Origin of the sequence: Lentilitoribacter sp. EG35, assembly GCF_040784015.1 — a bacterium.
Lineage (GTDB): Bacteria > Pseudomonadota > Alphaproteobacteria > Rhizobiales > Rhizobiaceae > Lentilitoribacter.
Map to the genome: position 1 here is coordinate 113,390 of NZ_JBFNGQ010000003.1, position 337,319 is coordinate 450,708.

Consider the following 337,319-nt stretch of genomic DNA (forward strand, 5'->3'; position numbering starts at 1 on the left):
TTAGCAAGCCCATTCTATCGCTGCCTCCATTATAGGGACCGTTATACCGATGTAGATTGATGATTGAGATAAATGAGAGCGCAAGACAGGTCCAAGGTATCCACCAGCTCGCAATTGGTGCAAAAATTAGCATCGCACTAAGGGCAATTCTGCAAATAAGAAGTTCGGTCTCCTCTTTACTGCGAAGATGTTCAACGCTTTGCAAGATAAAGGCAAATCCCAATAACATCTGAGTATAGCGCATGGCCTCCGCAAAAGTCAGAACAATCATGGCGCAGTACCTTGAAATAGATCGGATATGTAAAGCTGGTGCCGCACGACTTTGTTTTCATGTCTATTCATGAAGATCAGCCGAAATTTAAAACTCTTACCCATTTTATCATCGGACAGGTGGTTTCTGATACGCTTTGCAATCTGCTCTACACTGTGCTTTTGCGTACCCTCATCTTGCAGCTTAATTAATCGCTCTGCACATGCCACAACATAGAGACTGTCGTTCCAGCAAGGATTCCAGAAAATGCGGCGAAGCATCCTCACTATGCCGACGCGCGCTGGCCGTGGCCAAAATTCTTGCCAATCCTGGCAAGTGTTGCCCGCCGCATCGAACACAGTAAATTCAATTCTGGGTGATGGTGCAATCGAATCAAAAAATCGCCATGAGGGAATGAGAACAGGCAAGATCAATTGAAACGTTTTTACGATAGATCTGATCACACTTGTGCCTTTAGCGATTCCGTTGTCATTACTATTCTTAAACTTGGCTGATATATCAATGGTGTAGGCATATTCATGCACGTTTTAAAACCTGCACTACGCTTTAACCTCACAAAAGTTTGACTGGAGAGAAACAGTATTTCAGGTTACTTTAAACCATGCGCAGGTTGGGGATATTATTTTTGCTGTTCTTTTTCGGACTGACTCACGTCTTGTCCGCAAGCAATTCCTATTTGGATATGGCTGAACCTGCCAATTATATATCAGACGCGCAATATTTGCAGATCATCACCACGGCATCTCAATCTTCGGATAAATGCTGTATTAAAAACGTTCTTGATGATACGCAGCAGAGCTCTACATGCCAAAATGACGCGAAATTTTTCAACCCTTCTGGCCTGCTCTTTATAGGACCAAAGGCGGAATGTATTCGCGCTATTCTAGCTGTTAAAACTCCAGATGCGCTTACAAGAGAGTTTCTCCGTCCTCCTATTGTTTGAATGTAAGTTCGGTCGGTAAGTGCCGGCATTTTGTACATTCAATTTAATTCATGGAGAATATTATGATCAAAAGACGATCGTTTGTTGCAGGAGCAATTGCCACAGCAGCTATCCCTGCCCTGCCAGCATCGGCACATCACACAAAATTTAAGGTTGCGGACAAATTCAAGCCGCAAGAGGTCACATTTCGTGGCTATAGACGGGGGACGATTGTTGTCGATCCGAAAAACCATTTTCTTTATCTCGTAGAGCCATGGGGCAAGGCGCGCCGTTATGGTGTTGGCGTGGGTAAAGCTGGTTTGGAATTTCAGGGTGCGGCTGTCATTAAGCGCAAGGCAGAGTGGCCAAGCTGGACGCCAACAAAAAACATGATCAAGCGCGAACCGCATAAATATGCCAGATATGCTGGCGGTGTTCCGGGCGGGCCGAAGAACCCCTTAGGTGCGCGTGCACTTTATCTTTATCAAGGCAATGTGGACACGTATTATCGCATTCACGGTACAACCTCACCAAGATCAATCGGCCGCTCCGTCTCCAACGGCTGCATTCGCATGATCAATGAACATGTGATCGACCTATATGACCGCGTACCGCTGAACACCAAGGTTATTGTGCTTTAGCATCACTGTAGAACTGTAGCAACATAGCCAACTATCTTTATATAAAAGCAAGCCCCGAAAACTCGGGGCTTATTCTGAGACCACACGTTGCAAGGCTTATCGGTTAGTTTGAAGTGAGCCGGATCATCCAACCATTAAACTGTTCGCAACAGTCAACGATATGGAGAACATCCAATTTTCTTCGCTGCAATATTGGGTACATCTTGCTGAATGTTTACGAAACCGGAAATGGTCAATTCCTTCCCATCGGCAACACATGACATTACCAGCCAATTTTTGTCACCCTCAACCTGAATATTGAATCCCTTGTCCACATTATTATCGATGTCATACGATATATAACTAAAGAGAGATTTTGAAATGAGGAAGGTATCAAGTGTCACACATTTTCCTGCAAAATCACGAGGGTTTTCTAACAAGTTTCTCCTAGAGATCTTTTTACAATTATTATTTTCCTCGAAGTTAAAATATTCAACTTCTTCAGGAGTAAAATAGTCCTCCACATTTGCATCTTCCCCCCAATCTAAGTCCTCCTCCAATGATGGAAATATGGAGTCATTCCTTGCAAAATCCGCTCCAAACACGGTGTTTTGAGCAGCAAAAATAGTGATTGCTGATCCGATAATCATTGGCAACAATTTATGTAAATTTCTCTTAAACAAAACTATCACCTTGTTACTGGTATTGGCTTGCTCGCATGTTCACCTATTGGAAAATAAGAATAGCCAAAGACCTTATTTCTTGCTCGATCATAAGTTATCCCGCCATCAGCCGCTAAAACGAAATCTCCATACTTCTTTTTTCCACTCCCGTTTAAGAGCGCAACAGACAACTCTGGTAGACCGGTTATTTTTGAATAAATTTTGTCCGCCGTTGCTACTTCATATACGAAAATCGGCAATCCATATTTCTTATAAGAACTTAAACTATTAATGCCCTTTTTACACACTGGCCCAACAGAGCGCATAACATAATCACCATCAAAGGTTTCACCTGTTTCATCAACCGAAGGATTGTAGCCCGACACTGAGTATTTTTCGACGACACGTCTTGAAGTTGGTATACCTTTAAATTTAACCCCGGCCCTTATCTTCAGATTTTCGAACTTCTTTTCCTTGGTAATTGGGTTAAAACTAAGCACGAATGAGTCAGCAGGCTTCTCATCAGTTATTGTATCGCTTGATTTGGTAGATGCGATTCCTACTTTTCCAAAACCTGGATTTTTTAAAGTTGATGAGCAGAAGAACTTAGCCTTAATTTTGCCATTCCTATCTTTCTGCAACCTGTAGATACCTTTTTTCACGACGACCAATCGCCCTTGAACAGGCTGACTAACCGCACCTCCATTGTTTAATGCTTGTTCAGCTACAGTTTGGCATCCTGCTGGAATTAATAGCGCCATAAAGAAAACTATCTTTTTCATTCTCACCCCCCTTTGATTCGCAATTTACAATAGAAATTTAAAACACCTCAATCAACTTATTTATGTGTACCATGCATCACTTGTGGATAAGCAGAACAACATGGGAGTAGCACTAAGTTCCGTGTCGCTACGTCGCCTCCCCTTATGGTTGAGTAGCAATTCGATAGGAATTTCATATTGAAAGAGGTGGAAAAAACATTGCCGCCAGAAATAGGCATAGTAGCAAAATGAAGTAAATTTTAAACACCGGCAGCATGGTAGCTTCGCTCCGATCAAACACACACCTATAAAGAATAAAGATGAAATGTGTCCCACTTCTTCGCGCCCTACCAGAAAGCGGGACACAAAATCATTGCAACATACTGAGAAATAAGGGGAAGAATTTTTAGCTGGTGCCCCCACACGGACTCGAACCGCGGACCTACTGATTACAAATCAGTTGCTCTACCAACTGAGCTATAGGGGCAACGATGTGGGAATTAGCATATTGATCGCGCATGTAAAGTAAAATTTCAATTTTTTTTCAAACAACTGTCGAAAAACTTGACCAGCGAGCTATATCGCGCAATTTTGGTGCTTCTAAATCTTAAGATTCTCCGTTGGAGATCAGGAGTATTCATTGAAAATAGCATTTCTTGCTTCATCGGCAAATCACGCGCAGGAGGCAATCAAACATCTTTCTGCGCTATATGGTAATGCAACTGTTGAGGATGCAGATGTTATTGTTGCGCTTGGTGGCGACGGTTTTATGCTGCAAACGCTGCATGACCAAATAAATACCGGACGCCTTGTCTATGGTATGAATCGTGGAACCATTGGCTTTTTGATGAATGATTACGATGACAAAAGCCTACCCGACAGAATTGAGGCGGCCGTGGCCAACACGATTCGTCCACTTATCATGCAAGCCACCAATGCTAATGGCGATTCGTTTACTGCACGTGCTATCAATGAAGTATCGCTTTTTCGTCAATCTTACCAAGCTGCAAAGATTAAAGTCGATGTGGATGGCAAAACGAGGCTGGAAAGCCTCATCTGCGATGGTTTGATGGTTGCAACACCTGCGGGCTCAACGGCCTATAATCTATCAGCGCATGGCCCCATCCTGCCGCTCGATGCCAAACTACTTGCGCTGACCCCTGTAAGTGCATTCCGCCCTCGCCGCTGGCGCGGTGCACTTTTGCCGGATAGTGCTGAAGTGACACTTGAGATTTTGGAACCATACAAACGTCCGGTAAATGCTGTTGCCGATCATCTGGAAGTTAAATCGGTCACGCAAGTGAAAGTTTGCCAATCAGTTGATCACACGGTGCAAATTCTTACCGATTCCAGCCATTCCTGGAATGATCGAATTTTAGCCGAGCAATTTTCGTACTAAGGTTTGAATCCACGCATTATTCGACCATAAGTCGCTTGGCGGTATGCTGCGTAATAAGCCTGTGAAAAGGCATAATGATCGCAAGGTAAGCTTTGCCGAAAACATTATGTGTCCGCACCCAAGTCGATAAAATACAGCCATTGTCGGATTTCAAAATCGATGTTCTGAAATCCAGGTGTTTATCATTATCTCCCAGAATGACTTCATCTTCTGAAATATAGCAAACTCGGAATACACCGATCTTATCGTCAATTTTCAAACTGTCTGGCATTTGATCCGGCGACACGCCAACATCACCTGTTTTGAGACCAAAGAGGCCGACGATTGCATTGCGCAACTGCATAAGCCGCGTAATCCATGATGGCATTTGCCCGAAAGCTTGTTTTGCTAACTGCTCTGCGGACATATGAGCACCAACAGAAGGCGCAAATACACAATCAATAAAATCCCCCTCGCCAACATACTCATTCAAACGGCTTGAAGCAGGTAACTGGACATAAGACACGCGCGGCTTGGGCATAAATTTCTCCTATATTTCATATCTAAGCCATATTCCTCAAATGTTAACTCGGCCAATTGCCGCATGGACTAAATCGATAAAAATTTAATAAAATCATACTATTAACCATTGATTTAGTACTTGCTTGTAGCCCGTATAATTTCGTCTAATAGTTTAGAAAATTTTAACCATGGAAGATCGCGAGTTAGTTAAGCGCAGTCTTCAATTGTATTGTGCAATATTGTCCGAGGAATTGTTAGTAATGGCAAAACTTAAACTCAACAGCAAAAATTTAAATGCAACCGATCTAAACGCATTAAGTGGGCTGGAAGGAGGGCCTTTGGGAACCTCACCTTATAAGGGCAGTGCAAGTTTGACCATTGCCGTATCTCCAGAGTCTTTCTCTTACGTGGTAAGCGCTCCGCGCGGGGGGACCCGAATTGAGGGTACTGGAGAGAATTTGATATTTGATGCACAAAACCGTCCGATTGGCGGCACGATTTTCACCATCAGTGGCTCAGATTATGATATCGGTGCGGGAACCTCCACAAATCGCAGCTACGAGATTACTGACATTTCTATTGATGCTTCCGAGGTACTCAGCGGAACCTTTGGCACCGCAGTATTTCAAGGGAATGATGAAGTCGAAATCATTCTAGATGGGAAAAGTGGTACAGTTGGCAGTGGTCTGCCAAGCAGCAGCAGTTCCGTAAGCGCCTCTGGTGGCGATGACTACATTAAACTGGACAGCATACCAAACTATAGGGAAATAGAGTTTGGAAGTATAAATATAGACAGCGGCGCGGGATCAGACACAATAGAATTGGCAACTAACCTTCCCAGACAGAAAGTAGTCAATGTCACTACAGGTGAAGGTAAGGATTCCATCATTATCAATTTCGATCCTGTAAATGCATCGCCAAGAGCTATAACAGAAATAGACAACGTCGCGGTGCAATTCATTAAAGACTTTGATATCAATAACGACAGCATCACTTTACCTCCACTCTCCCCCAATGATAGCTGGAAATGGCAAGTAATAGACGTAGATGGTTCAGCCGAAATTCGTGCACAAAAACTGGACATAAATGGACTAGCTAGTGGAGAAATTGGCACACGAATTATCGTTGAAGGTGTGACTGCAAATCAACTTGATTTGATCGATACACCACCACCCACCCCAACGGGCCCAGTGTTTGGCACCGATGATCCTGACGCGCTCACAGGCGATGCAACAGATAACATCTTTGTAGGCCTTGGTGGTGATGACGCGATTATCGGGCTTGCAGGCAATGATGTCCTCATCGGTGGGGATGGCAATGATAGCTTGGATGCTGGTGATGGTAACGACCAGTTATTTGGCGAATTTGGCGATGACACGTTATTTGGCGGTGCGGGCGATGATGCTTTGTTTGGTGGCCTTGGCAATGACTTCCTTGTTGGCGATGCTGATGGGACAAGTGGTGTAGACGGTATCTTTGGCGGCGAAGGAAATGATGTGGCATTTGGTGGCCTAGGTGCTGATTATATTGAAGGTGGCGCAGATGATGATAGCCTCTTCGGTGAAACTGGTGCTGATGTAATACTTGGCGGTACCGGCAACGACTTCATTGATGGCGGCACCGAGAACGACGTTATTAGCGGCGGCGAAGGAAATGACATCTTGCTGGGCGGCCTTGGCGATGATGAAATTCGTGGCGACGATGGTGATGATAGTATCCTGGGCCAAGAAGGAAATGATACCATTTTCGGAGGCTTTGGCGTTGATACTATTGATGGCGGAGACGGCAACGACAACATCTTCGGTGAGACCGGTGCCGACACGGTCTTCGGCGGGCTAGGCAATGATACGATCTATGGCAATAGCGGTGATGATAATATCTTTGGTGGAGAAGGTGATGACAGTCTCTTCGGAAACACTGAAAACGACACGATATTTGCAGGCGCTGGTAATGATTCACTGGCTGGCGGCACAGGAAATGATGTGCTGTTCGGTGAAGATGGGAATGACACATTTACTGCCGGTTCTGGCATTGATGTCATCAATGGTGGCGCTGGTATCGATACACTAACTATCGGGCCGGAAGACGGGCAAATCTTCTGGCAAGATTTTGAGAACGGAACGGACAGGATCTCATTTGGATTGGGTGTGAACAAAGATAACTTTTCAAGCAAAGTTACGATTGCATCCACAACAGACGGTAATTCAACGCTGATCACGTATGATAACACTCAGTTATTCCTAGAGAATGTGGATGCGAGCTTGATTGACGAGGAAGATTTTAATCTTAGAGATATGCCCGAGCCAGATGTCTTTGTCTGATTGGCAACCACAATAAAAATGCCCTGCTCTAATGGGCGCTTTTGCCATTTGCATGTAAACGCTATCAGTACTTGCAAACTTATATTCATCGCAAACGAAACAGCGATAAACACGGTGAACGGCAAGGGTGAATTGCAATCATCCTGATTTAAATAACGTGCATCTGCAATTTGCCATAATTTGCAGATGCATTTCATTTAAAACACTTATATAAAAGGCCTATGAATAAAAATGTGGCCTATATTTTTCAGGTGATTCTGGCTGTTATTTGCTTTAGCCTGCCCAGTATGGCTCAGGAGCAAAAGCTGCTACGCGTTGGCATTGTTGCACCTGATGATGGTACCCTGTCACTTCTGGGCACTCAGTTACGTGCTGGGTTTTATATACATGAGCAACAGTTCATTGATAATCCGCCGACATTTGAATTCGTCGAAGAAGCCGAGATTTGTGAGCCGGAAGCAGGCGCAGATATTGCCTATTCACTGGAGGAGGCGCGAGTTGACATTGTTGTTGGGTTCTTTTGTGTTGAAAGCCTATCCGCCGCCCTACCCGTTTTACAACAAATTAATGTCCCCGTGATCAATATCAATATTCGCTCTGACATTGTACGTGATGAAGCTGCTCGCCTTGATTTACCACTATTTAGCCTTGCACCGCGCGCGAGTGATCAAGCCAAATTTGCATCCCGCTACATTATCGATAATTGGGGTGATAAATCTGTCGCGCTGATTGAGGATGGCACGATTAGCAATCGTGAACTCGCAGATGCTATTCGCTTGCAACTCGATGATGGCGGCTTTCAGCCCATTGTGCTGGATAATTTTCGCCCAGGTCAAGAAAAGCAATTTGGCCTTGTCCGACGTTTGGGCCAATCCAAAATCACACACGTCTTTGTTGGTGGCTCACGTCTTGATACGTCCATCATGGCTCGTGATGCTGCATCCATAGGCCTTGAATTTACGTTTGCAGGCGGAGATGCTTTGCGTGCTGCCGATGAAGGTCTTAAATTACCAAATGGTACAATTGCTATATTGCCAGACATCAAAATGTCTGGCGACAATGCCATTGCCGCGCGCGCAGCGTTCGATTCAGCTGGTATTTTTCCAGACCGCTTCCCCATCCTTGGTTATGCCACCGCAGAAATTATGAACCAGCTTGCACAGGTAAACGATGATGATCTATCTGAAAGCCTCAAATCCACCGAATTTAAAACAATCATTGGACCCGTGACCTTCAATCAATTTGGCGAACGCCAGGAAAGCGTTTTCAATGCTATGATATGGCAGGACGGGCGTTTTGTCGAAGAGGTTAGCAATTAATGACATTTAAAGCAGGTGTAAAAAACCTCATTACCGATGTCGGTGGACTGCGTGTTGGCAATGCTGGCGATAACAAGTTGAAATCTGGTACAACCGTCATCTTATGTGATGAACCAGCCGTTGCAGCCGTGCAGGTATTAGGTGGCGCGCCTGGCACTCGTGAAACGGACCTTTTAGAACCACATAACACCGTGGAAACCGTTCATGCGATCACATTATCCGGCGGGTCGGCTTTTGGTTTAGATGCGGCTAGTGGTGTACAAGCTTATTTGCGTGAAAAATCCATTGGCTTTGAGGTCGGCGAGCATAAAATCCCCATCGTGCCGAGCGCAATTCTTTTTGACCTGATAAATGGTGGCGATAAAGACTGGGGCACATACCCACCCTATCGCGAACTTGGTTTTAAAGCAGCAGAAAATGCATATATCGATTTTGATATTGGGTCCGTCGGTGCAGGGTTAGGAGCACTCACAGCAAACATGCGCGGTGGCCTTGGCTCCACCTCATCTGTCACAGAAAGCGGACTAACAATAGGCGCACTATCAGCGGTCAATCCTATGGGTGCAGTGACAATTGGAGATACGAGACATTTTTGGGCCGCTCCATTTGAGATCGACAATGAATTTGGTGGATTGGGCTATCCTCAACCAATACCGGACAATGCAACTGACTTGCAAATAAAGTTTCGAGAAACGCAACGCGGTGGCGCCAACACAACAATTGCTGTTATTGCCACCGACGCGATCTTAACAAAAGCACAGGCAAAACGACTAGCAATTTCTGCCCATGATGGTTTTGCACGTGCTATTTGGCCAAGTCATAATATTTATGATGGAGATCTTGTTTTCACCCTTGCAACAGGAACATCTGGCAGGAAACCAAATCCAGATGAATTTATCGATCTGTGTGCCGCAGCAACAAGTACAATGGCACGCGCCGTAGCACGAGGTGTATATGCAGCCGATGCAAAACCCGATGATATTCTACCAAGTTGGATCGAATTTAAGTGATCGCCTTACTCCTACAAAGCATCTTATGGGGCATTGCTATGGCAATGTCTGCTACAGTCTCACTTTGGTTCTCGAATGATTTACTGACGAGCCACTTGACCATAATTCTCTTGATGTTTTTCACGACAAGCATTGTCGGTTATATGCTGGCAATGCTGGCGGTCAGACTATTTGTAAATACAACGAGATTTGAAACCCGTTTTGCAGGTTACTTCTTGTTCCTCATCATCATGACAATTGGCTGCAATGCGCTTTTTTATTGCCTCAGCTATTGGTCTTTTTATAGCCAATGGCACGCTCCAATCTTAAGTCGCACATGGGTTTGGCAATTCTTCTTCACAAATATTGGGGCACTTTATCAGTTTGCTGTTCTCGGCCTGTTACTTTACCTCCCGTTAGGTTTGATTTTTCTCACGATCACATCATACCTCAAAGCAAAGCCCATTCACTTGCAGAACCCATAAAAAAGGCGCCACATTTGATTGTGGCGCCGATGATATTGTTTTCAATTATGAGATTAGCTGAGGCCTAGAACTCATCCCAGTCGTCTGCATCATCTGCGGGAGCGGTTTTTGCAGAAAACGCTGCGGCCACTTTGCTCACCATTGATTTTGCTGGTGATTGTTTTGGCGCATGGGATGCAGAGGCTGCCTGTGGGGCTGAACTATTGGCAGGGGTTGATCTCGCAGGAGCTGATTTTACAGGGGCTGATTTTACAGGCGCAGCACTTTGTGTCACCGAACCAGAAACAGCAGATTTCGTTGTGGCAAATGATCCAGACTTTTCGCCCAATGTAAAGGTTCCGACAAGGCCAGCCAGATTTTGAACATCTCCAGCCATCTCCTGCGTAACCGCCGTATTTTCCTCAACCATCGCCGCATTTTGCTGTGTAACCTGATCCATGGAATTCACAGCACTGTTAACTTCCTGAATGCCCGAAAGCTGCTCTGCTGCACCTTGTGAAATGGTTTCAATCTGTGCGTCAATCTCAGTGACATGTTCAGAAATCTTGGCAAGTGCTTCGCCCGTTTGTTGAACCAGCTGCACACCATTTGCCACTTCATCACCAGATTTGGTAATAAGCTCTTTGATCTCTTTAGCAGCATTGGCCGAACGCTGAGCAAGTTCGCGCACTTCCTGAGCAACAACTGCAAAGCCTTTACCCGCCTCACCCGCACGGGCAGCCTCTACACCCGCATTCAATGCAAGTAAGTTTGTCTGGAAAGCAATTTCATCAATCACATTGATGATATTTGAAATATCACCAGATGCTTTTTCAATGCCTTCCATTGCCGTAACGGCATCAGAGACAACAGCACTGGATTTTTCAGTATCGCCGCGTGCATCCTTGGCTTTGGTTGCAGCCTCGTTTGCACGTTCTGATGTCTCTTTAACGGTCGCTGTGATCTCATCAAGAGCAGCAGATGTTTCTTCCAATGATGCGGCTTGTGTTTCCGTACGCTGAGATAGATCATTTGTCGCTTTACTGATCTCGGTAGAATTATCACGAAGGCCAGTTGTCACATTGCTAATTTGACCAAGCGTTGCACTCAATTTGCCAACAGAGGCATTAAAATCAGTCCGCAAGCGATCAAGATCACCATCAAATGGGGTATTAAGCGTTACGGTCAGATCACCTTCTGAAAGGCGTGTCAGACCACCTGCCAACGCTTCAACAGCTTGTTGGATCTTCGCAGCATCTTGCGCTTTAGCTTCCTCGCTTTGCTTGCGCTGCTGTTCAGTCATAGCGCGATTTTCTTCGCCCTCTTCCTCTAAACGTTCCTTTTCAATGGCAGCATCACGAAAAACCGATACAGCTTCAAACATCTCACCAATTTCGTCATTGCGATTAGCGCCGTCTAGTTCGATGCTTGTATTCCCGCTCACAAGCTCCTTCATATTGTCAATCACGTTTGCAATAGGTTTAGTAATTGAGCGGGAGAACATAAACGCGGCCACAAGCGCTGCGCCCAATAGGACAAGTGCCATAACAGCGATAAGATTACGTAGATCTGTAATGCCCTGTAACATTTCATCTTCTTGAATAAGAGCGGCAACAATCCAGTTCTGCTGCAAAAAATCAACTCTGGCTGCAGAAACTTGGTAGACTTCACCTCGGAACTCCGGAATTTGACCTACCGGTTGATTAGCAAAACTTTCTTCCAAAACTCGTTTTGAAAGTGGAAGTTTAACTTTCAGGGATTCGTTCTCTTCTGTCTTCTGAGAGTCAGAAATCAATGTACCATCTGATTTTAACAGAAGCGTTTCGCCCGTCTCGCCCAAACCGGTCACATTGCGCATAATCTGACCAATAATGTCATTTGGCATTTGAAATACCAAGACACCCACCAATTGATCACCTTTTACGATTGACTTACCGATAAAGGCTGCTGAAGCACCATAGGATGGGGCATAAGGATTGTAATCATCAGCAACAATATCTGTAGCAGAATTGTTTTCAATTACTTTCTTATAAACATTTGCCAGACCTGAATCTTTCCATTCACCAGTGTTCAGGTTGGTCGCAAAATCAGCTTCTTTAAAAACTGAATAAATTACGTCACCTTCATTATTGATGAGAAAAATATCGTAATATCCCCTCTTCTCAAGCAACTCACGATAATATGGATGTGTTTGTTTGTGTGAAGCATCATAACCATCGATTCCGGCCGTATCGAGCTTGTGTTTTTCTCCGGTTGGATTCGGGTTGTCCTTTATATAACGCTTTTGAAGTTCTGCCACCTTGTTATCTCCAGGAAGGAAATTCCAGCCAAAACTTAGTGCACCGATAGAAGCTGAAGCTTTCTCATCTTGCGCGGTATTAATGAGATCATTTTCTATGGATTTTAAATAGGTCTCAACCTGATTCCGCCGACCATCAGCAACAGCCTGGAGCGTTTCAGACGATTTTTCTTGTATTATATTTGAACTAACAACCAGGCCAGCCATGCTAGCGGCGCCAACGGTTACGATAGTTAAGATTGCAGCAGCAATGGGTAACTTGCGCGAGATTTTCATGACGTGTTCTCCCCAACGACATTTTTATATGAAATCATGAACAATAACGTTCTTAGGTGCGCATCATGCTAATCACGGTGAAGAGATCCCATTGATAAAAGTCTCATTAATTAAAAAACAAAGCGTTAATTACAAGTTCTCTCTCACGGCTTGCGCTCACGATTAAACAACCCACAATTGCTTCCCAAACACACTTTCTCTACAAAGTTAATAATCAGCATGAATTATCGTCTTGAATAACATAAGCAAATTCCAAAATATGGCCTTTCCAGAGCATAACAAAATAAAATGTAATTTAGATTATCTTTCTTCAATAAAAATGTAGAAAGGCGGATTTTGGAGGTGCGAGTGATTGATTTGCGCAGTCTGAGCAGCTAAACGAGGCGATATATTTACATATTAAAGTTCCAAACATGAGAAACATCGTATGATCGAGCGCTATTCCCGCAAGGAAATGACTGATATCTGGTCGCCACAAAGTAAATTCCGCATTTGGTTTGAAATTGAGGCTCATGCATGTGATGCGCTTGCGGACTTGGGTGTCATCCCGAAATCCGCAGCAGAGACCATTTGGGCAAAAGCTGGTGAAGTTGAATTCGATGTCGCGCGTATTGATGAAATTGAAGCGGTCACCAAACATGATGTGATTGCGTTTCTAACGCATCTGGCAGAAATTGTGGGTGATGATGCGCGCTTCGTGCACCAAGGCATGACATCATCTGATGTTTTGGATACGTGCTTCAATGTTCAGCTTGTCAAAGCGACAGATCTTCTTCTTGCTGATATGGATCGCTTGCTTGCAGCGCTGAAAAAACGAGCGTTTGAACATAAAGACACAATCACCATTGGCCGTAGTCATGGTATTCATGCTGAGCCTACTACATTTGGCGTCAAGCTTGCTCAAGCCTATGCTGAATTTGAGCGCAACAAGAAACGCCTTGAAGCTGCGCGTGAAGATATCGCCACTTGTGCAATTTCCGGTGCAGTTGGGACATTTGCAAATATTGACCCAAGTGTTGAAGAACATGTCGCCAAGTCTCTGGGACTTGCCTCTGAACCGGTCTCAACACAAGTTATCCCGCGTGATCGTCATGCCATGTATTTTGCGACACTGGGTGTGATCGCGTCATCTATTGAACGCCTTTCGACCGAAATTCGCCATTTGCAACGCACTGAAGTTCTGGAAGCAGAAGAGTTTTTCTCACCGGGTCAAAAAGGCTCGTCAGCGATGCCGCATAAACGCAACCCGGTTTTGACCGAAAACCTGACGGGTCTTGCACGTATGGTTCGTTCCTACGCCCTGCCCGCGATGGAAAATGTTGCCCTATGGCATGAGCGCGATATTTCCCACTCGTCTGTCGAGCGCATGATTGGCCCTGATGCCACCGTTACGCTCGATTTTGCGCTAAACCGCCTTGCTGGTGTTATGGAAAAACTACTTGTCTACCCTGACAATATGATGGCTAACATGAACAAATTCCGCGGTCTTGTGCATTCGCAGCGCGTTCTTTTGGCTTTGACACAGGCCGGTCAATCTCGCGAAGATTCTTATCGCCTTGTTCAACGCAACGCGATGAAGGTTTGGGAAGAAGGAAAAGACTTCCTCACAGAGTTGCTGGCCGATGAAGAAGTAACAGCTGCACTTGATGAAGAAACAATTCGCGAGAAATTTGACCTTGGTTATCATACCAAGCATGTTGATACGATCTTCACTCGTGTATTCGGCGAAAGCTAAAAGTTAGAGCCCTGCGTCTAGAAGTCGCTTCATTCTCTGGAGCGTCTTCCCGCAAAGTTTTTCGCACGGAATGCCGTCTCTATCTCTATCGCGTGCAACATCGCCACATTGTTTGAGATGAAAATAGGCCTCTGTGCAACTTTGCATTCTGCCACATGTTTTTCGTTGTCCGCAGGAATACTCTTGCGCAAATCCTAGTGATGAGGATAGAAGAACAATAACGGTGACGATTACTTTATTCATCTTCAAAGTGTAATAAATTTTTAAATTCGCGCAAGAGTATATTTAATGAAAGCAGCTGAGGCAGATATCTTAATTGTACCGGGGTATAAAAACTCTGGCCCCGACCATTGGCAAAGTCGGTGGGAAGAACGCATTAAAACTGCGCGGCGCGTAGAACAGGATGAATGGTCAAAGCCCGTTGTTGAAGACTGGACGGCTCGTATGGCCGAAGAGGTTAATAAATCCACCCGCCCCGTCGTCATTGTTGCTCACTCTTTAGGTGTAGCGGTTGCTATCCAAGCCATACCACAATTTGAAAAGCAGGTTGTTGGTGCCCTACTCGTAGCCCCGCCCGACGTGGCAAACCCGAAGATACGACCTAAACACCTGATGACATTTGGACCATACCCGCGTGATCCGCTACCCTTTCCTTCCATCGTAATAGCAAGCCGGAACGATAGTTTTTCAAGCTTTGAAGCGGCAGAGGATATTGCAGGCGCATGGGGCTCTATGTTTATTGATGCCGGTGAGCGCGGACATATTGATGATGCAGCAGGTCACGGGCCTTGGCCGGAAGGCTCTCTAACCTTTGCGAAGTTTATGCAAGGTCTTTAACGAGTTAATCGCACGCAAATTCATTTCAAAAAACGCATGCAGTAACGCTTTGATAACCATATCATAGCTCTTTTTTTACTTTTACCCGATACGTTCCAAGTCAATATTGAGTATGTGTAAAGTGTAATATGTATGCGTAAAGAACGTAGAAGTTTCGTGGAGATTTTGGGTGCAACTGCGCCAAAGCGACAACCGCCCCTTTTCCGGTCAAATGCACGTGGCTTTGGCACCACAGATACTTTGCCTCAAGCCACGCGTCCATTTGCGCAAGCCGAAGATGCGCATATGAATGCGACCGTTTACCGCCAAAGTAAGCCCATCTCACATTCATCTGATTTCTATCTGTTGGAAGATACCAAGAGCCGTGCGGGTAGTTCTTATAAACAGACCGATTATGTTGTCGTCACGCGTGAAAAATCTAGCGATACATCACATATCGGCATGGTGGCGCGGCGCTTACGATAGCTTGAACCGTACTATGATTACTTTTATCTGTCGCTCAAACCCAACTAGTGATCAGATTTCGAGAGCATAAAATATCCGAAAGAAAACGCTATTTCAGTCAAGATTGCCAACCAAATACCCAACCCGACAGCGCCACGAATATACTCAAATATGCCCATCATTGCTAAGCCAGCCATCATAATGGCCAAGCCAAGACAAAGTGTTTTCCGTAGGTTCGAAGCAGCGGTATTGCGAGATTGAAAGGTTATAAACGCAAGGCCTAAAAACAGCATGCCAGCGCGCCTAGACATAAGATCGGCATTATCATTTCCGATAATGCCAAACACCCAGTAAATAAAATCTGGAACAAGTAATAAACTTAGAAAAAGAATGAAACACAGCCCTGCGGCAAGAATACTTACCAGAGAATAAGACAACTTCATCGCTTACACCTAATTATCTACAAATCGTTAGGCATAGTTGGGCCAACAATCATATTTATGCAATGTGACATAAACGCATGGTTTTTTAATTACTAGCGCTCCGAAAGAGCAAGTTTTACACTCAAATAGCCAAATGTTGCTGCAAAAGATGCTTTCAACCACTTCATGACACGTGGTTTGGAAATAACAAAATCTCGCATATAGGCTGAAAACGCGCCATAAAGTACAAAGACGGCAAATGTCATAAGCATAAAGACCAGAGCAAGTTGCATCATAGCTTCAGTGGCTGTTGCACTTCCTGCATCAATAAATTGAGGTAAAAATGCCAAGAAAAATAACGAGAGCTTTGGGTTCAGTGCGTTAATCATGGCACCGTGCATAGCTGTTTTGAAATGTGAACGTTGCTTCTCATCGGAATTTATATCCATCGCCCCTCCCTCGCGCAAAATACTCCACGCCATATAGAGCAAATATGCAGCGCCCAAATATTTGATCACTTGAAATGCAACCGCGCTGGTGTGGAAAATTGCAGCGAGACCGATGATGCTGGCAATTGCGGCAGGCAATATGCCCAACGTGCAGCCAAACGCCGCGGCGACGCTGGCACGAAATCCACGTGCTAAGCCTATGGTCATTGTATAAAGGACACCAGTCCCTGGCAATAAAACAACAACCAATGATGTAATTAGAAATTCAAAGCTCATTAAGCTGCACCCTGTCTATTTTGTTACCTGCTACTAGATACAAAAAAACCACCGCATGCAATTTAATACATACGGTGGGTTCTGAATTTTGATTTTAACCTAATCGTTTGTGATCTGCTCAGCGGCAACATCCAAAAGCCAGATCATTTTATCGCGAATATCTTCATCGCTAACTTCGGCGCTGGAGGCATCGATATCAGCTCGGATTTTACGAAAAACATCTTCATCGCCAGCTTCTTCAAAATCAGACGCGATCACTTCCTTTGCATAGGCATCGCCATCTTTACCCATAAGCTCTGCTGCCCAGTGGCCCAGCAATTTGTTACGGCGTGCTTCAATTTTAAATTTAGTGTCCTGATCATGTGCAAATTTATTCTCAAATGCATTTTTACGATCATCAAAAGTACTCATGCAATGCTCCTTCGCGCTTACAACTTATTCGGCATTCTTCAATTCTGTTGCCCTATATGTGGGCTTATTGCACGACAATTGGAAGACTTACACAAAGATTTTTACATCAATTCACATCAATTGTGGCTAAAGACGAAAAAGCAAGGGCAAAACGTTGTATATATATATGTTATCCGTTAGACAGCGATTAAACAAACCCTGAAATACCACACCATTTTGCCAGCTGGTTCTGGCGCACCTATAGAGATATCCATGAAAAATAGACGTCGTATTTACGAAGGCAAGGCCAAAATATTATATGAAGGTCCTGAACCTGGAACACTCATCCAGTTTTTCAAAGATGATGCCACTGCTTTTAATAAGAAAAAGCATGATATTATTGATGGTAAAGGTGTGTTGAACAATCGTATTTCTGAATATATTTTCAATCACTTGAACCGTATTGGCATTCCAACACACTTTATCAAGCGCATGAACATGCGTGAGCAATTGATCAAACAGGTTGAGATTGTTCCGTTGGAAGTGATTGTGCGCAACGTAGCGGCTGGCACCATGTCAAAGCGACTTGGTCTTGAAGAAGGTACTGTTCTGCCACGTTCAATCATCGAATTTTGCTATAAAGAAGACTCGCTTGATGATCCGCTGGTTTCTGAAGAGCACATCACAGCTCTTGGCTGGGCAAGTCCGCAAGAGATCGATGATATCATGGCGATGTCTATTCGTATCAATGACTTCCTATCTGGCCTTTTCGCAGGCGTTGGCATCCGGTTGATTGATTTTAAGATCGAGTTCGGTCGTCTCGTAGAAGATGGTCAAATGCGCATTGTCCTAGCTGATGAAATCTCACCTGATTCTTGCCGCTTGTGGGATGCTGCAACAGACGAAAAATTGGATAAAGATGTTTTCCGCAGAGATCTTGGTGGTCTTGTTGAAGCTTATCAGGAAGTTGCAAAGCGCCTTGGAATTTTGAATGAAAACGAAGCACCTCGCCCGACGGGTCCGGTGCTTGTTAAATCAGACAATGATGATTGATCGGGAATAGAGACACATGATCAAAGCACGAGTAACCGTTACACTTAAAAACGGCGTTTTGGACCCACAGGGAAAAGCCATAGAAGGCGCATGTTCTGCCCTTGGATTTGAGGGTCTGGACAGTGTTCGCCAAGGTAAAGTTTTTGACCTTGAACTTGAGGGCGATGACAAGACGAAAGCCAATTCCGAAATTGAAGCGATGTGTGAAAAGCTTCTTGCCAATACAGTGATTGAAGATTACGCAATCGAGTTCAAATAACACATCAAAAGGGCTGTTTTTCGGCCCTTTTTCTATTGAACGACTGGTTCAATCAGCCATTTGTTTTACTTGTTAAATTAGTTTCTAAATTTCAGGAATTTTTGATGAAAACAGCAGTTCTCCAGCTTCCCGGATTAAATCGTGATCGCGATATGATCGCAGCTCTGACAAAGATTTCAGGCAATGCACCGCAAACTGTATGGCAAACAGAAACATCGATTGATGATGATATTGATCTGATCGTCATTCCCGGCGGGTTTTCCTATGGTGATTATCTGCGCTCCGGTGCTATCGCGGCGCGTATGCCCGTTATGAATGCAGTGATTGCGCAAGCCAAAAAAGGCAAACGCGTAATCGGCGTTTGCAACGGCTTCCAAATCCTTGTTGAAACTGGCCTCCTGCCCGGCGCATTAATGCGCAACGCCTCGCTAAAATTCGTTTGCAAAACGGTAAAACTTGAAGTTTCAACCACCAACAGCGTGTTCACATCAGGCTATGATAAAGGCCAGATAATTGACTGCCCTGTGGCGCACCATGATGGCAACTACTTCGCAGATAGTGCAACATTAAAAACACTACAAGGTGATGATCGCATCGCGTTTCGCTATGCCGATGGCACAAACCCGAATGGATCAATTGACGATATTGCAGGCATATTAAACCAGGATCGCAATGTACTTGGCATGATGCCGCATCCTGAAAATCTGGTAGAAAAAGCTCATATCAATATAAAAGACGGCAGTGAGGATGGCCGCGCCCTGTTTGAAAGCGCGCTAAACCTCATATCTGCTTAAACTGGACCTCGACACTTCCATGACCGTAAATAATACACACCCTATTACCGAAGAATTGATCGCCTCTCATGGCCTAGCGCCAGATGAATATGAGCGCATTCTCGAGCTTATTGGCCGTGAGCCCACTTATACCGAGCTTGGTATTTTCTCTGCCATGTGGAACGAGCACTGCTCCTATAAATCATCCAAAAAATGGCTTCGTACGCTTCCCACAACGGGCGATCGTGTGATCCACGGTCCGGGTGAAAATGCTGGTGTCGTCGATATTGGTGATGGCGAATGTGTGATTTTTAAAATGGAAAGTCATAATCATCCGTCTTACATCGAACCTTATCAAGGCGCGGCCACGGGCGTTGGTGGTATTTTGCGTGATGTATTTACCATGGGTGCCCGTCCGATTGCTGCCATGAATGCCCTCAGGTTTGGTGAGCCTGATCATGAACGTACTAAGCACATTGTTTCTGGTGTTGTGTCTGGTGTTGGTGGATACGGCAACTCATTCGGCGTGCCAACAGTTGGAGGCGAAGTCGAATTTGACGCGCGTTACAATGGCAATTGCCTTGTAAACGCATTTGCTGCGGGTATTGCAAAAACAGATGCGATTTTCCTTTGCAAAGCAGAGGGTGTGGGCCTTCCAGTTGTCTATCTCGGTGCAAAAACAGGTCGTGATGGTGTTGGCGGCGCAACGATGGCGTCTGCGGAATTTGACGAAACGATTGAGGAAAAACGCCCTACTGTGCAAGTCGGCGATCCTTTCACTGAAAAATGCCTACTCGAAGCCTGTCTTGAACTTATGCAAACTGGTGCCGTGATTGCCATTCAGGATATGGGTGCTGCGGGTCTAACTTGTTCTGCCGTTGAAATGGGTGCGCAAGGCGACCTTGGTGTTGAACTTTATCTTGATCAGGTCCCTGTTCGCGAAGAACAGATGTCTGCCTATGAAATGATGCTGTCAGAAAGCCAGGAGCGCATGCTCATGGTGCTTGATCCATCTAAAGAAGATGTTGCAAAGGCGATTTTCGTTAAATGGGGTCTGGATTTTGCCATCGTTGGTAAGACAACTGATGACCTTCGTTTTCGCGTTTTCCACCAAGATGAAGAAGTTGCAGACCTTCCGATTAAAGACCTTGGCGATGAAGCACCTGAATATGATCGCCCATGGCGTGAACCGGGCCTTTACTCACCGCTGGAAGCGGACCAAGTTGCCCAGCCGGATGATTATGGCATGGCATTAATGTCTATGATTGGCTCGCCGAACCAGTCTTCACGCCGTTGGGTTTGGGAGCAATATGACACACTTATTCAAGGCAATTCGGTGCAAATTCCGGGCGGAGACGCTGGTGTTGTGCGTGTGGACGGTCATGAAGACAAGGCGCTTGCCTTCTCATCTGACGTTACACCACATTATTGCGAAGCGGATGCCTATGAAGGCGGTAAGCAAGCTGTGGCCGAATGCTGGCGCAATATCACCGCCACGGGTGCCGAGCCGCTTGCATCAACGGATAATCTGAACTTTGGCAATCCCGAACGACCTGAAATTATGGGGCAATTTGTCAAAGCTATTGAGGGTATTGGCGATGCATGCCGCGCACTCAATTTCCCGATCGTATCTGGCAATGTTTCGCTTTATAATGAGACTTTTGGGGAGGCAATCTTGCCAACACCAACCATTGCCGGCGTTGGACTTTTGGCGGACTGGCAACAGATGGCAAAGATTGCCGGCGCAAATGACGGCGATGCGGTGATTTTACTGGGTGCTGATGGCACACATTTGGGTCAGTCAGCCTATATGCGCGATATCTTGGGCGAAACAGCTGGTCCCCCACCATCGGTTGATCTGGCTGAAGAAAAGCGCAACGGCGATTTTGTTCGTTCTGCCATCAATAATGAACAAGTCACATCATGCCACGATATTTCACAGGGCGGACTTGCGCTTGCATTGGCCGAAATGTGTATGGCTGGTGATTATGGGATGGATATCGACATCTCCAATATTGAAACGCCAACACACGGAATATTATTTGGCGAAGACCAAGCCCGTTATGTGATCACGGTTTCACAAGAACTCGCGCAATTTTTGATAAATAATGCTTGTGAGATGGGCGTTCCAGTTCGAAACCTTGGTACAGTCTCAGGTGATGAGCTTATTATCAAGAACGTCTTGTCACTTAGCGTATCAGAAATGAAAAAAGCGCATGAAACCTGGTTTCCTGAATATATGTCGTAATTTCAATAAATTAGACATAAATTTGAACAAGTTTGGTATTCCTTTTTTCAATTTGAAAGATAATTTGTCTTGCTTTTGACATATTTTCAGCATATCAGACTGTCATCGACTTCTGACGGACTACTTGACTTTTCGCCCATGAATATGACGCGCACTTTTCAGGCATTTCTAATAATTCGACCACCGGGAATATGATCTGAATTCTTCAAATCATCCCAAAGTGCAATTCATTGGTGAAAGGTAAATACCATGAACACAGGAACAGTAAAATTCTACAACAGTCAAAAAGGTTTTGGCTTCATTCAACCTGAAGATGGTCAGCAAGACGTTTTCGTTCATGCAACAGCTCTAGAACGTGCTGGCATTAGCGGTCTAACAGACGGTCAAAAAGTTTCTTTTGACACTGCAGTTGATCAACGCAGTGGCAAAACTGCAGTAGACAACATCTCTCTATTGTAGTCTGCAGTTGGTGCTTTAGAGCATCATGTAGGTATTTTAAACGGCGATGCTTTTGCATCGCCGTTTTTCGTTTAGGGTTGTGTTTTTGATGAATAGTTTGAAATCGAACCTAAGCGCATTGCTACAGCACTTAAGCAGCGGTTCGCTTTCCGCGTTTTGCCAAGTGATAAAATTTTCTAAGCGAAATCAATGCAATTGCGATTGCCAGATAGGCAAGTGGCTCTGCCGCCCATGTCTTTTTAATCATGACATAATGCAATGCTGCCAAAATAACCGCCGGATATACAATAAGGTGCAGCTTTTTCCACCCTGCGGCCCCTAACCGCCGGATTGAAAATCCGTTAGATGTCACAGCCAAAACAAACAATAATAGAAATGAAGCGATACCAATCGTGATGTAGGGCCGTTTAATGATGTCGGTTACAATCTCACCCCAGCGCAACTGCTGATCAAGCAACAGATAGGTCGTAAAGTGTGCAACAACATAGCCAAAGGCGACAAGCCCGATGGTGCGACGATATTTAATCAGATTGAGTTTGAAAAAGCGCATTAACGGGGTGATACAAAGACCCAAGATCAGAAACTTTAGTGCCCATTCACCCAAGCCATTTTCAAGCGCCTTAAGAGGGTCCGCACCAAGCTGATTGTTCACCGCTTGATAAAACAACCATATACCAGGCGCAAAGCCCAATGGGTAAAGGAGCCAACTCGGCATTTTTGTCCAGATTTTATGCTGCGCCATAATAGATTAGAAATTCTTGGCCAGATCCATACCCGTATATAAAGACGCGACTTGCTCTTCATATCCGTTGAACATCTCCGTATCACGTTTTTTGGCGAACAATCCCGAACCGATAATGCGTTCGGACTTTTGGCTCCAGCGCGGATGATCAACATTTGGGTTCACGTTGGAATAGAACCCGTATTCGCTCGGCCCTTGAATATTCCAAGTTGTTGGCGGCTGCTCTTCGGTAAACGACATACGAACGATGGATTTGATGCTTTTAAAGCCATATTTCCACGGCACAACCAAGCGCACCGGCGCACCATTTTGATTTGGCATTAAGTCGCCATAAACCCCAACAGCCAGTATAGTGAGCGGATGCATGGCCTCATCCATACGCAAACCTTCAACATATGGCCAATCCAACCCGCCAAAGAGTGAGTTTTGGCCATTCATTTCCTCAGGGCGAACGAGTGTTTCGAATGAAACATATTTTGCACTGCCCTGCGGCTCATATGCCTTAATCACATCAGCAAGCGGAATACCTACCCACGGGATAACCATTGACCAAGCTTCAACACAGCGAAGACGATAGATACGCTCCTCCAAATCAAATTTGGTCATGAGATCTTCAATATCAAGCTCAGATGGCTTGTTAGTCAAACCATCAATCTTAATGCTCCAAGGCCGTGTTGTCAGCGCACCGGCGTTTTTGGCCGGATCATCTTTACCAGTTCCGAATTCATAGAAATTATTGTAGGATTTGATATCTTCCAGCGGGTTAGGCTCGTCGGAAATTGAAAAAGGACTGCCTTTACTAAACTTAAGAGTATCTTGCGCTTGAACAGATGGTGACAATAAACTGCCGCCCGCCGTTGCTATAGACGCAGCACCTGCCATTTTCATAAATTCGCGACGATTGAGAAAGTTTGATTTTGACGTAATTTCAGATGGTGCGGGTTGCGGAAAAATATAGCGTTTCATCATAGATATCCTTGATTTTCACTATTGATACGTCTCTTACTTTTTTAGTTCAATACACGATGGTTGCACCTGCTATCAAATTATAGTGAGCTTATTCCCTCCCGCAAAACTTTGAATATCTTGGATGATTCCATCTGGCTTACATTAAAACGCATAAAACTGGCCATGGATTGGGACGTGCTGAATACATTTCCCGGTGCCAGCACGATGTTCTGCCCCATTGCAAATCGTGCCAATTTTGCCGAATCCACGCCCTCTGGCAACTGACACCAGAGGTAGAAGCCACCCCTTGGCATTAGCCACGGCTCGATGCCAATCGCGCTAAGCTTATCCGCAATTTCATGTCGTTTTTTATCAAGGCGGGTGCGTAGACCATCCAGATGTTTTCGGTAGCTGCCGTCACTTAATGTTGCATATATTAACTCGCTGGCAACGGGACTTGAACCACCAAAATTTATCGCTATTTGCAGATCGATTAAACCGTCCACCCAGTCGGGACGGGCTACAATATATCCACAGCGCAATGAGGCTGAAAGCGTTTTTGAAAAGCTGCCAATCCGAATGACGCGTTCCAAACCATCCAAGCTTGCCATTCGCGTTGAAGGCTCCGGCTCAAGGCTCGCAAAAATATCATCCTCGACAATGATAAGATCGTGAGCATCGGCAAGACTGAGAATCTTATGCGCAGTTTTTGGCGACAGGGTCAGACCCGTTGGGTTTTGTAATGCTGAATTGGTTAGATAAAGACGAGGTTTGTGCGCGATCAAAGCTTGTTCGAAGGCAGGCAGGTCTGGTCCATTTTTTGTAAGCGGAACAGCGATGATATTGACCTGATGGGCACGCAGTAGAGCTTGAAAATTGAAATAGCACGGATCATCAACCAAAACGGTATCCCCTGCTCTCAGCAAAAATCTACAAATAAGATCAATCGCTTGCGTTCCAGATGGGGTGAGCAATATTTTCTCGGGATCGACAGATAGACCCTCGTCTGAAAATTGCCGAGACAGCCAACGTCTTATGTTTTGTGATCCGTGAGTTTGGCCATAATTGCTCAATATCTTGTCATCTGCACGCGAGAGTTTTCGCATGGCCTTACGTATGGAGCTGTTCGGCATCCAATCAGCAGGCAACCAGCCGCAACCTGGCTTCAAGGCGTGCCTATCAGACCCCAGTGACTGGCGAGAAACCCAAAATGGATCAATTGCTCGATCAACCTGTGGGCTCACCTCGGTAATATCAAAAGGCTGCACCAGATCAGCAACATAAAAGCCAGCCCCACGGCGAGCATATATCACACCGTCTGCGACCAACTGATCATACGCATCGACGACCGTTGACGGTGATACTTTTAATGTTTGGGCAAGGTTTCTAATCGAGGGAAGCCGTTCTCCGACACCCAGAGATCTGCTGGCTATCTGGCTGCGAATTATCTCACAAACCTTAGCTGCTCTTGTGAGCGTGCGCGTTGATGTGTGCGTTTGTATATTCATTAGGTCCCAAATGTGTATTACACAGTTTAACAGTACAATTTTCAATTATTGTACTGCTTTGTATCTGTTTTGCCTAGTCCAAACCATTTATGTTCTCACTGTTATTGGAGGAGCGGCATATGAAATTAGCGGGATGGGGAAGCGGTTTTCTCGGGATGATTATTTTTAGCGGCTCACTGCCTGCAACACGCGTTGCTGTTGGTGGTTTCGAACCATTATTCCTAACCTCAGCAAGAGCAGTTATTGCTGCGCTACTTGCCGCCGGTCTTTTACTGGTGCTCAAGCAGCCAATTCCACAACGCAAGGATATTGTATCTCTAACCATTGTCGCAATTGGCGTTGTAATAGGCTTTCCCCTTCTTACAGCGCTTGCGCTTCAGTCCGTTACCTCTGCACATTCAACTGTTTTCATCGGATTACTTCCCTTTGCAACGGCACTTTTTGCTGTTGTTCGCGGCGGCGAGCGGCCAAAGGCAATATTCTGGCTCTTTTCCGTTGCGGGCAGCGCTCTGGTTGCAGGCTTCGCATGGACCCAAGGTGCAAATGGCTCAGTTGAAGGAAACCTATATATGGTAGCTGCAATAATCGTCTGCGGTTTAGGCTATGCAGAAGGGGCTGCCCTATCGCGCCGTCTTGGCGGATGGCAGGTGATATCGTGGGCGCTCCTTTTGGCATCTCCCTTTATGGTTATCTTAGCCTTAGCAAATCTGCCAACCACTTTTAATGGCATTAACACGCCTGTTTGGCTCGGTTTGGCGTATGTATCCGTGTTTTCAATGTTGATAGGATTTGTTTTCTGGTATCGTGGCTTAGCCATTGGCGGCATTGCTGGCGTAAGTCAATTGCAGCTTCTACAACCATTTTTTGCGCTGGCATTGGCAGGGTTTATTTTGGGCGAAACCGTGGCCCTATCGATGATTGGTGTAACAATACTCGTTGTCAGCTGTGTTGTCGGCGCCAAACGCTTTACATAATGCTCCGACAATTACGCTTGAACAAAATACCTATTTCATTTTCTGTCTCATTTGATCTTCCAAATGGATGACCAGATCATCAGGCAATTGAAGCATCATGGTTAAGTCCGTCAAATATTTGTGCTCCTCAGCATTATCAGGATCGATTGCCAAGCGAGAGGCAAGATAGACTTCACTTGCTTGTTCTAGCCCGTTTGACATTGCAGCAATTTGCGAGACGCTCGGCGGATTTTGCAATGTATCGAATACCAACACTTTATCCGCTGGCTCCAGTTCCAACCGATTAACAGCCTCAAAAATATTTGCTTGCTCATCCTTATCAATATGACCATCGGCGTTAGATGCTGCAATCATTGCTTTGATAAGTGCTATTTGAAAAGGCTGGCCATCCGCACCAACATTTTGCACCGGGTCAAAGCTTGCTTGCTCAATGGACGGCGGATTGCTTGGAGGGATAATTTTTGTGGAGGCATCGCCACCCGTGGGGCTAACTGATTGGGGCGCATCTCCTGATTTCCAGTTTTTATACGCATTAAAGGCGACAGCACCTAACACAGCAGCGCCACCCAGCCCCACCGCACCACCGGCCATTTTGCCAACAGTTTTGCGCATTTTCTTATTACCGACAAGAACACCAAGTAGTCCGCCCGCAGCCAAGCCACCCAAAGCACCACCAGGTATTTTGTTCCCCAGATCGCCTAATGTATCAGTGATGTTTTTCCGGTCTGTGCTTTTTTCATTTTGTCCGCCACCCAAAAATTGATTAAAAAGCTGATTGAGGCTCATTACGTTCTCTCCATATTAAATTTATATATGCCTGATCTGGGTATATAGACGCTAAAATCCAAGATGTTGGAACGGCGATTTTCATTAAACTTTCGTAAGGTTACACTCGATTTTACACTCAAGTTCGCCTATATGCCTTTACACTTGAAATATTGGTTTCCAACTGTTTGGGATGATATGATTTAAGAATCATAGCGGGAGTAAATTGGTATGCTAAAAGTTTGGGGCAGACGAAATTCGTCTAATGTTCAAGTGGTTTTATGGTGCATTGCCGAACTAGGTTTAGAATGCGAGCAATATGATATTGGCCACAAATTTGGTGGCAATGACACGCCCGAATATCTGGCGATGAACCCAAATGGCACCGTTCCCACTTTTCAAGATGGTGATAACCAACCTTTGTGGGAATCCGCTGCCATTGTTCGCTATCTTGGAAATGCCTATGGAAATGAGAAAATTTGGCCCTCAGATCACGCAAAGCGGGCGCATATTGACCGCTGGGCAGAATGGGCGCGCATTAATGTAACATTGAATTTCTCACAACCGGTCTTCTGGGCAGCTGTACGAACGCCAGAAAAAGATCGTGATCCGGATGCAATCAAACAGGCTGTCACAAATTTTGAAAACCAGCTTAGAATTGCCGAAGAACAGCTGAAACGACATGACTATCTTGCAGGTGATGATTTTACCGTTGCTGACATTCAGCTGGGGAACCTGCTCTATCGTTACTACAATATCGATGTTGAACGAGCTGATCTTCCGGCCTTGGCCGCATATTACAAGTGTTTGAGCGAACGACCAGCTTATGCGGAGCATGTGATGGTTTCATTTGACGATTTACGCGTAACTTAGATGATGCAATACGATTCAATAACTTGATTTAAACATGATTGCGACTTATCTGGAGGGTTCACTCTCTAACCTATTGAATCAAAGCAGATGATCGACGTAACCAACGCCAGAACTCCACTACAAAATTTTACCGAACATCCAATATTTGGTCGCACTATTTTAACACTTATTGTGATCAACGCCATTATTTTGGGCATGGAAACAAGTGATGCGATTATGGCATCCATGCTCGGTCCCATTTTGCTGATACTCGACAAGATTATTCTCGGCATTTTTGTTGTCGAAGTCGTTTTGCGTCTGATTGCTGATTTCAAAGGGTTTTGGCGAAATCCATGGCGCATTTTTGATCTTACAATTGTCACGATTTCACTTATTCCGGCAACGGGTGCGCTCTCTGCCATGCGTGCGTTCCGCATCTTGCGGGTTCTGCGTCTTATCAGCCAAGTGCGATCCATGCGGCGAGTGGTCACCGGTCTTTTGTCCGCCCTTCCCGGCATGGGATCGATCGTGCTGCTGCTCAGCATCATATTCTATGTGTTTGCCGTGATCTCGACCAAACTGTTCAAAGATGCATTTCCAGAGTGGTTCGGCTCCATCGGTGAAAGCTCCTACACGCTTTTCCAGATTATGACATTGGAGAGCTGGTCAATGGGCGTTGTGCGCCCCGTGATGGAGCAATTTCCCTATGCGTGGTTGCTGTTTGTACCATTCATCATCATGACGGCCTTCACCGTACTTAACCTCTTTATCGGTGTCATCGTCGATGCCATGCAGCACGAACATGAGCAGGAAGCCCGCGAGGAACGCGAGAACCTGATTAGCGACAATGAACTCATTCTATCCGAACTCCGCGCCCTACGTGCTGAGGTGAAAGAGCTGAAAACGGGTTAAGTCACGACATGAGCAGCGTCAGAGCAAGGATGCCAATGAACTGGGAATTCAAAGTTCTGATGAATAGTGGATGCAATACTATAATCATGCTGCTTGTGATTTCCTACGATGATTTGCATCTGACTTAGAATTATGTGAATGACCGAGTTGCGGACAAAGCTATTATCTCATTTAATACGTAAATGGCTCTTTTCAATAATTATCGACAATTCTAGCCATTTTAGTTAGCTTGTAGAAATGTGGAATTGATGCGCAAAAAATTGAGGGCATCTAATAATATTGTCTTGAAGACTGTAAAGGAATTGTAGTTAGTCGATGGTGTTTGAGAACTTGTTCAGGACTTTGAGAACGAAAGTTGGTGAACTTGGCAAAGCTTCCAGCCAGGGATTGATTGGCTATCTATGTGTCGTAGAAAATAATAGAGGCAACATACCAAATCTTGCTCCGGGGCTAGTGCTGGATAATAAGACCGATGCACCACCATGGATCATAGTCGATCACGACTTACGAACCATGACGATTCCGAATTGGCCTATAAGTCTTTGGAAAGTCCGGGCGCTAAAGCCGATTAAGCCACAGGGCCATCAGGGCAACTATACTCGATGCCGAGCTATAAAGGTGCTTGAACGTTTGCCCGCATACAAGGTGTTTGGCGAAGTGGATACCGGTTTATGTAATGTTCTTGAATTTGCTCAGAGAATGACACTTGATCAGGCTATAGTCTTGTCAAAGTTCCGGGCAAAAAATGCACACGAGTTTTACAACCTCGCTTGGCACAGGTGGCTACACCACAACCCCACTCAGTCGAACGGATATACGAAGGATTACGAGGGTATATTAGACATCGGGGGCTTAAAGGCTGGTTCGCCTGTGGGAACAGCCCTTACACTAATTCACAACGTCTTGTTTGATCAAGCCGGAAGAGTGGACCCTGAAAACGCATATGTACATGAAGATGACGGTACACCGCACCTTGGTTCTCCATGGAACAAGGCGAATAGCGCATTGAATGGTGCGGCACTGTCATTTGGCGCAAGCGAGTTTTTCGATCCAGAAGGTCTTGAAGAAATGCGTAGGCCGATGCGGGAGGTGTCGCAAAGTTTAGTCGATCAGATCGAGCAAAAACTGAGGCAATCAGAGCACTGATCAGAGATAACGTATATGACAAGCACCTTACTTAAAAGCAGTCGTCTAGAACTTCCCCAACATTGGTAGTTTTGGGCTCAAAGCGGAATTCGCCTATCTTTTTTCGATGGCCAGCCGGTTGAAATGGCAGGGAACAAAATATCGTTGCAAAAACCTTCCTTTTTATATCAATTGCACAGCCCTACTCCATCAATCGCGCAGCACCAGACACACGGATGGAGGCGCCTTTTTCATTGGTTAGATCAACGTCTATGATTGATCTCATGCCCATATCTTCGCCTTGTATAATTTGAAAATTATTCTCGTGGGGCCATTTGATATCGCGTAGATAACCAGCGAAGGCAGCGCTCGCGGCGCCTGTAGCGGGATCTTCGAACACGCCACCGGATGCGAAAGCATTTCGTGTATGAAATTTGCGGTCATGTTCTTTATAAACCAGCATCACCGTGATGAGACCGCGCCTGTTCATAAATGTGCGCCCCTCTTCCAGATCATAATTCATCGCAGATAAATCATCGCGAGATTTCAATGCTAGAACATAATGATCAGCCCCGCCATGAATTTCTGCCGGAGGGATCGACATATCGAGTTGATCTCGCTCCAAACCAAACAGTGAAAGAAGTAAATTCAACTCAACATCGTTTAACGGCATGCTTTTAGTCGGCGGCGATTGAAGAGCTGCGGAAAATCCGTTTTCAGACGTATTTCCTTCCACACTGATGGCCGCATTGTTGAGTTTTAAAGCATAATCACCATCCCCTTCACGGCGGGCCAAAGCTGCACCAAGGGCGATTGTTGCATGACCGCAAAACGGAACTTCTGATTCAGGTGAGAAATACCTTACGCGCCAATTGTTTTTACCCTCCATGGGGGACGCAAACGCTGTTTCTGAAAACCCCACATCGAAGGCGAGTTTCTGCATTGTTTCAGCAGATGGCAACTCGTCATAGAAGGCTACTCCCGCAGGATTCCCCCCATTTTCACCATCACTAAATGACGCAATTCTTAAAACATCCATATCATTTCTCCAATAAATTTAAACACAAGATAACTCATTGGAATTACGAATTTAACATACTATATATGGAGATTTTTATAATTCTCCTTATAATTTGTAAATAAAATCGCGAAGGAGTTTATATTCATGGACAGGACTGATAGAAAAATTCTTGACCATCTGGTCTTAAATAGTCGCATCGCTATGAGCAGCCTTGCAAAACTTGTGGGCATGAGCGCACCAAGCGTTGCTGAACGTGTAAGACACATGGAAGACAGCGGCATTATAAAGGGTTTTACGGTTGATTTAGATTACAGCAAATTGGGGTTTAGCATCGAGGCGCTTGTGCGTATCCGCCCCCTTCCGGGACAACTTCATATCGTTGAGAAAATGATCATTGAAGAAAGTCGCTTTACATCTTGCGACAAGGTTACAGGTGAAGATTGTTTTGTTGTTAGAATAAGTGCCAAAAACATTCAGGAACTGGATATTATTATGGACCCATTCCATGAAAGAGCCGCAACGAACACGTCAATCGTAAAATCCTCCCCAATACGAAACAGGCAACCTAAATAAACAACATAAATGATGGGTATAAATAGTGATATCTGTAGATTGCTTTCCATGGTAGTAACCGCTCACTACAGATGTGAGACTCAATCCTTTGAACAGTTTTAAATTTTACAAACAAAACTTCCGATGGTTGTTTGCAGGTGCCCTGCTTACTTATTCATCATCATTTGGACAGACTTATTTTATCTCCATTTTTGCAGGTGAAATCAGAGCAGAGTTTGACCTCTCCCACGGTGGGTGGGGCACTGTTTATATGGTAGGGACACTGTGTTCCGCTTTGGCAATGGTTTTTGCTGGCTCGTTGATGGATAATTTCCGGGCGCGCACCCTTGGCACTGTCCTACTGGTTGCCATTGCCGTGACCGCTGTTTTGATGTCAGTTAATATATATCTCATTGGCCTTGTGGGGATTATCTTTCTCTTGCGGTTTCTTGGGCAAGGCATGCTTGCCCATGTTCCAAAGGTAGCCATGTCGCGATGGTTTCAAGCCACACGCGGTCGAGCGCTTGCCGTCTCGTCTATGGGATTTGTAATCGGCGAAGCAACCTTGCCTCTGCTTTTTGTCACCATATCCAGCCTGTTAGGGTGGCGTGATACGTGGCTCGTCATTGCAGCGCTTGCCCTCTTGTTCATCCCGGTTATTTTCCAATTGCTTAAAACCGAGCGAACACCCAAATCCGAAGTGCAGGAAAACACCAGTGTCGGGATGTTGGGTAAACAATGGACGAGAATGGATGCCATCAAACATCCACTTTTCTGGTTGGTCTTGCCAACATGGCTGGCCATTCCCGCGTTCGCCACCGCATTCTTTTTCCATCAGGTTCACTTTACTGAAGTAAAAGGCTGGGAACTGATCAACTTTGTTGCACTTTTCCCGATCTATGCAAGCGTTTCCCTCTTCAGTCTCGTCATGTCCGGCTTTATTATTGATCGATTTAAATCTGACTTTCTGGTGCCACTCCTAACCCTGCCGTTTGCGGCGAGTTTTTTCATATTCTCATACGCAGATACTTTATTTGTAGCCGCCATCGCTTTCGTGTTTTTTGCTCTCATGGCGGGGTTTTCTTCCACGGTGTCGTCTACATTTTGGGCAGAGTTTTATGGAACAGAGCATCTTGGCTCGATTAAATCTTTTGCCGCATCGATCATGGTCTTTGCTTCCGCAATCGGACCATGGTTGACCGGGGTTTTAATCGACCAAGGCATTACGCTCGACAGGCAACTGCCGCTTATTGCGATCTACTTTCTGATTTGCAGCCTTTTATCAACCATCGGGATCATCAAGGCACGAAGAAGAGCGACCGGATAAGAATTTTCACCACGCCATTGCGATCAAGCCTTTGGATGCTTATCTTAAAAGAGAATATAGATTCGTTGCAACGGAGACTGAAAATATGGCCATGGATGCTGCCGAAATTGAAAAAATGATCAAAGACGCACTTCCTGATGCAACTGTTGTTATCCGAGACCTTGCTGGCGATGGCGATCACTACGCCGCCGAAGTGGTATCGGAAAGTTTTCGTGGCAAAACACGTGTTGCTCAACACAAAATGATATATGATGCCTTACAGGGTAATATGGGCGGAGCTCTGCATGCGCTGGCCTTACAAACAAGTGTGCCGGACTAAATCTCTCGACCTATTCTATTGATATTGTTCTCTATTTTATGTTTTATGGAACATTTGATCGAAATCAAGCAGACATAGTTATTTTGGGCTAAAATCTCCATATCGATGAAAATGATAGGAGGTTATGATGCCTGAAGCAACTTTGACAAAACCATCACTTACTCTTCGAATTGGCTTGGGAAAGTTATTTGGTCTTGCAATTGGCCTAGCAGTTTTCCTGATTTTGCCACTGGTCTCACCAGAAACAAGTATGATGTTTCGCTGGGGTATATTATTCTGGTACACAACACTCGGCGCGATCATTGGTGTTTTCGGTGTCTATACAGAGCACCCAATTCTTGGCCTGCCGCTTCCTTGGTGGGTGCGTGCTACAGGAATAGGCGCGTGGATGAACCTTATTTTGACAATGCTTGCCTATGATGAGTTGAACTCCATCATGTCTAAACTGGCAAATATTGGAATGAGCGCAGGACTGTCACCTTTCTGGTTCGTTGCAGAAGGTGCGATCGTCGGCTTTATCTTAGGTTGGCTGTTAACAAAGCTTGCAGGTGAAGGCCCCAAAACGCTTAGATAGCTCAAACGCATAGATTGTTAACGCAAAATGAAAAGGCCACTCCCTTGGGAGCGGCCTCGCATTTAAAAATCCGGAAGGGTCTCAAACGTCATAGCTTAAAAGCTGTAGAGAATCCGGTTTTATGATTTATCTATGAAGATTGCTCCATAAACATACCACTAAACAAAGACCCAACCTGACCAGTTAAAATGCTCGACATTGGACCACCTCCTTTCAATACGTTAATCTTGCTTTGAAGTTTGCCAGAGGATTTCGATTCTGGCAATGAAAAAAAATACCAGTGATTTTTTATAGATTTGATCGAATAAATAACGGATGTAATGCTTGGACATTACAGATATTCAATATTTGTTTGCTCAATCAAAATTGGTGCTTGAAAAGATTACGCATTGCTATCATATAGTTTTCAAATACAGCCTTAAAAGGAATTCCAGAATGTCAGCTATTACAGATTTTATCGACAACGAAGTTAAAAGTAACGATGTTGTCGTGTTCATGAAGGGTACACCTGATTTTCCTCAATGCGGTTTTTCAGGGCAAGTTGTTCAGATCATGAACTATCTTGGTGTTCCATATAAGGGCATCAATGTGCTCGCAGATGATGATCTTCGCGAAGGTATTAAAACATATTCAAACTGGCCAACTATTCCTCAGCTTTATATTAAAGGTGAGTTTCTTGGTGGATGCGATATCGTGCGAGAAATGTTCCAAAGCGAAGAGCTTCAACAACATATGGCCGATAATGGCCTTGAAGTGAATATTGCGGCGAATTAAACTTCGCCGCATAGCTGGTTCTTAGACAGTTGCCAGCTTCATAATCTGAATCATATAGTTTTGTTTTTGATTCCAAAGAGGCTCGCAAGTGCCTCTTTTTGTTTTGGAATCACGAAATGTGAAAGCAAAAAATGACCGAAATTCGAACTGCTAGTCGTCAAGATAAAGATACAAATCCAACTGAACTCACTGGTGCTGCGCGCGCTGGTTTTAGAGAGCGCAATTTTATTGTTTTTATGGCCGCTGTTACATCTATAGTCGCGTTTTCGGTCGATATGATGCTGCCTGCCCTCGCGGACATTGGAAGCGAATACCGTCTAAGTGATGCTAATGATACACAACTGGTTATTATTGCCTTTATCTTTTCGTTTGGCGTGTCACAATTGTTTTTTGGTCCATTAACGGATGCCTTTGGGCGCCGTAAAATTCTGGTTGGATCATTATTTTCTTTCGCACTCATCTCGGTCGCAGCACTCTTTTCACCAAACTTCGAGACATTATTGCTAGCGCGCGCGCTGGCGGGAGTTGCTGCCGGTGCAGCAAGAACCGCGTCTCAAGCTGTGGTGCGGGACTGTTTTGTAAGTAGTGATATGGCTCGTATCATGAGCCTTGTTATGGCCGTCTTTATGGTTGCACCTCTTGCTGCACCTGTGATCGGGCAATTCATCATATACTTATCAAATTGGCATTGGATATTTCTATTCCTCGGCATCGGTGGTGCAATTACAGCAACAATCGGTGCGCTTTACCTGAAGGAAACACAAGATCCGGAAAACATAAGACCCCTATCTGCAAAGCGGGTTTCACAAGCTTTTCTAGAGAGCCTTACCTATCGCAGATCAACTGGATATACGCTTGTGAGCGTGGCCTTTACAGGTGCGCTTTTCACCTATGTTGTTATGGCGCCGCAAGTGTTTGGCGAACTTTATGGATTAGGTGGCAACTTTGTGTACGCTTTCATGGCTGCGGCAGGTGCGCTTACCGTTAGTAGTATTGTAAACGGAAAATTGGTCAAAACTGTCGTGTTGCGCAAAATCGTGCACCTGGCGTTGATCGCCTTTTTCATTATGGCCATTATATTTGTTGTACTTGCCTATCTCGATAGTATCCCATTCGAGGTCATGCTTCTCATAACGATGTCGACAATGTTTCTTTTTGGCTTTGTTGCAACCAATACATCCGCAATTGCGCTTGAACCAATGGGACATATTGCTGGAACAGCATCATCGGTTATTAATACGGTATCTGTCAGTGGTGGCGCGCTGATTGGTGGTATCATTGGTCAACTTTATGATGGAACTGTTGTTCCCATGGCGACTGGATATCTCATACTGGCAATTATTGCCATTATTGCTGCATTTTGGGGAGAACGTGGAAGCCTAACACTACGTTAGGCTTCGCGCTAAATCTAATCTTTGCTAGTCTTTCCAAAGCTCATGTCTGATCTCTTCCCACATATCTTTGTTGGAAGTGAGAAGAAGCCCGCCATCTGTAGTAAACGGTGTGTATTTACTTGTATCTAAACGAGCGGAATACCCGCCTGCCTCGGTATGGATGAGGGTACCCGCCAAGTGATCCCACGGCATCATACGACTATAGAGCAAGTAGTGCGCCATGCCAGTTGCCAAGATGCGATAATCATGTGCAGCACAGCGGTAACCAAAGAAATTTAGATTACGTGTTTGGTTAGCAACAATCTTAGCCTGGAGCCTTTCCTCAAAGCCCGTCCATGAAACCGAACCCGTCATCTGACCAAACGATACAGGTTCAGAAACTTTAAGCTTCACTTCCTTGCCATCGGCTTGTTTGTAAAATCCACCCTCGCCTTGGCGAGCATAAATTGTATCCTTCATCACTGGATCATGAATAATACCGCCAATAGTCTCACCATCTTTAACAATGGCCAGCATGGTGCCAAAAATTGGTGCGCCTGATGCAAAATTGAATGTGCCGTCAATCGGATCAACCGAAAATGTTAATCCTTCCCAATCATGCTTTTCCAACACGTTGGCATCTTCGCTCACGGCCTCCTCGCCAATGATGGCTGCATGAGGGAATCTGGCATTTAACTCGCGTGTGATAAACTTCTCCGCTGCAACATCTGCAATTGTTACAAGATCCGCAGCATTAGATTTGGCAGTAATTTCACCACACTCAAGGCGCCTAAAATGCGGCATAATCTCCTGACTACCCGCTTGCGTCAGCAGCCCAATCAACCAATCAAATTCGTTATCACTTATTGTCATGACTTTTCGTCTTTCTCATTATTGTCGGCGGTTTCAATGCCAATATTTCCAAAATCAAAAAGAGATGTATCAAGCATATGTGACGGGCGTATGTTACCTAAGGCTTTGATCATACGATCTTTCCTGCCGGGCATTTTCGTTTCGATGTCGTTGATCATCTGTTTCATGACATTGCGTTGCAATCCGTCTTGTGAACCGCAAAGGTCACACGGAATAATCGGAAATTTGAGTGCTTGTGCAAACTTTTCAAGATCATCTTCTGCGCAATAAACCAATGGGCGCATGACCATCACATCGCCTTCATCATTGATGAGCTTTGGTGACATTGATGCCATGCGCGCACCATGGAAGAAATTGAGAAAAAACGTCTCGAGCAAGTCTTCGCGATGATGCCCCAGGATCAACGCGTCACAGCCCTCTTCCCGCGCTACACGATATAAATGTCCGCGACGAAGGCGTGAACATAGTGCACAATAGGTCGAATTTGCTGAAATCTTATCGGTAACGACCGAATAAGTATCCTGATACTCAATCCGGTGTTTAATGCCATGCTTGTTGAGAAACTCAGGTAATATGTGCTTCGGGAAATTCGGTTGCCCTTGATCGAGATTGCAAGCAATCAGATCAACAGGCAGCAGTCCGCGCCATTGCAGTTCCATCAATATCGCCAGTAGTCCGTATGAATCCTTACCGCCAGACAAGCCAACAAGCCAACGAGGGCGCTTTCCTGCGGCCTGCTCTTCTGCGCTTGGCAACATTGAGAACTCTTCCAGCGCCTGGCGCGTGTTTCGTACAAGCCGTTTGCGAAGTTTCTTAAAGCTAAGACCTTGCGGTGCATCTGCAAATAACGACAAATCAGATGATCGCTCTTCCGTTGAACTTACATTTTGTGTCTCAAGATCATCATCATTTGCAATGTCAGGTGTAATATCCATGAAAATATGCGCTTATCGTTGAGTGTAATTGATCCTCGCGTTCTATCCTTGATCATGGAAAATGACAATTGCGAATTGGTTCGCGGCGGTATACTTATGTACAAAGAGTTTAATCATGAGCAGAACAATTGAATATTTCCATCATCATTCCCGTCTATAACGAAGCGCAAGGTATTGAGGCTTTTATCCGGGAGCTTCTAGCAACAGCCGTTCAAATTCAAACGCGATGGAGTGCGAAAATTGAGTTCGTTTTCATCGATGATGGTAGTCGCGATGGCTCTGCCGATGTCATCCGCAAGTTAGATTTCGGGCCATTCTCATCTCGCCTTTTCGTGATGTCTCGAAATTTTGGCAAGGAGGCTGCACTCACGGCTGCCATGCACAAGGTTGAGAATTGTGATGCTGCCATCATGATTGATGCTGACCTTGAGCACCCACCGGAGCTGATGGAAAAACTGATTGAAACTTGGCAGACAAGTGATGCAGACAGCGTTTATTATTATAAATCTGACCGTCGTTCTCGCGAAGGGCTTGTTAAGTCTTCAGTCTCTAAAATGTTCTATCGCCTTATGAATTTTGGTACCAATGTTGAGATCATTCCAGATGCTGGTGATTATCGCCTTATCAATGCAAAATTTTTGGATGCGCTGAAAAACCTAGCTGAGAACCAGCGCTTCATGAAGGGGCTCTATAGCTGGGTTGGGTTCGAACAAGTCGGCCTGCCCTTTGCCCCCGGTGAACGCACTGCCGGAACATCAAACTTTTCAGCGATCAAACTCATTCTTTTAGCACTTGACGGGCTCACCAGTTTTACCACCGCACCTCTGCGCCTGATGATGCTTGGTGGACTCGCGATTAGTGCGATAAGCATTCTCTATGGGCTTTATATTGTCGTTGAGGCGCTTTTCTTCCCGGGGGTTCCACCAGGGATAGCGTCTATTCTCACTCTGATTTCGTTGTTCGGTGGTCTTCAACTCCTATGCCTTGGCATATTAGGTGAATATGTGGGACGAGCATTGCATGAAGCCAAGGGACGCCCTGCATATATCATTCGTGAAGAAATTGAGATCGTCACCCGAAAGCCTTCTCGGTCTACTCGCTCTCGGGCGAAAGCTAAACCCAAATCAACCAAATGATTATAGCAGATGATTTTGGCCTCGATCCGGCTCATGATAAAGTAATTATTGACCTACTTCGCAATGGAAAAATCAATGGTACTTCTGTGATGGTCAGCGATAGGCTTGACGCTAAAGGTGTTGAAGAACTCAAAGCCATACGATTATCAAATAATATCCAAATTGGCCTTCATCTAAACCTGACTGAAGAGATGGAAGGCATACGCCGGTTTGGTAGTATTATCTCACTTTGGCTCGATCTGATGTTTGGGCGCATCGCTGCTGCATCTACCGCAGACAGTTTTAATCAACAGCTCATGAGGTTTAAAGAAGCATTTAGCTTTTTGCCCGACTTTATCGACGGCCATCAGCATTGCCATGCTATCTCGCAAAACAGGTCAACACTTTTGAAAATCGCCAAGGAACTCACAGCTGAAAACGACGAATTTTGGGTGCGCAGTCCGGCAGCAGGCAAACTGGCACATGCGATAAGTGAATGCAGGCGGGGTGGAATAAAAACGCTTTTGATTATGTGGTGGGGCGAAGGTCTTCGTAGCGACCTTCAAAAAAACCATATCAAAACCAACTCTGATTTCTCCGGTTTCATTCCATATAAATCAGCCACCGCTTTCACCAAAACATATAAAGATATTTTTGAAAATAGACGCGATGATTGCCTCATCATGGTACATCCTGGATCTGCGAATGCAAATCACGAAGTTGAAGATCATGCCAATGAATTGCGTGCGCTTGAAGCTAAGATGCTAGCTGATTTGAAGTCATAAGATAACATTCCAAACAAAAAACCCCTCGCCGTTAAGCAAGGGGTTTTTAAAATCAGAACATCTGAAATCTTAGCGTGAGTAAAACTCGACCACTAGATTTGGTTCCATCATAACTGGGTATGGAACATCAGAAAGCTGAGGAACACGAACATATGTTGCAACCATTTTATTGTGGTCTACTTCAACATATTCAGGAACATCGCGTTCAGCCAAATCTTTTGCTTCAAGAACAAAAGCGAGTTGCTTTGACTTTTCGCGAACTTCAATAACATCACCAGGCTTACAGCGGTATGAAGGGATGTTTGTTTTAACACCATTCACTGTAACGTGGCCGTGGTTTACGAACTGACGTGCAGCAAAGATTGTTGCAACAAATTTAGCGCGGTAAACAACTGCGTCCAAACGAGATTCCAAAAGACCGATTAGGTTATCTGGAGTATCGCCCTTGCGACGAACAGCTTCATCATAAGTTGCGCGGAATTGTTTTTCGCGGATTTCGCCGTAATAGCCTTTAAGCTTCTGCTTTGCACGAAGCTGAACACCGAAATCAGACAGTTTTTGCTTGCGGCGCTGACCGTGTTGACCTGGGCCATATTCACGACGGTTAACTGGTGACTTCGGACGTCCCCAGATATTTTCGCCCATACGGCGATCTAGTTTATATTTGGATGCTTGGCGCTTGCTCATCGCATTTCCCTTTTCTAATTGATCAAGTTTCGGGTGGAAAACCGGTTCCCACTTTTCCTAAACTTGTTCGAACAAATCACTCAGTCCCACCATTAGGAATGAGTTAGGAAACGCGCCCTCCTCTGACCTCTATTGAGATCTGACAGAACTCTATCTCTACTTGCGCTCGGAGAGAATTCACGGGACACGTAAAACAGCACCGAAACCTAAATTTCAGTGCATGCATGGCTTCTATGCAGATATGCGAGCCATGTCAATGTTTGATCTTCATTGAAGTGATTTTTGTTTGCTATAATCAGGCAAATATCTGACAAAATACACACAAATATCGTCGTTTACGAACGAGGCTGCAAAAAATCATTTCTCTCGCCTTACAAGATATGCCCAAATGCATGCCGCAATAATAATTAGAGAAAAACCGATGCTCAAGGTTAAATCCGGCGATACGTTTTGCACCAAATCTAGGATACCATGAAAATTGTCTACAGGACTTACTTCTGCATACCAAAATAGATTCAGGGCTAAGCTGACAAGCTGCAAACCACCAAATGCTATAAGAACGAAGTTGATAAATACGACCTGTCTTCGGTGTTTTATTTGTGAAATTCGTTCAATTCTTGCTTTTAGCATAGCAGAGCGAGCCTCATATCAATTTTGGTGCTCGAAATGAATTCCATATCCCATCAAAAATAGTTTCGCTCGAATCAAGCAAACTGTTGTAATAATCGGAAGATTCATTAATTAGCTCAGATATAGCATTCTCAAGCCTGTCAAACTTTGTCGAGACCGCATTCAAGCAGGCCACAGCATTGTTTCTTTTGCATTGCCTATGTCTGGGTGTTGTTGTTCAGCAAGATCATCAAAGATGACGTATTCGCTTGCGGCCCGCAATATAGAAAATTTATGTGGCCACGTCTTCTTTGATCGCGCTGCTTTCATTAAATTTTTTAACAGTGGCGACACAATTAAAAGCTGGACATGTTCTATAATATGGGTGGTGTGATCTGACAAAAACTGACTGACCAATTCTTGAACAATTAACACCATTGATTTTGATAGACTGATCCTAATCAAGGGCTCAGAGAACCATGTCAGCAAATTATCTTCAAGATTGGCATACCTAGCTAGTGATAAACGTGCTAACTCATCTGCACTTTTTCTGGTTTTGAAACTAATATCAATTGATTCCGCTGATGTTTGTTTCAAAGCTCTGTATTCATTGGATTATATTATCGACTTAGCTGTTCTAATTCACATAACGAAGCGTAGCTCTAAACTGGGTCTCCGTATGGTGACCTAGTCGACAGGCTACCGCTTGTTGAGCATGATTGATCTAGCGACCAGAAAACTTACCGGAATGGCCACTAAAGCGCCTAATCCGGCGGCTGCAAGTATCGGCATCACCGTATCGTAGCCAGTCGTCAAGGCAGCTATGATAAAGGTACCTGCTAACGTCGTAGCAATTATTGCGTATAGAATTGTTGCAAGGCGAAACATCACATGGTCTCCGGTTGGTTATGTTTGGCCAAAATTTAGCAACGATCCGCTCCCTTCTCTTTGATACAAATCAAACATTAAACATTGAAAATAGATGAACCCTATATACAGCAATTAACGTAACAATAGTCAGGGGCATTGATTTCAGGTTAGGGGCATTGATTTCAGGTTAATGCAATTTATCGGCAAAATCTTGCCTCTTGTTTTCAAGAAAATGACGTGAGGGGCTGTCTGTTGCGAGCAATATAGCCCTATCATAAGCATCGCGCGCAAGGTCGACATGACCCGCCTGTACTGCCATTTCCGCCTTTGCTGCCCAAAAGGGTTGAAAATTCTTATCTACATCAACAGCATTAAGACGCCTAAGCCCCTCTTCTGCGCCATGCAGCTTGCCATTTACCACCGCATGAGCAATCATTGAACCCGCTGATGGAGCGAATTTTAATAGCGCAAAATGGAGCTTATTCAGTGCATCCCAGTTTGTTTTTCCTATTTGTTGGCGAGCTAAATGTACAGATTGAATTGCCGCCTCAATTTGGAAGCGGTCCGGTTGGTTTAGCTTTTGCGCCTGGTTAAGTCTGCGATGCCCATAGGCTAGTAATTCGGCGTCCCAAAGTGACATATCCTGTTCATGTATTGGCACCATCACACCGCCGATGACCTGTGCTGGCGCTCGCGCATATGTGAAAGCAATATGAGCCGCCAAGCCCAGAGTTTCAGCGTGATCAGGCATTCGTTTTGCCAAAAGGTCAGCCAAGTACAACGCCTCTCGCCCCATGTCATCCGTTGGTTCAATCCAATCCAACGCATAAGCACCATAAATTGCCTCTAGCACCGGCAGGAAGCGTTCGGGCAGCAAGTCACCTTCAGGAACTTGAAACGGGATTTTAACATCACGAATCTTTCGCTTTGCCCGAACCAGCCTTTGAGCCATTGTTGTTGGCGACAGCGCAAATATTCGGGCAATATCTTTGGCCTCTACTCCCAGCACAGTTTGCAACATCAAAGGCGTATGCAAATCTTGCGAAATACCCACCGAGCGTTTCCTTCGTTTCCGCAAACGGCCCATCCTGAACTATTTTTGTACCGCCCTTTAATGATACAGTCGTGACTGTATCAACTGGCAGTAGCCAATCTGTCTCAATGAAAACGCCTGCTTCGTTCAACGCTCCAATATAAGCTTCGTAAGCCTGCTTCTCACTCGCCCAATCATCGGGTGTCATGTGAGCAAGGTCTTTTGGGTCTTTTTCTGGCGGTGATCAAATAAACGCCTATGACAGCGAGGGTACAGCCAAATAGTGCAGTTAAACCAAGTTGTTCATCAAATAGAAAGTATGCCTGTAAAACAGTGGCAGGCGGCACCAAATAGAAATAGCTGGCAACCTTGGATACCTCGCCTTCGCGGATCATATACATCAAGAGCAACACAGCACCTATAGAAAGTGCGAAGACTGACCAAACCAACGCCGCAACCATCTCAAAGTTGACATTTACCTCGTGGGTTTCCAGCGCTAAACTCAACGGCAGCACAACAATCACGCCGCCTGCATATTGACAAAGAGTGCCAGAAACTAACGGTACTTTTTCCGCCAATTGCTTTTGCAATATTCCCCCGTATGAGATCCCAACAAGTGCAATAATGCATGAAATTATACCGAATATAGCGAGTTTACCGCCGCTTGTGCCACCGGGTGAATAGATCACTAGGGAGATACCCAAAAATCCTAAAACAAGACCGATGATCTGAATAAGCCTTAGGCGCTGCTTTAACAAAACCCAACCAAGAAACGCTGTTAGCGCAGGATGAAGCCCCACAAAGATTGAGGAAATTCCTGCTGGCACGCCGTGATCAATAGCAAAGAACACGCCACCCAAATAGGCGCCATGTATTAAAGCGCCAATCAGCATTTGATAGGCAATATCAATACGCATAGGCCATCGTTTCTTCATCAACCAAATTAGAAAAAGGAACGCGATAATGGTGAACAAAAAACGTAATGTTAGAAAGTAAAACGGCTCAATGTTTGGTATCGCATATTTGGCATTGATAAAACCGGTACTCCATATCCAAACGAATAGGACCGGTATCAGCTGAGTTAGGCGTGCGTTCATGAAAGTGCTTTCAAAGATTTCACACTGATACCTAAATCATCGAAAGATAAAGTCCAAGCTTATTCATGAAACACTTTATATGTAAGCGCTATCATTATTAACGGTCTAATTTATTCATTCGTCCGATAACCTTTACCGGACTACCTTTAACGTCAGAAAACTCGGTTCTTAGAATAGATTTTGCGCCCATATCCTCGCCCTGGATGATTTTGAGGGCATTCTCATGCGGCCAACCGATATCACGTAAGTAACCTGAAAGCGCCGCAGCTGCAGAGGCTGTTGCGGGATCTTCCATTGCTCCCCAGGCGGCATAAGTGTTTCGCGCATGGAATATGTGATTGTTTTCTGCAAATACGAGCATAATGGAAAAGATGTTTTTATCGCGCATGAACTGACACCCCTCTTCCATTTCATAAAACATGTTTGCCAGATCTTCTCTATTTTTAAGAGCCAGAACAAAATGGGTTGAGCCAGCATAGATTATCGCTGGTGGTATATCTGGATCTAATTGATCACGGCGATAGCCAAACACATCCAAAAGCTCGCTTGTCGCCATTGCATTCAATTGCTTACTATGGGTGCTTGGTGAATGAGTTGTCGCAGCTAAACCGTTGCTATTTTTTTGACCGTCTACACAATATTGAATGTCTTTATGGCAAATTTCATATCTTGCTGTGCCGTATTTTTCTGCCAACACTGCACCTAATGTCGTCGTACCATGTCCACAAGAAGGCAGCTCTACCTCGGGTGAGAAATATCGTGCAAACCACCGCCCATCATCCTGTCGAGATGCAAAGGCCGTTTCTGTATACCCCAAATTAGAAGCAAGATATTGCATTTCATCAGATTGGATTTCTTCATCTAAAAGAAGCACTCCGGTCGGGTTCCCCCCTCTGCCATCTTCTGAAAAAGCTGCTATTTTCTCAATCTTCATATCACCTTTTGACATAGATGAACGTTATTGTTCTACCTACTCTTCCTCAATATTTACGACATCAATTGACGATAATAAGTAAATCCAATTGATCTAAAGAATTTTATCTCTGTGATTGCTCGAAACGCAAATAATTAAAGTGAAATAAATTTCTAAAAATCAAAACGAACTTAGCTTATTAATTTTTTAGTAGAAAATTTCATATAAAAATCAACGAATTAAACCCGCTGGCAAAATTCTTCATATATGCCCGTTATCCACATCTTCATTTCAATATCGATTTGCGGTTGCCACAATTAAAAATATCCGAATGCAAATAGTTGAAGAATAATTCTTAATTTATTTAATCAATTTGCGTTGTTTTGACTGTATCTTAAAGTCGGACACGGCATCAGAAAATTGACTCAAATCCCAATCTAGCAAACGGCCTACGTCATGGCGATCAGTGAAATCAGATATAAGTTTTGAGCTTTGTTCATGAGGCTCTGCCATCGCAGTTATGAATATTTCAGCTTCGTCTCCTTCAAAAACACATTCACCGAAATTCAAACACATATTTGGGTCAAATGACCAAAGTTCCTTCTCGTCATTGATGACTTTTAGTCCCTTGCCTTTGAACAAGGTTCCCTTTTCAATGCCGAGTTCTACTTTTAGGCCTTCTTTCTCTGGCGTGATGAATAGGAATTGTGCCGCAAATTTTGGCGCAGGGCTAAAAACCTCAACATAACGAAGATAACATCGTTTCATTATCGATCCATCCCGCTTGGCCTGATCACAAACGCTGTCCCATAATCCAAATGGCTTATAATGCGTGACAACCCAATCACCGGGCGTATCGTTGCCTTGTGCATCCTGAGCAAGAACAGAATTTAGCGAAAGGAGAAGTGCCAATGCTGCGAATAGGGATTTCATGCTTGATCCTCTTTGATGGAATTTTCGGCAAGCTATCGCAATTTCTGGTCACATGATCCTCATTTAAGATCACATTTTTGACATCAACCGCCTTACAACGGAATACTTCAACTATTTTTATGGATGCATCAAAAAAATATATTCGTTCTTACCGCCATTGAATGTTAAAGCGATTCCGGTAAGGAGCCTTCCATGGCAATCAAAGATATTCTCATCATCATAGCAGTTACTGCAATTTGGGGGCTGAACTTTTCAGTCACGAAATTTGGTATGGAATATGTGCCGCCGCTTTTTCTCAACGCGTTGCGTTTTACGGTTGTAGCACTCATGGCGTTTGTAATCCCTCGCCCCAGCGTTGATTGGCGTATATTTGCCGGAATTGGTGTATTTATCGGCGTGATAAAATTCTCGCTTGTGTTTGTTGGCATTAAACTCGGGCTTGGTGCAGGTCTGTCTTCTGTTGTTATTCAAGGGCAAGTATTTTTTACGATAATTCTTGCTTTTCTCCTCTATCAAGAACGCGTGCAAATCTATCAGGTTATCGGCTTACTCATTGGATTTGCGGGCCTTTTTGTCATGAGTTTCGACGATGGTGGGGACTTCAATCTCCTTGGTTTTGCCCTGACCGTGCTTGGCTCGTTAATGTGGGGCATAGCCAATATGTTTTTCCGCCGCACAGGCAGCACAGAAGCTGTTGCGGTCATCGTGTGGGCAAGTGTGGTCGCACTTATCCCGCTTTGGCTGCTCTCTGCATTTTTTGATGGCCCAGACGTGATCATGCAATCTTTCCAGAATTTCAATTTGCAAGTCATATTCGTAGTCTTGTTTGCATCAATATTCTCGACGGTTTTTGCCTATTCTATGTGGGGTAAAATGCTATCCAAATACCCCGCAGCAGATGTCACACCATTCGCTCTTTTGATCCCCGTTTCAGGGTTATTAGGTGGTGTATTTATTGTGAACGAAACCATTAGCGTAATAGCCATGATCGGCATCATTATTATCATGGTTGGCTTGGCCGTCTCCATTCTCGGTGGACGCGTGCGCAGGTATCTAGGATCATAAATTATCCAACCTGCCGTCAAACAACACTTGACCAATTGCGCGCCGCGCCTTACCTCGCACATTATCACGCATAACTCTTGGAGCTCTCATGAGCGATAGTGCAACAAATTACGACCAAAATTCCAAACGACAAGGCACTTATCTTGCGCTTGGCATAAGCCTCATCTTAATGATGCTGTATATGATCTTGATGCCTGCGACGGAACTTTGGGATCGTGATGAGCCGCTTTATGCCCGTACTGCAATTGAGATGCTGCTATCAGGTGATTGGTTCCTCCCAACATACAATGGCAACCTATTTGCGCACAAACCACCTATGACATACTGGCTGATGGCAACCAGTTTTTGGATGTTTGGTGAAAACGAGTTTGCAGCACGTTTTGCATCAGCTCCTACAATGGCTGGCACTGCATTTTTCACCTATCTGATTGCACGCCGTATGTTCGACCATACGATTGGCATTTGGTCGATGATCATGTTTGGCACGGCATTCCTGACCATATATCTTGGCTCGATTGCCCAGCACGATGCGCCCATGATGTTCTTCATCATTCTGGCAATTTACGCCTATACCAAGTTTCTCTACGAGCCACAGAGTTTGTGGCCGATGCTTGTCTTGTTCACGCTTGGCATGGTCGCAACGCTTTATATCAAAGGTCCGGTTGGGCCTGCTGTGATTTGCACAACCTTGTTTTTCTCATGGGTTTTCACACCATCAGACCAGCGACCAAAATTCATGGCGATGGTTGTGTTTGCAGGCGGATTTATATTGGCTTGTATTTTGTTTGCCATATGGCTCATTCCGGCCAATACAGCAACTGATGGCGCGCTGTGGCAAATGGGCGTTGGCAAACATATTATTCAACGTTTTCAAGAACCGCTAGAAAATTATGGCGGCACAGCGTCTCTTGGGTATTACTGGATGTTACCTGCCTATATTCCTGTCATTCTTATCACGCTCATGCCATGGACTATTCATCTTCCGGCGGGGCTGATGGCGCTGTTTTCCGGTAAATTGGGGACTCGGCGCGAACGTGCGCTCCTTTGGGGTTGGATAGCGCCAACATTTGTAATGTTTACTTTGGCGGGCTCAAAGCTACCGCACTATATTTTCCCGATTTTTCCGGCCTTGGCAATGATATGCGCAGCGATCATGATCAAGCAGGTGCGAGACGCTGAAACGCAAAGCTACTCGAAGTTTGGTGCATACCTTTATCTGATGCTGTCCCCGGCAATCGCTATAGCTTTGATCGCTGTGCCGTTTTTCCGATCAGACATCATCCCATTTTGGATTGGTATTCCGGCAGGTTTAATCATCGGTACAATTGTTCATTTTGTATTCCATCGCCAGAGAGTAGGTAATGTGATTGGCGCAAGCCGCCTGCTGACCATAACAACGCCGTTTGTCGTCATCTTCGCCTATTGGTTCATGATCTCGCCAGCGGAACCATTGATCAAAATCTCAAAATCCATTGGCGAAATTATCAATAAAGCTGACGTTCCCAAAGAGCGCGTCTTTATGGATGGTTTTTTAGAGCCAAGCATGGTGTTTTATATCAATTCACCATTGGGTTCACCTGTGAAGTCCATGCCGGATGATGAAGACGCATTCTTTGCGGAAATGAAAGATCCGCGCCCAATGGTTCTCGTGGTCACTAAGGAACTCTTTCCGGAATATGAAGTCTATGAAGGTGACCGCGAGTTTGAGATCATCGGCGAAGTTCAGGCGATCAATACAAATGACCATTTGAAGGATCAAACCGTCGTTGTGGCTGTGCGGAAGTGAGCAATACCTATCCTTCCGCAACTTAACTATAGAACAGCTAAAATACTTTGTTCCAAGAATTCGCCAAATCGTTATTGGCAACCAGTACATTATACCAAGCGCCATCTTTAGCTTCAATGACGAGTAACCGATCGTTGTTGCTTACAAGACTGAGGATTCTGTCTCTGAGTTGCTCCGCAGTACCATGATATTTGACCCACCAAACGGTCTCAAGAACGCGCTTGGCATCAGCGGTTATATTCCCTATATATTTATCCATTTCTGCGTGTGATGGTGAGGACCCGTTTAGATCCCAGCTAACAATCATATTCGACATAATCATAGCCCTTCCGCAGCTGGGACATCGACAAATTTCCGCCCATTTACTACTTCACAAACGCGTCCTTGGTTTAATGCGCCCAATCTCGCAGCGATTTGTGCTTGGTTCATATTTGTAGTGTTCCAAAGAAACTTTATTTTAGCTGCTACAGTGGGAGTGACTTTTGGGCTGGGTGCCCGTCTTTGACTCTTCATGTCAATACCTTTCAATTAAGTCAGAGATACCTCATTGATATCAAGCCTCATTCACGGTATAATATGGTGCAAACCGTTTAGGTGTGAATGAGCACTTGAACAAAAAGGGGCTTTGGATTCATTTCCAAAGTCCCTTTTATTTTATCAATCACATAAAAGCGAGTCAATCGAAGATATTTTCATACTGATGATTGAAAATCGTCTTCGATTGTATCATGATTTTCATTTTTTTCAAGTCCATTTTCTGCTTTTATTGGGTATATTTCTCGATATGTGCGAATCAGACCTAGCAAACAACACAAAAACACTTTGCCAAAGTACAGACAAAGCTTGACGCCCACCCGACTCTCCCTTATACACCGCCTCAGATGTGGCTCTTTTGGGCCGCATTGTTTTTTGTGCGCCGTTTAGTACCAATTGAGTATGCGTGCAGAATATAAGCAACAAGAAATGTCCACATGGAGTTAGGCCACCTTAAGAAGCCTTTCCCGGGATTGGATCAAACATAGAGAGACTAATATGAAAACCTTTACGCAGAAACCTGCTGAGGTGGAGAAGAAGTGGATCATCATCGACGCCGAAGGCCTCGTTGTTGGACGTCTAGCTTCTTTGGTTGCCTTGCGTTTGCGCGGCAAGCACAAGCCCACTTACACACCACATGTTGACGATGGCGACAATGTTATCATCATCAATGCCGAAAAAGCTGTTTTGACCGGCAAAAAATACACAGACAAGAAATATTACTGGCACACAGGCTATCCTGGCGGCATCAAAGAGCGTACAGCTCGTGCGATCATCGAAGGTCGTTTCCCTGAGCGCGTTATGGAAAAAGCTGTTGAGCGTATGATCCCACGTGGTCCGCTTGGCCGTGTTCAGATGAAAAATCTACGCGTTTATGCAGGTAACGAACATCCTCATGAAGCACAGAAACCAGAAGTTCTTGATGTTGCATCAATGAACAAGAAAAACACAAGGAGCGCATAAGTATGGCTGATCTTGAATCCCTAGCGGAACTTGGCGAAGCAACTGCTGCTGTTGAAGCGGTAGAGGCAGCTCCTGTATATGTTCAAAAACTAGACGCCCAAGGCCGCGCCTATGCAACAGGTAAACGTAAAGACGCGATTGCGCGTGTTTGGCTTTCACCTGGTACTGGCAAAATCATTGTTAACGGTCGTGACTACACTTCGTACTTTGCACGTCCTGTGTCACAAATGCTCTTGCTTCAGCCTGTTGTTGCTGCTGCACGTGAAGGCCAGTTTGATGTGAATGCAACGGTTAAAGGCGGAGGCCTTTCCGGCCAGGCTGGTGCAGTTCGTCACGGTATCTCAAAAGCTTTGACATATTACGAGCCAGGCCTACGTGCTGTCTTGAAAAAAGGTGGCTTCCTTACTCGCGATTCACGTGTTGTTGAGCGTAAGAAATACGGTAGAGCAAAAGCCCGTCGTTCTTTCCAGTTCTCAAAACGTTAAGTTTTGGGCCAGTTCTCAAAACATTACGTTTAGGGACAGCTCTCAGAACACTAAGTTCTATTTACATATATTTGAAAGAGGCCGGACATTGTTCCGGCCTTTTTTGTTTTTTGTGGATCTGTCCAAAATTAACCATTTGATTAACTTATGAAAAAACAGACTATCTCATAACTCTGCTAACTGTTAACTATTGCTTAACAAATTAATTCCGATAAGCCGGATAATTCCGATAAGTAAAGTATGACAATGCGCGCAAATCTAAAAAAACAAATATTCAATTACGAAGATGGCAAAGGTTTTGCCTATGAATTTCGAAAAAGACGATCGAAATTCTTCATGCAATTCATTGATAATAACTTCGATGGCGCTAGAGAAATTACGATAGTCGACTTCGGTGGAACCGAAGTTTTTTGGAAATCCATTGGCTTTGACTATCTGCGCGAAAAAAACATGAAGATCACATTGGTCAATTTGGAAGCAATCTCAATTGTGGATGATGATATCTTTACTTCTGTTGTTGGTGATGCGCGCAATTATTCACCTGAACAAATGTACGACATATGTTTTTCCAACTCCTGCATTGAGCATGTTGGTCAGATGGCTGATTTTATCGACTTTCGCAATTCAGCCCAAAGCATTGCAAAGACTTACTTTATTCAAACACCGAGCTTTCACTTTCCAATAGAGCCGCATTTCGTTTCCATTGCTTGGCATTGGCTGCCGAAAGCGCTGCGCGTTTTAATAGTGAACAATATGTCAGTTGGTCATTTTGACAAGGGTAAGGACCTTCTTGATAGCTATGTGATCGTCGAAAGTTGCTACCTGCTAAGTCATAAAATTTTTAAAAAGCTATTCTATGATGGCAAAATTCATAAAGAAAAATTTGGATTTTTCACAAAGTCATTTATTGCAGTTAAAGGCTTGGAACAGATATAATTTTGTTATCGCTTCCGGTCAAAATTTGCCACGGCTATGATATTTTTCAAAAAGGCTATTTTTAACACTGGCGAACATCTCATTGTAAGTTTAGTTTCATTGCGATGGGTATTATTTTAAGAAGCACATCTCTTCTGATATTCATTTCCATTTAGTGAGCATCAGGGATAAAAATGACCGACAGCAACAATCCGATAAAAGCTGCCATATGGATGCTTGGAGCAATCGCCTCCTTCAGCACCATGGCGATTGCCGGGCGGTCGCTTGATAGTGACATTGATACATTTGAGATCATGCTCTTTCGATCCATCGTTGGTGTCATCATTGTTGTGACTATTGCAAGAAGTATTGGCACACTGCACGAGATCAAATTTGATAAATTACGTCTCCATTTGCTACGAAACCTATGTCATTTCACAGGCCAGAACCTATGGTTTTTTGCGCTTACGGCAATTCCCCTCTCCCAGCTGTTTGCGTTTGAATTTTCCACGCCTATCTGGGTAGCAATCCTTGCCCCAATTTTCTTGAAAGAAAAACTTACGCGCGCGCGCACTATTGCTGCCATTATGGGTTTTATTGGCATCTTGCTTGTTGCCCGCCCGGATACGGCAACATATTCACCTTATATCATTGCAGCTTTTTTATGTGCTATTGGCTTTGCCGGAGCGAATATCGGAACAAAACTCCTCACACGCACACAGTCAATTACCTGCATTATGTTTTGGCTAACGGTCATTCAAACAGGTTTAGGCTTGATCGCAGCGGGTCATGATGGAGATATTTACATCCCTCCTGCTCATAATTTTATCTGGCTATTTATCATTGGCGTTTGTGGATTAACGGCTCACTTCAGTCTAACCAGAGCGCTGTCGCTGGCGCCAGCAATCGTGGTTTCACCATTCGATTTTTTACGATTACCGCTGATCTCTATTGTCGCATTTTTCCTCTATGGAGAAGTTCTGGAATGGCCTGTTTTCCTTGGTGCTGTAATTGTGTTTTCAGCCAATATCTTCAATATCCTCAGCGAATTGAAACAACGAAAAAAATTGGCGCTTCAGACTTAAATTGCCTTTTCACGCATTGTACAGGCGATATTAGCAGGGTATAAGCACCCGTCTCGATGTCGGATAATTATTGTTGCCAGCGAGTTGGTTTACGTAATTTAATTTTTGATTCAACGATTTACAAAACTGAGTCCAAAAATAGTCGTAAGTTATTGTTTTATATAAGTAATGGATTGATCACATGAAAGCAAAAGTCTTCATAGATGGCGAACATGGCACAACTGGCCTGCAAATCATCACGCGCCTTACACAGCGTAACGATATTGATCTATTGTCAATCGCGCATGAAGACAGACGCAATCCGGATATTCGTAAGGAAAAATTGCGCGAGGCCGATATTGCGATCTTGTGCCTACCCGATGATGCTGCACGTGAGGCCGTTGCACTAGCCTCAGATGCCGGTACCCGGTTCATTGACGCATCAACCGCGCACCGAACACATCCTGATTGGGCATACGGTTTTGGCGAACTAAATGCAGATCAAAAAGGTAATATCAGGAAAGCACAATTCGTATCCAACCCTGGTTGTTACTCGACAGGTGCAATCGCACTAACGGCACCGCTCGTACAAGCTGGTATTTTGCCAGGCGATTATCCGCTGACAGTCAACGCGGTCTCTGGCTATTCGGGCGGGGGTAAGCAAATGATTGCGCAAATGGAAGATACAGACGTAGACGGTGCGATTTCATCGGCACACTTTACCTATGCGCTTACGCTCGCTCATAAACATGTACCAGAGATTGTGACACGCTCGGGCCTTACTCGAACACCAATATTTACACCGAGTGTTGGTCGCTTTGCACAAGGTATGTTAGTGCATGTTCCACTGCATCTTGATCTATTGAGGGATACACCCAGCCTTTCCGATATTCATCGGACACTTACTGCTCATTATAATGGGCAAAAGTTTGTTGGCGTTGCCACGTTAGAGGAAAGCAGCAGCACCGCTCGCCTTGATCCAGAAGGTTTAAATGGCCAGGACAATATGCGTCTATATGTGTTTGGCACAGAAGGTGCGGGAACGGTTAACCTAACAGCGCAACTCGATAATTTGGGCAAAGGTGCATCAGGAGCTGCAGTCCAAAACCTTGATCTCATGATTGAGCAATATCGGAGTTAAAAAACAATCGATTGATAATGCACTCGGGGAGCGATTAGCTCCCCTTTTTTATTTCTACCGGCAGTGCATATTCGCCGACAAAACCGCGCCAGTGAGCAATGGCAAAACCAAGAACAACGAGCGCCATACCTTGGTGGACAAGCGCCCAAGAAACAGGAACCTGCATAACAAGCGTCATGATGCCCACAAGCGCCTGTAATGTAACAAGTACAAACAAGATGACTGAACGGCGTGAATGCGTTGTGTCCCCATCACCCTTAATGCAAGTCACCATGTGAATGAACGCAAGCGCCCAAAGAATATAAGCGCTCATTCGGTGAATAAATTGAACTGTCTTAGGACTTTCAAATGCATTTTTCCAAACTGGCTCGATAGTCCAAAGGTTTTCAGGGATAAATGTGCCATCCATCAAAGGCCATGTATTATAGGCAAGTCCTGCATCAAGACCTGCAACCAAACCACCAAGAAATATTTGCAAAATTACGAACAGTGCCAGCAAAATTGCCATCGGGTGCGCCGATGTTGTTGGCGCGTGATCTGCCGTATGTGGCGATAATCCGCGCATCACCCAAACAATGCCGGCAAAAATAATACAGGCAAGCGTTAGATGCGTTGCTAGCCGATATTGACTAACATCAACCCGATCAACAAGGCCGGACGAGACCATCCACCACCCGATGAAACCTTGCAGTCCTCCTAAAAACAAGAGACCTACCAGTGGCTTACGGATCGGTTTTTCAACCCGCCCAGATAACCAAAAAATGAGAAGCGGGACGCCAAACAATACACCTACACCGCGGGCGAGCAATCTATGTGCCCATTCCCACCAATATATGTATTTAAACTCATCAAGAGACATTCCCTTATTAATCAACTGATATTCAGGAATTTGGCGATAGAGTTCGAGTTCTTCCTCCCACTCCTGAGCGCTAAGTGGTGGAATCACTCCATGAATTGGCTTCCACTGTGTGATTGAAAGGCCAGAGTCCGTTAGGCGGGTTGCACCACCAACAATAACAAGTGCAAAAATAGCCAGTAGAACGACAGCCAGCCAAATTCTGAGCAGACCACGCTGTTTTTGTGCATTATCTCGCTTGGCAAGCAATTCACTGTGTTCTATCGCATTTTCAGTCATTTAGTTTTCCTCGAAGGCATGTCTTGTACCTATCACGTGCATCATTGGCACAACTTTTATAACCAATGCAAGAGACGAAAACTTGCGGCAAGCAGTCGCGGGGGTCTTCACTTACTGGTAAAGTCAAGTTATTGATTGCCAGCAAGTTTAAAGGAAATTAAATGCCAACCCGCGTTAGAAAATTTATCGGTGTATTCTTAATGCTTATTTTGGTGGGGCTTTATGCCATTCTTGCCGTTACAGTGGCCACCTACCAACTCGCTGAATCTGCCTGGTATGTTCACCTTCTCTACTTTTTCTTCACCGGAATATTGTGGGTATTGCCCGCCATGTGGCTTATCAAATGGATGGAAGGGGCACCTAAGCCCAAAAACGCCAAATAGTTCAATTTGTAAATTTGCCGTTTAGATCTCATTATTCATAGCTTCAATCTGTTCTTCCTCATTGCACTAAAATCATTTTTTGTTGACTTTTAGGAGCCATTATCGACCGAAATCACGTATTTAACGGAAATTTTGGTAAAAATGACAAGTCACGCGACAAATTCCTTAGCAACTTCATTGGCAAGCAATGAGCGTATTGAGATAAGCCAATCACCTTATCATCCAAGCAATTTGATGCGTACGAAACTACTAAAGGCTCAAATTTTAAACATTGAGACAACGCAAGATAAGAAGATCAAAATTGTTACAAATATTTATGATCTTGAACATGACTGGCGCTTTATAGAAACCGAGGATCACATTTCCGTGCACCAGAGTTTTAATTGGTGTCGGGCTTGGTGCAACAACCACAAAGTAAAACCAATTTTTGTGACGGTGTCTATTAACTCACGCATCGAATTTATTCTACCACTTGAGGTTCAATCCCAATTCGGTATTAAGCGTGCGCGGCTTATTGGTTCTGATCATAGCAATGTAAATTTTTTGCTCGCATCAAAGGCGTTTCTATATCAGATGAAGCCTGACTTTATTGAAGAGCTTAAGATCGAGTTACGAAAACTATCCCTTCCCTTTGATGCCATTCATCTTGAAAAAATGCGCTTAAGTTTTGTGGGTGTGCCAAACCCGTTTGGCTCTGTTACCAAAGTGCTTAATCAAAATGCATCTTTTCAACTGCCTTTACAAAGCACCGTCGAAAAAACTTTTGCTCAAATAAACGCAAAACGTAAACGCAAAATGGTTCGCAGCACGGCCAAAAAGCTTGGTGCGATTGGCGAGCAGAGTTACATTATTTCCAATAGCATTGCTGAAAATGAGAAAATTATTTCGGCATTTTTCTTACAAAAAGCCAAACGTTTTGAAAATAAGGGCCTGCCAGATGCATTTGGCACACAAGATATTCAGGACTTCTTCGCTGACCTTTGCGCACTCGATCAGGGTGACATTGGAAAGCTGGAACTTCACGCGATTACATTGCAACAAAAAGATCAAGCCTCCGAGGTCGTCGCGATAGCAGCTGTTACAGTAAAAAATGGCCATGCAATTTGCCAATTCAGTTCATTTAACGAGGACATCGCAGCGCAAACACAAACAAGCCCGGGCGAGTTTTTATTCTATCATGTCATCGAAAACATGGTTCAGCGCGGGATGCGTTTGTTCGATTTCGGTATTGGCGATCAGCCTTACAAGCACTCTTGGTGTACAATTCGTACTGAACATTATGATGGATTTATTGCATTAAATACCAGTGGTTATATTGCGGCATGGTTGGAAACACTAAAAATTGCCATTAAACGCAAAATAAAGTCGTCACCACAATTTCTCAAACTGGTGAACAGATTTCGCCGGTAATCATATAATCAAAATATCGAACGCTCAGTGCAATTAAGCGACTGAACTAAAGGCATCATGCGATGTGGATTTGACGGTGTCGCTGCGCGGGTCGATATCCATAACGAGTGCATCATGATACCCCTCATCGGCAAATGCCTCTTTATATTCCATGATTTGTTGATCAGGGAGATCTTTCACAGAAACTACAAATTCTGTTGTAAGATGACTTGCAAGACGTATTACATTTGATACATCTGTCGGTCCGCATTCAACGATTACAGTGTCATAACTATCCAGCAACGCATTAATAATAAGCGGTATCCGTTCAGCAGATTGCATCGCACGCTGCATATTGCCATTCCCACGGGCCATAACATGCACGTCCGACATTGCATCTGCATGAATTGTTTCTGCAATCGTAGTCTCTCCACATAACAGATTTGTTAAACCCTTGATCCGACTAGTGCCGATGGTCGAACTGCTTGGCATACCATCTATGGTTAAATCAACCAAGATTGATCTGCACTGTTCATCGCTTAAATTTCGCGCCAGAAGAACCGAACCCATTGTGGCATTTCCACCCTCAGGTGAAAGGCACATAACCAACCGCGTTGATGCGACCATAAATTCTTGCGAAACATCAAAAATCGAGTGACGAGAACCTACCAAGTTTTCTTCTGTAAACGCTGGATCACCGTCTGGGTATTCAGGAGCCATCTCAGCTCTGGCTGTTAAAAGCCCGAGATCTGCATGATGACCATATTGGCTTTTTGAACCAGCACGTGTTTGGCCAATATTGTGTTGACCATGTCCGGGCGCATATCGAGCTTCGGAAACAGGGCGAAGCGCTCTACCGCTAAACAGTTCGGTCAACATTACCCAAATAGAACCGATAATAAAAGTTGCGACCATCGCTGCGATGATGATCGGTAGTTTCTTTGGAAAAAAGGCCTCAGTCGGCATAATAGCGCGAGAAATTATACGTGCGTCCGGCGGAATAGCACTTACTTGCGAACGCGACGCTGTTTGGCGGAAACGACCAAGATATGTTTCCAGCAATTCACGTTGAGATGCGGCTTCACGCTCAAGCGCACGCAATTGTACTTCTTCGCCGCCAGCTTGAGCAGAATTTGCTTTCAAATTATTGAAATTACCAAGAAGCTCACGTTCGCGCAAACGCGCAACGGACGCTTCATTCTCAAGGCTTGCCAAGACTTTTCTCGCTTCGGTGCGAAGCTGGCGTTGAACGTCTATTAATTGCGACTGTAATGCCTGCATGCGCGGGTGCCCATCCAGAAGTGTTGTTGACAAATCCGCAATATTTCCACGAATATCCGCTTCATTTTCACGCAATCTTTGTACAGTTGCCGAATCTAAAACATTTGCGATGGAGTCAATATTCTCGCCTTTTTCCAAAACCCGACGTACCGTCGTTGCACGCGCTTCCGCGTCGACTTTTTCAGAACGCACACGTGTTAACTCCGCTGAAATGTCAGAAAGTTGCTGACCTTCAAACGTGTCAGTATCCCCTATAGTAAAGAGACCTTTTTCCGCACGATATTCCGCAACGCGCGCCTCGGCAACTTGAACACTTTCTCTCAGACGTTCAATTTCTGGTTCGAGCCAAGCGCTGGCTTGGGTATTATCTTTGAGTTTTTCCCCTGACTGCACACGTAAGAATGCATCAACCATGGCATTTGGTACAGATTCTGCAAGTTCCGGGTTCTCAGATGTAAATTCAACAGCGATGACCCGTGATACACCGACCTGATAAACATCGAGGCGTTCATAAAACTCCTTTAAGACGCGCTCTTCTGCCGGAATAGAATATGGATCAGAGATTAAACCAAGACCAATAAAAATCTTTGCAATGAAAGATGGTGATTTTGGTGCATTGAACTCGTCATAAGACGCAAGGTCTAATTCTCGAGCAACTGAGGTGACCAAATTATTTGATTTTAGAATTTCAACCTGGCTTGTTACGCCGCGTTCATCCAGGGTAACAGAAGGCTGTCCGCCGTTCAGCTGCTGCTGATCTGTAAATACAGGCTCACGATTATCGATCAAAACGCGCGCTTCAGAGCGATATTGCTCATCAACAATATTGACAATCACAAATGCAACAACACCAACAATGAGTGCTGATATTGCAATTTTTGCGATGTTTTTCTTGACCGCAAAAAACAAACTGCCGAGGTCAATATCGACATTTGTATCGTCATTGTGGATTTGCGACATTCTAATACTCCAGGTCGTAATGGAGCTGATTGTAAACACACATGGTAACTCATCAGTTAACATAAGAACCCAATTAGCGGTGAAATTGCGAATAATTCGGTACAATCAGCAAATTAATTGGTGTGCTCTTTACCAAGCATTAACCATAAATCGTCAATAAATTGGTATAAGTTCAAACCTTTTTGGAGCGCACCGCACGTGAAAATCAATCTACCTGCTGCGATTATTTTAGCTGCTGCCAGCATCATTGCCGGTTGCGCGAGCTATCAGCCCGCTCCTCGTGCATTCCATGAAGCAACCATTCAGCCTTACCGGCTTGATGCTGGCGATCGTCTGCGTATCACTGTTTTCGAGCAAGATGGCTTAACCGGCACCTATGGTGTTGATCAGGCTGGTTACATCTCCTTCCCTCTTGTAGGAGCCGTTGCTGCTCGCGGTTATACAGCACAAGAACTTGAAGGCGTTATCGCAGGCGAATTACAAAAAGGTTACTTGCGCGATCCTGATGTCAGCATCGAGATTGACCAATACCGTTCCTTCTTTGTTTTAGGAGAAGTGGGGCAACCTGGCCAATATACTTATGTTCCGGGGATGACGGTACAAAATGCAATTGCCATTGCTGGTGGTTTTTCAACCAGAGCGCAACAAAACAGCACAGATATTACTCGCAAGATAAATGGAAAAATCATGACAGGTCGCGTCTCAATTTCTAGCCCTATTCTCGCGGGCGATACGATCTATATCCGTGAACGCTTATTTTAATAAAGACCATATTGGGGCATACGCTAAATTGAACGAACACTGGATTGCTGAATGATGTCCAATGAAGCATTGTCACAAGAACCTTTGCGGATAATCCACTGTTTCAGATCTCCCGTCGGTGGTATTTTTAGACACGTACGTGACCTTGTGAACACTCATCACGCGCAGGGACATAAAATCGGCATCCTATGCGATAGTAGCACAGGCGGTGAATTTGAAGAAAAATTGTTTGAAAGCATTATCGATAAGTTAGAGCTTGGTCTTATACGAATGCCAATCAGGCGCGCAATTACGCCAGGCGATTTAATTGCAATACACAAAGTTTATAAACAAATCAAAAGTTTGCAGCCAGATATACTACACGGTCATGGTGCCAAAGGTGGCGCGTATGTTCGAGTAATTGGCTCATTTATGCGGGGATCCAGGTCTCGCGTTACCCGCACCTATTCGCCCCATGGCGGCTCGCTGCACTATGATAGCAGCAATATCAAAGGGAAAGCTATTTTTGCCCTAGAACGCCTTCTCGCACGCATGACGGATGCAATAATTTTTGTCAGCGATCACGAACGGCTTGCATATATAGATAAAGTAGGTCTCCCAATATCCAATTCGCATTTGGTCTATAATGGACTGAATGAGGAGGAATTTCAGCCGATTGCCACGAATGAAAATGCAAGTGATTTCTTATATATTGGTATGATGCGAGACCTCAAAGGCCCTGACGTTTTTATTGATGCTTTTCGTAAAGCAGAGCAACATGTTGGTCGTCCTTTGCACGCCACTATGGTTGGGGATGGCCCTAACAAACAAGCCTATCAGGAAAAAATTGCGCAGATGGGTTTGAGCAAGCGCATAGTTTTGCATCCAGCTATGAATGCACGCGAAGCATTTGCACTCGCTCAAAGCGTGGTTATCCCATCTCGAGCGGAGGCAATGCCGTATATCGTATTAGAAACCGTTGCCGCGAACAAACCTATTATCTCGACAAATGTCGGTGGTATACCTGAGATACTGGGAGCTGATAGCGATGTCATGGTGCCGCCTGGTAATGTCGAAAAACTCGCAGAAAAAATGACACAGTCAATCCAGGATAAGAGCTGGCTCGCATCTGCTCAACCTGATCGAAATACATTTAAGAAGCGCTTCTCGGTGCAAGCCATGGCGGAAGATGTTTTGGAGATTTATCACAGCTCCTCCAACAAGGTTTCCGAAGACAGAACCTGAGCTCGACTAGGCTAAAACAGCTTCAACAATTCTCAAAAATTTTGATCTCTTGTAATAAAACGTTATCCGTCAAGTTTTTATTAGTTGATTTGCCTTATTCTCATACGCACAACAGCTAATTAAAGCACTGTTTTGCGGATAATTCGATGATTAAGATACAAAAAGATAAAATGGTCGATGCTTCGATAGCGCCATCAGAAACTGTGGCGCATGGTCTGGAAGAAGATAATTTAAACCGTCTTGCGCAACAAATTGCTCAGCAACTCGCTGATGAAAATCATTCACCAGCGCTTATATTAGGCGCCTACCGTCTATTTGAATGTGCATGTATTTTCGCAATTGGAATACTCGCTTATTTCTATCATGATTATCCAGATAACAGATTACCTGTTCATGCATTTATTATCTTTGGAACATCATGCCTAACACTCACATCACTGCAAGCAAGTAGTCTATACACAACGCAAAGCCTTAAAACAGGCATGCGAACTTTGCCACAGGTATTGGCAATCCTATCTACAATTTTTGTTGTCATGGCCGTTGCTGGCTATTTTATTGATTTTCATGACTACTTCTCAAAAAAGTGGTTCGCTGATTGGTTCATGGGAACTGCAACCGTTTTAACAGTTGCACGACTGACATTTGCATTTTCCATTAGCCGTTGGAAACGAAATGGTTTCATGGAGCGCCGTGCTGTCATCGTAGGTGGCGGCGCAAAAACCAAACAGCTTATTCGTGATATCGAGGCAGAACAAGGCAATGACATACGCATTTGTGGTATCTTTGATGATCGGGGCGATGATCGCGCCGCACCTGTTATTGCTGGTTATCCAAAATTAGGTAATGTTAAAGATGTGGTCGCATTTGCACGACGCACACGAATAGATTTAATAATCATAACGCTACCACTGAGTGCGGAAAGTCGCTGGACAGGTATGCTCAAACACTTGTGGGTTTTACCAGTAGACATTCGCCTAGCAGCACATGCCAATTCAATGAAATTCCGCCCACGCTTTTGCAGCTATATGGACAACAGCAAAATCCCTATGCTGGATTTATTTGATAAGCCGATTTCCGATTGGGATTCTGTCAGCAAACGTGGTTTTGATATTGTATTTTCGCTCCTTGCACTGGCACTTCTTTGGCCTATCATGCTGGGTACAGCGATTGCCATTAAACTAACTTCAAAAGGTCCGATAATCTTCAAACAAATGCGCCACGGTATTAATAATGAAGAGATACCGGTCTATAAATTTCGCTCAATGTACACGGATATGTCCGATGAGAAAGCTGCAAAACTCGTCACAAAAAATGATCCACGCGTGACGCCTGTTGGACGCTTTATCCGCAAAACTTCGATTGATGAATTACCGCAATTATTCAATGTCTTATTGGGCAGTGTTTCACTCGTTGGCCCACGCCCACATGCGGTAATTGCACAAGCTCAGAACAAATATTTTGCTGATGTTGTGGATGGGTACTTTGCCCGCCACCGCGTCAAACCCGGCATTACCGGCTGGGCGCAGATCAATGGTTTGCGCGGAGAAATCACATCCGATGCAAAAATTAAAGAGCGAACGGAATATGACCTCTATTACATTGAAAACTGGTCATTGGCTTTCGACTTGAAAATCCTTCTCAAGACACCGTTTAGCCTATTTAATACGGAAAATGCCTATTGAGTGATGTTCCTTATCAGTATCAGGGTCAACCATTAACCTTTAGCAGCTCGCGACAAGCGGATGCCGGTTCTCGCCTTTTAGGAACCTGGATGCTGGCTTTTGGTGTTTTTACGTCCGGCTTTGTTATTCAGGAGCCGGCACCATATGAGCTGATGATGGCAGGGCTTGTCGGCATCTGGTTTTTATGTGGATTAAAAATTTCGCGAACCGTTGCGCCGGTCCTAGCATTGTTCACACTATTTAACATTGGTGGTCTACTATCGATGTTCACCATGGATACCTATGGCGGCATTCCTCTTTATTTGGCGGTTAGCTACTTCTTGGCGCTAACAACGGTGTTCTTCGCCGCTATTATTGAGGCTGATCATCGCAGACTTAAAATCATATTCAGAGCCTATGCAGTTGCAGCTGTTGTCACGGCGATGCTGGGCATTTTAGGTTATTTTAATCTTATTCCTGGTGGTGAATACTTCACTCTCTATAATCGCGCTCGTGGCGCCTTTGCTGATCCAAATGTGTTTGGACCTTTCTTGGTGCTGCCTGCCCTTTATCTGCTCCATGGCTTGATAGTGGGCAAAATCAAGGACGTGCCATTGCGCACCATTGGTTTTTTTATCATTACCTTCGGTGTTTTCCTATCATTCTCGCGCGCAGCATGGGGGCTATACGCAATCTCGGGTGTGCTGCTTATCATATTATTGCTTGCACGCCAGCGCACAAGCAAGTTCCAGCTCCGCATTATTATGCTTTCCGCAGCTGGCTTTATTGCGTTGATCGTCGCGCTCGTCATTGCATTGCAAATTGATCAGATCGCTGAACTTTTTTCTGATCGAGCGCAGCTTGTGCAAGAATATGACGGTGCCAGATATGGTCGTTTTGCGCGGCACGCTATTGGCTTTGGTATGGCGCTTGAAAATCCACTCGGCATTGGTCCTCTAGAGTTTGGCCTGATATATGGTGAAGATACGCATAATATCTACCTTAAATCTCTCATGGCTTATGGTTGGCTTGGCTTTACAACCTATCTCATTCTCAGTGGCATGACATTTTACTTCGGGTTTAAATATATGCTTCGAGATCGCCCCTGGCAGGTTTACTTCATGCTGGCAATGATCTTGCTTTTTGGTCATGCGCTTGTTGGCATGGTAATTGATACAGATCACTGGCGCCATTTCTATTTGATCTTAGGTATCGCGTGGGGCTGTATTGCGCTCGAACACCGATATGGTATAAATTACAACTAGCTCGGAACATGTTGAAATAATCATATATCGATCTCCGATCATTGTATATCTGTCACATTATTGATCTATGCCTTGTCATTACAATTGCAATCGGACGAATCCTATGACCATTCCTACCCCCTGGCCCGAAGCCGTAATTTTCGACATGGATGGCTTGATGCTCGACACAGAAACTATCTCGATGAACTCCATGCATCGCACATTACGTTTGCATAAGATTGATTTCGAAGATCAGTGGTTGTTTGATATAATCGGCATGAACAGCAAGGGCGCAAAGAACTACTTCAATGAAAAGCTCGGGTATCCCCTGCCAGAAGAGGTGGATACGACCTTCATGAAAACCTATGAAGACCATGTAACAACAAATGGTATTGAGCTTAAGACCGGTCTCGTAGAACTGCTTAAATTTCTGGATGATGCTGGTATTCGACGCGGCGTTGCGACCTCAACACGCTCTCGAATGGCCCATAAAAAGCTTGGTATGACGGGGATTAAGCACTGGTTTGAGACAATCGTTTGTGGCGACGAGGTCGCAAATGGTAAGCCTGCGCCGGACATCTATCTTAAAGCCGCTGAAAACCTTGGCATAGACCCTACAAACTGTCTGGCATTGGAAGACAGCGATAATGGCGCTAAGGCTGCCCATGCTGCTTCAATTGATGTCATCGTTGTGCCAGATCTGAAACAACCAAAAGATCATACCCGCGATATTGCCCACCGGGTTGTGACAAGTCTTCATGATGTTAAGTTGCATCTACAGATGCGTTAATCCCATCTCACCTCAAATCTGATTTTCGATGTTGTGAGTTTCTCTTTCACCCTCAAGCATTTTCCACACATGAAGAATATCTGATCTGCTAATCTACACATGATCAATTGGTACTACTCAGCGCAATGCATGCACACTAGATTTACGAAAATGTGAGGTATAAAGTGTGCAATTCCAAAGGCTCAGCAACAGCGACAGTTAGAATTAACAATGATCGCGTTCGTGTGACCGAATGGCGCTTCAATAAACGAGGTGCCAATACGGGATGGCATCGTCATGCCTATGATTATGTTGTCATCCCGCTTTTTGATGGGGTCTTGGAAATTGACCTTGGAGATGGTGAACGCATCACTGCACAAATGGAAAACGGAGTTCCATATTATCGTGAAATTGGTGTCGAGCATGATGTCATCAACGGGAATGACTTTGAATGCGCTTTTGTTGAAGTGGAACTGCTGCAAGAACGGACATAATAACCAACAAGAATAAGAAACACTCTACTGTACCATACGACTCTTTTGCACAGCCAGATGCCCTGATTAGCGCTTCCGAATTTCTCGCATTTCCTCCATAAGGATTTCAGTACGCGGGCCGGTTACCTCACGAACGCGATCGATATAGGTTTGGTTTTCCATGGTTGGAATATCCGGATCATAAGCATCTGCAACATCCAGCATTCCCTGCCGATCCATTTCATTAAACGCCTGCAACATATCTTGAGCATTTTCCGAGCTTACACCCAATGCTTCAAAGGCAGATTTCCCCATGCGTAGCGATGCGTCATAAGTCTCGCGAATTATATCGCGACACCCTGCAAACCAAAGATCATAAACATGATTCCGATCTATAGCCCGTGCCAAAACATGAACATGGGGATGGGTGTTGGTTATATAGCGCACCATCTCGGTGATCTTTTCTTTATCATCAATCGCGATAACCAGTAATTTTGCCTCATCAATGCCGGCTGCATGTAGCATATCGGGGCGAGTAGCATCACCATAATATGTTTTAATGCCAAAGACCTTAAGCATATCAATTTGCTTTGCGCTAAAATCGATCACCGTTGTTTCCTCGCCAGCAGCGCGTAACATACGACCCACAAGTCCGCCCACACGACCACAACCGGCTATAATAATATGATTTTTCTCATCAATTGTATCGTGCTCACGATCTAAGCTCTGCACATAACGTGGTGAAATGACTTTATCATAAAGAATGAAAAGTAGTGGTGTAAGAAGCATGGAAAGCGCAACAACCAACAGCAATTGATCAGCGATGGCTTTTGGAATAACGGCACTTGCTACTGTGAAAGACAGGAGAACGAAACCAAATTCACCAGCCTGAGCAAGCCCCAGCCCAAAGAGCCACTTATCTGCACCTTGTAGTTTAAAAATATATGCCAGCACCAAAAGCACGATGACTTTTAACGCAATCAAGCCAAGAGTGAGTGCGATGATCATTGTGAGGTTTTCTGACAAGAGTGCAAAGTTAATCCCTGCCCCAACAGTCATAAAAAACAAGCCCAAAAGCAGACCTTTGAACGGATCAATGTCGGATTCAAGTTCATGGCGATATTCACTATTGGCAAGCACAACGCCTGCTAGGAACGTGCCTAAAGCGGGTGACAGGCCAACAAGTGACATCAAAAGCGCAATACCAACAACCATCATCAATGCTGTCGCAACAAAAAGTTCGCGAAGTTTTGCATGTGCTACGAAACGAAAAATCGGACGTGTTAGAAAACTACCACCCAAAATCACAGCAAGTATTGCCCCCAACGTCACGAGCGTTGTTTGCCAACCATTGAGACCATCAACAAGGCTCATTGAACTACCGTGACCCTCATCAGCTCCATGGTCAGCGGCACCCTCTACACCGTGCGTTGCGGTATCCGCAGCCATATTCAACGCGTCCATTAACTCAGGCAAAGCCAAAAGCGGGATGAATGCAAGCATAGGGATAACGGCAATATCCTGAAACAACAGTACCGAGAAACTTGACTGCCCTCCATCGCTTTTCATCAGACCTTTCTCATTCAGCGTTTGCAATACGATAGCCGTTGAGGACAGCGCCAAGACCATGCCAATTGCCAATGCAACAGTCCAAGACTGGCCAAGCAGCATTGCAATTCCCATGACGGACAATGTAGTGAGAGCCACCTGTCCTCCACCAAGGCCAAGCAATTTTCCGCGCATTTCCCACAGTAATTTTGGCTCTAATTCAAGCCCAACGAGAAATAGCATCATCACAACACCAAACTCGGCAAAATGTTGAATGGAAATCACATCTACATGCAAAAATGCCAATACAGGACTAATCAAAATACCAGCAATCAAAAAACCGAGAACCGACCCCAACCCGAGCCGAGACGCTATCGGCACAGAAATCACACCAGCGATAAGAAAGATAAAGGCAAGAAGAAGGAAATCAGTCATGAAGGCTGGCCTATGGTAAATTTGTTTCTATATTCAAACAAATAGCAAGCTCTGGCCATCTGCGCAAACCCTGGCTGTTGAAACAATCAAAGATAACAATAAGCTGAGTGTATAATGGATGTAAAAGCAATCATAAAATTGATAATATTCATGTGGATCGATAGCTTGGAAATCGTAGAAGATGTATCTTCATGAACAAAACCCCAGAGACAAATCTCCGGGGTTCCAACCGTTTTCATTTATCCTATCAATTACATCTTTGCTGGCGTCGCAACGCGAATGCGGTGGCCATCTGCATCTACTGCCACAAAGGTTCGGCCAAATGGCATGTCCATTGGTGCTTGAAGAATTGTTACACCATGAGCCAGCCACTCTTTATGGGTGTTTTCCAATGTTGCGTCATCATCGACATTTAGTGAAATTTCGCTCGAGCCACCTTTTTCTGAACCGTCATTCAAAGTCGGCGGTACAACTGTTGTCAGCTCCCAGAGACCCAGCATGACATTTTCTATAAGAGGCAACATTGCAAACCCTTCCGACTGATCTACAATTGGTTTGCCAAGCAACTTGGCATAAAATTCGGCGCTTTTAATCGGGTCTTTCACGTATAAAACTACAAAGTTGAATTCTGGCATTCTTCTATCTCCATTTAGTATCAAATTAAATTCTGGAGATGATTTACCGCTATGTACTGTCAATTTATGTCAGCATTAGACAAAACATGATAACTATTCTTCTAACCCTTCCTGCACGCGCCATTGTTTCACCAAAACAGGCTTGCGCGGGTAATATCGTTTGCCCGTATCCTCAAGTGAACTGACCCTATCAGTGCGAAAATGCCGGTAAGCCTTGCGCGCCTCGCACCAAGCGACAATAACGCGCGAATGCTCGAAATAAGTTAGCATAATGGGCCAAATGACACGCGATGATACATTGTCATAAGCATCGGTATAGTTGATCTGCATGATGTGCTCATTACGAATAGCTTTGCGGATAACTTCCATATGCTCAGAATTTTCAACCCGCATCGCATCGGCAAAACTAGGACCAATAACCAAATCATTCGTTTCAGCGCGTTCTTTCAGATCATCAGGCAGAACTGCTGTTACTTTAGCCAACGCATTGCGCGCCGCTTTTGCAAGCGGCATATCCGCTCGATCGGACACCCATCGGGAGCCGAGAACCAGGGCTGAAATTTCATCTTCTGAAAACATGAGGGGTGGCAACATAAAACCTGGTGCCAATATATAGCCTATGCCCGCCTCCCCCTCAATATTAGCTCCATGGGAACGAAGCGTGGCAATATCGCGGTAAAGCGTACGTAAGGAGATATTCATCTCTTCAGCAAGCGTTGATCCGCTCACCGGGAGGCGATGCTGGCGCAAAACCTGCAAAAGATCCAATAATCGTTGTGATCGCGACATGGCAGCTACTCAAAGTAAAATCTACCAGACCTTACCATAACCAGCCCAAATTATTCCAGCGCCTATCATTCAGCTTAAACTAAACTTTCGTAATTCCGTATGGAATCTTGAGCCAAATCCGCTCATGGAAAAAATAGAGAAATAACTTGGTGATCACTTCAAAACCACCAATTGAGATAGCTGTAAGAATATTTCCGGTAAAGAACCAAGCCAGTAACATTGTATCAAGCGATGCTAGTATGCGCCACGTTGCGGTTTTAACCGTAGATCTGGCAAAGCTCTCCGGTTTGGCACCGGCGGCAACTGATAAGCCCCAATTTACGCGCGTCCAGAGTTGCTCATGCACCGTGTAAATCACCAGTTTGGTAAACACTTCTGCAACAGCAATGTAGCCCGCAGTTTGTGCAATGTTTCCACCATCTTCACTGAAGTTAAGTCCAAATAATGGGCCTAAAAATGCTATGATGACAAAGGATAGTAAAAATGTGTCCAGCGTGCCAACCACGCGCCAAGATACAGCCTTTATCATAGAACGCCTTACACTTTCACGTCCTCCTCCAGAGCCAGTTCCAGATGCAGAAGATGTGTCAGCGTCATTTATAACTTCGGACATTTGTATCTTTCGTTAGTTTGCAGAAGCAGCAGTTTGCATACTCGTGGTTTTACCACGCGTTAAATGCAATGGCACATTCTTATTCTCTTTATCTAATGCTAAGATGTCCAGTGGATAATTAACCGGTATTTCATGCTCCAAAATTGCGCCGATTATTTGTTCACTACTCCAATCAGCAAGAGGATTAAAAATAAACTGTTCATTTTTGTGATCCCACTTCACAAACTCAGCACCATCATCTAGATGACCGGAATAAGCAATAACAGCGTCAAAAGCTGGTAATACACCGTCCAAATTCGGTGGTGTCTTTATCTTCACTCCATAACGATCGAGTGTAACATCCATCAGAGATTCTTGCTCCTGAGTTACATTACCTTCCAAACCGAAAGCAATCTCCGCAATTTTTTCGCGCTTGGTCAGAACCCAGGTCAAAAGCTGATCTGGAACCTGCAAACCCGAAACAAGTATGACACGGTTAAACCGTTCTTTTATATAAATAATTCTATCTTCAAACTCCAAATTCTGAAGTGTTTTTGAAAAAACTTTAGCACTTTGGTGACCGTTCATTTTAGTCTCCTTAATTTAATTTACCCTATAATTGTTAAATATTGAGACTTTTAAAAGAAACAATTTTCTAAGTTATATCGATTGTTTAGATAATATGTTCCGCTCGATATGGAGGCGAAAGAAACAGGGCGAAAAATTTCATTTGACATATAGTTCGACATCAAACTATATAGTTTAACATCGAACTAATGGAGATGAATATGAAACGACGTAAATTTTTAGCAATTGCAGGTGGCGGCATTATTTTAGCTGCTGGCGCAAGCATCGGAACAATTGCAAGCAGGTTTCCGCACAAAGCTCTGGAACCATGGTCAAAAGCTGGATCGGGTTACACAGAACCAAGAATGCGTGCATTATCCTATGCAATTTTGGCACCGAACCCACATAACCAACAGCCATGGATGGTTGACTTGAGCAAGGCTGATCAGATTACGCTTAAAATTGATACAGATCGCCTTCTACCTCATACCGATCCATATAGTCGGCAAATCACGATCGGTCAGGGATGCTTTTTGGAAATTTTACGCATGGCAGCAGCCGAAGATGGATACAGAGTAGATTTCAATCTCTTTCCTGAAGGATCGGATAATACCAATCTTGATGATAGACCAGTTGCGATTATAAGCTTTACCAAGGACCCATCCGTCTCGCCAGATCCATTATTTGCCCACGTATTTGACCGACGTTCAACGAAAGACCCTTTTGACACCACAAAAGAAGTTGCCACCTCTGCGCTTGAACGTATTGCCAGCTCTGTCCAAAACAATTCACAAATCAGCACAAATAACGAACCTTCACACGTGCAAAAACTGCGTGAATTTTCGCACGCAGCAATGGCAGTAGAGATCGATACACCACGCACATATAAAGAGAGTGTAGATCTGTTCCGAATAGGCAAGGCAGAAATTGAAGCAAATCCAGATGGAATTGATTTTTCCGGACCATTTTTTGAACTTGCCCACACCACCGGGTTCATGACGAGAGAAGGTGTTTTAGACAGAACTTCGACACAATTTGCTGAAGGGCTCAAAGCAGTCTATTCAACGACCGACACCGCCATGGCGCACTTATGGCAAATCACACAAGGCAACACGCGCGAAGATCAGATCAATGCTGGTCGGGACTGGGTGCGCCTAAATCTTGCTGTTACGGCTGAGGGGCTTGCCATCCAGCCATTGAGCCAAGCATTGCAAGAATACCCGGAAATGGAAGCCCATTATAAGCAAGTTCATAAAGATCTTGCCCCGAACGGTGGCACTATACAAATGCTCGCAAGATTGGGCTATGCTAAACGAGTCGAGCAAAGCCCGCGTTGGCCATTGGAGGCAAAAATCATTGAGGCTTAAATTTGGACGAGAAAAATAAACTTATCTTTCAGTTTTTCACAGAAGTTGGAATCATAAATCAGCTTGCAACGGCCATTTTTCAAAAAAAAATGCCGGAAGGTCTGCATGTTTCACACTTCTCCGTGCTCAATCACCTCGTCCGCGTCCACGACGGGGTGACGCCACTTAGAATTGCCAATGCTTTTCAAGTGACAAAAGGTACCATGACAAACACACTTTTGGTTCTCTCCAAACGTAACTATATTCGTATTGAACCGCATGAAACTGACGGCCGTAGCAAAGTTGTTTTCATTACTGATGAAGGTCGCGCATTCCAGCAGAAAGCAATTTCAAAACTGTTTCCCGCAATCGCAGAATTTGATAGTAAACTTGACTGGGAACGGGTCATTGAGATTGTACCGGAACTTGAAAGAATCCGAAAAGTGCTGGATGACAATCGAGATATTTAGAAAGCCAATAACAGACAGGTTAATTCACCTTATTAATGGTCGGGACGGCAGGATTTGAACCTGCGACCCCTAAGCCCCCAGCTTAGTGCGCTACCAGACTGCGCTACGCCCCGACTGGTTAGAACCCGTAATTTATAAGGCTTTTGAGTGCAAGTTATTTCTGAGAAAACCAACAAAAATGGGAAAATGATTGTCGTAAATATCAAGCCTAAAGCAACTCCGGTGCTATAGGCTATTGTAACTCAGCTTGCATTTCACCCGTGGCTTGGTTGAGCGTAAACCTCACAGTTCGATCAACAAAACTACTTGCATCCGTTGAAGGGGTCTGAACATCCATTGTAAAAATCAAACCAACCGCCGGATCATAATCTGCATTCAGCGAAGCAAAATCCAACCCGGAAAAGCCCAAACCGGCTGACATACTTACGGTTTTGCATTGTCGCGAACCTACCTCATCATAAGGTGGGGACAGTACCAGCACATGAAACGCCGCTAAAGCTGGTTCAATTGTATCCAGAACAGCAACCCGCACATCGCCATTGGCAAATGTGCGTGTATTCTGCTCCCAAGGCTCGACCAGGCTAGCTGCACTGGAAACCCAATCACAAGGTTCTATGCTTTGTGATTTTGCGTAATTCATAGAAGCGGCCAGCATAGTTGCTACTAGTATCGACGTTTTCATAAGCGCCTCCGGAAATATTTCAGATACATTGTTTGATATGTCGCTATATCAGGCGGTGATTAATTCCAGTCTTTCCAAAATACTATTGCATCACCTGAGAAAAAGTTCATTCAACGTATGTGCTAACGGGTTTGATCCAGCAATCTCTTACATTCCAGCAGATCATAAAGAGCTTCTTGCAACAACGCCCTGTCCTCTTCATGCAATGCAGCGTTTTTTCCGTCAGTTTGCCGAACAACAGCGACGTCACCATTATCTGCATTTTTACGCGGGAAAAAACGGCGAGACACAGGCAGCTTCGCCTGCCCTAGAACTTTACCAACCTCTTCCGCTCCTGCAAGCGCCAGAGCTGGTTGGGATTCTTGTTCTTTAGCTGCAAGAATAGCTTCAACAGTCTGGGTATCACCAGCACCAATGGCTATGACATATTTGTTACCATTTTGTTTTAAGAGCTTTTGAACGCCCTTAATTGTGTAACCCTGATCATACAGAAGGTGTCTAATCCCCTGCAATAGATCAAAATCATCGGGTCGATAATAACGCCGCCCACCGGCTCGCTTCATAGGCTTGATTTGCGAAAAACGCGTTTCCCAGAAACGTAATACGTGCTGAGGCAGATTTAATTCCTCTGCCACTTCCGAAATGGTGCGGAAGGCATCTGGACTTTTATCCAACACAAACTCTCCCAAGTTTTGAGACACCGATCATCAACAGCAACTTATTGATTGCTTCAGATAGTGTGATTGTACCCCCGTACTCAAAATCACGAATCTTATTTTTTTAACCGTAATTTTGCTGACGGTAACTTAATGACAAGCTTCCGTCCAGATCTCTTTGCCAGATGAAACTGACCTAAGCCTTACGTTTTTGATGCGCTTTAAGAACGCGCTGTTTCAAAACATTCGAAGCCTTAAATGAAACAACTTTTCTGGGTGTAATTGGAACTTCCTCACCCGTTTTCGGATTACGACCTATGCGTTCAGTTTTATCCCGAGCCTGAAAAGTCGCAAACGAAGACATCTTCACGGTTTCGCCACGAGTAATAGAATCGCATATCTCATCTATAATCATTTCAACGAGATCTGATGATTCTGTCCTCGATAGCCCAACACGGCGAAAAACTGCTTCTCCAAGATCTGCACGCGTTACCGTTTTACCGCCCATATTTCCGCCATCCATGTCTAAAAGTAATCTAATATCGTAGAATTTAGGTCTTTTTACCTATAAACGTCAAGTATTTGTACCACTTTATCACTTTTGGTATAAATCTTCTCAATTTTGAATATTATTAGAAGAATATATCAATACTATGATTTTTTAATGGCAAGTTTGTTATTTTTTACCATCGCAAAAATACAGATCCCCAAGTAAATCCTCCGCCCATAGCTTCAAGCAATATCATTTGCCCTTTTTCAAGGCGCCCTGATTCTGCTGCTTGTGACAATGCTATCGGAATTGAGCCAGCAGATGTGTTGCCGGTTTGATCAACATTGATGACTACTTTTTCAGGTGGAATATTTAATTTCTTTGCAGATGCATCGATAATTCGTTTGTTTGCCTGATGCGGAATGAACCAGTCAACGTCTTCAGCCGTCATCGATGTTGCTTCAAAAGCATCTTCAATCACATCCGTAATCATTCCAACCGCGTGCTTAAAAACATCACGACCTTGCATCCGAAGATGCCCAACAGTTTGCGTGCTCGACGGGCCACCATCAACATAAAGCTTTTCCTTGTGGCTCCCGTCAGAACGCAAGTGGGTTGTTAAAATGCCGCGATCAGCTGTCGTGCCATCTCCTTGGTGCGCACTTAACACAACTGCGCCAGAGCCATCTCCAAACAATACACAAGTTGTGCGATCTTCCCAATCCATCAAGCGGGACATTGTTTCCGCACCAATAACCAAAATATTCTTGGCCATACCGCTTTTGATATAGGTATCTGCCGTTGTGAGCGCGAAAATAAATCCTGAACAGACAGCCTGAACATCAAATGCAGCACCATGGGTCATACCCAACCGGTTTTGAATATCTACCGCAGTTGCTGGAAATGTATTATCAGGTGTCGTGGTAGCAACGATAATAAAATCCAGATCGTCTGATGTAATTCCAGCTCGATCCAATGCTTTTCTTCCTGCTTCTTCACCCAAGCTTGCTGTGGTTTCGCCCTCACCTGCTACGTAACGCTGTTTGATACCTGTACGCTGGATGATCCAAGCATCATTTGTATCAATTGTTTCTTCAAGCTCTTTATTCGTGACAATTCTTTTCGGAAACGCGTGACCAAAACCTGAGATAACGGAACGGATCATTATTTATGCCTCTTTCTCATCAGCTTCGAGTTCAATCGAGGCTGCGCCTGGTCCACGTGAATAATATTGTTCTAAATCTTGTTCAATTTTTTCTTTAAGGCCATTTCTGGCCATATCAAAACCCATCTCAACCGCGGCAGCAAAGCCCTTGTCGCTTGCCCCGCCGTGGCTTTTCACTACGACACCATTAAACCCTAAAAAAACGCCACCATTTACGCGGCTGGGGTCCATTTTTTGGCGAAGTCGCACAAATGCTTGGCGCGCGAATAGATAACCGATCTTTGCCATAATCGTTGTCGACATTGCAGCACGGAGATATTCTGCTATCTGGCGGGCTGTTCCTTCGGCCGTTTTAAGTGCGATGTTGCCAGAAAAACCATCCGTGACCACGACATCTACCGTGCCACGACCTAAATCATCACCCTCTACAAAACCAGCATATTCAAGGCCTGAAAAATCCGACTCACGAAGCAAAAGTCCTGCTTCTTTAATCTCTTCCTGGCCTTTAATTTCCTCAACGCCGATATTTAGCAAACCCACGGTTGGTTTTTCCACGCCAAACAATGCGCGCGCCATCGCGGCGCCCATGAGTGAAAAATCCAGCAGCTGCTGAACATCCGCATCCAAGTTTGCACCAACATCCAAAACAATGCTTTCACCCCGAAGTGTGGGCCAAATTGCAGCTATTGCTGGGCGCTCAATGCTAGCCATTGTGCGCAGACAAAACTTAGACATTGCCATTAATGCGCCTGTATTACCTGCCGAGATACAAACGTCTGCCTGACCCAGTTTTACGCACTCAATGGCCTGCCACATGGTGGAGCGTTTGCGCCCCTTACGAAGTGCCTGACTCGGCTTATCATCCATTTTCACAGCCATCTCGCAATTATGAAATTCCGAGACCGCTTTAACGTCTGGATATGCGTCAATTATTGGCAGGCATTCATCTTCAAGGCCGAATAAAACAAACCGAATAGAAGGGTGACGTTTGAGTGCAATAGCCAGTCCGGGCACAATGACACTAGGTCCATGATCACCACCCATAAGATCCACCGAAATTGTGGTCAATTGATTGCCCTTTACACTTAATCCGTCAAACTAAGCAGTTTTTACCGATTTTCCCATCACACACAACATGAAAGTATAATATATCGGCTATTTTGCTATTAAATTACTCTAATTCACTCTTTATCGCGGCCAATGCTGCAAAAGGTGATGGTGGCGCATCATCCTCAATGCTTCCGCTTTGAAATTTCTGGTCAATTTCTGCTTCCGGGTCACGGGGATATGGATCAATTGCCATCGCCGCAAATTCGCTTACGACTGCAGCAACATCAATTGTATTTCCACTAAACGTATCAGGAATATCTGGCCCATCGACGTCAATGATCAACTCTCCGTTTTGTATGTTATCCTGACGCGCAAGCTTTGACGTTTCGGGCACATAGAACGCAACAAAATCATCATTAATTTCGGTGTTGATTGGCTTTAAAGAGACCACACAGTCCTGAATAAGCTTACCTTCAAAATGACCTGATACGCGTACTCCATCTCGCTTCCAACGGCTCAGCTTTACATCGGCCTTGAGTGACGTTACGCCGATGACTTTCCAAAACTTTGCCAAGCCTTCAAGCTCTTTTCCATCCGCCTCAATAGTAATGGAAATCGGATTTGAGGATACATGTCCTACTTTAACTGGAAAGGTGAACGGCTGTTCCGCATCTGAAATATTTTCTAAGTTCAAAATTCTTGCCTTTTAAGGTTAGGTCACAGTATCGACATTGGGAACAGGGAACGAAAGTTTGGCTTTGATAATATCATCGGTGCCTGCATTTTTCAGCTCCTTATCAACTGACAGGACATGTCTGGCAAGATATTGCATGTCGGGCGTTTCATCAGCTTCATCCGAATGGATGTTTCTTGAAAATGCTTCGGCCAGTTCTTTCAGATTATCATTATCGAGTGCCTTGCCATAATTTTCGGCTCGACCATAAAACATTCGGCCTAGTTTTTTCATCCGTTTGGGAACGCCTGCATCACCGATGCCAAGTTCGCGAATAGAATGATCGATATCTTTAAAAAATTCCTCAACAACTTCCTGTGCGAGTTGCTTGACGCCCTCTGCCTCCTTATTGGAACCAACATTGTTTGTTGCCCGTAAATATAGTGTCATGAAGATAGATACCATGTTGAAACGGCCCATAACGGTGTCGGGTACATCAAACTCCTGATAGAATACTGGATTCCGAGCACTTTGTGTAATTGCCTCATATTGCGCATTGACCAAAGTCGCATTCGCTTTTTTTCGCCTAAAAAGATCAAGGATCATCAAATCGCCTTTTTACACAGGTGTAAGATAATCCACCTTGTACCAAATGAGAATCTTGTTCCACGATATCAATCTTAGAATCTAGATCCGATTTCAACTACATAGGTATAATTGGCAAAAAATGCCATAAAATTATCGCAACGTCCCGACAAAGCCTAAGGGAAATGTTGCATCTGTAGGAAAGCTAGTTTACCTGAATAGGTAAGCTGAGTTCGCTTAATTGTTTTGAGGAGGCGTTGTTGTTTCATCGTTTGGGAAATATGGGCCATCTAAAAGCCCTGTCACGTAAGAGTTCAATTATTCTTATAGCCGCTATGACTGGCTTATCAGCCTGTAACAGTGCGCAAGTGCTTAATCAAGGATATGTACTGGATCAAGATGCAGTTGATGCGACACCTGTTGGCTCTAGTCGCGAACAAGTTCTTCTATCTTTGGGCACGCCATCGACGACGCAAAATTTTGATGCAGCTGAAACTTTCTATTATGTTTCTCAAAAACGCAAACGCGGGTTTGCTTTCCAGAAACTTCGTATTGTTGATCAGTCCATTCTTGCAGTTTATTTTGATGAAAATGCAACCGTTAGCAATATTGCGAACTACACATTACAAGACGGCAAAGTCTTTGACATGATTTCGCGCACCACACCAACATCTGGTAAAGAGCGCGGCTTCCTTGCTGGTCTACTTGCTGGCTTCAGTGATGGTTCAACAAATCCTGGCGGGCTTCCAGGAGGGCTCTAGTCTGTTTGGGATGAGAGCAAAGATAGACTTTCATAAATAACACTGATCATAAAAAAACCCTCAGTTTTCACTGAGGGGTTTTATTTTTGTTTACAGGCGCTTTAATGAGCCAAAATAGCAAGCAATAGCAATGCCATAATATTTGTGATCTTAATCGCCGGATTTACCGCAGGACCAGCAGTATCCTTGTAGGGATCACCAACCGTATCACCTGTCACAGATGCCTTATGTGCATCGCCACCTTTTTCGTGCAGCACGCCATCTTTATCCGTGAAGCCATCTTCGAATGACTTTTTGGCATTATCCCATGCGCCACCACCCGATGTCATAGAAATCGCAACAAATAAACCATTAACAATCACACCAAGAAGTGATGCGCCGAGGGCAGCAAAGGCAGATGCTTTTGAGCCAGAGATAAGCAAGACGCCAAAATAGACAAATAATGGCGCAAGCACTGGAAGTAGTGATGGTACGATCATTTCCTTAATCGCAGCTCTCGTCAGCATATCAACTGCACGACCATAATCAGGCTTTTCTGTTCCGGCCATAATGCCAGGTTTAGCTTTAAATTGGGCACGAACCTCGACCACAACAGCGCCTGCAGCACGGCCAACAGATGTCATTGCAATACCACCGAAGAGGTATGGAATAAGACCACCGAAGATCAGGCCAGCAACCACATATGGGTTGGATAGATCAAATGAGATCTCACCAACATCTGCAAAATAAGGGAACTCGGCTGAATTTGCGACAAAGAAGTCAAGGTCATTTGAATATGCGGCAAAGAGCACAAGTGCACCCAAACCAGCAGAACCAATAGCATAACCTTTCGTCACAGCCTTTGTTGTATTCCCAACAGCATCGAGCGCATCTGTTGCTTGTCGAACTTCCTTGGGAAGACCCGACATTTCAGCAATACCGCCAGCATTATCAGTCACGGGACCAAATGCATCCAGTGCAACGATCATTCCAGCAATACCGAGCATCGCTGTTACCGCAATACCGGTGCCATACAGACCACCAAATTGATATGTTGAAATGATACCACCCACAATAACAATTGCTGGAAGAGCAGTTGATTCAAGCGATATGGCGATACCTTGGATCACATTTGTGCCATGCCCTGTCACAGATGCCTGCGAGATTGAATTCACCGGACGTTTATCTGAAGCGGTATAATATTCAGTAATCACAACGATGAAACCGGTCACAATCAGACCGATAATACCACAAATGAACAGGTTCTGTCCGGTAATGGTTTTGCCAGCAACTTCGCCAATCTCACCCCAACCGATGGTTAAAGACGTTGCACCGCCCAATGTTACTATGGACAAGATGCCTGTTACAATCAGGCCCTTATAAAGCGCGCCCATGATAGAACCATTCTGGCCAAGCTTCACAAAGAAAGTACCGACGATAGATGTAATGATTGAACCACCACAAATTGCAAGCGGATATAGCATTACAGAATCAAGAATATCCGAACCTGCAAAGAAAATTGCAGACAACACCATGGTCGCCACAACGGTCACAGCATAAGTTTCAAACAAGTCGGCTGCCATGCCTGCACAATCGCCAACATTATCACCCACATTATCAGCAATAGTTGCAGGATTACGTGGATCGTCTTCTGGAATACCTGCCTCCACTTTACCCACAAGATCGCCACCAACGTCAGCACCTTTTGTAAAGATACCACCGCCAAGACGCGCGAAAATAGAGATCAACGAGGCGCCAAAACCAAGAGCAACGAGTGCGTCAATAACGTCGCGACTTGCCGTACCAAGGCCCATGGGTCCGATAAGTACCCAATAGTAAACAGCAACACCAAGCAGGGCAAGACCAGCAACAAGCATGCCGGTGATCGCACCAGATTTAAATGCCACATCAAGACCGGCTGCCAAACTATTGGATGAAGCTTGCGCAGTACGGACATTGGCCCGAACAGAGACATGCATACCGATAAAGCCAGCGACGCCGGACAAAACAGCCCCAATTAAGAAGCCAATAGCCGCGACCCACGTCAGCAAAACACCGACGAGAACGAATACTACAGCGCCCACAATGGCGATTGTTGTATATTGACGGTTTAGATATGCGGACGCACCTTCGCGGATATAACCAGCGATTTCCCGCATACGTTCATTGCCCTGATCTGCGGCAAGCACAGATTGGGTTGCCCAGAAAGCATAAGCAACTGCAAGCAAGCCACATATTATAACGATTAACAAGATATCCATATTTGGTATCCCCTCCTCCATGTTAAAATAACTGTATTCTTGAATTCCTATCTACATTTGACAAGCGTCCACCTCCTCGCAGGCGCTCATTCCGTGCGGCAGTCTTTGTTGCATGCGTCAAAAGGTCAAGTTTTAATGTAAATTTTCTTGTTAGGAACTGAGCAATAGCTCAAATTTTGGGCAAAACGATCAAAATATAAGGGAGTCATATAACTAAATTGAGAATCATGCAGCACTTGCAGCCATACGACGTTCTCTTGAGGACTGAATGTAGAGCAACAAAATTGCCAATCCACAAACAGGCCACAGAATACCGGTCAATACATGCCAACCCCAAATATTGAGCACCTGACCGGAAGCTAGTGAGGCCATGGCGACAAGTGTAAAAAGTACTCCATCATGGAAACCCTGAACTTTGTTCTTCTCTGAATGTCTATAACACCCAGTCACCATAGATGTTGCACCAATGAAACCAAAGTTCCACCCCACACCCAATAGAATGAGCGCTATCCAAAAATTCCAGAGTTCAATTCCGACAAATCCGACAGCCGCACCAACAATCATAATCAAAAGGCCAAACGCTGTGACACGTTCAGCACCAAAACGGGAGATAAATTTTCCGGTAAAGAAACTTGGCCCGTACATTGCTAATACGTGCCATTGAATTCCGAGCGTTGAATCATCCGGTGAAAAACCACAGAACATCATGGCAATAGGTGCGCCTGTCATCATAAATGTCATCATCGCAAATGAGACAACGCCTGAAAAAAGCGCAACCATGAATTTGGGCTGTGTGATAATCTCTTTAAGTGGTCGCGCTTGCTCGCCAGCAACAGTGCTGGCAACCAGATTATCATTTGGAATACGTAAAAATGTGAGAATGAATATCCCGATCAGAAGAACAGGTATAATGCCTGCAAAACTGCCCGCAAACGGTATAGGGTCAAAAAATGTTCGCCCCTGAATGGCCACTTGTGGCCCAATGACGGCTGCAAATATACCCCCCATTGCAACCCACGCAATTGCCTGAGGCTTAAATGCTGGAGGTGACCCATCAGCTGCGGCAAAGCGATATTGATTAGAATAAGCCATTCCAATTCCAATTAGCACCAACCCGACTGTTAGGAAAATAAAACTGCCATTCAAAATTGCCATTGTCGCGGATATTGCACCAACCATCCCGATAACGGCACCAGTTATAAAGCCTGTTCTGCGACCAACGCGCTTCATGATAAAGGCTGCTAAAAATGCCCCCAGCGCCGCACCAACATTAAACCCCATGACTGGTAATGTTGCCCAGGATTTATCTTCATCGAGCAAATAATGTCCAGCCAATCCACCAGTTGCTACTGCTACAGGCGCAAGCGCACCGGTAAAGGCAATTGTGGCACTCAATATCAGTGTATTATATTTTGCTAATGATAGAGCATCGGCGGCATCTGTTTGGGTGTTGCCAGTCATCATTTTCTCTTTTCTGCATTGGGCGCCTATTGCAGCTTTGAGCAACAAAACCAGGCCAAAGAGATACTAATCCCAATTCCAGGCCAGAGTGTATGTGGTCATATGTCGCCGCGCTTTATTTACGCCAGCGCCGACCCAATCTGTCAAGCACAGCATTAACCAATTTTGGCTCATCATCATCTTCAAAAAACGCAGATGCAACATCTACATATTCGTTGATAATAACCGCTGTTGGCACATCTTTTCGATCAACGAGTTCAAATGCGCCTGCCCGCAGGATAGCGCGCAACGTAGTGTCAATACGTGATAGGGGCCAGTCGTCTGTCAACACAGCATGAATTGCAGGGTCAAGTTCGCGTTGTTGTTCAACAACACCGGCAACGATGCGCTGAAACCAATCACCATCAGCATCGCGATATTGATCACCATCAATCTCGGTGCCCAGACGATTAGCTTTAAAATCTGCGACAACTTCACTCACGGCATCGCCTGATAAATCCAACTGGTACAGCGCCTGTACAGCAGCCAGTCGTGCCGCACCGCGTTTATTGGCAGGCTTTACATCGTTTTCTGACTTCGGTGTTTTAGCTTCGTCGTTCATGCAGAAAACTTCTCTTTCAATTTAATCATTTTAAGCGCGGCACGGGCAGCAAAACCGCCCTTATCCAACTCGCTTTTCTTCACACGGCGCCACGCTTGCTCAGCATTTTCTACCGTCATGATGCCATTACCCAATGCCAGAGATTCAGCGACTGATAATTGCATCAATCCACGAGCGGATTCATTGCAAACAATCTCAAAATGGTATGTCTCCCCGCGAATAACCATGCCAAGGGCTATAAACCCGTCAAAATGGGTTCCATCATCATCCATGCCATCAAGTGCCATCGCGATGGCTGCTGGAATTTCGAGCGCTCCGTCAACTGTGATCACTTCATATGTTGCGCCTGCATCTTTGAGCGCATCAGTTGCGCCTTCTAACAGCGCGTCGGCCATATCATCATAAAATCTTGCTTCAACAATCAGCAAGTGTGGTGCATCAGTCATAGAGACGAAAACTCCATTTGTCGCGTTTAGCGATGTGTTTTGAATTGAGAACAGCTCAAACCATGCTTCTGTTCACGTGGCAAGTAAAATCTTAGCAATCGCAATAAGATCAATCTCTATTCGTCATATGCTCGACCAATCTTGCAACATGTCGTGCAAGCTGATCAATTTCGATATTCACAAGATCGCCTACAATTCGCGTGCCCCACGTGGTTACGTCCTGTGTATGACGAATGATGAGGACATCAAAGATTGATCCATCGACCTCATTCACCGTAAGCGATGTCCCATCTAACGTAACAGACCCTTTTGGCGAGATATAAAGTGCAAGCTCATCGGGCGCTTTAAGCGTGAACCGTTTTGCATCACCCTCATCACTAATCTCGATGATTTCCGCGCGCGCATCCACATGGCCAGATACCATATGCCCGCCAAGTTCATCACCCATTTTTAATGCGCGCTCAAGATTGATGCTCTCACCTGTTGTCCATGCGCCTATTGTCGTGAGGCGAAGCGCCTCTTCCCAAGCCTCAACTTTAAACCATCTCTCATTTGAACCAGCTTCGGGAAGCTCTGTCACGGTCAGACACGTTCCCGCACATGCAATTGATGCACCAATGTCAATGGTTTCAGGGTCGAAGCCTGTTTTGATCGTCAGCTCCAGACCAGAATTCAATTCTTTTATATCTGAAATTTCGCCAATATCCGTGATGATGCCTGTAAACATGTTGCTTATCCTTTGGCTCTATTCTTGACCCTATTCTGGGGTTCATACTCATACATGATATCCGAACCAAAAGTCAGCTGATTTTTAAGAACGAAATCATCGATATTCTGCGGTGAAATGGGTGCATTAACTGCATCATTTATACCGACAAGATTTTTGTTAGATTGAAAAATCACCAAACGATCAACAAGTCGAGCATCTAAAAATGATTTTGCAATCTGTGCTCCCCCTTCAACCAACAATGTTGAGATGCCTCTATCTGCGAGTTCCCCTACCATGTAGTACAATTGTTGATCTTCACGAACATTCACCAAATCAAGAATAGAAACACCTTGGTTTTGCAATGGTTGGAGAACCTCGTTTTTTGACTTTGTCGCAATAATAGTGGAGGTTTTATCTGCTGTTTGTATCAGGTGAGACTTGGCAGAAATTTGCAGGCGCCTATCGAGAATAACACGCTTGGGAGATCTATCCGTCAGCCCATTAAGGCGACATGTTAAACTCGGATCATCGTTGATGATCGTGCCGGAACCAACCAGAATTGCGTCATTGATAGCACGTAGAATATGGACTTGAGCATTTGATATATTGTTCGTAATTTTGACCTGCTCGCCGGAATGAGCACCCACAATACCATCTGCACTCATGGCCAATTTAAGTGTGATAAATGGTCGTTTTTTGGTGGTTCTTTTAAGGAAACCAGCCAAACCATATTCAGCATCTTTAGCCAAAACACCTGTAACAACATCAATACCAGCGGACCGCAAGGTCTCAAATCCCTTGCCTGATACACGCGTATCAGGGTCATTTGCGGCAACAACGACGCGCGTGATACCCGCAGCAATGAGCGCGTTTGCGCAAGGCGGCGTTATGCCGAAATGTGAACAGGGTTCAAGGGTCACATAAGCGCAAGCGCCCTTTGCAAGATGACCAGCTTTGCCAAGTGCAATGACCTCGGCATGTGGCCTGCCGCCAATTTCAGTTACACCTTGGCCAACAATAATGGGAATACTATTCTCAAAACGAACAATAAGAGCAGCAACAGATGGATTTTCTGCCGTTAGCCCTTCGTGTTTACGCGCAAGACGAATAGCTGCGGCCATAAATCGTTCATCAAGGCGGGCTTGGGCTTGCGAGCTTATATCGCCCGCAATTTCTAATCGATCTGTTGGCGGATCAATCTTCATCAACCGCATCACCAGCGATGCGCGCGCTCAATTGCGCAATAATTTTTTCGAAATCTTCTGCACCTGAGAAGTCCTGATAAACGGATGCATAGCGAACAAAGCCAACATCGTCTAAGGCTTTGAGTGCTTCAAGCACCAAAAGACCAATATTATCAGTCTCAATCTCTGTTTCGCCAGAACTTTCAAGACGGCGCACAATACCAGAAACGGCTCGATCAATACGATCACGATCAACAGGCCGTTTACGCAATGCAATATCAAAGGATTTTTGCAATTTTTCACGATCAAACGGGACTTTACGCCCCGTTTTTTTCAAGACCTGTAAATCCCTAAGCTGGACACGTTCAAATGTCGTAAAACGACCACCGCAATCAGGGCAAATACGCCGACGACGGATAGCTGCACCATCTTCTGCAGGACGTGAATCCTTCACCTGACTATCATGTGAAGAACAATAGGGACAACGCATAAATTAAGCCCCAGTATTTTCGTAGATTGGGAATTTAGACGTTAGTGCAATGACTTTTTCCTTCACCGCTTGCTCGGTAGCAGAATTGTCACCATCTGCACCAACAGCGCTCAAGCCATTGACCACTTCAAGAATCAATTGACCTACTTCACGAAATTCAGCTGCTCCAAATCCGCGTGTTGTTGCAGCTGGCGTACCCAAACGAATGCCAGATGTCACAAATGGAGACTGAGGATCATTCGGCACACCGTTTTTATTACATGTAATAAATGCGCGACCAAGTGCGGCTTCTGTTGCCTTACCAGTAACGCCTTTTGGCTGTAGATCCACCAACATAAGGTGCGTATCAGTACCGCTAGAAATAATTTCCAGACCACCATCAACCAATGTTTGAGCAAGAACATTTGCGTTCTCTTTAACGTTGCCCATGTAGGTTTTAAAATCACCTGTCAAAGCTTCGCCAAATGCAACTGCTTTACCAGCAATGACGTGCATCAAAGGGCCACCTTGAAGGCCGGGGAACACGGCAGAATTGATTTTCTTAGCAATTGCTTCGTCATTTGTGACTACCATGCCGCCGCGAGGTCCGCGCAATGTTTTATGTGTGGTGGTGGTTGCAACATGAGCATGAGGGAACGGGCTTGGATGAAGGCCAGCGGCCACAAGACCTGCAAAGTGAGCCATATCAACCCAAAGAATTGCACCAACTTTATCTGCGACCTCACGGAATTTCGCGAAATCAATCGTACGAGAATAAGCAGAACCACCAGCAACGATGATTGTTGGCTTATGTTCAAGCGCTAGAGCTTCCATCTGATCATAATCAAGAAGTCCGGTTTCTGCCACAACACCATATTGAACGGCATTGAACCATTTACCGGACATGTTTGGCTTTGCACCATGTGTTAAGTGTCCACCGGCATCAAGGCTCATGCCAAGAAGCGTATCACCCGGCTTTGCGAGTGCCAGCATCACAGCTTGGTTAGCTTGAGAACCGGAATTTGGCTGCACATTGGCAAATTCACATCCGAAAAGCTGTTTTGCGCGATCGATTGCTAGATTTTCAGCGATATCAACGAACTGACAACCACCATAATAACGTTTACCAGGATAACCTTCGGCATATTTGTTCGTCATCACAGAGCCTTGCGCTTCCAGCACGGCTTTTGAAACGATATTTTCAGATGCGATGAGTTCAATCTCATGGCTCTGGCGACCAAGCTCTTGCTCGATGGACTTGAAAATTTCAGGATCTTGATCTGCTAAAGATTTCGTGAAAAACGCATTCGTCATGGGAAGGTTACCTTTGCTCAATATGCGTGGAATGACAGGATTTGACGGCTGTTTAACGTCAAATGAGACGAAGCGCAATATTCCGATGGAGCAAAAGGTCACTTATCAGATTGTAAAATGTCGCATGAAAGCCTCGCCATATGAAATATGGCAATTGGCTCTATCTGATTGCGGTTGCTTAAAGCTCGCGAGACGCCAGCAAATCAACACCGTCACGTTGGTAAACATCATCACGGAACTGAACAACGCCATCGGAAGATGACCAAGCTGTGAAATATGTGAAGTAAACCGGAACGGGTTCCTCAAGTTGAATAGGCATACTTTCGCCAGACATAATACCCGCTTCAATGTTGGCGCGGGACCAGCCTTCAGTATCTCTTAACAGCCATGCAGATAGTTCACGTACATTTTGTACGCGAACACAACCTGATGATTCGAAACGCAACAATTTGCCAAAGACTGAACGCTGCGGCGTATCGTGCATATATACAGCGTGCGGATTGTGGAAATTGATTTTAGTTGAAGACATCGCATTAATTTTGCCAGGGTCTTGGCGGAACATTAAGTCTGGCGCCTCTTCGGCATGCCAGTCAATTGATTCTGGTGGAACTTCGTCACCCTTCTTGTCAAACAAACGAATTGCATTTCGTGTTAGGTAAGTCGGGTCCTTACGCATCAACGGCACAATATCTTTTTTGATAATCGAACGCGGCGCAGTCCAGTAAGGATTTAAGATGACTTCATGAATTCTTGAATTCAAAATTGGCGTTTGGCGAGAGATTTTACCGACAATTGCGGTATGCCGTAGCGCAACTTGACCATTATCAACTGCTTCAATTTGTGCGGCAGGAATATTGACCATCACATAACGAGCACCCAAATCACCGGACATTGATTTTAGACGGACAATGTTTGTTTCTAGCTGTGTGAGGCGAACTTGAGCGGATACATTAAGAGCCGCATAACTGAATTTGCCCAAAACTCCATCAGCGGGCAAACCGTGACGAGCTTGGAAACCACGCACTGCACCCTCGACATAGGTATCAAAACTATTAGAAACACCAGCAGAGGCTGGCAAATCGCCGGATGCTATCAAGCGTTGACGTAAAATACGCACATCAGGGTCAACCGTTCCGAGTTTTAAACGCTTATTTGCCGGAACAACCGGCCAACCGCCATTGGCAACAATATCTTGATATTGAAGCAACGCGTTTTCCAAGTTAACGACCGTTTGCTCGCTCATAATTGGCTTAGTTGCAACAGCATTACTTGCGCCACGTAATGATTTTGCATCAAACGCATCATCCCATTTACCACGACTTGGGTCTTTAATTATCGATTCAATGGACGTTTGAGCCAAAGCGGAATTAGCAACACCAGCCAAAAGACCCGTTGTCACCGCACCTGTTAGAAAGCTGCGTCTGGCAATTTTGGTATATTTTGTTTGCTTCTTCATATCACTCACCAAGATGTCTCATCCAAAAAAAATCAAAAATACGGATTAATAAGACCATATTTATCGCTTTATTCTTTAAGTACAAGACCATGGTCATCAAACTCGCGTGATCAAGATTTGGCGACGTATTAGCCCTGCCCGCACTTTATTCAAAAATTCATAACAATATGGCCGCATCAAGGCGTTTTTGTTACGAATCGTGAATAGGTGAAATTATCGCTAAAAGTGTGAACATAATATGAAAAACCGCCCCTCAAACCATGCCTCAAACATGACTTTAGGAGCGGTTATGACCGGAGGTCGTTCAAATATCGAATTATAGGCGATACATGATTTGGTCATTCCAGAATCGGTCTAGGCGCTGCATCATTTTGTTCATTACGCCAAAATCATCTTCAGTAATGCCACCAACCTGTTCGATTGATTCAATATGACGATTATATAATCCCTCAACGATACCAGCTATTTCTGTGCCTTCTTCAGTCAAGGAAATGCGGACCGAGCGACGATCAACGCGTGATTTAGAGTGATTGATAAAGCCGAGATCGACAAGCTTCTTCAAGTTGTACGATACATTTGAACCAAGGTAGTAACCGCGACTGCGTAGCTCGCCTGCAGTTAGTTCTGAATTACCGATATTAAAAAGCAACAGAGCTTGAACTGCGTTGATATCCGAACGGCCTGAGCGATCAAATTCATCTTTTACAACGTCTAAAAGACGGCGATGAAGACGCTCTACCAATTGAAGAGTCTCAAGATATTGTACACGTAGTCCTGTTTTTTGTTCGCTTGGATCTAAGCTTGGGTTATCACGAACCAATAGTGGTGTTTGTTGTGTCATTTTGTTTGCCTCAATGTTTTTCTAGTTGACGGCTATTTTTTGTTTTTCCGTCTTGAGGCAAATCTATCGAATACGTCGAAAATTTTACTTAATTTACAGGCTTAATGGAATCTTACTGAAAACTAAGGTGAATCAATTCTTACTCCTTGCCTTCCTCCAACCGTTCTTTCTCCCGGCGATAGAAGGCAAACCGGAAGATAAGAAACAGAACTACGATGCCAGCGCTGACAGCAAGATGCATTTCGTTTTCACCATAACTATCTTTCAGAAGACCATGCATGATGAACTGAATAGCAGTAACGAGAACCCAACCCCACAGGCCAAATGAATTACGAAACCAAATCCCAAGCGCCGTGAGCGGCAAAAGCAACGCAAGAATAACTTGAACTATTTTCCAATGTAGCGGTGCAATATCAAACCTTAGAGCACCACCATATGATATTCCCATAAGCTGTGCCCAATAATTGACTGCTCCCAAGATGCACATCAACGTAACGACGACTAAAAACACCTGATACAAACGGTCCAGATTTTCTGGCACTGCATCTGCATCAGACTTTAAGCCTGATAAATTGACATCAAGATCATCCAATGTTGGCATTTAAAGCTCCCTCGCCCCTATATACTTATGCCGATAAAAGCAGAATTATGGCAAGAGCAGATCAGCAATTATACTCAATAGTCAAATGGCGGTCTTGACCTTTTAGATAATTAATGGCCAAAACAGACAAAACTTGGTGCATATATAGAGAGTAATATTATGTCAGATATCACAAAGCAAATTGACCTTGTCACTGGCAACCGACGTATGCGCCGTTATCGCGGGTCTGAGTGGATGCGATCAATGGTACAAGAAACGCATCTTTCTGCTGCTGATCTGATCTGGCCAATATTCGTTATTGAAGGTGAGAATAAAACTGAAAACATCGAGGCAATGCCAGGCGTTGAACGCATGTCCGTTGACCGCGCAGTGGAAGCTGCAAAACATGCGCGCGATTTAGGCATCCCAGCTATCGCTACATTTCCAAATATTGATTATGCCAAACGCGATAAAACGGGATCAGAAATTCTGAACCCGGATAATCTGATCAACCAAACAACAAGAGCTATTAAAGCAGCTGTTCCAGAAATAGGCATTATAACTGACGTTGCGCTCGATCCTTTTACCTCAGACGGGCATGACGGCATTTTTGAAGATGGCGAAATTGTCAATGATAAGACAGTCGAGGTTTTGGCTAAGGCGGCCATCCTGCAAGCGCAAGCAGGGTCTGACATTATTGCACCATCTGAGATGATGGACGGGCGCATTGGCATTATCCGTCAGGCACTTGACGATGCTGGATATCAGTCTGTTGCCATAATGTCTTACGCTGCAAAATTCGTATCCGGTTTTTATGGCCCCTATCGGGAGGCCATTGGGACCAGCAACTTCCTCAAGGGAGATAAAAACAGTTACTTCCTAAATCCTGCGAACCCAAATGAAGCTATCCGTGATGCGGCGCTGGATGTGCAGGAAGGTGCAGATATGATGATGGTCAAACCCGGCCTGCCGTATCTGGACATGTGTTTGCGCGTGAAAGAAGAGTTTGGCCTACCGACCTTTGCATACCAAGTTTCTGGCGAATATGCGATGATTAAGGCGGCAGCTCAAAATGGCTGGCTTGATGAAGAACGCGCAATGATGGAAAGCCTCATGGCATTTAAACGCGCTGGCTGCGATGGCATTTTGACTTATTTTGCACCAAGGGCTGCTGAGTTAATGAAGGTGAAATAAAGATACTCCTAGGTCTCTTCAGTTTCCGATAACAGGCTTTTTAGTTCTTCAAACGTATCAATTTTAGAAAGATCGAAATCAGGATCAGTCAGATCGACATCACAGACATTCTCGAGTTCCATTAAAAAATTTACGGCTGCAACAGAATCTAAAAGTCCGCTATCAAAAAGAGATTCGGTATCGGAAAATTCCGCCGGCTGCGCTCTTTCTACCAAAAGATCAGATATTTTTTTTCTTAGTTGTTCGATAACATTACTCATTTCCAAACTCCAAATAAACTGAGGAAAAATTCGGTTCGCGCTTCCAAAGATAGGCTACCAGTGGAATCATCAAATACCTGCAAAATCATGAAAAAACCTATAACTTGTACACGGGGCAAAATATTGTATCGCAAATTGCCATCCTCGGGCCTGGGGCGCTTGGACGAAAGCTGGGATACAATTAACCCAATCGTCAAAATCGCAGCGTAAAGCGTGTAGCTATAAAAATTGTCGACTGTTTCCATAATACCATCGGTCGCAACCTTTGGCAGGGCGGGAAGAACATCAAATAAGATATTGCCAAGAAAGGCGGCAACAAACGTTGCAAAAGCTATTCTTAGCCTAGGAGTTTTCTTAAAGAACCGCTGAAAGGTTGGATAAAAAAAGATATCGGCCAACATTTCTTTGAAATAGAAAAGATAGCGCCCCCAGAACTCCGAAATTGAACGAGAGGCTAATGGATTGAACATGCCGCGTGGAATCTGGAAGCCTGCCATTCGCACAATTGCTACAAACAAATGACTGTAAACTGCGACTTCCATCAACTCGGCCATAAAATAGGCGATCAAAACTAGCCAATTTGAGGCAAAGCCTTGTGCCCCATCTAAAGCTGTTAATGTTATAGTTTCGTTTAACCGAGGGAACCCAAAATAACCGAACAGAAGTTGATTGAACCCAAGCTCCCAAACCCAAAAAAGTATAGCCGCCCAGAGTACAAGTTTGACTGCCTTTAATCGCGTTATCGACAAGGCAACAGAATCTTTGGCTTCAAATTTTTTGATAAAATTCGGCCCTTTCATCGGAGCAAGAGCTGTCGTCCAAAGTGGTCTGACAAAGCCTATTCTTTGATGAACTGGGACTCTCAATTTACCTCGGTTGTCTAGAAAAATATAGGCGATGAAGAAAAATGATGTAGATAAAAGCGCAAGCACAGCCCACGACAACGATGATAGAATACTAGTTTTGGGTAGTAACGCAGTTATCACCGTCAACACGACACTCAGCAAAAACATCGACAAGATAGGTCGGCGAACCGGGAATGCTTTGATGTTTTTGTTTTGCAATTCACCCAATGCAAGAACAGCAAATAAAAGTAAAACAGCAGATAAGCTTATCCCAATTTGGGTTGGCAAAGCACCAACACCAATATTGTGCATAATTTCGGGGAACCTATCATAAGCGATCTCTGACTTAAACGGCCTGAGAACGAAATAGACAGTCGCCAAACCACAAAGAATGAATAAACGATGAGCTGGCAGAGCAGCAACTAAACTGAGGCCGATTACTACAAGCACAAAATATTTGAATGACAGAATAGGAATGGCAAATATGAGGGCGCAAAAAGCGACATGCAATATTGTTTGTCCGCCGTAGGTTTGCGACCACGAAAGTACGCGTTCATTTTTATCAATACGCAACCACCATCTGCGCAAAATGATTGGATTAACTTCAAATGGTATGTTTGGAATGAATGTAGTGTTTTTGACGTTCATCGAACAACCCTGGACTGGTTCGGGGTATCATTTATCGCAATGTCGTCTAACATTGCTACTAAGGCGTGGCGATCAGTCTTGCCATTAGAGTTAAGTGGCATGCTTTCAATTTCTATCACCTTCGATGGCTGCATATAGCGCGGCAATTTATCATTTAGCTGCGAGATAATATCGTTGGATGAAATGGCAGAGCCTACACAGAAACCAACAATTCCTTTAGCGACGCCGTTGACTGTTGGCCATGCAACGGCTGCAGAAAGTTCAGTTTGAGCCACATCCTTAAGCCACATTTCAATCTCTTCAAGTTCGATACGATAGCCATGCAATTTAATTTGATTATCTATCCTGCCAAGGTGATGGAAAATCTGATTTTCATCTCTTAGCCCAAGATCTCCTGTAAGATACCAACGTTCACCACTAATCAAAGGAAATCGTTCACTCGTAAGCTCTGCTTGCTGAAAATATCCTTCGGCAAGCTGTTCGCCACAGAGTACAATTTCTCCCGCCACGCCATCAGCAACAGGGTTTAGATTGTCATCAACAATCATCGCTCTCATGCCTTTGTAAGTTTTACCAATAGCCACAATCTGGCGCGCTGGCGTGGTTGCTCCGTCCCTATTCCAAGTCTGCCGTAGGCAAGCGATGGTTGCTTCCGTTGGGCCATAAATATTGTCTACTATTGAGTTGGGTGCTGCCCGCATCCAGCAATTTGCGATTTCGACCGACAAAGCCTCGCCGCAGAATAAAGACAACTCCAGCGAAGGCATTGAATTATCCTTCAGGTCATCACTCTGGCGTGAAATTGCAACAACTGACGGTACCGAAAGCCAAGTTGTAATTTTATGTTTCTGCACAAATTTAGTGGGCATAACCATATCAAGCGATCGCATGATGTAAAGTCCTGCTGCCGACCGCCAAGCAAAAAACATATTATGAACGGATAGATCAAACGTGATATCACAAGTTTCAGCAACGCGCGCTTCAGGTGCGACCAGATACCATTCGTCCATCGCATCAAAATAGCTTCTGACAGCCTTATTTGAAACCATCACACCCTTTGGTTTTCCGGTTGTGCCTGAGGTGAATTCAATATAGGCAAGATGCTCTTCACCAGTTTTAACAGGCTCTGGAAGCTGTTTTCTTTGTGTGTCCGAATCCGAGATTTCTGAAATTTGGGCGTCAAACACACCCTTTGCATCGCTAGGCGCCAGAATAAGTGTCGGTTTATTAAGGAATGTATATTTCTCGATCAATTTCTGACCAGCTTGATCAACGATCAAGGCATCCAAATTCAAATAATCAAAAAGGCTTTCAAGCTTTGATTGTGGTAATTTCTGATTGAGAGGTACATAAGTGCCACCTGCCCAAGCCGTTGCCAAAAGTCCAATACATGCCTCCGCAGATCGCGTCGCTAAAACACCAACTCTACCATGGGTCAAATGCGGTTTTATCTGTTCCGCAAGCATGCGAACAGACGTGCTCAACTCTTGATAAGTATAAACCTCTTTACCGACGACAAGAGCAGTATTTTCAGGGTATCTCTGTGCGGATTGCCAAAACTGGTATGCAATATTCAAATTCATAGTTGCCCCTCATGTGGACCCGTTAAATATCATGACCAAAGTATGTTGAAAAACAAAAATTGCATTAACTATTAACAACGAAAATTTTAATAGTCTCAAAAACACAAACCTGCCCAACACTACCTAAGGTAGGCAACTTTCTCATTTGACGCGTGTTTGAAATAGTCGATGCTGCGCTGGATGTGCAGGAAGGTGCAGATATGATGATGGTCAAACCCGGCCTGCCGTATCTGGACATGTGTTTGCGCGTGAAAGAAGAGTTTGGCCTACCGACCTTTGCATACCAAGTTTCTGGCGAATATGCGATGATTAAGGCGGCAGCTCAAAATGGCTGGCTTGATGAAGAACGCGCAATGATGGAAAGCCTCATGGCATTCAAACGAGCTGGCTGCGATGGTATTTTGACATATTTTGCGCCAAGGGCTGCTGAGATTTTGTACACAACCAAGTAGTGCTGCTTTAAGTCTTGGTATCGCACAAAGGTGCCCATGTTTCGACACGACCAACATCAGTTTGCTTGGCTAAATCTAGGTCCACAATGAACGGCACATACTCCTTTGTTTCGCTGCTTTTAATATAAGTGGTAATTAAAATAGACTCTGGCAATACATTATTTATCCTACAAACCTGCGTACCGACGCCGAATGACCCATCCCATTGTTTTGTCTTCTTTTTTTCAATTGAAAATCGCCTTATCGTATTAAATCTCTCCACATCTTGCGGGTGAATGCGATAAGCAAGAATTTTTCGACCTTCTGGCACCGATAACCTTCGTAACTTTTGCTGGTCGTCAGACTGCAAAGAGTTTGTGAGAGCAAACGTCTCTCGCTTGCCTTGCGAACCATCCTTCTTTCTGATTTCCAGCAGCATCGTCACCCCGTTGTCGCTGACCTTAAACTGATTGGGAACAGCCACCGCGATACTTAACTTTTCAACATCAGTTGTCGTTGGGTCAAAATTTCTCAGCTTTACCATGCTCGAGACCGGCGTATGCCCGCAGGCAACTAAGAACGCCAAAATAAGTCCCACAATGCCAAGCCTAGTGAAATTGATAATATGACGATACATCTTGGGATCCTTTCCAGAAACACGATTTATAAATCTAATTTTAACAGCTACACAGCAGGCAAGGATTACAGACGCCACGTCAGTGGTTACAAATGAGGCAAGGTTTTTGTTTGGCAGGATCATAATCACTAAATTTCCGCTCTTGACTTTTACGTATCTCATATATTAATTATCGTAAAACAATAATTATTCAACATTTATTATGAAGAAAGTAAAAAATGCCTGAACAAAACAGAACATCCCAAGCTTATGATCGTATCAAAAATATTTCAGTCTATGCAGAGGTGTTTTCGGGGGTTGGTATATTCATCACTGTGGGCGCTATGACCTATTATCTGATACTTATGATTGTTGATATCGCACTGTTTGATGCAGCAATTAGGGACGAATATGCAACTGATACAATGAATATTACGATTAATTATTTTAGTCGGATTTCAGCATTTATTTTTGGAATAATACCGATGCTTATTGGCGTCTTTTTTTTCGATCAAGCACGGCGTCTCTTCCACCAATATAAATCTAAACGTGTCTTCACTCATGATGCAGCAGCTCGGCTTAACAGGATGGGCTGGGCGCTGGTGGCGTTGGCACCAGTTGGTGTTCTGGTTAAAACTTTTACTATATTAGCTCTAACCCTCTACAATGGCCCTGGTGATAAGCACTTGGCTTTTGGGATATCTGAGAATGAAGTATATGCGATCATATTAGGTTTGTTGCTAATTACTCTGGCAAAAATTCTACATGAAGCCGCTATCATTTCAGATGAAAATCAGGCATTTGTGTGAGCTATGGCTATTATCGTAACACTGGACGTTATGCTCGCAAAACGGAAGATGCGTTCCAAGACGTTGGCGGAAATTATCGGCATTACAGAACAAAATATTTCACTTCTGAAATCGGGCAAAGTTAAAGGTATCCGCTTTGATACGCTTGAGAAAATATGCGAAGCTCTTGATTGCCAACCATCGGATATTTTGAGTTTCGAACCTGATGAAAGGTCTTGAAATCAAGATAAACCTCCCCATTTAAATATTAGAGATCGATAGAATGGGGCTAATTATGGCAAGTTATGAACATATGAGTGCAGAAAACGAATTTCACAATACAGGTGATAAATATACGCACATTATTGATGAACGGCTAAATGATCCTGCTTATTATGATAATGTTCGCACGCGCCGTATCATGGCTTTTGTCGTTGACTATATAGCTATTGCGCTGTTGCACATCCCTGTCGCAATCGTTGTTTTCTTTCTTGGCATCATTACACTTAGCTTAGGCTGGCTTTTATTTGCCGTCATCACACCTGTGATTGCGCTGGTTTATGTGGGCTCGACAATGGGTGGCCGTGATCAGGCGACACCAGGCATGAAAATGGCTGGCCTGCGTATTGCACGAATTGACGGTGGGCGTGTTGATTTTATGACAGCTGTTATCCACGGTGTCATATTCTGGGTGGCAAATGTTGTAACAAGTGGTGCGATATTATTGGTAAGCCTATTTACTGATCGCAAGCGTCTCGTACAGGATTTATTGCTCGGCACAGTGGTTTTGCGCAATGATCTTGATAATGACTATGACATAGACATCACAATTTCTACTCATAAATAACTTGCTGTTGCATGGCGGCGAACAAGGCTCTAATCTGGTCTTAATAAAAAAGCCAGACACTAGAGCCTAATGACGAAACAGAAGATTGAGTCGCCGCAGTTCTTTTTAACCGCACCCACACCATGCCCCTATCTGGACGGTTTGGAAGAACGCAAGATTTTTACCCACCTTGCAGGCGACAAAGCCCCGGAATTAAACGATATTCTAACCCAGGGTGGTTTCAGGCGATCGCAAAACATTGCCTATCGCCCTGCCTGTGAAGGCTGCAAATCCTGCGTGTCCGTCCGCATACTCGCCGATGAGTTTAAATGGACCAAATCATTCAAACGAGTCATGGCAAAAAATGCAGATATTATTTCTGTTGATCATCAGGCAGAACCATCAAGCGAACAATACTCTCTCTTTAGAGCTTATCTCGATGACAGGCATTATGATGGTGGCATGTCGGATATGTCGGTGCTTGATTATGCAATGATGGTTGAAGATACTCACGTAAATACGCGCGTTATTGAATATCGTATTCGCCAGGAAGGTGACGGTGTAACAGAACACCCGCAAGGCAAACTGATTGCCGCAGCTTTATCAGACCAGATGGGCGATGGGCTCTCAATGGTCTATTCATTTTTTGAACCAGATATCGATTACCGCTCTTTAGGCACCTATATGGTTCTCGATCATATCAAACGCACCGTAGAGGCAGGCCTGCCGCATGTCTATCTCGGCTACTGGGTCGATAGCTCACCCAAAATGGCTTACAAAACCCGCTTTCAGCCCCAAGAACATTTAGGTGCGAACGGCTGGGCAAAATATATAGAAGACTGAGAACACTAATATTACGTCTTCGCACGCCGGGATGGAGCCTCAAAACCTGTTGTTACGCCTTGACCTGAAACTGCGATCTCGGCGAAATTTGATATCTCACTACTCAGCGTCTCGTAATCAGATAAGCCACGTTTTAAACGATCTGGCACTTTCTCACTTGCGGCGCCCATCATAAGGCCTAACGGCATGCCACGATTAACATTATCGCCACCTGCATTGACATTTAATAGCATTGCCTTCTCAAAATTATAATCCTCGTACTCAGCGATGAAGAACATCATCGGCAAGCCTTGTTCGATATAACATACAGTGCCAATTTCCCTGCGAAGTACGTTTTGTTCACCCATTTCCACAAGCTTAGAAAGGTTCATTGGTTCGCCAGCAAGATCCATGTGATAGGCCCACATTTTATCATCGGGAATATTGCCTGGCCCTTTGTGATCACGGTATTGAGCAAATAAATCCTCCCCTCGGATAGCTGCCATATGTACCTGTCTCGCTGATGCCTGAAAAGCGAGCTTCGCATCTACCCCGTTCACCAGTTCAAATAACAGTGGCACACACACCGCCAAACCTGACGCAATTGTTTCCGATCTATGTGTAAGCACCTGATGCTCAAGCGCCATGCCAATGCCCTGATAGGCATTTTGCGAGAGTAGCGACAAGATCATGGGACGGATCATTCCCCCGTGTGAGCCAATCGACCAATTGTCTCGTTGCATCTGAGCACAAGCATGAACTGGGTCACCAGCACAATAATTCTCAAACCATCGCCTTAAGAATACCTCCGTGTAGGGGTCTTTGTTGACACCCGGCGTTGTCATATGCTCGATAAATTCATCCAAAAATGCACCAGCCTCATAACCACCACGTTTATTGATAGAACGCAGCAATACACGGGCTAGGTGAGCATTGAGTGTATTATCGCCCTGCCCTAAACCATGATGATAATGATATCGCTCATCTTCCGCCGCCACGGCATTGCCATGTTCGCCTTCGCGCTCAGTGCGCTTAATCTCAAGTTCAGCCCAAGATGTTTTATAAAAGCGACTATGTTCATGTAAAATATCATAGGGACGGCCAAGCATGTTGGCTTTTTCGATATCTGGCAAATAAGACATACCGACCATAAAGGCTTCTGGGTGCGGGTGCAGTGGCGCTTCATAAGTCTTCACACCACCATTGAAATCACGAGCAATATTTTCACGCGAGTAATACCAATGAGCGGGCATTGCCAGACTATCAGCTATAAACAGGCCCCAAAGTGCATTTTCAATTCGAGTTTTGCGATTGACCACAGCAGATACCTTTCAAACTAAAAGCATGATGGTAGGGGCAACAGGCAACATACACAATTGAGGATGACTTGAACTTTTTGTGATAAGAAAGGCGTCATTCAAACTGAAAACCGCCTCAAATATGATAGAATAGAAATTGCCTAGTTTTCAGCTTCGTATTTTTTGATCAGCTTTTCAGCAACTTGAATATTGTTCGAATTGCGTTCGTAAAATTCTGGAAATATCTGCTTAAAGTAATCAGATTCAAGTGCAATGCGACTGGCGGCAATTGATTCAGTCAGCATTTGTTTATCTTTATTCTTCGCACCTAATTCTGCCAAACCATTACCAATGAAATAATGAACTTGCGCCCAGACGCTCGGATTGATGTCTTCCGTCAAGACTTCCAGAACGCGCTTATGAGCATCGACTGCTTTGGGCAGCCAAACACCACCCTGTCGTTGATGTAGAGTTGTATAAATATCGCCAAGCTGAAACTGCAAACCCGCCCAGTCAGATGGTGCAGATTCCTTGGTGTAATATTCAGTTGCAGCCGTGAATGCAGCTATGGCTTTACTCAGGCTGGATGCATTGGTCTGCTTTCCCGAAACTTCTAAAAATGTGTCTGAATTGGTCAACGCTTGGCCTAATGCACGTTGAGCAACAGCCCATTCCTCAAGATTCTCTTCTTTATTTAATACGGTCAAAGCACGCTGAAATGCTGATATGGACTTTGCATAAAGTTGAGCACCTGTTTTTTGCTCATTCTTATTATACATCCCGTAACCAAGCGAACGATAAACATCGCCAAGCTTCGCGTGCGCCCGCGCCCAATCTAAAGATGCATTTTCTTTTGTTAGCAGTTTAAGCGCCATATTAAAGGTTGCGATCGCATCATTGAGCGGCTTTTCCTGACGAGATGCCCAGCCAAGTTCCAAAAGCGCATTTGCTTTTGCAGATAAAACTTGCCCTCTCACAACATCAGAAATCTCGCTCTCAGCCAAAGCTTTGTCGTAAAGCTCCATGCTTTGCTCAAATTGTTTTTCTTTGAGCGCTTCCATCGCATCAGCAGCTATTTTTTGCGCAGTATCATCTGACGCGAGCGCTGAGGACGAAAGAAGTGCTGCGAGAGCTGTTATGGCAGTGATTTTCTTAAACGCTGAAACTCGGGACATATAGAAACTTTCTTATTATTTTTAGGCGCGATATTGCGACAAACTCCAATTGCCGCAACTTATGCAATCTTGTGATGCAAGACAAGGTCGACCATTGACGACTCTGAAATCAGAAGTTTTTATCGTCCTCGTCCAACTGACCATCAATCATTTTGGATTTTGCAATCAGAATGAAGCTGGTTCACCCGGAAAACTTGCCAGTTCGTGGAAAGCCCTTCGGCACCATGCGGCCTGCTTGCGCTCTGTCGCCCAACCATTCGGTAAGCTCTTCTTTTGATCGAGTATAGGACCGGCCTGCGCTATCTTCCCACGACAGCCCCTCTTCCATAGAGAAGCAACGAAGGTCAGAAATGCCGCCATCTTTATAACGCTGCAGACGAACACCTTTACCACGTGCCATTTCTGGTAATTGAACGAGTGGGAAAACAAGCATCTTGCGGTTCTTACCCACCACAGCCACATAATCGCCGCGGACTTCGACACAAATATGAGCTTCGTCCGGCATTTTTACATTCATGACCTGCTTACCCTTACGCGTATTGGCAATAAGGTCTGCTTCTTTTGCAATAAATCCATTACCAACAGTACTTGCCAGCATCAATTTACGATCAGGCTTGTGCACAAAGGCCGTCAGCACATCTTGGTCATTATCCATATCGACCATAATCCGCAGTGGCTCACCGTGGCCACGACCGCCGGGCAATTTATCTGCACCCAATGTGTAGGCCTTACCGCCTGTCGTGAACACGAGAATCTTGTCTGTCGTATGGGCACTGAAAGCAACTTTCAGCTCGTCACCATCTTTAAATGACAGGCTCTTATAGTCGCTCATATGGCCCTTAAGCGCTCGAATCCAACCTTTTTGTGAGAGAACAACCGTTATTGGTTCTTTTTCAATCATCGCCTCATAGATCGCGCTATCATCAACCTCCACTGCTTTTTCAAACAGGGTACGCCTTGCGCCAAGCTCGGTGTCTTTACCGTAATCCTTACGAACTTTCTTGATCTCCCAAGCAACGGTTTGCCATTGCTGTTCTTCGGAGGCTAGTAAGGCTTCGATTTCAGACTTTTCTGCTTCTAAACCCTCGATCTCCTTACGGATTTCGAACTCTTCCAATTTACGCAATGAACGCAAACGCATATTGAGAATGGATTCTGCTTGCAGATCAGTTATCGAGAACCGCTCCATCATCACAGCCTTGGGATGATCTTCCTCGCGGATAATTTTAATCACTTCATCGATATTGAGATAAGCAACCATAAGGCCGCCCAGTATCTCCAGCCGACGAATGATCGCTGCCAAACGATGCCGTGATCTACGTTGCAGGACGTCACGGCGATGATCGAGCCATTCGACGAGCACTTCGCGCAGGGACATAACTTTTGGTACTTTGCCCTGGCTAAGCACATTCATGTTCAGCGATACACGATTTTCAAGCTCAGTAAGTTTGAACATCGATGCCATAAGCAACGCCGGGTCAACTGATCTATTTTTCGGTGTTAGAACAATACGCACATCTTCGGCAGATTCATCTTGGATATCATCAAGAAGCGGAAGTCTTTTGGCCATCAGTAGTTCGGCAATTTTTTCAATCAGCCGTGACTTTTGTACCTGATACGGTATTTGTGTAATGACGATTTGATAGCCGCCACGCGTTGTTTCTTCCTTTTCCCAACGTGCCCGAACGCGGAAGCCGCCGCGACCTGATTTATAAGCATCAATAATTGTCTGCTTGTCTTCGATAATTACGCCACCGGTGGGCAGATCGGGGCCTTGAACAAACTCAACCAGTTTTTCAATGCTTGCATTGCGGTGCTTGATAAGGTGCAAAGCTGCATCACATAGCTCATGTGCGTTATGTGGCGGGATGTTTGTGGCCATACCCACCGCGATACCGGCGGCACCATTGGCAAGCAGATTTGGAAATGCGCCTGGAAGTACAACAGGCTCTTCATTTTCTTCATCATACGTCGCTCTAAAGTCAACGGCATCTTGGTCGATCCCTTCCAGAAGCAACTCAGCAATAGTGGTCATCTTAGATTCGGTATAACGCATCGCTGCGGGGTTATCCCCATCAACATTACCGAAGTTTCCCTGACCATCGACAAGCGGATAGCGCACTGCAAAATCCTGCGCAAGGCGCACAAGTGCATCATAAATAGACTGGTCACCATGTGGGTGAAAATTACCCATCACATCGCCAACAACTTTAGCGCATTTTTTGTGAGAAGATGTTGATTTCAAACCCATGTCATTCATCGCATGAACAATGCGACGGTGCACTGGTTTCATTCCATCACGCACATCGGGCAAGGCACGGTGCATAATGGTGGATAACGCATAAGCAAGATATCTCTCTTCAAGCGCTGCCTTTAAATCTACTGACTGAATATCATCCGGGCCGCCAGCGGGCGGTGTAAGCTCTTTTACCATGCCTACCGACTAACTTAAGCCTTGATTCGAAACAAGTGGTGAAAACGCAATTTAGATAGGCTTTCAAGGGGTTTTCAGCATAATTCATTAAAAAAATATCGGATGATTTCTCAATTTGACAACCAACTGCATCACTATTTAATCTCACTCACAATCTTGCCTTGCGATTGTCATGTTTCGTTATTAGATTGCAAGCAATATAAATTATCGCCAGTTTCGGCTGGTCTATTTCGGGAGTTTCCATGACGCTTAACTTAGCTAAACACGCATTTTTATCCAGTTCAGTTTTACTAAGCTTAACTTACAGTTCATTCGCATTGGATGCAGATAAGTTTAGCGAAAACCTAAAGGCTGTATTCGCCACGAGCGGTGCTGGTATCGAATATAGTTCGATAAAGGCCGATGGTGATAATATTTTGTTGGAAAACGTGAAAATGACCTCTGCTGCAGAAACATTCCCAATTGGGTCATTGCAGTTTAATGGCGTTACAGAACTAGATGATGGAAGCATTCGCGTTGAAAAAACAGTAGTAGATGATATCAATCATCAAGAAAAAGATATCAAATTCACACTCGTTGATTTTGAAATCGAAGGACTTCGTTTGCCAGCGGCTGATGCAGAAGCTTCTCCATACCTTATATATGAACGCGCAACGACTGGTCAGGCAACATTCACACATAAGGGTGTTGATGTTTTCAAGATGGCTAGTTCAGATGCGCATGTTGATATGACCGATGATTTACAAGCCATGAAGTTTGACGGTTCAGCAAATGGCATCGTCATCGACCTTTCAGCGGTGGAAGACCCTAAAGCGAAACAAGCAATAGCTGATATGGGCTATGAAACATTGCGCGGAGATATACAGATCAAAGGTGACTGGGATGCTAAAACCGGTCGTTTTAACATGCCTGAATATGCGCTCACGCTTAATGATGCGGGACGGATCAACATCGCTCTTGATATAAGTGGCTATACGCTTGAGTTCATCAAACAGCTGCAAGATGTTCAAAAAGAAATGGCTGATCAATCTGATCCGAAAGCTCAACAGGCAGCAGGTATGGCGAGTTTAGCCCTTCTACAACAGCTTACGCTTAATGCACTATCCATTCGCTTTGACGATGCATCTATTACTGAAAAAGCACTTAAATATGCTGGATCAAAACAAGGCATGTCACAAGAACAAATGGCAGAGGCTGCAAAAGCACTTTTACCATTTGGCCTTGCCCGTCTTGGTATGCCTGAGCTGCAACAACAAATCACAGCGGCAGCTTCTGCATTTTTGGACAACCCTCAAAATATCGAGATCAAGGCTACACCGCCGGCGCCGGTTCCATTTGGCCAAATAATGGGTGCGGCAATGGCTGATCCTCGTACTATTCCGGCAACCATTGGCGTTGAGGTTGTTGCCAACCAATAAACTCAAATAATCCAAAGTCAATTCAGCACCTAAGCCCCACTTTAAGAACTTATTTTCCTGGTGGGGCTTTTTTTATCACATAAAGTTCAACATCTTTGCCTCCTTGATGAGTTGACTCTCTCTCCCTCCCTATTCAACATTGTGCAGCTGTTATTGATGGAGTGCTTATTGTTTTTGTGCGGTGTTAGAATACCAATTCTGGGTTTCTTAGCGCTTGCGAGCAGCTTTGGCCTGACAATTAACCTGGCTGAAGCCACCCCTGATCCAGGTCTTGTGTGCGTACAAAACCAAGCCCAATATCTGAGCATCAAAACAGGTCTTGTTGATGGTCTTATGGGACCTAAAACGCGAGACGCATCCCGCGCACTTGTTAAAGAATATCCGGAATTAAAAGATCTTCGCGCGTTAACGCGCGACAACGCTATTGTGTGGTGCCGAGAAATTGGTTTGATTGACGATGAGCAAACTCGCTACTGGCCAAACAAGACTACGCCCAAATTTGAATTTTTACTCTCAAATTTTTTGAGTGACGACCAGCAGATTGAAATACAAAACGCTGTTACATTTGCCTACAGATATTTCGATAGACATAACATTCACCTCGCAGGTACCATCAAGGTCATTGCCTCATCAAATGAAACTGAACTTGCTGAGCAATTGGCTGCCAATAGCCGCTATCCAATGCGGCTTTCCACCGCTCGCCGCATTATACGAGATCAATGCCGCGGGCAGGATCTAAGTGGATTAAATACCCCGAGCATAATAGTACTTTGCATTGGAGCTGATTTTAACTGGAAACAACCTTATTTAGGTTTGCGCAGACTAATTACGCATGAGATTTCACACGAGATACAGCGCCAAATGGCAGGCTATACATCACTGGCCATAGTCAATAATAAAAACCTTGTCGCGCGAATGGGGCCACGATGGCTGGTGGAGGGTTCGGCCATTGCGTTTGAATTAGATGCGCTTTTCCCTTATTTGGATGCGACCCAGCATATAGCAATTTTTCGCGGAGAAAAAACCCGTTACTCCGGCAAGACACTTTCAAAACTGACGTTTAACTCTGCGATATCAGAACTGTATTTTGGTAACTACGCTACGCTCGCAGGTCAGATGCTGGCGAACCGAAAAGAGGGCCTTCGCAATTACTTTACCTATTGGAAGTTACTAGCTCGGATGGATTGGCAAGAAGCCTTTCTCAAAGCATTTGGCTTAACTCCAAAGGCATTTTTTAAGGAATTTAGTCAGGGTTCAGTGCGTTCAAATTCAGATTCATGAGATTGAACTCAATGTGATGCCAATTGAAAGACCCCGAGACAGGGTCTTTCGTTTGTTAATAACCTAATTGGTCCTAGCTTCTTTCGAGCGACCATTCGACCAATCAATGTTACGTGTTGCATACATGGTCACGGCAATTGCAGCGAATGCTATGATTGACCCGATCAGCAGGGCGTATTTGTCTTCTTTGAGGATCAGATACATAATCGCGTAAGTCATGCCTATGATTGCTGTCAGGAGCCACATCGCGTTTTTGCTTTTCAGCGTAGTTCCAACGTACCAAGATACTAACGCCGTGGTTGCTGTTGCCGCAATTAGGTAAGCAAATTCAAATCCAATATGTTCTGCAAGTGCCAACAGCAGAATGTAGAAAACAACCATCGTAAGGCCGGTTAATATATATTGAATCCAGTGGACTGATTGTTTGCCCGCAATCTCAAGGATAAATATGGACAAAAACACAAGTGAGAAGAATGCAATTGCATATTTCAAGGTTCGCGAAACCAGTTGGTAGAATTTCAATGGTTTAACAAAACCAATTTTTATGACCGATTTTGTGCTTGAAAGCGTGTCGCTCAATGATACGGCACTCATACCCCGCGCGAGATTAGGAATAGTCCAATTCGCATCAAAGCCATCTTCCGTTATATTTCGTGTTTCTGGTAAGAACTGTCCGTCAAATCCGGGATGCGGCCAATTGGATTGAACTGCGAGTTTTGTGGTTTTTCCACTCGGTACGATTTGCAAACCGCGCGAACCATTGATGGCAAGCTTGATCTCAAATTGCATCTCATCCTGCAATGCCTCTTTTGCGATGGGTAGATGTATGCCGCTAGATTTGGCATTTATCGCTTGGGGATTGTACATATCATAATCCACAGCAGACCGGTTGGTTGGATTTACACCTTTCAAACCAGGTTTAAATATACCAGCATCATCGTTGTTTATACTTGCCATTACTTCCGAGCGAAAGCCAGTTGGATCGGAAACTTCGACAGCTAGAAAGGCTTCGTTTAAACGAGGCCGACCATTCCTGCTGATAATTACGCTTGTATCTATGGGAGCAAATTTTCCGCTCAATGTAGACTTCATATGATAAAGTGGCGTTGAGTAAATCGCCTTTTTGCGCTCTTCAACCACCAGATCGCTGGTATTTTCCAAAAGATCTGGCGAGTAAATCGCATGACGTCTTACCTCAATATATTTATCTTTATGCTTTTCTGTGACTAAGTACGGAACCACCAGATATGGCCCATTTATGCGCTGTGCTTGCCCCCAACCTTGTGAAATTGAATTGGCCACCTGATTGGCCCGATCCGCACGTTCCTCTACCAAGCCCCAAACTAAGAGAGCGGGAATTGTAAGTAAAAGTGTGATCACTCCAGTGACAATAAATTTCCATCCTGGAGTTTGCGTAAGGCCGGACATGGTGCCCGGTTTTACATGTTTCGTATCGGTTCCTGTTTGTGCGGGTTTTTGAGAGTTTTTGGCCGTCTCTTGGCCTTCACTATCAGACATATCGCCTCCTTTGTCAGTTAGTGGAGCGAATGACTAAGTTCTAAATTGGGCCGAATTATCTACAAAATTTGTAAATTTCGAGGTAAATTGAAGTTTATTTTAAGGCAAAGAACTATTTACGTTTAAATACTTACAAGAAAACCAAAGGTATTAGTTACAAGTTGTTACACTTTGGGGGCAATACTTCATTAATATTCATCGATTCAATTATGCGAAATCCGACGATAAATGATCGGTGAATATTGGGGAACATAATAATGAAGATTTTTTCTCGTTTTAGCCTTGTCAAAACAGTTACATTTTCCGCTGTAGCAATATTGCTTTTCTCTCTGTTAGCAGTTGCGGCGCTTACCAACCAGACCGTGTCGAACAGAATTGCAAAACAGGCAGTCGATAGTCAGGATCAGAGTTTACGTATCGCAGCTCAGATGCTGCAATCAGAGTTTCCCGAAACAAGAATCTCATATCTCGAAAATGGGAATGTAGATAAAATCACCATGGAAACTATTCCAACCGAATTTGAAAATCACGATATGATTGACACAGTTGGACGCATATCGGGAGAAACCGCAACGGTGTTTGCTTGGGATGCCAAGACAGAAGATTTTTGGCGAAAAACAACCAATATCATCAAGCCCGATGGAAATCGCGCGGTAGGTACGCAGCTCGGTCAAAAAGGCGCGGTTTATCCCGTCCTTACCGGCGGGAAGACATTCCGCGGTGAAGCTAATATTCTTGGTACAGATTACTTTACGATCTATCAGCCAATTTTTGCCAGCGATGGATCTGTAAACGGTATCTTATATGCAGGCGTTCAATCCTCTAAAATTCAGGCGATTTCTAACGAAATCCTGTCCAAGCTCATGTACTTTTCCATTGGAATTGTGCTGATAGCCATTGCATCACTTGTACTATTAACACGCAATATCTTTGGCGGCATTCCAAAATTAACAGCTGTTGCAACTAAGATGTCCGATGGAGATTATGAAAATGAACCTCCACTGCAAGAGCAAAATAATGAACTTGGAACACTTGCGCGCGCTATTGAAAACTTGCGCCAACACGCACTAAGTGCGCAAGAAACCGAAGCTGAATCAAAACAAATGCAACATCAGGTTCAACAAGAGCGCGATGAGCGGGAAGAACAGAAAAAGGTGAAAGATAATGAAGTTGCCAATACAGTGCAGCAACTTGGAGCAGGCCTTGATCGTCTGGCGCATGGCGATCTGACAGTTACACTTGATACCCCCTTCCCTGATGGTATGGATGAATTACGGATCAACTTTAACAATTCAGTATCAAAATTACAGTCGACCTTAAGCTCTATTGTGGAAGGTTCTGGCTCTATTGATCAAAATTCCCACGAAATGAAAGCAAGTGCTGACGACCTCTCGCGTCGCACAGAGCAGCAAGCAGCCTCTCTTGAAGAAACAGCAGCCGCTTTGGATGAAATTACATCTACAGTCAAAGAAGCATCTTCTCGCGCAAATGAAGCAGCGGAAATGGCACAGAATGCAAAAGTAGATACCGATCGCTCAGGCGAAGTTGTGGGCGATGCTGTCGCGGCGATGGAGGGTATTGAAAAAGTATCATCTGAGATATCCAACATTATCAATGTAATTGACGAGATTGCGTTCCAGACCAATCTTCTTGCACTCAACGCTGGCGTTGAGGCAGCGCGGGCGGGTGAAGCAGGCAAAGGTTTTGCCGTAGTTGCTCAAGAGGTTCGTGAACTAGCTCAACGCTCAGCCACAGCAGCTAAGGAAATTCAGGCCTTGATTGATCGCTCAACAAGCGAGATATCAAATGGTGTGGACTTGGTAAAACGCACAGGTGAAGCATTGGTTGGCATTGCTACTCATGTAACAAACATTAATGGGCAGATATCTTCAATCGCAACAGCGGCTGAAGAGCAATTGACTGGTATTCAAGAAGTGAACAGCGCCGTTAATGCAATGGATAAAATGACACAGCAAAATGCTGCAATGGTGGAAGAATCCAATGCTGTTACTCACAAGATGGCTGAAGATGCGCTTGCACTTAACGAAACAACCAAACAATTTCAGCTAGCTACAGGTCAAACTTCTTCAAAACAACAATATAGTGAAGTTGCTTAATAATAACTGCATAACAACTGCCCGTATTGCTTTAAGATGCGGGCAGCATCCTGTCTAATATCTCCATTTCAACGAAATCTTATCGTTGAAGACTGATCAAATCAGCGCCCTACACAATCACATTCCCCACATTACCGAGATAGTTGAACGAACCAACCAAGGATTGTCAGTATTCTTAGGTTGCTTGTGTGGCAAATATGATGTGCCTTTCATCAGATAATCATCGTGCCAGATACGCCTTATTAATACCATAGAACTGCCTTTTTAGAGCCAAACTTTAGTCACCGTTAGAATGGACAAATACCAAATCAGTGCAGATCAACCGCACCTGATTGGATAGCTCTTGGGGAGAACTCTTTTGAAAAAACATATCAGTAAATTCATAACAACAACCGTCTTTACAACAGCATTTATTATACATTCTGCGTCGGCAGACATTAAACCAAATTCTGATAAGCAATATGCTGCAAATAGCGATATTGTGGAAGTGGCGTTTGTTTTAGATACCACCGGATCAATGGCTGACCTGATTGCAGGTGCCAAACAAAAAATCTGGTCCATAGCCAATACCATTGTCGACATAAATCCAAATGCTGATATCCGAATGGCGCTGGTTGCCTATCGTGATGTTGGCGATGATTACGTGATTAAGCCTTATGAAATGAGCTCTGATATACAGGGCATGTATGGCAATTTGATTGGCCTGCAAGCTGATGGCGGGGGCGACACGCCCGAATCTGTCAATGAGGCATTAGATACAGCCGTAGATGATCTTAAATGGACCAAAGGTGCCAATGTACGTCGCATTGTGTTTTTAGTCGGGGATGCGCCCCCACACATGGATTATCAAAACGGCCCGAAATATCCGGCCATTCTTCACCAAGCCGTTCAAAAGGATATCGAGGTTCATGCTATTCAAGCTGGAGATTCAAACGCAACAAAAACGATCTGGAAAGACATCGCGCTGCGAGGCGGAGGAAGTTATATTCCCATTCCGCAAGACGGGGGCCAGATATCCGAAGTGCAAACACCATTTGATGACGAAATTATAAATCTACAGCAACGACTTGATAAAACAGTTGTACCGTATGGTGCTCAAGAAACGCAGGCTGCACTTGAACAAAAAATTCTTGATAAGGCATCTGGTAGTGTGAGCAAACGGGTGGATAATTCGGCCTTCTACTCCAAACGCAAAAGCAGAAAAGAAGTCGTCACAGGAGGTGGAGACATCATTTCTGCGGTTCGGAATAACGATGTTGAACTTGAGAGTGTTGAACAGGAAAACCTGCCTGTGCCGATGCAAAGTATGTCTATCGAAGAACAGAAAAATTACGTTGACGGCATCATCAAAGAACGCGTTAAGATCGAAGCAGAAATGTTGGAGTTAGTTCAAAAACGCGACGAGTTTATCAAAAGTTCCGAAACCAAAGCGGAGAGCACAGAAGAACTATCTTTTGATAAAGCAGTTCGAAACGCCCTGTAAGCAACAGATAGTGTGTTCACATCAGAACCTCGCCTGCGATCGCATGGCGAGGTTTTTTTGTCATGAACCTATTGCAAGTATCTGGCATTTCTCACAGCGATAACTATATCTATCTTGATAATTAAAAATTTTGCCAGGGCGTACAAATGAAAAAAAACATCTTTGGTGTAGGTATTGCAGCGCTTATATTGATCGTAATTCTTGCCTCACTCCCTATCATCCCGAATAGTGACCCATCTTTTCAAACAGACCTACGCCAAAGAGATCTTCTGAATGCGGAAACGAAAGCTCGTTTAAAGACTGATAATGTTTCTGATTTTGAGCACTCGGTCATGATTCTTCACAAAGGGGAAGTTGTCTTTGAAGACGGTCCGTCTGACAAGATCATGAACACGCATTCCACCCGAAAAGCCATTATGAGCCTGATATATGGCATTGCTGTCGATAAAGGTTTGATTGATTTAGATAAGACCCTAGCCGAACTTAATATTGATGAAGTGACGCCGTTAACTGATCAAGAAAAATCGGCGACCATTCGCGACCTTTTGATGTCGCGATCAGGTATCTATTTGCCTGCGCAAGGTGAACACGATGAGCAAGTAACGGACCGCCCTCGCCGCGGGCAGCACAAACCGGGTGAGTATTTCTTCAACAACAATTTCGATTTCAATGCACTAGGCACAATCTTTGTTCAGGAGACTGGCATCAGTATTGGCGAGTTTATGGAAGAAAACCTTGCCAAACCTTTGGGCATGCAGGATTTTAGCGCTGCTAATGTTCCTGTTGGCAACCCGTGGTATTTTCCCGGCGAAGATTCTCTACATGACATGTATCGCATATATATGAGCACGAGAGATTTCGCGCGCATTGCGGCAATGGTTGCTGATGGTGGCATTTGGGAGGGTCAACAGGTTGTTCCCGCTAGCTGGATTAAAGAAAGCACAGCCAACCACAGTGACTTAAGCAAAAGCGCGATCAAGTATGATCGATATGAATATTTTGGCTATGCTTGGTGGATTGATCAAGACACCGGCATTATTTGGAACGTTGGGATTGGTGGCCACATAATGATGATCGACCCAAAGCAGCAGCTTGCCCTTGTAGAACGTAACTTTACAGGTAACTCCCAGTTATCAACCGCTCTATGGCTAATTGGATCCCGTTCCGACAGAGGCCAAGATTACATCATTAAGGCACATGGAGTTATTTCAGATGCATTATCTGGAACAATACACTAGAATCCATTCAAGATGAGAGCACTCTCGACCTACGTCGGATGAGGAAGTTATAGTTATACCGCAATCGCAGCGTCTAGTTTTGCAGCACAGATGAAATCATTTCCTGTCAAACCACCAGCTTCATGCGATGTAAATGTGACCTGACAGTAGCCCCAACCAAACGCGATATCTGCGTGATGGCCTTCCTTATCGCTAATGAAGGCTGCTAGATTGGCCATGTAAGTTGCCTTGGCGAACCCTTTAAACGTAAATTTACGCATCAGAGTTTTAGCTTGTTCATCGATGACCCAATTTGAATCAAGTTCTACCTTTAGCTTGTCTATCTCTTCTTTGCTCAATGGTGGTGTTGAGCCATCGCATACTGCGCATTTTTTCAATGATAAATCAGTCATCTAAGTTAGCTTGCTTTCTGTTCTAATGGCTGTTTTGGCGGATAGGCTGGAGCATGTAGACCAAGCCGTTGCGCGGTATGAATGTCCTCTAACAATTTACGATCAGATGCTTCAAAAAGTTGATCAGCGTCATCTAATACAAAATAGATTGGTTGATGAATGTCAATTCTATAAGGTGTTCGCAAGATATCAATCACATCAAACGGCTTGCGAGTGGCCGTCTCATCTTCGATTGAATAAATCAGTTCCGTTGGAGATGATGCAAGGCCTGAGCCAAGCGCTTTGATCTCATTGCCTTGGCGTATCAAACCAAATTCAATAGTAAACCAGTAAAGACGGATCAGCCATGAATAATCTGCTTTTTCGCATTCAAGACCCGTCTTGCCAATCATTTCAGAAAATTTGGCAAAACGCTTATCTGTCAGTAACGGCGTATGTCCGTATATTTCATGAAAAATATCTGGCTCTTCAATATAATCAAAATCTTCTCTCGAGCGGATGAAGGATGCGGCTGGAAATGTTTTATCTGCCAACATTGCAAAGAATTGCGCAAACCCTATCAATGCTGGAACGGGCTGCACCCGCCAGCCTGTGAGTTCGCGCAGCTGTTTTGAAACTTCAACACATTGCGGCACGCGATCTTTGGGCAGATCAAGTTTTCGCTGCCCAGCCAAATATTCATCCGCCGCAAATCGATTTACATTGGGTTGCTGCTGTAAAACAAGATCATGCCAAACAGCATCATCCTGGGCAGAATAATTGATCCTGCCGTCTCGATCTGCTTCTTTGGCTATATATTTTGTAGATTTTGGCATATTTGACCTCAGTTAACGTTAAAGGTAACTTGACATGAAATATCGGCAAAATATCTTCTAACTAAGCTTTATAATTGAATATGTGGAAAAATTTTGCCTAAAATCGCTAATATACAGGTGAATTATGCTTGATGCCTATGAAGAACAAATTTTACGACATCTACAAAAAGATGGTCGAGCAAGCACACAGGAGCTATCTGAAGCAGTGAGCCTATCCGCCTCACCTTGTTGGCGGCGCGTCAAAAAGCTTGAGGAGGAAGGATATATAAAACGATATGCGGCTATTGTAGATGGCAAAAAACTAGGATTGAATGCCCTCGCCTATGTTCATGTCTCGTTGATCGAACATAGCGAAGCCGCCATAAAGAAATTTTACAGCTTTATTGAAACCAGCGAACGCGTTATCGAATGTTCATCTATTACCGGTGAATTTGATTTTGTTCTTAAGGTCGCAGCTACTGATCCCGAAAATCTGGAACAGTTCATCATGCAGCGCATCTTGCGTCTTGGTGTTGTTCGCACCACCACGACAACATTCATTCTGCGTCAGAATAAAGTGGCGGGTCCGTTGCCTGTGGGGCTGTAGATTTTATACGAGCCGTTCGATCGCTGAACACTTGATATTTTTATTTAGCAGTTCTAATTTTGACAATAAGAATTGAATGGTAACAAGGAATAGCAGCATGATCAACGGCAGATGTGATTGTGGTTCAGTTAGCTTTGAGGTCGAAGGGATTAAACCTGAAGTAACGATATGCCGTTGTGGTCAATGTAGGCGCGCAAGCGGCCACGTGTGGGCATCAACTCATGCGGATTATGACAAGATGCGTTTTACAAATGATCAAGGCCTTGCATGGTATAAGTCATCTGACTTTGCCAAACGCGGCTTCTGCAATAAATGTGGCTCAAGCTTATTCTATCGCATGAATGACGAGGATGGCATCAGCATTGCCGCAGGCTGTTTGGATCAGCCAACTGATCTTAAAGTGAATAAACACATATTTGTTAAAGACAAGGGCGACTATTACGAGATAACTGACGATGCCCTACAAATTGAAAAATATTAAGTCCGATCTCAAATTAAGCTGAATCTCACTGCTTAATCACGCCCCGAGCCGAACAGCCATGCCCTACCCCAACAGCAAAATAAAACCCACCATGTTTTCACATAGCGGGTTTTTCAAGCTCTAACTTAAAGTCAGTTCTAGCTTTTCGCTTGCGGCAAAACCCGCAACCCCAATTCGACGAGCTGTGTATTGTCTGCCGGTGCCGGAGCTGCCATGAGCAAGTCTGCCGCCTGCTGGTTCATTGGGAACATAGTGACTTCACGCAAGTTCTTAGCGTCAGCAAGAAGCATCACAACGCGGTCAACACCCGCTGCCATTCCACCATGCGGCGGCACGCCATATTGGAATGCACGATAAAGACCACCGAAGCGCTCTTCAACAACTTCTGGACCCAAACCCACTTTGCCAAACACTTTAAGCATCATTTCTGGAATGTGATTACGAATACCACCTGAGGCTAATTCGAAACCATTACACACCATGTCATACTGATAGGCTTTTAGAGTGAGCGGATCTTCTGCTTTATCAAACGCATCCATGCCACCTTGCGGCATTGAGAATGGGTTATGGCCGAAATCGATTTTCTTATTGTCTTCATCCCACTCGTAGAATGGGAAATCAACAATCCAGCAGAATTCGAACTTGTTTTCGTCGATCAGTTTCAGCTCGCTACCAGCACGATCACGTGCAGCGCCCGCAAATGCTGCGAATTTGGATGGAAGACCCGCCACAAAGAAGCAACTATCACCAGCTTCCAGACCAAGCTGTGTGCGGATAGCTTCTGTGCGCTCTGGGCCGATATTTTTAGCCAGAGGCCCTGCCCCAACCGTTGCACCATCTTCCTCACGCCAGAAGATATAACCAAGACCTGGCTGGCCCTGCTGCTGTGCCCATGAATTCATACGATCACAAAATGCGCGGGAGCCACCTGTTTTAGCCGGAATACCCCAAACTTCAACTTTCGGATCTTTTTCAATCATACCAGCAAAGATTTTAAAGCCAGAACCTGCAAAATGATCGGTCACAGCTTCCATCTCGATCGGATTACGCAAATCAGGTTTATCAGACCCATATTTACGGATCGCCTCATCATACGGAATGCGTGGGAATTTTTGTGTAACTGGACGACCTTCCGCAAACTCTTCAAACACTGCCCTCATCACTGGTTCCATTGTGTTCAAGATATCTTCTTGTTCAACAAAACTCATTTCCATATCAAGCTGATAGAATTCACCCGGCAAGCGATCAGCTCGCGGATCTTCATCACGGAAACATGGTGCAATCTGGAAGTATTTATCAAAGCCAGACGCCATAATCAGCTGTTTATATTGCTGTGGCGCTTGTGGTAGGGCAAAGAAATTGCCCGGATGAATGCGGCTTGGCACGAGGAAGTCACGCGCACCTTCTGGTGAAGATGCTGTCAGAATTGGCGTTGCAAACTCGTTGAAATCAATCTCATTCATACGGCGACGCATGGACGAGATAATCTTCGAGCGAAGCATTATGTTGCTGTGCAATGTTTCGCGGCGCAAATCCAGGAAACGATATTTTAGACGCACATCTTCAGGATATTCAGGCTCACCAAACACAGGTAGTGGAAGTTCGGCAGCGGCACTTTGCACAACGATGTTTGTCGCAAAAATCTCAACTTCGCCTGTATCAAGATTTTTATTCACAGTCTCTTCGGTTCTTGCTTTCACTTCACCTTCAATTGTGATCACCCACTCGCCGCGAACTGTTTCTGCGGTTTTAAAGGCTGGACTGTCCGGATCAACAACGATTTGTGATAGACCATAATGATCGCGCAGATCGATAAACAGCAAGCCGCCATGATCTCGAACGCGATGAACCCAGCCAGACAAGCGGACATTATTGCCCACATCTGTCCCACGTAAGTCTGCGCAAGTGTGAGAGCGATATGCGTGCATAATAAAACCTCTTAGTTCATTGATTTGGGAGACGATATGTTTCGTCTATTGGTGGTTACCAATTAAATTGTAATTTGCGCCGGACAAGCCACGTAGCAGGTGATTTGTCAAGCAAAAACGGTAATTTTGCCACGCATATACGGCGTAGAAACCATCACTTTTGTTGGGAAGTACGTCGAACCAAGCTTTTTTGAAGACAAATGCCTTGTTTTGGGTTATTTGGGCCGAATGGAAATTATTACAACAACTCAAGACCTAGAATCTGCTTGCTTAGACCTTGCGACAGCAGACTTTATCACCATCGATACCGAATTCCTTCGCGAGAAGACGTTCTGGCCAGTTTTGTGTCTTATACAGCTCGCTTCACCGGATCGAGCGCTCATTGTCGACCCGCTTGCAAAGGGCATCGATCTGGCCCCATTCTTTAAGCTTATGGCAGATCAAAGCGTTCTCAAAGTCTTTCACGCAGCGCGACAAGATCTGGAAATCGTGTTCCATTTGGGCGACATGCTGCCCAAACCGATCTTTGATAGCCAAGTAGCGGCAATGGTTTTAGGTTTTGGTGATAGCGTTGCTTATGACAGTCTTGTTTCACGCATTACAGGCGCGCATATTGATAAAACGTCGCGCTTTACTGATTGGTCACGTCGCCCGCTGACAGATCAACAACTTGATTATGCATTGGCTGATGTTACTCATTTGCGCGATGTATACCTTGAATTGGCATCACAACTTGAAACACGCGGACGGTCAACATGGCTGAATGAAGAGATGGCCATTTTAGAAGCGCGCAAAACCTACGATATGCATCCTGATGATGCGTGGCGCAGACTGCGAAACCGTATGCGCAAACCGCAAGATTTAGCCATATTGCAAAAGATTGCCGCATGGCGCGAAAACATGGCGCGGGGCCGTAATGTGCCACGAGGCCGCGTGCTAAAAGACGATGCACTCTATGAAATAGCCCAGCAAAAACCGCGTGATTCTGGCGCACTTGGCCGCCTTCGCACCATCCCAAAGGGTTGGGAGCGTTCCGAGCTTGGCAACCTGTTGATGGCGGAATTGAATATTGCTTACGAAATTCCAAAGGAAGAGTGGCCGGAAATTCCGCGCCATAGACCTGCGCCGGAAGGCACAGGTGCAGCTTCCGACCTCCTTAAAGTTTTGCTTAAGACCATTGTTGATGAAGAAGGTGTTGCAGCGAAAGTCATCGCCAATGCGGATGATCTAGACAAGATTGCTGCCAGAGGCGCAGACGCCGATGTCGCCGCCCTCTCCGGCTGGAGACGCGAATTATTTGGCGACAAAGCATTAAAGCTAATTTCTGGTGAACTAGCGTTGAAATTTACCGATAAACGCGTGCAAGTGATTGAGAGTTAGTCGACGATGAACTGATGTCCTGACATCATATGAGCAAAGGCAATGCTTTTGCTCATTTGTCTTTCTAGCAGTTTAGTTGTTCAGCTCGATAGAGATCGCAAAAATGTGTAGTATCTAAATCAAATTCTGATCGCGCCCAAACATGGCTGCTTGAGTGCGATTGCGTGCTGATAGTTTTTTGCAAAGCGTTTTTACATGTAGTTTAATTGTTACTTCCTGCAGGTCACAGTCAAGCGCGATTTCCTTGTTGGAAAGGCCTGCGCAAATTCCACGCAATACTTCGCGTTCACGGACTGTCAGTCCAGCCTTGGGAGCCTCTTCATCTTGCTGCATAAAGCTGGCTGGCAAAAACACCTCACCAGCCGCCATAAATTTGACAGCCATCACCATGGACTTTGATCCAAGTGTTTTTGGTACAAATCCAGCGCCGCCTTGTTTGATTGTTGCCTCTGCTACATCCCTTGATGCTGTTCCAGATATAATCGCCACTGGATTATCGTCGTTGGCTTTAATCATTTGGTCCAAACCTTTTAGACCATCCATGCCAGGCATATTATAATCGAGCAGAATGAGGTCATAGCTCACATTTAAATGAACCAACTCCAGCGCTTCTTCCAAATTCGCCGCGCTGTCGACATGCTCTATGCCTTCTTTGAGCAAGAATGCGCCGATTGTTTCACGAACCAAATCATGGTCATCTGCAATAAGAATGCGCATATTTTCCTCATTTCATTCATATGTCGGACATAGTTACCGGAGTGAATTTAGTGACATTATATCAATAAAATTTCCATTAAACCAATTTAACCAACCAAATTTGAATTAAATGAGTTTAATCATGATGTAACATTTTTAAAAGATGTAATTTAAGCTCATACGATTATACAAACTATACGAAAGGATAGTCTCCTATCCGCATGATTTGATGCAATTGTCTTTGATTTGTGTGACGTAACTTAACGAAATATTTTTAAGGTAAGTTAGATGAACATCTCGAAAAAATTGCATATTCTTGTTTCCGCGTTGGTTTTATCGTTCGTATTTAATGCAAGTGCTGACCAGAGCGGCACCATTCTAACTGTTCGCGAAAATGCGACAACAATGCAAGTGTTTGATTTCGAAGATTTGAGCACGATGAAATCTACTAAATTTGAAACAACCACAATTTGGACTGAAGGCGTGCAAAGTTTTGAAGGCGTCCCGTTAAAAACGCTTCTGGAAGACTTAAACATTACCGATGGCATGGTTTTGGCAACGGCTGTGAATGATTACGCTGTTGAAATTCCCATATCGGAGATTTCAAGCTCCGCACCAGTAATAGCATATAAGCAAAATGGAGAACGAATGAGTTTGCGTGATAAAGGCCCACTATGGTTGGTATATCCATATGACGCTCATCCCGAATTTCAAACCGAAGTTACCTATTCTAGAAGCATTTGGCAGCTAAATCGTATCGAAGTAAAATAATCATCAACTGGGGCATAAATTGAAAAAACTTTATCTGCTATATCGCCCCTTTCAAACCGCAATAATTCTGATCGCATTATGTTTGATAATCTTCTCCATTTTCACTTTGGCTAACAAGGTGTGGAATGACGTTAGCAACCTTAAAACTGCCAAATCAGACAATGTTCATTGGATGCTATCTCAGTTGGAGGTGGATTATCTAAATCTGAGAACCGAACAAGAAACAGTCATTTCCGGCAAACATAAATCACTGAGTGAGCTTCGAAATAAGTTTGATGTATTTTACAGCCGCGTTACGATACTTAGGCAAGGATCTCCATTTAAAATATTGCGGGACGACCAGAAAACGGGGAAAATCGTAAATGATGTTTGGTCCTTTTTACAAAATTCTACCGAATTGATTGATTCTGATGATCAGACATTGTTCGAAAACATCGATAACTTCTCGTTAAAAACGTCCGACTTAGCAAGTGAATTACGCTCTCTTGCGCTGCGTGGTGTAGAGTTGGTGGCAAATGCATCTGAACAGCGCCGTGAGGGCGTGTCGCAAACATTGTTACTAATTGCTGGTTTGTCTCTCTTCCTGTTTGCAGCGCTTTTACTCATGCTATGGGTATTTTTGCGCCAGTACAGGCACATGAAAAACCATGCCAATGACAGCCAAATCGTATCCAATCGACTGAAGGCTGTCGTAACAAGCTCTTTGGACGGCGTGATCGTCATAAATCGAGATGCCAAAATTCTGGAGTTCAACGGTGCCGCAGAAGATATCTTTGGGTATACCAAACATGAGGCCGTTGGTGGTGATTTGGCTGAAATGATTATACCCGTCCACCTTCGACAGGCGCACAGAGACGGAATGCAAAGATACCTTGATACCAATGAAAAAAGAGTGGTTGGTAAGGGTCGTCTTCGTCTGGAAGCAAAACGTAAATCCGATGAAGTATTTCCGATAGAACTATCAATCTCGAGTGCTGAAAGTAAAGATGGTGAGGTATTTGTTGCATTCTTGCGTGATATCTCCGATCTCGTGCAAGGTGAGGAAGAGTTAAAACAGGCGCGAGACGATGCTTTGGCAGGCGAAAAAGCCAAGGCGCAATTGCTTGCCGTTATGAGCCACGAAATGCGAACACCACTAAATGGTATGTTAGGTACGTTGGAATTGATGTACGATAGCCCTTTGAGTACAAAACAAGAGCAATATCTGGATATCATCAATACTTCCGGGAAAATGCTTTTGCATCATGTGAATGACGTTCTTAACATCTCCCGTCTGGATTCAGGTAAATTTGAGACAGAGCTGAATAAGTTCGATATCACAAAATTGATGAACCAACTTTGTGATAGCCAACGTCAGAGCGCTGCAACCAAAGGGAATGAAATCTCAACGGATTTTGTTAGTCTAAAGGACCAAATTGTTGTTGGTGATGACTTGCGATTGCAACAAGTTCTACTCAACATCCTTGGCAATGCTATCAAGTTTACTCGAGACGGGAAAATCTCCGTAGAAGCCGAACGAAAAGAAGGTGACATCATCGAAATCCGTATCTCAGACACTGGCATAGGAATAGATGAGGCCGATCTGGATAGAATATTTGAGGATTTTGTCACTTTGGATTCATCCTACGGACGTACCGAGGCCGGAACAGGTTTAGGTTTGGGAATTACAAAGCGCATGATTGCCGCAATGAACGGCTCCATAGGCGTTGAAAGTGTGAAAGGAGATGGAAGTTTATTCTGGGTTCGATTGTCGTTACCAGAATTTACAGAGGATGAAATTGCGGAAGAAACGAGCGATATAACTGATACTTCCGCCATCATACCGCAGCGCATCTTGGTGGTTGAAGATAACAGTATAAATCGTTTTGTTGTGCGCGAGATGTTAGAAAAAGATGGGCATACGGTCATTGAAGTTAAAGACGGAGTTGAAGGTGTTGCCATTTGCAAACAGCAAACATTCGATACGATCCTTATGGATATCAGCATGCCGCGTTTGGATGGTGTTGAAGCCACCAAAATCATTCGCGAAAGCGGTGGACCTTCTGCCAAAACACCGATTATAGCTCTCACCGCGCATGCACTGCCGGAAGAGATCATAAAGTTTAATGAAGTCGGTATGAACGACACATTAATTAAACCCATATCAAGTGTGTCCTTACGTAATGCTATACAAATGGCAACGAATAACAGCAAGAAAACCGCATTACGACCCAACACTGATGAACACGTTCAAGTCATTGATCATAAAACCCTAAATGAGATTAAAAACACGCTAGATACAGAAAAATATGAGGTACTGCTGCAAAAGTTTATTGGTGAATCTGATATGGAAATAGACTGGATTTCGTCGAGTAATGGTACGACCACCAACACAACGGAGTTTGTGAAACGCGTTCATAATCTGGCGGGTTCGGCCTCCCTTTTTGGCGCAGTTCAACTACGCGATGTGCTTTTTCAGATAGAAACGATTTGTAAGACTAAGAAACCAGACGAGCTAGATCAATACATCAATCGACTTCCGGAAATTTGGGAGATTACAAAAACCTCATTGTTAGCTTAGATCACGCCACCCGCAAGGGTTTGTCGGGTATGATATTGTTTTCGTATGCCAACTCAAGAACTTCCCCATTTGACGACACAAGAATGCTTAGCATAGATTCCAGTGTAAAATAGGCGCGTAGCACTCTGAAAATGAGATATTCAGGCAGGGCAAAAACACCCCTCGGCAGGCCATTTAAAAATGCAGATACTACAGCCACGATGGCCGGTGCACCTGTTGTCACGGCAACAATTGACTGCCAGATTATGGGGCTATCTGGATTAAATCCAAACGCGTATTCCATCGTTCCAAACAAGATTAATGGGACCAACATTGCCCGCCGACCAGAGTTTATAAGCATATAGGGTAGAATGATTTTCCCGCGCAGTGTTGCATTCCGTGAATAAATTAAATCTCTGCAACGTGAACTTATATGATAGATGGAGCGAAACCAGCGCATGCGCTGTTCTCGCATATGTGGATATGATGCTGGCACCTCAGATACATATCTAAGCTTTGGATCAACAACAGAATGATAACCAAGCTCACCAATTCGTAGTGAGATATCAGTATCCTCACCATTCATTCCCTCGACAAAGCCGCCAAGATATATTGGATGTTTTGTTCGATAAACAACGAACATGCCAGGAATGCCAACCACTCCGTTGACCGCACCCATTGCTACGGAATAAAATCCATGTTTTACAATCACTTCCAAAAGCCGAGCGCGATCAAAAAGGGCACCACCTGGTGGGATAGGAACACCGCCCACAACACCCACCGCGGGATCGGAAAAATACGGCATTGCCCTGGACAGGTTGTCTTCACCTACCAAAGTATCGGCATCCACACGGACTAGAAACTCGGTTTCAGTGGCTTCCAAACCAGCATTTAACGCGTTGGATTTTCCTGGTTTTGGCACATTGATAACGCGTCCTTGCGCAGATGTGCATGCAGCAAGAGCTTCGCATGCAATTTGCTCGGTGTCATCAGTCGAATTATTGTTCATGATCAAGATATGCACCTCGCCCCCATAATGGGCAGCGGCTTTATCCATCGCATTTATTGTATCCTTGATAATGTATGATTCATTATGCGCAGGAACAATGATGCTAACTGGAGGTCTAAAGTTGGCTTTCTTTGCAAGAGCCACATCCAAAATTGCCAAAGCATAAAGCTGACCGAACAGCGTTGGCAAAAACAGAAACACGCCAGGGCCGATACCGCCCAATAATGTCAGTTCCCGCAGTTTCTTAACAATATAAAGATCCAAACCACCAATATAACTGGACACAATAATTGCGATAATCGTCGTCGCAACAAGTCTGATAATTGCTTTCTTGTTGCTGACAGGTCGATGCTCCAGCGGGATACGCACAGGCATTCGTCCCCGTTCCAGCAACTTAAAAGAATAGATCGCAAAACCTAGTAATCCAGAAATAATGGCACTGAAATGGAGAGAGTACGCCATGTCAAATCGCGCACCTATCGTGATATTTGCGAGGTCTAAAAAGGTGCAAACCAGAACATAACTAAAAACCATATCCAGCGCGAACAGAAAGCGTCCCAAATTGCTGCCAGAACTGAACATGGCAAACGAGATAAAGAAGGACAAAATAAAAATGCGCACAGCAACTGCATGACGCCCCTCATAAGGCGATAGAACCAAGTCCCTGTTTGGAAAGTGCTGGCTAACCTCTGGTGTATTTATCAGCCAAAGCAAAAATATCGCAATAACGCAGAAAGTTGCGAGCATTGCAGGTGCACGCATTTGCGATACGGGACCTGCAAAACGCTTTGGCGCGCTGTCTACCGATACAAAACTAATCTGATCGCGATTGTCTTCTGGGGTTAAATCACTCATCCTTCACCCCCGCCTATTGGTAACTGGATCAGCACTGCATTGGGCGAAATCTCATCTGTTGATCGGTTATCGGATAAATCTTCTAATCGCGATACTGAAAGTTCTCCGGCGTCTGTTTGAAAGAGTATCCACTGTTCGAACATTTCATTCTGAAAATTTTTAACAGCATCAAATTGCCCTCTTTCCAGAAAATAAATCTGCGCCCCGCCGCTTGTATCACCTATATCTATAGTTTCGGGAAGCGCAGATGCCAGTATATGTGCGAACAGATTTGCCTGATTATCGGTGATGTTCTCGTTGCCTGAGATACCAATTTCCCCAACCGATTTTAAGGCATTTTGAAGACCGTGAAACTGATCATCCAATCTCTCAGAACCAGCAAGTAGCACAGTATCCTGTTCCATCTGCGCAATCAAAATCGGTCCATTATTACAAATTCCATCGTGATTTTCAGATGAATTTAGTGTCACTTCAATCAGATTGTTGGCTATTTGACTGCGTTCATTCAGCAAAATTTTCCGGCGATATTTGCTGGTTTGAGATTCTAAAGTTTCTGTGTGTATCAATGAACCATTTAGCGTAACTGATACCATCCAATTGGTTTCTTGTCTTAATCCTGATAACATAAGACTTAAATCTATTGCGCTTGGCAATGTGCGCCCAGAAAACTGGCTTGGCTTATATTTTATTCTCCAGCTTGTTGACTTATAAAAGCGCCGTACACCAAAATTCACACCACTATTGGCAACATAGTAAGGCCATTGTTGCTGGTTACTTTTGATCCTTGGAAGCGTTGTTCTAAGTATTTCTAACTCTTCAATTGATAGGCCACCAGCAGCCTCACTTGTTTTGAAGATAACTTTTTCTCCATCGCGGATAAAAGATGTTCCATAGTTGGTTAAGATGTTTTTTTCCCGTTTCGAAAACTTGTTATCCCAATGAATAGAGATCAATCGTCCGCGGGATAAAACCTGGTCACGGGGAGTTTGAATGTTACGATCAAGATTTAAATAAAGCCCGCTGGTCGCCTCAATTTCTGCGATGGCTTGAATGCCATTCTTTGATGTACAGCTGTTAGTTTCATATTCACCTAACAGACTGAACGAGACGACCAGCCGCTCTTTTGCTAGTTCTTCGGACAATAGAGGAACCAACAAGGAGCGTCCTACCTCTCCTGGATACAATAGCATTTCACCGCGTTTGGTATTGTTGATGGAAATACGCAATACGCCGTTCACATCATCAAGTACCTGCGATGTAATGTCTATTTGGAGGTAACCAGAAACAGGGCGTGCATCGATTGGCAGCGGAAATGCAGCGCTCTGATAGGAGGGTAAACCGGTAAGAATTATGGGGGCATTACGAGTAAATCCAAAAAAGACTTTCTCATTTTTTCCCAATTCTGATGTGTTAAAAGTTTCTGCCTCAAAAACCAATTGTGGACCAAAAGCCAACTCATTGAACTGGCGCAAACCACGTTGCGGAATATTATGTGAAGACAATAAAAAAACTGCCCACGCTATAAAGAAGGCCATCAGGCCAATGCCAATCGTTCTCATTTGAAAACCTCATACAAGTTAGCACTGCTGAACCCGCCTCCAAGCGGGAACAACAGTGCTGAGTTAGTTAAGCTGCTTGCGGATCTTGGACCACGCCAGGACGTTGATTTTCTGTCCAGGTTGAAACACATGGGATCATGTGCATGCGACATCTGTCAGCAAAGCGCATTGCAATATCCTGCGTTTCTTCCAACAATCCCTCTTCCAATGTAATCGGATTTAAACCCAAGGTGATGAAGGTTTTATTCGAAACACGAAGGTCGTTTTCTGCCGCCTCATTGCGTGGATTGTCCACATTAGCAATTTCTGCGCCTGAAACTTTGGCCACGATTTCTGCCAAATAACGAACCGTATGAGTTTCTGTCATTTGATTTAAGATTTTCACCTGACCATCTTTTTCAGGTGGATTTGCAACAGCCAGAGCCAAACACTTAACAGTGTCCTGAATATGGATAAACGCTCGCGTTTGTCCACCAGTGCCGTGCACGGTCAAAGGATGACCAACAGCTGCTTGCATGAGGAAACGATTTAGAACAGTGCCATAATCACCATCATAATCGAAACGGTTGATCAAACGATCGTCCAGCCTGGTTTCTTCTGTTTGAGTGCCCCAGACAATGCCCTGATGCAAATCAGTTATACGTAAGCGATCATTCTTGGCATAAAACTGAAATAGCAGCTGATCCATAGATTTTGTCATATGATATACGCTGCCCGGATTGGTTGGATACAAGATATCACGCTGAAAAATTTGGTTGTCGTCACCTGGTACATAGACTTTTAGATAACCCTCAGGAATCTCCATTCCATCATCGTCGTAGCCATAAACACCCATTGTTCCTAAGTGAATAATATGTGGCTCAAGTTTGAGCTGGGTAACTGCAGCCAGAACATTATGTGTCGCGCCAATGTTGTTGCTAACTGTGTAGCGTTTTTGACTTATCCCTTTCATGGAATACGGTGCTGCGCGCTGTTCGCCAAAATGGATAATTGTGCTTGGTTTTAGTTCCGCGAGCAATTCTTCTAAACGTTGATACTCTGCTGCAACGTTGAAATTTTCAAAGGCGATATCTTTGCCCGTTGCCTCTTTCCATGCTGCCAACCGCTCGTTCATAGATTTAATTGGTGTCAGGCTATTGGCGCCCAAGCTCTCATCAATTTGACGACGTGAGAAATTATCCACAATCGTAACTGCATAACCTTTTTGCGACAGGTGTAACGCTGTAGGCCAACCACAAAATCCGTCACCGCCAATTATAAGAATATTTTCCATTTTTCGCATCCTTTGTTACCGCCTGTCGGAATTGACCTGTACAAACTAGATCTGCACATCCGGCGTTTATGGGATCAACATACGATGATGAAAAATGGATTTCTCACGTCTGGGTGTATAGATGCGCAAGGAAATGGGTAGATTAGATACTCGTTTGGGATCATGGGCTTAGCAGATCGGATAGAAAGACTATCCTTTCGGATATAGAATAAAGGAAATCTGTCTCATTCATGCGTTAGGCAGATCGGTTGGCTACAAAACGGCCTTCTACACATAAGTATAGCCGCATATACGAATGCTCTCCCGACTATCTTTTTCATCTCAAGACGTTCACCGCGCGTGCGCCTACATTCAATTAAAAGAAATAATAGCGCCGCAGCGCAAGGAGAGTTCCAATGGCACGAAAGATTTATGGTACAAACAACAATGACACTCTAGAAGGTGGCGCAGGTGCTGACATTATAAATGCGAAAGCTGGTGATGACATTGTTTCAACAGGAGCTAGCGCGGACAAAGTTTTTGGAAAAACCGGAGAGGACACAATCACGCTTGGGTCTGGATCCGACAAAGCATACTCGGGGCAAGACGATGATTTTGTCGATGGTGGCAACGGTTCAGATATTATCTACGGCGGCCAAGGAAATGACGTGCTCTATGGTGGCGACGTTATCCAGTCTGAAGGAGCGGACAATTCTGCTGGAGGCATAGATGATAAAATTTGGGGTGGTTCTGGCAACGATGAAATATACGGCCAAAGCGGGAATGATCGCCTTTTTGGCCAAAATGGTGAGGATGTTATCTCCGGTCAGGCGGGAGCCGATGAAGCCTATGGTGGGAAGAATAGTGATGTGCTTTCCGGCGGCTTGGGCAATGACATTCTTGATGGCGGAGAAGATGCTGATATTCTGAGTGGGAATGAAGGTAGCGATACACTCAAAGGCGCACATGGAACAGATATTCTATCAGGTGGTTCTGGTAATGATTTACTGGAAGGTGGTTCTGAAGATGACACGGTTAATGGTGATGCTGGTACTGATGCTGTTTTCGGAGATGCAGGAATGGATCTTCTGTATGGCGGCTCAGGTAATGACGAAATCCATGGCGGTGATGATAATGATACGGGCTACGGAAACGAGGGCAATGACCGCATGTTTGGCGGTTCAGGAGCGGATGTTCTAAAGGGTGGAACCGGGGAAGATTTCATACAAGGTGATAGTGGCAATGACGTTATTCACGGTGAAGAAGGTGATGATGTCATAAATGCTGGAGTTGGAAATGACACAGTTTATGGTGGCGAAGCCGATGACGAGATCAATCTTTACGATGGTAATGACATAGCCGTTGGCGGTGCGGGTGAAGACAATATTGATGGAGGAAATGGAGATGACCTTATCTATGGTGATAAACTCGCGGTCAATATTTTGTCAGAAAGCGCTGAACACGTTGGACAATCAATCGCACAATTTAGCGGGTCTGACTGGACCGTTGTTGAGAATGCTGAGACAGGACAATCAGAGATGTCCCAGAGCGTCAACACCGATGTAAAAACGACTTACACTATAAGCATTGATGTTGCGGCGAACTTCGCTGCAGGTCTGACATCAGGGGCTGTTGAAGTATTGTGGAACGGGAATGTAATTGACAAAATCGAAGTTCAAACGGGCGTGTTTGAAACCAAGAACTACGATGTTTTGGGCGCAGGCAATGGCACCGGATTGATGATCCGCACCGCTGAACCGGAAAATGAAGCGTCTTCGATTTATGATACAAGCGGTCCGATTTTTTCATATGAGAAAACAATCGATCTCGGCAATGGTGCCATCACGGTTGATGCATTTGCTCCCGGGCAAGCCAAGTTATTTCAGGTCATCAGTGGGCAGTTGCAGGTTTTTGATACTGCAACACAAACATATATTGGTGCAGGACCAGAAACCGGTGTGAAAGTAAATGCAATCGGTCTTAATGTAGAAGACGACCTGATCTATGGATATGCAAAAGCGTCAGGCAAAGATGCCCTGGGCCAGACAATAGCAGATAACAGTCTTGTTATGATGGATGCCAAAGGCCAGATATATAAACTGGGAGACGGTGATTATCCGGATTTCGTTGGTGATTTTGACGGAAAAGGTAACCTTTGGACGTTCCACACAACGTTGGATCGTGTCACAAAAATCGACGTCGATAATCTTGATGCTAACGGAAATCCCGTTGTCGAAACATTTTATTTCCCGACCGATTTAAGCAAAAACAACATGTATGATGTTGCGTTCAATCCACAAAATGGAATGTTCTACGGGGTCGTTGCACCCAATATTCCCGGTGGTCAGGGCAAAATCATAATGATCGATTTGACTGAAGTCGAAAATGGCGACCAACCAGTTATCGCCGAAATACCTATCACCCATTCTCAAGTGAATGAAACTCTTTACGAAGGCATGGCGAAAGGTGCCTATGGGGCCGTCTTTATGGACGGGCTTAGCAATCTCTACACAGGCCTCAATAATGGTGACCATGACCTGTCCGCCAATACGCCAGATAATGGCGGAGTTTATCGCATCGTTTTTGATGAGGCCGGTCGCGAAGCCACTGCAGAGTTAATGGCTGCATCACAATCCACCGGAAACAATGATGGCGCAATGGATACACGTGGCAATGATCCTTTTGCAGATGTTGATGCCACTGCAAATGTCCTCGTTAAAAACATCAAAGTTGTTCAAACCGAAGGTGAAGGTTGGAACGACATAATCTTTGGCGGTCTGGGCGATGACGTCGTATACGGCGGTGGTCGTGATGATAATATTAATGGCGGCTTGGGTGACGATACCCTTTACGGTGAGGCAGGACTGGATTTTATCTACGGTTTGGAAGGCAATGATGAACTATTTGGTGGCTCCGGTAATGACAGCCTTTTTGGTGGTCTCGACAACGATAATATAGATGGTGGCTTAGGAAACGACACTATTTTTGGCGATGAAGGTGATGATATTCTGCATGGTGATGCTGGAAATGATCTTATCAACGGAGGTGACGGTTCTGATGCGATTTTTGGCGGAGACGGACGAGATGCACTCTCGGGAGGATTGTCCGATGACACGTTAGAGGGAGGATCTGGCAACGATATTCTCAATGGTAATGAGGGTGCGGATTGGCTCTCTGGCGGTAGCGGAAAAGATGAGTTATTCGGAAATACTGGCGAAGACTATCTGCTGGGCGGAGCTGGTAATGATGTTCTAAACGGAGGCGCCGGCAATGATACGCTCAATGGAGGTTCAGGAAATGATAATCTGCTGGGCGGCTCAGGCGCTGATACTCTGACGGGCGACAGTGGAAACGATCATATTCATGGCAATGAAGGCAATGATCAGATCAACGGAGGAGCCGGCATTGATGTCATTATCGGTGGCTCTGGATTAGACATAATATCAGGTGGAACTGGTGGTGATCGTATTTTTGGCGGCTCGGACGGGGATACGATCTTCGGTGATGCGGGTAACGATCAACTTAACGGCGAAGCGGGCTCAGACATAATTCGCGGAGGAAACGGTGCTGATACCATCTCTGGAGGAGACGGAGATGACTGGATAGAAGCCGGGAATGGACGAAACATATTATCAGGTGGCGATGGCTCTGATACTTTTGTCTTCCTATCAGACAATGGATTTCATCACGACATCATCACTGATTATCAATGCTATGGCGAAAATGCCGACACGATAGATCTGGCTAGTTTTCAGTTTCTTGATAACTATGAAACGATTGAAGATTGGCAATCTGATTGCATTACCTTTGGAGAAGACAATACTATTCAGATCAAACTCGGATATTGGCAAAGCATTATTATTGAAGATAGTTTTGAAGCAGGATCAAGCTTTATGCCAACATTTATCGACACATTGGATTTTTAATGAGGTGATTTTCATTCGGGTAAATTCCTGCCCTCTTAACTGACAAATTTATGGCTTTCATGAATTTGTCACACTGCACCGTTATTGTGCATTCAACGATCAGAGGCAATTTTAGAAACAATTCATAGCTTACAATTTAATCCAGCATCGGTGGCTTTCCGGGTAAAATCATAGCATGACTTGACTCATAAAGTTATGTGTGTTCAATTTGTGGAAACGTTTCCATTGGGAGGTAGAAACATGAGTACCAAGGTTACTATCAGGGATGTTGCTAGCCTAGCTGGCTGCAGCATCGCGACTGTATCCAGAGTGCTCAATAAATCGGGCCCTTCAAGTGTAGAGAATCAAAAGCGCGTCTTAGCAGCGGCTAAGAAGCTTAATTTCGAGTTTAATGAAGTTGGGCGCTCACTTCAGCGACAGGCATCAAAAACGCTGGGCGTAATTGTACCTACAATTTCCAACCCTGTTTTTGCTGATGCAATAGAAGGCGTTCAAGAATGTGCATCTGAAAACGGCTATCGAATATTGCTTGGTTTTGCCAACTATAACACCAAGCAGGAATTGAAGAGCCTAGAGACATTGCTTGCTCATCAGATTGATGGCGTTGTTCTGACGGTTGGGGATATTGAAGATAGTCCTGCAATCAAACGTTTGGAGCAAAGTTCCACGCCTTACTGTTTGATGTTCAACCAATCCAGAAATCCAGGTAGCCCAACGGTTTGTGTAGATAATGCTTTGGCAGCGCAAAAGGTGGGTGAAGAAATTTTTCAACTCGGGCATACGTCGGTTGCATTTCTTGCAGTGCGAATGAATTCTTCTGACAGATCTCGCCAGCGCTACGCAGGTCTTTGTGAAGCAGCAAGACTGGCAAAGATGCCTAAACCACCTATTGTGGAGGTTAATTATGAACCCTCAAATCTTGAGGTATCTTTAGCTAAATTGTTTGCGGAGAAGCCTGATGTTGGAGCGATATTTGCATCAAATGACATGTTGGCCCTCGCTTGTATACGAGCGCTTAGAGCCATCAATAAACGCGTCCCTGAGGACGTCAGCATTGTCGGTTTCGATGGAATAGCAATAACGGACCTGGTCCAACCAAGCATTGCAACGGTACTGACGCCTTGCCGTGAAATGGGCAAACAGGCAACAGCCCTTGTTATAGATGCGTTACAAAACAACCGAAGTGTTACACCCCAAGCTGTAATGCTTCCATTCGAATTTCGTTCTGGTCAGAGTTTAGTTTCCAGCCAGACGAATGTGTCGACACGCGAGCTGCAACCCGCGAGTCGACTATCTTGACCACCCCAGACAATTTCAAATCAAATGGAGTAACAGACAAATGAGATATATACTTGGAACTGCATTAGCAGCAACACTTTTGGTCACAATACCTGTGAGTGCCGAGGATTCAATTTGCTACAATTGCCCACCTCAATGGGCGGATTGGGCAAGCATGTTAAAAGCGATTGATAAAAATATCGACGTTCAAATGCCACACGACAACAAAAACTCGGGCCAAACATTGAGCCAGTTGATTGCGGAAAAAGCATCGCCAGTTGCCGATGTGGCTTACTATGGTGTTACCTCAGGCATTAAAGCTGCCAATGAAGGTGTTGCCGCAGCATATAAACCAAAAGGCTTTGATGATGTTGCTGAAGGTCTAAAAGACCCAGAAGGCCGTTGGGTCACAATTCATTACGGTACGCTCGGTATGTTCATTAACAAAGACGCCCTAGGCGGTGCACCCGTGCCAGCTTGCTTTGCAGATCTAAACAAGTCCGAATATAATGGCATGGTTGGATATCTTGACCCATCCAGTGCATTTGTTGGTTATGCTGGTGCAGTTGCTGTCAATCGCGCCTTTGGAGGGGATCTTGATAATTTTGATCCAGCAATCAAATACTTCAACGAACTAGCAAAAAACAACCCGATTGTCCCGAAACAAACATCATATGCTCGTGTTGTCTCAGGCGAAATTCCGATCCTGTTTGACTATGATTTCAACGCTTATCGCGCCAAATATACAGAAGGCGGAAACTTTGAATTTGTTATCCCTTGCGAAGGCACAGTCGTCGTTCCTTATGTGATGAGCCTTGTGGAAAATGGTCCTAAACCTGAGGTTGGCAAAAAGGTATTGGATTACATCATGTCTGATGAAGGGCAAGCGATCTGGACAAATGCATTCCTAAAACCTGCTCGCCCGGTGAAACTTGCGCCTGAAATCGCTGCAAAATTCTTGCCGGACAGTGAATATGCCCGTGCTAAACCAGTAGATTATGCCAAGATGGAAAAAGTCCAAAGGAGCTTCGGTGAACGCTATCTCAACGAAGTGAAATAGACTTTTATCACACGCTTATTTAGGCAAACCGGGGAGCGGTTTTCTGCTCCCCTAATATTTCTTGGATTACTATCATGAGCCCCCGTTCTTTTTTTGTAATATGTCTATTGCCTCTGGCGATATTTACTCTGGCGTTTTTGGCGCTGCCGCTAGTTCGTCTGTTTGTTTCGTCCATTAGCACGGAATCAGGCTTTGGCATTTACGTCGAGATTTTAACAAACCCGCGGTACATGAGAAGTCTGCTACAAACCGTTCTAGTATCAGCTGCCGTAACTGTTGCTGCATTATTTATCTCCACAACTTCCGGATTATTTTTAGTACGTAACCAATTTGCAGGACGGGGCGTATTAATTTCCGTGCTCACCTTTCCATTGGCGTTTCCTGGTGTGGTGATTGGTTTTCTTATTATTTTACTGGCTGGTCGACAGGGGCTTTTCAATATTTTGGCAAAGGATCTATTCGATGCGCGGCTTGTGTTTGCTTACTCAATGACTGGCTTGTTTTTTGGGTATCTGTATTTTTCTGTCCCGCGTGTTTTGCTCACGGTCATGGCAGCCGCCGAGAAACTTGATTTATCTTTGGAAGAAGCTGCTCGCTCTCTTGGCGCTTCGCCAATAGCAGTATTACGCGACGTCATCTTGCCGGCATTGACCCCTGCCCTCATTGCAGCAGGTGCGATTGCATTCGCAACGGCCATGGGCGCATTTGGAACCGCATTCACGTTGGCAACAAATATCGATGTATTGCCCATGATCATTTATACCGAGTTCACGCTCTCAGCTAACATTGCCATGGCCGCTGCACTATCGGTTGTATTGGGCCTCGTGACATGGATTTTACTTGTCATCAGCCGCTCGCTCACTGGCGGCGCCATTGCGGCGGCGGGGTAACGTCATGAAAAAAAGATCATCAAGCTTCATCTTTCAACTGACAGTAACTTTGCTGGCCTGCGCATTCCTGCTTGTACCCGCAATAATGTCAATAATGGCGGGCTTCACCGTCAATTATTTCCAAGGCATCTCCAGCGGCGTGACAACAAAATGGATTATTGAAGTGTGGGGGCTTTATTCTGATAGTATAGTACGCTCAATCTTGCTGGCAATTGCCTGTCTGATTAGTACGCTCATTATTGGTATACCAGCAGCTTACGCTCTTAATCGAATGGGGTCGCGAAGTTCCCGCATATTAGAGGAATTTGTCTCTCTGCCTTTATCAATTCCTGGCCTCGCTCTGGCTTTGGCTTTATTGCAGTTGTATGGCAGCATGAAAGGATTTCGAATTTCTTCCTGGTTCATTCTATCAGGCCATGTTCTTTATACACTACCCTTTATGATCCGTTCTGTTCTGGCCGTTTTTGCAGCCATTGATCTAAAAACACTTGAAGAAGGCGCCAGTTCCCTTGGGGCTACGCCGTGGCAACGGTTTCGCGATATTGCGATCCCTAATGCCATGCCGGGAATATTGGCTGGTTCATTGACGGTCGTTACATTGTCGATCGGTGAATTTAACCTGACATGGATGTTACACACCCCTTTAACAAAAACACTACCTGTGGGTCTAGCTGATAGCTACGCGTCTATGCGACTTGAGATAGCGTCTGCCTACACATTGGTGTTTTTCGTCATGATCGTGCCGCTTCTGATTGCTCTGCAATGGGCATCAGCGCGCGCGCAAGCTATAGGAGATATACGATGAGCGGTACAAAAATTCACTTAGAAAACTGTTCCAAAACATTCCCAGATGGAACACGTGCGTTATTGCCGACAAATATTGATGTATCCCCCGGTGAGATACTGGCATTGCTTGGCCCATCGGGGTGTGGCAAGACCACAATGTTGCGCATCATTGCGGGCTTAGAGATGCCCGATGCAGGCGGTCGCATTATGTTTGATGATACCGATGTCTCAACGGTAGCAATCGAAAAACGTTCTGTTGGCATGGTTTTTCAATCCTATGCGCTTTTCCCGAATATGACCGTACGAGATAACATCGGTTATGGCCTTAAAATCAAAGGTATCGATCGCGCTAAAATCAGTAAACGCGTTGATGAAGTCATAGAGCTCTGTCAGTTGGAGGGTTTGGGTAATCGCAACATTAAAGCGCTTTCCGGTGGACAAAGGCAGCGTGTAGCCGTTGCAAGGGCTGTTGCCCCGCAACCCAAGATATTGCTGCTTGATGAGCCATTATCGGCGCTTGATGCAGGATTAAGAGATCAATTGCGTGACGAGCTGGCTCTTCTTCTTCGAAAACTGTCAATTACGACGGTTTTCGTCACTCATGACCAATCTGAAGCCATGGCAATTGCTGACCGTGTGGCGGTTATGCGCTCTGGTAAAATGTTGCAAATTGATGACCCTAGAAGCCTTTATTCCAAGCCATCGAGTGCATTTGTTGCTCGTTTTGTTGGGGCTGCTAATGAGTTATCCGGCGTGGCAAGCAACGATAAATTATCATTACAGACGGGCACACTGACATTACCAAAGACTGGATCGTCACAAGGCCCGACAACCGTGTATGTACGGCAGGAAGCTATCAAGTTAACCGAAACTAAAGGCAACGGACTTGAGGGAACGGTTGTTTCAAAAACGTTCTTGGGAAGTTCGCAAAAGGTTGTGCTGTCCGGTGTTAGCGACAAGTTAATCAGTGTCGTTACAGATCCATCGACACAGTGTGAGATCGGGCAGACATTTGGGTTGTCGATCAAGACTGAAGATATTCTTGTTCTGGAAGATCAATAGCATATGACAAAAATCACGAAGATCATTCAATTATCTGACACACATATTGTTCGGGAAGGCACACTGGCTTATGGTGTTGTCGACACGGCTAAATATCTCGAACAAGCTGTTCGGGCGATCAATGAACGCCTCGAAAATATGGGCCCAATTGATGGGTTGGTTATCAGTGGTGACTTGACAGATTTTGGAACACCGGAAGAATACGAGCGATTTCAACGCCTTATCGAACCATTAAAGTTTCCTACTGTCGTGATGCCCGGCAATCACGATGACCGCGAGGCAATGCGAGGGGCCTTTCAGTTTGAAAATCAATCGGGGCCATTAAATACGCATAGGATAATCGGGCCAGTTCATGTACTGGCGCTCGACAGTTTGGTCACGAGCAAACCACACGGTTTTCTAACCAAGGAAACCCTTGCGTGGCTAAAGCAGAAACTGGCTGGCATAAACAACGAACCAATTATGGTTGCTCTGCACCACCCTCCTTTTGATACAGGCATTGAGCATATGGATTGCCAACGCTTACGAAACTCTGAGGAATTGTTGGACATATTGAACAATCACAAAGGTGCCAAACAGATTGTTTGCGGACATGTCCATCGCCACATCACGAGTTTTGACGACCGTTGCCCGGCCATCATAGCTCCCTCCCCCGCTCATGCAGTAGCATTAGATCATAGGAAAAACGGACCGTCTGATTTTACAATGGAACCAGGTGGAGTATTACTTCATACTTGCTCCAATGATGACATCTGTGGCGGCATGGGATATAGGTTCAGGTCCGAGTTTGTGCCGCTAGGAACCTTCGATGGACCCTACAGTTTTGGATTGTAAATTTCTGTAATGCCAGATCATTCAGTTTATGTTCCTTAATGAGGACAAATACATAAACTAGATATGTCTGATCTGTAGCCTGCAACGGGAGAAAAGATGCAACTATATATATTCGTTCTACAGTTAACAGCGGCGGTGATGTTGCTGCTTTACTCTACGCGCATGGTTCGTACAGGGGTAGAACGAGCTATGGGGTCCTCGTTAAAAAACATCTTTATGCGAAGCAGGCGCGGTGTCATTCTCAATGTTTTTGCAGGTGTATCCGGTGCTGTGTTGCTTCAAAGTTCTACAGCTGTTGCTCTACTCGTTTCCGGATTCGCTGCAACCGGCGTTATGGGTGTAACGGGATCTTTAGCTGTTGTTCTTGGCGCAGATTTCGGGACTGCTATAGTGGTTCAATTCCTAAGCCTTAACCTTACGGCACTCATTCCTGTTTTTCTGGCAATTGGTGGGATATTGTTTCTCAAATTTGAAAAGAGAACAGTTAAGCAGATTGGCCGTATCTTAATCGGTATCGCCTTCATTCTCTTATCACTAAAAATGATTGGAGAAGCTACAACACCAATGAGGGAAAGCGCCTTTCTGCCAGCAGTCGTACAGTATTTGGGTGAAGATGCATTCACGGCCTTCCTTGGCGGCGCATTGCTGACATTTATTTTTCACTCCAGCGTTGCGGCAATCCTACTATTTGCTACATTTTGTGCCTTAGGTGTTTTGCCAGTTGCAGCCGGAATATCGTTAGTATTAGGTGCCAATGTGGGTGGAGGATTGATTGCGGTTTGGTTGACCCGTAATTCCCACATTAAGGCGCGACGTATCACTATTGGCAATCTGATTGTACGGGCAACAGGGGCAATCATCGTCCTCATCGCCCTGCAATTTTACTCCCTGCCCTATGACGTTCTAGGTGTTAATGCCGAGCGCCAGTTGGTCAATTTTCATTTTATTTTTAATGCCGGCCTCGTTTTGGCATTTCTGCCATTGATTGTTCCACTTGCTAAGTTAAGCAAACAGCTAATTGGGGAAAACGGACCTGTCGCTACCGATTTCAAACCAGCAAGCGCCCTTAAACGCGATACGCTGGACAATCCAAGTCTGGCATTAGCCTGTGCTACCCGCGAACTGCTGCGAATGAGTGAGCAAATTGAAGTGATGTTTGCTCCCGTCATGGATTTTTTTGTTGTGCGTAATCCTGCTGAAGCGGAACGCATCCGCAAGATGGATGAGGAAATCAATCTGCATCATACGGACATCAAATTATTCATCGCAGAACTCAATCAGCGTGAACTTACAGCCGAGCAGGCTCAAAGAGGTATGGAGCTTATCAATATAACCATTAGCCTGGAGCATGTTGGTGATCTGATATCCAGAGATATGTTGAAAGTAGCATCTTCCATTCATGATAAGGAACTAAGCTTTTCCGAGGAAGGATGGAATGAACTGACCAGCCTTCACAATCGAGTAAGTACCAATATTCAACTGGCACTGAATGTCCTTATTTCTGATGACCTGGAATCTGCAAGGCAACTAATCAGAGAAAAAGAAATTGTGCGTAATTTGGAAAAACAAAGCCATGACAAACATCTGAACAGGTTAAGTAGTGGCGCACGAGACAGTATCACTACAAGTGATATTCATCTGGAAACAATTCGAATTTTGAAAGAAATAAATTCACGTTTTGTGACTTTTGCATATCCAGTTTTAGCTAATTGTGGAGAACTGCTTGATAGTCGGTTGGCCGAGGGAGAAACAGCCCCTCAAAGAGGCGTTTTATAACTAAATCAGTCGTTATTCCCACTTCGATAGCCGTAAAATATCACGTTATTCAACACCCGACCAAAGACTCACTCCATGATGACGAGTTAAAGCAGCATTCAATATAGCTTATAAAACTGCGCCATACTTTCTCAGGCGCAGTTATATCATTTCTCTTTATGCGTTCTCAACCTCTTTAGCAGCGTAATCGGTATAGCCTTCCGCTCCACCGCCATAGAACGTTTCAGGGTTCGGCTCCGTCAAAGCTATTAGGTTCTTATACCGTTCAACAAGATCGGGATTTGAAATGTACGGGGTGCCGAATGCCACGGCATCCGCTGCATTGGAAGATAATACATCCTGTCCTGTTTCCTGGTTGAGCGAACCGTTTAAGATCATTAATCCATCATAAGATTCTCGCAGAGCAGGCGCGACAGGCGGAAGACCGGCGACCATTGAGTTACCGCTATCCAGTGCTGGTTCAAGAACATGTAGATAAGCCAAGTTACGCTTTGTCAATTGCCTTGCTGCATGGGTAAATAATGCTTCAGGATTGGTATCTTTGATCCCAAACATTGCATTGGTGGGCGAGAACCGTATGCCCACTTTTCCCGCACCAATTTTGGCAATGATAGCGTCAACAACTTCCAGTAAGAACTTGCAACGATTTTCAATAGAACCACCATATTCATCGTCACGTTGGTTGGTACCATCACGCAAAAATGCATCTATCAGGAAATTATTTGCGGCATGTATTTCCACCCCATCTAACCCAGCGTCAACCGCACGGCGGGCGGCATCGGCGAATGCGGAGACGGCTTCTTTAATCTGAGATATGGACATAACTTCAGGGATTTCAAAGGCAGTCGGAACACCTTCACTATTGGGAAGCATACCCTCTGCCGGGATTGCTGAGGGTGCAAGTGCTTGTTGCCCCTGAATACTTTCGCGTAACACAGCGCGGCCCATATGCCAGATTTGCATAAAAATTCGCCCACCTTTTGCATGAACAGCCTTAGAAACTTTAGCCCATCCTTCCTGTTGCTGATCTGTGTATATACCTGGTGCACCCGGCCAACCATGACCTCTCGGGTGAACAGCCGTTGCCTCCGTAATGATTAAGCCAGCGCTCGCCCTTTGAGCGTAGTATGTCGCAACAAGTTCATTTGGAATGCCTTCCGGCCCAGTGCGCGCACGTGTCATCGGGGCCATGAATATACGGTTTTTAAGGTGATAATCGCCCAATTGAATGGGGTCGAAGAGTGTTACAGTCATCAGTTTTTCTCCGTAGAATTTCTATGATGACAATATTGCTTTTTCTGCATGGATACACTATCCGTTGTTTTTGCAAATGACTATTACTGGATAGTAATAATGAACTCTGATGGACTAACCGAATTTCTTGCCGTTGTACGTTCAGGATCATTCACGCAAGCAGCGAATGTTCTAGGTGTCTCGGTAGCCCATGTTAGTCGACAAGTCGCTCGTCTGGAGGAACGATTAGATACTAAGCTGCTGCAGAGAAATACCCGTTCTATCCACCTGACTGCACCTGGGAAACTATTACGTAAAAGCTCTGAGAAAATCGCTGATGATCTGGAAGCAGCTTTTTCCGAGGTTTCCAGTGCACAACGTAATTTGGAGGGTCGCTTACGGATTGCTTCGCTTTCGGGTTCATTTGCAGATCATGTCGTCAGCCCCGCAGTGAATGAGCTGGCCACCCAACATCCCAATATAGAAATTGAAATAGATTTCAATCCACGTCAGGTCGATATACTAAGTGAAGGGTATGATATTGCGATCCGCGCAGGCCCTATGCAAAGCAGTGGCTTAATAGCAAGGCTGCTTTCATCAAGAACAAAGGTTGCGGCCGCATCGCCCGAATACTTGTCCAAATACGGCGTACCTGCGCACCCAAGTGAATTGAAGAGGCATCAGTGCATACTGACACATTCCAATTCATGGCGGTTTTCAGAAAATACGAAACCTCTGGATGTAGCGGTATCTGGCCGATTAAGGTTAAATTCTGGAACAGCCATCCTTGATGCCTGCTCGCGCGGATTAGGGGTTGCCTACATGGCCGTTGGCGGTTTTGAAAATGCGCTGTCGCTGAGTAGGCTAACGCCAATTTTGGATAGTTTTTGGTATACCGAACCATCAATCTATATTGTTCGGCCAGACCGCAGATTTACGCCACGTCGCGTGGAGGCTGCTATTGAAATTCTTGAAGCTTTTGCAAAGCGGGTCGAAGCAAAAGAAAATCAATTGGTATCGGCTCTTCGCCGGTACTAATTGGTTTTGATATCAATGCTTTAAAGGCCCAACGAGCGAGAATTGATACATATCAATACCAGTTATTCAAATCCCTTCTAGAATCCCCTTAGTATAAACATTAATCAGATGCTCTAATGAGAAATACTACGAGATAAGCTTTTAATTGGAGTCGAAAATGAACTTAGAGGTGGATGAAATGAAAACACTAATACTCTATTATTCACGCACTGGCACGACTGCCAAGGTTGCAAGAACACTGGGACTTGCGCTTGATGCGCAGATTGCAGAAATAAAGTGTTCACATTATCGTTCAAACTGGCTTGGTTATCTGATTGCCGGATACGACAGCGTTAAAGGAAACCTCCCCCCAATCGAGGTTCCTGATCTTTCGTGGAAGAATTATGATTTGGTGATTTTGGGTGCGCCGATCTGGACAAGTTACGCCGCTTTACCATTACGTTCATTTTTGTCACAAAAACCGGATCTGCCAAAACGAGTTGCTCTGTTCTTAACCCATGGTAGCCATTCACCAGCTCAAAAAGCAGTAGATTTTGTGTCGAGTTTATTGCCAATCCCACTGGAAGGTGTTCTTGATTTACCACAAAGTCAGATTACCAAAGACCAATTTTCCGATCAGATTGACGGGTTCGTCGAAAAACTGACAACACCAACCGTAGTAACCTAAACCCATTTATGGGTGGGCTACACAACCTTTCAAAGAGCACCCTAAACCCAGCTTAGGCCCTTGGCTTGGGCCAATTTTTCATACTGGTGAATTTGCTGGACGGTTAGATCATACATGTCCACGCTGCCATTTAGATCCTTTTGGTACCAATCCGCTATAAACTTCACGGCCTCAGAATAATCCAAATTTGCTTCCCAATTCAAATGATGCATTGCCTTTTCACAATTGAGTTTTAGAAGTGTCGCTTCATTAAAAAGTCGATTTTCTGCAATTGTGAATGCATCAGCGTGATCTTTAAACCCCCAGTGTTGAGCAAAATCTTTTAGCAACTGCAATACTGTGCGGTTCTCCACATCTTTTGGACCAAAGTTAAATGGCTCTCCATGCAAGTCAGCCCGACGACCTAATTCAGCCGCAAGATGCAGATAACCGCTCAGAGATTCAAGTACATGCTGCCAAGGGCGGATGGCATTTGGGCTACGAATCTCAACCGGCTTTCCGTCAGCCCAAGATTTAATCATATCAACGACAATGCGATCCTTAGCCCAGTCTCCACCACCTATTACATTTCCTGCGCGACCAACTCCCAACCGGATATTGTCATTTTGCCCTGCTTGAAAAAATGATGCCAGATACGATTTGATGATGAGTTCTGCCGCACCCTTGGAACCGGAATATATGTCCTTGCCACCCATGGGCTCAATCTCGCGATATCCCCAAATCCATTCCTTATTATCATAGCATTTATCACTGGTAATAAACATTGCAATACACCGATGATCCAGGTCTCTTAACGCTTCTAATAGATTAGCCGTCCCAACAATATTTGTGGTGATCGTGTCGATAGGATCAGCATATGAAACCGACACAATAGATTGTGCGGCGAGATGGAAAACATAATCAGGTTTCTCTTCCACGATAATTTTTCGCATGGATGTTAGATCACATATATCACCAATCACATGGGCAATTTTCTGTTCCAAACCTAATGTTTCAAACATAGACGGGTTTGTAGGAATATCCTTCGAATAACCGATTACATTTGCACCTAAATGCAACAGCCAAGTGGTCAGCCACGCCCCCTTGAAGCCTGTATGACCGGTTATCAAAACCTTCTTTTTGTTAAAAGCACCACCGAAGGAACTTAACTCCAAATTTTCCAAGTTACGTCTCCCTCATCCCACATGGAGGTCAAAATTATCTTATCCTCAAGAGGGCCGATGCAATCTTGCATAAGTGCCAACATCTTCCAGGTTGACGGCCAAGCCAACGTCATTATCTCTCATTTTTTCGCTTGCATGGCAAATAAGTAAACACCTGAAAGGATATGATCAATCACAATTGATTTTGCCTTGTGGAAAATCCAATCTCTAGCGCGTACTTCCACATGAGATCACTCTAGCGAAGAGTTTTATTCAGTTCCCTCAATAGAAGGTCTAATGCGAATTAGGCGTTCTGCGATAAAATCGGCTACTGCTCTTACTCTTGGTACGGTGCGGAGGTCTTTATGAACTAGCAGCCAAAGATCTAAATCTGGTTTTGGTTTCGTGGAGTCAATTCTTTGCAAACCCGCATGATTATCTCCCACAAAACAAGGCAATACACCAACACCCAATCCGGCGGCTAATAGCTCGGCCATGGCCAAAAGTCCATTTGCTTGGATCGAGACATCCACATCTCCCGCAAGTTGATGCGCAGGATCATAATCAAAACCGACCCAAGTATCGGGCGAAGGACGAACAGCAAGGTATGAAGACGCCGCATACACACAAAGCGGGCTTTTAGCTATGCATCTACCATACGCGCTATCTGGCGGATTTTTAGTCAGGCGCAGCGCTATATCGGTTTCATGCGTATTTAAGTTAACTAGCTTGTTTGACAGTAAAATTTTAAGCGAAATTTGCGGATATAACTCCCGAAAGTCTTGCAAAGCGGGAGCAATCAATATCGTCGCGATGGCTTCTGGCAGCGAGAGCGTGACCGTACCATCAAGCTTGCGGTCAATGGATTGCACACGCCGCTCCAAATCGAACACGTTCGCTTCGGTTGCTTTTGCCAAAGGTAAAATTGATCTGCCAGCATCAGTTAAAACATGTCCAGTAGGTAAACGCTCAAACAAGATGGTGCCAATCTCATTTTCAAATGCGCGAATACGGCGCGTCACGGTAACGTGGGTGAGTTCCAGCAAATCTGCAGCCCCACGTATTGTTCCCGCATCAACCAGCGCCAAAAATATCTTGATATCGTCCCATTGCTTCATTGGTACATATATGTTCCGATTTGGTAATATATTGGTATCTATTCTATATGATTAATCGAGATTAATAAAGAGCTCCAGCAATTAAAGGAGCCAAAATGATATACAACTTATCTCTCAAGCAAGCCGACGTACCAGACCCACATAATGGTGATGTTAATTTAGGGCTTCATCACGAAGGCGCGGAAATAGCCAGCATTGATCTACATTGGGATAACACTCAGTTTACCGGTCGGTTTAATGGCTTTGCACCAGACCTGCCCACAAAAGCGCACCCTATGGCTTATATCAAAGCGGCCATTGATGCGATTTACAACGCCAAAGTCACACCAGATGAGCCAATTTCCAGCGTTTTTGGACGCAGCTCTCTTCAAATCGACGTTTAATCAGGAGAAACTCATGAAAATAGTATTACTGTCCGTTGTCACACTTTTAACCACGAGCGTAGCGCAGGCTCAAACAGCACTTTATCTTTCAATTCCTTCCGTTTCGGATGCAACACTGTCGAGCTGGGATGCCGAAGTTAGCTCTGTCTTTTCTAGTGCGGGATGTGAAATTCATCGTTCCGGGAAAATTGGTGGAGCGCTGGGACCGTTAGCGTGGCCTGAACTCGATACATTCCGCCTATATCAATGCAATGAAAGTGTTTTGACTGCTCTAGTTGAAGCTGGCGTGACAGACAAACTAACCAGCGGCTCACGCCAACCAGTATTAGTAGAAGGTGATTTGGTGACAATGGATGCACCAATGCCAACTGTTGCTGCTGAATATATCATCAAAGTCTCCTATTACAGCGACACTGACGGAACGTTGCGGGATAAGGATCTTGTTGCATTAAATACAAAAGTATCTTCAAAAAAAGGAGTCTGGCACACGGAGGGCGTACTCATCCCATCAAAAACCGTAGGGACAATTCGCCCAGATGAGTTGACATTTCTATTCTATGATAGCTCTGATATTGCAAACAAATTTCGCGATGAACACCCTGAAATCCTTGAAATGATAGGTCAGTTTAATGGCGCCCACTTAACATCTTTTCTATACCTTGGCGCGACCATCTCTGAAAATTAGAGTTGTGATTTGGTGAGCGCGTAAGCTTTTGCACTTTCATAATATAAATCAGCCGCCCAAGATTAAACTTTGGGCGGCGATGAAACTTTCTCATTTAAATCACAAACTAGATGGAATTGATCCTTATAGCGCTGCCGTCATTTTCTGTATCATTAGTCGCTGTAAAAGTATGACCGTTTTGGCATCGCAGATCTCACCACTTTCAATCATGTCCATCGCATCTTTGAGCGGAACATGTATCACTTCGATATCTTCACCCTCTTCAATGAGCCCTCCTCCGACAGAGGTCCGCTCATTTTCGGAGTAGCTCCCTTGAAAAAACACAAGATATTCAGTGACTGAACCAGGGCTCATGTAAAGATCGAATATATGTTCGAGAGTAGCTATTTCATAACCTGTTTCTTCAATCAGTTCTGCCCGCATGCGCTCCGCAGCTTCTGCACCATCTAGCAGCCCCGCAGGGGTTTCTATTAGTGAGGTTATACCGCCGTTCAAAAATGCAGGTAGACGAAACTGCCGTGTGAGCAACACGCAATCGGTCGCTGAATTATAAAGAAGGCAGGTTGCGCCATTTCCCCTGTCGTAGGCTTCACGGGTTAAACGTTGCCACTCTCCGCTACGACGTTTCAAGTCGTACTCGTGCTTGGTCAACTTACCCCAATCATCTGCCAAAACCATCTGATTGATAGAACGGAACACCGCTGGCTTGCTCAAATTGGCGACTCCTTCATTGAAATAAAATTCCTGCCCAAAATCACAGAGAATCGTGGTCACGCAGCTAAAACTAAGCCATGGACGAGAGTTATGGTTGTTGTCAATATTTGAGAAACTCTGAGGGTTATAACGGGGAGTAAAATGTGCACTGTCAGAAAATACCAGGAACAATATCTTCGTTTAATTGGCTATTACTCGCAAAATTGACCTAACCGGATCGATGAACGGGGACGGTAACTTCGATGGTAGCCAGCAGGCCAGATATGAGCAGAAGCTCCTCCTGCGGTGTGATGCTGGCTGTATGGGTGAACACCCAATCATGTGTGATCATCAATTTCTTAAGCCGACCCAAGAAGCTTGGCTTTCCTGAACGACGCCTATCGCACGCTCCGCTACCGCGCTCTTCACGTCGGATTGCACCGATTTCAGTTCCATCTTCAATACATGAATAAGCATCTGGCCAACTGCCCAATGCTGAGCGCAAAATACCTTCGCCTATCCCTGTTTGATCACAGATGTCAAACTTACGTCCTTTGGATGTCGTCAGTTGCCAACCCGATTTCATTTTATTGCGTGCACTTATATTGCCAACGCGCTTATTATCCACATCATCTAGTTCCCATGCTGTTCCTTGAAGATTGGCGACTGAAAGGAAACCGATATTCAAACCATCATGGTGAAAGCGCGTTACGCCACGCAAGAAGGACTTTTCTATATCGCAGGTCAAGAAGGGTTTTACTGTGTCTTTAAGACCTTGTCCGTGTGTTATTTCGTATCTGCGACGCACACCTTTAGGCAAAGCTTCGCCAGTAGAATCTTGGCTTGTAACTTGCATAAATCTTATGGTCTGAAATTTCTGCATATAATCTGTCCAAGAGAAAAACTTTCGCAAAGTATCACCACTTTACTGCCACTTATCAAGTAACTGACTGGTTCATCGTCCTAGTTGATAAATAAATCATAAATTAAAAATCAACAAATGCAGCAATCTTTTCTATGGCTTGTTCCGCTTCTGGTATATCCATCTGCATAGGCCTTGCACCCAAACGACTTAAGGCCAAAGTTAACAGTACTCAGCGATGCTAAAATTCACGCAAAGATTATGATCAGCTTTGACAGCTCAGACAGTTCAGACAGTTCACTCGGCGCGGCGCAATAATTTGCTACCATTTTGTTCCACCAACACAACAATCAAAACATCTGTTGCCAATATGTTTTTGATTTACTGATTATTTACCGATTGCACCTATTTTTCGCTGGAGTCCTTAGATACCACCGACGTGAAACAACATTAAAAAACTCAGATAAGCCTTTCAAATAATTATACCTTTATAAAGGCACGTACATTTTCGTGCAACACTTTATCTGATACATTATGAATCTGAATCTATTTGTTAGAAAATTAAGCTAAGCTATTTATTTATATCAGTAATAATCTAAACAATACATATTTAGCTAGATGATCTTAATTTCAATTTTTTTATCAACCAATCTTTCCAATTGTGCTATTCGATTGGCAAGGCGCTCGCCCAAAAAGTCGCTCATATTCTTTGGAACACACAGATAGATATCTGCATCGCTTTTCTTATCTGCAAGTTTGAACATCAGCTTGGGGATCGCGCCCTGCACGGAAGCTGAAAACAGATACAAAACACGCAAGATCGCGCCGAGCAACTTTGCTCTGAAAACAAAATCCGGCGTCGCAACATCTATGAGGCTGCGCGACACGCCATCATCAGAAAGCCCTTCATATCGGTAGTAATTCGTCAGCGCGATATATACTCTTCCCGGATGCGAGACACTCGCAAATGATCCGTTGGAGATGATGTTAAGTGCCTGAAGCCCGCGGTAATCAGGGTGCGCACGCCAGCTAATATCAGCCAGATAACATGCAGCAGCGCGATAGCGAGAATTCTCTTTGTTCTCTTTTATTCCAAAAACCGGAAATGCACTTTCAGTAAAATCAACGAGTTCTTGTGCATGGATGGGAGAGCGAGCACGGAGGATTGAAAATTCTCGCGACACTTCCAACAAAGGGTCTAGGTCAGCATTTTTCTTATCAAGCAAAGAGTAGAGATATCCTTCGCGAACGCCCTGCGCTGAAAAAGCAATTCGCTCCGGTTTCATTCGCTTTAAAACTTCTTGCATTGTCAAAGCGCCGAAGGGCATCAAGTTTCGTCGATTTTTGGAAACAGCTCTGAGCGTATCCTTCTCAAACTCATCAAGAGCGAGAACATCATCGAGAAAGTCCATCATCTCGGAATATCCGATTTCATAGCCTTGCATCATATGCATGGGATAATCTGTCGCTTCCATATGCAACTTCGCGATAGCTCGCCATGTTCCGCCTACGGCATAAAACTGTCGTCCCTTTCCGGCTGATAACAAATCAACCTTCGATATATGCGATTTTGCAATTTTGCGAGCTTTGTCCAAATCCCCACCAGATTCATCTTGCAACCGCAAGCCACCAAGCGGGAGTGTTATACCTTTTTGATCCTTCTTATTGATATCGACCAATTCAAGAGATCCGCCACCCAGATCGCCTACGATGCCATCAGGATTATAAACTCCGCTTATCACACCAAGGGAGGCGAACTTTGCTTCTTCCTCACCGGTCAGGACTTTAAGTTTGCATTTGAGCGCTGCTTCCGCATCTTTGATGAAGGCAGGCCCATTTGTTGCGTCGCGTGCAGCGGCAGTTGCTAAAACGTGAACGTCTTCTGCGCCAACTTGATCGCATAATCTTCTAAATCGATAGAGTGTCTTAATTGCGCGCTCAACGCCTTCTGGGTCCATCTGACCGGTCGTTGCCACACCTTTGCCAAGTCCGCACAGTGCTTTTTCATTAAACAGAATATTAGGGGAACGCAAAAGGCCTTCGTATATAACCAAGCGAACAGAATTCGACCCGATATCAACTACAGCAACGGGTCTTATCCCGGGCAAGCGCCCTTGAGCTTCCGATTCAACCATTCAAAACTAGTAACTTAATGATTTCAATCTGCCAAGAGTTTAATGATTGCGTTCTGCCAGGAGGCTTGCAATACGCTTTGGTGCACTAGACTTAAGCGCGTCTCCGCGGCCCGAAAGGCTTGGATTCGTCATAAAATATTCCTGTGCATTAAATGGTTCTTCGCCCGGCTTCACCTCCATCCGCTTCGACGTACCATCAGACAAGATCTCATATGATTGCTGATTATCACTTAGATTCGCCAACATAATTTGCGAAACAACCTGTTCATGAACAGTCTCATTGGTCACGGAAACAAATGTTTCAACACGGCGATCTAGGTTGCGTGGCATGAAATCTGCCGATCCGAAGAATACAATTGAATTCTCCGATGGCATAGCATTACCGTTGCCAAAGCAGATAATGCGACTGTGCTCTAAGAAGCGCCCAACGATGGATTTGACCCGAATACGGTCCGATAGCCCAGGCACCTGCGGGCGCAAGCAGCAAATACCGCGGATAACCAAATCGATCTCAACGCCCTGCTGACTGGCATGATAAAAAGCATCAATGATATCAGGATCGACCAATGAATTCATCTTTGCCCATATTGCGGCAGGCCTGCCAGCTTTGGCATGCTCTACTTCGACCTCAATATGTTTCAAAATTGTCGGGCGCATGGTTCGAGGCGATACAGCAAGACGCGTGACGCCTTCAGGCTCACCATAACCTGTAATATAATTAAACACTTGACCAACATCATGACCAATTTCAGGATCACAAGTAAAGTAAGAAAGATCGGTGTAAATTTTTGCTGTAATGGAATGGTAATTACCAGTACCGAGATGACAATATGAGGTCAATTTGCCTTCTTCCTTACGCACCACCAGCGACATCTTAGCGTGGGTTTTAAGTTCCACAAAACCAAATACTACTTGCACGCCTGCTCGCTCGAGGTCTCGCGCCCAGCGGATATTTGCCTCTTCATCAAACCGTGCTTTAAGTTCGACAAGCGCGGTCACAGATTTGCCAAGCTCAGCTGCATCCATCAATGCGCGTACGATTGGGCTGTTGTTTGACGTTCGATAGAGTGTTTGCTTGATGGCAAGCACATCAGGATCACGCGCAGCTTGGCGCAAGAACTGCACAACCACATCAAAACTCTCATAGGGGTGATGGATCACCAGATCTTTTTCACGAATGGCAGCAAAGCAATCCCCACCATGTTCACGAACACGCTCAGGAAAACGGGCATTATATTCATGAAATAGTAGATCGGGTCGTTTGATTTTCGTAAGTTCTGAAATCGTGTTAAGCGCCAACAATCCGCCAAGTACGGCTACGCCGTCTTCTCGCACATCCAGCTCGTGTATCACGAATTCGCGCAAGCTCTCCGGCATTTCATCATCAAATTCGACACGGATAACCGACCCACGACGACGACGCTTAAGTGCGCTCTCAAAATAACGCACCAAGTCTTCAGCCTCTTCCTCAATCTCGATATCACTGTCACGAATAATGCGGAAAGTACCGGCACCATAAATATCATACCCCGGGAATAGACGTGTGATAAACTGACTGACGACATCTTCAATTGTAATAAAACGGGTTAGGCCATCCGACGATGGAAGGCGAATAAACCGGTTCAATGCTGTGGGCAGGCGCAACAACGCGATAAGCTGCTCTTGATCAACTTTCCGCACCAAGCGTAAACACATAGAAAACCCTAAGTTCGGGATAAAGGGAAACGGGTGAGCCGGATCAATTGCAAGCGGGGTCAAAACAGGAAAGATTGATTCCAAAAATTCATTTTCAAGCCATTTGGTATCTTCAGCACTCAGATTATCGGGCCTGACAATCCAGATATTCTCGGCTTCCATAAGCTTTCGCAACTCGGCAAGCGAGGCATGCTGGCTGTTTTGCAGCTCGCACGTGACGGAAAAGACTTTATCAAGCTGTTCTTGTGCGGTGAAACCATCTGGTGATGGCACTTGGATATTTTCACGAACTTGACCCTCAAGACCAGCCACACGCACCATGAAAAACTCATCAAGGTTCGCAGCGGAGATCGATAGAAAACGCAAACGTTCAAGAAGCGGGTGCGCCTCATTAAAAGATTCTTCAAGCACACGGTGATTGAACTGTAACCATGAAAACTCACGATTAATGAAACGCGACTGATCTTCAAACCACTCAGCACCAACTTGTGTTGCGTTGTCCAATTCGTCTTTTGTCGTTTCTTTGTTCATATTCCCGCCACTAATAAATTTAAACTCGCACATCGCACTGTAGGATGTTTGACCGACCATCGGATGCGCATAACAGACGAACATGTCATCTCAATGACAATATAGAATTATGCTTGACTATTCCATATCCGTTTCATGTAATTCAAATTCTGCCAACACATCAGCGGCAATTGAGCGGCTGACGGGGACTTTCTTAGAAAGAGCCAAATGATCCATTCGCTCTACAATTTTTTGTGCAACAGCAAGCGATCGCTCCATACGCAAAACTAGGTAATTTACAATTTTTTCGTCAATTTCAATCTGTCTATCGGCGAACAATTTGAAAATGACTTGTGTAAGCAACGCCTCGTCTGGCTCGCCTATTTCTACAACAGTTGCAGATCGAATGCGCGATGAGAGGTCAGGCAATTTGATCGACCATGATGACGGCCAGGATCGTGATGTAATAAGAATGCTTGATTGTGCTTCCTTAACAGCGTTTAGCAGATGAAAAAACTTTGTTTCATCAATGCCTTGCCTATCCAAATCTTCCAGCAGGATCGGGCTTTGTTTGCTGAGTGTAACTATCTCGTCTGTCGTAGCCGAAAACTCAACTTCCTGCGCACCCGCTTTCTCGCGCCAAACATGGGCAATATGAGATTTTCCAGACCCTGTTGGTCCTGCCAAAATTACGATGTGCGACGGCCAATTTGGCCATAGGTCAAGTACCGAAACGGCAGCTTTCACTGAAGCCGTTTCGATCAAATCATCGCGTCCCTTCGATGAAGAGATGTCAAAGGATAATGGTATTTGATTAGGCGTATCTTTAACCAAGAGCAAACCGCTTTTTGGGGTTAGTAAGTAGCTTTAAGAAGCGCTTGATTCAGCATCTGAATCCGCTTCTTGTATTTCTTTATCAGCTTGATCACCTTTGTAAAGATCGCTGTCGAGATAACGTTCCAGTGCAAACCGAACCAAAACGCCCACTGCCGCTGCTGCGGGAACCGCAATCAACATACCCACAAAGCCAAATAATGCCGCAAATGCAAGCAACGCAAACATTAACCAAACAGGATGCAAACCAACACGCTCGCCCACAAGTTTTGGCTGTAGAATATTGCCTTCCAGAAACTGCCCTGCAAAGAAGATCGCAGCAACAACCAAAACCATTATATAATCAGGCCAGAATTGAACGAGTGCAACGCCCACTGACAGAACCAGACCAACTATTGACCCAACATAGGGTATGAAGCTAATCAGCCCGGCAAATAATCCAATCAACAGCCCAAAGTTAAGATCAGCCAGTGACAGCGCCACGGCATAAAAAATGCCAAGAATTATACATAAACTGCCCTGCCCGCGAACAAATCCAGCGATCGCATAATCCATCTTCCCTGCAAGTTCCCGCACGGTTGTCACATGATCACGCGGTATCCAGCTATCAACCTTTTCCATCATGTCATCCCAATCAAGCAACAGATAGAAAGCAACAACCGGTGTGATTACAAAGAGCGATGCGATATCAACCAGGGCTTTACCTGAATTCCATATCTGCTGGAATAGTTTGCTTAAAAAACCCGCGCCTTGAGCAAGCGCGGAGGAAAGATTTTCCTTGATTGTCACTGCTTGGGAGGAAATCCACTCTGGTAACAACCCGCTTTCCGATGTTATTAGCTCCTGCAAGCTGACAGCATATGCTGGCAATCGTTCAATAAATTCAGATGCTTGGGTTACTAAAACCGGAATGATAACCATCAATGAGAGCAAAAACAGCAATACAAAAACGGCAAGGATAGAGGCAGTTGCCCAAAGTCGTGAGAAGCCCCAAGTCTCCAATTTGTCAGCGACCGGGTCAAGAAAATACGCTAGCGCCATACCCACGATGAAAGGAAGGAGGACGGAGCTAAAAACGACAAGAAACAGTATAAAAACCGAAAGCGCAATCATCCAAAAGATCGCTTGTCTACGGATTGTCTGAGCCGAAATATGGGTAACCACGTCTATGTCTCCAATTATTCAGCGCAAGCTCTACAAATTACTTTCCGCTGTTACATTATGCTATGCATTCAAATCATTTGTTGAATATATAGGGCTTGTTTATGCAATAGCAAAGCTTATTGAAATACCAGATGGAAACGTGCGGTTAAAAAGAACCTTGAATTATAGGCTCAAAAGCTTGCGCTATTGGCATTTGCATGTCATCTGAACCTCATAATGACATGGATAGGGATCTAACGTTGTGACTGACAAGAAAAATGGCCTGACCTATAGTGATGCTGGCGTTGATATCGATGCTGGCAATAATATGGTTGAAAAAATCAAGCCGTTGGTAAAATCAACACGTCGCTCTGGTGCTGATGGCGAAATTGGTGGTTTCGGCGGTCTGTTTGACCTCAAGGCCGCTGGATTTAAAGACCCTCTCCTTGTGGCTGCAAATGATGGTGTAGGCACAAAACTTCGTGTCGCCATCGAAGCAGGTGAACATAAAACAGTTGGCATTGATCTTGTTGCGATGTGCGTCAATGATCTGGTTGTGCAAGGCGCTGAACCTCTTCTTTTTCTTGATTATTTCGCAACGGGAAAACTTGATCCTGAACAGGGATACGACATTGTATCCGGTATTGCTAAAGGGTGCCAGGATGCTGGCTGTGCCTTAATCGGTGGTGAAACGGCTGAGATGCCGGGCATGTACCACGGCAATGATTATGATCTTGCAGGCTTTGCCGTTGGCGCTTGCGAACGTGGTGAATTACTGCCAAGCGAGGAATTGCAGGAAGGCGATGTTCTGTTGGGTCTTGCCTCTTCCGGCGTTCATTCAAACGGATTTTCGCTCGTGCGCCGAATTGTTGAAATGAGCGGGCTTGCCTATAGCGATGCAGCACCATTTGGCAACACCTCCGATGAACAGCATACTTTAGGTCAAGCATTGCTTGAGCCGACAAAAATATACGTCAAACCACTGCTAGAAGCGATCAAAACGACAGGCCACGTCAAAGCTATGGCGCACATTACCGGTGGTGGCTTCCCAGAAAATATTCCGCGGGTTTTGCCAGATAATTTGGCAGCGAACATCGATCTATCGGCCATCAATGTACCTCCAGTCTTTTCATGGCTATCAAAAACAGGCGGTGTTGAAGCCAATGAAATGCTGCGCACATTTAACTGCGGCATAGGCATGATTGTTGTTGCAACAGCAGAACACGCAGATGACGTTACGCTAGCACTTGAAGATACAGGGGAAAGCGTAACAAAACTTGGCACGATTACCGCACGTCAAGATAAAGGCGTCGTCTATAACGGCACACTCAAGCTTTAATTATCAGCGCAAACGAGGACGCAACGGTAATGGTCAATCAAAGTGACAAGAACAAAAAAATTGGCATTTTGATCTCTGGCGGCGGCACAAATATGCAAGCGCTGGCACAAGCCTGCCTTGAAGCCGACTACCCTGCCGAGGTCAAACTCGTTATATCTGATAAAGCAGATGCTGGAGGGTTAGCGCGCGCTGAAAAACTGGGTATTAAAGCAATTGCCATCCCTCGCAAAGACTTTGACAGCAAGGCCGCACACGAGACTGCGATCCTTACAGCGCTTGGTGACGCCAATCTCGATTTTTTATGTCTTGCCGGGTATATGCGACTTTTATCGGAAGATTTCATCAAAGTCTGGCAGGGTCGGATGATAAATATTCACCCTTCGATACTGCCTCTATTTGCCGGACTTAATACACATCAGCGTGCGATTGATGCAGGTTGCCGCGTTCATGGTTGCTCGGTTCATTTTGTGACAGCGGGAATGGATGAAGGTCCGATTATCAGCCAAGCCATTGTGCCAATTCTGCCAGATGACAATGCAGATACACTTGCCGCACGGGTCATCAAAGTTGAACATCAATTATATCCAAGATGCCTTAAACTCTTAGCAAGTAGCGACGTAAAGATGGATGATCATGAACGTGCTATCTTTGGTAAAAATATCAAAATAGATGCTGATCAACAGTTGATTTCTTAACTCACCTCCGTCACGAAAGTTGCGCACTACGCAATAAAACTCATACTTTTTCTGTATATCGACATTAAACCGGACTATTGTTTCAATTTTTGCACTAAACAATATTAGTTTTGCATAATTGACCGTGGCTGTATCAAGTCCTTATTATTCTTCCATCATGATCAGCAAAGGAATGGATGATGAGTTGGAACCCCGCACTTGAACCGCATTGCCCCACCACCGAGAATGCCGACAGTATTGAGACAATCATCGTTCCACGCACACGCGATATCGGCGAGTTTGAAGTACGGCGCGCGCTTCCGGCAGCTGGTCGACGAATGGTCGGACCATTCGTATTTTTTGATCAGGTTGGGCCGGCAGAATTTCTAACAGGACAAGGTATTGATGTGCGCCCTCACCCGCATATCGGCCTTGCAACGGTGACCTATCTTTTTGATGGTGAATTCCAGCATCGCGACAGCCTTGGCACAAACCAGATGATCAAACCTGGTGAGGTTAATTGGATGGTATCTGGCAACGGCGTCACACATTCTGAACGGACCAGTGAAGCGACCCGTCTTGGAAAATCAAACCTATTTGGTATCCAAACATGGGTTGGATTACCCGAACAACACGAAGATGATCCAGCAAGTTTTGAACACCAGCCAGAAGACGCGCTCCCCCTCTTGCAAAGCGAGGGTAAAGAAGTTCGCCTTATTTTAGGCGATGCATGGGGTGAACACGCACCAGTTTCAACCTTTTCAGAGATGTTTTACGCTGACGCAATACTCGAACCACATGCGCAAATCCCGTTACCTGACAATCATGAAGATCGCGGTTTGTTTATAGTATCCGGCAGCGTGGAGGTGGCAGGACAAAGTTTTGAAAAAGGCCAGATGATGGTGTTTAGACCGCAAGATAAAATCACCATCAAAGCAGGATTAATTGGCGCGCGATTTATTCTGCTAGGTGGCGAAACACTTAATGGCCCCCGACATATCTGGTGGAATTTTGTATCCTCTTCGAAAGACAAGATAGAAGCTGCAAAACAAGCATGGATAGAAGGGGCTAAAAATGGATATAGTGGAGAAGGACGTTTTCGATTACCACCCGGTGATGATCAAGAATTCATTCCCATTACGATCTAGTTACAGGAAATAATATGGAAATCACACTTGAAGAAAACGGCACAAATGGACGATATGTGCATGTTTTTGATGATGGTTCAGAAGCAGAACTTAATTTTCAACTTCGTCATAATGTAATGGTTATTAATCATGTTGGTGTTCCTACCCAGCATCGCAATCATGGTCTCGCAGCAAAACTGGTGAAAAAGGCGATAGAAGATGCAAAGGAAAAACAGTTAAAAGTTCAACCTGTCTGCCCCTATGCCGCGGCTCAGTTTCGCCGCCATCCCGAATGGTCTGATCTTCTACAATAGACCGACATATTCCTACAACATCGTAGTAAAACGCCGAGCACTATGTGTTACTGAATAAATGTCAAAGCCTCTCCGATTTCTCAGAGAGGCTTCATTTTGGTTTATTATCACATTTGCAAAATCATATGCGGTTGACCATCAGAGGTTTTATCACTGCTCTGACCATTGTCATTGAGCGTAACGTTAACTCTTGATCTAAAATTGCTCATACCTTCAAATTTCACCACATCAACGGGCACATCAAATTTGATAGTAAGCCCATAGCGATTTTCCTTTGATAGCTTCTGCAAGCCAACAATTTCGCCTTCAAATGCCTGTCCCAGATAGGTTCCGCGAACCGCATCGCCAAGTGCATACGGTACAGGCGCACTGTTACCTGCAATGGCATGTAGCGTATTCCAATCTCGATAACCAAGCTGATTAGCAAGCGTTTCCAATGACTTGCTATGGGATATAACATGACCTTCACTCGCCAAAGAACGGCGTAAGGCTTTAGCCTGAGTTTTCAATTCGTCTATTGTGTAATGCTGATTATGCATTTCATACCTCTTTCAAGTATGACAGAAAAAGCTGGTGCTCGCATTGCCAACGGACTGTCCAAATTTGAAAGTCGGTTGCATATTAGATACTGAACTTCACCATGGCATAAACCAGCGAGCGGCAGGCATCAGCGACCCTACAATTGCTAAATAGGTTATGTTAAGATGGATATCAAGGGGTAGGGATTTCTGAAAATGAATAAAGAGATCATTGAAACAAAGCGGTTGCGATTGAGACGGTGGCAGAAGGGTGATTTGATTTACCTCGTTCCATTACTGACTGATGTCGATGTCATGAAATTTAGCGCCCATGGCCCGCTTCGCCCTACAGAACTAGAAACATGGCTCCAGAACACAATTGCACAAACATCTGCCAAAACCTCTCTTGGAATGCGGGCTATTGAGCGCAAATCAGACAATATTGTGATCGGATATGTCAATATTTCAAAGGATTTAGATAGAATAGAACCGGGTGATGTTGAACTGGGGTTACGCTTAGCCAAAGAATATTGGCAACGCGGACATGCTTATGAGGCGGCAACCGCAATGATTAATCTAGCCTTCGAAGATAAGACCATTTCAAGGGTCGTTGGAATTGTTGACCCAAGTAATGTGACATCAATCAACTGGCTCAAAAAACTAGGGATGACATTCGAGCGCGACATAGAGTTCGAAGGTTACGACCATCCCGACCATCTGTATACCATGTCGGCCATAGCCCCGTCCTTACCTACATCCTAAAAATATCTCAATTGACGTTCTACAGATCTCTTCTAGGTAATCCTGCTACTTTTACTTACTCATGAACTGTTTTCGCCGCTCCTTCATACGATCATTTGCAGCCGATGTTCCATCATGGAATGACCCGAATAATTTGTCCCATGGTATTTCCAGTGAACCATAATTACACTCGAAATAACGATGATGCATCTGGTGATGAAATGTACCAAGTTTCAATCGATTTTCATCTTTAATAACAAGACCTTCGAACCCGGTGTGGGTTGTTGCTGCCGTAAGCGAATAATACTGCAAATGAAAAAGAATATGTACCGGGTGGGCGGCTACGATCCAATGGATAAAGACTGTTCCAAAATAGATGATATGTTCGACCGGATGCATGGACAGTCCAGACCAAGGCCCGACATTAATATTTCGGTGATGCAGAGAATGGACGTGTTTATATAAAAAAGGCACGTGCAACAGTCGGTGAATCCAGTAGAAATAAAAACTTTCCCAAACCGGGATCAATAAGAACAAAACCACAAACCAGACAGGATGATCTGCCCACATCAGCATCGGCGCATAGCCATTGGCCATGGCCCAGAACATGAGCACTTCATAAGCTGTCCAGACCAACACTCCACTACCCAATGTCCAAAACATATTGTCTTTAATCTGACCACCCAAAGTAAATTGCTTACCGTCTTTCATCAGGGGTCGTGGATCATATTTCAACCGCTGCCCCTGTTTGGTGAAAGTGTAGAAATATAAGTGCAGTCCACCTGCAACAAGCGACATCAAAACCAAATTTCGGATGTACATTTCAGCGATCCACCCGATCGCGAGTGTCCTGACGTCCTCTATCGGTGGCTGAAACCAATAGAAAGATACAAATGCTATCCCGACGATAATCAGTTTTTCCGTAATCAAAAACCAGGAATTCCAAACCCAGGTCATCATATCTAGTGGTCTGAGCGGCCACGCGAAGAATGGAGATACTTTTATTGGAACAGCGGGAACATGGTTCCAGCCTTTCAAAGGTTCGTTAGACATAAGATCACCTCAAGCTTGAATTGCCTTGCAAACAAATTTGACAGATTAGCATTCATATGAAAAACAGTTTATTTGCTGTAATTAAATCTGAAAATCAGAGGTAAAATGTTGATATCACTTAGAGCCATGGAGTATTTTACCGCTGTTATACGTCACGGCAGCATTGCCAAAGCCGCTGTTGAGTTGAATATTGCAGCATCTGCGGTATCCACAGCGATAGATCAGGTTGAAGCTTCTTTTGACCTAACGCTGATCACACGGCAGCGTTCTCGCGGTATTAAAGCAAATGCAAACGGGCTAGCAGTTGCTCGAAAATTCGAACGATTATTGGAAGATTATCGATCTGTAATTGCAGAAGGCGCCGACCTGAAACAGGCACTAAGCGGTAATTTACGCATAGGCTACTATGCGCCGATTGCACCAGCATTTTTACCAAAAATCCTGTCATCATTCGTGCCGAAAACCAACGACATCTCACTCGACATTGAGGAGTGTGATAATGATAGCGCTCAAAACGGACTGCTAAATGGTCAATATGATGTTATCTTGTTTGTCAGCGAAGGTGCCCGCCCCTCGATTGAATTTGACATATTGGTTGAAGCGCCAGCTTATTGCCTTCTGTACGAATCTCACTCATTGGCGACAAGAAGCAGCGTCACTATAGCTGAGATTGCACGCGAGCCACTTGTCGTTTTAAAACGTCCTGTCGCGTCAACCTACTATCAAAATCTATTTGATGAACTTGGCCACGATCCCAAGATCGCTGCTTATGCAAATTCGACCGAGATGGTTCGCAGTCTTGTGGGAGCTGAACATGGATGCGCCATACTTAACATGCTTCCGCAAACAGCAACCAGCTATGCCGGAGACAGGCTTGTTGGTTTGCCAATTTCCGACCCTTTGCCAGATTTATCTCTGGCAATTGGATATGATAAAACACGACCTCGCCGACTGGTGCAGCATTTCGTCGAAGCTTGTCGAAAGCATTTTTCAATTGCTGGACCAGAACGCTGTACCGTTGAGAGCTAATAAGCATTTACCGCTTACGGCGCGCTCTATTCCAGATTTTCAATCAGAACCTTGTGTGCGGCACCCAAACCTGAACGAGTATGGGAAAATTTATTATCGCTTTTTAGCCAGCGAAGCGTACTTAAATATGAGTTTCCGGTGAAATTACGCTCGATAATGGTGATGTCGCGTACTGGGTCTATCAGCATAAAATGACCACCATAGCCATCGGTCCAGATCCTGCCATTTTTGCTATCTAACCACCACAAATACCCAGCACCATCATAGACTGTATATTTTATATGATTATCCGTTAGATCACTATGTTGTGCAGTTGAAAGCGCGATCCAATCTTGCGAAACGATTTGTTTTCCGTTCCACCTCCCACCTTGCGCAATCATAGCGCCAATTCGAGCAAAATCGCGCGTACTTAGATACATATAATATTGCAAATGAAGAGTGTTCTTGCTTGGCCAGAACCAAGGATCCCCCATAATAACGTTATTGGCGTTAAAATCCTGCATGCCTAATGGCTTGGCTAAATAGGTATCCATAAATGTGCCAATCTGATAGCCGGTTTCCTGTGTAAAGATTGTGCCCAGAGCATTGGCATCAAAATTGTTTGAGAAAAAATATTCATTCGGCTTATGTTGTCCGCGCTTCGGACGATCTGTAATCTGGCTGTCATGTTCACCAGCAGCAGGAAGATAAATACCTGACCGAAACATCAAAAGATCACGAATAGTTGCTGTTTTTTCTTGTTCAGTCAGAGGTGTTACTTCATCAATTGCCAATTCATGAAGAGTTTTGTCCAAATCAATGAGGCCTTTATCGACTGCGATACCATAAAGAATACTCAAAACCGACTTTCGCATGGAGTGTGTGTTCATAATTAAGTCAATTGGCCCATCTTCAAAGATGACCTTTTCTCCTCTTAATATCATTCTGGAGCGTATTCGGTCCCCCGCTTTAGGTGCAGGCCAAACAGCCTCGATAGCATCTGAATTGAACTTCGCACGGTCCAGCTCTGTTTGACTGGCCGGCTCTGGATTTGAAACCCGAGGCAATGCTGCAATAACAACCACCGCAATGAGAATGAACATGGAAGAAAAAAACACACGTTTTAGCATGACGAAACACCCTATCACTTATTGTTCCACCTATATTGGATGTGCATCAGTTGATTACAATGAAGGATTTTAAATAGATGCGGCATATTGGTAATACGCCCTATTATGCATGTCATTGACAGACAGTCAGCGTATGATAAATCCGACCTGATTTACTGAGCTAGGAAGAAACATGATTAGACATATCGCTTTGTTTAGTGCGAAAGACCCAAAACATATCGATCTTATTGCGAAAACTTTGGCTGGATATTCTAAGATTCCAGGTGTTAAAAATTTTGAAGTTAGCAAAAACCGCAAGATAGACGCACTCGAAAACGATGTGGATGTCATCCTTCATGCACAATTCGAAACCGAAGCCGATTTAGATGCCTATAAAGCACATCCGATTTATTTAAATGGTATTGAAGTGGTTCGGCCAATTCGAGAGCTTAGAATTGCAGTTGATTATGATAGCTCAGATATTGTGTGATATCAGAAGGGCAGAATATGTCAGAAATTCTGACCCGGCAACTTACTAAAAAAATTCAATAAAATTGGGGCTGGCAGTATATTGAAATACTGCCAGCCCCATAATTTTGTAGCTTAATCTATATAATTAAGCTGCGTATTGGGCTGCTTCAGCTTGCGCTTGGGCTTGTCCATTCAGTTTGAAGGCTGAAATCATGCGAGACAGGTTGTTTACATCTTCGGCAGTACGATGCGTAACAGCAGTTGATTCCTCAACCATAGCAGCGTTCTGTTGTGTAACCTGATCCATTTGAGATACAGCGGTATTGACTTCTTTGATACCTGCAAGCTGTTCGCTTGCAGCACGTGCAATCATGCTGATTTTCTCATTCACGTTAGTCACATGAACCGAGATATGCTCCAAAGATTCGCCTGTTGCTTTAACAAGTTCCACGCCGTTTTCTACTTCCACACTGGATTTAGAAATAAGCTCTTTGATTTGCTTAGCAGCATCAGCAGCGCGTTGAGCAAGCTCACGAACTTCCTGAGCTACAACCGCAAAGCCTTTACCAGCTTCACCAGCACGAGCCGCTTCAACACCAGCATTAAGCGCTAGAAGGTTAGTTTGGAATGCGATCTCATCAATAACATTGATAATGTTGGATATCTCAGAAGAAGCCTTCTCGATACCTTCCATTGCAGACACAGCATTTTTAACCACAACACTTGAATTGTCGGTATCAACTTTGGCTTGATTTGCCATCTCAGCTGCTTCTGTAGCACTTGAAGATGTCTCTTGCACAGTTGATGTGATTTCCTCAAGAGCCGCAGATGTTTCTTCCAATGACGCAGCTTGTTGTTCAGTACGTCGAGAAAGATCATCAGATGATGACATCATTTCCTTTGAATTTTCTTCAATGGATTTTGTACCATTTGCGATATTCAACAATGTGTCGTGTATTTTTGAAATAGAGTCATTGAAGTCTACACGCAAGCCATCCATTTCAGATGTGAACGGGCTTGAAATATCGAGCGTCAGATCACCATCAGCAAGTTTTTTCAGATTGCGGCCTAGCTCATCAACAGCAGCTTGAATTTTATCAGCTTCAATCTTCTGCCTTTGCTCACGATCGGCACGCTCTTCTTCTGTCATGTTGCGTTCTTCAGCAGCTTGAGCTTCAATTTTTACTTTCTCAATAGCCGCTTCTTTGAAGACCAACAACGCATCTGCCATCTTACCAATTTCATCTCGCTGACCTAGTGCAGGCACTTCGACCTCCATATCACCACCAGCAAGTTTGTTCATGCTATTGGTCATATTGACAATTGGTCTGGAAATCATGCGACCAATGAAGAATGCAAGAACTGCACCAAGAACAATTGCGATGACAGAAACAATAGCCGCTGTCATTTTTGAATTCTCAATACTTGCTGTCGCTCTTGGACCAAGCTCATCCTGGAGTGCTTTATTATCAAGCTTTAGCTGTTCTGTTGCATCAGCCATTTTTGGCCCTAAAACATCCAATGTGCCTTTGATAAGACCATTTCGAGTATTGATGATGCCAACAACTTGATTAAATGCCACTTTGTACTCATTGGCTAGACCAACGACATTATTCGCCAATTTACGACGAGTAGGATTTTGCAATTCGGCTAGCAATTTCCCGGAAATATCCTCGAAATCGGCAAGTTCTTTGTTAGCGCGATCTGCACTTGCTTGCGTATTATCGACAAGAAACTTACTGGAATAAAGGCGTGCCAACAATAAGCTCCGCAAATCAGTTCCGGCATGGAAACTGGCCGATGCATCATTATCGGCATATGCGCTTTCCATGATTTTGGTGAGGTCTTTTTCAGCCAATGGACCAAATGTGTTAAGCTGGTCCACCACCGCATTTCGTTGTTTAACCAATTCAGTGACCTGATTAAACGTATCCTGATAAATTGTGATGGATTCTTTAGCTTCATTCATAGTTTCAATTGCGTCTGGGCGCGTAAATAGCGATTGACCTTCATCAATCAACTTAGCTGTCACCGCAATTCTATCACGCACTTTTTGCGCAGATTCTTCTGTATTTTTGAGAATAAAGTCTTTTGCATAAAGACGCGCTGTCAATAAGTTAGCCTGAATACGACCCAGTTGGTTGGTTTGAATTGCATAGCTGCGATATTGCTTAAAGTTACTATCGGCTCCTGACAGGCCGGAATAGCTAAAGGAAGCAACGACAATAAGGAATAATAGAGTTACAGCTGAACCGAGAGCAACCTTCGTGCCCACCTTGATATTGTTCAGCGAAAACCCGCCTTTGGCTTTAGGTTTGTTTGGTTTCATTTTGATTGCACTCGCATAACGAATGTAAGGAATATTTCAGCACCGATGATAGCGTTCCAACACTATATAAGTAGCAAAAGTCGGATACAGCTATTGCACGTTGTTCAAAGAACTAGCTGCCCGCTCCAAGGGCTTGATCGAAACAAGTCAAGCTCCTTAGTGAAATCCATCCCCACATGGATTTATATAAACATGCCTTGAGGCGTCAGCCGTGCTTCATGCAATACATAGGATAAGGCATATGCATGCTAGTAATTCACGGTAAATGAATGATTAATTGAATTGGCGAGTAATCATACCGATAGATATGTAATTGATATATAAAGATAATATGTAAATTTTTAACAAATTTTCTACAACTAAAAAGAGTACGGTTGCGCAACCCTCACGCGTAGTGCGAATCCAGACACTAATTATCCTGGGCAAACCGCTAAGTTATTAGATAAAAACGCTTAAACCCATAATGCAGATATTATAATCAAAATTAGAATGCGCCACATTCAGCTTGAAAATCTGTGATCATTTTGCGAGTGAATTATCGCCCCTCATCTACATTTTTTCAAACTGCCCGTATCCAAACTTTCGTATCGTGAAAGCCAACCCCACCATTTGGTGCAATAGTATCCGCACCGACAAGTGTATTAATTCCCTCGCCATTGACAAAAGTTGAATTCGGCCAAAGACCTTCCTGAATAACGACACCCCGACGCACACCTTCAAACAGTGTAACGTGAACTGATATTTCTCCGCGGGAATTTCCAAGCATGATAAGCTCCCCTTCACTTACACCAAGCTTGGCGGCATCCTCAGGATGAAGTTTTAGTTCCGGGCGGCCCCGTTCTTGTTTAATGGAGCTTTTGGTTTGTGCAAACGTTGAATTTAAAAACGCTCTTGCTGGTGATGTTGCCAAACGGAAGGGGTGCGCCTCATCTGCGACCTCGGATGAGGCAGCATAGTCGGGAAATTGTGGCAAGATATCCAAATCTCCCTGTAGGCCCATTTGTTCAGGCGGATTGGCGGTCGTTCTGGTATTTCGCCATTTAGGCTTAAATCTAAACTTGCCGTCCGCATGAGCAAAGCCATTTAAATAATTCGATGTCTCGAAATCCGGCTGCTCATCAATCCATTTTCTCTCTTCAAAATCATCAAAACTACCGTAACCAGAATCGTTCAAAATGCGATCTAAATGCTGCCGTGCAGACATATTGAACTCTGGTCGATCACCAAGCCCCAAACGTTTAGCAAGCTCGTCGATCACATAAAGATTTTCCTGCGGCCCACCAAGTACATGCGCTGGCGGCTCAACCTGTTTGGCGCCGAGCGTGACATGTTGATTGCCGCCGCCTTTGTAAATATCATCATGTTCGAGGAACATAGTGGCAGGTAAGACCACATCAGCCAGCTTTGCAGTGTCTGTCATGAATTGTTCATGCACAGCGGTGAATAAATCATCGCGCAGAAACCCCTGCCGTACCAGTCTTTGCTCAGGGCATACATTCATTGGATTGGTGTTTTGAATAAGCATCGCGGTCACAGGTGGCCCACCATACAATGCGTCCCTGTCTCCAGTTAGGATGCGACCTAATTTGGATTGGTCCATGTTGCGCACGTTCGGTGTCGCCAAATGCTGACCTTGAACATAGCTTGTATCAAGAGAAAAAATCTCAGCATTATTATGGAATGCGCCCGCGCCCTCATATTTCCAAAGGCCGAGAACCGTTGCGATAGAAAGCGCCGCATGCATGTTAACGGCTCCATTTCTTTGCCGCGTAAAGCCATAGCCAAGACGCAAGAATGTGCGTTTGGTGTTACCTATTAACTTGGCCAATTCTTCTATTTCAGAAACAGCTAAACCTGTAATCTCAGATGCCCATTCTGGGGTTTTATCTTCAAGGTGGGCTTCTAATCCTTTCGGATCATCCGCATATTGGTTCATATACTCCCAATCAGCCAACCCATCGCGAAATAGAACATGCATAATAGCACACGCCAATGCACCATCCGTGCCGGGTTTGAGGATAATTTTATGATCGGCTTGTTTCATCGTCGGGCTATCATATATGTCGACGACTACGATTTTTGCACCGCGTGTTTTTCTTGCTTTGATTGCATGGGTCATCACATTGATCTGTGTTGAAACCGGATTTGTACCCCAGATCACCACGCAGTCAGAGATCGCCATCTCGCGCGGATCAGAGCCGCGCACAGCCCCGGTTCCCATTGCAAACCCCGTCCAAGCGGGAGTAATGCAAATTGTCCCATGCATGATAGAATAGCGTTTCGCGTGGGTCAGCCGCTTGATCGAATTAAGTTGCACCTGCCCCATTGTACCTGCATAAAAATATGGCCAAATAGTCTCCGAACCATAGAGCTGCTCTGCTTGGATAAATTTCTCGGCAATTACATCCAGCGCATCATCGAACTGCACTTCCTGCCAATCCCCTGTACCTTTATCACCTTTGCGGATAAGCGGTTTTAACAGCCGATCAGGATGATACATCCGCTCAGCATAGCGGGCGACCTTGGCGCAGATCACACCATCGGTATAGCTATTATCTGCACTGCCTCTCAGACGGCCAATTTTGCCATCATCTTTAATCTCTACATCCAGCGCGCAAGTGGATGGACAATCATGCGGGCAAGCAGAGTGACCCGTTTTTGCAATAATATTCATTCGCGATCTCTTAAGACTCGGATTTTAAAATATTTAGTGTATAGAAGTCTCAGCATTGGTCGAGCCAATTTTTTAGATACAGAGATCAAATCTTTTCATGAATTATCGTCACATATATCACGCAGGCAATTTTGCCGACTGCCTTAAACATGCCATCCTATCGCGCATCATCACCTATATGCAAAAGAAGGATAAGGCTTTTCGTGTCATCGACACTCATGCTGGCCCGGGCATTTATGATCTGTCTTCCAAGGAAGCGCAAAAAACAGGCGAGTGGAAAGACGGAATTGGAAAATTGCGTGAAGCCAACTGGTCGAAGAAGTCCAAAGAACTTCTCACGCCATATTTTGATGCCGTGCAAGCGGTGAATATGGGTGAGAAATTTGATACCTACCCCGGTTCACCCATGATCACGCATTCACTGCTGCGCAAACAAGACCGTATGACGGTAAGCGAATTGCATGCGGATGATTTTCAAAAACTGCATGCTTTGTTTAAGGGCGATTATCAGGTTAAAACCCAGGAAGTAAACGGATGGCACGCACTAAAGTCCAACCTCCCACCAAAAGAAAAACGCGGCGTTCTACTTGTTGATCCTGCATTCGAGGAAAAAGGTGATTTCTTCCGCATGGTACGTGGCGCGCGCGAAGCACTTGAGCGGTTTTCCACTGGCACAATGTGTTTTTGGTACCCGATCAAACAGGGGCTAGAGATGCGGGAATTCAATGCTGATATGGTCAATGTTGTGGGACATCCAAATACTATTGTGGCCGAACTTTGGGTGAAAGACACGGCCCACAGCCTTGATGGTTCTGGCATGGTGATCGTTAACCCACCTTATACGCTCGTCAATGAACTGCGGATAATCCTGCCCGAAATGTCACGCGCTCTATCGCAAACCGAAGATGGTGGCTGGCGCGTGAGTACATTGGTTCCTGAGAGTTAGACATGAGGGTTCCTGAGAGTTAGACATGAGCAACGGGCAATCTAACAATGGGCAACCACCAAAAAATTGGGCGGCTCTAAAACCTGAATTACTGGTTGAAGATTTTGAGATTAGCCGTGATTGCTGGTGCAATGCCTTTGGCTTTAGGATTGCTTATCAACGTCCTGATGAAAAGTTCGCCTATCTGGAACGCCCAGAAGGTGCGCAAATAATGATCAGCCAACGCCACCATAACGGAAAATGGAAGCTGGGTGACATGGCACATCCACTCGGCCAAGGTGTAATGTTTCAGATCAATGTGTCAAACTTTGAAGAGTTACATCAAAATATTTTGGCGCATGGCCTAACGCTATATGATGGCGCGCGCGATGAGCAAGACATGAAAAACCCGCGCGAAATCTGGCGAAATTTAGGTGATAGAGACGGTGGCTCGAAAGAACTTTTCGTGCTCGACCCTAATGGATACCTAATTATGTTTAGCCAAGAAATAGGCGAACGACCGCTGCAAAAATAAAATTAAGCTTGTCCCTACCCCTCTAGAGAGGCAAACGTTGCCTTTGCCTGTTCGCCTAGCCATTCAAACATTTGCTTATATACCGTGCCACCATAGCTAATGCGTGCGACGCCAGCTAGAGCGAGCATTTTGTTTTCCGGTGAATCCGGCACTGCAATAATATTAATCGGAAGTTCAATTGCATTACACAGTGTTTTTATCATGCCAATATCTGTAAGACCAGGCACAAAGAAACCATCTGCGCCGACATCGGCATACGCTCTGCCCCGGGCAATAACTTCATCCAGCATGTCAGGTGTAATTGGCTCACCGTTTTTCTTGGCATCTAAACAAATATCTGTTCGCGCATTGAGAAATGCGCTGAAACCTGACCCGTCACACACGGTGCGTGCAGCCTGTAAGCGTATGCATTGTTTATCCAAATCATGCACACCCTCGCCACCGATGACTTTATCTTCAAAATTAAACCCTATCGCGCCCGCGGATATACCACGTCCGATGTTACGTGCAACAACTGCCGGGTCTTCACCATAGGCACCCTCAATATCCATTGAGACAGGTAAATCAACGGCTTCGACAATGCGCTCTATATTATCAAGTGCCAGTTCTATTGGTATTTTCTCGCCATCTTCGTAACCATTGACCAGCGCAACGGGCGCACTGCCCGTAGCAAGCGCTTTTGCACCCGCAGCTTCAACGACTTTGGCGGAACCTGCGTTCCAAATATTATATATTATAAGCGGATCACCTTTTACGTGAAGCGCGCGGAATTTATCTGCTTGATCTTGTTGTGACATGTGACACACCCCTTGTTCACTTACCAAATAACGATCTTTGATTCACGAAACTTAATTGAAGCGAAAATTATACAAGTGCGCAAGTGCTTATTTTAAGGTAGGTGGTTTTCGTGCAAGCCAAAAACTCAATAAAATCATCGCCCAACCCAGCACAGCTTTGGCGTGGGCGGACAGCCAAGCGTCGCTGGTAAATGTCATAATAGACAAAATTTCTTGTGCATTTGGTGGCTGATGAATGACATTTTGCAACGGTAAGCCTTCAAAGAGAAAAATGTAATAAAGGTAATAAATCTGGGGGGATAACCAAATAAATGCCCATAAAAATACCATCGCCGTTACAATACGTGAGGCCAAGGATATACGCTTGGCAATAACATAGAACGCGGCCATGGTGACCACAAATAACGTGATCGATAAAGCCACAAGCCCAGTGCGGCCCAAAATGGTGAGATTAAAAAATGTGTCACCCTCATACATTGCGTCAATGTGCCCGACTGGATTGGTGTGGTGCAAGTCAAAATAAGTATTCTCGCATAAGAACTTCAGATAATATAGCCAAAGATCGGGGTAAATATATGCTGGATAATTTTAGTGATGACATTATGGTTCTGCCATCTGGAATTAAACTACGGGTTCGCACGGCTGGCGACGGACCACCCGTTCTACTCTTACATGGATATCCGCAAACCCACCTTTGTTGGGATAAAGTTGCTCCTAAACTGGTGGAGGCGGGATTTCGTGTGATTCTAAGTGATCTACGCGGCTATGGAGATAGTGATAAACCCAAATCAAAGTCTGACCACAGCACCTATTCCAAACGTGCAATGGGTGCAGACCAGTATGAACTCATGCAAATGCTTGGTTATGAAAAATTTGCAGTCGCCGGACATGACAGAGGCGCGCGCGTAGCCCATCGAATGGCCCGTGATTACCCCGATCATATCTCCGCCGTGTCCGTTTTGGACATCGTGCCAACGGAATATATGTATGAAAACACGGAACGCGAATTGGCGACGGGATATTATCACTGGTTTTTCCTCATTCAACCAGCCCCATACCCAGAAAAAATGATTGGTCACGACCCTGATTATTACCTCAGATCCAAGCTTTCAGGCTGGAGCAAGGGAAACCAAACTGCCTTTGATGAAGAGGTGGTTAAAGACTATGTCCGCTGTTTTTCAGACCCTTTATGCATTCACGCAACATGTGAAGATTATCGTGCTGGTGCAAGCATTGATCTTGAACATGACAGCGCTGATAGAGCCGCGAGAATACAAATGCCTGTACAGGCGCTTTGGGGACAAAAAGGACTGGTCGACAAGCTCTATAACGTCTTGGATATCTGGCGAGGCTACGCCGAACACGTAGAAGGAAAAGGTATAAATTGTGGTCACTTTCTACCCGAAGAACAACCACAGGAAACTGCGGAAAATTTAATACGGTTCTTCAAAATGCATCATGGCATTTAAATTGCATAACTAGACCAATTTTATATAAACTCGGATCTTAGCGAACTTGCTCAAGCATGTTTGCAAATAAAATTCGATAAAAGCACTCAACAATTGATCCAAATCAATTCATACACCTTCATAAGTTGATTTACTCACTGATGTCAGAGATGAGGGAAATTGCCATGGTTAGCTCCCCTACCCATGGCAGTGTAAGATCAGATATGGTTTCTATCCCAAAGTATTGGCCATTGGTCTTACCCTCATCTCGTGACAGATATGCTGAGAAGGGGTGAAAGGAGATATCATGTTTTCAAATATCGTGGTGGCCGTTGATGGCTCCGAACATGCAGCGCACGCAATTGCAACCGCTTGTGATATTGCTGGTAAATATGACTCCAACATCCACTTAGTCCATTCACCTCAAGTAGACACGGTGGGCTTTGCGGTAGGTTCAGGTGCCTATGTGCTTGAACCTGGTCCAGAGCGGATCAAAGCTGCGGGTCAAAAGGTGATGGATGAAGCCGCTGCACTTTCTAAAAAGCAGGGACGCGCACCGAAAACAACAACCATCGGCAACGGGGATCCTGCGAAAGAAATTCTTAATTGCGCTGAGGCAAATGATGCCGACCTTATTGTTATGGGACGCAGAGGTTTAGGTACTATGGGCAATCTGTTTCTAGGTAGTGTCTCAGGCAAGGTAAGCCACGAAACGACCTGCGCATGCCTGACGGTTAAATAGTTAGAAAATCCTAACCGGGCTAAATGATGGAAATCAAATAGCCAATCATCAAACAGGCACCAATTAAAAACGGATAGGCGATGAAGAGATAGAATGGACTCTTGATATCTTCCCCTTCTCCTTCTGTATCGTCTTCTACCTTCGCACGCATACGTTCAAACATGCTGCGATCAAAAAAGTAGAGATACCCCTCCCAGCAACATTTGCCGAAAAGATAAAGCGCGACGGCAAAAAACAGATATGACATTTTTGCTCCTCGTAAACTGTAGCCTTTCCTATTTGGTGGGCTTTACCTACTTTTCCAAGTCTTCACGTGTAAATAAAGGGCGAACGTCTAAATCGGGTGCTTTTTGGATGTTGGGCTCACCCTGCCCGCGCCAAATAGCGCAAACCACAGCCAGAACATTGGCACCATCGCCGCGCGAAAGTTCCAGCGCATCGGCCACAGCACCACCTGTTGTGATCACATCTTCAACAAAACATACCTTTTTGCCATCAACAAACTGCCCTTCAATGGCTTGGCATGTGCCGTAGGTTTTAGCCTCCTTGCGCACAAAAGCGACAGGCAAACCCGATTCGAGTGACATAGCTGTCGCGATTGGTACGCCACCGAGCTCTAAGCCAGCTAAAATCTCCGTGTCAGATGGGATGAGTTTCAACATACCTTTGGCCACTTCGCGCAGAAGAATCGGTTGCCCTTCAAAACGGTATTTATCAAAATACTTTTCAGAGACCTGCCCAGAGCGCAACGTAAACTGACCTGTAAGCGAGGCAATTGCCGATACTTCTTTTGCTAACTCATCATGGTTCATGTCAGGATCACCTTATGTCTGTTTCATCTGTTAACGACGCATATAGCACCGACACAACAAACATGGCTATAAGATGATCCGGTCTATGCCCAAAAAAGAAAGTTCTGAATTGACATGTCAAAAATATTTGACTATTCATATGTTAAATATTTTTTACACATGAGGATTTTTGCCATGTCTGTGCATATCAAATTTGTTGTATTTTTATCGCTCGGATTGCTTTTGGTCTTTGCCTGGCATTTTGCCACCGTTTTCGGAATTGCAGGCTCTGCACCGCAAACACAGGGTGAGTTTTTTATCCGGTTTGGTATAATTGTTGTGGTTTTCGTATTTTTTTCCATTACAACATCACTCATCATCGCCCGTTATGATGAGCAAGCGATACTACCGGACGAACGAGAAGAAAAAGTTGAACTTAAGGCTGAGCGCAATGGCGGCATAGTCGTATATCTCGGCCTTATTTTGCTTATGTGGCTGGTATTTAAACCCTTATCACCCATGCAGATGGCCAACAGTATATTAGCTGTTATGTGTACCGCTGAGCTCATCAAAATTGGTTCTGGAATTTACTACCTCCGCAGGGGGCATTAATGTGACAAAAAAACCACCGATCACCAACCGACTGAAAGAACTGCGCGATCGGCATGGCCAGTTAAGCCAAGCAGCGCTGGGGCGAGAAATTGGCGTAACTCGCCAGACGATTATCGCTATTGAGCAGGGGCGCTATTCACCTAGCCTTGAAAGCGCCTTCCGCATATCGCGAGTCTTCGGCGTCGGCATTGAAGACGTATTTGGCTGGAATGAATAAATATATTTGGAGGTCATATTTAGTTAAAAATGAGACTTTAACACTCATTATTTGATGTAATTTGGAAAAACTCTTTCTCTACCGTTGTACTTTCTATACGGGCCCCCATATTGGTCCAAGTAATTATTTCCGCGAATAAATTATTCGCTCACGGATTATTACTGGTTGTTGTTATAGGGGTAACGATTGCCTTTTATGTTGAGTTCATTCAAAGAACTTAAGTCAGTGGATAGATATATCCGAGGGGAAAAATGTACGATTTCTTAATTTTGGCTACCGGCTTGGTAGTCCTCGTGTTTGCGGGCGATTATCTTGTTCGTGGTGCTGTATCATTAGCCGAACAACTCGGAATTTCTCCAACGATTATTGGCTTGACCATTGTGGCGTTTGGCACATCCGCACCTGAATTGTTTGTCTCTGTACAAGCAGCACTGGATGAAGCACCGGGAATTGCTTTGGGTAACATCATTGGTTCAAATACGGCCAACATATTGCTTGTACTCGGCGCACCAGCCATCATTGCACCACTTGCTATTACATCAAAAGGTCTGCGCAGCTCGCTGGCTTATATGATGGGGCTTACCTTCACCTTAATCTGGTTCATGCATACAGATGCGAGGATCACCCAACTTGAAGGTCTGATCCTGTTCGTTATTCTTATAACTTATCTTATTTGGCAGTTCATTCGAGTAAAAAGTCAGAGAAATGGTAACTCGGCTGAGGTCGACGATATGCCAGAATCAACGTCTGATGTAAAAAAGATTGCTCTGTTTCTCATTATCGGGGTTATTGGCTTGCCAATCGGTGCTTACCTGACCGTCGAATCCGCGTCATCAATCGCTCGATCTTTCGACATCTCCGAAGCGATTATCGGCGTAACCGTTGTTGCCATCGGAACATCTCTGCCAGAACTTATAACGTCTGTGATGGCGGCCATTCGCCGTTCTGGCGGTGTGGCATTGGGCAATGTTGTTGGATCAAACATCTTTAATATTGGGCTTATTCTCGGCTCTACCGCGCTGATCCATCCGCTGGATGTCGACCCACATTTCATGAATTTTGACATTCCAATGATGGTTTTTGCCAGTCTGATTTTAGTTTTACTGGCTGTGCTTTCCAAACCACTTCAAACTTGGGGCGGCGCACTTATGTTGGTGGGTTACACAAGTTACGTCAGTCTATCATTCTAAGCTATTCACCTCTTGAATTCACACATTCATGTGTGCATTTTTATAACATGAGTGATTCACCTATAAAACCTGCCGTTAAACTTGCCAAAGATCAGGATTGGAACGAAAGCCCGATCATGCAGGAAGGTTTAAAAGGCACAGAACTTATCACGGCTTTAGTCAAGCATTTGCCCAATCAGCCCGGCGTTTACCGCATGATGAATGGGAAGGGTGATGTGCTTTATGTGGGCAAAGCAAGAAACCTCAAGAAACGCGTAACCTCTTATGCGCAAGGCCGCGCACATTCCAACCGCATCCACAAAATGGTTGCGCTGACGGAGAAGATGGAATTCATCTCCACCCGCACAGAGACGGAATCCCTGCTACTTGAAGCAAATCTTATCAAGCGGCTTCGACCAAAATATAATGTGCTTCTGCGCGATGATAAAAGCTTCCCCTACATTATGATGACGGGCGATCATGAGGCTGCTGGCATTTTTAAACACCGCGGTGCTCGTGCTCGCAAAGGCCATTATTTTGGTCCATTTGCATCCGCTGGTGCTGTCACACGTACGCTCAACTCGCTACATCGCGCCTTTATGCTGCGTAACTGCACAGATAGCTATTATGAGGGCCGCACGCGACCTTGCCTGCAATATCAGATTAAACGTTGCGCGGGGCCTTGTACGGGTGAAATTAGCCTCGACGATTATGCTAAACTTGCAGATGAGGCCAAATTGTTTCTCTCTGGCAAAAGTGCAAAAATTAAGCGAGATTTATCAGAGGCAATGCAACAAGCATCTGACGAAATGGACTTCGAACGTGCAGCACTTTACCGAGATCGATTGGCGGCTTTGTCGCATGTGCAAAGTCATCAGGGTATCAATCCGCAAACGGTCGAAGAAGCCGATGTTTTCGCGATCTATTTTGATGGTGGCATGGCGTGCATTCAGGTGTTTTTCTTCCGCACAGGGCAAAATTGGGGTAATCGCGCCTATTTCCCCAAAGCCGATGTATCACTAACTGCGAGCGAAATTCTAAACGCCTTTATTGGGCAGTTTTACGATGGAAAACCATTACCGAAAATGGTGTTATTATCGGAAGACATTGAAGATCGAGAGCTGCTAGAAGAAGCATTTAGTATTAAAGCCGAGCGCAAAGTGAGTGTTAGTAAACCCAAGCGCGGTGAGAAAAAGGAGCTGGTCGAGCAGGTACTCACCAATGCCAAAGAGGCCCATGGTCGAAACTTAGCCGAAACATCCAGTCAGATTAAATTGCTTAAAGGTCTGGCCGAAGCATTTGATCTCCCACACCCCCCTCGCCGTGTCGAAGTCTATGATAACTCGCACATCCAAGGCACAGCTGCCGTTGGCGGAATGATTGTTTCTGGTGGCGAAGGCTTTGCCAAAGGGCAATATCGCAAGTTCAACATCAAAGACGACAGCATTACTCCCGGCGATGACTTTGGCATGATGAAAGAGGTTATGACGCGGCGTTTCTCACGGCTGGTGAAAGAACACGGCCTGCCAGACATGACCATTGCACAAAAACACGAAGCCGCAAAAAGCGATGAGTATGAAGCGCCTGATCTCAATGAAATGCCCGCATGGCCGGATTTGCTTTTGATTGATGGTGGACAAGGACAGATGACGGCAGTGCGCCAAATCCTGAAAGATCTAGAGATCGAAGATTACATCGCAGCCATCGGTGTTGCAAAAGGTGTAGACCGCGAAGCAGGTCGAGAACAATTTTTTGTTCAGGGCAAGAAACCTTTCAAACTGCCCCCGCGTGACCCGGTACTCTATTTCATTCAGCGCATGCGCGATGAAGCCCATAGATTTGCCATCGGCACGCACCGAGCCAAAAGATCTAAAGAGTTCGTCAAAAACCCACTTGACGAAATTTCAGGTATTGGGGCAAAGCGTAAAAAAGCACTTCTTCACCATTTTGGTACGGCAAAGCAGGTGGCGCAGGCTGGTGTTGATGATTTAGTGATGGTGGATGGAATATCAGAAGCTGTGGCGGAGTTGATCTATAATCATTTCCATGAGGCTGGGTGATTAATCCTGCTCATTCTTCTCAAACAAATCCTCAACGAACAGCGATAGTAACTGGGTCTTCCCAGTCACACCAGCCTTCTTGTATATGGCTGCGTTCTGCGCCTTGATGGTGCCTTCTGATGTATTGCGCATATCGGCTATCTCGGCAGTGCTTGAGCCTTTGATCAGAAACATTGCAACATCTCTTTCAGCAGCGGATAGTTGCCATTCGTGAAAGCGCTCCTCTAATACTTCTCCAAAAGCACTTGATGCGCGTTTAAGTGCCAGTTTAGCATGGTCACGTTCGACTCGGGATCGGTTAAACAATCTTAGGCTCATGATGAGGCCTATTACGAGCGCCAAAGCAGAGATTAACTCCATTATTTCGTAAATTTGCCACGGTGCGGGCCGCAAAGATATACCAAAAAAACCAAATATAATTGGAACCACAAAAAATAAACAACCAATGATTTGCAAAGCTACAGCAAAAATAAGAAGGGCGGGCTCGCGCATATCTCAATCCCGATCTTTCTTGAATAAGCGGTAAAACCTATCCAGGGCGCCATCGTCACTATCTTCGCCATCAAGTCGTTCCTTATAGTCTCGAATGACAGCTCCAGTGTTTGGATTTACTATGATTTCCCGTTCATGTGTTTTGGATTCAAACTCCAACACGATACGACCAAGCCATGTCTTTTCACGCTCGACAAGATGATAGCCCTGGCTCTTGAGTTGTGAGATGATCTCTGCCTCATGCGGCTCTTTGGGGCCTCCCGTTTGGGATTGGGCCCATGTTGGAGAAACTGCCATAAGCAGAAATATGATCGCAAGATATCTCATTTATTATCGCCATTTAGCCAAAGCGCTGCCCTGACAGTGGTTTTACAGGGCAGCGTCATCTCTAACGTAACTCGAAGGTCACGTCTAGCTGGATGAATTTAACATTAGCCTTGTTTTGTCATAGATGCATCTGTGCAGGCTTCTTCAGTTTCATCTTCATCCTCATTTTCGTCCTCGTCTTCATCATCGTCTTCATCATCGTCATCTTCTTCATTTTCATCATCATCACCATCTTCACAATCGTCTTCAATCTCCGTTTCAGATTGCAACTGCGCGAGCACCATTGTGCCTTGTGGTGCAGCAGGATCGATTGTATCATTCATGATGACCTCTTCAACGCTTGTGCCAATTGTTTCATTATTGGCGATCGCGGTGCTTGTTAGCAATGCTGTCGATAGCGCGATGCCTGCAGGGATGATGATTTTGTACATATTCATAATAATTTCCTTTCAAAGATAGTTGGTCAAATATAGCTAGATCAAGCGAGATATCGTCTTCGTCGGTCGGGGGTATAATCGGTGAAAACAAACCCGCTTGATCCGGAAACCAAATTGATGAGAATATCGATGGATGTGAATTTGCAATTGGGTTAAATCAACCGCAATAACCTTTGGGTTATCGGCATAGATCAAAGGTTGATGTGAACCACCGTTAAAGATCACATTTCATGTATTTATGGCCGGCAAGTTTGACGCCGCGCTGCTTTTCGCTATACATCAGCCACGTTTTAAGTTTATGAGTAGCTCATGGCCAACCCTACATATTCCATTCCTAATCTATTGACCTACGCACGCATTCTAGCTGTGCCATTAATCGTGCTTTGTTTTTTCGTCGAAGGACGTTTGCATGGCTCCGAAACAGCAAGATGGTGGGCCCTCGCCATATTTACGGTTGCTTCAATAACTGATTTTTTGGATGGTTATTTGGCTCGTATTTGGAATCAGACGTCAAATATTGGCCGCATGCTTGATCCAATCGCCGATAAGCTTCTTGTCGCATCGATCCTCTTGCTTGTTGCCGCCGATGGCACAATTGCTGGCTGGTCAATCTGGGCAGCGATCATCATTTTATGTCGCGAGATTTTGGTTTCTGGCTTACGCGAATATCTCGCGGACTTAAAGATTTCTGTGCCTGTCACACTGCTCGCAAAATGGAAAACGACTATCCAGATGCTTTCGCTTGGCTTTTTGCTTGCAGGTCCTGCTGGTGAAAAAGTTTTACCCTATACAACAGAGATCGGTATAACTTTGCTTTGGATAGCCGCAATCATTACAATGATCACTGGTTATGATTATTTCCGCGTAGGGCTGAAACATATAGTGGATGAGGATAATGGTTAAACTTGTTTATTTTGCTTGGGTGCGTGAGCGCATTGGCAAAGATGAAGAAGAGATTGAACTGCCAACAGGCGTTGAAACCATTGCCGATTTGATTGCTCATCTGAGAACCCTGGATGATGGCTATGAAGCTGCATTTCAAGCACCCGAGGTTATTCGAGCAGCGCTTGATAAGACTCATACACAGCATGATCAAAAAATTGCCGAGGCACGGGAAATTGCTTTCTTCCCGCCCATGACGGGTGGGTAGATATCATGTCAGAAGCGCGTGATAAGATCTTACCAATTAGAGTCCGCATTCAGGCAGAAGACTTTGATTTAGAATCAGAAATCAATCACTTAAAGCAATTTGGAGACATTGGTGCTATAGCAAGCTTTGTTGGTCTTTGCCGCGATGAGGGTGGCAAATTAAATGCGCTTGAACTTGAACACTATCCAGGCATGGCGGAAGCGCAAATCATGCAGATTTGCGAACATGCCAAAGATCGTTTCTCATTAATCGCAATTACCGCAATTCATCGTTATGGCAAAATTGCACCGAGCGAAAATATTGTTCTCGTAGTCGCAGCAAGCAGCCATCGACAAGCATCGTTTGACGGTGCGAATTTTGTGATGGACTTCTTGAAAACCGACGCGCCCTTTTGGAAAAAGGAACATCTCAAAGGTGGCTCCTCTGGTGATTGGGTTGATGCAAAAGACAAAGATGATGCGGCAAAAGATAAGTGGTCCAGATAGCCATCTCAAATCAATTTGTTAACTAACGCGCGTATTGCATGAGACATATGTATTCATAATCTCATTGTAGTTAAAAATATCGCGATCAAGTTAACCTATTTTTTCTAAATCACTTCTATCTTCCAAAACTCATTTTCATATTGGGATCTAGGGGTGGATTATTATGGAACGACTGCTTACGCTCGGCTTGTCTTTTTACTGGTTTTTATTTTGGTTATTTAATGGCTTGGATAAGGTTCTACATGGACAGGATCTTGGCTTATTTATCTGGAGTGGCAAAGATCGCTCTACGCAATTTTCGGGCTATCTGGAAAAAATTGGATGGTCGCAAGGCGCACATGACTATCTTATGATGATGTTATTCGTTATCGAAATCATTATCGCGATCGCATTTTTGCGCGCTCTTATTACCATTGTTCGTCTCAAGTCATTTGGCAAATTCCTGCCTCATGAGACCATAAAACTGCCCATCTTGCTCTCAATTTTATGTTTCACAGGTTTCTCTGTTTGGGACGTTATTGTCGGTGATCGCGCAGAACTTTGGGAGCATGGAACCTATATTGTTGCACTGGGCACGACTTGGATAATTGCAAGTTTCGAAAGCCTACTTGATGTAGTGCCGCGCGAAAAATATATGGGTGTCGAAAGACGCAAACCAGACGTGGAAGACCGCCGCCGCGCCAACGCTTAGCCGTTGCTTCTTCCAGATGCAGATATATTGCAGCCAGAGCAAATTTCTGGCTGTATAAGGTTGGCAAAACTGGCATCGTGACATTCTGCGCATATAAACATTTTCTTTTTTTATACTTGCTGCTGGACAGAAGCATTAAATTGCTTTTGTCTGTGTTTTCACATTCATAACATGCGCTTTATCCCGCACCTATTTTGGAGACATATTCATGGCTGGTCTACTTCCTCACATTGACCCTGATGGGCACCTAGAGTTTTCGGTGGTCTTTACTGACCGTTCACTCAATTCCATGTCGAAAAAATATCAAGGTGTCATGAACGACATCTCCGCTTCTATGAAGTCGGTTTATTCTGCTGATGGAGTGGCCATTGTTCCCGGCGGTGGCACTTTTGCCATGGAAGCCGTTGCGCGGCAATTTACAACCGGCAAAAAAGCCATGGTCGTTCGCAATGGCTGGTTCAGCTTTCGTTGGACGCAGATTTTTGAAACTGGTGATATTCCCTCGAACGCAAACGTGATGATGGCCGAACAGTCTCAGGAAAACACGCAAGCGCAATTTTCGCCCTACCCAATTGAAGACCTGGTGAAAGAGATTAAATCTGCAAAACCAGATGTGGTGTTTGCCCCTCATGTCGAAACATCAGCAGGCCTGATTTTGCCAGATGACTACATCAAAAAAGTTGGTGAGGCTGTTCATTCTTATGGCGGTTTGTTCGTACTTGATTGCATAGCATCTGGCTGCATTTGGGTCGACATGAAAGAATGTCATGTGGATGTGCTTATCAGCGCGCCGCAAAAAGGCTGGTCGGCATCTCCCGCAGCTGGTCTTGTTATGTTGAGCGAACACGCAATCGCAGTCATGGCAGATACCCAAAGCACAAGCTTTGCCTGCGATTTAAAAAAGTGGTTTGAAATCATGAATGCCTATGAAAATGGTGGTCATGCGTACCATGCAACTATGCCAACAGACGTACTCTTAGGCTTTCGCGATACCATCAACGAAGTCGAAGCCATCGGCTTTGCAAAAGCCAAAGAAGCGCAATATGAGCTCGGTAAACGCGTGAGAGAGCTATTGAAGTCAAAAGGCTACAAAAGCGTCGCCGCTGATGGTTTTGGAGCCCCTGGTGTCGTTGTGAGCTTTACCACCGACCCTGACATTCAAAACGGCAAAAAATTTGCTGCACAAGGCTTGCAAATTGCGGCTGGCGTGCCCCTTCGTTGTAATGAACCAGAAGATTATAGCTCATTTCGTATAGGCCTGTTTGGGCTCGATAAGTTACAGAACATTGATCGAACCATTGGTCATCTTGAGGCTGCCCTAGACGCGATTTAACACGCACTTTGGAACAAGTTCCTAAAAATATTGTGGCGGTCAGTTTATGCGCTCGCCGCCACATCGGACTTCTCAAACCAAGCCGTTAACTTGTCAGCAAGAGCATCAGGCGAAATTGGTTTGGACAGATAATCATCCATCCCAACCTCGAAGCACTTTTCCATATCGCCCTTAAGAGCATGAGCCGTCACACCTATGATAGGAACTCTTATGCCTTTATCAGCTTCAATTTTGCGAATTTCTTGTGTTGCCTGATGGCCATTCATAATGGGCATAGAAACATCCATCAGAACAAGACTAGGCAAATGTTTTTGGTAAAGTGCAACACCTTGTTGTCCATTGTGGGCGATTTTGAATTTATATCCAACATTTTTCAAAATTTGCGTAAAGACGATTTGGTTTACTTCGTTATCTTCACAAACCAAAATATCTATTTTCGCATCATCTTGAACCCTATCAGCCGAATTCTCGACCACCGCGTCTTTTGCGCTTTTTTTGTCTATCACGACAGGTGGTGTCGCAATCTGACGTGCTGGCACAACATTTGGTTTATTGGAGCTGGCATCTTGCAACACATCAACAATTGTTTTCAACAAATGTGATGAGCGCGTCGGTTTGGTCAGATGAGCCTGAATACCTAGACTTGAGAACAAGCGTCCATTTTCAGTTTGATCAACGGACGTCAACATAATGATCGGTACATCTATATAGCGTGCATCAGATTTAAGTGCTGCAACAACTTCACTACCAGTCATTTCAGGCATTTGAAAATCAAGAATAATGCAGTTAACTTTCAATTTTTGTGTATGCGCAGCATCCATGAAAGCCAGAGCTTCGCGCCCTGAATTAGCAGCGGCACACTCGAACCCCCACGATGCCATTTGTTCTCGCAATATAGATCGGTTGACTTTATTGTCATCAACAACAAGTATCCGCGCACCGGAAACATCCGCTGAATGTTTATCCTGCCTTTGGCTTTCATCGATCCGCAATGAAATTTCAAACCAGAATGTCGTGCCCTTACCATGTTCACTGATTACACCAAAGTCACCACCCATCAAATTTATAAGTGATGAAGCGATAGATAGACCCAAGCCGGTTCCCTCATGCTTTCGCGAGGAGGATGCATCAACTTGAGAGAATTTATCAAATACCTTTTTGACATCTTCCTTCGGGATACCAATACCCGTGTCCTCGATCTCAAATCGTAACTTTTGTATCTTGTCAGGACCAACTTGCCTCAGGTCGCCAACAGCCATTACATTGGCATACACATGCCCTTCTTCTGTGAATTTTACTGCATTCCCCATCATATTAGTGATGATCTGGCGAAGCCGACCAACATCACCAATAACGAAATCGGAGATCTGTGGGTCTATACGCACCAGGAACTCAAGATCTTTTTCGGCAGCTTTAGACGATACAAGTGTCGCCACATCTTCCACCGCCTCAGCAAGTTTAAACGGCGCTGGATCAAGTTCCATTTTGCCAGCATCGATTTTGGAGAAATCTAGAATATCATTGATAATGGTTAGAAGAGAGGCACCAGACTTTACAATCACGTCTGTAAACATCGATTGTTTGGCATCTAATTCTGTTTTGGCCAACAACTCAGCCATGCCCATAACACCGTTCATCGGCGTCCGAATTTCATGGCTCATATTTGCCAGAAACTCACTCTTAGCTCTTTCTGCTTCTTCCGCTTTTTCACGCGCCTGCGACATCTCCGTCACATCGGTGTAAGTTACAATTGCGCCAGAACCTTTGCGAGGTGTAACCTCGGCGAGTAAACTACGGCCAGACGGTGTCAGACGATCAATCTGATATGCAACATTATTGACGAGGCAGTTACGCATCTGCTCAACAGCGGCTTTAGCTTGGTCAGCACCATAATCACCGCGCTTAACTGAGTAGCGGATCATAGCTTCCATGCTACAACCTACTTCAAGTAAATGCGGTGGTACCTCTAATAATATCGCAGCCTTTGCATTGGAAAAGACTATCCTATCTCCATCCAGGACAATAAAGCCCTGTGCCATCTGGTGGGCAGCTTCGTCATGCATCGAATGCAGCTGCTTTGTGCGATTTCTGGCTTTCTCTAATTCAACTTCTCGCTGTTGATCGTCTGTAATATCTGTGAAGGTTACAATCTCACCACCTTCAGGACGGTGCACAACATAAGACTGGATCACACGCCCATTCGGAATATGCGCAATGCTTGAAAGATCTTGCCCATCTTTTATACCCTCTACAAACTCTCTGTAGCTTTTATCTACATCATCGGTTTCACCAAAGTCTCCGCGGGCTATGAGGTATTTCAGATGCCCTTCATAAGGTTTGCCACGAGCTAAAAAGTCTTCGCTTATATCTAAAAATTCATTAGCTCGTTTGTTGCAAAACAAGATCGTTTCACAATCGTGAACCAAGATACCTTGCGCCATAGATTGAGCCGCGGCGTCCAATATTGTGTTTAACTCATGGCTTTGGCTTCTGACATCCTGGAGTTCGGCTTCATAGGCATGATCCATCGTAATGTCGGTAAGTGTAACAATCTCGCCACCTCCAGGTCGTGCCTTTGCGTCGGTCTTAATTGCCAAACCATTTGGAAGTTTAATAACAGTATTACGATCAGTTCCTTCAACCGTATTATTGATGATATATTCTATAAATTCATCAGCATCGTCTATATGACCGAAGTCTCCACGATTGATACGGTATCTAACGAACTCCTTTATTGACTTACCAGCCGCCAAAAATTCTTCTGAAACGTCCAAAATCTCATTCGCGCGCTTGTTGCAAAACAGAATATTTGTCGCATCGTGGACAAAAATACCCTGCGCCATGATTTCTGTCGTATCTTTCCACAGAGTTGAAAGTTTTCGCAGATGTTCAAGCTCTTGCACCTCCGACATACTCAAATCATTACGATTTTCAACGTCAATTGAGGGTACTATATCTTGGGTGTCACGACGATCAGCCATTAGGTCTTTAATTCCTTAGCACTAAGCGTGCGATTAGAGACCATTAGGGTAAATTATATATTACCAAACACTCCAAGCTTTCACCACTAAAATAGGTTTTCTGTGCGTGATGAACTGGTATAACGCTTCTCCAGTTGGCCTGCTGGCAAAAAAAACCGAGGCTGAAACTCAGCCCCGGCTTAATTGACCAAAATTGCTTGAACGCTATTAGCCAACAAGTTCTGTTTCTGAAAACCAGTAGCCGATTTCGCGAGCAGCTGTTTCAGGCGCATCTGAACCATGTACAGAATTTTCGCCAAGTGACAATGCGAAGTCCTTACGGATTGTGCCTTCGTCAGCATCAGCCGGGTTAGTTGCACCCATGATTTCGCGGTTTGCAGCAATTGCATTGTCTTTTTCAAGTACTTGAACAATTGTCGGGCCGGATGACATAAATTCTGTCAGTTCGCCGAAGAATGGGCGTTCGCTGTGCTCTGCATAAAAACCTTCAGCTTCGCGAAGGCTCATCCATACGCGTTTAGAAGCAACGACGCGAAAACCCGCATCTTCAAAACGCTTTGTGATCGCGCCTGTTAGGTTACGCTTTGTTGCATCGGGCTTGATCATCGAAAAAGTGCGTTCGATCGCCATAATAATATCCTTCATTTTGGGAGTATAAAAATCACAGTTAGAAATCTTGGAGCACGGCCATATTGCCTATAACACATGCCTTCGGCGGCTTCTTACCCGCGTTTTGGCCTTTAAACAAGGCCTGCATGTCGATTTGATGACAGATGGTCAATATTGTGAGTAGCCAACCTATCGTTTGCAGGCTTACTTTACCACCAAACTGGCAGCACCTACCTTGCGACCAAGCCCATCATGTAGCTCCAGACAACGCTCAAACCATTTCATAACCAGATGATCGACCGGCAAAAGCGGTTTGACTGAGCAAATCCGCGCCCATTGAAACGCACCAAAGACAATGTAATCTGCAAAAATTGGTGACTCACCACCAAAAAAAGGCTGGGAACGCAGCATATGTCCAAGCGGCTTGATCCGATTAGGAAACTCTGCAAGCCACTCCTCGCGCTCGCCTGTTACTGTGCTGAGTGACCTGCCAAATAAGCCTTCCCGATGCGGTATAAAATACTCCTGATCATCTGAACCCAGCATATTGCCGATCTCTTCAACTGCAACTGTGCTGACGGTTGGGTGGATCATGGTCTGACACCAGCTTTCAACGAATTTGGAAAGCGATTTCCCACCCTCTCCATCAAACAGGCTTGGTTTTTCAGGATATGTTTCGTCCAAATAGAGCGCAATCTTAAAGCTATCACTTACAACTATATCGCCATCGCGGATTATCGGTACGGTTTTACCGAACCCATTTTCTACTTTAGGAACATCAAGGAATGTCGTGGGTACCGATTGAAACTCCAACCCTTTATGAGCCAACGCCATTTTCACCTTCCAGCAATGCGGGCTAAATGGTCGTGATGTATCTTCTCCAACAAGATCGTAGAGCTGAATAGTCATAAATTTACCTCAACAATAAAACTGTTATAGTCTACCCAGCTTTAAACACGAGAGAGGCACATCTCAATGGTATTTCTATCACTTTTTCGGCTAACTGTGCGCATTTATACAATCTTGTTCCTAGTCTTTCTTACAATGTTACCTGCTCATGCTTTTGACCCGCAAAGAGTAACCGAACGTGATAATTATATTATTGGTAACACGCTGCATGTTGCACTCCATGAGGCAGGGCATATGCTGATTGATCAACTCAAGCTGCCTGTTCTTGGGCAAGAAGAAGATGCCGCCGATAACTTCGCAACCATTGCGCTTATCGATCAGGATACTGATTTAGGCGATTTAGCCTTGGCTGATACCGCTCATTTTTGGTTTATGCTTTCAGATAACGCAGAACTGGAGGATGCCAGCTTCTTTGATGAGCACGATCTTGATATTCAACGTGCCTATCGCATTGTTTGCCATCTCGTAGGTGTTGACCCGATCGCATTTGATTACCTCGCAAAAGCCGCTAATCTGGCAGCTGAGAACTATGATACATGTGGCGCGAATTTTGAGTTAACAGCGGATAGTTGGTTCTCAGTTCTGGAACCTAATAAAGCTCCAGACAATCACAGAAATACCTTTCAAATCAATTTTGACAAACCGAAAAGCGAGTTGAAGGAAGCGTATCATATATTGAAACAAGGCGGTGCAATGGAAGATCTGATAACCATTTTAGACAATTATGTAATGCTTCCAAATCCCATACAAATTCACGCAACCATGTGCGGTGAGGAGAATGCATTCTATGATCCAGAAACTGCAACTATTGTGATTTGTTATGAGTTGGTTGAGTTCTATGGGCGTATATTTGATCTAACAAATTGAAATCAACCAAATACAACCCAAAAGAGCTTAAATGAAGTTCAAATATCATTTATACTTGGAACTAGATTCGATTTACATCAATTATTCTACCTAATAGTTCGTGGCAGAGTATTAAGCCTTTATTGAGTACTTTAGCACAAATTTACACTATGAGAGGTCGATTCCCCCCAAAATTTCGACTAGCATGAAGCAATTCTCGGGCTTTTGTTCATGAAATTGATTATTTCTACCGTGAGGTGCGCTCGTGAATATCTCCAAAAAACTACCCGTCGCAGCAGCTATACTGACTTTATTTTCCGTAGGAATTGCAAGCATAGCGGGTTACTTTGTTGCTTCCCATTATCTCTCCATAAAGTCTGATGAAAAACTTCAAGCTATTGCCGATGGTCGGCGAAACCAGATTGAAGGCTATCTCAAATCTGTGGAAACCGATCTGATCAGAATGTCGAATGATGAGAACACAGCCAACGCATTTGTAGGTATGGCATCCTCATGGGGCTTAATGTCGGGAGATAAAACAGCCGAACTTCAAAAACGTTACATTACAGACAACCCTCATCCTGTAGGCGAAAAAGATGCTCTGGAAACCGCTGAAAAGGATACTTATGATAAAGCTCATAAAAAGTACCACAATTATCTACGGGAGTTTGTAAGACATCAAGGTTACTATGACCTGTTCCTGATAGATAACAAAGGCGATATTATATATACAGTCTTCAAGGAACCTGATTACGCGACAAACCTGAAAAATGGCGAGTGGAAAGACACTGGACTTGCAAAAGTCTGGAACGAGGTTATGGCAAATGAGAGCACAGATTTTGTCGCTTCCGATGACTTTGAAAAATACGCACCAACGGCCAATACACCTGCATCCTTTATTGCCAAACGCCTGACTAAAAGAGGACGGCCGCTAGGTACTCTTGTTCTTCAGGTCGCGATCGACCCAATTGCGCAGATCATGGACAATACGACAGGATTAGGTACGACCGGTGAATCATTACTCCTAAGAGCAGACGGTTTAATGATCACAGACTCGAAAAAAACCGACGAGAATGAGTCACTCAATCGAAAACTTGAACTTACCAAAAACCTTCTGGAAAATTCTTACGCCGATCAACCAGTTGATTACATTAACTCTTATCGTGATGAGATGTTCCATATTTCAACCGCTCGAATTGATTATCAAGGTAAAGACTGGATTGCGGCGGCACTTATCGCTGATAGCGAGGTTGTTGCTGGCGCAAACACTATGAGAAATATCATTTTACTTATTTCGCTCGTTCTTATTGGTGGAGCAATGGTAGCGGCATTCCTCTTCTCAAGATCAATCACCAAGCCACTTGATAAAGTCATAGATGACATGAATCATCTGGTTGAGGGTGAAACAAATATTGAATTATCAGGAATTAATCGTTCCGATGAAATCGGCAAGATTTTCAAAGCTGTCTCCGTGTTTCGCGATGCAGCGATTGAAAAGGAGCGCCTAGAGGAAGAAAACGAGGAAAATCGCACCGCCAGCGATCAGGAGCGAAAACAAAACGAAGAAGCAAAAGCACTTGAAGCACAAAAACTTGCAGATGCTGTTGAAGCACTTGCCAGTGGGCTCAAAAAACTTTCAAATGGTGATCTAACGGCAAATATATCAACATCGTTCGAAGGAGAACTGGATAGATTACGCGTCGATTTCAATGATTCTGTGCAGAATCTGAGCCAATCTATGACACGTATTACATCTGTGTCTGCGACCCTTAAAGACAATTCCGGTGAGATTAGCAATGCAACGGGTGAACTTTCCCGCAGAACGGAAACACAAGCTGCATCTTTGGAAGAAACATCGGCGGCCCTCGATGAAATCACCGCGACAGTGCAAGAAACGTCCGAACGCGCAAAAGAAGCTGCTGCTCGTGCTAAGAATGCGCGAGATGATACCGAACAATCAAGTATTGTTGTTAGTAATGCGGTATCTGCAATGGAAGGTATCGAAAAAGCATCTGGTGATATCTCAAATATCATCAATGTTATTGATGAGATTGCTTTCCAAACGAATTTGCTTGCACTCAATGCAGGAGTTGAAGCCGCCCGCGCCGGTGAAGCGGGTAAAGGTTTTGCAGTTGTTGCACAAGAGGTTCGCGAACTTGCCCAGCGTTCTGCCGATGCAGCAAAAGAGATCAAAAGCTTGATCCAAAAATCTGGTGAAGAAGTTTCAAACGGCGTGCTACATGTGCGCGAAACAGGTGAAGCACTGGCAAAAATCTCTGAGCATGTGAATGAAATTGATGGTCAGATCAGTACAATATCACAAGGTGCCAATGAGCAGTTGACGGGCATTCAAGAAGTCAATAATGCTGTTAGTTCTATGGATCAAGTTACGCAGCAAAATGCTGCTATGGTTGAAGAAAACACGGCTGTCACGCAACAAATTGCTGACGAAGTCAGTACACTTACAGGACTGATTGCAACATTCAAATTGAGCGAACAGGCATCCACGCGAGCTGCTCAACAATCTGTATTCGACAAACCGCAACATGAAGCAAAGTCAGTTTCACTTCGCCCGGTTAAAGCCGATGAAACACACTCTGCGAAACCTTCCCCCGTCAAGACATTGATTAGCAAGGCAAGTCGTGCATTTAGCGGCAACGCGGCTCCGGCTGATGACGCTGAGAACTGGGATGAGTTCTAATTAATTAAAGCCGATATAAACTTTGAATAAGGGCGGGGATTACCTCGCCCTTTTTGCATCTTGGCAATATAGGCTCATTGAGCAACATGTTCATCTTTAATAGCGACATCATACAAATGCCAAGTCGCATGACCTAAAATTGGCAATATAAAAATAATACCGATAAAGGCAGGCAAAAGCGCCAAGAAAACCAGAATAGCAATCACGACACCCCAACCAAGCATTACAAGCGGACTTTTTTGAACCGCATCAATGCTTTTGAGCATTGCCGTAATAAAGTCCACTTCCTTGTCGAGCAAAAGCGGCATGGAAATAACAGTAATGCTAAACAACAATGTTGCCAATACGGCGCCAACAGCTGTACCAACGGCCAGAAAGACATATCCGTCTGTCGTTGTGGTTATAACTGTCCAAAAACTCGTTAGCGATGAAATCGAGTGCCACTGCAAAAACACCGCAAACAGCCAGTGAGCAACGAAAATCCAGTTCCAAAAAATAAATAGAACCACGAACGACATCCACCCGAATTCGCGCTTTTGCTGTCGTAACACAACAGTAAAAATTTCACCCCAGGTGAAGCTCTCACCCGTTTTATAACGATGAGACATTTCATAAAGCCCGACCGCGACAAAAGGAGCAATGAGTGGAAACCCGACACCAGCAGGTATAATCATCCAAAGATTATCGTAAACGACAAGGCCCGCCAAAAAAACAAGACCGAACCCAGCATATACTAATCCAAAAAACATGCTGAGCATTGGATTGCGAAAAAAATCTCTGAACCCTGCTGCAAGCGCATCTTTGACATTTTGCGCAGAAACCTTCTGCACTTTGAGGGCTCTCACCCTTAGCATTCTCGGTGTAATTCCAGATGACGACATATTTCCCTCCCATATTGCCGCTTATAAGAAGTATGCAATGCAGCCTCCCAACCACATTGCAAAACTACTATACCAATGTTGATGATCGATATATTGATCTGGATCAAGCAGAAACTGTAGAGATTATTCTTGGATTTGGGCTGTTATAATCATCGCAACTTCAGGTGCAGCAATAAAGCCCGGATGCATGACAGCAAGATAAAGGTTTTCGATATCAGTTGCACGACCCACCAATGGATTTTCCGGCCAAGGCCTATTGCCAATACCCACGGATTGAACTCGCGCTTCATTGAGGTGCGGAAACATTTCCGAGGCCCGTTGAAGCGTATTCTCACCAACTTTTACTAGGTCGGCTTCACTCTGCCCCGCTTGAACCGATTCTGCAAACGCTAATTGCCCGTTACCAACTTCTCTCATTTCAAAATCAGGGCCTCTGATTATTGGTTTAATTCCACCCTGATATTTGCCTTTGATAGCAGAAGTTTTAATAAGAGCAGCAGGTGAAGCTTTTATCTGCGGGATCGACGTTACATCTTTTAAAAATTGTTGGCTTTGCGTCCCGGCAGCCACAATGACAGCATCTACGTTTTGATACCTTCCAGCAACCATAACGCCAGCTATCTTGCCAGAGCGAACATCAAGCCTCGTTACATCATACTCATAAACCGCATTTACACCGCGCGATTTAGCTGCGCCAAGAAGTGTTTTAGTGACATGAATGGGATCGAGTGCCAAATCTCTGGTTGAAAAGACTGCACAACCGGGGACCTGTTGAGCCAATGAAACTTTTTTCTTAAACTCATCTGGCCCAAGAAGCTTAACGTGACCTCCAGCATTTGCGTGCAGTTCATACAACGACTTTGTTTCCTCGAACGATTTCCTCCAGAATATTGAACCATATTGATGACCATATAACATACCACCGAGCATTTCGTTGAGCGCTTGATAATGTTCAAATGACCTTTGGGCTAAGCGATACAATTCTGGCGAAGCATGAGGATCAATATTGATAGAGTTTATCCATCCAAATGAATGTCTTGTTACACCCGATCCACATTTATTCTGAGCTTCAAAAAGCGTAACATCCATACCGGACTCAGCAAGATAAAAAGCAGTTGTTGCGCCCATAATCCCAGCACCAATGACGACGACTTTGGGTAATGACCGCTGCACATAGACCTCTTTTACTATCCGTCTGCATCTATACAAAATAGATGTAATGATCGTGTGACATTGTCAATCATAAACTTTCCGCTTGCATTCGTATCAGCTCCCTATAAAAGCCATGCCATGCTTACCATTACAGACCTTACTGCTCGCATTGCCGGGCGCTTGTTGATTGAAAATGCCTCTGTCACGCTCCCGACCGGGATGAAAGCGGGTATTGTTGGCCGCAATGGAGCGGGTAAATCAACGCTCTTTCGCGTTATCACTGGTGATCTTGGCGCTGAAACGGGCGATATAAGCCTGCCGCGCCAGTGCCGCATAGGCCAGGTTGCGCAAGAGGCACCATCAACTGAAGATTCACTAATTGATGTCGTGCTATCTGCCGATAAAGAACGCACCGAGCTGATGCTCGAAGCTGAAACCGCGACGGACCCGACCCGTATTGCTGACATTCAGATGCGATTATTCGATATTGATGCACATTCTGCCGAATCCCGCGCTGCATCTATTTTGGCTGGCCTTGGGTTTGATCAAGCGGCACAAGGGCGACCAGCATCAAGCTTTTCTGGTGGTTGGCGCATGCGTGTTGCACTTGCTGCGATTTTGTTTTCACAGCCTGATTTGTTGCTGCTTGATGAGCCTACCAACTATTTGGACTTGGAAGGTACGCTTTGGCTTGAAGCCTATATTCGCTCTTATCCTTACACGGCCATCATTATCAGCCACGATAGAGATCTGTTAAACAATGCATGTAATTCGATCATCCATCTCGATCAGAAGAAGCTGACGCTTTACAAAGGTAACTACGATCAGTTTGCACGCCAAAAGGCGGAACAAGATATCTTGCAAGAAAAGGCGCACGCAAAAAACGAAGCTGCACGTCAGCATTTGCAAAAATTTGTTGATCGTTTCAAAGCCAAAGCAAGCAAAGCCAAGCAAGCACAGTCTCGCGTCAAGGCTTTGGAGAAAATGGGAACTGTGGCCTCGGTTGTCCAGAGCAATGTTTCTCAGTTTAATTTTCCTAATCCGAAGAAACCTGTCTCATCGCCAATTATCAAGCTTGATAATGCATCTTGCGGCTATGAACCCGGCAAGCCAATCCTAAGTGATATTACTTTACGGATTGATGCTGATGACCGGATTGCGCTTTTAGGTATGAACGGTAATGGCAAGTCGACATTTGCAAAATTGATTTCGGACCGCCTGCAAAATCAAACTGGTGAACTTGTCCGTGTCACGAAACTGAATATTGGTTTTTTTGCCCAGCATCAGCTTGATGACCTTCACGCCGGTGAAACACCTGTTGAGCACGTTCGTGCGCTTATGCCAGATGCACCAGAGGCAAAAGTTCGGGCACGTGTTGCTGCCATGGGCTTAACGTCTGAGAAAATGGGTACCGTTGTTGAAAAGCTATCGGGTGGCGAGAAAGCTCGTCTCTTAATGGGGCTCGCAACATTTGACGGCCCTCACCTTTTGATCCTCGATGAGCCAACCAACCATTTGGACATCGATAGCCGCACAAGCCTTATTCAGGCGCTGACGGACTATGAAGGTGCTGTGATCCTCATTAGCCATGATCGCTATTTGATTGAAGCCACGGTAGATCGCCTCTGGATCGTCAACAATGGCACCGTATCAACTTATGAAGGCGATATGGATGAATATCGTGATTTAGTTGTTGGCGGCAAAACCAAGGCCAAGAAAGCTGAAAGTGATGCTCCCAAAAAACTGTCTAAGGCTGAGCAACGCAAAAAAGCAGCGGCAGCGCGCGAGAAATTTAAACCTCTTAAACGCAAGGTGACCGAGATCGAAAACAAAATCGAAAAGGTCGAGACCAAAATTGCCAAGCTCGATGAAGAACTGGCTGATCCGGTGATTTATGAAAAAGATCCTGATCGCGTGGCGCAAATTACGGCTGAGCGTGGGGATTTTCTCAATCAAGTTACTATTTTGGAAGAAGAATGGACAACACGTTCAGAAGAATATGAGGCAGCACTCGCATCTGCCTAAATGCGGGGCGTTATAGCTCAATCACCGATCAACATGTTCGTCTATAAGTTTATCTATTGCGGGGCTTAACATATGAGACTTACAGCTCTCAATGAGCGCCAATGCTTCTCGTTCTGATAATGCGATGGCCTGCCGCACAGTCATACCAATGATGGATGTGAACAGCTGCGCCATGCGAACAGCCTCATCTGGTGGAAAATTTGGCATGACCCTCAAAATAACATCTTTTAACGATTGCGTATGATGAAGCATGTCTTCCTCATCTATGTAGTGCAGCTGTGGATCTGACTGAACAGCTTGCCAAATGGCACGGGTTCCAGGAACAGTTTGAAAAAACTCGTAATAGCTATCCATCATCTCATAGACCGCCGGCTTAAGCTGATCAATCTCCGCAACATGCCCAAAAACATCGCTTACGCAATCCTGCCCTTCACAATTAAACCGCTCTGCCAAGGTCGCGACAATCGACGTTTTATCAGGAAAATATTGATAGAGCGATGCTATAGAAATCTCTGCAATTTCAGCAACTTGGTTCATTGTAACAGCATCAATCCCCTTCTTGCTAATCTGCTCTAAAGACACCTCCAATATTCGCTCAAACCTAATGCGGCTACGCTCTTGCACCGGTTGTTTGCGCGGCAATATTCGATCTGATGTACGTTCTGCTTCTGACAAATTCATCTCCATTTGATTCAGTTCATTGACAATCACACAAACATGAGTATATGTCACGTTTATAAACATAAGCATTACTCACGTTTTGGAAATTAACATGACAAAAAAGATATTTATTTGGGTCGGACACCCTAATACATCCTCCCTTTGCGCATCGCTTGCTGACAATTATCAACAAGGCGCACAAACTGCGGGCGCTGAAATAAGACGGATGAATTTAAGCGAAATGACTCTTAATGCAGAGGCCTTTAAAGGATATGATGGCAAACGGCTTGCACTTGCTCCTGACCTAAAGGAATGGCAAGAAAACTTGTTATGGGCAGACCACGTCTTGTTTGTTCATCCATATTGGTGGGCGGCTATGCCGGCGCAGGCAAAGGCGGTTTTGGACCAAGGACTATTACCGGGATTTGCATTTAAATATCATGACAAAGGAGTGGGTTGGGACAAATTACTAAAAGGACGAACGGGTGATGCCATTATTACGTCGGACACCCCGCCATGGCTTGACACAATATACTACCGCAAGCCCGGGCGGCGCGTGATCAAAAATCAGGTATTTGATTTCGTTGGCATTAAACCGAAGGCCATCGTCCAATTTGGATCTGTCAAATTCAACGGAAGTAAAAACATTCCAAAATGGCTGGATCGCGCAACTAAAATGGGCGCGAAAGCAGCTAACAGCTAGATATCCTGCAATCGGCGTTCAAAATTGACAATCCGTAATTTACATAAACAAACTCCGCGAAAAGGCCCTATCCCTTTCGCGGAGTTCTTCACCTGCCCTATCAGGTAACCTTACCGGCGGCACCCTTTAAGAATATAGTCGGGTTTAATTACGCAGTACGCTTTAGTGTATTTTCTGGTTGGGAAACAACCTGATTGCGTCCACCCGCTTTCGCTTCATGCAAATATACATCAGCAACATTTAAAATAGAATCGATTGTCTCGTTTGGTGCAAATTGGGCTGTGCCCATCGATGCTGTAATTTTAATTGTTTTTTTGCCTAAAGTTATCGATGTGGCAGCAATTTTTTCCCGAATCCGCTCGGCCAATTCATTTGCAGCAGCTAGACCACCATGAAGCAACACAACACCAAACTCTTCGCCACCCAAACGTGTCAATATCTGACTGCTATGATCGACCGCTGAATTAATAACGTCAGCGACAGTCTTCAAGACATAATCACCTGCGGCATAACCACATTTATCATTAATAGATTTAAATTTATCCAGATCTATCATCACGACCGAAGGCACCTGCCCCGCGGCATGTGATTCTTGAACCAATTCAGCACCATCACTAAAGAGGAAGCGACGGTTATATAGCTCTGTTAGAAAATCACGATAGGCCATGCCATTAAGGCGCTTGGTTAGCCGGACCGTTTCAACATTTTCACTCACACGCCACTGGAACTCTTCCGCTGCAAAAGGGCGCTGCATAAAGTCATTTGCACCAGCCTTTAGAAATTGCGCCGACATCAAACTATTGCCCGTTGATGAAACACCCAAGATCCGCATATCTTCGCTATAGTTACCCTTGCGAGCGAGTGAGACGAATTCATCTCCATTCATTCCCGGCATATTGTAATCTGTGACGATCAAATCGAACTGATGCCCTTGCTCCAGCAAGTGCAATGCCTCTTTGCCACTGAACACGGCGTGAACGTTGTAGAGTTGCGGTTCGAGTAGGCCAACCATAACAGCTTGTGTTGTTTTCTGGTCATCAACAACCAGAACACTGGAATAGCGGTTGAGCAATGCTTTACGAGCTGTTTCAGCCAATATTCGAGCAGAATCTGGATTGTCTTTCACCACATAATCAATAACTCGACGGTTCAACATGCGATCACGAACTTCTTCCGAGAACGTGCCTGTAAATACCACCGTGGGAATATCACGAGCCAGAAGTTCATCCATTGCTTCGCCATTTGGAGCACCAGGCACATTCAAATCTGTAAGTGCCACTTCGTATTGGACACCTGATGTGACCGCATCAAGCACTTCTTGATAACTTGCACAAATCGTGACGTTTGCGCCAAAAGTTTTATCAAGCTGATCAAAAATAATTTGCTGATAAGTACGTGAATCTTCAACAAGAAGAATGTTTATGTCACTAAATTGATTGAGACCGTTTGGTCCGCGGCTGTCTTTTCTAAAGGACATAAAGTCTCCCGAGTGCACCTTTAATCTTGGTGTGAGATTTCTACAAAAGACTTACTATGTTATTAAACTTTTACGTAAATTCTAATGGATAAACATTCCAAACAGCCTCAAAGGTCTCATTTATAAAGATGTTAGGCCTTTTTAACCCACCGACGATCGGGGGTTTGTTGCCAGTAAGTTTTTTCCATTCCACTCTTTGAAAAAGCCTTCCACTGAGCGCGTGCACGTTCTAATTGCTCTTGGTCATGACCATCGAACATATAAACAATTCTATCGCATTCATCTGCATTGGGCTCTTCGCCCATATCTACAACAAAGCGAACTTGTGCATTATTTGCACTATCACCTAATGTGGTGAGCAAAACTGGTTGCAGTTCTGCATTTTCATCGCCAGCCTTGCCATGAGCTAAAAAACTGTCTTCACGATAGGTCCAAAGATGATTGTCAAGAATATCTAATCGCTCTTCGGACCCACAATGAATACAAGCTTTCCAGCCACGCGCGATGCTTTTTTCCAAAAGCTGCGGCAGCGTATCTTCAAGCCTTGTTTCTGTTAGATGATAGAAAAGTATTTCTGCCATTATGTAATTTGTGCATTATTCATAATTCTGTTCAACCAACTGATTTAACAATCGAACCCCGAAACCTGAGCCCCAAGATGTGTTGATATCCGTTTTTGGCGATCCCATTGCTGTTCCAGCTACATCCAAGTGCGCCCAGGGTGTTTCACCCACAAAGCGTTGCAAAAACTGAGCTGCCGTGATGGAACCGGCATGGCGCCCACCGGTATTCTTCATATCAGCAAATTTACTATCAATCATTTTATCGTATTCTTTATCCAGCGGAAGGCGCCAAACACGTTCTCTGGTATTTAAACCCGCCTCACTGATTTGATCTGCCAACTCATCATTGTTAGAAAATAATCCAGCATGATGATTGCCAAGAGCCACCAGAACAGCGCCAGTTAGTGTAGCTAAATTGATCATGAATTGCGGATTAAAACGTGTGTTGCAATAATGAAGCGCATCGCACAGGACAAGGCGTCCTTCTGCATCAGTATTAATCACCTCAATAGTCTGCCCGGACATGGACGTGACAATATCACCAGGGCGCTGGGCTTTTCCATCAGGCATATTTTCAACAAGACCGAGAATACCGACAACATTTGTTTTGGCTTTCCGCATAGCAAGCGTTTTCATCAAGCCAATAACAGCGGCAGCACCGCCCATATCACCCTTCATATCTTCCATACCGCCAGCAGGCTTGATGGAAATACCACCCGTATCGAACACGACCCCTTTTCCAACAAATGCAATTGGTGCTTCTGATTTTTTCCCACCATCCCAGCGCATGATTGCAAGACGGGGAGGACGCTCGGACCCTAAAGAAACACCCAATAAGGCGTTCATCCCTAACTTGCTCATTTGTTTTTCAGTGAGAATTTCAGTCTTAATACCAAATTCTTCGAGCGCCTTAGCTTCTGCTGCAAATTCCACAGGTCCGAGTGTATTCGCTGGCTCGTTGACCATGTTGCGCGCTAAAATCACACCCTGAACAATAGCATCCTGTTCAACAAAACTCTTCTTAATTTTCAAATGATTTACGTCAACAATCTTTATCTTGCGAACTTTGTCGGCACCTTTTTTTTTAGTGACCGTCTTATACTGATCAAAGTCATATGCGCGTAATGTTAAGCCGGCTGCAAGATGAGCAATGAGATCTTCACTCTGACCTTCGCTTGCGGAATTCGTAAAAACATTGACCTTTTCAGCGGTGCCTATTTTTGCGCAAATCTGCCCACCTAGATTGAGCCATTGGTTCACCTCATCAAGTTCACCATTTCCAATACCAACCACGAGAACTTTGCCGTAATTTGAACCATCCGGCGCTATGAATGTGAACGATTCACCTGATTTTGCAGAAAAACCTGCGAGCTTGGCTGCTTTTGAGATCAGTTTATCATCAGCAATATTTTCAATATCAGCAGGATACTCATCAACTTTATCGACAACAAAAACAGCTAAATCACAGGCAGTTTTTGATGTTTTGCTGAAAGTTAGATCTATTTTCATAATGTTTGCTCTCCAATTACCCAATTTTGCTTCTTAGGGCTGCGATTCGTGGTTTATTTATGTACTTAGCGCAGTTAGGATGTCTTTCACAGAGCGTCGCAGGTATGCGTATTATTTTGTGAACGAAAAGAGTAATTTATTAACCACATTTATTTGCTAAATATTACCCATTATTTGATCATATGATATAGTGGTATGGTAAGTTTAGTTTACGTCTCCTCTCTTATTTCTTCTCACTACCGAAATGAGCCGAGAACGCGTTTGACTTTAGTGGGACAGTAACAATTTTGTATTTGGGACGAATTAAAATATGAAGCAGATAGAACGCTACATATTTGGGCGAATTGCCTCGCTGACCCTATTGTCACTCTCTGCGATTACCATTCTTGCACTCACAACACAGATTTTAATAAGAGTTGATGTTTTAACAACGTCGAACAGTGCCCTCCTCACATTTTTCAAACTATCTCTGACCCTCGTTCCTGAAGTCGTGCTTGCCGTTGCCCCATTTGCTCTGCTTGTTGGCATTGGCCGGATTTTGACAACCATGAATGAAGACAGCGAACTCGTGGTTATTGAAGCCTCAGGCGCGTCAAATATATTTATTGCAAAACCTATTATTTTATTCTCAGTATTGTTAGGCATAGGCCTTCTATTGGTCGCTAACTTTGCTGGACCGAAAGCAAATCGAAACCTCTATTCCATTCTATCTGGTTCGAATACAGATATTATCTCTCTCGCCATATCATCAGGAAAATTCCGCAAGATTGAGAACGGTCTTTACATTCAAGTAGCAGAATCACTGCCAGGTGGTGGCATGGGCGGGATCTTCTTATCCGACCGCCGCGATCCATCGGCTGAACTGATATATTATGCCAAAGTTGGCACATTAAAGAAAACTGATAACGCCAACTTGCTTGTCATGAATGATGGTGAAATTCACCGCAGCGCGGCGGGCGCCGAGCAAGTTTCTGTGGTTAATTTCAAATCCTATGTCCTTGATATGGCATCATTTATCCCTAGCACAGAAAAAGGCGACCCGCTTCCCAAAGAGTTATATCTACCGGAATTACTTGAGCCTGACACCACAAATTCGAACTATGAAAGTCATCGTTTATTTTATAATTATGAAATTCATTTTAGATTATCGAGCTGGCTTTACACTATTGCATTCGGAGCGATCATGGCTGCTTTTTTGGCCAATGCTCAATCGAACCGCGCTCAACATTTTCAAAGAATTGCATCCGCAGTGATTACGTGCGTCATCGTGCGCGTCATTGCGGGTATTATTCTTGAAAACTCCAAAACATCAGTCTTCGCGGGTGCTTTAAACTATATATTCCCAATTTTTGTTACGTTGTTATTCATGCTTCAAATCTATGCGGGTTATAGTTTGAAGCTTCCCAAATCTGCACAAAACTTAATTGATCGATTACAGGAACGCATCACAACAATATTTGAACGTCGTACAAAACCTACTTCACAAACCAAAAATAACGGGGCCGTTTGATGATCCTGTTTGGCGTTCTATCGAGATATATTGCAAAACGTTACCTGTTTAGCTTCACAATGAACCTTATTGCAATCAGTGCCTTGATATTTGTTGTTGATTTTGGAGAAACGGCTCGACGTTTTTCTAATGTTGCAGGATATTCTGCTGATATCGCCGCGTTTTTATCCCTCTTGCGGATACCTGTACTTATCCAGATATCCATTCCATTTATGGTGCTCATCGCGACAATCTCAACGCTTTTAAACCTTAGCAAAAAATACGAACTGGTGATTGCAAGGGCAAGCGGGTTGTCTGCTTGGCAATTTTTGTTGCCTATCATTGTATGTAATCTCGTGATTGGTGCTCTATCGATTACAACACTCAATCCATTGGGGGCTTATACGGCTCGTCTAGCGGATGAAATCGCAACGTCAAACGGCTTCGGCGATACATTTAGTTCCGGTCAGGAAAATCCACCCTGGCTAAGACAGACAACATCCGAGGGTACGACAATCATTGGCGCGCGCAGCCAGACAGATAACGGTCAGCTCCTCAATCAGGTTACTTTTCTTCGTTTAGATGCAGATGATATAATTTCAGATCGGGTTGAAGCAAAGCAAGCAAGACTTTCTGATGGTTATTGGCGACTAAATGATGTGAGTATTATCAAAAATGGCGAAGCTGCTAAAAAGACAGCGATACTAAAAATTAAAACGAATTTGCAGCCGGAATTTATTGAGGAGGCATTTTCTTCAGCTGATTCTGTTTCATTTTTTGATTTGCCAACCAAAATTGATGCAGCTAATTCTTTTGGTTTAAAAGCAAGCAGTTACATCACTAAATTTCATCAATTATTGGCACTTCCGGCGTTTTTGGTGGCCATGACATTGATCGCAGGCATGGTTTCCCTCACATTTGTGCGCTTTGGGCAGTCACTTTATGCGATTATGGGTGGAATCCTTGCCGGGTTTCTGCTTTATGTGCTTTCGGAACTTATATCGGCCTTCGGTGAAGCAGGTGCAATTCCACCGATAGTGGCGGCTTGGATTCCTGTCATTATCGCATCAACAATTGGAGGCACAGTTTTGCTTCACAAGGAGGATGGTTAGTTGAGTATTGAGTACCACAAATCAATGTGGAAAATAACCAGCGCTCTAAAAGCGGGGGGTATTGCAACGCTTGTCGCATGCGCTGCAATTGCGCCTGCCATTTCGCAAAGCTTGACGTCTGGCGATTTAACTGGCCCTACCGTTACGGAAGACCCTCGGCTTATCTTAGTCGCGGATGAACTTATTTATAATCGCGACCAAGATTTGATTACGGCAAAAGGTGGTATTCAGCTCGATTATGGCGAATACCAACTCGTCTCTCGCAGCATCGAATATAACCAGACGACCGGACGGGTCCGCGCTATAGGTAATGTTGAGCTATTAGAGCCAAATGGCAATCGCATTTATGCTGATGAATTGGATATCACTGACGATTTTGCCGATGGGTTTGTACAGGCTCTTCGCGTCGAAACACCCGATAACACACGTATTGCGGCTTCAAGTGCTGATCGTAGTGATGGCGAAGTTACGGTTTTCCATGATGGCGTTTATACCGCCTGCAAAACATGTAAAACAAAGAAAGCAAGCAGACCGCTCTGGCAAATCAAAGCACGCAAAGTCATTAGCAATGGCAAGAGCAAAACAATTCGTTTTGAACGACCTGTTTTTGAAGTCGCTGGTGTTCCGCTTATTCGGCTTCCTTCTTTTACCATTCCCACGCACAACTCCAAGCGTAAGAGTGGTTTTCTGCCGCCAAAGTTTGGCTACAGTAGCAAGCTCGGTTTTGAAGCACGAGTACCATATTACTTTGCGCTTGCACCCAATATGGATGCGACCGTCACTGCAAGTGGCTTTTCCAAAACAGGGTTTATGACTGAGGTCGAATTCAGACAAAAATTCAGAAATGGGCAATATACGTTAAAACTTGCTGGTGCGCATCAAGGCAATCCACGTCAATTTGACACTGTTGCAGGGCGAGCAACAACAGATGGTGCGGAAACACAGCGCGGCTTCATTGCTTCTAAGGGTGAATTTCAGATAAACCCTAAATGGAAATTTGGTTGGAATGGCATGTTCCAAACAGATCAAAACTTTGCCAATACCTACACGATTGATGGTTACAGTAGCACTCGCCAAACCTCGCAAGCCTATCTGACTGGCCTAGGCACAACGAGTTATTTCGATCTTCATGCCTATAAATTTGACATTCAGTCAGACACAATTGGTGATATATCAGAAAAACAACAAGCAATCGTTCATCCAGTTATCGATTACACGCGCATATTCTCTGATGGCGTCACAGGCGGTGATCTAAAGCTAACACATAACAGCCAGTTTTTATCACGTGACCAGCAAAAAGTCGTTTCCGGACGCACAGAAGGCCTCGACGGCTCTAATGGCCGCACCACAACTGAAATTGAGTGGAAAAAACAAATCATCACCGAAAGTGGATTGGTCTTCACACCCCTATTAGCAGCGCGTGGTGATTATAATAGTTTTGATGTGAATACCGCTCCTGCGGGTCTTGCAAGCGGCACAAGCGCGACACGTGGTATGGTGACTGCAGGCTTGGAAGCTAAATATCCATTGTTAGTTAGCGCGGGTTCATCCAGTCATGTCATAGAACCAATCGCACAAATTTTTGCGCGAAATGACGAGCGGCTTTCAGGTGGACTGCCGAATGAAGATGCTCAAAGCTTTGTCTTTGACGCATCGAACCTGTTTGAACGTGACAAATTCTCCGGCTTTGACCGAATAGAGGGTGGAACACGTGCAAACATCGGCATAAGGTATGCTGGTTCATTCTCAAATGGTTTCACAACAAGTGCAATTTTCGGCCAATCGTTCCATCTTGGTGGCAAAAACTCATTTGCACAAAGTGACCTTACCGGTGCCGGAGCAGATTCTGGGCTTGAAACAGATCGCTCTGATTATGTTGGAGCCTTTACGCTTGATAGCGGTAAAGGAATATCCCTAACTGCATCAGGCCGATTTGATAAAGATAATTTTGATGTGAATCGTTCATCATTATCTGCGAACTTTAGCACCGATAGACTACAGACCAGTCTGAGTCATTCGCGCATCAAGGCACAAACAGGATATGGATCATCCACTGATCGTGAAGAGATTAGCGGTAACGCTTCACTAAAACTGACTGATCATTGGCGAGTGTTTGGCAACACAACATATGATCTTGATGCAAGCAATTTTACAACATCAAGAGCTGGCATCAAATATGATTGTGATTGTTATTCTTTCCAAAGCACTTACGAACATAAACATGCAACAGCGACATCTAAAGCGGAATGGAGCGTTGGGTTTAAAATGAATTTCAGGACTTTAGGAAGCGTTGAAGCGCCAAGCATTAGCATAAAATAACAGACTTGGGACGATCTAGGGTTTCCAATGATGCCTTAATTTGACCCCAGACCCACAATAGATATAAAAATATGGGAAGCTGGACCAGGTGAATATAAGGGCATTGTATATGATAACCGTAAAACAAAGTAACATGATGTCAAAATCAATAATTTTTACACTAGCTGCTATATGTATGGCTGTTTTCTCGATAGCAGAACCAAGACTAGCCGCGGCAGCAAGCCAGATCAAAATTATTGTCAATAAACAAGCCATTACCAACACTGATTTATCCCGTCGCGTAGCGCTTTTGCGGCTGCAACGACGTGGAGGAAAGTTATCATCCGTTGCACGCGAAGAACTTATTGAACAGGCATTGAAAACCCAAGAATTGCAGCGCCTTAGGGCGAGCCCCAGTCAAAGAGAAGTTGATGCAGCATTTTCTCGTTTCGCATCAGGTAATAATCTATCTGCAAAGAGAATGTCATCTATTTTAGGGCAAGCAGGCGTAACGGCGAAACACTTCAAACAATTTATTGCAACACAAATTGGCTGGGGTAGAGTTGTTAGTGCACGATATGGCGGTGGTCAGGCTGGACGCATGAGTACACAAGACCTCGTGTCAAAAATGCTTGAACGTGGTGATAATAAGCCAACGACCAATGAGTATATCCTGCAACAGGTGATTTTTGTTGTTCCCCAATCAAAGCGCAGCAAATCAAACCTTGGCCGTCGCAATAGCGAAGCGAAGAAATTACGCGCGCGCATTCAGTCTTGCGACACGACAAAGTCTCTAACAAAGGGTCTTAAGGATGTAACGGTTAAAAACCTTGGTCGGTTTTTACAGCCTGAACTCCCGCCTGAATGGTCTCCGCTTATCACAAAAACAAACCCGAATAAGCCAACACGTACGCGTGTGACTGAAAAAGGTGTTGAGTTCCTGATCGTTTGTTCATCTCGCAGTGTATCAGACGATGTTGCAGCTGAGATGGTGTTCCGTGCGGAAGAACAGAGCAATCCGCAAGATGATGCAAATAGCAAAAGATATCTTGCCGAACTTCGTAAACGTGCAGTGATCATCAAAAAATAGCCGTATATAATTGTAGTTTCCAACACCGGAATTCATAAGATGACATCAACTGCCCCGCTTGCCCTGACAATGGGAGATCCTTCGGGCATTGGTCTTGATCTGACAATTTCGGCATGGAGAATGCGAAAGAAGCTTTCACTCCCGGAATTCATTTTCATTGGCAACAAAGATGTATTGCTATTGCGGGCGAGGCTCTTAAACCAAAACATTGGTGTGATCGAATGCGAACCGGACCAGGTCTTTAAACATTTTGACCAGGCTATCCCTTGCCTGAATTTGCCTTGCAGCAATGAAGTTACTGCTGGCAACCCGACATCAGACAACGCACAAACCATTTTAGCTTCTATTGAAAAAGCCGTTGAGCTCACAAATTCAGGTGCCACGTCGGCGGTTGTGACAAACCCAATATCTAAGGCTGTGTTATATGATGCAGGCTTTAAACATCCCGGCCACACGGAGTTCTTGGCAGAACTTGCAAAAATGCCAAATGGAGAGGTTCCCCTTCCCGTTATGATGCTGGCGGGTCCCGAACTTCGCACTGTGCCAGTGACTATTCATATTCCTCTTATGCAAGTCATGGCACATCTAACAACTGACCTGATTATCAAGACATCTGAGATTACACACAACGATCTAAAATATCGATTTGGGGTAGAGCATCCCAGACTGGCTATTTCTGGTTTAAACCCCCATGCGGGCGAAGATGGCGCGTTGGGTCACGAGGATGCAGAAATTATTAAGCCTGCAATAGAGGCGCTTAAAGCAAAAGGTATTAACGTCACCGGACCACTACCTGCTGATACAATGTTTCATGAAGACGCTCGCATAAACTACGATGTGGCGCTTTGCATGTACCATGACCAAGCCTTGATTCCAGCAAAGGCGCTCGGCTTTCATGACGCGGTTAATGTTACACTTGGACTTCCTTTCATCCGTACATCACCCGATCATGGGACTGCCTTTTCAATTGCTGGCAAAAACATTGCACGACATGACAGCCTTGTTGCGGCCCTAAAAATGGCTGCCAAGATGAGTGAAATACAACACAGCAAGGGCGCATAATGGCATCTTTTGATGGGTTACCACCGCTTCGCGATACCATTGAAACCTATGGACTTGATGCGAATAAGGCATTGGGTCAAAATTTCATACTAGATCTGAATCTTACGCATAAGATTGCGCGGGACGCTGGTGACCTATCAAAGAGCACTGTCGTCGAAATTGGACCTGGCCCAGGCGGTTTAACGCGTGCAATCCTATCGCTTGATGCTAAAAAACTTATCTGTATTGAGCGAGACAATCGATGCTTACCTGCATTGCAGGAAATATCAGATTACTACCCTGATCGTCTGAATGTTCTCGAAGATGATGCATTGATGGTTGATCTAAGCAAGTTCGAAGACGAGCACCCAATCAAGATCATCGCTAATTTGCCCTATAATATTGGCACACAATTATTGACCAACTGGCTAACACAATCAATCGATAATCCATTCTGGTCATCCATGACGTTGATGTTCCAGAAAGAAGTAGGCCAACGTATTATCGCTAAACCGGGAGACAAGCACTATGGTCGTCTCGGTGTATTATGCGGTTGGATGACGGACGCCTCGATCTCCTTTGATGTATCTCGCGAGGCTTTCAGTCCTCCACCCAAAGTGACGTCCTCTGTGGTTCATCTTGAACTTAAGAAAAACCGCATTCCCTGCCAATTATCAAAACTGGAAATGGTCGCGCAGGCGGCCTTTGGGCAGCGTCGCAAAATGTTACGCCAGAGTCTTAAGTCAATTGGTGGAGAGGCGCTTTTGGAGAAAGTCGGCATTGAACCAACAAGACGCGCTGAAACGCTTGAAATTGACGAGTTTTGTGCCCTTGCGAGGGAATTTGAATGACAGTAATGCGAACAGGCGTGAGCCAGATTGTTATATATACAAAACGCGTCGATGCGATGGTGGCGTTTTATCGGCTACACTTTGGCTTTGAACCTAGGATACACGGCGATGAGCAAATCACTGAACTTCGGCATTCATCTCATGGGTTTAGAATATTATTACACCCAATAAGTGAAGAACACATCGAGGGCCAAAATTCGGTGAAACTTGTTTTTGATGTGCCAGATGTTGAGCTATTCTGCAATTTAGCACGCCAGAACGGTCTTAATTTTGGAACAATACATGAAGCAGATGGGTATTTATTTGTTGACGCAGAAGATCCATCGAGAAACATTATCTCCGTTTCAAGCCGTGCCTACCGCGGCGGTCGCTGATATCAAATTACCAGCACTAGCGACCTGATAATTTTTCTACAAAATCAAAGAGACCAGGCCGCCTGTCGCGACGCAATCGCTCTGCTTTCACAATGGCTTGTACTTCGCCAAATGCTTTGTTGAGATCTTCATTGACGACGACATAATCATATTCGCGCCAATGAGACATCTCCTCAGCCGCATTCATAAGTCGTTTTTCAATCACTTCCTGACTATCTTCCGCACGTCTATTTAGGCGCGCGCGCAATTCTTCAAAACTTGGAGGCAAGATAAAGATTGAAACCACATCAACTGCCATTTTCTCCTGCAACTGCAATGCACCCTGCCAGTCAATATCAAAAAGCATATCGCGACCTTCTGAAAGCGCAATTTCAGCTTCTTCACGTGGCGTTCCGTAGAAATTTCCATGTACTTCGGCGGATTCCAACAGTCCGTCACTATCGCGTAAACGCTCAAATTCTTTAATCGATATGAAGTGATAATGTGTACCGGCAATCTCGCTTTCACGTCTTTGGCGCGTCGTCACACTCACGGAAAGACTAAGACCTTTGTCTTGCTCAAGCAAACTACGAGCAATAGTGGACTTTCCAGCACCTGAAGGCGATGAAAGCACCAACATTAGGCCGCGCCTAGCGATACCGTCCGAATTAGAAATACTCACTTACCTACTCCACATTCTGAATTTGTTCGCGAAACTGATCTATGATGACTTTAAGATCAAGGCCTATCGTGGTCACCGCGCCAGCATTCGATTTTGAGCAAACAGTATTACATTCACGATTAAATTCCTGCGCTAAAAAATCGAGCCGTCGACCTACTGCACCACCTTCTTTGATTAGGCTTTTAGCAGCTTTAATATGCGTGACAAGACGATCAAGCTCTTCTTGCAGGTCAGCTTTTGTGGCCAGAATTGCTGCTTCCGTATGAAGTCTGTCCTCATCAAAATCTGAGTTGACCTCCAGTAAATTGCGGACCTGTTCTTTCAGCCTTATGCGAATTGCATCTTGAGTGCGCGACGGATCAGCGACGATTGCACCAACCTTTAAGGCAACCTGCTCCATTTGATCTAACAACACGCTCGTAAGATTTGCCCCCTCGGATTGTCTTGCAACTACTAAAGCATCCAAACATTCTAAGAAGCTAACGCTCATTTCAGCAATGAGTTTATCTTTATCAGATTGAGAACGTTCGACCTGCCGTTCCTCCAATACACCGCGCACATTTAGAATGCCGTCAACACTGGCCTTTTCTATATTTGTATTTTCAGAAAGCTGCGAAGCAATATTCATTACTTGCTCTAATGCCGCCTGATTAACAACAAGCTCAGCTGAATGCTGCTCTTTAACATTAAGGGAGATTTGAATGTTGCCCCGCTTAAGTGCTTTGGCACTTGCTGCTCGCACTTGTGACTCAAGAGCTTCAAAACCAGAAGGCAGTCGAAGACGAACATCTAATCCTTTGCCGTTGACTGAGCGGATTTCCCACAGCCACGAGGCATTATCATGTATACCATCTGCGCTGGCAAATCCTGTCATCGAGCTAACAGCCATACATCCCCCTCAGGTTTAAACCCAATGAGCGGTCGGAAAGAAGTTTACATGAAAGAACTAATTTTCACTCTTCTCTTCTTCTTTTGCAACAGCTTCAGCTGCTTTTTTCCTAGCCGCCTCAATTTTGCGCCATCGCGCAACATTTTCATTATGCTCTTTTAGTGTCGTAGCGAATGCATGTCCACCCGTACCATCGGCAACGAAATACAAGTCTTCTGTGCGAGATGGATTGATCACAGCTTCCATCGCCTTCAAACCCGGATTGGCAATAGGTGTGGGAGGTAATCCATCGATCTGGTAGGTATTGTACTCGGTTTTCTTGTCCAAATCGGAACGATAGATAGGCCGACCTGATGGCTTGCCCTCGCCACCAAATATTCCATAAATGATGGTTGGATCAGATTGTAGACGCATACCCTTGTTAAGACGGTTTACAAACACACCTGCCACGCGTGGACGTTCATCGGCTTTACCTGTCTCTTTCTCAACGATAGAGGCTAGAGTAACCATCTCTTCTTTGGTTTCAATCGGCAAGTCCGCCACACGTCGCGCCCATATGCGCTCGACCGCGCGTTCTTGGGCTGTTGTCATCTGAGCAATAATTTCAGCACGTGTAGTCCCGCGCGAGAAATTATAGGTATTTGGCAAAAGACTGCCTTCTTCAGGCAAATCTTCAGGCAAATCTCCGGTTAAATCTTCACTTTCTTTTAGACGCTCAAATATCTGGAAAACGGTCAAACCTTCAGGCGCAGTGAACGAATATAAAATTGCTTTGCCGGACTGCAAAATCTCCATGATTTGTCGCATGGATGAACCGGCTTTAATTTCGTATTCGCCAGCTTTAAGCGAGTCGCCGTTAAGGATGGCAGAGGACGCATAGCGAAATATTCGTGCATCCGTTACAAGGCCAGACCGCTCCAAATCATTGGCAATCGTTGCCAAACCTGCACCATCGCGGACGACAAAACTTGTTGTGTGTTTAAGCGGACCCTTTTGCTCAAAAAGCACTTTGCCGAAATAAAGCGTACCGCCTGCGAGAATGGTGATAACAAACAACATCGTCATCAAAAAATTCAGAAAAACAACTGTTTGAGAGCGCGCACGTTTTGAGCGCACTTTTTTTGGCGGCTCAGGAACCTTTTGCGGCTTTAATGCTTGCGTCGGGGACACGGGGATTATTGGCCGGCTACGCCCTTGGTCATTGTTATCTACGTTCAAAACTCACTCACACGATTCGATAAATAGTAGTTTTCGATGTCTATATATCTTTATCTTTGTGGCAAAAACAGAGCAAAATATACCCTGAGCATAAAATTATGCGTATCTGCGTAAGACAAGCGATGCATTTGTTCCACCAAAGCCGAAGGAATTGGATAGAGCAACATCGACATTGCGTTTTCTGGCAACTTTTGGAACCAAATCTATCTTGGTTTCAATCGCAGGATTATCCAAGTTCAAAGTCGGCGGCACAATGTTATCGCGAATTGCTAACGCGGAAAAAATGGCTTCAACAGAACCAGCAGCACCGAGCAAGTGTCCAATAGCTGACTTAGTTGATGACATAGATATTTTCGACGCATTTTCACCAACTAAACGCTCAACAGCGCCTAATTCGATTGTATCTGCCATCGTGGATGTACCATGAGCATTGATATAATCGACATCGCCAGCATCAAGTCCCGCACGTTTAAGCGCCATTTTCATGCAGCGATAAGCACCGTCACCATCTTCTGACGGTGCTGTAATATGGTATGCATCACCAGAAAGACCATAGCCCACGACTTCGGCAATAATATTTGCGCCTCGTGCTTTTGCATGCTCAAGTTCCTCAAGCACCATAATACCTGCGCCTTCGCCCATTACAAAACCATCACGATCAATATCATAAGGGCGAGATGCTCTTTGTGGATCATCGTTATATTGCGTTGATAACGCTTTGCATGCTGCAAAGCCAGCAATGGAAATTCGGCAGACAGGCGATTCCGCACCACCTGCAACCATCACATCAGCATCACCTAGAGCAATCAAGCGACTGGCATCGCCAATAGCGTGTGCGCCAGTTGAACAGGCTGTTACAACAGAGTGGTTTGGACCCTTAAGACCGTGAGCAATTGAAACGTGGCCTGAGGCTAAATTGATCAGGCGACCGGGAATAAAAAACGGCGAAATACGGCGAGGGCCTCGATCTTTAAGCGTATAGCCAGCATCGACAATACCTTGCAAACCACCAATACCGGACCCGATTAAAACGCCGGTTGCAAATTGATCATCATCACTTTCAGGATGCCAATCAGCGTCATCCAAAGCCATTTTTGCAGCGGCAACTGCATAGGTGATAAATGGATCAACTTTGCGCTGTTCTTTTGGCTCCATCCAATCATCAGCATTGTAATGACCTTCCTGAGCGGGATCCGTTGGAATCTGGCAAGCTATTTGTGCTGCAATATCATCAACTTCAAAACCAGAAATACGAGCTGCTGCATTTTGTCCAGCAAGTAATCGAGACCAAGTGATCTCTGTTCCGCATCCAAGCGGAGATAACATACCAGTACCAGTTATAACGACACGTCTCACAAGCTAACTCCTAAAATCCGAGTAAAAGAACAAAAGCTTTAAACGCAAAAAAGGGCTGGTGATTTACCAACCCTTCCTGCTTAAATTCAAACAAATTATGCTTTAGCTTTGTCGATAAATTTAACAGCGTCACCCACTGTAAGAATTGTATCAGCAGCATCATCTGGAATTTCAATGCTGAATTCTTCTTCAAAGGCCATGACCAACTCGACAGTATCGAGTGAATCGGCGCCCAAATCGTCAATGAAGCTTGCGCCTTCACCCACTTTGGCTTCTTCTACACCTAGGTGTTCAATAACGATTTTTTTTACGCGGTCTGCAATTTCGCTCATGTCGGTTCATTGACCTCTTTATTAGTTGAATCTGTTTTCTTTGGTAACCTGATGTTACCCACCTTACAAGTATTGCTTATAATTTAGTCCAAATTTGCTCGTATTCAACTGTAATTTTCAAATTCTTAACAGTCTATACGCGTAACCCCACCCCACAAGAAACTTGAAAAGCGGTGCCAAGTACCATTGTTTAAGCGATTAGAAAAGCCCAAAATGACAGTGTAAGGGCGTTTTTTATGTGTAAAACTCATCTATCTAGGCACCGAGACCATACTCTCGCCAAAATACTAACCACAAAAAGCATCTTGAGTGACATTGGTATAGCTATAGCAAGCGCTGTAACAAGATATGCAAATCTGATCTAATATCTGCCATCTCTTGTGCTGCCAAGGTCTCAAGCCCTATCAAACCGGCATACAAAATCGCCGCGCAGGATCGGCTGTTTTTCCCATCATACCCATAAGCAGCAAATTGCTCAATTAGAAAGTCCAATCTCTGATGGTCGACCTTTTTGATCATATCACCTACTTGTTTGCTATATTTTCCCCAATCACGAATAGCAGCCTCCACCGAAACACCCCCGTAAGCTTCGCTCAAATTACCTGAAACAAGATCAACAAGTGCAGTGAGTTTATCCTCGGGCTTTCCGGAAGTAGCATCTATATTTGCGATAATTCCACTTGTGGCCATTTCATACCAATGTTCAAGCATCTGGCTTTTTAACGCGTCAACATTTGCAAAGTGCCAATAGAACGAGCCTTTGCTTACTTTTAGATGTCTGGCTATGGCCTCTACTTTAATGGCTTGCGGACCACCAGCTGTGAGCGCCTTGAAAGCCGCTGCAATCCAATCTTGAGATGAGAGATTATTTGATTTCATCTCACCACCATACGCTAGCGTATTGACAAATACAAATTGACCATCCATACGCTACCGTATGGTAATTTTAAGAGGGTTAAAAATGATGAATAAAGCTGTTGCGTTAGCAGGATTACTATCCTTAATTCTGACTGTAATTCATATTGTTGGTGGTGGAGCCGATGTACATGAGCCCATTCTCGCCAGCGAGCTGGATAACATCCTTAAGGGATATTCATCGGTCATTTGGCATGGGGTAACGGCAAATCTGTTTTTATGCAGCGCGATTTTATTTTATGCGAGCATATCGAAGCCAAATCTACCAACTTTGACAAGTATTGTCATTGTTCAATATCTGGCCTACGCGGTCATTTTTATATTTTATGGCACGACACGATTTGGCTCGATTATGATTATGCCGCAATGGATTGCATTTTTGATTATTCCAGCAATCGCAACGTTCGGTATCTATCTTAGCCACAGCGCAAGTGGGCAAGCATCTACCAAATAGCATATAGTGGTATTCTCCTCCGTTGGCACACGACGGAGGAGGCGTAATTTTTCGGGACTTAGATCATTGCCATACCGCCATTTACATGCAGAGTTTGCCCTGTCATGTAAGCAGCTTCGTCTGATGCAAGATAGGTTACAGCGCTAGCGATGTCTGCACCCTCTCCCATTTTTTTCATTGGAATAGCGCCCATGATGGCGTCTTTTTGCTTATCATTCAGCTTATCTGTCATTGCAGATTTGATGAAACCGGGGGCCACACAATTGACTGTGATGCCGCGTGGTGCAACTTCCTGAGCTAGTGATTTAGAAAATCCAATAAGACCGGCTTTTGATGCGCAATAGTTTGCCTGGCCTGGGTTACCAGTTACACCAACAACAGATGTGATATTGATAATGCGACCATTTCTGCGGCGCATCATTGGGTGAGTTAGTTCGCGTGTTAGGTGGAAAACTGCTGTGAGATTGACTTGTAACACATCATCCCAATTTTCATCGCTCATACGAACGAACAAACCGTCACGCGTGATACCCGCATTGTTGACGAGAATATCAACGCCTTCCATGTCTTCTTCAGCTTTTTTGCCAAGCGCTTTAACCTCGTCCATATTGGACATGTTTGCTGGCATGATATGAACGCGTTCTCCAAGTTCAGCAGCAAGCGCTTCTAACTTTTCAACACGCGTACCATGAATGCCAACAATTGCACCACGTGCATGCAGGCTTTTGGCAATTTCTTCGCCCAAACCACCGCTTGCGCCTGTTACAAGTGCTTTGCGCCCTGTTAGATCAAACATTATATATTCCTTTAAATTAACTATTCAGCTTTTCAAGAGCCGCCTCAAGGTCGGCTGGATTGTTTACTGCGACACCTGCAAGTGAGCGATCAATGCGCCTTGCGAGCCCTGTTAGCACTTTGCCTGAACCGACTTCAAACAATGTGTCAACACCATTTGCGGCAAACCAGCTAACGCTTTCGCGCCATCTAACCTGTCCAGTAACCTGCTCCACAAGCAATTTAACGATCTCATCTGGATCAGTGACAGGGGCAGCTCGTACATTTGCAACAAGCGGTACGGCAGGTGCATTTTTTGCGACATCCGCAAGAGCTTGTGCCATAGCATCAGCTGCTGGTGCCATTAGGCTAGAATGAAACGGCGCGGATACCGGCAGCATAAGAGCGCGTTTTGCACCATTTTCGGTTGCTAATCCTGCAGCTTTCTCAACGGCAGCTTTACCGCCGGAAATCACAAGTTGCCCACCGCCATTGTCATTGGCGATCTGGCAACTACCCTGATCAGATGCGGCCGCGCAGATTGCCTCAACATCACTATGTTCCAAACCAATGATGGCTGCCATTGCGCCCTCACCTGCCGGAACTGCCGCCTGCATAGCATTGCCACGAATGCGCAACAGTTTTGCTGTGTCTGAGATTGAGAACATGCCAGCAGCGCATAGGGCTGAATATTCACCCAAAGAATGACCTGCAACAAAAGAAACTGATTTACCAAGGTCAAAACCTTCCGCTTCCATCACCTTAACAATAGCCATTGAAACAGCCATCAGAGCGGGTTGCGCATTTGCTGTCAAAGTCAGCGTATCTTCTGGACCTTCAAACATTGTTTGAGATAGTTTTTCACCCAACGCTTCGTCGACTTCATCAAATACTGCTTTTGCGACCGGAAAATTTTCCGCCCATTCTTTACCCATGCCAACGGACTGACTGCCTTGGCCCGGAAATGTCATTGCAATTGCCATATTGCTTCAATCCTATCAATTTTAAAATGCCGAATTATGTTCTGGCTTGTCTCTACATTCTTGGCTCTGATGTCAAGTTCTGCAAGCTGTAAGATATACGCCACTGTGTAAAAATTTACCCCAACCTATTGCGTTATAATAAAATCGACCTAACTTATGCTCTAATCACCACCGAATTTATCAAAGGTAAAACCTCCATGAAAATGAATATATTAGGTCGCACAGACATCAGTGTGAGCGAGATTTGTCTTGGCACCATGACTTGGGGCGGCAACCAAAACACCGAAGCAGAAGGCCATGAACAGATGGATTACGCTGTTGAACACGGTGTTAATTTTTTTGATACAGCCGAGATGTATTCGGTCAACCCGGTTGCCCAGCATACTCAAGGCAACACTGAACGCATTGTTGGTACATGGTTTGAAAAATCTGGAAAGCGTGACGAGATTGTACTGGCAACAAAAGTTATGGGTGGCGGGGTCAAGTGGATCCGCGATGGAGGGATACCGACGCGTGAGACTATCGGCGAAGCCATTGAAGCTAGCCTTCAACGTATGAAAACCGATTATATTGATCTTTATCAGGTCCATTGGCCTACACGCGGCTCTATCGCCTTTCGTCAGAATTGGGGCTTTGATGCAACAGGTCAAGATAAGGACAAAACGATTGACGAAATCCATGACATTCTTCGTGGATTGGAAGATGCTGTCAAAGCAGGAAAAGTTCGTGCCGTTGGGCTTTCCAATGAAACAACCTGGGGCACAATGCAGTACCTTCGACTTGCAAAGGAACATAACCTCCCGCGCGTGGCGACAATTCAAAACGAATATAGCCTGCTTTACCGTCATTATGATTTAGATCTTGCGGAAATGTCTCATCATGAAGATATCGGGCTATTGCCTTATAGTCCGCTTGCAACTGGCATTCTGACCGGCAAGTACCAAAATGGTGAAATTCCCGAAGGTTCTCGCCGCTCAATTGAGGCATCACTAGGTGGTCGGTTTACCGCACGCTCTGAAAAAGCTACGGCAAAATATCTTGATCTTGCAAAGGCGCACGGACTTGATCCAAGCCAAATGGCGATTGCTTTTTGTAACAGCCGCGCATTTGTCCCTTCTACCATTATCGGCGCGACAAAAATGGATCAGTTGAAAACCTGCATTGGAGCTGGTGGCATGAGCCTATCCGATGAAGTATTGTCAGGAATTGATGATATCAACAGGCACATGCCCTGGACATATTAACGCGCTACTTAACAAGTGACCGGAAACAGTTCACTGTTCATTTTAAACAAAGGCGGGCTCTATTTGGCCCGCCTTTTTAGTTCGCATAGTAAATACCAAGCTATTATGCAGCTTCTTCGGAGTTGATAGGTGTGGAGCTATCTCTTATTTTAAATGTCGAGATCATGTGAGATAAATTATCCACATCTTCTGCAGTTTGGTGCGTAACAGCCGTAGATTCTTCCACCATAGCTGCATTTTGTTGTGTCACCTGATCCATCTGGCTGACAGCAGTGTTGACGCTTTTTATACCCTCAAGTTGCTCGTTGGCAGCCGTTGCAATGGTGCTGATTTTCTCATTAATATTGGTCACATGCTCGGCAATATTGTTAAGAGATTGGCCTGTTTCCTTGACCAAACTAACACCACTTGCAACTTCGGTACTGGATCTGGAGATCAACTCCTTAATTTCCTTAGCAGCTTCTGCTGAACGCTGAGCTAACTCCCGAACTTCCTGCGCAACAACGGCAAATCCTTTCCCGGCCTCACCTGCACGCGCCGCTTCCACACCTGCATTTAGTGCCAATAGATTAGTTTGGAAAGCAATTTCATCAATCACATTAATGATGTTTGTAATATCACCAGATGCCCTCTCAATGCCTTCCATCGCCGCAACGGCATTAGAAACAACAAGGCTGGATTTTTCAGTATCATCCTTTGCCAAATGAGCCATATCAGCTGCTTCTGTTGCACGTGTAGAGGTTTCTTCTACTGTTGCCGTTATTTCTTCAAGAGCTGCGGATGTCTCTTCCAAAGAAGAGGCTTGCTGCTCGGTTCGTGCAGCCAAATCATCCGCAGAAGAACGCATCTCAACAGCATTACTTTTAATAGAGCCTGTACCTTGAGCGATTTGGCTCAATGCATCATTGATTTTTTCGATCGAATGGTTGAAGTCATTTCGAAGACCATCAAATTCAGTAGGAAATGCATTCATAATTTCTAGCGTTAGATCACCTTCGGCTAATTTTTTCAAATTGCGACCAAGTTCTTCGACAACGATTTTGATCTCTCGAGTTGCTTCTGCTTTTTCAATTTCGCGCTCTTCGCGCTCTTTAATTGCGCGAGTACGCTCATCTTCGGATTGACGCTGCAACATGGCCATTTTATCACGAGCAGCCTCCTTGAATACAAGCAACGTTTGCGCCATCTTGCCGATCTCGTCCTTTTGGCCAAGCGCAGGTATATCGACTGTTAAATCACCATCTGCCAACTGACCCATAACCTTGGTAATTCGTCTTATCGGCTTTGCAATCATACGGCCAACTAGAAGCGACAACAATATACCCGCAAGGACAGTTCCAATTGAGGCATAGTCTGTAAACTGAACGGCGTAATCAATCTCCTTTGAAGCCCTCGGCCCAAGCTCATCCTGCAAGGCCTTATTTGAGAGCTTCAGATCTTCCATATCACTGGCGAGTTTTGGACCGACAATATCCAAAGTATCATGAATAATTCCATTGCGCTCATTAATCACCAGGACAACGTCTTCAAAATATTGCTCATATTCGCCTGCAAGATTGAAAACCGCTTTTGCAAGTTCCTGTCGCTTGGGGTTCTGGAGTTCGTTCAACATTTGTTGACTAACAGATTTAAATGTATCCAGTTCTTTGTTCGCTCGGTCTGCACTGGCGCTATCATTATCAATCAAAAATCGATTTGCATAAAGCCGTGCAAGCAATAAGCTTCTTAGAGCATAACCGGCCTTAAAGCTGGCAGTTGCATCATCATCATTAAACGCACTTTGCATAATTTCAGTAAGTTTTTTCTCCGCCTTTGGGCCAACCGAGTTTAAACCTTGAACGAGAGAATTTCGTTTTGTTACCAATTCTGTGACTTGATTAAAGGACGATCCATAAGTTGCGATGTTTTCTTTCGCTTGGATCATTACCTCTCTAGCTTCCGGACGATTAAATATTGTATGTCCATCATTAATGTAATCAGCTGCTGCCGTGATCCTGTCACTTACATTTTTTGCCGCTTTGTCTGTATTTTTTAGGATGAATTCTTTTGAATACAGACGTGCTGACAACAGGCTGGCTTGAATTCGACCAAGTTGATTGGTTTGAACTGCCAATCCGCGATAATCTTTAAAATTAGTGTTCGCATTGAAAAGGCCAAAATGAGCGACCGTTGCAACAAACAGCAGACATACGAGAATTACACCTGATCCAAGTGCAACTTTTGTGCCTACGTTAAAATTAGAAAAAGGGGATGCTTTTAGTGGGGATGCAATATCCATTTTCATTTCCTTGAAATGTATCTTTATCGATGTAAATTAGTTTCTGCTGTTTTTGATCCTCGTGATCAGCAAACAAAACCTATCTACGTTGAGCTCATGATGAACTGAGTTGATCCAACGCCCCAAAAACAGCCTCCAAAAGAATGCTACGCGAATCAAATAAATTATAGATTATACAACCTTAATTTATACTTGAGTAAACTGGATATACTTAGTGAATAAACCATTAATTACAAATACAAATGGTAATCATCATTATATATACTTATTTTTATTTACAAATACACAAGTTAAAATTGCACATCTACATTCAACCTTTAGACAGTTCGCAAAACTGAATATGATCAGCATAATTATTTCAACAATGAACTAATTGAATTTCGCCTTTTCAAATCCCATCTAATGCGCGATAAGAGCACCTTAAGTAATGAATTAATCAGGATAAGACATGGCTAAATCACATCGAATTTCCAACAGTTTGAAGGGTGCTTTAGTTGCTGATGCAGCCTCAATGGGAACACATTGGATTTACGATACAGATCGTGTCGCAAAAATTGCAAAAGCAAATGGCGGTTCGCTTGCTTTTATTCCTACAGATGAAAAAAATTATGAAAACACCAAGGGTTATTTCGCACACGCAAACCGCCCCAAGGGAACAAACACCCAATATGGTGAAGTTTTACGCACAGCAATAATGTCAGTCTTGGCAAATTCCGGCAAATTTAACACAGTAAATTACCAGAAGGATTTTGCAGCGCATTTTGGCCCAGGCGGCACATATATTGGCTATATTGATTACGCAACGCGCGGTACTTTGGCAAACTTGGCGACAGAAGAAATAGACCCTTCCGGCACCGACGACACTCAATTGCCAGCGCTTTCCAGCCTGCCAGCTGTTGTTGCGGTAGATCCCTCTTCTATTGAAGCTGCAGTCCGCGTGACAAATAACAACGACTATTCGGTTAATGCAGGGAACATATTTTCTCATTTGTTAAACGCAGTACTAAATGGTGCTGAACTTAACGAAGCGCTTGAAGAAGCTTCAAATATTGGAGAGGAAGAATTCAGCGACCTTCTTAAGGCTGCTCTTGCGAGCGAAGAAACTGACAGTGTTGCCTACGGTCAAATTACGGGTAGAGCTTGTAATCTTGTTATGTCGGTGCCGCTTTGCTTTCATATTCTTCAAAACACAAATTCATTTGTAAATGCTATTGAAGCTAATAGTCTTGCCGCAGGTGACAATGCTGGCAGAGCCATCGTTATTGGAGCCATTGCAGGTGCTTATTATGGTTTTAACAATGACAAAGGCATTCCGCAAAAATGGGCCGACGAACTGGCCGATGCTGATGAGATTTTTGAACGTTGTGACGCTATGGGTGCAATCACGAACTAAATACAGCAATTTCAATGTTTTCCACCGTGAAAGCACTTGCAATTGATCTATTTCACTGTATAAGCGGCCTCGTTACACGATCCGGTTTTTGGCTGGTGGCTGAACGGAGGGTAGATTCTTTTGAATTTACATGGTGCATGAAGTGCTCCGGCCTCCCGTGTCTCCGCTCACGATCCGTCATAACGTCTTTCTTGCCAGAAGCCATATGCTTCTCGAGACAAGTTCGTTGAGGCTTAGCCGCCAAATACCAGATCAAAACGCAAGAAAGGAAAGCCAAAATGGCACTTTACGAACATATCTTCCTTGCTCGCCAAGATTTATCTGGCGCTCAAGTAGATGAACTCGTGCAAAACTACAAAACTTTGCTCGAGGAAAATGGCGGCTCTGTTGGCCGTATTGAAAACTGGGGTTTGAAAAACCTTACATATCGCATGAAGAAAAACCGCAAAGCGCACTATGCTTTGATGGACATTGATGCACCCGCTGCTGCGGTCCACGAGATGGAACGCCAAATGCGCATCAACGAAGATGTTCTTCGTTACATGACTGTATCGGTTGATGGCCACGAAGAAGGCCCATCAGTTATGTTGCAAAAACGTGATCGCGATGATCGTGGCCGTGGTGGTGATCGTAATGGTCCTCGTGGTGATAGAGATGATCGTCCACGTCGCCCTCGCGAAAACGCAGCTGAATAGGAGACAAACAAATGGTAGATATCAATCAAATTCCATCACGTCGTCCTTTTAGCCGTCGTCGTAAAACTTGCCCATTTTCTGGTGATAATGCTCCGCGTATAGATTACAAAGACGTACGCACATTACAGCGTTACATTTCTGAACGAGGCAAAATCGTTCCTTCACGTATCACTGCAGTGAGCCACAAAAAACAACGTGAGTTGGCGAAAGCCATCAAACGTGCACGTTTCTTGGGTCTATTGCCTTACGTCGTTAAGTGATTTGAGTTGGCGGCCTTCATTGGTCGCCGCTTTTCCCGTATCTGAGGTGGGCTCATATACGAGATTTTAAAACCCATGTTGGGGCACCGAATAATCCGCACTATTGGATAATCCGGAATATGTAGCCTCTAACTGCTTATATGCAGGACAGCGAGCAAATGACTTTGAATACAAATTCATTATTGATTGGACTATTGGCAGGTGTCGCCAGCGCAATTTTGTTGCTCGCGTCTGGCCAACCATCTTTGCTTTCAATTTTTCTATTTGCCGCCGCTGCTCTTCCTATTTTTATCGCGGGTCTAGGTTGGTCAAACCAAGCTTCATTTACCGCGGTTACTAGCACGTTCATCATACTTGCCATCGCAGCATCCCCAGAAACTGCGCTTGTGAGCACCGTTACAACGCTGCTACCTTCAGCGTGGCTTTCACACCTGACAACACTTGCCCGTTCTGCAGATGAAGTTGGCGGACCAGACGATAAGCTTGTTTGGTATCCATTTCCGCAAATCATGTTGCATCTGGCAACGCTTATGGTGTTTGCGACACTTATGATCGGCTGGCTGATTGATTATGGGCCAGACGTTGTGGGGCAGGTTGTTGCAGCATTTATTGATGCGTTCAATCAGTCTGGCGAACAACCTATCGCGATTCAAAACATCGAGGCCATGACAACAACACTGACTAAATTGCTACCATTTATACAAAGTGCAATGTGGGTCATTATTCTATTTACTGCTTGGTACCTAGCAGGGCACATTGTGCGGCTTTCAGGCCGCTCGAAGCGTCCGCGTGATGATATGCATACTTCGCTTCGCATGCCATCACTGGCGCTCATCTTTTTAGGCGGAGGTCTTGTGTTGATGTTCTTTGACGGAACTATCTCCTATATCGGAGCTGCCATTGCGGGTGGTTTTGGCGCAGGATTTATGATGGCGGGCTTAGCCCTTTTCCATAAAAACACCCTTGGCAAACTTTGGCGCGGAGCGGCGCTCTGGACCGTCTATGTACTCATTTTACTTTTCTCAATTCCAGCAATCATTTTTGCCATTATGGGCCTCTTAGAGGCAGGCAAACCTGTTCCGATGCTGGTAAGTCAAAAACCAAACGAATCTAAAGAATAATCTTGAAAGGATAATCGACATGAAAGTCATTCTACTAGAACGAGTTGCCAAACTTGGCCATATGGGCGAAGAAGTTAAAGTTAAAGATGGTTACGCGCGTAACTTTCTATTGCCACTTGGAAAAGCACTTCGCGCCAATGCAGCAAATCGCGCACGTTTTGAAGCAGACCGCGAAATTATTGAAGAAAAAAACAAAGAGCGTATGTCCAGCGCCCAAGAAGTTGGCGATGCACTTGACGGTAAGAGCTTTGTTGTAATCCGCTCTGCTGGTGAAACTGGTCAACTTTACGGTTCAGTTGCTTCTCGTGATGTTATTTCAATCTTGGCTGAAAATGGCTTTAAAGTTCAGCGTAGTCAGGTTGATCTTAACACACCAATTAAAACACTTGGCCTTCACACAATTACGCTTAACCTGCATGCTGACGTTGTTATCTCAGTTGAGTTTAACATTGGACGTACTGCTGATGAAGCTGAGCTACAAGCGCAAGGTATCGACATGTCATCTGCTGATGCGATGTATGATCTAGCTGAAAAAGCTGAAGCTGAAGAAGCCAGCGAAGGCGAAGCTGTTGAGGGTGAAGAAGGCGTTGCTGAAGAGTCATCTGATGAAGCAGCTGCAGACGACGCATCTGAGGAAGATGAAGCCTAGTTTTTAGACTTCAACAAACGAAGATTAAACATACCTACTTAAAACCCTGCTTGATATTCAAGCAGGGTTTTTATTGTTGGGGTACAAATTCTGGATATACTTGGATTTCGCTTTAAACGCGGTGCTTTTATGCATATGATCATTTTATGAGTGAAGCCCCCGCCATATCCAAGCAAGAAGCAGCTGCCATACTTAAGTTTTATGCTGAGGCTGGGGTCGTTGATTTATTAAATGATGAACCAATTGATCGCTTTGAGGTAAGCCGCAAACAACTTGAAGAAAAACGTGCGAAACGCGGCAATGTAAATCCCGCGCTTAGCCCGCGTGTTGCCGCAGCGACATCAAGAAAAAGTACGTCCCCTCGCTTAACGACAGATAAACCTGCAGCATCTCCCATTCAAGCTGCAAGTACTAACATCACTGTGCCCGATCAAGAAAAGATTGATGAAGCACGAGCGCTCGCCAAATCTGCCAACAGCGTTGATGAACTCAAGGAGTTGCTCGCGGACTTTAAAGGTTGCAACCTTCGACAAGGCGCGAAAAATACCGTTTTTGCAGATGGCAACCCAAATGCGCCAATTATGTTTATCGGCAAAGCTCCAGGGCGCGATGAAGATCGGCAAGGCGTACCTTTTGTTGGCCCTATTGGGCAGTTGTTCGACAAAATGCTGGCCGCTATCGACCTGGACCGAGACAAGAGTTACATCACAAACATCGTTCCATGGCGCCCACCAGGAAACCGAACTCCCGTACCGCATGAAATTGAACTTTGTCGACCTTTTGCCGTACGCCATATTGAACTCATCAAACCCAAGCTGATCGTCCTGATGGGAAATGTGTCAACTCAAACGCTGCTTGAAACAAATAAAAATATTTTGTCCCTACGTGGAACATGGGCAGAATATGATGTTGGCGGTAAAAAAGTGCCAACCATGCCGACATTGCATCCTGATCATCTGATCAAAAATCCGGCCTCAAAACGAAATGCGTGGAAAGATCTGCTTGCTATATCTGCTAGATTAAAAGAGCTTACATAACTTCAGGTATCAGCTCATTTCATCTTCAATATATGCCTTAATAATGCTCTCAAAATCTGTATCTTCAAAAAAACCCAACATGTAAGCTCTATTCGGCTTCAACTCTGCAACCCATGTTTCAACAATGTCTTTGATCTTTTGATCATGTTCAATCTGAATGAGCTCCACGACCTCTTGCCCCGCAACATTACGTAGAGCAGCTAGTATATCTTTAACTGACGCATTTATTCCAGGCAGCATGATGCACCTATCATTACCTAAGTCTGCGCCGTCTATTTCGGCGGCATGAATTATGTTTCTAATGATTATGCGCGGTGAGGAGAACCAATGGCTATAACCTTCGCCGACAGGGCAGATGGCCTTCTCACCATTAAGAGGTTCTCGAACAATCGAGGATAGAAAAGATGATGCCGCCGCATTGGGCTTACCGGGACGCACAGTAATCGTCGGTAAGCGTATACCACGCCCATCTATCAACCCGCGGCGGGAATAATCATTTAATAGTAACTCGCAAATGACTTTTTGAGTGCCATAGGAGCTTCGTGGTGCGCGAATGAAGTGATCTCTTATTGGCTGCGGTGTATCGGCAGAATAAACGGCGATGGATGATGAGAAGACAACAATAGGAGGTTTTTCTAACATAACGCATCGTGCAAGCAGGTTTCGCATTCCATCGAGGTTTACCTCATAACCCAGCTCAAGGTCCGCCTCTGCCTGACCGGATACAATGGATGCCAAATGATAGATAACATCAACATCGTCCTCGATGACATCACCGACACTTTGTATATCGGTTATATCAAACTTTTTATATGTGATTGGAAATTCGGCTTTAAAGTCCGTCTGCGGCGACACCATATCGCATAATGCAATTTGTTTGATTTTCTCGCCACGCAATTCTCCCTTTTCAACCAGAGCCTTTGTCAGTTTCTGGCCAATAAAACCTGATCCACCCAAAATAGCGATTTTCATATCAAATCCACTCAACAGTCACTTCATTCTTATTTATGAATAAAATCAATAGCATGGCATTTGCGGCAAAAGAAGTACCTTCCATATTAATATTTTGTAATTGCCAAATACAATAATCCGTGTCATTGGCGAATATAAGCTTAGTACGATTTGCTTTGGTCGTGCGCAAAGTTGAAACAAAGCATTTATGTGAAAAATTGTCTGCAGCAATTAATTTTGGGCTGCTCGTTTTGAAAGTTGTCCGCTATGAGAGCTATGATTTCTCCGGTGTTCGCGCTTCTTGTATCCACTCTACTTATGCAAATTGGTGGAGGTATGGCTGGTTATCTTTTGCCGCTCCGTGCCGCAGAGGAAGGCTGGGATACGCTTCTCATCTCGTTATTTGCAGCCAGTTTTGCAATGGCTTTTACGCTTGGATGTGTAGTTGTGCCGCGTATTGTTTTCCTTGTTGGGCATATTCGCGTCTTCTCCGCATTAACCGCTGCTATGGCAATAGCTTTACTGCTTCACTCAGTTATTGTTGATCCATTTGCCTGGGCTGTTTTTCGTGGCATTCACGGCTTTGCCATAGCTGGAACATATATGGTGCTCGAAAGTTGGTTGAATGAAAAGTCAACCAACGAAGCACGCGGTACGATCTTTGCGATCTATATGATTATGAGCACATGCGGGATCATGATTGGACAATTTCTCGTGCCGTTGGGCGATACGAGTGATACTATTTTATTCATCATTTGCGCATTGGCATTTCTTGCATCCCTATTCCCGACCACACTTACAACTGCTGCATCACCGAACCCGCTAACAACAGTTAGATTTGATCTCAAGGCGCTGTTTCACCGCTCACCCATTGCAACGGTTACAGCTCTATTTTGTGGCTTGGTGACCGGCACATGGTTTAGCCTTGGTCCTGTATTTGTAACGTTGCGAGACATCACAACATCGGACGGCGCAATCATGCTGGCAAGCGCAATGGCTGGTGGTACGTTGGGACAGTTCCCCTTTGGTGTCCTGTCAGATAAAATTGATCGGCGTATTGTTATGATCATTATTTCTGTTCTGGGCAGTCTTTCTTGCCTGGCGGTCTATTTCATTGATCTTGAAAGTTTGAATTTCTTCTTTGTACTCATGTTCTTTCTTGGGCTTGCTATTTTTCCGCTTTATTCAATTGCCATTGCCCACGCGAACGATTTTTCCGCCGCCGATGAATTTGTCGAAACCTCAAGTGGGCTTCTGGTGATATATGGTGCGGGTTCGGTCGCCGGTCCAATCATCGGTGCTTTTGCTATGCAAGGCTTAGGGCCGGAAGGCATGTTTGCGCTGATGTCCATATCTTTCGCAATTGTTGCCATCTACGCAGCCTATCGCTTGCAACAACGCGACCAAGTGCCCGAAGAAGATCGTATGGATTACGGCATCACACCAGTTGGGCGATCTTTGTCACCACAGACATTTGAACTGGACCCAAGATCTGACCCTGAATGGGGCAGCGAGATTGAAGAAGACACAGAAACTAACCAATAAATTACTAAGTTTGACTGCCTGTTTGCCTCCGGCTTTCTTTGCGTGGAAGGCCAAGACGATGCTCACGGAAAATAATGAAAATACCCGCGGCAGCAACAATTGCTGTACCGATGAGCATCTGGCTTTGTGGTAAGTCTCCAAATAATATGTAGCTAAGTGCAATACCAAACAGGATCGATGTGTAGTCAAAGGGTGCAATGACGGAAACAGAAGCATGACGATAACATTCGGTCATCAAAATTTGCCCTATACCACCGATAATTCCACAACTGACTAGGAGTGTAGCATTATACAAATCAAGCGGAACCCAACCAAAGAAATAAGTCATAGCCGCAAAGAATGACGCCATACTAGAGAAGTAGATAACAATCGTGGGGGATTTTTCAGTTTTGACAAGCGCACGCACAAAAATTGTCGCTACCGCTGCAAAAATCGTTGATAAGATCGTGGCAATCACGCCATGATATTCGTCTACATTCCCAACACCATCAAAGAGTGTAATGCGCGGCCATGAAATAATCAGTACACCGCACATGCCCATAGCAACAGCTGCCCAACGATAAAGGCGGACACGCTCACCCAAAAGTATGGCGGCAAAAATCACCGCAAATAGTGGTGTAGCATGGCGAAGTGCCACAACATCCGGCAAAGGTAGTTTTGTTAAACCATAAAAGCCAAGCCCCATACCAAAACAACCAACGATTGAACGACCCAGATGCGCTAAGGGCCGTTTTGTATAATAAGCTTGCCCCAACTGACCACGATAACCAAGATAAACCACCACAGGAAGGATAGCGAAAAATGCGCGAAAGAAAACGATCTGGCCAACGGGAATACCATCTCCAACCAGTTTTATCATAGCTGACATGGAAACTAAAAACCCGACAGATGCGACTTTTAAGGTAATGCCAAGCAGCTCATTACCAGTTTCATACTGAGACTCTTCATCGCTGGCTTTTTCGGCGGTGTTGCTTACTTCCCCACCTTTGATGCCCTCATTTTTCACGAATCATTCCTTTGTAAATCTAAGGAATAAGTACATCAAATTTACAAATTCGTCGCATTCAAACTTGTTTTGTTCTTATTCATGGGATTGATTGATTATGGTATTGACGCGAAAATGATCACTCAATCAGGTATTAATCAGCCCAATACTCAAGTAAATTCAAGTAATTACAGCTTAGAGTAAATAAATATTGCATGATCTATTTTTTTAGCCAATTGTTAAGCTTCAAGACAGGCTGGATTCATAGGTTTTTGGCAATTATGATAACGGTTCATTAGCTCTATTTGTGCTTATTATTGCTTCTGATTGGGAAAATCGCTTAGCGGTTCAAAATATGGGACGATAAATAATGCGCAGCAATACGGGACAAGTTCTTTATCTCAAAGACTATCAAGCAACCGATTTTGTTCTTGAGAGAACCGATCTTACTTTTGAACTCCACCCAACGGAGACAAAGCTTATCACCCGCACGTTGGTGCATAGGCGTGAAGGCGCTACTACTGACGCTCCTATGATTTGGGCCGGTGATGAGCTGAATGTTGAGTCTGTTCAGGTCGATTCAGTTGATGTCACGGCGGAAAATCATGATATCTCACCTGATGAACTGGTCTTGAAAGATCTACCCGAAAGCGTTGCGTTTGAAGTCACCGTTACAACGATCCTTTCTCCGGAGACAAATACCCAATTGATGGGCCTTTATCGCACGAGTGGCATCTACTGCACGCAATGCGAAGCGGAAGGTTTCCGCCGCATGACCTATTTCTATGATCGTCCTGATGCAATGTGCGTTTATACTGTCACGATTATCGCTGATAAAGAAGATACACCTGTCTTACTTTCTAACGGCAACTTCCTTGGCGGTGGCGGGTATGACGAAGGTCGCCATTTTGCTGCTTGGTTCGATCCTCATCCAAAACCATCTTACCTATTCGCTCTTGTTGGCGGTGATCTTGGTTTGATCGAAGATACATTCACCACAATGTCTGGCAAAGAAGTAGCCCTTAAAATTTATACTGAGCACGGTAAAGAACCACGCGCAGTCTATGCGATGGATGCCCTTAAGCGCTCTATGAAGTGGGATGAAGAGAAGTTTGGTCGCGAATATGATCTTGATATCTTCCAAATTGTTGCTGTTTCAGACTTTAACATGGGCGCGATGGAAAATAAGGGCCTAAACGTCTTTAACGACAAATATGTATTAGCCGATCCAGAAACTGCGACAGATGCAGATTATGCCGGCATTGAACGGGTGATCGCGCACGAATATTTCCATAATTGGACTGGCAACCGCATTACATGCCGCGACTGGTTTCAACTTTGCCTTAAAGAAGGTTTGACTGTATATCGCGATCATGAATTCTCAGCCGATGAACGCTCGCGCCCCGTGACACGGATTGATGAAATTCGTACACTTAAACTTATTCAATACCCAGAAGATGCTGGTCCCCTTGCCCATCCTGTCCGCCCGGGAAGTTTTAAGGAAATCAACAACTTCTACACCGCAACAGTTTATGAAAAGGGCTCAGAAGTTTGCCGCATGATCCGCACTATTGTTGGCGCTGAGGATTTCCGTAAAGGTATGGATCTTTATTTCGAACGTCATGATGGTGACGCGGCGACCATTGAAGATTTCGTTGCCGTGTTTGCAGAAGTAAGCGGTCGCGACTTTACGCAATTTAGCCTTTGGTATGATCAGGCAGGTACACCAAGTGTAACCGTTAACACGAAATGGGATGAGAGTGCGTCAAGCTTTACAGTAACGCTAGAACAAACACTTGCACCAACCCCAGGCCAGCCAGACAAGAAGGTCATGCATATCCCGCTTTCGTATACCTTAATCGGTACTGATGGCGAGAATTATACGATTGCACCAGATGGCAGCGATGATACCCATGTTCTTCACCTAACAGAGCGTTCGCAAACATTCACGTTCTCAGGCCTCAAATCCAAACCCGTTCTATCTATAAATCGCGGTCTTTCTGCCCCTGTGAACATTCATATGCAACAAAGCGAAGAAGATCTGGCGCATATTTCTGCCAATGACAGCGATGCCGTTGGGCGTTGGCAGGCGTTACAAAACCTTGCAATGATTGAACTGATTACAGGCACAAAGGCAATTGAGGATGGTGGGGAGATCGGCGATGCCGACCTGTTGATCAGAGCCTACAAGGCAATCATGGAAAACAATGATCTTGAGCAAGCATTTGTCGCGCAAGCGTTGCAGCTGCCAATTGAAGCAGATATTGCCCGCGAGTTTGGTGACAATATTAATCCAGATTCTATCCGCACGGCTATTGATCAGCTAAAAGCAAAAATTGCAGCAGCGCTTGTTGAAAATTTTGAGGCGCTTCATAAAGCAACACAGAGCGATGAGAAGTATGATCCAAGCGCTTCTCATGCTGGCCGTAGAGCGCTCTCAGGTGTGACGCTAGAATATTTATCTGTTCATGATGGAAACGGTGCACGTGCATATGAAGCTTATAAATCAGCAAATAACATGACACAGCGAAGCACGGCGTTGGTAACACTAACCAATGATTATCCTACATCAAGTGATGCGCAAGCTGCACTCGCTGACTTTAAGTCTCGTTATTCTGATAATCCACTTGTCATGGATAAGTGGCTTGCAATCCAAGCTCGTATGCCCGGTGATGCTGCATTAGACCACGTCAAAACCTTGATGTCGGATGATGTTTACGATGCAAACAATCCAAATCGCATTCGCTCATTAATCGGCACATTTGCCGCTGGAAATGCGACAGGTTTTAACCGGCCTGATGGCGGCGGCTATCAATTATTGGCTGAGCAAGTTCTTGAACTTGATGGCAAAAACCCGCAAGTTGCGGCTCGACTCCTAACTGCAATGCGGTCATGGCGCTCTCTTGAGCCTGTCCGTCGCGATGCTGCGAAAACAGCACTGGAGAAAATTGCTGCGCAGGAAAACCTCTCCGCTGATGTGTCCGATATTGTCGAGCGCACGCTTGCAGCTTAAAGAAGCAGCTCAAGTTAAATAGAAAACAAATCAGTTGGTACTTTGATTTGCCGCATATCACCAAGATGTGCGGCTTCTCTACATTTAACAGCTTGATTCTCTTATTAGAATCGAAAGCAGTTAGAAAAAAAGTCGAGTCAAAACAAATGGTTAATATTTTATTACTATTTGACGGTGGACAAGTGACGGCAGCTTTGATTCATTAGGGTAATTCGAGGGGCGGACATCTTCGGACGCTACGGGGACATATAAAAATGGTGAATGTTAACAACATTCGCGCGGCAAATGACGCGCGGCTGAAGATGGAATCTATTCCCAAAAAGTTCAACGACCGCGAACTGATGGGCAACACAAAGCTCTTTGCAAAACCGCGCTACCGTCGGCTTGTAAGTGCCGAACCATTTCTCAAGCGCTCCATCCCTATTCTCATTCTCACCTTCTTGATTTTTCTTGCCGCAGCGCGCTGCATTTCGGTGTTTGAACATTACGATCGTTATAAAGAAGGTGCTGAGCAAGCAACACTTCTTACTGTGACAGCTGTAAGTTCTATCATCTCGGCAGACCCACTTCCCGCAACTGAAGCGAACCGCTGGGAAACCGAGGCACAGATTGATAAAGTGCTGAGCAAATATTCCATCGAACAGGGCCGCATCGTTGCCGTTGCTGATCAAAATGGCAATATATTTGCCAGCTCTGCGTTGGGTTATGACTTCGTGGAGCAGAACATATCAACTCTTTTGGGTTCAAGCTCTCCATTGCAGCAATTCGGCGATCGTGCTGGCTTGCAAGTGGTCACGCTGCCAGAGGCAGTTGGTCCCTTCTCCGGCTCGAACATGCTAACAGCGGTAGCACATTTGGAAAATAGTTCGGGCTATATATTAGTGATGTCTCCTGAGGCTCCAACTTTACTAACCTGGTTTCGCAAAACCATTTCTCTAAATGCAACATTATTTATCGCAACGGCGGCGATACTTGTAATGATCCTCTACGCTTACTTCATTCAGGTTGGACACACGCGTGAATCGAATGAAATGTATGCTGAGACAGAGCGCCGTGTTGATATGGCGCTGTCCCGTGGTCGCTGTGGGCTCTGGGAATGGGATATGGCGCAAAGTCGCCTATATTGGTCTAGCTCGATGTATGAGATGCTTGGCATGCCAGCGCGTGATAATGTCTTATCATTTGAGGAAGCAGCTAATCTGATGCACCCCGAAGATGGTAATATCTATGTTCTTGCACGCCTTGCAGCACGTGGCGAGATTCGCGAAATTGACCACGAGTTTCGCATGCGTCACGCCAATGGTTCTTATGTTTGGCTTCGTGCTCGAGCACAATTAATTGATAGAACAAGTTCTGGTAGGTATCTCGTTGGCATCGCAATGGATGTGAGTGAGCAGCACCGCCTACAAAAACGTAAGGCTGAGGCAGATCAACGCCTGTTTGACGCAATTGAAAGCACCCGTGAGGCATTTGTGCTTTGGGATAAAGATGGCAAGCTAGTGATCTGGAACGATCATTTCCAGAAGGTTCATAATATACCCGAGGAGGTATTAATGGCTGGCGCAGACCGCGATGTCGTTATGGAGGCGGCCAAACGACCAATCGTGGATAAACTTGTGCCAGCTATTAGCTCTAACGGCTACACAAAAAGCTATGAGATTAAATTGGCTGATGGAAGTTGGTTGCAAATTAGCGAACGCCGAACCAGCGATGGTGGTCTGGTATCTGTTGGAACAGATATTACAACACTTAAACTCAATCAGGACCGACTAAAAGAATCCGAAAGGCGACTAATGGCAACAGTTGGCGATCTTTCCCGATCCCAAGAAGAACTTGAGGCGAAAGCTGCCGAACTTAGCAAACTTAATCTGGACTATCAGGTGGAGAAGGAACGCGCAGAGGCTGCTAACAGATCAAAATCACAATTCTTGGCGAATATGTCTCATGAATTGAGAACACCGTTAAATGCAGTTATTGGGTTTTCCGAAATATTAAAAACCGGTATGTTTGGCCCACTTGGGTCTGAGAAATATGAAGAATATACAGAAGACATTCATTCAAGCGGCAAACACTTGCTTGGCCTGATTAATGATATTTTGGATATGTCAAAAATTGAAGCTGGTCAGATGCAAATCGAACGTGAACCCGTTCGTCTTGACCCTGTGATTAATGAAGCAGTGCGCCTTATTTCGACACAAGCCACGACGAAATCTATCCAGCTTTATCATGAAATTGCACCCAATCTGGAACTGGCCGCTGATCGCCGCGCTATGAAGCAAGTGCTCTTAAACCTTCTTTCCAATGCTGTTAAATTTACGGACAATAAAGGTAATATAAGAGTCCGAGCCCGTCAGGTAAATGAAGCGATTGTTCTTAGTATTCAAGACACTGGCATCGGCATTCCCAAACATGCAATGTCAAAAATTGGGCAACCATTCGAACAAGTCCAAAACCAGTTTTCCAAGAGCAAAGATGGATCAGGACTTGGTCTTGCGATTTCCCGTTCTCTTATAAAACTACATGGCGGATCTATGCGCATTAGCTCAAAAGAGGGCGTGGGAACAACGGTTTCAGTGCGCATCCCAGTCAATGTGGTACTCACCAGTGAGCGAGAGGAAAATGCACAGGGCGACCAGTCGGCAGCAGCCTAACCCTTCTCCAAATCACCATAAAAAACGCCCCCAACTTGGAGGGCGTTTCTCATTTTTAAAGTCGAACTTACGCCTCTAACGGCGATAACCTCTTTTCTTTTTTCGAATTTTTTTCAGCTCATCTTCTGATAAAGAACCATCTGAATTAACGTCCAAAACGGCAAACCTCTTCGCCTGCATTTCTTTTAGTTCAGCCACAGTTACTGTGCCATCTCCATCAATATCAAGACGGCGCGTCATTCTTTCCAGACGGCGGCGTTGACGTTCAGCCTCCATTCCAGCTTGAATTTCGTCAGCTGTTAGAATTCCATCACCATCCTTATCTGCAGACACCATTTTTCCTGCTCCAAGATTGATAAATTCTTCCATAGAAATTGAACCCGACTTATCGGTATCAATTTTTTCGATCATTTGCTGAAGGCCACGTTTTCCGTGTTTCCTATCACCATCTTTGGCAACTGCAGCACCCGTTATCATCAACGCGGAAGTCAATGTTATTATTATCGTTTTTATAAACATTTTATAGTCCTTTTGCATGAGTATCGCCCCTCTTGCTAAAGTGCCGGACAGTCTTTGTCCGCCAACTATGATCAGGCATTAACGTCTGCCCAATCATGTTCTGCAAACACCATTAGTGTCGCACAACCTCCTTAAATATGTCTCGTATCATCTTTGAATTTGATTCAATTTCCGCATCAAGCATTTTCTTATCTGGCATATGAACCGACTTTAATATCAAATCCATCAAACCCTGTGGCGCCGTCGATTGATCAAATGAACCTTCAACACAAAGCTTGGTGACTTGCGATATATTTGTCCATAATTTAAGCGCATCCATAAGGTGATCAGCCGTTCCATTCCCCAAGTGAGGAATACCCAAAATCTCGATCAGATATGAAGTGCCTGTTTCCTGCATCGGTGGCTGCCAGCCCTTCCCGCGCTCTCGCAATGACAAATATTGCATCATAAATTCGATATCGATAAGACCACCGGGTATTAATTTGAAATCCCAATCATCTTTGGGCGGTTTTTCCTCATCGATCAATTTGCGCATATCCGCAATTTCTTTAACAAGTTCGGAATGTGTACGGGGTGCGGCCAAAATATCATGAATTTCGCCATGAACTTTGTTGATCAACTCCTCTGATCCAGCAACACATCGTGCACGCGACAAAGCCATATGCTCCCATACCCATGCTTCATCTCGCTGATATTTAGAAAAAGCCTTAAGGGATGTGGCCACGGGGCCTTTATTACCGGAAGGGCGTAGACGTAAATCGACCTCATATAAAACGCCTTCCGCTGTGGGCGCTGAAATCGCAGCGATCAGCCGTTGCGTTAAACGCATATAATAGCGTACCGGATCAAGAGGTTTTTCACCATCAGATTCATCCGCCAGACTATCGTGATTGTAAATCAATATCATGTCGACATCTGAACCTGCCGTCATTTCGCGGCTGGCGATTTTGCCCATACCCAAAATAGCAACCTGCCCACCGGAAATTTTGCCATGTTTGGCTTCCATTTCACCGATAACCGCATTCAATGCATGGCTTATCATAAGATCTGCAAGATCGGATAAGGCAACGCCAGCCCGCATGCCTGAAATAGCCCCTGTAAGCAATCTGATCCCTATGAGGAACCTTTGCTCCGCGCAAAAGATACGCAAGCGATCAAGTACGTCTTCATAATAAATTGCCCCTTTTAAGAAAGTTGCCAACCGTTCTTGAAGGTAACGTGGCGTGGGCAATTCGGACAGTACTGCCGGATCTAGCAACCCATCAAAGATATGTGGTCTGCGAGAAATAATATCAGCAAGGCGTGGTGCACAGGTCATGATAGTTTGCAGTAAAGATAGTAAACCCGGATTACTCCCCAACAGTGAGAAGAGCTGAATGCCGGCAGGTAGACCAGATAAGAATGCATCGAACTTCAGCAGCGCATCATCTGGCTCTTGTGCCTTGCCAAAGGTTTGCAGCAATTGCGGTGTAAGTTCGGTTAATCGTTCAATCGCTTGCGTAGAACGTGTTGCTCGATATCGTCCGCGGTGCCAGTTTCGAACCACTCGTGAAATATCAGATGGGCGCTCAAACCCAAATTCCGAAAGCGTTTTAAGCGTACTTGGATCATCATCCTCACCCGTGAACAGCAAATTTCCATGATCTCCTGTTAGCTGTTCTTCTTGTTCAAACAACTCGGCATAGACGCTTTCTACATACTTTAGATGTTTGGTATATGTCTTTCTAAAATCTTTGACATTATCCTCGCCCATCATAAGTGCAATGGTTTTCAACTCCGATTTTTCCTCGGGCAGCTCGTGGCTTTGCTGATCATCAACCATCTGAATGCGATGTTCGACATTGCGCAAATACCAGTAGCTTTGTTTCAATCCATCAGCGATCTTTTGATCGAGCCATTTTGCGCGCACCAAGGCATTGATTGCCTCATCCGTTCTGCGTTGGCGCAAGTCAGGGTTCCGACCACCGGCTATGAGTTGTTGTGTTTGGGCGAAAAACTCAATTTCGCGGATGCCGCCGCGACCGAGTTTAACATTATGGCCAGGAACAGAAATGTCACCTAATCCGCGATGGGCATTAATTTGGCGTTTAATCGAATTGATATCCGCAATCGCAGCATAATCTAGGAACTTACGAAACATGAACGGTTGTAACTCTTTGATGAACTGCTCACCCGCCTGAATGTCACCCGCTACCGGTCGCGCCTTGATGAATGCAGCGCGCTCCCAATTCTGCCCCCTGCCTTCATAATAATTAAGTGCAGCTTCAATGGAGAAAGCCAGCGGCGTTGAACCCGGATCAGGACGTAAACGTAAATCAGTTCTGAACACATATCCATGCGCTGTGTGATGCTGCATGATATGGATGAGACGCCGTGTAATCTTTGCAAAAATATCCGTTGCATCTTCATCTTCACTAACAATATCTGCCGCGCGATCAAAGAACACAACAATGTCGATATCGGATGAATAGTTTAATTCATCCGCACCTAATTTACCCATACCCAAAACCACAAGACCACTTCCATCCGATGGATTGTTTATGTCCTTGAGTCGAAGCTTTTCGCGTCCATGCGCCTCCAAAAGAAGATGATTAAAACTCGCCTTTAATGATGCAGCTGCCAGCTCGCTTAAATAGCGCGTGGTATCCTGCGGGTTGGAAATTTGTGCCAAATCATAAAATGCCAGCGCAAGTGATGCTTCACGTTTAACCTCACGCAAAACACGCATGGTTTCGGCCTCTGTCGCTGGCTGTCCTTTATCATCCAGCCATGCATTTCCTGCTCTATCAAGTAGCAACTTCATCTGCGATGGGAGATCATTTTCAAGCGTATTGGCTAATAATATTGGGCGCGCGCAAACAATACCGAGGAGATACGGGCTATGTGAAAGTGCGGCGGTTAAGTATGAAAAAAGATCAGTTTTTTTTGAAAGAATTTTGGCCAGTTTTGGCTCTTCTTTTCTCAAGCTGGAAAGATGACTGGCAACTTCCTTCTGGCTCTTCTTTGAACGTGGTAGAACGGGCGATTTTTTTATATTAATTAGTTTCATCATATCCCCTCCTACCCTTAAATTTAATATTCGTACATTTAAATTTTCATTGGAAATATCATCGTCACAGATAGACCTGGATGTTCTTTATCATTCAGATCTGTTGGACCGAGTTTCAGCTCACCTCCATGCAGCCGCATGACAGCCTCAACCAGGGAAAGACCCAAACCCGTTCCGGGCATATTACGGCTCTCATCAAGACGGACAAAACGCTTGATCACTTCGCCATGTTTGTCTTCTGGAATTCCGACACCATTATCAGCGACAGTCAGATGCACTTTATCTCCGACATTAGCGAGCTTGATCCAAATCTTTGATGTCTCATGTCCGCTCGCATACTTTATGGCGTTATCAATCAAATTAGTCAGTGCCTGACCAATAAGTTCACGGTTACCATTGATGTTTAAATTGTCGGCAATCTGCCCAATTAGCTCAACATCGCTATCTTCAGCGACTGGCTCATAAAGCTCGGCGGCATCGTTGGCCGCGGCCGACAAACTAATCTTGCTCAATTGGGCGGCGGCAGAACCAGATTCCACGCGGGAAATCATCAAAAGGGCTGAAAAAATACGAATAAGCTGATCTGATTCCGAGATCATATCTTCCAGCGCACTTCGGTAATGATCTTCCTTACCTTCGCTGGCAAGGGCTGCTTCTGCGCGATTACGAAGACGCGTGAGTGGCGTTTTTAGATCATGGGCAATATTATCAGACACTTGTCGAAGGCCTTCATTAAGCCGCTCGATACGGCCTAACATCGTATTCAGAGAATCCGACAAACGGTCAAACTCGTCGCCTGACCCCATCACCGGCAAACGCTGCGATAAATCCCCCGCCATAATACGTTCACTGGCAAGCGACATGCGATCAATGCGCTTTAGAGCCGATCGCCCAACAAAAAACCAGATAGCCAGCGCGCCGACACCCATGATAGCGAGTGCTGTGATCAATGCACGTTCAATCAAATCGCCAAACCTGTTTGGCTCATCCAGATCCCGGCCAACTAACAATTTAAATCCATTCGGCAACTGCATAACATGGCCAAGGCCAATGTACTCAGCTTCAAAATCTCCAAACTTCTTATAATTGAATGGCTTTATAACATCGCCTTCTTTATCGAATACTCCCGCCTCGATTTCTGCAACATTACCGCCAAAAATCTCGCCCGTTGGTGAGGCTATGATGTAAAGGTTAGATCCTGGTTGCCTTGACCTACGCTCGACAAACCGAACCAGATTATTGACACCACCGCTGCGATAAGCATTGGAAACAGCTCTTACTTCTCTGTTGATTGCCCGTTCGGTTTGTGCCCGCAGTAGTCCTTCTGACTGGGAACTGACATAAAATACAAGCACGGTGGCAGAGACCACAAATAATACAAGATAGAGCAGTGATAATCTCACCGCAGTTGTTTTGAGCATGGCTTGAAGGCGCGGCATCAGGATTTATTCTCCGGCCTTTAAGATATATCCTGCACCACGTATTGTGTGCAAAAGTGCTCCATTAAAACCCTTCTCTATTTTGCCGCGTAATCGCGATATGTGGACATCGATGACATTGGTTTGCGGGTCGAAATGATAGTCCCACACATTTTCAAGCAACATTGTGCGCGTCACCACTTGCCCTGCATTGTTCATGAGATATTCAAGTAAGGTATATTCTCGTGGCTGAAGGTTGATCAACTGCCCTGCCCGACGTACCTCATGGCTTAGACGATCTAATTCAAGATCACCGACGCGATAACTCGTTTCTGTATCGCGTGTTCCTTTGCGGCGACCAAGGATTTCGACGCGCGCCAAAAGCTCGGAAAAAGCATAGGGTTTCGTCAGATAATCATCGCCACCAGCCCGCAAACCCGTAACACGATCATCTACCTGTCCGAGAGCCGATAGGATTAAGACGGGTGTTTCATTACCCTTCTCACGCAAGGACGAAATGATGGATAATCCATCGCGCTTTGGCAGCATGCGATCGACCACCATAACATCATAGGTATTTTCTGTTGCTAAGAAATATCCACTGTCGCCATCAGATGCATGATCAACGGTGACACCTGCCTCACGAAAGGCTTTGGAGAGGTAGGCGGCGGTCTCTAGATCGTCTTCGATAATAAGAATCTTCATGGAATATCTTCTACAATGTTCTGATCAATTTGAATAGAAGCGGCGGGCTCCAAAAGAACCCGCCGCCATGTAAAGAGCCACCTATCGGGGGCGACGTATAATAGCGGCCCTTTTACAAGAGTTCAGGGAACAAGAATTTGAGGCATCCCTTGGGAGGGGAGGAGAAACTGGAATGCATCAAACCTTTCTTTCGTTTACGTGTCGCCTTGCGACTAACCAGCATCTATTGGCAACGCAATGAAGCTGTTCTGATTGCTTCGTTCAATCTGAAATAATGCAGCTTTACGACCGTCTTTTGCTGCTTTATCAATAACTTGGGCCACATCACCAGTAGATTTAACATCGTTATTGTTAACTGCAATGATGACATCGCCTACCCGAATGCCACGCTCTTGTGCCACACTGCCTTCTTCGACAGCAGAAACCACCAGGCCCGGACCTTCGGAATTAGGCTCAACCACAATACCAAAGCCTTCGATCATTGCAGGTTCTGCTTCTGGCTCAATATCCGCTGGCGGTGTTGATGCTGCCAATGCTTGCTCAACAGGAAGTGCGCCGAGTTTAACCGTAATGCTTTCAGCTTTACCTGCACGCCAGATTGTCAGTTCAACATCCGTATCGGGATCAAAAGCACCAATTTTCTTGGCCAGATCACGGGCATCTTCAACTGTATCACCATTAACTGCGGTAATCACATCGCCTGCTTTAATGCCTGCTTTTGCAGCTGGCGTATCGGTTTCGGAGTTAGATACCAATGCACCTTGTGGGTCCGATAAGCCAAGTGAATCCGCAATATCTGCACTTACTGGCTGAATACGTACACCAAGCCAACCACGAGCTACAGCACCATTTTCAATCAGATCATCCACAACCGTGCGGACCGTTGATGCGGGGATTGCAAACGCAATACCGACATTACCGCCAGATGGCGAGAAAATTGCCGTGTTCACGCCAATCACTTCACCATTTAGGTTAAATGTCGGACCGCCCGAATTGCCGCGGTTAACAGCAGCATCCACTTGGATGAAATCATCATACGGTCCTGCGCCAATATCTCGGCCCCGAGCAGAAACAATACCTGCGGTTACCGTACCACCAAGGCCAAACGGATTACCAACTGCGACCACCCAATCACCAACACGAATGTCCTTCTCGTCTGCGAGTGCAACATAGGTGAATTTCTTTGTTGGTTCGACTTTCAATACCGCCAAATCTGTGCGGCTATCACGGCCAACGAGCTTGGCATCATGCTCGGTACCATCTTTAGTAATAACCGTAAATGCGGACCCGTCTCCAACGACATGACTATTTGTCACCACAAAACCATCGTCAGAGATGAAGAAACCAGAGCCCTGGCTCACAGGTCTCAAGCGGCGTTTGCCATCGCCTTTGCGCTCGCCGCGACGACCGCGATCAGCACGTTCATCATTATCATCACCTCCTCCGCTAAATTCATCAAAGAAGCGACGAAGCGGATGATCTTTTGGTAAATCACCAAAACCTCTGCCACCAAAATCAAAGTTAAATCGTGAGCCACTATCAGACACAGGTCGAACTTCGCTTTGAACCCGGACGGAGACAACGGCAGGGGAAACCGCTTCTACAACGTCTGCAAAACTTGGCGCTTGTGGCGCTTCAACACGAACAGCCTCTGCATATGCAGGGGCTACCGCTACAGGCAAAGCGGTTGCCAACATAGCAGCAGCCACGCCAGCTGCAGCGGTTGATGCTAGAAGGCTTTTCTTGGGAAATTTAAGTAATTTTGGCATTCATAAATCCTCTTGATCATTTCGTTGACTGGAGATCAACGTGCTAGCTGGCAAATCACCAGCGATGATTAAGAGATAGGGAGTTGTATATTACAGAACCATTGCCGAAAAATTACATATTGGTAATGTTAGGGCCATAATCGCGCCACAGTTAAGCAAAACTATTCATCAAGTATTTGTTTTAATTTATTTTTCTCATCTATACTGAGATCCATACTCGCGCTTTCCTGAGGCTTCATATTCATTTTTCTAAAGGCAAAAATGCCTCCAAGGAGAAGAACTAATATTGGTGTGAGCCAAAGAAAAAGATTTTTTGCAGAAAAACTTGGTTTTAAAAGCACAAAATCGCCATAGCGAGACACAATGTAATCCATAACTTCTTTGTCTGTATCGCCAGCTGTTAATCTGGCTCTGACCAGCACCCGCAAATCTTTTGCAAGCTCTGCATTTGATCCATCTATGGATTGATTTTGGCATACAAGACAACGCAAATTAACTGATAATGCTCGCGCTCGTGCTTCCAGCGCAGGGTCAGATAATACTTCGTCTGGTTGTACTGCATTGGCAGGCAACACCATCAAAGCCATCAGCACAGGTATGAGCAATTGAAGAAGGTGTTTTTTGCTCCATCTCATGTCAGGCCGCCTGCACTTTCGTCTTTCGGTTACCCTTTTTGGCAGCAGGGGCACCGACGCGCAAACGACGATCACTTAGCGAGATGATTGCTCCAAACACCATGAAGATACAACCCCACCAGATAAAGGTAACCCATGACTTATACCAAACACGCACAATCAATTTACCATTTGATTGCACATCACCCAACGAAATATAGAGTTGCGATGCTCCAAAAGTTAGGATACCGGCTTCTGTTGTCGGCATTTGTCGTGCCGGATAGAACCGTTTTTCACTTGTGGTTCTTGCCACTATTACACCGGCTTCCTGAATGGTGAAATGACCAATTTGAACCTGATAGTTTGGTCCTTGTGAGGGTTGCATACCCTCAAAGATAACTGTCTTACCACCAGCCTCAAGCATATCTTTTGGTTCCATCGCAACAATATGCTCTGTTGAAAACGCGCTCACTGCCACAATACCAATAACGCTAACACCTAGCCCAAAATGGGCAAATGCCGTTCCAAAGACCGAACGCGGCAAGCCTTTTAATCGTCCCAAGCTTTTTGACAATGCAAAACGCCCTAAACCCACCCGGCTTGCCAATTCTGCAAAGGCACCAATCATCAGATAAGTTCCAAGCGCGACACCAAAGGCTGCCATAATAGGCGCACCTGTTTGTTGGTATATGACACCAAGTCCGGCAATCAGTCCAATACCGATCGCGACGTAAAGCCGTTGTGCTGCACCCAGCAAATCACCACGCTTCCATGCAAGCAATGGACCGAAGGGCACAGCAAGCAAAAGCGGAACCATAAGTGGCCCGAATGTAAGGTTGAAGAACGGTGCACCAACAGAGATTTTCTCGCCAGCAACAACCTCCAGAAATAGGGGATAAAGAGTTCCGACAAAGACTGTCATCGTTGCTGTTGTCAGGAACAAATTATTGAGAACCAAAGCACCCTCGCGCGAGATGGGTGCAAAAACGCCACCTGATTTGAGGCTGGAGGCTCTAAATGCAAACAAGGTTAGTGCACCACCTATAAAAATGCATAATATTGCGAGGATAAACACGCCGCGAGTCGGGTCAGTTGCAAACGCATGCACAGATGTAAGCACACCTGAACGCACCAAGAATGTGCCAAGAAGCGAGAGCGAAAATGTTAGAATTGCGAGTAGCACCGTCCAGATTTTAAGCGCCTCACGCTTTTCCATCACCAGTGCCGAGTGCAAGAGCGCTGTGCCTGCAAGCCATGGCATGAAGGATGCATTTTCCACCGGATCCCAGAACCACCAACCACCCCAACCAAGCTCATAATACGCCCAGTATGATCCCATTGCGATGCCCGCGGTTAAGAACATCCAAGCAGCCAATGTCCACGGACGGACCCACCGCGCCCACGCTGCATCAATCCGCCCATCAATCAGTGCTGCAATGGCAAAAGCAAAGCTGATAGAAAAGCCAACATAACCCAAATATAAAAGTGGTGGATGGATCGCTAGACCAATGTCCTGCAAGACCGGATTTAAGTCGCGCCCCTCAAATGGGGCGGGATCAAGCCGTGTAAACGGGTTTGATGAAAAGATGATAAACAGCAAAAATGCGACAAGTATCCAGCCTTGAACACCGATTACATTGGCTTTAAGCGCAGGTGGCAAATTATTGCCAAATATGGCAACCAATGCACCGAATAATGCTAGGATCAAAATCCAGAGCAACATTGAACCTTCATGATTGCCCCACACGCCAGTAATCTTGTAGAGCATCGGTTTGAGTGAATGGGAATTTTCATAAACATTCAGTACAGAAAAATCAGAGACGACATAGGCATGTGTTAGTGCAGCAAATGCCAGCGACATAAGTGCAAAACACGTAATCGCGGAAACGGGGGCAACATTCATCAATCGCACATCGTTTTGCCGTGCACCCCACATAGGCAGAATCGACTGCGCGAATGCAGTGATTAATGCTAAAACAAGCGCAAAATGACCAAGCTCAACGCTCATTCACTTGCCTCTTTTCCATTTTCACCTTCTTTCCAGACGCCACGTTCTTTCAACGTGTCTGCAATCTCTTTAGGCATATAATTCTCATCATGTTTGGCAAGCACGGTATCAGCAACAAACGGACCGCCAACACTCTCGAAAGCGCCCTCAGTGATCACACCCTGCCCTTCGCGAAACAAATCCGGCAATATTCCATCATAATTCACAACCATCACTTCTGCATTATCGGTGATTGTAAATGCGACCTTTGTGCCTTCTCCTCGAATGATCGAACCATCCTCCACCAAACCACCCAAGCGAATGCGCGTGCCAGGTTTTACTGACTTCTCAACCACATCTGTAGGAGAGTGAAAATAGGTGATTTCGCTGGAAAGCGCGAACATAACAAGCGCAACGGCAAGCGCAATAAAGCCCATACCCGTGCCGATAATTGCTAGTCTTTTTTGTTTACGTGTCATGTTTTACCTATCGTTGAACGCCATCAGGCATTGCTATCTGCATTTGTTTAGCAAGCTCAACAAGCACCTTTCCTTGATCTGTATCAGATGCAAACGTTTTAAATGCCGTCCCGAGCGCTTCTTTTGCATCATCATCACGGCCCAAAACTTTATAGGATCGAATAAGGCGCTGCCAACCTTCAAAATTATCTGGCTCATCCTTTAACTTTTCGCCCAAGGATGCAACCATTGAGGCGATCATAGCCATACGATCTTCGGAATTTAGTTCTGCTGCTGCTTCTATATCCTCGGCACTTGGATTGCCCAATTGTGATTGTGGATGTGCTTGCGCTGTTTCGATTGTCACCTCACTAACCGAAACACCTTTCATGGTGGCAATCTGCGCTTTTATGGCATCAATCCATGGTGCATCGGCGGGTGAGCGTCGCCCAAAGTCTTCGAAAGCTGCAATGGCCTCAGCATCTTTGCCACTTTGCATAAGGGCAAGCGCTAAAAAGAAATTGGCACGCGGATCATCCGGATCAAGTTGTTGAGCGCGCTCAAAATTTGACTTTGCTTCGCTCGTGACAATCCCTTCTTGCGCGCGCATGATGGCTTCTCCCAAACCGCTATGACGATTAGGTGTTGAGCCTTCAAGCGCAATCGCTTTGGCAAACGCATCTTGGGCCTTCAAAAATTCACCCACACGGAAATAAATGGGTGCAAGAACATCCCATCCACGTCCGTCATCGGGATTCTGAGCCAGATGGGCTTCTGCCTGTGCAACCATGTCGGCGATATCATCAGGTACACTTTGTGCCGCCACATTGTTCTCTTTTGGAGCTTCGCGCTGTGCCAAGGGTTGGTTTGGAATGAGTGGATTGCCGACAAGTACATAAACAAACGCGGATGATATGATAAACAGCAACGCCATGGGAACAACAGCAATAAAGGAAAATGCCTTGTCGATTTTCTGTTGATGGACAGGTTCGGACACTGCAATCAGGCGCCGGGAGATTTCCACCCGCGCGAGCTTGGCTTCATCTTCACTTAACGTGCCAGCTTCGACATCGCGTTCAATTTCCTGTAGTTGATCTTTATAAACTTCACTATCGTAGCTTCCAATGACGGCGACTTCGCCACCAGCGGATCGCGTTAAAAGCGGGCGCAACAACAATGCAATCGTGATCAATGAAAGGCCGATGGCCAAAATCCAAAATAACATAAGTCATGCTTAAACCACAGCCGGCCAAAATCCAATTGGTATTCTGGTCGCAGTATTTAAACTCACACGAAATTAATCCCGGTGTCGACCATTTTGCATGGTCAGCCTTGTTGTAAAAAACACAATCAATCCGATCGGACCTAAAATAAGTGTGAGAACGAGTGCGGGTAGAATGACAATGTGAGACATACCAATCAGCCGCGCTTCGCGCGCCTGCCATGCGCCGATAAAAAGGTCAAATGCGAGATAATGTATCCAGCCTGCCATTACCGCCTCAGGGGTTTTGAAGAGCAGCATGACACTTGCTAAACTATCATAACCACCTTCCAAGCCGGAGAAAAAGATCGGCACCATACTTGCATAGGCAAGTCCAAGTAGGATTGGCAATAAAATGCCCGAAACCTTATCAATCAGATAGGGAGCGAGTGGATAAATAAGTAATGCCGCCCAGCCAACGAGCGACATTGAAGCCGTTATTGTAAAGATGAGTTCGAGGTCCATAATTCATTCCTATTGCGCATTTGTAGTTTATACGAAATGCAAAAGGACATGGATTTAACCGAAGACCGCACCTAGAAACGGAAGGCCATTCATTGCTTCCCACAAAGTATAGAATGTAAAGGCGGAATATAGCACCGCAACGCCAACCGTTGCGCGTATATTTTCACTTTTAAATACCCAAGATGTGTACAATACAAATAACGGTAAGACGTGAATAATGTGGCTGGCAAAGAAATGGGCCACGCGCAGATCGCCACCATCCGTCGCCCATCCCATGATTGGCATGGCTTCAGTATCAAGCAAGTTACCGCCTACCAAGTGACCTGTTTGCGCAGACATATAACTTGCAACAATAATTGTCATGACAGTCATCGAGATTGAACCAAACCAGATTGCAAAATGCATGGCATTGGAAAGGCCGGTATCTTTATTTCGGTAAATTAGAAAGCCGTATACAAGAGAACCACATGTTAACGTGACAGCAGCAAGACCAGCAAAAGTATAGGCTGCTGTCATTAATGGGCTTGCAATATTGAAATGGGAAGACGTGCCCGCGGCGGCGGCACCTTTTATCCAAATAATTTCAAACAAAATAGCTATAACCACTACCCAATTAAATATCTTGAACCAAGCTTTTTGACGTGAATCTTGCGGTATCCATCTGGCAAAAACCGCCAACGTTGCGACATACATGAACAATGCAACATCAAACTTAAATGGTTTGATCCATACATTGATACCGTTATGCAAGCGCTCATCCAGTGCCATTGCGCCAAGTGTTGGCACCATCATAAGAGCTAAGAAAATTGTTAAAGCTGTCATTTGTGGCGCATCATATTTAACGCGTGCAAATTCACGTTTCACCAATTCAACGAAGGGTAATGATTTTGTTGCTTCAAGTTCAACTGGTGAAATTATAAGCGCATTCGACATCATGCTACTCCTTGAATGTGTTGAGTTTTCGAACTTTTGGATTTGATTAGGCTAAATTGAATAAATTTAAACAACAGGTACCCAATTGGCCCGAAAAGAAATGTTGCCGGTAGACATGGCAGAACAAACCAAAATGATATGCCCTCTGCCCGCGCTGTGCGCACTATCCAAGCACCAATGAACAAGTCAAATGCGAGATAATGCACCCAGCCTGCAAGCAAGAGTTCATCTTGTGTGAAAAGTAATTTGACATTTGCGAGTGTATCAAACCCACCAACTGAACCAGACCAAAAAACCAGAATGAGCACACAATAGATCAAAGACAGCGCAATAGGTATGGCAACACCTGCAATTCTGTTACTCCAAATAGGAATGAGCGGGCTGATAAGCAATACCACCCAGCCAAGCATGACAATGCTTGATGAAAAGGAGAATATGCTCTCCGGCGACAATGTTCCAATCATATTTTTTCCTTTTAGATGCATTATCTTGACATTGTCAAAATAAATAATACATCAATCTTGCCGTTGTCAAGATAAATCTTTGCATTGTCAAAATAACTATTCAAACAGAAGGAAACGGTGTATGAAGATGATTATGAATGATCATATCAAACCCACCAAAACTTATCACCATGGTGACCTTCGTCGCGCCTTGCTTGATGCCGCCGAGATGGAGCTTATTGAAAAAGGCACCGATAAATTTTCATTGCGCAGTATCGCAAAGCGAGCTGGGGTATCGCACGCAGCACCTGCCCACCACTTTTCAGATGTGGATGGTTTGCTAACCGCCCTCACCTCTATCTCTTTTCGTCGCTTTCATGATGCCATGTACGATGCGTCAGAAAAAGCTTCTGGCGATACAAACAATGATCCTTATGAAAGATTAGTTGCCATTGGCATGGCCTATATCAACTATGCAGAACAAAATTCTGCAATGTTTGATTTGCAATTTACATCAAACCGAATTGACCATTGCTCACCCGAAATAAAAGAGGTTGCTCCCCTTTCCTATCAATGCCTGGTTAACCATGTAACGGCTGTTCTTGAGGATAAAGGCAAAAGCATGGACAAAGATGTGAATGCAGCAAATTCTTATTGGGCGCTTTGCCATGGCTTGGCAGCTCTATTTGCTCGCCCCAAACCTAATATGAAAGATGCTCCACCACGAGAAGAATTTGATGCGCGTTTCAAAAGCATACTACAGACCGCAGCACACAACCTCTAGCTTAAGAGGCTAAATCTGCCTGAGGCTGAACATATTTTTCCGTAATACTTGCCACATATGCGATAATAACAAGAACGCTCATTGGGGGCGCGAGTAGCCAGATAATTTTCATTTTTATAGGTAGTGCTTGAAATGTTTTCATAACATCATGCCAGAAGCTTTCATTTGTCATTTTTTCATTCCCTTTATGTTGTAAAACGGAACATAACGCGAAACCCTTAATAATGTTCTACTTTTGTTCTAACTCAATTTCATAAGTATTTCAAGCAAAATTGATTGGTAATCAGTGTCGTGAAGGTTAGTGTATTGAATTGAGAAGACTATTTTAAGATCAAATTCTGACGTAAATGTAAACCAACCGGATTTTATAGCTTTGAACTAATCTATGGGAGATAAATATGCGTTTATTATCAACACCCCTTATAATTGGCCTGTCAATTCTTGGTTTATATACAAGCTCAGTGATAGCGGCAGAAACCAGGGTCGAGCGCATTGGTGAGCGCCTTAACCATCCTTGGGGCATGGATTTTGTTGATGATGATCACATATTGGTCAGCGAACGTCGCGGGAAATTATTCAAAATTAACCTTAGAAACGGAGAAAGCAGAGAAATACAAGGCCTGCCAGAGGTCGAGAATATTGGTCAAGGTGGATTGCTCGATGTGCTGGTAAACGACAAAAACCCAACGCATATGTATTATTGCTATGCAAAATCTGGTGACGATGGTGTTTCTACAGCTATCGATATGGCGCAATTAAATGGAGACACTCTCACAAACCGCAAGACAATTTTTCATGCAAATAATGGCTCTGACGGTGGGCGGCATTTTGGCTGTCGTTTGGAAATTTCAGTCGGATATTTATATGGTACCGTTGGAGACAGAGGTGCACGCCAGTTTGCACAAGAACCTGCCAGCAACGCAGGTTCCGTTGTTCGGTTTAATCTTGATGGCAGCCTGCCGGAAGATAATCCCAACATTAAAGACTGGCGGCCGGAAACATTTTCCAAAGGCCATCGCAATGCACAAGGCATGACGCTTAATCCGAAAACGGATGAAATATGGCTCCATGAACATGGTCCACGAGGCGGCGATGAAATCAATATCATTAAACCAGGTGCAAATTATGGTTGGCCAGTGGTCTCCCATGGGGAAGAGTATTCGGGTGGTAAAATTGGTATTGGGAGGTCTGCACCGCAATTCAAAGACCCAGTGTGGACTTGGATACCTTCCATCGCGCCCTCCGGAATGGCATTTTATGACGGCGATATGTTTCCTGAGTATAATGGCAAGTTACTTGTTGGCTCACTCAAATTTCAAAGCCTTTATCTTGTCGAACTTAAGAACGGTCGCCCAACAGGTGAACGTGTGATTTTGGAAAAAGAAATCGGCCGTATACGAGATGTCGCCGTCGGGAATGACGGCGCAATTTATTTGCTAAGCGATGAACGTCGTGGTGGACTTTACCGATTATCTAGATAGAAACCGAGTTTCTCAACGAAGCCTGAGAGCAAAGTTAGCCAGAGAACTAATCACAAACTCAGGATCATCCAGCTGTATATAATGGCGAGCATCAGGTGATATTAAATGCTGGCTATTTGAAGAAAGTTTTGCGAGATCAAATTGCAATTCATCCCAAGATACCTGTGTTTGTGTACATGGCACGTCAATGCCAAATTGAAGACCACAATAAGATTGCGCACTTTTTCCAGCGCTGATCACTAGAAGTGGTAGTTTATCTAATGATCCTGTTTCCCTAACCGCTTCTACAAAAGCTGGCACGGCTTCAAAATGCTGAATAGTACTATCGTAAAATTGTGTTGTACGCATTGCGTCCAACATTATTTCTTGATGTTCCGGCGTTGGCAGTGGATCGGTTATCGGGATGTCCATATATTGCAAGCCACCAGTATAGGATATAGCTTTAGCCATTTTCATCATGCCAACGACCTCTTGTGCCATCTGGCTAACGGCCTCCGGCATAACCTCCCACTGGTCTTCATGCGAAGCTTCAACAAGGGCTAATCCAAGCACATTTTCAGGATATTGGTTTTGATATAATCTAGCCATATAACCGCCAAACGAATGGCCAACCAAAACAAGATTTTCAACTTCACCTGATTGCTGCAATAATTCATGCAGATCTTCAACCATAGAGGAAGGAGTCAAAGGCGCCTTGATCGGACCACTCCACCCAAGCCCCGCACGATCGTAAGAACAAACGCGCGTTGTTTTGGCCACTTCATCTTGGATCAAAGCCCAATGCAATGACCAATCACTAACACCAGCATCAACAACAAGTGTCGGAGAGCCGATTCCTTTGCAAACCATGTGTAATGATTGGTCGCCAATTTTATACATATCTCCCAACGGAGGTGCAGAAGTTTGATTGGCTGCCGTGAAAATGCCAAAACCTCCTATTATTACAGATACAACAAATCCGATATTTGTAAAAACCACACCAGCTTGACGAAGATATTGACTAGGGGTTTTTGCATGAAATTCCACTTCTTTAACATGTTTGCCGCCAATATGCTGTCCGTATGCAAAGAGCAAAATAATTATCGAGATTGCTATAATTATTGATTTTCCAAAGAAGGAAAACATCTCTCCCCAAACAATCAATATGAATATACTAGCAACCACCCATCCAATGTCAGCAATAATAACTGGGTGTATGTGTTTGGGAACTAATTGCGGATCTGTGGCGAGTAAAATCAAATTTGCTGCAAAGAAAACAAGCGCGAACCCCAAAAATATTATGAGCGGCGTCTGCCAAGGCGTTTGACTTACAAAGATCGTATTGACAACGGTTGATGCACCAAAGACCATTCCAAAGCCGCAAAATGTTGAAAAGGCTGCATTAGCACCTAAGGTTTTCCGAGCTAAATTGGATTGAGACATTTAAAACTCCATTGCGTGATATCTGACCGAGCAATGGAGTTTGCGAATGCATAATTCAATTACCTTACAGGTAATGAAGCGCATTCATATTGAGTTTGAAATTGCTTTACCGGCTTGCGAAGTAATATATTGCACCGGCAACCGGTAAGGCGATAGTTGATGCAATTCCCACAAAAAGAGGTATCATGCCTGCCATTTCATCAAAATGGTTTCGCCCAGAAGGGGTCTCAAGTCCCCACCAGCCAAATATCAAACCACCGATACTTAACAGGGCTAAGACCATAGAAAACACATGCATGGAACTGGTTGCAACCGAGTAAACGACGATAGCAATCAAGAACCCGATTACAGATGCCAACCCCACAAAAAATGGAATTGCACTCGTTTTCTCTCTAAAATAATGCTCACCGGAAGCTGTTTCATGGCCCCACCAACCAAATATCATGCCAATAATGCTTATAACCGCCAAGATGATTGCAAACTTCATGGTGCTACCAGCCTCCACCGCCACCGCCGCCGCCTCCACCGCCACTTGAACCACTGGACGAACCAGAAGAGGATGATCGCTGGACGGGCATTGCACTGGAAATTGATTTGGACATATGGTTGGTGAAGCCCTTAAAGCGCTTATCGTTATCACGCCTATTATGGTACCAACGATCACGATCCCACCGAGGTCGGTAGCTTGAAACACCTGCTGTTTTTGCCTCAGCACTCTCTAGCCATTTGTCAAATGTCTCAGACCAAGGTTTTTCTATATCCAGTGCCACAGCATAGGGAAGTTGTTTTTCAAAATATTTCGGAGACATTCTCGGTGTTCCGGCAAGGTTCATTCGCTGCTCGTGATAATTTTCCAGGTGCAACTTCAACCCTTCAATTTGAGCCATTAGCTCAGCACCCATATTTGTTGGACGCCCCATGAGATCAAAGAAGAAAATATTTAATGCAACCAGCAACACAGCTACAATGGCAAATGGAATATGGCTCCATGTGTTTGTATCTTCTATCACAAGATAGATGCCCGCTATTATTAACCCTGCTCCCACCACGCCTATAACGCTCATGATCGAGACGAGTAGATAACGAAGCCCATCATTTTCAAAGCTCAGAAACCATTTACCCAGTAAATATATTGGAATGAGAAGCACGCCTGCAATAATTGCGAAAATGGTGGATGTAATGAGCGTGAATAAGCCCATGATGTTAAAAACCATCGTTGCGCCCAAACCAACGATGGTGAGGATAATGCCAAGAGCAATCGCGCCGCTATTATGTTTATAGAACATATTACGATGTTCGCTAGATATCGCGTTATTAAAGGAGCTCCGAAGTGCCGTTAATGATTTACCATTGGATTTAGTGATGCGGAAGGTGCCATATTTGTTCACCGCCTCCATAATTGCCGCCTCACCAACAGGTAGTTTTTGCAACTCCCGATTTTCGCTTACTACCAGCTGGGGATCACCATCTATATCTTCAATTTTAATGTAATCTTTCACTGCCAGGTTCAAAATTGCTGCGGAAATGGATGTGAATGTTCCATCAACTCTACTTCGATTATAGATATAACGCACCAATGCTGGCGAAATGCCGAGCGAGGTCGTTTGCCGTTCACGTATGTGAGATGGAGTTGGGTCCCGCCCAATGATGAGCCATGAAATACCGTAATAGAGCCCGACAATAATTAGCGTGATGGTCGCGACAACAACATGCCCGAAGTCGCGCATGAACCACCAAAACTCTTGACTTTCTGTCGGCTTGTTCACCGTTCCCACTGGCATCTGCGCTACGATGGTTAGCCCTTCTCCCTGGGACAACGCTTTTGTTGTTTCAAAAAACGCAGATCTGCCATCGTCTGAAATTTTGGCATTTGCGAACTGTAGTTGCTGCCCAACGCGCCCCGTAAAAAAAGCTACACCGCTGATCTTCCCGTTGTCAGGTGCGTGCACTTCAGCGCTTGCTTTATTAATTTGAAACTGCCAGAAATTACCTGTCACGTTCCAATAAAGCTCATCACCCTCATTGAAGAACTGCATCTGCCTATCAGTTTGATATTTAATTTCATAAGTGTGCGGACCACGATCAATATAGTAGTCTTCTTCGCCTATATATATACGGATATCACTGTTAACGTAAGATGTATGGTACGGTTCTTTGTTTCCGTTTCGTTTAATAGAAATAATGTCGAAATCGACACGCTTCTCAGTACCATTAGAGGATATAAAATAAAGCGGAAAGTCGCGAAAGATACCGCGATTTATGTTTCGCCCTTCAGCGATTACACTGATAGTTTCCGTCACCGTCAGATCACCATTCTTAGCAATCTCAATTCTCGCATGATAATCGGTGATCTGCTCATTGGCATAAGCAGCTGGTAACAACACCAAAATCAGCACTAAGCATGTGCTCGCAAATGTATAAATATAATTGTAAACCCGCATGAACGCCGCCCCTACGATGACCAACACCTGATTTCATGCATTGATCCAAATCTGACTTCAGATCTTGTTAGCACAAAAAAGAGACAAGAAAGTGTTCTAATTTGGTGGAATTCGCGCCGTCGTTCGTTCATCCACAATTTCGCGAATTTGCTTCAAAAGAGGATGGGCATCTGTGCGCAGAATTCCATAGTTCAGATTAAATGGAAAATCGATATTGCCTGTTGTGCCGTCAGCCAGATGTTGCAGCATGGTCTCGATCTTATCAAAACCTTTTGCCATAACCGCTTCAGGTGTTTCTGCGGCATCGTACTCATCCCAAAGGACTAGCATTTCTGTTTTCAAATCATCGGGAAGCGGTGTACATAGATTGATAAAATCTAATCGTTCCAGCTTAGCTTTATCCTCATTCGGGTTTTGCTCTGTTGCTGGAATATCACCAGATATCGCTTCACCCAGATCATGAATGATGATCAATTTGAAAAGTCGTAACATATCAATATCAACAAGCTGATCTTCAAAACACATCATAAGTAGACAAATGGACCATGTATGTTCAGCGACACTTTCAGGTCTTCGTTGCGAAGTATGAGCGCTGCGTAACGTGTTTTTTAACTGCTCAGCATTCTTCATAAATTCTAATATTGATGTAATGCGGCTAGTATTAAGTGGATGTTTGATCATGCATTATGGTTGAGCGATTCTGTGTATCTCGTCCAGAACAAAGTGATGATAAATGCACTATCTAAGCGGAACCCAGCGGCCATTTAACGACCGACAAGCCGCGCCAGAGCTTTGCACAGGCTTGCCATTAATTGCCGCAATATGGGTGTATTGTCGGCAATTTTGTGAACCTACCTGATACGGCGCGGCGGCCGTGACTGTGCCGGATGATTTACCATTTGGATTTTGCCAAGTAACTGTTTGACCAGTTGTTGATTTCTCTAATGCGCGATATTCTGCCAACAATGCGCGTGTTTTATCCTTGCGAGAGAGTTTTTTAAATTCTGCCGCTGGCAAAATACCCCCATCAAAGGCATTAATAATCTCCTTGCCTGACGCAACGCCAGTCTGATCTGTTCCTAAGTCCTGCGCAGCTTTCTTGTTGTTACTAGCGCAACTGCTTAGCAATCCGAGCACCAACATTACGGCACTGACTTTCAATAATAGCTTTGAATTCATAATAACTCGCCCTCTAATGGCGCACCTTATGACATATTATTTACGGCAGGAATATGTTTTTCGAGAAAATACATCGGATAACGAAAAACCGCTCAAGTTGCAGCCCGTGGTAGATATAATATTGCATCCAATCCACCAACTTCAGCATCACTAAGTCTAAACTCACCTTGATATTCTTGCACAATCTCACCAACAATCGATAGACCTAGCCCGCTGCCCGGGCGCGTCTCGTCCAAACGTTGACCTCGTTTTAGAGCTTGCTTTTTGTCATCATCATCAAGACCGGTACCATCGTCAGCGACGGATACTAATAACTGCATAGGGTTTGGCAAATCTTTGACGGATATAGTGATTTTGCTATCAGCAAAACGCGTTGCATTTTCGATCAAATTACCGAGAATTTCTTCAAAATCCTGTGCCTCTAGACCGATCAAAGTCTCAGATGACCTTACATCTAGTTCAAATTCTAGGTGTGAATTGAGTTTTTTCATTACCCGTAGAAGTCGCTCTATTACTGGCACCACATCAGTTCTTGCAAGTACGGAACCACGCTGCGCAGAAATTCGTGCACGATCAAGATAGGTTGTTACTTGAGATTGCATGGATCCAACCTGATTCTTTACGAGATCAGCCTGTTCTTTTGGAAGATTACGCGCTTCGTTTAACATCACCGCGATCGGTGTTTTTAGTGAGTGCGCCAGATTACCAACTTGCATGCGCGAACGTTCAACGACACGTTTGTTGCTATCAATCAACGCATTGACCTCACTTGCTAAAGGCGCGATTTCACGCGGGAACTCACCATCAAGCTGATCAGCATCACCGTTACGAATTTTCTCAAGTGAAGCCCGCACATGATCAAGTGGTTTGAGACCAAATAAGATCACAAGCATGTTAATAACCAAGGTGCCAATCCCCGTTACGAGCAAGGCAATAACCATTCTATTGATAAATGAGCTTACATCAGCTTCCAACACATCCAAATTGCCGCTAACACGAATACGAACGGCATTACCTTGCCCGTCTAACTCAACCTCAGTTTCAGCAACAAGTATACTATTTTCATTTGGATCTATGAGGCGATATGTTCTGATATACTGGGAATCAAATGCAATTTCAAACTGGGCGGGGAGCGGCAGCGCTTGACCGCCAATTGATGGGGATGTTAACCCGCGGCCAGTAACTTTACTACCCGCATCAATTGGATCTACAATCCAGATCCAACCGGAATTTGGTTGTGAGAACTTTAAGTTTCCAAGCTGCGGATTGCCTTGCAGCAAACTATCATCACCTATTGAGACAGCCTCAATAACTGTGTTGAGATGTGCCCGCAAAAGATCTGCAAACGCACGCTCGCTGCTAGTGCGATAAAGGGTGGAAATGATCAACGCGACAGCGGCAAATGCAATGACGGTCCAAATACTGGCAAAAACAAGAACACGGACAGTCAGTGATTGTCGCGATAACAAACCTCTACTTTTAGGAGGCGTATCACTTTGGGAGGGAGTGTTGCTAACCGTCATTCAGAAACGGCTTCAGTCTGAGGCATCAGGCGGCTGTATGCGGTAGCCAAGCCCGCGAACCGTCTCAATCAAGTCGCCATCGAAATTCTTGGCAATTTTTTTGCGTAGGCGCCCAACAAAAACTTCTATTGTATTAGAGTCACGATCAAAGTCCTGGTCATACATGTGCTCGATAAGTTCTGAACGTGACACTGTCTCGCCCATGTGATGTACAAGATAGGAAACAAGGCGGAATTCGTGAGATGTAAGTTTAAGGACATCACCTTTGCAGGTGACTTTTGAAGCTTTGGTATCAACCAATAGCGGGCCGCAGGTAATTTCTGATGTGGAATGGCCGGAAGCTCGGCGAATGAGTGCACGAAGTCGCGCTAATACTTCTTCAACATGAAAAGGTTTAGTAACATAGTCATCTGCGCCAGCATCAATGCCAGCAACTTTATCACTCCACCGATCTCGTGCTGTTAGAATGAGAACAGGCATATCACGGCCATCGGCGCGCCATTTTTCCAAAACGGTTATTCCGTCCATTTCCGGCAAACCAATATCAAGCACCACGGCATCATATGGTTCAGTGTCACCAAGAAAATGACCTTCTTCACCATCCATAGCTTTATCAACGACATAACCACGCTCGTTCAGTAATTCACAAAGCTGGCGGTTTAAGTCCGGATCATCCTCGATAACAAGTATACGCATGGCTTACTCCCCACCATTTGACCAATTTTAACGGTTATACAATTATTACAACTATTGGGGAACTGTAACAGACATTTTCTTCGGACGCTGGCCGGATGAGCTTTTTACAAGAACTGTGACCTTACATACGGCTTGACCATTTTGCGTAGCTGGTGTCGCAGAAAGCAACTGACCACCAGTTTGCGCGACAACTTGACTGGCTGAACTTGAGCAATCAGTGGCCGCAGCCACAACAAGATTTTGCGCCTTTACGCTAACAGTAGGCAGTGCCTGGGCTAGAGATGAGACGAGCAACAAACCCGCTAAAGTTAGGCCTGCAGTCAATTTGATGTTCATTTTTTTGAACTCCACAAAACAAATCATTTGTCCCGTTCTACTAAACTGAACCTGAACGGTAAATGAACAACACGATTTTACTGCTAATTCTTTGTTTTTTTAACAATTTTAAAATAGCATCAGAGGGAGAGAATTGCTTTCCGCGCAACTCCTGAAGCAATATACCCACCTAATTGACGAATTTCCACCTCAATTTGGGTCTGATTTACACCAAAATCAGTTATTTCGTCCGCCGCTTCATAAAGATAAGATGTACCTGAAACATCTACGCTACGTATGATTGAGCCGGATGAACAAATATCAATCCGAAATGTCAACTCGTCTTCATCAAGCGGCACGTCGGTGCCAAGCCAACTATCGGCATTATATCTACTTCGTCTGATCCAATCTAACATAATGCCAGAATCTATTCGCTTCGCCCTTATATGTGCTGGTGATAAGGGAGTATTCGCGCGCTCACCACCGGCAAAGGGTATAAGCGGAATGCTTTCGCTTGCGCGGGATGCCGCAAATATCTGCCAATTTAGTACATTTGCCATCTCACCAGTATTTAGGCCAAGTGAAGTAACAGCGTCATTTATCAATACAAATCTTGCACCTACTATAGCTCCGCTTTCGCTGGCGTCTTCTGTTCCAACTTGTCCGCGCAAAAGCTTGCTTAATTGCCATTGATGACTTGCGATTTCCAATGCTTCTTCAAACTGGATGATCTCATAAACGCCACTGTTTGATTGAATGGCAGCAATATTAGCACCTGCTAGTAGCTGCTCTGTCGTTACAGATTGCAATTCCCCAAATGGCAGATCAACAATGATCTTGTTTTTATAATCCCAACGCCCTTCTGCACCATTTAATAAATCTGTGGCTAGCTTGCCCATTGTGGCCGGCGAAATTAGGTTTACACGTGGAGTAAAACCAGATGTACTAACCGAGCTTGATAAAGTGATAGGCACCCACGGCTTGGCATAACCTGCTGCACGTGCCCAATTACTTGCATCATCTCCACTGATAATCGGTAAATCGAGAAACTCAATATCAGGGGAAAAGGCTGCACTAACATCGGACGATTTTGTAGGAGAGGACGTTGCTTCTTCACTTGATGCAATACCTGATACGACACGTTTCGCACTAATTGTACGTTTCTTTTCATCCTCAATCTGGGTAATATCATATTGACCTTTTGGCGCCAGAAAGTCGGCAGGGGCTTCAAATACCAAGCGATCGCCAATTTCCAACTGAGCTTCGGATATTGGCAAAGTAAATTCTACGCTTTCCTGCGAAGCCCAGTGATCCTGCAACCATTGATCAGCCAAAACTCCAGCGCTTTGCGCTTCAATTGCACCAGATAGTGCTAGACGTTCATGCCGTTGACTACCCCGCGACAAACGTCGGGAGTAAGCAATTGATGGCGTATATTCTTGTTCTGGTGCTACGCTATTTATATGTACCTCATTAGCCAACTCGCTTTCTTGCGCACGCTTATGCGACATCAACGGATTTTGCGCATTATCGACCAATGCCTTTATAATCGCGGGCTTCTGCGATTTACGTGTGCGTGTTGTAAACACCAAGCCGTCTTGACTTTCGCTGACATCTATTTGGTATAGATTTAAAAGTGGTTCCAGTATGGTGCGTGCAGATGTAGGCTCATTTTGGATAAATCCGGTAATTACGCCTTCAACACGAGACACATCATATTTAAAAAAACCGTGATCTGATAAAATTGCTGCAATTAGCTCACCGATGGGTGCAGTGCCTAAGCGACCATTCACCCAATGACCTGTTCGCCAATTTATCCCATCAGACCAGATACCCAAATTTTCTGGGAATGCAGGCGACGGGCGAGCGTCCCAAGTCCAGATGTACGAATTGTCTAAGTCTATCATTCTCGGCGAGTTGGCCGAACCACTCCAATGTTCAAGATGCGCCTTTAAGTAGGCCCGTTGCGCTAAATCATCTCGGTTTTTTGAACTAAAATATGGAAATGCATTTTCAGATGATTTCGGATCAGGAAAAACATTGGGTTGGTTCGACCCCTTGTCCACTGCCGGACACCCAAATTCAGTAAACCAGATTGGTTTTACTTGGGGGGTCCAAGCTGTTTTTGAACCAACTTCTATGCCACCTATTCGATTGTAGTGATCGTTCTGCCACCAGGAGCGCAAATCTTTGTAACGGTAAACCCAAGGCTTACCTGATCCATCCGTAATTGTTGTACGAACACGTTTTTTGCGGTCAGCATTATTGGCATAGTACCAATCAAACCCCTCACCACCCTCAATCTGACCTTGAAGCGCAGTCACGTCATTTTGGATTCGGAACCCATCTGGATTAGCAGCACTTAAATCTTCATCACGCCAATCAGACAGTGGCATGTAATTATCAATACCAACCGCATCAATCGCTGGATGTGCCCACAGGTCATCCAAATGGAAATAAACGTCGCCGCTACCATCTTGGGGATGGTAACCAAAATACTCACTCCAATCAGCTGCATAAGTTAGCTTGGTATTTGCACCCATCACATTCCGACAATCCTGCGCCAAGATTTTCAAATCATCAACAAATGGAAAGCCATTACCATCATCGCGAACTTTTGTGATAGCCACCATTTCTGAGCCAATAACAAAACCATCCACTCCGCCTGCAGCCATTGCTAGATGCGCATAATGCAAGATCATGTGACGATATCGCTGATCACCACCTAACCAGTTTACGCCGCTTCCTGAAATGGAAAAATTTTCTGCGGAACTTGTTCCTGTAAATGACACAATCTGACTGGCACCATCTGCTGTTTGATCAGCGCTACCGCTCTCACCGATAGCCGGATAACATGTTATTCTGCCGCGCCAAGGATACACCGGTTGCGATGAACCATCATAAGGCGATGGTAATGAATTACCTTCCGGTACATCCATTAAAATAAACGGATATAATGTTACTTTCAATCCGCGTGATTTTAACTCGATGATGGCATCCACAACAGATGCGTCATCAGGAGTTCCGCCATAAACCGGCGAGTTGTTTTACCTAGATATTAAATGTGCTACCGAACGGTTTACACCGCCAACTTTCCAAACCCGCGATTCCTCAGACCGAGAACGGACTTCTACGCCTGGACGAAGTGTGCAATGCCCCGCTCGCAAATCAGAACCAAACCAAGCAACCACCAGACCGACCGACTTTAAATTTGGACAAAGTTGCTGCAATTCATTCAAAGATGCTTGTAGATCATTGGGTGCATAGGTGATGTTGTGGTTGAGGAACCTTTTTTCGCCAGAGCCTATACGTTCAGATATCTGTCTTGTCGCCAAGCCGTGTTCTGTTGCTCCGGGGATAAGCGTGACCGCTCTCACGTCATTTTCCAACGCGCCAACTACACGCGTAACTTCAAAATGAAGCACGGGGATACGGTTGCCATAATTTTCAATTGGCATCCTATCAAACACTACATAGGCAAGACCACGATATGATGGGGTTTTACCCGCTCCCTGCTTGGCTTCAATAAGAGGATCTGGCAGCTGATCATCGGAGCCATAATAAATGCGCATATCAATTTGGCTCAGATCAACTTCACGACCATCTGCCCAAACGCGTTTAATGTTTTGAATTGGACCTTCGCATAGTCCTATTGCAAAATTAGCATAATAGCTTTTAGTTTCAACGGTTTGCTTCGGGCGGCTCGTTGCTTTTCCACCTCGACGTTCAACGGTGACTTCTTCCTCAAACCGTGTGGCCCAAATCAAACTTCCAGCGACACGCATGGTTCCATAAACTCGCGCAATAGGTGTGCCTTCATCCGCAGATGAAATACGCACACCTGACAAAGAAGGCGCAGTGGCGTTACTTGTTTTCCCAAACGGGATTGATCAAGAGCAGCGCCCGCTAATCCTCCGACAGCACGACCTAATATGGCACCAAAAGGCCCAAAAACACTACCAAGCGCTGTACCAGCAGATTGCAATAAAACTGTTGCCATAAAAGGCTCCTAGCCGAAAAGAATTAGATAGATGGAAATTCAAAGATCGCTGCAATCCGTCGTCGCCAGCTTGGTACAAGTGAAGATTGGGTCACTGAAATGCGCTCATAAGCATGAATGAATTTGTTTGATTCCGAGAGGATGCCGGCGTGTTTTATGGCGGAACCCACTTGCCAACGAAACAATACAAGACAACCTTTGTGCAAGTCTTGAATTGGCAATTCTGCGCCACAATACTTTCGAGCGGCAATCAACATTGGTTCATCCAATGCCTGTTCTGCCCAATCTTGAGAATATGGTTTTGGCACTTCCGGTTCGGTTTCATAAACCTGTGCCCACACACCCCTGATGAGCCCCAAACAATCACAGCCAATTTGCTTTCGCGCACCTTGGTGACGATAAGGCGTACCTAACCATGATTGTGCTTCACCAATAATTTTACGATCTATATCTCTCATGATGTCACCAAAGGCCTCCCATCATGCACAGTCGCGCCATCCGCATATCCATAAGCAAAGTCACTACCTGGCAGGTGGGGGAAACCTTGAAAATTGAGAATATTTGCAAACTTGTGACGGCACGTGTCGAAATGTTTTGAGCAACCCGCGGTCACGGTGAATGTATCTCCTATCTGTGGCACATGCGCGAGCGGTGAGAAGAACTTCATGGTGATTTGATTATCGTCGGCGGAGTGATCAAGTACTTCAACAGAGAGGTTTGCATTCTGGCCTGATTGCCATGTTAAAAGCCCATGACGAAACCAGCCGGCATCGAATGCGGACAGGCCAGATATAACGCATGAGCGGTCATCGGAAGCCGAAACAACTGATCCGCTAGCTTTGTATTGAGCAGTATTCAAATTAATCTTGCACGCGCCATCGCCCAGATCTGCACTGCAACGTCGCGAATATACCCTACCCTGCGGCTGATCTAATTTGTGAGCAAGTGAGCGAAGTTCAGCGCGGAAAATATGGTCGCCAAAACTAACTTCACCGATCTCCTGTGTACGCATTTTCAGAAAGCTGTTAGGATCTTGCCAATTAATGAGAAATACTTCAACAAGTGCATTATCATAGCGCCCTTCTGCAAGGTCACTTTCGGTAATTGCATCGCTTGAAAATGCGCCGACCACTTCACCATCGTCGACATTTAAACCAAGTTCAGACCGAGCAGCGCTTGGTAAAAAACCGCTTTCAGGCACAAAGATGGTATTATCGAACTCTAGTGAATTATCATGATCGGTAAACCCTAACACAATGCCATCCCTTCGAGTAACGCGCCAAGCATTGCAAAGTGTTGTCACATCATCTTCAAGATGGTTTTTCAGTTCAGATGCTAATTGTTTCATGGCTTGATCTCCACTAGCGGTATGGAAGGTATTTGCCCCGCATTAAATGCAGATAGATTGAAATCAAGCCGCTCAATATCGAACCGCACAGGAACTTCGAATTCATACCCTGCGGTAATGATTGCATTTGTCATGGGTGCAGTCACAAATGTAACCTCACCCTTTGCATCATTAATTGAAATATCTGGTGAGAGAACGTCAACACCGTCTACAGCTATGAAAACTGAACCAGAAATCGGTTTATCGATGGTGCGTTTTGCACTTCCGCCGACATCACTATAGGTTTTTGAAAGTTGGAAAACGGTCATCGTGCCATCACCAGTACCAATAATCTGATCAGAACTCGCAATAGAGTTACCAAAACTTGCTGATGAGAAATCAAGCGGATCTTTAAAACGAAATCCATAAAGACTGCCATGCCGCGCTTCAAAAAAAGCGATAAGTTTCATGAGATCATCACGAGAACGCATACCGCTGCCAGCGTCATAACGACGGCGTGAATCTCGCCAACGCGCGTTGCGGTTTTCGCGACCATTAGAAAATTGAGTAATGTCCGTACGACGCTCCGGACCACCCGTTGTTTCAAGCGCGATTGATAGAGGAAATGAAACCTCATGAAATCCGTTGGGCATGAAAATCTCCAATATTTCTGGTTAATTGCGATGCTTAAAGTCCGCGACGACCACGACCCACAGCGCGCGCAAGCATAGCGCTAACTTGCGCTTCTGATCTGGCAAAGCCCTCTACATCAGGCGTTGCGATATTGAATGTGATGTTGACGGGTGATAACCCACCCATTGTAGAGGCTACGCCGAGCGAACCATCTGGCCCTCGGCTAAGTGGTAGAATAGCTTCGCTGCCTGCCTCTCCCATCAAACCAACAGATGAAGCGCCACCCAAAGGAAAATAAGTTGGATTTGATACCACTCCACCATTTGCAAAAGGTGTAATATTTAAGGGTGAGCCTGCGCCAGAAGTTCCTCTTTTGAATAGACCGCCCATCAATCCATCGATTGCACCCGAAAAACTCCTCTCAAGCGGAGCTAACGCTTTGCTAAGAGCCATATTGGATAACGATAGAGCTAATTTGCTCATAACACTCGATAAGTCTTTACCGCCGATAATTGAACTTTTAAATGCTCCCGTTAATGCTTTACCAAAAGCATTGGCCTGGATTTCAAGATCACCTAATTTGCGCATGGCATCTTGCGTATCTGCATCTACCTTAACGTCAATGTTTGTATCATTTTCGTTCATATAACAGCTCCATCTTAAGCTTTATCTGGAAATTTTTGCATGAGATTGCTCAAGCTATCTCGACCTATTGGGGATAACCTCTGTGGTAATTTTTGTGATTGAAAGGCAAGAATTATTGATACTTCGGGGAGTGTTAAAGACCAAAATTCTGAAGGGGAAAGCCGCATCTGAGAAAATAGAAAACCTAGCAGAAATTCCCATGGGAATGGTTCCACCAGATTTTGATTATCAATTGTCTTTTCAGAAAATTCAGATACGGCTACTTGGGGTTTGATGTTTGATTGTCTTTTTCTTCATCACTCCTATTTTGAATAGGATTAAATGTTGCGATCAAAAGATCGGCAGCAATTTGAGCAAGCCCCAATGCACCCCCGTCAAGGCTCATACAACGGACATCTTCATCCGCGTATAAATTTCCACCGCCGCGAAGCCCCGCACCAATGATATGCACCAAATCCTCGCTTGAAAACTTCCCTTGAGAGAAATAATCACCCAGATCAGAGAGATTTGAAACATTAAACGCATCTTCAAGTTCCGCTAACGCTCCTAAAGTAAGGCACAAAATACGCGGCGCACTATCGATAACTGCAACCACTTCCCCCCGCCGACGATTTGCAACAATCCTCTTCATGCTCAATGCTTCAGTCATTACAGAGCTCCAAAGCTCAATGAACCTGCGGATTCTAGCGCAGCTTCAAATGTAACTTCACCATCATGTTGGCCAGAATATTCGAGTGCCGTAATTTGAAAGGGACCGGTAATTTTGCCAAAATCGGGAACTGTAATTTCCCAATCCGTAATCTGAGATGCGAAGAACGTTGACCGCATAAGATCATCACTTGCAGCGTCTTTAAAAATACCGGAACCGGAAAGGCTTGCTCGCTGCACACCAGAACCGCCGAGCAACTCACGCCAACGGCCTGATGATTCAGCATCTGTGATATCAACTGTTTCTGCGTTAAATGCTAACCGTTTCGCTCGCAGTCCTGCAAGTGTAACAAATGATCCATTCTGATCGATTTTGATCAATAAATCTTTACCCTTTTGCGCCGTCATAACGAATATCCTTCTTTAACATCATGTATTATATTCAATTTTTGCACGAAATTTTAATCGTGCAGTTTGCAACTTATTACGCCCTTCTTCAGCAAAAGATGCACTTTCAAAACGAAGATTAATCAGCACTCCAACATCGAGAGTAAGAGGTTGATCATGAAGCGCCGAAACCACCTTTTGTGCTATATTTTGTAAATTTTCGCGCGCCGGTTTATCTTCATAAATCAAGACATCAAAAAGATGCTCCTCACCAAACTCACTGTCTGTTGACCAGTCGAATGTTTCCCAATTATCAATTGAAATATAAGGATAAATTGCATCCTTAATCTCATGGTCAAAAATATTATCTACACCGATAAGCGCCGTGATCGCATTTTCGCTATTAAGTGCTTGAAAAATTGCTTTCTGCAGATATCCTGCCATCATTGCCATGGGTTAAAACCTCCCAGATCATTCATTGTATGAGATGATGTTTCTTGCTTACCGGTCGCCATTATTAGGAGTTTTTTTCGTTTTTTTACCTCGATTTTGTCTACAATCCTTAGAAGTAACTCTTGGGGGGAAAGTCTTTTAATTCGAATTCTGACATTCATCGTTCTATCTCCTCACAACGGCAAATGAGATAACGAGATGTTTCGTCCAGGTCATGCACAGAATGGATCATTAACGTCCTTCCATTTCTCAACAAGCGCATATCGTTTTTAATGTCTCCACGATGTCGAATTGTAACTTTATGTGTGATATTTGCTTCGCGTGCGCGACCCCGCACTTCGCGTTTCGCACTAACAGGCTCCATATGTGCAAACAATGTCGCGACAGTTGTCCAGTTTTGGCTCACGCCGCCCTGTCCATCCATGACGTCAGTCGAACTCTGTAGGTCAAGCGGCGTTCGCAACATGCCAGGATCGATAAATGTCATCAACATTAGATACGCCTCCTCACCCACTGTGAGATCAACGCATCGTAACCATTTGGAACTGCTGCTGGCTGCATGTCAGGTGCAACAACACCACGAAATTCATATAAACACGCGGCATGAATTAGAATGGCTCGTTTGAGAGCGTCTGGCACCTCGCTCGCACTCGTGTAGCCAGCTGTAAATGTAATTTCGATCCCATTCATCATTTGCCCTGGTGAAAGCTGCGGACCGACAAACAATCTTGCGGGTGATGATTTTCCATCCAATAGCATGTTACTCTGAGCCACAATATTCGGTTGTCCATCGATACCAAACTGCTGAACTTCATCAATTGAACGTATAGGTGGTTTCTGAATTTGAATGCACCGATCTTCGGGCCACTCATCTAAGCAGAGTCGCCATTGTTGATCCATCAATGCAAGGCCTGTCCGTTTTTCAAGATATTCTCTTGCTGTCGAAATCAAACTTGAAAGCAGCGTATCTTCCAAAGCATGATCAATTCGCAGATGGTTTTTAAACTCGGGCAATGTGACAGGCTCGGCCATGGGGGGCTGAGACAAGATGAGTATCATATCATTTCCTTTTGATTGCTAATTGCGGCCGCCATTACGATCTCCGGCAAATGAAAATTCACCGGAGACATGTTTATTTTCCATAGGATGAAGGGAGAATTTAGCTTATGCCGAACTTCATGAGTTTGATAGCTTCAAAGTTCTGAATTCCACCACCAACCCGTTTTGTTGTATAAAATAGGACATAAGGTTTTGCGGAGTAAGGATCACGAAGAACACTAACACCAGCGCGATCTACGACAAGGTATCCGCGTTCGAAGTCCCCAAACGCAATCGACATCGAATTGGAGGCCAAATCAGGCATATCCTCTGCCTCAATGATCGAAAAACCCTGCAACATGGCTTGTTGACCCGCTGCTGCTGGCGGTTGCCACATGTAATTACCATCTGCATCTTTAAACTTGCGGATAGCGCTTTGAGTTTTGCGGTTCATCACAAACTTTGCATTCTGACGATACCCCGCTTTGAGTGAGTAGATTGTATCAATCAACGCATCGGAGGGGTCCGATGCAAATGCACCATCGGCGCCTGTTGCCACATAACCTAGGTTTCCCCAACTCCAACTTGCATCATCAACCGTTGACGCAGACAGGAAACCTGTTGGCTTATTCACGCCATCTCCATTGACGAACGCTGCACCTTCTTGTTCGGCGAAGGCCGCCTCAATCTCGCTCGTTATCCAACTATCAATATCAACTGCCGCATCCACTAGAAGTGAGGACGTGGCTGCCGGCATGGCATATAATTCCATTGTGGGAAATTGTAGCTCGACCAGCTGGGCAGAATTGGTTTCAGGACGAACATCAGTCTCACCAACCCATCCGACGGACATGCCATTTTGTGCGAATGGTTTTTTCAAAACAGAAGTTGAAACCTGACGCACAGATGAGATCGAGCGAATAGGAGATAGTGCTGACAAACGACGGCCTATTTCCTGATCAATTTCATCAGGGACCAGATAACCACCATCAGAATCCGTTGATGCTGACATAGACTTCGCCTCAATCTGACGAAGTCCGTGTTCATTGCCTTTTCGGATATAATCATTAAATGCGGTTTTATGTTCACTATCAAATATTGATGTTTCCATCCCACCTAATGCCGGACGCGCACCCTTAATCGCAAGCTGATCCATCTTACGCTTTTGATTATCCATAAAACGTGAAATGCGATCCATTTTTTCCGTTGTCACAACATCTTCACCAACCCGCGCTTCCATTTCTGAAAGACGAAGATCATTGGCCTCTTTGTAGCTTTCAAAGGCATGCATAAAGTCATCAAAAGCCAAGGCAACCTCGTTGCCGGTAGCCTTCTTCTCCGGTGCGATTTTTCGAAGAGATTTCACCTCGGGAGAGGTCATTGTTTTTTCCTTGATCATCAGGGGTCCTTTCATGTGATCTATCGGGATAGGAAACGTCTTAGGAGGACGAAAGACGTATTGCAGCATGTTTTATCTTTGCTGCGATTTTAGTATCGAAAGCATCACTTAATGGGGCTTCAGATTTGACTTGAGTTACTCGTGCATCTGGCAGCATAGGAAACGTCACCACAGAGATTTCCCACAAATCGGCTTCCAAAATATGGCGCGCATCAGTTTTTGGATCTTTGCAGGATTTACACGTTTTAAAACCGATCGATAGGCCATCAAGCGCTCCAGACAACATAAGTGCATGAATGTCTTTTGCGCGAACAACATCGAGAGACAATTGACCCTCCACATAGAGGCCTTTCCGATCTTCATAGATAGTCACCCAACGGCCTATCACTTGATCGGGATCATGCTGAAAAAGCATGCGTACGGGACGTGAAGAATGTCGCTCTAGGGTCTTTGAAAAAGCGCCAAACTCCACAATATCATTGGCTAAATCAACGATCCCAAAAAGGCTGGCATATCCACTAAAATATCCGTCATGTGAAATATTTTCCAACGAGATTTCGGCGCGTTTATTTTCAATCGGAAACTTAATTATTCCGGCATTTTTTCTAACACTCATGCGAGATTTCCCAGTTTGATTTAGGCAATTTAAAATGTGATTCAATACATTTGATTTTCGATTCAAGAATCATGGTCAAACCGCTGATACCCAACAGCTTTTCGCTTCTCTTCATCGCTCAAAAAGGTTGCGTTCTGCATCCGGGACCATAAAGATTCTCGTTCGGAAGCGAGGCCCGACATCTTATCCGCGTCTGGCTCAAAACGGATATCTTTATCATAATATTCACTCAGCCAGGAGCTCATACTAGCCGCGATACGTGTGACAAGTGGCAACACCGTTAAACGAGAAAACGCCCGGTTGGCTTCTTGATAATTTGCATATGTATTGTCACCTGGAATACCGAGCAGCATGGGTGGCACGCCAAGTGCTAAAGCGATATCTCTGCTAGCGCCATTCTTTGCGTCTACAAAGTCCATATCTTTGGGTGTTAAACCGATAGCTTTCCAATCGAGGCCACCTTCCAGAAGCAAAGGGCGGCCCGCACGTTTAACGCCAGAATATCCATTCTCCAGTTCCATTTTTAATCGATCAAATTGTTCTTGTGAAAGATTGCCACCATCTTTTGGTTGATAGACCAGCGCACCTGAAGGTCTTGCAGAATTATCAAGCAACGCCTTGTTCCACGCACTGGCAGAATTGTGAAGATCAAGTGCTGTCATCGCCGCTTCAAGCGGGGCAAACCCCATATGATCATCAAGCGGGTGAAAGAGCTTGAGATGCAATATCTGATGACCATTTTCACCGTCAATTGGAAACTGTTGTTTACTGTTTCCTACCTGATATTCAAGTGCAGATGGCCATCCATTCCGATCAGAAATCACTCGAATTCTGTCAGGCCTCAATGTGTGTAATTCGATGGGATCACCATCTGTTTGGACGCATTTGACAAATGAATTTCCTGATAACAAAAGATGCCCATAAATAGTTTCCAAAAAATCAGCACCCGCAGAATATGAATTTGGCTTCTTTATCAAAGCAAGTGCGGGATGATCTGTTAAAACCCGATCTCCATCAATCAAAATCCACGGCACATTTGCGGCTGTTTCCGCAATCATTCTAATGGCTCTATGGGCGATAGGGTTTCGCATAAACCCCTCACGAGACATCGATAAATAATTACGTGATGACCAACTTGCATTCTGTGTTTCATGCAGACTTATAAGACCAGATGAAGAGAACGACTTCACTTCGTTTCTTTCGCTTATCTGTGGGCTCTTTGTCATTGAATTATTTTTTCGCGCACGATCTCGCCATGCGCCAATTGATGCCAACCAGCTCATCCAGTTTTCCTTTACTTTATGATTACGATGTTAAATAGATCGAATGATCGGTTTGCTGCTTTTATCTAGCAGTAGTGCCGTGACCGCCCAGACCAAAGCATCTAACCTATCAGGCGATCCACCACCGAGAAGTCCTTGGTGCGTGAAATTGCACATTTGGTCTTCAAGGCTGTCCAGACCATCTAAATGCCAAACTTTACCCTGCTCGTATAAGGCTGCGACGGGCTCAGCACGAAGCCACTTTCCTCGTGAAGCTCGAACCATTTGAATGGGTAATTGTGCGTCGCTCGCGTGAAGCACTGACTTTACCATATCGCCGCCCTGATTTACTTCTGCTACGATAAGATCTGCATCAAAATCTTGATAACACTTGGCTGTAATATTCGCCCATTGACTGGGTGTAGCTTGTTCGATTGATGCATCTTTTAAGACAATGGCATGTCCCCGGCTATTTAGCCCGACCACAACTATGCCACAACACGACCCTTGCGCTTTCGATGAAGCAGGCGGGTCGACTGCAATAACAATTCGCATTAATTGTGGCATTTCAGTCAGGCGCAATTCGTCAAGTCGATCCCTCGTCCAGAGCGAACCTTCTTGGTCTTCTAAAATCTCGCCGTTTAACTCTTGCCTACCAAGACGAGTATTTCCATAACGAGACTTCACATTTGCTAAGAAGTTTTTCGCCAAGTTTTCAGCATTGTCATCTGTTTGCATTTTGACTATCGCAGTATTTTTATCTGCCATAATGGCTTTTAATAATGCGATTGGTTTAGGTGTCGTTGTCACGAGTTGGCGTGGATTTTCACCCAGTCGCAATCCAAATTGCAGCATATCCCAAGTCTCTTGCGGATATTGCCATTTACATAACTCGTCACACCAAGCCGCATCAAATTGCGGACCTCGCAGGCTTTCAGGGTCTTCAGACGAGAAAATTTGCGCAATAGCACCGTTTGGCCAAACCAAACGTCGTCGCGTACTTTGATAAAGTGGACGATCATGTTTTGCAATATTCAAGATGCCGCTGTCACCATCCACCATAATCTCACGGGCATCACTCAGTGTTTCAGCAACAAGCGCTATTCGACCGCAGTTTAGTCCGTCTAAAACGTGACCTTGACATGTGGCAATATTGTGCACTCATTCTGAGCCTGCGCGCGTTTTTCCTGCTCCACGGCCACCTAATAATAGCCAGATAAACCAGTCGCCTTGAGGCGGTAGTTGTTCCGTACGCGCGTTAAGTTGCCAGTCATTGACTAGCAATTGAAGTTCACGTCTATCAAGCTTAGAGAGAAACTCGTCGATCTTTTTATTGAAGAGGCTTCTATTTTTGTTTCTGCTCCCTTTTCGCTGCTGCGAGGATGAGGGTTTTGACTTTTTCTCTAAGCTTGTCATGTGCCTCACGATTTATTTCATCTTCAATCGCCACTTGTTCCTGGCGCAAGGATTTTGTCATCTGTTCAATTTTGTCCAATGTGCGGATGATGAGCGAAATAGAATTAACCGCTGCATCATGTTTTTTATCATCAAACTCTATCTTGGATAATTGATCGTGAAGCTGCGCTCTTGCCTGCGATAATGCAGCAAGTGTTTCTTCTTCATCTGATGTTTGCAAAACGGAGAATACCTACTGCCAACAATATGCTGGAAGCTACTGCATATTGTGTTGTTTCAATTTTGGGATGATGACAGTTTTATATCAAACGACCTGTCATTAGTCAAGGATTATTTTCCTATTTAGTTTGTTGATTTTTGTCTTCATACGTTTCGCCCGGCCACGAAACAATGTAATCTTCATATTCTTCTGGCTCCATTCCATCTTCAGATACTGTTCGTGAACGCGCTGAAATTCCAGCCTGATGGACGGTTTCGGGATCACCTGAAATCAATGGATGCCACCAGTAAAGATCATGATTTTCTGAAATTAAACGATAAGCACAAGTTGCAGGCAACCAAGATAATTCTCGTACCTCATTTGGTGTCAACTGCACACAATCTGACACTTTTTTTTGCCGGTTTGCATAGTCATTACAGCGGCAAGATTGATCGTTGAGCAACGTGCAAGCAACGTTGGTCCAGACAATCTCACCGGTATCCCAATCTTCTAATTTGTTTAAACAACAGCGTGCGCAACCGTCACAGAGCGATTCCCACTCTACCTCATTCATCTTATCAAGTGATTTCGTCTTCCAAAAGGGCAAGTCATCCGTCATTTTGCATACTCATATATCAGTCCAATTCAACATCTTTGGACAAGGCTTGCGCGATAAATATGCCACTTGAGTAAAAGATCAAGCGAAATGATCGTGTATTTTGCTTGTTCTTCGCGTTAAAATACGGCAAAAACATTCAGGATGAGAAGTCGAAAAGAAGCTTATGTCAGAACTAAATAAAAAGCCCAAATTTCTCACGCGAATAAAACTGTTTTTCTTGCGGTTCGATTCATGGATTGATTCATCCATTTGGGGGTCGTTCAGAAAGTTAAGCGACACATGGGAAAACCTTACAATTTTTTCTCATAAATTTCGTGTTACCGGTTTTAAGAAGGTATTAATTGAAGTCGTTGAGGAAGCCGCTAACCTAGGCACGGTTGGACTTGTTCTTCTACTTGCGCTTGCTCTCCCATCGTTTGAAGCCACGAATGGAAATTGGCGCGCTCAAGATGAGTATTCGGTTACTTTTCTTGATCGCTACGGAAATGAGATTGGACATCGTGGGAACATTCGGGAAGAATCGCTACCTATAGATCAACTTCCAGAACATCTTGTTCAAACTGTCCTTGCAACGGAAGACCGTCGCTTTTACCAACATTTCGGCCTTGATTTCATCGGTCTTGCCCGCGCAATGGCTGAAAACGCCCGTGCCAATTCAGTTGTTCAAGGCGGTTCAACACTAACGCAACAATTAGCAAAAAACATATTCCTGACGAACGAAAGAACACTTACTCGCAAAATAAAAGAAGCATTTCTTTCACTTTGGCTCGAAGCCAACCTTTCCAAAAATGAAATCCTGCAACTTTATCTTGATCGAGCTTATATGGGCGGTGGCGCATTTGGTGTCGGAGCGGCCGCACAATTTTACTTCGGCAAAGATGTGCAGGATGTCACTCTTGCGGAAGCTGCGATGTTATCGGGCCTTTTCAAGGCTCCTGCAAAATATGCGCCCCATGTGAATTTACCCGCAGCTCGCGCGCGCGCGAATGAAGTTCTGACCAACCTTGTACAGGGCGGAATGATGACTGAAGGGCAAGTCGTCGGCGCGCGGCGCAATCCGGCAAACGTAATTGATCGTGGCGATGTTGAAAGCCCCGATTTTTTTCTAGATTGGGCCTATGATGAGGTTAGACGCATAGCTGCTGGCTATGGCCAGAAAGCACTGGTTGTAAGAACAACCATTGATCTTGCATTACAAGGTGCATCTGAGATTGCAGTCGAAACAGGCCTACGTGAATTAGGTCAACGCTATCGAGTAGGCCAAGGTGGGGCGGTTGTCATAGAGCACGGCGGCGCAGTGCGTGCCATGGTTGGCGGTCGGGATTATGGCAGAAGCCAATTTAATCGGGCAACAAGTGCACTTCGTCAACCGGGTTCATCGTTCAAACCTTATGTTTATGCACTCGCGATGGAAAATGGTTTTACACCACAATCAATTATAAGTGACGGCCCCATTACATGGCGCGGCTGGTCGCCTCGAAATTACGGACGATCCTACTCTGGCCGCGTTGACCTTACACGAGCATTGGTCAAGTCCATTAACACCGTGCCAGTTCGTCTTGCTCGCGACCATTTGAGCATTCCAAAAATTGCAGAAAAAGCAGTTGCTATGGGCATTCAATCAACTGTACATGCCAACAAGACTATGCCACTTGGAACATCTGAAGTTACAGTGCTAGACCAAGCAACGGGATATGCTGTATTTCCTGCGGGCGGCCTTGAATCCAATCGACATGGAGTTGCGCAAATAATGAATTATGAAGGGAAAGTCCTTTATGATCATAACAAAGATGCGACGAAGCCAAATCGGGTGTTAACTGAAGAAGCAGCGAACGCAATGAATCAAATCCTGAGCCAAGTTCCAGAATGGGGCACTGGACGTCGCGCGAAGCTGGAAGGCATTAAAACTGCAGGAAAAACAGGAACCACTCAGGCTTACCGCGATGGTTGGTTTGTTGGATATACTGGCAACTTTACATCTGCAGTGTGGTTCGGCAATGATGACTTCACCTCCACTGCCCGCATGACAGGTGGCTCACTACCTGCAATGACCTTCAAACGGATAATGGAATTTGCACACCAAGGCATCGAGTTGCGGGCAATTCCGGGAATTGAAGATGCATTACCAGAAACATTTGGTCCCTTGATTGCCGTTAAGGATGATGGAAGTGATAATATTTCACTTCCTTCGCGTGCACGGATTCTAAACCGCCAGGCAGCAGAAGCCCTACGTGAATTAATGAAAGAGTTTGAGGTAACAAAGACAACAGAACAGCAATCTGAAAAAACTCCTGATGAATTTGCTGTCCTTAATCAGAGTACGGCCCCTGTGAAAATTTCTCAATAATGCACGGAAGGCTTTAGCTTGTTACGTATCCCATTGCTCATCTTGATTGCGCTGGCCATCACCTTTCTAGGCGCAGTGCAAGTTTCACTTTGGGCGCTCGATGCTACACGCGGATTTGGAGGCTTGAGCGTAAATGGTTGGACGGCTTATCCTGATATTCAGACAACTGATGCTGACCCCTATGCTAAAGCCCATAGAGCAAATGATGGTCACTTATTGCTTGGGCGTGCGGAAGGACTTGTCTTTCGTGCAGATACAGATCAAAATGAACAAGCTTTAAGTGCAAGATGCCGATATCTGGTTGAGGGGCGCGTACCGCCTTCTCTCTTCTGGACATTACGTGCAACTTATCCTGATAAAACGTCTCCTGAACTGCCGGTGGGTTGGCCAAGTGTGGTTAATGCTCACAAAGTACTTAAAGATCGAAACGGGAATATTTCTATAACGCTTTCATCTTCTGCAGAGACAGGTAACTGGCTTGCTTTGGCTCAGAACGGTACATTCGAACTTCAACTTACACTGATAGATACTCCCACATCTAACGACAGTGGCATTCGAGAATTTGAAATGCCGAGCATAGTTCAGCTGGAATGTGCATCATGACCAAAACAATAATTGCGATTATGACCGGGTTAATAGGTGCTGCGGTTCTACACATCCTAATCATTCTGGTTTTGCCGCTTTATACAGGCAGCGATGCATGGAGCAAGATTATAAATTTAGGTCCGGAAAATGAGTTCCATGTTCTCGCCAACCAAAAAAACTCTACTGGATTGTATAACGAAGATATCCATATTCAATCGGCGGCTTGCTACTTTGACCTTGAAGCTGGTTCTGTACAAATCGTAGCTGATAAATCAACCGACATGTGGACATTTGGTGCATTTGATGCCGATGCGAATGAAGTCTTTAGCATGAGTGCGCGCTCATCTATCCGCGGAGACGTCAATTTTTTGATAGTTACGAGAGCTCAGATTTTAGCTCTAAAAAGCGAAGAACCTGACCTTGTTTCCAGATCAATTGCCATCGAAGTGTCTGATACCCAAGGTTATGTAGTACTTAGGGCGATAGCGCCGGATTTTAGCCAAATATCAGAAGCACGTAGTTTTTTATCAAGCGCATCTTGCGCTATTCTTTGAGATAGCTGAAACCAAACTCAAGCATTCATGTTTTCATGCACCAGTACGCTTTATCTTTGGTGCACGCTCATTGCGCTTTGATCGTTTATTCTTTTTGTTCGGCGGACGTTCATATCTCACGCCAGTGAAGAATAGAATTTTTGCAGGTTCTTTTGGTTGAAACCCTTGAGGCCTATCTACAGGTTCATAATCTAACAAACGTATTATTTTTGCCATTTAACCGTCTCCAGTTTGTGGACAGATGTACGCCTTAATTTTCATCCGTAGTGATATCCCTATTAAGCAGGCCCATAGTTAATGAAACGCTAACACTTTGACTATAATCTGACGATTAATGTAAGTGGTTTTGGGCTTTTCTATGAGTAACAAGCCTGTGTTTTTGAGTGAGATATCAGTGTTATGACGATTTCTGATATCGGGGGTAAGTATGAGTAAAATGTCTTATTGCTTTAGGGATTTAGAAAACGTGAGCGAAGATCAACGAAAATCAGCAATCCTTTTGGCGCTTGTCGCACGGATTGATGAACTACGAGAACCCAACCCGGCGGAAGCAAAAAAAGTCAGTGAACTTTTTGTCCCGTTATTCGACACAGCACCACTGGATACCAAACGCCAAGTTGCATCTGCACTTTCACGCTGTACTTTTGTACCAACTAGAATTGCCGAATGTATCTGCATGCAGGCCTTAGAAATTTCTGCCCCATTTCTGTCACACTCACCAGCCGTAACAAATCCTATCCTTTGTTATGTTATTGCCAAGAAGAGTGAATATCACGCGCGCATCATTGCAAAACGTAGCAATTTGCACCGCAGTGTCGTTCGCTCATTAGAAGCACTGGATGATCATGGTGTAAATCTCGCACTTCAGCTACGCGGGTATAAATCTGATAATGCGATGCATATTGAAAACGCGGAAACGCGCATCTCAATGAGAAAACCAGCACAGAATGCCTCTACTCAGGTGGGAGAGCTTGAATTGTTCACCGGCGATGCTGATCTGTTCCCTGAAAAAGTTCTCGCTGTTATGGCGCGTAAGCTTGAAGCAAAAGCTGTTGCCATGAGAAAGCAACTAACCAGCTCGGTTACCTTAAATCAAAAAGCCATTCCGGTCTTGCAGCCAAAAGTTCAGGCAGCAGCCAAATCTCGTTTTGAGATAAAAATACGCACTAATGAGGATACCATATCTCAAGAGGCTAACCTCACAGTCGAGCAAACAGAAAATACTGATATTGAAAATCAAATATCAGACTCTGAGGCTATTTCAGATAAACAATTTGCAGCAGAAGAACACCTTCGACAAACGCTGCGCGATCTTGCTACTGGTGACATTACACCCGAAGATGCTGAAATACTGCAAACAGCTCATGGTAATGGTCAATTTGCCGATATAGACGCGGATGAAATTCTCATTCCGATTAACCAGAATGAAATTCAACATCGTAGACATGTGAAACTGCTATCTAAGCACGTGCATAACAATCATGTTGGTTACTTCACCACTGCTTTAGCTGACGCTATCGGGTCAAGTTACTCACTTGCCGAACGTATAATGAGCGACATGACCGGACGCCAATTGTCCATGACTTTTAATGCCATCTTTATGCCAAAGGATATGTGTATTGAAGCGCTTAATAAGTTCTTCCCACATGTAAGTATGATGGAAGGTACCGAAGAAGGTGCTGAAACATTACTCCAGAACTGGCACCATGCACCATCACAAGAAAAACTTATTACATGGCTGCGTGCTGATAAGCTCACAAGCAAAACGGTGGTCCCAGAATTGTCTATGACGGATGCAGATATAGACTATAGCTCAATCGATATTAGCGACTTACCCTATGCAAAACCAGTCGCAGATAATGCCGATATTATATCGAAATGGAACGATGAGGATTTGGAAGATGACTGGTTGGAAGCAATAAACAACTAGTTCTTAAGTTTGCTTGCATTATTTTATCTATAATATTTTGAGATATCTCTCCGGATCATCAGTTTCGATCTCGGCAATCCAAATATCACTATCAAAAGACTTCTCGCGAGCCAATTTTTGATCAACCTCGGACTCAGTTGCATTTTCAAGTCTGATTTCAAAACAACGATCAGCCGTCTCGCCCTGTGTCAATGATTGCGGTGCTGGTGAGAGTAGCATCTGACTGCGATCGCGCTTTAAAACACGAATGAAGATAGCACCAGCGTCCTCAGCACCTTTCTTTTCAATAGCACCTGCAAGACCGTCACTAAACAAGCGGCGCGTGAGGGCTGAAATATAGATTGCTGATTTTACTCGCAATTTGGGTACCATACTTTCAAGTTAGAGCCAAAGCAGTCAGCTAAAGAGCCCCTGTACTCTTCAAAGTATCAAGAATAACCTGACTTGGTGAACCAGTTACAGGAAGACGGTAGTGTTTTTCAAATAGCCGAATGGCATTTCTTGTTTCTTCCCCAATTAAACCGTCAACTTCGATATCAGGATAAGCTGCTTTTTTGAGCCCAATTTGGATTTTGCGCACCATTTCATTAGACAACGGCTGACTATTGGAAATTTCGTTGGCCTTCGGTTTGGCAGGACTACCTGCTTCTTTCCGCGCACTAACTTTTTTAATCTGTTGCAACATTTTCTTTGAAACGGTTACATCAATTGGATAGCCGTGCCTGATCTGAAATTTCTTTATAGCAGCGCGTGTATTTGGCCCCGTTAGCCCATCAACGGAATCGAGGTAGATATTTTGCTCTGAAAGCTCTCTTTGGATCGCTAGAACAAGTGTGTCGCCTTTGAATTCATCATTATCTTGTGGCTCGACGACCCTTTGTTCGAGTGCCGATCGTTCCTTGGTGAGGACAGGAACCGGCAGCTTTACGCTGGATGTCTGGATGTCATCACTATGGGAAACGCGGTAGGTTGTACCGTTCTCACCCTTTACTCCCATTAATTCTCTTTCGACTGTTCGCCTAGATGGGATAGGACGCGTTGAACCCGAAATTAGATGTTGTGGCCCACGCATATTCAATATAGGAGCCGGATGCTCTGTTTTTTGATAATGAAGCGCATTGGAGGCAATAAAGCTGAAAATAATGATAAATGCCGTTCCTCCGCCGACAATGGAGGGGTGTTTAACGACTAGTTGTCCGACACTCGATAGTAATTCACTAAAGAAGCTATCTCGCCCACGCTTGACATGAATAGGTCCAGCTCTATGCGACATTTGCTTCATCTCCTTTGTAAACTGCACCAGATGAACTCACTGCTTCACCCTGCATTCGATTTTTGATCTCGGGGATCGGCGCGCGTTCCAGTTCCGTCTGCGGAATGCAGACTGTCACTTTTGTGCCTTCTCCAAGTATACTCGCTACCAACATCTTGCCATTGTGAAGTTCCACTAGACCTTTGACCAGTGAAAGGCCAAGACCCGTGCCCTCAAATTCACGTGCTAATGAACTATCAACTTGCATAAATGGTTGCCCAATTTGAGATATTTTATCTTCCGGTATGCCAATACCTGTGTCCGATACGCGCAAAACAAAGTTGCTCCCATCCATCTCTGCATCTACAGATACAATACCACCTTCTTCTGTAAATTTAATTGCATTGCCAACTAAATTGATGATGATTTGTGTCAAGGCGCCATTATCAGCATATATATCTGGTAAACCTTTTGCGATACGACATGTTAGATCAACTTTCTTATTCTTTGCCTGTATGTCGAGCATACTTTTTGTGCGCTCAAGCAATGGCTGGAGATCGAATTCATCACAATGAAGTTTGTAGTGACCATTCTGAATTTTGCTCATATCCAACATGGTATTCACAACATTAAGCAAATGCTCACCAGATTGTCGAATGAGGCTCACATATTCACGCTGACGCTCATCCGGCAACGGTGCTATTACCTCATGCAATAAGACATCTGAGAAACCCATAATGGAATTAAGCGGCGTTCGCAATTCATGGCTCACACCTGCAAGAAATCTTGTCTTATTGACTTCATTTTCATGAGAGATGTTTTCAAGCGATTCAATTTTATCCATCGCCGAGATGTATGAAGTCATATCTTGCGATTGGGCGTAAAAGTCTTGCAGATCACCATTCACGTCAAACCTGCCCATAAAACTTACTTGTATATATCTAAATTGCTCATCACCGGAGGGCTTAGCCTCAAAGCGTAGCAATGTCTTTGTTGATGCACTACCTTGGCGTAACTTATCAATTGCGGAAAGATAAGAAATACGGTCAGAGACGTGAATCTGATTCAAAAAGCCCTGCCCCAACATATTATTAGGGCGATCGCAAATCAGATCCGGTTCCGAACCATGTACCGATTGCACATCTCCATTTAAACTATGGAAAGTAACTAAACCAACTATATTATCGAGAACACCTCTATTGGTATTCTTTACTTCACCAGAAAGGGCTTTGGTGGTCGGCTCATTGATCAATATATCTTGCAACTCATCAAAACTGGGTTCCACACTTAGCAACCCGCTGCGAACGAGGGCGTAAGATATAAGTACCAGCAGAACAGATGAGAGAGTGGAAAGTTCATGCGCAGATATATCTGCAACCAAGACTAGGTCGCCATACTGCAATCCAATAACAGCGACGATACTTGCACCTGCCACAGCTAACCCTGTGGAGATTGCTGCACGGCTCTTTCCAATATGTTTTGCCTCTAATGGGAGAATAATAAACAATGAAAGGTATAAAGATGAAACACCGCCAGTGCTCAACACCAACATCATAATCAATGCACTTACGCTAACAAACACCATCGCGCTAGCCACTTTGATTTGACCTGTTTGGCAGATAATGCCTGTCGCCAACATAAAGACCCCAGCAATGGTTAATGCCAAAGCAAAAGACGTTGGAAGAGAGAAGTGAGGAAGGAGGAGAACTAAGCATAAAACCGATGCTGCAACAGTCCAACCAATGAAGCTGCTCACTACGTGCAGGAGCGCACAAAGCGCCTGTCCGTCTTTAGAACGGCCCGTTAGCCAGTCGCGTGACAGTTGGTTGGTACGTGCCTTAAAGGCTTCAATGATTTTAGACATTACGCAATACAATAACTCAAATCCTAATTCGAGCGTTTCTAATATAACCTAAAATCCCATCTTGACCTTAACGAATGGATAAAGCAGTCCACATTACAGGAGTTTTTTTGCGCCTAATTCGAACAATTTGCCACAAAATGACCGAGAACTAATTTCATAGTTAATTGATGGTTATGAAAGCACGTTCGCCGCTTATTCTCAGGCTGTTTAGGAAGGTGAATGAAACAATTGTTTCGCCGTATACACCTGTTATGAGCCACCAAATATGCAGATAGATAAAATTTTAGAAAAACTTGAATAAAAAGCAGCGATACAAATCAAATGGCTGTTCGGAGTTTTACATTAAAACGTATCCCATAGCGACGATCAATTCCGCAATAAGGGACGAATTATAATGTGGACGCTTATAAAGGGTGCGTTTTGGTTTTCATTGGTTTTAATAGCTTTACCGCTATTTAACCCGGAAAGCGCGGAGCGATTAGAATCTGGACCAACTTTTGAATCTGCTGGCAGCGCTTCCGCAGTAATGGCACTTTACCAAGACGTCATCTCAATTTGTGAGCGGGAGCCAGAAGTTTGCACCGTTGGCACGCACACAATTGGCGTACTTGGAGCACGCGCCAAAGAGGGCGCACGTATTGCGTACAATTTTCTGGACAATCAATTTGGCGATCAGGATAAACTTACGCCCAACAGTGATTTAAGTACGGCATCAATTCCTGCACCGAACTAGTACTTACTACACTCATTACTCGAGTGACATCGCCCTCCGTGTCGTCATGCATGGGGGGTGATTTTTGTTGTGATGTCTTCTATATGAGACATGTAATAGATTTGGAAAGTAATTATGGCTAACATTCAAAGCATCATCGACGATTTCGAATTCATAGATGATTGGGAAGATCGATATAAATATGTGATTGATTTGGGAAAACAACTACCTGCTTTGAATGATGGCGAAAAGACTGATGAATATAAAGTTCAAGGTTGCGTTAGCCAAGTTTGGCTAATTGCTGATGTAGATCATTCAAATCCGGATCTTCCAATTTTGAACTTTCGTGGTGATTCTGACGCCCATATTGTGCGTGGTTTAGTCGCCATTATGCTGATCGCTTTTTCAGGTCTTTCGGCAAAAGAAATAGGTGCACTGGATGAAAACCAGTTATTCGAGAAGCTAGGCTTGGTAGAACACCTTACGCCACAACGGGCGAATGGGCTTAGATCTATGGTCGCTCGCATAAAGCAGCATGCAGCTAACGCCTAAGTTAAACATAACGGGCTACAGTAAGCATTGCTATACGTTCTACTGCCGACACAAACCGATCATAGTTTGGATTATCTCGCCGATCTTCAATTGTTTGGCAAGTATAAGCTATCGTAGAGCGGTTTAAATTAAACATCTTTGCTAATTGACGCATTGGAATACCGAAATTTACGTTTAATACGTAAATTACCACTTGGCGAACATGAGTTTTTCTTTTTGTCGCGGTAGCACGGGAGTTGCTATATTTTAGATCTAATAGCTCATGAACTACAGACTGCAGGATTTGTGGCAGATCTACTAGTTGGCGCTCAGACAAGGTAACAAGTTTACCCTCATCAGCTAAGGAACGTATACTACTCCATTCACATAGCTTTTCAGAATAAGATATACTCATGGGCACAATTAATTCACCGTCTCAAATATAGGAATAAAATTCTATAATCGAATCGTGAAAAAAGCACAACTTAGAAATGCTCAGCGTTTTTGGCCAAGCCCCATCTCTTTAGCAAGGCGCGAACGCGCTTTCGCATAAGCGGGTGCTACCATTGGATAGTCAAATGGCAGACCCCACTTCTCACGATACTCTTCAGGCGTCAAATTATAATGCGTCATCAGATGTCGTTTAAGAGATTTAAATTGTTTGCCATCTTCAAGGCAAATCAAATAGTCGTCTTGTATAGACTCACCCGCATCAACCGCTGGCCTGCGACTTTGCGGTGAAGTAGTTCCATCTTCTTGCGTAACTATATCATATATAGTGCCGTAAACTTCTTTTATAAGTCCTGGCAACTCAGAAGAATCAATTTCGTTTTTCGCTACAAACGATGATACAATTTCTGACGTAACCTTTACCATAAAACTGGAACGCTGAAAATTTGCGTTTTCTGGCATCTGTTTAACTCAATTTTTGTTTCCCCATGCGACCCGTTGGTAGAAAAACCTTCGCTCGATTAGTCCACTAAAAAGGCCAACATACTACAGGTAGATAAAAAAACACGAGTAATCAAGCTCACACCAATTCTCAAACAGGATTTTATCTTAAAGCAAAATATTTTTCCCACGAACTTCCAGAAAAAAGGGCATAAAAATTTTATATATATAGATTTTGAGCAATTTTTTAAAAAAAAATCTCAGCTTTGCAGCAAAAATAGATTTAAAAACTTTTCAAGTTTTACACTTGTTTTTTCATCTCATCAATCACAGATTGATCAGATAAACGGTATCCCACAGCATAAGCAGCCTTAGCTAACAGGTGCGCGGAAATTGGTGCAGTTAACAAAAAGAATATCACACCTGCAATAGCTCGCGTTGTTGTTGCTAAATCATCGGAATAGATAGCAAGTGCGATGAGCATTAAACCTGAACCCAATGTACCAGCTTTAGAGGCTGCATGCATTCGGGAGTAAACGTCTGGTAAACGCAACAAACCAATAGCAGCAGCGAGAGAGAAAAAAGCCCCGATAACAATAAGGGCAGCGACAATATATGTAACAGCATCATCTATCATGATTGTTTTTCCACCTCTATCGCCTTTGTCGTGCCTTCATCGGCGATTTCATGGCTATCGCCCATACCTTCTTCGTCTGCCTGTCCGCGAACCATAATGAACCGGGCAAAGGCAATCGTAGCCAGAAATCCTACCAGACCCAACGCGATAGCAATGTCCACATAGAGCGTATATCCAGTCTTAATGCCTATAACTGCTATATAACCGATAGCAACTGCAACAAGCATATCAAGACCCAAAACACGGTCTGGCAATGTCGGACCCTTGATGATCCGATACACAGTTAAAAGAAATGAGCCACTAAGCAAAACAAGTGCAATTGTAATACTAAGATCTAGTACAGCCTGTGCAGTCATCAGTGAAAAGCCTCTTTGATCTTACGCTCAAACCCATCGGCAATATCCCGACGCGCGCCCTCAGGGTCAGAAGCATCAATAGCATGAACGTATATGAATTTCTTATCTTCGGACGTATCAACAGATAAAGTTCCAGGTGTAAGGGTGATCATACTCGCAAGCAGCGTAATTTCCATGTCATCCTCAAGTGAGAGAGGAAACTTGAAAATCCCAGGCTTCACATCAAGCCTGGGTGATAGAACAAGGACCATAACTTTCCAGGCAGACATAACCAATTCATAGAGGAACAATGTGAAAAGCTTAATAATCCGCCAGGAGCGTGAAAAGTAACCTTGCGAGCCTACTTCACCGCGGATAATCCAGAGGGCAAAGATCGACAATACAAATCCAAACAACATATTTAACGCCGAAAATGAACCGGTGATAGCCGCCCAGGCAAATGTAAGAAGAATATTGAAGATAAACAACATTATTGCGCTACCTCACTTCCGAAAACGGATTCGTAATATGACGTTGGGTCGATCAACTGGTTGGCAGCAGCATAAACCATTTCAAAAATCGGCTGCGGATAGACCCCAATTGCTACGACTATAGCGGTAAGCATAACCAATGGTGCGTAATCAATAAAGCTTAGCTGAATCTGCTCTTCATCTATGGTCTCTTCAACTTCTGGCTGCCAATAAGATAGCGCCCAAATCCGACCCACTGCAATCATAGAGATAAAACCCGTCACCAAAATAGACGTCGGTGCCCACCAAGATGCCCCCTCAATTGTTGCCTTTACCAACATTAACTTTGGCCAGAATCCGGAGAATGGTGGCAAACCCGCAACAGCGAAAAACAACATTAGCGTAAGTGCTGCGATGAACGTGTTCTTCTGATAAATGCCACGCATATTATCAAGTCCCTCAACTCCACCTGCTGCGCGTGACGCAAGCCCGACTGCCAAATACAAAGCAGTCATAACGAGGATAGAATGCATCGCATAAAATATTGCACCACCGAGAGCAGCTTCTGTACCGATGGCAACACCCATCATCATGACACCGATACCTGATACGACCAAAAAACCAAGTGCTCGACGAATATTGACCTGTGCAAGTGCACCAATGGCACCAAGCAACATGGTCGCACAGGCTACATAAGAAATTGGGAAACTTAGTAAATCACGTTCGAATGGCAAAAGCATGATAAGAACACGGATCATCGCATAGATACCCACCTTCGTTAGCAAGCCAGCGAAAAGCGCTGATACAACCACACGAGGTGTGTGATAAGATGCGGGCAGCCAGAAATTAACCGGAAATGCAGCAGCCTTCATTGCAAACGCCACAAAATATAGTACAGCAAGCGTCCCCAAAGGTGCAGAGCGATAATCACCGATTGAACGCACGGCGATTTCTGCCATATTGAGCGTTCCGAAAATACCATAAAGATAACCAGTTGCGATCAAAAACAAAGTTGTCGCAACAAGATTAAGAAACGCATATTTCGTTGCACCGTCAAGTTGGCCTTTTTCGGACCCTAATATCAGAAGACCGAACGATGAGATTAACAACACTTCAAACCAAACATAAAGATTGAAGATGTCACCCGTTAAAAATGCACCACTTACACCAGCCATCAACATGAATAAGAAAGGATAAAAACCATAACGTCGTCCGGTGTCATTAACATCGCCCACACCATAGAGTGTGCAGGCAAAGGCAACGACTGCAGATGTAAATGCCAGCAAAGCACCTAAAATATCGACGGTGAATGCAATCCCGAATGGGGGCAACCACCTGCCCATAACCATTGTCATGGTACCATTTTCAAGCACCTGCATCAAAAGCGCAGCGGTAATCAAAACAAGCACACCCATTGAAGGTACGGCCATTAAATGCTGCCAGTCCGTACGCTTACGGAACATCAGAAGCACGGCACCAATGATGATGCACCATGCCACCGGCATTACGATGAGCCAATCAGCTAATGCAACAGGCTCTAAATTAAGAGCTTGCTTTAAAATCTCAGGATCTTTTACAACATCACCAGCCATCTATTTTACCCTAATACCCATCTTAGTATCCTAGAGGCGGGAGTTGATCATCCGCCGGCTCTGCAACACGCATTTCATCAGTGTCATCTGAACCAAGTTCTTGATAGGCCCTGTAACCAAGCACCAATAGAAATGCAAAAAATGAAAATGAAATCACAATAGCCGTTAGGATCAATGCCTGTGGAAGCGGGTTTGCGCTTTGCACTTGCAATATATCAAAACCACCGGAGATAATTGGCGGCACTTCACGTACGAGACGACCATTCGTGAAAATTAATAAATTGACGGCATTACCTAATATGGCAACACCGATCAATATTCGAATAATACTTTTTGATAGCATCAAATATATTGATACTGAAAAAAGTACACCAACAACAATAGCCATCCAAGCTTCCATCAGTCGCGCTCCCTTTCTTCCAGAGAAAGCGCAATAGAGGTAATCGTACCGACAACGACTAAATACACGCCAACATCAAAAAATAGAATTGTTGAGATGTCTATCTTTGCACCCAGAAAATAAAAACCGCCCCAAATGCCCGTCATAAATGGAACGTGCGAGAACACCGACATCATGCCCGCGAGAGATGACATCAAAAGCCCAAAACTAGCAATTGCCAGTGGGTGGAAATGTAGCGCGCGGCGTACAGGTACAACACCGTTGGAAATACCATAAATCGCAAAAGCAGAGGCTGCAATCAGCCCGCCAATAAAACCACCACCCGGTTCGTTATGACCTCGGAGTAATACGAAAATGGAAAATAACACCATTAAAGCTGTAAGATAAGGCGCTACTGTACGAAAAATCAGCGTTCTCATGCTTTTACCTCCGGGCCATGTTCTTCATCCGGATTATTATCGGCAACTTTTACATCATCGCCCTTTGGCCTGATACGGACAAGAGCAAGAATAGCAAGGCCCGCCACCAGTACCACTGCGATTTCACCCCACGTATCTGTACCACGGTAATCAACAATAATAACGTTTACTATATTGGTGCCATTCGCAATGATTTTTGAATAAGCGGAGAAGAAATCGGACATGAAAAAATCAAACTTGTCTTGCGTGACCCGCAGTAGATAAAGAGCAAAGCCAACGCCACATGAAAGGGCGACGACCATATCTGTAATCTGCTCCCAGATAGGGCGTGGGTCAGAAGGCGACAAGCGAAGGCGGGTCATAACCAAGGCAAGAATAACAACAGACAATGTCTCGACCATGAACTGCGTAAAGGATAAATCCGGTGCACCAAACAACATGTAAATAACCGCTACGGCAAAGCCCTGAATTCCAAGAGCAACTATTGCTGTCAGGCGGTCTTTTGCATAGATGACGGCGAGCAGGCCTATCACAACGATAGCCATGACAATAGCTTCATAGAATGTTATTTCGCCGTTTAGATCAGGCATATTTGGCAGTTCATCGAAATAGTACATCGAGAACAATAATGACGCGCCAATGACTGCAAATGTCGAGGTCATATAGACTTCTAACTTACCACGCTGGATGAATTGTGTGATGTGAAATGACATCCGAACCATGATGGCGATAAATTGATCAAAGCCCTTATCGGGGCCCCATCCACCGCAGAACCAATTGTAGAACCCGTCTATACCTGCCCGTAGGCGATCAACATTTCGATAAGCAATAATTCCGAACACAACAGTGATCAAAGATAAGGTAAGTGCAGGTCCAAAATGTGGAACGATGGAAATATTAACGTCAACAAGCTCACCCCAAATGGCTGAACTCATCGGTATTGAAATATAGTAGTGACTGTATGTTGAAAGGACACCCGCCAATATCGCAGCCGCGCCAAGAATTACCGGTCCAAGCCAAAGTAATGGCGGACCTTCATGCGCATGTTTTGGCGTCTTAACTTGCGCCCCTAGGAATGGTTTAAGTGCAACAGCAAAGCCAATTACGAACATCAACCCATTGCCAACAACTGCAACGATGGTGAAGATAAGCGACCACGGATCTGTTCCCCAAAGAGCGTAATAAATTTCTTCTTTCGCCAAAAAACCAAAAAGTGGTGGAAGGCCCGCCATAGAAACGGCAGCAACAAGCGCCGCACCAAACGTAATAGGCATAGTTTTTCGCAAACCGCCAAGCTTGGTAACGTCACGCGTACCGGTTTCATGATCAACAATTCCCGCCACCATGAACAATGCACCCTTAAAGAGCGAATGAGCGACAAGATACAAAACAGCTGCAGCTATAGCTTTCTCTGTGCCGAACCCAATCAACATGACCAAAAGCCCGAGCGAAGAAACAGTCGTGTAAGCGAGCATTAATTTGAGATCTGTCTGGCGGATGGCCAACAGCGTCCCAATGATCAAAGTGATGCCGCCGAAAATTGGCAATATGGTGATCCATGCTTCTGTTCCACCAAGCACAGGGTTAAGACGCATTAATAGATAAACACCGGCCTTGACCATAGTGGCTGAGTGCAAATAAGCAGACACCGGCGTCGGGGCTTCCATCGCGTTTGGCAACCAAAAGTGAAACGGAAATTGTGCTGACTTTGTAAACGCTCCGCCTAACACGAGTAGCAACGCCGCCAAATAATACGGACTTTGAACAACAGCGCCACCATCCATTTCAAGCAGGAACGAGAAATGATTGATGCCAGTGATATTCCACAAGACAATCAAGCCAGCCATAAGCGCTAAACCGCCACCGCCAGTAACAACCAACGCCTGAATTGCAGACCTGCGTGATGCTTCGCTTTTGTGATTGAAGCCAATCAACAAGAACGATGTGATTGACGTTAATTCCCAATAGATGAAGAACGTAAAGAAGCTATCGGCTAATACAACGCCAAGCATTGCCCCCATGAACAAGAACAAGAATGAGAAAAAACGTCCATGTTGTGGATGCCCTCCCAAATACCCTCCAGCATATAGAATGATCAGGGTACCGATGCCGGAAATCAGCAATGCAAAGGTGGCGGAAAGGCCATCTAAAAACCACGAAAAGCTAACACCAAATTCAGGGACCCACAAATAGCCTCCAGTAATGTTCTCGCCTTCCGAAATCTGGGGAACAAAACCCAAGACATGTAAAAAAATAGCAAGCGGAACTAGCGCTAAGACCCAAGCTGCCTTGGCATCCATCATCTTTGTTAAAGACGGAGCGACGAGAGCGGCCAAAAAAGGCAACAGCATCATAAACATCATCATGCCGCTGGCATTACCAAACATCTAAACTCCCAATCTGACCATGATGGCCCCTCTAATATCACCTACAATTAACTACGTAATGCCAATTAAACAAGATCATTAGTCACGGTAATTGTTGACAAAATGCCTCAAAGGCATTGCGGCTGAGGAGAACGACACTTATTTAATAGGGAAGTTGAAAAAGGGAGCAAAAAAATGAGTGAAAAAAAAATTGAAAAACTTGTTTTATCTGATGCTGAATGGCGTGAACGTTTGACGCCAGAGCAATATAAGATTGCTCGCAAGCATGGAACTGAACGGGCTTTCACCAGTCCTTTTAATGAAAACAAAGCTGCAGGTAGTTATAATTGTGTTGCCTGCGGTACAGAATTATTTGCCTCAGATGCAAAATTTGATTCAGGCACTGGTTGGCCCAGTTACTTTAAACCCATGACAGATAACGCTGTCTCGGAGCATAAAGATCGCTCTTTTTTCATGACGCGCACAGAAGTTAGGTGTGCAAATTGCGAAAGTCATCTAGGCCATGTCTTTCCCGATGGACCGACCCCGACTGGATTGAGATACTGCATCAATGGTGCGGTGCTTGATTTCCAACCAGCCGAAAATTCAGACAAATAGGCATAAAACCAATTTTTCATACATCAATTATCTAATCGGAGCCCACACCGTGAGCCAATTTAACAATCTGCCCAAACCACCTCTTGCCGAAATTCGACCACAGGAAGATAAACGTCACGGTATCACGCGCGTTGATAATTATGCTTGGCTTCGAGCGGATAACTGGCAGGAAGTTTTCCAGAACCCCGATGTGCTTGATAAAGATATTCGTGCATACCTTGAGGCGGAAAACACCTATCAAGAAGCAGCACTTGAGGATACCAAAGATCTTCAGAAGTCTTTATTTGATGAAATGAAGGGGCGAATTAAGGAGGATGACGCATCCATCCCGGTTAAAGATGGCCCATTTGCTTACGGGCTTGAGTTTGTAACCGGTGGCGAACAACCACATTATTTCCGTACGCCAAGAGATGGCGGTGATAAGAATGTATTTCTGAACGGCGATATCGAGGCAGAGGGAAGCGAATATTTCCGCCTGTCGGCTGTCAACAACTCCCCTGATCATAGTTTGGGAATTTGGGGGTATGACGATAAAGGATCTGAGTATTTCACACTAAAAATCCGTGACCTTGAAAGTAACGAAGACCTTGATGATGAAATCCTGAACACTGGTGGTGGTGGAGTGTGGTCCGCTGACGGAGCTGGTTTCTTCTATACTGCACTTGATGAAAACCATCGTCCGTCAAAGATTTATTATCACGTCCTTGGCACCAAACAATCTGATGACAAACTCATTCATGAAGAAAAAGACGCTGGTTTTTTCATGAGTGTTGGCGGCAGTTCGCTTGATGATGTAGTTTATATCGACATTCATGACCATCAAACATCTGAACTTTGGCTCATTGCTGCCGATGACCCGTTCGCAAAACCAAAACTCGTTGCCAAGCGTGAAACTGGCGTTGAGTATGATTTCACAGAAGGTGGAGATGAATTTTTTGTTCTAACTAATGACGGTGATGCAAAAGATTTCAAAATCATGTCTGTGCCATTTGCAACACCTGAAAAAGATAACTGGGTGGAAGTTGTTCCTCATACGCCAGGGCGGCTCATCCTCAGTCATGCTGCATATAAAAATTACCTTGTGTGGATGGAGCGTGATGAAGGCTTGCCGAAGATCAATATCAAAGATCGTACAACTGGCGAAATTCACTCCATCGAATTTGACGAAGAAGCATTCTCACTCGGTTTTTCTGGAGCTGCGGAATATGACACTGACGTCGTTAGATTTTCATATTCATCAATGACCACGCCGTCACAGCTCTATGATTACAATATGCGAACGCGTGAACGGACTCTTTTGAAAACTCAAGATGTCCCTTCCGGCCACGATATTGATGATTACGTAACACGCCGGATCATGGCCCCTTCCCACGATGGTGTCCTTGTTCCTGTTAGTATTTTATATCACAAAGATACGAAACTCGATGGATCGGCCCCTGCCCTGTTATATGGTTACGGCTCTTATGGCATGTCGGTACCTGCATCATTTAATACCAATTGCTTATCACTTGTTGATCGCGGATTTATCTATGCCATCGCACACATGCGCGGCGGAAAAGATAAGGGATTTCAATGGTATGAAGATGGTAAACGCGAAAAGAAAATCAACACATTCAAAGATTTCATCGCTGCATCCGAACATCTGGTATCCGAGGGTTTTACCTCACACGACAGTATTGTTGCACAAGGCGGCTCCGCCGGCGGCATGTTAATGGGCGCTTGCGTAAATATGGCACCGCACAATTTCGGTGCAATTATCGCAGCCGTTCCATTTGTCGATGTATTGAACACCATGTTAGATGATACATTACCGCTCACACCGCCTGAATGGCCCGAATGGGGTAACCCCATTACATCAAAAGATGACTACGAGTATATTGCCTCTTACTCACCTTATGACAATGTTGAAGCAAAAGCATATCCACCCATCTTCGCTATTGGCGGTCTAACCGATCCACGTGTAACTTATTGGGAGCCTGCAAAATGGGTTGCCAAACTGCGCGAGGCAAAAACCAATGATGCACCAGTCTTACTCAAAACCAACATGGGCGCAGGGCATGGCGGATCCGCGGGCCGTTTCCAGCGTCTTGTTGAAGTAGCCGAGGAGTATGCATTCGCTCTCAAATCTAGTGGGATAACGAAGTAAAATCGAATGAATTACGATAAAATTTGATTTAAATACACCTATCTAAACTAAAATAATGTTCAAGTTTAACCATTACGGTCGCTCCGATTAGGTCCGATTACGGACGAGTTTTAGAACCAGAAACACCTCATCAATGCAGAGGTATTATAACAAATCTGGTGTAAACGCGGAGTGCTGTTATGGGGAAATTACGATCTGGACTACTACCTATTGAGGGACTTTTAAGATCTCAAGAAGGAAGTATGGCGATGATGACTGCTCTTGTAACGCCTGTTCTATTAATGGGAGCCGGCCTTGCCATAGATATTTCCAACATGACTGCTTTAAAAACTCGCTTTCAATCTGCATCGGATTCTGTTTCACTGGCAGTCGCTTCTCGAATAGCAAATGGTGATTTATCAATAGCAAACGCAGAAAGCTTCGGATCCGCATTACTTCTTGCTCAAATGGAAAGTGATGATGCGCGTTTTTCAAACCTTACAGTAACTCCAACCGTTGAAGTTACCGAAACTAGCATCGGGATTAACAAAACGTGGAATGTTAAAATTGGCGGAACCGCCAGTCAAGATACAACACCGTTTGCCGGATTTTTTGGCAAAGACCGAATGGACGTTTCAACATCAGCCAGCGCTGTAACAGGAACCGAAGAAATTCAAGGCGCGCTCTCAATGGCAGTTGTTGTTGATGTATCAGGATCAATGGGCTGGGAACTTGACCCAACATCGCCGGAATATTTAAGTGAGACTTTAGGACTAACGACCGCTCAGTCGAACAAGGTCAGCACAAAAATGAATGAGGCTGCAGCCTATCCCTACTATCTTACAGCTGAGAACATGACTTACATTTTGGAAAATTTTGTCTTCGATGACTGCGGTTCAATGGGGAACAACAAGACTGATAGAATAGCTTTTCTTACGGCCATAGGAATGTCTACAAATACATCTAAATATGACACCAAGCAGATGTGTAAACTAACAACATTCTCTAGTAAAAACGGTTGGATTTCACAGCAAACTGCAATTGATAATGTTCAAACGCTTGTCTCTGTCGCCCATCCTCAGATTAAAATTGACGCACTTAAACAAGCCTTGGGCGAGTTGTTTACCCAGTTTAGCACAGCAGATCCTACCCAATCATATGTTCGTACTGGATTAAGTGCCTATGCCTACGGTGTTAGAGGCGACACAGATTTAGAATGGGGTACAAGCTCAGCTAGCAACTACGCCTCGGCCATGTACGCTAGCGGCGGAACGGCCTCTACCAATTCGGTCAAATGGGCTTACAATGAATTGAAGAACTCAAACGCTACAGAAGCTACCGAACATTACAATAAAAATGGACAGACACCTGATCGTTTCATTCTATTTATGACAGATGGTGACAATAACTATTCAAGCGACGACACTTCAACAAAAAGCTACTGCGATCAGGCCAAGGCTGATAATATTACTATCTTTTCAGTTGCATTCGCGGCTCCTGAAGGTGGTCAAGAACTTTTAAGTTACTGTGCGTCATCAGAAGACAATTACTATGAACCTGAAACAGCTTCTGAACTTATAACTGCGTTTAAAAATATTGGTGTGTCATCCACAAAAACACTAACACGTTTAACACAATAGTCCCGCAAGAGGAGTCATTCTATGGCCTGTGAATCACTAAAATTGCACACGCGTAGTTAGGCTTCTCTTAACATTGTTCGATAGCTATTATTTCACGTTTCTAGATTAGTATTAGATCAAATACCAAAATATTTTGGATCTAAACGTCATGATCGACGTTGCAGAACGACGAGGAATTAAAATGTCTAAGAAACCTTTGAAACAAAACCTTATAAAGCTTTCAAAAGACAAACGCGGCAATTTTGCAATGATTGCAGCTATCACTGCACCATTGCTATTAGCTGGTGGTGGATTAGCAGTAGATTTAGCAAACCAGACAGCATTGAAAACAAGGTTTCAAGCGGCGTCAGATTCGGTTTCTTTGGTTGTTGCAACACGCATAGCAAATAAAAAACTTACCATCGCTGATGCACCCGATTTTGGCAAAAAACTTCTGTTTGCACAAATGACAAACGATTATTCTCGTTTTTCTAATCTCAAAATCATTCCCGAGGTAACAGTAACAGAAGTTAAAAATGGCGGCTCTTCAACCTGGGACGTACAAGTTGGCGGGACCGCAACGCAAGATACAACTCCATTTGCAAAGTTTTTAAATAAAACAACGACGAGTGCTATTGTCGCATCAACAGCTCAGTCCGGTCAGGAAATAGAACAGGGTGCACTTTCTATGGCATTGGCAGTCGATGTTTCCGGCTCAATGGAGGAAGAACTGCCGACCAGTACCGCCGAAGTGGAACAATCTTTGGGCGTGAAGCAAGGTACAGCAGAAGACATTATCGACGGTTTCGAATATGTGCTGGATAATTATAATCTGGATAATAATGATCTAAAATACATCATTAACAATTACACGTATAGGCAATGTAGCAATCTAAACAAAAAGAAAGCAAAACGCTTTCTGAAAAAAATCGGTTTATCGAAATGGCTTGGAAAACAAACTGCCAGATACATTTGTATGGATGTAACCTATGCTACCAGTGTGGGAGTAACAGCTAATAAACTCGTGAACAATTTGGCTCCTATTATAGCCGCTTCAACAGCAACGACTAAAATCGATGCGCTAAAAACCGCTGCCATGTCTCTATTTGCACAGTTTGATGAAGCAGATAAGAATCATAAATATGTTCGAACCGGATTAAGTGCATATGAATATGGTGTAAGAGAGACAACTAAAATGGAGTGGGGCACAAAGTCTGCGCAAAGTTACGTATCAAAGCGCATGTATGCAAACGGCGGAACAGCATCTACAAACTCCATACAGTGGGCATTCAATCAACTTAAATCAAAACCTGGAACTGAAAAGAAGGCTCATATAGCTAAAAATGGTCAAACTAACCCAGATCGTTTTATTCTGTTTATGACCGATGGGAATAACAATCGTACTTCCGACGATACGAATACAAAGGCTCTATGCACAACTGCAAAAAACGATGGAATTAGGGTATTTACTGTGGCTTTTGCGGCACCTGAACGAGGTGAAAAACTACTCGAATTCTGCGCATCCAGTCCTAAATCTGAACATTATTTTAAACCGGATACTGCAGCAGAACTTATTGCAGCATTTAAAAACATCGGAGAGAAAACATCTCCTCGAAAAACGCGCCTAACTAACTAAATCAAGACCTAATATAAAACCCCAGAAAGCCAATTACTCTCTGGGGTTTTACGATTTCAAAACACAGTGTTACGCAGTTGCTGCCTCGTACATTTCCAATACATAATCCCAATTGATCATGTTATCGACAAATGCTTCGAGATATTTAGGGCGGGCATTGCGGTAATCAATGTAATATGAATGTTCCCAAACATCGCAACCAAGAATTGGCGATGCGCCGTGCACTAGTGGATTTTCACCATTTGGTGTTTTTGCAATTTCGAGCTTGCCATCTTTAACTGTTAGCCAAGCCCAACCCGATCCAAATTGCGTCATGCCAGCATTGATGAAGTCAGCGCGGAATTTGTCATAACCGCCCAGATCACTGTCGATTGCTGTTTGCAAAGCAGCCGGTAGGGATGTGCCGCCGCCATTTTTCTTCATCCATTTCCAGAAGTGGATATGGTTATAATGCTGGCCAGCATTGTTAAACAAACCTGCATTGGTGCCATAAGACTTCTTCACAATCTCTTCCAGAGACAGATCAGCCATGCCCGCAGCTTCGGCAAGCTCATTACCCTTAGTTACATAGGCATTGTGGTGCTTATCGTGGTGAAACTCAAGTGTTTCGCGTGACATATAAGGCGCCAGCGCATCATAGTCATAAGGTAGGTCAGGCAATTCAAAAGCCATTTTATCGTCTCCATTTAGTTCAAAGTTTAATATCTAGATAGTCAACCATTGACCAATCAGCAAGCGATTGAGGTAAATAATTGATCTAATTTTTATCAAGCGCTAGAAAACTTTCTATTCATACTTAAGCTCACCCATTCTTAGTACGAAAGACAAAATTTACTGGACTTATCACAAACATCAAAATCCTTTTTTGATGCTTCCCAAAATACCTCGTACAATTGCCCTACCAAAAGAGCTTGCCATCGAGCGAGCAGCAGACTTCAGCGCAGCTTCCGCCACTGATTGTCTTCTGCGACCTGACGAACGTTTGCGCGTAGTCTTTTTTCGTCGTGTTGAGCGCTTACGTCCCCGGCGATCATAATCGTCGTCGTCGTCCTCGTCATCAAAACCAGGCAGTGTCCAACGACGGCTTTCTTTAAGCTCTTTCTCTTCTTCGCGAGCCTCGCGCTCACGCTCTTCTTCCTCGCGACGCGCAGCTTTTTCTGAACGTTCCCGTAAGATTTCAAACGCAGATTCTCGATCAATCTCGCGATCATATTCTGATGCGACAGGGCTAACCTTAATCACATCCTTGCGCTCATGGTCCTCTATCGGACCAAGACGTGACGAAGGCGGGCGAATAAGCGTGCGTTCGACCATTGACGGTACACCCTTTGACTCCAGCGTCGAGACCAATGCTTCGCCCACGCCCAATTGAGTTATTGTCTCAAAGCAATCGAACTCAGGATTTGGCCGGAAGGTAGACGCTGCCACTTTTACAGCCTTTTGCTCACGTGGTGTATAAGCACGTAAGGCATGCTGAATGCGATTACCAAGCTGCGAGAGGACCGTGTCTGGCACATCGAGTGGGTTTTGCGTTACAAAATAAATCCCCACACCCTTGGACCGGATCAGGCGGACAACCTGTTCAACACGATCAATGAGAATTTTAGGTGCCTCATCAAAAAGCAAGTGCGCTTCATCGAAAAAGAAAACCAAACGCGGCACATCTGGATCACCGACTTCAGGCAATTCTTCAAACAGCTCCGATAACAACCAAAGCAAAAAGGTTGCATAAAGGCGTGGGTTCATCATCAGCTTATCAGCGGCCAATACGCTGATCGCACCACGACCATCATTTGTTGTGCGCATAATATCCTTGATTTGCAATGCAGGTTCACCGAAGAACTCTTCCGCTCCTTGTTGTTCCAACACCAGAAGATCGCGCTGAATAGCACCGATAGATGAATTTGAAATATTGCCATAAAGCCCTGAAAGCTCCTTCGCATTTTCACCCATATATTTGAGCATGGCGAGTAAATCTTTCATATCCACCAATGGAAGGCCGTGTTCATCAGCGATTTTGAATGCAATATTAATAACGCCTTCTTGCGCATCGGTTGCATCCATTAATCGTGATAAAAGAAGCGGTCCCATCTCAGTCATTGTCGTGCGAACACGATGCCCTTTTTCACCAAAAAGATCCCAGAAAATCACTGGAAATTCTTGAAACTCATAAGGATCTAAACCGATGGTAGCGGCTCGCTTCTCCAGGAAATCCTTATGTTCTCCAATTGTAGCAATGCCGGACAAATCACCCTTCACGTCAGCGCAAAACACGGGGACACCAGCATTTGAGAAGCTTTCAGCTAAAATCTGCAGCGTCACAGTTTTACCCGTGCCCGTTGCGCCGGTAATCAGTCCATGTCGATTTGCGTATTTAAGTTTTAAATACTCGCCCTTATTGGTGCTATCATCCGGATGGCGGCTGGTGCCAAGGTAAATATGATCATCTTTTAGCATTACAGATCTCTCAATTAGGCGTCACCTGTCACAGGTGTCTGATTTTGTTATTATCTCCTTATAGGGGAGGCATTTGCGACCTGCAATCCGTTATCAATATTTGTTCTCTTCTGATAAGTTAAAGCTTAATCATTTTAATCTACAATTTGGTCAGAAAATATGGATAAACGGGATATCAAATTGTCCAAAAACCTGCTCCATCGTCGTGAATTACTTTTAGGTGTTGCTGCCTGTATTACGATAACTCCGTATCATTCAAATGCGCAAACTCCCCTTAATTTAGGTGAGTTACGTGGCATTGTAGACGCTAGCAAAAATGGATTATCCCCTCAAAGCGTTAAAGACCAAAGCTCTTCATTACAGAACCTAATTAATAACACAGCATCAAAACAGGAGATACTCTTCATTCCCGCTGGCAATTATTACGTATCTAATATTGAACTTCCAGATAACACGCGCATCTTAGGTATTGCCAATGCATCTCGCATTATTTACACGGGCCGCGGCCATGGAATGCGTGCGCGATCGGCACAGCATATCGAGTTACGGGATATCGTTCTAGATGGCGCATCCAATGTCTTTTCAAATTATGCGAAGGGGCTGCTACACATTTCCAACTGTCCTGGCCTCTTGCTTGATAATATTGTTGTTCGAAACAGTGCATTTTATGGAATATACTTAGAAAGTTGCGGCGGTAGTATTAAAAACTGTGACATCTCACATGTACGAGAAGCCGCCATTTATGCGGTACAAAACACAGGCTTGAATGTTCGCAACAACCATATTCATGATTGTGATAATGGTGGTATTCTCATTCATCGTTGGGAAGTTGGCGAAGACAACACCTCAGTGTCAAACAATAGAATTGCTCGAATTGCAGCTATGAATGGTGGCACGGGCCCATGGGGTAATGGGATTAATATCTTTCGCGCTGGCAATGTATCGATCAGTGACAATCATATTTCCGATTGTGCATTTTCCGCCATTAGAGCAAACTCAGCATCAAATATTCGCATCTCAGATAATTCGTGTTTTGGTTCGGGTGAAACTGCGCTTTATGTCGAATTCGCATTCCAAGGTGCGGTTGTTACTGGCAACCTGATTGATGGCGGAACAATAGGGATCTCGATCGCAAATTTTGATAGCGGTGGCCGAATGAGCGTGATCTCTGGCAACCTTGTTCGCAATATTATAGATAAAGGCCCCTACCCGCCGGAAGGGCCAGGCTTCGGACACGGGATCGCGGTGGAAGCTGATGCAAGTGTAACAGGCAATACAATTGAAAATGTTGCAAAATGGGGCATGCTCTTGGGTTGGGGACCATTTCTCCGTTCCGTCAATATCAATGGGAATGTTATTCGCAAAGCGCCCGTTGGAATTGCTGTATCAGTGGTCAAGGGAGCCAAGAGTACATCCATCACCAACAACATATTCGATGAGATATCTCATGGCGCCATTATGGGTCATGAATGGTCTAAACCTGTCACAAGCGATCTAGCTTTGTCGACCAAATCCAGATTTTCGCATCTTAGAATTGTTGACAACATCGTAAACTAATTGGGATAGCAAAAACAACGAACAAAAGTTTCCGATCAGGAACCTATGATTGAAGTGACGCAGTAATTTTACCCACAATGTCGCCGTTCCAATTAGTGAGTTCTCGATTGGCAAATGCCTTCAAGTTAGCTGCAATTGGTCCCTCAGCTTCCATATAATTTGCAATCAACTCCGCAATTACGACTTCCGCTGCACGCGTTGCTCCATCGTCGATTTTAAGCGCCATACCAAGACCAAGTGTAGGCAGGGCTGCGGTATAAACACCTTCCGCGCCAGTTTTTACAAATATTTCACCCGGCGCCATTTCCATTAACTTTGTACAAGCTCTATCTGTTCCAGCCACATAAAACGGTTCAGCCATACAAGCATCTATCAGAGTTTTAGATGCTTTTGCACGCTCGGAAGTAAGACCTTCCCCTGTCGCCATTTTTGCAAATCCGTGTGCCAGTTTTTTAAGTGGTACTGCGTATGTCGGTATCGCGCAGCCATCTATGCCACAAAGATCCATGTCCAACTTGCTGCCAGTCATCGCTTCTAGGCTCCGAGCAACTTCTTGCTGAACTGTGTGTTGAGAATTAACATACCCGTGCAAGGGGAGATTACAATGGCATGCAACACATAAAAAACCAGCGTGTTTTCCTGAACAATTATTATGCAAACAAGATGGTTCGACCCCCAATTTAGCTTGCTCAATCAATATATTTGGATGAAAAGACCAGTGCGTGCCACACTCCATGTTGGTTTGATCAAGTCCTGCCATCGCCAACATCTGCGCGGCAAGCTCAGCATGTTTTTGTTCGCCGGAATGTGAGGCACATGCAAGCGCCAGTTCGCGATTTCCAAACCCATAAGTGCTTGCTGCACCACTTTCGACAAGCAACAATGCCTGCATCGCTTTGACGGCAGAACGAGGGAATATTGGGCTTTCTATGTTGCCCGCAGACATCACTATTTTCCCCGAACCATCAGAAACGGCATAGGCCCCACAATGCTTACTCTCAACACTTCTGCCGCGCGTAAGTTCTACTAGGGTCGGATTAATCACCAAATTGTCCTCAATTTCTGTAACCAAGACTAAACTTTAATTCTTCATTAACCATGTTTTGGCCAAAGTGAAAGTGAATTTAACGTCTACGAAGTATTGATCTATGCCCTATGCAGGTAACATTTCCGGAGTGAATCAGCCCGTCGCTGATAGTAGGGGGGCAACACAGGTTTCCGACCAGTTGCGTTTACGAGATTTTATTGCAAGTGATCATGTACGGCGCGCACTCCTAGTTCTGTTTTCAAGCATAATATTTGTAACAATCATTCTTTCTTTTCGCCCATTCAATGCAAGCTCCGATGCCCCGAGAATAACTGGCGGCGACGCCGTTAATCAGATTGGTTTCATAACCTTATTGGTAATTTCTGGGTTTATGATGCTTACGCAGGTCAGCTCGCGCAAATTACGTGCAGTGGCATCGCCAGCATGGATATTAGCCTTAGGCGCAATGGCTGTTGCCGTTTACATGTCCAATGACAGTATTGCTGCTGGTAGAGCATTGGCATTGGCCCTTATTTCAGCTTTTGTGGCATTAAACATCATCATGGTACCGGCATCTGTTCGTGATTTCCGAGCAGTCCTGGTGTTAACATCAACTTTAGTTATAGTTATTTCCTATATAGGACTTGTACTTTTCCCTGACGCAGCAGTTCATTCCTCTGGCGGATATGAGGCTCAACACGAAGGACTTTGGCGCGGTCCATTCCCTCATAAGAATATAGCCGGCCCAATTTTTTCCATTCTCACCATTTTTGGCGTTTACATCTACAGATCTGGGGATAAAGCCATGGGCGTAGTCATCGCACTTCTTTCATTTATCTTCGTATTGAAAACGGGCTCTAAGACCACGACAGGCTTCCTACCCATGGCTATTTTTGCAATCTTAACCGCGCGTCTCTTTGGGAGTTCTAAAACAGCTATTTTTACGGTGATTATAACATTCTTGGGAGCCGCGCTTTTATCAGTTGGCACCGTTTATAGCGAAAATTTAAGAACCATAACGAACCTTTTCCTAGATGATACCACATTCACGGGGCGGGATGATCTTTGGCACTTTGGGATAGATAATGTTCTAACACGCCCATTCTTTGGATTTGGTTTCGATAATTTCTGGCAAACCGATATGGTCAAAAATGGGGTTATTCCGGCCTATTCAAAATGGGATTTTCTAAACATTGTTCATGGCCACAACAGTTACATCGATACAATGTTGGCATTTGGTTTCATTGGAGGACCCATCATCATATTTGTTGTCTACATCCTACCTATGATCAACTATGTTCGAGCATATAATGATCCATCAAAACGACATCTGGCGGACATGTTTATGATGGTTATTGCCTTTACAATACTACTATCTTTGATGGAGGCGTTTGTTCTAAGTAGATCCGATCCGATCTGGATCATGCATATATTCTCAGTTTTCGGCCTTCAAATCTTGGCCAGAACTCACAAAAATCATGCATCAGAACGACAATTTCAGAGTTTTAAGTAACTTAATCAGGAATAAACTTAGGTTATTTATAAATTATTCTATTGCAGATAATATACCATCTATCCGGTCGGTAGATGTCACAGATCGATCAAACTCTGGCGGACGCAATGTGCCCCCCATAGATACTCGATTGTTCCTGTAAAGCATAGGGCCTGCTTGTTTTTCGAATGCTGAGAAGTGAATTTCATTGACACCTGTTTCGTCAAGAATTCTGACAACATTATTGGGTGTAATTCCGCACCCAGCCATAATTCTAATCCGACCTTTCGCACGTTTCACCATCTGGTGGATTACCGGTGCTCCCTCAAGCGCATTTGGAGAATGGCCTGATGTTAATATGCGCTCAACACCCAAATCAATTAGTGTATCTAGCGCAGATAGAGGATCATAAGCCATATCTATCGCTCGATGAAATGTCACTGCTACGGGGCGGGATAATTCAATCAACTCGGCAGTTCTTGAAATATCTACGCTACCATCAGCATCGAGCAAGCCAAATACAAACCCTTCGACACCCAAACATTTCAAAGCCATGATATCTTCTTTCATGGCGCAAAACTCTTCTTCGGTGTAAAGAAAGTCACCACCACGCGGCCTGATCATAACTTGAATATCGACATTTCCAGAAACAGCAACAGCGCGTTTTACTAACCCGTATGACGGTGTAAGTCCGCCCTCCAATAACGCCGAACATAGCTCCACCCCATTCGCGCCTGCTTCTTTAGCGGCGAGAACACCTTCAACAGAATCGATACATATTTCAGTTCTGATGGACAATGTTATAACTTCCGTTACCTGATGGCATTACCTTCATTGTCAAACTCATGAACGCGACCATTCTCAGGAGTAGCATAAACAGTCTGCCCTTCTTCAAATGAATGCTCGCCGAACAGGCGTACTGTTATTGATCCTGCACTTTCACCATCGAGATAAACATTTGTGTCTGCACCTAGATGTTCAACGTGTGAAACAGTGCATTTCCAATCACCTTCTTTTGCATTAAGCAGCAAATGCTCAGGCCGCACACCAATAGTTTTTGCTTTTGACGAACCTACGTCCTGACCAGAAATAAAATTCATTTTGGGAGAACCTATAAACCCTGCAACAAACATGTTGGCAGGACTATTATACAACTCCATAGGAGCCCCAACCTGTTCAATCCTGCCATCTTGCAGCACAACAATTCTATCAGCTAAAGTCATTGCTTCTGTTTGGTCATGCGTTACATATACCATTGTCGTGTCTAGTTGACGATGGAGACGTGCGATCTCTAAACGCGTATTTACCCGCAAAGCAGCATCCAAATTTGATAAAGGCTCGTCAAACAGGAAGAGTGAAGGTTTGCGCACAAGCGCTCTACCAATAGCTACTCGCTGTCGTTGCCCACCCGATAGCTCGGCAGGCCGACGCTCGAGATACTCATCTAATGAAAGCATTGCCGAAGCAGCTTCCACCTTATCCGCAATTTCTTGCTTAGGGCGTTTCGCTTGCTTTAAACCAAGGCTCATATTCTCTTTAACCGACAGATGCGGATAAAGCGCATAAGTTTGAAAAACCATTGCAATACCGCGCTTAGTCGGCGGTTCAGCATTTACTTCACGTCCATCAATCTCGATGACACCATCAGTTTCATTTTCAAGGCCGGCGATGATGCGCAATAATGTAGATTTCCCGCAGCCAGATGGGCCAACAAAAACGACAAACTCTCCATCTGGCACATCTAGATCGATCCCTTTGAGAACGTCTACTGAGCCGAAGGATTTCCGAATATTTTTAAGTAATAAAGATCCCAAAACGATTTCCTAATCTTAAAGTTCTATTTCAACGCCAGTGCGAATACTTTCATCTGCCGCAAGGCAAATGCTGAGAGATTGAACAGCATCATCAACATGACGATAAGTATCCAAGTCTTCATATATAACCCGCGCCATATATGCCTGTTCACGTGCACAAAGTTCATCATGCCCCGGTTCATCTGCCATCGACAAATTTTCATCGAGTTTTTTAAACTCACCCGAAGCATCAATTTCTGCGCTGTGAATACGGATCAATGATGTTTTTGTGTGTGCATCAACATCATCAGATTTTGTACCCTCAGGCACCACAATGGATACGCTCCCATTTGGAGATATGATATCTTTCACAAAGAATGCTGTTTCTGACATCATCGGCCCCCAACCGGCTTCATACCACCCGACAGATTTGTCTTCAAAAATCACTTGAAAGTGACCATAATTATACATATCCGGACTTATTTCATCGCTCATCCGCAAGCCCATACCGTGCACTTTCACAGGTTTTGCATCGGTAATCTGACACATAACGTCAACATAATGAACACCACAGTCCACAATGGGCGATGTCGTCTTCATAAGGCTTTTATGTGTTTGCCAAGTTGGGCCTGAAGATTGTTGATTCAAGTTCAAGCGAAAAACGTACGGCCCTCCCAGATCCCGCGCCTTTTCGATCAGCGTGATCCAGGAAGGATGATGCCGTAAGATGTAACCAACAACAAGCTTTTTCTTCAAACGTTTTGCAGTGTCTGCAACACGCTTTGCATCTGCAACTGTTGTCGCAATAGGTTTTTCCACAAATACATGCGCACCTGCTTCCATCGCCATTATGGAGTAGTCTGCATGCGTATCAGAATATGTATTGATTGACACAAGTTCAGGTTTAAATTCCGCAAGCGCAACTTCATATGAATGATGGACTGTGTAGCCGTGCAAATCCTCAGGCAAATCTACTTTCGAACGATTTACAAGACCAACAATTTCGAAATCAGGATCGTTGTGATAAGCCAAAGCATGGCTTTTTCCCATATTTCCGAGACCAACAGCCAGAACCCGAATGGGTTTTCGGTCTATCATTTTACTGCTCCAGCGGTGATACCCTTGATCAACTGCTTTGAGAAAATAAGATACAGAATGAGTACCGGTATAATGGCAAGTGACAGGGAAGAAAGAACAGCATTCCAGTCAGTTACAAATTGCCCGATAAATACTTGTGCACCTAAAGTTACAGTTTTAGTTTCCTCCGCTGGTGCCAATATTAATGGGAACCAAAGATCGTTCCATATTGGGATCATTGTAAAGACGGCAACTGTCGCCATTGCTGGCCTGATTAAAGGCAGAACCAAGCGCCCAAATATTCGATACTCAGAAAGACCATCTATGCGCCCTGCATTTTTTAAATCATCTGAAATACCTTGCATAAACTCCGATAAAATAAATATGGCAAGTGGCAGACCCTGCGCAGTATAAACCAGGATAAGCGCCGTCAGAGTATTTACAAGGCCGCTCGCGACCATAATATCCAAGATCGCGACTGTTCCTAAACGGATTGGAATCATAATACCCAACGCCAGGTACAGTCCCATCAAAAGATTGCCACGGAAGCGATATTCGGCAAGTGCAAAAGCTGCCATAGCGCCGAACAAAAGCACCATTGTGAGCGTGACGACTGTAACGACTAGACTATTTTGAAAATAGAGTAGAAAGTCGCCTTGTTTGATCACCGTTTCATACCCGATCAAGCTGAATGATTCCGCATTGGGTAATGATAAAGGTGACTTGAATATTGCTTTTCGAGATTTGAACGAATTGATCAAAATCACGAATACAGGGAACAAGGCGATCAATGTATATGTTATCAAAATTCCATGTGCTGCAAATGCTTGAAACGTTTGGCGCGATGTATTTGAAATACCGTTAGAATTACTCATCATACACCCCTAGAATTGATAGCGGCGCAGCCGCGTTTGAATGCCGAATAGATAGAGCGATACTCCAATCAAGATGATCAGGAACATGGCTGACGCTATGGTTGATCCCATGTTTGGATCACCCAACTGCAACTGAAACCCGAAGAATGTTCGGAACATAAGTGTGCCGAGAATATCAGTGGAATAGTTTGGTCCCGCCAATGCGCCCTGTGTTGCATATATCAGATCAAATGCATTGAAGTTAGCAACAAAGGTTAGCACCGAGATAATGCCGATTGATGGCAAAATAAGTGGCAACTTAATTTTGAAAAATTGCGAGATACCATAAATTCCATCACATTCAGCAGCTTCTAATATCTCATCAGGAATTGACAATAGCGCGGCGTAAATCAGCATCATCGGTATCCCGACGAACTGCCAAACAGATACCAAGGCCAATGTTGTCAACGCATATTCTTCTTTACCAAGCCATGGGGCAAATAGACTCTTAAGACCAACAGCATCAAGCATAGAAGGCGCAACACCCCATAAAGGACTTAAAATAAGTTTCCAAGCAAATCCTACAATCACAAATGAGAGGATAGTTGGGACAAAAATTGATGTTCGGTAAAAACTTCGCATACGCAACTTATTGCTGCTCAATATAGCCGCAAGTATAATGCCGATAGGGTTTTGAACCAACATATGAATGACGAAGAACCAAGTATTATTGCTAAAGGCGTTCCAAAAGTCTGCTGACCACCGCTCATCTCCGAATAGCTTCTTGAAATTTGCAAGCCCTACAAAGACTTGATTACTTTCAATAGTCTGAAATAACGACAACTGAATTGTCGCAAATAGCGGAATAACCATAATGGCGGTGTAGATCAGTGTCGCTGGCGCAAGAAAAACTAGAATATGCCAGCGAAACGATGTTCGTTTTCGTGTCTGTTTCATTGAATTCCCCTCACCCAAAATCTAAAGTTTAAAGCAGGTCGCAACTAAATATCGCGACCTGCATATATTTATTTTACTGTTGTGGCTTATACCAAGAAGCCAGACCGTCTTGCAGACGCTTACCAGCATCGTCAGGGCTTTCTGTTCCCTTGATTGTTGCGACAGAAGCGTTCCAAGTTTCGTTCTCTAGATTTGGCTCACCACGAGACAAAATTTGATATGTTGAACGGATACTTGAGTTACATTTCTCGCGCCATGAAATAAATTCCTGAGCAAGTGGATCTTCTAGCGTTACCGGTTCGCTTGAAAGCGGGAAGAAGCCAGGTAGTGCATTTGCGTAAAGGCTTGCAAATTCGGAAGTTGCCACCCAATTTAGGAATGTTTTTGCTGCTTCTGCATTTGGTGATGCTGCGTTCATGCCAATGCCAATATCTGTGTGATCGGAAATGTAGCACTCGTCACCTGATTTTGGCACAGGTGGATTAAACGCACCCATTTCAAAATCTGCATTTGCATTAAAGCCCGTAATTTCCCATGAACCTGCAGGATATACTGCAGCACGACCAAGTGTGAATAGATTTTGGCTATCAGGGTAAGTCTGAGCTTCAAAACCATCACCAAGGTAGTCTTTCCACTTAGCAAGTTGACGATATGGAGCAACCCAACCTTCATCAGTAAGTTTTTGTTCGCCTTTAATCAGCGCCGTACGACCTTCTTCACCTTTCCAGTAATTTGGACCGATGTTGTTATAACCCATAGTGGCAGCTTCCCACTGATCATTTGTACCCATTGCCAATGGTGTATAATTACCTTTAGCTTTAATGGCTTCTAGAACAGCGAAGAATTCTTCTTCCGTAGTTGGAACGCTGACGCCTGCATCAGCCAAAGCTTCTTTATTGTAGATGAAACCATGAATAACCGATGCCATTGGCACACAAAATGGATTTTTTCCATCGTCAGTGATCCAAGCAGATTTGGCCACATCAGAGAATTTTGACATCCCTTCAAGATCCGCGAGAGATGCTAGATGTCCTTTTTCATAAAGGCTCAATGATGCATCAAATGGACGACAAGTAATAATATCACCAGCAGAACCAGCATCAAGTTTAGAATTTAGTACAGCATTATATTCCGCAGGAGCAGACGGTGTGAACTTAACTTTAATTTCTGGATTTTGAGCTTCAAACGCAGGAATGATTTTTTCCTGCCAGATTGTCAAATCATCATTTCTCCAGCTCTCAATCGTAATTGTTACCTCTGCTGCAGCAGCAACAGTTGCCATAGCAAGCCCTGTTGAACCGAGTAAAATTGATTTTAAAATTTTCGTTTTCATGTTGACTATTCTCCCTAGTTTACGCCCGCAATAGGCTTTCAATGACAGAGCGAATTGCTCTGCTATAGCTCTGAAAGAGACGGTCTTAGCTTATGACCGTTTCGTTCAAGAATTTCTGTTCCCTGTTTTGTGTCTTTTGCTCCACTTGCAAGCAGAACCGCAAGTTTTACATTGCCATCTGCATCCCTAAGCGCTGCGTTAGCAGTTACCTCGTCACAATCAGCAATAGATCTAACCATACCTTGAGCACGTTTTTGCAACTTCAAATTTTCGACTTGCAAATTGACCATATGGCCATCATGAACATGGCCAAGTTGAATTGCCATAAGAGTGGACATCATATTCAAGGCCACCTTTTGCGCTGTACCCGCGCCCATTCGTGTCGAACCTGCGATCACCTCTGGCGGCGTTGGCAAAAATATCGATATGTCAGCTTCATTAAGCAATGGCGTATCAGGATTATTGGCGATCCCAACAACTGTCGCGCCTTCTGCCTTGGCAACTTCAATTGCCCCCAAAACATAAGGTGTAGAACCGCTGGCAGAAAGACAAATAACACAATCGCCACGCTTCATGCCTGCGTCAGCAACGTCCTTACCGCCTTGATCCCGATCATCTTCCGGCCCTCCGAGCATCTGGGTAAGACTACCAGCGCCACCAGCCATAACTATTCTGATATTATCGTTAGAAATGCCGTAGGTACCCGGCAGCTCCAAACCGTCAGCGATCGCCATCAAGGCCGAACTGCCTGCTGCTACATAAATAATCTTATTGGATGATGAAAGTGTATTTGTAAGCGCAATAGCTGCAGCTTCAATTTCAGGAACTGCACTTTCTACGCTTTTGGCGGCAGAAATCTGCCCTGCCAACAACTCTCGCAACACCTCTTTTGAGGGCTGCGCGTCAATCCCAATTGATTTTGTATTTAGCTGCTCCGTTTGAAGCTTTACTGCAACATTAGTCATATTAGTTTCCTCTTGCAACAATAATACCAATCTAATACCACTTGTCTAGGGCTGTTAATCATTTTTATGACAAAAATTTGAAAAAACATTTTTAATTGTTAAAAATCAACTAGTTATTTTTGTTTGTAAAAAATATCTGAAAAACTATTTGGTTAATGGTATTAAATTGGTATTATAGCCTCTGGAGGTTTTTATGACTTATTTTATTGGTGTCGATGGTGGTGGTACAGGTTGCCGTGCGCTCATTTGCAATTCTCACGGAGAGCAACTGGGTACTGGCGTGTCGGGGTCCGCGAACATCGTTACAAACTTAGATGCCGCTAGAAATAATATACTAACGGCCTGCAAATCTGCACTTTCAGAAGCTGGACTCGACTTCAAAATCATCGAAGATTCAGTTGCTTTTTTAGGCCTCGCAGGTGCTAACCTTGATGATTATTCAGATCGCTTGTTGCAACAGCTGCCCTTTCGCAAAGCTCAGATTGATTCCGATGCGGCAATTTCTTTACAAGGAGCAATAGGCAACGAAGATGGCTTTGCTGCCATTATTGGGACTGGTTCGGTATTTATGCACCGAAAAGAGGGCGTCGTACGCTCTATCGGAGGCTGGGGGAATTTAGTTAGTGATCTATCCGGTGGCGCGCGGATAGGTCGAGCACTATTAGAGGACGTGTTGTTAAGCTATGATAAAATTCGCCAAAATACGGATCTAACGCGATCTGTATTGGAACAATTTGGAAACGATCCTCGTCAGATTGTTGAGTTTGCAAAAAATGCAAGCCCAAGCGAATGCGGGAAATTCGCTCCTGAAATTTTTGAACACTATGAGCTTGGAGACCCCGTTGCGATAAAAATCGTAGAGAAGGCAATCACGGATCTTGAGGAAGTGCTGAATGCTTCCTTAGAAGATGAAAACCAAGAATTTCACCTATTAGGGGGCTTGGGTGGCAAATATGCCTCATTATTAAATAGTAGTTTGCGCCATCGAATACGCGAACCAAAGCAAAGCCCCACACAAGGTGCCGTAGCACTCGCAATCCAGTCATTTGAACAGGAGGTAGCAGCTTGAGTACCGCAACATCAGAGAATATATTTAGTCGTGAAAACTGGAATAGCTCAGGAGCCGGCCCTCTTTATATTCAGTTACGCGACCACCTTGAAACTATAATAAGTTCCGGTCATTTCAAAGCTGGAGAGCCACTACCATCCGAACGAGAAATAGCTGAGTTTTCAGATGTCTCGCGAATTACAGTTCGAAAAGCAGTGCAAGAATTAGTTCGGGCCAACTTAGTAGTGCAAAAACAGGGTTCGGGAACATCAGTTGCACCGAAGGTAGAACGGGTCGAGCAATCACTCTCAAGCTTAACTTCTTTTAGCGAGGACATGGCACGACGCGGAATGGAAATTAAATCCACATTCCTAGAGAAACGAATATCCTCTCCTTCGCCAAAAGAAATTATGGCATTGGGTCTAAGACCATCACAGTTGGTAGCCAGAATTTGGCGTTTGCGCCATGCTGATGGAATACCAATGGCAATCGAACGTGCGTCACTATCAACACAATTTCTACCTGACCCAGAAAATGTTGATGTATCCTTATACGCACATCTCGAAAAGAGCGGAAACAAACCGAGTAGAGCCATACAACGTATTTCGGCCGCCAATATTGGAATTGAAGATGCTAAATTGCTTGCAGTACCTGAAGGTGTTGCCGGATTAAACATTGAGCGTATTTCATACTCGAATTCTGGCCAGATAGTTGAATTTACATCGTCTATTTACCGAGGTGACGCATATGATTTCGTTGCCGAGATGCAGATTTCAAACGAGAATTAGAATGCTAAACATCGTCAGTAAAACAGATATGCGTAAGGAGATAGAAGAAATCCCTCTCGCAATCGAGCGACTTCTCAGTGACCCGAAAAACAAAATCCAAAAAGCAGCGGACGCCATGAGAGATTTGAACCCGAAACTCATAACAACTTTCGCGGGACAAGGGCTTCAATCCTGATATTCCACCGAAGTTACGGAAAGTTACGAAAACATTATGAATAATAAAGCAATCATTGGTGCCAATATTTTTGATGCGGAGAAAACCCACAAGAACAGCGCGCTGTTACTTTCAGATGGTAAAATCGTTGCGATTGTAGCCGACCACGAAGTACCTTCAGAATATGAAGTGATTTCAGTTGATGGAGGTACACTTACTCCTGGCTTTATTGATCTACAGGTCAATGGCGGTGGTGGAGTTCTACTCAATGATGAGCCGACCATCGATGGTATTCGAACGATCTGTGACGCACATGCAAAATTTGGCACAACCTCACTGTTACCGACACTTATCACAGATGATTTTGATAACACAAAACGAGCTATTGAAGCAGGTATCGAAGCGCACAAACAAAATGTTCCCGGTTTCTTGGGCCTGCATCTTGAAGGGCCGCACCTATCTACACAAAAAAAAGGTGCCCATGACCCGTCACTTATTCGCAAAATGACAGATGAAGACGTAAAGCTTTTGATAGATGGTTGCAAAAACCTGCCAAACCTAATGATCACAGTTGGCATTGAAACAGTCACGTTGCAACAGATTAAAGTACTCTCTGAGGCAAACATCATTGTCAGTTTGGGGCACACAAATTGTACGTATGAACAAGCCGTTGAAGCTTCAGAATCCGGCGCAACATGCGCGACACATCTTTTCAATGCCATGAGCCCACTCACGCATCGCGAACCTGGTTTAGTGGGAGCTGCAATCAACGAGGGAGCATTCTTCTGCGGACTTATCGCCGATGGGCATCATGTACACCCTGCCCCCTTATCTATTGCGCTTGCAGCAAAACGAGGCCCCGGCAAGGCCTTCTTGGTGACCGATGCAATGTCCACAATCGGAACAGACCTCACCAGTTTTACACTGAATGATCGCACGATTTATCGAAACAACGGCATACTTACTCTTGAAAATGGAACTCTGGCAGGAGCAGATCTCGATATGATATCTGCTGTATTGAACATTCAAAAACTAACCGACATGGATCCGGAAGAAGCCATACGAATGGCAACTCTTTACCCCGCTCAGTGTATGGGAATCTCTGGGCATATAGGAACTCTAAATTCTGGTGCCAGTGCAGATATCATCCATATTGGTACAAAAAATGAGATTAAGAATGTTTGGCGTCGCGGTCAGCAATTACATTAATGCCACAGCCAGCTACAAAGACTATGAGTCCCGTCGCACAAATAGCCGCTAAGTAAATAAAGGATAACTCATATCCGCCCCACAGCGACATTAGAGCCCAATATGTTAGCAGCAAACAAATACGACCAACGCCAACGCCGGCAGAAATAGAAGAAAGAAATTTACCAATATCTTGTGTACCAACTTTGTTCATAGCCGCTGTCTGCCACGTTATACGACTAAGACCATTACTCACTCCCCATATGATTGAGCTAAAGTAGAGCATCATCGCGGACGAATTAATGACCAACAAAGCACAAGAGAGAAGAAAGATTACTAAGGTTAGAAAAACCACCCTCTCGCTGGCTGTTTCAATCCAACTTCTGCTTCCGAGTGTACCGGCGGTGATTGCACCTACCGTATAAAAAACGCTTGTAAGCGCTAAAACTTCGCCGGAATATTGAAGAAAATCTACTATCACAATTGGCTTAATTATATTCAAAAGCATAACACAAATAAAAGGCACGCTTCCACAATAAGACAGAAGCAGTAATGATAATGGATATTGCTTGTAGGCTGATCCATCTGGCTCAATTTCTTTCTGAGCACTAGGTACATTTATGTGTAACTTCATCAATACGATCGATGCTGAAATAATCATCCCTGCCGCAGCGCATCCAAATACCAGCGACAATGAAGCAATATTTTGCGCGAAGATATACGCCGTTAATCCTCCCGCCACAAAGGTCGATACTTGGCCCTCTATCTCCAATACTCCGTTGTAGCGTCCAAACTGTCCATCAGGCACAATGTCACGAGTGATCGCGGAACGAATGACATAATAAAAAAACAGATAGATATGGCCAAAGAAAAATACGCCGAGCAATAACACCACATTGTCCGGTTGAAAGGCCAAAATTGCGAGAAACAAAGCCATTAGAAGCATTGCTGTAGCGAATAATCCAGCTCGGGAGATTGAATCTACCAAGATGCCACTTCTCTTGCGCAGCAAAAAAAGAAACATCATCGCCGCTGCATTAACAGCGATAAGTGAATCACTACCTTGTGTTTTTATGATCAACCAAGGCAGAGCGATTAAAAAAACTCCTATCGAAACAGAGGATAAAAAGTTGACAAAGATGAAATAGCGAATCATGTGCATTTCGACCATGCACACACTTTAATATTGGAAATTCTCATAGTTGCACCTCTTATTAACTGCTTTAATTTTCAATTCTCTCTACAGGTTAATTTCTCAAGTATGGTTGAGGTCAAGAGGTATGATTTGTAAATTTCATTATTTCTTAAACAACAAACTGCATTCATTTGGCTGGAGTATTCAGTTTCAAACAACACAACACCCGAATACACACTTGGCTACTCCTAATTTTCGTGTAGAGTTTAGAAAATTACAAGAATGAAAGCTTAATAAATGATCATCCTTGATGCACAAGCAACTCAAGAAGCACTCGCGTGGCCTGAACTGGTTGAAGCGCTACAAAAAGGGTTTGAAGCAGGCTGTGAAATGCCCGTAAGACATCATCATGATTTTCAAATTCCGGGAGAGCTTGATGGCACTCTGCTTCTTATGCCTGCCTGGATTCCGGGGAAATATCTGGGCATCAAGACCGCGGTTGTTGTGCCGGAAAACGGGGCCCGAGGCTTACCGGCGGTTTCAGCAAATTATCAATTAATTCAAGCTACTGATGGCCAGACAATAGCGTTGATTGATGGCGCAGTACTTACAAATAGAAGAACGGCAGCGGCCTCTGCATTGGCATCGAAATATCTATCGCGATCAGATGCGTCTCACTTATTGGTGGTTGGCACAGGAGGCTTGTCAAAATCGCTTGTGCAAGCTCATTGTGCAGTCCGACCCATTAAAAAAATCTCTATTTGGGGGCGTCGATTAGATAAAGCACAAGAGATGTCCAAATCTTTGTTTGAATTTGGTTTAAACGCTACAGCGGTATCCGATTTGGAGGAGGCAGCTAAATCAGCGGATGTTATATCTTGCGCAACGGTATCTAAGACAGCTTTGGTAAAAGGAGAATGGTTGCGGCCAGGTACTCACCTAGATTTGGTCGGAGCATTTAAGCCAGATATGCGTGAAAGTGATGACGAGGTTATGCGACGGGCAAACATCTTTGTAGATACGCGGGCTGGAGCTATGAAAGAAGCAGGTGATATCGTTCAACCAATTGCGGATGGCATAATTTCCGAAAACGACATTCTGGCTGATTTGTTTGATCTTACTCGACAGAAACACGCTGGGCGTAAAAACGATAGTGAAATCACAGTTTTCAAATCAGTTGGAACAGCATTGGAAGATCTCTTTGCAGCAGCACTTGCATATGAAAAATCGCACTCAAATCTAACATTATAACGCTAACCAGGTAATGACCTGGCTGTTAACCGACCACTTCGACCCTCATGATAAGCTTCTATTGGGCAGCCAGAAGTGAAGTATTACCTCCCGCCGCTGTTGTATCAATACAAAGATGACGCTCTAATAAGCATAAATCCTTCATATCATTAGTTGCGATGAGTGGCAGAAGCGCACCGTCTCTGCTGGCAAGCGCTTGACGGGCTGCTAGAAGGTCGTTTCGATCAGACCATAATGCAACGGCCTCGAACCCCTTTAACTCTGATAATGCCGCCCTAGGAAGGACTCCAGATATAGTGTTGTCACCTGTAAGACCCGGCGCCACGCCTACAGCGGCGCAACCCATTTCATGGGCAATCTCCATCTGACTTTCCGCAAGAGATGCAGTTGGACCCAAACATAAAATGGTGCCTTTGGCGAAAATTGACCATCTGTTAGACTCTCCGGTCGGACCCGGCATATCGATGGTTTCAAGAGCGGTATGTGTATCAGTGACGGCTTCATTTAAAGCCGTTTGCACTCTGCTAACCTCAACTTCATTGCCTTCAACAAAATCATGTTCCGGTAGAGTAAGGCGCTTGAAACGCCTCACATAATGCGAGCCACCCGCTTTTGGACCTGTTCCAGAAAGCCCCTCTCCTCCGAATGGCTGCGATCCAACAACCGCGCCGATCTGATTTCGATTTACATAAATATTACCTACATTAATTTTGCTCGTAATGTATTCGACTCGATCATCAATACGAGTATGCAGGCCGAAAGTCAGACCATAGCCACTTGCATTGATATCAGAGATAATCTGGTCGATCTCTGTTGCCTCAAACGTGCAAATATGGAGAACAGGACCAAATATCTCCTTTTCGAGAGACAAGACACCGCCGACCTTGATGACGGCTGGCCCTACGAACAAACTGTCCTGCGGTGCATCCAACTGTTTAAGTAAAGTACCTTCCGCCCTAGCTTGATCAATATGATCGACAATCTCGCGACGAGCTGATGCTGTTATGACCGGACCAACATCAGATGACATGTTCCATGGGTCTGAAATTTCCAATTCATCCATAGCGCCATAGAGCATTTCCAGAAACCCATCAGCAATATCTTTTTGTAAATATAACATACGCAAGGCGGAGCAGCGTTGGCCGCAAGAGCGGAACGAGGAATCCACTATGTCTTTAACTGCTTGTTCTGGAAGTGCTGTTGAATCAACGATCATCGCATTAAGACCTCCAGTTTCCGCAATAAATGTGGAATCGGGTTCCAGTTTGGCCGCCGAGTCACGATAGATCATCTGCGCAACACCCGTTGAGCCTGTGAAACAAATCCCATTAATGCGTTTATCAGTGGTCAATTTCGCACCCACAACAGAACCCTTGCCTGGAATGAGCTGTAAAACTGCCTTTGGGACGCCTGCTTTATGCATCAAACGAACACCGATAGATGCAATGATCGGGGTTGGATCGGCCGGTTTTGCCAACACACCATTCCCTGCGGCCAAGCCTGCAGAAATTTGTCCGGTAAAAATTGCCAACGGAAAATTCCACGGTGAGATGCACGTTATAATTCCGCGCTCAGGCAAATCCCCAAGTCGAATTGCTTCCGCACCATAATATCTTAAGAAATCAACAGCTTCGCGAATTTCTGCCACCGCATCAAGTGCAGTTTTACCTGCTTCGCGACAAAGAGCTGCGAAGATTTCGCCGGCATTTTCTTCATAAAGATCAGCAGCTTTATTCAGTATAGCGGACCTTTTTTCACAAGATATATTGCCCCAGTTTCTTGCAGATACCAATGCATTCTCAACTTGTTCAAGAGAAGCCTTAGTTACAAATCCTACCTGATCTTCGGCGTTATTTGGACTATAAACAGCTGTCGGCCGGTCACACCAAATCGAACCAGAGATCATTGGTTTTACGATCCATTCATGGGATTTAAACGTTTCGCGGGCCTTCTTAAATGCAACTAAATCATCAAAATTACGCAGATCCCAACCTACAGAATTTAGCCTTTCTGGCTGATAGATGTCATTTGGATTTTTAACAAATTTACTTCCAATAGTCGCGTCACTTCGGAGAATTCTAAAAGGATCCTCAGCAATAGTTTCCGGGCTTACATCCTCATCAACCAGTTGATTAACAAAAGAGGAATTAGCGCCATTTTCCAAAAGTCTTCGCACCAGATAAGCCAGCAAATCGCGATGCGCACCGACAGGTGCATAAATTCTACAACGGGTTCCTTCCTGATCAAGCACAAGCTTGTGTAGTTCTTCACCCATCCCATGCAATCGCTGAAATTCAAAAGACTGACCTTTTTCAGCCATATGAAGTATCGCGCTCACCGTATGGGCGTTATGTGTGGCAAATTGCGGGTAAATACGATCAGAGTAGTTCAATAGTTTTCGGGCACAACAAATGTAAGAAACATCTGTTGCTGCTTTATCGGTAAAAACAGGGAAATCATTCACACCGTCAACCTGGGCCTGCTTGATTTCTGTATCCCAGTACGCACCTTTAACCAAGCGAACCATAATATTTCGATCGGTCTCATTTGCGAGAGAATAAAGCCAGTCAATAACCGCAGGGCAGCGTTTGCTATAGGCTTGAACAACAACACCAAATCCATTCCAACCGGCATATTGTGGTGCACGCAGGACTTCCTCAATCACATCAAGAGATAGGTCCAGACGATCAGCTTCTTCGGCATCAATATTTAAACCCATTTGCGCTTCTTTGGCCATATCTGCGAGCACCTTAACCCGTGGTACCAATTCCTTCATGACCCTCTCTCGTTGGGCAACTTCATATCGAGGATGCAGAGCTGAAAGTTTGATCGATATGCCAGGGTTTTTACGAATGTCTTCATGCTTTGCATAACGCGCAAGCTTTTTGATTGCATCACTGTAGGAAGTAAAAAATGCATCCGCATCTTTTGCCGTTAATGCTGCTTCTCCCAACATGTCATAGGAGTAAGTAAACCCCTTCTTCTCCATCGCTTGGCCACGTTTAACTGCCTCTGATATCGTCTGGCCCAGCACGAACTGATGCCCCATCTCTCTCATTGCTCTTTTAACCGCGGTGCGGATCAATGGTTCGCCAAGTCGGCGTACTGCAGCATGCAAAGTATCTGCAAGCCCTTCAGATTCAGGTTCTTGCAGAACTTTACCAGTTAACATAAGCGCCCACGTAGAGGCATTAACAAGTGATGAACTGGATTGTCCAAGATGCTCACCCCACGAAGACGGTGCGATCTTATCTTCGATCAGCTCATCAATTGTGTGCGCATCTGGAACACGAAGCAACGCTTCTGCAAGACACATCAATGCAATACCTTCTTGCGTCGACAAGCCGTATTCAGCAAGGAATACCTCCATAAGGCCGGGATTACTTGCTTTACGAATATTTCGAACCAACTCAGCGGCTCCAGCAGAAACCTCTGCACGACTTTTATCGCCTAAACCATGATCCCTAGACAGCTCCTTCAGAGCGGATGTTTCATCGATCATATGTAAGTTTCTGATACGAGATCGGATGTCGAGTAATTGGTTCATAGGTTTATTCCTTGCTTATCTGCCAATATTCTAACATTATTACAAAAGAACATTTTCCTTAGTTTTTTATTTTCTTAGGCATACACACTTAAATACGGGGATTTTTTAGTGAAAAATGGACATAGAACCGATCCAGATAGTGAACTTGACTTTTTAGACCAAAAAATCATCGCGATTTTATCTGTCGATGGACGAATGGCGATCACAGACCTTGCCAAACAAGTGGGCATGTCAAAAACCCCCTGCGGTGTGAGAGTAAAACGCCTAATAAACGATGGTTTTATTTTAGGTTTTCGAGCGGTTCTGAACCCTGTAAAACTTGATATGAGCCATATTGCATTTGCTGAGGTTAAACTACACGATACAACCGAGGCTGCGCTCAAGGCATTTAATGAAGCAGTCCAATCAATCGTGGAAATTGAACAGTGCCATATGATCGCAGGGTCGTTTGATTATCTTCTGAAAGTTCGTACGAAAGATATTACAGCCTATCGGCGTGTTTTAGGCGAGCAAATATCTACATTGCCACATGTCGCCAGCTCATCGACATATGTAACGCTTGAAGCGGTCAAAGAAATTGGCGCCGAGTTCAACTAATGTTGCATGTTGCTTCAAGAACCTTTTCCTACAAGATTACAAGCTTAATTGCATAGGCAATAATTGCAAGCGCAGCGACACCTAATAGCCAGAGGCCAATAAATGCAGTTAGTCGCTTTAAAAGCGTAGATCCTTGCTGTGCCATCAGTGATACCCTTCGCGTGGGTCAACTTTCCCCCGGAAAACCCAGTAGGCATATGCCGTGTAACCCAATATGAGAGGCACAAGCACAACCGTTCCGTAGAGGGTAAAAAGTAAACTACTATCAGGTGCAGCGGCTTCAGAAATTGTTAGAGAGGGAGGTACAATATTAGGATAGAAACTAATTCCTATTCCGATGAAGCAAAGCACAAATATCACTAAAGATGAAAAAAACGGCGCAAAATCACTTTGCTGGATCAGCCCGACAAATAATTTCCACGAGGCATAAATGACCAAGAGCGGAACCAAGCTTGTATAGATCATGGTCGGAAATGCAAACCACCGCTCGAAATACACCGGATTTAGAAATGGCGTTACGATGCTAATAAGCCCAATGAAAATGAGAGTACTCACAGCAAATATCCAGGTAATATTCCGCATGCGTATCTGCAATTCATCATTTGTTTTCATAATAAGCCAAGTTGAACCAAGCAATGCATAACCGGAGACAACCGCAAAACCAGTCAGAAGGGAAAATGGCGTTAACCAGTCCCACCAGCCACCAACATACTCACGGTTTTCTACCGCAATACCTTGAACGAGAGCCCCCAATGCAATGCCCTGCATAAAAGCTGCGATAAAAGACCCTCCAAAAAATGACAAATCCCAAACACGCTTCCATCGCTGAGTTCGCCAGCGATATTCAAACGCGACACCGCGAAAAATTAAGGCCAACAGCATGATGATAATCGGCATATATAGTGCTGGTAAAACAGTAGCGTAGGCGAGCGGAAAAACCGCGAACAAGCCGCCGCCGCCCATAACCAGCCAAGTCTCATTTCCATCCCAGACAGGGGCAATGGAATTCATCATAATATCGCGATCTTGGTTCTCGTCAGCGAAAGGAAAAAGTATGCCCACCCCAAGGTCAAACCCATCCAAAATAACATATGTGAGAACAGAGAAAGCAATAATACCTGCCCAAATAAAAGGTAGATCGATCATCATGGTTGCTCCGAATTATTTGATTGAAGAACAGATGGCTTGATTTGAATAACGGGTGTTGTTCCTGCTGCTCTTAGGGGACCATCGTCCAGCATTGTTTCTTCTTCAGACGGCGGTTTACTCATCAATCGGACAATATAAAATGCACCAGCTCCAAAAACAAAGAAATACACGACAATGAATGCCAGAAGAGATGTGGCGACCGCTGGCGCTTCAACGGGCGCAAGTGAATCGGATGTTCTGAGCAACCCGTAAACAGTAAATGGTTGTCGACCAACCTCCGTAGTGATCCACCCTGCAAGTACGGCAACAAAGCCGCTTGGACCGAGAAGGAGGGCCGTCCTATGGAGCCACTTAGATGAATAGATCATGCCACGCCATCTCGCCCAAAGGCTCCACAGACCAACGCCTAACATCGCAAAACCAATTGCGACCATAATTCGAAAACTCCAAAAAACAATGGCAACAGGCGGTTCGTCTTTATCAGGTACCGTATCAAGCCCATCAAGCGGTGCGTTTAGGTCATGCTTTAATATCAAGCTCGAAAGTTTTGGAATTTCTAAGGCGTAATCGACCCGCTTTTTCTCTGCATTGGGTAGACCAAATAGAATGAGTGGTGCGCCCTCAGGATGGCTTTCATAATGGCCTTCTATAGCCATTATTTTGACCGGTTGATATTCTAATGTGTTCAAACCATGTAAATCACCTGCAAAGATTTGCACAGGCGTTACAATTGCGGCCATCCACATAGCCATCGAAAACATTGTTTTGGTAGCCGGTCCTGTCTGCTTTTTCAGAAGATGCCAAGCACCAACCCCACCGACCACAAACGCAACAGTTAAAAAGGCAGCAAGCACCATATGTGCCAGGCGATAAGGAAATGAAGGATTGAATACTATCGCCCACCAATCATCGGGCACAAATTGACCAACTTCATTGATCAGATAACCCTGTGGAGTTTGCATCCAAGAATTCACAGACAGAATCCAAGTTGCTGACATTAAAGTTCCAAAAGCAACCATGATTGTTGCGAACATATGCAAGCTTGGACCAACGCGCTCACGGCCAAAAAGCATGATACCAAGAAATCCTGCCTCAAGGAAGAATGCTGACAAGACTTCATAAGCCATGAGAGGGCCGAGGATTGGCCCTGTAATATCAGAGAAAACACTCCAATTGGTGCCAAATTGATATGACATGACGATACCTGACACGACACCCATGCCAAAAGCTAACGCAAAAATCTTCGACCAGTAATTAAATAGGACGAGATATTTAGCCTCTTTTTTCCAAAGCCAAAGCCCGTTCAACACAGCTAGAAAGCTTGCTAAACCAATAGAGAACGCTGGAAAAATAATATGAAATGAGACTGTAAATGCAAATTGAAGGCGGGCTAGGAACTCTGCGCTTAAATCAAAAAACATTGATCGCTCCAAACAACAATTAAAGTTCTATAATAAATATAAGTTTAATCATGCTTGTAGCTAAAAACAATATTTAATATATAACTTATTGTCGCACACCACCAATAACAAATTGTCGCACAAAATTGCAGAAAATCCATGAAATTAACAAGCTATTCAAATTATGCACTCCGCTCACTTCAGTTAGCAGCAATGCATACGCCAAACCTCATACGCGTGGACGATGTCGCAAATGCTCATAAATTGTCTCGACCACATATCGTCAAAATCGTGCATGAACTCGGCAAAGCAGGTTATGTGGAAACAGTTCGTGGCCGAAATGGTGGCTTCAGGTTAGCGAAGGACGCCAATAAAATTGTTGTCGGTGACGTTGTTCGGCTAACAGAAGGTCCACTGGATGTTGTTGAGTGCTTTAACCCAGACACGAATACCTGCCCGCTTATGGGTATATGCAAGCTTTCAAAGGCGATGACCAAAGCAACAGAGGCATTCATGGCGGTTTTGGATGGCTTAACAGTTGCCGATATTGCCTCAAACCGCAACGAATTGATGGGTCGCATTAATACAGCACTTTGCCTCGATTAAGACCTACTGCTTATAAAAGCACGCCATAAATATGCGTTACATATGGCGCGCTTATTTCTTCTGAGAAAACTAAACTATACTTCTGTAAACCGGAGGTAGGATCTTACTTCATCCCACCCTTGTGGAAAGATATCTTTTGCTTCTTCGTTATTGATAGAAGGTGGAATGATAACCTTATCACCAGAGCGCCAATCTGCGGGTGTTGCAACATGCTTTTCATCACCCAACTGCAGGGCATCAATCACGCGTAGGATTTCATCAAAGTTCCGCCCAACAGACATAGGATATGTCATTGTTAATCTGATTTTTTTGTTAGGATCAATAATAAACACACTACGCACCGCAGCGGTCTCACTTTCTGACGGATGTATCATGTCATAGAGCTTTGCTATGCTTAGATCCGCATCAGCAACAATAGGGAATGTTAAGTTGGTATTTTGCGTATCATTAACATCCAAAATCCATGTATTATGCTCTTCAATCGTATCGGTCGAGAGGCCAATTGGTTTGGTATTTCTCTTTTTAAATTCATCAGCCAGTTGTGCTGTACGACCCATCTCAGTTGTGCAAACGGGGGTATAGTCCGCCGGGTGACTGAAGAAGAATGCCCAACTACCCCCAATCCAATCGTGGAAGTTAATTTTCCCTTTGGTGGTTTCGACGTCAAAATTAGGGGCGATATCGCCAATTCGTAATGTCATCTTGTACTCCATTTTTTGCTGTTTGATGCTTATGGGAGGACTGCAAACCCGCATCACCTATTTGCAGTTATTCTTCAAACACGTTTTCGATAACTCTAAAACGGCTTGATGTTGTGATAGGTAAATTTCACCCGATAGATGCTCTTGAAAAGAGGCTCGCATGAGGCGATCCATAACAGGGCCTTTTACTTCGCTAAGATGAAAACTAATACCGAGATCAACTAGGCGTTCGTTGATCGCTTCAATGGATTCCAGTGCGCTCATGTCGATTGCATTGACGGCTGAACACAATAAAATCACATGTTTCACCTCGTCTTTATTTGCCACCAGATTATATATTGCATCTTCCAAAAAACGTGCATTGGCAAAATAAAGACTTTCATCAATACGAACCGTAATGATGTTAGGATGAGTTATAACTTCATGTCGCAACACATTGCGATAATGTTCTGAACCGGGGACCTGACCAACAACAGCCATATGAGGTTTGGAGGATTTATAAAGGTGAATAAGAACGGAAATGACAACGCCAGCACTCACGCCCAACTCAACACCAAACCCAAGAGTGATTAAAATTGTGGCCAGCACCGCTATGAAATCAGCTTTTGAGTAGGCCCACGTTTTTTTAAGAATAGAAAAATCAACCAAAGATAAAACTGCAACCATAATTGTTGCTGCCAATGTAGCCTTGGGTAAAAAGTAAATGAGCGGAGTTAGAAATAGCGATGCAAGCGCAAGTCCAACGGCAGTATAAGCTCCTGCAGCGGGTGTATCAGCTCCCGCATCAAAATTGACAACTGATCGAGAGAACCCACCGGTTACCGGAAAGCCGCCTGAAAAAGCTGCACCAATGTTAGCACTGCCAAGCCCGATTAATTCTTGATCTGGATTAATACGCAATCGCTTTTTAGCGGCAAGGGTCTGGGCAACCGATATGGATTCCACAAAGCCAATCACTGATATTAAAACAGCTGACCCTATCAAACTCACCCAAAGCTCTTGCGAAAATGAAGGAATAGTCAACGGCGGCAAACCTTGAGGAACATCCCCGACCAAGGCCACGCCACGTGCACCCAAATCATACAACCAAACGACTAAAATGGTCGCTGCAACTGCAAAAACAGGACCAACCTTTGCCCCTATTCTGGCAAACCAAACGGGAACTCCTAACTTCAACAGAAGCGGTTTAATGCCTTTACGCGCCCAGAATAAAAATACTGTCGCGGTTACACCAATACCAACGGTAAACCAGTTTGCATCGACCGCATTTTTAATGAGTGATACGACAAGCTCTAATAGATTATGGCCATTGGCCTGGATACCTAGAATATGTTTGAGCTGGCTGGCAGCGATAATAATGCCAGATGCGGTAATAAAACCCGCAATCACTGGGTGAGAAAGAAAATTTGCAAGAAAACCGAGCTTCAAAACACCCATCAATAGAAGAAATATACCGGACAGGAATGCAAGAGTAATTGCTGCAATGACATATTCAGATGTTCCCGGCAACGCGATTTTGCCGATTGCTGCCGCAGTCATAAGAGAGACCACCGCTACTGGACCAACCGCCAATGCTCGGCTTGTACCGAAAATTGCATAAAGCGCAATCGGAATAATGGACGCGTACAGACCCATCTCTGCAGGCAAACCAGCAAGCAATGCGTAAGCCAATGATTGCGGTATGAGCATGATAGTTACAATAACCGCAGCGACCAAATCATTGACTAAAGTAGCTTGATTGTAGGTCCTACCCCATTGCAAAATGGGCAGATAATTTGACAGACTAACCGATTTCATTTTTGCAACATGATCTGGGAACCTCAATAAGAACCACAGCTAACCTTTGTGGTTCAAACTCAATAAAACTAATCTTTCGCGACCGTAATAGCTTCTGGTTTGACCAACCATTCCTTACCTTTCAGCATTGCCTTCCAATAAATTGGTGGCAGGATCTTTTCTTTCAGAAGCCAAGCCATCCGCGATGGTTTTTGTCCATTGAGCATCCAGCTGGGGAAACTTGGCAAAAGTTTGCCACCGTAACCAAACTCCGCCAAAACAATTTTCCCGCGTTCAACTGTCAGCGGGCATGAACCATAACCATTATAGTGGGACAATCCCTCAGCTTGCCCTACATCGTACATAATATTGTTAGCGACAACGGGTGCTTGCGCACGTGCAGCCGCAGCGGTTTTGGCATTTGGCGCATTCATAACATCACCCAAAGACCATATATTATCGTAGGCTTTATGACGCAGTGTGGCTTGATCTACATCAATCCACCCATTTTCATCCACCAAAGGCGAAGCCCGAATAAAATCTGGCGCTATTTGAGGTGGCACCACGTGCAACATGTCAAACTCTGCCTCAATGAGTTCAGTATTTCCCTCACCATCGACTTTATTAAACCAGGCTCTTTTATTGGACCCATCGACTTTCGTTAAAGTATGCATAAAATTTAATTTGGCATCATAACGCTCGATGTAATCCATCAAAGCGGGAACATATTCTTTAACTCCAAATAGCACGCCACCAGAATTGTAGAACTCAATATCGATATTTGAAATCGCCCTATTTTTAAACCAATAGTCAGCGGATAAATATAAAGCTTTCTGAGGTGCGCCAGCACATTTAATAGGCATAGGCGGCTGGGTGAAAAGGGCACGTCCAGTTTTTAGATTTTGGACTAGCTCCCATGTATAAGGGGCGAGATCATATCTGTAATTTGATGTTACACCATTACGACCTAGAGTATCGGTAAGGCCTTCAATGCCATTCCAGTTTAACTTCAATCCAGGCGCGACAATGAGGCGTTTATATTTTACGACACGACATCCATCAAGAATTACCGCATTATTATCTGGCTCAAACGCAGAAACAGCGGCCTTGATCCACTTAACACCTGACGGAATGATAGATGCCATAGTTTTGGCGGTTTGATCAGCATTAAAAATACCGCCCCCAACCATAGTCCAACCAGGTTGATAATAATGCACATCGGCCGGATCAATAATTGCAATATCAAGATCATTGGAACGGACAAGCAAGCTTGACGCAACCGAAATACCACCTGCTCCGCCGCCAACGATAACAATATCATGAGTAGTATCAGCGACATCCGTCGGTGTTTTGCCACCGTTTGCAATACGTCGAACCACACCATTCATATCATAGCCTGCAGCTTTTGTTGCACTTAATATATCCGGGATTGGCGTTTGGTTCGCTCCCTCATTGAGCGACCATAATGTCGCCGAGCGTGTTCCTGTACGACAATAAGCAAATACTGGTCCGGGCAGTTCACGCAAGGCAACACCAAATGCACTCACTTCCTGATCGCGAACTTTACCTGCCGTAACAGGGATATGCCTTGCCTGAATACCAGCTTTCTTAGCTGCAGCCTCAATCTCATTATAAGTTGGTTGATCCGCCCCCTCCCCGTCAGGCCGATTACAGATAATAGATCTAAAGCCACCCTTCTTAAGCGCGATAATATCGCCGGGCAAAACTTGCCCGCTAACTGACAGTTGATCGCTTATCTTCTTAATATCCATATACCGCACTCCCCTACTAAATTCCCGACCTTGTTATTTATGTGCAGCCAGATTAAAGGCTATTCACAGGCACTTTAAGAACCGGATTCCCATCTTCATCCTTAGGGAGGTCGCCAGCCCGCATGTTAACCTGTAAAGACGGGATAATGAGTTTAGGCATATCAAGCTGCGCATCGCGCTCTGTTCTAAACTTTACAAATTCTTCTTTTGTTTTTCCGGCTCCAACATGAACGTTATATTTCTTCTCATCGCCAACAGTTGTTTCCCACTGAATATCTCTGCCGTTAGGACCATAGTCATGGCACATAAACAGGCGCATCTCGTCAGGTAGTTCTAAAATTTTCATTATTGAATCGTACAGCTCATGCGCATCTCCACCTGGAAAATCAGCGCGCGCAGAACCTCCATCTGGCATAAACAGCGTGTCCCCGACAAATGTAGCGTTCCCCATTACATGAACCATGCAGGCCGGTGTGTGGCCGGGCGTATAAATTGTGAAGGCCTCGAGATTACCTATCTTGTAGGTATCACCATCTTTAAACAACGCATCAAACTGCGATCCATCACGTTGAAACTCGGTTCCTTCGTTAAACACTTTTCCAAATGTATCCTGAACCACTAATATCTTATCCCCGATACCGATTTTACCACCCAGCTTTTGCTGAATGTAAGGTGCTGCAGATAAGTGATCCGCATGAACATGGGTTTCAATAATCCATTCCAATTGAAGGTTATTGGATTGAATATATGCAATAATCATGTCGGCGTGTTGGTAAGTGATGCGTCCTGCGGCATAATCAATATCCATAACTGAATCGATAATCGCGCATGAACTCGACGTTGGGTCTTTAACAACATAACTGATCGTATTTGTTGCTTCATCAAAAAAAGCCTCAACCTCTGGCTTACTATCCATATTTACAGGGTAGGAATTCATTTGACTATCCTTTCATTTTTCTGAACACAGTAAGATATATTTAAAATACAACTTTATGAATGTAGATACTGCTTTAGCCCAAATACTGTCCTCATTAGGCTGTTTTCAAAGCTCTATTGCTGACTGTTCTTGCAAACGCTATGCCTGCGACAAGCGCGACCACAAAAATATATGTTTGTGAATAACCTAGACCAAGTGCCGGTATTGCACCGCCCGGACAAAATCCGGCTATACCCCAGCCAACACCGAATGATGCTGATCCCATAAGTAATCGCGCATCAATGACATTCTTAACCTGAATTGAGAACGGCGCACCCAGTAAGGATTTCGATTGACTGCGAAAAACAATTTGGTATCCGATCGCCGTTGTCACCAACGCGCCGCCCATAACAAATAGTAAACTCGGATCCCAAGATCCGGCGAAATCAAAAAAGTTTAATACTTTTGCCGGGTTAGCCATGCCGGATATAGCAATCCCAATGCCAAAAATCGCACCTATAATTAACGCTGAAAATAGTTTCATATTACTATAGCCCCATTACGTGACGAACAAAGTAAACTGTTATGAAGCACGTGATCATGAAAACAATAGTTGCTGCGATTGATCTGGGTGAGAACCGCGCCATCCCGCAGACACCGTGCCCGCTCGTGCAGCCTGAACCGAAGAAAACCCCTACACCAACGATGAATCCTCCGACCATCAACGCAAAAGAAGATACCGGAACAGCAAATGGCACCGTCCCTCCAAGCTGGATAAAGACCATTGGAGCTATGATAGCGCCCAACAAAAATGCGGCTCGCCAGCCCCAATCGGATACGAAAGGTGGGATAAGACCGGTCATAATACCTGTCATTCCGGCAATTCGCCCATGGAAAGCCATCAATAATATGGCGGATATTCCGATCAGAACACCTCCACCCAATGAGGTCCAAGGCGTAAATTCGGTAACAGATTCCATTCTAAACGTCCTTAGCCTTACAACTATTTAGTCCAAATAAGCGATAGAGTGGACAAAATCGCATTATTGCGGTGAATATTAATACAGCGCCAGCGATCAACATTACCCAGCGCATAATTGGGTTGGCCAAGAAGGAAGAAACGAATAAGTAAGGTGCAAGAAGAAGGGCTACGCCAAGAATAACACGGATAAGACGATCTGACGTACCGACATTAGATGATTTGAACATAATAAACCTTTCATGTTGCTTATATAAAATATCTCTTATATAAACAATCACGAATATGCAAGGACTATATATGAATTTGGACATAAAAGAGCTTGAACCTAAAATTGCTCAAGCAGCCAATCTTATGGAAATGCTATCTCAGCCAGCGAGGCTACGCATCCTATGTATTCTGTTAAATGGTGAACAGAGCGTTCTGGATCTATCGGAGCAAGTTGGCATGTCCCAACCCGGCATGTCTCATCATTTAAAAAAACTACGAACGGCAGAACTTGTGAAAACAAGACGTGAGGCTCAAACTATCTTCTATTCTTTAAATGGTATTGAGGTCTCAACCGTTATGGAAACGCTCTATAATCTTTACTGCGCGCCCAAATAAGGCAATTTCTCATCAAACGGCACAAATAGTAGAAAAAACCGACAAGCAAATACAAACTCCCAATTGGATTACAAAACAGAAAATGCGGTGGCTGTGTACACAATCCCAAACTAAATAGTCTCTTGTACGTTATTCCTGTTCTGCCTGTTTCGGTCAAATCTTCGCAAAACAGGTCAATTCTTACTGCATTTGGCAATTTCTCGATTTTAAGACGCACAATCAATCACTTATGCAGAATATTAGAGTTCCCGTTAAGTGGCAATCCACTGCCTTTTGGACTGTTAGTTGGGATTTTCTACGTTTGTGATTGTCGTTAGGCGGGATACGATTGTCGTAACGTGGGATCGGATTGCCACTATACGGGATTGCGCTATTGTTAAATGGGTTTCAATTGCTATTTAACGGGAACTAAATGTCATTTAGCGGCATTCAATTGCACTTACCCGATGTTGTAGCCCTCTTAAGCAATCATGTGAATAATTTCACCGCTCTCTCATCGCATGTTTTATCTGATCGGTGATTGGTTTTGTCAAGTATGAGATCACAGTCCTATCCTCTGTTTTAATGAATGCTTCAACAGGCATGCCGGGTACTAGGATTTTATCACCTAGCTTGGAAAGCTCCTCTTCGGGAATAACCAAGCGAACTTGATAGAAACTCAAACCCGTTACTTCGTCCTGAAGAAGATCGGCTGAGATGGTTTTTACATTTGCCTTTAGTTCTGGCGTTGTTCGCTGATCAAAACTTGGTAGGCGGATGGTTGCTTGCTGATGAGCAGCGATCTGATCAATATTGATCGGTTGGACTTGTGCCTCGATAATGAGTTCATCATCTTGTGGCACGATCAGCATGGTGACCTCACCTGAGGCTATCACCTGCCCGATCGTGTGGACATTTAGGTTATGTACAAGTCCCGACCGTGGCGCTCTAATTTCAATGCGCGTAAGCTGATCTTGTGCTGCAATACTTTGTTCTTCCAGTTGGGCGATTTGAACCCGGGTATCTTGCAACTGTTGTAAAACGCTTGCTAAAAAATCTTCATCCAGTTGCAATATCTGCATATTGCGTTCGCTGATTGCTTCTTTCGTTTGCGCAATCTGAGCTGTAAAACCACCTAACTCGCCCTCAAGCTGAGCCTTCTCACGATTGAGTACCGAAACACGGCTAGCTGAGACCAATTGCTGCGAGAGTAGGCCATCAAGATCTTCCAATTCTTTTGTAACAAACTCAGTCTCAGTAACTTTCGATTTTTTTTGTGCTTGATAACCCTCAATCTGCTTTTCAAACTGAACGATTTGTTCGCCGAGCTGTTGCTTTTGCCCATTGAGAGAATTACGTCGTGCTTCAAACAACCGTTGCTGACTGTCTTTGATGATCTCAATGGAGGTTGCTCTAACGGCATCATCAGCCCGCTCATCGGAGAACTTAATCACGGCTAAACCATCCTGTTCGGCAATAAGACGTGCCTCTTGAGCATAAAGGCTATCAAGCTGTTTTGTAACCACTGCAAGATTTGCCCGTGTTACAGTATCATCCAATCCAATAAGAAGATCGCCGACGCCGATAACATCGCCGTTCCTTACATGGATACTCTGAACAGTCCCACCTTCTTGGTGCTGAACTTGTTTGATATTACTTTCCACCACAACTGTACCGGAAGCGACAACAGCGCCGGCAATCTCAGTCATTGTGGCCCAAGCAACAATTCCACCAAGCAATAAAAAAATAATGGCGAACGACATCAAAACATGCGTACGAACACTGGACTTTAGGGTTTTATCTAGTTCAGCTTTTTCCATCATCTATCTCTTAGCTTGTACTCTTTACCTGAACAGGAGCGATAACTTTTTGCAAAACTTCTTCCTTGGGACCGAAGGCCATTTGCTGACCGTCTTTCATCACCAATACTTTATTCACTGCTGCAATAGCACTTGGTCTATGAGCAATAACGATAACAATCGACCCTGCCTCTCGCAGGGATTTAATAGCATTGGTGAGCGCACCCTCGCCTTCGGCATCCAGGTTTGAATTCGGCTCATCCAGAACGACCAGAAATGGGTTCTTATAAAGCGCCCTCGCTAAAGCAATTCGCTGTTGTTGCCCCGCAGATAACGTATAACCAGAAACACCAATCATAGTGTTAAATCCATCAGGTAATGCGATAATCATCTGGTATACATCAGCAAGCTTAGCAGCCTCAATTACTGCCTCAGGCTCTGCATTTTCCATAAAGCGCGAGATGTTTTCATTGACTGAGCCATCAAACAACTGAATGTCTTGCGGTAGGTAGCCAATGAATTGCCCTACACGTTCGGGTGCAAACTGTTCCAACTCAGCACCATCAAATCGGATCGCACCTTTTAAAGCAGGCGTTACACCAACAATAGCACGAGCTACGGTAGATTTACCAGAACCAGATGGACCAATGATACCAAGTCCATCACCAGCTTCAAGATCAAACGCAATACCTTGAGCAACAATTTGCCTACTGCCCGCAGGACCGCAGGCCAATTGACTAACATTGAGCGTATTCGTTGGAATAGGCAACTCCATGACATCATCAGTATCAGCACGTTGTTCAATAACATCCTGAAGGCGTTTTTTACTCTGACGAGCCGCGACAAACCCAGACCAATGCGCAACGGCCTGTTCAATAGGTGCTAAAGCACGAGAGGTCATAATCGATGCTGCAATCATAATACCGGGCGATACTTCTTGCCCAATGGCAAGCCACGCGCCAACACCTAAAACAGCTGACTGCAACAACAATCTAAACGTCTTAACAGTCGTGCCAAAAGTTCCAGCTCGATCAACTGTAACACGTTGTTTGTCAAGGTATTCACCATTGCGTAAATCCCAACGTTTTTTAAGCGACGGCATCATCCCCATGGCACGCACGACTTCAGCGTTTCTACGAGCAATCTCTACAAGATTTGCACGGCGACTATTCTCACGCGAGAACTCTTGTACTGGCTTACGAGAGACAATCTCTTTGAGGCCAATCAATATGCAAATGATTACGCCGCCGCCTAAGGCAATAAAGCCCAACAAAGGATGGAAAAGAAAGACAATACAGAGATAAAGTGGCATCCATGGAACATCAAAGATTGCTGCTGGCCCCGGCCCAGATAAAAACTGCCGTAATGTATCCAAGTCTTGCACAGGACGTAACTGTGTGGCCTTTGGACCAAGCAACAATGGTAGGTTTGTTGAGATATCATAACTCTCGGCGGACAATTGCGCATCTACACGCTGACCTATACGTGCTAAAATTCTGCCGCGAAAAGCCTCAAGCATGCCATAGAAAACATAGAGCCCAATTGCCAAAGAACTAATCACAACGAGTGTTGGCACCGAACCACTTGCCAACACGCGGTCATAGACCTGTAACATAAACAAAGGCCCCGTCAGCATCAGTAAATTAATCACCATACTTACAACGCCGACGCCTATGTAAGAAGTCCGCAAAGACTTAAATGCATTGCGGACCATCTCGTTCTGTCGTTTATCTGAATTACTCAAAACCAACCCTCAGCAATACGCATTTATGCAAACCTTAAATCATCTTGATGAAGATCAGCAATGCCAAGACTAACCTTTTCAGAAACAACCATACGCCCAACACTAGAGGCGGCAACAAAGCCATCCGGTGTTTGTACGGTCTTGGTCACTTTTTGATTCCATGAATAATTCGTATAAGCCTGCCAATAGGCCAATGTCAAAAACCCAATGATTAGCACAAGACCAGTTGAAACCGCCTTCATGCCGCATACCTCCTCGCATCCGGCAAGGTATATCTACCTGTCTTCCAACCTGTTATGATTTTGATCGAATTCATTCGGATCCAATGAATATCTGACCAGCAACCAGACTTGCAGACAATAGGGCTGACTACGCATTTAGAATACGACAGGCCCGAAAAAACTTTTGTAAACACACCAAACATCCAAAAAGAAATCCGCAAATACACAAATAGGAATTCTCACCTTTCAGATAGTAAACACAACCTAAACAGCAATTCATACTATCATATTTAGGATGTGGCGGATTGTCGCGTAATTTGGAATTTTGTATAATGTAAAAATCCCTAAATATTTCCATTAATTTGCAGACTCTTGGTAAAATGGAGCTCAAAATTATCAAATAATTCGCGCGATAAAAATCATGTATAAAAAGTGACCAACCCAGATGAGTTTTTTGCGAGATTCAATTATCTGATGTTCAAACAGCTACAGCCGGTCTTCATTAGGTCCAGAGTAAAAATTGACCTTCGATCTTGTGATAGCAAATGAATGAGAATTCCCTGAGAGAAAACCTACGCGAGAAAAAGGGTGATTAAGTCTATTCCTGTTTCTTAACAGGTTTAGCACCCATCTTTTTCAGTATCTCTGGATCGATGAGACATGTAACCAGAGGATGAATGAGTAAATCACCTTCTTTGGTAACCTGTTTAAAATTTGCGGTTACAAATGCCGCCAATTGTTGATTTGGCGCAATCACGTCAAAAAGCCAATTGATTGATCCAGATGCCCAATCATCCTGCTGTAAACGAATAGGAAAGACTCCCCGCTTTTATCTGCTCACGGATCTTGGCTTCGACGTCCTCAGAAACAGATGCCCAAATGGCGATACCCGTCAACAGATCACACAAGCCATGTTTTAAGACATAAATGACTTCTACAACACATCGACGATACACAGCACTAGGAGGACTATCACCGGTAGTGTCGCAAAGTTTAGTGCAGGATAAATTGATCCAATTTGTAGATACAATTATCCAGCGAGCGTAGCAAATTGTTGGAATGCAGACTGGGTGGTTCTACCGGACATACCGCTGAATTCATTATCGAATTCGCGCGTAACAAGCACCTCAAATGAAAAGAAAAAGAGCGGTGGCTGTGTACACAGTCGTAAGCTAACCAGTCTCTTGCCTGTTATTCCTGTTTACCCTGTTTTGGGCCGAACACTCGCAAAACAGGCCAAGGCTTCCTGTAATTGGCAATGTATTCATTTTATTAAACGTAATCATCCACTTATACCAAGAGTATGTATTTCCGTTAAGTAGGAATTCACTGCCTTTTGGGCGGTTAGATGGGATTTTCCGGGTTTATGCTTGTCTTTAGCTGGGATACGATTGTCGTAACGTGGGATCAAATTGTCATTAAACGGGATTGCATTGTCGATAAACGGGTTTCAATTACTGTTGTGTGAGATTGAGTTGTTGTTTAACGGGAACCTACTGTCATTCAATGACACTCGAGTGCTCTTATCTGATTTTGAAATACTGTTTTTAGGAATGTTGTTGCCTATCACTTTAGATCTGCCCTCGTTCCAAATTGTGCCGCAATATTTGCTCCGAGTTGGCTCCATTAGGCTCAGGACCTATGAACCGAACTTCTTTCCATGATTCTGATAGTTTGAGAGCGAACACGTTCTATCAGATAGGCTTCTGTTAATACTCATATACAAAGCAAACGCATCTCGTAAGCATATGTAAACTGTATCTCTAAAAGCGTGGGTATAACATGTTTACTGATGGTCAAACTATCATAGTTTGCTTCATATTTCTTCCTTTACGGAACAGATAAGCTCTTTTCTTTAATAATTCCAATTGATAGAATAAATAATATCGATAGATTATGACTATGGGGACACATATGGTTTTTCGCCCAACGCCAAAACAATTGGAGTATCTAATCGCCGTGGTCGAGGCTGGTCATTTTGGGAGAGCTGCCGATATGTGTAATGTGGCGCAGCCAACCCTGTCTGTGCAACTCAAATTATTAGAAGACCGCTTAGGGGTGCAGCTAATTGAACGAGGGATGAAGCGAGCGTTGGCTACGCCCGCGGGCCTGCGACTGCTACCTTATGCGAGATTGGTGCTTAACACGCTTGATGACATGCGGGCTGCGGCGGATGTATCTTCAAATAATCTAGGTGGCCTTATTCGTCTGGGAGCTGCGCCAACATTTGGACCGTATATTCTGCCCGGTATTTTATCCCGTTTACATGAGCAATACCAAGATTTAGAGATTTATATTCGTGAAGATAGGCCGGTAGAGTTAGAGGCAGACTTGGTCAATGGCAAACTGGATTGTGTGATCACGCCTGCACCAATCTTATCTGAAAATTTACAATCTGAGTTGATTTGTGAGGAGACTATTTTTCTTGGCATTCCTGTTGAGGACCCAATAGCTGAATGTTCGATGATTGAAGTAGAGGCGTTAAATGGTAGGATGATGTTGACCATGGGTAGCGGACACAGACTTTATGAAAATGTGCGAAGCCTTTGTGATAGGTCTGGCGCGATTATGCGAGAAGATTATGAGGGTACTAGTCTCGATGCTGTGCGTCAGATGGTGTCGATTGGCATGGGGATATCGCTTTTTCCCGCAGCTTATATATCATCTGAATTTGAAAAGGCTGAAGGTGTTGCAATTCGCCGGATCGAAGGTAATCCAATGACGCGAATGCTAGCCTTAGCTTGGCGCAAAAACAGTCCTCGAGAAGCTAGCTTTAAAATCTTGCTTGAAGAGTTGCGCGATGCCTGCAAGCGCTTTGCTCCCGAACAAGGAATAAAGCCTTACTAGAATACCCTGAGGCTTAGTTTACGCCTACAGCTTAACGCTAAGACTGTGCTTTTAAAGCGCTATCGATATGTTCGATAATGTATTCTTGGGTGGGTGCGTCCAAATAAGGGTGCATCGGCAGGCTTAAGACATCTTTTGATAGCGCATCAGTTATAGGTAACTCACCGCCTGCAATGATATTATGTCCATATGCTTCTTGTCTATGCAATGGTTTTGCGTAGTAAACGGCTGTCGGAATGCCTTTGTTCGTCAGGTATTCTTGTAATTGAGCGCGATCAATACCCTCAGGTAAACGCGTGGTATATTGTGCCCAAACTGACATGCGACCATGTGGGATATGTGGAACGGTTACCAAATCTTTCAAGCCATCAGTATATATGCCTGCAACTTTTTGGCGTGTCTCAATTTCGTCTTCAAAAATCTTAAGTTTTTCAAGTAGGACTGCAGCCTGCATAGTATCCAGGCGACCTGTCATACCAATGCGGACATTGTCATATTGGTTTTTGCCCATTCCATGAAAAAGGATAGAGCGCAATTCTTCTGCCAGTTGGTCATCATCAGTGAACATGGCGCCACCATCGCCATAGGCGCCCAGTGGTTTGGCTGGGAAAAAGCTAGTTGTTGTCGCCAGCCCCATTGTGCCTACTGGCTTATTGTTATAGCGAGCACCAAAGCTTTGGGCTGCATCTGACAATATCCAAAGGTCATGTTCGGTAGCGATTTTATCTAGTTCCTGATGCGCGACTGGGAGACCAAAGAGATCTACGGAGATGATGCCAGCAAGGTCCATCCCGTTCGCTTTCGTCTCAATAATAGCGGCCTGAAGTGCCTTTGGATCAATGTTAAATGTATCGGGTTCAACATCTACAAAACAAACTTTAGCGCCAAGCCAAGCGACAACTTCTGCAGTCGCCACAAAAGTAAATGATGGGCAAAAAATAATCTGTCCGGGCTTGATACTTTTTGCCATCAGAACCATTGCAAGTGCATCTGTGCCAGACGAACAACCAATCGCATGTTTTGCACCGCAATATTTAGCTAACGCCTCTTCCAACTCGCCGATTTCAGGTCCCATAATGTATCGCCCGTGATCAAGAACGCGGGCCATAGCAATATCTACATCCTTTCGGATACGGTTTTGTTGGGCTGCAAGGTCTACGAAGGGAATATTGGATCTGTCAGTCATTTATGGTTTTCTTATGATTTTTTACTGATTAAGTCGCGAAAATTACTGCGATTTCGTTACGCTTTCATTTTAGTTGCGTCTAGGGCTTTGCCCTAAGTTTCTTTCTGTGACGTTAATTTGACGCACACAATAATTGACTGTTTGAGATATTTTGTGAGAATTTACAGAAATTAGCCATAAATGAGTAATATATGTAGTTTCGTGCTATGTTACGATAGCGCTCGTATCACACCGCCTCCAGTTAGCACCATCACTAAAAGCAATGATCGCACCAGATGCGGCATCTGAAACGTATATAACCTGACCAGATGGGCTTGGGGTAGGTAAACTTGCAGCGTTGAAAGTAGCTAGGACAAGTGGCAGGTTAGCTTCCATATGTGTATGGTTTGCGGTTAAAGCGGTGGTGAATGAGTTTCCATCTGCGCTTACTTTGATACGGAACTGATCGTCACCAGACAGGCCAAATTCCGCGCGCCCAGAAAAACCTGTTTGGAACAATAAGCTTGCATTATCAGAAGCGGTTGATTTGTTAATTTTTAGTTGGTGGCCATTGCCGACGTTATTAAAGAGGCTAGCAGATGATGAGACTGACAATTTATTTGTTGTATCAGCATTTGCATGGATACCTATTTGTTCAAAACGGGCATTTGAGTTGATAAATTCAGCCCAAGAACTGCCATCAAAATATCGCCAACTGGTTTCATCCACAATGTAACAAAGCCAGCCAATTTGCGGATCCGAAAACTGGAATGCTCCATCTTGAAAGGTCGCAAGTTTTCCTGTCTTTCCGGCAAAATCTCCCGTTGCAGACGCTGGCACAATATAGCGGCTACCAGCATCTGGAGATGTGGGAGGTGTTGCTAGGTTTCTGCTTTGAACGCTTAATTGAATGACCGCATCAAGCTTTAATAACACTTCATTATGGGTGACATGTTTTTGCGCTTGTGAGGGCAAAATGAAGGGAAGTGATAAATTGTCTGTTTGGCTCAAGTTCTTGTTCCTTAATTTGTCGTCGAAGAATAAGTTAAAGAACAGGGCGGCGCATAAAAAACCCTAGAAGGGGAAGTAGATTTGAAATGAGATTCAACCTTTTCAGGCCGATAGATAGAATTTTCGTTGATGAAAATATTTTTTTATTCAGTTTTTCTGCACCACCACTAAAACTATGTTATGAGCGGTTCGCGAGGGGTCTCAAACATTATTTTTGTGATAAATATTGATATTTAGTATTTGAAATGGACTAATATTTCCGGGGAGTGTACCTAGATATCAAAATTTTGTTGCGTTGCAGCATAAAAGACGTTTACACAAGTTTGAAAGTTTATTGAGAATATTTCGACATTATTTTGTCGTAAATAATCAGGATCGTTCAAGGAGGGCGAATCTGATGACAGTGTGGATTGAACAACTTGGCGCAGATACTGAAAATGCTTCTGCGAACTCAGACGCTAACTTAGATAGTCTTGGCTACGCTGGCGCACGTCTAAATACTCTTTCATCAAGTGGTTTTCCTGTTCAGTCAGGCTTTATTGTTAAAGCAGACACATGTCGATATTTTCTCGAACATCACTCATTGCCTGATGGTTTTGAAGCCGAACTTGCCGCGGCTGTGCAGAAAATCGATGCGGGTAGATCAGATGCCAGTGACACGGGCAAGCTTCCGCTATTTCTGACACATAAAGTAAGCCCTAAATCACGAATAGCCGGAATTGTCAGCCCAATTTACCACCTTGGTATGAATGCGCAGAATGCACGAAAAGTCGCAAATGTCATGCGCGAGATAGATCCCGAGTTTGAGGAAATCTCTTCAAGTGACAGCCGAGCTGCAGGACAATTTAGGCGATTCTTATATCAGTTTTCTGAGTTTGCACTTGGTATTACGCCCGACGTACTCGAAGATCTTTTTGATGAACGAAAGAATGAGTTAAATCTCGATAGTGAAGCCGAATTTTCGCTTGAACAGGTGATTACCCTATCAGGCGACTTTCGTGCACTTTTATCAGATGAGCATGGGATTGAGTTTCCAGATGATCTCTATTCACAACTGCGCCAAGCCATTACTGCAGCGCTAAAAAGCTGGATGTCACCGCGAGCTGTTATGCAGCGCCAGATTCAAGAAATTGATGACAACGAAGGTCTTGCACTTCTAGTCCGGCGTGGTGTTTTTGCCGATTTTGATGGCAGAAGTGGACAGGGCTTTTTAGATACAAGGAATCGTAAAACTGGTGTGAATGAAATTCGTGGCAAGTTTGGTTGGAACATTGTGGGAGATCAATCTGCGCGAACAACAGAATTTGGCATGAGCCTGACAGAGCAAGAGATTGGTGAAAAACTGAGTCTATTTCAGGATGATCCTGAGTTGCATGCGAAATTGGCCAAATTAGGTAGAGCTATAGAACTTCACTTTGAGCGATCTCAACGAATTGGGTTCGTGGTCCAATCGGGCGAGTGTTTCATAGGAGAAAGCGTAGATTTGCAACTTTCGGCAATTGCGCAGCTAAGAACGTCGGTTGATCTGGCCCGTGAAGGCATGATTTCAAAGAATGAAGCCATCATGCGTATTGATGCAACTTCATTGGAACAGATACTACATCCATCAATTGATCCGGAAGCCAAGCGTGACGTGATTGGTTCAGGCGTATCTGCCTCACCAGGTGCTGCAAGTGGTGAGATTGTATTCACCGCGGAAGATGCCATCTCAGCTAGTCGGGAGGGCCATAAAGTTATTTTGGTGCGAACGGAAACAAGCCCAGAAGATGTTCATGGCATGCAGCGTGCTGAAGGAATTTTAACCATTCGTGGAGGTATGACCAGCCATGCTGCGGTGATCGCGCGTGGAATGGGTACTCCCTGTGTTTGTGGTGCGGGAAATCTACGCCTGGATTTAGCAAATGAAACCCTTCTTGCCGCGGGTAAGCAACTTAAGAAAGGTGATTTGATAACTCTTGATGGTACGCGCGGGGAAGTACTGCAGGGCGAAATTTTAATGCAGGAAGCTGTATTGTCGGATGAGTTCCGCGAGTTAATGGAATGGACTGATGATGCACGTCGCATGGATGTGCGCACAAATGCCGAAGCGCCGCTTGATGTGCTTGCTGCGCGTCAATTTGGTGCGACAGGCATTGGTTTGTGCCGCACAGAACACATGTTCTTTGAGGGCGACCGAATTCTTGCCATGCGCGAGATGATTTTGGCGGAAACCGAAGAGGGAAGAAGAACCGCTCTTGATAAACTGCTTCCCATGCAGCGCTCTGATTTTATTGAATTATTTGAAGCTGGAAATGGTCAACCAATCACTATCCGCCTACTAGATCCACCATTGCATGAATTTTTGCCAAAGGCAGAAGAGGAAATTCTGCATACGGCAAATGCAATGGGTGTAGATGCGTCTGTTCTGCATCGTCGCATTGAGGAACTGGAAGAATTTAACCCCATGTTGGGTCATCGAGGGTGCCGGTTAGCAATTTCGCATCCAGAAATTACGGAAATGCAGGCTCGCGCCATTTTCCAAGCTGCAATTGAAGCGGCGAAAATTACTGGTTCTCCGGTTGTGCCGGAAATCATGGTGCCGCTGGTTGCGCTTAAAAAAGAACTAGACTTTGTTAAAGAGCGTATCAATGCTGTTGCCAAAGAGGTGATGGAGGAGATGTGTGCACAAGTGCATTACCTCGTTGGTACAATGATCGAGTTACCACGCGCCGTTATTCGTGCAGATGCAATTGCTGAATCCGCGGAGTTTTTCTCCTTTGGTACAAATGATCTAACTCAAATGACTTACGGAATATCGCGTGATGATGCTTCACCGTTTCTTAGAACATACCGCCAAAAAGCGATTGTAGATGAAGATCCATTTGTTTCACTCGACATGGAGGGAGTCGCCGAACTTATTCAAATGGCGATTGAGCGCGGACGAGCCACGAAGCCTGATCTAAAAATAGGAATTTGTGGTGAGCATGGTGGCGATCCAGCATCAGTAAAGTTCTTTGATCAGATTGGCCTTGATTATGTCAGCTGCTCGCCTTTTCGCGTGCCTATCGCTCGTCTTGCTGCAGCTCAAGCTAATATCGAGGCGCAAATGACAGCGTCTAGCGAAGCGGAATAGCAGCAAGATGCCTGTAATTTATAAGCGCCCGAAGTCTGTTGCCGCGATTTGGTCTCGGCGGATCGGATATTTTGCACTTCTTCTATTGATCATTGTTTGGGGTTTCCATCGATTTGGTGGGTTTCCAACTCCGGAAGCCGTGGGAGTGGGACTTGTGGCAAGCACAATTGCTGCATTTGGATTAGGGTTAGCGATTATCGGGCTTTCTATGCTTTGGGTAATTGGCGCTAAAGGAGGCCGAGCTTCGTTTGTCGGACTTTGCCTCAATCTAGTTGCTTTGTTGCCATTTGGTCTGAGTGCATATCGATATGTGTCTTTGCCACAACAATACGATGTCAGCACATCCGAGCAAGAACTTTTAAATTGGCTGCAAGAGCCAAAACACCCGCAATCGTGGTTGCCGAGAGGGTATTCAGGCGAAGTCCTCATAAATCTAAAAAATACCCGGATCTATAGTCAATTATCAGAACGACGTTACCAAGGTGCGATTGATCGGGTCTATCAAGCGGTACAGGACATAGTTATCAGTGAAAAGTTCTCTGTTGTTTCTAGTGAGGGTAATGAATTTTTATCGCCAATAGAAGCAGAGCCCCAATCGAAAAGGCAAACTCAAAGTGGTGAAAATCTGGGTATCCCAACTCCAACTCCAACACCGATTATAAGGTCCGGAGCATCCGACAGCACTGCTGGGTTTCAAGGTACAACAATTCGCATACAATTAACAAAGAAATCATTCATTCTTGGTGTTGAGCAGGATGTCATATTGCTTCTTACTGAAGATGAATCCGCAACATTTGTGGAAATGCGCTCGGCAACGAGATACGGACCGCACGATCTTGGAATCAATGCTGAATTAATCAATAGTTTCCTTACTAAAGTTGATAACAATCTCTTGGGTATTGTTGGTGCTAATTAAACTCGTTGATATCTGCTTTTGAGAGAAACTGTATCATTAGTCTTTATCTCCCCCTGTTCGACAAGATCTTCCAAGTGCGCAAGCGTGGAAAGACTTGCGGCTAGTTTTAAGCGCTCATCCAAGTTTTGATAGACTAAACCAATGATTTCAGAGATCAAAAGACTATCATTTGCTTTGATTGCCTCCAGAATCGCCTGCTCACGGGATTTGCGATGTTTTTGGAGACCCAACAGAAAATCTTTCGGTGCTATAACCTCAGGTCCGTGGCCTGGTAGAATATGTCTGTCATCTCGGTCAATCAGTATCTTGAGCGAAGTCATATAATCACTCATTGAGCCATCAGGCGGGCCGATAAACGATGTTGACCATGCCATTACGTGATCGGCTGAAAACAGCGTTTCGCGCTCAAGATATGCAAATGCACAATGATTGGCCGTGTGACCGGGTGTATGAACAGCTTGGATTTGCCAATCTCCACCATCAATGATTTGCCCATGAGAAAGTTCAACGTCGGGTGAAAAATCGAGGTCAGAACTTTCTGTCAACAGATTATTCTCACCAGCTTGTAAACTTCTTGCGGCTCTATGAGGCCCTTCGGCATAAATTGTGGCACCTGTTAAAGATTGTAACTCTTTCGCCAGTGGAGAATGGTCTTTGTGGGTATGACTCACAAAAATATGGGAAAGAGGTCGCCCTTCAAGCGCATTTAGAATCACTTTTAAATGATCAGAATCAAACGGGCCAGGGTCGATGATAGCCATGTTTTCCTTGCCTATAAGGTAAGTATTGGTACCTTCAAACGTCATTGGTCCGCGGTTATTTGCAGTGATGCGATAAATACCGTCATCAAGCTCGGTAACATTGCCATGATTTGGTTTAAACTTAGTATTGAAAGTAAGAGTACTCAAAAGACGTAGCCTATTTTCTGTTCAAAATTGCTTTCTTTGGCTTTCATAGACCTTAGTTGCAAATTTTTGTCAATTTTATGAAATATAGTGCTTGTAGGATGAGGATACATTTGCTATTTGCCAATCGCGGTAACGTTGGGGCATGGCCAAGCGGTAAGGCACCGGTTTTTGGTATCGGTATCCCTGGTTCGAATCCAGGTGCCCCAGCCACCGCATTTTTCATTTTCAGTCGAGCTTATGTCTCTCCGCGAATTTCATAATAAATTCATGGGTTTGTTTTTATGTCTACGCTATAAATATGCGATAAATGGGCGTATTGGCGCGCGAGTTTATAAAAAGTCTCTGTCGGAATGTTTGGAGGTGCAGGTTTGGGAGTTTTGCATCGCGTTGATTGATCGCTGATGCTTAGGCTCAGGACTCATAACCAGAATAAGACGGTTGCGGCGAGTGCGATTGCGGAGACGAATACGTTTGGGCATCTGTCATAGCGTGTAGCGACGCGTCTCCAATCTTTGAGCTTTCCAAACATT

The 337,319-nt window shown here is 44.6% G+C and carries 326 protein-coding genes, 3 tRNA genes and 4 pseudogenes (1 of these 333 cut by a window edge); 142 read left to right on the forward strand and 191 right to left on the reverse strand.

Annotated elements, in window-relative coordinates; translation table 11 throughout:
* Both AB2J24_RS06865 and AB2J24_RS06870 read right to left on the reverse strand, forming a co-directional pair.
* A protein-coding gene (locus tag AB2J24_RS06865) for an HTTM domain-containing protein (RefSeq protein ID WP_367384934.1) crosses the window boundary here: on the reverse strand, positions 1-271 show its beginning. The gene continues 437 nt to the left of window position 1, outside the view; 271 of the gene's 708 nt are visible here — the first part of the coding sequence; it begins with the start codon at positions 269-271; the stop codon falls past the left edge of the window.
* Positions 268-795, reverse strand: coding sequence for a hypothetical protein (locus tag AB2J24_RS06870; protein ID WP_367384935.1), 528 nt, complete (start codon positions 793-795; stop codon positions 268-270). Before AB2J24_RS06870 ends, AB2J24_RS06865 begins: the two co-directional genes overlap by 4 nt.
* 101 nt (positions 796-896) lie before the next feature.
* Here AB2J24_RS06870 and AB2J24_RS06875 point away from each other — a divergent pair, with 101 nt between their 5' ends.
* Both AB2J24_RS06875 and AB2J24_RS06880 read left to right on the forward strand, forming a co-directional pair.
* Positions 897-1,214, forward strand: coding sequence for a hypothetical protein (locus tag AB2J24_RS06875; RefSeq protein ID WP_367384936.1), 318 nt, complete (start codon positions 897-899; stop codon positions 1,212-1,214).
* Between the two features lie 62 nt (positions 1,215-1,276).
* The gene (locus tag AB2J24_RS06880; RefSeq protein ID WP_162651530.1) at positions 1,277-1,834 is read left to right on the forward strand and encodes a L,D-transpeptidase; all 558 of its coding nucleotides are present in this window, start codon (positions 1,277-1,279) and stop codon (positions 1,832-1,834) included.
* 152 nt (positions 1,835-1,986) lie between these two features.
* Here AB2J24_RS06880 and AB2J24_RS06885 read toward each other — a convergent pair whose 3' ends face one another.
* From AB2J24_RS06885 to AB2J24_RS06895, 3 genes are all read right to left on the reverse strand, one after another.
* Positions 1,987-2,496, reverse strand: a complete 510-nt coding sequence (locus tag AB2J24_RS06885) for a hypothetical protein (RefSeq protein ID WP_367384937.1) — start codon at positions 2,494-2,496, stop codon at positions 1,987-1,989.
* 5 nt (positions 2,497-2,501) lie between these two features.
* Positions 2,502-3,257 carry a hypothetical protein gene (locus AB2J24_RS06890; protein WP_367384938.1) on the reverse strand — a complete coding sequence of 252 codons (756 nt, stop codon included), beginning with the start codon at positions 3,255-3,257 and terminating at the stop codon, positions 2,502-2,504.
* 390 nt (positions 3,258-3,647) lie between these two features.
* Positions 3,648-3,723, reverse strand: a tRNA-Thr gene (locus tag AB2J24_RS06895).
* Between the two features lie 153 nt (positions 3,724-3,876).
* On the opposite strand from AB2J24_RS06895, the gene AB2J24_RS06900 reads away from it, so the two are divergent.
* Positions 3,877-4,635: an NAD kinase gene (locus AB2J24_RS06900; protein ID WP_420883631.1), complete on the forward strand. Its 759-nt coding sequence runs from the start codon at positions 3,877-3,879 to the stop codon at positions 4,633-4,635.
* A gap of 16 nt (positions 4,636-4,651) precedes the next feature.
* Here the strand turns inward: AB2J24_RS06900 and AB2J24_RS06905 are convergent, their stop codons facing one another.
* Positions 4,652-5,155 carry a DUF2867 domain-containing protein gene (locus AB2J24_RS06905; protein ID WP_367384939.1) on the reverse strand — a complete coding sequence of 168 codons (504 nt, stop codon included), beginning with the start codon at positions 5,153-5,155 and terminating at the stop codon, positions 4,652-4,654.
* A gap of 241 nt (positions 5,156-5,396) precedes the next feature.
* Between AB2J24_RS06905 and AB2J24_RS06910 the strand changes: the two genes are divergently transcribed.
* The 5 genes from AB2J24_RS06910 (at position 5,397) to AB2J24_RS06930 (ending at position 10,612) form a co-directional block, all read left to right on the forward strand.
* A complete protein-coding gene (locus AB2J24_RS06910) occupies positions 5,397-7,457 on the forward strand; it encodes a calcium-binding protein (protein WP_367384940.1) in 2,061 nt (686 codons plus the stop codon).
* Between the two features lie 221 nt (positions 7,458-7,678).
* Complete coding sequence (locus tag AB2J24_RS06915; RefSeq protein WP_367384941.1) at positions 7,679-8,776, forward strand: ABC transporter substrate-binding protein; 1,098 nt, start codon at positions 7,679-7,681, stop codon at positions 8,774-8,776.
* Complete coding sequence (locus tag AB2J24_RS06920) at positions 8,776-9,786, forward strand: P1 family peptidase (RefSeq protein ID WP_367384942.1); 1,011 nt, start codon at positions 8,776-8,778, stop codon at positions 9,784-9,786. The genes AB2J24_RS06915 and AB2J24_RS06920 overlap by 1 nt, the downstream gene beginning before the upstream one ends.
* 38 nt (positions 9,787-9,824) lie before the next feature.
* The gene (locus tag AB2J24_RS06925) at positions 9,825-10,250 is read left to right on the forward strand and encodes a hypothetical protein (protein ID WP_162651601.1); all 426 of its coding nucleotides are present in this window, start codon (positions 9,825-9,827) and stop codon (positions 10,248-10,250) included.
* Positions 10,251-10,453: 203 nt separating this feature from the next.
* A complete protein-coding gene (locus tag AB2J24_RS06930) occupies positions 10,454-10,612 on the forward strand; it encodes a pentapeptide repeat-containing protein (RefSeq protein ID WP_367385168.1) in 159 nt (52 codons plus the stop codon).
* A gap of 74 nt (positions 10,613-10,686) precedes the next feature.
* Here AB2J24_RS06930 and AB2J24_RS06935 read toward each other — a convergent pair.
* Positions 10,687-12,804, reverse strand: a pseudogene (locus tag AB2J24_RS06935) (methyl-accepting chemotaxis protein); the annotation flags it as partial.
* A 427-nt stretch (positions 12,805-13,231) separates the two neighbouring features.
* Here AB2J24_RS06935 and purB point away from each other — a divergent pair.
* Positions 13,232-14,539, forward strand: a complete 1,308-nt coding sequence (gene purB / locus AB2J24_RS06940) for an adenylosuccinate lyase (protein ID WP_367384943.1) — start codon at positions 13,232-13,234, stop codon at positions 14,537-14,539.
* 3 nt (positions 14,540-14,542) lie between these two features.
* Here the strand turns inward: purB and AB2J24_RS06945 are convergent, their stop codons facing one another.
* Positions 14,543-14,782 carry an excalibur calcium-binding domain-containing protein gene (locus AB2J24_RS06945; protein ID WP_367384944.1) on the reverse strand — a complete coding sequence of 80 codons (240 nt, stop codon included), beginning with the start codon at positions 14,780-14,782 and terminating at the stop codon, positions 14,543-14,545.
* Between the two features lie 45 nt (positions 14,783-14,827).
* Here AB2J24_RS06945 and AB2J24_RS06950 point away from each other — a divergent pair, with 45 nt between their 5' ends.
* Both AB2J24_RS06950 and AB2J24_RS06955 read left to right on the forward strand, forming a co-directional pair.
* Positions 14,828-15,376 (forward strand): RBBP9/YdeN family alpha/beta hydrolase, encoded by a 549-nt coding sequence (locus tag AB2J24_RS06950; protein WP_162651605.1) that lies wholly within the window; start codon positions 14,828-14,830, stop codon positions 15,374-15,376.
* A gap of 132 nt (positions 15,377-15,508) precedes the next feature.
* The gene (locus AB2J24_RS06955; protein ID WP_162651606.1) at positions 15,509-15,841 is read left to right on the forward strand and encodes a hypothetical protein; all 333 of its coding nucleotides are present in this window, start codon (positions 15,509-15,511) and stop codon (positions 15,839-15,841) included.
* Positions 15,842-15,885: 44 nt separating this feature from the next.
* Here the strand turns inward: AB2J24_RS06955 and AB2J24_RS06960 are convergent, their stop codons facing one another.
* From AB2J24_RS06960 to AB2J24_RS06970, 3 genes are all read right to left on the reverse strand, one after another.
* Positions 15,886-16,263: a hypothetical protein gene (locus AB2J24_RS06960; protein WP_162651607.1), complete on the reverse strand. Its 378-nt coding sequence runs from the start codon at positions 16,261-16,263 to the stop codon at positions 15,886-15,888.
* A gap of 92 nt (positions 16,264-16,355) precedes the next feature.
* Complete coding sequence (locus AB2J24_RS06965) at positions 16,356-16,967, reverse strand: LysE family translocator (protein ID WP_367384945.1); 612 nt, start codon at positions 16,965-16,967, stop codon at positions 16,356-16,358.
* A gap of 99 nt (positions 16,968-17,066) precedes the next feature.
* Positions 17,067-17,378, reverse strand: coding sequence for a DUF1476 domain-containing protein (locus AB2J24_RS06970; protein ID WP_162651609.1), 312 nt, complete (start codon positions 17,376-17,378; stop codon positions 17,067-17,069).
* Positions 17,379-17,630: 252 nt separating this feature from the next.
* Here AB2J24_RS06970 and purC point away from each other — a divergent pair, with 252 nt between their 5' ends.
* The 5 genes from purC to AB2J24_RS06995 all read left to right on the forward strand — a co-directional run bounded on the left by purC (position 17,631) and on the right by AB2J24_RS06995 (position 22,149).
* Positions 17,631-18,410, forward strand: a complete 780-nt coding sequence (gene purC / locus AB2J24_RS06975) for a phosphoribosylaminoimidazolesuccinocarboxamide synthase (RefSeq protein ID WP_162651610.1) — start codon at positions 17,631-17,633, stop codon at positions 18,408-18,410.
* 16 nt (positions 18,411-18,426) lie between these two features.
* Positions 18,427-18,669, forward strand: a complete 243-nt coding sequence (gene purS, locus AB2J24_RS06980; protein ID WP_162651611.1) for a phosphoribosylformylglycinamidine synthase subunit PurS — start codon at positions 18,427-18,429, stop codon at positions 18,667-18,669.
* A 104-nt stretch (positions 18,670-18,773) separates the two neighbouring features.
* Positions 18,774-19,463, forward strand: a complete 690-nt coding sequence (gene purQ / locus AB2J24_RS06985; protein ID WP_367384946.1) for a phosphoribosylformylglycinamidine synthase subunit PurQ — start codon at positions 18,774-18,776, stop codon at positions 19,461-19,463.
* 19 nt (positions 19,464-19,482) lie between these two features.
* Positions 19,483-21,690, forward strand: coding sequence for a phosphoribosylformylglycinamidine synthase subunit PurL (gene purL, locus AB2J24_RS06990; protein WP_367384947.1), 2,208 nt, complete (start codon positions 19,483-19,485; stop codon positions 21,688-21,690).
* A 249-nt stretch (positions 21,691-21,939) separates the two neighbouring features.
* Positions 21,940-22,149 carry a cold-shock protein gene (locus AB2J24_RS06995; RefSeq protein WP_162651614.1) on the forward strand — a complete coding sequence of 70 codons (210 nt, stop codon included), beginning with the start codon at positions 21,940-21,942 and terminating at the stop codon, positions 22,147-22,149.
* Positions 22,150-22,279: 130 nt separating this feature from the next.
* Here the strand turns inward: AB2J24_RS06995 and msrQ are convergent, their stop codons facing one another.
* From msrQ to AB2J24_RS07010, 3 genes are all read right to left on the reverse strand, one after another.
* A complete protein-coding gene (gene msrQ / locus AB2J24_RS07000) occupies positions 22,280-22,891 on the reverse strand; it encodes a protein-methionine-sulfoxide reductase heme-binding subunit MsrQ (RefSeq protein ID WP_162651615.1) in 612 nt (203 codons plus the stop codon).
* A gap of 6 nt (positions 22,892-22,897) precedes the next feature.
* On the reverse strand, positions 22,898-23,857 hold the full coding sequence (msrP, locus tag AB2J24_RS07005) for a protein-methionine-sulfoxide reductase catalytic subunit MsrP (RefSeq protein ID WP_367384948.1): 960 nt from the start codon (positions 23,855-23,857) through the stop codon (positions 22,898-22,900).
* An 80-nt stretch (positions 23,858-23,937) separates the two neighbouring features.
* Positions 23,938-25,347, reverse strand: a complete 1,410-nt coding sequence (locus AB2J24_RS07010) for a PLP-dependent aminotransferase family protein (protein ID WP_367384949.1) — start codon at positions 25,345-25,347, stop codon at positions 23,938-23,940.
* Positions 25,348-25,466: 119 nt separating this feature from the next.
* Here AB2J24_RS07010 and AB2J24_RS07015 point away from each other — a divergent pair, with 119 nt between their 5' ends.
* Positions 25,467-26,321 (forward strand): DMT family transporter, encoded by an 855-nt coding sequence (locus tag AB2J24_RS07015; RefSeq protein ID WP_162651618.1) that lies wholly within the window; start codon positions 25,467-25,469, stop codon positions 26,319-26,321.
* Positions 26,322-26,351: 30 nt separating this feature from the next.
* Here AB2J24_RS07015 and AB2J24_RS07020 read toward each other — a convergent pair whose 3' ends face one another.
* Positions 26,352-27,107, reverse strand: coding sequence for a tellurite resistance TerB family protein (locus tag AB2J24_RS07020; RefSeq protein WP_367384950.1), 756 nt, complete (start codon positions 27,105-27,107; stop codon positions 26,352-26,354).
* Between the two features lie 210 nt (positions 27,108-27,317).
* Between AB2J24_RS07020 and AB2J24_RS07025 the strand changes: the two genes are divergently transcribed.
* The 3 genes from AB2J24_RS07025 (at position 27,318) to AB2J24_RS07035 (ending at position 29,996) form a co-directional block, all read left to right on the forward strand.
* On the forward strand, positions 27,318-27,959 hold the full coding sequence (locus tag AB2J24_RS07025) for a glutathione S-transferase family protein (RefSeq protein WP_367384951.1): 642 nt from the start codon (positions 27,318-27,320) through the stop codon (positions 27,957-27,959).
* Positions 27,960-28,046: 87 nt separating this feature from the next.
* A complete protein-coding gene (locus tag AB2J24_RS07030; RefSeq protein WP_367384952.1) occupies positions 28,047-28,850 on the forward strand; it encodes an ion transporter in 804 nt (267 codons plus the stop codon).
* A 315-nt stretch (positions 28,851-29,165) separates the two neighbouring features.
* Positions 29,166-29,996, forward strand: a complete 831-nt coding sequence (locus AB2J24_RS07035) for a hypothetical protein (RefSeq protein ID WP_367384953.1) — start codon at positions 29,166-29,168, stop codon at positions 29,994-29,996.
* Between the two features lie 181 nt (positions 29,997-30,177).
* Here AB2J24_RS07035 and AB2J24_RS07040 read toward each other — a convergent pair whose 3' ends face one another.
* Positions 30,178-31,014, reverse strand: coding sequence for a PhzF family phenazine biosynthesis protein (locus AB2J24_RS07040; protein WP_367384954.1), 837 nt, complete (start codon positions 31,012-31,014; stop codon positions 30,178-30,180).
* A 126-nt stretch (positions 31,015-31,140) separates the two neighbouring features.
* On the opposite strand from AB2J24_RS07040, the gene AB2J24_RS07045 reads away from it, so the two are divergent.
* The 6 genes from AB2J24_RS07045 to AB2J24_RS07070 all read left to right on the forward strand — a co-directional run bounded on the left by AB2J24_RS07045 (position 31,141) and on the right by AB2J24_RS07070 (position 35,936).
* On the forward strand, positions 31,141-31,569 hold the full coding sequence (locus AB2J24_RS07045) for an Lrp/AsnC family transcriptional regulator (RefSeq protein WP_367384955.1): 429 nt from the start codon (positions 31,141-31,143) through the stop codon (positions 31,567-31,569).
* A gap of 88 nt (positions 31,570-31,657) precedes the next feature.
* On the forward strand, positions 31,658-32,875 hold the full coding sequence (locus tag AB2J24_RS07050; protein WP_162651633.1) for an MFS transporter: 1,218 nt from the start codon (positions 31,658-31,660) through the stop codon (positions 32,873-32,875).
* 85 nt (positions 32,876-32,960) lie between these two features.
* Positions 32,961-33,194 (forward strand): BolA/IbaG family iron-sulfur metabolism protein, encoded by a 234-nt coding sequence (locus AB2J24_RS07055; protein ID WP_162651634.1) that lies wholly within the window; start codon positions 32,961-32,963, stop codon positions 33,192-33,194.
* A 127-nt stretch (positions 33,195-33,321) separates the two neighbouring features.
* Positions 33,322-33,768: a hypothetical protein gene (locus tag AB2J24_RS07060; protein ID WP_367384956.1), complete on the forward strand. Its 447-nt coding sequence runs from the start codon at positions 33,322-33,324 to the stop codon at positions 33,766-33,768.
* A gap of 435 nt (positions 33,769-34,203) precedes the next feature.
* Positions 34,204-34,542 (forward strand): Grx4 family monothiol glutaredoxin, encoded by a 339-nt coding sequence (gene grxD / locus AB2J24_RS07065; RefSeq protein ID WP_162651636.1) that lies wholly within the window; start codon positions 34,204-34,206, stop codon positions 34,540-34,542.
* 131 nt (positions 34,543-34,673) lie between these two features.
* Positions 34,674-35,936, forward strand: coding sequence for a multidrug effflux MFS transporter (locus AB2J24_RS07070; protein WP_367384957.1), 1,263 nt, complete (start codon positions 34,674-34,676; stop codon positions 35,934-35,936).
* Between the two features lie 24 nt (positions 35,937-35,960).
* Here AB2J24_RS07070 and AB2J24_RS07075 read toward each other — a convergent pair whose 3' ends face one another.
* Together AB2J24_RS07075 and ttcA are read right to left on the reverse strand one after the other, a co-directional pair.
* Positions 35,961-36,788: an inositol monophosphatase family protein gene (locus AB2J24_RS07075; protein WP_367384958.1), complete on the reverse strand. Its 828-nt coding sequence runs from the start codon at positions 36,786-36,788 to the stop codon at positions 35,961-35,963.
* Positions 36,785-37,723: a tRNA 2-thiocytidine(32) synthetase TtcA gene (gene ttcA, locus AB2J24_RS07080; protein ID WP_367384959.1), complete on the reverse strand. Its 939-nt coding sequence runs from the start codon at positions 37,721-37,723 to the stop codon at positions 36,785-36,787. Before ttcA ends, AB2J24_RS07075 begins: the two co-directional genes overlap by 4 nt.
* Before the next feature lie 128 nt (positions 37,724-37,851).
* On the opposite strand from ttcA, the gene AB2J24_RS07085 reads away from it, so the two are divergent.
* Positions 37,852-38,859 carry a glycosyltransferase family 2 protein gene (locus AB2J24_RS07085; protein WP_367384960.1) on the forward strand — a complete coding sequence of 336 codons (1,008 nt, stop codon included), beginning with the start codon at positions 37,852-37,854 and terminating at the stop codon, positions 38,857-38,859.
* Positions 38,856-39,623 (forward strand): ChbG/HpnK family deacetylase, encoded by a 768-nt coding sequence (locus AB2J24_RS07090; protein WP_367384961.1) that lies wholly within the window; start codon positions 38,856-38,858, stop codon positions 39,621-39,623. Before AB2J24_RS07085 ends, AB2J24_RS07090 begins: the two co-directional genes overlap by 4 nt.
* A 69-nt stretch (positions 39,624-39,692) precedes the next feature.
* On the opposite strand, the gene rpsD is transcribed toward AB2J24_RS07090, so the two are convergent.
* From rpsD to AB2J24_RS07130, 8 genes are all read right to left on the reverse strand, one after another.
* The gene (gene rpsD, locus AB2J24_RS07095) at positions 39,693-40,310 is read right to left on the reverse strand and encodes a 30S ribosomal protein S4 (protein WP_162651642.1); all 618 of its coding nucleotides are present in this window, start codon (positions 40,308-40,310) and stop codon (positions 39,693-39,695) included.
* A 792-nt stretch (positions 40,311-41,102) separates the two neighbouring features.
* A complete protein-coding gene (locus AB2J24_RS07100) occupies positions 41,103-41,516 on the reverse strand; it encodes a hypothetical protein (RefSeq protein ID WP_367384962.1) in 414 nt (137 codons plus the stop codon).
* Between the two features lie 102 nt (positions 41,517-41,618).
* Entirely contained in the window at positions 41,619-41,807 is a 189-nt protein-coding gene (locus AB2J24_RS07105) for a CTP synthetase (RefSeq protein WP_162651644.1), read from the reverse strand.
* Between the two features lie 169 nt (positions 41,808-41,976).
* On the reverse strand, positions 41,977-42,741 hold the full coding sequence (locus AB2J24_RS07110; RefSeq protein WP_367384963.1) for a DUF6596 domain-containing protein: 765 nt from the start codon (positions 42,739-42,741) through the stop codon (positions 41,977-41,979).
* A complete protein-coding gene (locus AB2J24_RS07115; protein ID WP_367384964.1) occupies positions 42,701-43,030 on the reverse strand; it encodes a YciI family protein in 330 nt (109 codons plus the stop codon). Before AB2J24_RS07115 ends, AB2J24_RS07110 begins: the two co-directional genes overlap by 41 nt.
* Positions 43,017-43,919 (reverse strand): DMT family transporter, encoded by a 903-nt coding sequence (locus AB2J24_RS07120; RefSeq protein WP_367384965.1) that lies wholly within the window; start codon positions 43,917-43,919, stop codon positions 43,017-43,019. The genes AB2J24_RS07115 and AB2J24_RS07120 overlap by 14 nt, the downstream gene beginning before the upstream one ends.
* A 97-nt stretch (positions 43,920-44,016) precedes the next feature.
* Complete coding sequence (locus tag AB2J24_RS07125) at positions 44,017-44,853, reverse strand: PhzF family phenazine biosynthesis protein (RefSeq protein ID WP_367384966.1); 837 nt, start codon at positions 44,851-44,853, stop codon at positions 44,017-44,019.
* Between the two features lie 339 nt (positions 44,854-45,192).
* Positions 45,193-45,765, reverse strand: coding sequence for a hypothetical protein (locus AB2J24_RS07130; protein ID WP_367384967.1), 573 nt, complete (start codon positions 45,763-45,765; stop codon positions 45,193-45,195).
* 192 nt (positions 45,766-45,957) lie between these two features.
* On the opposite strand from AB2J24_RS07130, the gene AB2J24_RS07135 reads away from it, so the two are divergent.
* Together AB2J24_RS07135 and AB2J24_RS07140 are read left to right on the forward strand one after the other, a co-directional pair.
* Positions 45,958-46,830 carry an EamA family transporter gene (locus AB2J24_RS07135; protein WP_367384968.1) on the forward strand — a complete coding sequence of 291 codons (873 nt, stop codon included), beginning with the start codon at positions 45,958-45,960 and terminating at the stop codon, positions 46,828-46,830.
* 88 nt (positions 46,831-46,918) lie between these two features.
* Complete coding sequence (locus tag AB2J24_RS07140) at positions 46,919-48,616, forward strand: ArnT family glycosyltransferase (protein WP_367384969.1); 1,698 nt, start codon at positions 46,919-46,921, stop codon at positions 48,614-48,616.
* Between the two features lie 37 nt (positions 48,617-48,653).
* Here the strand turns inward: AB2J24_RS07140 and AB2J24_RS07145 are convergent, their stop codons facing one another.
* Together AB2J24_RS07145 and AB2J24_RS07150 are read right to left on the reverse strand one after the other, a co-directional pair.
* A complete protein-coding gene (locus AB2J24_RS07145; protein ID WP_367384970.1) occupies positions 48,654-48,932 on the reverse strand; it encodes a hypothetical protein in 279 nt (92 codons plus the stop codon).
* Between the two features lie 2 nt (positions 48,933-48,934).
* A complete protein-coding gene (locus AB2J24_RS07150) occupies positions 48,935-49,129 on the reverse strand; it encodes a hypothetical protein (RefSeq protein ID WP_367384971.1) in 195 nt (64 codons plus the stop codon).
* A gap of 519 nt (positions 49,130-49,648) precedes the next feature.
* On the opposite strand from AB2J24_RS07150, the gene rplM reads away from it, so the two are divergent.
* The 5 genes from rplM (at position 49,649) to argC (ending at position 53,718) form a co-directional block, all read left to right on the forward strand.
* Positions 49,649-50,113, forward strand: coding sequence for a 50S ribosomal protein L13 (rplM, locus tag AB2J24_RS07155; protein WP_162651652.1), 465 nt, complete (start codon positions 49,649-49,651; stop codon positions 50,111-50,113).
* Positions 50,114-50,115: 2 nt separating this feature from the next.
* The gene (rpsI, locus tag AB2J24_RS07160) at positions 50,116-50,598 is read left to right on the forward strand and encodes a 30S ribosomal protein S9 (protein WP_162651653.1); all 483 of its coding nucleotides are present in this window, start codon (positions 50,116-50,118) and stop codon (positions 50,596-50,598) included.
* A gap of 240 nt (positions 50,599-50,838) precedes the next feature.
* Positions 50,839-51,534 (forward strand): hypothetical protein, encoded by a 696-nt coding sequence (locus AB2J24_RS07165; RefSeq protein ID WP_367384972.1) that lies wholly within the window; start codon positions 50,839-50,841, stop codon positions 51,532-51,534.
* A 173-nt stretch (positions 51,535-51,707) separates the two neighbouring features.
* Positions 51,708-52,598, forward strand: a complete 891-nt coding sequence (locus tag AB2J24_RS07170; protein WP_162651655.1) for a DMT family transporter — start codon at positions 51,708-51,710, stop codon at positions 52,596-52,598.
* Between the two features lie 181 nt (positions 52,599-52,779).
* The gene (gene argC / locus AB2J24_RS07175) at positions 52,780-53,718 is read left to right on the forward strand and encodes an N-acetyl-gamma-glutamyl-phosphate reductase (protein ID WP_367384973.1); all 939 of its coding nucleotides are present in this window, start codon (positions 52,780-52,782) and stop codon (positions 53,716-53,718) included.
* Between the two features lie 34 nt (positions 53,719-53,752).
* Here argC and AB2J24_RS07180 read toward each other — a convergent pair whose 3' ends face one another.
* Positions 53,753-54,853, reverse strand: a complete 1,101-nt coding sequence (locus AB2J24_RS07180) for a COX15/CtaA family protein (RefSeq protein ID WP_162651657.1) — start codon at positions 54,851-54,853, stop codon at positions 53,753-53,755.
* A 161-nt stretch (positions 54,854-55,014) separates the two neighbouring features.
* On the opposite strand from AB2J24_RS07180, the gene AB2J24_RS07185 reads away from it, so the two are divergent.
* Both AB2J24_RS07185 and AB2J24_RS07190 read left to right on the forward strand, forming a co-directional pair.
* The gene (locus tag AB2J24_RS07185; RefSeq protein WP_162651658.1) at positions 55,015-55,236 is read left to right on the forward strand and encodes a DUF2842 domain-containing protein; all 222 of its coding nucleotides are present in this window, start codon (positions 55,015-55,017) and stop codon (positions 55,234-55,236) included.
* A gap of 234 nt (positions 55,237-55,470) precedes the next feature.
* Positions 55,471-56,646: a GNAT family N-acetyltransferase gene (locus AB2J24_RS07190; RefSeq protein ID WP_367384974.1), complete on the forward strand. Its 1,176-nt coding sequence runs from the start codon at positions 55,471-55,473 to the stop codon at positions 56,644-56,646.
* Positions 56,647-56,679: 33 nt separating this feature from the next.
* Here the strand turns inward: AB2J24_RS07190 and AB2J24_RS07195 are convergent, their stop codons facing one another.
* On the reverse strand, positions 56,680-58,866 hold the full coding sequence (locus AB2J24_RS07195; RefSeq protein ID WP_367384975.1) for a GumC family protein: 2,187 nt from the start codon (positions 58,864-58,866) through the stop codon (positions 56,680-56,682).
* Between the two features lie 198 nt (positions 58,867-59,064).
* Between AB2J24_RS07195 and AB2J24_RS07200 the strand changes: the two genes are divergently transcribed.
* From AB2J24_RS07200 to AB2J24_RS07225, 6 genes are all read left to right on the forward strand, one after another.
* Positions 59,065-59,628 (forward strand): polysaccharide biosynthesis/export family protein, encoded by a 564-nt coding sequence (locus AB2J24_RS07200; RefSeq protein WP_367384976.1) that lies wholly within the window; start codon positions 59,065-59,067, stop codon positions 59,626-59,628.
* 51 nt (positions 59,629-59,679) lie between these two features.
* Positions 59,680-60,852, forward strand: coding sequence for a glycosyltransferase family 4 protein (locus AB2J24_RS07205; RefSeq protein ID WP_367384977.1), 1,173 nt, complete (start codon positions 59,680-59,682; stop codon positions 60,850-60,852).
* 146 nt (positions 60,853-60,998) lie between these two features.
* Positions 60,999-62,534 carry an undecaprenyl-phosphate glucose phosphotransferase gene (locus tag AB2J24_RS07210; RefSeq protein ID WP_367384978.1) on the forward strand — a complete coding sequence of 512 codons (1,536 nt, stop codon included), beginning with the start codon at positions 60,999-61,001 and terminating at the stop codon, positions 62,532-62,534.
* Positions 62,531-63,778: an O-antigen ligase family protein gene (locus AB2J24_RS07215; RefSeq protein ID WP_420883632.1), complete on the forward strand. Its 1,248-nt coding sequence runs from the start codon at positions 62,531-62,533 to the stop codon at positions 63,776-63,778. Before AB2J24_RS07210 ends, AB2J24_RS07215 begins: the two co-directional genes overlap by 4 nt.
* Positions 63,779-63,881: 103 nt before the next feature.
* Entirely contained in the window at positions 63,882-64,547 is a 666-nt protein-coding gene (locus AB2J24_RS07220) for an HAD family hydrolase (protein ID WP_367384979.1), read from the forward strand.
* 164 nt (positions 64,548-64,711) lie between these two features.
* Positions 64,712-65,020: a cupin domain-containing protein gene (locus tag AB2J24_RS07225; RefSeq protein ID WP_367384980.1), complete on the forward strand. Its 309-nt coding sequence runs from the start codon at positions 64,712-64,714 to the stop codon at positions 65,018-65,020.
* A gap of 66 nt (positions 65,021-65,086) precedes the next feature.
* Here AB2J24_RS07225 and AB2J24_RS07230 read toward each other — a convergent pair whose 3' ends face one another.
* The 5 genes from AB2J24_RS07230 to AB2J24_RS07250 all read right to left on the reverse strand — a co-directional run bounded on the left by AB2J24_RS07230 (position 65,087) and on the right by AB2J24_RS07250 (position 69,586).
* A complete protein-coding gene (locus tag AB2J24_RS07230) occupies positions 65,087-66,982 on the reverse strand; it encodes a cation:proton antiporter (RefSeq protein WP_367384981.1) in 1,896 nt (631 codons plus the stop codon).
* Positions 66,983-67,233: 251 nt separating this feature from the next.
* Positions 67,234-67,617 carry a VOC family protein gene (locus tag AB2J24_RS07235; RefSeq protein WP_367384982.1) on the reverse strand — a complete coding sequence of 128 codons (384 nt, stop codon included), beginning with the start codon at positions 67,615-67,617 and terminating at the stop codon, positions 67,234-67,236.
* 93 nt (positions 67,618-67,710) lie between these two features.
* Positions 67,711-68,406, reverse strand: coding sequence for a helix-turn-helix transcriptional regulator (locus AB2J24_RS07240; RefSeq protein WP_367384983.1), 696 nt, complete (start codon positions 68,404-68,406; stop codon positions 67,711-67,713).
* Positions 68,407-68,485: 79 nt separating this feature from the next.
* The gene (locus AB2J24_RS07245) at positions 68,486-69,019 is read right to left on the reverse strand and encodes a DUF2061 domain-containing protein (RefSeq protein WP_244627817.1); all 534 of its coding nucleotides are present in this window, start codon (positions 69,017-69,019) and stop codon (positions 68,486-68,488) included.
* Between the two features lie 12 nt (positions 69,020-69,031).
* Positions 69,032-69,586: a hypothetical protein gene (locus AB2J24_RS07250; protein ID WP_367384984.1), complete on the reverse strand. Its 555-nt coding sequence runs from the start codon at positions 69,584-69,586 to the stop codon at positions 69,032-69,034.
* Between the two features lie 200 nt (positions 69,587-69,786).
* Here AB2J24_RS07250 and AB2J24_RS07255 point away from each other — a divergent pair, with 200 nt between their 5' ends.
* Together AB2J24_RS07255 and AB2J24_RS07260 are read left to right on the forward strand one after the other, a co-directional pair.
* Complete coding sequence (locus AB2J24_RS07255; protein WP_367384985.1) at positions 69,787-70,932, forward strand: Acg family FMN-binding oxidoreductase; 1,146 nt, start codon at positions 69,787-69,789, stop codon at positions 70,930-70,932.
* A 2-nt stretch (positions 70,933-70,934) separates the two neighbouring features.
* Positions 70,935-71,381 carry a MarR family winged helix-turn-helix transcriptional regulator gene (locus AB2J24_RS07260; RefSeq protein WP_367384986.1) on the forward strand — a complete coding sequence of 149 codons (447 nt, stop codon included), beginning with the start codon at positions 70,935-70,937 and terminating at the stop codon, positions 71,379-71,381.
* Between the two features lie 36 nt (positions 71,382-71,417).
* Here the strand turns inward: AB2J24_RS07260 and AB2J24_RS07265 are convergent.
* The 8 genes from AB2J24_RS07265 to AB2J24_RS07300 form a co-directional block, all read right to left on the reverse strand.
* A tRNA-Pro gene (locus tag AB2J24_RS07265) sits at positions 71,418-71,494 on the reverse strand.
* A 119-nt stretch (positions 71,495-71,613) separates the two neighbouring features.
* Positions 71,614-72,063, reverse strand: coding sequence for a hypothetical protein (locus AB2J24_RS07270; protein WP_367384987.1), 450 nt, complete (start codon positions 72,061-72,063; stop codon positions 71,614-71,616).
* 122 nt (positions 72,064-72,185) lie between these two features.
* Entirely contained in the window at positions 72,186-72,740 is a 555-nt protein-coding gene (locus AB2J24_RS07275) for a MerR family transcriptional regulator (RefSeq protein WP_420883633.1), read from the reverse strand.
* A gap of 175 nt (positions 72,741-72,915) precedes the next feature.
* Complete coding sequence (locus tag AB2J24_RS07280) at positions 72,916-73,227, reverse strand: integration host factor subunit alpha (RefSeq protein WP_162651673.1); 312 nt, start codon at positions 73,225-73,227, stop codon at positions 72,916-72,918.
* A 175-nt stretch (positions 73,228-73,402) separates the two neighbouring features.
* On the reverse strand, positions 73,403-74,374 hold the full coding sequence (locus tag AB2J24_RS07285; RefSeq protein ID WP_367384988.1) for a beta-ketoacyl-ACP synthase III: 972 nt from the start codon (positions 74,372-74,374) through the stop codon (positions 73,403-73,405).
* A gap of 3 nt (positions 74,375-74,377) precedes the next feature.
* Positions 74,378-75,442 (reverse strand): phosphate acyltransferase PlsX, encoded by a 1,065-nt coding sequence (plsX, locus tag AB2J24_RS07290; RefSeq protein WP_174244203.1) that lies wholly within the window; start codon positions 75,440-75,442, stop codon positions 74,378-74,380.
* 103 nt (positions 75,443-75,545) lie between these two features.
* Complete coding sequence (locus AB2J24_RS07295) at positions 75,546-76,118, reverse strand: YceD family protein (RefSeq protein WP_162651674.1); 573 nt, start codon at positions 76,116-76,118, stop codon at positions 75,546-75,548.
* Positions 76,119-76,136: 18 nt separating this feature from the next.
* Positions 76,137-76,703: a ubiquinol-cytochrome C chaperone family protein gene (locus AB2J24_RS07300; RefSeq protein ID WP_162651675.1), complete on the reverse strand. Its 567-nt coding sequence runs from the start codon at positions 76,701-76,703 to the stop codon at positions 76,137-76,139.
* 260 nt (positions 76,704-76,963) lie between these two features.
* Between AB2J24_RS07300 and AB2J24_RS07305 the strand changes: the two genes are divergently transcribed.
* On the forward strand, positions 76,964-77,443 hold the full coding sequence (locus AB2J24_RS07305; RefSeq protein WP_367385171.1) for an outer membrane protein assembly factor BamE: 480 nt from the start codon (positions 76,964-76,966) through the stop codon (positions 77,441-77,443).
* Positions 77,444-77,544: 101 nt separating this feature from the next.
* On the opposite strand, the gene AB2J24_RS07310 is transcribed toward AB2J24_RS07305, so the two are convergent.
* The 11 genes from AB2J24_RS07310 to AB2J24_RS07360 form a co-directional block, all read right to left on the reverse strand.
* The gene (locus AB2J24_RS07310; protein WP_367384989.1) at positions 77,545-79,683 is read right to left on the reverse strand and encodes a sodium-translocating pyrophosphatase; all 2,139 of its coding nucleotides are present in this window, start codon (positions 79,681-79,683) and stop codon (positions 77,545-77,547) included.
* Between the two features lie 225 nt (positions 79,684-79,908).
* Positions 79,909-81,144, reverse strand: a complete 1,236-nt coding sequence (locus tag AB2J24_RS07315) for an MFS transporter (RefSeq protein WP_367384990.1) — start codon at positions 81,142-81,144, stop codon at positions 79,909-79,911.
* 115 nt (positions 81,145-81,259) lie between these two features.
* Positions 81,260-81,745 carry a transcription antitermination factor NusB gene (gene nusB, locus AB2J24_RS07320; RefSeq protein WP_162651678.1) on the reverse strand — a complete coding sequence of 162 codons (486 nt, stop codon included), beginning with the start codon at positions 81,743-81,745 and terminating at the stop codon, positions 81,260-81,262.
* Positions 81,742-82,191 (reverse strand): 6,7-dimethyl-8-ribityllumazine synthase, encoded by a 450-nt coding sequence (ribH, locus tag AB2J24_RS07325; protein WP_367384991.1) that lies wholly within the window; start codon positions 82,189-82,191, stop codon positions 81,742-81,744. Before ribH ends, nusB begins: the two co-directional genes overlap by 4 nt.
* Positions 82,192-82,300: 109 nt before the next feature.
* Positions 82,301-82,918 carry a riboflavin synthase gene (locus tag AB2J24_RS07330; RefSeq protein WP_367384992.1) on the reverse strand — a complete coding sequence of 206 codons (618 nt, stop codon included), beginning with the start codon at positions 82,916-82,918 and terminating at the stop codon, positions 82,301-82,303.
* Positions 82,919-82,923: 5 nt separating this feature from the next.
* A complete protein-coding gene (gene ribD, locus AB2J24_RS07335; protein WP_367384993.1) occupies positions 82,924-84,105 on the reverse strand; it encodes a bifunctional diaminohydroxyphosphoribosylaminopyrimidine deaminase/5-amino-6-(5-phosphoribosylamino)uracil reductase RibD in 1,182 nt (393 codons plus the stop codon).
* A complete protein-coding gene (nrdR, locus tag AB2J24_RS07340) occupies positions 84,095-84,574 on the reverse strand; it encodes a transcriptional regulator NrdR (protein ID WP_162651682.1) in 480 nt (159 codons plus the stop codon). The genes ribD and nrdR overlap by 11 nt, the downstream gene beginning before the upstream one ends.
* A gap of 3 nt (positions 84,575-84,577) precedes the next feature.
* Complete coding sequence (gene glyA / locus AB2J24_RS07345; protein WP_367384994.1) at positions 84,578-85,867, reverse strand: serine hydroxymethyltransferase; 1,290 nt, start codon at positions 85,865-85,867, stop codon at positions 84,578-84,580.
* Between the two features lie 178 nt (positions 85,868-86,045).
* Positions 86,046-87,323, reverse strand: coding sequence for a L,D-transpeptidase family protein (locus AB2J24_RS07350; RefSeq protein ID WP_162651684.1), 1,278 nt, complete (start codon positions 87,321-87,323; stop codon positions 86,046-86,048).
* Between the two features lie 316 nt (positions 87,324-87,639).
* On the reverse strand, positions 87,640-88,164 hold the full coding sequence (gene ldtR / locus AB2J24_RS07355) for a transcriptional regulator LdtR (protein WP_162651685.1): 525 nt from the start codon (positions 88,162-88,164) through the stop codon (positions 87,640-87,642).
* A gap of 139 nt (positions 88,165-88,303) precedes the next feature.
* Positions 88,304-88,765 carry a DUF6163 family protein gene (locus tag AB2J24_RS07360; protein WP_367384995.1) on the reverse strand — a complete coding sequence of 154 codons (462 nt, stop codon included), beginning with the start codon at positions 88,763-88,765 and terminating at the stop codon, positions 88,304-88,306.
* Between the two features lie 159 nt (positions 88,766-88,924).
* Between AB2J24_RS07360 and hemB the strand changes: the two genes are divergently transcribed.
* Complete coding sequence (gene hemB, locus AB2J24_RS07365) at positions 88,925-89,938, forward strand: porphobilinogen synthase (protein ID WP_367384996.1); 1,014 nt, start codon at positions 88,925-88,927, stop codon at positions 89,936-89,938.
* Between the two features lie 8 nt (positions 89,939-89,946).
* On the opposite strand, the gene AB2J24_RS07370 is transcribed toward hemB, so the two are convergent.
* The 3 genes from AB2J24_RS07370 to AB2J24_RS07380 are packed head-to-tail and all read right to left on the reverse strand — an operon-like array spanning position 89,947 to position 93,274.
* A complete protein-coding gene (locus tag AB2J24_RS07370; protein ID WP_367384997.1) occupies positions 89,947-90,198 on the reverse strand; it encodes a phosphopantetheine-binding protein in 252 nt (83 codons plus the stop codon).
* Entirely contained in the window at positions 90,195-91,691 is a 1,497-nt protein-coding gene (locus AB2J24_RS07375; RefSeq protein ID WP_367384998.1) for a hypothetical protein, read from the reverse strand. The genes AB2J24_RS07370 and AB2J24_RS07375 overlap by 4 nt, the downstream gene beginning before the upstream one ends.
* Positions 91,688-93,274: an AMP-binding protein gene (locus AB2J24_RS07380; protein ID WP_367384999.1), complete on the reverse strand. Its 1,587-nt coding sequence runs from the start codon at positions 93,272-93,274 to the stop codon at positions 91,688-91,690. The genes AB2J24_RS07375 and AB2J24_RS07380 overlap by 4 nt, the downstream gene beginning before the upstream one ends.
* Before the next feature lie 161 nt (positions 93,275-93,435).
* On the opposite strand from AB2J24_RS07380, the pseudogene AB2J24_RS07385 reads away from it, so the two are divergent.
* Positions 93,436-93,726, forward strand: a pseudogene (locus AB2J24_RS07385) (porphobilinogen synthase); the annotation flags it as partial.
* A 7-nt stretch (positions 93,727-93,733) separates the two neighbouring features.
* Here the strand turns inward: AB2J24_RS07385 and AB2J24_RS07390 are convergent.
* Positions 93,734-94,504, reverse strand: a complete 771-nt coding sequence (locus AB2J24_RS07390; protein ID WP_367385000.1) for a hypothetical protein — start codon at positions 94,502-94,504, stop codon at positions 93,734-93,736.
* Positions 94,505-94,560: 56 nt separating this feature from the next.
* Here AB2J24_RS07390 and AB2J24_RS07395 point away from each other — a divergent pair, with 56 nt between their 5' ends.
* The 4 genes from AB2J24_RS07395 to AB2J24_RS07410 all read left to right on the forward strand — a co-directional run bounded on the left by AB2J24_RS07395 (position 94,561) and on the right by AB2J24_RS07410 (position 96,778).
* The gene (locus tag AB2J24_RS07395; RefSeq protein ID WP_367385001.1) at positions 94,561-95,130 is read left to right on the forward strand and encodes a DUF2975 domain-containing protein; all 570 of its coding nucleotides are present in this window, start codon (positions 94,561-94,563) and stop codon (positions 95,128-95,130) included.
* A 3-nt stretch (positions 95,131-95,133) separates the two neighbouring features.
* Positions 95,134-95,349 (forward strand): helix-turn-helix domain-containing protein, encoded by a 216-nt coding sequence (locus tag AB2J24_RS07400; RefSeq protein WP_367385002.1) that lies wholly within the window; start codon positions 95,134-95,136, stop codon positions 95,347-95,349.
* Between the two features lie 73 nt (positions 95,350-95,422).
* Positions 95,423-95,956 carry an RDD family protein gene (locus tag AB2J24_RS07405; RefSeq protein WP_162653532.1) on the forward strand — a complete coding sequence of 178 codons (534 nt, stop codon included), beginning with the start codon at positions 95,423-95,425 and terminating at the stop codon, positions 95,954-95,956.
* Positions 95,957-96,025: 69 nt separating this feature from the next.
* Positions 96,026-96,778, forward strand: a complete 753-nt coding sequence (locus AB2J24_RS07410) for an arginyltransferase (protein ID WP_162651691.1) — start codon at positions 96,026-96,028, stop codon at positions 96,776-96,778.
* A gap of 11 nt (positions 96,779-96,789) precedes the next feature.
* Here the strand turns inward: AB2J24_RS07410 and AB2J24_RS07415 are convergent, their stop codons facing one another.
* From AB2J24_RS07415 to parC, 3 genes are all read right to left on the reverse strand, one after another.
* Positions 96,790-98,076 carry an ADP-ribosylglycohydrolase family protein gene (locus AB2J24_RS07415; RefSeq protein ID WP_367385003.1) on the reverse strand — a complete coding sequence of 429 codons (1,287 nt, stop codon included), beginning with the start codon at positions 98,074-98,076 and terminating at the stop codon, positions 96,790-96,792.
* Between the two features lie 140 nt (positions 98,077-98,216).
* Entirely contained in the window at positions 98,217-99,230 is a 1,014-nt protein-coding gene (locus AB2J24_RS07420) for a hypothetical protein (RefSeq protein ID WP_162651692.1), read from the reverse strand.
* A 181-nt stretch (positions 99,231-99,411) separates the two neighbouring features.
* Positions 99,412-101,664: a DNA topoisomerase IV subunit A gene (gene parC / locus AB2J24_RS07425; protein ID WP_367385004.1), complete on the reverse strand. Its 2,253-nt coding sequence runs from the start codon at positions 101,662-101,664 to the stop codon at positions 99,412-99,414.
* 242 nt (positions 101,665-101,906) lie between these two features.
* Here parC and AB2J24_RS07430 point away from each other — a divergent pair, with 242 nt between their 5' ends.
* Together AB2J24_RS07430 and AB2J24_RS07435 are read left to right on the forward strand one after the other, a co-directional pair.
* Positions 101,907-103,082, forward strand: a complete 1,176-nt coding sequence (locus AB2J24_RS07430) for a hypothetical protein (protein WP_162651694.1) — start codon at positions 101,907-101,909, stop codon at positions 103,080-103,082.
* A 168-nt stretch (positions 103,083-103,250) separates the two neighbouring features.
* Complete coding sequence (locus AB2J24_RS07435; protein WP_367385005.1) at positions 103,251-104,363, forward strand: hypothetical protein; 1,113 nt, start codon at positions 103,251-103,253, stop codon at positions 104,361-104,363.
* Positions 104,364-104,426: 63 nt separating this feature from the next.
* On the opposite strand, the gene creD is transcribed toward AB2J24_RS07435, so the two are convergent.
* Positions 104,427-105,881: a cell envelope integrity protein CreD gene (creD, locus tag AB2J24_RS07440; RefSeq protein WP_367385006.1), complete on the reverse strand. Its 1,455-nt coding sequence runs from the start codon at positions 105,879-105,881 to the stop codon at positions 104,427-104,429.
* 257 nt (positions 105,882-106,138) lie between these two features.
* Between creD and AB2J24_RS07445 the strand changes: the two genes are divergently transcribed.
* From AB2J24_RS07445 to AB2J24_RS07455, 3 genes are all read left to right on the forward strand, one after another.
* Positions 106,139-107,998, forward strand: coding sequence for a methyl-accepting chemotaxis protein (locus AB2J24_RS07445; protein ID WP_367385007.1), 1,860 nt, complete (start codon positions 106,139-106,141; stop codon positions 107,996-107,998).
* Positions 107,999-108,356: 358 nt separating this feature from the next.
* Entirely contained in the window at positions 108,357-109,481 is a 1,125-nt protein-coding gene (locus AB2J24_RS07450) for a vWA domain-containing protein (RefSeq protein ID WP_367385008.1), read from the forward strand.
* A 146-nt stretch (positions 109,482-109,627) separates the two neighbouring features.
* Positions 109,628-110,719 (forward strand): serine hydrolase domain-containing protein, encoded by a 1,092-nt coding sequence (locus tag AB2J24_RS07455; protein WP_367385009.1) that lies wholly within the window; start codon positions 109,628-109,630, stop codon positions 110,717-110,719.
* Positions 110,720-110,772: 53 nt separating this feature from the next.
* Here AB2J24_RS07455 and AB2J24_RS07460 read toward each other — a convergent pair whose 3' ends face one another.
* On the reverse strand, positions 110,773-111,111 hold the full coding sequence (locus tag AB2J24_RS07460; RefSeq protein ID WP_367385010.1) for a 4a-hydroxytetrahydrobiopterin dehydratase: 339 nt from the start codon (positions 111,109-111,111) through the stop codon (positions 110,773-110,775).
* A gap of 5 nt (positions 111,112-111,116) precedes the next feature.
* Positions 111,117-111,926, reverse strand: a complete 810-nt coding sequence (gene phhA / locus AB2J24_RS07465) for a phenylalanine 4-monooxygenase (protein ID WP_367385011.1) — start codon at positions 111,924-111,926, stop codon at positions 111,117-111,119.
* A 124-nt stretch (positions 111,927-112,050) separates the two neighbouring features.
* On the opposite strand from phhA, the gene AB2J24_RS07470 reads away from it, so the two are divergent.
* On the forward strand, positions 112,051-112,512 hold the full coding sequence (locus AB2J24_RS07470; RefSeq protein WP_367385012.1) for an Lrp/AsnC family transcriptional regulator: 462 nt from the start codon (positions 112,051-112,053) through the stop codon (positions 112,510-112,512).
* 97 nt (positions 112,513-112,609) lie between these two features.
* A complete protein-coding gene (locus AB2J24_RS07475; protein WP_367385013.1) occupies positions 112,610-112,993 on the forward strand; it encodes a GFA family protein in 384 nt (127 codons plus the stop codon).
* A gap of 137 nt (positions 112,994-113,130) precedes the next feature.
* Here AB2J24_RS07475 and aspS read toward each other — a convergent pair whose 3' ends face one another.
* A complete protein-coding gene (gene aspS / locus AB2J24_RS07480; RefSeq protein WP_367385014.1) occupies positions 113,131-114,921 on the reverse strand; it encodes an aspartate--tRNA ligase in 1,791 nt (596 codons plus the stop codon).
* A gap of 234 nt (positions 114,922-115,155) precedes the next feature.
* On the opposite strand from aspS, the gene rnd reads away from it, so the two are divergent.
* Positions 115,156-116,301: a ribonuclease D gene (rnd, locus tag AB2J24_RS07485; protein WP_162653534.1), complete on the forward strand. Its 1,146-nt coding sequence runs from the start codon at positions 115,156-115,158 to the stop codon at positions 116,299-116,301.
* A gap of 114 nt (positions 116,302-116,415) precedes the next feature.
* Here the strand turns inward: rnd and AB2J24_RS07490 are convergent, their stop codons facing one another.
* On the reverse strand, positions 116,416-117,018 hold the full coding sequence (locus tag AB2J24_RS07490) for a response regulator (RefSeq protein WP_162651704.1): 603 nt from the start codon (positions 117,016-117,018) through the stop codon (positions 116,416-116,418).
* Between the two features lie 267 nt (positions 117,019-117,285).
* On the opposite strand from AB2J24_RS07490, the gene AB2J24_RS07495 reads away from it, so the two are divergent.
* Both AB2J24_RS07495 and AB2J24_RS07500 read left to right on the forward strand, forming a co-directional pair.
* Positions 117,286-117,768: a molybdopterin-dependent oxidoreductase gene (locus tag AB2J24_RS07495; RefSeq protein ID WP_367385015.1), complete on the forward strand. Its 483-nt coding sequence runs from the start codon at positions 117,286-117,288 to the stop codon at positions 117,766-117,768.
* Between the two features lie 19 nt (positions 117,769-117,787).
* A complete protein-coding gene (locus AB2J24_RS07500; RefSeq protein ID WP_367385016.1) occupies positions 117,788-120,328 on the forward strand; it encodes a hybrid sensor histidine kinase/response regulator in 2,541 nt (846 codons plus the stop codon).
* A 1-nt stretch (position 120,329) separates the two neighbouring features.
* Here the strand turns inward: AB2J24_RS07500 and AB2J24_RS07505 are convergent, their stop codons facing one another.
* From AB2J24_RS07505 to AB2J24_RS07515, 3 genes are all read right to left on the reverse strand, one after another.
* The gene (locus AB2J24_RS07505; protein ID WP_367385017.1) at positions 120,330-122,171 is read right to left on the reverse strand and encodes a glycosyltransferase; all 1,842 of its coding nucleotides are present in this window, start codon (positions 122,169-122,171) and stop codon (positions 120,330-120,332) included.
* Complete coding sequence (locus tag AB2J24_RS07510; RefSeq protein WP_367385018.1) at positions 122,168-123,730, reverse strand: hypothetical protein; 1,563 nt, start codon at positions 123,728-123,730, stop codon at positions 122,168-122,170. Before AB2J24_RS07510 ends, AB2J24_RS07505 begins: the two co-directional genes overlap by 4 nt.
* Before the next feature lie 67 nt (positions 123,731-123,797).
* Complete coding sequence (locus tag AB2J24_RS07515; RefSeq protein WP_367385019.1) at positions 123,798-125,003, reverse strand: NAD-dependent epimerase/dehydratase family protein; 1,206 nt, start codon at positions 125,001-125,003, stop codon at positions 123,798-123,800.
* 395 nt (positions 125,004-125,398) lie between these two features.
* Between AB2J24_RS07515 and AB2J24_RS07520 the strand changes: the two genes are divergently transcribed.
* The 8 genes from AB2J24_RS07520 (at position 125,399) to AB2J24_RS07555 (ending at position 136,594) form a co-directional block, all read left to right on the forward strand.
* Positions 125,399-128,908, forward strand: coding sequence for a calcium-binding protein (locus tag AB2J24_RS07520; protein ID WP_367385020.1), 3,510 nt, complete (start codon positions 125,399-125,401; stop codon positions 128,906-128,908).
* A gap of 240 nt (positions 128,909-129,148) precedes the next feature.
* Positions 129,149-130,207: a LacI family DNA-binding transcriptional regulator gene (locus AB2J24_RS07525; protein ID WP_367385021.1), complete on the forward strand. Its 1,059-nt coding sequence runs from the start codon at positions 129,149-129,151 to the stop codon at positions 130,205-130,207.
* A gap of 40 nt (positions 130,208-130,247) precedes the next feature.
* Positions 130,248-131,246 carry an ABC transporter substrate-binding protein gene (locus AB2J24_RS07530; protein WP_367385022.1) on the forward strand — a complete coding sequence of 333 codons (999 nt, stop codon included), beginning with the start codon at positions 130,248-130,250 and terminating at the stop codon, positions 131,244-131,246.
* A gap of 74 nt (positions 131,247-131,320) precedes the next feature.
* Positions 131,321-132,136 carry an ABC transporter permease gene (locus tag AB2J24_RS07535; RefSeq protein ID WP_367385023.1) on the forward strand — a complete coding sequence of 272 codons (816 nt, stop codon included), beginning with the start codon at positions 131,321-131,323 and terminating at the stop codon, positions 132,134-132,136.
* A 4-nt stretch (positions 132,137-132,140) separates the two neighbouring features.
* Positions 132,141-132,941, forward strand: a complete 801-nt coding sequence (locus tag AB2J24_RS07540) for an ABC transporter permease (RefSeq protein WP_367385024.1) — start codon at positions 132,141-132,143, stop codon at positions 132,939-132,941.
* A complete protein-coding gene (locus AB2J24_RS07545) occupies positions 132,938-133,984 on the forward strand; it encodes an ABC transporter ATP-binding protein (protein ID WP_367385025.1) in 1,047 nt (348 codons plus the stop codon). Before AB2J24_RS07540 ends, AB2J24_RS07545 begins: the two co-directional genes overlap by 4 nt.
* A gap of 3 nt (positions 133,985-133,987) precedes the next feature.
* On the forward strand, positions 133,988-134,818 hold the full coding sequence (locus AB2J24_RS07550) for a phosphodiesterase (RefSeq protein ID WP_367385026.1): 831 nt from the start codon (positions 133,988-133,990) through the stop codon (positions 134,816-134,818).
* Between the two features lie 96 nt (positions 134,819-134,914).
* On the forward strand, positions 134,915-136,594 hold the full coding sequence (locus AB2J24_RS07555) for a Na/Pi cotransporter family protein (RefSeq protein WP_162651717.1): 1,680 nt from the start codon (positions 134,915-134,917) through the stop codon (positions 136,592-136,594).
* 156 nt (positions 136,595-136,750) lie between these two features.
* Here AB2J24_RS07555 and AB2J24_RS07560 read toward each other — a convergent pair whose 3' ends face one another.
* Positions 136,751-137,848 carry an alkene reductase gene (locus tag AB2J24_RS07560; RefSeq protein WP_367385027.1) on the reverse strand — a complete coding sequence of 366 codons (1,098 nt, stop codon included), beginning with the start codon at positions 137,846-137,848 and terminating at the stop codon, positions 136,751-136,753.
* Between the two features lie 99 nt (positions 137,849-137,947).
* On the opposite strand from AB2J24_RS07560, the gene AB2J24_RS07565 reads away from it, so the two are divergent.
* Both AB2J24_RS07565 and AB2J24_RS07570 read left to right on the forward strand, forming a co-directional pair.
* Positions 137,948-138,865, forward strand: a complete 918-nt coding sequence (locus AB2J24_RS07565; RefSeq protein WP_367385028.1) for a LysR family transcriptional regulator — start codon at positions 137,948-137,950, stop codon at positions 138,863-138,865.
* Between the two features lie 157 nt (positions 138,866-139,022).
* Positions 139,023-139,532, forward strand: a complete 510-nt coding sequence (locus AB2J24_RS07570) for a flavodoxin family protein (protein ID WP_367385029.1) — start codon at positions 139,023-139,025, stop codon at positions 139,530-139,532.
* A gap of 41 nt (positions 139,533-139,573) precedes the next feature.
* Here AB2J24_RS07570 and rfbG read toward each other — a convergent pair whose 3' ends face one another.
* On the reverse strand, positions 139,574-140,695 hold the full coding sequence (gene rfbG, locus AB2J24_RS07575; RefSeq protein WP_367385030.1) for a CDP-glucose 4,6-dehydratase: 1,122 nt from the start codon (positions 140,693-140,695) through the stop codon (positions 139,574-139,576).
* Between the two features lie 248 nt (positions 140,696-140,943).
* Positions 140,944-141,792 (reverse strand): LysR family transcriptional regulator, encoded by an 849-nt coding sequence (locus AB2J24_RS07580; protein ID WP_367385031.1) that lies wholly within the window; start codon positions 141,790-141,792, stop codon positions 140,944-140,946.
* 95 nt (positions 141,793-141,887) lie between these two features.
* Between AB2J24_RS07580 and AB2J24_RS07585 the strand changes: the two genes are divergently transcribed.
* Positions 141,888-142,175: a hypothetical protein gene (locus AB2J24_RS07585; protein ID WP_367385032.1), complete on the forward strand. Its 288-nt coding sequence runs from the start codon at positions 141,888-141,890 to the stop codon at positions 142,173-142,175.
* A gap of 13 nt (positions 142,176-142,188) precedes the next feature.
* A complete protein-coding gene (locus AB2J24_RS07590) occupies positions 142,189-142,860 on the forward strand; it encodes a hypothetical protein (RefSeq protein ID WP_367385033.1) in 672 nt (223 codons plus the stop codon).
* 123 nt (positions 142,861-142,983) lie between these two features.
* On the opposite strand, the gene AB2J24_RS07595 is transcribed toward AB2J24_RS07590, so the two are convergent.
* The 6 genes and pseudogenes from AB2J24_RS07595 to AB2J24_RS07620 all read right to left on the reverse strand — a co-directional run bounded on the left by AB2J24_RS07595 (position 142,984) and on the right by AB2J24_RS07620 (position 150,753).
* Positions 142,984-143,538, reverse strand: a complete 555-nt coding sequence (locus AB2J24_RS07595) for an NUDIX domain-containing protein (RefSeq protein ID WP_367385172.1) — start codon at positions 143,536-143,538, stop codon at positions 142,984-142,986.
* Positions 143,539-143,782: 244 nt separating this feature from the next.
* Positions 143,783-144,436 (reverse strand): hypothetical protein, encoded by a 654-nt coding sequence (locus AB2J24_RS07600; protein WP_367385034.1) that lies wholly within the window; start codon positions 144,434-144,436, stop codon positions 143,783-143,785.
* Between the two features lie 593 nt (positions 144,437-145,029).
* Positions 145,030-146,550, reverse strand: coding sequence for an exopolyphosphatase (ppx, locus tag AB2J24_RS07605; RefSeq protein WP_367385035.1), 1,521 nt, complete (start codon positions 146,548-146,550; stop codon positions 145,030-145,032).
* A gap of 39 nt (positions 146,551-146,589) precedes the next feature.
* Positions 146,590-148,704: pseudogene (locus AB2J24_RS07610) on the reverse strand (RNA degradosome polyphosphate kinase); the annotation flags it as partial.
* A 189-nt stretch (positions 148,705-148,893) separates the two neighbouring features.
* Complete coding sequence (gene hdaA, locus AB2J24_RS07615) at positions 148,894-149,595, reverse strand: DnaA regulatory inactivator HdaA (protein WP_367385037.1); 702 nt, start codon at positions 149,593-149,595, stop codon at positions 148,894-148,896.
* Between the two features lie 27 nt (positions 149,596-149,622).
* Positions 149,623-150,753 (reverse strand): AI-2E family transporter, encoded by a 1,131-nt coding sequence (locus AB2J24_RS07620; protein ID WP_162651728.1) that lies wholly within the window; start codon positions 150,751-150,753, stop codon positions 149,623-149,625.
* Positions 150,754-150,994: 241 nt separating this feature from the next.
* On the opposite strand from AB2J24_RS07620, the gene purM reads away from it, so the two are divergent.
* From purM to AB2J24_RS07640, 4 genes are all read left to right on the forward strand, one after another.
* Positions 150,995-152,071: a phosphoribosylformylglycinamidine cyclo-ligase gene (purM, locus tag AB2J24_RS07625; RefSeq protein WP_367385038.1), complete on the forward strand. Its 1,077-nt coding sequence runs from the start codon at positions 150,995-150,997 to the stop codon at positions 152,069-152,071.
* A 29-nt stretch (positions 152,072-152,100) separates the two neighbouring features.
* Entirely contained in the window at positions 152,101-152,766 is a 666-nt protein-coding gene (purN, locus tag AB2J24_RS07630) for a phosphoribosylglycinamide formyltransferase (RefSeq protein ID WP_367385039.1), read from the forward strand.
* Between the two features lie 179 nt (positions 152,767-152,945).
* Positions 152,946-153,893: a pirin family protein gene (locus tag AB2J24_RS07635; RefSeq protein WP_367385040.1), complete on the forward strand. Its 948-nt coding sequence runs from the start codon at positions 152,946-152,948 to the stop codon at positions 153,891-153,893.
* A gap of 14 nt (positions 153,894-153,907) precedes the next feature.
* The gene (locus tag AB2J24_RS07640; RefSeq protein ID WP_367385041.1) at positions 153,908-154,186 is read left to right on the forward strand and encodes a GNAT family N-acetyltransferase; all 279 of its coding nucleotides are present in this window, start codon (positions 153,908-153,910) and stop codon (positions 154,184-154,186) included.
* 107 nt (positions 154,187-154,293) lie between these two features.
* Here AB2J24_RS07640 and AB2J24_RS07645 read toward each other — a convergent pair whose 3' ends face one another.
* A complete protein-coding gene (locus tag AB2J24_RS07645) occupies positions 154,294-154,725 on the reverse strand; it encodes a glyoxalase superfamily protein (RefSeq protein ID WP_162651732.1) in 432 nt (143 codons plus the stop codon).
* 195 nt (positions 154,726-154,920) lie between these two features.
* Between AB2J24_RS07645 and AB2J24_RS07650 the strand changes: the two genes are divergently transcribed.
* Positions 154,921-155,466, forward strand: coding sequence for a GNAT family N-acetyltransferase (locus AB2J24_RS07650; protein WP_367385042.1), 546 nt, complete (start codon positions 154,921-154,923; stop codon positions 155,464-155,466).
* A 51-nt stretch (positions 155,467-155,517) separates the two neighbouring features.
* On the opposite strand, the gene AB2J24_RS07655 is transcribed toward AB2J24_RS07650, so the two are convergent.
* Positions 155,518-156,498 (reverse strand): sterol desaturase family protein, encoded by a 981-nt coding sequence (locus AB2J24_RS07655; protein WP_367385043.1) that lies wholly within the window; start codon positions 156,496-156,498, stop codon positions 155,518-155,520.
* 105 nt (positions 156,499-156,603) lie between these two features.
* Here AB2J24_RS07655 and AB2J24_RS07660 point away from each other — a divergent pair, with 105 nt between their 5' ends.
* Positions 156,604-157,527: a LysR family transcriptional regulator gene (locus tag AB2J24_RS07660; protein ID WP_367385044.1), complete on the forward strand. Its 924-nt coding sequence runs from the start codon at positions 156,604-156,606 to the stop codon at positions 157,525-157,527.
* A 26-nt stretch (positions 157,528-157,553) separates the two neighbouring features.
* Here AB2J24_RS07660 and AB2J24_RS07665 read toward each other — a convergent pair whose 3' ends face one another.
* On the reverse strand, positions 157,554-158,636 hold the full coding sequence (locus AB2J24_RS07665) for a serine hydrolase domain-containing protein (RefSeq protein ID WP_367385045.1): 1,083 nt from the start codon (positions 158,634-158,636) through the stop codon (positions 157,554-157,556).
* Positions 158,637-158,808: 172 nt separating this feature from the next.
* Between AB2J24_RS07665 and AB2J24_RS07670 the strand changes: the two genes are divergently transcribed.
* Positions 158,809-159,105, forward strand: coding sequence for a Dabb family protein (locus AB2J24_RS07670; RefSeq protein ID WP_367385046.1), 297 nt, complete (start codon positions 158,809-158,811; stop codon positions 159,103-159,105).
* A gap of 126 nt (positions 159,106-159,231) precedes the next feature.
* On the opposite strand, the gene AB2J24_RS07675 is transcribed toward AB2J24_RS07670, so the two are convergent.
* Both AB2J24_RS07675 and AB2J24_RS07680 read right to left on the reverse strand, forming a co-directional pair.
* Entirely contained in the window at positions 159,232-161,415 is a 2,184-nt protein-coding gene (locus AB2J24_RS07675) for a HAMP domain-containing methyl-accepting chemotaxis protein (RefSeq protein ID WP_162651738.1), read from the reverse strand.
* Between the two features lie 559 nt (positions 161,416-161,974).
* Positions 161,975-164,089, reverse strand: a complete 2,115-nt coding sequence (locus tag AB2J24_RS07680) for a molybdopterin-dependent oxidoreductase (protein ID WP_367385047.1) — start codon at positions 164,087-164,089, stop codon at positions 161,975-161,977.
* A gap of 97 nt (positions 164,090-164,186) precedes the next feature.
* Between AB2J24_RS07680 and AB2J24_RS07685 the strand changes: the two genes are divergently transcribed.
* Both AB2J24_RS07685 and AB2J24_RS07690 read left to right on the forward strand, forming a co-directional pair.
* A complete protein-coding gene (locus AB2J24_RS07685; RefSeq protein WP_367385048.1) occupies positions 164,187-165,035 on the forward strand; it encodes a 23S rRNA (adenine(2030)-N(6))-methyltransferase RlmJ in 849 nt (282 codons plus the stop codon).
* Between the two features lie 25 nt (positions 165,036-165,060).
* Positions 165,061-165,549: a VOC family protein gene (locus AB2J24_RS07690; RefSeq protein WP_367385049.1), complete on the forward strand. Its 489-nt coding sequence runs from the start codon at positions 165,061-165,063 to the stop codon at positions 165,547-165,549.
* Positions 165,550-165,563: 14 nt separating this feature from the next.
* Here the strand turns inward: AB2J24_RS07690 and AB2J24_RS07695 are convergent, their stop codons facing one another.
* On the reverse strand, positions 165,564-166,346 hold the full coding sequence (locus AB2J24_RS07695; RefSeq protein ID WP_162651742.1) for an isocitrate lyase/PEP mutase family protein: 783 nt from the start codon (positions 166,344-166,346) through the stop codon (positions 165,564-165,566).
* Between the two features lie 87 nt (positions 166,347-166,433).
* Positions 166,434-166,823 carry a hypothetical protein gene (locus AB2J24_RS07700; RefSeq protein WP_367385050.1) on the reverse strand — a complete coding sequence of 130 codons (390 nt, stop codon included), beginning with the start codon at positions 166,821-166,823 and terminating at the stop codon, positions 166,434-166,436.
* Between the two features lie 98 nt (positions 166,824-166,921).
* Between AB2J24_RS07700 and AB2J24_RS07705 the strand changes: the two genes are divergently transcribed.
* Both AB2J24_RS07705 and AB2J24_RS07710 read left to right on the forward strand, forming a co-directional pair.
* Positions 166,922-167,815, forward strand: a complete 894-nt coding sequence (locus AB2J24_RS07705) for an alpha/beta fold hydrolase (protein WP_367385051.1) — start codon at positions 166,922-166,924, stop codon at positions 167,813-167,815.
* 286 nt (positions 167,816-168,101) lie between these two features.
* On the forward strand, positions 168,102-168,536 hold the full coding sequence (locus AB2J24_RS07710; protein ID WP_367385052.1) for a universal stress protein: 435 nt from the start codon (positions 168,102-168,104) through the stop codon (positions 168,534-168,536).
* 19 nt (positions 168,537-168,555) lie between these two features.
* Here the strand turns inward: AB2J24_RS07710 and AB2J24_RS07715 are convergent, their stop codons facing one another.
* Both AB2J24_RS07715 and pyrE read right to left on the reverse strand, forming a co-directional pair.
* Complete coding sequence (locus AB2J24_RS07715) at positions 168,556-168,783, reverse strand: hypothetical protein (protein ID WP_162651746.1); 228 nt, start codon at positions 168,781-168,783, stop codon at positions 168,556-168,558.
* A 46-nt stretch (positions 168,784-168,829) separates the two neighbouring features.
* Positions 168,830-169,348, reverse strand: coding sequence for an orotate phosphoribosyltransferase (gene pyrE / locus AB2J24_RS07720; RefSeq protein ID WP_162651747.1), 519 nt, complete (start codon positions 169,346-169,348; stop codon positions 168,830-168,832).
* Positions 169,349-169,522: 174 nt separating this feature from the next.
* Between pyrE and AB2J24_RS07725 the strand changes: the two genes are divergently transcribed.
* The 4 genes from AB2J24_RS07725 (at position 169,523) to uvrC (ending at position 173,385) form a co-directional block, all read left to right on the forward strand.
* Positions 169,523-169,939, forward strand: a complete 417-nt coding sequence (locus tag AB2J24_RS07725; protein WP_367385053.1) for a hypothetical protein — start codon at positions 169,523-169,525, stop codon at positions 169,937-169,939.
* A 1-nt stretch (position 169,940) separates the two neighbouring features.
* Positions 169,941-170,156: a helix-turn-helix transcriptional regulator gene (locus tag AB2J24_RS07730; RefSeq protein WP_162651749.1), complete on the forward strand. Its 216-nt coding sequence runs from the start codon at positions 169,941-169,943 to the stop codon at positions 170,154-170,156.
* A gap of 251 nt (positions 170,157-170,407) precedes the next feature.
* Positions 170,408-171,346, forward strand: coding sequence for a calcium/sodium antiporter (locus AB2J24_RS07735; RefSeq protein WP_367385054.1), 939 nt, complete (start codon positions 170,408-170,410; stop codon positions 171,344-171,346).
* 47 nt (positions 171,347-171,393) lie between these two features.
* On the forward strand, positions 171,394-173,385 hold the full coding sequence (uvrC, locus tag AB2J24_RS07740) for an excinuclease ABC subunit UvrC (protein WP_367385055.1): 1,992 nt from the start codon (positions 171,394-171,396) through the stop codon (positions 173,383-173,385).
* Here uvrC and AB2J24_RS07745 read toward each other — a convergent pair whose 3' ends face one another.
* From AB2J24_RS07745 to AB2J24_RS07755, 3 genes are all read right to left on the reverse strand, one after another.
* A complete protein-coding gene (locus tag AB2J24_RS07745; RefSeq protein ID WP_367385056.1) occupies positions 173,386-173,877 on the reverse strand; it encodes a helix-turn-helix transcriptional regulator in 492 nt (163 codons plus the stop codon).
* 3 nt (positions 173,878-173,880) lie between these two features.
* Entirely contained in the window at positions 173,881-174,204 is a 324-nt protein-coding gene (locus tag AB2J24_RS07750; RefSeq protein ID WP_162651753.1) for a hypothetical protein, read from the reverse strand.
* 104 nt (positions 174,205-174,308) lie between these two features.
* Positions 174,309-174,641 carry a hypothetical protein gene (locus AB2J24_RS07755; protein WP_367385057.1) on the reverse strand — a complete coding sequence of 111 codons (333 nt, stop codon included), beginning with the start codon at positions 174,639-174,641 and terminating at the stop codon, positions 174,309-174,311.
* 309 nt (positions 174,642-174,950) lie between these two features.
* Here AB2J24_RS07755 and pgsA point away from each other — a divergent pair, with 309 nt between their 5' ends.
* From pgsA to AB2J24_RS07780, 5 genes are all read left to right on the forward strand, one after another.
* Entirely contained in the window at positions 174,951-175,544 is a 594-nt protein-coding gene (pgsA, locus tag AB2J24_RS07760) for a CDP-diacylglycerol--glycerol-3-phosphate 3-phosphatidyltransferase (protein ID WP_162651754.1), read from the forward strand.
* Positions 175,537-175,791 carry a molybdopterin converting factor subunit 1 gene (gene moaD / locus AB2J24_RS07765; RefSeq protein WP_162651755.1) on the forward strand — a complete coding sequence of 85 codons (255 nt, stop codon included), beginning with the start codon at positions 175,537-175,539 and terminating at the stop codon, positions 175,789-175,791. Before pgsA ends, moaD begins: the two co-directional genes overlap by 8 nt.
* Before the next feature lie 5 nt (positions 175,792-175,796).
* Positions 175,797-176,276 carry a molybdenum cofactor biosynthesis protein MoaE gene (locus AB2J24_RS07770; protein ID WP_367385058.1) on the forward strand — a complete coding sequence of 160 codons (480 nt, stop codon included), beginning with the start codon at positions 175,797-175,799 and terminating at the stop codon, positions 176,274-176,276.
* A gap of 163 nt (positions 176,277-176,439) precedes the next feature.
* Entirely contained in the window at positions 176,440-176,967 is a 528-nt protein-coding gene (locus AB2J24_RS07775) for a hypothetical protein (protein WP_162651757.1), read from the forward strand.
* 208 nt (positions 176,968-177,175) lie between these two features.
* Complete coding sequence (locus AB2J24_RS07780; RefSeq protein WP_367385059.1) at positions 177,176-178,300, forward strand: aminotransferase class V-fold PLP-dependent enzyme; 1,125 nt, start codon at positions 177,176-177,178, stop codon at positions 178,298-178,300.
* 44 nt (positions 178,301-178,344) lie between these two features.
* Here the strand turns inward: AB2J24_RS07780 and AB2J24_RS07785 are convergent, their stop codons facing one another.
* The 3 genes from AB2J24_RS07785 to AB2J24_RS07795 form a co-directional block, all read right to left on the reverse strand.
* Complete coding sequence (locus AB2J24_RS07785; protein ID WP_367385060.1) at positions 178,345-181,281, reverse strand: PAS-domain containing protein; 2,937 nt, start codon at positions 181,279-181,281, stop codon at positions 178,345-178,347.
* A 207-nt stretch (positions 181,282-181,488) separates the two neighbouring features.
* Entirely contained in the window at positions 181,489-181,911 is a 423-nt protein-coding gene (gene ndk, locus AB2J24_RS07790; RefSeq protein ID WP_162651760.1) for a nucleoside-diphosphate kinase, read from the reverse strand.
* A 183-nt stretch (positions 181,912-182,094) separates the two neighbouring features.
* Positions 182,095-182,799: a glutathione S-transferase family protein gene (locus AB2J24_RS07795; protein ID WP_367385061.1), complete on the reverse strand. Its 705-nt coding sequence runs from the start codon at positions 182,797-182,799 to the stop codon at positions 182,095-182,097.
* A 66-nt stretch (positions 182,800-182,865) separates the two neighbouring features.
* On the opposite strand from AB2J24_RS07795, the gene AB2J24_RS07800 reads away from it, so the two are divergent.
* Complete coding sequence (locus AB2J24_RS07800; protein ID WP_367385062.1) at positions 182,866-183,666, forward strand: DUF4344 domain-containing metallopeptidase; 801 nt, start codon at positions 182,866-182,868, stop codon at positions 183,664-183,666.
* Between the two features lie 244 nt (positions 183,667-183,910).
* Positions 183,911-186,346, forward strand: a complete 2,436-nt coding sequence (locus tag AB2J24_RS07805) for a methyl-accepting chemotaxis protein (protein WP_367385063.1) — start codon at positions 183,911-183,913, stop codon at positions 186,344-186,346.
* 74 nt (positions 186,347-186,420) lie between these two features.
* Here the strand turns inward: AB2J24_RS07805 and AB2J24_RS07810 are convergent, their stop codons facing one another.
* Both AB2J24_RS07810 and AB2J24_RS07815 read right to left on the reverse strand, forming a co-directional pair.
* The gene (locus AB2J24_RS07810; RefSeq protein WP_367385064.1) at positions 186,421-187,227 is read right to left on the reverse strand and encodes a DUF2189 domain-containing protein; all 807 of its coding nucleotides are present in this window, start codon (positions 187,225-187,227) and stop codon (positions 186,421-186,423) included.
* A gap of 123 nt (positions 187,228-187,350) precedes the next feature.
* Positions 187,351-188,400 (reverse strand): NAD(P)/FAD-dependent oxidoreductase, encoded by a 1,050-nt coding sequence (locus AB2J24_RS07815; protein ID WP_367385065.1) that lies wholly within the window; start codon positions 188,398-188,400, stop codon positions 187,351-187,353.
* A 117-nt stretch (positions 188,401-188,517) separates the two neighbouring features.
* Between AB2J24_RS07815 and AB2J24_RS07820 the strand changes: the two genes are divergently transcribed.
* Positions 188,518-190,404: an ABC-F family ATP-binding cassette domain-containing protein gene (locus tag AB2J24_RS07820; RefSeq protein WP_367385173.1), complete on the forward strand. Its 1,887-nt coding sequence runs from the start codon at positions 188,518-188,520 to the stop codon at positions 190,402-190,404.
* Between the two features lie 21 nt (positions 190,405-190,425).
* On the opposite strand, the gene AB2J24_RS07825 is transcribed toward AB2J24_RS07820, so the two are convergent.
* Entirely contained in the window at positions 190,426-191,079 is a 654-nt protein-coding gene (locus AB2J24_RS07825) for a TetR/AcrR family transcriptional regulator (protein ID WP_162651766.1), read from the reverse strand.
* Between the two features lie 97 nt (positions 191,080-191,176).
* Here AB2J24_RS07825 and AB2J24_RS07830 point away from each other — a divergent pair, with 97 nt between their 5' ends.
* Positions 191,177-191,767 carry an NAD(P)H-dependent oxidoreductase gene (locus AB2J24_RS07830; protein WP_162651767.1) on the forward strand — a complete coding sequence of 197 codons (591 nt, stop codon included), beginning with the start codon at positions 191,177-191,179 and terminating at the stop codon, positions 191,765-191,767.
* Positions 191,768-191,915: 148 nt separating this feature from the next.
* On the opposite strand, the gene AB2J24_RS07835 is transcribed toward AB2J24_RS07830, so the two are convergent.
* The 3 genes from AB2J24_RS07835 to AB2J24_RS07845 form a co-directional block, all read right to left on the reverse strand.
* Positions 191,916-193,244 (reverse strand): diguanylate cyclase, encoded by a 1,329-nt coding sequence (locus tag AB2J24_RS07835; protein ID WP_162651768.1) that lies wholly within the window; start codon positions 193,242-193,244, stop codon positions 191,916-191,918.
* Positions 193,245-193,375: 131 nt separating this feature from the next.
* Positions 193,376-193,825 carry a DNA polymerase III subunit chi gene (locus AB2J24_RS07840; protein WP_367385066.1) on the reverse strand — a complete coding sequence of 150 codons (450 nt, stop codon included), beginning with the start codon at positions 193,823-193,825 and terminating at the stop codon, positions 193,376-193,378.
* Positions 193,826-193,840: 15 nt separating this feature from the next.
* Positions 193,841-195,316, reverse strand: coding sequence for a leucyl aminopeptidase (locus AB2J24_RS07845; protein WP_367385067.1), 1,476 nt, complete (start codon positions 195,314-195,316; stop codon positions 193,841-193,843).
* 310 nt (positions 195,317-195,626) lie between these two features.
* Between AB2J24_RS07845 and AB2J24_RS07850 the strand changes: the two genes are divergently transcribed.
* From AB2J24_RS07850 to AB2J24_RS07880, 7 genes are all read left to right on the forward strand, one after another.
* A complete protein-coding gene (locus AB2J24_RS07850; RefSeq protein ID WP_367385068.1) occupies positions 195,627-196,826 on the forward strand; it encodes an LptF/LptG family permease in 1,200 nt (399 codons plus the stop codon).
* Positions 196,826-197,917, forward strand: a complete 1,092-nt coding sequence (gene lptG, locus AB2J24_RS07855) for an LPS export ABC transporter permease LptG (RefSeq protein WP_367385069.1) — start codon at positions 196,826-196,828, stop codon at positions 197,915-197,917. The genes AB2J24_RS07850 and lptG overlap by 1 nt, the downstream gene beginning before the upstream one ends.
* Positions 197,918-200,236: an LPS-assembly protein LptD gene (locus AB2J24_RS07860; protein ID WP_367385070.1), complete on the forward strand. Its 2,319-nt coding sequence runs from the start codon at positions 197,918-197,920 to the stop codon at positions 200,234-200,236.
* A 109-nt stretch (positions 200,237-200,345) separates the two neighbouring features.
* Positions 200,346-201,305 carry a peptidylprolyl isomerase gene (locus AB2J24_RS07865; protein WP_367385071.1) on the forward strand — a complete coding sequence of 320 codons (960 nt, stop codon included), beginning with the start codon at positions 200,346-200,348 and terminating at the stop codon, positions 201,303-201,305.
* 39 nt (positions 201,306-201,344) lie between these two features.
* A complete protein-coding gene (pdxA, locus tag AB2J24_RS07870) occupies positions 201,345-202,367 on the forward strand; it encodes a 4-hydroxythreonine-4-phosphate dehydrogenase PdxA (protein WP_367385072.1) in 1,023 nt (340 codons plus the stop codon).
* Positions 202,367-203,197, forward strand: coding sequence for a 16S rRNA (adenine(1518)-N(6)/adenine(1519)-N(6))-dimethyltransferase RsmA (rsmA, locus tag AB2J24_RS07875; RefSeq protein WP_367385073.1), 831 nt, complete (start codon positions 202,367-202,369; stop codon positions 203,195-203,197). Before pdxA ends, rsmA begins: the two co-directional genes overlap by 1 nt.
* Entirely contained in the window at positions 203,194-203,571 is a 378-nt protein-coding gene (locus tag AB2J24_RS07880) for a VOC family protein (RefSeq protein ID WP_367385074.1), read from the forward strand. Before rsmA ends, AB2J24_RS07880 begins: the two co-directional genes overlap by 4 nt.
* A 16-nt stretch (positions 203,572-203,587) precedes the next feature.
* Here AB2J24_RS07880 and gmk read toward each other — a convergent pair whose 3' ends face one another.
* The 6 genes from gmk to AB2J24_RS07910 form a co-directional block, all read right to left on the reverse strand.
* Positions 203,588-204,190 (reverse strand): guanylate kinase, encoded by a 603-nt coding sequence (gene gmk, locus AB2J24_RS07885; protein ID WP_162653539.1) that lies wholly within the window; start codon positions 204,188-204,190, stop codon positions 203,588-203,590.
* 46 nt (positions 204,191-204,236) lie between these two features.
* Entirely contained in the window at positions 204,237-205,121 is an 885-nt protein-coding gene (locus tag AB2J24_RS07890) for a YicC/YloC family endoribonuclease (RefSeq protein WP_367385075.1), read from the reverse strand.
* A 57-nt stretch (positions 205,122-205,178) separates the two neighbouring features.
* Complete coding sequence (gene mltG, locus AB2J24_RS07895; RefSeq protein ID WP_162651777.1) at positions 205,179-206,339, reverse strand: endolytic transglycosylase MltG; 1,161 nt, start codon at positions 206,337-206,339, stop codon at positions 205,179-205,181.
* A gap of 96 nt (positions 206,340-206,435) precedes the next feature.
* Entirely contained in the window at positions 206,436-207,695 is a 1,260-nt protein-coding gene (fabF, locus tag AB2J24_RS07900) for a beta-ketoacyl-ACP synthase II (RefSeq protein ID WP_367385076.1), read from the reverse strand.
* Positions 207,696-207,790: 95 nt separating this feature from the next.
* A complete protein-coding gene (locus AB2J24_RS07905) occupies positions 207,791-208,027 on the reverse strand; it encodes an acyl carrier protein (protein WP_162651779.1) in 237 nt (78 codons plus the stop codon).
* Between the two features lie 324 nt (positions 208,028-208,351).
* On the reverse strand, positions 208,352-208,906 hold the full coding sequence (locus AB2J24_RS07910; protein ID WP_162651780.1) for a TetR/AcrR family transcriptional regulator: 555 nt from the start codon (positions 208,904-208,906) through the stop codon (positions 208,352-208,354).
* A gap of 82 nt (positions 208,907-208,988) precedes the next feature.
* Between AB2J24_RS07910 and AB2J24_RS07915 the strand changes: the two genes are divergently transcribed.
* Entirely contained in the window at positions 208,989-209,396 is a 408-nt protein-coding gene (locus tag AB2J24_RS07915) for a hypothetical protein (RefSeq protein ID WP_367385077.1), read from the forward strand.
* Between the two features lie 58 nt (positions 209,397-209,454).
* Here the strand turns inward: AB2J24_RS07915 and fabG are convergent, their stop codons facing one another.
* Together fabG and fabD are read right to left on the reverse strand one after the other, a co-directional pair.
* A complete protein-coding gene (fabG, locus tag AB2J24_RS07920; RefSeq protein WP_162651782.1) occupies positions 209,455-210,192 on the reverse strand; it encodes a 3-oxoacyl-[acyl-carrier-protein] reductase in 738 nt (245 codons plus the stop codon).
* 16 nt (positions 210,193-210,208) lie between these two features.
* Positions 210,209-211,153 carry an ACP S-malonyltransferase gene (gene fabD / locus AB2J24_RS07925; protein ID WP_367385078.1) on the reverse strand — a complete coding sequence of 315 codons (945 nt, stop codon included), beginning with the start codon at positions 211,151-211,153 and terminating at the stop codon, positions 210,209-210,211.
* Between the two features lie 197 nt (positions 211,154-211,350).
* On the opposite strand from fabD, the gene AB2J24_RS07930 reads away from it, so the two are divergent.
* Positions 211,351-212,397: an aldo/keto reductase gene (locus tag AB2J24_RS07930; protein ID WP_162651784.1), complete on the forward strand. Its 1,047-nt coding sequence runs from the start codon at positions 211,351-211,353 to the stop codon at positions 212,395-212,397.
* 103 nt (positions 212,398-212,500) lie between these two features.
* Here the strand turns inward: AB2J24_RS07930 and AB2J24_RS07935 are convergent, their stop codons facing one another.
* Complete coding sequence (locus AB2J24_RS07935) at positions 212,501-214,675, reverse strand: HAMP domain-containing methyl-accepting chemotaxis protein (RefSeq protein WP_367385079.1); 2,175 nt, start codon at positions 214,673-214,675, stop codon at positions 212,501-212,503.
* 448 nt (positions 214,676-215,123) lie between these two features.
* Between AB2J24_RS07935 and AB2J24_RS07940 the strand changes: the two genes are divergently transcribed.
* From AB2J24_RS07940 to AB2J24_RS07965, 6 genes are all read left to right on the forward strand, one after another.
* Complete coding sequence (locus AB2J24_RS07940; RefSeq protein ID WP_367385080.1) at positions 215,124-216,068, forward strand: ADP-ribosylglycohydrolase family protein; 945 nt, start codon at positions 215,124-215,126, stop codon at positions 216,066-216,068.
* A 278-nt stretch (positions 216,069-216,346) separates the two neighbouring features.
* Positions 216,347-216,763: a 30S ribosomal protein S6 gene (rpsF, locus tag AB2J24_RS07945; protein WP_162651787.1), complete on the forward strand. Its 417-nt coding sequence runs from the start codon at positions 216,347-216,349 to the stop codon at positions 216,761-216,763.
* A gap of 11 nt (positions 216,764-216,774) precedes the next feature.
* A complete protein-coding gene (gene rpsR, locus AB2J24_RS07950; protein WP_162651788.1) occupies positions 216,775-217,023 on the forward strand; it encodes a 30S ribosomal protein S18 in 249 nt (82 codons plus the stop codon).
* 158 nt (positions 217,024-217,181) lie between these two features.
* Complete coding sequence (locus tag AB2J24_RS07955; RefSeq protein ID WP_367385081.1) at positions 217,182-218,144, forward strand: DUF2232 domain-containing protein; 963 nt, start codon at positions 217,182-217,184, stop codon at positions 218,142-218,144.
* A gap of 19 nt (positions 218,145-218,163) precedes the next feature.
* Positions 218,164-218,793: a 50S ribosomal protein L9 gene (gene rplI / locus AB2J24_RS07960; RefSeq protein ID WP_367385082.1), complete on the forward strand. Its 630-nt coding sequence runs from the start codon at positions 218,164-218,166 to the stop codon at positions 218,791-218,793.
* A gap of 146 nt (positions 218,794-218,939) precedes the next feature.
* Positions 218,940-219,830, forward strand: a complete 891-nt coding sequence (locus tag AB2J24_RS07965; RefSeq protein WP_367385083.1) for a uracil-DNA glycosylase — start codon at positions 218,940-218,942, stop codon at positions 219,828-219,830.
* Between the two features lie 9 nt (positions 219,831-219,839).
* Here the strand turns inward: AB2J24_RS07965 and denD are convergent, their stop codons facing one another.
* Positions 219,840-220,802 carry a D-erythronate dehydrogenase gene (denD, locus tag AB2J24_RS07970; protein ID WP_367385084.1) on the reverse strand — a complete coding sequence of 321 codons (963 nt, stop codon included), beginning with the start codon at positions 220,800-220,802 and terminating at the stop codon, positions 219,840-219,842.
* Positions 220,803-221,048: 246 nt separating this feature from the next.
* On the opposite strand from denD, the gene AB2J24_RS07975 reads away from it, so the two are divergent.
* Positions 221,049-222,326, forward strand: a complete 1,278-nt coding sequence (locus tag AB2J24_RS07975; RefSeq protein WP_367385085.1) for an MFS transporter — start codon at positions 221,049-221,051, stop codon at positions 222,324-222,326.
* Between the two features lie 4 nt (positions 222,327-222,330).
* On the opposite strand, the gene AB2J24_RS07980 is transcribed toward AB2J24_RS07975, so the two are convergent.
* Entirely contained in the window at positions 222,331-223,242 is a 912-nt protein-coding gene (locus AB2J24_RS07980; protein ID WP_367385174.1) for a DMT family transporter, read from the reverse strand.
* A 439-nt stretch (positions 223,243-223,681) separates the two neighbouring features.
* Between AB2J24_RS07980 and pepN the strand changes: the two genes are divergently transcribed.
* Together pepN and AB2J24_RS07990 are read left to right on the forward strand one after the other, a co-directional pair.
* Positions 223,682-226,324 (forward strand): aminopeptidase N, encoded by a 2,643-nt coding sequence (pepN, locus tag AB2J24_RS07985; protein WP_367385086.1) that lies wholly within the window; start codon positions 223,682-223,684, stop codon positions 226,322-226,324.
* Between the two features lie 254 nt (positions 226,325-226,578).
* Positions 226,579-228,975: a PAS domain-containing sensor histidine kinase gene (locus tag AB2J24_RS07990; RefSeq protein ID WP_367385087.1), complete on the forward strand. Its 2,397-nt coding sequence runs from the start codon at positions 226,579-226,581 to the stop codon at positions 228,973-228,975.
* Positions 228,976-229,050: 75 nt separating this feature from the next.
* Here AB2J24_RS07990 and AB2J24_RS07995 read toward each other — a convergent pair whose 3' ends face one another.
* The 12 genes from AB2J24_RS07995 to AB2J24_RS08050 all read right to left on the reverse strand — a co-directional run bounded on the left by AB2J24_RS07995 (position 229,051) and on the right by AB2J24_RS08050 (position 242,617).
* Entirely contained in the window at positions 229,051-229,494 is a 444-nt protein-coding gene (locus AB2J24_RS07995; RefSeq protein ID WP_367385088.1) for an EF-hand domain-containing protein, read from the reverse strand.
* A 112-nt stretch (positions 229,495-229,606) separates the two neighbouring features.
* Positions 229,607-232,546 (reverse strand): bifunctional [glutamine synthetase] adenylyltransferase/[glutamine synthetase]-adenylyl-L-tyrosine phosphorylase, encoded by a 2,940-nt coding sequence (locus AB2J24_RS08000; RefSeq protein ID WP_367385089.1) that lies wholly within the window; start codon positions 232,544-232,546, stop codon positions 229,607-229,609.
* A gap of 35 nt (positions 232,547-232,581) precedes the next feature.
* Complete coding sequence (locus AB2J24_RS08005; RefSeq protein WP_162651798.1) at positions 232,582-233,982, reverse strand: sensor histidine kinase; 1,401 nt, start codon at positions 233,980-233,982, stop codon at positions 232,582-232,584.
* 6 nt (positions 233,983-233,988) lie between these two features.
* Complete coding sequence (locus AB2J24_RS08010; protein WP_367385090.1) at positions 233,989-234,666, reverse strand: response regulator transcription factor; 678 nt, start codon at positions 234,664-234,666, stop codon at positions 233,989-233,991.
* A 212-nt stretch (positions 234,667-234,878) separates the two neighbouring features.
* Positions 234,879-236,435: a Do family serine endopeptidase gene (locus AB2J24_RS08015; protein ID WP_162651800.1), complete on the reverse strand. Its 1,557-nt coding sequence runs from the start codon at positions 236,433-236,435 to the stop codon at positions 234,879-234,881.
* 161 nt (positions 236,436-236,596) lie between these two features.
* On the reverse strand, positions 236,597-237,070 hold the full coding sequence (locus AB2J24_RS08020) for a cytochrome c-type biogenesis protein (protein ID WP_367385091.1): 474 nt from the start codon (positions 237,068-237,070) through the stop codon (positions 236,597-236,599).
* Position 237,071: 1 nt separating this feature from the next.
* A complete protein-coding gene (locus AB2J24_RS08025; protein ID WP_367385092.1) occupies positions 237,072-239,057 on the reverse strand; it encodes a heme lyase CcmF/NrfE family subunit in 1,986 nt (661 codons plus the stop codon).
* On the reverse strand, positions 239,054-239,515 hold the full coding sequence (ccmE, locus tag AB2J24_RS08030) for a cytochrome c maturation protein CcmE (RefSeq protein ID WP_162651803.1): 462 nt from the start codon (positions 239,513-239,515) through the stop codon (positions 239,054-239,056). The genes AB2J24_RS08025 and ccmE overlap by 4 nt, the downstream gene beginning before the upstream one ends.
* 7 nt (positions 239,516-239,522) lie before the next feature.
* On the reverse strand, positions 239,523-240,719 hold the full coding sequence (gene ccmI / locus AB2J24_RS08035) for a c-type cytochrome biogenesis protein CcmI (protein WP_367385093.1): 1,197 nt from the start codon (positions 240,717-240,719) through the stop codon (positions 239,523-239,525).
* Between the two features lie 72 nt (positions 240,720-240,791).
* Positions 240,792-241,220: an abscisic acid-deficient protein Aba4 family protein gene (locus tag AB2J24_RS08040; protein WP_367385094.1), complete on the reverse strand. Its 429-nt coding sequence runs from the start codon at positions 241,218-241,220 to the stop codon at positions 240,792-240,794.
* Between the two features lie 54 nt (positions 241,221-241,274).
* The gene (locus AB2J24_RS08045; RefSeq protein ID WP_367385095.1) at positions 241,275-242,153 is read right to left on the reverse strand and encodes a hypothetical protein; all 879 of its coding nucleotides are present in this window, start codon (positions 242,151-242,153) and stop codon (positions 241,275-241,277) included.
* Complete coding sequence (locus tag AB2J24_RS08050; protein ID WP_197742783.1) at positions 242,153-242,617, reverse strand: ABA4-like family protein; 465 nt, start codon at positions 242,615-242,617, stop codon at positions 242,153-242,155. The genes AB2J24_RS08045 and AB2J24_RS08050 overlap by 1 nt, the downstream gene beginning before the upstream one ends.
* 121 nt (positions 242,618-242,738) lie before the next feature.
* Here AB2J24_RS08050 and AB2J24_RS08055 point away from each other — a divergent pair, with 121 nt between their 5' ends.
* Complete coding sequence (locus AB2J24_RS08055) at positions 242,739-243,380, forward strand: TetR/AcrR family transcriptional regulator (RefSeq protein WP_367385096.1); 642 nt, start codon at positions 242,739-242,741, stop codon at positions 243,378-243,380.
* A gap of 1 nt (position 243,381) precedes the next feature.
* Here the strand turns inward: AB2J24_RS08055 and AB2J24_RS08060 are convergent, their stop codons facing one another.
* Positions 243,382-243,552, reverse strand: a complete 171-nt coding sequence (locus AB2J24_RS08060) for a hypothetical protein (RefSeq protein ID WP_367385097.1) — start codon at positions 243,550-243,552, stop codon at positions 243,382-243,384.
* A gap of 226 nt (positions 243,553-243,778) precedes the next feature.
* Between AB2J24_RS08060 and AB2J24_RS08065 the strand changes: the two genes are divergently transcribed.
* A complete protein-coding gene (locus tag AB2J24_RS08065) occupies positions 243,779-244,861 on the forward strand; it encodes a PQQ-dependent sugar dehydrogenase (RefSeq protein WP_367385098.1) in 1,083 nt (360 codons plus the stop codon).
* Positions 244,862-244,873: 12 nt separating this feature from the next.
* Here the strand turns inward: AB2J24_RS08065 and AB2J24_RS08070 are convergent, their stop codons facing one another.
* From AB2J24_RS08070 to AB2J24_RS08200, 27 genes are all read right to left on the reverse strand, one after another.
* On the reverse strand, positions 244,874-246,283 hold the full coding sequence (locus tag AB2J24_RS08070) for an alpha/beta fold hydrolase (RefSeq protein WP_367385099.1): 1,410 nt from the start codon (positions 246,281-246,283) through the stop codon (positions 244,874-244,876).
* Positions 246,284-246,389: 106 nt separating this feature from the next.
* Positions 246,390-246,770, reverse strand: coding sequence for a hypothetical protein (locus AB2J24_RS08075; protein WP_367385100.1), 381 nt, complete (start codon positions 246,768-246,770; stop codon positions 246,390-246,392).
* Between the two features lie 4 nt (positions 246,771-246,774).
* Positions 246,775-248,724 (reverse strand): DUF2207 domain-containing protein, encoded by a 1,950-nt coding sequence (locus AB2J24_RS08080; RefSeq protein WP_367385101.1) that lies wholly within the window; start codon positions 248,722-248,724, stop codon positions 246,775-246,777.
* Between the two features lie 96 nt (positions 248,725-248,820).
* Positions 248,821-249,354 (reverse strand): HD domain-containing protein, encoded by a 534-nt coding sequence (locus AB2J24_RS08085; protein ID WP_367385102.1) that lies wholly within the window; start codon positions 249,352-249,354, stop codon positions 248,821-248,823.
* A 108-nt stretch (positions 249,355-249,462) separates the two neighbouring features.
* Positions 249,463-249,903 (reverse strand): RT0821/Lpp0805 family surface protein, encoded by a 441-nt coding sequence (locus AB2J24_RS08090; RefSeq protein WP_162651814.1) that lies wholly within the window; start codon positions 249,901-249,903, stop codon positions 249,463-249,465.
* 92 nt (positions 249,904-249,995) lie between these two features.
* Positions 249,996-251,426: an ATP-binding protein gene (locus tag AB2J24_RS08095; protein WP_367385103.1), complete on the reverse strand. Its 1,431-nt coding sequence runs from the start codon at positions 251,424-251,426 to the stop codon at positions 249,996-249,998.
* A gap of 12 nt (positions 251,427-251,438) precedes the next feature.
* Positions 251,439-252,122 carry a response regulator transcription factor gene (locus AB2J24_RS08100; RefSeq protein ID WP_162651816.1) on the reverse strand — a complete coding sequence of 228 codons (684 nt, stop codon included), beginning with the start codon at positions 252,120-252,122 and terminating at the stop codon, positions 251,439-251,441.
* 51 nt (positions 252,123-252,173) lie between these two features.
* Complete coding sequence (locus AB2J24_RS08105; RefSeq protein WP_367385104.1) at positions 252,174-252,458, reverse strand: hypothetical protein; 285 nt, start codon at positions 252,456-252,458, stop codon at positions 252,174-252,176.
* A gap of 119 nt (positions 252,459-252,577) precedes the next feature.
* A complete protein-coding gene (locus AB2J24_RS08110; protein WP_367385105.1) occupies positions 252,578-255,439 on the reverse strand; it encodes a baseplate multidomain protein megatron in 2,862 nt (953 codons plus the stop codon).
* A 45-nt stretch (positions 255,440-255,484) separates the two neighbouring features.
* On the reverse strand, positions 255,485-256,222 hold the full coding sequence (locus tag AB2J24_RS08115; protein WP_367385106.1) for a hypothetical protein: 738 nt from the start codon (positions 256,220-256,222) through the stop codon (positions 255,485-255,487).
* Complete coding sequence (locus AB2J24_RS08120) at positions 256,201-256,437, reverse strand: hypothetical protein (RefSeq protein WP_367385107.1); 237 nt, start codon at positions 256,435-256,437, stop codon at positions 256,201-256,203. The genes AB2J24_RS08115 and AB2J24_RS08120 overlap by 22 nt, the downstream gene beginning before the upstream one ends.
* Positions 256,438-256,460: 23 nt before the next feature.
* Positions 256,461-256,895 carry an NlpC/P60 family protein gene (locus tag AB2J24_RS08125; protein WP_367385108.1) on the reverse strand — a complete coding sequence of 145 codons (435 nt, stop codon included), beginning with the start codon at positions 256,893-256,895 and terminating at the stop codon, positions 256,461-256,463.
* Positions 256,892-257,785 (reverse strand): DUF2163 domain-containing protein, encoded by an 894-nt coding sequence (locus AB2J24_RS08130; protein ID WP_367385109.1) that lies wholly within the window; start codon positions 257,783-257,785, stop codon positions 256,892-256,894. Before AB2J24_RS08130 ends, AB2J24_RS08125 begins: the two co-directional genes overlap by 4 nt.
* Positions 257,782-258,417 carry a TIGR02217 family protein gene (locus AB2J24_RS08135; protein ID WP_367385110.1) on the reverse strand — a complete coding sequence of 212 codons (636 nt, stop codon included), beginning with the start codon at positions 258,415-258,417 and terminating at the stop codon, positions 257,782-257,784. Before AB2J24_RS08135 ends, AB2J24_RS08130 begins: the two co-directional genes overlap by 4 nt.
* Positions 258,418-258,451: 34 nt before the next feature.
* Complete coding sequence (locus AB2J24_RS08140) at positions 258,452-259,042, reverse strand: phage tail tape measure protein (RefSeq protein ID WP_367385111.1); 591 nt, start codon at positions 259,040-259,042, stop codon at positions 258,452-258,454.
* A 14-nt stretch (positions 259,043-259,056) separates the two neighbouring features.
* Positions 259,057-259,257 carry a phage tail assembly chaperone gene (locus AB2J24_RS08145; protein WP_367385112.1) on the reverse strand — a complete coding sequence of 67 codons (201 nt, stop codon included), beginning with the start codon at positions 259,255-259,257 and terminating at the stop codon, positions 259,057-259,059.
* A 44-nt stretch (positions 259,258-259,301) separates the two neighbouring features.
* A complete protein-coding gene (locus AB2J24_RS08150; protein WP_367385113.1) occupies positions 259,302-259,691 on the reverse strand; it encodes a gene transfer agent family protein in 390 nt (129 codons plus the stop codon).
* Positions 259,691-260,098, reverse strand: a complete 408-nt coding sequence (locus AB2J24_RS08155; protein WP_162651824.1) for a phage major tail protein, TP901-1 family — start codon at positions 260,096-260,098, stop codon at positions 259,691-259,693. Before AB2J24_RS08155 ends, AB2J24_RS08150 begins: the two co-directional genes overlap by 1 nt.
* Before the next feature lie 21 nt (positions 260,099-260,119).
* On the reverse strand, positions 260,120-260,530 hold the full coding sequence (locus AB2J24_RS08160) for a DUF3168 domain-containing protein (protein ID WP_367385114.1): 411 nt from the start codon (positions 260,528-260,530) through the stop codon (positions 260,120-260,122).
* A 157-nt stretch (positions 260,531-260,687) separates the two neighbouring features.
* Entirely contained in the window at positions 260,688-261,023 is a 336-nt protein-coding gene (locus AB2J24_RS08165) for a phage head closure protein (RefSeq protein WP_367385115.1), read from the reverse strand.
* Complete coding sequence (locus AB2J24_RS08170; RefSeq protein WP_367385116.1) at positions 261,023-261,589, reverse strand: head-tail connector protein; 567 nt, start codon at positions 261,587-261,589, stop codon at positions 261,023-261,025. The genes AB2J24_RS08165 and AB2J24_RS08170 overlap by 1 nt, the downstream gene beginning before the upstream one ends.
* Before the next feature lie 100 nt (positions 261,590-261,689).
* Positions 261,690-262,967: a phage major capsid protein gene (locus AB2J24_RS08175; protein WP_367385117.1), complete on the reverse strand. Its 1,278-nt coding sequence runs from the start codon at positions 262,965-262,967 to the stop codon at positions 261,690-261,692.
* A gap of 40 nt (positions 262,968-263,007) precedes the next feature.
* Positions 263,008-263,583: an HK97 family phage prohead protease gene (locus tag AB2J24_RS08180; RefSeq protein ID WP_367385118.1), complete on the reverse strand. Its 576-nt coding sequence runs from the start codon at positions 263,581-263,583 to the stop codon at positions 263,008-263,010.
* 62 nt (positions 263,584-263,645) lie between these two features.
* Positions 263,646-264,809, reverse strand: a complete 1,164-nt coding sequence (locus tag AB2J24_RS08185) for a phage portal protein (protein ID WP_420883634.1) — start codon at positions 264,807-264,809, stop codon at positions 263,646-263,648.
* Between the two features lie 87 nt (positions 264,810-264,896).
* The gene (locus tag AB2J24_RS08190) at positions 264,897-266,006 is read right to left on the reverse strand and encodes a DNA-packaging protein (RefSeq protein WP_367385120.1); all 1,110 of its coding nucleotides are present in this window, start codon (positions 266,004-266,006) and stop codon (positions 264,897-264,899) included.
* 184 nt (positions 266,007-266,190) lie between these two features.
* Positions 266,191-266,481, reverse strand: coding sequence for a hypothetical protein (locus tag AB2J24_RS08195; RefSeq protein WP_162651830.1), 291 nt, complete (start codon positions 266,479-266,481; stop codon positions 266,191-266,193).
* Between the two features lie 118 nt (positions 266,482-266,599).
* Complete coding sequence (locus tag AB2J24_RS08200; protein ID WP_367385121.1) at positions 266,600-267,079, reverse strand: YcgN family cysteine cluster protein; 480 nt, start codon at positions 267,077-267,079, stop codon at positions 266,600-266,602.
* Between the two features lie 163 nt (positions 267,080-267,242).
* Between AB2J24_RS08200 and AB2J24_RS08205 the strand changes: the two genes are divergently transcribed.
* From AB2J24_RS08205 to AB2J24_RS08215, 3 genes are read left to right on the forward strand one after another with little or no spacing between them, the layout of a single operon-like run.
* A complete protein-coding gene (locus AB2J24_RS08205) occupies positions 267,243-269,426 on the forward strand; it encodes a transglycosylase domain-containing protein (protein ID WP_162651832.1) in 2,184 nt (727 codons plus the stop codon).
* A gap of 18 nt (positions 269,427-269,444) precedes the next feature.
* Complete coding sequence (locus tag AB2J24_RS08210; protein WP_367385122.1) at positions 269,445-270,029, forward strand: DUF1214 domain-containing protein; 585 nt, start codon at positions 269,445-269,447, stop codon at positions 270,027-270,029.
* The gene (locus tag AB2J24_RS08215) at positions 270,026-270,565 is read left to right on the forward strand and encodes a DUF1254 domain-containing protein (RefSeq protein ID WP_367385123.1); all 540 of its coding nucleotides are present in this window, start codon (positions 270,026-270,028) and stop codon (positions 270,563-270,565) included. The genes AB2J24_RS08210 and AB2J24_RS08215 overlap by 4 nt, the downstream gene beginning before the upstream one ends.
* A gap of 33 nt (positions 270,566-270,598) precedes the next feature.
* On the opposite strand, the gene AB2J24_RS08220 is transcribed toward AB2J24_RS08215, so the two are convergent.
* On the reverse strand, positions 270,599-270,781 hold the full coding sequence (locus tag AB2J24_RS08220) for a hypothetical protein (RefSeq protein WP_162651114.1): 183 nt from the start codon (positions 270,779-270,781) through the stop codon (positions 270,599-270,601).
* A gap of 211 nt (positions 270,782-270,992) precedes the next feature.
* On the opposite strand from AB2J24_RS08220, the gene AB2J24_RS08225 reads away from it, so the two are divergent.
* A complete protein-coding gene (locus AB2J24_RS08225) occupies positions 270,993-272,495 on the forward strand; it encodes a hypothetical protein (RefSeq protein ID WP_367385124.1) in 1,503 nt (500 codons plus the stop codon).
* A 27-nt stretch (positions 272,496-272,522) separates the two neighbouring features.
* Here the strand turns inward: AB2J24_RS08225 and AB2J24_RS08230 are convergent, their stop codons facing one another.
* Genes AB2J24_RS08230 through AB2J24_RS08240 form a run of 3 tightly spaced genes read right to left on the reverse strand, consistent with a single transcriptional unit; the run spans position 272,523 to position 275,611 of the window.
* Entirely contained in the window at positions 272,523-272,855 is a 333-nt protein-coding gene (locus AB2J24_RS08230) for a DUF1491 family protein (RefSeq protein WP_367385125.1), read from the reverse strand.
* Between the two features lie 40 nt (positions 272,856-272,895).
* Complete coding sequence (locus AB2J24_RS08235) at positions 272,896-273,768, reverse strand: peptidoglycan-binding protein (protein ID WP_367385126.1); 873 nt, start codon at positions 273,766-273,768, stop codon at positions 272,896-272,898.
* On the reverse strand, positions 273,758-275,611 hold the full coding sequence (locus AB2J24_RS08240; RefSeq protein WP_367385127.1) for an ATP-binding protein: 1,854 nt from the start codon (positions 275,609-275,611) through the stop codon (positions 273,758-273,760). The genes AB2J24_RS08235 and AB2J24_RS08240 overlap by 11 nt, the downstream gene beginning before the upstream one ends.
* Before the next feature lie 394 nt (positions 275,612-276,005).
* Here AB2J24_RS08240 and AB2J24_RS08245 point away from each other — a divergent pair, with 394 nt between their 5' ends.
* On the forward strand, positions 276,006-276,344 hold the full coding sequence (locus AB2J24_RS08245) for a DUF5330 domain-containing protein (protein ID WP_162651839.1): 339 nt from the start codon (positions 276,006-276,008) through the stop codon (positions 276,342-276,344).
* 114 nt (positions 276,345-276,458) lie between these two features.
* Entirely contained in the window at positions 276,459-276,875 is a 417-nt protein-coding gene (locus tag AB2J24_RS08250) for a SufE family protein (protein WP_367385128.1), read from the forward strand.
* 474 nt (positions 276,876-277,349) lie between these two features.
* Here AB2J24_RS08250 and AB2J24_RS08255 read toward each other — a convergent pair whose 3' ends face one another.
* The 8 genes from AB2J24_RS08255 to AB2J24_RS08290 all read right to left on the reverse strand — a co-directional run bounded on the left by AB2J24_RS08255 (position 277,350) and on the right by AB2J24_RS08290 (position 283,985).
* The gene (locus AB2J24_RS08255; protein ID WP_162651842.1) at positions 277,350-277,766 is read right to left on the reverse strand and encodes a MucR family transcriptional regulator; all 417 of its coding nucleotides are present in this window, start codon (positions 277,764-277,766) and stop codon (positions 277,350-277,352) included.
* 280 nt (positions 277,767-278,046) lie between these two features.
* Positions 278,047-278,382, reverse strand: a complete 336-nt coding sequence (mnhG, locus tag AB2J24_RS08260; RefSeq protein WP_162651843.1) for a monovalent cation/H(+) antiporter subunit G — start codon at positions 278,380-278,382, stop codon at positions 278,047-278,049.
* Positions 278,379-278,738, reverse strand: coding sequence for a cation:proton antiporter (locus tag AB2J24_RS08265; protein ID WP_162651844.1), 360 nt, complete (start codon positions 278,736-278,738; stop codon positions 278,379-278,381). The genes mnhG and AB2J24_RS08265 overlap by 4 nt, the downstream gene beginning before the upstream one ends.
* On the reverse strand, positions 278,738-279,211 hold the full coding sequence (locus AB2J24_RS08270) for a Na+/H+ antiporter subunit E (RefSeq protein ID WP_162653545.1): 474 nt from the start codon (positions 279,209-279,211) through the stop codon (positions 278,738-278,740). Before AB2J24_RS08270 ends, AB2J24_RS08265 begins: the two co-directional genes overlap by 1 nt.
* Positions 279,208-280,779, reverse strand: a complete 1,572-nt coding sequence (locus AB2J24_RS08275) for a Na+/H+ antiporter subunit D (RefSeq protein ID WP_367385129.1) — start codon at positions 280,777-280,779, stop codon at positions 279,208-279,210. Before AB2J24_RS08275 ends, AB2J24_RS08270 begins: the two co-directional genes overlap by 4 nt.
* 22 nt (positions 280,780-280,801) lie before the next feature.
* Complete coding sequence (locus tag AB2J24_RS08280; protein ID WP_162651846.1) at positions 280,802-281,179, reverse strand: Na+/H+ antiporter subunit C; 378 nt, start codon at positions 281,177-281,179, stop codon at positions 280,802-280,804.
* The gene (locus AB2J24_RS08285) at positions 281,179-281,598 is read right to left on the reverse strand and encodes a Na(+)/H(+) antiporter subunit B (RefSeq protein ID WP_162651847.1); all 420 of its coding nucleotides are present in this window, start codon (positions 281,596-281,598) and stop codon (positions 281,179-281,181) included. Before AB2J24_RS08285 ends, AB2J24_RS08280 begins: the two co-directional genes overlap by 1 nt.
* Complete coding sequence (locus AB2J24_RS08290; protein ID WP_367385130.1) at positions 281,595-283,985, reverse strand: putative monovalent cation/H+ antiporter subunit A; 2,391 nt, start codon at positions 283,983-283,985, stop codon at positions 281,595-281,597. The genes AB2J24_RS08285 and AB2J24_RS08290 overlap by 4 nt, the downstream gene beginning before the upstream one ends.
* 174 nt (positions 283,986-284,159) lie before the next feature.
* Here AB2J24_RS08290 and msrB point away from each other — a divergent pair, with 174 nt between their 5' ends.
* The 4 genes from msrB (at position 284,160) to AB2J24_RS08310 (ending at position 289,962) form a co-directional block, all read left to right on the forward strand.
* Positions 284,160-284,582: a peptide-methionine (R)-S-oxide reductase MsrB gene (gene msrB, locus AB2J24_RS08295; RefSeq protein WP_367385131.1), complete on the forward strand. Its 423-nt coding sequence runs from the start codon at positions 284,160-284,162 to the stop codon at positions 284,580-284,582.
* A gap of 49 nt (positions 284,583-284,631) precedes the next feature.
* A complete protein-coding gene (locus AB2J24_RS08300) occupies positions 284,632-286,728 on the forward strand; it encodes a S9 family peptidase (RefSeq protein ID WP_367385132.1) in 2,097 nt (698 codons plus the stop codon).
* 179 nt (positions 286,729-286,907) lie between these two features.
* Positions 286,908-288,347: a TadE/TadG family type IV pilus assembly protein gene (locus tag AB2J24_RS08305; RefSeq protein WP_367385133.1), complete on the forward strand. Its 1,440-nt coding sequence runs from the start codon at positions 286,908-286,910 to the stop codon at positions 288,345-288,347.
* A 148-nt stretch (positions 288,348-288,495) separates the two neighbouring features.
* Positions 288,496-289,962, forward strand: a complete 1,467-nt coding sequence (locus AB2J24_RS08310) for a TadE/TadG family type IV pilus assembly protein (RefSeq protein WP_367385134.1) — start codon at positions 288,496-288,498, stop codon at positions 289,960-289,962.
* A 69-nt stretch (positions 289,963-290,031) separates the two neighbouring features.
* On the opposite strand, the gene AB2J24_RS08315 is transcribed toward AB2J24_RS08310, so the two are convergent.
* A complete protein-coding gene (locus AB2J24_RS08315; RefSeq protein ID WP_367385135.1) occupies positions 290,032-290,634 on the reverse strand; it encodes a superoxide dismutase in 603 nt (200 codons plus the stop codon).
* Positions 290,635-290,814: 180 nt separating this feature from the next.
* Positions 290,815-292,419 carry a helicase HerA-like C-terminal domain-containing protein gene (locus AB2J24_RS08320; RefSeq protein WP_162651853.1) on the reverse strand — a complete coding sequence of 535 codons (1,605 nt, stop codon included), beginning with the start codon at positions 292,417-292,419 and terminating at the stop codon, positions 290,815-290,817.
* A 159-nt stretch (positions 292,420-292,578) separates the two neighbouring features.
* Between AB2J24_RS08320 and AB2J24_RS08325 the strand changes: the two genes are divergently transcribed.
* Positions 292,579-293,976 carry a TIGR03808 family TAT-translocated repetitive protein gene (locus AB2J24_RS08325; RefSeq protein ID WP_367385136.1) on the forward strand — a complete coding sequence of 466 codons (1,398 nt, stop codon included), beginning with the start codon at positions 292,579-292,581 and terminating at the stop codon, positions 293,974-293,976.
* Between the two features lie 43 nt (positions 293,977-294,019).
* Here AB2J24_RS08325 and AB2J24_RS08330 read toward each other — a convergent pair whose 3' ends face one another.
* The gene (locus tag AB2J24_RS08330) at positions 294,020-295,021 is read right to left on the reverse strand and encodes an asparaginase (RefSeq protein WP_367385137.1); all 1,002 of its coding nucleotides are present in this window, start codon (positions 295,019-295,021) and stop codon (positions 294,020-294,022) included.
* A gap of 103 nt (positions 295,022-295,124) precedes the next feature.
* On the opposite strand from AB2J24_RS08330, the gene AB2J24_RS08335 reads away from it, so the two are divergent.
* On the forward strand, positions 295,125-296,516 hold the full coding sequence (locus tag AB2J24_RS08335; protein WP_367385138.1) for an O-antigen ligase family protein: 1,392 nt from the start codon (positions 295,125-295,127) through the stop codon (positions 296,514-296,516).
* 33 nt (positions 296,517-296,549) lie between these two features.
* Here the strand turns inward: AB2J24_RS08335 and AB2J24_RS08340 are convergent, their stop codons facing one another.
* The 7 genes from AB2J24_RS08340 to AB2J24_RS08370 all read right to left on the reverse strand — a co-directional run bounded on the left by AB2J24_RS08340 (position 296,550) and on the right by AB2J24_RS08370 (position 303,474).
* The gene (locus AB2J24_RS08340; protein WP_367385139.1) at positions 296,550-297,293 is read right to left on the reverse strand and encodes a copper homeostasis protein CutC; all 744 of its coding nucleotides are present in this window, start codon (positions 297,291-297,293) and stop codon (positions 296,550-296,552) included.
* A 14-nt stretch (positions 297,294-297,307) separates the two neighbouring features.
* Entirely contained in the window at positions 297,308-298,309 is a 1,002-nt protein-coding gene (locus tag AB2J24_RS08345) for an ABC transporter ATP-binding protein (RefSeq protein ID WP_162651858.1), read from the reverse strand.
* 15 nt (positions 298,310-298,324) lie between these two features.
* On the reverse strand, positions 298,325-299,386 hold the full coding sequence (locus AB2J24_RS08350; protein WP_367385140.1) for a Gfo/Idh/MocA family protein: 1,062 nt from the start codon (positions 299,384-299,386) through the stop codon (positions 298,325-298,327).
* Positions 299,383-300,240, reverse strand: a complete 858-nt coding sequence (locus AB2J24_RS08355) for a carbohydrate ABC transporter permease (protein ID WP_162651860.1) — start codon at positions 300,238-300,240, stop codon at positions 299,383-299,385. The genes AB2J24_RS08350 and AB2J24_RS08355 overlap by 4 nt, the downstream gene beginning before the upstream one ends.
* Positions 300,241-300,249: 9 nt before the next feature.
* The gene (locus tag AB2J24_RS08360; protein ID WP_367385141.1) at positions 300,250-301,176 is read right to left on the reverse strand and encodes a carbohydrate ABC transporter permease; all 927 of its coding nucleotides are present in this window, start codon (positions 301,174-301,176) and stop codon (positions 300,250-300,252) included.
* 73 nt (positions 301,177-301,249) lie between these two features.
* A complete protein-coding gene (locus AB2J24_RS08365; protein ID WP_367385142.1) occupies positions 301,250-302,509 on the reverse strand; it encodes an ABC transporter substrate-binding protein in 1,260 nt (419 codons plus the stop codon).
* A gap of 62 nt (positions 302,510-302,571) precedes the next feature.
* Complete coding sequence (locus tag AB2J24_RS08370; protein WP_367385143.1) at positions 302,572-303,474, reverse strand: N-acetylmuramic acid 6-phosphate etherase; 903 nt, start codon at positions 303,472-303,474, stop codon at positions 302,572-302,574.
* A 193-nt stretch (positions 303,475-303,667) separates the two neighbouring features.
* Between AB2J24_RS08370 and AB2J24_RS08375 the strand changes: the two genes are divergently transcribed.
* The 4 genes from AB2J24_RS08375 to nagA are packed head-to-tail and all read left to right on the forward strand — an operon-like array spanning position 303,668 to position 306,673.
* Positions 303,668-304,543, forward strand: a complete 876-nt coding sequence (locus tag AB2J24_RS08375; RefSeq protein ID WP_367385144.1) for a BadF/BadG/BcrA/BcrD ATPase family protein — start codon at positions 303,668-303,670, stop codon at positions 304,541-304,543.
* A complete protein-coding gene (locus AB2J24_RS08380) occupies positions 304,540-305,310 on the forward strand; it encodes a GntR family transcriptional regulator (protein WP_197742784.1) in 771 nt (256 codons plus the stop codon). Before AB2J24_RS08375 ends, AB2J24_RS08380 begins: the two co-directional genes overlap by 4 nt.
* A gap of 1 nt (position 305,311) precedes the next feature.
* The gene (locus AB2J24_RS08385; protein WP_367385145.1) at positions 305,312-305,485 is read left to right on the forward strand and encodes a hypothetical protein; all 174 of its coding nucleotides are present in this window, start codon (positions 305,312-305,314) and stop codon (positions 305,483-305,485) included.
* A gap of 36 nt (positions 305,486-305,521) precedes the next feature.
* A complete protein-coding gene (gene nagA, locus AB2J24_RS08390) occupies positions 305,522-306,673 on the forward strand; it encodes an N-acetylglucosamine-6-phosphate deacetylase (RefSeq protein WP_367385146.1) in 1,152 nt (383 codons plus the stop codon).
* On the opposite strand, the gene AB2J24_RS08395 is transcribed toward nagA, so the two are convergent.
* Positions 306,636-307,823: an MFS transporter gene (locus AB2J24_RS08395; protein WP_367385147.1), complete on the reverse strand. Its 1,188-nt coding sequence runs from the start codon at positions 307,821-307,823 to the stop codon at positions 306,636-306,638. The two genes, nagA and AB2J24_RS08395, sit on opposite strands and share 38 nt — an antisense overlap.
* A gap of 261 nt (positions 307,824-308,084) precedes the next feature.
* On the opposite strand from AB2J24_RS08395, the gene AB2J24_RS08400 reads away from it, so the two are divergent.
* Positions 308,085-309,038, forward strand: a complete 954-nt coding sequence (locus AB2J24_RS08400) for an ornithine cyclodeaminase family protein (RefSeq protein WP_367385148.1) — start codon at positions 308,085-308,087, stop codon at positions 309,036-309,038.
* 58 nt (positions 309,039-309,096) lie between these two features.
* On the opposite strand, the gene putA is transcribed toward AB2J24_RS08400, so the two are convergent.
* Entirely contained in the window at positions 309,097-312,585 is a 3,489-nt protein-coding gene (gene putA / locus AB2J24_RS08405) for a bifunctional proline dehydrogenase/L-glutamate gamma-semialdehyde dehydrogenase PutA (RefSeq protein WP_367385149.1), read from the reverse strand.
* A gap of 108 nt (positions 312,586-312,693) precedes the next feature.
* Between putA and AB2J24_RS08410 the strand changes: the two genes are divergently transcribed.
* A complete protein-coding gene (locus AB2J24_RS08410; protein WP_244627829.1) occupies positions 312,694-313,182 on the forward strand; it encodes an Lrp/AsnC ligand binding domain-containing protein in 489 nt (162 codons plus the stop codon).
* A gap of 144 nt (positions 313,183-313,326) precedes the next feature.
* Here the strand turns inward: AB2J24_RS08410 and cydB are convergent, their stop codons facing one another.
* Entirely contained in the window at positions 313,327-314,331 is a 1,005-nt protein-coding gene (gene cydB / locus AB2J24_RS08415; protein ID WP_174244206.1) for a cytochrome d ubiquinol oxidase subunit II, read from the reverse strand.
* Positions 314,328-315,752 (reverse strand): cytochrome ubiquinol oxidase subunit I, encoded by a 1,425-nt coding sequence (locus AB2J24_RS08420; RefSeq protein ID WP_367385150.1) that lies wholly within the window; start codon positions 315,750-315,752, stop codon positions 314,328-314,330. The genes cydB and AB2J24_RS08420 overlap by 4 nt, the downstream gene beginning before the upstream one ends.
* A 138-nt stretch (positions 315,753-315,890) precedes the next feature.
* On the opposite strand from AB2J24_RS08420, the gene AB2J24_RS08425 reads away from it, so the two are divergent.
* Positions 315,891-316,337: an RrF2 family transcriptional regulator gene (locus AB2J24_RS08425; protein WP_162651871.1), complete on the forward strand. Its 447-nt coding sequence runs from the start codon at positions 315,891-315,893 to the stop codon at positions 316,335-316,337.
* Positions 316,338-316,411: 74 nt separating this feature from the next.
* Here AB2J24_RS08425 and AB2J24_RS08430 read toward each other — a convergent pair whose 3' ends face one another.
* From AB2J24_RS08430 to AB2J24_RS08460, 7 genes are all read right to left on the reverse strand, one after another.
* Positions 316,412-317,038 carry a peroxiredoxin gene (locus tag AB2J24_RS08430; protein ID WP_367385151.1) on the reverse strand — a complete coding sequence of 209 codons (627 nt, stop codon included), beginning with the start codon at positions 317,036-317,038 and terminating at the stop codon, positions 316,412-316,414.
* A 57-nt stretch (positions 317,039-317,095) separates the two neighbouring features.
* Positions 317,096-318,835, reverse strand: a complete 1,740-nt coding sequence (locus AB2J24_RS08435; RefSeq protein ID WP_367385152.1) for a SulP family inorganic anion transporter — start codon at positions 318,833-318,835, stop codon at positions 317,096-317,098.
* A gap of 68 nt (positions 318,836-318,903) precedes the next feature.
* Positions 318,904-320,586, reverse strand: coding sequence for a TIGR01244 family sulfur transferase (locus AB2J24_RS08440; protein ID WP_367385153.1), 1,683 nt, complete (start codon positions 320,584-320,586; stop codon positions 318,904-318,906).
* Positions 320,587-320,638: 52 nt separating this feature from the next.
* Positions 320,639-321,523, reverse strand: a complete 885-nt coding sequence (locus AB2J24_RS08445) for an MBL fold metallo-hydrolase (protein ID WP_367385154.1) — start codon at positions 321,521-321,523, stop codon at positions 320,639-320,641.
* 94 nt (positions 321,524-321,617) lie between these two features.
* The gene (locus AB2J24_RS08450; protein ID WP_367385155.1) at positions 321,618-322,046 is read right to left on the reverse strand and encodes a DUF6691 family protein; all 429 of its coding nucleotides are present in this window, start codon (positions 322,044-322,046) and stop codon (positions 321,618-321,620) included.
* Positions 322,047-322,050: 4 nt separating this feature from the next.
* Positions 322,051-322,482: a YeeE/YedE family protein gene (locus AB2J24_RS08455; protein WP_367385156.1), complete on the reverse strand. Its 432-nt coding sequence runs from the start codon at positions 322,480-322,482 to the stop codon at positions 322,051-322,053.
* A 1-nt stretch (position 322,483) separates the two neighbouring features.
* Positions 322,484-322,711: a YgaP family membrane protein gene (locus tag AB2J24_RS08460; RefSeq protein ID WP_162651878.1), complete on the reverse strand. Its 228-nt coding sequence runs from the start codon at positions 322,709-322,711 to the stop codon at positions 322,484-322,486.
* Positions 322,712-322,781: 70 nt separating this feature from the next.
* Between AB2J24_RS08460 and AB2J24_RS08465 the strand changes: the two genes are divergently transcribed.
* Positions 322,782-323,087 (forward strand): ArsR/SmtB family transcription factor, encoded by a 306-nt coding sequence (locus tag AB2J24_RS08465; RefSeq protein WP_367385157.1) that lies wholly within the window; start codon positions 322,782-322,784, stop codon positions 323,085-323,087.
* 482 nt (positions 323,088-323,569) lie between these two features.
* Here AB2J24_RS08465 and AB2J24_RS08470 read toward each other — a convergent pair whose 3' ends face one another.
* From AB2J24_RS08470 to AB2J24_RS08485, 4 genes are all read right to left on the reverse strand, one after another.
* A complete protein-coding gene (locus AB2J24_RS08470; protein WP_197742786.1) occupies positions 323,570-324,886 on the reverse strand; it encodes an HlyD family type I secretion periplasmic adaptor subunit in 1,317 nt (438 codons plus the stop codon).
* 10 nt (positions 324,887-324,896) lie between these two features.
* The gene (locus tag AB2J24_RS08475; protein WP_367385158.1) at positions 324,897-326,609 is read right to left on the reverse strand and encodes a type I secretion system permease/ATPase; all 1,713 of its coding nucleotides are present in this window, start codon (positions 326,607-326,609) and stop codon (positions 324,897-324,899) included.
* A gap of 23 nt (positions 326,610-326,632) precedes the next feature.
* Positions 326,633-326,851, reverse strand: coding sequence for a hypothetical protein (locus AB2J24_RS08480; protein ID WP_367385159.1), 219 nt, complete (start codon positions 326,849-326,851; stop codon positions 326,633-326,635).
* A gap of 577 nt (positions 326,852-327,428) precedes the next feature.
* Entirely contained in the window at positions 327,429-327,587 is a 159-nt protein-coding gene (locus AB2J24_RS08485; protein WP_367385160.1) for a hypothetical protein, read from the reverse strand.
* Positions 327,588-328,744: 1,157 nt separating this feature from the next.
* Here AB2J24_RS08485 and AB2J24_RS08490 point away from each other — a divergent pair.
* Complete coding sequence (locus AB2J24_RS08490) at positions 328,745-329,677, forward strand: hydrogen peroxide-inducible genes activator (RefSeq protein ID WP_162651931.1); 933 nt, start codon at positions 328,745-328,747, stop codon at positions 329,675-329,677.
* Between the two features lie 37 nt (positions 329,678-329,714).
* Here the strand turns inward: AB2J24_RS08490 and AB2J24_RS08495 are convergent, their stop codons facing one another.
* Both AB2J24_RS08495 and AB2J24_RS08500 read right to left on the reverse strand, forming a co-directional pair.
* Entirely contained in the window at positions 329,715-330,863 is a 1,149-nt protein-coding gene (locus AB2J24_RS08495; protein WP_367385161.1) for a DegT/DnrJ/EryC1/StrS family aminotransferase, read from the reverse strand.
* Positions 330,864-331,067: 204 nt separating this feature from the next.
* Entirely contained in the window at positions 331,068-331,853 is a 786-nt protein-coding gene (locus AB2J24_RS08500; RefSeq protein WP_367385162.1) for a DUF2793 domain-containing protein, read from the reverse strand.
* A gap of 397 nt (positions 331,854-332,250) precedes the next feature.
* Between AB2J24_RS08500 and ppdK the strand changes: the two genes are divergently transcribed.
* Complete coding sequence (ppdK, locus tag AB2J24_RS08505; RefSeq protein ID WP_367385163.1) at positions 332,251-334,965, forward strand: pyruvate, phosphate dikinase; 2,715 nt, start codon at positions 332,251-332,253, stop codon at positions 334,963-334,965.
* 7 nt (positions 334,966-334,972) lie between these two features.
* Complete coding sequence (locus AB2J24_RS08510) at positions 334,973-335,881, forward strand: DUF1499 domain-containing protein (protein ID WP_367385164.1); 909 nt, start codon at positions 334,973-334,975, stop codon at positions 335,879-335,881.
* Here AB2J24_RS08510 and AB2J24_RS08515 read toward each other — a convergent pair.
* Complete coding sequence (locus AB2J24_RS08515; RefSeq protein ID WP_367385165.1) at positions 335,878-336,789, reverse strand: MBL fold metallo-hydrolase; 912 nt, start codon at positions 336,787-336,789, stop codon at positions 335,878-335,880. The two genes, AB2J24_RS08510 and AB2J24_RS08515, sit on opposite strands and share 4 nt — an antisense overlap.
* Positions 336,790-336,925: 136 nt before the next feature.
* Here AB2J24_RS08515 and AB2J24_RS08520 point away from each other — a divergent pair.
* Positions 336,926-336,999, forward strand: a tRNA-Gln gene (locus AB2J24_RS08520).
* Positions 337,000-337,207: 208 nt separating this feature from the next.
* Here the strand turns inward: AB2J24_RS08520 and AB2J24_RS08525 are convergent.
* Positions 337,208-337,319: pseudogene (locus AB2J24_RS08525) on the reverse strand (IS5/IS1182 family transposase); the annotation flags it as partial.

Excerpts from the sequence above, each read along its gene's own strand:
- AB2J24_RS08370 (WP_367385143.1), bottom strand. The coding sequence starts at position 303,474 with ATGACTAATGTTGCAGTAAAGCTTCAAACGGAGCAGCTAAATACAAAA.
- AB2J24_RS08310 (WP_367385134.1), top strand. The coding sequence starts at position 288,496 with ATGATCGACGTTGCAGAACGACGAGGAATTAAAATGTCTAAGAAACCT.
- AB2J24_RS08305 (WP_367385133.1), top strand. The coding sequence starts at position 286,908 with ATGGGGAAATTACGATCTGGACTACTACCTATTGAGGGACTTTTAAGA.
- AB2J24_RS07755 (WP_367385057.1), bottom strand. The coding sequence starts at position 174,641 with ATGAATATGTACAAAATCATCATCCCTGCAGGCATCGCGCTATCGACA.
- AB2J24_RS08465 (WP_367385157.1), top strand. The coding sequence starts at position 322,782 with ATGAATTTGGACATAAAAGAGCTTGAACCTAAAATTGCTCAAGCAGCC.
- AB2J24_RS07495 (WP_367385015.1), top strand. The coding sequence starts at position 117,286 with ATGAACATCTCGAAAAAATTGCATATTCTTGTTTCCGCGTTGGTTTTA.
- AB2J24_RS07695 (WP_162651742.1), bottom strand. The coding sequence starts at position 166,346 with ATGTCACAACAAGATCAAGCAGATAAATTCCGCGCGCTTCACGTAAAA.
- AB2J24_RS08250 (WP_367385128.1), top strand. The coding sequence starts at position 276,459 with ATGGCTAACATTCAAAGCATCATCGACGATTTCGAATTCATAGATGAT.
- AB2J24_RS07865 (WP_367385071.1), top strand. The coding sequence starts at position 200,346 with ATGATAACCGTAAAACAAAGTAACATGATGTCAAAATCAATAATTTTT.
- AB2J24_RS07520 (WP_367385020.1), top strand. The coding sequence starts at position 125,399 with ATGGCACGAAAGATTTATGGTACAAACAACAATGACACTCTAGAAGGT.
- hemB (WP_367384996.1), top strand. The coding sequence starts at position 88,925 with ATGTCAGATATCACAAAGCAAATTGACCTTGTCACTGGCAACCGACGT.
- AB2J24_RS06955 (WP_162651606.1), top strand. The coding sequence starts at position 15,509 with ATGCGTAAAGAACGTAGAAGTTTCGTGGAGATTTTGGGTGCAACTGCG.
- AB2J24_RS06960 (WP_162651607.1), bottom strand. The coding sequence starts at position 16,263 with ATGAAGTTGTCTTATTCTCTGGTAAGTATTCTTGCCGCAGGGCTGTGT.
- creD (WP_367385006.1), bottom strand. The coding sequence starts at position 105,881 with ATGTCTGATAGTGAAGGCCAAGAGACGGCCAAAAACTCTCAAAAACCC.
- AB2J24_RS08005 (WP_162651798.1), bottom strand. The coding sequence starts at position 233,982 with ATGCCGCGCCTTCAAGCCATGCTCAAAACAACTGCGGTGAGATTATCA.
- AB2J24_RS08290 (WP_367385130.1), bottom strand. The coding sequence starts at position 283,985 with ATGTTTGGTAATGCCAGCGGCATGATGATGTTTATGATGCTGTTGCCT.
- AB2J24_RS07190 (WP_367384974.1), top strand. The coding sequence starts at position 55,471 with ATGCGTACGAAACTACTAAAGGCTCAAATTTTAAACATTGAGACAACG.
- AB2J24_RS08430 (WP_367385151.1), bottom strand. The coding sequence starts at position 317,038 with ATGACATTACGAATTGGCGATATCGCCCCTAATTTTGACGTCGAAACC.
- AB2J24_RS07135 (WP_367384968.1), top strand. The coding sequence starts at position 45,958 with ATGGCAATCAAAGATATTCTCATCATCATAGCAGTTACTGCAATTTGG.
- AB2J24_RS07310 (WP_367384989.1), bottom strand. The coding sequence starts at position 79,683 with ATGGATATCTTGTTAATCGTTATAATATGTGGCTTGCTTGCAGTTGCT.
- AB2J24_RS07700 (WP_367385050.1), bottom strand. The coding sequence starts at position 166,823 with ATGTATGAGGGTGACACATTTTTTAATCTCACCATTTTGGGCCGCACT.
- AB2J24_RS08315 (WP_367385135.1), bottom strand. The coding sequence starts at position 290,634 with ATGGCTTTTGAATTGCCTGACCTACCTTATGACTATGATGCGCTGGCG.
- AB2J24_RS08460 (WP_162651878.1), bottom strand. The coding sequence starts at position 322,711 with ATGTTCAAATCATCTAATGTCGGTACGTCAGATCGTCTTATCCGTGTT.
- AB2J24_RS07850 (WP_367385068.1), top strand. The coding sequence starts at position 195,627 with ATGAAGCAGATAGAACGCTACATATTTGGGCGAATTGCCTCGCTGACC.
- AB2J24_RS07890 (WP_367385075.1), bottom strand. The coding sequence starts at position 205,121 with ATGGCTGTTAGCTCGATGACAGGATTTGCCAGCGCAGATGGTATACAT.
- AB2J24_RS07040 (WP_367384954.1), bottom strand. The coding sequence starts at position 31,014 with ATGGATGTTTTAAGAATTGCGTCATTTAGTGATGGTGAAAATGGGGGG.
- AB2J24_RS07030 (WP_367384952.1), top strand. The coding sequence starts at position 28,047 with ATGATCGACGTAACCAACGCCAGAACTCCACTACAAAATTTTACCGAA.
- AB2J24_RS07055 (WP_162651634.1), top strand. The coding sequence starts at position 32,961 with ATGGCCATGGATGCTGCCGAAATTGAAAAAATGATCAAAGACGCACTT.
- AB2J24_RS08285 (WP_162651847.1), bottom strand. The coding sequence starts at position 281,598 with ATGAGAACGCTGATTTTTCGTACAGTAGCGCCTTATCTTACAGCTTTA.
- nagA (WP_367385146.1), top strand. The coding sequence starts at position 305,522 with ATGAATAATAAAGCAATCATTGGTGCCAATATTTTTGATGCGGAGAAA.
- AB2J24_RS08360 (WP_367385141.1), bottom strand. The coding sequence starts at position 301,176 with ATGAAACAGACACGAAAACGAACATCGTTTCGCTGGCATATTCTAGTT.
- AB2J24_RS07330 (WP_367384992.1), bottom strand. The coding sequence starts at position 82,918 with ATGTTTACAGGCATCATCACGGATATTGGCGAAATTTCAGATATAAAA.
- AB2J24_RS06970 (WP_162651609.1), bottom strand. The coding sequence starts at position 17,378 with ATGAGTACTTTTGATGATCGTAAAAATGCATTTGAGAATAAATTTGCA.
- AB2J24_RS08180 (WP_367385118.1), bottom strand. The coding sequence starts at position 263,583 with ATGAGTGTTAGAAAAAATGCCGGAATAATTAAGTTTCCGATTGAAAAT.
- nusB (WP_162651678.1), bottom strand. The coding sequence starts at position 81,745 with ATGAACGACGAAGCTAAAACACCGAAGTCAGAAAACGATGTAAAGCCT.
- AB2J24_RS07930 (WP_162651784.1), top strand. The coding sequence starts at position 211,351 with ATGAAAATGAATATATTAGGTCGCACAGACATCAGTGTGAGCGAGATT.
- AB2J24_RS07060 (WP_367384956.1), top strand. The coding sequence starts at position 33,322 with ATGCCTGAAGCAACTTTGACAAAACCATCACTTACTCTTCGAATTGGC.
- ccmI (WP_367385093.1), bottom strand. The coding sequence starts at position 240,719 with ATGTTATTTTGGATTTTGGCCATCGGCCTTTCATTGATCACGATTGCA.
- ribH (WP_367384991.1), bottom strand. The coding sequence starts at position 82,191 with ATGACTGATGCACCACACTTGCTGATTGTTGAAGCAAGATTTTATGAT.
- lptG (WP_367385069.1), top strand. The coding sequence starts at position 196,826 with ATGATCCTGTTTGGCGTTCTATCGAGATATATTGCAAAACGTTACCTG.
- AB2J24_RS07880 (WP_367385074.1), top strand. The coding sequence starts at position 203,194 with ATGACAGTAATGCGAACAGGCGTGAGCCAGATTGTTATATATACAAAA.
- glyA (WP_367384994.1), bottom strand. The coding sequence starts at position 85,867 with ATGACGAATGCGTTTTTCACGAAATCTTTAGCAGATCAAGATCCTGAA.
- AB2J24_RS08395 (WP_367385147.1), bottom strand. The coding sequence starts at position 307,823 with ATGGTCGAAATGCACATGATTCGCTATTTCATCTTTGTCAACTTTTTA.
- AB2J24_RS07590 (WP_367385033.1), top strand. The coding sequence starts at position 142,189 with ATGAAAATAGTATTACTGTCCGTTGTCACACTTTTAACCACGAGCGTA.
- ndk (WP_162651760.1), bottom strand. The coding sequence starts at position 181,911 with ATGGCGATCGAACGCACTTTTTCGATGATCAAGCCCGATGCAACAAAG.
- AB2J24_RS08070 (WP_367385099.1), bottom strand. The coding sequence starts at position 246,283 with ATGTCTCAATCCAATTTAGCTCGGAAAACCTTAGGTGCTAATGCAGCC.
- AB2J24_RS07245 (WP_244627817.1), bottom strand. The coding sequence starts at position 69,019 with ATGTCCGAAGTTATAAATGACGCTGACACATCTTCTGCATCTGGAACT.
- rpsD (WP_162651642.1), bottom strand. The coding sequence starts at position 40,310 with ATGAGCAAGCGCCAAGCATCCAAATATAAACTAGATCGCCGTATGGGC.
- AB2J24_RS07045 (WP_367384955.1), top strand. The coding sequence starts at position 31,141 with ATGGACAGGACTGATAGAAAAATTCTTGACCATCTGGTCTTAAATAGT.
- AB2J24_RS07690 (WP_367385049.1), top strand. The coding sequence starts at position 165,061 with ATGAGCAACGGGCAATCTAACAATGGGCAACCACCAAAAAATTGGGCG.
- AB2J24_RS07840 (WP_367385066.1), bottom strand. The coding sequence starts at position 193,825 with ATGGCAGAAATACTTTTCTATCATCTAACAGAAACAAGGCTTGAAGAT.
- AB2J24_RS08080 (WP_367385101.1), bottom strand. The coding sequence starts at position 248,724 with ATGCGGGTTTACAATTATATTTATACATTTGCGAGCACATGCTTAGTG.
- AB2J24_RS07410 (WP_162651691.1), top strand. The coding sequence starts at position 96,026 with ATGACGAAACAGAAGATTGAGTCGCCGCAGTTCTTTTTAACCGCACCC.
- AB2J24_RS06995 (WP_162651614.1), top strand. The coding sequence starts at position 21,940 with ATGAACACAGGAACAGTAAAATTCTACAACAGTCAAAAAGGTTTTGGC.
- AB2J24_RS07305 (WP_367385171.1), top strand. The coding sequence starts at position 76,964 with ATGGGCCATCTAAAAGCCCTGTCACGTAAGAGTTCAATTATTCTTATA.
- AB2J24_RS08055 (WP_367385096.1), top strand. The coding sequence starts at position 242,739 with ATGAAGATGATTATGAATGATCATATCAAACCCACCAAAACTTATCAC.
- AB2J24_RS07600 (WP_367385034.1), bottom strand. The coding sequence starts at position 144,436 with ATGCAGAAATTTCAGACCATAAGATTTATGCAAGTTACAAGCCAAGAT.
- AB2J24_RS08375 (WP_367385144.1), top strand. The coding sequence starts at position 303,668 with ATGACTTATTTTATTGGTGTCGATGGTGGTGGTACAGGTTGCCGTGCG.
- AB2J24_RS07015 (WP_162651618.1), top strand. The coding sequence starts at position 25,467 with ATGAAATTAGCGGGATGGGGAAGCGGTTTTCTCGGGATGATTATTTTT.
- AB2J24_RS07585 (WP_367385032.1), top strand. The coding sequence starts at position 141,888 with ATGATATACAACTTATCTCTCAAGCAAGCCGACGTACCAGACCCACAT.
- AB2J24_RS08335 (WP_367385138.1), top strand. The coding sequence starts at position 295,125 with ATGCCCTATGCAGGTAACATTTCCGGAGTGAATCAGCCCGTCGCTGAT.
- pgsA (WP_162651754.1), top strand. The coding sequence starts at position 174,951 with ATGGCCAACCCTACATATTCCATTCCTAATCTATTGACCTACGCACGC.
- AB2J24_RS08265 (WP_162651844.1), bottom strand. The coding sequence starts at position 278,738 with ATGACTGCACAGGCTGTACTAGATCTTAGTATTACAATTGCACTTGTT.
- AB2J24_RS08280 (WP_162651846.1), bottom strand. The coding sequence starts at position 281,179 with ATGGAAGCTTGGATGGCTATTGTTGTTGGTGTACTTTTTTCAGTATCA.
- AB2J24_RS08050 (WP_197742783.1), bottom strand. The coding sequence starts at position 242,617 with ATGATTGGAACATTGTCGCCGGAGAGCATATTCTCCTTTTCATCAAGC.
- denD (WP_367385084.1), bottom strand. The coding sequence starts at position 220,802 with ATGAAAATCGCTATTTTGGGTGGATCAGGTTTTATTGGCCAGAAACTG.
- rpsF (WP_162651787.1), top strand. The coding sequence starts at position 216,347 with ATGGCACTTTACGAACATATCTTCCTTGCTCGCCAAGATTTATCTGGC.
- AB2J24_RS08025 (WP_367385092.1), bottom strand. The coding sequence starts at position 239,057 with ATGAGCGTTGAGCTTGGTCATTTTGCGCTTGTTTTAGCATTAATCACT.
- ldtR (WP_162651685.1), bottom strand. The coding sequence starts at position 88,164 with ATGACACAACAAACACCACTATTGGTTCGTGATAACCCAAGCTTAGAT.
- fabG (WP_162651782.1), bottom strand. The coding sequence starts at position 210,192 with ATGTTTGATCTAACAGGGCGCAAAGCACTTGTAACAGGCGCAAGCGGT.
- AB2J24_RS08450 (WP_367385155.1), bottom strand. The coding sequence starts at position 322,046 with ATGAAACTATTTTCAGCGTTAATTATAGGTGCGATTTTTGGCATTGGG.
- AB2J24_RS07505 (WP_367385017.1), bottom strand. The coding sequence starts at position 122,171 with ATGAGTGATTTAACCCCAGAAGACAATCGCGATCAGATTAGTTTTGTA.
- AB2J24_RS07795 (WP_367385061.1), bottom strand. The coding sequence starts at position 182,799 with ATGACTATTCAGCTCTACGATCTTGTTGGAGAAGATACATCACGACCA.
- AB2J24_RS08085 (WP_367385102.1), bottom strand. The coding sequence starts at position 249,354 with ATGAAGAATGCTGAGCAGTTAAAAAACACGTTACGCAGCGCTCATACT.
- AB2J24_RS07490 (WP_162651704.1), bottom strand. The coding sequence starts at position 117,018 with ATGCGCATTCTTATTGCAGATGACCATGATTTGGTTCGTGAAACAATC.
- ppdK (WP_367385163.1), top strand. The coding sequence starts at position 332,251 with ATGACAGTGTGGATTGAACAACTTGGCGCAGATACTGAAAATGCTTCT.
- AB2J24_RS07255 (WP_367384985.1), top strand. The coding sequence starts at position 69,787 with ATGAAACGACGTAAATTTTTAGCAATTGCAGGTGGCGGCATTATTTTA.
- parC (WP_367385004.1), bottom strand. The coding sequence starts at position 101,664 with ATGGTAAAAGAGCTTACACCGCCCGCTGGCGGCCCGGATGATATTCAG.
- aspS (WP_367385014.1), bottom strand. The coding sequence starts at position 114,921 with ATGCACGCATATCGCTCTCACACTTGCGCAGACTTACGTGGGACAGAT.
- AB2J24_RS07515 (WP_367385019.1), bottom strand. The coding sequence starts at position 125,003 with ATGGAAAATATTCTTATAATTGGCGGTGACGGATTTTGTGGTTGGCCT.
- AB2J24_RS07680 (WP_367385047.1), bottom strand. The coding sequence starts at position 164,089 with ATGAATATTATTGCAAAAACGGGTCACTCTGCTTGCCCGCATGATTGT.
- AB2J24_RS07250 (WP_367384984.1), bottom strand. The coding sequence starts at position 69,586 with ATGAACGGTCACCAAAGTGCTAAAGTTTTTTCAAAAACACTTCAGAAT.
- AB2J24_RS07570 (WP_367385029.1), top strand. The coding sequence starts at position 139,023 with ATGAACTTAGAGGTGGATGAAATGAAAACACTAATACTCTATTATTCA.
- AB2J24_RS08495 (WP_367385161.1), bottom strand. The coding sequence starts at position 330,863 with ATGACTGACAGATCCAATATTCCCTTCGTAGACCTTGCAGCCCAACAA.
- AB2J24_RS08155 (WP_162651824.1), bottom strand. The coding sequence starts at position 260,098 with ATGACGGCGCAAAAGGGTAAAGATTTATTGATCAAAATCGATCAGAAT.
- AB2J24_RS07390 (WP_367385000.1), bottom strand. The coding sequence starts at position 94,504 with ATGAGATACGTAAAAGTCAAGAGCGGAAATTTAGTGATTATGATCCTG.
- AB2J24_RS08355 (WP_162651860.1), bottom strand. The coding sequence starts at position 300,240 with ATGAGTAATTCTAACGGTATTTCAAATACATCGCGCCAAACGTTTCAA.
- AB2J24_RS06925 (WP_162651601.1), top strand. The coding sequence starts at position 9,825 with ATGGCAATGTCTGCTACAGTCTCACTTTGGTTCTCGAATGATTTACTG.
- AB2J24_RS07220 (WP_367384979.1), top strand. The coding sequence starts at position 63,882 with ATGACCATTCCTACCCCCTGGCCCGAAGCCGTAATTTTCGACATGGAT.
- AB2J24_RS07910 (WP_162651780.1), bottom strand. The coding sequence starts at position 208,906 with ATGAAATCAAATAATCTCTCATCTCAAGATTGGATTGCAGCGGCTTTC.
- purN (WP_367385039.1), top strand. The coding sequence starts at position 152,101 with ATGGTCAATCAAAGTGACAAGAACAAAAAAATTGGCATTTTGATCTCT.
- moaD (WP_162651755.1), top strand. The coding sequence starts at position 175,537 with ATGGTTAAACTTGTTTATTTTGCTTGGGTGCGTGAGCGCATTGGCAAA.
- AB2J24_RS08240 (WP_367385127.1), bottom strand. The coding sequence starts at position 275,611 with ATGTCTAAAATCATTGAAGCCTTTAAGGCACGTACCAACCAACTGTCA.
- AB2J24_RS07285 (WP_367384988.1), bottom strand. The coding sequence starts at position 74,374 with ATGATCCGTTCCGTTATCTCAGGTTTTGGTCACGCGTTTCCGAAAAGA.
- pyrE (WP_162651747.1), bottom strand. The coding sequence starts at position 169,348 with ATGAACCATGATGAGTTAGCAAAAGAAGTATCGGCAATTGCCTCGCTT.
- AB2J24_RS07935 (WP_367385079.1), bottom strand. The coding sequence starts at position 214,675 with ATGGATATTGCATCCCCACTAAAAGCATCCCCTTTTTCTAATTTTAAC.
- mnhG (WP_162651843.1), bottom strand. The coding sequence starts at position 278,382 with ATGATAGATGATGCTGTTACATATATTGTCGCTGCCCTTATTGTTATC.
- purC (WP_162651610.1), top strand. The coding sequence starts at position 17,631 with ATGAAAAATAGACGTCGTATTTACGAAGGCAAGGCCAAAATATTATAT.
- AB2J24_RS07670 (WP_367385046.1), top strand. The coding sequence starts at position 158,809 with ATGATTAGACATATCGCTTTGTTTAGTGCGAAAGACCCAAAACATATC.
- AB2J24_RS08215 (WP_367385123.1), top strand. The coding sequence starts at position 270,026 with ATGACCAAAACAATAATTGCGATTATGACCGGGTTAATAGGTGCTGCG.
- AB2J24_RS08510 (WP_367385164.1), top strand. The coding sequence starts at position 334,973 with ATGCCTGTAATTTATAAGCGCCCGAAGTCTGTTGCCGCGATTTGGTCT.
- AB2J24_RS07230 (WP_367384981.1), bottom strand. The coding sequence starts at position 66,982 with ATGACTGATTTCCTTCTTCTTGCCTTTATCTTTCTTATCGCTGGTGTG.
- AB2J24_RS08000 (WP_367385089.1), bottom strand. The coding sequence starts at position 232,546 with ATGATGAAACTAATTAATATAAAAAAATCGCCCGTTCTACCACGTTCA.
- AB2J24_RS08440 (WP_367385153.1), bottom strand. The coding sequence starts at position 320,586 with ATGGATATTAAGAAGATAAGCGATCAACTGTCAGTTAGCGGGCAAGTT.
- AB2J24_RS07560 (WP_367385027.1), bottom strand. The coding sequence starts at position 137,848 with ATGACTGTAACACTCTTCGACCCCATTCAATTGGGCGATTATCACCTT.
- AB2J24_RS07400 (WP_367385002.1), top strand. The coding sequence starts at position 95,134 with ATGGCTATTATCGTAACACTGGACGTTATGCTCGCAAAACGGAAGATG.
- AB2J24_RS07750 (WP_162651753.1), bottom strand. The coding sequence starts at position 174,204 with ATGAGATATCTTGCGATCATATTTCTGCTTATGGCAGTTTCTCCAACA.
- AB2J24_RS08015 (WP_162651800.1), bottom strand. The coding sequence starts at position 236,435 with ATGCCAAAATTACTTAAATTTCCCAAGAAAAGCCTTCTAGCATCAACC.
- AB2J24_RS07535 (WP_367385023.1), top strand. The coding sequence starts at position 131,321 with ATGAGCCCCCGTTCTTTTTTTGTAATATGTCTATTGCCTCTGGCGATA.
- AB2J24_RS06915 (WP_367384941.1), top strand. The coding sequence starts at position 7,679 with ATGAATAAAAATGTGGCCTATATTTTTCAGGTGATTCTGGCTGTTATT.
- AB2J24_RS07820 (WP_367385173.1), top strand. The coding sequence starts at position 188,518 with ATGCTTACCATTACAGACCTTACTGCTCGCATTGCCGGGCGCTTGTTG.
- AB2J24_RS07745 (WP_367385056.1), bottom strand. The coding sequence starts at position 173,877 with ATGCGCGAGCCCGCCCTTCTTATTTTTGCTGTAGCTTTGCAAATCATT.
- AB2J24_RS07775 (WP_162651757.1), top strand. The coding sequence starts at position 176,440 with ATGGAACGACTGCTTACGCTCGGCTTGTCTTTTTACTGGTTTTTATTT.
- uvrC (WP_367385055.1), top strand. The coding sequence starts at position 171,394 with ATGAGTGATTCACCTATAAAACCTGCCGTTAAACTTGCCAAAGATCAG.
- AB2J24_RS07070 (WP_367384957.1), top strand. The coding sequence starts at position 34,674 with ATGACCGAAATTCGAACTGCTAGTCGTCAAGATAAAGATACAAATCCA.
- AB2J24_RS07635 (WP_367385040.1), top strand. The coding sequence starts at position 152,946 with ATGAGTTGGAACCCCGCACTTGAACCGCATTGCCCCACCACCGAGAAT.
- AB2J24_RS07785 (WP_367385060.1), bottom strand. The coding sequence starts at position 181,281 with ATGGCTGATCGTCGTGACACCCAAGATATAGTACCCTCAATTGACGTT.
- rplI (WP_367385082.1), top strand. The coding sequence starts at position 218,164 with ATGAAAGTCATTCTACTAGAACGAGTTGCCAAACTTGGCCATATGGGC.
- AB2J24_RS07110 (WP_367384963.1), bottom strand. The coding sequence starts at position 42,741 with ATGGCTCAAAGGCTGGTTCGGGCAAAGCGAAAGATTCGTGATGTTAAA.
- AB2J24_RS08385 (WP_367385145.1), top strand. The coding sequence starts at position 305,312 with ATGCTAAACATCGTCAGTAAAACAGATATGCGTAAGGAGATAGAAGAA.
- AB2J24_RS08470 (WP_197742786.1), bottom strand. The coding sequence starts at position 324,886 with ATGGAAAAAGCTGAACTAGATAAAACCCTAAAGTCCAGTGTTCGTACG.
- AB2J24_RS08065 (WP_367385098.1), top strand. The coding sequence starts at position 243,779 with ATGCGTTTATTATCAACACCCCTTATAATTGGCCTGTCAATTCTTGGT.
- AB2J24_RS07380 (WP_367384999.1), bottom strand. The coding sequence starts at position 93,274 with ATGAATTTGAATATTGCATACCAGTTTTGGCAATCCGCACAGAGATAC.
- AB2J24_RS07915 (WP_367385077.1), top strand. The coding sequence starts at position 208,989 with ATGATGAATAAAGCTGTTGCGTTAGCAGGATTACTATCCTTAATTCTG.
- AB2J24_RS07350 (WP_162651684.1), bottom strand. The coding sequence starts at position 87,323 with ATGAAGAAGCAAACAAAATATACCAAAATTGCCAGACGCAGCTTTCTA.
- AB2J24_RS07715 (WP_162651746.1), bottom strand. The coding sequence starts at position 168,783 with ATGTCATATCTGTTTTTTGCCGTCGCGCTTTATCTTTTCGGCAAATGT.
- AB2J24_RS07455 (WP_367385009.1), top strand. The coding sequence starts at position 109,628 with ATGAAAAAAAACATCTTTGGTGTAGGTATTGCAGCGCTTATATTGATC.
- AB2J24_RS07780 (WP_367385059.1), top strand. The coding sequence starts at position 177,176 with ATGGCTGGTCTACTTCCTCACATTGACCCTGATGGGCACCTAGAGTTT.
- AB2J24_RS07020 (WP_367384950.1), bottom strand. The coding sequence starts at position 27,107 with ATGAGCCTCAATCAGCTTTTTAATCAATTTTTGGGTGGCGGACAAAAT.
- AB2J24_RS07475 (WP_367385013.1), top strand. The coding sequence starts at position 112,610 with ATGATCAACGGCAGATGTGATTGTGGTTCAGTTAGCTTTGAGGTCGAA.
- AB2J24_RS07235 (WP_367384982.1), bottom strand. The coding sequence starts at position 67,617 with ATGCCAGAATTCAACTTTGTAGTTTTATACGTGAAAGACCCGATTAAA.
- AB2J24_RS07845 (WP_367385067.1), bottom strand. The coding sequence starts at position 195,316 with ATGAAAATAGATCTAACTTTCAGCAAAACATCAAAAACTGCCTGTGAT.
- AB2J24_RS08325 (WP_367385136.1), top strand. The coding sequence starts at position 292,579 with ATGGATAAACGGGATATCAAATTGTCCAAAAACCTGCTCCATCGTCGT.
- AB2J24_RS07530 (WP_367385022.1), top strand. The coding sequence starts at position 130,248 with ATGAGATATATACTTGGAACTGCATTAGCAGCAACACTTTTGGTCACA.
- purB (WP_367384943.1), top strand. The coding sequence starts at position 13,232 with ATGATCGAGCGCTATTCCCGCAAGGAAATGACTGATATCTGGTCGCCA.
- AB2J24_RS08160 (WP_367385114.1), bottom strand. The coding sequence starts at position 260,530 with ATGGCAATGATGGCAGGATATCTGCAGAAAGCAATTTTTCAAGCACTT.
- AB2J24_RS08130 (WP_367385109.1), bottom strand. The coding sequence starts at position 257,785 with ATGAAACAATTAGCATCTGAACTGAAAAACCATCTTGAAGATGATGTG.
- AB2J24_RS08220 (WP_162651114.1), bottom strand. The coding sequence starts at position 270,781 with ATGGCAAAAATAATACGTTTGTTAGATTATGAACCTGTAGATAGGCCT.
- AB2J24_RS08165 (WP_367385115.1), bottom strand. The coding sequence starts at position 261,023 with ATGTTGATGACATTTATCGATCCTGGCATGTTGCGAACGCCGCTTGAC.
- AB2J24_RS07105 (WP_162651644.1), bottom strand. The coding sequence starts at position 41,807 with ATGTTTCGCCTTGCAACAATTCTATACGCAATAATTGCTACGACGTTA.
- AB2J24_RS07650 (WP_367385042.1), top strand. The coding sequence starts at position 154,921 with ATGAATAAAGAGATCATTGAAACAAAGCGGTTGCGATTGAGACGGTGG.
- AB2J24_RS07025 (WP_367384951.1), top strand. The coding sequence starts at position 27,318 with ATGCTAAAAGTTTGGGGCAGACGAAATTCGTCTAATGTTCAAGTGGTT.
- AB2J24_RS07550 (WP_367385026.1), top strand. The coding sequence starts at position 133,988 with ATGACAAAAATCACGAAGATCATTCAATTATCTGACACACATATTGTT.
- AB2J24_RS07660 (WP_367385044.1), top strand. The coding sequence starts at position 156,604 with ATGTTGATATCACTTAGAGCCATGGAGTATTTTACCGCTGTTATACGT.
- AB2J24_RS06950 (WP_162651605.1), top strand. The coding sequence starts at position 14,828 with ATGAAAGCAGCTGAGGCAGATATCTTAATTGTACCGGGGTATAAAAAC.
- AB2J24_RS07685 (WP_367385048.1), top strand. The coding sequence starts at position 164,187 with ATGAATTATCGTCACATATATCACGCAGGCAATTTTGCCGACTGCCTT.
- AB2J24_RS07995 (WP_367385088.1), bottom strand. The coding sequence starts at position 229,494 with ATGTTTATAAAAACGATAATAATAACATTGACTTCCGCGTTGATGATA.
- AB2J24_RS08320 (WP_162651853.1), bottom strand. The coding sequence starts at position 292,419 with ATGCTAAAAGATGATCATATTTACCTTGGCACCAGCCGCCATCCGGAT.
- AB2J24_RS08185 (WP_420883634.1), bottom strand. The coding sequence starts at position 264,809 with ATGACAAAGAGCCCACAGATAAGCGAAAGAAACGAAGTGAAGTCGTTC.
- AB2J24_RS07300 (WP_162651675.1), bottom strand. The coding sequence starts at position 76,703 with ATGATCCTTGATCTTTTTAGGCGAAAAAAAGCGAATGCGACTTTGGTC.
- phhA (WP_367385011.1), bottom strand. The coding sequence starts at position 111,926 with ATGCCAAAATCTACAAAATATATAGCCAAAGAAGCAGATCGAGACGGC.
- AB2J24_RS08225 (WP_367385124.1), top strand. The coding sequence starts at position 270,993 with ATGAGTAAAATGTCTTATTGCTTTAGGGATTTAGAAAACGTGAGCGAA.
- AB2J24_RS08445 (WP_367385154.1), bottom strand. The coding sequence starts at position 321,523 with ATGAATTCCTACCCTGTAAATATGGATAGTAAGCCAGAGGTTGAGGCT.
- AB2J24_RS07180 (WP_162651657.1), bottom strand. The coding sequence starts at position 54,853 with ATGACTGAAAATGCGATAGAACACAGTGAATTGCTTGCCAAGCGAGAT.
- AB2J24_RS07185 (WP_162651658.1), top strand. The coding sequence starts at position 55,015 with ATGCCAACCCGCGTTAGAAAATTTATCGGTGTATTCTTAATGCTTATT.
- AB2J24_RS07525 (WP_367385021.1), top strand. The coding sequence starts at position 129,149 with ATGAGTACCAAGGTTACTATCAGGGATGTTGCTAGCCTAGCTGGCTGC.
- AB2J24_RS07830 (WP_162651767.1), top strand. The coding sequence starts at position 191,177 with ATGACAAAAAAGATATTTATTTGGGTCGGACACCCTAATACATCCTCC.
- argC (WP_367384973.1), top strand. The coding sequence starts at position 52,780 with ATGAAAGCAAAAGTCTTCATAGATGGCGAACATGGCACAACTGGCCTG.
- AB2J24_RS07315 (WP_367384990.1), bottom strand. The coding sequence starts at position 81,144 with ATGACTGGCAACACCCAAACAGATGCCGCCGATGCTCTATCATTAGCA.
- AB2J24_RS07035 (WP_367384953.1), top strand. The coding sequence starts at position 29,166 with ATGGTGTTTGAGAACTTGTTCAGGACTTTGAGAACGAAAGTTGGTGAA.
- AB2J24_RS07240 (WP_367384983.1), bottom strand. The coding sequence starts at position 68,406 with ATGTCGCGATCACAACGATTATTGGATCTTTTGCAGGTTTTGCGCCAG.
- AB2J24_RS07145 (WP_367384970.1), bottom strand. The coding sequence starts at position 48,932 with ATGTCGAATATGATTGTTAGCTGGGATCTAAACGGGTCCTCACCATCA.
- AB2J24_RS07280 (WP_162651673.1), bottom strand. The coding sequence starts at position 73,227 with ATGGGCGGTAAAACGGTAACGCGTGCAGATCTTGGAGAAGCAGTTTTT.
- AB2J24_RS08125 (WP_367385108.1), bottom strand. The coding sequence starts at position 256,895 with ATGAGAGATATAGATCGTAAAATTATTGGTGAAGCACAATCATGGTTA.
- AB2J24_RS07195 (WP_367384975.1), bottom strand. The coding sequence starts at position 58,866 with ATGTCGCAAATCCACAATGACGATACAAATGTCGATATTGACCTCGGC.
- AB2J24_RS07835 (WP_162651768.1), bottom strand. The coding sequence starts at position 193,244 with ATGTCCTTTAGAAAAGACAGCCGCGGACCAAACGGTCTCAATCAATTT.
- AB2J24_RS07470 (WP_367385012.1), top strand. The coding sequence starts at position 112,051 with ATGCTTGATGCCTATGAAGAACAAATTTTACGACATCTACAAAAAGAT.
- AB2J24_RS07205 (WP_367384977.1), top strand. The coding sequence starts at position 59,680 with ATGATGTCCAATGAAGCATTGTCACAAGAACCTTTGCGGATAATCCAC.
- AB2J24_RS07360 (WP_367384995.1), bottom strand. The coding sequence starts at position 88,765 with ATGCCAACATTGGATGATCTTGATGTCAATTTATCAGGCTTAAAGTCT.
- pepN (WP_367385086.1), top strand. The coding sequence starts at position 223,682 with ATGCGCAGCAATACGGGACAAGTTCTTTATCTCAAAGACTATCAAGCA.
- rsmA (WP_367385073.1), top strand. The coding sequence starts at position 202,367 with ATGGCATCTTTTGATGGGTTACCACCGCTTCGCGATACCATTGAAACC.
- AB2J24_RS07990 (WP_367385087.1), top strand. The coding sequence starts at position 226,579 with ATGGTGAATGTTAACAACATTCGCGCGGCAAATGACGCGCGGCTGAAG.
- AB2J24_RS07955 (WP_367385081.1), top strand. The coding sequence starts at position 217,182 with ATGACTTTGAATACAAATTCATTATTGATTGGACTATTGGCAGGTGTC.
- AB2J24_RS07940 (WP_367385080.1), top strand. The coding sequence starts at position 215,124 with ATGGCTAAATCACATCGAATTTCCAACAGTTTGAAGGGTGCTTTAGTT.
- AB2J24_RS07090 (WP_367384961.1), top strand. The coding sequence starts at position 38,856 with ATGATTATAGCAGATGATTTTGGCCTCGATCCGGCTCATGATAAAGTA.
- cydB (WP_174244206.1), bottom strand. The coding sequence starts at position 314,331 with ATGATGATCGATCTACCTTTTATTTGGGCAGGTATTATTGCTTTCTCT.
- AB2J24_RS07565 (WP_367385028.1), top strand. The coding sequence starts at position 137,948 with ATGAACTCTGATGGACTAACCGAATTTCTTGCCGTTGTACGTTCAGGA.
- AB2J24_RS07810 (WP_367385064.1), bottom strand. The coding sequence starts at position 187,227 with ATGTCGTCATCTGGAATTACACCGAGAATGCTAAGGGTGAGAGCCCTC.
- AB2J24_RS07165 (WP_367384972.1), top strand. The coding sequence starts at position 50,839 with ATGACAATGCGCGCAAATCTAAAAAAACAAATATTCAATTACGAAGAT.
- AB2J24_RS08275 (WP_367385129.1), bottom strand. The coding sequence starts at position 280,779 with ATGGCTGGTGATGTTGTAAAAGATCCTGAGATTTTAAAGCAAGCTCTT.
- AB2J24_RS08255 (WP_162651842.1), bottom strand. The coding sequence starts at position 277,766 with ATGCCAGAAAACGCAAATTTTCAGCGTTCCAGTTTTATGGTAAAGGTT.
- AB2J24_RS07540 (WP_367385024.1), top strand. The coding sequence starts at position 132,141 with ATGAAAAAAAGATCATCAAGCTTCATCTTTCAACTGACAGTAACTTTG.
- AB2J24_RS07075 (WP_367384958.1), bottom strand. The coding sequence starts at position 36,788 with ATGACAATAAGTGATAACGAATTTGATTGGTTGATTGGGCTGCTGACG.
- AB2J24_RS07905 (WP_162651779.1), bottom strand. The coding sequence starts at position 208,027 with ATGAGCGAAATTGCAGACCGCGTAAAAAAAATCGTTATTGAACACCTA.
- AB2J24_RS08420 (WP_367385150.1), bottom strand. The coding sequence starts at position 315,752 with ATGTTTTTTGATTTAAGCGCAGAGTTCCTAGCCCGCCTTCAATTTGCA.
- purL (WP_367384947.1), top strand. The coding sequence starts at position 19,483 with ATGACCGTAAATAATACACACCCTATTACCGAAGAATTGATCGCCTCT.
- AB2J24_RS07170 (WP_162651655.1), top strand. The coding sequence starts at position 51,708 with ATGACCGACAGCAACAATCCGATAAAAGCTGCCATATGGATGCTTGGA.
- AB2J24_RS08350 (WP_367385140.1), bottom strand. The coding sequence starts at position 299,386 with ATGATAGACCGAAAACCCATTCGGGTTCTGGCTGTTGGTCTCGGAAAT.
- AB2J24_RS07545 (WP_367385025.1), top strand. The coding sequence starts at position 132,938 with ATGAGCGGTACAAAAATTCACTTAGAAAACTGTTCCAAAACATTCCCA.
- AB2J24_RS08100 (WP_162651816.1), bottom strand. The coding sequence starts at position 252,122 with ATGCGTATACTTGTTATCGAGGATGATCCGGACTTAAACCGCCAGCTT.
- AB2J24_RS06910 (WP_367384940.1), top strand. The coding sequence starts at position 5,397 with ATGGCAAAACTTAAACTCAACAGCAAAAATTTAAATGCAACCGATCTA.
- pdxA (WP_367385072.1), top strand. The coding sequence starts at position 201,345 with ATGACATCAACTGCCCCGCTTGCCCTGACAATGGGAGATCCTTCGGGC.
- nrdR (WP_162651682.1), bottom strand. The coding sequence starts at position 84,574 with ATGCGTTGTCCCTATTGTTCTTCACATGATAGTCAGGTGAAGGATTCA.
- AB2J24_RS07460 (WP_367385010.1), bottom strand. The coding sequence starts at position 111,111 with ATGACTGATTTATCATTGAAAAAATGCGCAGTATGCGATGGCTCAACA.
- AB2J24_RS07270 (WP_367384987.1), bottom strand. The coding sequence starts at position 72,063 with ATGAAAACGTCGATACTAGTAGCAACTATGCTGGCCGCTTCTATGAAT.
- AB2J24_RS07430 (WP_162651694.1), top strand. The coding sequence starts at position 101,907 with ATGACGCTTAACTTAGCTAAACACGCATTTTTATCCAGTTCAGTTTTA.
- AB2J24_RS07645 (WP_162651732.1), bottom strand. The coding sequence starts at position 154,725 with ATGCATAATCAGCATTACACAATAGACGAATTGAAAACTCAGGCTAAA.
- AB2J24_RS08175 (WP_367385117.1), bottom strand. The coding sequence starts at position 262,967 with ATGATCAAGGAAAAAACAATGACCTCTCCCGAGGTGAAATCTCTTCGA.
- AB2J24_RS08455 (WP_367385156.1), bottom strand. The coding sequence starts at position 322,482 with ATGGAATCTGTTACCGAATTTACGCCTTGGACCTCATTGGGTGGAGGT.
- AB2J24_RS07770 (WP_367385058.1), top strand. The coding sequence starts at position 175,797 with ATGTCAGAAGCGCGTGATAAGATCTTACCAATTAGAGTCCGCATTCAG.
- AB2J24_RS06920 (WP_367384942.1), top strand. The coding sequence starts at position 8,776 with ATGACATTTAAAGCAGGTGTAAAAAACCTCATTACCGATGTCGGTGGA.
- AB2J24_RS08435 (WP_367385152.1), bottom strand. The coding sequence starts at position 318,835 with ATGAAATCGGTTAGTCTGTCAAATTATCTGCCCATTTTGCAATGGGGT.
- AB2J24_RS08135 (WP_367385110.1), bottom strand. The coding sequence starts at position 258,417 with ATGCCCAACGGATTTCATGAGGTTTCATTTCCTCTATCAATCGCGCTT.
- AB2J24_RS08140 (WP_367385111.1), bottom strand. The coding sequence starts at position 259,042 with ATGAACGAAAATGATACAAACATTGACGTTAAGGTAGATGCAGATACG.
- AB2J24_RS07800 (WP_367385062.1), top strand. The coding sequence starts at position 182,866 with ATGGTATTTCTATCACTTTTTCGGCTAACTGTGCGCATTTATACAATC.
- rplM (WP_162651652.1), top strand. The coding sequence starts at position 49,649 with ATGAAAACCTTTACGCAGAAACCTGCTGAGGTGGAGAAGAAGTGGATC.
- AB2J24_RS07710 (WP_367385052.1), top strand. The coding sequence starts at position 168,102 with ATGTTTTCAAATATCGTGGTGGCCGTTGATGGCTCCGAACATGCAGCG.
- AB2J24_RS08245 (WP_162651839.1), top strand. The coding sequence starts at position 276,006 with ATGTGGACGCTTATAAAGGGTGCGTTTTGGTTTTCATTGGTTTTAATA.
- AB2J24_RS08020 (WP_367385091.1), bottom strand. The coding sequence starts at position 237,070 with ATGAGATGGAGCAAAAAACACCTTCTTCAATTGCTCATACCTGTGCTG.
- AB2J24_RS08090 (WP_162651814.1), bottom strand. The coding sequence starts at position 249,903 with ATGAATTCAAAGCTATTATTGAAAGTCAGTGCCGTAATGTTGGTGCTC.
- putA (WP_367385149.1), bottom strand. The coding sequence starts at position 312,585 with ATGAACCAATTACTCGACATCCGATCTCGTATCAGAAACTTACATATG.
- rpsR (WP_162651788.1), top strand. The coding sequence starts at position 216,775 with ATGGTAGATATCAATCAAATTCCATCACGTCGTCCTTTTAGCCGTCGT.
- ppx (WP_367385035.1), bottom strand. The coding sequence starts at position 146,550 with ATGGTTGAATCGGAAGCTCAAGGGCGCTTGCCCGGGATAAGACCCGTT.
- AB2J24_RS08040 (WP_367385094.1), bottom strand. The coding sequence starts at position 241,220 with ATGGACCTCGAACTCATCTTTACAATAACGGCTTCAATGTCGCTCGTT.
- msrP (WP_367384948.1), bottom strand. The coding sequence starts at position 23,857 with ATGAAACGCTATATTTTTCCGCAACCCGCACCATCTGAAATTACGTCA.
- AB2J24_RS07130 (WP_367384967.1), bottom strand. The coding sequence starts at position 45,765 with ATGAAATCCCTATTCGCAGCATTGGCACTTCTCCTTTCGCTAAATTCT.
- fabD (WP_367385078.1), bottom strand. The coding sequence starts at position 211,153 with ATGGCAATTGCAATGACATTTCCGGGCCAAGGCAGTCAGTCCGTTGGC.
- AB2J24_RS07665 (WP_367385045.1), bottom strand. The coding sequence starts at position 158,636 with ATGCTAAAACGTGTGTTTTTTTCTTCCATGTTCATTCTCATTGCGGTG.
- AB2J24_RS07725 (WP_367385053.1), top strand. The coding sequence starts at position 169,523 with ATGTCTGTGCATATCAAATTTGTTGTATTTTTATCGCTCGGATTGCTT.
- rpsI (WP_162651653.1), top strand. The coding sequence starts at position 50,116 with ATGGCTGATCTTGAATCCCTAGCGGAACTTGGCGAAGCAACTGCTGCT.
- AB2J24_RS07510 (WP_367385018.1), bottom strand. The coding sequence starts at position 123,730 with ATGAGAACGATTGGCATTGGCCTGATGGCCTTCTTTATAGCGTGGGCA.
- AB2J24_RS08400 (WP_367385148.1), top strand. The coding sequence starts at position 308,085 with ATGATCATCCTTGATGCACAAGCAACTCAAGAAGCACTCGCGTGGCCT.
- AB2J24_RS08365 (WP_367385142.1), bottom strand. The coding sequence starts at position 302,509 with ATGAAAACGAAAATTTTAAAATCAATTTTACTCGGTTCAACAGGGCTT.
- AB2J24_RS07975 (WP_367385085.1), top strand. The coding sequence starts at position 221,049 with ATGAGAGCTATGATTTCTCCGGTGTTCGCGCTTCTTGTATCCACTCTA.
- AB2J24_RS07115 (WP_367384964.1), bottom strand. The coding sequence starts at position 43,030 with ATGACACCCGATGATTGGGCGAGTGAGAAGCAGGCTTACGAAGCTTAT.
- AB2J24_RS07640 (WP_367385041.1), top strand. The coding sequence starts at position 153,908 with ATGGAAATCACACTTGAAGAAAACGGCACAAATGGACGATATGTGCAT.
- AB2J24_RS08115 (WP_367385106.1), bottom strand. The coding sequence starts at position 256,222 with ATGCGTGTCGCTGGAAGTTTGATTTGGGCCACACGGTTTGAGGAAGAA.
- AB2J24_RS07595 (WP_367385172.1), bottom strand. The coding sequence starts at position 143,538 with ATGGTTTTGGCAGATGATTGGGGTAAGTTGACCAAGCACGAGTACGAC.
- AB2J24_RS08490 (WP_162651931.1), top strand. The coding sequence starts at position 328,745 with ATGGTTTTTCGCCCAACGCCAAAACAATTGGAGTATCTAATCGCCGTG.
- grxD (WP_162651636.1), top strand. The coding sequence starts at position 34,204 with ATGTCAGCTATTACAGATTTTATCGACAACGAAGTTAAAAGTAACGAT.
- AB2J24_RS07370 (WP_367384997.1), bottom strand. The coding sequence starts at position 90,198 with ATGAGTAATGTTATCGAACAACTAAGAAAAAAAATATCTGATCTTTTG.
- msrQ (WP_162651615.1), bottom strand. The coding sequence starts at position 22,891 with ATGGCGCAGCATAAAATCTGGACAAAAATGCCGAGTTGGCTCCTTTAC.
- AB2J24_RS08235 (WP_367385126.1), bottom strand. The coding sequence starts at position 273,768 with ATGTCGCATAGAGCTGGACCTATTCATGTCAAGCGTGGGCGAGATAGC.
- AB2J24_RS08200 (WP_367385121.1), bottom strand. The coding sequence starts at position 267,079 with ATGACGGATGACTTGCCCTTTTGGAAGACGAAATCACTTGATAAGATG.
- AB2J24_RS07420 (WP_162651692.1), bottom strand. The coding sequence starts at position 99,230 with ATGTCCCGAGTTTCAGCGTTTAAGAAAATCACTGCCATAACAGCTCTC.
- purS (WP_162651611.1), top strand. The coding sequence starts at position 18,427 with ATGATCAAAGCACGAGTAACCGTTACACTTAAAAACGGCGTTTTGGAC.
- AB2J24_RS07375 (WP_367384998.1), bottom strand. The coding sequence starts at position 91,691 with ATGAACGTCAAAAACACTACATTCATTCCAAACATACCATTTGAAGTT.
- AB2J24_RS08105 (WP_367385104.1), bottom strand. The coding sequence starts at position 252,458 with ATGAACATCAAATTGACTGCAGGCCTAACTTTAGCGGGTTTGTTGCTC.
- AB2J24_RS08010 (WP_367385090.1), bottom strand. The coding sequence starts at position 234,666 with ATGAAGATTCTTATTATCGAAGACGATCTAGAGACCGCCGCCTACCTC.
- gmk (WP_162653539.1), bottom strand. The coding sequence starts at position 204,190 with ATGTTGGTGCTTTCATCGCCTTCAGGTGCTGGAAAGTCCACTATTGCT.
- AB2J24_RS08150 (WP_367385113.1), bottom strand. The coding sequence starts at position 259,691 with ATGACTGAAGCATTGAGCATGAAGAGGATTGTTGCAAATCGTCGGCGG.
- ttcA (WP_367384959.1), bottom strand. The coding sequence starts at position 37,723 with ATGGATATTACACCTGACATTGCAAATGATGATGATCTTGAGACACAA.
- AB2J24_RS07405 (WP_162653532.1), top strand. The coding sequence starts at position 95,423 with ATGAGTGCAGAAAACGAATTTCACAATACAGGTGATAAATATACGCAC.
- AB2J24_RS06945 (WP_367384944.1), bottom strand. The coding sequence starts at position 14,782 with ATGAATAAAGTAATCGTCACCGTTATTGTTCTTCTATCCTCATCACTA.
- AB2J24_RS08480 (WP_367385159.1), bottom strand. The coding sequence starts at position 326,851 with ATGAAGGCGGTTTCAACTGGTCTTGTGCTAATCATTGGGTTTTTGACA.
- AB2J24_RS06965 (WP_367384945.1), bottom strand. The coding sequence starts at position 16,967 with ATGAGCTTTGAATTTCTAATTACATCATTGGTTGTTGTTTTATTGCCA.
- AB2J24_RS07705 (WP_367385051.1), top strand. The coding sequence starts at position 166,922 with ATGCTGGATAATTTTAGTGATGACATTATGGTTCTGCCATCTGGAATT.
- AB2J24_RS06880 (WP_162651530.1), top strand. The coding sequence starts at position 1,277 with ATGATCAAAAGACGATCGTTTGTTGCAGGAGCAATTGCCACAGCAGCT.
- AB2J24_RS08095 (WP_367385103.1), bottom strand. The coding sequence starts at position 251,426 with ATGACGGTTAGCAACACTCCCTCCCAAAGTGATACGCCTCCTAAAAGT.
- AB2J24_RS07120 (WP_367384965.1), bottom strand. The coding sequence starts at position 43,919 with ATGAACGCACGCCTAACTCAGCTGATACCGGTCCTATTCGTTTGGATA.
- AB2J24_RS07210 (WP_367384978.1), top strand. The coding sequence starts at position 60,999 with ATGATTAAGATACAAAAAGATAAAATGGTCGATGCTTCGATAGCGCCA.
- AB2J24_RS07675 (WP_162651738.1), bottom strand. The coding sequence starts at position 161,415 with ATGAAACCAAACAAACCTAAAGCCAAAGGCGGGTTTTCGCTGAACAAT.
- AB2J24_RS07150 (WP_367384971.1), bottom strand. The coding sequence starts at position 49,129 with ATGAAGAGTCAAAGACGGGCACCCAGCCCAAAAGTCACTCCCACTGTA.
- AB2J24_RS07580 (WP_367385031.1), bottom strand. The coding sequence starts at position 141,792 with ATGAAGCAATGGGACGATATCAAGATATTTTTGGCGCTGGTTGATGCG.
- msrB (WP_367385131.1), top strand. The coding sequence starts at position 284,160 with ATGAGTGAAAAAAAAATTGAAAAACTTGTTTTATCTGATGCTGAATGG.
- AB2J24_RS08060 (WP_367385097.1), bottom strand. The coding sequence starts at position 243,552 with ATGACAAATGAAAGCTTCTGGCATGATGTTATGAAAACATTTCAAGCA.
- AB2J24_RS07010 (WP_367384949.1), bottom strand. The coding sequence starts at position 25,347 with ATGAATATACAAACGCACACATCAACGCGCACGCTCACAAGAGCAGCT.
- AB2J24_RS07395 (WP_367385001.1), top strand. The coding sequence starts at position 94,561 with ATGCCTGAACAAAACAGAACATCCCAAGCTTATGATCGTATCAAAAAT.
- AB2J24_RS07125 (WP_367384966.1), bottom strand. The coding sequence starts at position 44,853 with ATGAAGATTGAGAAAATAGCAGCTTTTTCAGAAGATGGCAGAGGGGGG.
- AB2J24_RS07140 (WP_367384969.1), top strand. The coding sequence starts at position 46,919 with ATGAGCGATAGTGCAACAAATTACGACCAAAATTCCAAACGACAAGGC.
- AB2J24_RS07555 (WP_162651717.1), top strand. The coding sequence starts at position 134,915 with ATGCAACTATATATATTCGTTCTACAGTTAACAGCGGCGGTGATGTTG.
- AB2J24_RS08075 (WP_367385100.1), bottom strand. The coding sequence starts at position 246,770 with ATGAAGTTTGCAATCATCTTGGCGGTTATAAGCATTATTGGCATGATA.
- AB2J24_RS06905 (WP_367384939.1), bottom strand. The coding sequence starts at position 5,155 with ATGCCCAAGCCGCGCGTGTCTTATGTCCAGTTACCTGCTTCAAGCCGT.
- AB2J24_RS07655 (WP_367385043.1), bottom strand. The coding sequence starts at position 156,498 with ATGTCTAACGAACCTTTGAAAGGCTGGAACCATGTTCCCGCTGTTCCA.
- AB2J24_RS08170 (WP_367385116.1), bottom strand. The coding sequence starts at position 261,589 with ATGATACTCATCTTGTCTCAGCCCCCCATGGCCGAGCCTGTCACATTG.
- purQ (WP_367384946.1), top strand. The coding sequence starts at position 18,774 with ATGAAAACAGCAGTTCTCCAGCTTCCCGGATTAAATCGTGATCGCGAT.
- AB2J24_RS08425 (WP_162651871.1), top strand. The coding sequence starts at position 315,891 with ATGAAATTAACAAGCTATTCAAATTATGCACTCCGCTCACTTCAGTTA.
- AB2J24_RS07445 (WP_367385007.1), top strand. The coding sequence starts at position 106,139 with ATGAAGATTTTTTCTCGTTTTAGCCTTGTCAAAACAGTTACATTTTCC.
- AB2J24_RS06890 (WP_367384938.1), bottom strand. The coding sequence starts at position 3,257 with ATGAAAAAGATAGTTTTCTTTATGGCGCTATTAATTCCAGCAGGATGC.
- AB2J24_RS08120 (WP_367385107.1), bottom strand. The coding sequence starts at position 256,437 with ATGGCAACAGTTTTATTGCAATCTGCTGGTACAGCGCTTGGTAGTGTT.
- AB2J24_RS08205 (WP_162651832.1), top strand. The coding sequence starts at position 267,243 with ATGTCAGAACTAAATAAAAAGCCCAAATTTCTCACGCGAATAAAACTG.
- AB2J24_RS07965 (WP_367385083.1), top strand. The coding sequence starts at position 218,940 with ATGAGTGAAGCCCCCGCCATATCCAAGCAAGAAGCAGCTGCCATACTT.
- ribD (WP_367384993.1), bottom strand. The coding sequence starts at position 84,105 with ATGAAGATTGATCCGCCAACAGATCGATTAGAAATTGCGGGCGATATA.
- AB2J24_RS07735 (WP_367385054.1), top strand. The coding sequence starts at position 170,408 with ATGTACGATTTCTTAATTTTGGCTACCGGCTTGGTAGTCCTCGTGTTT.
- ccmE (WP_162651803.1), bottom strand. The coding sequence starts at position 239,515 with ATGACACGTAAACAAAAAAGACTAGCAATTATCGGCACGGGTATGGGC.
- AB2J24_RS08045 (WP_367385095.1), bottom strand. The coding sequence starts at position 242,153 with ATGTCGAATGCGCTTATAATTTCACCAGTTGAACTTGAAGCAACAAAA.